Annotated in this window: 378 protein-coding genes, 2 tRNA genes, 2 pseudogenes and 2 riboswitches (1 of these 384 only partly in view); of the genes and pseudogenes, 213 read left to right on the plus strand and 169 right to left on the minus strand. The window is 64.2% G+C overall.

Translation table 11 applies throughout. From position 1 onward, the window contains the following. From J0H39_19525 to J0H39_19550, 6 genes are all read left to right on the plus strand, one after another. On the plus strand, positions 1-417 hold the end of the coding sequence (locus J0H39_19525) for a TolC family protein (protein MBN9498949.1). 966 nt of this gene lie to the left of the window's left edge; 417 of the gene's 1,383 nt are visible here — the last part of the coding sequence; the start codon falls outside the window, past its left edge; the stop codon is at positions 415-417. Positions 418-463: 46 nt separating this feature from the next. Beyond that, positions 464-1,747 carry a copper oxidase gene (locus tag J0H39_19530; GenBank protein ID MBN9498950.1) on the plus strand — a complete coding sequence of 428 codons (1,284 nt, stop codon included), beginning with the start codon at positions 464-466 and terminating at the stop codon, positions 1,745-1,747. A gap of 44 nt (positions 1,748-1,791) precedes the next feature. Continuing rightward, a complete protein-coding gene (locus tag J0H39_19535; GenBank protein ID MBN9498951.1) occupies positions 1,792-2,289 on the plus strand; it encodes a cupredoxin family protein in 498 nt (165 codons plus the stop codon). A 28-nt stretch (positions 2,290-2,317) separates the two neighbouring features. Next, complete coding sequence (locus J0H39_19540) at positions 2,318-2,638, plus strand: copper-binding protein (GenBank protein ID MBN9498952.1); 321 nt, start codon at positions 2,318-2,320, stop codon at positions 2,636-2,638. A gap of 565 nt (positions 2,639-3,203) precedes the next feature. After that, positions 3,204-3,443 carry a hypothetical protein gene (locus J0H39_19545; GenBank protein MBN9498953.1) on the plus strand — a complete coding sequence of 80 codons (240 nt, stop codon included), beginning with the start codon at positions 3,204-3,206 and terminating at the stop codon, positions 3,441-3,443. Continuing rightward, on the plus strand, positions 3,440-3,835 hold the full coding sequence (locus J0H39_19550; protein MBN9498954.1) for a DUF1232 domain-containing protein: 396 nt from the start codon (positions 3,440-3,442) through the stop codon (positions 3,833-3,835). The genes J0H39_19545 and J0H39_19550 overlap by 4 nt, the downstream gene beginning before the upstream one ends. Before the next feature lie 92 nt (positions 3,836-3,927). Here J0H39_19550 and crcB read toward each other — a convergent pair whose 3' ends face one another. From crcB to J0H39_19565, 3 genes are read right to left on the minus strand one after another with little or no spacing between them, the layout of a single operon-like run. Further along, the gene (gene crcB, locus J0H39_19555; GenBank protein ID MBN9498955.1) at positions 3,928-4,302 is read right to left on the minus strand and encodes a fluoride efflux transporter CrcB; all 375 of its coding nucleotides are present in this window, start codon (positions 4,300-4,302) and stop codon (positions 3,928-3,930) included. 16 nt (positions 4,303-4,318) lie between these two features. After that, a complete protein-coding gene (locus J0H39_19560) occupies positions 4,319-4,534 on the minus strand; it encodes a hypothetical protein (protein MBN9498956.1) in 216 nt (71 codons plus the stop codon). After that, a complete protein-coding gene (locus J0H39_19565; protein ID MBN9498957.1) occupies positions 4,531-5,286 on the minus strand; it encodes a TMEM165/GDT1 family protein in 756 nt (251 codons plus the stop codon). Before J0H39_19565 ends, J0H39_19560 begins: the two co-directional genes overlap by 4 nt. 523 nt (positions 5,287-5,809) lie before the next feature. Here J0H39_19565 and J0H39_19570 point away from each other — a divergent pair. After that, the gene (locus J0H39_19570; GenBank protein ID MBN9498958.1) at positions 5,810-6,361 is read left to right on the plus strand and encodes a DedA family protein; all 552 of its coding nucleotides are present in this window, start codon (positions 5,810-5,812) and stop codon (positions 6,359-6,361) included. A gap of 333 nt (positions 6,362-6,694) precedes the next feature. Further along, entirely contained in the window at positions 6,695-6,913 is a 219-nt protein-coding gene (locus J0H39_19575) for a hypothetical protein (GenBank protein MBN9498959.1), read from the plus strand. Here the strand turns inward: J0H39_19575 and J0H39_19580 are convergent. From J0H39_19580 to cadA (J0H39_19640), 13 genes are all read right to left on the minus strand, one after another. Beyond that, positions 6,889-10,071: an efflux RND transporter permease subunit gene (locus tag J0H39_19580; protein MBN9498960.1), complete on the minus strand. Its 3,183-nt coding sequence runs from the start codon at positions 10,069-10,071 to the stop codon at positions 6,889-6,891. The genes J0H39_19575 and J0H39_19580 overlap by 25 nt on opposite strands. Next, positions 10,068-11,468: an efflux RND transporter periplasmic adaptor subunit gene (locus tag J0H39_19585; GenBank protein ID MBN9498961.1), complete on the minus strand. Its 1,401-nt coding sequence runs from the start codon at positions 11,466-11,468 to the stop codon at positions 10,068-10,070. The genes J0H39_19580 and J0H39_19585 overlap by 4 nt, the downstream gene beginning before the upstream one ends. Next, positions 11,465-11,869, minus strand: a complete 405-nt coding sequence (locus tag J0H39_19590; protein ID MBN9498962.1) for a FixH family protein — start codon at positions 11,867-11,869, stop codon at positions 11,465-11,467. The genes J0H39_19585 and J0H39_19590 overlap by 4 nt, the downstream gene beginning before the upstream one ends. Positions 11,870-12,355: 486 nt before the next feature. After that, a complete protein-coding gene (locus J0H39_19595; protein MBN9498963.1) occupies positions 12,356-12,553 on the minus strand; it encodes a hypothetical protein in 198 nt (65 codons plus the stop codon). A 706-nt stretch (positions 12,554-13,259) separates the two neighbouring features. Continuing rightward, positions 13,260-13,988 carry a hypothetical protein gene (locus tag J0H39_19600; GenBank protein MBN9498964.1) on the minus strand — a complete coding sequence of 243 codons (729 nt, stop codon included), beginning with the start codon at positions 13,986-13,988 and terminating at the stop codon, positions 13,260-13,262. A 14-nt stretch (positions 13,989-14,002) separates the two neighbouring features. Then, entirely contained in the window at positions 14,003-14,281 is a 279-nt protein-coding gene (locus J0H39_19605; GenBank protein MBN9498965.1) for a metal-sensing transcriptional repressor, read from the minus strand. 74 nt (positions 14,282-14,355) lie between these two features. Beyond that, positions 14,356-14,976 (minus strand): SCO family protein, encoded by a 621-nt coding sequence (locus J0H39_19610; protein MBN9498966.1) that lies wholly within the window; start codon positions 14,974-14,976, stop codon positions 14,356-14,358. A gap of 4 nt (positions 14,977-14,980) precedes the next feature. Next, the gene (locus J0H39_19615) at positions 14,981-15,607 is read right to left on the minus strand and encodes a copper chaperone PCu(A)C (protein MBN9498967.1); all 627 of its coding nucleotides are present in this window, start codon (positions 15,605-15,607) and stop codon (positions 14,981-14,983) included. After that, the gene (locus J0H39_19620; protein MBN9498968.1) at positions 15,597-15,743 is read right to left on the minus strand and encodes a protoheme IX farnesyltransferase; all 147 of its coding nucleotides are present in this window, start codon (positions 15,741-15,743) and stop codon (positions 15,597-15,599) included. The genes J0H39_19615 and J0H39_19620 overlap by 11 nt, the downstream gene beginning before the upstream one ends. Before the next feature lie 185 nt (positions 15,744-15,928). Then, positions 15,929-16,591 carry a thioredoxin domain-containing protein gene (locus J0H39_19625; GenBank protein ID MBN9498969.1) on the minus strand — a complete coding sequence of 221 codons (663 nt, stop codon included), beginning with the start codon at positions 16,589-16,591 and terminating at the stop codon, positions 15,929-15,931. Then, positions 16,588-17,022: a disulfide bond formation protein B gene (locus J0H39_19630; protein ID MBN9498970.1), complete on the minus strand. Its 435-nt coding sequence runs from the start codon at positions 17,020-17,022 to the stop codon at positions 16,588-16,590. Before J0H39_19630 ends, J0H39_19625 begins: the two co-directional genes overlap by 4 nt. Then, complete coding sequence (lspA, locus tag J0H39_19635; protein MBN9498971.1) at positions 17,019-17,489, minus strand: signal peptidase II; 471 nt, start codon at positions 17,487-17,489, stop codon at positions 17,019-17,021. Before lspA ends, J0H39_19630 begins: the two co-directional genes overlap by 4 nt. Before the next feature lie 45 nt (positions 17,490-17,534). Then, positions 17,535-19,772 carry a cadmium-translocating P-type ATPase gene (cadA, locus tag J0H39_19640; GenBank protein ID MBN9498972.1) on the minus strand — a complete coding sequence of 746 codons (2,238 nt, stop codon included), beginning with the start codon at positions 19,770-19,772 and terminating at the stop codon, positions 17,535-17,537. 90 nt (positions 19,773-19,862) lie between these two features. Between cadA (J0H39_19640) and J0H39_19645 the strand changes: the two genes are divergently transcribed. Next, complete coding sequence (locus tag J0H39_19645) at positions 19,863-20,312, plus strand: helix-turn-helix domain-containing protein (protein ID MBN9498973.1); 450 nt, start codon at positions 19,863-19,865, stop codon at positions 20,310-20,312. A gap of 13 nt (positions 20,313-20,325) precedes the next feature. On the opposite strand, the gene J0H39_19650 is transcribed toward J0H39_19645, so the two are convergent. The 3 genes from J0H39_19650 to J0H39_19660 form a co-directional block, all read right to left on the minus strand. Further along, positions 20,326-20,601 (minus strand): zf-TFIIB domain-containing protein, encoded by a 276-nt coding sequence (locus tag J0H39_19650; GenBank protein MBN9498974.1) that lies wholly within the window; start codon positions 20,599-20,601, stop codon positions 20,326-20,328. 103 nt (positions 20,602-20,704) lie between these two features. After that, on the minus strand, positions 20,705-21,298 hold the full coding sequence (locus J0H39_19655; protein ID MBN9498975.1) for a class I SAM-dependent methyltransferase: 594 nt from the start codon (positions 21,296-21,298) through the stop codon (positions 20,705-20,707). Beyond that, positions 21,295-22,473, minus strand: a complete 1,179-nt coding sequence (locus tag J0H39_19660; GenBank protein MBN9498976.1) for an MFS transporter — start codon at positions 22,471-22,473, stop codon at positions 21,295-21,297. Before J0H39_19660 ends, J0H39_19655 begins: the two co-directional genes overlap by 4 nt. A gap of 87 nt (positions 22,474-22,560) precedes the next feature. On the opposite strand from J0H39_19660, the gene J0H39_19665 reads away from it, so the two are divergent. Next, positions 22,561-23,220: an ArsR family transcriptional regulator gene (locus tag J0H39_19665; protein MBN9498977.1), complete on the plus strand. Its 660-nt coding sequence runs from the start codon at positions 22,561-22,563 to the stop codon at positions 23,218-23,220. A gap of 51 nt (positions 23,221-23,271) precedes the next feature. On the opposite strand, the gene J0H39_19670 is transcribed toward J0H39_19665, so the two are convergent. Then, positions 23,272-24,156: a LysR family transcriptional regulator gene (locus J0H39_19670; GenBank protein ID MBN9498978.1), complete on the minus strand. Its 885-nt coding sequence runs from the start codon at positions 24,154-24,156 to the stop codon at positions 23,272-23,274. An 80-nt stretch (positions 24,157-24,236) separates the two neighbouring features. Between J0H39_19670 and J0H39_19675 the strand changes: the two genes are divergently transcribed. From J0H39_19675 to J0H39_19695, 5 genes are all read left to right on the plus strand, one after another. After that, the gene (locus J0H39_19675) at positions 24,237-25,433 is read left to right on the plus strand and encodes a PLP-dependent transferase (protein MBN9498979.1); all 1,197 of its coding nucleotides are present in this window, start codon (positions 24,237-24,239) and stop codon (positions 25,431-25,433) included. Positions 25,434-25,463: 30 nt separating this feature from the next. Then, the gene (locus tag J0H39_19680) at positions 25,464-26,483 is read left to right on the plus strand and encodes a transporter substrate-binding domain-containing protein (protein ID MBN9498980.1); all 1,020 of its coding nucleotides are present in this window, start codon (positions 25,464-25,466) and stop codon (positions 26,481-26,483) included. A gap of 71 nt (positions 26,484-26,554) precedes the next feature. After that, complete coding sequence (locus tag J0H39_19685) at positions 26,555-27,700, plus strand: ABC transporter permease subunit (GenBank protein ID MBN9498981.1); 1,146 nt, start codon at positions 26,555-26,557, stop codon at positions 27,698-27,700. Continuing rightward, a complete protein-coding gene (locus J0H39_19690) occupies positions 27,697-28,737 on the plus strand; it encodes an amino acid ABC transporter permease (protein ID MBN9498982.1) in 1,041 nt (346 codons plus the stop codon). The genes J0H39_19685 and J0H39_19690 overlap by 4 nt, the downstream gene beginning before the upstream one ends. Positions 28,738-28,740: 3 nt before the next feature. Continuing rightward, positions 28,741-29,061, plus strand: a complete 321-nt coding sequence (locus tag J0H39_19695; protein ID MBN9498983.1) for a hypothetical protein — start codon at positions 28,741-28,743, stop codon at positions 29,059-29,061. Here J0H39_19695 and J0H39_19700 read toward each other — a convergent pair. Next, positions 29,006-30,102 (minus strand): annotated as a pseudogene (locus J0H39_19700) (transposase). The gene J0H39_19695 and the pseudogene J0H39_19700 sit on opposite strands and share 56 nt — an antisense overlap. Positions 30,103-30,404: 302 nt before the next feature. Here J0H39_19700 and J0H39_19705 point away from each other — a divergent pair. Continuing rightward, the gene (locus J0H39_19705) at positions 30,405-32,165 is read left to right on the plus strand and encodes a plasmid recombination protein (protein MBN9498984.1); all 1,761 of its coding nucleotides are present in this window, start codon (positions 30,405-30,407) and stop codon (positions 32,163-32,165) included. A 553-nt stretch (positions 32,166-32,718) separates the two neighbouring features. Here the strand turns inward: J0H39_19705 and J0H39_19710 are convergent. After that, a pseudogene (locus J0H39_19710) lies at positions 32,719-33,230 on the minus strand (DDE-type integrase/transposase/recombinase). Between J0H39_19710 and J0H39_19715 the strand changes: the two are divergent. The 3 genes from J0H39_19715 to J0H39_19725 all read left to right on the plus strand — a co-directional run bounded on the left by J0H39_19715 (position 33,192) and on the right by J0H39_19725 (position 36,924). Beyond that, a complete protein-coding gene (locus tag J0H39_19715) occupies positions 33,192-33,644 on the plus strand; it encodes a transposase (protein ID MBN9498985.1) in 453 nt (150 codons plus the stop codon). The pseudogene J0H39_19710 and the gene J0H39_19715 sit on opposite strands and share 39 nt — an antisense overlap. Further along, entirely contained in the window at positions 33,634-34,068 is a 435-nt protein-coding gene (locus J0H39_19720; GenBank protein ID MBN9498986.1) for a DUF1232 domain-containing protein, read from the plus strand. Before J0H39_19715 ends, J0H39_19720 begins: the two co-directional genes overlap by 11 nt. Before the next feature lie 363 nt (positions 34,069-34,431). Then, positions 34,432-36,924 carry a diguanylate cyclase gene (locus tag J0H39_19725; GenBank protein ID MBN9498987.1) on the plus strand — a complete coding sequence of 831 codons (2,493 nt, stop codon included), beginning with the start codon at positions 34,432-34,434 and terminating at the stop codon, positions 36,922-36,924. 465 nt (positions 36,925-37,389) lie between these two features. Here J0H39_19725 and J0H39_19730 read toward each other — a convergent pair whose 3' ends face one another. Continuing rightward, a complete protein-coding gene (locus J0H39_19730) occupies positions 37,390-37,935 on the minus strand; it encodes an ImmA/IrrE family metallo-endopeptidase (protein ID MBN9498988.1) in 546 nt (181 codons plus the stop codon). Between the two features lies 1 nt (position 37,936). Then, positions 37,937-38,281 carry a helix-turn-helix transcriptional regulator gene (locus tag J0H39_19735; protein MBN9498989.1) on the minus strand — a complete coding sequence of 115 codons (345 nt, stop codon included), beginning with the start codon at positions 38,279-38,281 and terminating at the stop codon, positions 37,937-37,939. Positions 38,282-38,416: 135 nt separating this feature from the next. On the opposite strand from J0H39_19735, the gene J0H39_19740 reads away from it, so the two are divergent. Then, positions 38,417-38,686: a multiubiquitin domain-containing protein gene (locus tag J0H39_19740; protein ID MBN9498990.1), complete on the plus strand. Its 270-nt coding sequence runs from the start codon at positions 38,417-38,419 to the stop codon at positions 38,684-38,686. Next, entirely contained in the window at positions 38,661-39,833 is a 1,173-nt protein-coding gene (locus tag J0H39_19745) for a ThiF family adenylyltransferase (protein ID MBN9498991.1), read from the plus strand. Before J0H39_19740 ends, J0H39_19745 begins: the two co-directional genes overlap by 26 nt. A 498-nt stretch (positions 39,834-40,331) precedes the next feature. Here the strand turns inward: J0H39_19745 and J0H39_19750 are convergent, their stop codons facing one another. Continuing rightward, a complete protein-coding gene (locus J0H39_19750; protein ID MBN9498992.1) occupies positions 40,332-40,595 on the minus strand; it encodes a helix-turn-helix domain-containing protein in 264 nt (87 codons plus the stop codon). Positions 40,596-40,698: 103 nt separating this feature from the next. On the opposite strand from J0H39_19750, the gene J0H39_19755 reads away from it, so the two are divergent. The 4 genes from J0H39_19755 (at position 40,699) to J0H39_19770 (ending at position 45,026) form a co-directional block, all read left to right on the plus strand. Further along, the gene (locus J0H39_19755) at positions 40,699-42,078 is read left to right on the plus strand and encodes a hypothetical protein (protein MBN9498993.1); all 1,380 of its coding nucleotides are present in this window, start codon (positions 40,699-40,701) and stop codon (positions 42,076-42,078) included. Positions 42,079-42,116: 38 nt separating this feature from the next. Further along, complete coding sequence (locus J0H39_19760; protein MBN9498994.1) at positions 42,117-42,356, plus strand: hypothetical protein; 240 nt, start codon at positions 42,117-42,119, stop codon at positions 42,354-42,356. A 29-nt stretch (positions 42,357-42,385) separates the two neighbouring features. Next, a complete protein-coding gene (locus tag J0H39_19765) occupies positions 42,386-42,964 on the plus strand; it encodes a hypothetical protein (protein ID MBN9498995.1) in 579 nt (192 codons plus the stop codon). A gap of 583 nt (positions 42,965-43,547) precedes the next feature. Beyond that, a complete protein-coding gene (locus tag J0H39_19770; protein MBN9498996.1) occupies positions 43,548-45,026 on the plus strand; it encodes a tyrosine-type recombinase/integrase in 1,479 nt (492 codons plus the stop codon). Here J0H39_19770 and J0H39_19775 read toward each other — a convergent pair. The 3 genes from J0H39_19775 to J0H39_19785 form a co-directional block, all read right to left on the minus strand. Beyond that, positions 44,977-45,053 (minus strand) — tRNA-Arg (locus tag J0H39_19775). The genes J0H39_19770 and J0H39_19775 overlap by 50 nt on opposite strands. A gap of 76 nt (positions 45,054-45,129) precedes the next feature. Continuing rightward, a complete protein-coding gene (locus tag J0H39_19780; GenBank protein ID MBN9498997.1) occupies positions 45,130-46,062 on the minus strand; it encodes a lysophospholipase in 933 nt (310 codons plus the stop codon). Beyond that, the gene (locus tag J0H39_19785; protein ID MBN9498998.1) at positions 46,059-47,006 is read right to left on the minus strand and encodes an ABC transporter ATP-binding protein; all 948 of its coding nucleotides are present in this window, start codon (positions 47,004-47,006) and stop codon (positions 46,059-46,061) included. Before J0H39_19785 ends, J0H39_19780 begins: the two co-directional genes overlap by 4 nt. Positions 47,007-47,063: 57 nt before the next feature. On the opposite strand from J0H39_19785, the gene J0H39_19790 reads away from it, so the two are divergent. The 6 genes from J0H39_19790 (at position 47,064) to J0H39_19815 (ending at position 52,327) form a co-directional block, all read left to right on the plus strand. After that, positions 47,064-47,264, plus strand: a complete 201-nt coding sequence (locus J0H39_19790) for a zinc-finger domain-containing protein (protein MBN9498999.1) — start codon at positions 47,064-47,066, stop codon at positions 47,262-47,264. Continuing rightward, complete coding sequence (polA, locus tag J0H39_19795; GenBank protein ID MBN9499000.1) at positions 47,201-50,104, plus strand: DNA polymerase I; 2,904 nt, start codon at positions 47,201-47,203, stop codon at positions 50,102-50,104. The genes J0H39_19790 and polA overlap by 64 nt, the downstream gene beginning before the upstream one ends. Positions 50,105-50,143: 39 nt before the next feature. After that, positions 50,144-50,347 carry a hypothetical protein gene (locus tag J0H39_19800; protein ID MBN9499001.1) on the plus strand — a complete coding sequence of 68 codons (204 nt, stop codon included), beginning with the start codon at positions 50,144-50,146 and terminating at the stop codon, positions 50,345-50,347. A 9-nt stretch (positions 50,348-50,356) separates the two neighbouring features. Then, positions 50,357-50,542 carry a hypothetical protein gene (locus J0H39_19805; protein MBN9499002.1) on the plus strand — a complete coding sequence of 62 codons (186 nt, stop codon included), beginning with the start codon at positions 50,357-50,359 and terminating at the stop codon, positions 50,540-50,542. Positions 50,543-50,603: 61 nt separating this feature from the next. Continuing rightward, positions 50,604-51,767: a hypothetical protein gene (locus J0H39_19810; protein MBN9499003.1), complete on the plus strand. Its 1,164-nt coding sequence runs from the start codon at positions 50,604-50,606 to the stop codon at positions 51,765-51,767. A gap of 35 nt (positions 51,768-51,802) precedes the next feature. Continuing rightward, entirely contained in the window at positions 51,803-52,327 is a 525-nt protein-coding gene (locus J0H39_19815; protein MBN9499004.1) for an ureidoglycolate lyase, read from the plus strand. On the opposite strand, the gene serS is transcribed toward J0H39_19815, so the two are convergent. After that, positions 52,328-53,602, minus strand: a complete 1,275-nt coding sequence (serS, locus tag J0H39_19820; GenBank protein ID MBN9499005.1) for a serine--tRNA ligase — start codon at positions 53,600-53,602, stop codon at positions 52,328-52,330. A gap of 114 nt (positions 53,603-53,716) precedes the next feature. Between serS and J0H39_19825 the strand changes: the two genes are divergently transcribed. Both J0H39_19825 and J0H39_19830 read left to right on the plus strand, forming a co-directional pair. Next, a complete protein-coding gene (locus J0H39_19825; protein MBN9499006.1) occupies positions 53,717-54,970 on the plus strand; it encodes an alanine--glyoxylate aminotransferase family protein in 1,254 nt (417 codons plus the stop codon). Positions 54,971-55,034: 64 nt separating this feature from the next. After that, positions 55,035-55,667 (plus strand): sulfite exporter TauE/SafE family protein, encoded by a 633-nt coding sequence (locus J0H39_19830; GenBank protein ID MBN9499007.1) that lies wholly within the window; start codon positions 55,035-55,037, stop codon positions 55,665-55,667. On the opposite strand, the gene J0H39_19835 is transcribed toward J0H39_19830, so the two are convergent. Next, positions 55,664-56,443, minus strand: a complete 780-nt coding sequence (locus J0H39_19835) for a DUF2189 domain-containing protein (protein MBN9499008.1) — start codon at positions 56,441-56,443, stop codon at positions 55,664-55,666. The two genes, J0H39_19830 and J0H39_19835, sit on opposite strands and share 4 nt — an antisense overlap. A 190-nt stretch (positions 56,444-56,633) precedes the next feature. Here J0H39_19835 and ccoN point away from each other — a divergent pair, with 190 nt between their 5' ends. Genes ccoN through J0H39_19880 form a run of 9 tightly spaced genes read left to right on the plus strand, consistent with a single transcriptional unit; the run spans position 56,634 to position 65,484 of the window. Next, positions 56,634-58,106 carry a cytochrome-c oxidase, cbb3-type subunit I gene (ccoN, locus tag J0H39_19840; GenBank protein ID MBN9499009.1) on the plus strand — a complete coding sequence of 491 codons (1,473 nt, stop codon included), beginning with the start codon at positions 56,634-56,636 and terminating at the stop codon, positions 58,104-58,106. A 15-nt stretch (positions 58,107-58,121) separates the two neighbouring features. Next, a complete protein-coding gene (gene ccoO, locus J0H39_19845; protein MBN9499010.1) occupies positions 58,122-58,856 on the plus strand; it encodes a cytochrome-c oxidase, cbb3-type subunit II in 735 nt (244 codons plus the stop codon). Positions 58,857-58,885: 29 nt separating this feature from the next. Beyond that, positions 58,886-59,038 carry a cbb3-type cytochrome c oxidase subunit 3 gene (locus J0H39_19850; protein MBN9499011.1) on the plus strand — a complete coding sequence of 51 codons (153 nt, stop codon included), beginning with the start codon at positions 58,886-58,888 and terminating at the stop codon, positions 59,036-59,038. Between the two features lie 21 nt (positions 59,039-59,059). Next, positions 59,060-59,929 (plus strand): cytochrome-c oxidase, cbb3-type subunit III, encoded by an 870-nt coding sequence (gene ccoP, locus J0H39_19855; protein MBN9499012.1) that lies wholly within the window; start codon positions 59,060-59,062, stop codon positions 59,927-59,929. A gap of 51 nt (positions 59,930-59,980) precedes the next feature. Then, complete coding sequence (gene ccoG, locus J0H39_19860) at positions 59,981-61,501, plus strand: cytochrome c oxidase accessory protein CcoG (GenBank protein ID MBN9499013.1); 1,521 nt, start codon at positions 59,981-59,983, stop codon at positions 61,499-61,501. A 9-nt stretch (positions 61,502-61,510) separates the two neighbouring features. Then, the gene (locus J0H39_19865) at positions 61,511-61,990 is read left to right on the plus strand and encodes a FixH family protein (GenBank protein ID MBN9499014.1); all 480 of its coding nucleotides are present in this window, start codon (positions 61,511-61,513) and stop codon (positions 61,988-61,990) included. 9 nt (positions 61,991-61,999) lie between these two features. Next, complete coding sequence (gene cadA / locus J0H39_19870; GenBank protein MBN9499015.1) at positions 62,000-64,354, plus strand: cadmium-translocating P-type ATPase; 2,355 nt, start codon at positions 62,000-62,002, stop codon at positions 64,352-64,354. After that, positions 64,339-64,491: a cbb3-type cytochrome oxidase assembly protein CcoS gene (gene ccoS / locus J0H39_19875; GenBank protein ID MBN9499016.1), complete on the plus strand. Its 153-nt coding sequence runs from the start codon at positions 64,339-64,341 to the stop codon at positions 64,489-64,491. Before cadA (J0H39_19870) ends, ccoS begins: the two co-directional genes overlap by 16 nt. A gap of 42 nt (positions 64,492-64,533) precedes the next feature. Next, positions 64,534-65,484, plus strand: a complete 951-nt coding sequence (locus J0H39_19880) for an alpha/beta hydrolase (protein ID MBN9499017.1) — start codon at positions 64,534-64,536, stop codon at positions 65,482-65,484. Here the strand turns inward: J0H39_19880 and J0H39_19885 are convergent. The 4 genes from J0H39_19885 to J0H39_19900 form a co-directional block, all read right to left on the minus strand. Next, positions 65,481-66,128: a DUF1109 domain-containing protein gene (locus J0H39_19885; GenBank protein MBN9499018.1), complete on the minus strand. Its 648-nt coding sequence runs from the start codon at positions 66,126-66,128 to the stop codon at positions 65,481-65,483. The genes J0H39_19880 and J0H39_19885 overlap by 4 nt on opposite strands. Further along, positions 66,125-66,679 (minus strand): sigma-70 family RNA polymerase sigma factor, encoded by a 555-nt coding sequence (locus J0H39_19890; GenBank protein MBN9499019.1) that lies wholly within the window; start codon positions 66,677-66,679, stop codon positions 66,125-66,127. Before J0H39_19890 ends, J0H39_19885 begins: the two co-directional genes overlap by 4 nt. A gap of 50 nt (positions 66,680-66,729) precedes the next feature. Beyond that, complete coding sequence (locus J0H39_19895) at positions 66,730-66,924, minus strand: hypothetical protein (GenBank protein ID MBN9499020.1); 195 nt, start codon at positions 66,922-66,924, stop codon at positions 66,730-66,732. 73 nt (positions 66,925-66,997) lie between these two features. After that, on the minus strand, positions 66,998-68,047 hold the full coding sequence (locus J0H39_19900) for an aromatic ring-hydroxylating dioxygenase subunit alpha (protein ID MBN9499021.1): 1,050 nt from the start codon (positions 68,045-68,047) through the stop codon (positions 66,998-67,000). Between the two features lie 64 nt (positions 68,048-68,111). Between J0H39_19900 and J0H39_19905 the strand changes: the two genes are divergently transcribed. Next, positions 68,112-68,702, plus strand: coding sequence for an NAD(P)H-dependent oxidoreductase (locus J0H39_19905; GenBank protein ID MBN9499022.1), 591 nt, complete (start codon positions 68,112-68,114; stop codon positions 68,700-68,702). After that, positions 68,699-69,280 (plus strand): NAD(P)H-dependent oxidoreductase, encoded by a 582-nt coding sequence (locus J0H39_19910; protein MBN9499023.1) that lies wholly within the window; start codon positions 68,699-68,701, stop codon positions 69,278-69,280. The genes J0H39_19905 and J0H39_19910 overlap by 4 nt, the downstream gene beginning before the upstream one ends. Here the strand turns inward: J0H39_19910 and J0H39_19915 are convergent. From J0H39_19915 to J0H39_19960, 10 genes are all read right to left on the minus strand, one after another. Beyond that, complete coding sequence (locus J0H39_19915) at positions 69,277-70,671, minus strand: FAD-binding oxidoreductase (protein ID MBN9499024.1); 1,395 nt, start codon at positions 70,669-70,671, stop codon at positions 69,277-69,279. The genes J0H39_19910 and J0H39_19915 overlap by 4 nt on opposite strands. Beyond that, positions 70,668-72,083 carry an FAD-binding oxidoreductase gene (locus J0H39_19920; GenBank protein MBN9499025.1) on the minus strand — a complete coding sequence of 472 codons (1,416 nt, stop codon included), beginning with the start codon at positions 72,081-72,083 and terminating at the stop codon, positions 70,668-70,670. Before J0H39_19920 ends, J0H39_19915 begins: the two co-directional genes overlap by 4 nt. Next, positions 72,080-73,435 (minus strand): FAD-binding oxidoreductase, encoded by a 1,356-nt coding sequence (locus tag J0H39_19925; protein ID MBN9499026.1) that lies wholly within the window; start codon positions 73,433-73,435, stop codon positions 72,080-72,082. The genes J0H39_19920 and J0H39_19925 overlap by 4 nt, the downstream gene beginning before the upstream one ends. Beyond that, the gene (locus tag J0H39_19930; GenBank protein ID MBN9499027.1) at positions 73,435-74,697 is read right to left on the minus strand and encodes a cytosine deaminase; all 1,263 of its coding nucleotides are present in this window, start codon (positions 74,695-74,697) and stop codon (positions 73,435-73,437) included. Before J0H39_19930 ends, J0H39_19925 begins: the two co-directional genes overlap by 1 nt. Positions 74,698-74,740: 43 nt before the next feature. Then, entirely contained in the window at positions 74,741-75,610 is an 870-nt protein-coding gene (locus J0H39_19935; GenBank protein MBN9499028.1) for an ABC transporter permease, read from the minus strand. Between the two features lie 5 nt (positions 75,611-75,615). Further along, positions 75,616-76,431 carry an ABC transporter ATP-binding protein gene (locus J0H39_19940; protein ID MBN9499029.1) on the minus strand — a complete coding sequence of 272 codons (816 nt, stop codon included), beginning with the start codon at positions 76,429-76,431 and terminating at the stop codon, positions 75,616-75,618. Between the two features lie 2 nt (positions 76,432-76,433). After that, positions 76,434-77,447, minus strand: coding sequence for an ABC transporter substrate-binding protein (locus J0H39_19945; protein ID MBN9499030.1), 1,014 nt, complete (start codon positions 77,445-77,447; stop codon positions 76,434-76,436). 123 nt (positions 77,448-77,570) lie between these two features. After that, on the minus strand, positions 77,571-78,371 hold the full coding sequence (locus tag J0H39_19950; GenBank protein ID MBN9499031.1) for a creatininase family protein: 801 nt from the start codon (positions 78,369-78,371) through the stop codon (positions 77,571-77,573). Positions 78,372-78,376: 5 nt separating this feature from the next. Further along, positions 78,377-78,646, minus strand: coding sequence for a hypothetical protein (locus tag J0H39_19955; protein ID MBN9499032.1), 270 nt, complete (start codon positions 78,644-78,646; stop codon positions 78,377-78,379). Between the two features lie 67 nt (positions 78,647-78,713). Beyond that, on the minus strand, positions 78,714-79,247 hold the full coding sequence (locus J0H39_19960; GenBank protein ID MBN9499033.1) for a cytochrome c family protein: 534 nt from the start codon (positions 79,245-79,247) through the stop codon (positions 78,714-78,716). A gap of 236 nt (positions 79,248-79,483) precedes the next feature. Between J0H39_19960 and J0H39_19965 the strand changes: the two genes are divergently transcribed. Beyond that, on the plus strand, positions 79,484-80,344 hold the full coding sequence (locus tag J0H39_19965) for a prephenate dehydratase (GenBank protein MBN9499034.1): 861 nt from the start codon (positions 79,484-79,486) through the stop codon (positions 80,342-80,344). Positions 80,345-80,442: 98 nt separating this feature from the next. Here the strand turns inward: J0H39_19965 and J0H39_19970 are convergent, their stop codons facing one another. Beyond that, positions 80,443-81,525, minus strand: coding sequence for a PA0069 family radical SAM protein (locus tag J0H39_19970; protein MBN9499035.1), 1,083 nt, complete (start codon positions 81,523-81,525; stop codon positions 80,443-80,445). Positions 81,526-81,583: 58 nt separating this feature from the next. After that, complete coding sequence (locus tag J0H39_19975) at positions 81,584-82,591, minus strand: hypothetical protein (GenBank protein ID MBN9499036.1); 1,008 nt, start codon at positions 82,589-82,591, stop codon at positions 81,584-81,586. Between the two features lie 53 nt (positions 82,592-82,644). Here J0H39_19975 and J0H39_19980 point away from each other — a divergent pair, with 53 nt between their 5' ends. Beyond that, entirely contained in the window at positions 82,645-83,298 is a 654-nt protein-coding gene (locus J0H39_19980; GenBank protein ID MBN9499037.1) for a TIGR04283 family arsenosugar biosynthesis glycosyltransferase, read from the plus strand. Continuing rightward, positions 83,295-83,897, plus strand: a complete 603-nt coding sequence (locus J0H39_19985) for a TIGR04282 family arsenosugar biosynthesis glycosyltransferase (GenBank protein MBN9499038.1) — start codon at positions 83,295-83,297, stop codon at positions 83,895-83,897. The genes J0H39_19980 and J0H39_19985 overlap by 4 nt, the downstream gene beginning before the upstream one ends. Here the strand turns inward: J0H39_19985 and moaB are convergent. The 3 genes from moaB to J0H39_20000 form a co-directional block, all read right to left on the minus strand. Then, the gene (moaB, locus tag J0H39_19990; protein MBN9499039.1) at positions 83,869-84,426 is read right to left on the minus strand and encodes a molybdenum cofactor biosynthesis protein B; all 558 of its coding nucleotides are present in this window, start codon (positions 84,424-84,426) and stop codon (positions 83,869-83,871) included. The two genes, J0H39_19985 and moaB, sit on opposite strands and share 29 nt — an antisense overlap. A gap of 31 nt (positions 84,427-84,457) precedes the next feature. Further along, positions 84,458-86,293 carry a lytic transglycosylase domain-containing protein gene (locus tag J0H39_19995; GenBank protein ID MBN9499040.1) on the minus strand — a complete coding sequence of 612 codons (1,836 nt, stop codon included), beginning with the start codon at positions 86,291-86,293 and terminating at the stop codon, positions 84,458-84,460. 171 nt (positions 86,294-86,464) lie between these two features. Beyond that, entirely contained in the window at positions 86,465-87,268 is an 804-nt protein-coding gene (locus tag J0H39_20000) for a uracil-DNA glycosylase (protein ID MBN9499041.1), read from the minus strand. An 87-nt stretch (positions 87,269-87,355) separates the two neighbouring features. Between J0H39_20000 and J0H39_20005 the strand changes: the two genes are divergently transcribed. Continuing rightward, positions 87,356-88,969, plus strand: coding sequence for an electron transfer flavoprotein-ubiquinone oxidoreductase (locus J0H39_20005; protein ID MBN9499042.1), 1,614 nt, complete (start codon positions 87,356-87,358; stop codon positions 88,967-88,969). Positions 88,970-89,067: 98 nt separating this feature from the next. On the opposite strand, the gene J0H39_20010 is transcribed toward J0H39_20005, so the two are convergent. Then, the gene (locus tag J0H39_20010) at positions 89,068-90,102 is read right to left on the minus strand and encodes a DUF2125 domain-containing protein (GenBank protein MBN9499043.1); all 1,035 of its coding nucleotides are present in this window, start codon (positions 90,100-90,102) and stop codon (positions 89,068-89,070) included. Between the two features lie 36 nt (positions 90,103-90,138). Here J0H39_20010 and J0H39_20015 point away from each other — a divergent pair, with 36 nt between their 5' ends. The 4 genes from J0H39_20015 to J0H39_20030 are packed head-to-tail and all read left to right on the plus strand — an operon-like array spanning position 90,139 to position 92,550. Beyond that, positions 90,139-90,984 carry a DMT family transporter gene (locus J0H39_20015; protein ID MBN9499044.1) on the plus strand — a complete coding sequence of 282 codons (846 nt, stop codon included), beginning with the start codon at positions 90,139-90,141 and terminating at the stop codon, positions 90,982-90,984. Between the two features lie 6 nt (positions 90,985-90,990). After that, positions 90,991-91,587 carry a gamma-glutamylcyclotransferase gene (locus J0H39_20020; protein MBN9499045.1) on the plus strand — a complete coding sequence of 199 codons (597 nt, stop codon included), beginning with the start codon at positions 90,991-90,993 and terminating at the stop codon, positions 91,585-91,587. A 51-nt stretch (positions 91,588-91,638) separates the two neighbouring features. Beyond that, positions 91,639-91,938 (plus strand): hypothetical protein, encoded by a 300-nt coding sequence (locus tag J0H39_20025; GenBank protein MBN9499046.1) that lies wholly within the window; start codon positions 91,639-91,641, stop codon positions 91,936-91,938. A 3-nt stretch (positions 91,939-91,941) separates the two neighbouring features. Continuing rightward, the gene (locus J0H39_20030; protein MBN9499047.1) at positions 91,942-92,550 is read left to right on the plus strand and encodes a hypothetical protein; all 609 of its coding nucleotides are present in this window, start codon (positions 91,942-91,944) and stop codon (positions 92,548-92,550) included. Positions 92,551-92,563: 13 nt separating this feature from the next. Here the strand turns inward: J0H39_20030 and J0H39_20035 are convergent, their stop codons facing one another. Beyond that, positions 92,564-93,004: a carboxymuconolactone decarboxylase family protein gene (locus tag J0H39_20035; GenBank protein MBN9499048.1), complete on the minus strand. Its 441-nt coding sequence runs from the start codon at positions 93,002-93,004 to the stop codon at positions 92,564-92,566. Positions 93,005-93,106: 102 nt separating this feature from the next. On the opposite strand from J0H39_20035, the gene J0H39_20040 reads away from it, so the two are divergent. Next, positions 93,107-93,601: an Rrf2 family transcriptional regulator gene (locus tag J0H39_20040; protein ID MBN9499049.1), complete on the plus strand. Its 495-nt coding sequence runs from the start codon at positions 93,107-93,109 to the stop codon at positions 93,599-93,601. A 10-nt stretch (positions 93,602-93,611) separates the two neighbouring features. Here J0H39_20040 and J0H39_20045 read toward each other — a convergent pair whose 3' ends face one another. Continuing rightward, positions 93,612-96,044: an adenosylcobalamin-dependent ribonucleoside-diphosphate reductase gene (locus J0H39_20045; protein ID MBN9499050.1), complete on the minus strand. Its 2,433-nt coding sequence runs from the start codon at positions 96,042-96,044 to the stop codon at positions 93,612-93,614. 283 nt (positions 96,045-96,327) lie between these two features. Between J0H39_20045 and J0H39_20050 the strand changes: the two genes are divergently transcribed. After that, a complete protein-coding gene (locus tag J0H39_20050; GenBank protein MBN9499051.1) occupies positions 96,328-96,648 on the plus strand; it encodes a cupin domain-containing protein in 321 nt (106 codons plus the stop codon). Here the strand turns inward: J0H39_20050 and J0H39_20055 are convergent. From J0H39_20055 to ftsE, 6 genes are read right to left on the minus strand one after another with little or no spacing between them, the layout of a single operon-like run. Continuing rightward, positions 96,645-98,357, minus strand: a complete 1,713-nt coding sequence (locus J0H39_20055) for an adenylate/guanylate cyclase domain-containing protein (protein ID MBN9499052.1) — start codon at positions 98,355-98,357, stop codon at positions 96,645-96,647. The two genes, J0H39_20050 and J0H39_20055, sit on opposite strands and share 4 nt — an antisense overlap. Further along, a complete protein-coding gene (locus J0H39_20060; GenBank protein MBN9499053.1) occupies positions 98,354-99,097 on the minus strand; it encodes a 1-acyl-sn-glycerol-3-phosphate acyltransferase in 744 nt (247 codons plus the stop codon). Before J0H39_20060 ends, J0H39_20055 begins: the two co-directional genes overlap by 4 nt. Beyond that, positions 99,094-99,732, minus strand: a complete 639-nt coding sequence (locus tag J0H39_20065) for a YdcF family protein (protein MBN9499054.1) — start codon at positions 99,730-99,732, stop codon at positions 99,094-99,096. The genes J0H39_20060 and J0H39_20065 overlap by 4 nt, the downstream gene beginning before the upstream one ends. After that, on the minus strand, positions 99,729-100,271 hold the full coding sequence (locus J0H39_20070) for an HAD-IIIA family hydrolase (protein ID MBN9499055.1): 543 nt from the start codon (positions 100,269-100,271) through the stop codon (positions 99,729-99,731). Before J0H39_20070 ends, J0H39_20065 begins: the two co-directional genes overlap by 4 nt. Positions 100,272-100,282: 11 nt before the next feature. Beyond that, on the minus strand, positions 100,283-101,176 hold the full coding sequence (locus J0H39_20075; GenBank protein MBN9499056.1) for an FtsX-like permease family protein: 894 nt from the start codon (positions 101,174-101,176) through the stop codon (positions 100,283-100,285). Further along, the gene (gene ftsE / locus J0H39_20080; protein ID MBN9499057.1) at positions 101,173-101,844 is read right to left on the minus strand and encodes a cell division ATP-binding protein FtsE; all 672 of its coding nucleotides are present in this window, start codon (positions 101,842-101,844) and stop codon (positions 101,173-101,175) included. Before ftsE ends, J0H39_20075 begins: the two co-directional genes overlap by 4 nt. A gap of 174 nt (positions 101,845-102,018) precedes the next feature. On the opposite strand from ftsE, the gene J0H39_20085 reads away from it, so the two are divergent. After that, positions 102,019-102,987, plus strand: a complete 969-nt coding sequence (locus J0H39_20085) for a zinc-ribbon domain-containing protein (protein MBN9499058.1) — start codon at positions 102,019-102,021, stop codon at positions 102,985-102,987. Here the strand turns inward: J0H39_20085 and J0H39_20090 are convergent. The 4 genes from J0H39_20090 to argH form a co-directional block, all read right to left on the minus strand. Continuing rightward, positions 102,984-105,548, minus strand: a complete 2,565-nt coding sequence (locus J0H39_20090; protein ID MBN9499059.1) for a TIGR02302 family protein — start codon at positions 105,546-105,548, stop codon at positions 102,984-102,986. The two genes, J0H39_20085 and J0H39_20090, sit on opposite strands and share 4 nt — an antisense overlap. Before the next feature lie 88 nt (positions 105,549-105,636). Further along, on the minus strand, positions 105,637-106,920 hold the full coding sequence (gene lysA, locus J0H39_20095) for a diaminopimelate decarboxylase (protein MBN9499060.1): 1,284 nt from the start codon (positions 106,918-106,920) through the stop codon (positions 105,637-105,639). Next, positions 106,917-107,138 carry a hypothetical protein gene (locus tag J0H39_20100; protein ID MBN9499061.1) on the minus strand — a complete coding sequence of 74 codons (222 nt, stop codon included), beginning with the start codon at positions 107,136-107,138 and terminating at the stop codon, positions 106,917-106,919. The genes lysA and J0H39_20100 overlap by 4 nt, the downstream gene beginning before the upstream one ends. Positions 107,139-107,153: 15 nt before the next feature. Next, a complete protein-coding gene (gene argH / locus J0H39_20105) occupies positions 107,154-108,521 on the minus strand; it encodes an argininosuccinate lyase (protein ID MBN9499062.1) in 1,368 nt (455 codons plus the stop codon). 64 nt (positions 108,522-108,585) lie between these two features. Between argH and J0H39_20110 the strand changes: the two genes are divergently transcribed. Continuing rightward, positions 108,586-109,158, plus strand: a complete 573-nt coding sequence (locus J0H39_20110) for a TlpA family protein disulfide reductase (protein ID MBN9499063.1) — start codon at positions 108,586-108,588, stop codon at positions 109,156-109,158. A gap of 74 nt (positions 109,159-109,232) precedes the next feature. On the opposite strand, the gene fliG is transcribed toward J0H39_20110, so the two are convergent. Further along, entirely contained in the window at positions 109,233-110,255 is a 1,023-nt protein-coding gene (gene fliG / locus J0H39_20115) for a flagellar motor switch protein FliG (protein MBN9499064.1), read from the minus strand. 84 nt (positions 110,256-110,339) lie between these two features. Next, positions 110,340-111,371: an ABC transporter substrate-binding protein gene (locus tag J0H39_20120; GenBank protein ID MBN9499065.1), complete on the minus strand. Its 1,032-nt coding sequence runs from the start codon at positions 111,369-111,371 to the stop codon at positions 110,340-110,342. Between the two features lie 166 nt (positions 111,372-111,537). On the opposite strand from J0H39_20120, the gene J0H39_20125 reads away from it, so the two are divergent. The 4 genes from J0H39_20125 to J0H39_20140 are packed head-to-tail and all read left to right on the plus strand — an operon-like array spanning position 111,538 to position 117,387. Continuing rightward, positions 111,538-112,863, plus strand: a complete 1,326-nt coding sequence (locus J0H39_20125) for an extracellular solute-binding protein (GenBank protein MBN9499066.1) — start codon at positions 111,538-111,540, stop codon at positions 112,861-112,863. A 6-nt stretch (positions 112,864-112,869) separates the two neighbouring features. After that, on the plus strand, positions 112,870-114,624 hold the full coding sequence (locus J0H39_20130; GenBank protein MBN9499067.1) for an iron ABC transporter permease: 1,755 nt from the start codon (positions 112,870-112,872) through the stop codon (positions 114,622-114,624). Continuing rightward, positions 114,621-115,658 carry an ABC transporter ATP-binding protein gene (locus tag J0H39_20135; protein MBN9499068.1) on the plus strand — a complete coding sequence of 346 codons (1,038 nt, stop codon included), beginning with the start codon at positions 114,621-114,623 and terminating at the stop codon, positions 115,656-115,658. The genes J0H39_20130 and J0H39_20135 overlap by 4 nt, the downstream gene beginning before the upstream one ends. A gap of 55 nt (positions 115,659-115,713) precedes the next feature. Then, a complete protein-coding gene (locus J0H39_20140) occupies positions 115,714-117,387 on the plus strand; it encodes a Na/Pi cotransporter family protein (protein ID MBN9499069.1) in 1,674 nt (557 codons plus the stop codon). Between the two features lie 2 nt (positions 117,388-117,389). Here the strand turns inward: J0H39_20140 and J0H39_20145 are convergent, their stop codons facing one another. Next, positions 117,390-119,117 (minus strand): hypothetical protein, encoded by a 1,728-nt coding sequence (locus J0H39_20145; protein MBN9499070.1) that lies wholly within the window; start codon positions 119,115-119,117, stop codon positions 117,390-117,392. Between the two features lie 298 nt (positions 119,118-119,415). Between J0H39_20145 and J0H39_20150 the strand changes: the two genes are divergently transcribed. From J0H39_20150 to J0H39_20165, 4 genes are read left to right on the plus strand one after another with little or no spacing between them, the layout of a single operon-like run. Beyond that, the gene (locus tag J0H39_20150; protein MBN9499071.1) at positions 119,416-120,354 is read left to right on the plus strand and encodes an ABC transporter ATP-binding protein; all 939 of its coding nucleotides are present in this window, start codon (positions 119,416-119,418) and stop codon (positions 120,352-120,354) included. A 2-nt stretch (positions 120,355-120,356) separates the two neighbouring features. After that, positions 120,357-121,091 (plus strand): ABC transporter permease subunit, encoded by a 735-nt coding sequence (locus tag J0H39_20155; GenBank protein ID MBN9499072.1) that lies wholly within the window; start codon positions 120,357-120,359, stop codon positions 121,089-121,091. Positions 121,092-121,094: 3 nt separating this feature from the next. Continuing rightward, on the plus strand, positions 121,095-122,987 hold the full coding sequence (locus tag J0H39_20160; protein MBN9499073.1) for a Gldg family protein: 1,893 nt from the start codon (positions 121,095-121,097) through the stop codon (positions 122,985-122,987). 12 nt (positions 122,988-122,999) lie between these two features. Then, positions 123,000-124,109 carry a DUF4340 domain-containing protein gene (locus J0H39_20165; protein ID MBN9499074.1) on the plus strand — a complete coding sequence of 370 codons (1,110 nt, stop codon included), beginning with the start codon at positions 123,000-123,002 and terminating at the stop codon, positions 124,107-124,109. A gap of 104 nt (positions 124,110-124,213) precedes the next feature. Here J0H39_20165 and J0H39_20170 read toward each other — a convergent pair whose 3' ends face one another. Together J0H39_20170 and J0H39_20175 are read right to left on the minus strand one after the other, a co-directional pair. Further along, the gene (locus J0H39_20170; protein ID MBN9499075.1) at positions 124,214-124,879 is read right to left on the minus strand and encodes a M23 family metallopeptidase; all 666 of its coding nucleotides are present in this window, start codon (positions 124,877-124,879) and stop codon (positions 124,214-124,216) included. 143 nt (positions 124,880-125,022) lie between these two features. Continuing rightward, positions 125,023-126,504 (minus strand): exodeoxyribonuclease VII large subunit, encoded by a 1,482-nt coding sequence (locus J0H39_20175; GenBank protein ID MBN9499076.1) that lies wholly within the window; start codon positions 126,502-126,504, stop codon positions 125,023-125,025. A 42-nt stretch (positions 126,505-126,546) separates the two neighbouring features. On the opposite strand from J0H39_20175, the gene purD reads away from it, so the two are divergent. Together purD and J0H39_20185 are read left to right on the plus strand one after the other, a co-directional pair. Continuing rightward, positions 126,547-127,812, plus strand: a complete 1,266-nt coding sequence (purD, locus tag J0H39_20180) for a phosphoribosylamine--glycine ligase (protein MBN9499077.1) — start codon at positions 126,547-126,549, stop codon at positions 127,810-127,812. Further along, on the plus strand, positions 127,809-128,843 hold the full coding sequence (locus J0H39_20185) for an MBL fold metallo-hydrolase (GenBank protein MBN9499078.1): 1,035 nt from the start codon (positions 127,809-127,811) through the stop codon (positions 128,841-128,843). The genes purD and J0H39_20185 overlap by 4 nt, the downstream gene beginning before the upstream one ends. Here the strand turns inward: J0H39_20185 and J0H39_20190 are convergent. Further along, on the minus strand, positions 128,827-129,270 hold the full coding sequence (locus J0H39_20190; protein MBN9499079.1) for a nucleoside deaminase: 444 nt from the start codon (positions 129,268-129,270) through the stop codon (positions 128,827-128,829). The two genes, J0H39_20185 and J0H39_20190, sit on opposite strands and share 17 nt — an antisense overlap. Positions 129,271-129,317: 47 nt before the next feature. Here J0H39_20190 and J0H39_20195 point away from each other — a divergent pair, with 47 nt between their 5' ends. The 3 genes from J0H39_20195 to rsmD are packed head-to-tail and all read left to right on the plus strand — an operon-like array spanning position 129,318 to position 131,406. Further along, positions 129,318-130,034 carry a gamma-glutamyl-gamma-aminobutyrate hydrolase family protein gene (locus J0H39_20195; GenBank protein MBN9499080.1) on the plus strand — a complete coding sequence of 239 codons (717 nt, stop codon included), beginning with the start codon at positions 129,318-129,320 and terminating at the stop codon, positions 130,032-130,034. Beyond that, positions 130,031-130,807, plus strand: coding sequence for an rRNA pseudouridine synthase (locus tag J0H39_20200; protein MBN9499081.1), 777 nt, complete (start codon positions 130,031-130,033; stop codon positions 130,805-130,807). Before J0H39_20195 ends, J0H39_20200 begins: the two co-directional genes overlap by 4 nt. A 23-nt stretch (positions 130,808-130,830) precedes the next feature. Beyond that, positions 130,831-131,406 (plus strand): 16S rRNA (guanine(966)-N(2))-methyltransferase RsmD, encoded by a 576-nt coding sequence (gene rsmD / locus J0H39_20205; protein ID MBN9499082.1) that lies wholly within the window; start codon positions 130,831-130,833, stop codon positions 131,404-131,406. Between the two features lie 66 nt (positions 131,407-131,472). Here the strand turns inward: rsmD and fusA are convergent, their stop codons facing one another. Next, positions 131,473-133,548, minus strand: a complete 2,076-nt coding sequence (gene fusA / locus J0H39_20210; protein ID MBN9499083.1) for an elongation factor G — start codon at positions 133,546-133,548, stop codon at positions 131,473-131,475. Positions 133,549-133,801: 253 nt separating this feature from the next. Here fusA and J0H39_20215 point away from each other — a divergent pair, with 253 nt between their 5' ends. Both J0H39_20215 and J0H39_20220 read left to right on the plus strand, forming a co-directional pair. Further along, entirely contained in the window at positions 133,802-134,050 is a 249-nt protein-coding gene (locus J0H39_20215; GenBank protein MBN9499084.1) for a hypothetical protein, read from the plus strand. A 21-nt stretch (positions 134,051-134,071) separates the two neighbouring features. Continuing rightward, complete coding sequence (locus J0H39_20220; GenBank protein MBN9499085.1) at positions 134,072-134,278, plus strand: DUF1737 domain-containing protein; 207 nt, start codon at positions 134,072-134,074, stop codon at positions 134,276-134,278. On the opposite strand, the gene J0H39_20225 is transcribed toward J0H39_20220, so the two are convergent. After that, on the minus strand, positions 134,275-134,520 hold the full coding sequence (locus J0H39_20225) for a hypothetical protein (protein ID MBN9499086.1): 246 nt from the start codon (positions 134,518-134,520) through the stop codon (positions 134,275-134,277). The two genes, J0H39_20220 and J0H39_20225, sit on opposite strands and share 4 nt — an antisense overlap. Before the next feature lie 87 nt (positions 134,521-134,607). Between J0H39_20225 and J0H39_20230 the strand changes: the two genes are divergently transcribed. After that, a complete protein-coding gene (locus J0H39_20230) occupies positions 134,608-135,702 on the plus strand; it encodes an alginate lyase family protein (GenBank protein ID MBN9499087.1) in 1,095 nt (364 codons plus the stop codon). Here the strand turns inward: J0H39_20230 and J0H39_20235 are convergent. Next, positions 135,699-136,730: a glycosyltransferase family 1 protein gene (locus J0H39_20235; GenBank protein MBN9499088.1), complete on the minus strand. Its 1,032-nt coding sequence runs from the start codon at positions 136,728-136,730 to the stop codon at positions 135,699-135,701. The genes J0H39_20230 and J0H39_20235 overlap by 4 nt on opposite strands. Beyond that, entirely contained in the window at positions 136,727-137,551 is an 825-nt protein-coding gene (locus tag J0H39_20240) for a UDP-2,3-diacylglucosamine diphosphatase (GenBank protein MBN9499089.1), read from the minus strand. Before J0H39_20240 ends, J0H39_20235 begins: the two co-directional genes overlap by 4 nt. Before the next feature lie 162 nt (positions 137,552-137,713). Here J0H39_20240 and J0H39_20245 point away from each other — a divergent pair, with 162 nt between their 5' ends. Further along, positions 137,714-138,592, plus strand: a complete 879-nt coding sequence (locus tag J0H39_20245) for a diacylglycerol kinase family lipid kinase (protein MBN9499090.1) — start codon at positions 137,714-137,716, stop codon at positions 138,590-138,592. On the opposite strand, the gene J0H39_20250 is transcribed toward J0H39_20245, so the two are convergent. From J0H39_20250 to J0H39_20280, 7 genes are all read right to left on the minus strand, one after another. Then, positions 138,593-139,936, minus strand: coding sequence for a TldD/PmbA family protein (locus J0H39_20250; protein MBN9499091.1), 1,344 nt, complete (start codon positions 139,934-139,936; stop codon positions 138,593-138,595). It lies immediately after the preceding gene. After that, positions 139,933-140,895 (minus strand): hypothetical protein, encoded by a 963-nt coding sequence (locus tag J0H39_20255; GenBank protein MBN9499092.1) that lies wholly within the window; start codon positions 140,893-140,895, stop codon positions 139,933-139,935. Before J0H39_20255 ends, J0H39_20250 begins: the two co-directional genes overlap by 4 nt. Further along, positions 140,868-141,371, minus strand: coding sequence for a hypothetical protein (locus J0H39_20260; GenBank protein ID MBN9499093.1), 504 nt, complete (start codon positions 141,369-141,371; stop codon positions 140,868-140,870). The genes J0H39_20255 and J0H39_20260 overlap by 28 nt, the downstream gene beginning before the upstream one ends. Before the next feature lie 4 nt (positions 141,372-141,375). After that, positions 141,376-141,879 (minus strand): GAF domain-containing protein, encoded by a 504-nt coding sequence (locus J0H39_20265; GenBank protein ID MBN9499094.1) that lies wholly within the window; start codon positions 141,877-141,879, stop codon positions 141,376-141,378. Between the two features lie 61 nt (positions 141,880-141,940). After that, positions 141,941-142,441 carry a hypothetical protein gene (locus J0H39_20270; protein ID MBN9499095.1) on the minus strand — a complete coding sequence of 167 codons (501 nt, stop codon included), beginning with the start codon at positions 142,439-142,441 and terminating at the stop codon, positions 141,941-141,943. Between the two features lie 8 nt (positions 142,442-142,449). Then, positions 142,450-142,953, minus strand: coding sequence for a GAF domain-containing protein (locus tag J0H39_20275; GenBank protein MBN9499096.1), 504 nt, complete (start codon positions 142,951-142,953; stop codon positions 142,450-142,452). Positions 142,954-142,957: 4 nt separating this feature from the next. After that, the gene (locus J0H39_20280; GenBank protein MBN9499097.1) at positions 142,958-144,475 is read right to left on the minus strand and encodes a UbiD family decarboxylase; all 1,518 of its coding nucleotides are present in this window, start codon (positions 144,473-144,475) and stop codon (positions 142,958-142,960) included. 115 nt (positions 144,476-144,590) lie between these two features. Between J0H39_20280 and J0H39_20285 the strand changes: the two genes are divergently transcribed. Together J0H39_20285 and J0H39_20290 are read left to right on the plus strand one after the other, a co-directional pair. Then, a complete protein-coding gene (locus J0H39_20285) occupies positions 144,591-145,814 on the plus strand; it encodes an alpha/beta fold hydrolase (GenBank protein MBN9499098.1) in 1,224 nt (407 codons plus the stop codon). A gap of 37 nt (positions 145,815-145,851) precedes the next feature. Further along, complete coding sequence (locus tag J0H39_20290; GenBank protein ID MBN9499099.1) at positions 145,852-146,550, plus strand: hypothetical protein; 699 nt, start codon at positions 145,852-145,854, stop codon at positions 146,548-146,550. Here the strand turns inward: J0H39_20290 and J0H39_20295 are convergent. Next, a complete protein-coding gene (locus J0H39_20295) occupies positions 146,547-147,308 on the minus strand; it encodes a hypothetical protein (protein MBN9499100.1) in 762 nt (253 codons plus the stop codon). The two genes, J0H39_20290 and J0H39_20295, sit on opposite strands and share 4 nt — an antisense overlap. A 157-nt stretch (positions 147,309-147,465) precedes the next feature. Between J0H39_20295 and J0H39_20300 the strand changes: the two genes are divergently transcribed. Further along, positions 147,466-147,870 carry a DUF4170 domain-containing protein gene (locus tag J0H39_20300; GenBank protein MBN9499101.1) on the plus strand — a complete coding sequence of 135 codons (405 nt, stop codon included), beginning with the start codon at positions 147,466-147,468 and terminating at the stop codon, positions 147,868-147,870. Here the strand turns inward: J0H39_20300 and J0H39_20305 are convergent. Next, positions 147,867-148,517 (minus strand): methyltransferase, encoded by a 651-nt coding sequence (locus tag J0H39_20305; protein MBN9499102.1) that lies wholly within the window; start codon positions 148,515-148,517, stop codon positions 147,867-147,869. The genes J0H39_20300 and J0H39_20305 overlap by 4 nt on opposite strands. Continuing rightward, a complete protein-coding gene (locus J0H39_20310) occupies positions 148,514-149,434 on the minus strand; it encodes a 4-hydroxybenzoate octaprenyltransferase (protein ID MBN9499103.1) in 921 nt (306 codons plus the stop codon). Before J0H39_20310 ends, J0H39_20305 begins: the two co-directional genes overlap by 4 nt. A 16-nt stretch (positions 149,435-149,450) precedes the next feature. Between J0H39_20310 and J0H39_20315 the strand changes: the two genes are divergently transcribed. Further along, on the plus strand, positions 149,451-150,197 hold the full coding sequence (locus tag J0H39_20315; GenBank protein MBN9499104.1) for a 16S rRNA (uracil(1498)-N(3))-methyltransferase: 747 nt from the start codon (positions 149,451-149,453) through the stop codon (positions 150,195-150,197). A gap of 18 nt (positions 150,198-150,215) precedes the next feature. Further along, the gene (locus J0H39_20320; protein MBN9499105.1) at positions 150,216-151,586 is read left to right on the plus strand and encodes a glutamate--cysteine ligase; all 1,371 of its coding nucleotides are present in this window, start codon (positions 150,216-150,218) and stop codon (positions 151,584-151,586) included. A gap of 10 nt (positions 151,587-151,596) precedes the next feature. On the opposite strand, the gene J0H39_20325 is transcribed toward J0H39_20320, so the two are convergent. Genes J0H39_20325 through tldD form a run of 6 tightly spaced genes read right to left on the minus strand, consistent with a single transcriptional unit; the run spans position 151,597 to position 156,796 of the window. Beyond that, complete coding sequence (locus tag J0H39_20325; protein ID MBN9499106.1) at positions 151,597-151,992, minus strand: DUF350 domain-containing protein; 396 nt, start codon at positions 151,990-151,992, stop codon at positions 151,597-151,599. Next, positions 151,989-153,134 (minus strand): glutathionylspermidine synthase family protein, encoded by a 1,146-nt coding sequence (locus tag J0H39_20330; GenBank protein MBN9499107.1) that lies wholly within the window; start codon positions 153,132-153,134, stop codon positions 151,989-151,991. The genes J0H39_20325 and J0H39_20330 overlap by 4 nt, the downstream gene beginning before the upstream one ends. A gap of 4 nt (positions 153,135-153,138) precedes the next feature. Next, on the minus strand, positions 153,139-153,783 hold the full coding sequence (locus J0H39_20335; GenBank protein ID MBN9499108.1) for a DUF1190 domain-containing protein: 645 nt from the start codon (positions 153,781-153,783) through the stop codon (positions 153,139-153,141). Positions 153,784-153,795: 12 nt separating this feature from the next. Then, positions 153,796-154,602 (minus strand): undecaprenyl-diphosphate phosphatase, encoded by an 807-nt coding sequence (locus J0H39_20340; protein ID MBN9499109.1) that lies wholly within the window; start codon positions 154,600-154,602, stop codon positions 153,796-153,798. A 30-nt stretch (positions 154,603-154,632) separates the two neighbouring features. Then, a complete protein-coding gene (locus J0H39_20345; GenBank protein ID MBN9499110.1) occupies positions 154,633-155,352 on the minus strand; it encodes an exopolysaccharide biosynthesis protein in 720 nt (239 codons plus the stop codon). 10 nt (positions 155,353-155,362) lie between these two features. Further along, positions 155,363-156,796, minus strand: a complete 1,434-nt coding sequence (tldD, locus tag J0H39_20350) for a metalloprotease TldD (GenBank protein MBN9499111.1) — start codon at positions 156,794-156,796, stop codon at positions 155,363-155,365. A 123-nt stretch (positions 156,797-156,919) separates the two neighbouring features. Between tldD and J0H39_20355 the strand changes: the two genes are divergently transcribed. From J0H39_20355 to J0H39_20410, 12 genes are all read left to right on the plus strand, one after another. Then, the gene (locus tag J0H39_20355; GenBank protein MBN9499112.1) at positions 156,920-158,197 is read left to right on the plus strand and encodes a DUF3422 domain-containing protein; all 1,278 of its coding nucleotides are present in this window, start codon (positions 156,920-156,922) and stop codon (positions 158,195-158,197) included. A 281-nt stretch (positions 158,198-158,478) separates the two neighbouring features. Continuing rightward, positions 158,479-159,363, plus strand: coding sequence for a cytochrome c oxidase subunit II (coxB, locus tag J0H39_20360; GenBank protein ID MBN9499113.1), 885 nt, complete (start codon positions 158,479-158,481; stop codon positions 159,361-159,363). Positions 159,364-159,385: 22 nt separating this feature from the next. Further along, complete coding sequence (gene ctaD, locus J0H39_20365; GenBank protein MBN9499114.1) at positions 159,386-161,014, plus strand: cytochrome c oxidase subunit I; 1,629 nt, start codon at positions 159,386-159,388, stop codon at positions 161,012-161,014. A gap of 12 nt (positions 161,015-161,026) precedes the next feature. Further along, positions 161,027-161,983 (plus strand): heme o synthase, encoded by a 957-nt coding sequence (locus tag J0H39_20370; GenBank protein ID MBN9499115.1) that lies wholly within the window; start codon positions 161,027-161,029, stop codon positions 161,981-161,983. A gap of 1 nt (position 161,984) precedes the next feature. Beyond that, positions 161,985-162,131 (plus strand): hypothetical protein, encoded by a 147-nt coding sequence (locus J0H39_20375; protein ID MBN9499116.1) that lies wholly within the window; start codon positions 161,985-161,987, stop codon positions 162,129-162,131. A gap of 1 nt (position 162,132) precedes the next feature. Beyond that, positions 162,133-162,705 carry a cytochrome c oxidase assembly protein gene (locus J0H39_20380; GenBank protein ID MBN9499117.1) on the plus strand — a complete coding sequence of 191 codons (573 nt, stop codon included), beginning with the start codon at positions 162,133-162,135 and terminating at the stop codon, positions 162,703-162,705. 11 nt (positions 162,706-162,716) lie between these two features. Next, positions 162,717-163,595 (plus strand): cytochrome c oxidase subunit 3, encoded by an 879-nt coding sequence (locus tag J0H39_20385; protein MBN9499118.1) that lies wholly within the window; start codon positions 162,717-162,719, stop codon positions 163,593-163,595. A 16-nt stretch (positions 163,596-163,611) separates the two neighbouring features. Further along, on the plus strand, positions 163,612-163,968 hold the full coding sequence (locus J0H39_20390) for a DUF983 domain-containing protein (GenBank protein MBN9499119.1): 357 nt from the start codon (positions 163,612-163,614) through the stop codon (positions 163,966-163,968). Further along, a complete protein-coding gene (locus J0H39_20395; protein MBN9499120.1) occupies positions 163,961-164,677 on the plus strand; it encodes an SURF1 family protein in 717 nt (238 codons plus the stop codon). Before J0H39_20390 ends, J0H39_20395 begins: the two co-directional genes overlap by 8 nt. Beyond that, positions 164,674-166,164 (plus strand): carboxypeptidase M32, encoded by a 1,491-nt coding sequence (locus J0H39_20400; protein MBN9499121.1) that lies wholly within the window; start codon positions 164,674-164,676, stop codon positions 166,162-166,164. The genes J0H39_20395 and J0H39_20400 overlap by 4 nt, the downstream gene beginning before the upstream one ends. Positions 166,165-166,258: 94 nt before the next feature. Further along, entirely contained in the window at positions 166,259-167,650 is a 1,392-nt protein-coding gene (locus J0H39_20405; protein MBN9499122.1) for a threonine synthase, read from the plus strand. Further along, entirely contained in the window at positions 167,647-168,906 is a 1,260-nt protein-coding gene (locus J0H39_20410) for an insulinase family protein (GenBank protein ID MBN9499123.1), read from the plus strand. Before J0H39_20405 ends, J0H39_20410 begins: the two co-directional genes overlap by 4 nt. Here J0H39_20410 and J0H39_20415 read toward each other — a convergent pair. Next, positions 168,903-169,481: a YqgE/AlgH family protein gene (locus tag J0H39_20415; protein MBN9499124.1), complete on the minus strand. Its 579-nt coding sequence runs from the start codon at positions 169,479-169,481 to the stop codon at positions 168,903-168,905. The two genes, J0H39_20410 and J0H39_20415, sit on opposite strands and share 4 nt — an antisense overlap. A 17-nt stretch (positions 169,482-169,498) precedes the next feature. Here J0H39_20415 and J0H39_20420 point away from each other — a divergent pair, with 17 nt between their 5' ends. Both J0H39_20420 and J0H39_20425 read left to right on the plus strand, forming a co-directional pair. Then, positions 169,499-171,601, plus strand: coding sequence for a thioredoxin family protein (locus J0H39_20420; GenBank protein MBN9499125.1), 2,103 nt, complete (start codon positions 169,499-169,501; stop codon positions 171,599-171,601). 84 nt (positions 171,602-171,685) lie between these two features. Further along, positions 171,686-172,171, plus strand: a complete 486-nt coding sequence (locus J0H39_20425) for a peroxiredoxin (GenBank protein ID MBN9499126.1) — start codon at positions 171,686-171,688, stop codon at positions 172,169-172,171. A gap of 34 nt (positions 172,172-172,205) precedes the next feature. On the opposite strand, the gene rnhA is transcribed toward J0H39_20425, so the two are convergent. Genes rnhA through ispH form a run of 4 tightly spaced genes read right to left on the minus strand, consistent with a single transcriptional unit; the run spans position 172,206 to position 175,274 of the window. Further along, positions 172,206-172,676: a ribonuclease HI gene (rnhA, locus tag J0H39_20430; protein MBN9499127.1), complete on the minus strand. Its 471-nt coding sequence runs from the start codon at positions 172,674-172,676 to the stop codon at positions 172,206-172,208. Beyond that, positions 172,673-173,356 carry an SIMPL domain-containing protein gene (locus J0H39_20435; protein ID MBN9499128.1) on the minus strand — a complete coding sequence of 228 codons (684 nt, stop codon included), beginning with the start codon at positions 173,354-173,356 and terminating at the stop codon, positions 172,673-172,675. Before J0H39_20435 ends, rnhA begins: the two co-directional genes overlap by 4 nt. An 11-nt stretch (positions 173,357-173,367) precedes the next feature. Then, complete coding sequence (locus J0H39_20440) at positions 173,368-174,327, minus strand: homoserine kinase (GenBank protein MBN9499129.1); 960 nt, start codon at positions 174,325-174,327, stop codon at positions 173,368-173,370. Further along, on the minus strand, positions 174,327-175,274 hold the full coding sequence (gene ispH / locus J0H39_20445) for a 4-hydroxy-3-methylbut-2-enyl diphosphate reductase (protein MBN9499130.1): 948 nt from the start codon (positions 175,272-175,274) through the stop codon (positions 174,327-174,329). The genes J0H39_20440 and ispH overlap by 1 nt, the downstream gene beginning before the upstream one ends. A gap of 75 nt (positions 175,275-175,349) precedes the next feature. Between ispH and J0H39_20450 the strand changes: the two genes are divergently transcribed. The 8 genes from J0H39_20450 (at position 175,350) to J0H39_20485 (ending at position 181,655) form a co-directional block, all read left to right on the plus strand. Then, on the plus strand, positions 175,350-175,589 hold the full coding sequence (locus J0H39_20450; protein MBN9499131.1) for a CDGSH iron-sulfur domain-containing protein: 240 nt from the start codon (positions 175,350-175,352) through the stop codon (positions 175,587-175,589). Positions 175,590-175,592: 3 nt separating this feature from the next. After that, on the plus strand, positions 175,593-176,135 hold the full coding sequence (locus J0H39_20455; GenBank protein ID MBN9499132.1) for a hypothetical protein: 543 nt from the start codon (positions 175,593-175,595) through the stop codon (positions 176,133-176,135). Positions 176,136-176,206: 71 nt separating this feature from the next. Next, positions 176,207-176,304, plus strand: a riboswitch (glycine riboswitch). A gap of 4 nt (positions 176,305-176,308) precedes the next feature. Next, positions 176,309-176,419: riboswitch (glycine riboswitch) on the plus strand. Between the two features lie 52 nt (positions 176,420-176,471). Next, the gene (gene gcvT, locus J0H39_20460) at positions 176,472-177,581 is read left to right on the plus strand and encodes a glycine cleavage system aminomethyltransferase GcvT (protein ID MBN9499133.1); all 1,110 of its coding nucleotides are present in this window, start codon (positions 176,472-176,474) and stop codon (positions 177,579-177,581) included. Between the two features lie 12 nt (positions 177,582-177,593). Continuing rightward, positions 177,594-177,974: a glycine cleavage system protein GcvH gene (gene gcvH / locus J0H39_20465; GenBank protein ID MBN9499134.1), complete on the plus strand. Its 381-nt coding sequence runs from the start codon at positions 177,594-177,596 to the stop codon at positions 177,972-177,974. Beyond that, a complete protein-coding gene (gene gcvPA / locus J0H39_20470; protein ID MBN9499135.1) occupies positions 177,974-179,320 on the plus strand; it encodes an aminomethyl-transferring glycine dehydrogenase subunit GcvPA in 1,347 nt (448 codons plus the stop codon). Before gcvH ends, gcvPA begins: the two co-directional genes overlap by 1 nt. After that, positions 179,320-180,903: an aminomethyl-transferring glycine dehydrogenase subunit GcvPB gene (gcvPB, locus tag J0H39_20475; protein MBN9499136.1), complete on the plus strand. Its 1,584-nt coding sequence runs from the start codon at positions 179,320-179,322 to the stop codon at positions 180,901-180,903. Before gcvPA ends, gcvPB begins: the two co-directional genes overlap by 1 nt. A 60-nt stretch (positions 180,904-180,963) precedes the next feature. Then, the gene (locus J0H39_20480; protein ID MBN9499137.1) at positions 180,964-181,272 is read left to right on the plus strand and encodes a type II toxin-antitoxin system VapB family antitoxin; all 309 of its coding nucleotides are present in this window, start codon (positions 180,964-180,966) and stop codon (positions 181,270-181,272) included. Further along, a complete protein-coding gene (locus J0H39_20485; protein MBN9499138.1) occupies positions 181,269-181,655 on the plus strand; it encodes a type II toxin-antitoxin system VapC family toxin in 387 nt (128 codons plus the stop codon). The genes J0H39_20480 and J0H39_20485 overlap by 4 nt, the downstream gene beginning before the upstream one ends. 104 nt (positions 181,656-181,759) lie before the next feature. Here the strand turns inward: J0H39_20485 and J0H39_20490 are convergent, their stop codons facing one another. The 8 genes from J0H39_20490 to J0H39_20525 all read right to left on the minus strand — a co-directional run bounded on the left by J0H39_20490 (position 181,760) and on the right by J0H39_20525 (position 189,156). Beyond that, complete coding sequence (locus J0H39_20490) at positions 181,760-182,248, minus strand: F0F1 ATP synthase subunit B (GenBank protein ID MBN9499139.1); 489 nt, start codon at positions 182,246-182,248, stop codon at positions 181,760-181,762. Positions 182,249-182,262: 14 nt separating this feature from the next. After that, the gene (locus J0H39_20495) at positions 182,263-182,745 is read right to left on the minus strand and encodes a F0F1 ATP synthase subunit B' (GenBank protein MBN9499140.1); all 483 of its coding nucleotides are present in this window, start codon (positions 182,743-182,745) and stop codon (positions 182,263-182,265) included. A gap of 63 nt (positions 182,746-182,808) precedes the next feature. Further along, positions 182,809-183,033, minus strand: coding sequence for a F0F1 ATP synthase subunit C (locus J0H39_20500; GenBank protein MBN9499141.1), 225 nt, complete (start codon positions 183,031-183,033; stop codon positions 182,809-182,811). A gap of 84 nt (positions 183,034-183,117) precedes the next feature. Next, a complete protein-coding gene (locus J0H39_20505; protein MBN9499142.1) occupies positions 183,118-183,852 on the minus strand; it encodes a F0F1 ATP synthase subunit A in 735 nt (244 codons plus the stop codon). A gap of 18 nt (positions 183,853-183,870) precedes the next feature. Next, positions 183,871-184,197, minus strand: a complete 327-nt coding sequence (locus J0H39_20510) for an AtpZ/AtpI family protein (GenBank protein ID MBN9499143.1) — start codon at positions 184,195-184,197, stop codon at positions 183,871-183,873. Positions 184,198-184,388: 191 nt separating this feature from the next. Then, the gene (gene smc, locus J0H39_20515) at positions 184,389-187,883 is read right to left on the minus strand and encodes a chromosome segregation protein SMC (GenBank protein MBN9499144.1); all 3,495 of its coding nucleotides are present in this window, start codon (positions 187,881-187,883) and stop codon (positions 184,389-184,391) included. Between the two features lie 28 nt (positions 187,884-187,911). Next, positions 187,912-188,535 (minus strand): DsbA family protein, encoded by a 624-nt coding sequence (locus J0H39_20520; protein MBN9499145.1) that lies wholly within the window; start codon positions 188,533-188,535, stop codon positions 187,912-187,914. Positions 188,536-188,652: 117 nt separating this feature from the next. Further along, complete coding sequence (locus J0H39_20525; GenBank protein MBN9499146.1) at positions 188,653-189,156, minus strand: DUF721 domain-containing protein; 504 nt, start codon at positions 189,154-189,156, stop codon at positions 188,653-188,655. A gap of 16 nt (positions 189,157-189,172) precedes the next feature. Here J0H39_20525 and mutY point away from each other — a divergent pair, with 16 nt between their 5' ends. Then, positions 189,173-190,276, plus strand: a complete 1,104-nt coding sequence (gene mutY, locus J0H39_20530) for an A/G-specific adenine glycosylase (protein MBN9499147.1) — start codon at positions 189,173-189,175, stop codon at positions 190,274-190,276. On the opposite strand, the gene J0H39_20535 is transcribed toward mutY, so the two are convergent. Then, positions 190,221-191,138 carry a zinc ABC transporter substrate-binding protein gene (locus tag J0H39_20535; protein ID MBN9499148.1) on the minus strand — a complete coding sequence of 306 codons (918 nt, stop codon included), beginning with the start codon at positions 191,136-191,138 and terminating at the stop codon, positions 190,221-190,223. The genes mutY and J0H39_20535 overlap by 56 nt on opposite strands. Before the next feature lie 139 nt (positions 191,139-191,277). Between J0H39_20535 and J0H39_20540 the strand changes: the two genes are divergently transcribed. Genes J0H39_20540 through J0H39_20550 form a run of 3 tightly spaced genes read left to right on the plus strand, consistent with a single transcriptional unit; the run spans position 191,278 to position 193,317 of the window. Further along, complete coding sequence (locus J0H39_20540; GenBank protein ID MBN9499149.1) at positions 191,278-191,766, plus strand: transcriptional repressor; 489 nt, start codon at positions 191,278-191,280, stop codon at positions 191,764-191,766. After that, positions 191,763-192,539, plus strand: coding sequence for an ATP-binding cassette domain-containing protein (locus J0H39_20545; protein MBN9499150.1), 777 nt, complete (start codon positions 191,763-191,765; stop codon positions 192,537-192,539). The genes J0H39_20540 and J0H39_20545 overlap by 4 nt, the downstream gene beginning before the upstream one ends. Further along, the gene (locus tag J0H39_20550; GenBank protein ID MBN9499151.1) at positions 192,532-193,317 is read left to right on the plus strand and encodes a metal ABC transporter permease; all 786 of its coding nucleotides are present in this window, start codon (positions 192,532-192,534) and stop codon (positions 193,315-193,317) included. Before J0H39_20545 ends, J0H39_20550 begins: the two co-directional genes overlap by 8 nt. Here the strand turns inward: J0H39_20550 and J0H39_20555 are convergent. Beyond that, complete coding sequence (locus J0H39_20555; protein ID MBN9499152.1) at positions 193,301-194,347, minus strand: COX15/CtaA family protein; 1,047 nt, start codon at positions 194,345-194,347, stop codon at positions 193,301-193,303. The genes J0H39_20550 and J0H39_20555 overlap by 17 nt on opposite strands. A gap of 74 nt (positions 194,348-194,421) precedes the next feature. Here J0H39_20555 and J0H39_20560 point away from each other — a divergent pair, with 74 nt between their 5' ends. Genes J0H39_20560 through J0H39_20585 form a run of 6 tightly spaced genes read left to right on the plus strand, consistent with a single transcriptional unit; the run spans position 194,422 to position 200,298 of the window. Then, a complete protein-coding gene (locus tag J0H39_20560; GenBank protein ID MBN9499153.1) occupies positions 194,422-194,916 on the plus strand; it encodes a winged helix-turn-helix transcriptional regulator in 495 nt (164 codons plus the stop codon). Further along, positions 194,913-195,689, plus strand: a complete 777-nt coding sequence (locus J0H39_20565) for a ferredoxin--NADP reductase (protein MBN9499154.1) — start codon at positions 194,913-194,915, stop codon at positions 195,687-195,689. The genes J0H39_20560 and J0H39_20565 overlap by 4 nt, the downstream gene beginning before the upstream one ends. 38 nt (positions 195,690-195,727) lie before the next feature. After that, complete coding sequence (locus tag J0H39_20570; protein MBN9499155.1) at positions 195,728-196,945, plus strand: ABC transporter substrate-binding protein; 1,218 nt, start codon at positions 195,728-195,730, stop codon at positions 196,943-196,945. After that, on the plus strand, positions 196,878-198,842 hold the full coding sequence (locus tag J0H39_20575) for an ABC transporter permease (protein MBN9499156.1): 1,965 nt from the start codon (positions 196,878-196,880) through the stop codon (positions 198,840-198,842). The genes J0H39_20570 and J0H39_20575 overlap by 68 nt, the downstream gene beginning before the upstream one ends. Next, positions 198,839-199,597, plus strand: a complete 759-nt coding sequence (locus tag J0H39_20580; GenBank protein ID MBN9499157.1) for an ABC transporter ATP-binding protein — start codon at positions 198,839-198,841, stop codon at positions 199,595-199,597. Before J0H39_20575 ends, J0H39_20580 begins: the two co-directional genes overlap by 4 nt. After that, entirely contained in the window at positions 199,597-200,298 is a 702-nt protein-coding gene (locus J0H39_20585; GenBank protein ID MBN9499158.1) for an ABC transporter ATP-binding protein, read from the plus strand. The genes J0H39_20580 and J0H39_20585 overlap by 1 nt, the downstream gene beginning before the upstream one ends. Here J0H39_20585 and J0H39_20590 read toward each other — a convergent pair. Continuing rightward, a complete protein-coding gene (locus tag J0H39_20590; GenBank protein MBN9499159.1) occupies positions 200,288-200,806 on the minus strand; it encodes a MarR family transcriptional regulator in 519 nt (172 codons plus the stop codon). The genes J0H39_20585 and J0H39_20590 overlap by 11 nt on opposite strands. 84 nt (positions 200,807-200,890) lie before the next feature. Between J0H39_20590 and J0H39_20595 the strand changes: the two genes are divergently transcribed. After that, complete coding sequence (locus J0H39_20595) at positions 200,891-201,820, plus strand: DMT family transporter (GenBank protein MBN9499160.1); 930 nt, start codon at positions 200,891-200,893, stop codon at positions 201,818-201,820. A gap of 3 nt (positions 201,821-201,823) precedes the next feature. Here the strand turns inward: J0H39_20595 and J0H39_20600 are convergent, their stop codons facing one another. Beyond that, a complete protein-coding gene (locus tag J0H39_20600; GenBank protein ID MBN9499161.1) occupies positions 201,824-202,666 on the minus strand; it encodes a carbon-nitrogen hydrolase family protein in 843 nt (280 codons plus the stop codon). 43 nt (positions 202,667-202,709) lie between these two features. Next, positions 202,710-202,973 carry an usg protein gene (locus J0H39_20605; GenBank protein MBN9499162.1) on the minus strand — a complete coding sequence of 88 codons (264 nt, stop codon included), beginning with the start codon at positions 202,971-202,973 and terminating at the stop codon, positions 202,710-202,712. A gap of 209 nt (positions 202,974-203,182) precedes the next feature. Here J0H39_20605 and groES point away from each other — a divergent pair, with 209 nt between their 5' ends. The 3 genes from groES to J0H39_20620 all read left to right on the plus strand — a co-directional run bounded on the left by groES (position 203,183) and on the right by J0H39_20620 (position 206,219). After that, positions 203,183-203,503: a co-chaperone GroES gene (gene groES / locus J0H39_20610; protein ID MBN9499163.1), complete on the plus strand. Its 321-nt coding sequence runs from the start codon at positions 203,183-203,185 to the stop codon at positions 203,501-203,503. Positions 203,504-203,524: 21 nt separating this feature from the next. Further along, positions 203,525-205,153, plus strand: a complete 1,629-nt coding sequence (gene groL / locus J0H39_20615; GenBank protein ID MBN9499164.1) for a chaperonin GroEL — start codon at positions 203,525-203,527, stop codon at positions 205,151-205,153. A 103-nt stretch (positions 205,154-205,256) separates the two neighbouring features. Continuing rightward, positions 205,257-206,219, plus strand: a complete 963-nt coding sequence (locus J0H39_20620) for an AEC family transporter (protein MBN9499165.1) — start codon at positions 205,257-205,259, stop codon at positions 206,217-206,219. On the opposite strand, the gene J0H39_20625 is transcribed toward J0H39_20620, so the two are convergent. Then, positions 206,182-208,998 (minus strand): ATP-dependent DNA helicase, encoded by a 2,817-nt coding sequence (locus J0H39_20625; protein MBN9499166.1) that lies wholly within the window; start codon positions 208,996-208,998, stop codon positions 206,182-206,184. The two genes, J0H39_20620 and J0H39_20625, sit on opposite strands and share 38 nt — an antisense overlap. A gap of 83 nt (positions 208,999-209,081) precedes the next feature. Here J0H39_20625 and J0H39_20630 point away from each other — a divergent pair, with 83 nt between their 5' ends. Beyond that, positions 209,082-210,659, plus strand: coding sequence for a lysine--tRNA ligase (locus J0H39_20630; GenBank protein ID MBN9499167.1), 1,578 nt, complete (start codon positions 209,082-209,084; stop codon positions 210,657-210,659). Here the strand turns inward: J0H39_20630 and J0H39_20635 are convergent, their stop codons facing one another. Continuing rightward, complete coding sequence (locus tag J0H39_20635; GenBank protein MBN9499168.1) at positions 210,660-211,301, minus strand: helix-turn-helix transcriptional regulator; 642 nt, start codon at positions 211,299-211,301, stop codon at positions 210,660-210,662. It lies immediately after the preceding gene. A 165-nt stretch (positions 211,302-211,466) separates the two neighbouring features. Between J0H39_20635 and J0H39_20640 the strand changes: the two genes are divergently transcribed. The 23 genes from J0H39_20640 to J0H39_20750 all read left to right on the plus strand — a co-directional run bounded on the left by J0H39_20640 (position 211,467) and on the right by J0H39_20750 (position 237,876). Then, on the plus strand, positions 211,467-211,940 hold the full coding sequence (locus J0H39_20640; GenBank protein MBN9499169.1) for a hypothetical protein: 474 nt from the start codon (positions 211,467-211,469) through the stop codon (positions 211,938-211,940). 57 nt (positions 211,941-211,997) lie between these two features. Continuing rightward, positions 211,998-212,210: a hypothetical protein gene (locus J0H39_20645; GenBank protein ID MBN9499170.1), complete on the plus strand. Its 213-nt coding sequence runs from the start codon at positions 211,998-212,000 to the stop codon at positions 212,208-212,210. A gap of 5 nt (positions 212,211-212,215) precedes the next feature. Continuing rightward, positions 212,216-213,766, plus strand: coding sequence for a head-tail connector protein (locus J0H39_20650; protein ID MBN9499171.1), 1,551 nt, complete (start codon positions 212,216-212,218; stop codon positions 213,764-213,766). A gap of 18 nt (positions 213,767-213,784) precedes the next feature. Continuing rightward, positions 213,785-214,534 carry a hypothetical protein gene (locus J0H39_20655; protein MBN9499172.1) on the plus strand — a complete coding sequence of 250 codons (750 nt, stop codon included), beginning with the start codon at positions 213,785-213,787 and terminating at the stop codon, positions 214,532-214,534. Between the two features lie 228 nt (positions 214,535-214,762). Continuing rightward, on the plus strand, positions 214,763-215,575 hold the full coding sequence (locus tag J0H39_20660; GenBank protein ID MBN9499173.1) for a hypothetical protein: 813 nt from the start codon (positions 214,763-214,765) through the stop codon (positions 215,573-215,575). A 16-nt stretch (positions 215,576-215,591) separates the two neighbouring features. Further along, a complete protein-coding gene (locus tag J0H39_20665) occupies positions 215,592-215,861 on the plus strand; it encodes a hypothetical protein (protein MBN9499174.1) in 270 nt (89 codons plus the stop codon). Positions 215,862-215,944: 83 nt separating this feature from the next. Continuing rightward, positions 215,945-216,514: a hypothetical protein gene (locus tag J0H39_20670; GenBank protein ID MBN9499175.1), complete on the plus strand. Its 570-nt coding sequence runs from the start codon at positions 215,945-215,947 to the stop codon at positions 216,512-216,514. Then, a complete protein-coding gene (locus J0H39_20675) occupies positions 216,511-218,412 on the plus strand; it encodes a hypothetical protein (GenBank protein MBN9499176.1) in 1,902 nt (633 codons plus the stop codon). The genes J0H39_20670 and J0H39_20675 overlap by 4 nt, the downstream gene beginning before the upstream one ends. Further along, positions 218,412-218,897: a hypothetical protein gene (locus J0H39_20680; GenBank protein MBN9499177.1), complete on the plus strand. Its 486-nt coding sequence runs from the start codon at positions 218,412-218,414 to the stop codon at positions 218,895-218,897. The genes J0H39_20675 and J0H39_20680 overlap by 1 nt, the downstream gene beginning before the upstream one ends. 11 nt (positions 218,898-218,908) lie before the next feature. Beyond that, the gene (locus J0H39_20685) at positions 218,909-219,832 is read left to right on the plus strand and encodes a hypothetical protein (GenBank protein ID MBN9499178.1); all 924 of its coding nucleotides are present in this window, start codon (positions 218,909-218,911) and stop codon (positions 219,830-219,832) included. A gap of 1 nt (position 219,833) precedes the next feature. After that, positions 219,834-222,185, plus strand: a complete 2,352-nt coding sequence (locus tag J0H39_20690) for a hypothetical protein (GenBank protein ID MBN9499179.1) — start codon at positions 219,834-219,836, stop codon at positions 222,183-222,185. Positions 222,186-222,196: 11 nt separating this feature from the next. Beyond that, complete coding sequence (locus J0H39_20695) at positions 222,197-222,736, plus strand: DUF4376 domain-containing protein (protein ID MBN9499180.1); 540 nt, start codon at positions 222,197-222,199, stop codon at positions 222,734-222,736. Between the two features lie 10 nt (positions 222,737-222,746). Then, positions 222,747-224,315, plus strand: a complete 1,569-nt coding sequence (gene terL, locus J0H39_20700) for a phage terminase large subunit (protein MBN9499181.1) — start codon at positions 222,747-222,749, stop codon at positions 224,313-224,315. 25 nt (positions 224,316-224,340) lie between these two features. Then, entirely contained in the window at positions 224,341-224,625 is a 285-nt protein-coding gene (locus J0H39_20705) for a hypothetical protein (protein ID MBN9499182.1), read from the plus strand. Then, positions 224,622-225,176: a ribokinase gene (locus tag J0H39_20710; GenBank protein ID MBN9499183.1), complete on the plus strand. Its 555-nt coding sequence runs from the start codon at positions 224,622-224,624 to the stop codon at positions 225,174-225,176. The genes J0H39_20705 and J0H39_20710 overlap by 4 nt, the downstream gene beginning before the upstream one ends. A gap of 3 nt (positions 225,177-225,179) precedes the next feature. Beyond that, the gene (locus J0H39_20715; protein ID MBN9499184.1) at positions 225,180-226,115 is read left to right on the plus strand and encodes a hypothetical protein; all 936 of its coding nucleotides are present in this window, start codon (positions 225,180-225,182) and stop codon (positions 226,113-226,115) included. A 69-nt stretch (positions 226,116-226,184) separates the two neighbouring features. Beyond that, positions 226,185-226,718: a hypothetical protein gene (locus tag J0H39_20720; GenBank protein ID MBN9499185.1), complete on the plus strand. Its 534-nt coding sequence runs from the start codon at positions 226,185-226,187 to the stop codon at positions 226,716-226,718. Between the two features lie 42 nt (positions 226,719-226,760). After that, positions 226,761-227,108 (plus strand): DUF952 domain-containing protein, encoded by a 348-nt coding sequence (locus tag J0H39_20725; GenBank protein ID MBN9499186.1) that lies wholly within the window; start codon positions 226,761-226,763, stop codon positions 227,106-227,108. Continuing rightward, positions 227,105-228,163, plus strand: a complete 1,059-nt coding sequence (locus J0H39_20730) for a quinone-dependent dihydroorotate dehydrogenase (GenBank protein MBN9499187.1) — start codon at positions 227,105-227,107, stop codon at positions 228,161-228,163. Before J0H39_20725 ends, J0H39_20730 begins: the two co-directional genes overlap by 4 nt. 36 nt (positions 228,164-228,199) lie before the next feature. Further along, positions 228,200-229,342: an EAL domain-containing protein gene (locus tag J0H39_20735; GenBank protein ID MBN9499188.1), complete on the plus strand. Its 1,143-nt coding sequence runs from the start codon at positions 228,200-228,202 to the stop codon at positions 229,340-229,342. Then, positions 229,339-230,199 carry a TIGR01459 family HAD-type hydrolase gene (locus J0H39_20740; protein ID MBN9499189.1) on the plus strand — a complete coding sequence of 287 codons (861 nt, stop codon included), beginning with the start codon at positions 229,339-229,341 and terminating at the stop codon, positions 230,197-230,199. The genes J0H39_20735 and J0H39_20740 overlap by 4 nt, the downstream gene beginning before the upstream one ends. A 183-nt stretch (positions 230,200-230,382) precedes the next feature. Beyond that, positions 230,383-232,533, plus strand: coding sequence for a methylmalonyl-CoA mutase (gene scpA, locus J0H39_20745; protein MBN9499190.1), 2,151 nt, complete (start codon positions 230,383-230,385; stop codon positions 232,531-232,533). A gap of 3 nt (positions 232,534-232,536) precedes the next feature. Continuing rightward, complete coding sequence (locus J0H39_20750; protein MBN9499191.1) at positions 232,537-237,876, plus strand: hypothetical protein; 5,340 nt, start codon at positions 232,537-232,539, stop codon at positions 237,874-237,876. A 107-nt stretch (positions 237,877-237,983) separates the two neighbouring features. Here J0H39_20750 and J0H39_20755 read toward each other — a convergent pair whose 3' ends face one another. Further along, a complete protein-coding gene (locus tag J0H39_20755; GenBank protein MBN9499192.1) occupies positions 237,984-238,514 on the minus strand; it encodes an NUDIX hydrolase in 531 nt (176 codons plus the stop codon). Positions 238,515-238,518: 4 nt separating this feature from the next. Next, positions 238,519-241,227, minus strand: a complete 2,709-nt coding sequence (gene secA, locus J0H39_20760; protein MBN9499193.1) for a preprotein translocase subunit SecA — start codon at positions 241,225-241,227, stop codon at positions 238,519-238,521. 203 nt (positions 241,228-241,430) lie between these two features. Between secA and J0H39_20765 the strand changes: the two genes are divergently transcribed. Genes J0H39_20765 through J0H39_20775 form a run of 3 tightly spaced genes read left to right on the plus strand, consistent with a single transcriptional unit; the run spans position 241,431 to position 244,012 of the window. Then, positions 241,431-242,306, plus strand: coding sequence for a peptidylprolyl isomerase (locus J0H39_20765; protein ID MBN9499194.1), 876 nt, complete (start codon positions 241,431-241,433; stop codon positions 242,304-242,306). A 19-nt stretch (positions 242,307-242,325) separates the two neighbouring features. Continuing rightward, the gene (argJ, locus tag J0H39_20770) at positions 242,326-243,558 is read left to right on the plus strand and encodes a bifunctional glutamate N-acetyltransferase/amino-acid acetyltransferase ArgJ (GenBank protein MBN9499195.1); all 1,233 of its coding nucleotides are present in this window, start codon (positions 242,326-242,328) and stop codon (positions 243,556-243,558) included. Continuing rightward, on the plus strand, positions 243,539-244,012 hold the full coding sequence (locus tag J0H39_20775) for a (deoxy)nucleoside triphosphate pyrophosphohydrolase (protein MBN9499196.1): 474 nt from the start codon (positions 243,539-243,541) through the stop codon (positions 244,010-244,012). The genes argJ and J0H39_20775 overlap by 20 nt, the downstream gene beginning before the upstream one ends. A 94-nt stretch (positions 244,013-244,106) precedes the next feature. Here the strand turns inward: J0H39_20775 and J0H39_20780 are convergent, their stop codons facing one another. After that, entirely contained in the window at positions 244,107-245,042 is a 936-nt protein-coding gene (locus J0H39_20780; protein MBN9499197.1) for a methyltransferase domain-containing protein, read from the minus strand. A gap of 82 nt (positions 245,043-245,124) precedes the next feature. On the opposite strand from J0H39_20780, the gene J0H39_20785 reads away from it, so the two are divergent. Both J0H39_20785 and grxC read left to right on the plus strand, forming a co-directional pair. Further along, positions 245,125-245,925 carry a ComF family protein gene (locus J0H39_20785; GenBank protein MBN9499198.1) on the plus strand — a complete coding sequence of 267 codons (801 nt, stop codon included), beginning with the start codon at positions 245,125-245,127 and terminating at the stop codon, positions 245,923-245,925. 85 nt (positions 245,926-246,010) lie between these two features. After that, positions 246,011-246,271, plus strand: coding sequence for a glutaredoxin 3 (grxC, locus tag J0H39_20790; GenBank protein MBN9499199.1), 261 nt, complete (start codon positions 246,011-246,013; stop codon positions 246,269-246,271). Here grxC and J0H39_20795 read toward each other — a convergent pair. The 3 genes from J0H39_20795 to J0H39_20805 are packed head-to-tail and all read right to left on the minus strand — an operon-like array spanning position 246,268 to position 249,185. Continuing rightward, positions 246,268-246,798, minus strand: coding sequence for a GNAT family N-acetyltransferase (locus tag J0H39_20795; GenBank protein ID MBN9499200.1), 531 nt, complete (start codon positions 246,796-246,798; stop codon positions 246,268-246,270). The two genes, grxC and J0H39_20795, sit on opposite strands and share 4 nt — an antisense overlap. Then, positions 246,795-247,361: a BON domain-containing protein gene (locus J0H39_20800; protein MBN9499201.1), complete on the minus strand. Its 567-nt coding sequence runs from the start codon at positions 247,359-247,361 to the stop codon at positions 246,795-246,797. Before J0H39_20800 ends, J0H39_20795 begins: the two co-directional genes overlap by 4 nt. A 24-nt stretch (positions 247,362-247,385) precedes the next feature. Further along, complete coding sequence (locus J0H39_20805; GenBank protein ID MBN9499202.1) at positions 247,386-249,185, minus strand: long-chain fatty acid--CoA ligase; 1,800 nt, start codon at positions 249,183-249,185, stop codon at positions 247,386-247,388. Between the two features lie 94 nt (positions 249,186-249,279). Between J0H39_20805 and J0H39_20810 the strand changes: the two genes are divergently transcribed. The 7 genes from J0H39_20810 to J0H39_20840 all read left to right on the plus strand — a co-directional run bounded on the left by J0H39_20810 (position 249,280) and on the right by J0H39_20840 (position 257,100). Continuing rightward, on the plus strand, positions 249,280-251,061 hold the full coding sequence (locus J0H39_20810; GenBank protein ID MBN9499203.1) for a M3 family oligoendopeptidase: 1,782 nt from the start codon (positions 249,280-249,282) through the stop codon (positions 251,059-251,061). Between the two features lie 59 nt (positions 251,062-251,120). Continuing rightward, the gene (locus J0H39_20815) at positions 251,121-252,404 is read left to right on the plus strand and encodes an AarF/ABC1/UbiB kinase family protein (GenBank protein MBN9499204.1); all 1,284 of its coding nucleotides are present in this window, start codon (positions 251,121-251,123) and stop codon (positions 252,402-252,404) included. A gap of 47 nt (positions 252,405-252,451) precedes the next feature. Continuing rightward, positions 252,452-253,711: an ABC transporter substrate-binding protein gene (locus J0H39_20820; protein ID MBN9499205.1), complete on the plus strand. Its 1,260-nt coding sequence runs from the start codon at positions 252,452-252,454 to the stop codon at positions 253,709-253,711. A 92-nt stretch (positions 253,712-253,803) separates the two neighbouring features. Beyond that, on the plus strand, positions 253,804-254,673 hold the full coding sequence (locus tag J0H39_20825; GenBank protein MBN9499206.1) for a branched-chain amino acid ABC transporter permease: 870 nt from the start codon (positions 253,804-253,806) through the stop codon (positions 254,671-254,673). Continuing rightward, positions 254,670-255,668, plus strand: coding sequence for a branched-chain amino acid ABC transporter permease (locus J0H39_20830; protein MBN9499207.1), 999 nt, complete (start codon positions 254,670-254,672; stop codon positions 255,666-255,668). Before J0H39_20825 ends, J0H39_20830 begins: the two co-directional genes overlap by 4 nt. After that, positions 255,665-256,396, plus strand: a complete 732-nt coding sequence (locus tag J0H39_20835; protein ID MBN9499208.1) for an ABC transporter ATP-binding protein — start codon at positions 255,665-255,667, stop codon at positions 256,394-256,396. The genes J0H39_20830 and J0H39_20835 overlap by 4 nt, the downstream gene beginning before the upstream one ends. After that, positions 256,396-257,100, plus strand: coding sequence for an ABC transporter ATP-binding protein (locus J0H39_20840; protein ID MBN9499209.1), 705 nt, complete (start codon positions 256,396-256,398; stop codon positions 257,098-257,100). The genes J0H39_20835 and J0H39_20840 overlap by 1 nt, the downstream gene beginning before the upstream one ends. On the opposite strand, the gene J0H39_20845 is transcribed toward J0H39_20840, so the two are convergent. Continuing rightward, positions 257,097-258,083, minus strand: a complete 987-nt coding sequence (locus tag J0H39_20845) for an isopenicillin N synthase family oxygenase (protein ID MBN9499210.1) — start codon at positions 258,081-258,083, stop codon at positions 257,097-257,099. The genes J0H39_20840 and J0H39_20845 overlap by 4 nt on opposite strands. A 96-nt stretch (positions 258,084-258,179) precedes the next feature. Between J0H39_20845 and J0H39_20850 the strand changes: the two genes are divergently transcribed. After that, complete coding sequence (locus J0H39_20850) at positions 258,180-259,160, plus strand: ABC transporter substrate-binding protein (GenBank protein ID MBN9499211.1); 981 nt, start codon at positions 258,180-258,182, stop codon at positions 259,158-259,160. A gap of 3 nt (positions 259,161-259,163) precedes the next feature. Here J0H39_20850 and J0H39_20855 read toward each other — a convergent pair whose 3' ends face one another. Further along, positions 259,164-260,552 carry a PLP-dependent aminotransferase family protein gene (locus J0H39_20855; GenBank protein ID MBN9499212.1) on the minus strand — a complete coding sequence of 463 codons (1,389 nt, stop codon included), beginning with the start codon at positions 260,550-260,552 and terminating at the stop codon, positions 259,164-259,166. A gap of 84 nt (positions 260,553-260,636) precedes the next feature. On the opposite strand from J0H39_20855, the gene J0H39_20860 reads away from it, so the two are divergent. Genes J0H39_20860 through J0H39_20910 form a run of 11 tightly spaced genes read left to right on the plus strand, consistent with a single transcriptional unit; the run spans position 260,637 to position 268,277 of the window. Further along, a complete protein-coding gene (locus tag J0H39_20860) occupies positions 260,637-260,894 on the plus strand; it encodes a DUF1127 domain-containing protein (GenBank protein MBN9499213.1) in 258 nt (85 codons plus the stop codon). Between the two features lie 14 nt (positions 260,895-260,908). Beyond that, positions 260,909-262,279 carry a hypothetical protein gene (locus J0H39_20865; GenBank protein ID MBN9499214.1) on the plus strand — a complete coding sequence of 457 codons (1,371 nt, stop codon included), beginning with the start codon at positions 260,909-260,911 and terminating at the stop codon, positions 262,277-262,279. Positions 262,280-262,284: 5 nt separating this feature from the next. Continuing rightward, complete coding sequence (locus J0H39_20870; protein ID MBN9499215.1) at positions 262,285-262,890, plus strand: FMN-binding negative transcriptional regulator; 606 nt, start codon at positions 262,285-262,287, stop codon at positions 262,888-262,890. Continuing rightward, positions 262,887-263,483 carry a GNAT family N-acetyltransferase gene (locus tag J0H39_20875; protein ID MBN9499216.1) on the plus strand — a complete coding sequence of 199 codons (597 nt, stop codon included), beginning with the start codon at positions 262,887-262,889 and terminating at the stop codon, positions 263,481-263,483. The genes J0H39_20870 and J0H39_20875 overlap by 4 nt, the downstream gene beginning before the upstream one ends. Continuing rightward, the gene (locus J0H39_20880; protein MBN9499217.1) at positions 263,480-264,283 is read left to right on the plus strand and encodes a PhzF family phenazine biosynthesis protein; all 804 of its coding nucleotides are present in this window, start codon (positions 263,480-263,482) and stop codon (positions 264,281-264,283) included. The genes J0H39_20875 and J0H39_20880 overlap by 4 nt, the downstream gene beginning before the upstream one ends. Next, positions 264,280-264,729: a GNAT family N-acetyltransferase gene (locus J0H39_20885; protein MBN9499218.1), complete on the plus strand. Its 450-nt coding sequence runs from the start codon at positions 264,280-264,282 to the stop codon at positions 264,727-264,729. The genes J0H39_20880 and J0H39_20885 overlap by 4 nt, the downstream gene beginning before the upstream one ends. Continuing rightward, a complete protein-coding gene (locus J0H39_20890) occupies positions 264,726-265,322 on the plus strand; it encodes a LysE family translocator (protein ID MBN9499219.1) in 597 nt (198 codons plus the stop codon). Before J0H39_20885 ends, J0H39_20890 begins: the two co-directional genes overlap by 4 nt. Positions 265,323-265,369: 47 nt before the next feature. Further along, positions 265,370-266,230, plus strand: coding sequence for a methylated-DNA--[protein]-cysteine S-methyltransferase (locus J0H39_20895; protein MBN9499220.1), 861 nt, complete (start codon positions 265,370-265,372; stop codon positions 266,228-266,230). 39 nt (positions 266,231-266,269) lie between these two features. Next, positions 266,270-267,331 (plus strand): tartrate dehydrogenase, encoded by a 1,062-nt coding sequence (locus J0H39_20900; protein MBN9499221.1) that lies wholly within the window; start codon positions 266,270-266,272, stop codon positions 267,329-267,331. 17 nt (positions 267,332-267,348) lie between these two features. Beyond that, positions 267,349-267,795 carry a MaoC family dehydratase gene (locus J0H39_20905; GenBank protein ID MBN9499222.1) on the plus strand — a complete coding sequence of 149 codons (447 nt, stop codon included), beginning with the start codon at positions 267,349-267,351 and terminating at the stop codon, positions 267,793-267,795. Continuing rightward, a complete protein-coding gene (locus tag J0H39_20910; protein MBN9499223.1) occupies positions 267,792-268,277 on the plus strand; it encodes a GNAT family N-acetyltransferase in 486 nt (161 codons plus the stop codon). Before J0H39_20905 ends, J0H39_20910 begins: the two co-directional genes overlap by 4 nt. On the opposite strand, the gene J0H39_20915 is transcribed toward J0H39_20910, so the two are convergent. Beyond that, positions 268,274-270,565, minus strand: coding sequence for a HAMP domain-containing protein (locus J0H39_20915; protein MBN9499224.1), 2,292 nt, complete (start codon positions 270,563-270,565; stop codon positions 268,274-268,276). The two genes, J0H39_20910 and J0H39_20915, sit on opposite strands and share 4 nt — an antisense overlap. 380 nt (positions 270,566-270,945) lie before the next feature. Between J0H39_20915 and J0H39_20920 the strand changes: the two genes are divergently transcribed. Continuing rightward, positions 270,946-271,800, plus strand: a complete 855-nt coding sequence (locus J0H39_20920; protein ID MBN9499225.1) for a helix-turn-helix transcriptional regulator — start codon at positions 270,946-270,948, stop codon at positions 271,798-271,800. Here the strand turns inward: J0H39_20920 and J0H39_20925 are convergent. Both J0H39_20925 and fabI read right to left on the minus strand, forming a co-directional pair. Next, on the minus strand, positions 271,787-272,290 hold the full coding sequence (locus J0H39_20925) for a L,D-transpeptidase family protein (GenBank protein MBN9499226.1): 504 nt from the start codon (positions 272,288-272,290) through the stop codon (positions 271,787-271,789). The genes J0H39_20920 and J0H39_20925 overlap by 14 nt on opposite strands. Next, a complete protein-coding gene (fabI, locus tag J0H39_20930) occupies positions 272,287-273,060 on the minus strand; it encodes an enoyl-ACP reductase FabI (protein MBN9499227.1) in 774 nt (257 codons plus the stop codon). The genes J0H39_20925 and fabI overlap by 4 nt, the downstream gene beginning before the upstream one ends. A 165-nt stretch (positions 273,061-273,225) precedes the next feature. Here fabI and J0H39_20935 point away from each other — a divergent pair, with 165 nt between their 5' ends. Continuing rightward, positions 273,226-274,392 carry a phosphoserine transaminase gene (locus J0H39_20935; protein ID MBN9499228.1) on the plus strand — a complete coding sequence of 389 codons (1,167 nt, stop codon included), beginning with the start codon at positions 273,226-273,228 and terminating at the stop codon, positions 274,390-274,392. A gap of 52 nt (positions 274,393-274,444) precedes the next feature. Next, positions 274,445-276,022 carry a phosphoglycerate dehydrogenase gene (locus J0H39_20940; GenBank protein MBN9499229.1) on the plus strand — a complete coding sequence of 526 codons (1,578 nt, stop codon included), beginning with the start codon at positions 274,445-274,447 and terminating at the stop codon, positions 276,020-276,022. A 53-nt stretch (positions 276,023-276,075) separates the two neighbouring features. Here J0H39_20940 and J0H39_20945 read toward each other — a convergent pair whose 3' ends face one another. Then, a complete protein-coding gene (locus J0H39_20945) occupies positions 276,076-276,429 on the minus strand; it encodes a hypothetical protein (protein MBN9499230.1) in 354 nt (117 codons plus the stop codon). A gap of 365 nt (positions 276,430-276,794) precedes the next feature. On the opposite strand from J0H39_20945, the gene J0H39_20950 reads away from it, so the two are divergent. The 4 genes from J0H39_20950 to J0H39_20965 all read left to right on the plus strand — a co-directional run bounded on the left by J0H39_20950 (position 276,795) and on the right by J0H39_20965 (position 281,874). After that, complete coding sequence (locus J0H39_20950) at positions 276,795-277,946, plus strand: ATP phosphoribosyltransferase regulatory subunit (GenBank protein MBN9499231.1); 1,152 nt, start codon at positions 276,795-276,797, stop codon at positions 277,944-277,946. Positions 277,947-277,951: 5 nt separating this feature from the next. Continuing rightward, positions 277,952-279,244, plus strand: coding sequence for an adenylosuccinate synthase (locus J0H39_20955; protein MBN9499232.1), 1,293 nt, complete (start codon positions 277,952-277,954; stop codon positions 279,242-279,244). A gap of 90 nt (positions 279,245-279,334) precedes the next feature. Beyond that, positions 279,335-281,386 (plus strand): hypothetical protein, encoded by a 2,052-nt coding sequence (locus J0H39_20960; GenBank protein ID MBN9499233.1) that lies wholly within the window; start codon positions 279,335-279,337, stop codon positions 281,384-281,386. Between the two features lie 2 nt (positions 281,387-281,388). Next, positions 281,389-281,874, plus strand: coding sequence for a hypothetical protein (locus J0H39_20965; GenBank protein MBN9499234.1), 486 nt, complete (start codon positions 281,389-281,391; stop codon positions 281,872-281,874). A gap of 6 nt (positions 281,875-281,880) precedes the next feature. Here J0H39_20965 and J0H39_20970 read toward each other — a convergent pair whose 3' ends face one another. Together J0H39_20970 and J0H39_20975 are read right to left on the minus strand one after the other, a co-directional pair. Further along, positions 281,881-283,101 carry a threonine ammonia-lyase gene (locus J0H39_20970; protein ID MBN9499235.1) on the minus strand — a complete coding sequence of 407 codons (1,221 nt, stop codon included), beginning with the start codon at positions 283,099-283,101 and terminating at the stop codon, positions 281,881-281,883. Next, positions 283,101-284,525, minus strand: a complete 1,425-nt coding sequence (locus J0H39_20975) for a mannose-1-phosphate guanylyltransferase/mannose-6-phosphate isomerase (protein MBN9499236.1) — start codon at positions 284,523-284,525, stop codon at positions 283,101-283,103. The genes J0H39_20970 and J0H39_20975 overlap by 1 nt, the downstream gene beginning before the upstream one ends. A gap of 133 nt (positions 284,526-284,658) precedes the next feature. Here J0H39_20975 and J0H39_20980 point away from each other — a divergent pair, with 133 nt between their 5' ends. Then, positions 284,659-285,516, plus strand: a complete 858-nt coding sequence (locus J0H39_20980; protein MBN9499237.1) for a universal stress protein — start codon at positions 284,659-284,661, stop codon at positions 285,514-285,516. Here J0H39_20980 and J0H39_20985 read toward each other — a convergent pair. Genes J0H39_20985 through J0H39_21000 form a run of 4 tightly spaced genes read right to left on the minus strand, consistent with a single transcriptional unit; the run spans position 285,513 to position 289,685 of the window. After that, positions 285,513-286,367 carry an ABC transporter permease gene (locus J0H39_20985; protein ID MBN9499238.1) on the minus strand — a complete coding sequence of 285 codons (855 nt, stop codon included), beginning with the start codon at positions 286,365-286,367 and terminating at the stop codon, positions 285,513-285,515. The genes J0H39_20980 and J0H39_20985 overlap by 4 nt on opposite strands. Further along, complete coding sequence (locus J0H39_20990; GenBank protein ID MBN9499239.1) at positions 286,364-287,338, minus strand: ABC transporter permease; 975 nt, start codon at positions 287,336-287,338, stop codon at positions 286,364-286,366. The genes J0H39_20985 and J0H39_20990 overlap by 4 nt, the downstream gene beginning before the upstream one ends. 1 nt (position 287,339) lies before the next feature. After that, positions 287,340-288,986 (minus strand): peptide ABC transporter substrate-binding protein, encoded by a 1,647-nt coding sequence (locus J0H39_20995; GenBank protein MBN9499240.1) that lies wholly within the window; start codon positions 288,984-288,986, stop codon positions 287,340-287,342. Between the two features lie 9 nt (positions 288,987-288,995). Beyond that, on the minus strand, positions 288,996-289,685 hold the full coding sequence (locus J0H39_21000; GenBank protein MBN9499241.1) for an orotate phosphoribosyltransferase: 690 nt from the start codon (positions 289,683-289,685) through the stop codon (positions 288,996-288,998). Between the two features lie 240 nt (positions 289,686-289,925). Between J0H39_21000 and J0H39_21005 the strand changes: the two genes are divergently transcribed. The 3 genes from J0H39_21005 (at position 289,926) to J0H39_21015 (ending at position 292,830) form a co-directional block, all read left to right on the plus strand. Next, positions 289,926-290,744 carry a flagellin gene (locus tag J0H39_21005; GenBank protein MBN9499242.1) on the plus strand — a complete coding sequence of 273 codons (819 nt, stop codon included), beginning with the start codon at positions 289,926-289,928 and terminating at the stop codon, positions 290,742-290,744. Between the two features lie 102 nt (positions 290,745-290,846). Then, the gene (locus J0H39_21010) at positions 290,847-291,680 is read left to right on the plus strand and encodes an enoyl-CoA hydratase/isomerase family protein (protein ID MBN9499243.1); all 834 of its coding nucleotides are present in this window, start codon (positions 290,847-290,849) and stop codon (positions 291,678-291,680) included. Position 291,681: 1 nt separating this feature from the next. Next, entirely contained in the window at positions 291,682-292,830 is a 1,149-nt protein-coding gene (locus J0H39_21015; GenBank protein ID MBN9499244.1) for a CoA transferase, read from the plus strand. On the opposite strand, the gene J0H39_21020 is transcribed toward J0H39_21015, so the two are convergent. Then, a complete protein-coding gene (locus J0H39_21020) occupies positions 292,827-293,687 on the minus strand; it encodes a DMT family transporter (protein ID MBN9499245.1) in 861 nt (286 codons plus the stop codon). The genes J0H39_21015 and J0H39_21020 overlap by 4 nt on opposite strands. 32 nt (positions 293,688-293,719) lie before the next feature. Then, complete coding sequence (locus tag J0H39_21025) at positions 293,720-294,139, minus strand: PaaI family thioesterase (protein ID MBN9499246.1); 420 nt, start codon at positions 294,137-294,139, stop codon at positions 293,720-293,722. A gap of 103 nt (positions 294,140-294,242) precedes the next feature. On the opposite strand from J0H39_21025, the gene J0H39_21030 reads away from it, so the two are divergent. Genes J0H39_21030 through J0H39_21040 form a run of 3 tightly spaced genes read left to right on the plus strand, consistent with a single transcriptional unit; the run spans position 294,243 to position 298,473 of the window. Next, positions 294,243-295,934, plus strand: a complete 1,692-nt coding sequence (locus tag J0H39_21030) for a thiamine pyrophosphate-binding protein (protein MBN9499247.1) — start codon at positions 294,243-294,245, stop codon at positions 295,932-295,934. Positions 295,935-295,957: 23 nt separating this feature from the next. Next, positions 295,958-297,616, plus strand: a complete 1,659-nt coding sequence (locus J0H39_21035; protein MBN9499248.1) for a formate--tetrahydrofolate ligase — start codon at positions 295,958-295,960, stop codon at positions 297,614-297,616. Further along, positions 297,616-298,473: a DMT family transporter gene (locus J0H39_21040; GenBank protein ID MBN9499249.1), complete on the plus strand. Its 858-nt coding sequence runs from the start codon at positions 297,616-297,618 to the stop codon at positions 298,471-298,473. The genes J0H39_21035 and J0H39_21040 overlap by 1 nt, the downstream gene beginning before the upstream one ends. Here the strand turns inward: J0H39_21040 and J0H39_21045 are convergent. Further along, positions 298,463-298,822, minus strand: coding sequence for an antibiotic biosynthesis monooxygenase (locus tag J0H39_21045; GenBank protein MBN9499250.1), 360 nt, complete (start codon positions 298,820-298,822; stop codon positions 298,463-298,465). The genes J0H39_21040 and J0H39_21045 overlap by 11 nt on opposite strands. Further along, positions 298,819-299,922, minus strand: a complete 1,104-nt coding sequence (locus J0H39_21050) for a glycosyltransferase family 4 protein (protein MBN9499251.1) — start codon at positions 299,920-299,922, stop codon at positions 298,819-298,821. The genes J0H39_21045 and J0H39_21050 overlap by 4 nt, the downstream gene beginning before the upstream one ends. Before the next feature lie 91 nt (positions 299,923-300,013). Between J0H39_21050 and J0H39_21055 the strand changes: the two genes are divergently transcribed. The 8 genes from J0H39_21055 to J0H39_21090 all read left to right on the plus strand — a co-directional run bounded on the left by J0H39_21055 (position 300,014) and on the right by J0H39_21090 (position 309,845). Continuing rightward, positions 300,014-301,756, plus strand: a complete 1,743-nt coding sequence (locus tag J0H39_21055; GenBank protein ID MBN9499252.1) for a dihydroxy-acid dehydratase — start codon at positions 300,014-300,016, stop codon at positions 301,754-301,756. An 18-nt stretch (positions 301,757-301,774) separates the two neighbouring features. After that, positions 301,775-302,389 (plus strand): LysE family translocator, encoded by a 615-nt coding sequence (locus tag J0H39_21060; protein ID MBN9499253.1) that lies wholly within the window; start codon positions 301,775-301,777, stop codon positions 302,387-302,389. Positions 302,390-302,472: 83 nt separating this feature from the next. Continuing rightward, entirely contained in the window at positions 302,473-303,630 is a 1,158-nt protein-coding gene (locus J0H39_21065) for a pyridoxal phosphate-dependent aminotransferase (protein ID MBN9499254.1), read from the plus strand. Then, positions 303,627-304,520 carry a 2-dehydro-3-deoxygalactonokinase gene (locus J0H39_21070; GenBank protein ID MBN9499255.1) on the plus strand — a complete coding sequence of 298 codons (894 nt, stop codon included), beginning with the start codon at positions 303,627-303,629 and terminating at the stop codon, positions 304,518-304,520. Before J0H39_21065 ends, J0H39_21070 begins: the two co-directional genes overlap by 4 nt. Next, positions 304,517-305,539, plus strand: a complete 1,023-nt coding sequence (locus J0H39_21075) for a C-terminal binding protein (protein MBN9499256.1) — start codon at positions 304,517-304,519, stop codon at positions 305,537-305,539. The genes J0H39_21070 and J0H39_21075 overlap by 4 nt, the downstream gene beginning before the upstream one ends. Before the next feature lie 55 nt (positions 305,540-305,594). Further along, positions 305,595-306,548: an SDR family oxidoreductase gene (locus tag J0H39_21080; GenBank protein ID MBN9499257.1), complete on the plus strand. Its 954-nt coding sequence runs from the start codon at positions 305,595-305,597 to the stop codon at positions 306,546-306,548. Next, entirely contained in the window at positions 306,548-308,746 is a 2,199-nt protein-coding gene (locus J0H39_21085) for an iron ABC transporter permease (protein MBN9499258.1), read from the plus strand. Before J0H39_21080 ends, J0H39_21085 begins: the two co-directional genes overlap by 1 nt. A gap of 16 nt (positions 308,747-308,762) precedes the next feature. After that, positions 308,763-309,845, plus strand: a complete 1,083-nt coding sequence (locus J0H39_21090) for an ABC transporter ATP-binding protein (GenBank protein ID MBN9499259.1) — start codon at positions 308,763-308,765, stop codon at positions 309,843-309,845. Here the strand turns inward: J0H39_21090 and J0H39_21095 are convergent, their stop codons facing one another. Both J0H39_21095 and J0H39_21100 read right to left on the minus strand, forming a co-directional pair. Next, entirely contained in the window at positions 309,846-310,601 is a 756-nt protein-coding gene (locus tag J0H39_21095; GenBank protein MBN9499260.1) for an SDR family oxidoreductase, read from the minus strand. Positions 310,602-310,618: 17 nt separating this feature from the next. After that, a complete protein-coding gene (locus J0H39_21100) occupies positions 310,619-311,806 on the minus strand; it encodes a homoserine O-acetyltransferase (GenBank protein ID MBN9499261.1) in 1,188 nt (395 codons plus the stop codon). A gap of 115 nt (positions 311,807-311,921) precedes the next feature. Here J0H39_21100 and J0H39_21105 point away from each other — a divergent pair, with 115 nt between their 5' ends. Further along, a complete protein-coding gene (locus J0H39_21105; GenBank protein MBN9499262.1) occupies positions 311,922-312,659 on the plus strand; it encodes an SDR family oxidoreductase in 738 nt (245 codons plus the stop codon). On the opposite strand, the gene J0H39_21110 is transcribed toward J0H39_21105, so the two are convergent. From J0H39_21110 to J0H39_21125, 4 genes are read right to left on the minus strand one after another with little or no spacing between them, the layout of a single operon-like run. Next, on the minus strand, positions 312,660-313,415 hold the full coding sequence (locus J0H39_21110) for an SDR family oxidoreductase (GenBank protein MBN9499263.1): 756 nt from the start codon (positions 313,413-313,415) through the stop codon (positions 312,660-312,662). Positions 313,416-313,431: 16 nt separating this feature from the next. Continuing rightward, positions 313,432-314,475: an amino acid ABC transporter permease gene (locus tag J0H39_21115; protein MBN9499264.1), complete on the minus strand. Its 1,044-nt coding sequence runs from the start codon at positions 314,473-314,475 to the stop codon at positions 313,432-313,434. After that, complete coding sequence (locus tag J0H39_21120; protein MBN9499265.1) at positions 314,472-315,638, minus strand: ABC transporter permease subunit; 1,167 nt, start codon at positions 315,636-315,638, stop codon at positions 314,472-314,474. The genes J0H39_21115 and J0H39_21120 overlap by 4 nt, the downstream gene beginning before the upstream one ends. Continuing rightward, positions 315,635-316,666, minus strand: coding sequence for an amino acid ABC transporter substrate-binding protein (locus J0H39_21125; protein ID MBN9499266.1), 1,032 nt, complete (start codon positions 316,664-316,666; stop codon positions 315,635-315,637). The genes J0H39_21120 and J0H39_21125 overlap by 4 nt, the downstream gene beginning before the upstream one ends. Before the next feature lie 152 nt (positions 316,667-316,818). On the opposite strand from J0H39_21125, the gene J0H39_21130 reads away from it, so the two are divergent. The 4 genes from J0H39_21130 (at position 316,819) to J0H39_21145 (ending at position 320,830) form a co-directional block, all read left to right on the plus strand. Further along, positions 316,819-317,889 carry an ABC transporter ATP-binding protein gene (locus tag J0H39_21130; protein ID MBN9499267.1) on the plus strand — a complete coding sequence of 357 codons (1,071 nt, stop codon included), beginning with the start codon at positions 316,819-316,821 and terminating at the stop codon, positions 317,887-317,889. Positions 317,890-317,981: 92 nt separating this feature from the next. After that, entirely contained in the window at positions 317,982-319,145 is a 1,164-nt protein-coding gene (locus J0H39_21135; GenBank protein MBN9499268.1) for an extracellular solute-binding protein, read from the plus strand. A 51-nt stretch (positions 319,146-319,196) separates the two neighbouring features. Beyond that, positions 319,197-320,039, plus strand: a complete 843-nt coding sequence (locus tag J0H39_21140) for an ABC transporter permease subunit (protein ID MBN9499269.1) — start codon at positions 319,197-319,199, stop codon at positions 320,037-320,039. Next, a complete protein-coding gene (locus tag J0H39_21145; protein MBN9499270.1) occupies positions 320,036-320,830 on the plus strand; it encodes an ABC transporter permease subunit in 795 nt (264 codons plus the stop codon). The genes J0H39_21140 and J0H39_21145 overlap by 4 nt, the downstream gene beginning before the upstream one ends. On the opposite strand, the gene J0H39_21150 is transcribed toward J0H39_21145, so the two are convergent. The 4 genes from J0H39_21150 to J0H39_21165 form a co-directional block, all read right to left on the minus strand. Further along, positions 320,827-322,128, minus strand: coding sequence for an FAD-dependent oxidoreductase (locus tag J0H39_21150; GenBank protein MBN9499271.1), 1,302 nt, complete (start codon positions 322,126-322,128; stop codon positions 320,827-320,829). The two genes, J0H39_21145 and J0H39_21150, sit on opposite strands and share 4 nt — an antisense overlap. A 16-nt stretch (positions 322,129-322,144) precedes the next feature. Continuing rightward, on the minus strand, positions 322,145-322,456 hold the full coding sequence (locus tag J0H39_21155) for a hypothetical protein (GenBank protein ID MBN9499272.1): 312 nt from the start codon (positions 322,454-322,456) through the stop codon (positions 322,145-322,147). Positions 322,457-322,646: 190 nt separating this feature from the next. Next, the gene (locus J0H39_21160; GenBank protein MBN9499273.1) at positions 322,647-323,096 is read right to left on the minus strand and encodes a hypothetical protein; all 450 of its coding nucleotides are present in this window, start codon (positions 323,094-323,096) and stop codon (positions 322,647-322,649) included. Positions 323,097-323,142: 46 nt separating this feature from the next. Next, a complete protein-coding gene (locus tag J0H39_21165) occupies positions 323,143-323,838 on the minus strand; it encodes a hypothetical protein (protein MBN9499274.1) in 696 nt (231 codons plus the stop codon). 114 nt (positions 323,839-323,952) lie between these two features. On the opposite strand from J0H39_21165, the gene J0H39_21170 reads away from it, so the two are divergent. Beyond that, the gene (locus J0H39_21170; protein MBN9499275.1) at positions 323,953-324,129 is read left to right on the plus strand and encodes a hypothetical protein; all 177 of its coding nucleotides are present in this window, start codon (positions 323,953-323,955) and stop codon (positions 324,127-324,129) included. Here the strand turns inward: J0H39_21170 and J0H39_21175 are convergent. Both J0H39_21175 and J0H39_21180 read right to left on the minus strand, forming a co-directional pair. Further along, positions 324,101-324,469, minus strand: coding sequence for an NUDIX domain-containing protein (locus J0H39_21175; GenBank protein MBN9499276.1), 369 nt, complete (start codon positions 324,467-324,469; stop codon positions 324,101-324,103). The genes J0H39_21170 and J0H39_21175 overlap by 29 nt on opposite strands. Positions 324,470-324,506: 37 nt before the next feature. Further along, positions 324,507-325,586, minus strand: coding sequence for a YeeE/YedE family protein (locus tag J0H39_21180; protein ID MBN9499277.1), 1,080 nt, complete (start codon positions 325,584-325,586; stop codon positions 324,507-324,509). Between the two features lie 57 nt (positions 325,587-325,643). Here J0H39_21180 and J0H39_21185 point away from each other — a divergent pair, with 57 nt between their 5' ends. Both J0H39_21185 and J0H39_21190 read left to right on the plus strand, forming a co-directional pair. Then, on the plus strand, positions 325,644-325,871 hold the full coding sequence (locus tag J0H39_21185) for a sulfurtransferase TusA family protein (GenBank protein MBN9499278.1): 228 nt from the start codon (positions 325,644-325,646) through the stop codon (positions 325,869-325,871). Continuing rightward, positions 325,868-326,773 carry a DMT family transporter gene (locus tag J0H39_21190; protein MBN9499279.1) on the plus strand — a complete coding sequence of 302 codons (906 nt, stop codon included), beginning with the start codon at positions 325,868-325,870 and terminating at the stop codon, positions 326,771-326,773. The genes J0H39_21185 and J0H39_21190 overlap by 4 nt, the downstream gene beginning before the upstream one ends. Here J0H39_21190 and J0H39_21195 read toward each other — a convergent pair. Continuing rightward, the gene (locus J0H39_21195; GenBank protein MBN9499280.1) at positions 326,757-327,314 is read right to left on the minus strand and encodes a DedA family protein; all 558 of its coding nucleotides are present in this window, start codon (positions 327,312-327,314) and stop codon (positions 326,757-326,759) included. The genes J0H39_21190 and J0H39_21195 overlap by 17 nt on opposite strands. A gap of 68 nt (positions 327,315-327,382) precedes the next feature. Here J0H39_21195 and J0H39_21200 point away from each other — a divergent pair, with 68 nt between their 5' ends. Continuing rightward, on the plus strand, positions 327,383-327,610 hold the full coding sequence (locus J0H39_21200; GenBank protein MBN9499281.1) for a hypothetical protein: 228 nt from the start codon (positions 327,383-327,385) through the stop codon (positions 327,608-327,610). Between the two features lie 16 nt (positions 327,611-327,626). Here the strand turns inward: J0H39_21200 and J0H39_21205 are convergent, their stop codons facing one another. The 4 genes from J0H39_21205 to J0H39_21220 form a co-directional block, all read right to left on the minus strand. Then, complete coding sequence (locus tag J0H39_21205) at positions 327,627-328,004, minus strand: hypothetical protein (protein MBN9499282.1); 378 nt, start codon at positions 328,002-328,004, stop codon at positions 327,627-327,629. A gap of 82 nt (positions 328,005-328,086) precedes the next feature. Continuing rightward, the gene (locus J0H39_21210) at positions 328,087-329,499 is read right to left on the minus strand and encodes a M20 family metallopeptidase (protein ID MBN9499283.1); all 1,413 of its coding nucleotides are present in this window, start codon (positions 329,497-329,499) and stop codon (positions 328,087-328,089) included. Positions 329,500-329,548: 49 nt separating this feature from the next. Continuing rightward, positions 329,549-330,910: an oxygen-independent coproporphyrinogen III oxidase gene (gene hemN, locus J0H39_21215; GenBank protein MBN9499284.1), complete on the minus strand. Its 1,362-nt coding sequence runs from the start codon at positions 330,908-330,910 to the stop codon at positions 329,549-329,551. A gap of 47 nt (positions 330,911-330,957) precedes the next feature. Beyond that, entirely contained in the window at positions 330,958-331,830 is an 873-nt protein-coding gene (locus J0H39_21220) for a LysR family transcriptional regulator (protein ID MBN9499285.1), read from the minus strand. Positions 331,831-331,922: 92 nt separating this feature from the next. Between J0H39_21220 and J0H39_21225 the strand changes: the two genes are divergently transcribed. From J0H39_21225 to J0H39_21245, 5 genes are all read left to right on the plus strand, one after another. Beyond that, positions 331,923-333,080, plus strand: coding sequence for a 2-aminoethylphosphonate--pyruvate transaminase (locus J0H39_21225; protein ID MBN9499286.1), 1,158 nt, complete (start codon positions 331,923-331,925; stop codon positions 333,078-333,080). A gap of 9 nt (positions 333,081-333,089) precedes the next feature. Beyond that, the gene (gene phnA, locus J0H39_21230) at positions 333,090-334,337 is read left to right on the plus strand and encodes a phosphonoacetate hydrolase (GenBank protein MBN9499287.1); all 1,248 of its coding nucleotides are present in this window, start codon (positions 333,090-333,092) and stop codon (positions 334,335-334,337) included. Further along, positions 334,334-335,797, plus strand: coding sequence for a phosphonoacetaldehyde dehydrogenase (gene phnY, locus J0H39_21235; GenBank protein ID MBN9499288.1), 1,464 nt, complete (start codon positions 334,334-334,336; stop codon positions 335,795-335,797). Before phnA ends, phnY begins: the two co-directional genes overlap by 4 nt. An 84-nt stretch (positions 335,798-335,881) precedes the next feature. Beyond that, entirely contained in the window at positions 335,882-337,081 is a 1,200-nt protein-coding gene (locus J0H39_21240; GenBank protein ID MBN9499289.1) for a DUF2927 domain-containing protein, read from the plus strand. Positions 337,082-337,157: 76 nt separating this feature from the next. Next, the gene (locus J0H39_21245) at positions 337,158-339,101 is read left to right on the plus strand and encodes a PhoX family phosphatase (protein ID MBN9499290.1); all 1,944 of its coding nucleotides are present in this window, start codon (positions 337,158-337,160) and stop codon (positions 339,099-339,101) included. Here J0H39_21245 and J0H39_21250 read toward each other — a convergent pair. Further along, a complete protein-coding gene (locus J0H39_21250) occupies positions 339,098-339,853 on the minus strand; it encodes a hypothetical protein (GenBank protein ID MBN9499291.1) in 756 nt (251 codons plus the stop codon). The two genes, J0H39_21245 and J0H39_21250, sit on opposite strands and share 4 nt — an antisense overlap. Positions 339,854-340,001: 148 nt before the next feature. On the opposite strand from J0H39_21250, the gene J0H39_21255 reads away from it, so the two are divergent. Beyond that, positions 340,002-340,078, plus strand: a tRNA-Pro gene (locus J0H39_21255). A gap of 38 nt (positions 340,079-340,116) precedes the next feature. Here J0H39_21255 and J0H39_21260 read toward each other — a convergent pair. From J0H39_21260 to J0H39_21270, 3 genes are all read right to left on the minus strand, one after another. Then, positions 340,117-341,448 carry a site-specific integrase gene (locus J0H39_21260; GenBank protein MBN9499292.1) on the minus strand — a complete coding sequence of 444 codons (1,332 nt, stop codon included), beginning with the start codon at positions 341,446-341,448 and terminating at the stop codon, positions 340,117-340,119. Further along, entirely contained in the window at positions 341,445-341,867 is a 423-nt protein-coding gene (locus tag J0H39_21265) for a hypothetical protein (GenBank protein ID MBN9499293.1), read from the minus strand. The genes J0H39_21260 and J0H39_21265 overlap by 4 nt, the downstream gene beginning before the upstream one ends. Positions 341,868-342,368: 501 nt before the next feature. Then, positions 342,369-342,920 (minus strand): hypothetical protein, encoded by a 552-nt coding sequence (locus J0H39_21270; GenBank protein MBN9499294.1) that lies wholly within the window; start codon positions 342,918-342,920, stop codon positions 342,369-342,371. A gap of 385 nt (positions 342,921-343,305) precedes the next feature. Here J0H39_21270 and J0H39_21275 point away from each other — a divergent pair, with 385 nt between their 5' ends. Continuing rightward, on the plus strand, positions 343,306-343,827 hold the full coding sequence (locus J0H39_21275) for a hypothetical protein (protein MBN9499295.1): 522 nt from the start codon (positions 343,306-343,308) through the stop codon (positions 343,825-343,827). Beyond that, positions 343,827-345,857, plus strand: coding sequence for a hypothetical protein (locus tag J0H39_21280; protein ID MBN9499296.1), 2,031 nt, complete (start codon positions 343,827-343,829; stop codon positions 345,855-345,857). Before J0H39_21275 ends, J0H39_21280 begins: the two co-directional genes overlap by 1 nt. Before the next feature lie 63 nt (positions 345,858-345,920). On the opposite strand, the gene J0H39_21285 is transcribed toward J0H39_21280, so the two are convergent. Together J0H39_21285 and J0H39_21290 are read right to left on the minus strand one after the other, a co-directional pair. Beyond that, entirely contained in the window at positions 345,921-346,148 is a 228-nt protein-coding gene (locus J0H39_21285; GenBank protein MBN9499297.1) for a hypothetical protein, read from the minus strand. 159 nt (positions 346,149-346,307) lie between these two features. Next, positions 346,308-346,676: a GIY-YIG nuclease family protein gene (locus tag J0H39_21290; protein MBN9499298.1), complete on the minus strand. Its 369-nt coding sequence runs from the start codon at positions 346,674-346,676 to the stop codon at positions 346,308-346,310. A 101-nt stretch (positions 346,677-346,777) separates the two neighbouring features. Here J0H39_21290 and J0H39_21295 point away from each other — a divergent pair, with 101 nt between their 5' ends. Continuing rightward, positions 346,778-347,023: a helix-turn-helix transcriptional regulator gene (locus J0H39_21295; GenBank protein ID MBN9499299.1), complete on the plus strand. Its 246-nt coding sequence runs from the start codon at positions 346,778-346,780 to the stop codon at positions 347,021-347,023. Between the two features lie 122 nt (positions 347,024-347,145). Here the strand turns inward: J0H39_21295 and J0H39_21300 are convergent, their stop codons facing one another. Together J0H39_21300 and J0H39_21305 are read right to left on the minus strand one after the other, a co-directional pair. Then, on the minus strand, positions 347,146-349,125 hold the full coding sequence (locus J0H39_21300; GenBank protein MBN9499300.1) for an ATP-binding protein: 1,980 nt from the start codon (positions 349,123-349,125) through the stop codon (positions 347,146-347,148). After that, entirely contained in the window at positions 349,122-349,871 is a 750-nt protein-coding gene (locus J0H39_21305; GenBank protein ID MBN9499301.1) for an HNH endonuclease, read from the minus strand. The genes J0H39_21300 and J0H39_21305 overlap by 4 nt, the downstream gene beginning before the upstream one ends. A gap of 53 nt (positions 349,872-349,924) precedes the next feature. On the opposite strand from J0H39_21305, the gene vsr reads away from it, so the two are divergent. Next, entirely contained in the window at positions 349,925-350,359 is a 435-nt protein-coding gene (vsr, locus tag J0H39_21310; GenBank protein MBN9499302.1) for a DNA mismatch endonuclease Vsr, read from the plus strand. Here the strand turns inward: vsr and J0H39_21315 are convergent. Together J0H39_21315 and J0H39_21320 are read right to left on the minus strand one after the other, a co-directional pair. Then, positions 350,313-351,569 carry a DNA cytosine methyltransferase gene (locus tag J0H39_21315; protein ID MBN9499303.1) on the minus strand — a complete coding sequence of 419 codons (1,257 nt, stop codon included), beginning with the start codon at positions 351,567-351,569 and terminating at the stop codon, positions 350,313-350,315. The two genes, vsr and J0H39_21315, sit on opposite strands and share 47 nt — an antisense overlap. Continuing rightward, positions 351,566-351,751, minus strand: coding sequence for a MerR family transcriptional regulator (locus J0H39_21320; protein ID MBN9499304.1), 186 nt, complete (start codon positions 351,749-351,751; stop codon positions 351,566-351,568). The genes J0H39_21315 and J0H39_21320 overlap by 4 nt, the downstream gene beginning before the upstream one ends. Positions 351,752-352,230: 479 nt before the next feature. Between J0H39_21320 and J0H39_21325 the strand changes: the two genes are divergently transcribed. Then, a complete protein-coding gene (locus tag J0H39_21325; GenBank protein ID MBN9499305.1) occupies positions 352,231-354,708 on the plus strand; it encodes a hypothetical protein in 2,478 nt (825 codons plus the stop codon). Between the two features lie 330 nt (positions 354,709-355,038). On the opposite strand, the gene J0H39_21330 is transcribed toward J0H39_21325, so the two are convergent. The 3 genes from J0H39_21330 to J0H39_21340 form a co-directional block, all read right to left on the minus strand. Beyond that, positions 355,039-356,688 carry a transferase gene (locus J0H39_21330; protein ID MBN9499306.1) on the minus strand — a complete coding sequence of 550 codons (1,650 nt, stop codon included), beginning with the start codon at positions 356,686-356,688 and terminating at the stop codon, positions 355,039-355,041. A 67-nt stretch (positions 356,689-356,755) separates the two neighbouring features. Next, positions 356,756-357,904 (minus strand): Gfo/Idh/MocA family oxidoreductase, encoded by a 1,149-nt coding sequence (locus J0H39_21335; protein MBN9499307.1) that lies wholly within the window; start codon positions 357,902-357,904, stop codon positions 356,756-356,758. A gap of 11 nt (positions 357,905-357,915) precedes the next feature. Next, complete coding sequence (locus J0H39_21340) at positions 357,916-358,866, minus strand: glycosyltransferase family 2 protein (protein ID MBN9499308.1); 951 nt, start codon at positions 358,864-358,866, stop codon at positions 357,916-357,918. Between the two features lie 673 nt (positions 358,867-359,539). Here J0H39_21340 and J0H39_21345 point away from each other — a divergent pair. After that, positions 359,540-360,418, plus strand: a complete 879-nt coding sequence (locus J0H39_21345) for a carbon-nitrogen hydrolase family protein (GenBank protein ID MBN9499309.1) — start codon at positions 359,540-359,542, stop codon at positions 360,416-360,418. Positions 360,419-360,427: 9 nt separating this feature from the next. Continuing rightward, the gene (locus J0H39_21350) at positions 360,428-361,531 is read left to right on the plus strand and encodes a tetratricopeptide repeat protein (protein ID MBN9499310.1); all 1,104 of its coding nucleotides are present in this window, start codon (positions 360,428-360,430) and stop codon (positions 361,529-361,531) included. Here J0H39_21350 and J0H39_21355 read toward each other — a convergent pair. The 7 genes from J0H39_21355 to J0H39_21385 all read right to left on the minus strand — a co-directional run bounded on the left by J0H39_21355 (position 361,484) and on the right by J0H39_21385 (position 366,795). Then, complete coding sequence (locus J0H39_21355; GenBank protein ID MBN9499311.1) at positions 361,484-362,827, minus strand: hypothetical protein; 1,344 nt, start codon at positions 362,825-362,827, stop codon at positions 361,484-361,486. The two genes, J0H39_21350 and J0H39_21355, sit on opposite strands and share 48 nt — an antisense overlap. Before the next feature lie 6 nt (positions 362,828-362,833). Then, positions 362,834-363,046: a hypothetical protein gene (locus tag J0H39_21360; protein ID MBN9499312.1), complete on the minus strand. Its 213-nt coding sequence runs from the start codon at positions 363,044-363,046 to the stop codon at positions 362,834-362,836. A gap of 84 nt (positions 363,047-363,130) precedes the next feature. Beyond that, positions 363,131-364,438, minus strand: coding sequence for a DegT/DnrJ/EryC1/StrS family aminotransferase (locus J0H39_21365; protein ID MBN9499313.1), 1,308 nt, complete (start codon positions 364,436-364,438; stop codon positions 363,131-363,133). 775 nt (positions 364,439-365,213) lie between these two features. Beyond that, entirely contained in the window at positions 365,214-365,462 is a 249-nt protein-coding gene (locus tag J0H39_21370) for a hypothetical protein (protein MBN9499314.1), read from the minus strand. Next, the gene (locus J0H39_21375; GenBank protein MBN9499315.1) at positions 365,441-365,815 is read right to left on the minus strand and encodes a GFA family protein; all 375 of its coding nucleotides are present in this window, start codon (positions 365,813-365,815) and stop codon (positions 365,441-365,443) included. The genes J0H39_21370 and J0H39_21375 overlap by 22 nt, the downstream gene beginning before the upstream one ends. 99 nt (positions 365,816-365,914) lie before the next feature. Then, positions 365,915-366,151: a hypothetical protein gene (locus J0H39_21380; GenBank protein ID MBN9499316.1), complete on the minus strand. Its 237-nt coding sequence runs from the start codon at positions 366,149-366,151 to the stop codon at positions 365,915-365,917. A gap of 71 nt (positions 366,152-366,222) precedes the next feature. Continuing rightward, a complete protein-coding gene (locus J0H39_21385) occupies positions 366,223-366,795 on the minus strand; it encodes a hypothetical protein (GenBank protein ID MBN9499317.1) in 573 nt (190 codons plus the stop codon). A gap of 788 nt (positions 366,796-367,583) precedes the next feature. On the opposite strand from J0H39_21385, the gene J0H39_21390 reads away from it, so the two are divergent. From J0H39_21390 to J0H39_21415, 6 genes are all read left to right on the plus strand, one after another. Further along, positions 367,584-367,898, plus strand: coding sequence for a hypothetical protein (locus J0H39_21390; protein MBN9499318.1), 315 nt, complete (start codon positions 367,584-367,586; stop codon positions 367,896-367,898). 3 nt (positions 367,899-367,901) lie between these two features. Next, complete coding sequence (locus tag J0H39_21395) at positions 367,902-368,345, plus strand: hypothetical protein (protein ID MBN9499319.1); 444 nt, start codon at positions 367,902-367,904, stop codon at positions 368,343-368,345. Positions 368,346-368,379: 34 nt separating this feature from the next. Further along, positions 368,380-368,544, plus strand: a complete 165-nt coding sequence (locus J0H39_21400) for a DUF3309 family protein (protein MBN9499320.1) — start codon at positions 368,380-368,382, stop codon at positions 368,542-368,544. Positions 368,545-368,666: 122 nt separating this feature from the next. Next, the gene (locus tag J0H39_21405; GenBank protein MBN9499321.1) at positions 368,667-369,158 is read left to right on the plus strand and encodes a hypothetical protein; all 492 of its coding nucleotides are present in this window, start codon (positions 368,667-368,669) and stop codon (positions 369,156-369,158) included. A 32-nt stretch (positions 369,159-369,190) separates the two neighbouring features. Next, positions 369,191-369,433 (plus strand): hypothetical protein, encoded by a 243-nt coding sequence (locus tag J0H39_21410; protein MBN9499322.1) that lies wholly within the window; start codon positions 369,191-369,193, stop codon positions 369,431-369,433. A gap of 44 nt (positions 369,434-369,477) precedes the next feature. Then, positions 369,478-369,960 carry an OmpA family protein gene (locus tag J0H39_21415; protein ID MBN9499323.1) on the plus strand — a complete coding sequence of 161 codons (483 nt, stop codon included), beginning with the start codon at positions 369,478-369,480 and terminating at the stop codon, positions 369,958-369,960. 89 nt (positions 369,961-370,049) lie between these two features. On the opposite strand, the gene J0H39_21420 is transcribed toward J0H39_21415, so the two are convergent. Then, on the minus strand, positions 370,050-370,370 hold the full coding sequence (locus tag J0H39_21420) for a BON domain-containing protein (protein MBN9499324.1): 321 nt from the start codon (positions 370,368-370,370) through the stop codon (positions 370,050-370,052). 219 nt (positions 370,371-370,589) lie between these two features. Between J0H39_21420 and J0H39_21425 the strand changes: the two genes are divergently transcribed. After that, on the plus strand, positions 370,590-370,958 hold the full coding sequence (locus J0H39_21425; protein ID MBN9499325.1) for a PRC-barrel domain-containing protein: 369 nt from the start codon (positions 370,590-370,592) through the stop codon (positions 370,956-370,958). Positions 370,959-371,018: 60 nt separating this feature from the next. Here J0H39_21425 and J0H39_21430 read toward each other — a convergent pair. Continuing rightward, on the minus strand, positions 371,019-371,240 hold a 222-nt coding region (locus J0H39_21430), incomplete at its 5' end, for a flagellar motor switch protein FliG (GenBank protein MBN9499326.1).

The raw sequence follows: 371,240 nt of genomic DNA on the forward strand, positions 1-371,240 counted from the left end.
CGCGTACCGATCTATGACCTTAGCGTTCAAAGTGGTTCATCCCGATCGGCTGATATGATGGGTTCGCTTACGCGGTTGTCATCCGCAGTCGTCCAAGCCGAAGCTGATCTGCGTGAATCTGAGATGGGAAGGCGAACGGCCTATGACATAGCCGCGTATCAAACGCGCGAAGCTGTTCCATTGTACGTGCGGATGCTCGATGACGCGACGTTGCGATACAACGGAATGCTGATTGGTGTGTTCGATCTTCTGGCGGCGGCGCGTGCCCGCACGACTGCGGAAATGGCGGCAGCGGAAGCCTTGCGAGATTATTGGATCTCGGCAGCAGATTCGATCAATGCATTGCTTGTCGGAGGCTTCGTGAGTACCGCCGCGGCCGCCGAGGTAAGCCCTTCAGGGGCGCCCGCGCAGCACTGATCCGTCGCGCATCTTTCAACCGTTCAAACGCTTCCAGGAGTTAAACATGTTTTCGCGACGTGGCTTCTTTGGCGCATCCGCTGCCGGTGTTCTTGGTGCTGGAATCGTGGCCAAAACAAGCATGGGATCCGTCCCTGAGGCACAAGTTCGAGACAACGCGTTAGGAGCGGGTCCGCTTCGCCCGCGCGATGGCCGTCCTTACAATCCGGTCGTAACGCTTAATGGCTGGTCATTACCTTGGCGTATGCGGGACGGCTGGAAGGAGTTTCATCTCGTAGCGGAGCCTGTGACTCGCGAACTAGCGCCCGGAATGGTTGCGAACCTCTGGGGGTACAATGGACAAAGTCCCGGACCGACCATCGAATGTGTCGAAGGAGATAAAGTTCGCATCTTCGTAACGAACAAGCTTCCCGAACATACAACGATTCACTGGCATGGCATCTTGTTGCCTAACGGTATGGACGGCGTTGGTGGATTGACTCAGCCGCATATCCCAGTCGGGAAGACTTACGTCTATGAGTTCACGATGAAGAAGAGCGGGACGTTCATGTATCACCCGCACGCAGATGAGATGGTTCAGATGTCGATGGGCATGATGGGCTTTTTTGTCGTGCACCCTCGAGATCCGAGTCAATACGCCGTCGATCGCGATTTCGTTTTCCTGCTTAACGCTTTCGATATCGAGCCGGGATCTAAGACGCCGAAGAATTCGACGATGCTTGATTTCAATCTTTGGACTTGGAATTCGCGCGTTTTCCCAGGGATCGATCCTCTGGTCGTTCGGAAAGGCGATCGGGTACGCATCCGCGCCGGCAATTTGACCATGACAAACCACCCGATCCATCTGCACGGATACGATTTTGTCGTGAGCGGAACTGACGGAGGGTGGGTGCCACCTTCGGCGCGTTGGCCCGAGGTCAGCGCGGACATCGGTGTCGGCGCCATGCGCGCGATTGAGTTCGTTGCGGACGAACCTGGCGATTGGGCAATCCATTGCCACAAGTCGCACCACACTATGAACGCCATGGGGCACGACGTTCCAACAATGATCGGCGTCGATCATCGCGACGTGATCCACAAAGTCCTCAAGGTCGCTCCGGACTACATGGTGATGGGTGAGCGGGGGATGGCGGACATGCAGGAAATGGAGATGCCGATTCCTGATAACACGCTGCCGATGATGACCGGTCGAGGACCGTTCGGACCGATTGAAATGGGCGGGATGTTCTCGGTCGTAAAGGTACGCGAAGGCCTCGCGCGCGATGACTACAAGGATCCGGGTTGGTTCAAGCACCCGGCCGGCACCGTTGCCTACGAGTGGCGAGGCTAAAGACTTCGAAATAAACATCTGAAACGGATAAAGGAAACTATTAGATGAAAAACGCTCCATCTCTTTCGGCAGTCGCTCTCGCGATCTCGGTTTCGACTTTGGCTGCCCTATCCTTCATGTCGCCATCCGTCGCAAGCCCTGGTCATTCTGATGGAAACAACAAGGTTTCTCCGATGGGCAAGGCTGGGGACCCCGCTAAAGTCACGCGAACGATCCAAGTCGAGATGAACGACAATATGCGCTTTGTTCCGAATTCCATTACTGTTCGCGCAAATGAGACTGTTCGGTTCATTGTTCGAAATGTCGGACAAGTGCCGCACGAAATGATGCTCGGAACGCAGAAGGATTTAGTCGAGCACGCGAAGGTCATGCAGAACATGCCTACCATGGAACATGAAGAAGACGGTGCCGTTTCGGTGGAGCCGGGCGGCACCCGCGAGATGATCTGGCAATTCGGCCGCGCGGCTAACTTTAAGTTTGGCTGCCTGAAGCCGGGGCATTTCGAGCAGGGCATGGTTGGTAATCTGACGATTCAGCGTTAATCCTTAAGGCCAAAACGGGAGAGAAATCATGCTTGATGAGACGCTTCCATCGGTCTCCAGGCGGCTTGCGCTCGCGATGGCGCTGTTTGTTGGCTTCAAAAGTTTAGCAGGACGCGCTCAGACAAATTCCAAGACGGAGGGAGAAGTTCGGCGTGTCAATCTCGCCGAAAACAAAGTTACGTTGCGTCATGGTCCTATTGATTCACTGGATATGCCGGGGATGACAATGATCTTCACCGCCCGTGATCCGGGGAAGCTGTCCACCTTGAACGTAGGTGATAAAGTCAGATTTACGGCAGAGATCAAAGATGGAGTGTTTTACGTGACGGAGATTGAAAAATATCAATGATCCGGAACTTGCATTCTGCCACTGACAGGAATGGAGAAAGCAATATCCTGCGTTAGGATATCGCGAGACAAGCGATAGTTCTGATCTGATTGACCGCATGATTTCGATTGGCGCTCTCGCACGGCGTTCGCGATCTTGGGATGGTCATGATTGTAGTGGTCGCTTACGTCGTCACCATCTACACCGACATCGTGGTTTCTGTGTCCACAACCGTCCCGTACCTGACGAGAAACTATTTGCTGAGCAGTACGAAAGTCGCCGCCACGGCCCAAGGTGATTTCTCTCCGGTCTATTGTAAGCGTCGTATGCTGACTCTTGTATCGGCGGATGGTGTGCGCGGTGGAATATCCTGGGATGCGCACGGGCGTAAGGGCCGTCCTTAAGTGCGCTCTTAAGGACAGATCGATGATGCGCGGCGAGATTTTGGAAGACCGGGAGCGGCAGCGGCGCTAGAGCGAAGACGAGAGGACAGCGACGCTAGCGGAAGGAGGCGGGGCTTGGCAAATCGCCACGTGAAGCGCCGGTGCTGCTGATGGGCTCGGCCGCGCCAGCCGAGACGCCGTCGATGGCAACGCTGCCCGTGCCGTTAATCGAGATCGAAATGAAGGGAGTGCGGGTTCGGCTGTCGGGTAACGTGACGGCATCGACGGTGATGTGTAAGCATCGTCAGGCTCACACGGTTGACGGCTTGTGTGCCCATGGCGAACAATTCGCCGGTACGATTGATTGGATGGCTGGCGAATTGTTGCCATGGGCACACAAACCAGCGCCAGTAGCGGCTAAAGCCAGAGCGGACGCGGGATGACGGCCTCGAGTTGGAAAATACGGCTGCGCCAATGGGCGCGCTTCATTAAGCGTGACGTGACGGCGTTATGGGTAGCCGCTGGCGATCCTCGAACTCCGCTTGCCGCCAAAGTTGTTGCGGTAGTGATAGCTGCCTATGCGCTCTCTCCGATTGACCTGATTCCCGACTTCGTTCCTGTGCTCGGCTATCTCGACGACATTATTATCGTTCCGCTCGGCATCATGCTGGCTGTTCGGCTCATCCCAGTGGCACTGCTCGAGGAGTTCCGGGGCCGGGCTGCCGAGATGATCGAACGGCCTATAAGCCGTGCCGGCCTGGCGATCATCATTACGATATGGATCGCGGCCGCAGGCTCACTCCTTTGGTGGGTTTGGTACAGCGTAACAAGCTGAGAAAATGCCTCGATACGCCTCATGCTGCATTCTGTCGGCCGCGGCTCCGAATTGATGGCGCAAGTTATGCGCCTCGGCAAATGGCTTGTAGTTCAGAAGACCGTTCGTGCAAACCAGAGCCCGACGAATAGCGCCAGTACGGAACCCGCCACTGACAGCCCGCCATAGATGGCCGCGCCGGCAAGATCGCCGCGCTCGAGGAGAACCGAAACGTCGAGCGAGAAGGCCGAGAACGTCGTAAAGCCGCCCAGAATGCCGGTGGTGAGGAAAAGGCGGGTTGCTTGTGCGGCATCCCCCCTGAACGCGAGATAGCCGACGATCAAACCCATCATCAGCGAACCCGCAAGGTTCACAAACATGGTTCCGAATGGCAGTGATGTTCCGAACAGTCGAGGCGCAATAATGTTGACGCCATGACGCAGGGACCCGCCGATCCCTGCGCCCAAAAAGACGATCAAGTAGCTCAAGTGCGTTCTCCTTCGACTACCGCCGGATACGGCGGCTGCCACGGGCAACGCTCGCCAGCAGCACCAAGACGCATCCGGCCAACAGAATGACGCCAATGACGAGCGCGGCGATGTCGGTATAGGCCGCCATGACGCCGCATCCGGCTATGACGGCGAGTATGGCGACAGCGAGAAACTCGTCGTCGACGAAGAGACCGACCAACTCGCGAAATATGAGGCTCAGGACGTTCATTGCGCGACCTCCGAGTTGCTGCGCTTCGCAAGCGAAACCCCGAATACGCCGACCGCCAGAAACACTGCGGCGAACACGAGGATGGCCGCATCGTGGCCAGGCCACTCGACGCCAAGACCTTCGCCGGTCCAGAAGATACCGAACGCCGACAGCATGACGCCGACCCCGAACTTGAGCGTGTTCTCGGGCACGCGGGCGAGCGGCCGGTGCACGATCAGTCCGACGGCCAGTACCAGTATGCAAGCCGCGAGCGCACCGAGGCTTGCAGGCCAAAGAAGGTCCCGGCCAGCGCCAACGGCAATGACGATGAACACGACCTCGATGCCTTCGAGAACGACGGCCTTGAATGCCGTCAAACCGGCGATCCAATCGAGATGCGCCTCCTTGCGCCGGACGGCATCGGTCAGATGCGCGGTCTCCTCGGTGAAGGCTGCGGCCTCGTCGTGAAGAGCGATGATCCCTGCGGCCCGCAGGATCGCCTTGCGAAGCCAACGCAGCCCGAACAGCAGCAAAAGCGTGCCAACAACGAGCTGGAGCACATGAATCGGAATCCGGTCGAGGACAGGACCGAGGGCGATGACGAGCAGCACCAATACCGCGAGGCCGATGCCGGTGCCGATAAACGCGGGCCGCCATCCGCGCACCGTCCCGACGGCAAGGACGATCGTGAACGCCTCCACGACTTCGACCATCGATCCCAAGAAGGCGGCCGTTATCGCCGGCCCAGCGGTTGCCCAAGACTCCATACGCATGCCCTCGTTCTGGGCCGCGAAGCTGCTTCCTATCGAACTGTCCGGGCTGGGTGGAGTGCTCGCAATAGGCTCCTACCAGCGTCGAAACGCTCGGTAGGAGTCATCAGCCTTGCGGCGGTTATCGGGGGACTCCATCCCCATCGCTGATTACCCTAAGTCTCTACCCAAAGGCCGTCAAGCTCGACTGGCAACAGTGGTGCGTGGGATCGAGACGACGCTGACGCCGCATCGGCCTCGCAATCATCTTTACGATATGGATCGCAGCCGCCGGCTCGATACTCTTGCGGGCTTGGGCCAACCCAGCAGGCTGAGCATGGGCCTAGAGACTTCGCTTACCGTCTATTTTCTCATTCTCAACTCTATGTTTGCGCAACGGTACTTTCGGAACGCATTTCAGGGAGCACGCATAGTATAGGCGAGTTGAGTCTATGGCGGCGGAGCGATTTGTATCCCGCCGGTGACTCTTGCCTTTTCGATATCGGGACCCAAGTTTGTTGGCATGGAGACCGTGCGCGGAACTCTAGTGGATCTCGGACCCTGGATCTACGCTCTGCTGATGGGGTATTGCGCGCTGAAGAGCGGCTACCTACCGGTTTTTGCCGGCTATTTCGCAGGGACTGGCGATCTCGATCTACGATGGACGGTTCTGTCCGTCTTCGCTGGCGGCTATGTCGGCGACGAGATCCGATATTGGATCGGGCGGCGGGCCGGTCCGAAACTCCTTTCGTATCCAAGTTTGGCGAGGTCAATGTCGCTTGCGGGGCAGTTGTTTACGAGAAACGGCGCTTGGTACTGCTTTGCGTACCGCTATGCGAAGGGCCTGCGGACCGTCGGTGCGTTGCCGATCGGGTTAACCGGATGGCGTTGGCATCGCTTCGCGCCGATCAGTTTCGCGTCTGCTGCTACATGGGCATCGGTATTGGTCGGGGGCGGGTATGTCGCGGGCGAATCAGTGATCGACCTCACCGAGCAGTATGGTGCTTGGACGTCGATCAGTATCGCCGTGGCGACGCTGGTTGGACTGGCCGTTCTAGGCAGACGCATGTTAAGGGCATCCGCCGAAAAATCCGCCTAAACCCATACGGACAGTGATTGGCAGCATTCGAATCACTTAAACTGCTCTGAACATCTCTGTCGAACCGTAAGCGTCGTCTCAATCCCACTTACATCATCGACGGGTGCTTGCGTCATCGGTACCGTCATCGACGACGGGGATGGAGCCCCCGATAACCGCCGCAAGGCTGATGACTCCTACCGAGCGCCTCGACGCTGGTTGGAGCCTTTTGTGAAAAACCCCGCCCAGATCGATCGCTATGTAGGAACCGGCTTCGCGGCCTAGAACGAGGGCATGCGCGTGGAGTCTTGGGCAACCGTCGGGCCGGCGCTAACGGCCGCTTTCTTGGGATACTTGGTCGAGGTCGTTGAGGCTTTTACAATCGTGCTTGCGGTCGGCACCGTGCGTGGAAGGCGGCCCGCCTTTGTCGGCACCGGCGCCGCCGGGCTCGCCGTCCTGGTGCTGCTCATGATCGTCCTCGGGCCGGTACTCGACCGGATACCGCTGCGCGCGCTCCAACCTACGACGTGCACGATCGCTTCGTCGTATCATTGTCGCTCGTTTGACGCCTGAGAAAACCTTTCAACATTGTCATGCGCTTGCGTCGTGTCCTCTGCTTGCTTAGGCAGATGCAGGCCCTTCACCAGACCATAGACTGCCGGAATCACAATCAAGGTAAGGAGCGTCGATGACATCATTCCGCCGATCATCGGTACAGCGATACGTTGCATCACCTCCGAGCCGGAGCCGGTGCTCCAGAGGATTGGTAGGAGCCCGGCCATGATGGCGACGACGGTCATCATCTTCGGACGGACTCGATCGACCGCGCCGCGCATGATGGCCTGATGGAGGTCGATCCGCGTGAAGGGACGGCCTTCGGCCGTTCTTTCGGCCTTCAGCTCCGCCATCGCCTGGTCGAGATAGATCAGCATGACCACGCCCGTTTCAGCGGCGACGCCGGCGAGGGCGATGAAACCGACGGCCACGGCGACGGACATATTGAAACCGAGCCACCACATCAACCAGATGCCTCCTACCAAAGCAAAGGGTAGCGACAACATGACGATCAATGTTTCGGGAAGCGCTCGAAAGTTGAGGTAGAGCAACAGAAAGATGATGAGTAGAGTGACCGGCACGACGATTTTCAGTCGCGCTTCCGCCCGTTGCAGGTATTCATACTGGCCGCTCCAGGAAACGTAGGTTCCCGACGGCAGTTTCACTTTGCTTGCCACCGCCTGTTGTGCCTCGGCGACATAGCCGCCGAGATCCCGGCCCACTGTGTCGACGAAGATATAGACCGCGAGCTGGCCGTTCTCGGTGCGGATCGACGTTGCGCCGCGCGTAAGCTCAACCTTGGCGACCTCCCCTAGCGGCACAGTCCCGCCGGCCGGCAGGGATACCTGCACTTCGCGGGCAATCGCCTGCGGATCGCTCCGGAGATCGCGAGGATAGCGAATCGTGACGGCGTAGCGTTCGCGGCCCTCGACGGTAGTCGTCACGGTTTGGGCGCCCAGCGCGGTCGTGATCACATTATGAACGTCGTCGATGGCGAGGCCATAGCGGCCAAGCACCTCCCGATTTGGCACTATATCGAGATAGTAACCACCAATGACCCGTTCGGCATACGCGCTCGATGTTCCCGGTACGGCGCGCAGGACTTGTTCGATCTCGCGCGCAGTTTGCTCCATCAGTCCGAGGTCCGTGCCGAACACCTTGACGCCGACGGGAGTCCGGATTCCGGTCGAGAGCATGTCGATGCGGGCGCGGATTGGCATAGTCCACGCGTTCGACACACCCGGAAATTGGAGAGCTCGATCCATCTCAGCCTTGAGGCCGTCGAGGGTGAGGCTCGGCCGCCACTCGCTCTTTGGCTTCAGATTTATAATGGTTTCAAACATTTCGATCGGCGCCGGATCGGTCGCGGTCAATGCCCGGCCGGCCTTGCCATAGACCGAGGCGACCTCCGGGAACGACTTGATGATCCGATCCTGCATCTGGAGCAGCTCGGCCGCCTTAGTCACCGACAGACCAGGCACCGTTGTCGGCATGTACATCAACGTGCCTTCATCCAAATTGGGCATGAATTCGGATCCGAGCTGACGCGCGGGCCAGACTGTGATGCCAAGTACGACGAGCGCAGTCAGCAGTGTCACCGTCTTTGCCCTCAGCACGCCCCGGATGATCGGGCGATATATCCAGATCAGGAAGCGGTTGATAGGGTTGCGATGTTCCGGAACGATCCGTCCGCGAACGAAAATCACCATGAGTGCCGGGACGAGCGTCACCGACAGCACCGCGGCGGCGGCCATTGCGAAAGTCTTGGTGAAAGCGAGCGGACCAAACAACCGTCCTTCCTGAGATTCCAGCGTGAAGATCGGCAAGAATGAGACAGTGATGATGAGAAGGCTGAAAAACAGAGCCGGCCCTACTTCGCTGGCAGCGGCAATTAGGATGTCGCTCCGGGGTCTGTCGGGAGACGATCGTTCAAGGTGCTTATGCGCGTTCTCGATCATCACGATAGCGGCGTCGATCATCGCGCCCATGGCGATCGCGATGCCGCCTAGGCTCATGATATTCGAACCGAGCCCGATCACCTTCATAGCCGCGAAAGCGATCAGGATGCCGACCGGCAGCATCAGGATGGCAACGAGGGCACTTCTCAGATGCAGCAGGAAGACAACGCAGACAAGGCCGACGATGATGCTTTCCTCGATCAGCGTCCCTTTGAGCGTTTTGATCGCCCGTCCAATGAGTTCAGAGCGATCATAGACCGGTACGATCTCAACCTCCTTGGGGAGGCTGGGTGCGATTTCGGCGAGGCGCGCCTTGACGTTCTCGATCACGGTCAGCGCATTGGCCCCGAAGCGCTGCAAGACGATGCCGCTTGCCACTTCGCCATTGCCGTCGAGTTCGGTGATGCCGCGGCGCTCGTCAGGTCCGATCTCGACTCTTGCGAAGTCCTTGATGCGCAAAGGGACGCCGCGGTCGGTTTTCAGGACGATGTTCTCAATATCCGTTACGTTCTTGAGGTAGCCGCGACCGCGCACCATGAACTCAAATTCGGAGAGCTCGATGGTCCGGCCGCCCACATCGGCATTACTGGCCCTGACGGCGTCGCGCACTCGCTCCAGTGGAATGCCTTGCGCCCGTAGCCGGTTCGGATCGATGACGATCGCATATTGCTTGACGAAGCCGCCGACACTGGCAACCTCTGCGACACCTTCCGCTTTCGATGCGGCATACCGGATTACCCAGTCCTGCAGCGAACGCATCTCGGCGAGCGTCATCTGTTGCGCGACAACGGCGTATTGGTAGACCCAGCCGACGCCGGTGGCGTCCGGCCCAAGAGTCGGCGTGACGCCGGTCGGCAGGCGACGCGTCGCGGCGTTGAGATACTCGAGGACACGGCTGCGCGCCCAATAGGGATCGGTGCCGTCATCGAAGATCACATAGATGAAGGATACGCCGAAGAAGGAGAGACCGCGCACAACCTTCGATTTGGGGACGGTCAGCATGGCGGTTGCCAGTGGATAGGTGATCTGGTCCTCGACGACTTGCGGCGCTTGGCCTGAATACTCGGTGTAGACAATGACCTGCACGTCGGAAAGGTCGGGGATGGCGTCGAGCGGCAAGGTGCGCACCGCGTACAGGCCGGCCGCGACGGCGAGTACCGTTCCGACGAGGATAAGAACGAGATTGCGTGCGGACCAGTCGATAAGGCGGGCGATCATGGCTGACTCACTGAGGCGGCCAGACTGCGGAGAGCGGCTTTGAGATTGCTTTCGGCGTCGATCAGAAAATTCGCCGCGACGACCACACGATCGCCGTTAACGAGACCCTCGCGAATCTCGATGAAGCCATCGCCTCGGTTCCCGGTCGTCACTACGCGGGGCTCGAAACGGCCATCACCCCTGTCGAGGATGACGATCTGACGAGTACCTGATGCAATCACTGCGTTATCCGGCACGGCCGTCACTGGATCGGGGGCGCCAGTGCTGATCTCCACGTCGGCGTACATATTCGGCAAAAGGCGGCCGGCCGCGTTCGCTAACTCGATTCGAACCCTGGTAGTCCGCGTTACTTCGTCGACTTGGGGATAGATCAATGAAACGCGACCTTCAAGCGGTTCACCTTGAGCGCTGCGTAACCGAATGGCTGCTCGCGCACCAAGGCGGATCGCACCGACTTCGTACTCTGGAACATCAGCCAGTACCCAAATCATAAAGATATCGGCGATACGGAACAGCACGCCACCCGGTGCTGCTTTCATGCCGTTGGTCGCGTTGCGTTCGAGCACGATGCCATCGCGCGGCGCGCGCAATGTCATGGCTAAAAGCGGCCGGCGCGACCGCTCAATCTCGACGATCGCGTCCATCGGGACGCCGAGATTCTCGAGGCGTTGGCGTGCACCTCCGAAAGCTGGTTCCCGTCCCGGCGTATTGAGTTCCGTCAGGAATTGGGCGCTGGCGACGGCGACCTCAGGTGAATATAGCCGCATAAGGGCTTGCCCTTTGGTAACGCGCTCTCCGGTCGTGATATTCGCAACTTCCTCGATGAAAGCATCGCTGCGGGTCGCCACCACGGCGATGCGCCGTTCATCCAACTGGACCGCGCCAGGCGCGCGCACATAACGGCTGATAACGCGCCGCTCGACTAGTTCGGATCGGACACCTGTCCGCTGGAGCTTGCCAGGTGAGACCCTGACAAACTGATCTTCGTCCGCTTCACCCTCGTACACAGCGATGTATTCCATCCCCATCGAATCTTTCTTCGGTGTCGGTGAGGTGTCGGGCAGACCCATTGGGTTCCGGTAGTAGAGAACGCGACGGGGATTCGCCGTGCCCGAACTGCTCGCGGCCGCCGGCGGGCGATCCTCGAAACTGATATCCTCGGACGCGTAGACGGCACGAAACGATCGTCCGTCCATGCTTTGCCGAGGGGTCGGCGAATAGAACGGTTGTCCGTCCGGATCTCGATAGTAGATGACCGGCCCAGTATCGGCGAGCGATGCGGCCGCAAAAGGCCCGTCACCGCCAGTCGGAACGCCGTGCGTTCCGGCCCAATAGCCTCCGATCCCCGCCGCCAGTACGGCGACGAGGGTGAGGCCTGCGAGGGGGGCGCGTTTCATCGCGTGACCTTGAGGATCAGCTTGTTTGCGAGCGTTGCGGTCTCGCCTTGAATCTTGGCGGCGAGAGACAATTGCCACCCGCCAGCCATCATCAGATTCGTCTTGAATCGATAGACGCCGGGTTCATTCGAGGGTAGCGCCTCGATCGGCGCAGTCATCGTTGGCATTCCATCGGGCGTCATGTCGATTCGGGTTGTAAAGATAACGGCGTCGGAAACGGCCTTGCCGGATCGCTTGTCAATCAGACGGACGGCCACGATGGCGTCACCTTGCTTCACTTCTGATTGGACCAGGCCGAACTCATAATCTTTGATCTCGGCGTGGGCCGACGCGAAAGAGACCAAGGAAAGTGCAACGACGAACGCCGCCGCTGCAGCGCGTTTGAAAACCGACCTCATCATGATTCGATAGTCCTAGGTTCATTGGTTTCATCAGAGCGCCAAGCATAAGACTCGGCGAAGCGCGGCATATAAGCCGCGCGCTCTCACAGCCGCCTGAGTATTGTCGAGGCGGTGCTAGCCGGCGCGACGCGCCGGCGATGCCCTAGGTTCGTGGAGGTCGGGCGGGTGGTTCTTCGCCGAGCGAATTGACGAAGAAATCCCATCCAATATTGACGACCGTCCCAAGCATATCAAATGGGATAGTCGCAGCCGGAAAGAACAGTGGACCCGCGAAGCACTTGACCATGCAGGTCTTCATCATCGGGCAATCATTTTGACATTCCGACTTGGCATTCTGCTCTTGCAGGCAACACGGCATATCGTCTGGCATCGCTGCAACGACGGACGCCGCCATTGCATTCCCACCCGGAGGCGCTGCAATCGGACTAAGAATGACTCCAACGACCGCGAGGATCGGGAGAAACCAACGAAATGTGAATCTACACTTCACAATTGAATGGTAGCATGGTTGAACGCACAAGAGAAGACTCGCCCGTTGTCCGGCAACGGCCGCGGCCGATGTCGGTTGCCGTCCTGCCTCGACGCCATAAGCGTCATTCCGATCGTCTCGGTGACGTCCGCCGCCTTCATCATCATGCATTGCTTCGACGCAACGATGATCCGAAATAGGTCGTCGAGGATCATCGAAAAATTGAGCCAATCCCCGCCGACCGCCCTCAGATACGTGAAGTCGGTTGGTCATAGCGGGTTGGATGCTGTCGTCTTGTCTTAGAATTCTTCAGCTACGTTCATCACGGTGAACGCCCGCGCTAGTCAGTAGCTCGTTCGCCCGCAGCAGCCGATGAGTCGAAAAGCGCCCTAGGAATTGTTTTCACCCACGCGCTTCTGGCGCGTTTTACGATCGTTCGGCGTCGTAGGCACTTGATGCCATTCCTCGGCGAAGTCCATTAGAGAAGAACGGCGGGCACGAGGGAATCCGGTAGCATGCTCGCCAGACGCGTGGCGGGCGCTTCGCATCCCTGCCGCACCTGGGCCGTGCGCCACGCCGTCAGTGCCATGGCCAAGCGCTGTGCATGCGTGATCTCTGTAGCGGTCTCGACCGCAATCTCGGACCACGCGACCGCTGAAACGGCTAGATTTAAAAGGCTAAATAGAAGATTGAATCAGATGACTTGATGTGCGGCGAGTGCGAAGAATGCGATCAGCACAAGCAGCCTGAACTTGGTATCGTCAAGGCCGATAAGGGCGCCAAGCACATATATAACGATGATATCTTCGCCCGCCTAGCGCAAGGCCACCCGATCAACAGCATCATCGAACTGCCGCCCTGGCCAAGGGACCCTCAGCCATCAGCAGAGTGAGGCAGACGGCGCTTGAACTGAAGTAAGCGCTAGAAACCGAAGAACGCGACGCCAACGCCAAGAAAGATCAATGCGGCGCCGAGTATTCCGCTTTCATAGCGCTCGACGAATTCGAGTCGCAGTCGCTCGATGCCGGCGAGCGTTAGCCAAGTGAAGACCATCATTCCCGCGACGGTTGCGATCGCAAGCACCGCGCTGAGCGTCACGAATCCCGGCCAGCCATAGATTATGCCGGAGAGATAGACGGGTAGAAACCCTTCGCATGGCGAGAACGTCAATAGGGCGAACAGACCCAATATAATCTTGGCGTCTGAAGTGGAATCCGCTTGTGCCTTCGCGTGTTCGCCATGATTCGAGTTTCCGTGAGGATGGGCGTGATCGTGGTCGTGATCATGGTGATGGCCGCCATGATCATGATTCGCACCGAAATGATGATGTCCGTGTCCGCCGCCGCGACCTTGCCGGACGAGGTAGAATATGCCGAGCAGAACGAGCGCAGCCGCCGCGATCCAAGGGAATATCTCTCCGGTCCATTTGCTGGTCTCGATGCCGAGCCATACGACGAGTGCGCCGAGAAGGGCCGTAAACAACACATGCCCTGCACCGCAAAGCGCGACGACAGAGAGGGTTTTTGCCTTGCCCCAGCGTTGGCCGCGTCCGGCGAGGACGAAGGGCAGCCAATGGGTCGGGATTGCCGCATGGGCGAAAGCCACGACGAAACCGGTCACCATGACGGAAAAGAAAAATGCGCCGTCCATCGTTGCCGGGCCCGTCAAAGATACTTGGTGATCTGCTTGAATTCGTCGATCGGGCCCCGCCGTTCGCGCGGCAGCGCGCCGATTACGTCTTCCAGGCAATTATCCAAATGATCCTGGATCAGCGTTTTCTTGGCTTGTCCGACCGCCTTCTCGACGGCCTGGAGTTGCTGCGCGATGTCGAGGCAGGGCCGGCCGCTTTCGATCATCTCGACAATGCTGCGCAGATGGCCGCCGGCGCGATTCAAGCGCTTCACAACCTCGGGATGGGTATGGTGGCGATGATCTTTGGGCATCCGAAATACTATCCCCTAGGAGGGGATATGGCAAGGCACTCTGTGGACAGTGATGCTGCGTCGGAATCGCCAAACTATCGAGCGAGTAGGAGCTTCAGCTTGGCAATCGCGATCGATCGTTCTTCGTGGAAATCGACCGTTCCGACCATGTTCAGCGCTCGATCGAGCATCAAGACCGATGCGGTGTGATCCATGGTGTAGTTGTTGTCGCCCACCGGCACCTTCTTGTAATAGATGCCGTAATTGGCAGCAAATTGCTCTAACTGTGCCGAATTGCCGGTCAAGCCGACAATGCGCTGGTTGTACGGCTCCAGATAGGCCGCCATCTGGGCGACATCGTCCCGTTCGGAATCGACGCTGACGAACACGGCGGATAGGGCGTTGCCATCCGGGCCAAGTTCCTCGAGCCAGTCGGTCATGTCGCCGAGCGTCGTTGGGCAAACGACCGGGCACGACGTGAATCCGAAGAACACCAATGCCGGTCGCCCGCGCAGATCCGCTTCGGTGAAGGGTTTGCCGCGATGGTCGGTCATCGCGAATGGCCCGCCTTTCGCGATGGTAGAGGGTTCCTTGCGAGCGAGGGCGGCGAGCGGACCGTCCGTTACCAGCCACCCCATACTGATGGCGACGACGAGGAGACCCACGACGCCGACGCAGGCCCAAGCGAATAGCCGGATGAAGCGCAGATAGTTCATCCGATTAATTCTTGGCCTCGCCGCAATGGCCGATGCGGCCGCCGGACTCGGCCTCGCCATGGTGCTCGGCCATATTGTGACGTTCGGCTTTATCGCCGCATTCGGGATGGTCGCGCGTCTCTGCGTGGCCGGTGTCGCGCGCGCCCATCGATTGGACCGCCAATTCAACATCGACGCGTCCCGCGCGTTCGAAAACGAGCGTCAACGGCACGCGTGCGCCTTGGACGAATCCTTCCTTCGGTCCGATTAGCATCAAATGCCGCCCGTTCGGCGCAAGCCGGATTTCGCCGCCCGGCGGAATGGCGATGCCGCCTTCGATCGGGCGCATGCGCATGACGTTATCGATGACTGACATTTCATGAAACTCGGCGGTATTGGCCATCGGCGATTGGGCGCCAATCAATTTATCTTCCCGTGGACCCGCATTGCGGATCACGAGATAGCCGGCGGCCGTGGGCGCGCGCGGCGGGATCGCCCGAGACCAAGGATGGTCGATCGTGATGGCGCCGACGCGGAATTCATGCGCGGCGGCGGCGTTGCCGATAAGGAATGTCGCCGCTACGACGATCCTCCCGACGCCGCGCGCGAAACGGGAGAGCACCAGCTTGGTTCTCCTGGATTCAAATTTCATGGGGTAGCGTGCTGTGTTTCGAGAGCTTGATGATCGTTATGGCGTAGAAGATACCCACCAACGCAAGCAGCGCCAGCGCAATGGCGATACTCTTTCGGAGATTCCGTTTGACGCCTCGCGGGGAGCGCTTCGTCATGATTTGGAAGCTCCTTTCGGATTTTCAGAAGGTAGATTTGCCATGCAGAGGGGGCAGGTTTTTGCGGTTACCGGTAATTCTAGATCGCATGTGGCGCAACGCGTCGCTCCGGGGCCGGTCGATGCCGCGGTTCCAGGATGGCCGAATATGCGCGAGAAAGAGGCTTCATAATTCATGGCCGTAATCTATTTCGCCGCTCTGGCGAGTTCGTCGCGGACCAGCGCTAGAAGTTGGTCCGCCCCGAATTCCGGGAGTGGGCGGCCATTAACGAAGAAGGTCGGAGTTCCCCGAACGTTGAATGTCCGGACGTCCTCCGCGTCGAAGTTCAATGTGGCCGTAATGTGGGGCATCAGCCGTTCGCGCCGGGCGCGCTCGATGTCGAGGCCCGCCGACGCGGCTAAATTCCAAGCCAGATCCGGGTTCGTACCGGCTCGATGCGAAGCCCAGCTCGGCTGTCCTTCCAGAAGGGCTTCGAGAACGGGAACGAATCGATCCTGAAGACGCGCCGTCTCGATAATGCGCACGGCCTCCGCCGATCCGGGATGGAACGCCGCATATCGCAACACCAGCCGGATCTTGCCAGGATGAGCATCCATGATTCCTTTGACGATCGGGTGGAAGGCGCGGCAGGCTTCGCACGCCGGATCGAAGAACTCGACGATCGTCACCGGCGCGTCTTGTGGACCGATGGCCGGCGAATGCGCCCGGATCAGTTGATCGGCGCCTTCGACCTTCTGAATCATCGGAACGGCGGCGCGCCGCTTTTCGGCGACGTAATAGGCGCCGCCCGCGAAGGCCGCAGCACCCAGCGCCGCTGCCGCGCCGACGAGGACGTATCGTCTGTTCATCGGCTTTGACCCTGCTTGCCGTGCGATAGAAGAAGTATGATCATCGCGAACGCTCCAAGGGACAGCAACGGGATCGGCAATCCGAATACCTCCATATTTGCCCCTTGGCACGATGGTCCTTGTTCGCAAGGCACGATAGCGGCGGGAGCGATGTCGAAATAAATCAAGGAATGCCATAGGGCGATCGCGGTGCCGGCTAGTGCCACGGGGATCACGTAGATGCCGATCGACAGATCGTCGCGCAAACACGCGATGCCGAGGATCAGCGCCAGCGGAAACATCGCGATGCGCTGATACCAGCACAGCACACAGGGCGTTTGATGCAAGACTTCGCCGATGAACAGCGCGCCGAGCGTGGCGCCCAACGCCACGAGCCACGCGAGAAACAACGCGATAGAACCGTCGCCCATGAACTTTGTCTGCGAGCTCATTTCATGCCTCGCGAACGTCGTGGTGCCGACCCGAAGGTCGATAGAATGACGAAACCTACGCCTAGCGAAATGGCGACGTCGGCCATGTTGAACGCCGGCCAATGCCATCCGTTCCAATGGAAGTCGATGAAATCGGTCACACCGCCTTGACGCCATCGATCAATTATGTTGCCAAGCGCGCCGCCGACCATGAGCGAGAATCCGGTCCGCTCCGGCGCGGACTCGCTTTGCCACGCGAAAAAGACAAGCCCGGCCACGATTGCCAACTTGATTCCGGCGAGCAGGACTTGCCGATCGGCGAATAATTCACCCAGCAATCCGAAGCTGACCCCGGTATTCATGCCAAGCACGATGTTGAGAAATCCGGTTAGCTCGATCGTTCGTGGCGGCCGCATGATTTCGTTGACGATCAGCCATTTTGTCGACTGATCGACAGCGAAAGCAAAAGCCGAAACGGCAAGAATCATCGGTATACGATCGGGGGATTTCATGACGTATCGCGAGGTTGGCAATCAGCGGGCGTCGGCGTTGAAGCGCAGCAGGCGTAGCGCGTTCAACGTAACTAGAACCGTCGCACCGGTATCGGCGAGGATCGCGATCCACAATCCGGTAAGTCCGAGCACGCTGGTGACCAGAAACACGCCCTTCAGGCCGAGTGCGAGGGCGATATTCTGACGGATGTTTCCCATCGTCGCCCGTGCGAGACGGATTAGGCGCGGCACATCAGACACGCGATCGCCCATGAGAGCGCCATCGGCCGTTTCGAGAGCGACGCCCGTACCTGACCCCATGGCGATGCCAACAGTCGCGGTAGCCAGGGCGGGCGCATCGTTGATTCCGTCGCCGACCATCATGACGCTCGCTTTGTCCGACATGGCGCGGATCGCATCGACTTTGGCCTCGGGTAAGAGCTCCGCACGGACCTCGATACCGATCTTGTCGCCGATGGCTTTGCCGGTCGCGGCGTTATCGCCGGTGAGCATGATCGCCGAGATGCCGAGCGCGTCAAGCTCCTCGATCGCCGTTTTGGCGTCCGGCCGCGGTTCGTCGCGGCACGCGATGATGCCGATCGCGCGCGCGTTCTCGACCGCAACGACCGCCGTCTTGCCTTCATTTTGGAACACTGCGAGCGTTCGGGAAACTTCCGGCGATAACGCACCGAGCTCCGCCGCGTAGCGCGGCGACGCGATCGTCAGCGTGCGGCCGGCAACGCTGGCCTCGACGCCACGACCGGGTATCGCCTTGCCGTTTGCGGCCGCCTGTAACGGCAAAGCGCGGCGCTCGGCCTCCTTGACGATGGCTTGCGCGAGCGGATGTGAGGATTGGGCCTCGACTGCCGCGGCCAACGCCAATACGTCATCCTCGCCGACGCCGTAAGCGCGCAGATCGGTTACGCGCGGCGTGCCCGCCGTCAGCGTGCCGGTCTTGTCGAACGCAACGGCTTGCGTGCGCGCGGCGGCCTCGATGACGGCGCCACCTTTAAGCAGCAGGCCGCGCCGGGCACCGGCGGACAGCGACGACGCGATCGATGCGGGCACCGAAATCACCAATGCGCAGGGACAGCCGATCAATAAAAGGGCCAGCGCACGATAGATCCAAGTTGACCATTCCGCGCCCATCGTCAGCGGCGGGATCACAGCCACAAGTGCCGCCAAGCCGACGATGATCGGCATATAGACGCGGCTGAATCGGTCGATAAATCTTTCTGTTGGGGCTTTGGCGTCCTGCGATTCTTCGACCAAGCGGACGATCCGCGCGATCGTGTTGTCTTCGGCCTTGGTGGTTACCCGGACTTTGAGAGCAGCGTCGCGATTGACGGAACCGGCGAAAACCGGATCGGCGATCGTCTTGCTCTTGGGGACCGACTCTCCTGTGATCGGCGATTCGTCGATCTCCGACGTGCCGTCGATGATCTCGCCATCGGCCGGGATGCGGTCGCCGGGGCGCACCAGGACGTTTTGTCCCGGCGTCAGCGACGCGGCGCGAACTTCGCGTGTCGTCGTTCCTTCGATCAGGCGGGCGGTTTGCGGAATCAGATCGCCCAGGGCGCGAATGCTGGCGCGCGCGCGATCGGCGGCCACGCCTTCCAGCACTTCGCCGATCGCGAACAGGAAGATGACGAGGGCGGCTTCCTCGGCGGCCCCGATCGCCAGCGCGCCGACGGCGGCGATCGTCATCAACATTTCGATGGTGAAGGGCTGTCCCAGCGACAGAGCCGCGAAGGCGCGGCGCGCGATGGGAACTGCGCCGATAACGCACGCGACGACGAATGCCCAGCTTGCGATAGTTTCGAATCCGGCAAGCTTGGCGCCCCAAGCCGCCGCCAGCAAAACACCGGTGACGGCGACGAGGCGGCCTTTCGGCGTATCGAACCAGCGTGGTGCGTTTCGGACGGGCGCGGAGACCCGCTCGCTCGCATCTTTGGATGTTTGTGGCGCGGCGGCATCGCTCTCGTGATGGTCGTGATGCGCGCAGCAACCAGCGTCTGCGGATGCCGGAGATTCCGCCGGCAGACGACGCGAAATTTTATAGCCTAGCCGCGACACGCGGCTTTCGATCTCGGCGATTGCCACGGCACTGGGCTCAAGCGCCACAGTCATGGATTCGTTCATCACGGAAACGGCCACGTCGCGGACGCCTTGAACCGGCGAAACGGCGCTGCGGATCTTGGCTGCACAGCTTGCGCAGTCCATCCCGACGATGGACCAATCGATTTTTTCAGTGGACTGCGTATTGGCGGCGGTGGTCATGGCTTATCCATTGTTTTGGAAAGCACCACCCTAATTGCTATAGTTACTGTAGCTTCAAGTTACTTTTTGCGAGTCTGAGGGTTTCCCATGCTGTTCACCATCGGTCATGTCGCAAAAAGTGCAGGCTGCACGGTGCAAGCGGTACGATATTACGAGCAGGCTGGGCTTCTGCCGCGACCGGAGCGTTCGAACGGAAATCAGCGGCTTTACGAGCGCGCGGCGGTCGAGCGGCTGAGTTTCATACGCCATGCGCGCGATCTTGGATTCACGCTGGATGTGATCCGCGATCTTCTGAGCCTTTCGGACAACCCCGAGCAACCCTGCGACGCCGCCGACGCGATCGCGCGCGCGCAACTTGTCCAGGTCGAGCGGCGGATCGAGCATCTGAAGGCGCTGAAGCGAGAACTGCGACGTATGGTCGCACAATGTTCTGGCGGCCGTATTTCGGATTGCCGCGTCATCGAAGCGTTGAACGATCACGCGAATTGCGCCGGCCACGGGAATTCCGCGTCAACGCTCGATCAGTGCGGCGATCCGTAACGTTTTCGCCGGCTTAGTCGAAGATTTCCGAAAGCCAGGATTTCCTGCGATAGCCGTGTTTGCCGTAGCTGCCCTGATGCCCATGCCCGTAACGCGGCGGATTGGCGTAGGGCGCTTCGGGTGGCGCGCTTGAAGACGATTGCGGCATTTGTGCCGCGCTCTTTTCGATGATCTTGTCGAGTTCGCCGCGATCGAGCCACACGCCCCGGCATTTCGGACAATAGTCGATCTCGACGTTCTGCCGTTCGGTCATGACGAGATCTGTATCGGGGCAGGCGGGACATTTCATCGGTGAGGTTCCTTCCGGTTGGGGGAGCGCTAAAACACCCCAGGTTAGTTGGAAGGAGTGATCAAACAATCAAGTGGCGATGCTTTAGTCCGCTCACGCGCTGTCAAACAGTCTCGAAGATGATTCCGTAGTGATAGAGCCCGATCTCGAAGCACTCGGAAAAACGAAAGTCGGCTGGCTCGACGACGGCGCGAACTTGTTCGGGCGACATGCGCAGCGCCGTCGCTGGGCCACGAGGTTGTCCCAGTACGACCGTGGTCTCGCGCGGTCGCTGCCGCCAATTCAGGATAGCCAATCGTCCTTTTTGTCGGAGTATCGCTCGGATCGCGATTGCTAGGCCCGGTTGGTCCGGCACGCCATGGAACGTGTTAGCCATCAGCACGTAGTCCACGGGGCCGGGTAGATATTCGGCGATGTCCCGTGCATCGGCGCAAATCCATCGCTCGATTGATACGCCCTCGACAGCGGCTTCCGCTTTTGCGCGCTCGATCATCGCCGGATCGAGATCGAGTGCTACGACACGGCCGCCGACGAGCTTCGCCAGCGGCGCGGTGAAGTATCCGTCACCGCAGCACAGGTCGAGCACCTTCATGCCGGGGCGAACGCCGAGTGAGACCAGTGTGGCTTGCGGATCCGGCCAAACAGCCGCCCACCATGCGCGATCCGGCATAGATGTCGCTGGAAAAGGCGTGGTCATGAAGTGCGCACCTTCCAGAGGAGCCAAAGCAGCGCCAACGCCGAGAGTGCCATCCATGGCAGTAGCAGCACGTTGAGCATCTGCCAGCCGACGGCCTGAAGCAGGACGCCGGCTCCAAGCGAACAAGTCAATCCCACCACGAAAATGGTCATATCGTTGGCCGCTTGCGCCCGGCCTTTTTCCGCCGGATCGTAGGTCGTCGTCAGTAGCGTCGTGCCGCCTACATAGAGAAAGTTCCAACCGACGCCGAGCAGTATGAGCGCACTCGCGAAAGAAGCGAAGCCCAACCCAGTCAGAGTCATCGATACATGGCCGGCGAGCAACGCTACGCCGGCGAGCATGACGGCAACCACGCCGAAACGCGCGATCAGCGTCCCTGTAATGAAGGACGGCAGAAACATGCCCAAGACATGAAGCTGTATGACGTTAGCTGCCGTCGGAAGATCGTGCGCATGATGAACCATCGCGATCGGTGTCGCCGTCATCGCTAAGATCATAATGCCATAGCCGGTCGAGGCGCCGAATAGGGCGACGAGATAAGTCGGCTGAGAAACGATTACCCGCAAGGATCGGCCATGCGCGGCTTGCGCCGTTTCGACTTTGGGCGCCGGCATGCGCAGCGCCAGAAGCAGGCCGGCGCCGATCGCCGATGTCAGAGCGAGCAGCAGGAAGGAGCCGAAATACCTCGGCTCCAACAGCGTGCCACCTACGTGACCCAATATCGGCCCTGCGAGTGCCGCGACGATCCCGCCGGCAAGAACGAGCGAGATAGCGCGCGGCCGAAATACGTCGTCGGCCGCTTCACTTGCGGCGAACCGATAGAACTGCGCGAACGCCTGATACCCGCCGACAAGGAAGGTGCCGAACGCCAGCAGCGCCAGCGAACCGAACCAAATTCCCATCGCCGCGAATACGCCGCCCGCGACACCAAGTATCGCACCGGCGATGAAACCGGCACGGCGGCCCGCGCGCGCCATCCATATCGATGCGGGAAAGGTGGCGATAGCCGTCCCCAAAAACATGGCCGCGATCGGCGCCGTCGCAAGTTCGGCGTGCGCCGCTATCTGACCGCCCGCAAGACCGCCGACCGTCATTACAAGAACCGAAGCGGTTTGGAATAATGCCTGCGAGCCGGCCAGAACCAACACTTGCCGATGCATGGGATTCATGCGCATCGCGTTTCCTCTTACGATGGGTATTGCCGTTTTTAAAACATTCAATATCTTGTTTGAATGACTACGGGGAGGTAAATTTTCCGTCAAATGAAAAGCGCGAAGATCCGGATATTCGAGCAGCTTGCCGGACTGGCCCGTGTATTGGGACATGCGTATCGACTCGAATTGCTCGAACATGTGTCGCAAGGCGGGCGCTCCGTCGAGAATCTCGCCCGGCTCATCGGTCAGTCGATCGCAAACACTTCCGCGCATTTGCAGCAGCTTCGCCGCGGCGGCTTCGTCGAGACGCAACGCGATGGAAAAAGAATTATCTATCGGCTTTCCGATGGACCTGTCATTCCGCTACTGGCGGCGTTACGTATCTACGGTGAACGCAATCGCACCGATGTTAGAGACCTCGTTTCGGAATACTTCGAAAAGCTGGACAGGTTCGAACCGTTGTCGCGCGAAGAATTGACCAAGCGCATCGCGAAGCGGAGCGTGACGTTACTCGACGTCCGGCCGGACGACGAATTCGCGCTCGGACATTTGCCGGGGGCGATCAATATGCCGCTGGCGGAACTGAAAAGACGGCTTGGCGAACTGCCGAAAAACCGGGAGATCGTCGCTTATTGCCGCGGCGCCTATTGTATTATGTCGTTCGAAGCCGTCGCCGTTCTGCGTGCCAAAGGCTATCGGGGCCGGCGATTGGAAGACGGATTTCCGGAATGGAAAGCCGCAGGGTTGGCGGTGGAGGCGACCGCTTAAATAGATCTAAGCATTTCGAATCTCAACTTAACAAAATGACGCGTCGCTTTGCTAGGTCGAATTCCGCGCCTTGAATAGCGCCGAGAGATAGGCGGCGACGAGGCGGGAGCTTTCCGCGCCGGCGGGCCGCAGCAGAAGCGCCTTGAAGTAGATCCCCGGTTCGAACGCAATGATGCGGATATTATTTGGCAAAGGCTCTGGCAGGGAGATCGGATTGACGAGGCCGATCCCGGCCCCTTCGGCGACCAGCGCCGCACTCGTCGACGAGAACGGCGTTTCGGCGACGATTTGAGGTGCGGCACCGCTTTGGCGGAGCAACTCGTCGAGCGCAATTCTGACGGTGTCTTGCGGTGCCAGCGCCACGAGGCGCTCGCCGTGCAGATCCTTCGGCCCAATCTTGCGTCGCGCGGCGAAGCGGTGCGCCGCGGGCACGAGACAGACCGCGCGCGGCGTGGCGAAGACCTGATGTTCGATGCCTGCCGTGCTGATCTCATCCGCTGCCAGGCCGATGTCAACCTGACCCGACGCGACGAGGTCACGCACGCTGGCAGATGTGCGGATCTGCAGCGCCACGCAGGCGTCGCGATGGGCGCGCAGGAACGCTGCCGTCGCCTTAGCAACGATCGTGTTGCCCAGTGCCGACAGGCTGGCGACGCGCACCGTGCCGCCGCCGACCTCGCGGATGCGCGTCGCGGTCTGGCGCAAATGTTCGATGCCCAGAAAGCTGCGTTCGACCTCGGCGTGGAATAGGCGGCCTTCGCGCGTTGGCACTAGGCGACCCCGGATGCGGTCGAACAGATCGAAACCGCAGGCGTGTTCGAGTGCGGCGATCGATCGAGATACCGAAGGCTGCGATGTGCGTAGCAACTCGGCCGCACGGCCTACGCCGCCGACCCGCATGACCGCTTGAAAGACTTCGAGATCGCGCGCGCGCATGTCGATTAGATATCCAAAGTGAATGAACCTGTCTATCCATGTTATGGAACGATATGGGATGTTTCCGTAACTTCGGGACCATGCCCAGGCTCAAATCTTCGACACTCTACGTCCACGCGCCCGACGCGCCCGGCGGGTTCGCGGCGCTTTCGCCGCCAATCCATCGCGCTTCGACAGTCGTTTTTGATACGCCGGCCGCGTTTCGCGACCGCTCGACGCGGCTTTACGACGGCTACGCCTACGGCCTTTACGGCACGCCGACCACGCGCGCGCTGGAAGATCAGATCGCACGGCTGGAGGGCGCGTCGCGGGCGCTGGTTTTGCCGTCGGGGCTCGCGGCGATCGCGGTTGCGACGATCGCGAGCGTCGAGGCGGGCGGTGCCGTCATTTTGCCCGAAGGATTTTACGGTCCCGCGCGCGGGATGATCGAGCAGTTGCTGTCGCGCTTCGGCGTTACCGCATGCCGCTATCATGGCGACGGCGTGACCGAACTAGCGAAAGCGCGCGGTCCAGCGCCGCGCCTTTTGTGGATCGAAAGTCCCGGCTCGACGACGTTCGAGGTTCGCGATACCGGCCGCATGGTTGAGGCCGCGCGCGCTTCGGGTGTGCGGGTCGCGATGGACAACACGTGGGCAACGCCGCTGGGGTTCCAGCCGCTACGCCACGGCGTCGACATCTCGATGCAGTCGCTGTCGAAATACGCCGGCGGCCATTCCGACGTACTGATGGGTAGTCTCGCATTTACGGACGTGGCGCTTTATCGAAAGGCGAAGGACATCGCCCGGTTGCTGGGATATGGAGTGTCGGGCGAGGATTGCTTCTTGGTGTCGCGTGGTTTGGCGACGATGCCGCTGCGGCTTGCGCAGTCTGCGGCGAGTGCGGCGGCGCTGATGTCGCGTCTAGCCGCGCGCGCGGAGATCGTACGCATACTGCATCCGTCGTGTGCCGGACATCCCGGTCACGAGATATTCGCGCGCGACTACGCGACCGGCGCCGGGTTGTTCGGTCTCGTGCTGGATCCGGCATTGGGCGACGAAGCGGTGCTGGACGCGGCATTCGTAGCACTGAAGATTTTCAAAATCGGCGCCTCGTGGGGCGGGGCGCATAGCCTGATCGCACCGAGCGACCCCAAATCCGAGCGCGCCGATTTGGCGTGGATGCCGCAAGGCCCCTATCTACGCGTGGCCGTCGGTCTCGAGGATCCCGACGATCTCGCCGCCGATCTTTTCCGCTTTCTCGACGCGCTATCGCGCACGCCGGATAAAATCACCGCATAATCCCGAACAATGGAACAGGAGAGAGCAAAAATGAAAGGAAGCATGATCGCGGCGTTCGCCGCAGTATTGGCTGCGGGCCTCGTGCCTGCCGGTGTCGAGGCGCAATCGGTTGTCGATAAGATACGGCAGCGCGGTTACGTCCAATGCGGGGCGAGCACGGGCGTGCCCGGCTTGTCGCGAGCGGACGAACGTGGCGTATGGCGCGGGATCGATTCCGATATCTGCCGCGCTACCGCCGTCGCCGTGTTCGGCGACAAGGACAAGATTCGCTTCACGCCGCTGCTCACCGCGGCACGGTTGCCGGCGATTCAGACCGGCGAGATCGACATTCTTTCGCGTACCACGACCTGGACTTACACGCGCGACGCGGCCGTGCGCTTCGTTGCCGCGACGATCTATGACGGCGACGCGATCCTTTTTCGCAAGTCGTTGAACGTCAAGTCGATGCGCGATTTCGACGGCGCTACATTCTGCGTGACGGGTGGTGGCGGGTTGCCCGCACAGAAGTTGACGGCGCTGGAGGCGGCAACGAAGATAACACTACGTCGCGTGGTATTCGAGAATCCGACACAGGCGCGCGACGCCTATCTGGCCGGGCGATGCGATGCCTACATCACCGACGGCACGGCCGCCGCCGGCGCCCGCGCAACGATCGCGACCAACCCCGCAGAGCACGAACTTACTTCGATCGACAATCGGCCCGAACCGCTCGGCATCGCTATCCCGCGCGGCGACGACCGCTGGTTCGATATCGTGCGCTGGTCGATATTCGCGCTGTTCTGGGCCGAGGAGAACGGCGTCACCTCCGCGAACGCCGCCGAGAAGGCTAAATCTGGCAGCGACGAGGTACGGCGGATTCTAGGTGCTGAAGGTTTCGGTCGCCCGCTCGGTCTCGACGATAAATGGGTGTTGAACATCGTCACCCAGCTCGGCAACTACGCCGAGATTTGGGACCGTAACCTTGGCGCCGAGAGTCCGATGCGTCTGGAGCGCGGCAAGAATGCGCTTTGGCGCGACGGCGGCTTGATGTTCTCGCCGCCCTGGGATTGATTGGGGCGGACTAATCCAACGGCGGCGTGCCGGGCAGTTGCTCGTCGCGCCGCCGACGATTTCGGGGAAGCATGGGGTTCTTGCGCAATAGACGCGTGCGGAACTGGGTGATCCAGTTCTTGGTGATCGCGGGCTTGGCGGCGGCTTTCGGCGTCGTTGCGGTCACGACGGTGACCAATCTGCGTTTGCGCGGTATTCCGTTGGGCTTCGAATTTCTTTCGATGCCTTCGGGCATGCCGATTGCGGAAGCGCTGATCGCCTATACGCCCGCCAGCCCCTATTCACGCGCGATCCTGGTCGGCATTTTGAACACGATCGTCGTCTCCGCGATCGTCATCGTCACGTCCAGTGTGTTGGGGCTGTTTTTGGGGATCATGCGCCTGTCCGGGAATCCCGCGATCGCGGGAACCGCACGGGTCTGGGTGGAGATAGCGCGCAACACACCGCTAATCGTCATTCTTCTTTTCGTCTACGGCTTGTGGACGGCGATGCCAGGCGTCGCGGGTGCTCTTGAACCATTGCCGGGCGTGTTCCTTTCTCAGCGCGGGGTCGCGCTGCCGGCGATCTCCTTCGGTCCGGGCGCTTGGATGATCGCCGCTGGTGCTGCGGTTGCATTGGCTGCGATCTTCGCCGCATCGAAGATCGCAAGCGCGATCCAAGCGCGCACCGGCAATCGCCCGCTGCTTGTCCCGATCGTTGCGAGTACGGAGGCCGTGCTGGTGATAGCGGTCTTGGCGAGTGGATTTGCGGAGTTCCACATCGATTGGCCGGAGCGACGGCGATTCAATTTCATCGGCGGCGGCGAAGTTTCGCCCGAGTTCGCGACGCTGATCGTCGGGCTCGTGATCTATACCACCGGCTTTATCGGGGAGATCGCGCGCTCGGGCATTCTGGCGGTGAAGATCGGTTATTGGGAGGCCGCGTCTTCACTGGGTTTGCGCCGCAGCCAGACGTTGCGCTTGATCGTGTTACCGCTTGCTTTGCGCGTGGTGGTGCCGCCGCTCAACAGCCAATACATCAACGTCGTAAAGAATAGCACGCTGGCGATCGCGATCGGTTATCAGGAGTTCTTTACGATCGCGGGCACGATGATCAATCGGACCAGCCATGCGATCGAAGGGATTGTGCTGATACTCGCGGTGTATTTGGCGATCAATCTCGCGCTGTCGACGCTGATGAACTGGTACAACCGTCGGATCGCGCTGGTGGAACGATGAGAGCAGGCCTCGTCGCCGCGCTGCGACCGTATTTCGGCACGCCGCTCAACGCGTGTCTGTCGATCGCGTTCCTGGCGCTAGCGGCGCTGACGCTGCCCCGGCTGGCCGTATGGGCGGTGATCGACGCTGCGTTTCTGCCAGCGGTGCCGGCAACCTGCGCGGCGGCGAGCGGCGCATGCTGGAGCTTCATCGTCGCGAAATCCGGGCAGATACTGTTCGGCATCTACCCGCCCGATGAGCGCTGGCGGCCGGCGCTCGTCTGCGCGCTGCTACTCGCGACACTGGGTTGGTCGGTGCGCCCGACGGGGTGGAACGCGCGGCTCGTTGCGATCTGGATCACCAGCATGTTGGTCGTTCTGTGGTTGATGGGTGGCGGGCTGGGTTTGACGCCGGTTCCAACCTCGGCTTGGGGCGGATTGCCGGTGACGCTGATTCTGACGGTATTCGCGATCGGCCTGGGTTTTCCGATCGCTATTCTCCTGGCGCTGGGACGGCGAGCGGAACTTCCGGTCGTCAGCACCGTCTGCACGTTGTGGATCGAATTGATCCGGGGTTTGCCGCTGCTGTCACTTCTTCTTGTCGCGTCGTTGATGCTACCGATCTTCCTGCCGGAATGGCTGCTGCCCGATAAACTGACACGCGCTACTGTCGCGCTTACGGCCTTTGCCGCCGCTTATCTGGCGGAAGTGATTCGCGGCGGGCTGCAATCGGTGCCGCGCGGTCAGTTCGAGGCGGCGACGGCGCTCGGCCTTGGCTATTGGCGCATGCAGGCTTTGGTCGTGCTGCCCCAGGCGATCCGCATCGTCATTCCGGCATTGGCGAACACGATCATCGTGATGGTCAAGAACACGTCGCTGGTGCTTGTGGTCGGTCTGTTCGATTTGATCAGTTCGGGGAAGGCGGCCCTCGCAGATCCTGATTGGCCGTCGCCAACGGCAGAGACCTATATCTTCATTGGGGCGCTCTATTTCGCGCTCGCGTTCTCCTTCGCGCGATTCGCTGATTTCTTGGAAAGGCGCGGCGCCGCCGCGCGCTGAACGATGATGTTACTATGCACGTTAGTCGGCGTGTCGTCGCAGGTGGTGGGCCACAAGACGCTCGCGCCCGCGTTGATCGCGGCGCTGAAAGGCCGCAAGGCCGACGACATTCTGGTCGTGTGCGGCGGGGTGATCCTGCGGCAGGATTACGACGAACTCCTTCTACAAGGTATGGCGGCCATCTACGGTCCCGGTGTCCGTCATCAGAACAATCGAGACTGTTCGAGGCGGCTGCTAACGGCGGCTTCGGCGCATCTGAGTTTGCAGTTTAGGCGGTCGCTTGCCGGTGCAGCAAGCGGCGGTGCTCAATTGTCTTTCGTTTGATGGCTTCTCTCCTTTCCAAGATGGCCTGCCCGCGTCCGGTATAGACGGCGGCCGGCGTGAGGTTGCCGATGCTCTCGTGGTATCGGCGGCGATTGTAATGATCGACGAAGGCGCCGATCTTCGCCTCGAGATCGACCGGCAGGACGTGGTTCTCGAGCAGGATCCGGTTCTTCATCGTCTGATGCCAGCGCTCGATCTTGCCCTGCGTCATCGGATGATTGGGCGCGCCGCGCACGTGTTTGATGTTCTGCTCGCCAAGCCACGTCGTCAGAGCGCCCGCGATGTAGCTCGCCCCGTTGTCCGACAGTAGTCGCGGCCGATGCCGGCTTCCGGCCAGCCCCGACGCCGATAACGCCATCTCGACCGTCTGGGTGACGTCCGCTGCTTTCATCGTCGTGCAGAGCTTCCAGGCGACGATGAACCGCGAGAAGTCATCGAGGATCGTCGACAGATCGAACTTTAGATACGTGAAGTCGGTCTGCCAGAGCTGGTTGGGCGCCGTCGTCTTGTCCCGGAACTCGTCCGCCGCCTTCATCACGATGAACGCCGGGCTGGTCAGCAACCCGTTCGCCTGCAGCAGCCGATACACGGATACTTCCAAGATAAACTAGGCCTTCTCGTCAGTGAACGTCATCGCGAACTCGCGGGGGCTCAGTTCCAGGCGTTCGAAGGCTAGGTCGATCACCTGGCCCCGGACCGCGTCCGGCACCCAGTTCTAGCCCCGTCCAGGCGCAGACCGGCGATTTTCCAGGCCGACGACGCCGAAGCGCCGGTGCAGGCCGTACCAGCGGTAAAACTTCGACCGCGTGACGCCGAGCTTCTCGAGTGTGCGCTTGACCGGCAGCCGGGATCCCTCGACCAAACGTAACAAAGGCTCTCCGCGATCCCCTCGCGCCGGCACAGCTCGGCGATCGAGTGTTCGCCGCGGCGCCCCGAGATCACGATCCGGATCTTCTCTTCGGCCGAGTACTTCTCGCGCGTCTGGCGGCGTATCTCGCGGACATGCTGCTCGGCGGTGCCGTTCGCCGGCGTCTGTTTCATCGGTCTCATCCTCGTCCCTTTCACGGTGACGATGAGCCGAAAATCCTCCCTTACGCAAACCGATCAAACTATCCTAAACGTGCAGACGGGGGGCAAGCGAGGCTTCCGGCTCACCTTAATCCGAAAGGGAACGAGCATAAGTCAGCGCTGTCGCGGACGGCTGAACAGCATGTCTGCAAGAACCGCCGTCGGACAAGCCGGAACGTCAAAAGTATACTCAGTATACTTTTGATGATAATATAGATCCACATGTCAATTTTTATGTGTCCTTGGGGCTGTGGCCAATTCGTGCGGGGTAAATTATGTCCGAGGAATTTGAAGGACCGTATGCGATACCGCGATTGATGAAGGTGAAGCGGGATGCCTTGGGGCAGACACATGCCGCCAGGGCAGAAAATGGCGTCCAGCCTCCTCACCTAATCCCCGGAAATCCGAGACCCGAGGTCCTATTCAATGCAGCGCCTCGAGGTGTCAATTTTGTCGATTTCGTATTGTTACAATACGAACAAGCAAAAGCCCAAGGGCGAGTGTACCGCCCTCGAAAAGATCAAGTATTGGCTTTCGAAGGGCTCCTGACCGCTAGCCCAGAATTCTTCCGTCCTAAGGCGCCTAATGTTGCCGGTCAGTATGAAATCGAGAAGGTACATCAACTCCGCGAGCGCGCCGTTCCTTTCCTAAAGAAGCGTTTCGGGGAGAATCTGATTCGCATCGAATTGCAGTTAGACGAAGTTACGCCCCATTTTCAATTTGCTGTCCTTCCATTTGATGCAAAGGGACGGTGGTCGGCAAAAAACTGCATGTCGAAATCGGCGCTGAGGAATTTGTGGGATGGTTGGTACTTGGCTACCGAAGACCTCGGCTTGAAGCGAGGTAATCCGGAAATGATTGGAGATCATATCCCGGTAAGAGAATTCTATTTCGCGGCTGGCCAATTCAAAAAATTCAAAAACGATGCCGAGAAAAAGATTCGTCTACCTCATTATGAGATTGATGTGCCAAGTCGCGCTTCACTCTTGAACCCACCGAAATTGGCAGGTGATATCAACGCAAGGCTTGCTACGTGGTTGGATGAGCAGTCAAGCGTCCTGCGGAACCGGCTCGCCCCTTTACTCGCAGCCGTCGCGGAGCAGAAAATCAAAAATCGCCGAGCCTCGCAGTATCGAGCGTCGGCGCTGAAGCACGAGAAGCAAAATCGTGCACTTGAAGAGCGGCTCAAAGAGCTGACAACGAAACTCCAACGGCACGAACCAGTGAGTCTGGTAGACGTAGCCAAGAAACTTGGGTGGACCACGATCCCAAAAGCTCTTCAGAGCGAGGATGCGGTCAGATTTCTGATCGTGTCTAAGAATGTGAGTGAAAACGAAGCGTTCGGCTGGATTCTTTCTGAGTTTGGCGAGAATAGAGCGGCTGCAACAGCAGCGGCGTTAGAAAGATCTCGCTTCATTGCCCGCGCATCGAGGCTTCCAAAACTAAGCGGCCGCGATTTCGGGAAAATCAGAAGTGAAATTGAGGAACAGCTTTCGGCACTGGATGCCGACTATTTCCAGATCCGCTATCAGCGTCATGCCGATGAGACGGCTCAATTGTTGCTTAAGACAAAACTGAAAGGTAAGTCTACAGATTGGACACTTGAAGACGTGTTGACCTATCTACCGGCTATAAAAAAACTATCTGACAATCACGAGATCCAGGTTCTGCCTTTTAGTTCGAAGTACAATTACTTGCTTGTCGCTGGAGCGAGGTCAGAAAGAATGTTTTCTGATTTTCGTTATGATCCATGCGTAATTTTGCGTCTCGGGCTGAAAAAATTTGAGGCCGTATTGCGTTGCCCTACTGTGATTGTTAAAGCGAAAACTGAAGTCGGTATCGACGAGTACGCTGCTAGCCTTAAACTTGCTGCTTACTCGGTTGATCGGGGGGCAGCCATTCCGCTAGCAGGTTCGCGAACAGTGGATAACGATAAAAAAGGCAATATCGCTGGGAGAGTGGAGCTTGTCTCGGCAGTGGATGTCGATGCCTTCCCGACACCGGGGACTACGAATCGGCCCAAATACGAAAGCTAAATTTTATTATCCGGCGTTGCGTTTAACAAAATCGCGGCCGCTGACTTTGACAAAATCAAAAAATCTATTACTTGGTCTTGCGCTGATTTCTAGTCGAGATCCCAATCCGCCGATTGCCGATTGATCCGGAATTTTTCGGGTAGTCGTCTGGCTTCAAACGCTTGACAAGCAACGAAATATTTCTAAAGGGCGATCTAACGCCCTGTTTCCAACTTCGAATCGCATGAACAGTAACGCCAACGAGATCAGCAACCTATTCTTGAGTCAGGATGTGATTAATTTGCCAGTTTCTGAAGTCAGATCCATCAAACTTCTTCATATCCAGATCATGGATATCTGAATCGTGTTGGTGTGCGAAGAGGTTTTACTTTATACAAAGACAAATTAATAGTATAACGCTTTCATCCTAATCGCTACAGAGGTGCTTCATGCAGGATGATATTCCATTGGGTGAGCCCCTCGATAATCGACTGTGGATCGCCAGTTTTCCCGGCTTTTTTGAACTGGACCCAGCAGCAGCGGATGGCCTGCTCCGGGCTTAGGAGACACGCTGTTAAGCTAATCGCATCTTTGCCTCGAATGCCATCGGACTCTCGTAACCGATCGTCGAGTGACGGCGGTGCGGGTTGTAGAAGCGCTCGATATAATCGAACATGTCGGCCTTCGCGTCGTCGCGCGTCCGGTAGACCTTGCGCGCGATCCGCTCTGTCTTGACCGACGAGAAGAAGCTCTCCATCGCCGCGTTATCCCAGACGTTGCCCGCCCGGCTCATCGAACGGACGATGCTCTGATCCGCCAGCAACCGCTGGAACGCTTCGCTGCCGTACTGGCTGCCGCGATCCTAGTGATGCAGCACCGACCTCGGCCGGCCCCTTCGCCAGATCGCCATCATCAGCAGCCTTCGGCCGTCCAGACATAGGTGAAGTCTGCGACCCACTTCGCATTCGGCCGGTCGGCGCGGAAGTCGCGATCAAGGGCGTTGGCGGGAAGATGTGTCGTCGGCCGTATCCCCATATCGACCGGTAGATGACGCCGGCGCGCGCGCGCAGAGAACGCAGCAAGCTTATCCTCGACGCATTCGAGCCGTGGCTGCGCGGGCAGCTTGAGCGTGTGTCGGGCAGATCCCCGACCGCCGAGGCGATCCGCTACGCGCTCTCGCATTGGGCGGGACTAGCCCGCTTCGTCGACGACGGCCGTATCGAGATCGACAACAATGCGGTCGAACGCGCCATTCGGCCCCAAGCACTTACCCGCAAGAACGCGCTGTTCGCCGGCAGCGGCGGCGGCGCGCAACATTGGGCGTGCCTCGCCTCGTTGATCGAGACCGCGAAGCTCAACGCCGTCGATCCGCTTGCCTATCTGACCGCCACCCTCGAAGCGTTCGCCGCCGGCCATCCCATCAACCGCATCGCCGAGTTGGCGCCGTGGGCGTACAGTCGAGCGCTTATGGGAGACCAAGCAAGGACAGATGAGCGATGACGAACGCATCCAGCGCGACTGCGACGCGATAACGGCCTTGGGCTGGCGCGCGCGGGTGGGCCAATGGGCGCGTCATATCAAGCGCGACATTATGGCGTTATGGATAGCCGCTCGCGATCCTCGAACGCCGCTTGCTGCCAAAGTTGTCGCAGGAGTGATAGCTGCCTATGCGCTCTCTCCAATCGACTTGATTCCCGATTTTGTTCCCGTACTCGGCTATCTTGACGATATTATTATCGTGGCGGTCGGCATTATCTTGGCCGCTCGGCTCATCCCAGTGACTTTGCTCGAGGAGTTCCGGGCCCGAGCTGCTGAGATGATCAAACGGCCAATAAGCCGTGCCGGCCTAGCGATCATCATTACGATATGGATCACGGCCACAGGCTCACTCCTTTGGTGGGCTTTGCCCAGCGCAACAAGCTGAGAAAATGTCTCAATACGCTTCATGCTTTATTCTGTCGGACGTGATTCCGGGATGATGGCGCGAGTTAAGCGCCTCGGCAAACAGCTCGTAGTTCAGAAGACTGTTCGTCGAAGCCCTCGCCCGAAGATTGGCCCGCAAACGAGCCGCCGGAAGTACACCGTCCGCCTGAACGAGCCACCCAACGTCAACCGTGCCCCAGCCACGAAGCTTACGGAGAGCACGGGCTCATCCCCCCTTTCGACGGTTACGATGAGCCGAAAACTCTCCCTCGTACAAATCGATCAATCAGTCCTAAACGCGCTAAACGAGAATAGCTATAATAGCAGCCGCTTGATCGATTAGGTCTGCCCGGAGGCCTTGTATTTGAATTATTCGATGGCGAGAGATGCGGTGCTTGCCGCGCGGGTGCGAACGCAAAAACTGATCAGCGCAGTCGCGGCTGTGGCGATCCTCGTCATCGGCCTTTCGGCGTCGTTTGTGACAATGCGTTGGATCACCGAAGGCATCAATGACGATTCCCACATACGTCTGGACAGGCTCGCCAGTCGAGTTCGGACGACTATCGACGAGCGATTTCGGCTGCCGGTCTATGGTCTGCGCGGTCTCGCAGCCAGCTTCATTGCTCACGGAACGCCGAATCGCGCGCAGTTCGCCGCGTTCGTCGCTGCGCGAAATTTGCCGGTCGAGTTCCCGGGCGTTCGCGGCTTCGGTTATGCCGAACGTGTTGCGCGAGATCACGTCGCGGATTTCGTCGATCGGGTCCGCCGTGACGGTGCGCCAGATTTCTCAGTTCGCGGTGACGGCGACGCGGCGGATCTTTATGTCGTGCGCTATCTCGAGCCCCGGGAAGGCAACGCCAACGTGCTTGGCTACGACATTGGCGCGGAACGCATCCGGCGCACGACGATCGACACGGCGATCGAAATGGCAAGCCCAGCGCTGAGCGAGCCAATCCAGCTCGTGCAGGACACGAGTGGAAGATCGAGCTATCTGCTCGTCCTGCCGCTTTACGGCAGCGGCCCCGCACCGGAGGGAATTGCTGCGCGCCGGGCGGCGGCAACGGGTGTGATTTACGTGCCCATGGTCGTAGAGGAACTGGTGCGCGGCGTGGCCGCCGTGGCGGACGGTTTCGTGGAATTCGATCTCTTCGATGGCCTGCCCGACGGCCTTATCCAGCCCGTCTATAGTTACCGAGCGCATGGTTCGGATGTGCCGGTATCCGGTTTGGCGCCAGAGGATCGGGCTAACTTTTTCCTGCCCATCGTTATCGCCGAACAGCTACTCGTCGTTCGCGCATGGGCGGCGCCCGCGTGGGACGCCACAATCGACCGTACGACACCGATCGTTGCCTTCGGCGGAGTGGCCCTGCTGTCGCTCGCCCTGTCGTTTGCCGCATGGCTACTGCTCACCAGCCGCGCGCGCGCGGTGACGCTCGCCAGCGCGATGACCGAAAATCTCGACAGGCTGGCCAAAGTAGTGGAGCGCACAACGAACGGCGTCATCGTCGCCGATGAGCAACGGCGTATCGTATGGGTAAACGAAGGCTTCACGCGGCTTACCGGATACACCCTTGCCGAAGCGGTTGGCCGCAAGGCGCGCGAGCTGATCGGATTGGAAGGGACCTCGCGGGAAGGCGCGGACGATATCCGCACGGCGCTCGCCGAGCGTCGTTCTTACCGCGGCGAAATCCTCAACCGCGCGAAAGACGGACGACTATATTGGGTCGATCTGGAAGTTCGCCCGACGACCAACGTGTCGGGTGAGTTCAACGGCTTCATGGAGATACAGTCGGACATAACGGCGAGCAAAGAAGCGCACGATCGATTGGCCGCCAGTGAGGCAGAACTGCGCCGTGCCGTGATCGAGTTGGAGGATGGTCGCGAGCGGCTCGAACGGCAAGCGATGGACTTGGCGGCGCTGGCCGAGCAGCTCGCCGGTGAACGCCAGAAATCGGTTGAAGCGCTCGAGAGACTGCGGGAGGCGATCGAATCGCTCAGCGATGCGTTTTGCCTATTCTCGCCCGACGGCAAGATCGTCATGTTCAATTCGAAGTATCCCGAACCGTATGGCGTATCTGCCGCATGCATCGTTCCGGGCCTCGACTTCGAGGATATTTTGCGTATCGGCGTCGAGGCTGGCCTTTATCCGGAAGCGGCAGGGCGAGAAGAGGTCTTTGTGCGCGAACGCGCCGCATCGTTTGGCGCTTCCGTTCCGCCGCGTGAAGCGCAAGCGCCGGACGGGCGCTGGTACCGAATCTCGCGCATCCGCACCCCGAGCGGGCATACGATCACCTCTCGGGTGGATATAACCGAACTCAAGCGCAAGGAGGCCGAACTCGCCGCGCTGAACGTCGAGTTGGAACGGCTTGCCACGATCGATCCGTTGACCGGCGTCGCCAATCGCCGCTCCTTCCTTGCGCGCGCCGATGTGGAACTCGCACGAACGAAGCGCTACGCCGGTACTTGCGCGATCCTGGCACTCGACATCGATCATTTTAAGCGCGTCAACGACACCTATGGTCATGCGGCCGGTGACGGCGTTCTGGTGGAGTTCGCACGGCGCGTTCACGACTGCCTTCGTACGACCGACCTGCTCGGACGGATCGGCGGCGAGGAGTTCGCAATCCTCGCTCCCGGTATCGGCGTGGCGGAAGCGACCATCCTTGCCGGTCGCGTGCTTGCCGCTGTCCGCGACAATCCGATTTCCGTCGATGGCGCCGAGATCGGCGTGACGGTCAGCATCGGCATCTCGGCCCTCGATCCCGTGGGCGCCGACGTCGCGGCGGCGCAGCAACGGGCGGATGAGGCTCTCTATCGCGCCAAACGCGAAGGCCGCGACCGCTACGTGACGGCCTGAGTTTTCCAATCATATCAGTCGTAAAGTGGTGAGGGGACGAACGCAGAGAACCGTCCAAGCCCTCGCTCGAAAATGAGCCCATAAACCGCCGCTTGCAGGACGCCCCGCCTGACCGCGCCGCTCACGGTCAATCGTGCTCCATCCACGATGCTTACTCTTCAGCAGACGGCGTCAATTAGGAATCACTAGTGTTGCGTCGTGAAAGTTCGGTTTTTCTTTGCCTCGCAAATTTTGTGGCTTGGCTGACGGTGTGACGCGGCATTTGTGCCGATGTATCAGATTAAGCAATTCGATTCATTTCAAGAAACTTAAAGTCTACGTCTTCGCTTTGGGTAACATTCTCGGTATCATGGTTGTTTCGCTTGTGAGGGCGGTGGCGGCGGGGACTACGCCCAGAACGTAGTATCGATCGGATTGTAGCGTCCAGCGTCGTTGCCGCGCTCGGCACGGAAGTGATTTTCCTTTCTATCGAGCCATTCTACGTTTTTGTATCGTATACGCGCCGCTCATTCTTAGGCGAAAATCCAGCATCTGCGAGCTAACGCCATAGATGGTCATCGCCTGAAGTTTAAGGCCACTTCCAACGATGTGAACCGCTGCTTCATTAGGAATGAGTAAGCAGCCGGCCAGGAAATTGGCTTCGCCTTCAATTTGGCCATCGTGAGAACGCTCGCCATTTTCGAGTAACGGTGGAGCGCCTTTGTGCCCAAGAAACCAATGCGCCAGTTCATGGCATATGTTGCTGCGCTGGCGATTGCGGTGATGCGTATCGTTGTGAACGATTGCCAACTTATGGCCCATCGGAACAGTCACCGCAGAAAAGCAGGAGCTGTCTGTGCCGCAAAATGCGGACACATCGCAGCCTAATTTCGTCATTTCGATGAGTTCGATCTCAAGCCGTTTGCAAATATCTTCGGGGTTGATCGGGGCAATATCTTCGAGGCCCATTTTCTCTCGAATCCGAAGCGCAATACGATTTGCTTGAGCTTTAAATCCGTGGCGGTATTTCAATCTAAGAATCCCGAAGGCGATTGTAGGTTGCTACAACTATATCTTCGATCAGTCTTGCATTGTCAGGTGTAAGTTTCGGATCTGCACGCAGCAAGGCCGTAATCTTTGAAATTGGCTCTGCTTCACCTTCGTTCGTTCCGCGAATGAATTGCTCCGCTTTTAAATTCGACCAGCGGAGAAGTGCTGCAAGTCCGTTGACGTCTGGTTTTGCGCCTTGGCCCATTCGAGTCAGGGTCGATGCGTTCACTCCCGCCTCATCAGCTAGCTCTTTCCACGTTAGCTGCTTGCTTAAGCGGGTTGCATTGAGCGCAGAATAAAAAGCTTCTGAATCAAATAGATTCTCCATATTTCCCCCAAATTGTGATTTTCAAATGAATTGCGAACTTGCAATCCATGCCACACTTCAGTATATCAAATCCATTGCTACTTCGCAATTTGGTCCGGGGCACCGCCGGGCCACGCAGCTAGAAAGGAACTCCAAATGTCTGAGAAGGATGAAAAACACGACAAGAAGACGGTCACGATCATCGTGAACGGCCGCGCCAAGGTAGTACCGAAGAACGACGAGATCACATTTGATCAGCTCGTCGCTCTCGCCTTCCCCAATCCGCCGAGCGGCGATGGCGTGCAGTTCACGATCCAGTATACCCGCGGCAACGGAAACAAGCCCGCCGGCGTGCTGCTCGAAGGCCAAAGCGTCAAGGTGAAGGAGGGGATGGAGTTCGATGTCACGTCGACCAATCGCTCTTAGCCCCGACCTTCTGCGCCTGCGCAACGAGGGCTACGATCTCGACGTCATTGGGGGATATCTCGTGATTCGAGATATCCCCTTCGTCGCTGCCCCGAGCGTGGTCAAACGCGGTATCTTGTTCATGGCGCTGGACTTGGAGGGCGACATTGCCATAAAGCCCAAAACCCATGTTGCGTACTGGACCGGCGATCACCCGTGCCATCACGATGGCTCGAAGCTGAGAGCGTTCGAAAACGGATCAGCCGCGCAGAATTTCGGCGACGGCCTGCAAGCTGATTTCACGTTTTCGGCGAAGGCCGACTATCGTGACTATCATCATAAGGTGACGACTTATGTCGGTCGGATCTCCGCCGAGGCCGCGATGATCGACGCGTCGCTCACCCCCATGACCTTTTCGCCGATTCCGGAAGACACCGACGAAAGTGTTTTTTGCTACACGGACACCGCTTCAAGCCGGGCCGGAATCGGGGCGGCGACCGCCAAGGTCGCCGGACAGAAGATCGGCATCATTGGCGTCGGCGGTTCAGGTGCTTATGTGTTGGATCTTGTCGCCAAAACCTCCGTGAGCAAGATCCATCTTGTCGATGGCGACATCTTCTCCCAGCACAACGCTTTTCGTGCGCCAGGTGCCCCAACCATCGATGCCCTCAAGCAAAGACCGAAGAAGGTGTCATATCTTGCCTCGATCTACTCGAATATGCATCGAGGCATCGTCGTTCACGACGAGTTCATCGAAGAGCAAAATCTCTCACTGCTCGATGGTCTGGATTTCGTGTTTGTCTGCTTGGATAAAGCCGGTCCGAAGAAACTCGTTGTCGAGCGACTGAAGGCAAACGGCACACCGTTTGTAGAAGTCGGCATGGGCATCCTTTTGGACGACTCTCAACTCGGCGGAATTGTTCGTATCACGACCAGTACCAATGACTCTCGAGCGGCAGCCGATCAACACATCTCGTATGCAGACGCAGAAGATCCCGCCAATCTCTACGCGACAAACATTCAGATTGCGGAGCTCAATTCGCTGACTGCTGCCATGGCCGTCATCCGGTGGAAAAAGCACTTCGGCGTCTATCTGGACACGCGATCCGAAGTCTATGCGGGTTACAGCATCGCATCAGGAGAGATTGTTTGCGCGGGGCTGAGATGACGCGAATCACGAGGTTGGACTGCCAACACACCGAGTTCATCCCAGAGCGGCTGCAGCCCGGCGTCCTCTATGTCTCCAAGCGATACTCAACCGCTTCACATTTGTGCTGTTGCGGGTGCGGCCAGGAAGTCGTTACTCCGTTGAAGCCATCGAAGTGGAAGCTTTCCGAAAAAGGCGGAACAGCATCGTTATGGCCCTCGATTGGTAACTGGAGCTTTCCTTGCCAATCGCACTACATCATTCGTGACGGTCGTATCGTTTGGGCGAAGCAGTTTTCCAAGCGCCAGATAGCGTTAGTGCAGTCGCAGGATCTCCTAGCTACTCAAACGCTATATGCACCTCGTCCAGTAGGGCTCGTGGCCTTCATCGCTCGTGCATTGGTACGTATTAAAGAGGACTTTGCGAAGTTTTGGCGCATACCAAAGTGAAGATATCTTTCTATGTTGTTTCAAAATGCGCAGTTAAACTCTTTGCTCAAGTATGAACTAAATCAAATATTCAAAGCTCTTTTCTCGCTCTCCGGATTTTTGTCGCTACGCCGACTGGTCGATTTCCAGATGAGCCGGTAATTTTTGGATAGTCGCTGGGCTTGAGTCGTTCGATCAACAGGGCGACATAATTAGGTGGAGACCGGCGGCCCTGTTCCCAACCCCGAACAGTATCTACAGCAACGCCAATCAACTCGGCCGCTTGACTCTGCGTCAAGCCATGCTGAGTTCGCCATTTCCTGAAATCTGATCCGTCGATCTTCTTCATATGCATCACATGGATAACGCGAGTTGCTAGCGCGCGCGAAGTGATTTTGCTTGAAATTAGTATTTATTACTAGTATAGTAATCTCATCCTGATCAAGAAGGCGGGTGCGATGGACGTGGATGAAGATATTCCGATCGATGATCTGCCCGACAATCGTCTTTGGTTGCTGGTCTATCCAGGCCACATGAGCCAAAGCCAAAAAAGACGAATTTCGCGCTTCTTGGAAGCATCCGCAGGCTCCATTCTTACAAGGAACTCCGACCGCGAGATCCTGAATCTCAAAAAACATGAGCTACTGGCCCTCGCTGTGAGGTCCCTTCGTGCCGGGCTGGATGTCAGCGTTGTCGGATCATTTATTTCGTTGGCCAGCGAAGCCGGCTCTCTGATCGCCGATGTCGCGCTGGCTCAATTCGCTTACGTAGCGATCCGGCGAAGTTCTGGTCGATCTTATTCAATGGCCGATCGAAAAAGCCTCCGGCGCGTATTGCGTCGTCTCGTGCTGGAAATCGATGGCGATCCGATCTTGGAGGCGTTTGACCAGTATCACGCCGAGTTTGTCAGCTCGTCTGAGGCTATACGAATCAGCGATGTGTGGGGGCAAATAAGCTCGTCCGAGAGCGTGCGAGCCGCGTATCGAGTTATCGCGCCTAATCTTAAGTCGACCGCCCATATCGAAGGTGGCGGTAAAGAATTTGAGGTTTTGAAAACGCCTCTTCCGCTTTGGCGTTCGTCGATCTCATCTTCAATTCTTACGACCGTGCTTTCGACAGAATTTCCTCACTTCACCGAAGTCGCAAGTGACATAGCTCGCTTTATCTGCGGTGACGAAAGCGATTCTCTTCGTTCCCTCTTGGTCGTTGGTCCACCTGGCATTGGCAAGGATTCTGTACTGCGGAGGGCCGCTCAGCTCGTAGGTCGACCCTTCGGAGAATACGATCTGGCGGGGAGTAGCGATAACCGGATCCTCAAAGGCACGTCCAAGGGGTGGAGCTCTGCAAGTCCGAGTTTCCCGGCGGGGATATGCGCGCAAAATCTTTATGCAAATCCGTTGTTGATTCTCAACGAACTGGATTGCGCAGGGGGGAATCGTAGAAACGGTAATGTCCATGAAGCGTTATTGGGGCTATGTGAGCCAACGACGCGCGCGAATTGGTTCGATGATGGTCTCGGTGTGCCTCTCGATCTTGGGGCGCTGGCCATCGCATTCACAGCTAACGGCACGTCGGGTACGCCGGGCGCTCTATTAAGCCGCCTGCGGATCCTGCATGTCGAGAAACCGCGCGCTGAGCATGTGAGAGACATTCTTCAGCAGGCACGCCGCCGTGTTGCAGCGGAGCGGCAGGTCGATATCGATGATCTCGCTGAACCAAGCGCGCAGGTAATCAGGAACCTTGAGGCCGCGGCACGAAAAGGGCGGTTTCATTTGCGATTGGCAGACCGCGTAGTGCGTGCGCTTAGCGAGCTTCAGCCAGCAAAGCCGATGCATTGATGCCGAAAGTTTTATCGCCGCAGCCCAGGAGAAGTTCGATGATTGAGTTGTTGATGGGTGCCTTTGAACCTCAGGCTTTCCTTGCAAACTTGATCGGCGAGGCGACGAATGATGTCTCTGCAAAGGCAGCATTTTTTGCCGTCAAGTCGGTCGGCGTTGCATTGTTGGGTATGGCTTCAAATTCTCGTCGGCCCGGTGCCGCGGCTAAGCGCGTCACCTCTAAAAGTCAAAAGCGCAAGGTCAAGTCTTCAGTAAAGCGCCCTCCTCGTCGCCGTTGATGCGCCAACTAGAATTTTGATGAAGGCAGATGATCATTGCATTCATTGATTTTGAAGCTTCGGCTTTAGAAAACGGCTATCCGATAGAGGTCGGGTATGCGCGCTCTGACGGCATTGTGGGCGCATTTCTGATCAAGCCGCGTTCAGAATGGCTTTATCTCAATTGGAGCTCGGCTTCGCAGAGCATTCATCGACTGCCGCGCACGATTCTAAATCAAGGACTGGATGCCAATGAGGTGCTCGCGCGCCTTAACGTTGAGCTGCAAGGCTGTGTATGCTTTGCGACCGCGCCTGCGTTCGATTGGCAATGGCTGCAGATGCTAAATCCAGGTCAGGCGCTTGATTTTCGACTGATGCAAACGCCGGCAGATTCACTGTTGATGATGGTCGCCGAAGAAGCTGGAATTCCGGGGCCTATTGCGGCGCGTATCGTCGATCGCGCCACACGACTTGGCGGTCACACGGCCGCGGGGGATGCCGTCGGTCTGGCTGCGGGGTACGAGATTTTGAGGCGGCCTGGTGAGATCCGAATGAAGGAGGCTGAGGCTTGCTTTCGGAGGTGGCTGTCGTCAGCCGTGGCGGCGGCTGCGGCGTGGCGAAGCGGATAAGGGGGAACTGATCATCTCTATAGCGTGCGCGAATAGAACTCGTCCTTGGCGTAGGATTCAGGTGATTTCTTGTGATTTGAAGCGAGGAGTTTTTTAACCACTTGAAAACGCAATGCTAATTCGAGCGACGTTCCGGAACATGGCGCTACGATTGCGGGGTGCAACCGGCATCAAACATCCCTTTAATCATAGAGACCCAGGGCGACCTAGAGAGCTCGGGGGCGGAGCCGTGCGCAGGGACGTCAACTGATCAGACGAGCGGCGATTTTATGTCTCTAGATTGGCTTTCAGAGCGGTGGTCTTGCTCACGCAAAACGGCACGTCAAAAACTCCAAGTCTATGGTTTAGGCATCTGTCCGGCTGGAACTTGGCTAGTCTCTAGAGCCCGAGTCGAAGCGTTTGAAGCATCACTTTTTTGTAAGCCCCAGAATGTTTCATGCGACCCTAGCGTTACAGATCAGGTCGCTAAGCGCGCTTCGACGGTCAACGACAATCTAAAAAAATTCGGAGTCACCGAAAACGCCGATCTAAAGCGTCGCCTATTAAATCTAACATCATCGAGATCAAGAAAGGCCGGCTGACCATGCGTGGGCGCTCCGTCTATCTTCAGAAATCGACCGGCCGCTGGCGGATTGATTTCTACCATCAGGGCCGCCGCGTGCATTCCTACGCCAAGAATTTGGATGGGTCATTGTCTCGCACTCGAGGAGAAGCCGAGCAAGCAGCGTTTCGCCTCCGAGAGGCGCTCGTCAATCCTGGCTCGTTCGGTGCGACTTCGAACTCGGCCATTGAAACCTCGGTGCCGCAAGTGTCGGTCGCGCCGATGCATCAGCATGCTTCAGCGGCGAATTCATACACTCTTGGTGAAGCCGTACTTTCTTACGCGGCGGCATCTTCAGGCCTTCGGTCCTGGCCCTCGATCCAAGGTTATTTATCGACTATCAACTTGTTTTTTGGGCAAGAGTTTCTTGTCAACGATCTTGACGAAGTGAAGCTCGCCGAGTTCCGAGAATGGTTGCAAAGCGCGCCAATCCTTAACTATCGCGGTGGACCTACGACTCCTCAAAAATCAAAGCGACCAGAGGATCAGCTTTATTCAGTCCGCACTGCAAAAGAGTCGGATGTAGACGCCAAGTCTGCCGCGACACCGCAACGTAGCGAGACGACGGTCAGAAAATACCTCAAGGCTTTGCGGTCAGTTTTGCTGATGGCGCATCGTAAAATTGATCCCAATGATCCGTTGGGGCGGCCCCATTTGCGGGCCATGCCGGCGTTCAAAAATCTTCGGGATCCACAAGGGACACCGCGCCCATTTCCTGCCGAACGACTGTCAGATGTTCTTGCGCATCTCCCTGCGCATGCCCAAGCCGTGGTACTTGGTGCGGTGTTTACGGGCTGGCGCCGTGGGCAAGTGTGCGCTTCGCAGGTCAGTTGGCTGGACGACGAACGACAAGCGCTTCGCCATGATAGTCACAATAAGGGTAAGCGCGAGGGATGGACGCCGCTCAGCCCAGAGGGTTACGTGTTTTTCTGCGCATTGAGAGAGCAAGCGCAGGCGATTGGCTCAAAGCATTTCATTAACTATCGGGAGCCTAAATCGGGTCGCTGGCGATCGATCAAAACTATCGAGAGAAGTTGGCTGCGCGCGTTGGAAGCAGTCGGCTTAGCTGGCCAGTTCCGATTCCACGATTTGAAAGCGATGGTGCTCTCGAAGATGGCTGCTGCGCGTGTAGATCCACGGACGCTTCAGTCGATTGGTCAGCATGCTGATATCGAAACGACTATGCGACATTACATATTCACGCAGTTCGATGCGGCGCGCGATGCACAAACGCTCGTCAGTAAGGAGCTGGCTGATGCGGGTCTTGATCTCAATTTTGCAGTGAAGAAAGCGACCGAAGAGGCAAAGTCGCAGGAAATAAAACCCGCGAAGTCCCACACGAAGTCCCACAAACCGAGCGCGGCGCGCGTCGTCGTGAAACCCTCGAAACTGTCTAAGTCATTGAAAGTAATGGCGCGCCCGGCGCGACTCGAACGCGCGACCTTCAGCTTCGGAGGCTGACACTCTATCCAACTGAGCTACGGGCGCCCCGTCCTTGCGGACCTGTCCTTTACGGACGGGCGGAAACTAGCCCAAGCGCCCGCCATACGCAAATGCCGTGAATTCAGGGCGATTTGGCCCGTTCCAGCACCCAATCGGCCACGTCCGCTTGTACTTTCGCGCGGCCCAGATCGCGCAGCAGCATATGAAAGCCGGTCGTGTAGGTCTTGACCGTGCGGTCGCCGGATTTCGGCAGGCGGTCGAGCATCGCGCCCATCGCGTCGTCGGGAATCAGATTGTCGTTGGCGCCGATCAGGAACAAGGCGGGCGCCACGAAACCGGGGGCGGCCGCATAGGCCGCATCCATCAACCCGACGAGGCCGTAAAGCGCATCGACCCGCGTGCGCTTGAGCACCAGCGGATCGCGGCCCAGCGCGCGCAGCATCGGAATATTGTCGGAGGGGCGAATACCAATCCCTTCGACCGTCGGCGCGAAGCCGGGGATCGTGTGCGCGAGCAGCCAGAGCCAGGCATTGCTCCACCAGCTCAGCGTCTCGCGGCCGCGCACGGCGGGGGCGGCGAGAATGGCCCCCCGCGCGACACCCAAACCGCCGGACGAATAGGCGGCCATGATCACGGCCCCGCCCATGCTTTCGCCCGCGACGAAGATCGGCACGCCGGGATGTTTGGCGGCGACCAGGGCGATCGCCGAGCGAAGATCGCCGGTCAGCGCCGAATCGCCCGCCCAAATACCGGGCCGCGGTGCGCGGCCGAAACCGCGCTGGTCATAGGCATAAGTCGCGATACCCGCTTTCGCCCAAGTCTCGGCCGGCATTTCCCAGGCGCGCGAATAATCGTTGAAGCCGTGCAGGGCGAGGATCACGGCTTTGATCGCGCCGTCGGGCTTCCACAGCCGATAGGGCAACACGGCGCCATCCGCCATGGTGAACGACGCGTCGCTCAAAGCGGGGGCTTGTGTCGCCGGTCCCAACCCCTGTTGCGACGGCTGCGCGCAAGCCGCCGTCAACAGCAGCAGCAGAACGGCGACAAGCCTCATGCCGCCGAGCGGACGAGTTGCAGGAACACGTCTTCGAGGTCGCTTTCGCGCGTGCTGAGATCGGCGATGCCCACACCCGATTGCGCGACCGCGCCCAGAATGTCCGACGCTTTGACGGCGCTGGGCCGATAGGGGACGACCAGCAGACGCGAGGCTTCGAGCTTCGCGCCGAACGGGACCAGCGAGGCCGGGACCTCCGCAAGGTCGCAATCGATCGTGATGCGCATTTCCTTGGCGTCGACGCGCGCCAGCAGCGCGTCCTTGCTGTCGTCGGCGACCAGCTTGCCGTGATTGATGATCGCGATGCGATCGCACAGCTCCTCGGCCTCTTGCAGATAATGCGTCGTCAAGATGACGGTCGTGCCCTTGGCGTTGAGCTGGCGCACATAGGCCCACAGGCTTTGGCGCAATTCGATATCCACGCCGGCGGTGGGCTCGTCCAAGATCAACACCGGCGGCGTATGGACCAGCGCCTTGGCGACCAGCACGCGCCGTCGCATGCCGCCCGACAGCGAACGCGCATAGGCATCGGCTTTGTCGGCAAGGCCGACGGCGGCGAGGATTTCGGCCGTGCGCCGCTCGGCTTGCGGCACGCCGTAGAGCCCGGCTTGCAGTTCCAGCAATTCGCGCGGCGTGAAGAAGGGGTCGAAATTGATTTCCTGCGGCACGATGCCGATGGCCCCGCGCGCGGCGCGCGCGTCCCGGTCGATATCGATGCCCCAGACCTTGGCGCTGCCGGCGGTCTTGTTGACCAAGCCCGCCAGGATGTTGATCAGCGTCGACTTGCCCGCCCCGTTGGGGCCCAGCAGGCCGAAAATCATGCCGCGCGGCACGTTCAGCGAGACGTTATCCAGCGCTTTTTTTCCGCCGGCATAGACCTTGGTCAGGCCGCGCAGTTCCAGGGCGTTTTCGGGCGGGGCAGGTTGCATCGGGGTGGTTTCCATCGGGGTCGCGCTTGGGTATCATCCGGCCGGTTCCGAATCAACGAAAGCCCGACGCCCATGACCGCCAACGCCGCCACCCCCGTTTCCCAGAAGCCGATCGAAGTCGCGGAATCGCAGATCGCGTGCGACGGCGGCGGCGGGGCGCTCGGCCATCCGCGCGTTTATCTGACGATGGGCGCCGACGGTACGGTCGAATGCCCCTATTGCGATCAGAAATTCGTGCTGAAGGCGGGCGCTTCGCGCGGACACGGGCATTGAGTAAAAAGCCGGTCGAAGCGCCGCATCGCCTGTGCCTGGTCGACGGCTCGGGCTTCATCTTCCGCGCCTATCACGCTTTGCCGCCGCTCACGCGCGCCGACGGCACGCCCGTGGGCGCCGTGCAGGGCTTCGTCAACATGCTGGTGCGGTTGATCGAAAGCCATGCGGGCGATCGCATCGCGGTGATTTTCGATTCCTCGCGCAAAAGCTTCCGCAACGAGTTCTATCCCGAATACAAAGCCCATCGCCCCGATCCGCCGGAGGATCTGATTCCGCAGTTCGCGCTGGTGCGCGAAGCGACGCGCGCCTTCGACCTGCCGGCGATCGAAATGCCGGGCTACGAGGCCGACGATCTGATCGCGACCTATGCCGCGCATGCGCTGGCGCAGGGCGGGACCGCAATCGTCGTGTCGTCGGACAAGGATTTGATGCAGCTCGTGCGCCCGGGCGTCGAGATGCTCGATCCGTTGAAGCAGAAGCGCATCGGCGAGCCCGAAGTGCTGGAAAAATTCGGCGTGAAACCCGACCGCGTCGTCGACGTGCAAGCCCTCGCCGGCGATTCGACCGACAACGTGCCCGGCGTGCCGGGGATCGGCGTGAAGACCGCGGCCGAACTCATCAACACCTATGGCGATCTCGATGCGCTGCTGGCGCGTGCGGGCGAAATCAAACAGCCCAAGCGCCGCGAAAGCCTGATCGCCAATAAGGAACTCGCACTTGTCTCCCGCCGATTGGTGCAGTTGAAGGCCGACGTGCCCGTCACGGTGCCGGTCGAGAGTTTCGAGATCAAGAAGCCCGATTCCGCGAAATTGCGCGGCTTCCTGGCCGAGCAAGGCTTCCGGTCGACGATCGGCCGGCTCGAGAATATGGGCTGGTTGACCGACGGCGGGCCGATGCCCGCCCCGCGCGCGGCCGTTCCATCCGCATCGCCCGCCGCTGCCGCCGAACCGGCGGCCCCGTCGGGCCCGGCGAAATACGATCTGGTCGACGATCTGAAAACGCTCGATGCGTGGATCGCCAAGGCCAAGGCGGCCGGGCGTCTGGCGATCGATACCGAGACCACGTCGCTCGACGCGCGCAACGCCGACCTCGTCGGCATTTCGATGGCGGTCGAGGAAGGCCATGCGTGCTACGTGCCGCTCGGCCATGTCGAGCCGGGGGCGGCGGGCGAGCTCGATTTCGGCGGCGGCGTCAAATTGAAGCCCGGCCAGTTGAAGGCCGAAGACGTGTTGAAGCGTCTGGCGCCGCTGCTCGCCGATCCGTCCGTGCTGAAGATCGGCCATAACCTAAAATACGACATTCAGGTCTTCATGCGGGCCGGCATCGCCGAATTCGGGCCGGTGGACGACACGTTGCTGATCTCGTTCGTGTTGGATGCCGGGCGTCATGGCCACGGCATGGACGAACTTGCCGAAGCGCATCTCGGCCACACGACGATCAAATACGACGACGTGACGGGGACCGGCAAAGCGCGCATTTCCTTCGCGCAAGTGGCGCTGGACAAGGCGCGCGACTACGCCGCCGAAGACGCGGAAGTGACGCTGCGTTTGTGGAATCGTCTGCGCCCGCGTCTGGCCGATGAAGGCTTGCTCGCTTTCTACGAGCGCGTCGAGCGGCCGCTGATCCCCGCGATCGTGACGATGGAGCAGAACGGAATCGCGGTCGATCGCGATGCGCTGCGCCGCTTGTCGAACGATTTCGCCCTGCGCTTGGACGAGCTGGAGAAGACGATCCACAAGCTTGCCGGTCATCCGTTCAATGTCGGCAGCCCCGCGCAGCTCGGCAAGGTGATGTTCGACGAGCTGGGCTTGCAGCTTCCCGATGGCAAGGCGCCGTCCAAGACCAAGACGGGCGCTTATGCCACGGGGGCGGACGTGCTCGACGATCTCGCCGCCACGGGCCATGAACTGCCCCAGCGCGTGCTCGATTGGCGCCAGCTCGCCAAGCTCAAATCGACCTATACCGACGCGCTGATCGAAGCGATCGACGAGAAGACGCATCGCGTGCACACGTCCTTCGCGATGACCGGGGCGGCGACCGGGCGCTTGTCGTCCAACGATCCGAATTTGCAGAACATCCCCGTGCGCACCGAGGAAGGCCGCAAGATCCGCGAAGCCTTCATCGCGGCCAAGGGCACGACGCTACTGTCCTTCGACTATTCGCAGATCGAGCTTCGCTTGCTCGCCCATGTCGCGGATATCGAAACGTTGAAGGACGCGTTCCGCAACAAGCTCGACATTCATGCCGCGACCGCGTCGGAAATGTTCGGCGTGCCCATCGACAAGATGGACAAGGAAACGCGCCGCCGCGCCAAAGCGATCAATTTCGGCATCATCTACGGCATCTCGCCCTTCGGTCTCGCGCGTCAGCTCGGCATTCCCCAGGGCGAGGCGCGGGCCTATATCGACGCTTATTTCAAGCGCTATCCCGGCATTCGCGCCTATATGGATGCGACCAAGAAACAGGCCCACAAGCAGGGCTATGTGACCACGCCGTTCGGGCGCCGCATTTGGCTTTCCGAAATCGGTTCCAAGAATCCGGCGATGCGCGCTTTCGCCGAACGCGCGGCGATCAACGCGCCCTTGCAGGGCGGGGCGGCCGACATCATCAAGCGCGCGATGGCGCGTATACCGGCGGCGTTGGCCGAGGCGAAACTATCGGCGAAGTTGTTGCTGCAAGTGCACGACGAACTTCTGTTCGAAGTGCCACCGAAGGAAAAAGACGCCACGATCGCGCTGATTCGCCGCGTGATGGAGAATTCCCCGGCACCATCTGTAGAATTGTCGGTGCCGCTTGTCGTCGATTGCGGCGAGGGTGCGAATTGGTCGCAGGCGCACTGACTCGACCATCGCCGGGGCCGGGCGTATAATTCGAAAATCATGAGTACGACCATCACGCCGTCGGTATTTTCGGTTCAGGACGCCCTTGCCGCGCGCAAGGCCCAGCGTCCGGCGGCGCCGCGCGTGGAGTCGGACATCGCGCAGCGCGCGCTCGACATCAAGCAACGCCCCGACACCACGCCGCCATCGACCAACACGTCGACGCAAGCCTCGCGCGGCGGCACTGTCAGTTTCTTCGCCTGAGGTCGGGAAATGGCCGAACTCTATCCGCTGCCCGACGTGATCAGCCCGGTGGGGCCGCGCACGGCCCCCGCCCGGGCCGAACGCGCGGCGGGCCGCACGGCCATTTCCGCACCCGCGCAAGCCGCACCCCAACAGCCCGCACCGGCACCGCCCGCCGCTTCCGGCCGGGGCCAACGCATCGACGTTTCCGCCTGAACCCGCGCGCATCCCGCGTCGCAAGGGTTCGGTAACGATTGATCGGTTACCGTTTCTAATCATGCGCCAGGATCGTCCCGTCACCGATGCCCGCTCTGCGCTGCACGCGATCGACAAGCGCTTGGGCGAACTCTGGCAGCTGGGCTCGCGCTTCGTCGCGGCCTGGACGCTGGACGGCACGACGCTGATCGTCGCCACCGCGCGCATCGCCGATCTACCCGCCTTGGCCGCCAGCGAGCCCGCGCTGTTGCGCGGCGAGCGTTTGGATTTGCAGCAGCTCGCCCAAACTTGCACGCGCGCGCGGCTGCGCATGGAGGAAATTCAGGCGGGTCCCTGGTGGGGTACGCCGCAAATGCTGTCGGCGCTGGAAGCCTCGATCGGCCGCTACGCGATCCGGCGCACCGAATTTCACGCGATGTCGCGCATCGAGATCGACGGGTTCCGCGCCTTGCCGACGGCGCAGCGCATCGCGCAGCTCGCGACGTTGTCCTATTCGATCAATATCGCGGCCGAGCGTCTGGAAACGGCCGGGTCGGATATCGATCTGGGGCGTGCGCCCACGGGCAAGGGCTATCGCTTGTGGAATCGGCGCCAAGGCTGGAAGGCGGATATCGATCTGTTCTGCCTTCTGTCGCTCACCCTCGCCGAGAACGGGTTGGAACGCGCGCGCGACGAAGCCGCGGCCCCCGTAGTCAAAGCCGCGTTCACGGTCGGCGGCGGCTGGGAGTTCTCGCTGCCGCGCGGCGGCGGCAGTCCCGCAATCCATAACGACGTGCTGGGCGAGATCGAGGACGATACGCAAAGCCTGCTCGAAGCCACGCTGCCCGGCCAGATTCTGATCGGCGCCTTCCAGCGCCCGATGGCCGAAGGCGCCCCGCGCAAGGGCATGATCTATCGCACGCTGGATGCGCCGCGTTTCGTGGGTTTGGCCCAACGACGTCTGGGCGATTTCGACAACGTGATGCTGGGGGCGGAGAAAGTCTCGGGCATCAAGCTCTATCTCACCGGCGACGAAATCGCACCCGGCACGTTCGACATCAAAAGTTTCGCCTATCCCATCGGCCGTGCCCGCACGATGGAAGCGTTCAACGTCAAGCTCAACATCCACCGCCCGGCCCAGCCGCCGTTCTTCTTCGGGCTGCAGCACAAGGATTTGCGCGACGTGGCGCAAACCCGCGCCTATCGCTCCGACGAAGCGCCGAAGGATTTCGTGCTGCCCGCCTAAAGCGCATCCGGCCCGATTCTTGTATGATCGGCGCCATGACAACCGTGACCAAGCTGGCCCCGCCCCAAATCCGCAAGCTCAAGCCGCTCGCCTTGACGCGCGAAAATTTCGCGCCTTATGGCGAGGCGATTTTGCCCGCCCCCGATGGCGCACCGCTGCCGGGGCATGAGGCCGAAGGGCTCGACCTGTCGAGGGGCAAGCCGCGCTTCTACGTGATGCGGCTTGAGGGGCGGGGCTTGGGCTTTCGCCAGATCACCCGCCATCGCCGCGTGACGCAGTGTTTGGCCTCGACGCTCGGTCAGGATTGGTATTTGGGCGTCGCCCCGCCCAAGGGGCTCGACGATCCGGACGCCAAACCCGCGCTCGACGATATCGTTGCGTTCAAAGTGCCCGGCGGTATGGCGATCAAGCTGCATGCCGGCACGTGGCATGCGGGGCCGTTCTTCGCGGCGAAGCAAATGGATTTCTTCAACCTCGAACTCGCCGACACGAACGAGGTCGATCACCACACCGTGGTGCTGGAACGCGAATACGGCACGGCGTTCGAGTTCGAGGCGTAATTACTTCGCCGGCGGCGGCGTCAGAACGTCCTTACCCAGGAACGGGCGCAGGGCCTTGGGCACCACGATCGAGCCGTCGGCTTGCTGGTTGTTCTCCAGGATCGCGATCATCGCGCGGCCCAGCGCGATCGCCGTGCCGTTCAGCGTGTGGACGTAAAGCGGCTTGCCCTTGGGCTCGGTGCGATAGCGAATGTTCAGGCGTCGCGCCTGGAACTCGGTGCAGTTCGAGGTCGACGTGATCTCGCCGAACTCGCCGCCTTGCCCACGCGCCGGCATCCAGGCTTCCAAATCGTATTTGCGATAAGCGGCAGCGCCCAGATCGCCCGTGCAGATATCGAGCACGCGATAGGGAATTTCCAGCGCGTTGAAAATGTCGCGCTCGTTGGTCAGCAATTCCTGGTGCAGCGCTTCCGATTGCTCGGGCGGGGCGATCACGACCATTTCGACCTTGGTGAATTGGTGCACGCGATAAAGCCCACGCGTGGCACGGCCCGCCGCGCGCTCGGTGCGGAAGCAATGCGACACGCCCGCGATGCGGATCGGCAACTGCGCGGCGTCCAGGATCGTGTCCTGGTACAGGCCGCACAACGTGATCTCGGCCGTCGCGATCAGCGACAGGTCGGTGTCTTCGATGTGATAGGTGTTCGTCTCGTTGCCGCGCGGCACGAAGCCCGTCCCCAGCAGAATCGAATCGCGCGCGATATCGGGCGTGATATGCGGCACGTAGCCGCGCTGCGCCAGGAAATTCACCGCGAAATTCTGCAAAGCGAGTTCCAGCAGCGCGCCGTCGCCCTTCAGGAAGTAGAAGCCGGGCCCCGCAACCTTCGAACCGCCTTCGGTATCGATGATGCCGTGAAGCTCGCCCAGCGCCACGTGATCGCGCGGCGCGAAGTCGAATTTCGGAATCGCGACCGCATTGCGCTCGATCTCTTTGTTGTCGTGATCGTCGCGCCCGATGGGCGAGGCCGGATGCGTCATGTTCGGGATGCGCCACAGCAGCGCGTCGGCTTCTTCCGTGCGCTTGTCGACTTCGGCTTTCAGCGCCTCGCGCTTTTCGCGCAGCGCCTTGCCGCGCTCGCGCTTCTCGTCGACCGACAGCGACTTGTCCGACGCGAGCGCGTTGGCCTCGGTCTGGGCGGCCTGCAACGCCTTGTCGGCGTCGCGGCGCGCGGTCTCGGCGGCGACGAAGGCCGGAATGTCGACGTCCACGCCGCGATTGCGGCAGTTTTCGGCGACCTTGTCGGCATTGGCGAGGACATAAGCGCGGTCGAGCATGGCGGGTCCGGGAATTGCTAAGAATTTAAGGAATGACCGCTTAGCACGGGAGGGGCAGCCCTTGCCAGTTACGGCGTTTTGCCCCAGTTTCCCGGCCCGAAAGGTAGCCCGATTATGACCCGTTACGCCGATTTGAACCCGCCCGCCCGCCTTTTGATGGGCCCGGGCCCGATCAACGCCGATCCGCGCGTTTTGCGCGCCATGGCGACCCCCCTGATCGGGCAGTTCGACCCGTCGATGACGGGGCTGATGAACGAGACGATGGGGCTTTATCGCGGCGTGTTCAAAACCACGAATAAATGGACGATGCTGATCGACGGCACGGCGCGCGCGGGCATCGAAGCCGCGATGGTTTCGCTGATCGAGCCGGGCGACAAGGTGCTGATTCCGGTTTTCGGCCGCTTCGGCCATTTGAAGGCCGAGATCGCGCGCCGCTGCGACGCCGAGGTGATCACGGTCGAACGCGAATGGGGCACGGTCTTTCCGCTCGACGAAATCCGCGATCTCGTCAAGAAGCACCGGCCGCGTCTGCTGGCTTTGTGCCAGGGCGATACGTCGACGACGATGCTTCAGCCGCTCGCCGGCGTGGGCGCCATCGCGCACGAGTTCGACGCGCTGTTCTATACCGATACGACCGCGTCGCTGGGCGGCAACACGCTGGAAACCGACGCGTGGGAAGTCGATTGCGTGTCGGCCGGTTTGCAGAAATGCCTGGCCGGGCCGTCGGGCTCGGCACCGATCACACTGAGCGCGCGCGCCGAAGCCGCGATCGTTCGCCGCCGTCACGTGGAGCAGGGCATCGCCACCGCATCGGATGTGCCGGGCAATGGTGCCCGCATCCGTTCCAACTATTTCGATCTCGCGATGGTGATGGATTATTGGGGCGACAAGCGCCTCAACCACCACACCGAAGCGACGTCGATGCTCTACGCCGCGCGCGAATGCGCGAAGATTTTGGTCGAGGAAGGTATCGACACCGCCGTCGAACGCCATCGCGTGGCGGGCGGGGCGATGGCCGACGGGTTGAAGGCGATGGGCCTCAAACTGTTCGGCGACCAAACGTCGCGGATGAACAATGTCGTGGGCGTCTATATTCCCGCCGAGGTTCAGGGCGACGCGGTGCGCAAATCCATGCTCGACGATTTCGCGATCGAAATCGGCACCAGCTTCGGACCTCTGCACGGCAAGATCTGGCGGATCGGCACGATGGGCTACAACGCGCGCAAGGATACGGTTCTGACCACGCTGGTCGCGTTGGAAAGCGCATTGACGCTGCACGGCGCCAAGATCGCGACCGGCAAGGCCGTTCCCGCCGCACTCGCCGCGTTCCGTGCGGGTGAATCGCGCGCGGCGAAAGCCGCCGAATAGGGTGGAACACCCGACGCATCTGGCGCTCGCTTTCGCCGACGGCCCATGGGGTCTGGCGCTGGCGATGTTTCTGGCGGCGTTGGGCGGCGGCTTCGCGCATTGCGCGGCGATGTGCGGGCCGTTCGTGATGGCGCAAACGCTCGCGCGGATGGGAACGGGTCCGACGCGCCTCGCCGGGGCGGCGTTGCTGCCCTATCATTTCGGGCGCGCGATCACCTACGTTTTCCTCGGCGCCGTGCTCGGCGGGTTGGGCGGGGCGTTGGGCTCGGTGCCCGGCTTGCGCTTCGCGATGCCCGCCTTGTTGGCGGTGGCGGGCGCCTTGTTCGCGCTGCAAGCGTTGGGGCGGGCCTTTGGCGGGACGGGCGGTTTCATCGCCGCAAGCCTGGGCCGGTTCGTGCGCCCGTTGATCGAAAATCCAGGCCCCATGCGCGGTTTCGCTTTGGGCTTGGCGCTCGGCTTCTTGCCCTGCGGTTTGCTTTACGCGGCGCTGGCGGCGGCGGCGGGTGCGGGCGGGGCGGGCGAAGGGGCGCTGGCGATGGCCGCCTTCGCGCTGGGCACCATGCCCGCCTTGCTGGTGGTGGGATTCGCCGGCGCCATGGCCGCCAAACGCTGGAAAGCCACGATGGCGCAGTTCTCGCCGGCGCTAATGCTGATCAACGCCAGCTTGCTGTTTTGGATGGCGTGGCGCGCGCTTTAGTCGATCACCAGATCTTTATAGGCGTGCCAAGTGGCGTGGCCGATCAGCGGCATCGTGATCGCCAGCCCCAGGAAGAACGGCACCATCCCGAAACCGGTGAAGGCGACGATCAGCGCCGCCCACAGCGCCATCGGCTTCCAATTCGCGCGCACCGCGACCCATGACGTGGCGATCGCGACCCATACGGTACAGTCGCGCTTGTCGAGCAGCATCGGGATCGAGATCGCGGAAATCGCGAAGACCAAGGCGGCGAGGATCGCGCCCAGCGCCGTGCCCACGATCAGGAACGGCAACGCCCCGGGCGAGAACAGCGTCAGATCGATCAACTCGCGGATATTGTTGCGCGGCGCGCCGAAGAACAGCGCGAACAGCAACAACGCGAAGCGCACCCAGAACAGATTGAAGACCGCCAGCACCAAGCCGAGATAGGCGAGATGTTCGGGGTTGCGCGCCAAAGCCCCCGCCGTGGTGGCGAAATCGGGGGTTTCGCCCAATTCCAGGCGTCGGCTGGTGTCGTAGATCCCGGCGGCCAGCAGCGGTGCGACGAACAGGAAGCCCGCGGCCAAAGGCCACAAGGCGTAGATCTGGTCGAACCACCAAAGCGCCGCGACAACCGCATAACTTGCGGCAACGATCGCACCACCATAGGTCAGGCTGGTGTTTTGGGCGCGGCGGAAATCGTCCCAGCCTTTGCCAAGCCAGACCCAGGGCCGATCGACCGGCACCAGCCGGATTCGGGGCGAAGGACTGGCGAAGACGGGAATGGCTTCCGGCATGGCGTCGAGCTCCCAACGGTATTCGGACCAGCGTTAATTGGTCGCATCTTGCGGCGGTTGAGCCGCCGTTACCTTGACCTGGATCAATGTTTTCCGTCCGTCGAAGGACGATAGTCAAGCATCGGAGTCCAGCCGGGCTTTTTGGCGCCATACTCGACGCCAAGAAGACCGGACAGCAAAGGGGAGCAAAATGGCACTTGCCGCCACCGCGTCGGGCGCGCCCGCCCACGCCGCAACGGGGGCTGCGCCGGCCTATAACGACGATGTCGTTCGGGCCGCCGCGATCGCGACGATCTTTTGGGGCTGCGTCGGCTTTTTGGTCGGCGTGGTGATCGCTTCGCAGCTCGCATTCCCCGCGCTCAATCTCGGGCTCGAATGGACGAGCTTCGGCCGTCTGCGTCCGCTGCACACCTCGGCGGTGATTTTCGCCTTCGGCGGCAACGCGCTGCTCTGCGCCTCCTTCTATATCGTCCAGCGCACCTGCCGGACGGAAATGTTCATGGGCTCGGCGGGCGCCTGGTTCGTGTTCTGGGGCTATCAGCTTTTCATCGTGATGGCGGCACTCGGTTACGTGATGGGCATCACCTCGGGCAAGGAATACGCGGAGCCCGAATGGTTCGTGGACCTCTGGCTCACGATCGTCTGGGTCGTCTATCTCGTCGTCTATGCGGGCACGCTGATGAAGCGCAAGGAACCGCATATCTACGTCGCGAACTGGTTCCTGCTCGCCTTCATCATCACCATCGCGATGCTGCATATCGGCAACAACATCCAACTGCCGGTCAGCTTCCTGGGCTGGAAGAGCTACACGGTGCCGTCCGGCGTGCAGGATGCGATGATCCAGTGGTGGTACGGCCACAACGCGGTCGGCTTCTTCCTGACCGCGGGCTTCCTGGGCATGATGTACTACTTCATTCCCAAGGCCGCGAACCGCCCCGTCTATTCCTATCGCCTGTCGATCGTGCACTTCTGGGCGCTGGTCTTCCTCTATATCTGGGCGGGCCCGCACCATCTGCACTACACCGCGCTGCCCGATTGGGCGCAGACGCTGGGTATGACCTTCTCCATCATGCTGTGGATGCCGTCCTGGGGCGGCATGATCAACGGCCTGATGACGCTGTCGGGCGCGTGGGACAAGCTGCGCACCGATGCGTCGTTGCGCTTCTCGGTCACCGCCGTCGCCTTCTACGGCATGTCGACCTTCGAAGGGCCGATGATGTCGATCAAGGCGGTCAATGCGCTGTCGCACTACACCGACTGGACTATCGGCCACGTGCATTCGGGCGCGATGGGCTGGGTCGGCTTCGTCAGCTTCGGCATGCTCTACTATCTGGTGCCGGTGCTGTGGGGCCGCGCGCTCTATTCGACCCGTCTGGTCGCGTGGCATTTCTGGATCGCGACGTTGGGCATCGTGCTCTACATCACCGCGATGTGGGTGTCGGGCATCATGCAAGGCCTGATGTGGCGCGCCTATGACGAGTACGGCTTCCTGCAATACTCGTTCGTCGAAACGGTCGCCGCGATGCATCCGTTCTACGTGATCCGCGCTTTGGGCGGGGTGCTCTACCTCGCGGGCGCGCTGATCATGGCCTACAACTTCTACAAAACCATCACGGCCGGCGCGCCGGTACGCGTCAGCGTGCCGCAAGCGGCCGCGGCCTGAGGGGGAGGGCGAAACATGGCCTTCAAGTTCAGTCACGCGATCTTCGAAAAGAACGTCGTCATCCTGGCCGTCGCCACGCTGATCACGGTCGCCATCGGCGGCTTGGTTCAGATCGTGCCGCTGTTCGCCAACGAACAGGTCATCGAGCGCGTGGAAGGGGTGCGCCCCTACACGCCGCTCGAACTCGCCGGGCGCAACATCTACATCCGCGAGGGTTGCTATAATTGCCATAGCCAGATGATCCGTCCGTTCCGCGACGAGATCGAACGCTACGGCCATTACAGCCTCGCGGCCGAGTCGATGTACGACCATCCCTTCCAATGGGGATCGAAGCGCACGGGCCCCGATCTCGCGCGCGTCGGCGGCAAGTATTCCGACGATTGGCACGTCGCCCACCTGATCGATCCGCGCGCCGTGGTGCCGGAATCAATCATGCCGGGCTACGCGTTCATGGCGACGCGGCCCTTGGCGTATGGCGACATCGCCGAACACTTGAAAACGCTGCGCATCATTGGCGTGCCCTACACGCAAGCGCAGATCGACAACGCCAAGGCCGATCTGGAAGCGCAACAGAACCCCGACGCCGACGGTGCGGCGGATATCGTCAAGCGCTATCCCAAGACGATCGTTTCCACCTTCGGCGGCGACCCCGCCAAGGTCACCGAGATGGACGCGATGGTCGCCTATCTGCAGATGCTCGGCACGCTGGTCGACTTCAAGTCGGTCCGCCCCGAACAGCTGACGCAGTAAGGGGGCGCGCCGCCATGGATAAACAGGAAATGATGAGTCTGATCGGCAGCGTCCAGATGGTCTGGCTGGTCGTGTTCTTCGCGGGGCTTATCGCGTGGGCCTTCTGGCCTTCGCGCCGCGCGGAAATGGACCGCAATTCGCGCATTCCGCTGCGCGACGACAACGACGCCAACGGCCGCTGAACGGGATCCGGGAGCAAATCGATGCCCACCAAGATCGAGAAAGACGAAATCACCGGCACCGAGACCACCGGCCACGAATGGGACGGGATCAAGGAGCTGAACACCCCGCTGCCGAAATGGTGGCTGTGGACCTTCTACGCGACGATCATCTGGTCGATCGGGTACTTCATCGTGTATCCCGCGTGGCCGACGCTGTCGGGCAACACGAAGGGTATGCTGGGCTGGACGCAGCGCATCGAGATCGCGCAGCGTCTGGAGGAAGCCAAGACGGCGCGGGCCCCGTTCGTGGGCCGGATCGAGAAAGCCTCGCTCGACCAGATCCGCAGCTCGCCCGATCTCTTGAACTTCGCCATGGCCGGCGGGCGTTCGGTCTTCGCCGAAAACTGCGTGCCCTGCCACGGCGCGGGCGGTTCGGGCGCCAAGGGCTATCCCAACCTCGCCGACGATTCCTGGGTTTGGGGCGGCGCGCTCGACGACATCCACACCACGATCGCCTACGGCATCCGCAACGCCAACACGCAATCGCGCGTCAGCCAGATGCCGCGCTTCGGCGCCGACGGCGTGCTGAACGCGAAGCAGATCGACGACGTCGCCGAATACGTGTTGTCGCTGTCCAAGCGTTCGACGAACGCCGACGCGGTCAAGCGTGGCGAGACGGTGTTCTCGGAAAACTGCGTCGCCTGCCACCAGGAAGGCGGCGTGGGTTCGACCGATCTGGGGGCCCCCAATCTTGCGGCGAATATCTGGATCTATGGCGGCGACAAAGCCACGATCGTAGAATCCGTGCGCAACTCCCGTGCCGGGTCGATGCCGGCTTGGACCGGGCGTCTGGACGACGCCACGATCAAGATGCTCGCCGTCTACGTTCACGCGCTGGGCGGCGGCAAGTAAGCCGCCGTCCCAGGCATCCTCGCTCGAAGCGGAGGAAGGCAAGGCTCGATCATGGACGGCACGTCTCCCCCCGATGCCGATGCGTCCGCCAACAAGGCGGGGCATGTCGCGGTCGAAGATGCGGTTTCGACGAAGGTTCAAAAAGCGGCCGCGCCGCTTTACGTCAGCCGCATCAAGGTGCATCCGAAGGATGTGAAGGGCCTCTACCGCCGCATCAAATGGGCGGTCTTGGCCCTTTGCCTCGCGGTCTATTACCTGGCGCCGTTTCTGCGCTGGGATCGCGGGCCCACGGCGCCCGATCAGGCGATCCTGATCGATCTGCCGGGGCGCAAAGCCTATTTCTTCATGATCGAGATCTGGCCGCAGGAAGTCTATTTCCTGACCGGCCTGCTGATTCTGGCGGCGATCACGCTGTTTCTGGTGACGTCGCTGTTCGGCCGTTTGTGGTGCGGCTATGCCTGCCCGCAAACCGTGTGGACCGATTTGTTCATGTGGGTCGAACGCAAGATCGAAGGCGACCGCAACGCGCGCATCAAGCTCGACGCCGCCCCCTATACGGCCGAAAAGATCGTCAAGCGCACGCTCAAGCACGCCGCGTGGATCGGCATCGCGCTGGCGACCGGCGGCGCCTGGATCCTCTATTTCGACGATGCGCCGACCGTGGTCCGCGACGTCTTCACCGGCAACGCGACGCTCACCCAGTATTTTTTCATCGGGATGTTCACGGCCACGACCTATACGCTCGCCGGATGGGCGCGCGAACAGGTCTGCACCTATATGTGCCCGTGGCCGCGCTTCCAGGGCGCAATGCTCGACGACCAAAGCTATGTCGTCACGTACGAGGATTGGCGCGGGGAAAAGCGCGGCAAGCTCGCCAAGGCCGCACCGGGCGTCGACCCGTGGGCCGGACGCGGCGATTGCGTCGATTGCAATTCCTGCGTCGCCGTCTGCCCGACGGGCATCGATATCCGCGACGGCCAGCAGCTCGAATGCATCGGCTGCGGGCTTTGCATCGACGCGTGCGACGCGGTGATGGACAAGGTCGGCCGCCCGCGCGGGTTGATCCGCTTCGACACGCTGGCGAACCAAGCCTGCCGCGCCAAGGGCGAGCCGGCGACGCATAAATTCGTCCGCCCGCGCACGCTGATCTATGCGGGCGTGCTCGCGTTCGTCGGCGCCGTCATGCTCGTGGCGCTGTTGTCGCGCGCCACGGTGGAGCTCAACGTGCTGCGCGACCGCGCACCGCTTTTCGTCACGTTGTCGGACGGCAATATCCGCAACGCCTATACGATCCATGTGCTGAACAAGACGCACGCGCCGCGCGACTTCACGCTCGCCGTGTCGGGTCTGCAAGGGGCCGTGCTCGGCGTGGCGGGATCGGACGTGGCGGCCGCACCCGTCGTAACCTTGGCCGCCAAGCCCGATTCGGTCGCGACCTATCGCGTGTTCGTGACCGTGCCGTCGCAAAGCGTGCGCGGCAAGGCGTCGTCGCCCGTGCGTTTCGATCTGAAGCCCCGCGAAGGGCGGGGCCATGCGGATTACGATTCCGTCTTCCTCGCCCCCGGACGGTAGGAGAGCATTATGAACGTCGCCGGTTTCCGCCTGTCGCCCGAACGTCATTTGTGGCTGGTCTATCCGCTCGCCTTCGTCGCGGTGCTGATCGCCAACGGGGCGCTCGTCTATTTCGCGCTGTCGTCGTGGCCGGGCCTCGCCTACGACAACGCCTATGAGCGCGGACGCAAATACAATCAGGTGCTGCGCGAGGAAGACCGCGAAAACGCGCTCGGCTGGAAGATGGACATCCATCGCGACGGCGACATGGTCACCGTGCGCGCGCAGGATGCGGCCGCGAAGCCGCTGTCGGATCTCGACGTGACGGCGATTCTCGTGCGCCCGGTTGGCGGCACGCCGAACCGGACCTATAAATTCCGCTCGGTGGCGCCGGGGACCTATACGGGTGACATCGAATTGCCGATGCCGGGCCAATGGGAATTGCGCGTCGTCGCCGAAGGCACGCAAGGCGGGCGCGCCCACGAATTCGTGCGCTTCTTCGTGCGCTGAGGCTTTTGGATGGCCCCCCTCGACGATCTTGCGACACGCGCCGACGCCGCAGCTTGCGTGCATTGCGCCGCACCGGTCGCACCGGGCACGCGGTTTTGTTGCACGGGCTGCGAGGGTGCTTACGAAGCGGTGAAGGGCCTGGGCCTTGACGCGTTCTACGCGCGGCGCACGGCGCCCAGCGCGAAGCCGCAGGACGACGGGGTCATCCAGGATTACGCGTCGCGCGTGAACGTGTCGCCCGAAGGGGTGGCGACGCTGCATTTGATGGTCGAAGGCATCACCTGTGCGGCCTGCGTTTGGCTCATCGAAAGCGTCTATGCGCGCGAGCCGGACGTGCTCGACGCGCGGGTCAATCTGTCGACCGGGCGGCTCGTCCTCAAATGGAAGGGCGATGCGGCGCGCGCCGATGCGCTGGTCGCGGTTGCGGCCAAGCTCGGCTTCCGCTTCGTGCCCTTCGATCCTTCTTGCCTGACGCGCGCGGGCGACGCGGAAGAACGCGATCTGCTGCGCGCGACCGGTGTCGCGGGCTTCGCCGCCGGCAACGTGATGATGCTGTCGCTGGCCGTCTGGGTCGGCAGCGATATGGGCCCGGCGACCAAGGATCTGCTGCATTGGGTGTCGGCGCTGATCGGCTTGCCCTGTATCTTCTATGCGGGACTGCCGTTCTATCGCTCGGCCATCGGGGCGCTACGCGGCGGCCGCGTCAATATGGACGTGCCCATCGCCGTGGGCATCACCATGACGGCGGCGATGAGCCTCTCCGAGACCATTCGCTCGGGCCCCTACGCCTATTTCGACGCGGCGCTGACGCTGCTGTTCTTCCTGCTGGCGGGCCGCTATCTCGACCGGCGCGCGCGCGGCAAGGCGCGCGAAACGGCCGAACATCTGCTGGCCTTGCGCGCGGCCCCGGTCACGGTGATCGATCCGGAAGGGCGTGCGCGCGCCATTCCGGTCGACGCGGTGAAGGCCGGGGATTTCGTCCAGGTCGCGGCGGGCGAGCGTATCGGCGTGGACGGCGAAATCCTGTCCGGCGTCACCGATCTCGACACCAGCCTCGTCACCGGCGAATCGCTGCCGCGCGGCGCCAAGCCCGGCGACCCGGTATTCGCCGGCATGATCAATCTGGGCGCGCCCTTGCGTTTGCGCGCGACCGCGACGGGCGAGAACACGCTGCTCGCCGAGATCGTCCGTTTGGTCGAAGCGGCCGAAGGCGGGCGCTCGCGCTTCGTCGCGATCTCCGAACGCGTCACGCGGCTCTATGCGCCTGTCGTGCATATCACCGCGCTGGCGACGTTCCTGGGCTGGTATTTCCTGATCGGTGTGGATTGGCAGGTGGCGATGCTCTACGCCGTCGCCACGTTGATCATCACCTGTCCCTGCGCGCTGGGCTTGGCCGTGCCGTCGGTGCAGGTCGTCGCCTCGGGCCGCTTGCTGAAAAGCGGCGTGCTGCTGAAAAACGCGACGGCGCTCGAACGCCTCGCCCAGATCGACACGATCGTGTTCGACAAGACCGGCACGCTGACCCAAGGCCGCCCGGTCCTGGCCGACGATCCGGCGCGCGCGAAGGACGATCACCGTTTCGCCGCGTCGATGGCCGCCGCCTCGCGCCATCCCTTGTCGCGCGCTTTGGCCGCGACGATCCGCGATGTATCGGTTGCCGTCGGCGTCGTCGAACATCCCGGCCAGGGTCTGACGCTGGGCCAAGCGAAGCTTGGCAGCCGCGCTTTCGTGCGCGTGGACGATGTGCTGGCGGGCCCCGCGACAGGACCCGAGCTATGGCTCGATCGCGGCGACGGGCGCAAGATCCGCTTCGCCTTCGAAGATGCGCCCCGCGACGACGCGGCCGAGACGATCGCGCGTCTGATGCGCGAGGGCTACGCGGTCGAACTGCTATCGGGCGATCGGCGCGAGACCGTGCGCGATGTCGCGGCGATGCTGGGGATTTCCGAGTGGCGGGCGGAAGCCAATCCGGCGGCGAAGGCGGCGCGGCTTGCCGAACTCGCCGCGTCGGGCCGCAACGTTCTGATGGTCGGCGACGGGCTCAACGACGCGCCCGCCTTGGCCGCCGCACACGCATCCTTGTCGCCCGCGACGGGGGCGGATGTGGCGCAAGTCGCGGCCGACGCGGTGTTCCAAGGGGCCGGGTTGTCGGCGGTGGGCGAATTGCTCGATGTCGCGCGCCGGGCGCGCGAACTCGTGCGCCATAACATCGCGGCGTCGATCGTCTATAATGCGCTGGCCGTACCCGCCGCCGTGCTCGGCTATGTCACGCCGCCGCTCGCGGCGTTCCTGATGTCGTCGTCGTCGATCTACGTCGTCGTCAACGCTTTGCGCCTGGGAAGAACGCGATGGACACGCTCCTGATCCTCATCCCCGTGGCGCTGGTCGCGTCGCTGCTGGCGCTGGTCGCGTTCCTGTGGTCGTTGCGCTCGGGCCAGTACGAGGATCTCGACGGGGCCGCATCGCGCATCCTGTTCGACGACGAAAAACCGAAACGCTGAGGCGCTTGCGGGGCGCCGCGCGCCGGGGCATGGTTCCGCCCCATGTCCCACGATCTCGATCCCGAAATCGCCGCCGTCCTCGCCGAAACCGTCCAGCGTTTCGGCCCGGCCCCCAATCATCTGCCCGGCAATCCGGTCGCCGCACGCCAGGATGTCGAGCTGCGCCGCGCCTTCGTCAATCTCGGCGGGCCGCAGATGCGCGAAAAGCGCGATTTGACGATCGATCTTGCCGGCCGTTCGATCCCGGCACGCTTCTTCGTGCCGGAGGGCGAGATGCGCGGCCTGCTCGTGTGGTTCCACGGCGGCGGCTGGGTGCAAGGCTCGATCGACACGCATGACCGTCTGTGCCGCGCGCTGGCGGCCGGGGCGGGCACGCGCGTTTTGTCTGTGGGCTATCGCAAGGCGCCGGAATTTCCGTTCCCGGTGCCGCTCGACGATTGTTTCGACGCCTTCGTTTGGGCGCGCAAAAACGCCGAAACGCTGGGCGCCACGCCGGACAAGCTCGCGGTCGGCGGCGATTCCGCCGGCGGCAATCTCGCCTTCGGCGTCTCGGTGCGCTTGGCCGCACAAGGTCTGGCGGTCCCGGCCGCGCATATCGGCGTCTACGGTGTCTATGATTGCGATCTCGATACGCAATCCTATCTCGCCCCGTTCGGCGATGGACGCTTCGGGCTTAGCCGCGCGGCGATGGCGATGTATTGGGACATGTATTGCCCCGACGCGAAGCGCCGTGAACATCCGGAAGCCTCGCCTTTGCGCGCATCCGACATGACGATCTTCAAGCGGCCTTACATCATGGCCGCGGGTCTCGATCCCTTACGCGACGACAGCCGCCGGATGCGCGACAAGCTGGTCGAAGCGGGCGTCGATACGGTCTATGTCGAATTCCCGCGCGCCAATCACGCTTTCGTGCATCTGGGCGCATTCGCCGCCGTGTCGCGCGAAACGGTCGCGCAGATGTCCGCGCATCTGGCGCGCGCGTTTTCGGTTTAGACGGGCAGGCGTAGGGCGCTTTTGCCGATGACGGCGCCGATGGCGGCGACCGCGGCCACGGCCGTGCCGTGCCACAGCAGGATCATCGTCGCGGTATCGAGGCTGTGGAACGTCTCCAGCGTCGCCGACGCGAAGGCGGAAACGGCCAATGCCGCCCAAGCGCCCGTCGCGACGGGGGCGAGCGGGGCGGCCTTGCGCAGCATCCAGCCGAGCACGAGGCCGAGGGGTATGCTCGTTTGCAGGATGACCTGCACGCAATGCCAACTCGTGCCGATATGCGAATAACCGTAGGCGACGAGTTCGCCAAGGCATCCCGCACCCAGCGTGCCGAGCCACACGGCAAGCGGCGGGATCGGCAGCAGGAAAAGCCAGCGCGGCGCGCCGGGCACGGACAAATGGAACACCGCGACGGTGGCGAGGATGCCGGTCAATACCGAGGCGAGCCACGGCACCATGAAAACGGGCTGGTTCAGGCGCGCGAGGAACATCTCGCTCGGCCCGTAGTAAAGCGCGATCGCCAGCAGGCAGGGCGCCGCGAAGGCGAGGTAGCGCAGCGCGCGGCTAATGGGGCCGGCGAGCGGCTTCACGGGCCGCACTTCGGCACTTAAGGCGCCGATCAGATTTTCGGTTTCGCGCGTCGTCATGTGGTTTCCTTCTTCCACATCTTGCGCAGATTCGCCAAGGCGCGATGCGTGGCGACCTTCAGCGCGGTGATCGACTGGCCCGATTGGGCGGCGGCCTCGGCCAGCGACATTTCCTTCAGCTTCAACATCTCCACCGCCTGGCGCTGACCGGGAGGCAATTTGGCGACCCAGCGCCGCACCGTCTCGCTTGAATCACCGCGATCCAGTTCCCGGTTCGATTCGGGATCGGCGAAGGTTTCGGCCGCATGGTCGGGCATCGCGACTTCGTTGCGCGAAATCCCGGTTCGCCGGCGGCGCCAATCGACCGCGCGCCGTCGCGCGATCGCGGTCAGCCACGGCCGCACGGGGCGGGCGGGGTCGTAGGTGTGGCGGATGGCGTGGATGGTGATCAGCGCTTCCTGCACCACGTCCTCGATCGCGTCGGCGGGAATGCCGGTGCGCGCGACGATGGCGCGTAAGAATCCTGCACTCTCGCCCAGGAAACGGCGATAGGCGGCTTCGTCGCCCTGTTGGGCGCGGGCGAGCAAATCGGGCCAGTCGTCGTCGCGCATGGGCTCGACGATGGCACGGCCCTGGGGGGCGACGCCACAGATCGCGGCGCTCACGCCCCCAGATTGATCGTCCGGCCGCGATCGCCGAAGCTCAACGGCGCGTTGCCGGACGCGAAATCCGCCAGCAGTCGCGTCACGTCGAGCGCCGGGTTGCGGTCCAACGCGCTCGAATCGCCCGGGGCGGCCTTTTTGGCGCGCTCGACATCGGTACAATTCTGACACGGTATCCCATTCACGATTTCCATGCGGATTCTCCGCCGTTGCGTCGTGAACAAGTTCGGCCCTGCCGCCCGGCGGGTTACCCGCCGGGGGGAAGATTTATTCGGCGGCCTGACGCGGCGTTTCGGGCTTGGTCGCCGTGCGGATTTCCTTTTCGCCCGCTTCCGCCAGCAGCGAAATGAAGCGCCGGCGCATCAACATGCCGGGTTTATCGGACGGCATGTGGAATTCCTCGCCCGAGGTCGCTTCCAGCGGCACGTCGAATTCCGTCGCTTCCAGGATTTCGCGGTCCTCGCCGGTGACCTGCCGGTCGAAGGCGACGACGCTGGCGGCCGGCGTTTCGGCCTCGCTATCGTTGCGATAGACGAACTGGACAAGCTGGCTGCGCGTATCGTCGATCGGCGTCGCCCCGGTCTGGATGCAATGCACCAGACCGTTGGGATAGCGGATACGCAATTGCCGGAAGAACGGCATGAACCAGGTGCGCGTGTTGTCGCGCGTGGTCATGCCTTCTTCGATGCCGAGATTCTTCTTCTGCAAATCCGGGTTTTGCACGCGCACGATGGAATGCGTGCGGAAGCCCCAGGGGAATTCCTCGTAGGTCATTTCCGACGGCGTCGGGTCGGGATCGCCGAAGCTCGATTTATGCACATAGGTGAAATGCGCGTTGTCGAACGCGTTCTCCAGCACGCGCAGCGCGTTCACGTTCCACGGCTCGTAGAATTCCGGGATGCGGCGAAAGCTCGGGTCCGACGCTTCGGGAATTTCGGGGATGTCGAACATCGGGTCTTCCAACGCCACCCAGACGAAGCCGTAGCGTTCCTTGGCGCGATAGGCGTCGATCTTGAATTTGGGCGTGCGGCTCGCATCCTTCCATTGCGGGATGCGCGTGCACTGGCCGGACGCGTCGAACTCCCAACCGTGATAGCCGCAGGCGATCTTGCCGTCGCTGGTGCAAAATCCTTTCGACAATTTCGCCGTGCGATGACAGCAGCGATCGATCGCCGCCGCCGGCTTGCCGTCCGAATCCTTCCACAGGACGATCGCCTGGCCCAGCAGCGTGAAGGGGACCGGCTTATCGCCCAGTTTGTCCATCGGCAGGACGGGGTACCAGAAACGGCGCAGAATCTTCTGTTGGGTGACAAGCATGGTTCGCTCTCCCGGGATCGGTCCGATGCTTGCAAACCGCTTGCCGCTCGGGCAAGGGGGAATGATGAAAATTCTGCTGATTTCAGCCCATCCGGTCGAAACCTCGTTCAATGCGGCGATCCAGAAAACCGCCCTCGCGGCCTTGCGCCGGGCGGGCCACACGGTCGACCATCTCGACCTCTATGCCGAGAATTTCAACCCGGTGCTGAGCCGCGAGGAACGCCTGGGCTACCACGAAATCCCCGCCAACCGCGGGCCCGTCCAGCCTTACGTCGATCGGTTGATGGCGGCCGAGGGCATCGTGTTCGTGTTCCCGACCTGGTGCTACGGTCTGCCCGCGATTTTGAAGGGCTGGTTCGACCGCGTGCTGCTGCCCGGCGTGTCGTTCAATCTGGGCGCGGACGGGATCGCCCGGCCGGCGCTGACGCATATCAAGCGCGTGATCGGCATTTCGACCTACGGAAGGCCGTGGTGGGTCGCGACCTTCCTGGTCGGCAATCCGCCCAAGAAGCAGATCATGCGCTATTTCCGCCTGCTGACGGCGGGGCGCGCGAAAATGAACTGGCTGGCGCATTACGACATGAATCGCGCGACGGATAAAACGCGCGGCGATTTTCTGGCGAAAATCGACCGCACACTGGGCGGTGTGCGATGAAGTTTCTGCTCGTCTACGCCCACCCGCGCGACGACTCCTTCTGCCACGCTCTGAAGGAAAAAGTGACCGCGACGCTCGCAAAAAGCGGACACGACGTGGACGTGCTCGACCTCTACGCCGAGGGCTTCCGGCCCGACATGTCCGCCGAAGAACGCGGCCGCTACAACTACGAAAAGACGAATCTCGAAGGGATCGAGACCTATGTCGGCCGCCTCACCGCGGCCGACGGGCTCGTCTTCGTCTATCCGACCTGGTGGTACGGCCTGCCCGCGATGCTGAAGGGCTGGTTCGACCGCGTCTGGGCGCCGGGTGTGGCGTTCGAGATCAATGGCGGCGTCATCAAGCCGCTACTCAAGCGCGTCAAATCCATCCATGTCGTCACGACGATGGGGGCCCCCTGGTGGTTCGCCTGGCTCATGGGCCATCCGGGCCGCATGTTCCTGCGTCTGGGCGTCAAAAGCATGTGCGGGCGCAGCTGCCGCTTCGTGTGGCGCGCGCATGACCGCATGGATTCCTCGACGCCGGAAAGCCGGGCCGCGTTCCTGGCCGAAGTCGAAAAGACCTTCGCGCGCGTTTAGACCCAGCCGGTCGTTTCGAGATCGGCGGCCGCACCGGCCCCCAGCGGCTTCAGCGCCGGGCCGCCCTGCCAGCCCGCCATCTTGCCGGGATTGGCGAGGCCGTAGGGATCGTGACGCTTGCGGAATTCGAACTGCGCGTCGTCGATCTTCTTCATGCCGCCGTTCTGCAACAGCCATGTATGCGCGTTGGCGATGCGAATGCCCAAGGCTTCATGCGCCTTCACCAAGCGGTCGAGCTGGTCGCGCCCGGTATAGCGGAATACCGGAATGCCCTGCACGGTGACGCGCCCGTCGAAGCGCACGCATTCATAGTGATGCATCATCTCGCCGCCGGTCGCGCTTTCGAGTTTCGCGACGATATCGAGCGTGCCGTTCGCCGGCAGCATCGATTGCAGATAGGTGACCGACTTGTCGGCGCGCAACGCATGCAGCGTCGTATGCCCCCAGGAATATTCGTAAAGCGGAGGTTCTCCCGGCGATTCGTCCGCCTGGCGATCCAGCGTGATCGCGGCGCCATGTTCGGCCGCCAAAGCCTGCACGCCCAGATGCGAGTATTCGGCGACGATCGCCAGGACGAGCCATTTGCCGGCCGGGCAGAATTCGCGGATCGGCTTGAAGTTCTTGGCGAGATCGGGATGCGCGATCGTCGCAAGCTTCTTCACCAGCCCGTCGGATGCCGCCAGCGCCAAGCCGAAGCGCGTCGCGGCGAGCGTATCGGGGAAGGCGAAGATCATCTCGCGCCAGGGCACGGCTTGCGTCGTCGCCATATCGACCGACAGGATCAGACCGTTGGTGCCGTAGGCATGCATCGCCTGCTGCACCTCGTCGCCTTCCAGATCGACGATGGTCGGTTCGTCGGACAATGTCACGACGCGCAAACCCGCCACGTTGCCGCGATCGCGCAGCATGCCGTATTGGATCGAGCCGATGCCGCCCGACCCACCGGCGACATAGCCGCCCAACGTCGCCGTGCGCGCGGTGGAGGGATGCAAACGAAGCTCGACGCCATGCGCATCGCGCAACTGGTTGTCGAGCGAGGCGATGCGCGTGCCCGCGAGGGCGCGCACGCGGCCGGGGGCGACGAATTTGAGGCCCTCGACGCGGCTGAAATCGACAAGCGCGCCGCCCGCCAACGGAATCGCTTGGCCGTAATTCCCCGTACCGCCGCCGCGCGGCGTGACCGGCGTTTTGGTCGCGACGGCGGCGCGCGCGATGGTCAGCACGTCCGCTTCGTCGCGGGGCACGACGATCAGATCGGCCTCCAACGCGCCAAGCTCTTCGCGCAGGATCGGCGAGAACCAATAGAAATCGCGGCTTTTGATTTTCAGCGCCACCGGGTCGTCGACGACGGGAATGTCGCCGAGCAATTCCCGGAAGCGGTCGAGATTCACAGGCTGGCCTCGGCCCATTTGGAGCGTGTGGGCGTGCGCTCGTCCCAGGCGCGCATCTTGCCGACATTCAACAGGCCGTTCGGATCGGCCATTTTCTTGAACTCGTATTGCGCCTCGTCGACGACCTTCATGCCGCCGTCCTCCAACAGGAAGGTGTGCGGATCGAAAATCGGGCAGCCGTTCTTTTCGTGAATCTCGATGATTTCGCGCAACCGCGCATCGGTCGTGTAGCGCACGACCTGAAGGCCGAAACACGCGACCTTGCCGCCCAAGCGCACGAATTCCAGATGCAGCGGCACTTCGTCGCCGAAGATCTTCCACATCTTCTCGACCAGGGCCACGTGATCGGGCGGCGGGAACAGCGTCTGCAAATAGGTGATCGACTTGTCGACCTTCAGCACCTGCAGCGTGGTGTGGTTCCAGGTGAATTCGTAAAGCGGCGGGATCTCGGCCTGATCCGTGCAATCGCGATCGAACACGATTTCGCCGGCGAAATCCTTCACGAGATCGGCGGTCGCGTCGCGGCTCGTCTGCGCGATCATCAAAATGACGATCGCCTGGCCGTCCTTCAGCAGGGGGCGCAGCGGCTTGAAATGCTGGGCGGCCCCCCAATCGATGGGCGAGACGAGCTTCTTGACGACACCGTCGGCCTCGCACAGTGCTTGCGCGAAGCGCGTCGCCGCCATGATGTCGGGGAAACACGCGACCTGCTCGGCCCAGGGCCAGGCGCGCGCCATCGCGACGTCGAGCTCGGTGATGATGCCGTTGGTGCCGTAGGCATGGACGACCTTCTGCACGTCGTCGCCGGTGAGTTCGACGATGCGGGGCGTTTCCTCGACCGTCACCACGCGCAAGCGGCGCACATTGCCGCGGTCGCGCAGAATGCCGTAATTGATTGAGCCGATGCCCGACGAGCCGCCGGAAATGAACCCGCCGATCGTCGCCGTGCGGCGCGTGGACGGGTGGAAGCGCAATTCCCAGCCTTGCTTCAGCGTTTCGTTTTCGAGATCGATCAGCTTCATGCCGGGCTGGACGGTCAGCACGCCCTTGTCGAGGCGCACGATCTTGTCGAGGCCCGACATATCCATGATCACGCCGCCTGCCAGCGGCATCGCTTGGCCGTAATTGCCGGTCCCGGCCCCGCGCACGGTCAGCGGAATGCGACCCTTCGCGCAGGCGGCGGCGACGGCGATCACTTCGGCTTCCGTTTTCGGCAAAACGACGATGTCGCCGAAATGCTTGCCGAGCTGCTTTTTCAGCACCGGCGAATACCAATAGAAGTCGCGGCTCTTCTGTTTGACCAGCGCCGGTTCTTCGATCGTTTCGACGCCGCCGATCGCGGCTTTGAACGAGGTCCAGTCGGTGATGGGAACGGGCGGGGCGGGCGGATCGGCCCAAAGATTCTCGCTCATGCTGACTTCCAACGACGCATTTTGCCGGGATTGAGCAGGCCGAAAGGATCGGTCCCGCGTTTGAAATCGAGATGGTGGTCTTGCGCGATCACCTTCGGGCCCTTGTCTTCGAGCACGTAGGTGTGCGGGTTGGGGATGATGCAGCCCGCCGCTTCGTGATCGCGGATGATCTCGTAAAGCCGTTCCTCCGATTTCCAGCGCACGACTTGCAACGCCGAGCAATTCACCCGGCCGAAGCGGCGCTGGAATTCGAGATGCATCATCACCTCGTCGCCGTATTTCTTGTACATCGCCTCGACGACTTCGAGATTGCGGCCGATGGGAAACACGGTTTGCAGATAGGTGACCGTCTTGTCGGTTTTCAGCGCCTGCAACGTCGTATGGTTCCAGCAATATTCGTAGATCGGCGCATCGTGGCCGTCTTCGTCGGGCGTGTCGCGCCACGCGGTCAGCGTGCCGTTATGATCTTTGATCAGCGCTTCGAACGGTTCGCGATCGCCGGCGGCGATCATCGCGAAGAACACGTGCTTGCCCTCGGGGCACTCGTCCTTCAGCCCTTTGAACAGCGATGGGATCGGCCAGGCGACGGCGGCGGCTTCCTTCTTCACGATGCCGTCGGCTTCGGCCAAGGCCTGGCCGAAGCGCGCGCTATCCATGAAGTCGTCGAACGCCACGACGGCGTCGCACCATTCCCACAGGGGGACGAGGCCGATTTCGGCTTCGAGGATCACGCCGGTCGTGCCGTAGGCATGCGTCGCCTTGGCGACGTCGCGCCCGCGCAGTTCCAGCGTGCGTGGAACCGGCTCGCAGGTCGCGACTTTCAGGCCGGGAATGCAGCCCCAATCGCGCAACTGGCCGTGCATCACGCTGCCCACGCCGGCGGCCCCGCCGGCGAGATAGCCGCCCAAGGCCGATTGACGCTTGGTGGAGGGATGCATGCGCAATTCCCAGCCCATGGGCCGCGTGCGGCGGTCGATCTCGATCAGCAGCGTGCCCGCTTCGAAACGGCCCACGCCCGGCTTGATCGAAATCGTGCGGTCGAGCTTGTCGGTCGCCAGCATCACGCCGCCATTGAGCGGCACAAGCTGGCCGTAATTGCCGGTCGCCCCGCCGCGCGGCATCACGGGGATGCGGAATTGCGCGGCCGCCCCCAGCACGCGCAACGCTTCGTCCTGATCCTTCGGGACCGCGACCAGATCGGCGGATTTGCGGTTGAGCTCGGCCTTCAGGATCGGCGAGTACCAAAAGAAATCGCGGCTTTTGAGGCGCACGATCTGCGGATCGTCGATCACCTCGACGCCGCCCAGCGCCTTGCGGAATCCCGCCAGATCGTAGCCGTGGCCGCCGTCCATCACGGCGCCCCGACGATTCCGTCGAGCTCGGCGAAATCGGGCGGCGATGTGTCGATCGCCTTGCCGTTGCGGATCACGGCGCGGTCGCTTTGCGCGCGCGACAGGAACTCCGACCAGCTGCGCGCCTTGAACACGATCAGATCGGCGGGCACGCCCTTGGCCAAACGGCCGGCTTGCGGCAAGCGCATCGTGTCGGCCGGGTTCTTGGTCGCGGCCAGCGCCCAGCCGTCCAGCGGATGGTCGAGCTGCAGGATGCGCACGGCCTGGACGAAGGTCTCGGCCATGTCGTGATCGCCATAGGCGTAAAACGGGTCGCGGACGTTATCGCCGCCGACGGCGACGTTCATGCCCGCCGCGCGCATTTCGTGCAGCACGGTCACGCCGCGCCAGCGCGGCGTGCGGCCGGCCTTGCGGCCTTGCAGATACATATTGCACATCGGCAGCGAGACGACGGCGATGCCCGCATCGGCGCAGAGTTTCACCGTTTCGGCGATCGCGTCTTCCTCCTGCAAGGACAGCGAGCAGCAATGCCCGCATTGGATCTTGCCCTTGAATTTGCGCTTCAGCGCGATCTTGGCGATGCGGATCAGCGTGCGCGCCGTGGTGTCGTCGGTTTCGTCGACATGCAGGTCGAGATCGAGGCCGCGCTCCTCGGCCAGGATGAAGACCTTCTCCATCAATTCGTCGAAACCGGCGGGTACGCCGGCATGGTCTTCGCCCGCCATGCGCGTGACGCAGCCGAGCAAGCCGTTATGCTTGGCGACGAGATCGGCGAGCTGCTTGCCGCCGTCGGTCGCGAACAGATCCATCGACACGATGGACGCGGCTTGCAGCGTGACCTTGCCGGCCCATTTGTCGCGCAGTTTCGCGAAGACGGGCCACGAGATTTCGGCCTGCGGCGGGAAACTGTCGAGATGGGTGCGGATCGCCGACACGCCGCGCGCATAGGCGGTCTTCACGCCGAACTCGAAGCGCGCTTCGACGTCGGCCGCGTTCCAATGCGCCTTGCGGTCCTCCATCGTCCCGGTCAACGCGCCGAAGAACGTGCCGTCCACGTTCGGGTTGCGCGGCCAGATATGCCCCTTGTCGAGATGGGTGTGCACGTCGACCGGGCAGGGCCAAACCATGGCCCCCTTCAAATCGGGGCCGATATCGATGGGGGCCGCCCCCGCAATCAGGATATCGGCGATCTTGCCTTTTTCGACCACGATGTCGCGCTTGGCGAGATTGCCGTCTTCGAGCAAAGCGCTGACATTGCGCAGCGCGTAGAGATCGGTCTTCGGCGGCTCGAAAAAGGACGGCAACTCAATTCTCCCGCTTGAGGGCGCTTTCGTGCCAGCGGCGCAGCACGAGATGCGACAGGAACGACAAACACAAGAAGATCACGATTCCGGAGATCGAGATCATGAACAATGCGGCGAACATGCGCGGAATGCGCAACTGATAGCCCGATTCCAAAATGCGATAGGCGAGACCCGAAGCGGAACCGCCTGTGCCCGCGACGAACTCCGCGACCACCGCGCCGATCAGGCTGAGGCCGCCCGAGATTTTAAGACCCGCGAGGAAATAGGGCGTGGCGGCGGGCAGACGCAGATAGAGCAGCGTCTGGAAGCGCGAGGCGCGGTAGAGCTGAAACAAATTCAGCAGATTGTGATCGGCCGAGTTGAGGCCGAGCGTCGTGTTCGACAGGATCGGGAAGAAGGCGACGATCCAGGCGCAGATGAGCAACGAGAGTTGGACGTTGTCGACCCAGATGATGATCAGGGGCGCGATCGCGACCACCGGCGTCACCTGCAAAATGACGGCGTAGGGGAAGAACGAGAGCTCGACCCATTTCGACTGCGCGAACAGAATGGCGAGGGCGACACCCGCGACGACCGCGACCGCAAGGGCCGCGAGCGAGATCGACAGCGTGATCCACAGCGAGCCCGACAGCGTTCCCCAATCCTGCCACATCGTCGTGGCGATCAGGATCGGGCCGGGGAGGATGTAGTGCGGGATCTGGTTGATCCGCACGACCATTTCCCAAGCGCCCAGCGACAACAGGCCGACGGCGAGCGGCATCAGAATTTTCGGCCAAGCCGACGCGGGCAGACCGAGGATCGTCTTTTCCCGCAGGAAGACCGGCGCGGTGCCGTCCTGTTCGGCGACTTGTGCGAGCGGTGTCGTGGTCATGCCGGTCAGCCGTGATGCGCGTGATGGGCCATGGCGCTTTCCAAGGCGGCGGAAGCGCGGCGGCAATGCTCGTTATAGAGCGGGCTGGTGCGATACTCGTTGTCGCGCGGATAGGGGGCGGCGACTTCGATGTCTTCGATGATGCGCCCCGGGCGCGCGGCCATCACCACGATGCGTTCGGACAGGAACACGCTTTCGAACACCGAATGGGTGACGAAGACGACGGTGAAATTCGAATCCTGCCACAGCCGCAGCAGATCGTTGTTGAGCTTGAAGCGCGTGATTTCGTCGAGTGCGGCGAAGGGCTCGTCCATTAGCAACACTTGCGGGCGCGTGACCAGCGCGCGCGCGATCGACACGCGCATCTTCATGCCGCCCGAAAGCTCGCGCGGATAGGAATTCTCGAACGCCGACAGGCCGACCAGGCGCAGCGCGTCGGCCGCACGCCCGCGCGCTTCGTCGGCGGACATGCGCGCGATCTTCAGCGGCAGCATCACGTTCTTGAGGGCGCTCGCCCAGGGCATCAGCGTTGGTTCCTGGAACACGAAGGACAGCGCATGCGCGTCGCCCTCGCGGTCGGCGGGCCAATCGATCTCGCCGGCCGACGGCTCGCCCAATCCCGCGATCAAGCGCAGCAGCGTGGACTTGCCGCAGCCCGACGGGCCCAACAGCGACACGAACTGATGATGCTTGATGTCGAGATCGACGTTTTGCAGCGCCAGCGTGCCGTTGGAGAACACTTTCGCGACACCCCGGCAGGAAACGACCGGCCGCGTGGCCGGTCGTTCCTGGAGCTTCGCGGCGTTCGCGAAAGCCGTCATGCTCAGCCCATACCCACGCGCTTGTTGATGAACTTCAGCGTATAGGCGCGCGAGATGTCGAGACCGGGGCGCACCGCGCCGGCCGCGGACATCGCGTCGTAGAACGATTTCCAGCGCGCGTCGGTCATGCACATCACGCCGAGTTGCTTGGAATCGCCCGAATCGACGATGCCGTATTGCTTCATCTGCGCGATCGACATCAGGATCTTGTCTTCCGCCATATCCGGGTTGTCGCGCTGGATCAGGGCGTTCGCGGCTTTCGGGTCGCCGTTGAGATAGCCGTACCAACCTTCGATCGACGCGTTGATGAAGCGCTGCATCAGATCGGGCTTCTCGTTGACCAGCTTGACCGAGGTGTTGATGGTCGTCTGGTAGTTCTCGAAGCCGTATTCGGCGAGCAGATGGATCACCGGCTCGACGCCCGCCTTGCGGATTTCGTTCGGCTCCGACGTCAGGAAGCCCTGCTGCGACAGGTTCTTGTCGGCGAGGAACGGCGCCATGTTGAAGGTGTAGGGGCGGATCTGATCGTCGCTGAAACCGAACTTGGCGCGCAGCCACGGCCAGTAGGACGAGCGGCCGCCCGCGCCGATCAGGATCGGCTTGCCCTTCAGCGCGGGGAGCGTGTCGTTGCCCATGCCGGGATGCGAGATCAGGACCTGCGGGTCCTTTTGCATGACCGAGCCGACGACGATGAAGGGCACGTTCTCCTCGACATAGCGGAAGCCGGAGAACGAATTGGACATGATCGCATCGACGCGGCCGGCGACCAGCAGCGCGTTCGGGTCCTGCTGCGGCCCGCCCATGCGGATCTCGGCGTCGATGCCGTATTTGCGATAAATGCCGGTGGCGAGGGCGTGATAGAAGCCGCCATGCTCGGCCTGGGCGCGCCAATTGGTCTGGTAGACGAATTTGTCGAGCGTTTGGGCGCGCAGCGCAGGGGCGGGCAGCGTCGCGGCGGCCACGCCCGCACCGAGAAGACCGAGGCTGGTGCGACGGGAAATCGTTCTTTGGGTCATGGGGTTGCTCCGGAGTGGGGGACGGCAAAGACGGCCCCCCAGGGCAGCAAATTCCGGACCATGCCCAACACCCTGCGGCGCCTGGATGGGACTATAGACGTGCCCGCGCTTTAGGCAATCGGCCTAGTGCCGGTCGACGATATTCGCCAGTGGATAACTCGCGATTTCCGACAAGGCCTGGACGAGCTTCGCGGCCATGTGGTCGACGAGTTTTTTACCGCGCTCGGCGTCGGCGTCGAGCGCGTTGCCCGCCGCCCCCAGCGGATGCAGATCCTGGATCTGCCATGCCACTGTCGTGCGGCCGTTCGGGATGATCGTCTCGAACTGGCCCTTCAGCTTCTTGGGCAGCGTTTCGAAATCGCGCCGTTCCTCGTTCTTCACCAGGTCGGGTGTCAGATGCATCATCAGCGAGGTCTCGGACGAGCCCGCATGGATGCCGTAGGTCAATTCCTCGGCCGGGAACAGGCCCGGCGGTTTGCCCAGCATGTAGGAACTGATCGCCACCGCGACCATCGAATGGCGCACGCGCAGATCGCGGCACACGATATCGACGATCTGCGGCTGGCCGCCGTGGGAATTGAAGATCGCGAATTTGCGGATCCCGGCGCGCGCGACACCGTCGCCGATTTCGGTCCACAGCCGGATCAGCGTTTCGGCCGACAGCGTCAGCGTGCCCTTGAAGCCCAGATGTTCGTTCGATTTACCGATCGGCATCGCGGGCAGGAACAGCACGCCCAGATCTGCAGGCAGCAATTCGACCGCGCGTTCAACCACGCCCTGGTTGATGCGCGCATCGACCCAAACGGGCAAATGCGGCCCGTGCTGCTCGATGGCGCCCACGGGCAAAACGGCGACGGTGCGTTCGGGATCGAGCCCGTCGAAATCGGGCGAGGTGAGTTCGTGCCAGTAGCGCTTGGCCGGGATGCGGCTCACTGCAGCACGGCCTTCTGCCAGCGGAATTCCGAATAGCCCTTGCCCTGGATCGCGCCGACCAGATGCGCTGGGCCCAGGAAAACCGGGCGGCGCGTCATGTCCATATACATGAGCACGACTTGCTTACCCGCGAAGCGCGGCGTCATGTAGCTAAGGGTGCGGCGCTGCATTTCCGGCGTGGAAACGGACGCGGGATCGACATTGACGATCACGCATTGCACGCCGCCGACGGCGTGAAGGGCGACGTTGAAGGTTTGAGCGGCCATGGGGGAATAAAATTAATCCCGCGTCCGGCGCCTGAAAAGCCCGAACGCGGGAGAATCTCCGTAAGTTTTACGGCAGCGCCTTCGGCGAGTCCGACAGCGTGCGCAGATGCGCGATCAGGTTCGCGCGATCTTCGGCGCGGCGCATACCGGCGTAAGCCATGCGCGTCCCGGCGATATAGGCGCGCGGATTTGCGAGGAACTGGTTGAGCTCCTCGTAGCCCCATTGGCCGCCTTTCGCCGCGACGCCGGGCGAGTAGGCGAAGCCGTCGATATGGCCCTTCTTGTTGCCGACGATGTCCCACAGATTGGGACCCACGCCGTTGCGCCCGCCCTTGTCGAAGGTATGGCAGGACGTGCAGTTGCGCAGCAGCGCCGCACCCGCCGCGGCATCGGCCGACGCCATCAACGGCGCGATCGGCGCCAATTCGACCGGCGCCGCGGCGGCGGCGGTCGGCGCCGCGGATTCGATCTTGATGTCGAGAACCGACTTCTCGAGCTGACGCGGATGGACGAGCAGGTTGGAGATGTAGCCGATCACCGTGATCGCCAGCACCGAGCCGACGACGGCGCCGAAAATCTTGTTAAGCTCGTAGGAATTCATCGCGCTGCCCGATCGTGAATAGGGATCCCTGCCGGTCGCTCCCACAGCTTCCGGAACGGGGGCAATCTAATTCCGCCGCCGTCGCTGCGCAACTGCGGCGCAAAGCCCCAAGAAAAACGGGGGGAATCCCGGTTATCGCGCCGAATCAACATGTTCGGGCAGGGCGGCGATTGACACGCGTCCCCGCCTTGCCGATAACCGGGCCCTTCGACACCGCCAGACGGGACGACTCGCCCATGAAGTCCGCCAAGATTCCCGCCCGTATCGCCTTCCAGGGCGTCCCGGGCGCCTATTCGCATCTTGCGTGCAAACACGCCTATCCGAAGCTAGCACCGCTGCCTTGCGCCAGCTTCGAAGACGCGTTCGACGCGGTGCGCGGCGGCAAGGCGGTTTTGGCGATGATCCCGATCGAGAATTCGACCGCGGGCCGCGTCGCCGAAATCCACCAAATGATTCCGGAAGCGGGCCTGCACATCATCGGCGAGCATTTCGAGCGCGTGAACCATCATCTGCTCGCCCCGCCGGGCGCCACGCTCAAAACGCTGAAGACGGTGCAAAGCCATGTCCAAGCGCTCGACCAGTGCCGCGGCAATACGCGTGCGCTCGGCCTGAAGCGCGTCACGGGGGCGGACACCGCCGGTTCGGCGGCCGAGATCGCCAAGGCCGGCGACATCACGCGCGGCGCCATCGCCTCGTCGCTCGCGGGCGAAATCTACGGCCTCAAATCCTTGCGGAAGGATTTCGAGGATGCCGAGCACAACACGACGCGCTTTGTCGTGCTGTCGAAGAAGCCGAAGCGCGCAGACGCGAAAAGCGGCGTGTGCGTTACGACCTTCGTGTTTCGGGTCAAGAACCGCGCGGCCGCGCTTTACAAGGCGCTGGGCGGGTTCGCGACCAATGGCGTGAACATGACCAAGCTCGAAAGCTACATGATGGGCGGCAAATTCACGGCGACGCAGTTCTACGCCGACGTCGAAGGCCATCCCGACCAGACGCCGCTCGCGCATGCGCTGGAGGAACTCGAATTCTTCTCCGACATGGTGAAGATCCTCGGCGTGTACCCGGCGCACCGCTATCGCTTGCAGGGTCGGCACTAGTCGATCGCGTCACCCCGGGCGAGCGAATGCGAGACCCGGGGTCTCGTGAGATCCCGGCGCGCGGCGGCAAGCCGCCTTGGCCGGGATGACGTTTATTTTCACAGCAGGCTGAATTGATCGCCCTTCTGCGGCGGGGGCTTGAATGCCGACAGGTCGTAGGACCAGTCATTGCGGTCGAGCCCCAGGCTTTTGCGCGCCTTGAAAAACCGCGCTTTGATCATTTCGGCATAGGGGCCGGTGCCGACGAAGCGCTTGCCGAATTCGGCATGGTTGAGCTTGCCGTCGCGCGATTCACGGATCAGGTCGAGCACGCGCTTTTTCTTCAAGGGTGCATGCTCGTCGAGCCATTCGGCGAAGAGATCCTTGATCTCCAGCGGCAGGCGCAACAGCGTGTAGCCCGCACTCGTCGCCCCGGCGTCGCGCGCGGCCTCCAGGATCGCTTCCAATTCGTGATCGTTGATCGCGGGAATCATCGGGGCCGCCATCACGCCGGTTTTGATGCCGGCGCGCGTCAGTTCCCGGATCGCATCCAAGCGGCGCTGCGGCGTGGAGGCGCGCGGCTCCATCCGCCGCGCGAGATCGCGGTCGAGCGTCGTGACCGAGACGAACACATGCGCCAGATTGCGCGCCGCCATCGGGGCGATGATGTCGATATCGCGCGCGACCAGCGCCGATTTGGTCACGATCGAAAACGGATGCGAGAAGTCGCGCAACGTTTCCAGAATGGCGCGGGTGATTTTATGCGTCCGCTCGACCGGCTGATACGGATCGGTATTGGTGCCCAGCGCGATCGACTTCACGCGATAGCCGGGCTTGCGCAACTCCGCCGCCAGCAATTTCGCGGCGTCGGGTTTGGCGAACAGCTTGGTTTCGAAATCGAGACCGGGCGACAGGCCGAGATAGGCGTGCGTGGGGCGCGCATAGCAATAGACGCAGCCATGCTCGCAGCCGCGATAGGGATTGATCGATTGCTCGAACGGAATATCGGGGCTGTCGTTGCGCGCGATCACCGTGCGGCTGGCGTCGGCCTGCACGAAGGTGCGCAAGGGCGGCAGATCTTCGTCCGGGTCCGTGCCCCAGCCATCGTCGATCCGCACCCGGCCGAGCGGTTCGAACCGGCCGGCAAGGTTGGAAACGGCGCCGCGCCCTTTGCGCGCGCGATCGGGAAGTGCCTCGTCCATGACACGGGAAGCCTATCCCAATGCCATGAACAATTCAAGAACATCGAGGCGTTCGAGCTTAGCCCCAATCCTTGCGCTGATCGGCGATGGTCTTGACGTCGAGAGCGGCCGCGATCGCCTTGTCGGCGTGATCGGCGTAGCGGCTGTCGAGGCCCTTATGCGTGCCTTCGACGCGAAAACGGATGAACTGGCTGGTCGTGCGCAGCCACACCAAGCGCCGGAACGGCCGGAAGGCGGACAAGGTTTCGCGCGCCAGCGCATCGCCCGCGCGCAACGCCCAGGCGCGCATGAAGCCGTCGATATCGGCGGGCGACAGGCTCGCCGCGCAATCGGGATCCCAGGCCAGCGCCGGTCGCGTGCAGGTATGTGCGAGGTCGAGTGCGGCAAAGGAATAGAGGCATTTGTCGATATCGACGAAATAGGCGCGGCCCCCCGGCGCCGAAATGAAATTGCCGGGATGCGTGTCGTACATGCACAGGCTGCGCGTCATGCCTTGGAAGCGCTTGTCGTTGTTGGTCGAGAATTCCTTGGCCCAGGCGAGTTCCTGACCGAAAGCGATCTTCGCTTTGGGATCGAGCGACGCTTTGTCGGCAAGCGCCAGATTCGCCTCGATCGTCGCGACCGTCGCGGCGACGGGATTGGCGGGCGAGGCGAGGGGGCTGCGCGCCGCCTCGTCCGGCACTTTCATTTTATGGATCGAGCCGAGTGCGGTGCCCAACGCCATCAGATCGCCCGGCAGTCGCGGCGCCGCACCGCCGATATCGTCGACGATCAACGCGCCGGTGGGCACCAGCTCGCCCGGCGCGATCGTGTCGATGAGGCGCGGCGTGGCCTCCGACGGGGCGGCGCGCGCGAACATCTCCGCTTCCAGCGACAAACGGGCGTCGGCGCTTTCGCCGCTGCGCAAACGCGGCAGGCGCAGCAACACGCGCTTACCCTTCACGCGTACATGGTTGTGGGCGAGGCCTTTGCCCGCGAGCGGGATCAACTCGCTCGGCGCCAATTCGGCGAAGCGCGGGCGCGTGGACAAAGCGCGGAACAGATTGTCGAGGTCGGGGCGGCTCATGATTTTCCGGCACTGTAGCGTTGCCGTGCGGCGGGCGCCATGATGGCGTGTCCATGCGCCTTTCGATCGTCGTCCCCGCCCTCAACGCCGAAAGATTTCTTCCCGCCTGTCTCGCGGCCTTGGGCGCGTGGGAACGGGCGGAGCGTCTTCTGGTCGATGGCGGCTCGACCGACGCGACGCAGGCTGTCGCCCGCGACCACGGCTTCCGCGTGATCGAAGCGCCGCGCGGCCGGGGCCCGCAATTGCGCGCGGGTGCGGCCGCCGCGACCGGCGATTGGCTGCTGTTCGTCCATGCCGATACGGTGTTGTCGCCGGGCTGGGTCGCGGCGGTGACGGGTTTCACGGGACAAGCGGGATATTTCCGTCTCGCCTTTGCGGGTGACGACAAGCGCGCCGCCCGCGTGGCGCGCCTCGCCAATTTCCGCGCGCGTATGTTCGGCTTGCCCTATGGCGATCAAGGCTTGTTGATCGCGCGCGATCTTTACGATCGACTCGGCGGCTATCGCGATTTGCCGCTGATGGAGGATGTCGATCTCGTCCGCCGCATCGGCGCCAAGAATTTGCGCGAACTCGACGCGGTGGCGGCGACCTCGCCCGCGCGCTACGAACGCGATGGCTGGATCCGGCGCCCGCTGCGCAATCTTTCGATCCTGGCGCTGTGGTTCCTGGGCGTGTCGCCCGAAACGCTCGCAAGGCTCTATCGATGATCCGGCCGACGATTTTCGTTTTCGCCAAACCCGCACGGCGCGGCCGCGCCAAAACGCGGCTCGCCAAGGGCATCGGCGATGCGGCGGCGCTGGCGTTCCAGCGCGCGTGCCTTGCCGCGACGTTGCGCAAGCTTGCGCGCGGGAAGTGGCGCTTGGTGTTGTGCGTCACGCCGGATGGCGCCGCGCGGATCGGGCATTTTTGGCCGTTGCGCACGCAGCGCAAGGGCCAAGGCCGCGGCGATCTTGGCGCGCGGATGGAACGCGCGTTGATGTCGCGACGCGGCCCCGCGATCGTCGTCGGCAGCGATATTCCCGATCTGAACGCGGCGCTGGTACGCGACGCGTTCAAGAAGCTCGGCGATACCGATCTCGTGTTCGGCAAATCACGCGACGGCGGCTATTGGCTGGTCGGGTCGCGCCATGGCGGTTTGGCAAAGGGCGCGTTCAAGAACGCGCGCTGGTCCAGCGCGCACGCGCTCGCCGACACGCTGGCGAATGTGAAGCATCGGCGCGTCGCCTTCGCGGCCACACTCGACGACGTCGACGACGCGGCCGATTATGCGCGGTGGATCAGACGGTTGCCTTCGGCTTCGACGTGAGATGTTCCTGCAAGCGCGGCATCAGCTCGACCAGATTGCAGGGGCGGAAGCGGTTGTCGAGCTGGTGCTTCAAAATCTCTTCCCACCCGTCACGGCAGGCCGACGGCGAGCCCGGAAGTGCAAACAGATACGTGCCACCGGCCACACCGCCCGTGGCGCGGCTTTGCAGCGCCGAGGTGCCGATCTTGGGAAACGAGATCATGCGGAACATCTCGCCGAAGCCGTCGATCTTCTTTTCGTAAAGCGCTTCGAAGGCTTCGGGCGTCACATCGCGGCCCGTCACGCCGGTGCCGCCGGTCGAGATCACGACGTCGATCGCCGGATCGGCGATCCAGGCTTTGAGCTTGGCTTGGATCAGGCCGATATCGTCCTTCACGATCGCGCGCGCGGCGAGCTTGTGCCCGTCGCGGGCGATCATTTCGGCCAGCGCGTTGCCCGAACGGTCGGACGCTTCGTCGCGCGTGTCCGACACGGTCAACACGGCGATATGGCAGGAAAGGAAGGGGCGGGTTTCGTCGAGCTTGGGCATGGGACGAATCTAATCCGCCCGGCCGCACTTGTCAGCGGCGCTGGATCTGCTCGGCCGTCTGCTCGAGATCGTTCGCCGGCACCACGCGCGCGGCGCGCTGCGGGACGGCGTAAAGCGGCCATTGGCCCTCGGCCAACTGGTCGAGCGACGGTGTGGCCTGGCCCAGGCGTTCCGAATACATCCAGTAGGAGTAGAGCAAGCGCGTGATGAATTGCCGCGTCTCGGCCGAGGGCAGGCTTTCGATGAACAGCAGCGCGTCCTCGCGCGTTTCGCCGCGCTGATCCTGCATCCGCTTCCATTTGGAAAGATTGCCCGGCCCGCCGTTATAGGCGGCGGCGAGGCGCGTAAGCTCGCCTTCGATCAGCGGATCTTCCAGCAGCGCCTTGATGTAGCGCTGGCCGAGCGTGATGTTGGTCTCGGGCTCGTACAGCTTATCGAGCTGCCCGCGCAGCGAGGCACCATTCATCATGCCGGCCGTCCCCGGCATCAACTGCATTAGGCCGCGCGCCCCGGCGGGGCTGATCGCGCGCGGGTTGAAGCCGGATTCGATGCGCATGAAGGCGAAGACCAACGCAGGGTCGATCTCGAACCCGCCTTCGGGACGCCAATGCGGCACGGGATAGTTGGCGCCGTCGTAGCGCCGCCCGTCGATGTCGTTGAGCTCGCGGGCGAGGCGCATGGCGAGGCCCGGCATATTGGCGCGCATCGCGACGGCGAGTGCGGCTTGCGAGAGCTGCAACCCGCCGCGGCCCAGCACCAAGCGCAGCTCGGCTTCCGCGCGGCGATCCTCGTCGATTTGCAGAAGTGCAAAGGCGCGCGACGCCGCCGGGAATTTCTTGAGCTGGGCGAGATCTTCGGGGCCCAGCGGCGGGGGATTCCAGTTGAGGCCGGTATCGATGCCAAGGGCCCGCGCCGCGAGCGAGCCATAGAACGTGCGCGGATTTTCGGCCGCCTGGGTCAGCCAGAAATTATAGATCTCGGGCTTGCGGTCGTGCAGATGGGCGCGTGCCGCCCAGAAGGCGCCGGCGGCTTGGTCCCAGGCGGGCGTGTTCGGCAGGCGGTTCAGCGCTTCGAAATGCTGAGCCGCCCGGCCATAACGCTGCTGGCGGAACTCGGCGAGGCCGGCGATCCAATGCGCACGTGGTACCGAAGCGCCCGAGCGGCGCGCGGCATCGCCCGCCAGGGCGATCGCCTTGCGATCGTCGCCGCGCATGAACCAGCCCGAGGCGAGCTGGGCGCGGTAATGGTCGATTTCCGCGACCGACAGAAGATTTTGGGTGTCGCGGCCGGACAACTCGCGCTCGACGCGCTCGAAATGCCCGTCGGAAATCCACTTGGCGAAGCGCCCGCGCAATTGCGCCGCCCCCGGCGCGGTCGAGCGCATCGGCGGCGTGCGGCCCAGGCCCGGCCCCAGATCGTCGGCCCCCGCGCGTTCGGTAAAGGATTCGCCGACCGGGCGATTGAGCTTGGCGTTACGCGGGGCCCGGCGCTGGGCCAGCGCATGGATCGCCGGCGCGTCGGGATTGTCGTTGAACTCGCGCAGCCAGGCCGACAATTCCTCGTGGCTCGAACGGTGATGGCGGCCCAAGTAACGCTCGGCCAGGACATGGCCGGCCAGCGAACGGTCTTTCACCTGGCGCAACGCGGCGTCGGCGGCGGCGGCATCGCCGCGTTCCTGGGCGGCGAAGGCGGCGCGGTAATGTTTGGCGTCGGCTTCCGACAGCGGGCGCGGCAAATCGGTCGCGCGCTCAGGCGCCAGATCGGCGCGCGGTAGCGACGCGGTCTCGGTGCCGGCATTGGCGCGGGCGGCGCGGGTCTGTTGGGCGGAAAGTTCGCCGCCGAAGAGCGTCACCCCGACGAGCGCCACGAGCGCCGTCTTGAGGATTGCCCGATGGCTTGCTGCCAATCGGCAAATATAGGTGCGCGAATTCGGCATGCTGAGGGGCTAAAAAGCAGGATTTGCCGCCCCCGGCAAGGAAAAATCTTAGATTTTCCACAGATTTAGTTCAAAGTTATTGTGCCTATATTTACTTGGTCATTATTTGGAAAGCATTTGTATTCTTTGCTTCAACGACAATAAATCGCGCCACGAATCCCTTTTTTGTGCCGGGGTCCGCAACAAATACGCCGGATGGAAAATTGGTAACGCGGGGATGGGGGCTTTCAGGCCCGGCGAGCTGTACTCGCGCCATTTACCGCGCATCCGGATGATGCCGTCGGTCGTGCCCAGCAGCGTCTTGGTCGAGATATTCCCAACCAAAACAAGGATTTGCGGGTTAACGAGCTCGATTTGCCGGCGGATGAAGGGCTCGCAGGCGGCGATCTCGGCGGCCGTGGGCGTGCGGTTGGCGGGCGGGCGCCAGGGGATCACATTGGCGATATAGGCGTTGGTATTCCGGTCCAGCCCGATGAACCCGATCATCCGGTCGAGGAGCTGGCCGGAGACCCCGACGAACGGTTTGCCCTGGCGGTCCTCGTCGGCCCCCGGCGCCTCGCCCACGAACATGATCTTCGCCGCAGGGTTCCCGTCGGCGAAACACAGATTGGTCGCGGTGGCCTTCAATGGGCAGCCGTCGAACTTGGCCAGCGCCTCACGCAGTTCGTCGAGGGTGTTGGCGGCCGCCGCCGCATCGCGGGCGGAGATCACCGCCTGGGCGGCCGGGACCGGGGCCGCGATCGCCGGGCTCGTGACCGGGGCAACGACGCGCATCGCCGGGGCCGTGCGGGCGGGGGCCGGCATTTCCACCGGCGGCGGGGCGGAAAAACGATCGACCGGCGCCTCGGCGATCGCCTCGTCGGCGCCGAGTTCGACCAGGTAACGGAGGGCGGCCAGATCGTCCATTGCGGCCGGACACTAGCATGATTATGACGTTCGCCAGACTCGAGGAGTAAGCCCGTGACGACCAGCCAGCGCCCCGACCGCGAACGCATGGATTACGACGTGGCCATCGTGGGGGCGGGGCCGTCGGGCCTGGCCGCCGCGATCCGCCTCAAACAGCTTTCCGCCGAAAAGGGCCGCGAGATTTCGGTCTGCGTGCTGGAAAAGGGCTCGGAGGTCGGCGCGCATATCCTGTCGGGCGCGGTGCTGGAACCGCGCGCGTTGAACGAGCTGATCCCCGATTGGAAGGAAAAGGGCGCGCCGCTGAACACGCCGGCGACGGAAGACCGCTTCCTGTTCCTGACCAAGAAGCGCGCGATCCGTTTGCCGACCCCGCCGCAGATGCATAACGAGGGCAACTACATCGTCTCCCTCGGCAATGTGTGCCGGTGGCTCGCGACGCAGGCCGAAGAACTGGGTGTGGAAATCTTCCCGGGCTTTGCGGCCGCCGAAACGTTGTTCGAAGACGGGCGCGTGTGCGGCATCGCCACGGGCGATATGGGTATTGGCAAGGACGGTCAGCGCACGGCGAATTTCACGCCGGGCGTGGAAATCCATGCGCGCCTCACCGTTTTCGCGGAAGGTGTACGCGGCTCATTGTCGAAAGCGCTGATCGAAAAATTCGATTTGCGCAAAGATGCGCAGCCGCAGACCTACGGGATCGGCATCAAAGAGCTTTGGGAGATCGATCCCGCCAAGCATCACGCGGGCCGCATCATCCACACGGTCGGCTGGCCGCTGGATTTCGAGACCTATGGCGGCTCGTTCCTCTATCACCTGGAGAACAACCAGGTTGCCGTCGGCTACGTGATCGGGCTCGACTACAAGAACCCGTATCTGTCGCCGTTCGAGGAATTCCAGCGCTTCAAGACCCATCCCGCGATCCGCCCGATCTTCGAAGGGGGCAGGCGCATCGCTTACGGCGCGCGCGCCATCAACGAAGGCGGCTTGCAGTCGATCCCCGAATTGGTGATGCCGGGGGCGGCGATCATCGGCTGCTCGGCGGGCTTCGTGAACGTGCCCAAGATCAAGGGCAGCCACACGGCGATGAAGTCGGGCATGCTGCTCGCCGAAGCGGCGTTCGAAGCGCTCGCGACCGAGGGGCCGGTCGGCACGCTCGACGCGTATCCCGCCGCCGTCAAAGCCAGCTGGATCTGGGAAGAGCTGTCGGCCGTGCGCAATATCCGCCCCGGTTTCACCAAGGGCTTGGTCGTCGGCATGGCCAATGGCGCGCTCGAAACCTATGTGCTGCGCGGCAAAGGCCCGTGGACGCTGAAGCACCACCCCGACAACGAATCCTTGCGTCCCGCCGCCGCCAGCACGCCGATCGAGTATCCCAAGCCGGACGGAAAAGTGTCGTTCGATCGGTTGTCGTCGGTGTTCCTGTCGAACACCAATCACGAGGAAAATCAGCCCGCACATTTGACGCTGAAGGATGCGTCGGTGCCGGTCGCCGTCAATCTCGCGCTCTACGACGCGCCCGAGCAGCGCTATTGCCCGGCGGGCGTCTACGAAATCGTGCGCGAAGGTGCGGCCGCCCCGCGCTTGCAGATCAACGCGCAGAACTGCGTTCACTGCAAAACCTGCGACATCAAAGACCCGACGCAGAACATCGTCTGGGTCGTGCCCGAAGGCGGCGGCGGCCCGAATTATCCGAATATGTGACGCGCGTTTGCGCGTCACCCCGGCCGAGCGAAAGCGAGAGCCGGGGTCTCGAGATCCCGGGTCGCGCGCGACGCGGTCGCGCTTGCCCGGGATGACGATTACTCGTCCAACTTCAGCGGCGGCACGCGCATCACCGGCACGCGCTGCACGACCAAGCGGCCGTCTTGCGACGCGACCGGCACTTGCACGGAGCCGTCGTTGCTGCCGCCCGTGCGGCCTAAAAAGCCGAGGCCGATTTTCAGGATCGCCGCCGGGCCGGGCTCGATGATCTGGGCCGCTTGCAGCGCGTCGATCGTTTCGCGCCAGCCCGCGACGCGGATCGTGCCCGCACCGAGCGGCCGGTCCTGATCGTCCAGCGCCAGCGTGCCTTCGGCCGTGAGATGCGCCGGGCCCCAATCGAGGCCGAGAAGTTTGATCTCCAGCGTGCCGCCATCGTCGCGCCACGCGCGCAAGGCGGGGCCGAGTTTGGTTTCCCGTCCGACAATGCTTCCCTTCACATTGCCGACGAATTCCGCGCGCGCGATGTCGCGGCCCAAAGCGGGGACCGGTTCGATCAAACGCACGCCCAACGCCAGAAGCCGCAGGTCCAGCGTGTCGGCCCGATGATCGGGATTGGCCGGGCGGTTGGGCGAGAGCGTCGCGTCGAGCTTGCGCATCGACAGCGGCGCCGAGCCGTCGATCGTCGCTTCCAGCGCTTCGAAATCGAGAATCAGCGACGCGACCTTGCCGCTTTCGTCGAATGTGATCGTCGCGTCGGGCCGCGCGGCGCGAAGCGCGATTTTGGTTTCGAGATCGCCCGCACCGAACGATGCTTCTTGCGCGCCGGGCAAGCGCACGCGCAATTCGCGCAAATTCCACGGGTCGAGCGATGCGGTGAGGCGTTCGCCCGACCAACTCCACGCGGACGGGCCCGCCCCGGCGGCGCGGGGCTTGTCGACATTGGCGCGCCAACCGAACGGCCAGCCTTTGATGTCGAGCTGATCCCATTCCAGCGTCACGCCCGACTGGGCTTGGGCCGTGCGCCATGTCTCGATCCGGCGCAGGATATTCTGCGCCGTGACCATCCAGAACACGGTCCACAGAAAGACGATTGCGATTCCCGCATAGGCGAAGTGCTTGGCGTAGCGTTTCATGCGGCCATTTATAGGCTATGGTCCGCGCGCTTCGCGATGGCCCATCTCGTTCCCCTCGTTTTCGTGGCGCTTTGGTCGACCGGCTTCATCGGGTCGAAGGCCGGGCTGCCTTATATTGAACCGCTGACCTTCCTGGTCGTGCGCTTCGCGATCGCGACACCGCTATTCGTCGCGTGGTCGCTGGCGGTGCGTGCCCCCTGGCCGCGCGGCCGGCAAGCCTTCCATGTCGCGGTGGTGGGTGCGGCATTGCACGGCGTCTATCTGGGCGGCGTATTCGTGTCGATTTCCTGGAGCCTGCCCGCCGGGTTGTCGGCGCTGATCGTCGGCCTGCAACCTTTGCTGACCGCCGCGATCATCCGGGCGTTGGGCGAAGCCGTGACGCCCCGCCAATGGCTGGGCCTCGGTCTCGGCTTCGTCGGCGTGGGCGCGGTGTTGTGGGAGAAACTGGGTTTCGAAGGCATTCCCCTGGTCGCGGTGTGGCCTTCGGTGATCGGGCTGTTCGGCATCACCTTCGGCACGCTTTACCAGCAGCGTTTCTGCCGCAACGTGAACCTCGCGACCGGCGGGGTGATCCAGTACGCGGCGGCGACCTTGGTGCTGGTCGGGCCGATGTTCGCCTTCGAAACCCGAATCATCGACTGGACGCCCCAGCTCGTGGGGGCGCTCGCCTGGCTGATCCTGGTCCTGTCGATGGGGGCGATTTCGCTGCTGATGCTGCTCGCCCGGCACGGGGCGGCGGCCCAGACGGCCAGCCTTTTCTACCTCGTCCCGCCGACCACGGCGCTGATGGCCTGGGTTTTGTTCGGCGAGGTTTTAGGATTTCTCGCGTTGGCGGGCATGGCGCTGACGGCGTTTGGCGTCTATCTTGTCCGCAAGAGTTGACCCGCGATGCCATCGACATTGACGCAAACCCGCCCGCGCACGGGCAAGATCCCGGACTGTGAAGGCTGTCCGCCGCCGCCCGACACGGCGGATTTCTGGCTCTTCGCCTATGGGTCGCTGATCTGGGACCCGGGCTTTCCCTATGAAGAGGCGCGGCCGGCGAAGCTGATGGGCTTCCACCGCGCCTTTTGTCTTTATTCGACGCGCTATCGCGGCACGCCGGAAAAGCCCGGCCTGGTGCTGGGTCTCGACAAGGGCGGCTCGTGCCGGGGCATTGCCTATCGCGTGGCGAACGAACATCGCGAAACCACGATGGCCTATCTGTGGGACCGGGAAATGCTGAACCGGTCCTATCACTGCATGGATTTGTCGATCACCTTGCAGGACGGACGCGAGGTCGTGGCGCGAACCTTCGTGATCGATCGCGACGGCCAATCCTATGCCGGCAAGCTGCCGCTGGAAGATGCCGCGCGAATCATCCGCGACGCGCATGGCCAGCGCGGGGCGAACGCGGCCTATCTCGCCAACACGGTCGAGCATCTCGAACGTCTGGGCCTACATGACCGGCGCTTGGCGGCGCTGTTGGCGGCGGTACGCGCCTAACGCTTGTGACTCTTGCCCGTTTCGCCCTTTCGGGGGAGAGTCGGGGCCGCGATGAAATTCCTCGAAGACTACCGCTCGCCCACCGACGGCGAAATCAAGGAACTGACGCTCGAGGAAGCGGAGCGTATCGACGCGCTCAACAAGGAAATCCATCTGCGCAACCGGCTGCTCGTGCACAACGCGCGCGCCGTCCTGCAGGAAGTCGATCCGGCCGCGAAAGTATTGAAGACGATCGACGCCCCCGCGCCGCCCGTCCTCTACGCGCGGGTCATTCAGTTGTTGGGCGAACGCGGTGCGGCGGCGGCCGAACGCGTCGCGGCCGCGGCGGCGGCGAAGAAGCCGAAGAGTTAGGCCTTGCAGCCGCAACCCCAACCGCCCTTCGAACGGCCGCGCGCCTTGCGCCAGATCCGCCAATTGCGCGGCGGCGTGGTGGCGGGCGTGATGGAAAAGGCGAGCGATCTGGACCTCTCGATGTTCGTCGCGTCCTTCGTGCGCTCGGGGCTTGTCGCGGACGAGGGCGACGGCGCGTCGCATGTGCCCCCGCCGGCGCATGGTTACGATCACGGCGCCATCGTCGATCCGTCGATGCTGCCCGCACCCAAACGGAAATTCGGAAGGAACCCCGCTATGTCGAGCGATCCCTGGGCGCCGTCGGAAGAGCAGAAGCGCATGCTCGCCTTCATCGACAAATCCGTGCGCCTCGTGAACCGCGAGATCATCCATAAGCAGATCCCGGGCCTCACCAAGGAACGCTTCGTCGAATTCGCGGCGACGGTGGCGAGGCTGCGCGCCGATTATCTCGCCAGCGCCATGACCGCCTTCCTCGACGGCAAGGGCGAAAGCGCCGAGCTCGACGATCTCGCGCGCAAGCGCGAATTGTTCGAGGAAGGGGTCAAAGCCTACGAAGCGCTGCACCGCGCGCTGGAGCGCGGCTATATCGACCCCGAAGGGACGAAGGCGTGAGCGCGCCCGCGCGTCACATCGGGTGTTGAAGCCGCGACGCGACCGCGATCCGGTTCCAGATATTGATCGTGCCGATCGCGACGGTCAGCTTCGCGATTTCCTCGTCGCTGAAGACTTCGCGCGCGGCGTCGTAGGCGGCGTCGGGCACGCCCGATTGCGCCGTAAGTGTGACGCTTTCCGCCCATTCCAGCGCCGCGCGGTCGCGGGCGTCGAAATACGGCGATTCGCGCCACACCGACACGAGGTGCAGCATTTGCGGGTTCAAGCCATCGGCCAGCGATTCCTTCGAATGCATGTCGACGCAGAAGGCGCATCCGTTGATCTGCGAGGCGCGCAACTTGACGAGATGCAGCAAGCGGCTGTCGATACCGGATTTCCTTACGCTATCCTCCAGCGCCATGACGGCACGGTACAGGTCGGGGGCCAGACGGGCGATGTTCATACGGGCTTGCACGGGAATTTCTCCTTCGAGGGTCTATGACTTTAATCATCGACAAAATATATCCATGATTAGAGAATGTCAAGATCGCCCTGAAAATCGGGCGCGGAGGGCCGTATGCGACGTTTAAGCGATGGGGTCGAAGCCGCTTTGCATTGCGCGCTGGTGCTGGCTTCGCTGCCCGAAGGCAAAGTGCTGTCGGGCAAAAGCCTCGCCGAGTATCACGGCGTGTCGGAATCCTATTTGCTGAAGCATCTGCGCGCGCTGACGGCGGCGGAGCTGGTCGAAGCGTTGCCCGGCCCGCGCGGCGGCTATCGCCTGGCGCACCCAGCGGCGAAGATCACGATGCTCGACATCGTCGAAGCGATCGACGGCACGGAACCGGCTTTCATGTGCCGCGAAATCCGCCGCCGCAATCCGGGCAATTCGAAGGACCCGTGCGCCTACAAGGCCGATTGCTTCATCAAGTCGCGCATGCTCGCGGCCGAGAAGCTGTGGCGCGACGCGCTGCGCGCGCAAACGCTGGCCGATCTCGCCGCCGACGGCGAGAAGCTGATCGATCCGCACAACAAGAAAGCCTTCGCGGCCTTCCTCGGCGAACAACAGCGTTAGGCGAAAGCGCTCACCCGCATTTCGAGAAGCCGCAGGTCGTGCAGGTGTCGCAGCCTTCCATGCGGATCAGCGTGGGCGCCGTGCATTTGGGGCAGTGACGCGCGCCCGCGAGCCGCGCGGTCGAGCCGTCGGGTGGCGAACCCGTAAACAACGCCGCGACCGTGCCGGACGACGCATTCGGATTCGCCGTCGTTTCCGGTGCTTCGGCGATGGCACCGCCGCCCATCGCGGCGACGGGCATGTGCTCGGCCGCCGGATCGCTGGGCAGCGCTTCGCCCGGCCGCAGGAAGCCGATCTGCACCATGTGGCGCTCGATCACTTCGCCGATGGCGGCGAGCAACGAGGGCACGTAGCGCCCGCCCATCCATTGGCCGCCGCGCGGATCGAACACGGCTTTGAGTTCCTCGACGACGAACGACACGTCGCCGCCGCGCCGGAACACCGCCGAGATCATGCGCGTCAGCGCCACGGTCCAGGCGTAATGCTCCATGTTCTTCGAATTGATGAACACTTCGAACGGCCGCCGGCGCCCATCGGCGACCACGTCGTTGATCGTGATGTAGAGCGCGTGTTCCGCGTCCGCCCATTTGATCTTGTAGGTCTGGCCCGGCAAAGCCTCGGGCCGGTCGAGCGGGCGGGTCATGTAAACGACACTCGCCTCGTAATGATCTTCGGGCTTGGACGGCGACTTCGCCAGCGGCAGCGATTGCTGCACGGGCTCGGCCCCCTTCTTCGGCTCGTCCTTCTTCACGCTCAGCACGGCGCCCGTGATGTCGTTGGGGCGATAGGTCGTGCAGCCCTTGCAGCCCAGCGCGTAAGCCTGGGTGTAGACGTCCTTGAACGCCTCGAAGGAAATATCCTCCGGGCAGTTGATCGTCTTGGAGATCGAGGCGTCGATATATTTCTGCACCGCCGCCTGCATCACCACGTGTTCGGCGGGCGTCAGGCGCTGCGCGTCGACGAAATAATCGGGCAGTTGCGCGTTCTCGCCGAACATCCGCTTGTAGAGGCGATAGGCGTGGTCGGAGACTTCCTCCTGCCGGCGCGTGCCGTCGGGCAGCAGCACGGTGCGCATGTAGCTGAACGAGAACACGGGCTCCAAGCCCGACGACACGTTGTCGGCCATCAGCGAAATCGTGCCGGTGGGCGCGATCGAGGTCAGCAGCGCGTTGCGAATGCCGTATTTTGCGATGCCGTCGCGGATCTCGGGCTCGAGAATCTTGACCTGCTCGCCTTGCAGATATTTCTCGCGGTCGAACAGCGGGAAGGCGCCTTTCTCGCGCGCGAGGTCGATCGATGCGCCATAGGCAAGGCGGCGGATCGCGCCCATCCAGCGCTCGGTTTGCAGCACGGCGGCTTCGGAGCCGTAGCGGAGCCCACACAGGATCAGCGCGTCGGCAAGGCCGGTGACGCCCAACCCGATGCGGCGCTTGGCCTTGGCTTCGGCGGTTTGCGCGTCGAGCGGGAAACGCGACACGTCGGTCACGTTGTCCATCATCCGCACGGCGAGTTTCACCACGCGCGCGAGTTCGATCTCGTCGAGTGCGGCGTTCGCCTCGAACGGGTTCTTGACCAACGCCGCGAGATTGACCGAGCCCAGCAGGCACGCGCCATAGGGCGGCAAAGGCTGCTCGCCGCAGGGGTTCGTCGCCGCGATCGATTCCGCGTACCACAGATTATTGGCGCGGTTGATGCGGTCGATGAAGATGACGCCGGGCTCCGCATACGCGTAAGTCGCGCGCATGATCTTGTCCCACAACTCGCGCGCGCGCAGCGTTTTGAAATGCGTGCCGTTGAAGGTCAGTTCCCACGGCGCATCCTCCTTCACCGCCGCCATGAAGGCGTCGGTGACGAGGACGGAAAGATTGAACATGCGCAAGCGGCCGGGCTCGCGCTTCGCTTCGATGAACGCCTCGATATCCGGATGGTCGCAGCGCAACGTCGCCATCATGGCGCCGCGCCGATGCCCCGCCGACATGATCGTGCGGCACATTGCGTCCCATACATCCATGAAGGACAGCGGGCCGGACGCGTCGGCACCCACGCCCTTCACCGGCGCACCCTTGGGGCGCAGCGTGGAGAAGTCGTAGCCGATCCCGCCGCCCTGCTGCATCGTCAGCGCGGCTTCGCGCAGATGGCCGAAAATGCCCGACATATCGTCGGGCACCGTGCCCATGACGAAGCAGTTGAACAGCGTCACATGGCGCGCGGTGCCGGCCCCGGCGACGATGCGCCCCGCCGGCAGGAATTTGAAATCCTCCAGCGCCGTGCGGAACTCCGCCGCCCAATGCGCGCGCGCTTCGGGCGCCTCGGCCTCGGCCAGCGCGTTCGCCACGCGCGTCCAGGTATCCTCGATCGATTTGTCGATCGCGGCCCCGTCGGGCGCTTTGAAACGGTACTTCATGTCCCAGATTTGCTGGGAAATGGCGGCGATGGGGCGCATGGCGTCTCGGTTTCCCGCGAACGAAGGGAAGGAAAAGTCTCGGTGCGACAGGGAAGTTAGGAGCCTTGGCGTCGCTTGGCAATTGAAAACGTTCTCCATATGTTTCAACAGTCCTTAGGTCCACAACATGTTGTAGGGCCGCCGGAAATCGACTTGTCCCGGTTATCCACAGGGTAATGGTGTGGGCGTTGTGTGGAATCTTGGCAGCCCTTCCGGCTGCGCTAACATGGGTAGACGGGCCGGTCGTTCTGGACACAACCGCGCGCCCGAAACGGAGGACGGCATGACCCCCTTGCTGACTCGCGTCACCGTGGACGAAGCCGATGCGCTGCCCTTGCCGCCGGGCCGCTTCAGCGCCCAGGCGCTGAATTCGCCGGGGCTGGAGGCGCGCTGGTATCGCCCGCCCAATCCCGATACCCAAAAGCCGCATGACCGCGACGAGGTCTATATCGTCGTGCGCGGGGCGGGCGCGTTCGAGCGCGAAGGCGTGCGTGTCCCCTTCGGGCCGGGCGATCTGCTATTCGCCGCGAAGGGCGACACGCATCGCTTCGTCGATCATTCGCCCGACACGTCGGTCTGGGTCGTGTTCGGCGGAAAAAGCTAAGCGCCGAGATCGACCGCGCGCGGGAAGGCGCGCACGCGGACCTTGCCGTCGCGCCCGCGCAAATCGACATCGACCGCCGCAATACCGCGCGCGTCGAGCGCTTCGCCCGATAGCCCGGCGCGGCTCAGCACCGATTCCGCGACGACGAGCTCGACGCCGAAATCCTTGGTCAGGCCTTCGATGCGGCTCGCCGCGTTCACCGTGTCGCCGATCGCGGTCAAATGCATGGCGCGCGCATAGCCCATCTCGCCGACGATCGCGGGGCCGGCATGCAGGCCGATGCCGATTTTAAGCGGCGTTTTCAGATCATGCGCGAGTTCGGCGTTGAGCTTGTCGAGCGCTTCGCCCATCGCCTTGGCGGCGGCGAGCGCCAGGCGCGCGGCGGATTTGGCGTCGCGCCCGTCGGTGCCGAACAGCGCCATCACGCCGTCGCCGATGAACTTGTCGACATAGCCGCCATTCGCCTCGATGGCGCGGCCCATCGCGGCGAAATAGCGGTTGAGCAGAAAGACGGTGTCGAACGGCAATTGCCCGGCCGACAGACCGGTGAAGCCGCGCAGATCGGCGAACAGCACGACGATATCGAGCTCGCGCCCCGTGCCGTAACCGTCGCCGCCGCGCGCCGTCGCGGGGCCGGCATAGGCGGGCAGCAGCGGCACGATCGAAATCGGCCCCTTGCCGGTGACGAAGGCTTGGCACGCAAGGCGCACGATCGCCATGCCGTCCGCACCGTCGGGATCGGCGCCGACGCGCGCCAGCACTTTGCGTTCGGCCGGGGCGGCCGGGGTGAGATCGGCGGCCCCGGCGACGATGCGCACGCGGCAGGTGGAGCAGCGCCCGCGCCCGCCGCACACACTGGCATGCGGCACGTTGTTGACGCGCGACGCGCCTAGCAGCGACAGGCCGGGGGCGACGCGCAACGTTCGCCCGTCGGGATAGACGATGGCGATGCCTGCGCGCATGCGCTTCATCTGGCCGCGCAGCAGACCGATCGCGCCCGCGAAAATTATGGCGATCCACCAGAAACGTTCGGTTTGTGCCGCGCGCGCGGTCAGCGCCATATAGGCCTCGCCGCGCGGGATGTTGTATTCGCCGTCGAAACGCGCGCGGAACGATGGCTCGGCAAGCAGCGCTTCGGCTTCGCGCGAGCCCGTGACGAGCCCCAGCAACGCGAGGATCGGCAACAGGATCGCGACGCAGGCCAGCGTCGCGCGCCAATGGGGATAGAAGGGCTTCAAGCGCAGCCAATGCGCCATGCCGATGCAGCCATGGAACCACACGACGCAAAGGCCGATGGCAAGATCGGTCGCCACGCCGGGATTGAGCACCGCATTGCCGACGACCGCCGTGTGGAAGGGCAGGTAGCCGTAAAGCTCGGTACCGGTGCGCACCAGTGTCACGTGGCCCGCCATCAGCGGAACGATCAAGATGCCGAGCAGCAATTGCAGCACTTCGGCGGGTTTGATGCCGCGCCAGGATTCGCGCATCGCCAGCGCGTAGAGCCCCAGGAAGGCGTGCAAGGCCAACGCGCCGTAGAGCAGCAGCGAGCCGGGCGGCGAGCGCAGAAATACGAAAACCGGCGTCGCGAAGGCTTCCGCCGCCGCCAGCGAGATCAACATCGTCGCGTGGTTGACGAGATGCGTGGCGACGTAAGCGAACAGCACGAAACCCGCCCCCAAGCGCCAGCTGCGCAGGGCGGCGGGGTTCACTTGCGCCCCGCTGATTCTGTATTCTCCGCTTCCAATTTCGCGGTGGCGGCTTCGATGCGCGTTTCGATCTCGCGCATGAAGGCCGCGCGCGGCATGCCGGGCGGAATGACGCCCAGCACGTCGACATAGATCGTGCCGGGGTGTTTGTAGAAGCTGCGCCGGCCCCAGATTTGGCCCGAGTTCAACGCCACCAGCACGCAAGGTATGCCGAGCTTGGCGTAAAGCCCGGCCGTGCCCGGCTGATAAGGATAATCCGCGGTCGATGCGCCGGGCTTCACCCGCGTTCCTTGCGGGAAGATGATGATCTGGCGCCGGTCGGCGACCGCCGCCATCGCCCCGTCGATCATGCGCTTCAGCGCCTTGGCGCCGCCCTTTCGATCGACGCGAATCATCTTCTGCTTGATCGCGAGCCAGCCATAGATCGGCACGCGCAGCAGCTCTTTTTTCATCACGTAGGTCGGGTCGGGGCAGACGAGATAGAAATAGAGCGTGTCCCACGCCGATTGATGTTTGGACACGATCAGGACCGGTTCGCGCAGCAATTCGACCTGGCCGCGCAACTCGATCCTCGCGCCCACGAACACGCGCAAACCCAGGCAGACGAGCCACGCCCAGCCGCGCGCAAGGAAATAGACGCAAACGCGCGGCAACAGGAACAGCGGCAGCGACGCGATCAGCGCCAGTGCGGTGACACTGAAGAACCAGATATTGAAGGTCAACGAACGAAGAAACGCGATCACGGAATTTCCCCGGGGGCGAGGTCGGTGTCGGGCGGCGGAACCGGCATATAAGGCCGGATCAACGCGCCCAGATATTTGTGATACTCGCCCTGAACCAGCGCGAAGGTGCCGGGCCAGCGCCACCACGCGTCGATGCGGAAACCGTCGGGAAACACCGGGTGTGCCACGATCTTGGCGTCGGGCATCGCGCGGCGGAATTCCAGCAGCGAACGGCGCATATGGTAATTCGCGGTGACGAGCCGCAAGGACGCGAAGCCCTCGCGCTCCATCCACGCGGCGGATTCGCGCGCATTGCCCAAGGTCGAATCGGCGGCGTAGCCAAGCTCGACGCAGCATTCGACCTCGCGCGGCGATTGGCGCGTGATCCGCAGCAATTCCTGCACCTCCACGCCCCGATAAACACCGGAGACGAGCAATTTCTTCCCGCGGCCGGCGGCGAGCAGATGCAGACCTTCGCGCAGGCGCAACGGCCCGCCGGTCAGCACCACGATCGCGTCGGTCGCATCCCCGGTGTCGAGACTGGGGGCGCGGTCGATCGTCTGCGCGAACCAGACCAGCCCGCCGGCATAGGTGAGCGCCCCCGCCACCAGCAGCAGGAAGATCCACGCGAAAGGCCCGCCGCGCCCGCGTTTCATGGCGTCGTTCCCAAAAGCGCGTCGACGGCGGCGGCAAGATCGGCGTGCACGCGCACCGGCAGCACCTCCGCCGGAATCCCCGCCGCCTGGATTTTGGCGCCATGGCCCGTGCGCACCAGATGGCGCGGGCAGCCGGCTTTCGTCGCCGCTTGCAAATCGCGCAGATTGTCGCCGACGAAGGGCGTTTGCGCCGCCTCCGCGCGAAATTGGCGGATCGCGTCGAGCAGCATGCCGGGCTCGGGCTTGCGCCGTGGCGAGGCATGCGCGTCCGGGCAATGGAAGATCGCGTCGAGCGACGCGCCCTCGCGTGCGAGCTCGTCGCGCAATTTGGCGTGGATGCGGGCCAGCATCGCTTCGTCGAAAATCCCCTTCGCGATGCCGGCTTGGTTGGTGCAGATCGCGACGGTGAAACCGGCCGCGTTCAACCGCGCGACCGCCTTGGCGGCCCCCGGCAGCATCACGAGCTCGCCCGGATTCTTGACGTAATCCGGGCGGTCTTCGTTCAGCACGCCATCGCGATCGAGCAGGACGAGTTTCATCGGGTGTATCTCTACACGATCCGCGCTAAAGCCCGCATCACGGTCGCATAGGCGGAAATCGCCGCGACCAGCGTCGCCGCCAGGGGGACGGCGGCCAAAATCGCCCAGCCCAGCGGGTCGAGCGTGGGCAGCGGAAAGGCGAGCGCGCCGGTCGCGGTCGCCAGCATATAGGCGCCGGCCAGCACGCCGGCCCCCGCGCCCGTGCCGATCGCGGAGCCGACGAAGGCCAAGCGCAGCGCCGCCCGCGCGAATTGGCGTGCGATGTAGCGATCTTCCGCCCCCACCAGATGCAGGATGTCGACCGCCTCGCGATGCATGGCCAATCCCGCGCGTGTCGCGAATCCGACGGCGCCCGCCGCCGCGATGCCGACGGCGACGACGACGACCAGCGCCACGATCCCCGCCGCGCGCGCCACGGCCAGGAACCCGCCCAGCCAGCGCGCGTGATCATCGACCTGCGCGCCGGGCGCGGCGGTCTTGATCGTCGATTCCAAAGCGCCGGCGTCGAAAACGACGCCCTTTTTCAGCCGCGCATCGACCAACGTGGGCAAGGGCAAAGCGCGCACGTTTTCCGCCCCCAGCCAGGGGCTAAGCAATGCTTCGGCGCGTTCGCGCGGCAGGGCTTGGGCGGTTTCGATCGCGGGATCGAGGCGCAGAATATCCAGCACGTCGCGCAATTGCTGGGCTTGGCGCGCGGGATCGGGGGTCGCGGGAATCTCGATCGTCGCGATCCCTTCGAAATCTGCGCGCCATTTCGATCCGGCCGACGACAAGGCAAGCGCCAGACCCAAGGCGAGGGCCGCGAGCAGCGACAGCGTGCCGATCACGCCCGCGATCCAGCGCCGCTCGCGGTCGCGCTCGAGCCCGAGTTCCGAACCCTTCAACTCCGAACCGGGTCCCTTCACGCGGCACCTTTGCGCGTTTGATAAAGCGCGCCGCCGTCCAAGCGCAGCTCCGGATGCCGGGATTCGTTCACCAACTGCATATTGTGGGTCGCGATGACGATCGTCGTGCCCAGGCGGTTGAGTTCGTCGAACAGCCGCATCAGGCGCACCGCGATCCGGTCGTCGACATTGCCGGTGGGCTCGTCGGCGATCAGCAGACGCGGCCTTCCGATCACCGCGCGCGCGATCGCCACGCGCTGTTTCTGCCCGCCCGACAAGGTGGGCGGCAGGGCGTTGAGGTGATCGCCGAGGCCCACCCAGGCCAGCAGCTCGGCCGCGTGTTCGCGCACCTGCGAATCGGCGATGCCCTGCACGCGCAAGGGCAAAGCGACGTTGTCGATCACCGGCAAATGGTCGAGCAGGCGGAAATCCTGGAACACCACGCCGATCTGGCGGCGCAAGGGCGGCAGGTCGCGGCGCGCGATGGCGGTCACGTCCTCGCCGAACAGCTTGACGGTGCCCCGAGAAGGCTTGCGGGCAAGGTACAGCAGCGACAGCAGCGAGGATTTGCCCGCACCCGACGCGCCCGTCAGGAAATGCAGGCTGCCCGGGGCCAGGGAAAAGCTGATATCGCGCAGGATTTCGGGCCCCAGCCCATAGCGCAAACCGACGCGTTCGAAGCTCACCATACCGTCCCGCACCCTTCCGGAATTCGGCACGGACGGCCGCGCCTCGCAGATCGCCCGAATCCTGGCACGCGGCGCTTGCTCCCGGCAAGCTTGCCGGGTCCGCCCCGGGCCCCCTATAAACGTCTCGGGTTTCTCGCGTTTCCGCCTTTGGGAGTCGCTTACGGCACGTCCCGCATGATCGTCGCCTGCCCAGAATGTTCGTCGCGATTCCGCGTGCCCGAAGACGCGTTAGGGGCCGGCGGACGCTATGTGCGTTGCGGCAATTGCGGCCATAGCTGGGTTCAGAAGCCGCGCCAGGCGATTCTCGAGGTCAATCACCGCTTTCCGCGCACCGAAAAGCGCCTGAGGAAGGACGAGCCGGGGGCGGCCATGCCGGCCGCCGCCGCCGCACCCGCGCGTTCCGCCGGGCGCGGCCTTTTGGATATCGCGCAGGAGGAGATGGCGCCGAGCTTCGCGCCGCCGCCCCCGCCGCCGCCGCGCATGGCGCCGCCACCCCCGCCGCCGCCGGCGGCGAGCCCTGCGCCCGAACCCGATTTGGCCCCGCCGGTCGAGGAAGCGCCGTCGCTGGAGGCTTTGGCCGAGACTGTCGCCGAGAGCGTCGAGCCCGCCGACGACATGCCGCGCCGCCGGGGCCCGCGCCCCAAGCCGCCGGAAGCGCCCAAGCGTTCGATCGCTGCAGCGATCGGCTGGATCCTGCTGCTGGTCACGATCGTCGGCTTGGGCTTGGCGGTCCAGATGCGCGCCGACGTGGTCGCCGCATTCCCGCAATCGCGGCCGATCTTCCAAGCGTTCCGTTTGGACGTGCCCGCCCCCGGGGCGGGGCTAACCGTCACGGTTCAGCCGCCGGTGCGCGGTTCGTCGGCCGGTACGCCGACGATGGAGGTCAGCGGCAAGCTGCGCAACGCGTCGGCCTCGTCGCTGGCCGTGCCGGTCTTGCGCGTCTCGCTGATCGACGAGAAGGGCGCCTCGGTCGCCGATCGCGATCTGATGCTCGACGCCAAGTCGCTCGAATCGGGCGAGGAGACGGCGTTCACGGTGGTGTTCGAGAATCCGCCGGCGGCGGCACAGAACCTGGTGATCACGCTGCACGACCGCCCGGGGGCGGGCTTCGCGCTGCCGTCCTGGCTGGCGGAGCTTTTCTAGAACCGGCGCAGCAGGCGTTCCAGATAATCGCGTTCGCCTTCGGGCCGCGCACGCTCACCCAGGCGGCGGATCAGTTCGTCCAGGATTTCCTGCGAGCGCATGACCTGCCCTTCGCCCAAACCCGGAATGCGCTGGAACGCGTCGGTCATCGTGCCGTTATTGCCGTCGAGATCGCGGCCCGCCGGATCGCGTTCGCTGGCCTGTTGGTCGCCGAACGCGTCTTCGCCTTGGCCTTCGCCCTGGCCTTGACCTTGCTGCTGGCCGAAGCGCTCCATCATCTGGCGCATCGCTTCGCGCGCCCCGGCGCGCAGCTGATCGAGCGCTTCCATTTGCGGGCGTAGGGCGCGGCCCGGCTGGCCGCGGCGGAGTTGATCGCCCGAATCGCGCATCGATCCTTCGGCCTGACCGAAGCCGTCGGGAACCTGGCCCATCATTTCGCCGAATTGGCGCATCATGTCGCCCAGCGCGCCGCGCAGCGAATCCTGTTCGCCGGCGTCGCCTTCGCCGTCCCCGTCGCCTTGCTGGCCCTGTTGACCCTGCTGGCCTTGTTGCCCCTGTTGGCCGCGTTGACCCTGCTGGCCCTGCTGGCCGGGGCGGAACTGGCCGGGACGGTTCTGCTGCGAGCGGCGGAAGGTGCGGTCGGTCAGTTGCTGCTGGCGCTGCATCAGCTCCTGCAAGCTGCGCATCATTTCCTGCGCGCCGGAATCGCCCGGCTGGCCTTGCTGGCCCTGCTGGTTTTCGCCGCGCTGGGCCTGCATCGTGCGCAGGTTTTCCAGCATCTCCTGCAAGCGCGACAGAAGATCGCGCGCCGCGTCGCGGGCCCCCGTGCGCGCCAACTGGCGGGCTTGGTCGAGCAGACGCTGAAGATCCTGACGTTCCAAACGCTGGCTGCGGTCGGCGTTCGGATCGCGGCGCTGCGCCTGTTCGGGATTGCGCATCGCGTTTTCGATCATCGCCTGCAAATAGCGATCGATCGCCTGCTGCAATTCCTGCATCAGCTTTTCGATTTCGGCGTCGGGCGCGTTCTGGGCGAGCGCGTCCTGCAAACGCTGCTGGATCGCGCGCAACTCGCGCTCGGCCGACGACAAGCGCCCGTCTTCGATGCGCAAGGCGACGTCCCACAGCAGGTTCTGCATTTCGTCGACGACCGCCGGTGTCGCATCCTTGGCGATCAGGCGCTGGGCGGCGGTGCGCAGGCCCAGGAACACGACCGTGTCGTCCGAATATTGCGGCGTGTTGGCGCCGATCGCGGCGATGGCGCGCGCGATCAACGCGCGGCGCGACATGTCGGCCACCAGCAGCTTGCGCTGTTCGACGATGGCGCGCGCGACCGGATGCTCGAAGGTCCGTTCGGGCATCACGAGGTCGATGGTTTCCGAAGCGCCGGTCTGGCCCGCGACGTCGGTCGCGCGCAAAGTCACCTTCACCGGCAACCCGGCCCAGGGATGGGCGGAAAGATCATGGAAGCTCGACGCCGTCGCTTCTTTCAAGCGCGGCCCCGGCAGCGGCAAATTCAAATCGATCGGCGCGCCCGGCCCTTCGACATTCGGGCGGCGGATTTCGGCCACGACGCCCGCGATGCCGTAATCGTCCTTGGCGAGGTAGTCGAGCTTCAACGCCGCGCGGCGTGTGCGTTGCGGGGCTTGCGGGAATTCGACCGTCGGTGCGGCATCGGGGATCAAGCGCAGCTTCCAAGCGCCCAGCGACGCATGGCCCTGATCGATCGCCAGCAATTGCCCATCGACGAGCTCGGCGCCGGCGCGCCAGCTTTGCAGGCGCTGGCCATTGTTGCCGGTGACCGAGGTTTCGACGGGTGCGAAGGGGGCGTGACGCGCATCGACGGTCAAACGCGGCGTCGTAGCGCCGCCGGTGACTTGCGCGATCAATTGGCTGCCGACGGGGACGGCGATTTCCGTCGTGTCGTGACGCGGGATAACCGGCGGCAGGCCGGTATAAGCGGGCGGCGTGATCCACAGATCCAACGCACCCGGCGGAATCGCGGGCGTATCCACGCCCGGCGAAAGTGCACGCGCGAAACGCGCGCCCGCGCGATCGCCGCCCACGCCCACGCCGACGACGAGCAGCAGAATCAAACTGACGCGCAGCGCCAACGGATCGCGCGCGGGCATGCCGGGCTTGGGCCAGCCGACGCGCACCTTCGCCAATGCCGCGAGCAAGCGGCGGCGATGCGCGTCCCACAATTTGGTTTGCGCGGAATCGGGCGTGCCGGCGGGCTTGTCGCCCAACGCTTGCAGCGGGCGATGGGCGAAACCGCTGGCGGTTTCCAACCGGCGCTGACCGGCTTGCGCGTCGGGCAGCAGCAGCGCTTTGCGCGCGTACCAAATCGCGGCGGTGAACGCGGCGGCGAAGGCGGCCAGCGCGGTCCAATGCAGTGCCACGTGCAGGCGCGGCAGCAGATCGAACAACACGACAAGGATGAAGGCGGTGGCCACGGTCGCGGCCGGCCACAAGGCGGGCACCGCGCGCTCCCACAACAGGGCGAAGCGCGCAAGCGTCAGACGGCCGGCGAGGCCGGGAATATTCGAACGCGGGTCGCGCAAATCACACTCCACCGGTCCAGGGGGAAGACAAGTCTACCCCTTCAGGTGCATCGTGCAATCGCGCGGTTTGTTACGCCCCGAAAACGCCTTAGTCCAAGTACGGGCTCGGCTTTTGGCGCTGCCAAGGGGCCAAGCGATCCAGTCCGATCAGCGACTCGACGCTTTGGCGCGGCCGCACGACCGCCACTTTGCCCTTATTGACCAGCAATTCCGGGGCCAGCGGCCGGGAATTATAGGCCGAGGACATCACCGCGCCGTAAGCGCCGGCTTGTCGCACGGCGACCAAATCGCCCGCTTCGAGGGGCGCGATTTTACGCGCCTGCGCGAGATAATCACCGGATTCGCAGATCGGGCCGACGACGTCGTAAACGCGCTTCGCCCCTTTGCGCGGGCGTAAGGGTTCGATCGCCATCCACGCTTCGTAAAGCGTGGGGCGGATCAGATCGTTCATCGCCGCGTCGACGATCGCGAAGTTTTTCGCCGAGCCCTTCTTCACGTAGATCACGCGCGCGAGCAGCACGCCCGCATCGGCGACCAGCCAGCGGCCGGGTTCCAGCACCAGGCCGAAGCCGGTCTTGTCGATCGCCGCGTGAACGGCGCGCGCATAGGCGGCGAGATCGGGCGGCGATTCGTTTTGGTAGACCACGCCCAGGCCGCCGCCGAAATCGAGCCGCGCCATGGGCACGCCCGCTTCGCGCAATTCCTTGCCCAACGCCGCGACGCGCGCGAAGGCCGCGCGATAGGGCGACACGTCGGTGATCTGGCTGCCGATATGCGTCGATAGCGCTTCGATGCGCACCGACTTCAATTTGCGCGCGGCCAGCGCGATCTGGCGCGCATGCGCGATCTCGACGCCGAATTTGTTCTCGCTCTTGCCCGTCGTGATCTTGCGATGCGTCTTGGCGTCGACATCGGGATTGACGCGCAGCGCCACGGGCGCCACTTGGCCGCGCTTCTTGGCCACACGCGCCAGCGCTTCAAGCTCGGGCTCGGATTCCACGTTGAACTGCAGCACGCCGGCGTCGAGCGCCAGGGCCATCTCGTCCTCGGTCTTGCCCACGCCCGCGAACACGATCTTCGACGCGGGCACGCCCGCCGAAAGTGCGCGCACCAACTCGCCCGCAGAAACGATGTCCGCCCCCGCGCCCATCGCGGCGAAGGTCGCGATCACCGCTTGGTTGGAGTTGGCTTTCAGCGCGTAGCAGATCGTCGGATCGAGCTTGGCGAAGGCTTTCTGGAATTCGCGCAAGCGCGATTCGAGCAACGCCTGGCTATAGACCCAGGCGGGCGTGCCATGGTCGCGCGCGATGCGCTCCAGCGAAACGCCGTCGCAATGCAGAACGCCGTTCTTGGTGTGGAAGCCGATGGTCATGGGGTCCGCTGCGGCTGTTGTTGCTGCTGTTCTTGTTCTTGCTCCTGCCGGCGCTGTTCCTGCTGGCGGGGCGAGCGTGCGGGATATTGGCGCGGATAGCGCGTATCCGCACCCATCGGCGGTTCGGGATCGCCCTTGCGCCCGCACGCGGCGAGCGGGGCGGCGAAGGCCAGCGCCAGCAGCAAGCGGCGCGGGATCGGGGGAAGTTCGGTCGTCATCGTGAACCGCTTATATCAAAGATAGCGCTTGCGTGCCGCAGTTACGGCCTTGCGCACATTGGCGGGGGCCGTGCCGCCGAAGCTCGTGCGGCTGGCGACGGAATTCTCCACGCCCAGCACCTTGAACACGCGCTTGTCGATGCGTTTCTCGACGGCTTGCATGTCGGCGAGCGGCAATTCGGAAATATCGATGCCCAATTCCTCCGCCCGGCGCACGATGCGCCCCGTCACGTGATGGGCTTCGCGGAACGGCATCCCCAATTCGCGCACCAGCCAATCGGCGAGATCGGTCGCGGTGGTGTAGCCGGCCGAAGCGCTCGCCTTCATGCGCGCTTCGTTGACGGTCAGATCGTCGATCATGCCGGTCATCGCGGCGACGGACAGCATCAGCGCGTCGGCGGCGGCGAAGCTGCGCGCCTTATCCTCCTGCATGTCCTTCGAATAGGTCAGCGGCAGGCCCTTCATCACGGTGAACAGGCCGATCAGCGAGCCGATCATGCGGCCCGACGTGGCGCGCACCAGCTCGGCCGCGTCCGGGTTGCGCTTCTGCGGCATGATCGAGCTGCCGGTACTCCACGCATCCGACAGGCGCACGAAGCCGAATTGCGGCCCGCACCAGATCACGAGTTCTTCGGCGAGGCGCGACAGATGCATCGACGTAATCGCCGCCGCCGACAGGAATTCGAGCGCGAAGTCGCGATCCGAGACGGAGTCGAGCGAGTTCGCGGTCGGCCGATCGAAGCCCAAGGCTTCGGCCGTGAAATGCCGGTCGATCGGAAAGGACGTGCCGGCCAACGCCGCCGCGCCCAAGGGCGATTCGTTCATGCGCCGGCGTGCGTCGGCGAAGCGGCCGCGATCGCGCCCGGCCATTTCGACATAGGCCATCAAATGATGGCCGAAGGTCACCGGCTGGGCGGGCTGCAAATGGGTGAAGCCCGGCATGATCGTGCCGGCATGGGCTTGCGCCTTGTCGAGCAACGCGCGCTGGAATTCGCGCAAGGCGAGTTCCGCGCGGTCGCAAGCGCCGCGCACCCAGAGGCGGAAATCGGTCGCAACTTGGTCGTTGCGGCTGCGCCCGGTGTGCAAACGCTTGGCGGGCTCGCCGATGATTTCCGCGAGCCGGCTTTCCACGTTCATGTGGATGTCTTCGAGCTCGGTCTTGAAGGTGAAGCGCCCGGTCTCGATCTCGACGCGCACCTTGTCGAGGCCTTCGACGATCTTGGCCGCGTCCTTCGCGGTCAGGATCTTCGCTTTGGCCAGCATGCGCGCATGCGCCTTCGATCCCGCGATATCTTCGGCGTAGAGGCGCTTGTCGACGTCGATCGACGCGTTGATCTTCTGCATGATCGCGTCGGGCGCCACGCCGAAACGCCCACCCCACATCGGGTTGGCTTCGGGCTTCTTGGCGCGTCTGGAAGTGTCGGACATGGCGGCCTATATTCGGATTATGCGGTTCTCCCGGCGACATGTTTTACGGGCGGCCGGGGCGGGCGCGACCCTAGCGCTTTCGGCCTCGGGTTCAAGCGTTTTCGCCCAAATTCCCCCGTTCAAGGGCAGCCTGGGCGCCTTCGTGCCGCGCACGCCGCCCGAAGCGCCCCCCGCGATCAGTTTCAAATCAGCCGACGGCAAGGAATTGACGCTGGCCGATTTCAAAGGCCGGGCGCTGGTCTTGAATTACTGGGCGACTTGGTGCGCGCCCTGCGTCGAGGAAATGCCCGCCCTCGACAAGCTGCACGCGAGTATGGCGGGCGAGGGGATCGAGGTCGTCGCCATCTCCGTCGATCGCGGCGGGATGCGTCAGGTCGCGCCGTTTTTCGAGGTGAACGCGCTCAAGAATCTGCCCGTCTATCTCGATCCGCCGGGCACTTCGATGCGCGCTTTCGGTCTGCGCGGCTTGCCGACGACGATCATCATCGATCGCCAGGGCCGCGACGCCGGCCGCCTGGAAGGCATGGCGCATTGGGATTCCGACGACGCGAAGAAATTGCTGCGCGCCATCGCGGGTCCGAAGACAAGCTGATCGTCATCCTGGCCAAGACCCCGGATCGCGCCGTCGCCGACGCGCCGGCTTGTCCGGGGCGACGGGTTTGAATTTCAGTAAATCAATTCGTCGTCGCTGCCGCCTTTGCGCGACAGGTTGATTTCCTCGCGCGCGGCGAGGTCCTTGGCGGTTTCGACGACCGAGGACTGCGCTTCGGACACGTCCTTCACGCGCACCGGGCCCATCTGTTCCATGTCGTCGCGCAGCATTTTGCCGGCACGCTCCGACATGTTGGACAGGAACAGATCGCGCAGGGCTTCCGAAGCGCCCTTCAGCGCCAAGCCCAGTTTGCTTTTGTCGACGGAGCGCAGCAGCGTCTGGATGCCGGCGGGATCGAGGCGCAGCAAATCCTCGAACTTGAACATGCTCTCGCGCACTTTGATCGCGGCTTCGGGGTTGCGCTCCTCCAGCGATTGCAGGAAGCGTTTCTCCGTCGTCGCGTCGAGCGCGTTGAAGATCTCGGCGATTTCCTCGTGCCGGTTTTTGGTTGTGTTCTTGCCGAGATTGGCCATGAACTCGTTGCGCAGGATGCGCTCGACATCGTCGAGCACTTCGCGCGGCACGGTGTCGAGCCGCAGCATGCGCATCACGACTTCCATCGCGAAACCGTCGGGCAAGGCCGAGATCACCTTGGCGGCGTGGTCGGGGCGCACGCGCGACAGCACGACCGCCGCCGTTTGCGGATATTCGTTCTTGAGGTAATTGGCGAGCGTCGTTTCGGGAACGTAGCCGAGCTTGTCCCAAACCGTGCGGCCCGCGGGCCCGCGAATATCGTCGAGAATGCCGTCGGCGCGTTTGCCCAGCACCTTGCCGAGGAACCGCTCCGTGCCCTCCATCGTGCCGGCGAGCGCGCCGCCTTGGCCCATCTGGTCGGCGAAATCGACGATCAAACGCTCGATCACCGAGGCATGGACCGAGCCGAGATTCGCCATGACGACGGAGAGATCCTTGATCTCCTCGTCGTCCATCACGGCGAACATCTTCGACGCCGTCTCCTCGCCCACGGCGAGCAGCAGGATCGCGGCCTTCTCGTGGCCGGTCAGCGTGCGGTAATCGTCGATGACTTTCTGGGACATGGACAATGCCGATTCTATCGCAAAATCGGCAAGTTGCGAAGGACCACCCCAAGTGTGGGGTGGTCCTCGTCCGTTATCGCACGTTCAGCGCGGCTGATTGCCGACTTGGCTTTCCCAGCGCTGGATCAAACGCGTGCGCTCGGCCGTCGCCCCGTATTTGGCGAAGTCGTAGTCGATCAGCTTCGTATCCTCCAGGCGCGGGGCCTGGGGCGGCGGGCTCGCCTTGCTGTGCGAGGGCGTCTGATAGCTTTTCGCCTTGGCGCCCAGCATCTGGATTTCCGGGTCGAGGGCGAATTCGTACCAAGCGCGCGCCTGCGCCATGTTGCGCGCCCCGCGCACGATCGACATCGAGCCGATTTCGTAGCCCGTGCCCTCGCACGGGGCGGCGACCGCGACGGGGGCGCCTTCCACCGCTTCGGCCACCGCATCGTGCAGGAACATGATGCCGACCAAGGTTTCGCCGCGCGCGACGTTACGCGCCGGGGCGGGGCCCGAACGCGTGTATTGGTTCACGTTGGTATGGAGGGCGCGCAGAAACGCGAAAGCCGGGTCCTCGCCCATCACCTGCACGAGTGTGGCGAGTGCCGTATAGGCCGTGCCCGACGAGGTGGGGTTCGAAATCTGCACTTCGTTCTTGAAGCGCGCATCGGCGGCATCGCGCCAGCAGCGCGGCGGCTGAATGCCCTTGCGCGCCAATTCCTGCGTGTTCCACGCGAAGCCGAGCACGCCCGCATAGATGCCGACGGTGCGATAATTCGATTGCTCGGCCTGGCGGCGCGCCCAAGGCTGCAACTCGCCGAGCTTGGGCGAGCGATATTCGGCCGTCAGATTGGCTTCGGCCGCTTGCAAATGCGGATCGCCCGTCCCGCCCCACCACATATCGGCGCGCGGGTTCTGCGCTTCGGCGCGCAATTGGGCGAGCGTTTCGCCCGAGCCCTTCTGCGTCATTGACACGCGAATGCCGGTGCGCCGCTCGAATTCCTGGGACATCAGCGTGCACCAATCCTGGAGCACGGAGCAGTAGACGACGATCTGGCCCTGCGCTTGGACCGGGGCCGGCGTTGCGGCCAGCGTTACGAGCGCGAATGCGCCCGCCAAACTTGCGAAGCGTTTCATGCGTTTCCCCCTTTTGGCGGCGCCGGTTTCGGTTGAAACGCACCGCATCTGGTGACAGTTTAATGACAGATTCGTTTCAAAGCGGGAAGACCCGCGGGCCGAATCGAAACGATCGCGGGATGCGATTGTCGATCCCACGCATCCCCGACCCCCGGAGGAACCCATAATGTTGAAATTGGCTTCGATTTCATTGGCCGCGTTGATCGCGGTGAGCGGCGTCGCGGCGGCGCAAGCCCTGGAAGATCGCGTGACGATCGTCACGTCGTTCTCGCGCGACGTGACCACGCCCTTCGTCGACGCGTTTCAGAAGAAATATCCCGGCACGAAAGTGGAGATTCAGAACCGCTCCACGACCGCCGGTGTGGCGTTCATCCGCGAAACGCGGTCCAACCCGCCCGACATGATGTGGGCTTCCGCCCCCGACGCGTTCGAAGTGCTGAAGAAGGGCAATCTGCTGCAGAAATACGAACCGAAATCCGAAGGCGTCGCGCCGAAGGTCGGTTCCTCGCCCACGCACGACCCGCAAGGCTTCTATTTCGGCTTCGCCGCGTCGGGCTACGGCATCATGTACAACACGCGTTATCTGCGTGCGAACAACCTGCCGGCCCCCAAGGAATGGGACGATCTGAAAAAGCCGATCTATTTCGGCCATGTCGGCATTTCAGCGCCCTCGCGCTCGGGCACCACGCATCTCACCGTCGAAACCATCCTGCAAGGCGAAGGCTGGGATAAAGGCTGGGCCTCGATGCTGGAGATCGGCGGCAATTTCGCCTCCGTCTCCGACCGCAGCTTCGGCGTGCCCGATGCGGTGAACTCCGGCCAATACGGCATCGGCATCGTCATCGACTTCTTCGGCCTGTCGGCCAAGGCGTCGGGCTTCCCGGTCGAATTCGTCTACCCGACCGTAACGACGATCGTGCCCGCCAATATCGGCATCGTCGCGGGCGCCAAGAACCTTCGCGCGGCGCAAGCCTTCGTCGACTTCCTGCTGTCGGAAGACGGGCAGGCCGTGCTGCTCGATCCGAAGATCCAGCGTCTGCCCGTGCGCCCGGCGAGCTATGCCAAGGCGCCCGCCGGCTATCCCAACCCGTTCACCGATCCCAATCTCGGCCGCCGCGTCGTGTTCGACGGCGATTTGTCGGAAGGGCGCTACGAGCTGGTGAACTCACTCTATGACCGCATCGTCACTTTCCGTTTGAAGGAGCTGACCGAGGCGTGGAAGGCGATCCATGCGGCCGAAGCGGCGGTGGCGCGGTCCAACAGCGCCGAAGGCAAGCGCTTGCTCGCCGAAGCGCGCAAGCTCGCCACATCCGTGCCGATCACGGAGAAAGAGGCGAGCGATCCCGCGATCGCCGGCGCGTTCCAGGAAAAGCGTCCGGATCGCCCGGTCGCGACGCGTCAGGCGGAGTTCGAGGAACGCTGGGACGCCTTCGCGCGCCAGAACTACGCCCAAGCCAAAACGCTCGCCGACAACGCGGCGCGCGCACGCTAAGGACGGATGAAGGGGAACGGCGTGGCCGACGCGAGCATCACTTTACCAGCACCTCGACGTGTGGGGTTGCTGGCGCGTTGGGAAACCACGCCGTTCCACCTGATCTGTGCGGGCACGGTCGCGGCCTTTCTGGTCGCGTTCCTGATCGTGCCCGTGGCGACGGTGGTGTTCGTCGCCTTCTGGGATGGGCAAAGCCTGACGCTCGTCCACTTCGCCGATTTCTTCCGCACGTCGCTGATGATCGAGGCGACGTGGAACTCGGTCTACGTGGCGCTGATGGCCGTCGTCGTGGCGACGCTCATCGCCGTGCCGCTCGCCTATTTCACCGTGCGCTTCCGCTTCAAGGGGGCGGCCCTGATCCAAACGCTGGGCGTGATCCCGCTGGTGATGCCGCCCTTCGTCGGCGCCGTGGCGATGCAGCTCGTCTACGGGCGCAACGGATCGGTCAATCTATTGCTGATGGATTGGTTCGGCTTCCGCCTGCCCTTCATGGAAGGGCTCAACGGCGTGATCTTCGTCCAAGGCCTGCATTACTTCCCGTTCATTCTGCTGAACCTCTCCGCCTCGCTCGCCAATATCGATTCGGCGATGGAGGAATCGGCGCAGAATTTGGGCGCGTCGGGCTGGACGCTGTTCTCGCGGATCGTCTTTCCGCTGGCGATGCCGGGCTATATCGCCGGGGCCGCGTTGGTCTTCGCCAAGGTGTTCGACGATCTGGCGACACCCTTGCTGCTCAACGTCAACAACATGCTGGCCCCGCAAGCATACTTGCGCATCACCTCGGTCGGCCTCGCCGATCCGATGGGCTATGTGATCTCGACCATTCTGGTCGTTCTGTCGGTTGTCGCGGTGTGGCTGTCGTTGTTGAGCCTGAAGAACCGCGATTTCGCGACCACGCAGCGCGGCGGCGGCGGCCTGTCCAAGCGCGAGTTGCGCTTGTGGGAGAAGATCGGCGCCTATGCCTTCATCGCCGTGGCGTTGATCCTGGCGCTGTCGCCGCATTTCGGCATTTTGATGCTCTCGCTCGCGACCGTCTGGTCGTTCTCGGTGATCCCGGACGCGTTCACCTTCGCGCATTACATCACCGTGTTCCGCGACGCCGGCGGCATGATGGCGAACACGGTGCTTTATTGCGGCGTGGCGGCGTTGATCGACGTGGTGCTCGGCACGATGATCGCCTATCTGGTGCTGCGCACGAAATTGCCGTTCCGCCAATTGATCGATCAGATCGCGATGGCGGCGGTGGCGGTACCCGGCCTCGTGCTCGGGATCGGCATCTTGCGCGTCTATTTCGACGTGAAGCTGCCCTTCTCGGGCGAAAGCCTGGCGACGTTCTGGGTAATGCTCGCTATTGCCTATGCCGTACGCCGCTTGCCTTACGCGTTGCGCTCTTGTACCGCCGCGCTGCAGCAGCTTCATCGCAGCCTGGAAGAAGCCGCCGAATGCCTGGGCGGCGACAAATCCGTCGTGATGCGCAAGATCGTCGTGCCCTTGATGGCGGGCGGCATTCTGGCGGGCTTCGTGACCAGCTTCGCGACCGCGGCCGTCGAGCTTGCCTCGACGCTGTTGCTGGTGACGCGCGACGCGTCGGCACCTTTGTCCTACGGCATCTATGTCTATATGCAATCCGCCGCCGGTCGCGGGCCGGGGGCGGCTTTGGGCGTGATCGCCGTGGTCGTCGTCGCGATCGCGACATGGGCCGCCTATCGCGTGGCGGAAAACGATCGGGCGCGGCGTGCCCGCGAAGGAGTCGCGGCATGAGCGCGCCGGGTGTGGAAATCGATCGGGTCTCGTTCGGCTACGGATCGACCAAGATCCTCGACGACGTTTCCTTGCGGGTGGAGAAGGGCGAGTTCTTCGCGTTTCTGGGGCCGTCGGGTTCGGGCAAGACGACGCTGTTGCGCCTCGTCGCCGGGTTCGGCGTGCCCAATGCGGGGGCCGTGCGCGTCAATGGGCGCGACGTGACCGACGTGCCGCCGTGGAAGCGCAATGTGGGCATGGTATTCCAAAGCTACGCGCTGTGGCCGCATATGACCGTCGCCAAGAACGTGGCGTTCGGGCTGGAGCGGCGCGACGTGCCCAAGGCCGAAATCGGCAAGCGCGTGGCCGCCGCCCTCGATCTCGTGGGCCTTGGGGCTTACGGCGAACGTCGCCCCGCCCAGCTTTCCGGCGGCCAGCAGCAGCGCGTGGCGGTGGCGCGCACGCTGGTGATCGAGCCCGACGTGCTGTTGCTCGACGAGCCCTTGTCGAATCTCGACGCCAAGCTGCGCGTCGAGATGCGCCAGGAAATCCGCGAGCTGCAGCGCAAGCTCGGCCTCACCACGATTTACGTGACCCACGATCAGGAGGAGGCGAACGCCATCGCCGACCGGATCGCGGTGCTCGATGGCGGGCGCATCCAGCAGCTCGGCGTGCCGATGGCGCTGTACGACCGGCCCGCCAATCGCTTCGTCGCCGCGTTCCTCGGCACGGCCAATCTGATCGAAGGCGATCTTTCCGCCGACGGGAATTTCCGCGCCGACGGTTTCGCGTTGGCCGGACTAACCGTGCCCAAACCCGGCAAAGCTTGCGTTTCCTTCCGGCCGCATGACGTGACTTTGTCGGCCGAAGGGCGCAATCTCGCCGGTACGATCCAGCATCGCGAATTTCTGGGCGGCAATATCCGTTATGTCGTAAGGGTCGGGCCGCATCGCGTCACCGTCGATACGGTTCACCGCCGCGATTCCCGGGTCTACGAAGTCGGCGCGTCGGTCGGGCTTTCGATCGACGCAAGCCAGGCCAGCGTTCTTTACTGAAATAGGAGAAGTTGAAATCGGCGCATCCCTCGTTCTGATCCATTTGGCTGGTGGTGTGGCGCTGCTCCTGTGGGGCTTGCGCATGGTCCGCACGGGCGCGATGCGCGCTTTCGGCGGCGACTTACGCAAATGGCTGTCGAACGCGTTGTCGAACCGGATGTCCGCCTTCGCTTGCGGCCTGGGTGTCACCGCCGTTTTGCAAAGCTCGACCGCGACGTCGTTGATGACGGCGTCCTTCGCCAGCCGCGGTCTCGTGACGACCGGCGTGGCGCTCGCCGTCGTGCTGGGGGCCGATGTCGGCACGTCGCTGATCGCCCAGCTTCTGTCCTTCGATCTGCGCTGGTTGTCGCCCGTATTGCTGATCGTCGGCGTGTTCGTGTTCATGAGCACGCTGCCGACCAAATGGCGCGATCTCGGCCGTGCGACCGTCGGCCTCGCGTTGATGCTGTTGGCGTTGCGCTTGATCGTCGAGGCGACGCATCCGCTGCGCGACTCCCAAGTCATCCATGAAGTTCTCGCGGCGCTGGCGGGCGAACGCTTCCTCGCGGTCGTGCTGATGGCGCTGCTCACCTGGCTCGTGCATTCCAGCCTCGCCATGGTGCTGCTCGCGATTTCGCTCGCTGATGTCGGCTTGTTGCCGCCGCAACTCGCCTTGGCTTGCGTGCTCGGCGCCAATCTCGGCGGCGCGTTGCCGGCTTTGATCGCCACGTGGAATGGCGAAGCGGGCGCAAGGCGCGTGACGATCGGGAACCTGATCTTCCGGGCGACCGGCGTGCTGCTCGCCTTGCCGTTCCTGGCGCAGATCGGGCCGCTGCTCGCCGCGATCGATACCGATGTCGGCCGCCAGATCGCCAATTTCCACGCCGGGTTCAATTTGGCGTTGGCGCTGTTGTTCTTGCCTTTCGTGAACATCGTCGCGGGCCTGCTCAACAAGCTGATCGCGGAGCGCGAAGGGCCGGAAGTGCCGGGCCAGCCCAAATATCTGGACGAGTCCGCTCTTGAGTCGCCGGCACTCGCCGTATCGGCCGCCGCGCGCGAAACGCTGCGCATGGGCGACGAGCTTCAGGCGATGCTGCACGACACGCTGACCGCTTTCCGCACCGACGATCGCAAGCTCGCCGAAGCGGTGGCGACGCGCGACGACGCGATCGACCGGCTCTGCGAGGAAGTGAAGACCTATCTTCTGCGCATCCAGCCCGAAGCGATGTCCGACGCCGATGCGCGCCGCTCGATGGAAATCCTGCAATACGCGACGAATCTGGAGCATGCGGGCGACATCATCGAGAAGAACCTGATCGAACTCGCGGTCAAGAAGATCAAGAACCGCGTGAATTTCTCCGAGAAAGGCTTCGCCGATATCGCGGCCCTTCACGCCGATCTGCTCGAAACGCTGCGCCTGTCGCTGGCCGTGTTCTTGAACGGCGACGTCGCGATGGCGCGCAAGCTGCTGGCCGAAAAGGTCGAGTTCCGCGAGCGCGAGCGCGCGGCGGCGCAAACCCATCTCGAACGTCTGCGCAGCCGCGTGCCCGACACGATCGAGACGAGCTCGCTGCACTTGGACGTGCTGCGCGACCTTAAGCGCATCCATTCGCATCTGGTGTCGGTCGCTTACCCGATCCTGGAAGCGACCGGGGCGTTGCGCGATTCGCGTCTGGCGCCGGAGAAATCGCCGCGCCGCGCCAAGCCGAAATCCGATCTGGGTTCGCCGGCCGCCCCGGCGTCGCAATAAGCTCAGGCGGCGTTTTCGATCGGCGCCGGCACGCGTTCTGCGGGGAAGGATAGCGTCGCGACCGTGCCGGTATCGCCGCTGGCGACGGCGATCGTGCCGCCGTGACGCTCGACCAGCATTTTGACGATCGCGAGCCCCAAGCAAAGCCCGCGCGCATCGTCGTTGGCGACGTTCGAATCGCCGAAGCCGAACGGCTCGAACAGATGCGGGCGGATCGCTTCGGGAATGCCCTTGCCGGTATCGGCGACCGAAATGTCGAGTCCCGACCGCGTCCGCTCGGCATGGATCGCGACGCGCCCGCCCGGCCGGTTGAATTTGACGGCGTTGGACAACAGCCCGAGCATCATCTGACGCAGCAGGGCGGGGTCCGCGTCGAGATATTCGGCACCCTGCGCGACCGCCACGTCGATTTGAACGCGCGCTTCCTTGGCGGCGCATTCGACGCCTTTGGCGCAGTCGCGCAGCGTATCGGGCAAGGCGACGCGGCGCGTCGTCAGCGGCGCGCCGGTCGAACCGATCTTCGAAACCTCCAAGATCTGGTCGATCATCGCCAATAGATGCTTGCCGCTGTGATGGATGTCGCGCGCGTAGTCGCCGCGCCGCGTGGCGATCGCGGCGAAACGCGGATCGATCATCATCTCGGAGAAGCCGAGAATGGCGTTGAGCGGCGTGCGCAATTCGTGGCTCATCCGGCCCATGAAATCGGATTTGGCGCGGCTTAGCGCCGCGGTCTGGGCGAGGGCCTCGGAAATACGCGCCGCGTCCTGCTCGTTCCGGCGCAGCAGCACGAAAATCCAGATCGACAGCGCCAGCACGATCAGCGTCGCCACGCCGCCCAGTGCGAGCGTGCTCAGGCTCTGCGCCCACCATCGCCGGTGGACCTCGTCGATCAGCAGCGATGTGTAGACGACGAGGGGCACGCGTTCGAACGCGGTCGCGGCACTTAGGCGCGGGAGCTTTTCGGCCAGGCTCGCATGCTCAAGGACGGCGATCGATCGATCGCTTTTCGGCGTGTCCTTGAAAATGAAATCGGCGATGCGGGAGCCGGCGTATCCCGGAATTCTGCGCGAGTCGAAAAGAACCGTGCCGTCGATGCGGACGATGCCGGCATCGCTTTGGCCCGCCTCGAGCACGCCGATGACGGTATCGCGCAGTTTCTCGAGGTCGAGGCCGGAGACCACCAGCGCGACACCGTAAGCGTTTTCGTGCGCGCGGATCGCGATGGGGATGACCTCGCGGCCGGTGTCGCGCGTATGGATCGCTTCGCCGACATAGAATTGCCCCGGCGCCAGCGCCACGGCGCCCCGGAACCATTCCCGGTCGCTGACGTCGGCATACGGGTTCAGTACCCCGGTCAGCGAAACGCCTTCGCCGCCCGCGCCGATAAGCCGGATATCCGCCGGTTGAAACGACGCCGTCTCCATCATTTTCAGGACGTCGAGGATTTCGTCGAGCTGCGGCGGAAGGGGCGAGCGCGAGGCGAGGGCGAGCCATGCCTCCACCCCCGCCGCGCGGCTGAGTGCCGCGCTGAACTCGCCAAGCACCTTCGTGCTGAACATCAGATGATTGTTGCGCAGGTCCTGGCGGGCGTCGGCGAGGGTACGATCGCGATCCGCGATCAACGTCGCCGCGATCGATCCCCAAATCATCGCCAAAACGAGCGCGAACAGCACGCCGATCAGCGCCGCCGGTAGCCGACGCAAGTTCTTGATGGCGAGTCTCTTTCGCACTCCGTGCCTCTTGGCGATCGTTGCCGCGCGTAATCGTGCATCTACGCGTCCTCGGCCCTAACAACCCCTTAATCACCGGCTAACATGTCGGACCGCGTGCCGGGGGAGGTCGTGCGCGGCCCAAGCCTCGAATTGTTTCGACCCGGACGGGCGGAAACCACCAAGCGCTTGCAATCGCCGCCAAATCCCCTAAATGAGGAGCGCTTCGCCGGCCGCGCGCGATTGTTTGCGGCCGTATTGGACAATTCGGAACGGGATAAACTCGACCATGTCCGCCTCGATCACATCCGCCGGCACGATGCTGGAAATCAAAAATCTCCAGAAGCATTTCGGACCCATCCGCGCGGTGGAGGACGTGTCCTTCACCGTCCGCAAGGGCGAAGTCTTGGGCTTCCTGGGTCCCAACGGGGCCGGCAAGTCCACGACGATGAAGATGATCACGGGCTTCCTCGCCCCCACCGCGGGCACCGCCCGGGTTTGCGGGTTCGATGTCGAGGCCCAGCCGATCGAAGCCAAGAAGCGCATCGGTTATTTGCCCGAGGGCGCGCCGGCCTATCCCGACATGACGCCCGCCGCGTTTCTGGACTTTGTCGGCGCCATCCGCGGCTTCGACGGGGCCGAGCGCGCCAAGCGCGTCGACCTCGCCGTCGCGCGCGCCCAGTTGAAGGGCGTGCTGCATCAGCCGATCGACACGCTGTCGAAAGGGTTCAAGCGCCGCGTGGGTCTCGCCCAGACGCTGCTGCACGATCCGGAAGTGCTGATCCTGGACGAGCCGACCGACGGTCTCGACCCCAACCAGAAACACGAGGTGCGCGAACTGATCCGCCAGATCGCGCCCGAGAAGGCGATCGTCATTTCGACGCATATCCTGGAGGAAGTGGACGCGATCTGCGCGCGCGCCATCGTCATCGCCAAGGGCCGCGTGCTGGCCGACGGCACGCCCGAAGCGCTGGAGAAACGTTCGCGCTGGCATTACGCGGTATCGGTCGTCACCGCGTCGGCGGAAGTGCCGCGCCTCAAAGCGCTGTGGAACGACCATCCCGCCGTGGCCGCGTTCGAAGCGGTGGAGGGCGAGGGCGGCTTGGTCATGCTGACCGCCTTCCCGCGCGGCGGCGTGCCGATGCTGGCCGAATTGGGCCGCATGGCGCGCGAAGCGGGCATTCGCATCGACGAAATCCGCGAAGAACGCGGCCGGCTCGACGAAGTCTTCCGCGACATCACCAACAAGGCGGCCTGACGATGCGCAACATCGCTTTCATCCTGAAGCGCGAGCTCGGCGGCTATTTCGCCACCCCGGTCGCCTATGTGTTCCTGGTGATCTTCCTGGTCCTCGCCGGCGTCTTCACCTTCTATCTCGGCAATTTCTTCGAGCGCGGCCAGGCCGATCTTCAGGCCTTCTTCTCGTTCCACCCGTGGCTCTATCTGTTCCTGATCCCGGCGATTTCGATGCGCCTGTGGTCGGAGGAACGCCGCTCCGGCACGATCGAATTGTTCCTGACGCTGCCGATCTCGATCGGCGAAGCGGTGGTCGGCAAGTTCCTCGCCGCCTGGGCGTTCATCGCCATCGCGCTGGTGCTGACCTTCCCGATGTGGATCACGGTCAACATCCTGGGCAATCCCGATAACGGCATCATCGCGGCGTCCTATATCGGTTCGCTGTTGATGGCGGGCGGGTATTTGGCCATCGGCGCTTGCGTTTCCGCGATCACCAAAAGCCAGGTCATCGCCTTCGTCGTGGCCGCCGCCGTGTGCTTCGTGTTCACCGTTTCGGGCACGACGATGGTGCTGGCTTTCTTCGCGGGCTGGGCGCCGCAAGCCGTGGTCGACGCGATCGCCAGCTTCTCGTTCATGGCGCATTTCTCGGCGATCTCGCGCGGCGTCATCGATCTGCGCGATCTCGTCTATTTCGTCTCGCTGATCGCCGCGTTCCTGTTCGCGAACGCGGCACTGGTCGAACTCAAGAAGGCGGGCTGAGCAATGAAGATGGGCCGTTCCGCACTCGGTGGCATGGGGATCGCGCTGGCCGCGATCCTGTTCGTCGCGATCAACGCGCTCGCGGGTCCGCTGCTTCAGGGCCTGCGTCTGGACCTGACGTCCGACAAGCTGTTCACGCTGAGCCAGGGCACGCGCGCGATCCTGGGCCGCATCGACGAGCCCGTGACGCTGCGCTTCTATTATTCCGAGCGTCTGGGCCGCGAGATTCCGTCCTACGGCGTGTACGCGGTGCGCGTGCGCGAAATGCTCGAGGAATATCGCGACGCCGCGCGCGGCAAATTGCGCCTCCAGATCATCGACCCGCCGCCCTTCTCGGACGAAGAAGACCGCGCCGTCGCCTTCGGCCTGCAGGCCGTACCGCTCAACCAGCAGGGCGAGACGGTCTATTTCGGCCTCGCGGGATCGAACACCGCCGACAAGGAAGAATCGATCGCCTTCTTCCAGCCCGATCGCGAGCGTTTCCTCGAATACGACCTCACCAAGCTCGTCTACAATCTCGCCACGCCCAAGAAGCCGGTCGTCGGTTTGATGACGATGATCCCGATGGCGGGCGAATTCCGCTCGATGCGGCCGACACCGCCCTCGGCCGTCTATTCGCAGCTGACGCAATTCTTCGAAGTGCGCGGGATCGAACCCAACGCGACCGAGATCCCGGCCGATATCGGCGTGCTGATGCTCGTACACCCCAAGGAATTGCCGGAATCGACGCTTTACGCGATCGACCAATTCGCGATGCGCGGCGGGCGCCTGCTCGTGTTCGTCGATCCGCATGCGGAATCGGACGCGGCGCGCGGCGGTCCGGCGGCGATGGGCGGCAATACCGGGTCCGACCTCAAGAAGATCTTCGACGCGTGGGGCATCGAAATGGCGCCGGGCAAGCTCGCCGGCGACCGCCAGGTGGCGCGGCGCGTGAACGCCGGCACCGAAGGGCGCATGCGCGCGGTCGATTACGTGCTGTGGCTCACGCTGCGCGACACGAATTTCGACAAGTCGGATATTCTGCTCAGCGAAGCCTCGATCATCCAGGCGGCGTCGGTCGGCATTCTTTCCAAGAAAGAAGGTGCTGCGATCGGCTTCCAGCCCTTGATCCGCAGCTCGACCGATTCCGAGGCGATCGAGGCGGACAAGGTGCGCACGCAGCCCGATCCCGTGCAGCTCTATCAGGACTTCAAGCCGTCGGGCGAAAGCTTCGTGCTGGCCGCCCGCCTGCATGGCGCCGTGAACTCGGCCTTCGATGCACGGCCCGCCCCGGCGGAAGGCGAGAAGGCGCCGGAAAACGCGCCGGCGCATCTCGCTAAAAGCCAGAGCGATCTGAACGCCATCGTCGTGGCCGATACCGATCTGCTGGACGATCGCTTCTGGGTGACGACGCAGGATTTCTTCGGCCAGCGCGTGGCCGTGCCCGCCGCCTATAACGGCGATTTCGTCGTCAACGCGGTCGACAATCTGCTGGGCTCGTCGGAGCTGATCGGTCTGCGCGGACGCGGCCTCTCGCAGCGCCCGTTCACGGCGCTGCAATCGATCCAGCGCGACGCCGAAGCGCGCTTCCGCGCCAAGGAACGCGCACTGCAGGAAAAGCTCAAGGAAACCGAGCAGCGCCTTGCCCAGTTGCAGGGGCGCGGGGCCGCGGGCGAGCAAGCCAATCGCGCCATCGCGGGGCCGGAGCAGCAGGCGGAGATCGAGAAATTCCGCGCCGAGCTGGTCGGCTTCCGCCGCGAGCTGCGCGACGTGCAGGCGCAATTGCGCGGCGATATCGAACGCGTCGAAATCGCGACCAAGGCGGTCAATATCGCCGCCGTGCCCGTCGCGATCGCAATTCTGGCGCTGGTGCTGGGTTGGCTGCGCATTCGCCGCCGCCGCCCGGCCGCGAACTGATCGGAGAGTCCGATGCGCGCGAAAACCCTCGGTATCTTGGCCGTCGCCGCATTGCTGGCGGGCGGCGGCGCCTATTACGTCAACGCGACCCGCAATGTCGCGCCCGTCGATCAGGCGGCGGGCACGCTCGTATTCCCCGATCTCGCTTCCAAGGCGAACGCGATCGCCTCCGTACGGATCGAAACCAATGGCGCCGAATTCACGCTGAAACGCGACGGCGAAGCCTGGGTTCTGCCCGAACGCGACGGCTACGCGGTCGAATTCGATCAGACGCGCCGCTTGTTGCTCGAACTCGTCGCCCTGCGCGTGTCGGAATCGCGCACCGCCAATCCGGCGCTGCATGCCGAACTCGATCTCGACGGCGCGGGTAAGGACCAGAAGGCGGTTCGCCTGACGCTCGCCGACGCGAACAATGCCGCGCTCGCCGATCTACTCATTGGGCGTTCGCGCTTCGGCCGCCAGGGCACGGCGGGCGACGGCACGTTCATTCGCCGCCAGGGCGAGAACCAGGTCTATCTCGCGCGCGGCCGTCTGGCGCCCGAGCGCGACGCCGCGAAATGGCTCGACCGCCGCGTGATGAACGTGGAGCGCGAGCGCATCGCGTCGATCGATCTGACCGCGATCGACGGCGAACGCCTGTCGGCCGGCAAAAAGTCGCCCGCCGATAACGATATCGAACTCGCCGGCGTGCCCGACGACAAGAAGGTCAAATCGGCCTTCGACGTGAATCTGCTGTCCAGCGCCTTCGAAGGTCTCGACCTCGAAGACGTGCGCAAGGCCGATGGCCTCGATTTCGACGCCGCCCGCGAGCGCGCCGTTTACACGACCTTCGACGGGCTGAAGATCGAAATCGCCTTGGTGCAGGATCGCGACACGCGCTGGGCGCGGATCGCGGCGTCGTTCGAAGCGCCGGCGGCCCCGGTCGATCCGGCGGCGGCACCCAATGCGCGGCTCCATTCGGCCGAGGATACGGCCAAGCAGGCCGCCGAGATCGCCGCGAAGACCAAGGGCTGGGCCTATCGCTTCCCCGACTACAAGGTCGAGCAGATGACCAAGCGTGTTGCCGACCTGACCGAGCCCAAGACCCCGCCGGCGGAAGAAAAGAAGGAATCGGGCGGCTGAACCCCCTCGTCATCCCGGACAAGCCGATGCGGTTTTGCATCGGCGCGATCCGGGATCTTGCACGAGACCCCGGCTCTCGCTTCGCTCGGCCGGGGTGGCGGGTTTTACGGCTGGGGCATCGGCGGCAGGACCAGCATCGGGTCGACGCGGATATCGAACAGATTGACCCGCCAATCGAGATGCGGGCCGGTGGCGCGGCCCGTCGCGCCGGCGGCACCCACCGTTTCGCCCTGGCGCACGCGCTGGCCGACGGCAACGTCGATGCGCGACAGGTGGGAGTAGGTCGAGCTGACGCCCGACCCGTGATCCAAAATCAGCGTGCCGCCGGTGAAATAGATATCCGGATCGGCGAAGGTTACGACCGCGTCGGCCGCCGCGACGACCGGCGTGCCCGTGGGCACGGCGATATCGATGCCGAAGTGCGGCTGGCGCGATTGGCCGTTCAAAATGCGCTGGCTGCCATAGACGCCCGAAATCCGCCCGACGACGGGCCAGACGAAACCCGACAGGTAGAAGGCCTCCGTGCCGTCGATCCGCCTCGCCTCGGCGATGCGCGCATTCTCCGCGCGGATGCGTTCGAGCAAGGCGGGATCTGGCGTGACCATCGCCTCGGGCAGGCCGTCGATGCGCTGGATGTCGAATGTGCGGGGCTTCACGTCCAGCGCGCGGCGCACGCGCCGCCCGTCGGGGAAGATCAATTCCAGCGTCGCGTTGCGGCCGGCATCGCGGCCGAAGGCGATGGGGAAACGCCCATCGGCCGAAACGCGCATCTCGCGGCCTTCGAAAATCGCGCGCGTGCCGGGCTCGGCGCGCACCACGGCGAATCCGCCTTGCGCGATCTCGCCTTTGATCTCGATATCGTCGGCCGCGACCGGCGCCGCGACGAGCAACGCCAAAGCAAAGGCGAGACGCTTCACAGCAGCGAGCCTTGCTTGCCCGGCGGCGCGGGCTTGGGCGCGGCCGTTTTGCGTGACGCCGCCCCTTCCACATGCGCGCCAACATCGCCGTCGGCGAAGCGCAGCGTAACGTCGCCCGCTTTGCGCGCGTCGGCGGCTTGCGTGACCAACTGGCCTTGCGCGTCGGTCACCAGTGCGAAGCCGCGCGCCAGCGTCTTGCGATAGGAATAGCTTTCGAGCAGATCGCCCGCGCGGCCCAGCGACGCGATGCGCGTGTCGATTCCGCGCAACGCCGCCCCCTTGGCGCGCGTCAGAAGATCGGCGACGTGCTTGGTCTCGCGCGCGAGATTGGCTTTGGTTGCGGCGGTGTTGGCGGAGAGGGCGGCACCCGCGCGCGCCAAAGCGCCCTTGGCGCGTTCGAGCTGCGTTTTGGGATCGGGCAGGCGCGCGCCCAGTTCGATCACGGTCCGCTTACGCTTGTCGATCAGCGCCGTGCCCGCGAGTTTCAAACGTTCGGCGCGTTCGTCCAAGCGCTGGGCGCGATCCTCGACCAGGCGCATCGGGTCGCCCAGCGACGCCGCCGACAAACGCTGGCGGCGATCGTCGAACATACGTTCCAGCCCCGCTTCCAGCGACGCGGCGTTGCGCGCGAGCCGCGCGATCAATTCCTGGCGCACGGGTACCACCATTTCGGCGGCGGCGGTCGGCGTGGGGGCGCGGCGGTCGGAGGCGAAATCGATCAGCGTCGTATCCGTCTCGTGCCCGACGGCGGAGACGAGCGGGATTTCGCTCTCGGCGGCCGCGCGCACGACGATTTCCTCGTTGAACGCCATCAGATCTTCGATCGAGCCGCCGCCGCGCGCGACGATCAGCACATCGGGGCGCGGGATTTTGCCGCCCGGTTCCAGCGCGTTGAATCCGCGGATCGCCGTCGCGACCTGTTCGGCGGCTCCTTCGCCTTGCACGGCCACGGGCCAGACCAGCACATGGCGCGGGAAGCGGTCGGACAGGCGATGCAGAATGTCGCGGATGACCGCCCCGGTCGGCGAGGTGATGACGCCGATGACCGCCGGCAAATACGGCAAAGGTCTTTTGCGCTCGGCGTTGAACAAGCCTTCGGCGGCGAGGCGCTTCTTGCGATCTTCGATCAGCTTCAGCAGCGCGCCTTGGCCCGCCAGCTCCATCCGCTCGACCACGATCTGGTATTTCGAACGGCCGGGATAGGTGGTGAGGCGCCCGATCGCGATCACTTCCATCCCGTCTTCGGGCTTGATCGCGAGTTTTCCGGCCGAGCCGCGCCAGCACACGCCGTCGATCGCCGCGTCCGCGTCCTTCAGCGCGAAATAAAGATGGCCGGAGGAATGGCGCTTGAAGCCCGAAATTTCGCCGCGCACGCGCACGATTTCGAACGCATCCTCGACCGTGCGTTTGACCGCTTGCGAAAGCTCCGAAACGGTGTATTCCGGCAAATTGCCGCGCGGGGATTCCATGCCCCGCATGATACAAGCGGGCGCGGATTCGAGGGAGACGGAATTATCGCCATGCGCATTTTGGTCGTCGGTTCGGGCGGACGCGAACATTCCCTGTGCTGGGCGATTTCCGCCTCGCCGCTTTGCGACAAGCTGTTCTGCGCGCCGGGCAATCCGGGCATCGCCGCCTTGGCCGAATGCTTGCCGGTGGGGGCGGAGGATATCGCCGGGATCGTCGCGGCGGCCAAGGCCCAGAAGATCGATTTCGTCGTCGTCGGGCCCGAGGCGCCGCTGGTCGCCGGAATCGTGGATCGCTTGGCCGAGGCGGGCATTCCCGCTTTCGGGCCGAAGCAGGTGGCCGCCCAGCTCGAAGGCTCCAAAGGCTTCATGAAGGATTTCTGCGCGCGCGCAGGCATTCCCACCGCCGCCTATCGCCGCTTCACCGACGCCGATTTGGCACGCGCCTATATCCGCGAGAAGGGCGCCCCGATCGTCGTCAAGGCCGATGGCCTCGCGGCGGGCAAAGGCGTTGTCGTGGCGGCCACGCTCGACGAAGCCTTGGCCGCGATCGACGATGCGATGGTCGCGGGGCGTTTCGGCAAGGCGGGCGCGGAAGTCGTGGTCGAGGAATTCCTCGACGGCGAGGAGGCGAGTTTCTTCGCGCTCTGCGACGGCGAACACGCGTTGTCGTTCGGGGCGGCGCAAGACCACAAGCGCGTGGGCGACGGCGATACCGGCCCGAATACCGGCGGCATGGGCGCCTATTCGCCCACGAAGCTCGTCGATGCCGCGATGGAAAAGCGCATCATGGACGAGATCGTGCTGCCCACGGTCAAGTTCATGGCGAAAGAAGGCGCGCCGTTCAAAGGCGTGTTGTTCGCCGGGCTGATGATCGGCAAAGCGGGGCCGAAGCTGATCGAATTCAACGTGCGTTTCGGCGATCCGGAATGCCAGACGCTGATGCTGCGCCTCAAATCCGATCTGCTGCCGGCGTTGATCGCAAGCCAGCAGGGCGAATTGAAGCGCTTCGATCTGCGCTGGCGCGACGACACGGCGATTTGCGTCGTGATGGCGGCCGAGGGATATCCGAACACGCCCAAAAAGGGCACGGAAATCCGCAATCTCGACGCGGCGGGCAAGCTCGACGGCGTGACCGTATTTCATGCGGGCACGAAGGCCGCCGGGGACAAGATCGTCGCCGATGGCGGGCGCGTGCTCGGCGTTTGCGCGATCGGCAAAACGGCCAAGGACGCGCAAGCCAAAGCCTATAAGGCGGTTGACGCGATCGACTGGCCGGGCGGCTTCTGCCGGCGCGATATCGGCTGGCGCGTTCTGTGACTGGCTTCGTCTACGAAGATATCGAGCCGCCGGAAAGCGGCGGCGCCAAGCTGTTGGCGCCCGGCGTCAAATGGGTGCGGCTGACGCTGCCCTTTCCGCCCGATCACATCAATGTCTGGCTGGTCGACGAAGGCGAGTCCTGGACGATCGTCGATACCGGCCTCGGGCGCGACGAAACCAAGGCCGAATGGGAACGCGTGTTCGAAACGCAGCTCGACGGCAAGCCGGTCGGGCGCCTGATCTGCACGCATTTCCATCCCGATCATATGGGCCTCGCGGCGTGGATCAGTTCGCGCTGGAACATCGAACTCTGGACGACTTTGGGCGAATACATGACCGCGCGCTACGCGATCACGCCCGCCACACCGGGCGATATCGAGAACCGCATCGGCTTCTATCGCGCCAACGGCATCGATCCCGAGTCGGTGGGGCAGTTCGCCACGCCGGAAAATCTCTATCGGCGCGGCGTGCCGGATTTGCCCGCGCATTATCGCCGCATCCATGGCGGCCGGTCCTTGCGTTTGGGCAAACAGGATTGGGTTCCGATCATCGGGCGCGGCCATTGCCCGGAGCATGCGTGCCTGTGGGCGCGCGATCTGAATGTCGCCATAGTCGGCGATATCGTGCTGCCGCGCATCACGCCCAATATCGGCGTTTGGCCGGTCGATCCCTTCGCCGATCCGCTGCGCGATTATCTCGATAGCTTGGATGGGTTCGCGGGCGTGCCGGAATCGACGTTGATCCTGCCCGCGCACGGCCAGCCTTATCGCGGCGTGGGGGCGCGCATCGCGGCGATCCGCGCCCATCACGAGGAACGCTTGGCCGCGCTGCGCGCCGCTTTCGCCGAACATCCGGCGGGGTTGCGCGCGGTCGATTGCTTCAAACTGTTGTTCAAGCGCGAGATCACGCCGCGCGTCGTCGGCCTCGCGGTGGGCGAGGCGCTGGCGCATCTCCATCTGCTCGAATCGCGCGGCGAGGCCAAACGCGCACGCGATGCGGACGGCACGTGGCGGTTCAGCGCCGCGCTTTGAAGAAATCGCGCAGCAGAGCCGCGGCGTCGGATTCGGCGATGCCGCCGAACAATTCGGGCCGATGATGGCAGGTGGCTTGCGCGAAAATGCGCGGGCCGTTTTCGACGCCACCACCCTTCGGGTCCGACGCCCCCCAATAGACCCGGCGCAGCCGCGCGAAGGAAATCGCCGTCGCGCACATCGGGCAGGGCTCCAGCGTCACGTAAAGATCGCAATCGGGCAGGCGCGAATCGCCGCGTTGGGCCGCGCCTGCGCGGATCGCCAGCATTTCCGCGTGCGCGGTCGGGTCCTTGTCGCGCTCGACGCGGTTATGCGTCGCGGCCAGGACGGCGCCTTGCGCATCGACCAGCACCGCGCCGACGGGCACTTCGCCCGCTTGCGCGGCGATTCGGGCCTGTTCGAGGGCCAATTCCATGTACCCGGACATGGGTTCCGTTTACCGGGGAATCGCCCGCGTGCTAAGAGATTTCCATCATGACGCTCCCCCTTATCGGCATCACGCTGGACAGCGAACCGGCCGGCGGCTGGTCGAAAATGCCCTGGTACGCGCTGCGCCAGAATTACTGCGGCGCCGTGGCGGCTTCCGGCGGCTTGCCCGTGGCCTTGCCGCACGAGCCCGAAAAGGCCGGCGATTATCTCGACCGGATCGACGGGCTGCTGATCACCGGCGGCGCCTTCGACGTCGATCCCGCGATGTTCGGGGCGTCGAGCAAACATGCCACGGTCAAAACCAAGGACCGGCGCACCGCGTTCGAATATGCGATCGTCAAAGGGGCGCTCGAACGCGACATGCCGATCCTGGGGATTTGCGGCGGCGAGCAATTGCTCGCGGTCGCGTTGGGCGGCACGCTGATCCAGCATATTCCGGACGAAGTGCCGGGATGCCTGCCGCATGAACAGCCCAATCCGCGCACCGAGCCGGGGCACATCGTCGATGTGGTCCCGGGCACGCTGCTGCATCGGTCGAACGGGGAGCGCGCGCGCATGGATGTCAACTCCGCCCATCATCAAGCGGTGAAAATGGTCGGTCCCGGCACGATCGTCAGCGCCAAGGCGCCCGACGGCGTGATCGAAGCCATCGAAGCGCCGGGCAAGCGTTTCTGCCTGGGCGTCGAATGGCATCCCGAATATTCGATCGATCCGGGCGATAGCGCGATCTTCCGCGCCTTCGTCGCCGCGTGCCGCCGATGACCGACGAAACCCCCAAGGGCGAACGCATCGCCAAGGTGATGGCGCGCGCGGGTCTTTGTTCGCGGCGCGAAGCCGAAGCGTTGATCGCGCAAGGGCGCGTGTTCATCAACGGCAAGCGCCTGACCAGCCCCGCGCATAACGTGCAGCCGACCGACGAGATCATCGTCGACAACAAGAAGCTGGCGAAGCCCGAGCGGCCGCGGCTGTTCCGCTTCCACAAGCCGCGCGGCGTGCTGACCGCGACGCGCGATCCCGAAGGCCGCCCGACGATCTATGACGGCATGCCGGCCGAATTGCCGCGCCTGATGCCGGTCGGGCGCCTCGATTACAATTCCGAAGGCCTGTTGCTGCTGACCAACGACGGCGGCATCAAGCGCCATCTGGAATTGCCCGCGACCGGCATCAAACGCAAATATCGCGTGCGCGTCTATGGCAGCCCCGATCCCGCGCGCCTCGTGCGCTTGAAGAACGGCATCACGATCGAAGGCGTGCATTACGGTTCGATCGACGCGCGCCTCGAAGGCAAGCCCAACACCAGCAATGCCTGGATGATCTTCGAACTGACCGAAGGTAAAAACCGCGAAATTCGTCGCGTTTGCGAGGCGATGGGTTTGCAGGTCAACCGCCTGATCCGCATCGGCTACGGCGCCTTCGAACTCGACAAGCTTGCGGTGAAGGCTATCGAGGAAGTCGGCCCCGGCGAATTGCGCAAGGTGCTGGGCTCGGCTTTGGCCGGCGCACCGTTGAAGCTCGGCGGCAGGCCCGAGACGTGAAGTCGGGCGGCGGTTCGGGATCGATTCGCATCGTCGGCGGGCGTTGGCGCGGACGCAAACTTGCCGCTCCCGACGATCGCGCGATCCGCCCGACCGGCGAGCGCCAGCGCGAATCCTTGTTCAATATTCTCAGCCACGGCGCCTATGCGCCCGGCGGCGTGTCGATGCTGCAGGGGGCCGCGGTGCTGGACGTTTTCGCGGGTACGGGCGCGTTGGGTTTGGAAGCCCTATCGCGGGGTGCCGCGAACGTGCTGTTCCTGGAACAGGCGGCGAATGCGCGAAGCTTGATCGACGCCAATATCGCCGCGTGCAAGGCGCAAGGGGCCGCGCGCTTGGTGTTGGGCGACGCGACCAATCCGACGGCGCCGCCGCCGTCGCCCTGGACGCCCGCGACGCTCGTCTTTCTCGATCCGCCCTATGGCCAGGAGCTGGGGCCGAAGGCGCTGGCGGCGTTGAATGCGAAGGGCTGGCTCGCCCCGGGTTGCGTGGCGGTCGCCGAAACCGGCGAGCACGAAGCCTTCGCCGTGCCCGAAGGTTTCGCGCAGGAAGATATGCGCGATTACGGCAAGACGACGCTGCGCTTCTTGCGCAAGCTCTGAAAAAGAAAACGGCGCGGGAGGATTTCTCCGCCCGCGCCGTTCGCCGTTAGGCTTGTCGCCGGAAGATCAGGCCGCGTTCTTGGACATGATCTCTTCCGCGATGTTGCGCGGCACCGGCTCGTAGTGATCGAACTGCATCGTGAAGGACGCGCGGCCCTTCGACATCGAACGCAGATCCGAGATGTAGCCGAACATCTCCGACAGCGGCACGTGGCTGCGGATGATGACCGACGTCGCGACCTGATCCTGGCTCTGAATGATGCCGCGGCGGCGGTTGATGTCGCCCACGACGTCGCCGACATGGTCGGGCGGCGTCGTCACTTCGACGTCCATGATCGGCTCCAGGATGATCGGCTGGGCCTTGCGCATGCCTTCGCGGAAGCAGGCCTTGGCGGCGATTTCGAAGGCCAGCGCCGACGAGTCGACGTCGTGGTACTTGCCGTCGAGCAGCGAGTACTTGAAGTCGACCGTCTGGAAGCCCGCGAGCACGCCCTGCTCGCACTGCACCTTGATGCCCTTTTCGACCGCGGGGATGAATTCGCGCGGCACCGAACCGCCGACGACTTCGTCCTCGAACACGACGCCGGCGTTGCGCGGCTGCGGCTCGAACTTGATCGTCACTTCGGCGAACTGACCCGAACCGCCCGACTGCTTCTTGTGGGTGTAGGTTTCGGTGTGCGCCTTCGAGATCGTCTCGCGATACGCGACCTGCGGCGAGCCGATATTGGCTTCGACGCCGTATTCGCGCTTGAGACGATCGACGATGATTTCGAGATGCAGTTCGCCCATGCCCGACAGAATGGTCTGGCCCGACTCGTGGTCGGTTTTCAGACGCAAGCTGGGGTCTTCGGCGACCAGCTTTTGGAGGCCGATGGCCATCTTTTCGACCGAGTCCTTCGTTTTGGGCTCGACCGCGATGTCGATGACGGGCACGGGGAACGCCATGCGCTCGAGGATCACGGGATCTTCCGGTGCCGCGAGCGTGTCGCCCGTGCCGGTGTCCTTCAGGCCCACGAAAGCGACGATGTCGCCGGCGTAGACTTCCTTGATCTCGTCGCGCTTGTCGGCGTGCATCTGGAACATGCGGCCGATGCGTTCCTTCTCGCCCTTCGTCGTGTTGAGCACGGTGTCGCCGGACTTGAGCACGCCCGAATACACCCGCACGAAGGTGAGGTTGCCGTACTTGTCGTTGATCATCTTGAACGCGAGTGCGGAGAACGGCTCGTCGTCCTTGGCGGCCTTGAAGCGTTCGGCTTCGCCTTCCTCGGTGATGACGCGCATGCCCTGGATGTCCGCCGGCGAGGGCAGATAATCGATGACCGCGTCGAGCAGCGTCTGCACGCCCTTGTTCTTGAAGGCCGAGCCGCAGAACACCGGACGGAACGCGCCCGACACCGCACCCTTCTTGATGCAGCGCTTCAGCGTCGCTTCCGCGACGTCGTTCTTCTCGAAATATTCCTCCATGGCGGCGTCGTCGACGCCGACGACGGCGTCGAGCAGCTGCTGGCGGAATTCCTTCGCCTTGTCGACGAGGTCGGCCGGAATTTCGATGTCGTCGAACTTGGCGCCCAGCTCGTCGCCGTGCCAAACCACGCCCTTCATGCGGACGAGATCGACGATGCCCTTGAAGTCGCCTTCGGCGCCGATCGGGATCTGGCACACGGCCGTGACGATGCCGAGCTTCTCCTTCATGGAGTCGACGGCCTTGTAGAAGTCCGCGCCCGTGCGGTCCATCTTGTTGACGAACACGACGCGGGGGACGTTATAGCGATCGGCCAAGCGCCAGTTCGTTTCCGACTGGGGCTGCACGCCGGCCACGCCGCAAATGACGAACACGGCGCCGTCGAGCACGCGCAGCGAACGGTTCACTTCGATGTTGAAATCGATGTGGCCGGGCGTGTCGATGACGTTGATGCGGTGGCCGTTCCACTCGGCGGTCACGGCGGCGGACGTGATCGTGATGCCGCGCTCGCGCTCCTGCTCCATGTAATCGGTCGTGGTGTTGCCGTCGTGCACCTCGCCGATCTTATGGGACTTGCCCGTGTAATAGAGGATCCGCTCGGTCGTGGTGGTTTTGCCCGCGTCGATATGCGCGGTGATGCCGATATTGCGGAGCTTCTCGATCGGGATAGTTCGCGGCACGACTGCCTCCGTTGGCGCCGGCTCGGATTTCCCCAATGGGAAGCGGGCCGGGGGTTGGGTAAAACGAAACCGCGCGGGCGCCGATCCCCCTTTCGGGCGGGCGGCGGTCGCGCGGGCTACATCCGTGAAAACGGCGCGGGGCTTATACCCTTCGCGGGGCTTATATGGCAACAGCGAAGCGGGGGTTAAAGCCCCCGGAGGCCGCACCCGGCCGGGCTGGTGCTAGACCCAAGAATCGGTTAGGTTTTTAGCTATGCCGCCCAGCCCACCCGAGGACCGCAAAGCGGTCATGCGCCGGATCAACCTCCAGGCCGATGCCATTCGGCGCAAACTCGACCCCAAAGTGCTCGAGCGCGCCAAGGTGGTGGCCGAGGGCGGGGAGATCTACGACCGCGAAGCCGCGCAGAAGGTCGTGGGCGAATTCCTCAAGGGCAAAACCCGCAAGGACGGGGGCCTGTTCCAGCAGGAACTGATGGCCCGTCTGCGCGGGGTCAAGCACTGACAGCATCCGGGACCCCGACATATGCAAGCCTATCGCTATCTGACCGGGAAGGACGATTCGTCCTTCTGCCACCGCGTGACCAAGGCGTTGAACGAGGGCTGGCAGCTTTACGGCAGCCCGACGCTGACTTTCGACGCCGCCAAGGGCCATGCGGTCTGCGGCCAGGCGATCATGAAGGAAGTCCCGGACGTCGAGTATTCGCCCGACCTGAAGCTCGGCGATCTCTAACGTTTTTCGAGCGTGCCGGTCCGCCGTCCGCTCGCGTCGCGGATGACGAAGCCGCCGCGCCCGTCGCTTTCATAGGTTTCGACCCGGCGGCCGGACGCGTCGCGGCGAATATAGTCGCCGCCGCTGCTCTCGATCGTTCCGGTGCGCCGGCCCGACGCGTCGCGTAACACGAAGTCCTGCGCCATCGCGGCGGTCGCCGTTCCCGCCAGCAGAATCGCGGCCAGAACACTTAAGCTCTTCATGGGTGCCTCCCGCAATTCCAACGGAATTGCCGGCCGACTCATTCCCGCCGCTTGTCGGTGTGATATTCGCCGCCTAGGATTCGGGGAATGAATCCGATCTCGCGCCGCATGCTCCTCGCCGCTTCCGCCGCGACGCTCGCCGTTCCCGCTCGGGCGCAGGCGCGCTTCATCAATCCCTACGATCCCGCCGCGTTGCGCGCGCGCAAAGGCGTGAAAGGACCGGTCAACGCGCAATGCCCGGCGATGCCCCCGCCCGCGCGCGATCTGGTGGTCCCCGATTTCTATTCGGACCCACCGGTCTATAGCCGCATCGACCATGACCGGCTGGAACAGCGCAACGCGCTGGTGAAGCCGATCGAGGCGGCGACGCGCGGCGTCGCCCTCAGCGTGGATCGTTGGGTGCGGCATAATCCCGTCGACGGGCGCTATGCGGCGTGTGCCGCCGCCGCCCTCGACGCGATGGCGCAGGCGGATTCGACACTCGGCCAAACGAATACCCAAGGCGGGTTCGAGCGCAAATGGATGTTCTGCGCGTTGGCGCTGGCGCATCTCAAACTCGCGACCGCGCCCGAATACGATGCCGCCGCGCAAGCCCGCGTGCGCGCGTGGTTCGCGCGCTATTTGCCGCATCTGCGCGAAACCTACGACAAGCCGCCGGGGCGCGGACCCGCCCCCTCGATGCAGCTCAACAACCACGCGACCTGGGCGGGGCTTTGCGCGATGGCGTTGGCGCTGGCGATCGGCGACGACGCGAATTGGCGCTGGGGCCTATCGCGCATCCAACTGACCCTCGACCAGATCGATGCCGACGGGTTCCTGCCGCTGGAAGTCCTGCGCGGCGTGAAGGCGCTGCATTATCACAGCTTCACGCTGGGCCCGCTGGCGCTGGCGGCGTTCCTCGCGCGGCCCAACGGCGTCGATCTCGCGGGGCCGGCGGATGGGCCGTTCCACCGCCTCGCCAAACGCACCTTCGACGCTTACGCCGATCCGGCACCGTTCGAAGCGCGCACCGGCGGCAAGACGCAAACGCCGTTCTCGAAATTCTACGATATGGCCTGGATCGAGATTTACGCGGGCGAATTCGACAAACCCGAATTCCTGACCGCGTTGGGCGACCGGCGCCCGCAAGGCCAATCCTGGCTCGGCGGTGATCTCACGCTCTGGCACGCCAAGGACCGCTAACCGCGCGGACGTAAATGGTCCGCGAATTGGCGCGCGCACTCGGCCCAGGAATAATCGCGCGCATGGGCGAGCGCACGGTCGCGCGGGATTTCCAGCGCCTTCAAACACGCGGCGCGTAAATCCTCGTCCATCGCCCCGCCGGATCGGTCGGCCGGGCGATCGCCCAGCACGTCCAGCGGCCCGGTGACGGGATAGGCGGCGACCGGCGTGCCGCAGGCCATCGCTTCGAGCAGCACCAGGCCGAACGTATCGGTCTTCGACGGGAAGACGAATACGTCGGCGGCGGCGTAAACGCGCGCAAGCTCGGCCTGTTGCAGCACGCCCAGGAAATTCACGTCCGGATACGCCGTGCGTAGCGACGCGAGCGCCGGCCCTTCGCCGACCACCCATTTCGAGCCGGGCAGATCGAGTTTCAGGAACGCTTCGACGTTCTTCTCGACCGCGACGCGCCCGACATAGACGAAGATCGGCGGCTTTGTTTGCAAACGGTCGCGCGGACCGGGTTTGAAGATCTCCAGATCGACGCCGCGCGTCCACAGCACGACATTGTCGAAACCCCAGGATTCGAGATCCTTCTTCACCGTCGGCGTCGGCACCATCACGCGGCTGGCGGGGCCGTGGAAACGGCGCAGTACCGCATAGCTCCACGACAACGGCGCATGGATGCGCGCATTGACGTATTCGGGAAACCGCGTGTGATAGGCGGTGGTGAAGGGCAAATTGCGCTTCAAGCACGCCTTGCGCGCCGCCCAGCCCAGCGGGCCCTCGGTCGCGATATGCACGGCGTCGGGCGCGAATTCGTCGAGCAATTTGCCCACACGGCGCGATCCCGCCAGCGACAAGCGGATCTCGGGATAGGTCGGGCAGGGGAAGGTCGTGAAGCGTTCGGGCGCGATCAGCTCGACCGCATGCCCCATCAGCTCCAGTTGCTTCTTCGTTTCGGTCAGCGTGCGCACCACGCCGTTCACTTGCGGGCGCCACGCATCGGTGACGATGACGATGCGAAGATTGCGCGAAGCTGCGTTCATCGCGCGGCTCCCATCGGGGCCGCCAGCATGTCGAATTTGCGGATATGCGCCCAGTCGACGATCTTGAAGCTGCCGTCCCAATCCTCGACCAAGGCCGTGCAGCTTTCGACCCAATCGCCGTCGTTCATATAAAGCGCTTCGCCGATCCGGCGGATTTCGGCCTTATGGATATGGCCGCAGATCACGCCGTCGAAGCCGCGGCGATGGGCTTCGCCCGCCACCGCTTCCTCGAAATCGGAGATGTATTTGACCGCGTTCTTGACCTTGTTTTTCAGCCACGCCGACAGCGACCAATAGGGCAGGCCGAAAGTGCGGCGCGCGCGGTTGAACCATTCGTTGGTCCAAAGCGCGCAGTTATAGGCATGGTCGCCCAGGAAGGCGAGCCAGCGCGCGTAGCGCACCACGCCGTCGAACGCGTCGCCATGGACGACCAGCATGCGCTTGCCGTCCGCGGTTTCGTGCGTGGCTTCGCCCGCGATGAAGATGCCGCCGAAATGATGGTCGAGATAGTCGCGCAAGGCTTCGTCGTGATTGCCGGGAACGTAGATGACGTCGGTTCCCTTGCGCGCCTTGCGCAGCACCTTCTGCACCACGTCGTTATGCGCTTGCGGCCAGTACCAGCCGCGCTTCAGGCGCCAGCCGTCGACGATGTCGCCGACGAGATAGAGCTTGTCGGATTCGTTGTGCTTGAGGAAGTCGAGCAGGAACTCCGCCTTGCAGCCCGGCGTACCGAGATGGATGTCGGAGAGGAAGATCGTGCGCCAGCGTTTGACGTCGTCGCCGCCATCGCCGCCGCCGCCCATGCCGTCGGGTGCGCGCATCGCGATGGCGCCGGCACGATGATCCACAAACTTGTCCACTGCCCGTCTCCGCGCCGATTCGGCGATTTCCTTTTGTCCGTATAAGGGCTTCGTGGTAGTCGTTTCGAGTGAATCTTCCGTTGCGAGAATAATTTCTAGAAACTTCGCGTGATCGTCATAAAAATGCCATTCGACGCGAGAACCTCACGCCTTTTGGTCGTCTACAATCCCATCGCCGGGCGTCGCCGGCGGCGCTTTCTGTCGCGCGTGCTGGAGGCGCTGGAACGGCGCGGGCTTTCGGTGCGCCTCGAGCCCACGAAAAAACGCGGCGACGCGGAGGATCTCGCGCGCGTCGCCGACGCCGATCGCATCGTCGTGGCGGGCGGCGACGGCACGATCAACGAAGCGCTGAACGGGCTTCCCGAGAACGGGCCGCCGCTCGCGGTCATTCCGCTGGGTACGGCCAACGTGCTGGCGCATGAGCTGGGCGTGACGGCGGGCGCCGAAGCGGTGGCGCAAGCGATCGTCGAGGGCATCCCGCGCGACGTGACGCTCGGCCTCGTCAACGGACGGCGCTTTTCGATGATGGCGGGTATAGGGTTCGACGCGCATGTCGTGCGCGACGTCGACACCAAGCTCAAACGCGCCATCGGCAAAGGCGCCTATGTGATCGAATCTTTGCGCCAGCTCTTCAAATTCGCGCCGCGTTTCTACGATGTGCGCATCGACGGCACGGCGCATCGCGCATCGTCGGTCATTCTGTGCAACGGCCATTACTATGGCGGGCGCTTTGTCGCGGCACCGAACGCGCGGCTCGACGCGCCCGAATTCCAAGTCGTGCTGTTCGGCACCGCCGGGCGTTTGGCGACGCTCCGCTACGCCGTGGCGCTGGCGCTGGGCCGGTTGCCGTATCTCGCCGACGTCACGATCCTGCCCGCGCGCGTGGTGGAGATCGACGGGCCGGCGGGCGAGCCCGTGCAGGCCGACGGCGATATCCTCGCCCATCTGCCGGCGCGCTTCGAGGCGAAGCCCCGTGCCGCGCGGTTGGTCGGCCCCGCTTAGTTAGCGTCCCGCGATCGTGCAGCCGTCGATGCGTAAAGTGGGCGCGTCGGTGCCGTGGCGGAACACCAGATCGTCGGCCGGCGTCAGGTTCTTGAAAATCTCGATCAGATTGCCCGCGACCGTGACTTCCGACACCGGGAAAGTCAGCTCGCCGTCTTCGATCATGTAACCCGCCGCACCCCGGCTGTAATCGCCGGTGACGCCGTTGACACCCATGCCGATGAATTCGGACACGTACAAACCGCGCTTGATGTCCTTGATCATCGCGTCGCGTTTGATCGTGCCCGCTTCCATATAGACGTTCGTCGTGGCGGGGCTGGGCGGCGACGTTGTCCCCCGCGCGGCGTGGCCGGTGGATTTAAGGCCGAGCTGGCGCGCCGACCGCAGATCGAGAATCCAGGTCGTCAGGCGGCCCTTGTCGATGATCGCGCGGCGCTGGGGCGCGATACCTTCGCCGTCGACCGGCTTCGACGCGAGGCCGCGCTTGCGGAACGGATCTTCGATGATGGTGATGCCGGGCGCGAACACGATCTCGCCCATCTTGTTCTTCAAGTAGCTGGTGCCGCGCGCGATCGACGCCCCGTTGATGGCGCTGGTCAGGTGCCGGACGATGCTGTTCGACACGCGCGGGTCGAGCACGATCGGTAATTTCGTCGTCTCGATTTTTTGCGGGTTGAGGCGCCGGACGGCGCGTTCGCCCGCCTCGCGGCCGACCTTCGCGGGATCGCCCAGATCGCCGCCATGCACCGACGACGACCAATCGTAGTCGCGCTCCATCGAAGTCCCTTCGCCCGCGATCACCGCGACCGACACCGAATGCGAACTGCGGCCATATTCGGCGGCGAAGCCGTTCGACGCGGCCAGCGCCACGCGCGTGGTGCCCCAGCTTGCGTCGGCACCTTCGGAGTTCGTCACGCCCTTCACCGCCATCGCGGTTTCTTCGGCCGCACGCGCGCGTTCCATCAACACTTCGGCCGAAGGCTCGACCGGATCGACCATATCGAGATCGGGCAGCGACTTGGCGATGTCGGCGGGATCGGCGAGGCCGCAATAGGGGTCTTCGAGGCCGGCCTTGGCCATCGCGATCGCGCGCTCGACCAACGCGTCGAGCGCTTTGGGCGAACGGTCGTTGGACGACACCACCGCTTGGCGCTTGCCGACGAACACGCGCAAGCCCATATCGTGGCCTTCGGCGCGTTCGAGTTTCTCGAGCTTGCCCAAACGCCGCGCATGGCTGACCGACACGCCTTCGACGAACACCGCGTCGGCGGCATCGGCCCCCGCGCGCTTCGCCTTGGCGACGAGATCGGAGAGCAGATCGAGGGTCGAAACGGTCGCGGTCATGGGGCGCGCATCCTTCGCGTGGTTTCCCGGGCGAAGGCGCCCAGGCCGAGCAAATAGGCGAGGGCGATGATCCAGCCGCCCGCCATCGGGATATGGCTTGAAGCGAGCAAGGCCGCAAGCCCGATCGCCAAGGCGAGCAGCAAGCGCAGGCGGCCGGGGCCGCTTGCGATCAAGCCGCCGAGGGCCGCACTCGAAATCAGGAAGCCCAGCCCGGCGGCGCAGATCAGCATCAAGATCAGCGTCGCGGCCAGCGGCAGACCGACCAGCGTGAACCCGGCCAGCAGCGCCGCGAAGGGCACGCCGACGCCAAGTCCGATTCCCCAGGCCAATGCGGCGAAAGGCTGAGCGCGGATCGTCGATGCGCAGGCGTGGGTGAAGCCGGGGGCGAGCAAAGCGAGGCCCAGCGCCACGAAGCCGATGGCGAACCAGAACACCCAATGCAAGATCCGGCCGACGAAGCCCATCAGCGCTTCCAGCGCGTCGGCGATCGAACCGGGATTGTGGACGATACCGCCCGCGATCTGCGCCGTGCCGTCCACGATGGGCGGTTCGGGCGACCAGATCGTCAGCGTGCCGCCGATTTTGGTATGCGGGCCCAAGCGCACGGGGCCGGAGGCGGCGATCTTCACGTCGCCGCGCGTGGCGATATCCGCGACCACCGCGTCGCCGGTCAGCCAGACGCGCTGCGCGTAGTCGCCCGCGATCGACAGCGTGTGCCCGAAGATATAGGCGTTGCGCGAAACTTTCGTGGCGGCGCCCACGCCGATCGCGCCGCCCGCGAGCACCAGATCGCCCGCGATCTCGGCTTCGACATAGAGCGTGCCGCCGGCGAGTGCGACGTCACCCTCGACGATGCCTTGCACGTCGATCGTTGGGCCCATGCGCGTGATCCCGTCGGCGAAGGCGGGAAACGCCGCGAAGAAGGCAACGATCAGGAACGCTGGAAAGGAATGCCGCACACCAAATACCCGCTGCCGGACGCCGCTTCAGAGCGTATCGGCACGATCAGCCGGTGCCAATGGTCGATCGTCGTCGATTGCGGCAGAGAATAGCGCACGCCATAGGGCACGCGGGTTTTTAGGCCGAGATTGTAGAGGCTCAAAAACGCCTTGGCGATCGGGCTGGGATAGGCGCTGGTGCGCGTCCCCACCGGATCGACGCCCATCGCGGCGGCGAGAAGTTTTCCGCAACTCGTATAGGTGAAGTCGCCGCCTTCGACGGCGGCGAGTTCCATCGTATTGGCGCCGATATCGGTCATCACGCCGGCATCGAGCTCGGCGCGCAGCGGCGGCATGCCCAGCGCGTAGCGCTTTTTGCGCCAGGTGCGCAGCAAACGGCGCAGGCGCAGATCCAGCAGATCTTCCTCCTGCGGGTCGGCGTGCACGACGAAAGGCTCGCGAAGCCCGGTCAGGCGAATGTCGAAAGCCCGGCCCATCGGCTCAGCGCTCCGCCGTGCCGCGCAAGGCGAAGATATCGGCCGCCAATCGCCCCAGCGCCGCGAAGGCGGCAAGGCGTTCGGGCGACGGGTCGTCATGCGCCGTGTCGTCGATCACGCAGAGCGTGCCGATGGTGAACCCGTCGGGCAGGCGTAGCGGCATGCCGGCGTAGAAGCGGATATTCGGGCCGCCCGTGACCAGCGGATTGTCGTGGAAGCGCGGATCCTCGGTCGCGTCGGGCACCACCAGCGCGTCGTCACGCACAATCGCGTGTCCGCAGAACGAAACGTTGCGCGGCGTCTCGCTTGCCGGCAGGCCGATATTCGCCTTGAACCACTGGCGGTCGGCGTCGATCAGCGAGATCAGCGCGATCGGCACGCCGAACAGCGCTTTGGCGACCAGCACCAGATCGTCGAAGACGCGTTCGGGCGCGGTGTCGAGCACGTTCAATCGCCGCAAGGCGGCAAGGCGCCGGGGCTCGTCGTCGGGGGTCGGCGGCTCGATCATTCGACGTACTCGCTGGGAAAGGGCGGTTTACGGACCAGCCGCGGTTACTTGTCGATGGCAGTCACTTATCGATGGCGACGTGACAGACCAGGAATCCGCCGACGTCGCGATTTTCGCCGCGCAACGGCGCGATCATATGATGCCAGTGCCCGACGCGCGACGGGGCCGGCGGTTTGTAACGCGTGGCGTAAGGTATGCGCGTTTTTATGGCCAGGCGGTAGATGCTCAGGAAGGCTTTCGCCAGCGGGCCGGGAAATTCGCTGGCTTTGCGGCCGGTCATGTCGTTGCCGTAGATCGATTTCAATGCCGGGCCGAACCCGACGAAAACGAAGTCGCCGTCGTTCTGCACCGCGAGTTCGGCGAGGTGCCCGCCGATATCCTCGAGGATCGACCCGCTGATCTCGTGCCGGAAGGGCATGCCGTGGCGCGAAAAGCGCACGCGCCGCCAAGCGACCAGCAAACGGCGCTGGCGCAGATCGAGCAGATCCTCCTCGGCCGGATCGGCGCGCACGTAGAACGGCTCGCTGATGCCGTCCACATGGATGTCGAACAACCGGCCCATGCCGCGTCCTATTTCGCCGCGTCGCGCTTGCGCGCCAGCAGCGCTTCGACGGTCAGGCGGGCGAGGGCCGCCAGCGCGTCGAGCTGGGCTTGCGTGGGATCGTCGCGCAAACCCGGATCGGCGACGCACAGCGTGCCGATCGCGGCACCGTCCGCCACGCGCAAGGGCTGGCCGACATAGAAGCGCAAGCCCTCGCCCTCGACATAGGGGTTGTCGTGGAAGCGCGGGTCTTCGCGCGCGTCGGGCACCACCAGCGCGTCGTCGCGTAAAATCGCGTGGGCGCAGAACGACACGTCGCGCGGCGTCTCCACGATGTCGTGGCCCACGCGCGCCTTCAGCCATTGCCGGTCCTTGTCGATCAGCGTGATATGCGCCATCGACGTGCCGAAGATCGCGCGCGCGACCGCGACGATATCGTCGAATATTCGTTCGGGTGCGGAATCCAGCACGCCCAAGGCGCGTAACGCGGCGAGGCGCTCGTCTTCGTTCTCGGGCGTGGCGGGTTCGATCATGTCGTCACTTCCAAATCGCCTTGCCGCTGCCCGGCAGGCCGAGTTTGGACCACAGCGCGTCGACCTTTTCGATCGTTGCGTCGTCCATGCGCAGTTTCACGCCCCATTCGCGCTTGGTTTCCGGCGGCCATTTGTCGGTCGCGTCGAGACCGATCTTGGACCCCAAGCCGCTTTCGGGGCTGGCGAAGTCCAGATAGTCGATCGGCGTGCCTTCGACCAAGGTGATGTCGCGCGCGGGGTCCATGCGCGTGGACAGCGCCCACATCACATCCTTCCAGTCGCGCGCGTCGATGTCGTCGTCCACGACGATCACCCATTTCGTGTACATGAACTGGCGCAGATACGACCACACGCCCATCATCACGCGCTTGGCGTGGCCGGGATACGCTTTCTTCATCGACACGACGGCGATGCGATAGGAACAGCCTTCGGGCGGCAGCCAGAAATCCACGATCTCGGGGAATTGCTGGCGCAGCAGCGGCACAAACACGTCGTTCAACGCTTCGCCCAGCACCGACGGTTCGTCCGGCGGACGGCCGGTGAAGGTCGAGAGATAAATCGGATCGCGGCGCATCGTGATCGCGCTGACCGTGAACACCGGAAATTTCTCGATGGAATTGTAATAGCCGGTGTGATCGCCATAGGGACCTTCGTCGCCGTAATCGTCGAGGCTGACATGGCCTTCGATCACGATCTCGGCTTCGGCCGGCACTTTCAGCGGCACCGTTTTGCAGTCGACGAGCTCGACGCGCTTGCCGCGCAGCAAGCCGGCGAATTGATATTCGCTCAGCGTTTCGGGCACGGGCGTGACGGCCGCCAGGATCGTGCCGGGATCGGCCCCCAGCACCACGGCGGCGGGGAAGGGCTCGGTCTTGCCGGCTTTCGCCCAGCGCTGATGCTGCTGGGCACCACCGCGGTGTTTCAGCCAGCGCATCAGCGTCGAGTTCTTGCCCGTCACCTGCATGCGGTAGATGCCGAGATTGAACTTGTCCTCACGCGCCCCGCTCGGGCCCTTGGTCACGACCAGCGGCCAGGTGATCAGCGGGGCGGGCTCGCCCGGCCAGCAGCTTTGGATCGGCAATTGGGCGAGGTCGATGTCGTCGCCGGTCCGCACGATTTCCTGGCACGGGGCCGTGCCGAACATTTTCGTGCTGGGCTTCATCGCAAGCACGGTCTTGGCGAGCGGCACCAGCTCCAGCGCTTCGCGCCAGCCTTCGGGCGGCTGCGGCTGGCGCAGGAAGGCGAGCGTCTCGCCGACTTCTTTGAGCTGATGCGGCTCGCGGTCCATGCCCCAGGCGACGCGCTCGACCGTGCCGAACAGATTCACCAGGACGGGGATCGGCGACACCGAGCCGTCGGCGCGGACCGGCTTTTCGAAAATCACGGCCGGGCCGCCCTCGGCGAGCAGCCGGGTCTGGATCTCGGTCATTTCCAGCACGGTCGAGACCGGTTCCTTGACCCGGACGAGCCGGCCGGCGCTTTCGAGGCGTTGGATGAAGTCGCGGAGCGAGGCGTAAGGCATGACGCCCGGACTATAGGGCGGGATTCGGCCCTTTGCCACGGGGCCGGGGCGGGGCTCGACGCGTCGATATTTTTATGATTATTATTAATTAGAAAATACAAACGCGGAGGATGTCATGGCGGGCGAAGGGCTGCAATTTTTCGCGACCAACCGCGCGATGGAAACACTCAGCAAGGCTGTGGAACTCGACGCGAAGCCCGGAGCGGGCAACAAGGAAAAAGCCGAACGCTATCGCCTGCAAAGCGGCGGCTATTACTTCGTCGATGCGGACGAATACATGTCCTATTACCTGGCGCAGGTCGACGGATCGGTGATGCCGGAAACGGCGATCGTCCGCGATTCGAACGACGACGTGTTCGATAAATTCCTCGCGCGGCCGGAGATCGGCCGTGTCGTCGTTTGCGTCCACGGCTTCAATGTCGATTTCCACCATGCGATCACTTGGTTTCGCATTCTGACCGATACGATGCGCCATCGGGGCTTCGGCAAGGCGATGGCGTTGCGCGCGGACGATTCATCTTTCGCCGGCGCGACGCCAGACAGCTTGACCGCGTTCATCGGCTTTTCGTGGCCGTCGAATGGCAGCACCTTCGCTTATAACCGCGATCAAGCCGACGCCGTCGCGTCGGGCCAGGCATTCATCAATTTGCTCGTCCGTCTGCGTATCCACGGCAAGCGCGTCGCGCTGATTTGCCATTCGATGGGCAACTACCTCGCCTGCAACGCGCTCGCGGGCTTGGTGAACAAGGTCTTTCTGCCGGTGGCGATGACCACCGAGTACATCCAGGAACGCTTCAAGGATATGCCCGACGCCGACGCGCAGGCGTTGGAGGCGAAAATCCGCAACGAGATTTCGCGCGCCAAGGACGCGAAGCGCCAGCCGCCTTATCTGATCGAGACCTATGTGATGATCGCGCCGGACGTCGAGCGGCGGCACGTCACCAAATCGCGCGACGAGCAATCGAAGCGAGCTTATGTCGGGCCGTTCTATTCGGGGCTCGAGCATATCGTCGGCAATGTCGTGAACGTCTATTCGCGTTTCGACGGCGCGCTGTCGGTCTCGACGATCGAGAAGAAGCCGAAGGATTGGGCGTTGAAGGTCGGCGACGCGCTGGCCGCGATCACGCCGTGGGGCGCGCTCGACGATTTGAAGCGCGATCCGGACAATAAATGGGAGATGCGGCTGGGTTCCTCCGCGCATCCCATCACGGCGCCCGCGAATTTCGCCTCGCTCAACGCGACCGAAATCGCCGGGCGGCCGATCGACCATTCCGACCATATCGATAGCGCACCGGTGGCCGAGGCGATCGCAAGCGCGCTGGGGCTCAAGAAAGACTGACGATCCCGGGCGGCCGGGCGCTATTCTCCCGCCCGTCATGGACCGATTTCCCGCCGACTTCGCCGATTTCCTGAGCCCCGCCGGCCGCCGCGTGCTGGACGGCAAGCTGGCTTTGCGCGCCGAGCCGTTTTTGGCGCGGCCCGATCTGATCGCGCCCGCCAAGGCCAAGGCGGCTTACGCGCTGCTCGAGCGCGCGTTGGGCCCGGTGGTGCGGCCGCTGGACCGCGCCATTCCGCCCGAATCGATCCTCAACCAGACGCGCAATTATCAGGAGCGCCTGCCCAAGACCGTCCGCGTGCGCACCGCCGATCTGGATGCCTCGCGCGGCAAGGCGCGCGACGCCGCGCGCGCGACGGGGCTGGAGGCGATGCTGCTGTCGCCAAGCTTCCGCGAATTCGCCACGGCGCTGGCGGGGCGCAAGCTGACGCGCGGCTTCGGGCGCCAGGCGTTGCGCTACGGGCCGGGCGATTATTCGGGCCCGCATACCGACCATCACCCCGAAGATCCGGCGGCGAAGGACGGCTATTTCGATCTGCATTTGTCGTTCGTCGGCGGCGGAGCGACGCGCCAATTGCTGGTCTACGCCAAGGACGGCCATCTCAGCGAAACGGTCGATGTGGCCGTGCCCGGCCTCGTATCCGCCTATCGTCTGCCGTTCTGGCATTACACCACACCGCTCGAAGGCAAAGCCTCGGCCGCGCGCTGGCTGATTTTGGGAACGTTCTACTTCGCTTAACGCGCCGCGCGCGTCAGGCCCTTCAGCGAATTCGGATCGAGTGTGGCCCAGTGCTTGGCGGGCTCGGCGGGCTTGTCCTTCTCGTAGAAGCCCCAGCGGCCGAATTCGTGAAAGCGCGCGGCTTTGATCTCATGCGTCGTCGGCGTCACCTTATAGAGGTGGCCGTCGCGGCCCAGCAGCGGGATCGGTCGGTCGTGGCGCGTGAACACCCGGCGCATGCTGGCCGAATGGTCGCGATTGGCGGTGAATTCGTCGCGATCGACCTGGAACAGCATTTCGTAGGCCGCAACGAACTCGGTCAGGAAGCGCAGATTGACGATTTGCAGATGCGACTGCACCCAGCAGCGATCCTCGAACCCCCAGAACACCGACATGCCCAGGAAATCGCCCTCGCGGTCGATATAGGGGAAGAACGGGAAAGTGCGGCACGACATCGAACGGTTTTCGCGCTCGCAGCTCATGAAGCCCTTGCACTCGATCGCCACGCAATCGTGGTGCAGGTCGGAAAGTTCCTTTTCCGTCGCCTTATCGGGGGCTTTGTATTCGTGCCAAAGGTCGGTGCGCTGCTTCAGCAGCTTCCATTCGTGCTTGTCCACGATGGGGATCGCCGCCTCGGTCGAGCAGCAGACGGGCACGCCCTCGTTATGCGCGGCGCATTTGGCCCCGCAATCGAAAGCGGACACGGGCGCCATGAACATCTTGTAGATGTCGGCGTAGATTTCGGGCGTCGCGGTGCGCGGGGGTCGAGTCTTGGCCATTTTTCGGCCGCAAATATGAAGCCCCACAGCGCGTCGCGCCATTGCGCCATGCGGTCCACTGCGATTCCGTCGCTTCCTGTTGCGCGCGTGCCACGGTCTTCCGTGGCGCTTCGGAAACCGGCATGATGCGGGCGAACACGGAATGCGGAGAAATTCGATGGCGACACGTTTTTGGGTCGAAGGCGGCGAGCATGCGGACGCGACCTTCACCGCTTTGGCGCCGGGCAAGGCCGAGATCCACGGGCCTTTCGCGACCTACGAGGAAGCGCGCGCCACTTGGCAATCGCGCACCATGGCGACGATCGACAACGCGTTGACCCGCTTCAAGGTCGTCGTGGGCGAAGGCCCGTCGATCGCGCCGGCCGCGGCGGCCAACGCCAAGACCTGGTGGGTCGAAGGCCAGGAATATGCCGACGCGACCTTCACGGGGTTGGCGGCGGGCAAGGCGCCCGAGCGCCATGGCCCCTTCGCCGATTACGACACGGCCAAAAAGGCCTGGCAGTCGCGCACGATGGCGACGATCGACAACGCCCTGATCCGCTATCGGATCGTCGAGGGCTAAACGCGCACTTCCAAGACCCGGGTTTCGCGGGCGGTGCGATCCTCAAGGTCGAGCGTCGTCGGCACCGTATAGCGCGCGATCTCGACCAAGCCCGTCGCGGGCAGATAGGCGCGGCCCGGATCGGCGACCAGCACATGCGCGCCCTTGGCGGCGGCTTCTTTGAGCCAGGGCCAAACCTTGTCGGCCATCGGCTTTTCGTAAAACACGTCGCCCGCGAAGATCGTGTCCCAGCTGGCGGCGGGCGTGGCGAGCATATTTGTGTTGAGGATGTCGAGCGTCACGCCGTTGGCTTCGGCATTCAACGCCATCGCCGCACAGGCGAATCCGTCGATCTCGCAGGCGGTCACGTGCGCGGCACCCGCTTTGGCCGCGGCAAGTGCGGCCACACCGCTGCCGGCGGCGAAATCCAGCACGTGTTTGCCGCGCACCGTTTCGGGCCGATCGAGGGCGAGGCGCGCGAGCGCTTGGCCGCCCGGCCACGCGAAAGCCCAATAAGGCGGGGGCAGGCCGGTACGTTCCAGCGTGGCTTCCGTCGCCTCCCATAAATCGGTCGCGCGGCTGGCGAGATACAGCACGAGTTCGGGGATCAGCGACGGGTTTTCGAGGCGTGTTTGCGCGCGGATGAAATCGGCTGGGTCGGCGCTCAAAACGCGCCCGCCGCGATCAACCCGGCGAGCAGCAACCAGCCGAACACACGATTCGATTTGAACTTGGCGAGGCAGTCATTGGGATCGTCGAAGCGGCAATCCCACACCTGCCACGCAAGCTGGATCGCCCCCGCCCCCAGCGCCAATTCGAAGGCGAGGCCAAGGCCCGCGACGCGATCCATCGCCGCCAGCAGAAGCACGGCGCCGGCATAGAACAAGCCGATCCCGGTGCGCGAGGATTCGCCCAGCCGCAGCGCCGAGGATTTGACGCCGACCAGCACGTCGTCCTCTTTATCCTGATGCGCGTAGATCGTGTCGTAGCCCAGCGTCCAAAAAATCCCGGCGACATAGAGCAGGATCGGCGCCCAATCGAGCGTGCCGGTGGCGCTGGCATAGCCCAGCAACGCGCCCCAGTTGAAGGCAAGGCCGAGGAAGAATTGCGGCCACCACGTGATCCGCTTCATCAACGGATAGGTGAAGACCAGGATCAGCGATGCCGCGCCGACCATGATGGCGAACGGGTTGAATTGCAGCAGAATGACGAAAGCGAGCGCCATCTGCGCGAACATGAAGGCGACGGCTTTCTTGACCGACACCGCGCCCGACGCGATCGGCCGGTCGGCGGTGCGCGCGACCTGGCGATCGAAATCGCGATCGACGATGTCGTTATAGGTGCAGCCCGCCCCGCGCATCAGCAAAGCGCCAAGCCCGTGCAGCACGAACAGCCACAACCCGGTCGCGAAACCGGGGGAGGCCAATGCGATCGACCACCAGCACGGGAACAGCAGCAGCCATGTGCCGATCGGCCTGTCGAAGCGGGCGAGGCGCGCATAGGGGCGCGCGAATTCGGGCAAAAACCGGTCGACCCAGTTGCCCTTGGGGATGTCGCTCGCGTTCGTTTGCGCGTCCGCCGTCATGTGTTAGGGCTTTAGCATGAGCCGGGTCCCGCGTCTCCATATCCAAGGCCATTTCGCCGGCGGCGATGTGACGCTCGACGCCGACACGGCGCATCGCCTGCGCAACGTTCTGCGTCTGGGGTCCGGCGATGCGGTGCGGCTCTTCAACGCCGAATCGGGCGAGTTCGCCGCCACGCTGATCGAGCTTTCCAAGTCGCGCGGCGTGGCGCGGCTCGATGCGCGTTTGCGCGAACCCGGCCGCGATGAAGGGCCGTGGCTCGTCGCCGCCGCGATCAAGCGCGCCCCGCTCGACACGCTGGTCGAGAAGGCGGTGGAGCTTGGCGTGAGCGAGATTCATCCCATCGTGACCGAACGCACGAATGTCGAGCGCGTGAACGCGGCGCGGCTCGACGCGATCGCAATTTCGGCGGCCGAGCAATGCGAGCGCATCGACCCGCCGATCATTGCCGCACCGGTAACCCTGCGCGAAAAGCTCGCGAATTGGCCGCGCGACCGGCGAATTCTGTTGTGCGCGGAGGCGGGCACGTCCATACCGCTCGCCCAAGCGCTCGCCGGTCTCGACTTCGCCGCCGCGTGGGCGATTATGGTCGGACCCGAAGGCGGCTTCGCGCCGGTGGAACTTGAAATGCTGGCCGCGCATCCCCTTGTTACGGGGGTCGGGCTGGGGCCGACGATCCTGCGCGCGGATACCGCCGCACTCGCCGCCCTGGCCGCGTTTCAATTGGCTTCCCCGCGCGCGCGTCAAGCGCCCCGCGCGTTCTAGTTCGGTAGAGAGGTTTCGATGTCGGCACCGCCCACCTCGCGCGGCGAAGTTCTGGAGAATAAGCGCCAGCTCGTCGAGTATTTCGCGTCGGGCGCCAAGCCGAAGGCGGATTGGCGCATCGGCACGGAGCACGAGAAATTTCTCTTCCGTCAGGACGATCTGCGCCCGCTGCCGTATGAGGGCGATAAGGCCTCCGTGCGCGGCATGCTCGAAGGCTTGGAACGTTTCGGCTGGACGCGCGTGGAGGAGAACGGCAAGCCGGTGGCGCTGCTGCGCGACGGCTGCTCGGTCACGCTCGAACCCGGCGGGCAGTTCGAGCTTTCCGGCGCGCCGCTCGAAAACATCCATCAGACTTGCGACGAGACGAACAAGCATCTCGCCGAATGCAAGACGGTGGGCGAGGAACTCGGCGTCGGCTTGCTTGGCGTGGGCTTCGTGCCGAAGGGCACGCGCGCCGAAATGCACTGGATGCCCAAGGGCCGCACCGCCATCATGCGCCGCTACATGCCCACCAAGGGCAATCTCGGCCTCGACATGATGGCGCGCACCTGTACCGTGCAGGTCAATCTCGATTTCGCCAGCGAAGCGGACATGGTGCGCAAGTTCCGCGTGTCGCTGGCGCTGCAACCCATCGCGACCGCGATGTTCGCGTCGTCGCCCTTCGTCGAAGGCAAGCCGAACGGCTTCCTTTCCTATCGCAGCCATACCTGGACCGACACCGATCCCGATCGCTGCGGCATGCCCGAATTCGTGTTCGAAGACGGCATGGGCTACGAGCGTTACGCCGACTACATGCTCGACGTGCCGATGTATTTCGCCTATCGCGACGGGCGTTACACCGACCTCGCCGGCAAATCCTTCCGCGATTTCATGGCCGGCAAATTCAAGGATCAGGTCGGCGATTTCGCGCGCACCGGCGATTGGGCCGATCATGTGACGACTGCGTTCCCGGAAGTGCGGCTCAAGAAATATATCGAGATGCGCGGGGCCGATGGCGGCCCGTGGAAGCATCTTTGCGCGCTGCCCGCTTTGTGGGTCGGGCTGCTTTACGATTCGACCGCGCTGGATGCCGCCGCCGAAATCGTCAAGGACTGGACGGTGCCGGAAATGCTCGCCCTGCGCCGCGACGTGCCGCGCCTGGCGCTCCACACGCCGTTCCGCAAAGGCACGGTGCTGGATGTGGCGCGTCAGGTCGTCGATGTCGCACGCAAGGGCCTCAACGCCCGCGCGCGGATGAACCGCATGGGCGATTCAAACGAAAGCCATTTCCTGGAGCCGCTGGCCGAGATCGTGGAAACCGGCAAGACGCGCGCCGAGCGCATGCTCGATCGCTACAACGGTGTTTGGAACGGCACCGTCGATCCGCTCTATCGCGAATACCAGTATTGAGCGCCGCCGCTCAGCTCATACACGCGGCGTTGAGCAGGCCCACGCCCAGTGCGAAGGCGGCGTAGGACACGCTCGTCGCCGTCTTACCCGCTTCGATATCGGCGGCGAGGCCGGGCTTGGCCCAGCGTGCCACGAAGAACACGCCCAACTGGATCACCAGTGCGACGAAGCTCCACACGGCCATGTCGATCAGGTTCAGGCTGTTGGCGGTCGCCGAGGCGAGCGGGATCGCGAAGCCGAGCGAGGCACCCGCCAGGCTGATCGCCGCCGCGTCGTTGCCCTTGCGGATGAGTTCAAGCTCCGCCCACGGCGTGATGCGCGTATAGATGAACAGATACGCCGCACCGTAGGCGATGGCGGCCGCGAAGAAGAACAGAAAATTCGGAATCGTCTGCAAATAGATCATGTCGCTTCCTCCGCGATATGGGGGACGAACCGGGCGAGACCGCCGACGAAGGGATCGTCGGCTTCGCGCAAGCCCAAGCCCGAGGGTTGCGAGGCGACGCACCACACGCCCGCCATCAGATAACGCCCGTCGATTTGCGCGGTCGGGGCGAGCGCTTGCCAGACGCGCGGGCCTTCGTCCTCGTCGGCGCTTTGCGTGTCGCCGCCGGTCGCGGGCTTCAGGCCGCCGTCGGCGTGGAAGGCCACACCGCGCCCGTCGCGGCCCAAAGCGGGCTTGGCGACGCAAGGGCCGGCGAGCGGCTCGAGCGAGGCGGGCAGCAGATTGGGATGATCAGGAAACATCTCCCACAACAGCGCCAGGAAGCGCTTGTCGGCGGGCAGCATGCGCCAGGCAGGTTCCAGCACGGTCGTGTTCGCGACTTCCAGATGTGCTGCGAATTCGTCGCGCGCCAACCATGCCCAGGGATAGATCTTGGCGAGGGCGCGCATCGTTTGTCCGTCGAGATCGACGAATTTCTCGCCGTCCCAGCCGATCTCGTCGAGGTCGATGCGCCGCGCGTCGATCCCCGCCGCACGCGCGGTCTCGGCGAGATAGTCGAGCGTCGCATCCGCCTCGATATCGTCTTTAAGTCCGGCGAAATGCACCGGTAATCGGGGTAAGCCGAGGGCTCGCCAAGCATTGTCGAGATGCGCGTCGATCTCGTTCCACTGCAAGGCGCCCGGCATGTGCACGTCGCGCCATTCGGCTTGGGCGCGCGCGGCCTCGATCAAACTGACCGCGCCGTCGGCGTTGTACTCGAGCAGCTTGGGCGCTTCGCCCGGCACGAAGGCGAGGTCGAAGCGGCCGATCAGATTGCGCGCTTGGCGATCCCAGGAATCGCCGGCGAGGCGCGCGGCAAGCGGCGACAGATCGAACCGGTCGAACATGTCGTGCTGCACGATGCGATCGATGGCCGCGAGCGTCAGGCGCTCGAGCTCGGCGGCGGCGTCGTACAGCAGATCGATCTGCGGCTTGGCGATCGCATAGCCGCGATCCTCCACCCAATAGGGCGTGCCGTCGGGCAGGATCGGCTCAGCCAGACCCAAAGCCTCGACCCGCGCTTGCCAATCTTGCCGCGCCGAAACCCCGAACCCGCGAATCACGAAATCAGCCGCCGCCCATGCGGCCCATGCCGCTGGAACCGAAGCCGCCGCGCCGCGCTTGTGTGGGCGAGGTCGCGGTTTGCTGCGGCCCGCGCGGCATCGCGTTCGCCGTTTGATTGGGGGTGCGCGGCGGCGGCATCACGCGATCGTCGAAGCGGCCCATCGGGCGTGCGCCGGCCCCCGAATAGGCGCGGTTGTTGGTGTCGCGATACATCGGCTGGGCGGCCATGGCGCCGCCGGCCATGCGGCCCATCATGTAGCCCATCAGCATGGGCATGAAGAATCCGCCGCCGCCGGCCTGCTGAACTTGCTGCGGCTGGCCTTGCGTCGCTTCATGGGTTTGCGCGGCGGCAACCTGTGCCGGGGTCGGCGTGCCGGGGGCCGCTTCGCAGTTGGCGGCGCCGAACGCCGCTTCGCAGGATTCGCGCGTGGCGAAAGCGGGGGCGGTGCGCGCATGTTCCACGCGCGCGTCCATCAGCGCCTGACGGCAGGCCGAAGGATTATCCGTGCTGGCGCATTGCGCTTCGTCGCGCACGAAATCCGATTTGCCGGTGATGGAATCGTCGCACGCGGCGAGGGCCAGGGCGGCGACGGAGGCGAGCAACAGGGTCCGGGTTTTGCGCATGCCGGTAATGTAGTCGAATCCCACGCGGATTCAACGTCAACGCGTCGCAAACAACAAGGCGAGCATGGCCGATCCTATTGCGATGCGGTACCAGCCGAAGGGCGCAAAACCATGCGACTGGACGAAGCGCACGACCCAGCGCACGACGACCAGTGCGGCCACGAAGGCGACGGCAAATCCCACACCGATCAGATGTAGATCGTCGACGCTCAATTCCGCGCGGTTCTTGTAGAGGTCGTAGACCGTGGCGCCGAGCATCGTGGGGATGGCGAGGAAGAACGAGAATTCCGTCGCCGCCTTGCGATCGACGCGCATCAACAGCGCGCCCATGATCGTCGCACCCGAGCGCGACACGCCGGGAATCATCGCGATCGCCTGGCAGCAGCCGATCTTGAACGCGAGAAACGGCGTGATCTCGTCGATATCGCGCGTCTCGGTCGCGGGCAGATGGCGCTCGATCCACAGAATGGCGACGCCGCCGACGATCAAAGCGACCGACACGACCCAGGGATTGAACAGCGCGTTCTTGATGAAGGAATGCAGCGTGAAGCCCAGCACGAGGGCGGGCAGGAACGCGACCAGCACGTTGATCGCGAAGCGCCGGTCGGCGGGTTCGCTGGCAAGGCCCAGCACCGTGCCGAACAGCTTGGCGCGATAGACCCAGCAGATCGCCAGAATCGCGCCGAGCTGGATCGCCACTTCGAACACACGGCCCGGCGGGCCCTGGAAGCCGATCAAATCGCCCAGCAGGATCAAATGTCCGGTCGAGGACACCGGGATGAATTCCGTCAGTCCTTCGACGAGCCCCAGTACGATGGCGCCCAGCAGCGTCGCGTTTTCCATGTCCGACTCGACCTTTCGGCGGGGATACTACTACCCGCCGAGGACGGCGCTACCCGCCGAATAGAAACCGAAGACCAGCGCGCCGACCAAGCCGAAGGACAGGACCGAGGCGGCGTAGCCCAGGATCACGCAACGCCCGTCGCGTTCCAGAATGCCCAGCGCCAACAGCGCCAACGCGATCGCCGGCGGCGGATTGCCGAACGGGATCGGCAAGGCGAGCAGGATCGCGACCGGAATGCCGACCAGGCCGATTATGCGTTCGCCCAGCGGCGAGGTGAGCGCGGGCAGGCGCGGCTTCACCCAGGATTCGGCCTTCACCAGCCACGGCATGAAGCGCGTGACGACCTGGGCGTAACTCGCGCGATCCACGCCGCGATCGAGCAGCTTGGCCGGCAGCCACGGTTTCTTCACGCCCAGCAGCAGCAGCACGCAGAAGAAGGCGATCGGCAAGCCGGTCAACGCCGAGAAGCCGGGGATGGAGAAGGGCAGGAAATTCGGCAGGCACAGCAAAATGATCAGCGCGCCGTAGCCGCGCTCGCCGAGTGCGTCGAGGATTTCGCGCAAGCTGATCTGCTTTCCCCGCGCCGGATCGACGAGATTTTGAAAAAGCGCGGAGAGGGATTCGGGATGGGCGTCGTCGTTCACGGCGGCTCCGGGATCGAAATCGCCCGCGATCGGCATCGCGCCGTCGCGGGGCGTCTTCGCCTTGCGGCGAAAGGACGAAACTTGGGGGGAAGGCTCGGTGGACATTGCGCGGCGGTTACGCCGCCGTGCCGCCGACGGTCAGCTTGTCGAGCAGCATCGTCGGCTGGCCCACGCCAACGGGCACGCCTTGGCCATCCTTGCCGCAAGTGCCGATGCCGGGATCGAGCTTCATGTCGTTGCCGATCATCTTCACGTGCTTGAGCGATTCCGGCCCGTTGCCGATCAGCATCGCGCCCTTCACGGCGGGGCCGATCTTGCCGTCTTCGATCAGATAGGCTTCGGCCGCGTTGAACACGAATTTGCCCGAGGTGATGTCGACCTGCCCGCCGCCGAAATTGACGGCGTAGAGGCCCTTCTTGACCGACTTCAAAATCTCGGCGGGCGCATGATTGCCGCCCAACATGACCGTGTTGGTCATGCGCGGCATCGGATGATGCGCGAAGCTTTCGCGCCGCCCGTTGCCGGTCGGCTTCATGCCCATCAGCCGCGCGTTCTGCCGGTCCTGCATATAGCCGCGTAAGATTCCGTCTTCGATCAGCACGGTGCGCTGCGTGGGCGTGCCTTCGTCGTCGATGGTCAGCGAGCCGCGCCGATCGCCGATCGTGCCGTCGTCGACGACGGTGACGCCCGGTGCCGCGACGCGCTGGCCCATCAAGCCGGCGAAAGCCGACGTCTTCTTGCGATTGAAGTCGCCTTCCAAACCGTGGCCGATCGCCTCGTGCAGCAGAATGCCGGGCCAGCCCGGCCCCAACACGACGGGCATTTCGCCCGCCGGGGCGGGCACGGCGTCGAGATTGACCAGCGCTTGGCGCACGGCCTCGTTGACGGCGTTTTGCCAGTTTTCCGGATCGACGACGCGGCCGAAGGCGAAGCGGCCGCCCCAGCCATAGGAACCGGTCTCCTGCTTGTCGCCGTCGCCGACGACGACGGAAACGTTCACGCGCACCAGCGGGCGCACATCGGCCAAGCGTTCGCCGTCGGCGCGCAGAATCTGCACCGCCTGCCATTCGCCGGCGATCGAGCACATGACTTGGCGCACGCGCTTGTCCTTGGCGCGGGCATAGGCGTCGATCTCGCCCAGCAGCTTCACCTTGTCGGCGAAGGGCATCAGCTCCAGCGGATTCTCGTCGGTATAAAGCCGCGCGTTCGTGCCTTGCGGGCCCTCGGCGGCCGTGCCGGCATGGCCCGACTTGATGGCGCCGACGGTGCGCGCGGCGCGCGCGATGGCGTCGTGGCTGAGGTCGGACGCATGGGCATAAGCCGACGTGTCGCCCAGCACGGCGCGCAGGCCGAAGCCCTTCGCCGTGTCGAACGACGCGCTTTTCAACTTGCCGTCGTCGAAGGACAACGCCTCGCTCTGGCGATATTCCAGAAACAATTCCCCGTCATCGGCGCCCGACAAGGCTTCCGCCGTCTGACGCTGGGCTTTCGCGAGGTCGAGCCCCGCCTCCTGGAAAAACAGGCGGTCGGTCGTGGCGATATGGCTCATGCGGCTCCCGGGGGAATGGGTTACCCGGTGAATTTAGGATGATTGCGACGCTTTTTCCATGCGGCCGGTCCCTTAGATGCGCGTATTCTGCACTTCGCCGGAACTTTCCTGGGAATTCCGAACATGCCGCGCGAACACCCTTTGCGCATGGCGTTGGTGAACGAGGTCCATGCGCGCCCGTTTTTGGCGCTGACGGCGCCCGAGCGCGCGTCGCATCTCGCCATGACGTCGGGCGAGGGCGGGGCGGCGGCGGATCGCGCGCATTTGGTGGCGCTGTGTGAACGCTATGGCGTGGGTCATCCGCCCGAAGGCGCCAATCATTACGTCGCGGAATTCGACGGCTTCACGTTGAAATGGGAACGCCACACCGAATTCTGCACCTGGACCTTCTTGAAGAAGGGCGCGTTCGTCGATCCGTTCGACGCCACGCCGATCGAAGCCGCCCCGCATGAATGGGTCGCGAATATTCCGGGCGAGCGTTTGGTCGCCACGCATGTCGCGGTGATCGAGCGCACGCAAAGTGCCCCCGGCACCGATTTGCTCGGCAAATGGCTGCATCTCGAATTCCTCGCCGGCAGCTCCGTCGCGGGCGGGGCCGCGACCGTATGGACCGATTTTCGCGTCCATGCCGATGGGTTCGGGCGCATCGTCGTGCATGATTTGGGTTTGAGCGAACGCCAAGGCGGGCGCGTCGTGCAGCGTTTGCTGGAGGTCGAGACCTATCGGACGATGGCCTTGTTGGCTTTGCCGGTGGCGCGCGACACGACGGCGCGGATCGGCCGCGCCGATCGCGAATTGCTGACGGTGATGGACGGCATGGCGACGTCGGGCACGCTCGCCGAACAGCGCGCTTTGCTCGATCGCTTGACGGCGGTGTCGGCGGATATCGAACGCGCGACGGGGGCGGCCGATTATCGCTTCGGTGCCGCGCGCGCCTATGGCGATCTCGTCGACAAACGAATCCTCGAATTGCGCGAGACGCGCATCGAAGGCTTGCAGACCTATCGCGAATTCATGGACCGGCGCTTCGTTCCGGCCCTTCGGACTTGCGAAGCGACGGCCGAACGCTTGGCGGGCATTTCGCGGCGTTTGACGCGTGCCGGCGCCTTGCTGCGCACGCGGGTCGATCTTGCGGTCGAAGCGCAGAACCAGGATCTGCTCGCCTCGATGGACCGGCGCGCCCAGCTTCAATTGCGCCTGCAGGAAACGGTCGAAGGCCTGTCCGTCGCCGCGATCACCTACTATCTGGTCGGTTTGTGCGGCTATCTGTTCCGCGCGCTGGAGACGGCCGGGCTTCGGCTCGACAAGGATATCGCGACCGGCGTGTCGATCCCGGTCGTGGCGGGACTCGTGTGGTGGGGGCTGCGGCGGTTCCGCAAATCGCTGCATAAGTCCAAATAGGGAGAGGCCGCGCGGCCTGCGGCAAAGCGCCGCACCTGCGCCTTAACCCTCTGAATTCGCGCGTTTTCGGGCCTGTGCGCGCCATGCGCGCCGAAGCCGGTCCGGCGCCCGCCCGGCCCCCCGAAAGGGAGGGTTGAGAAGGCGGGGGCCGCTCGTGTAGTTTCCCGTCGATTCCGGGCGGCAATCTGCCGCATCGGATCGCGACGTTTTCTTTGAGGCCAAAGGCCGGGCGCCCCCTGTCGTCCCGGTTCCGCGATTAGACCCTAACGGTTAGGCAGTCCATGCGCTCGATCCTGTCCGTCCGCTCCGTCGTGGCTTTCGCCGCGGTGGCGTTTATCGCCCTGTTCGCCGACGCGGCACTCGCCCAGCAGCCGCACCCCTGGCAGCTCGGCATGCAGCCGCCCGCGAGCCCGGTGAAGGAGTTCATCGGCAGCTTCCACAACATGCTGCTCGTGATCATCACCCTGATCACCGTGTTCGTGCTCGCATTGCTGCTCTACACGATGGTCCGCTTCCGCGCTGCGGCCAACCCGAACCCGTCCAAGACTTCGCACCACACGCTGCTCGAAGTCGTGTGGACGCTGGTGCCGATCCTGATCCTGATCGTGATCGCCGTGCCGTCGTTCCGCCTGCTGTACTTCGCCGACAAGGCGCCGGAAGCGGAGATGACGCTGAAGGTCACCGGCCGTCAGTGGTACTGGAACTACGAATATCCCGACCAGGGCGGCTTCCAGTTCGACAGCTACATGGTCCAGGACAGCGACCTGAAGCCCGGCCAGCCGCGCTTGCTGGAAGTCGACAACCGCGTCGTCGTGCCGGTCGGTGCCCGCGTGCGCGTGTTGATCCACGGCTCGGACGTCATTCATTCCTGGTTCCTGCCGGCGCTGGGCGTGCAGAAATACGCGATGCCCGGCCGCATCAACGAAACCTGGATGCAGGTCGATCGCCCCGGCGTCTATTACGGCCAGTGCAACCAGATCTGCGGCGTGAACCATGCGTTCATGCCCGTCGCGATCGAAGCGGTGGACAAGGCGACCTTCGACCGCTGGGTCGACGAAGCCAAGAAGCGCTTCGCCCAAGACGGTTCGGCGCCGCTGTCGGTCGCCGAAATCCGCATGATGGAAACGGGCTCGCTGACGGCCCAAGCCCCCAACGCCGCCCGCTGAGCTCTCCTGAAGGACTCGAATCATGAGCGCCACCCACGATCACGCTTCTCACGCCCACGGGCACGACGATCACCATGACCACACGCCGCACGGTTGGCGGCGCTGGGTCTATTCGACGAACCACAAGGACATCGGCACGATGTACCTCGTGTTCTCGGTGCTCGCGGGTCTGATCGGCGGCGCCTTCTCGGTGTGGATGCGCTTGGAGCTTCAGCAGCCGGGCATGCAATGGATGGCCGACGGCCACCAGTGGAACATGGTGATCACGGCGCACGGCCTGATCATGGTGTTCTTCGTCGTCATGCCCGCGCTGATCGGCGGCTTCGGCAACTGGTTCATCCCGATGATGTGCGGCGCGCCCGACATGGCGTTCCCGCGCATGAACAACATCTCGTTCTGGCTGATGCCGCCCGCCTTCGCGCTGCTGATCGGCTCGGCCGTTCTGGGCGGCGGTGCGGGCGTGGGCTGGACGATCTATCCGCCGCTGTCGAACGCGCAGTATCACCCGGGTCCGGCGATGGACATGGCGATCCTGTCGCTTCACGTCGCGGGTGCCGCCTCGATCCTGGGCGCCATCAACTTCATCACCACCATCTTCAACATGCGCGCCCCCGGCATGACGATCCATCGCATGCCGCTGTTCCTGTGGGCGATGCTGCTGACGGCGTTCCTGCTGGTGCTGTCGCTGCCCGTTCTCGCGGGTGCGATCACCATGCTGCTGACCGACCGCAATTTCGGCACGCATTTCTTCGAACCGGCGGGCGGCGGCGACCCGATCCTGTTCCTGCACCTGTTCTGGTTCTTCGGTCACCCCGAGGTCTACATCATGATCCTGCCCGCCTTCGGGATCATCAGCCACGTCGTGTCGACCTTCTCGAAGAAGCCGATCTTCGGCTATCTCGGCATGGCCTACGCCATGACCGCGATCGGCGTGGTCGGCTTCGTCGTGTGGGCGCACCATATGTACACGGTGGGCCTCGACGTCGATACGCGCGCCTATTTCACGGCCGCGACGATGGTCATCGCCGTGCCGACGGGCGTGAAGATCTTTTCGTGGATCGCCACGATGTGGGGCGGGTCGATCGAATTCCGCGTGCCGATGATCTGGGCCGTGGGCTTCATCTTCCTGTTCACCGTCGGCGGCGTCACGGGCGTGGTGCTCGCCAACGCAGGCGCGGACATCGCGCTTCACAACACCTATTACGTGGTGGCGCATTTCCACTACGTGCTGTCGCTGGGCGCCTTGTTCGGCATCTTCTGCGGCATCTACTACTGGTGGCCGAAGATGACGGGCACCGAGTTCCCGGAATCCTGGGGCAAGCTGCATTTCTGGACGACGTTCATCGGCGTGAACCTGACGTTCTTCCCGCAGCACTTCCTGGGTCTCGCCGGCATGCCGCGCCGCATCCCCGATTATCCGGACGCGTTCACGGGCTGGAACCTCGTCTCGTCGATCGGTGCCTACATCGCCTTCGCCTCGTCGGTGATGTTCGTGTGCATGATGATCTACGTGCTCTATCGCGGCAAACGCGTCACGGCGGCGAACCCCTGGGGCCTGCCGGCCGATACGCTCGAGTGGACGGTGCCGTCGCCGGCGCCGCACCACACGTTCGAGGAACTGCCGAAGCTCGCCGCGGCCAAGGGTCACTAAGGCCGGACGGCGATGTCGGGCGAGAGCACCATCGCGCAAGCGATCGACACCGGCGCGGTGTCGGCGCGTTTCGGCGGGGCGGCGGATTTCGTCGCCCTGTTGAAGCCGCGCGTGATGAGTCTGGTGGTGTTCACCGGGCTTGTCGGGTTGATGCTCGCCCCCAACTCCGCGCTTCATCCCTTCGAAGCCGCCGTCGCGATCCTGTGCATCGCGGTGGGGGCGGGGGCGGCCGGTGCGATCAACATGTGGTACGACCGCGACATCGACGCATTGATGTCGCGCACCAAGGATCGACCGATCCCGGCGGGTGCGGTCGATGCCGACGAAGCGCTCGCCTTCGGCATCGTGCTGTCGATCGCGTCGGTCGTGACGATGACGCTGGTCGCCAATCTTGCCGCCGGCGCGCTGCTCGCCTTTTCGATCCTGTTCTACGTCCTGATCTACACGATGTGGCTGAAGCGCAGCACGGCGCAGAACATCGTGATCGGCGGGGCGGCCGGCGCCTTTCCGCCGGTCATCGGCTGGGCGGCGGCGACGGGCGAGGTGAGCCTCGCCGCGATCGTGCTGTTCTTGATCGTGTTCATGTGGACGCCGCCGCATTTCTGGGCGCTGGCGCTGTTCCGGGCGGGCGACTACGCCAAGGCCGGCGTGCCGATGCTGCCCGTCGTGGCGGGCAAGCGCGAAACGCGCCGCCAGATCGTGATCTATTCGATCCCGATGGCGGTGCTGGGTGTGGCGCCCTATTTCCTGGGCGTCGTCGGGCCGGTCTACGCCGCGATGGCCGCGTTGCTCGGCTTCGTCTTCGTCGCGGGCGCTTGGGCCGTGTGGCGCGACGGCGCGCACGCGGACGCGGACAAGCCCGATTTCGCCGAGACCGCCGCCAAGCGGCTATTCGGTTATTCGATCGTCTATCTGTTCCTGCTGTTCGGGCTGATGCTGCTCGATCGCGTGGCGCTGGGAGCGGCCTAACATGACCGCGCAGCCCGATATCGATCCGCGTAAAGTGACGCCCGAAATGTGGAAGGCGCGGCGCGGCAAGAACATCGCGATCGCGCTGGCGGTCGCCGGGTTCTGCGCGCTGTTTTACGTCATCACCATCGTGAAGATGGTGAAGTGACATGAGCGAGACGCCAAATCGCCCGTCGAACGCGCGCACGGCCTTCATGGCCGTGGGCATCGTTGTGGGCATGGCGGCGCTGTCCTTCGCGTCGGTGCCGCTCTATCGGCTGTTCTGCCAAGTCACCGGTTTCGGCGGCACGCCGATGGCCGGCGGCGAAGCGCCCGCCGAACACGGCTCGCGAATCGTGACCGTGCGTTTCGACGCCAATGTCGCCGGCGGCCCGCAGCCGCTCGACTGGCGCTTCGCGGGGCCAAGCCCCGTGAAGGTCGTGACCGGCGAAGACAAGCTGATCTTCTATAAAGCCACCAATCGCGGCGACGGCGAGACGACGGGGACGGCCTCGTTCAACGTGACGCCGCTGAAGGCCGCACCCTATTTCCACAAAATCGCGTGTTTCTGCTTCACTGACCAGGCGCTCGCACCCGGCGAAAGCATGGACATGCCGGTGTCCTTCTATGTCGATCCCGCGATCGAGAAGGACCCCAATCTTCGCGACGTGACGACCATCACGCTCTCCTATACCTTCCACCGGGCGGCCAAAACCGCCGACGCGACCAACGCGCGCAACTGAGGATCCGGACCATGGCCCAATCGCATTCCACCGGCGCGAAAGCCCCCTACCATCTGGCGGACCCGAGCCCGTGGCCGATCATCGGCGCGATCTCGGCCTTCGTGCTGGCTTACGGCTTCGTGGCGATGCTGCATCCCGACTTATTCGGGAAGGGTGCCGAACCGTTCTTCAAGGCGCTCGGCCCCTGGAAGGTGCTGATCGGCGTCGGCCTCGTGCTGTTCACGATGTTCGGCTGGTGGCGCCAGGTCATCAAGGAAAGCATGACGGCGGGCCTGCACACCCCGGTCGTGCGCTTGGGCCTGCGCTACGCGATGGTGCTGTTCATCGCTTCGGAAGTGATGTTCTTCGTCGCTTTCTTCTGGGCCTATTTCCACTTCTCGCTCTACCCCGCGCATACCGCCGGCGGTGTGTGGCCGCCCGCGGATATCGTCACTTTCGATCCGTGGGATCTGCCGTTCCTCAACACGCTGATCCTGCTGACCTCGGGCGCCACGGTGACCTGGGCGCATCATTCGCTGATCGAAGGCAACCGCAAGGGCCTGATCTGGGGCTTGGTGCTGACGGTGCTGCTGGGTGCGGCCTTCACCGCCTGCCAAGCCTACGAATACGGCCACGCCGCGTTCGGCTTTAAGGAAAACGTGTACTCGTCGGTCTTCTACATGGCGACCGGCTTCCACGGCTTCCACGTGCTGGTCGGCACGATCTTCCTGCTCGTGTGCTTGATCCGCGCGATCAAGGGCCAGTTCACGCCGCAGCGCCATTTCGGCTTCGAAGCCGCGGCGTGGTACTGGCACTTCGTCGACGTGGTGTGGCTGTTCCTGTTCGCCGTGATCTACGTGGCGGGCGAAGGTCCGGTCAGCCTGCCGGGCCACGGCCCCTGGTCGTCCTGATCGGAAAGGCGGGTTGATGCCCGCCTCGCCGATTACGGCCGGACTCCTCCAACGTTGTCCGCGTTGCGGTCAGGGCGCCCTCTTCGAGGGCGCCCTGTCTCTTTCGGTGCGTCCCGTATGCGATTCCTGCGGCTTCGACATGAAGTCGCACGAGGAGGGCGACGGGCCCGCCGTGCTGGTCATGCTGCTCCTCGGCGCGATCGTGGTGATCCCCGCCTTGATCGTCGAAGCGCGCTACGAACCGCCCTTCTGGGTCCATGCTTTGTTGTGGCCCGTGCCGATTTTCGGCCTGGGCATCTGGATGCTGCGGGTCATGAAGGCCATATTGATCGCCATGCAATACCGCCATCGCCGCGACGATTTCGATGCTTGATCGCCTGATCCCGGGCTTCGCGCCCAAGCTTGTCCCCACGCTGATTTCCGTTCCCGGCGTGATTTTTTTGCTCTGCCTGTCGGGCTGGCAGTTGTCGCGCCATATCGAGCGGACGGCCGAAAACGAATTGCGCGCCGAACGCATGGCGCTGCCGCCCGAAGATATCGATGTGGTCCTCGCCGATCCCGCGCAAGACCGCTTCCGCCGCGTGAAGACGACGGGCACGTGGTCGCACGCGCACGAGATTCATGTCTATGGCCGTTCGCAGCGCGGCAACGAAGGCTTCTACATCCTCACGCCGCTGCTGCGCGACGGGAAGCCCGCCGTCATCGTCAATCGCGGCTGGGTCGACAAGCAGCATCAAAACGCGTCGACGCGGCCCCAAGGCCAAGTCGCCGGGCCGGTGACGGTCGAAGGCGTATTGCGCGACGAGCCGCGCCGCGGCCCGTTGATGCCCGACAACGTGCCCGACAGGAACCAATGGTTCTGGTTCGACCTGCCTGCGATGACCAAGGCGGCGGGGCTTGCCTCGGCGCTGCCGGTCTATGTCGAGCAGGAATTGGAGCCGCGCAATCCCGGCGGCTGGCCGCTGGGCGGGCAGACGATCGCGCAATTGCCGCGCCCGCATCTGCAATACGCGTTCACCTGGTTCGCGTTGGCGATCGCGCTGGCGGCGGTCTATTTGATTTCGCAAAGGCGCAAGCCATGACCCCGGAAGTCGCGTACAAAGCGCTCGAAACCCGTTTCAAGCGCATGAACCTGGTCTACGACGCGATCGCGATGCTGGACTGGGACGCGGCCGCGATGATGCCCGATGGCGGGGCCAATGCCCGCGCCGATCAAGTCGCCACGCTGAAAGTGATCGCGCACGAACAGGCGACCGATCCCGCGATGGCGGAGTTGTTCGACCAAGCCAAGCCCGCCGATCCGTGGGCGCAGGCGAATTTGCGCGAAATGCGCCGGGGCTGGCTGCACGCGACCGCCGTGCCCGGCGATCTGGTCGAAGCCAAATCCAAGGCCGTTTCCGAATGCGAGATGCGCTGGCGCACCGCGCGCAAGGAAAATGACTTCAAGGGATTGCTGCCCTATCTGCGCCGCGTGCTGGACCTGACGAAAGAGGTCGCGACGATCAAGGCCGAGAAGCTCGGCCGCACGAAATACGACGCGCTGCTCGACGAATACGAGCCCGGCGGCTCGTCGGCCGAGATCGATGCGATCTTCGACGATCTCGCGAAATTCCTGCCCGATTTCACCCGCGCGGTGTTGGAACGCCAAGCGGCCCAACCCAAAGCCTTGCCGCTCGAAGGCCCGTTCCCGGCCGCGACGCAAAAGCAGCTCGCGCATGATTTGATGGCGAGCGTGGGTTTCGATTTCGAGCATGGGCGCCTCGACACGTCGCATCATCCCTTCTGCGGCGGCGTGCCGGACGATGTGCGTCTCACCACGCGCTGGGACGAGAAGGATTTCGCCAAAGGCCTGATGGGCGTGCTGCACGAAACCGGGCACGCGATGTACGAGCTGGGCTTGCCGCAAGCCTGGCGCAACCAGCCGGTCGGCTTCGCGCGCGGGATGAGCGTGCATGAAAGCCAGTCGCTGCTGGTCGAGATGCAGGCGAGCCGTTCCGACGCGTTCTTGCGCTATCTCGCCCCCAAGGCGGCGGCGGCTTTCGGCAAATCGGGCCCGGCCTGGACGCCGGAGAATTTCGCGCGCGTCTATCGCCGCGTGTCGCGCGGGCTGATCCGTGTGGACGCCGACGAGGTGACGTATCCGGCGCATGTCATCCTACGCTATCGCCTGGAACGCGCGCTGATCGAAGGCCGCATGGATCTGGCCGATCTGCCGGGGGCATGGAACGAGCAGATGCGCGAACTCGTCGGTATCGTGCCGCCGGACGATCGCGACGGCTGCTTGCAGGACATTCACTGGCCGGGCGGCTCGTGGGGCTATTTCCCGACCTATACGCTGGGCGCCATGACCGCCGCACAGCTTTACGCCGCCGCGAAGCAAGCCGATCCGTCGATCGAGCCGTCGATCACGAAGGGCGATTTCAAGCCGCTGATGGCGTGGCTGCGCGCGAATGTCCATTCGCTCGGCTCGTCGCTGTCGGCGGGCGAATTGCTGACGCGCGCCACGGGCAAGAAACTCGATGCCGCCGTGTTCAAGGCGCATCTCAAAACGCGCTATTTGGACGGCTGATTCGGCGTTCCGTACCAAGGCGTTAGGCTTCCTTGCGCGCGGGTGTCTGCGGGGCTAACGTCGCGCTCCTTTCCAAGTCCGGCGGATTTCGACTTTGCGTTATCTCTCGACCCGCGGCGAACCGGCCGCTCTCGCTTTCGACGACGTGTTGCTCGCAGGGTTGGCGCGCGACGGCGGATTATACGTGCCCGAAACTTGGCCGCAATTCTCGGCCGCCGAATGGCGCGCCCTGCGCGGCAAGCGCTATCACGAAATCGCCTTCGCGGTGCTGAAGCCCTATGTCGGCGGGGCGATCCCCGACGCCGATTTGGCGCGGCTGACGCGCGAGGCTTACGCGAATTTCAGCCATCAGGCCGTGGCGCCGTTGAAGCAGCTCGACGCCAATCTGTGGACGTTGGAGCTGTTCCACGGCCCCACGCTCGCCTTCAAGGATTACGCGCTGCAGCTCGTCGGCAAGCTGTTCGATTACGTGCTGGCGAAGAAGGGCCGGCGCATCACCATCGTCGGCGCCACCTCGGGCGATACGGGGCCCGCCGGGATCGCGGCGGTCGCGGGGTCGAAGCATATCGACATCGTCGTGTTGCATCCCAATGGGCGCACCTCGCCCGTGCAACGCCGTCAGATGACGACGGTGCTGGACGCGAACGTCCATAACGTGGCGCTCGAGGGCAATTTCGACGATTGCCAGGATCTGGTGAAGGCGCTGTTCGGCGATCTCGAATTTCGCGATCGCTATAACTTGTCGGCGATCAACTCGATCAACTGGGCGCGCATCGCGGGCCAGATCGTCTATTACGTCCATGCCGCCTTGGCGCTGGGCGCGCCCGATCGCGCCGTGTCGTTCTGCGTGCCGACGGGCAATTTCGGCAATGTGCTGGCGGCCGACGCCGCGCGCCGCATGGGCCTGCCGATCGAACGTCTGGTCGTCGCGACCAATCGCAACGACATCGTCGCGCGCACCATCCTGACCGGCACGATGGCGCTGGAAAGCGTCGCGCCGACCATCACGCCGTCGATGGATATCCAGGTCTCGTCGAATTTCGAACGCTTGGTGTTCGAGCTTGCGGGCCGCGACGGCCGCGCGACGGCCGCGATGATGACCGAGTTCCGCCAATCGGGGAAACTCGCCTTCCCGCAAGGCATGCAAGGCGCGCTCGCCGACGGCTTCGACGCGGGTGCGGCGTCCGAAGCCGAAACGCTCAACACCATCGCCAAGATGCGTCTGACGACGGGCGAGATCGTCGATCCGCACACCGCCGTCGCCATCCATGTCGCGCAGCGCGCCAGATCCGAGGCGCCGATCGTCGTCGCCTCGACCGCGCATCCGGCGAAATTCCCCGACGCGGTCGAAAAGGCGACGGGGATTCGTCCCGCGTTGCCCGACTTCCTCGCCGATCTGTTCGAACGCGAGGAACGCGTCGATATCCTCCCCAACGACGCCGCGACGTTGAAGAAATACGTCGCCGCCCACGCGAAGGCCCAATGACCATCCGCATCACCACGCTGCCCAGCGGTTTGCGCGTCGCCACCGATACGATGTCGCAAGTCGAAACCGCGTCCGTCGGTGTTTATGTGGGGGCGGGGACACGCCACGAAAGCCCGGCGCTCAACGGTGCAGCGCATATGCTCGAGCATATGGCGTTCAAGGGCACGGCCACGCGCGACGCGAAAGCGATCGCGGAGGAGATCGAGGCCGTCGGCGCTTTCATGAACGCGCATACGGGGCGCGAACAGACCGCCTATTACGTCAAATGCCTGAAGGAAGACACGGGCCTCGCGCTCGATATTCTGTCGGACGTCTATCTGCGCTCGGTCTACGATCCCGCCGAGTTCGAGCGCGAACGCGGCGTGATTTTGCAGGAGCTCGGCCAGGTCGAAGACACGCCCGACGACGTGATTTTCGACCGCTTCCACGAAACCGCCTATCCGGGCCAAGCGCTTGGCCGGCCGGTGCTGGGTGACGCGAACACGATCCGCACCATGGCGCGCGACGCGGCAATCGCGTGGCGCAAATCGGCCTACGCGCCCAGCAACACGATCGTCGTCGCGGCGGGCAATCTCGACGCCGAGACGTTCGACGCGGAAGTCGCCAAGCTGTTCGGCGATTGGACGGGCGACGCCAAGCTGGTCGAGGAGCCCGCGCGTTACGCAGGCGGCGAGTTCCGCGACGACGGCGATCTCGAACAGGCGCATCTCGTGCTCGGCTTCCCCGGTGTCGGCCTTGCCGATCCCGATTACTGGCCCGTGCAGGTGCTGGCGACGATTCTGGGCGGGGGCATGTCCTCGCGCCTGTTCCAGGAAATCCGCGAGCGGCGCGGCCTCGCCTATTCGGTCTCGGCGCATGCCGCGTCCTACATGGATGGCGGCGTGTTCGATATCTATACGGGCACGGGCGAAACAGAGATGGCGGAGCTCATCCCCGCGCTCGTGTCCGAATTGCGCGGCGCCTTCGCCGTGCCCGGCGACGCCGAAATCCGCCGTGCCAAGGCGCAGATGAAGGCCGGGCTGTTGATGTCGCTGGAAAGCACCAATGCGCGCATGGACGCGCTGGGCTCGAACCTGCTGGTCTATGGCCGCGACGTGACGCCGGAAGAAGTGTCGCGCAAGGTCGAAGCCGTGGCGGCCGACGATCTGGTGCGCGTCGCGCGGCGCATCCTGACCGGCAAGCCCACGCTCGCGGCGATGGGGCCGCTCGGCAAGCTCGAATCGCTCGCGAAAATCGCGGAACGTCTGGCCGCCTAAGCGTGGCCCGCTTCGCCCGACAGGAAACTGGGATGGGCACCGGCCTTCATCAGCGCGCGATGCCATTTCGTGTCGAGATCGGCGTCGAACACGATGTCGTCGTCGACCGGCACGGTCAGCCACCCGTTGCCGGTCAACTCGCCTTCCAGCTGGCCCGGGCCCCAATTGGCGTAACCCAAGGCGAGCAGCGACCGGCGCGGGCCGTCGCCCTGCGCCATCGCTTTCAGAATATCGACCGTCGCGGTCAGTGCGATGCCGTCCTGCACGCGCATCGTGCCGTCCTGCATGTAGTCGTCGGAATGCAGCACGAAGCCGCGCCCGGATTCGACCGGGCCGCCGGTGCGCATGCGGATCGCCTTGGCACCGGACGCCGCCTTGATGTCGAGCTGGTCCAGAAGATCGGGGAAGGTCAGCTGCGTGAACGGCTTGTTGATGACCAAGCCCATCGCGCCGTCCTTCGTGTGGGCGCACATATAAATGACCGTTCGCGCGAAACGCGGATCGGGCATGCCGGGCATGGCGACAAGCAAATGCCCGGCGAAGAACGTGGGGATCTCGACGCGGCTCTTTCCCATGACCATATTAGACTAGCATGAAAACGCCGCGTTTACAGGTGGGGTCGGTGTTCCGTTACGCGCGACGCATCGCCGTGGCGCTGGGGTTTGCCGCGCTGATTGTGGGAAATAGCGGCATCGCATCCGCGCAGGAAAGCGACTGGGTGCGGCATAAGGAAATTTCGCTGCGCCTCGTTTCCGGCAGTGCGGCGTCGGGCGAGGGCGGGGCGTTGCGCCTCGGCCTTGAAATGCGAATGGCGCCGGGGTGGAAAACCTATTGGCGCTCGCCGGGCGATGCGGGCCTGCCGCCGACGATCGATTGGACGGGATCGGCGAATTTCACCGACGCGAATTTGCGCTTTCCCGCCCCGCATCGTTTCACCTTGTTCGATCTGGAGACGTTCGGCTATGGCGGCACGGTGATTCTGCCGATCGCCGCGCGCAGCGAAGGCGCCGGTGAAACGCGGGTGCGTGCGGCCGTGGACGTGTTGGTCTGCGAGAATCTCTGCATCCCTTATCGCGCCGATTTGGCGCTGGACCTGCCGGCGGGAAGCCAAGCGCCGACCGCGCATACGCACGAAATCGCGCGTTACGAATCCGCGATCCCGCAGATCGACAAGGACGGGCGCGGCGTCAACGGCATCGCCATCGAAAGCGCGGCGTTCCGCGACGGGCCGCAAGCAGCACTGGTGGTGCGCGCCAGCGCCAATCCGCGTTTCGAGGCGCCTGATCTGTTCGTCGAAGCGCAAGAAGGCTGGCGTTTCGCCAAGCCCGAAATCGCCTTCGTCGATGGCGGGCGATACGCCACGCTGACCTTCGCCGCGACCGGCGACAAATCGGCGGCGAAACTCGACGGCACGGCCGCGACGCTCACGCTCGTCGATGGCCAGCGCGCGATCGAGCGCCTGCTGACGCTGGGCGTCGCACCGCCGGCCCCCGTGTTCACCGGCTCTTTCGCCGCGATCCTGGCGATCGCCTTGCTCGGCGGCTTGATCCTCAACCTGATGCCTTGCGTGCTGCCGGTGCTGGCGATGAAGCTCGCGGGTGTGGCGGCGTTGGGCGGCGCCGGTCCACGCAAGCTGCGCATCGCGTTCCTGGCCACATCGGCTGGCATCGTCGTGTCGTTCTTAATTCTGGCGGGCGCGTTGATCGCGCTGAAGCTGGGCGGCGAGACGATCGGCTGGGGCCTCCAATTCCAGATGCCGTGGTTCCTGGCGGGGATGGCGCTGATCGTCACGCTGTTCGCAGCGAATCTCTGGGGCTTGTTCGAAATTCCGTTGCCGCGTGCGTTGGCCGATCGCGCCGATGCGGGCTCGGCCGCCGGGTCCTTCGCGACGGGCATGTTCGCGACATTGTTGGCCACGCCTTGCTCGGCGCCGTTCGTCGGCACCGCCGTCGGTTTCGCGCTGGCGCGCGGGCCCGTCGAAATCGTGTCGATCTTCGCGGCATTGGGAATCGGCTTGGCGCTGCCTTATCTCGCCGTCGCCGCATTCCCTTCGGCCGCGCGCATCCTGCCGCGCCCGGGCCCGTGGATTCTCAAACTGCGCGCCGTGCTCGGCGTGGCGCTCGCGGGCACGGCCTTGTGGCTCGTTTGGGTGCTGGCGAGCCAAGCGGGCGAGACGGCCGCCGCCGCGTTGGGTTTCGTGCTCGGCGCCGTGGTGTTCGGCTTGTGGCTGGTGCGCGGGCTCGAACGCAGCCAGGCGCGGCCGTTGCTGTTGGCGGCCGGGGCGGTGTTCGCCATTGCCTTGCCGTTGCGCTTCGCCGAAACGCCCACCGCGATCGCGGCCGACGAAACGATTTCCTGGCGCGAATTCGACCGCGCGGCGATCGACGCGGCGGTGCGCGACGGCAAGATCGTGTTCGTCGACGTGACCGCCGAGTGGTGCGTGACCTGTCAGGTCAATAAGCGCTTGGTCATCGACCGGGGCCGGGTCGCCAAGGCGCTGTCGGACGGCACGGCGATTCCGATGCGCGCCGACTGGACGCGCCCCGATCCGCGCATCGCCGCGTATCTGGCCGAATTCGGTCGCTACGGTATTCCCTTCAACGCGGTCTACGGACCCGCGGCCGCCGGCGGCGCGCCCCTACCCGAATTATTGAGCGAAGACGCGGTTTTGGCGGCCTTCGCCAAAGCGAAATAATCCCCCACACGCGGCCGGGTTGCTTTCCGCCCGGCTTGGATTTACATCCTTCGCACCCAACCCAAAACGACCGGAGACGGCTCGATGACCATCAAGGCAGGCGACAAGATCCCGTCCGTGAAACTGCGTCATATGACGAAGGACGGCGTGAAGGAAATCACGACCGACGAGATCTTCAAGGGCAAGAAGGTCGCGATCTTCGGCCTGCCCGGCGCGTTCACGCCGACCTGCTCGGCCAAGCATCTGCCCGGCTATCTCGCCAATTTCGACAAGTTCAAGGAGAAGGGCGTCGATACGATCGTCTGCATCTCCGTGAACGACTCGTTCGTCATGGACGCCTGGGGCAAGAGCCAGAACGTGGCCGACAAGGTTCTGATGGTCGCCGACGGCAACGCGGAATTCGCCAAGGCCCTGGGCATCGAGATGGACGGCACGGGCTACGGCATGGGCCTGCGCATGAAGCGCTTCTCGGCCTATGTCGTCGACGGCGACGTGAAGGCGTTCAACCTGGAAAAGCCGGGTGCCTTCGAAGTCTCGAACGCCGAGACGATGCTGACGCAAGTCAACTAAGCGAAATTCGCTTCGTTACCGAAACCCCGGCGCCTCAGGCGTCGGGGTTTTTGTTTGCCTTGAGCGTCGCGATGCCGCCGCGCGCCAGCGCGTCGGCGCGTTCGTTCTCCGGATGGCCGGCATGGCCCTTGATCCAGCGCCATTCCACGTCGTGGGGCTTGGCCGCTTCCAGCAGCGCCTGCCACAGATCGACGTTCTTCACCGGCTTCTTGTCGGCGGTTTTCCAGCCCGACCGTTTCCAGCCATGGACCCACTTCGTGATGCCGTCGCGCACATAGACGCTGTCGGTCCACACGCGCACTTGCGCGGGGCGTTTGAGGGCCTTGAGCCCTTCGATCGCCGCCATCAACTCCATGCGGTTATTGGTCGTCGGCGTTTCGCCGCCGGAAAGTTCCTTCTCCACGCCGCGAAAACGCAAGATCGCCCCCCAGCCGCCGGGGCCGGGATTGCCCGAGCACGCGCCGTCGGTGAAAATCTCGACGAGGTTTGCGTCGTCTTCGCTCACTTCGCTTCCAGCAAGACGTCGGCCTCGACCGAGACGCGCACCGTGGCGCGGCCGGGTTCGGCGGAAGGGGCGGGGGCCGAATCGGCCGACGCCATCGCCGGGGCGGCGCGCATCATCACGGGGCGCATCGGCGGCTGTTCGTTGACCGCGCCGACGCGGATCGCGCGATAGCCCGCGATCTTCATATTGAGCGCGTCGGCCGCACTGGCGGCACGCGCCTGCACGCGGGCGAGCGCTTCGCGCGTCAACACGTCTTCGGCCGCGCGCGCCGTCTCGCGGCGCAGATCGAAACGCATGCCCGACATGGCAAGTCCCGCTTCCTGCAAGCCGCCGGCGAGCGCGGTCACGGACGCGAAATCGGTCCCGGAGATTTCCAGCGTTGCCGCCCCGCGCCAGCGGCGCGGCTGGCCTTGCGGGCGTTCCTCGCTGGTCCAATAGCCGCCGGTTTCGACCTCCACGCCCTGCACCGCTTTGGCGCGCGCGAGTGCCGCATCCATGCGCTTGTTGATCTCGGCCTGCACGGCCGCGGCATTCGGCGCGGTCGCCTCGGCGCGCAAGGACACGAACAGCTTGTCCTGCGGCACCGCGCGTTCGGCACTTTCGCCCAGCGTCAGCACGGTCGGCTCGGCCGCCAAAACGGGGGTGGCGATCAACAACAGAGCGATCAAAGCGGCGCGCATTTTCGTCTCCTTCAAAGGCCGTAAGCCGACGGCGAGGGAACGGCGCGATGGAAGCGCAGCTTCTTGGCGTATTCGAGGGGATTTTTGGGCCGGACGAAGGCGCCCGGCGGATGGTTGAGCCAATCGTAAAGCCGCGTGAGCAGAAAGCGCAGCGCGGAGCCGCGCGCCATCACCGGCAAGGCGGCGGTTTCGGCTGCCGATAGCGCGCGCTTGGCCGTATAGCCCGCGACCAGCCGGCGCGCCTTGGTCGCGTTGAACGAACCGTCGCCTTCGAAGCACCAGCAATTGAGGCAGATGGCGAGGTCGTAGGCGAGGATGTCGTTGCACGCGAAATAGAAGTCGATCATCCCTGAGAATTTGCCGTCGAGGAAAAAGACGTTGTCGGGGAAGAAATCGGCGTGGATCACGCCCTGCGGCAGATCGCGCGGCCAGTTCGCGTCGAGGAAATCGAGCTCGCTTTCGATCAACGCGGCGAGGCCCTTTTCCACTTCGTCCGCACGGCCGTTGCACGAATCGTAAAGCGGGCGCCAGCCCGCCGGGCCCAACGCGTTTTCGCGGCGGATCGAAAAATCCGCGCCCGCGACATGAAGGCTCGCCAACGCTTCGCCGACCGGCGCGCAATGCCCGATCTCGATCTTGCGCGGCCACACGCCCTTCAAAAACGAGACGATTGCCGCCGGGCGGCCGCAAAGCTCGCCCAGCAACGCGCCATCGTTGCGATGGATCGGCGTGGGGCAAGCGATCCCCTTGGCGGCGAGATGTTCCATCAGGCCGAGGAAGAAGGGTAGGTCTTCGCGCTTCACGCGCTTCTCGTAGAGCGTGAGAATGAATTGCCCTTGGCCCGTTTCGAGCACGAAGTTGGAATTCTCCACGCCTTCCGCGATGCCGCGATAGGCGACCAGCGAGCCGATCCCGTAATCCTTCAGGAACCGCGTGAGGGCCTCGTCGTCGACATCGGTATAGACGGCCATCAGGCGGATTCCAGCGCGCGGGGCAGATTGAACTTCACGTCCTCGACGGCGGTGACGACGTCTTCGATCGTCACGGCGAAACGCTTGCGCGCTTCGTCGATCGTTTCCTGCACCAGGATTTCGGGCGCCGAGGCGCCGGCCGAAAGCCCGAGCGTGCGGATGGGCCCGAGCTTCGCCCAATCGATATCGGCCGCACTGGCGACCAAATGGGCGTTGGCGCAGCCCGCGCGTTTGGCGACTTCGACGAGGCGCAGCGAATTCGACGATTTGGTCGAGCCGATCACCAGCACCGCGTCGCTGCGCGCGGCGATCGCCTTCACCGCCGCTTGGCGATTGGTCGTCGCGTAGCAGATATCGTCCTTTCGCGGCGGCAGCATGTCGGGGAAACGCCGCAAAAGTTCCGCGACGATCCCGGCCGTGTCGTCGACCGACAGCGTGGTTTGCGTCGCGTAGGCGAGCGGCCCGGCGGGAAGATTTACGCGGCGCGCCTGTTCTTCGTCCTCGACCAGCGTGATCGAGCCTTCGGGCAATTGGCCCATCGTGCCGACCACTTCGGGGTGGCCGGCATGGCCGATCAAGGCGATATGGCGGCCGGCCTTGCGGTGATGCTCGGCCTCGCTATGGACTTTGCTGACCAGCGGGCAGGTCGCGTCGAGATAGATCATCTCGCGGCGTTGCGCCTCGGCGGGCACCGATTTGGGCACGCCATGGGCGGAGAACACGACCGGCCGGTCGTCCGGCACCTGGTCCAGTTCGGCGACGAAAATCGCCCCTTTGCGTTCCAGCGCCTCGACCACGTGGCGGTTATGGACGATTTCGTGGCGCACATAGACCGGCGTGCCGTAGCGTTCCAGCGCCCGTTCGACGATCAAAATCGCGCGGTCCACCCCGGCGCAGAATCCGCGCGGGCCGGCGAGCAGGATCGTCAGGGAAGCTTGTGCGGGCATAGGGGAAATCCTATTGTCGCCCCGTGATATACCGGAGTCGCAGCGCGATTCCAGCCCGTTCCGGAGGCTCGAAGAATGGCCGATCCCGTCGTCGCCCAGAAAGCGCCCTATCCCGTGGATGTCGAAGCGGGAAAAACCTATTGGTGGTGCGCCTGCGGCCGGTCGAAGAAGCAGCCCTTCTGCGACGGTTCGCATTCGGGCACGGGTATCCAGCCGATGAAATACGAAGCCGGCCAAGCGAAAAAGCTGTTCTTCTGCGGTTGCAAGGCGACCAAGAACCAGCCTTTGTGCGACGGCGGGCATAAGGGGCTTTGACACTTGTTGCGTAAAATTTTCGTCGCGGCGGGCCTCGCCGCCGCCGTTCTTTCGGCCTGTTCGTCGCCCGATCTTGCCACCACGGCGACCTGCCCGCGCGGCGGGCTGGTGCCCGACGCCAATACGCTGGTCCAGTTCCGCGAAGGGCCAGGCCGCGATCTGACCGATGTGGTGGCGCAAGCCCAGATCGTCGATTTCAAGATCGCGTGCGAATACGCGACCGGCCGAAGCGCCAAGCCGGGCGTGGTGCTGGATCTGCAAGTCGCCATCGCGGCCGAACGCGGCCCCGCCGATCGCGCGCGCAAGGCCAATCTGTCGTATTTCGTCGCGATCCTGGACGGCGAGCAGAACATCGTCGCCAAGGATTTCTTCCAGGCGGCGTTCGAGTTTCCCGACAACCGGACCCGCGTGGGCCGGGTGGAGGAATTGGAGCCGCGAATCGCGCTTAAATCCAATTTCGACGGCCCGTCCTATCGCGTGATGATCGGTTTCCAGCTGACCGAAGATCAGCTGGAATGGAACCGCCGCCAGCGCGGGCCGCGCTGATCGAACCGGGCGAATTCATCCACACAATCGACGAGCAGCTTGACCCGCCAGGGACTCCCTTTATCTTGGGGGTGCCTATCGCGGGAGAGACCGCGTCGTTTTCGGACGGCGCGGCGCCGAAGGAGCAACCGCCCCGGAAACTCTCAGGCAAAAGGACCGCGATCAGGCGTCGAGTTGCGAACTCTGGAAAGCGGCGTATGGGTTTCGGTCCATAAGCCCACCGAAGAGGTAAGTCTCCCGCAAGGGCAGGCGATTCTTTCAGGTCCCAGGACAGAGGGGGCGCCCACGGCCGGATGAATAATCCGGCATTTGCGCGCCCGACTCCGGAGTTCCGTTTTGTCCGACGACGAAAACCTGAAATTCACGCCGCTCGATGCGTTGCATCGTTCGCTGGGCGCCAAAATGGTGCCGTTCGCGGGCTATGCGATGCCCGTGCATTATCCCGCCGGCATTTTGAACGAGCATTTGCACACCCGCGCCGCCGCCGGGCTGTTCGACGTGTCGCATATGGGACAGGCCTTGCTGTTGGGCCCCGATGCCGCGACGGCGCTCGAAACGCTCGTGCCCGGCGACCTTCAAGTGTTGAAGGAGGGGGCCACGCGCTACACGCAGCTGACCGACGACAATGGCGGCATCCTCGACGATCTGATGGCGACGAAGCGCAACGACGGGCTCTATCTCGTCGTCAACGCGGCGTGCAAAGACGCCGATTTCGCGCGCATCGACGCCAAAATCGGATCGCGCGCGAAGCTCGTGCGCCTCGACGATCGCGCCTTGCTGGCGTTGCAGGGACCGAAAGCGGCCGAGGTGATGGCGCGTTTGGCGCCCGACAGCGTCGGCCAAAAATTCATGACTCTGCGTGCCGGGAAGATCGGCGCGTTCGATTGCTGGTTCACGCGCTCGGGTTACACCGGCGAAGACGGCTACGAGATTTCGGTCCCTGCGTCGCAGGCCGAAGGTCTGGCGAAGCTGCTGCTCGATCAGCCGGAAGTGAAGCCGATCGGTTTGGGCGCGCGCGATTCGCTGCGTCTCGAAGCGGGGCTTTGCCTCTACGGCCACGATATCGACACGACGACCTCGCCGATCGAAGCCGATCTGGTCTGGTCGATTTCCAAGCGCCGGCGCGCCGAAGGCGGCTTCCCAGGTGCCGCGCGCGTGCAAAAGGAACTCGCCGACGGGCCGTCGCGCAAGCGCGTGGGCATTCTGCCCGAAGGCCGCGCCCCTGCCCGCGAAGGCACGGAGATCGTCGATGCCAACGGCAACAAGATCGGCATCGTCACCTCGGGCGGTTTCGGGCCCACGGTGAACGGCCCGATCGCCATGGGCTATGTGCCCGCTTCCTTCGCCCAGCCCGGCACGCCGGTCGGGCTCGTCGTCCGGGGCAAGACGCTTCCCGCCAAAATCGCGGGAATGCCTTTCGCCCCCCATCGTTATTTCCGCGGTTAGGAGACCCGACACATGGCCGAATTGCGTTTCACCAAAGACCACGAATGGATCCGCGTCGCCGACGGCGACGTCTACGAGATCGGCATTTCCGACTACGCGCAAAGCCAGCTCGGCGACGTCGTGTTCGTCGACCTGCCGGAAATCGGCAAGCAGATCGCCAAGGGTGGCCAAGCCGCCGTGGTCGAATCGGTCAAGGCGGCGTCGGACGTGTATTCGCCCGTCGGCGGCACGGTCGTCGGCATCAACGACGCGCTCAGCGCCGATCCGGGCTTGATCAACCGCGAGCCCACGACGGGCGGCTGGTTCTTCAAGCTGAAGACCGGCGACACCGCGCAATTCGCCGAGTTGATGGACGAAGCGGCGTATGCCGACTACGTGAAGGGCCTGGGCTGATGCGTTATCTGCCGCATACCGATTCCGATCGCGCCGCGATGCTGGCGGCGATCGGCGTCAAATCGGCCGACGAGCTGTTCGTCGACGTGCCCGCCGCGGCGCGTTTGGCCGGGCCGGTCGCGGGTCTGTCCGCGACCAAGAGCGAGCTGGAAGTCGAGCGCATCCTGAGCGGGCTTGCGGCGAAGAACCGCCCCGCCGGTTCGCAAGCGAGCTTCTTAGGCGCGGGCGCTTATCGCCATCACGTGCCCGCCTCGGTCGATGCGATCATCCAGCGCGGCGAGTTCCTGACGAGCTACACGCCCTATCAGCCGGAAATCGCGCAAGGCACGCTGCAATATCTGTTCGAGTTCCAGACGCAGGTCGCGATGCTGACCGGCATGGATGTCGCCAATGCGTCGATGTACGACGCGGCGACCGCCGCGGTCGAAGCGGTGCAGATGGCCAATCGTGTCACGCGGCGCGGCAAGACGATCCTGTCCGGGGCCGTGCATCCGCATTATCGCGAAACGATTGAAACCCACGGCAAGTTCTCGGGCTTCGAGGTCGTGTCGCTCGCCCCGAACGTCGATGGGCTTGCGGGCATCGAAGCCAAGCTCGACGCCAAGACCGCCAGCGTCGTCGTGCAATACCCGAACGTGTTCGGCCGCTTGCAGGACCTGACGTCGCTCGCCGCCGCCTGCCAAAAGGCGGGTGTGTTGCTGATCGTTGCGATCCCCGAGATCGTGTCGATGGGGGCGGTCACGCCGCCGGGTGCGATGGGTGCGGATATCGTCGTGGCCGAAGGCCAATCGATCGGCAACGCGCTGAATTTCGGCGGGCCTTATGTGGGCCTGTTCGCCGCCAAGGAAAAATATGTCCGCCAGATGCCGGGCCGCTTGTGCGGCGAAACGGTGGATGCGGACGGCAAGCGCGGCTGGGTGCTGACCCTCTCGACGCGCGAGCAGCATATCCGCCGCGAAAAGGCGACGTCGAATATCTGCACCAATTCGGGGCTCTGCGCGCTCGCCTTCACGGTGCATCTGTCGTTGTTGGGCGAAACGGGTTTGCGGCGTCTCGCGGGCCTCAATCATGCGCTGGCGACGACGCTGGAAGCCAAGCTCGCCAAGGTGAAGGGTGTCAAACTCCTCACCGACGCCTATTTCAACGAATTCGCGATCGAATTGCCGCGCGATGCGGGTGAAGTCGTCGATGCGCTCGCCGACAAGGGCGTGCTCGCCGGCGTGCCCGGTTCGCGTCTGTGGCCGGGCGATGCGTCGATGGCCAAGACGCTGATCGTCGCGGTCACGGAAACGAACACGGTGGAAGACATGGATCTGTTCGCGACGAAGCTCGCGGAGGTGCTGTGATGGACAAGTCGCAAGGCCGCAGCGCACAAGACGCGCCCGCCCAGGAACTCCCGCCTTTCGTCACCGCGTCGGGCCATCGTGGATTGCAGCTCGAAGAAAAACTGATCTTCGAGCAAGGCGTGCCCGGCCGCGTCGGTGTGGACGTGCCGGAAGCGCCCCAGGGTGCCGCGAACAAGCTCGGCGCCTTCGCGCGCAAAGGCGCGATCGGCTTGCCCGATCTTTCCGAGCCGCAGGTCGTGCGCCATTTCACGCGCCTGTCGCAGAAGAACTACGGTATCGATTCGGGCCTGTTCTCGCTCGGCTCGTGCACGATGAAGCACAACCCGCGCCTGAACGAGAAGATGGCGCGTCTGCCGGGCTTCGCGGATATCCATCCGCTGCAGCCGGAAAAAACCGTGCAGGGCGCGCTCGAGCTCATCGACACGCTGGCGCATTGGCTGAAGACGCTGACCGGCATGCCGGCGGTGGCGATGAGCCCGGCGGCGGGCGCCCATGGCGAGCTCTGCGGCATGGTCGCGATCTGGGCCGCGATCCAGGCGAAAGGCGAGGGCGCCACGCGCCGCCGCGTGCTCGTGCCTGAATCCGCGCACGGTACCAATCCCGCGACGGCCGCGTTGCTCGGCTTTACCGTCGATCCGATCCCGGCGAACGAACGCGGGCGCGTCGATCTGGCGGCGTTCGAGAAGAAGCTGGGCCCCGATGTCGCCGCGATCATGCTGACCAACCCCAACACTTGCGGGTTGTTCGAAGGCGACATCAAAAAGATCGCCGATCTCGTCCACGCGGCGGGCGGCTATTTCTATTGCGACGGCGCCAATTACAACGCGATCGCGGGCCGCGTGCGCCCGGCCGATCTCGGCGTCGACGCGATGCATATCAATCTGCACAAGACGTTCTCCACACCGCATGGCGGCGGCGGCCCGGGCTCGGGCCCCGTCGTGTTGTCGGCGGCGTTGGCGCCTTATGCGCCGCTGCCCTATGTCGTGCATGGCGCCAAAGGTTTCGAACTCGTCGAAACCAAGAAGTCGGGCACGTCGCCCTTCGGCCGCTTGAAGGGCTTCCACGGCCAGATGGGCATGTTCGTGCGCGCCTTGGCCTACATGCTCAGCCACGGCTCGGACGGGATTCGCCAAGCCTCGACCGACGCGGTGCTGAACGCGAATTACATCCTCGCGCGCTTGAAGGATGTGATGAGCCCGGCCTTCGCCGGCGGCCCGTGCATGCACGAGGCGCTGTTCGACGATGCGTTCTTGAAGGATACGGGCGTGTCGACGCTCGACTTCGCCAAGGCGCTGATCGACGAGGGGTATCATCCGATGACGATGTATTTCCCGCTCGTCGTCCACGGCGCCATGCTGATCGAGCCGACGGAAAGCGAGAACAAGGAATCGCTCGACGCGTTTATCGATTCCTTGCGCCACCTCGCCACCCTGGCGAAGAAGGGCGATCAGGCCGATTTCTTCCACGCGGCGCCGCGGCTCACCCCGCGCCGGCGCCTGGACGAAACGCGCGCCGCGCGCAGCCCGATTCTGCGCTGGAAGCCCACCCCGCCGCCGTCGCCCACCGCGCAAGCGGCGGAGTGACGCCAAGCCGGTCCCGTGCTAGTTTCTACCCATCAGGGTAGAAACTAGCCGGAAACGGCGATGGGCAGACCGATCAAGAAGACCAAGCGCGACGCGGCGGCCAAGGGCTTGAGCATCAAGAGCCCCGACGTGCTGCGGCTTTTGCGCGCGCGCAGTTCCGAGACGGGGCTCGGCTATACCGAATTGCTGCGCCGGGTTTTGGCGCGCCCGCTGGTCCGTTCGGCGGCCGAAATCGCGCGCATCGAAACCGAAACGGCGGCGATTCAGCGCCGTATGGCGGCGAAACGCGCCGAATTCGCCGCCACCGGCAAGCCTTGGCCGAGCGGCGATCATGACGATCTCTACGACGAGCACGGCCTGCCGAAATGATCGTCGTCGACGCTTCGGCGCTGGTGGCGATGCTGCGCGACGAAGCGAAAGCCGATCAAATCCGCAAGGCGCTGATCGCGGATCCCGATTGCGTGATGGCGCCGGTCAATTGGCTCGAAGCGCGGATCGTCGCCGAACGGCATGACGCCGTCGCCGAGATGGAGCGGTTGCGCGCCGTGTTCGGCATCGAGATCGTGCCGACCGACGAGGCCCAATCCGATGCGGCGTGGAATGCGTTCAAGAATTTCGGCAAGGGTCGCCACGCGGCGGGGCTGAACCTCGCCGATTGCTTCGCCTATGCGCTGGCGCAAGTGAGCGAAGCGCCGTTGCTGTATATCGGCGCCGATTTCGCCAAGACGGATATTCGCGCAGCGATCGCTTGAATCGAGGGCGCCCAACGAAAAACCCCGCCGGATCGCTCCGGCGGGGTTTGTTCGTTCGAGACCCCGGCTCTCGCCGAAGGCTCGGCCGGGGTGACGCTAAAGCGTCAGTTCAAGCGGCCCGGGATGTTCTTGATCGCGCCGTCGATCAGCGCGTCCTGGCGGCCGCGATCGAGGCCCTGGGCGAGCAGCTTGCCCGTGGCGGCCATCGCGAGGTCGACGGCGGCCGAACGCACTTCGGCGGTCGCCTGGGCTTCGGCCTGGGCGATACGCTGCATCGCCGCGTCTTCGCGGCGCTTCAGCGCGGCTTGCAGATCGGCTTCGGCCTTGGCGGCGAGGCGCGCGGCCTCTTCCTTGGCGTTGGCGACGATCGCGTCGGCCTGGGCCATCGCTTCCTTGTGCTTGGCGACGTATTCGCCCAGCAGCTTTTCGGCGGCGGCGCGCAAGCTGGCGGCTTCGTCGAGATCCTTGCGGATACGCTCGGCGCGCGCGTCCAGACCGGCGAGGAGCGCCGTCTTGGCCGGCGTCCAGGCGAAGTAGAACAGCGCCACGATCGCCAGCGTGATCCAGAGATATTCGTTGTGCAGGATCGCCATTATCCGGATCTCCTTCAGGCGCGCGCGGCGGCGGCGGCCGCTTTGGCGTCGGCTTCGCTGACATTGAGGCCGGCGATCTTGCGCGCCGCGTCGGCGGCGATTTCGCCCGCGATGGCTTCGACATTGGCCAACGCGGCCTTGCGCGCGTCGGCGATGCGCCCTTCGGCCGACTTGATCTTGTCGGCGAGCTCCGCACCCTGGCGCGCCGACAATTCGGCGGCGTGCTTGGCGGCGGCGGCTTCGGTTTCGCCGCGCACGGCCTGGGCCTTCGCGCGGCTCTCGGCCAAAGCCTTCTCGTAGGCCGCGACCATCTTGTCGGTTTCTTCCTTGAGCGCGCCCGCCTTGGCGAGATCGCCTTCGATCTGCTTCTCGCGCGCCTCGATGGCGGCACCCAGCTTGGGCGTCACGGCGCCGGCGACGACGTAGTAGAAGATCGCGAAAATGACCAGGAGCCAGAAGATTTGGCTCGCGAACCAGGTCGGGTCGAATTGCGGCATGGCCGGTTCCCGTATGCGGGAGGAAAGGGGCCGGCCCTTCCCGAAGGAAGGGCCGGAAGAGGCTTAGGACACGAAGATCAGAATCGCGATGACGAAGGCGAGCAGCGCGATGAACTCGGTGACGGCGAAGCCGATGTAAGCGAAGACCTGAACGTTGTCCTTGGCGGCCGGGTTGCGGGCCACGGCGGCGATGAGGCTCGCCCACACCGAACCCACGCCGATGCCCGCGCCGATCATGCCGATGGCGGCGAGGCCCATGCCGATGAGCTTAGCTGCTGCTGCTTCCATGAAACGTATCCTTCTCTCTTGGTTGGTTTACCGGCCATTCGTTCCCGCCGGCGGTCCACATTTTTCGGGCCGGCGGGGCGAAGGTCAGTGCAGGTGGATCGCGTCGTGCAGGTAGATGCACGCCAGGATCGTGAAGATGTAGGCCTGAAGCGCGGCCACGAAGAATTCCAGCGCCATGATGCCGACGAGCACCGAGAACGGCACCACGCCCGGGATCACGAAGAAAGCGCCCAGCGAAATGACGAAGCCGGCGAAGATCTTCAGGATGATGTGGCCGACGGTCATGTTCGCGAAAAGTCGCACCGACAGCGAGATCGGGCGCGACATGTAGGAGATGACTTCGATCGGGATCAGGATCGGCGCCGTCGCCAACGGGGCGCCCGACGGGAAGAACAGCGACAGGAAATGCGTGCCGTGGCGCGCGAAGCCGATCAGCGTGATCGTCAGGAAGATGATCAGCGCCATCGTGAAGGTCACGACGATGTGGCTGGTGAAGGTGAAGGCGCCGGGGATCAGGCCGACGAGATTGCCGAACAGAACGAACATGAACAGGGTGAAGAAGAACGGGAAGTACTTCTTGCCCTCGTCGCCCACGTTCTCGCGGACCATGCCGGCGATGAACTCGTAGAGCACTTCCGCGGCCGATTGCAGGCGGCCCGGCACGATCTTGGCGCCCGAGGCGGCCGAGACCAGGAAGAACGTGGCGCCCGCGGCGGCCACGGTCATCCACAAGGCGGAGTTCGTGAAGGCGAGGTTGAGCCCCGCGATTTCGATGGGAACGATCGGCTTGATCTGGAATTGATCGAGAGGGCTCGACACGTTTGGAACTCCGTCCGGTTATTTCGTCTCGGTCTTGGACCGCTCGGCGCTGATGCGCGTTGCGACCCGGATCGCGTTTCTCATACCGGCGGCGGCGCCGAGCATGAGGAACACGAGCGTCAACCACGGCGAGGTGCCGAGCCAGCGATCCAGCACGAAGCCCATGCCCGTGCCGACCGCCAGTGTCGCCAGCATCTCCACCGAGATGCGGAACCCCAGGCCCATCTGCCCCGTGCTGCGGCCGGCCGTGCGCGCCGATTTTTTATCGGCCTTCGAACGGCGCGCTTGCAGCGCATCGACCTGCGCCTGGATCTCGTCGATGGCCCGCTGATCGCGGTCGTCCATGGCAAGCTCCAGACCCGGACCCTTCGCAAGCGCGAAGGGCACCCGGCAACTCGGGGAAAACGGTTGAAAAGACAGAAGAATCCGCCCTTTCACCCGGCTGACGCGCGCGGACAATAGGGGCGGTGCCGCCCCCTGTCAAGGATCACGCTGACCGCCTAAGCCTTTGAAAGGGCGGATGTTTCCAGAGGCCCTTAGGCGGTCGCGCGCAGTTTCTCGGCTTGTCGCATATCGACCGACACCAGGGTCGACACGCCGCGCTCGGCCATCGTCACGCCGAACAGGCGATCCATTTTCGCCATCGTCAGACGGTGGTGGGAGACCACGACGAAGCGCACGCCCGAGGAGCGGGCGATTTCGTCGAGCAGCGTGCAGAAGCGATCGACGTTCGCGTCGTCGAGGGGCGCGTCGACTTCGTCCATCACGCAGATCGGGGCGGGGTTGGTGAGGAACACCGCGAAGAGCAGCGATAGCGCGGTCAGCGCCTGTTCGCCGCCCGAGAGCAGCGTGAGCGACTGCAGCTTCTTGCCCGGCGGCGAGGCCATGATGTCGAGCCCGGCTTCGAGCGGATCGTCGACGACCTGACCGTCGGGCCCCATCACGGGCACCCAGGTCAGATGTGCGCGCCCGCCGCCGAACAGACGGCCGAACAGATCCTGGAAGTGCTTGTCGACCGCTTCGAAGGCGACGCGCAGACGTTCGCGGCCTTCCTTGTTGAGGGCAGAGATGCCGCCGCGCAGCTTGGCGATCGCCTGGACCAGGTCGTCCTTCTCGGCGTTCATGCCGGCGATCTGGGCTTCGACTTCCTCGGCTTCCTGCTCGGCGCGCAGATTGACCGGGCCCATATTGTCGCGCTCCTTGATCAAGCGCTCCAAACGGTTCTCGATCTGCTCGAGGCCCGGCAATTCCTCGTCCGCCTCGATCATGCCCGCCGCCAAGCACGCATCCGGCGCGCAATCCAGGCGCTCGCGGATCGTCTGGGTCAGCGTGGCTTCGTTGGCGGCTTGCTGTTCGGCATAGGCTTGCGCGCGCACGCGATCTTCGCGCGCCGACATCAGCGTGTTCTCGACCGCCTTCAACGCGCGGTCGGCTTCCAGCACGGCGCTTTCCGCTTCGGCCAAGCGATCGGCCTTCTCGCGGCGCAAGGCTTCCACTTCATGCGTCTTGTCGAGCAACGCGGAACGCTCGGCGGCGATTTCGCCGGGGCGGGCCGACAGGCCCTCGCGCTCCGTCGTCGTCGCAGCCGAACGGCCATCGATCGATTCGATCTGCGTCTTGGCGCCTTCTTCGCGGCGCGCCCATTCGGCGTTCTCGTGGCCGATGGCGACACGGCGACGCTCGCGGCCTTCGCGCTCGCGCTGCAAGCGCTGCGACGCGGCTTCGCGTTCGGCCAGTTCCTTGCGCGCACCCGACAGCGTCTGGCGGTCCTCGGCGAGCTTGGCGCGCGCTTCGGTCGGGTCGGGGATTTCGGCGAAGCGGGCTTGCGCCGTGTCGAGGCGCAGCTGGAACTCGTCGTTTTCGACGGTCAGGCGTTCGATCTGCTCGACCAGCGTGCCGAGCTTGGCCGAACGGCCCTCGGTCGTGCGCTGGATCTGCACGATCGCGGAGCGCGCGCCGTCGATCGCCCCTTGCGCGGATTTCGCACCTTGGCGGGCCTGCTGATCGGCGGCGTCGGCCGCACGCGCGGCTTGTTGCGCCGCCTGATAGCGCGCCTTGGCGCCGTCGGCGATTTCCTTGGCGCGCACGACTTGCGCTTCCAGGCTTTCCAGGCGATTGCGCAGTTCGAAGGTTTCGGCGGCGCGCGTGACGGCCGCACCGGTCTGCACGAAACCGTCCCAGCGCAGCAAGGCGCCGTCGCGCGTCACCAGACGCTGACCTTGCGCGAGTTGCGGCGCGACGCGCTCGGCCGTTTCCATATCGGCGACCACGCCGATCTGGCCCAAGCGGCGCGCGAAGGCGGCGGGCGCTTCGACATATTGCGCCAGCGATTGCGCTTCCAGCGGCAACGGGGCGGGCGTGCCCGCGATATCGAGCATGCGCCAGTGATGCGGGGCGGCCGCATCGAGGGCGGCGGCGAGATCGTCGCCCAACGCCGCGCCCAGCGCCTTTTCGTAGCCGGGCGTCACGCGGATCGAATCTAGGGCGGGCGGGAAATCCGTCGCCTTGCCGCGCGAGGCGGCGAGTGCGCGCGAAATACCCTGGCGCTCACCATCGAGCTTGGCGAATTCCGCATCGGCTTCGCGCGCGGCTTCGCGGGCCCCGAATTCTTCCTCTTGCGCGGCCCGGCGCGCGGCTTCGGCTTCCTCGGCGGCGGAAAGGGCGGCGTTCAGCGCTTCGTCCGCCTCGGCGAGCTTCATCTCGGCTTCGTGGCGCTGCGCGTCGGCCCCGGCGAGTTCTTCTTCGAGGCGCGTCTTCTCGCCCTCGACGACCGCGCGCCGTTCGGCCAAGCGGCCCAAACGGCCGGTCAGGTCGTTGATTTCGCGCGTCAGCGACGCGCGTTCGGATTCGGCCTTGGCGACCGCTTCGGTCGCGCGGGCCAGTTCCTCGTCGAGCGCTTCCACCGCTTCGCGGCGGTTGCGGATATCGCCATCGAGATCGCGAAGTTCCTCGTCAGCCGCGATGTCGGCGTTGGCGAGTTCTTCGAGCTCGGCGGTCAAGCGCGCATGGGCGGCTTGCGCATCCGCGACCAGCGCTTCTTCGCGCGCCTTGTCGGCGGCAAGTTGCGCGATCGTCGCGTCGAGTTTTTCGATTTGGGCGGCGAGGCGCGCTTCTTCGGCGGCGAGTTGTTCGCCCGCCATCTGCAAGCGCGCGAGGGCCGCGGCGGCTTCGGCTTCTTCCTGGCGCAGCGCGGGCAAGGCGGCCTGTGCTTCGGCGAGGATCGTCGCGCCATGGGCCGCGCGCGTCGTGATCTCGATCACCAGCGCTTCGGCTTCCTTCAGGCGTTCCTGCGCCGTCAGCGTTTCGGCCGTCTGCGCCTGCCAGCGCAGATGGAACATGATCGCTTCGGCGCGGCGCACCAGATCGCTCATGTTGCGATAGCGCGCGGCTTGGCGGGCCTGCTTCTTCAGGCTTTCAAGCTGCGTGGCCAGCGTCGTCAGCACGTCGTCGAGGCGTGCCAGATTCTGCTCGGCGGCTTTGAGCTTCAATTCCGCTTCGTGGCGGCGCGAATGCAGGCCCGTGATGCCCGCGGCTTCCTCCAGCACTTGGCGGCGCTCGGTGGGCTTGGCTTGGATCAGCGCGCTGATGCGGCCTTGGCTGACCAGCGACGGCGAATGCGCACCCGTGCCGACATCCTGGAAGAACAGCTGCACGTCGCGCGCGCGCACTTCGCGCCCGCCGATGCGATAGGCCGAGCCCTTCTCGCGCTCGATCCGGCGCACGACTTCGAAGTCGCTCATGTCGTTATAGGCGGGCGGGGCCTTGTGGTCGGGGTTTTCGACCGACAGCGACACTTCGGCCACGTTGCGCGCCGGGCGGCTGGTGGTGCCCGCGAAAATCACGTCGTCCATTTCGCCGCCGCGCAGCTGCTTGACGCGCGTTTCGCCCATGACCCAGCGCAAGGCTTCGACAAGGTTGGACTTGCCGCAGCCGTTGGGGCCGACGATGCCGGTCAGACCGGGCTCGATCGCGAACTCGGTCGGTTCGACGAACGATTTGAAACCGGACAGGCGCAGCTTGGCGAAATGCATCGTCGGCAGACTCCCCTAAGGCATGTTGTCAGCGCTTTGCCGCAAGCGGGCGCAGCACGTTGTCGAGTTCTTCGTAGCTCATCCCGCCGCGATGGACGGTTCCGTTGATCACGAGGGTCGGCGTGCCTTGCACCTTGTGCTCGCGCTCGCCGGTCATCGCGTTGGTCAGGATGACGTTCTGAACGGTCTGGTCGGCCAGGCATTGGTCCATCTGCGGGGCCGTCATGCCGCCCAGCTGCGCCAGACGACGCAAATTCTGCATCATCTGGTCGGGCGTGCCGCGCGTCCAATTGGCCTGCTGGGCGAAAAACACGTCGAGGAATCCGAAGAACCGCTCCGGCCCCGCGCAGCGCGCCAGCATCTGCGCGTTTAGCGCCATGCGGTCGAGCGGGAAGTCGCGGAAGACGAACTTCATCTTGCCGGTCTCGACATATTCGCTTTTCAAACGCGGCACGATTTCCGCGTTGAAGCGCGCGCAATGCGGGCAGGTGAGCGACGCGTATTCGATCATCGTGATGGGCGCATCGGGCGCCCCCATGACCATGTCGTTGCCTTCCAGGCGCGGCCCGTTTTGGGCCATCGCCGGGGCCGAAAAGCCAAGGCAAATCAGGGCGAAAACCGCCGCGAGCGTCGAGATGTACCGTTTCTGCATGGTCAGACCCACTAGATATAGTGATGGTATCGACTCACGAGCGCCTCCGACAAGGGCCCGGACTCGATGGGGATAACTGCGGCTATCCGACCGCAGAATCGAGGCTTTTTGAAGCCCTTACGGTATACGCCGCCGGCCGCGCAGCATTCCGTCGCCCAGGCGACGGAGCGATTGGCGGAGATTCTCGTCCGGGATCGTTTCGACCAGCGCGTCGAGTCGCGCCGCTTGTTCCTTGGTCAGCGGCGGCCGGGGCGGGGCGGGCGGTTTGCCTTGGCCCGGCAACGGGCCTTGCACGAAGCGCAAACGCGCGACGGCTTTGTACCCGACGAAGGCGTTGATCTTGTCGATCAATTGCGGGGCAAGATGCTGCAATTCCATCGCCGCACCGGACCCGACTCGAAGCGTGAGCGTGCCCGCCGGGCGCGGTAAATTGCTGCCTTTGGGCGGGGGCGGCGGGGCGGAGATTTTTTCGGGCAGCGTGCTGGACGCGAATTCCGGCCCGACGATATTGGCCCATTCGGCGATCAGCGTGGCGAAAGCGGCGCCGCGGCGCTTCAACGCCTCGCGGGTCATTCGCGGAACTTGTGCGCCGATCGCTTTCAGGGCCATACCGGGGAACATACGCGCTCGGTTTCCGATGTCCACCGCCCTCGCCGCATCGCTTCTCGCCTGGTACGACCGGCACGCCCGCGTGCTGCCGTGGCGCGTGGGGCCCAATAAACGCGCCGCGCGGCCCGATCCCTATCGCGTGTGGCTTTCCGAAATCATGCTCCAGCAAACGACCGTCGTGACGGTCGGGCCGTATTTCGCCGAATTCCTGCGCCGCTGGCCGGATGTGCAAGCGCTGGCCAAAGCGCCGATCGACGACGTGCTCGCGGCGTGGGCGGGGCTTGGCTACTACGCGCGCGCGCGCAACCTGCATAAATGCGCGCGCTACGTGGCCGAGGAACTCGGCGGCGTGTTCCCCGACACCGAAGAAGGCTTGCTGACGCTGCCCGGCGTGGGCCCGTACACGGCCGCCGCGATCGCGTCGATCGCGTTCGACGTTCCCGCCGCCGTGATCGACGGCAATGTCGAGCGCGTGATCGCGCGCGTGTTCAAGATCGATACGCCGCTGCCCGCCGCCAAGCCCGAGATCTGGAACGCGGTCGCGGGAATCGTGCCCGAGCAGCGGCCCGGCGATTTCGCGCAAGCGACGATGGATCTCGGCGCCACGATCTGCACGCCGCGCAATCCGCAATGTCTGCTCTGCCCGTGGAAACTCGCCTGCCAAACCTGCGGCGGCGAACCCGAAACCTATCCGCGCCGCACGGCCAAGCCCAAACGGCCCTTCAAGCGCGCGATCGCCTTCGTGTTGTTCGATGCGGACGGGGCCGTGTGGGTACGCAAGCGCGCCGATACGGGATTGCTGGGCGGCATGCTGGAAGTGCCGTCGAGCGATTGGAAGGCGGGCGAGATCGACGAAACCGCCGCCCGGCGCGCGTCACCCGCCGCTTTGGCGTGGCGCCCCGCATCGGGCGTGGTGCGCCACGGCTTCACGCATTTCGAATTGGAATTCGCGGTGTGGATCGCGCAAGCGCGGCGTAGCGACGTGCGCGGCGGGCAATGGGTCGCGGCGGATGATATCGGGTCCGTCGCGTTGCCCACGCTGATGCGTAAAACGATCGCTCACGCCCGCAAATCGATCAGCCCTGCGAAAGACACGAAGAAAGGTCCTTCGCGAGGCCGCGCATCACGCTGAAATAGTGATCGGGGCCCGGCGGCACTTCGGCGCCGACGTAATCCAGCGTGCCGGTCTTCGCCTTCGTTCCTTCGGCGACCGTGCGCACCAGCGCTTGGTCGAATTGCGGTTCGGCGAACACGCAAATCGTTTTCGAGCGCGCGATACGGTCGCGCAAACGCTGCAAGCGTTGCGCGCTGGGCCGGCGTTCGGGGCTGACGGTGATCGAGCCCGCCGGCGTCAAACCGTAGCGCTTCTCCAAATATTGAAGCGAGTCGTGGAACACGATGAACGGCTTGCCGGCGAGCGGACGCAAGCTCGTGGCGAGTTCGGCGTCGAGCGCATCGAGCTTCGTCGCCAAGGCTTCGGCATTGGCGCGATAGCGCGCGGCGTTGGGCGCGTCGATTTCCGACAGCGCCGCCGCGATCGCGCGGCCGAACGCGGCGGCGTTCTTCGGATCGAGGAACATATGGCCGTCGATCTCGCCGTGCTTATTCCCGTGCTTATGCCCGTGTGCGTGGCCATCGCCTTCCCAGACGCCGCCTTCGCGCGCTTTGAACGTGGCCACGCCCGGTGCTTCGGCCAATTCCAGCACGCGTGCGCGCTTGCCCAGCGCCTTGATCGGGCGTTCGAGGAAGCCTTCGTAATCTTCGCCGATCCAGATCACGAGATCGGCTTGTTCGAGGGCGCGCGCGTCGGACGGGCGCATCGAATAGGTGTGCGGCGAACCGCCGCCGCGCACGATCGACTCCGGCGCCGCGCCCGAAACGGCGGCGGCCAGCGATTGCAGCATGGGGAAGCTGGTCACGATCTTCGGCTCGGCGGCGCCGGCCGGTGCGGACAGAAGAACCAGAAATGTCGCAATTTGCAGAAGCTTGCCCATGGCCGTGCCGACCTTCGTCCTAAGATGCTGAGAAATTCCGGAAATGACGCTAATGTTTCCGGTGAGCGACTTTCCCGTGCCGGAAGAGCTCGCGTTATAAAGTACGATATACTATATCAAGGCCGGGAGTTCTAGTCTGATGTCGCCGAGTTCCGCCGAGCATCACCATGCCGAACATCACGATCACGGCAAATGCGTCGCCGATGCCTTGGCCGCCGCGCGGGAAATCTGCGCCCAGCGCGGCGAGCGTTTCACCGAATTGCGCGGCCGGGTGCTGGAGCTCGTGTGGGCAAGCCATCGCCCGATCGGCGCTTATGCCGTGCTCGAACGCTTGAAATCCGATGGCCGCTCGGCCGCCCCGCCGACGGTCTATCGAGCACTCGATTTCCTGATGGAAGTCGGGCTCGTCCACCGCATCGAATCGCTCAACGCCTATATCGGCTGCGCGCATCCCGGGGCGGCGCATTCATCGCAATTCCTGATCTGCAAGGATTGCGGCACGGCGGAGGAACTCGAATCCCCGGCGATCGACGCGGCCTTGGCCGCCGCCGCCGGCGATCACGGATTCAAACTCGCGGGCCGCGTGGTCGAATTGTCGGGCACTTGTAAGAACTGTTCGGGATCGTGACCGGCTACGCGATCGAAGGACGGGGCCTCGTCAAACGATTCGCCGATCGCGTGGTCGTCGATCATGTCGATATCGGCGCCAAGCCCGGCGAAATCGTCACGCTGATCGGCCCCAATGGCGCGGGCAAGACCTTACTGCTGAAAATGCTGCTCGGCCTTGTGGCACCCGACAGCGGCACGATCGCGCGTTCGCCGGGTTTGCGCGTGGGCTACATGCCCCAGAAACTCGCCGTCGATCCCAATCTGCCGATTTCGGTGGCGCGTTTCGTCGGTCTTGCCGGGAAGGGCGATGTCGCGGCGTCGCTCGAAACGGCCGGCGTGGCGGATATGGCGGGCGCGCCGATGGCCGGTCTGTCGGGCGGCGAGATGCAGCGCGTGTTGCTGGCGCGCGCCTTGATGCGCGATCCGCAATTGCTGGTGCTGGACGAGCCCGCGCAAGGCGTCGATGTCACCGGCCAGGACGCGCTTTACGCGCTGGTCGGACGCTTGCGCGACCAAACCAACTGCGCCGTGCTGCTGGTCAGCCACGATCTGCATTTGGTGATGGCGCGGTCCGATCGCGTCGTGTGTCTCAACACCCATGTGTGCTGCACGGGCCAGCCCGAAACGGTTGGGCGCGATCCGGCTTTCGCGGCGCTGTTTGGTGCGCGCGCGGGCGAGAGCTTGGCGCTCTATCGCCATCATCACGATCACGTCCACGATACGCATGGCCATGTGCATCACGCGCATGAGCATGCGCATCCGCATTCCCACGACGGTCACCGCCATGGATGAATTTCTGTGGCGCGCCGGGGCGGCCGGTTTGGGGCTTGCCGTCATCGCCGGGCCGCTCGGCAGTTTCGTCGTCTGGCGGCGGCTCGCGTTTTTCGGCGATGCGCTGGCGCATTCCGCGCTGTTGGGCTTGGCGCTCGGCTTCGTGCTGCGGGTCGAGCCCGCCATCGCCATCGCGGTTCTCTGCGCGGCCTTCGCGTTGGTTTTGACCGGCCTGTTGTCGCGCGCCAAATTGCCGCCGGACACGTTGCTGTCGATCGCCGCGTTCACGACGTTGTCGTTGGGCTTGATCGCGCTCGCTTTCGTCGAAACCTTGCGCGTCGATCTGATCTCCTATTTGTTCGGCGACATTCTGTCGGTGACGCGCACCGATGTCGCGATGGTGTGGGGCGGGGCGTTGCTGGCGCTGGCCGTCTTGATCGCGATCTGGCGGCCCTTGCTGGCGGCGAGCGTGGACGAGGATCTGGCGCGCGTCGAAGGTGTCGATACCGGCCGCGTGCGGCTTGCCTTCGTGCTGCTGCTGGCTTTGGTTGTTGCGCTGGCGATGAAGATCGTCGGCGTGTTGCTGGTCACCGCCTTGCTGGTGATCCCGGCGGCCGCCGCGCGCCGCTTCGCCCAGGGACCCGAAGCGATGGCGATCTATGCCGGGGCGATCGGCGCGATCGCCGTCGTCGGCGGCCTATTCGCGTCGCTAAAGCTCGACACGCCTTCGGGCCCGTCGGTCGTGGTCGCGGCGGCGATGATTTTCGCGGCGACGCTGCTGTTCAAACGTCGCGCTTGATACCGGCGGCGTGTGCGGCGGCGATGGCGGCGGTCAGCAGGATCACCGCCCCCGCTTGATGCGCGGCGGCGAGCGCCAGCGGCACCCATAGCAGCAGCGTGGCGATACCCAGGCCCGCCTGCGCCACCGCGACGATCGCCGGCAGGGCGGTCCAGCAACCGTCGTAACGCCAGGTGCGCCACGCGAACAGTATCGCGGCCAGCGCCGTGGCGATGCCGAGCCAACGATGGTTGAACTGCACGGCGATCACGTTGTCGAACACATTGCGCCACGCCGGATCGATGTCGAAATAGCCCGCGGGGAAGAAGCGCCCATCCATCAACGGAAACGTGTTGTGCGTCATCCCGGCATCGAGACCGGCGACCAACGCGCCCGCCATCACGGTGACGAAGACGAGCACCGTCAACGCCAGCCCCGCCTTGCGTGCCGGGCACGTTTCGCGGGGCCCGCGCAACAGATCAAACGCGACCCACAAGACCAGCATATGGATGACCAGCGCTAAGCCCAGATGCGCGGCGAGCCTGATATGGCTGACCGCCACCATCGACTCGCGCAAACCCGACGTGACCATCCACCAGCCGACGAAGCCTTGAAGGCCGCCAAGCGCGAAAATGCCGGCGAGCTTCAGCGCGAGTTTGCCGCGCACAACCCCGCTCCACAGGAACCACAGGAACGGCAGGAAGAAGACAAGGCCGATCAACCGGCCCCACAGCCGGTGGAACCATTCCCAGAAGAAAATGGTTTTGAACTCGGCGAGCGTCATGCCGGCGTTGAGCAGCTTGTACTGGTCGATCTGGCGGTATTGGTCGAAAGCGCGCTGCCATTCGACATCGGTCAGCGGCGGCAGGGCGCCGGTGACGGGCCGCCATTCGACGATCGACAGGCCGGATTCGGTCAATCGCGTGATCCCGCCGATCACGACCATGGCGAAGATCATCGCGGCGCAAACGAACAGCCAATAGGCAACCGCCCGCTTCGGATCGCGGTATTCAGTTACGCCGGCTGTCACAGTAGAGCTGGTCATGGCCATCAAATAATCCGGGACCGGGCATGAAAAAAGACCTGTGGACAGTCCATACGTCCACGAACAGTATCGCGTTCCTTATGCAGTCGCTGCCCAAAACCGCGCCAGCCCCGGCATCGCCTCCGGCCGAAACGGAATCCGGCTATGGCCTGGAATCGCAGATCGGCCATTTGTTGCGCCGCGCGCATCAGCGCCATACGGCGTTTTTCGAAAAGGGCCTCGGCGATCTCGACCTCACCACCACGCAATTCGCGGCGTTGGTGAAGATCGGCGATCGCGGCGAGGTCTCGCAAAATCTCCTCGGCCGATTGACGGCGATGGATCCCGCGACGATCCAGGGCGTGATCCAGCGCTTGATGGGGCGCGGGCTCATCGAACGCCGCCCCGATCCCGCCGACAAGCGCGCGACGCTGCTGCGCCTCACCGATGACGGTCTCGCCTTGATGCGCGAAGCCGTGAAGCGCGCGCGCAGCGTTTCAGAAGCGACACTCGCCCCCGTCCAAGGGGCGGAGCGTGAAACCCTGCTGGCGCTGTTGCGCAAGCTGACCGATCTCAACGTAGCGTCCGGACAATGAGCAGCCCGTATTACGAAGCCGAAGTGAAGACGGTCCATCATTGGACCGATCGTCTGTTCTCGTTCACCACGTCGCGCGAGCCCGCGGTGCGCTTTCTCAACGGTCAATTCGTGATGATCGGCCTTCCGGTCGACGGCAAGCCGTTGGTGCGCGCCTATTCGGTCGTCAGCGCGAATTACGAGGAACATCTCGAATTCCTGTCGATCAGCGTGCCCGACGGCCCGCTGACCTCGCGCCTGTGCCACATCAAGCCGGGCGACAAGGTTTTGGTCGGTCGCAAGGCGACCGGCACGCTGCTGATCGACAATCTCGAACCCGGCCGCAATCTCTATCTCGTCGGCACGGGCACCGGTCTGGCGCCGTTCATGAGCATCGTGCGCGATCCCGAAACCTACGAGCGTTTCGAGAAAATCGTGCTGATGCATGGCTGCCGCGAGGTTGCCGAGCTCGCCTACGCGGACTATCTCGAAAAGGAACTGCCGAACCATGAGCTGATCGGCGAGATGGTGCGCGACAAGCTGCTCTATTTCCCGACCGTGACGCGCGAAGGTTTCCGCAACCAAGGCCGCGTCACCGATCTGATCGAACAGGGCGAAGTCGAAAAGAAGCTGGGCTTGCCCAAGCTCGACGCCGCCCATGATCGCGCGATGATCTGCGGCAGCCCCGCTTTGCTCGCCGATTTCGTCGCGATCCTGAAGGGCCGCGGTTTCGTCGAAGGAAACTCTTCCAAGCCCGGAACGTATGTCGTCGAACGCGCCTTCGTCGAAAAGTAACGAAATCCCCCCTCCATCCTCCCAAGGAGAATAGAGATATGACCCTCAAGCGACGCGAACTTCTGGCGGGTACCGCCGCGGCGGGCGTCCTGCTTGGTTCGCCGACGATCCTGCGCGCCCAAAACGCGCCGATCCGCATCGGCGAGATCAACTCCTATTCCACGCAAGCGGCCTTCCTCGGCCCTTATCGCAATGGCTGGAACCTGGCGCTGGACGAAGCGAACGCGTCGGGCGGCATCGACGGCCGCCGCCTCGAAACGTTGTTCCGCGACGACGCGGGCAAGCCCGAGGACGCCGTGCGCCATGCGGGCGAACTCGTCGCGGCCGAGAAAGTCGATCTGCTCGCCGGCGGCTATCTTTCCAATATCGGCCTCGCCATCGCGGGCTACGCCAAGCAGAACAAGAAGCTCTACGTGGCGTCGGAGCCGCTGACCGATGCGATCGTGTGGAGCCAGGGCAATCGCTACACGTTCCGCCTGCGCCCCTCGACCTATATGCAGGCGGCGATGCTGGTCGAAGAAGCGGCGAAGCTGCCGATCACGCGCTGGGCGACGATCGCGCCCAACTACGAATACGGCCAGTCGGCGGTGAAGTGGTTCAAGGAATTGCTCGCCCGGAAGAAGCCCGGCGTGCAATTCGTGGCCGAGCAATTCCCGGCCTTGGGCCGCATCGACGCGGGCGCCACGGTCCAGGCGATCGCCGCGGCGAATCCCGAAGGTATCTTCAACGTCACCTTCGGCGCCGATCTCGCCAATCTCGTGCGCCAGGGCAATACGCGCGGTCTGTTCGAACGCCGCGCGGTCGCCTCGGTGCTGACGGGCGAGCCCGAATATCTCGACCCGCTGGCCGACGAAGCGCCGGAAGGCTGGATCGTCACCGGCTATCCCTGGGATCAGGTGAACACGCCGAACCACACGAAGTTCCGCAACGCCTATCGCGCGAAGTTCAACGACTATCCGCGCCTCGGCTCGGTCGTCGGTTACGACACGGTCAACGCCATCGTCACGATGCTGCGCCAAAGCCGCACGGTCGACACCGAAAAGATGGTCGACGCGATGGAAGGCTTGAAGTTCCAAAGCGCGTTCGGCGACGTGGAATTCCGCAAGATCGACCACCAGGCCACGCTGGGCGCTTTCGTCGGCAAGACGAAGCTCGTGAACGGCAAAGGCACGATGGTCGATTGGCGCTATGCCGACGGCAAGGACTACCTGCCGTCCGACGCGGAAGTCGCGGCGATGCGGCCCAAGGACGCCTGATCGGCGTCTTCGGGACGCGGCCTTGTCCGCGCTCGCCGTCCAGTTCCTGAACGGGCTCGCCAGCGCGTCCGCGCTATTCCTGGTCGCGTGCGGCTTGTCGATCATTTTCGGCGTCAGCCGGATCGTCAATTTCGCGCATGGCTCGTTCTACATGCTGGGCGCCTATCTCGCCTGGACGTTGACGCGCGGGCTCGGCTGGGTCGGCTACGGCCCGCTCGGCTTTTGGGGCGGCATTCTCGTTGCCGCCTTGATTGTCGGTCTGATCGGCGTGTTGATCGAATTGGTTCTGCTCCGGCGCATCTATCAAGCGCCGGAGCTGTTCCAATTGCTCGCGACCTTCGGCGTCGTTCTCGTCGTTCAAGACGTGACGATGGCGATCTGGGGGGCGCAGGATCTGCTCGGGCCCCGCGCGCCGGGCTTGCGCGGCGCCATCGACGTGATGGGCCAGCGTTTCCCCGAATACGAGATGCTGCTGATTCTGATCGGTCCCGTCGTGCTGGGATTGCTCTGGCTTCTGTTCAACCGCACGCGCTGGGGCACGCTGGTGCGCGCGGCGACGGCGGATCGCGAGATGGTCGCGGCCTTGGGCGTGGATCAGCGCAAGCTGTTCACGTCCGTCTTCTTCCTCGGCACGTTTCTGGCGGCGCTGGGCGGCGGGCTGCAATTGCCGCGCGAGCCCGTGCAACTCCATATGGATATGGCGATCATCGCCGATGCCTTCGTCGTCGTGGTCGTCGGCGGCATGGGTAGCGTGGGCGGCGCCTATCTTGCCGCGTTGCTGATCGCGCAATTGCAGGCCTTCATGCTGCTGGTCCCGGATTTCGAAATCGCGGGGCTGACCATTTCCATCGCCAAGATGACGCTGATCCCCAGCTTCCTGGTCATGGCGGTGGTGCTGATCGCGCGGCCCTATGGCTTGCTGGGTAAGGCGCCGAGCCATGCGCGAACGCAAGCGAGCGTCGAGCCCGTGGTGCGCGCCACGCCGCCGATCCTCGCGAAACTCGGTTTCGCCAGCGTGGCGGCGATGATCCTGCTGCCGCTGATCGCCGACGAATACGGGCTGATGGTCGCGACCGAGATTCTGATCTTCGTGCTGATGGCGGCGAGCCTGCATTTCATGATGGGGCCGGGCGGCATGGCCTCGTTCGGTCACGCCGCCTATTTCGGCCTCGGCGCCTATGGCGCCGCCCTCGCCGCCAAACATTTCGACGTGCCGATGGAAGCGGGGCTGGTCGCGGGGCCGGTGCTGGCCGCCCTCGGCGGTATTCTGTTCGGCTGGTTCTGCGTGCGCCTCTCAGGCGTTTATCTCGCCATGCTCACGCTCGCTTTCGCGCAAATCGTCTGGTCGATCGCCTTCCAATGGGTCGCGGTCACCGGCGGCGATAACGGCGTGCTGGGCGTCTGGCCGTCGATCGGCAAGACCGAATTTTTCTATTTGAGCCTCGCCTTCGCCGTGATCGGCGTGTTGCTGCTGCGCCGGGCGATCTATTCGCCCTTCGGCTACGCGCTGCGCGGCGCCCGCGATTCAGCTTTGCGCGCCGATGCGATCGGCATCGACGTGAAACGCGTCCAATGGGCCGCCTTCGCCATCGCCGCGAGCTTCGCCGGCCTGGCGGGCGCGTTGTTCGCGTATTTCAAGGGAAGCGTCTTTCCGACCTATGCCGCGATCCCAAAATCGGTCGACGCGCTGATGATGGTGTTGCTGGGCGGCGTGCAGACGATCTCCGGCCCGCTGGTCGGCGCCGTCGTCTATATGGGCCTGCACGAACAACTCGTGCGCGTGACCGAGCTGTGGCGCCTGGTGCTGGGGCTCGCGATCATCGCGCTGGTGCTCGCCTTCCCGCAAGGGATCGCGGGATTCGCCGCCAAACGCTGGGCGAAGGCGGAGGACGCATGAGCGTGCTGTCCGTACGCGGTTTGCGCAAAGCCTTCGGCGGCGTCGAGGCGGTGGCGGGTGTCGATTTCGACGTCGCCGCCGGCGAGATGTTGGCGCTGATCGGGCCGAACGGTGCCGGCAAAACGACCTGCTTCAACATGTTGATGGGTCAGTTGTCGCAAGATGCCGGAACCGTCTCGCTCGACGGCGCCGATATCACCGGCCTGCCGCCCCGCGAGATCTGGCGGCGCGGCGTGGGTCGCACGTTTCAAATCACCGCGACGTTTGCGTCGATGACGGTGGCGGAGAATGTGCAAACGGCGCTGATGTCGCATCGCGGCGATCTCGGCCGCTTCTTCGCGCGCGCGGCGACATTGCACGCGGACGAAGCCGTCGCTTTGCTTGAACAAGTCGGCATGGCGGATCAGCGCGATCGCGCCTGTGGCGTGTTGGCGTATGGCGACCTCAAGCGCGTCGAGCTTGCGGTGGCGTTGGCCAACGCGCCGCGTTTGCTGCTGATGGACGAGCCCACGGCCGGCATGGCGCCCCAGGAACGCGTCGCGTTGATGGAATTGACCCGGCGACTCGCGCGCGCGCGCAACATCGCGGTGCTGTTCACCGAGCACGATATGGACGTGGTGTTCGGCCAGGCCGATCGCGTGATCGTGCTCAATCGCGGCAAACTGATCGCCCAAGGCACGCCCGCCGAGGTTCGCGCGCACAAGGCCGTGCGCGACGTCTATCTCGGGGCCGGCTCGACATCCGGGGGGCATTGATGCTGCGCGTCGAAGGCCTCCACACCTATTACGGCCGCGCGCATATCCTCGCGGATGTGTCGCTCGACGTCGCGAAGGGCGAAATCGTCGTGCTGCTGGGGCGCAACGGGGCGGGCAAGTCGACGACGCTCAAATCCATCATGGGATTGGTCCCGGTGGCGCAAGGTTCGATCCGATTTCTGGATCGCGAGATCGCGGGCTTGCCGCCGCACGAGATCGCGCGCATGGGCCTCGGCTACGTGCCGGAGGATCGGCGCGTGTTCGCCGATTTGACGGTCATGGAAAATCTCGAAGTCGGACGCCAACCGCCGCGTGACGACGCGCCCGCTTGGACGCCCGAAAAACTCTTCGCGATTTTTCCGAACCTCGCCGAGATGCGCAATCGCCCCGGCGGAAGGATGAGCGGCGGCGAACAGCAGATGCTGACCATCGCGCGCACGCTGATGGGCAATCCGCGCGCGATCCTGCTCGACGAGCCGTCGGAGGGTTTGGCGCCGGTGATCGTCGAACAGATGGCGCGCACGATCCAGGCGTTGAAAGCCGAAGGACTGACGGTCGTGCTGTCCGAGCAGAACCTGCACTTCGCGACGATGGTGGCGGACCGCGCCTATATCGTCGAGAAGGGCCGCATCCGCTATTCCGGCACGATGGCGGCCCTGGCGGCGGACGAAGCGATTCGGCTCCAATATCTCAGCGTTTGAGTTCCAGCGCCGCCTCGACGGCTTTCATCAAAGCACGCAGCCCCTCCGCCAGTTCGGTGCGCGATTTGGCGCCGAACCCCTCCAGCAATCGCGCCTCGAATTCAAGATCGTCGCGATAGGCCGCCTCGACCGCGCGCCGGCCTATCTCGGTCAGTTCGGCCGCCAGCACGCGGCCGTCGTGCTCGTCTGGCACCCGGCGCACGAAGCCCGCGCGTTCGAGCCGGCCGAGGCGATGCGTGAGGCTGCCGGAGGCGACGAGCAACGCCGCGTAAAGGTCGGTCGGCGTCAGCCGGAAGGGTGGGCCGTGGCGGCGCAGGGTCGCCAGCACGTCGAACTCGCCGCGATCGAGTCCGTGGCGCGCGAGGGCCGCTTCGATCCCCGGCGCGATCAGGCGCGAAAGCCGGTGGATGCGCCCGAAGATTTCAACCGGCGATGTGTCGAGATCGGGCCGCGCCGCGCGCCATTGGGCGCGAAGCCTGTCGACGTGATCGGTTTCGACTTTTCCCATCCGGCCCTCCGGCACGCGGAATATCTTGACATGAAGATATTATTGTCGCAGATATCTTCACGTCAAGATATTTGGGGGAAGCGCATGTCGTCGAAGGACGGGCCCGGCGGCGGATTGGTCGCGCAGATGCTGCTGTGCTCCTTCTTGTGGGCAAGCGCGTTCCTGCTGCTGAAGGTCGCGGGCACCAGCTTGTCGCCGCTCGCCTTGGCGGCGTTGCGCGGCGTGATGGGGGCGGGCTTGCTCGCCGCGTGGCTGCTGCTGCATCGCATTTCCATCGTGCCGCGCGGGCGCGAATGGCGCGACTGGGCGGTGCTGGGCCTGCTGCAAGGCGTGATTCCCAACGCGCTCACCGTCTATGCGCTGATACAAATCTCCGCCGGCCTCGCGTCGATGATCCAGGCGACCACGCCCTTGATCGTCGCCGTGCTGGCGCAAGCATTGTTCGCCGACGAGAAATTGACCGCGCGGCGCGCGCGCGGCCTGGCCGTCGGTTTCGCAGGCATGACGCTGCTGGTCGGCCCGGCGGCGTTCGATGGCGGGCCGGTCGACGGGATGGGCGTCGCGGCGATGGTCGTCGTCGCGGTCAGCTACGCGTTGGGCAACGTCTATGTGCGCGCCGTGCCGTCGCCCGACCCGCTGCGTTTGGCGTTCGGCCAGCAATTCTTTTCCGGCGTGCCGACGTTCCTTTGCGTGGCACTGGTCGCCGGGCCGGCGGCATTTGCGGGCGTGGCGGATTCGCTGCCGGTCTTGGCGATGCTGGGAATCTTCGGCACCGCGATGCCGATCGTTCTTTATATGCGCATCCTGCGCCGCGCCGGTCCGACGATCGGCTCGATGAACGGCTACTTTCTGCCGCCGTGGACGATCCTGCTCGGCTTCGTGCTGCTGGGCGAGACGATCAGCCTGCGCGAAATCGCGGCGACCGCGATCGTGCTGACCGGGGTGGCGATGGTCACCGCCGGCCCCAGGCCGCTCGCACGGATCGCGGCGTTTATCGCCAGCCGGCGCGGCTAAAGATCACGTCGCCAACGGATAAAGATCGCCGCGCCGGTCCTGCCAGGTTTTGACCGAGCCGCCGGCGCGCGCGCGGGCCAGCGCTTCCATATCGAAATCGCCGCACACGACCTGATCGTCGTTCATCTCGCCTTCGGCCAGCACGCCGCCGGGCGGGTAGGGGTAATCGCAGGGCGTGTGGAGCGAGGCGCGGCCGTAATTGGCGCGCATCAGCGGCACGCTGGGCAGCGAACCCGTCGTCATCGACAGTGCCACGTAAATCTGGTTCTCGATCGCGCGCGCCGCCGCGCAAACGCGCACACGGTGATAACCATGCGCATCGTCGGTACAACTCGGCACCAACAGGATGTCGGCGCCGCGCGCGCGGGCTTGGCGCGCAAGTTCGGGGAATTCGATGTCGTAGCAAACCGGCATGGCCGCGCGCGCGAAGCCCAGATCGACGACCTTCAGACCGTCGCCGGGTTTCAGGTTCCAGGGCGTGACTTCGCACGGGGTCAAATGGTTCTTCGCCTGGCGCTCGATCCGCCCGTCGGGGAAGAACAGATGCGCGGTGTTGCGCAAATTATTGCCGTCGGCGATCAGATGCGTGCCGGCGAGCACGGGGATCGCATGGCGCGCGCTCAGCGCCTTGAACAAACCTTCATAGGCTTGTGTCGCCTGCGGCAAACTCTCGATGCCGCCCGCCCCCGGCACGGTCAGCAATTCGAAGCTGAGATACTCGGGCATCACCAGCAGCTTCGCGCCGAATTCGGCGGCGGACGCGACATGCGTTTCGACGCGCCGCGCGAATTCGTCGAACGACGCGACGGACTGGAAGCGATACTGGGACGCGGCGATGCGGATCAACGAACTTCTCCGGCTTGTGTGAGGCCGGAGTGTCGCTGCCCGCTTAGTGCAGCGTCAACAGCGCGGCGTTGGCGCGAATCTCGGCGGGCTTGATCAGGCCGGCGGACGCCACGCGCACCTGATAGAGCTTGCCCTCGATCTCGCGCTCCCAGAAATCGAGGAACTTGCGCAGCACCGGGAATTGCGGCGCGAGGTCGAGGTCCTGCCAGACGTAACTTTGCAACACGGCGGGATGATCGGGCAGGCGGTAAAGGATTTCCGCCGTGGTCAGGCGGTAGTCGGCGAGCTGCTTGGCGAAATCGGTCATTGCGCGAAGCCTCCTTTCCAATCGGCCCCGGACGCGACGCCGGGACGCCCTTATTCTGAAGCAAAGCGCACGCCAAAATTCAACAATTTCAATATGTTAGCAGCGTGTAAAAGCGAGTGCTGCCAATCCCCTTGACGGCGGAATTCGGCTTTCCTATCTGGCTGGCACTCGGGCTTCCCGAGTGCCAATTTCAAGAGGGAGTCACGCTGATGAAGTTCAAACCGCTGCATGACCGCGTCCTGGTCCGTCGGATCGACGAGGAAGCCAAGACCGCGGGCGGCATCATCATCCCCGACACCGCCAAGGAAAAGCCGTCGCAAGGCGAAGTCGTCGCCGTCGGCCCCGGTGCGCGCAACGAGCGGGGCGAACTGGTCGCGCCGACCGTGAAGGCGGGTGAGCGCGTGCTGTTCGGCAAGTGGTCGGGCACCGAAGTGAAGATCGACGGCGAAGAGCTGTTGATCATGAAGGAGTCGGACATTCTCGGCATTCTCGAAGGCGTCGCGACGGCGCCCGCGAAGAAGGCCGCCTAAGCGAAGGAAGAGGATCGAAACATGGCTGCCAAAGACGTCAAGTTTTCCGGCGACGCGCGCGCGCGTATGCTGCGCGGCGTGGACATCCTGGCCGATGCGGTCAAGGTGACGTTGGGCCCGAAGGGCCGCAACGTCGTGATCGATAAGTCGTTCGGGGCGCCTCGCATCACCAAGGACGGCGTGTCGGTCGCCAAGGAAATCGAACTGGCCGATAAGTTCGAGAACATGGGCGCGCAGATGGTGCGCGAAGTGGCGTCGAAGACCAACGACGCGGCGGGCGACGGCACGACGACCGCGACCGTGCTGGCGCAAGCGATCGTGCGCGAAGGGGCGAAGTCGGTCGCGGCCGGCATGAACCCGATGGATCTGAAGCGCGGCATCGACTTGGCCGTCGAGCGCGTCGTGGAAGACCTCAAGAAGCGCACCAAAAAGATCACGACCGACGCCGAAGTCGCCCAGGTCGGCACGATTTCCGCCAACGGCGAGCGCGACATCGGCGAGATGATCGCCAAGGCGATGCAGAAGGTCGGCAAGGAAGGCGTCATCACGGTCGAGGAGGCCAAGAGCCTCGAGACCGAGCTCGACGTCGTCGAAGGCATGCAGTTCGACCGTGGCTATCTGTCGCCCTATTTCGTGACGAACGCCGACAAGATGACGGTCGAACTCGACGATCCGTACATTTTGATCCACGAGAAGAAGCTGACCGGCTTGCAGCCGCTGCTGCCCGTGCTCGAAGCCGTGGTGCAGACCGGCAAGCCCTTGCTGATCATCGCCGAGGAAGTCGAAGGCGAGGCTTTGGCGACGCTGGTCGTCAACAAGCTGCGCGGCGGCTTGAAGATCGCGGCCGTCAAGGCGCCGGGCTTCGGCGATCGCCGCAAGGCGATGCTGGAGGATATCGCCATCCTCACCGCCGGCCAGGTGATCTCGGAAGATCTCGGCATCAAGCTCGAGAACGTCACCCTCGACATGCTGGGCCGCGCGAAGAAGGTCCGCATCGACAAGGACAACACGACGGTCATCGACGGCACGGGCAAGAAGAAGGACATCGAAGCGCGCGTTGGGCAGATCAAGGCGCAGATCGAGGAAACCACCTCGGACTACGACCGCGAGAAGCTGCAAGAGCGTCTGGCGAAGCTCGCCGGCGGTGTGGCCGTCATCCGTGTGGGCGGTGCGACCGAGGTCGAGGTCAAGGAACGCAAGGATCGCGTCGACGACGCGATGCACGCGACCAAGGCCGCGGTCGAGGAAGGCATCCTGCCCGGCGGCGGCATGGGCTTGCTCTACGCGATCCGTGCGCTCGACGGCCTGAAGGGCGCCAATAGCGACCAGCAGGTCGGTATCGAGATCGTGCGCAAAGCGCTGCAAGCGCCGACGCGCCAGATCGCCGAAAACGCCGGTGCCGATGGCGCTTTGATCGTCGGCAAGCTGCTGGAAGGCAAGTCGGCCACCCAGGGCTTCAACGCCCAGACGGGCGAATATGTCGACATGATCAAGGAAGGGATCATCGACCCGACCAAGGTCGTGCGTCTCGCCCTGCAAGACGCGTCGTCGGTCGCGGGTCTGCTGATCACGACCGAAGCGATGATCGCCGAAGCGCCGAAGCCCGAAAAGGCCCCGGCGATGCCGGCGGGCGGCATGGGCGACTACTAAGCCCAACCGCGCAACCCTAACGCTATGGCATGCGGAACCCCCGGGGGCGACCCCGGGGGTTTTTCGTTGCGGGCGGCGCGGCGGCGAAATAGGGTCCGCCGCCATGCAACCCGTTTTCGACGTCGTCCTGCCGGTTTTCGGCATCATCTTCGCCGGCTATATGTCCGGCCGCGTGCGCCTGTTGGGTGCCGACTCGTCGGAGGCGTTGAACAAATTCTGCTACTGGTTCGCGCTGCCGCCCGTGCTGTTCATGGGCCCGGCCCGCGTGCCCTTGGCGCAGGTTTTCGACCTGCCTTATATCGGCACTTTCGTCGGCGGCTTCGCGATCTCGTGGCTCGTCGGCCTCGCCGGGTTGATGATCTTCTTCCGTGCGGGCACGGCGCAAACCGCGTTGGCCTTGCTCGCCGCGACCTTCGCCAATGTCGGCTATATGGGCATTCCGCTGTTCCTGGCGGCGTTCGGCCCGGCGAATTCGTTGCCCGCGATTCTCGGCACGTCGATCTATTCGCTCACCCTCGTCGCGGCGACGGTGGTGCTGGTCGAAAGCGGTTTGGCGGGGCAGGGCGGGGCGCGCCATGCGCTGGTCAACGTCGCCAAAGGTCTCGCCAAAAGCCCGCTGGTCGTCTCGCCTTTGCTGGGCCTCGCGTGGAACCTGACCGGCATTCCGCTGCCCAAGCCCGTCGTGAATTTCGGCGAATTGCTGGGGGCGGCGGCAGGTCCCTGCGCGCTGTTCGCGATCGGGCTGTTCCTGTCGGGGCGTTCGCTCGGCACGCTGGCGGGCGGGCGCAAATCGGCCGAAGTCGGCTGGCTCGTTTTCGTGAAGCTGATCGTGCAGCCGCTGGTCACATGGTGGCTCGCCGGCTTGTTCGGCCTCGACCCGTTCCTGACGGCCGCCGCCGTGATCCTCGCCTCGCTGCCGAGTGCTGCGCTTTGCTTCGTGCTGGCGCAGCAATACAAGCTTTATGTCGAGCGCGCCTCGGCCGCGATCCTCGTCTCGACCGTGCTGTCGGTCGTGACGATCTCGTTCCTTATGATTCGCTTCGGCTCGGTGAAGCTGCCGCATTGAAGAAGCCGCGCGTCGCGGCGATGGCGTCGGCGAGCCCCACGCGCTCCACCGTCGTGCCCGGCGGGAAAGCGCCCGCCAGCCGCGACGGGAAGCGCCCATCGAGCAGCACGAACACGCCCGAATCGTCGGCCTTGCGCACGAGCCGCCCGAACGCCTGACGCAAACGCAGGCGCACGATGCGGTCGTCGTAAGCGCTTTTGCCGAAGGCCGCGCGGCGCGCCTTGTGCAGAATATCGGGGCGCGGCCAGGGGACGCGATCGAACACGATCAAGCGCAGCGCGCGCCCGGGCACGTCCACGCCGTCGCGCACGGCATCGGTGCCAAGCAGACAGGAATCTTCCTCGGCGCGGAAAATATCGACCAACGTCGACACGTCCAAGCGATCGACATGCTGGGCGTAAAGCGGCAAGCCCGCATTCTCGATCGCCTTGCCGATGCGGTTATGCACCGCTTTCAACCGCCCGATCGCGGTGAACAGGCCCAGCGCTCCGCCGCCCGACGCCAGGAAAAGCTCCCGATAGGCCGAGGCGACGCGATCGGGCTCGTCGCGACCCAGATCGTTGACGACCAGTACACGCGTGCGCGACGCGTAGTCGAAGGGCGAGGGCATCTGCGCACGCACATAATCGGGCATGTGGCGGGCACCCGTGCGCTCGGCCGCCGCTGCCCAATCCTTGTCGACGTCGCCGGTCGCGTCGGTCAGCGTTGCGGACGTGATCAGCGCGCCATGGGCGGGGCGCAAAACGGTCGCGGCGAAGGGCACGGTCGGATCGATCCAGCGCCGGTTGAGGCCGACATCGGTATCGCGTCCGTCGATACGGTCGAGCGAGATCCAATCGACGAATTCGGGCGGCGTTTCGCTCGACAGGGATTTCAGCATCGCGCGCCAGCCGGCAAGCTCGTTGTTGGCGCGGCGTGCCAAACCGCGCGCCACCGCTTCGATGCGCGCGCGCGTGGCGGTGTCGAGTTCGGCGGCTTCGTCGTCGAGCTTCTCGACGAGGCGCTTGGCCAGCGCCACCAACGGCTCGGCGATGCGCGCGAGCGACGCGTCGAGTTTGTCCGCCGCTTCGATCAGACCAGGGATCGCCGGGCGCGGATCGGTTTCCAGCGAATAACCGTCATCCTCGCCTTCGCTGCGCGCGATGGTTTGTTTGCGCAATAGCGCCAGGAACGCTTCGGTCGTGCCGATCGTCTCGCCCGACAAGCGCGCGAGCCAGCCTTCGCCGGGCAGGCTGCGCGCGGCGGCGATCGCGTGTTCGATCATCGCTTCGGCGCGCTCGTCGCCGGCGACCAGATCGTTGGCGCGCGCCTTCAATCCACGCGCGCGTTGGCGCCCGCCTTCCGCGCCGACGATCCAGCGGCGAAGTTCGCTCGTCTCCAAACCCGACAAGGCCGAACCGAACGCCGAATCCGCCGCTTCGAAAACATGGTGGCCTTCGTCGAACACGTAGCGCAAAGGCTGGCGCGCATCGGTGGCGCCCGCCGTTTGGTCGGCGGTCGCGGCCCCCAACGCCGCCTGGATCATCACCAGCGCATGATTGGCGATGACGATCTCCGCGCGGCGCGCGCGGCGCACGCTCTTTTCGATCGGGCAGCGCGAATAATGCGCGCAGGCGGCGTAGACGCATTCGCCGCGCCGGTCGGCGAGACCGCGCGTGCGCACCTTGCCGACCAGATCGGGCAGCCAGGCGGGAAAATCGCCGCCGACCATGTCGCCGTCGCGGCTGGCCGCCGCCCAGCGCGCCATCAACCCGAGGGGCACGGCATCCGACGGGCGCGTGATCACGCCGCGCACCGCTTCTTCCATGTTCAGCAGGCACAGATAGTTTTCGCGGCCTTTGCGCAGCACGACCTTGTTGCGCTTCTCGGCCGGCTCCTCGAACAGCCGATCGAGTTCGCGGTCGATCTGGTGCTGGAGATTCTTGGTGTAGGTCGAAACCCACACAGCACCATTGTTCTTCTCGGCCCACAGCGTCGCGGGGGCGAGATAGCCGAGCGTCTTGCCCACACCCGTGCCCGCTTCGGCGACGACAAGGCGCGTATGCTCGGGATCGTCCTTGGGCAGGAACGCAGCACTGGCTGCCGACGCATAATCGGCTTGCTCGGGCCGCGCTTCGCTGCCGTCGCCCAGCATATCGGCCAAGCGGCGGCGCGCTTCGCCGGGATCGACCGCGTCGTTGCCGGGGGCCGATTCGGGCGCTTGCTCTTCCCATTCGTCGAGACGGCGCCACACTTCCAGGCCTTGCAGCGAGCGATCCTTCTCGAACGCGGTCGGATCGTCGCCCAATGCCGCGAGGACCGACGGCGCCCAGCGCCAGCCGCCGCGCGCCATCGCGCGTGCGACCGCCAGGATGTCGGGGTTGCGCGCGGTCAACGGTTCGGCGAGTTCGGCGAGCAAGGCGGCGACCGCTTCGCGCACGGCCTGCGCTTCGGCGGCCAAGGCATGCGGCACCGTGATCCCCATCGCCTGCGCCAAGCCGCGCGGTGTCGGCACGCAAAATTTCGCGGGGCGCACGAAGGCGTAGAGTTCCAGCGCGTCGATGGAAGCGATCCGGTCGAGGCCCAGGCGTTTGCTTTGGGCCGGCGCGTGGACCAGCAGCGGTGCTTCGGCCAAGGCGCGCGACGCGGCCTCGCGCAAGGACAATTCCTCGATCTCGCCGTCGGCGGTCAGCCAGGCGGCGCGTGCCACGCCGGCCACCAGGATCGGGGCGTCGGGCAGCCGTACCGCACCGCTGGCGCGGCGGTTGAAAGCGACGATCGAGGGCGGCGAATCGGGCATTTCCGGCACTATAGGCGTTCGGCGGCGTTGACGCACCGCGTGCCAACACCTAGTTTCGCGACCCCATGACCGAAACCACCCAAATGCCGATTTCCCGCGAGGACGCGCTCAAAGGGCGCGCCTGGCCTTTCGAAGAAGCGCGCAAGCTGATCGCCCGCCTGGGCGGCAAAGCGCCGGAAAAAGGCTATGTGCTGTTCGAAACCGGCTACGGCCCCTCGGGCTTGCCGCATATCGGCACGTTCGGCGAGGTCGCGCGCACCACGATGGTGCGCAAGGCGTTCGAATTGATGACCGGGTTGCCGACGCGCCTATTTGCGTTCTCGGATGACATGGACGGTCTGCGCAAAGTGCCGGACAACATCCCGAACCCGGATCTGCTCCGCCCGCATTTGGGCAAGCCGCTGACGCAAGTGCCCGACCCGTTCGGCACGGCGCCGTCTTTCGGCCAGCACAACAACGCGAAGCTGCGCTCGTTCCTCGATTCCTTCGGCTTCGAATACGAATTCGTCTCGGCGACCGATCGTTACAAGGCGGGCGCGTTCGACGAAACGCTGCTGAAGGTCTTGCGCGCCTATGACGAGATCATGGCGATCATGCTGCCCACTTTGGGCGAGGAACGCCGCGCGACCTATTCGCCGTTCTTGCCCGTGTCGCCCAAGTCGGGCCGCGTGCTGCAAACGCCGATCCTGGAGCGCAAGGCGTCGAGCGTCGTCTTCCGCGACGAGGATGGCGAGTTGGTCGAAGCGCCGGTCACGGGCGGCGCTTGCAAGCTGCAATGGAAGGTCGACTGGGCGATGCGCTGGGCCGCACTTGGCGTCGACTACGAAATGTCCGGCAAGGATCTGATCGATTCGGTCAAGCAATCGTCGAAGATCGTGCGCGCCATCGGCGGCAAGCCGCCCGAAGGTTTCAACTACGAACTCTTCCTCGACGAAAACGGCGAGAAGATCTCGAAGTCGCGCGGCAACGGTCTGACGATCGAGGAATGGCTGACCTACGGCCCGCCGGAAAGCCTGTCGCTGTTCATGTTCCAGCAGCCCAAGGCCGCCAAGCGCCTGCATTTCGACGTGATCCCGCGCCACGTGGACGATTACCTGTCCTTCGTCGAGCGATATCCCACGCAGAATTTGCAGCAGCGAATGGACAATCCGGTCTTCCATATTCATGGCGGCAATCCGCCCGCCCCGGAAGCCAACGCGCTGCCGTTCAACATTCTGCTGAACCTCGCCTCGGTCGCGAATACCGAGGACAAGTCGGTGCTGTGGGGCTTCATCTCGCGCTACGCGCCGCAAGCCAATCCGCAGGCGAATCCGATGCTCGATCGCTTGGTCGGCCACGCGATCGCGTATTTCCGCGACAAGGTGAAGCCGACGCGCGTTTATCGCGCGCCGACGGAAGCCGAACGCAAAGCGCTCGCCGATCTCGACGCGATGCTGGCGGGCTTGCCCGCGGGCGCCGATGCGACGGCGATCCAGAACCACATCTACGAAATCGGCAAGCGGCCGGATTTCGCGGATCTCAAAGCGTGGTTCCAGTGCCTTTACGAAACGCTGTTGGGATCGAGCCAAGGCCCGCGTATGGGCTCGTTCGTGGCGCTTTACGGCGTGCCCGAAACGCGCGCGTTGATCGCCAAGGCGCTGTCGGGCGAACTCTCCCGCTAACTACTGGCTCGCCCAAACGATGCGATGGATGAAGGCGACACCGCCGGCATCCATCGTTTCGATTGTATTGTCGCCGACCAACCGCAACACTTCCACATGGCGCGGCAAGCGGCGCACGAATTCGCGCGCGACCAAGCGGCCGACGATGCTGCGCAGGATGACGCGGTCGCCGCGCCGTGCGGGCGCGTGCGGGCTGACGATCAGCACATTGCCGTCGCGATAGAGCGGCTCCAGCGAATCCCCGTTGACGATCAACGCGTAGGCGTCGTCGTCGAACAGATCGGGGAAGGCGAGTTCGTCCCACGCCGCCCCGGTGGGTTTGCCCGCGTTATCGAACGCGTCGCGCAATTGCGCGTCGGAAATCGACAGCGACGGCAGTTTTTTGCGCGCCCCGATTCCGCCCGCCGACGGCACGACGCCGGCTTGCGCCAGAAAATCCAACGGGTTGGTCCCCGTGGTGTCGAAGATTCGCGCCAAGGATTCGAGCGAGGGGAAGCGCAAACGCCCGTCCGGGCCGATGCGCTTGGAGCGATTGAACGCGCTGGGGTCGAGGCCCGCGCGCTTCGCGAGCCCCGACAGCGTGAAGTTATGGTCGCGCGCGACCTTGTCGATCGCCGACCAGATATCCGCATGACGCAACATGATTGTGAAATCTTCGCATGGCGGCCCCGCGAAGGCGACGGGAAAATAATCCTATCTCGGAAAAAATAGGAAAATATTCCTATTTAAAAATCCGTTGAGCGCGGTTGTCGCGAATCGTTATTCCTGGGGCGTCGAATTGATCCGCAACCCCTAGGAAACCGCATCATGGGTCTCGCCTTCGCCGACACGCCGACCGCCGAATTCGTCCTGATCCGCCCCGGATCAGAAGCGCTGGTCGTGTTCCGCGACCAGACCGAGATCGCATGGTTGCGCTGGCTGAAACGCGGCTTCCGCCATTGCGCGGTGGTGGTGCGGATCGGCGGCGAGTGGGTGATGATCGATTCGCTCTCGCATTCGATTTGTGTCGGTAAATTCGGGGACGAACCGATGTCGCGTCTCGCCTGGCGCTATCGCCAGGCCGGGCACATCGTGATCGAAACCGTGGTCGGCGAAGGCAAGGCGCGCATCGCACCGCCGCTGCCCTTCACGTGCGTCGAGGCGGTCAAGCGCGTGCTGGGTATCCAAAGCTGGTTCGTGCTCACGCCCCATCAACTCTACCGCCATCTGCGCGCTGCCAAGCGCCTTCGCCGACCCGAAATCGGCGGCGAAACCCACCCCGTCGCCGTCGAAGCGGCGTGAGAACAAATATCGATCATATTCGTAACCGCTGCACGAAAAGGAAATCAGGAGATCGCCATGGGTTCCGTGTTTTCTTCCGCCCCGTCCGCACCCCCGCCGCCGCCGCCCCCGCCGCCGTTGCCCGACCCCGAGGTCGAGCGCCGCGAAGCGCGCATCAAAGCGATGCTGCGCCGCCGGCGCGGCCGCCAAGGTTTGCTCGCGACGGGCGAACGCGGCGTGCTGACCGCCTCGGTCCTGCCCGATCAGACGCAGACGAAGCTAGGGGCGTGACCGTCATGGATTCCGCTCCCGAACAGGCCCAGGCGATTCTGCGCCGCTATCGCCGCGCCAAGCAGGCACGGGGCCCGTGGGAATCGATCTGGCAGGATTGCTACGATTTCGCCTTGCCGCAGCGTTCGGCCCTGGCGCCGTCCGTCGCACCCGATCGCCGCGCCGATCGTCTTTTCGACGGCACCGCGCCCGACGCGGCCGACCAGCTCGCGGCGTCGTTGATGTCGCAGCTTGTGCCGCCTTGGACGCGCTGGTTCGGTTTGCAGCCGGGCAGCGACGTGCCCGAAGAAGTGCACGCCCAAGTCGGCGAGGTGCTGGAGAAGACCGCCGCGATTCTGCAAACGCATTTCGATCGCTCGAATTTCGCGGTCGAGGCGCATCAATGCTTCCTCGATCTGATCGTCGCGGGCACCGCGGCGCTGCAGTTCGAAGAAGCCACACCGGGCGCCGACAGCGCCTTCCGTTTCACCGCTGTACCCCTGGCGCAGATCAGCGTGGAGGAGGGCGGCGACGGCTTGCCCGACACGGTGTTCCGCACCAGCGAGGTAACGGCCACGCGCTTGCGCGCCCGCTTCCCGCGCGCCGAATTGCCCGAAAGCATTCTGCGCGAGGCGGAAGAGCATACGAGCGAAGGTGTCGAAAAGCGCCACACGCTGGTCGAAGCGGCATTGCCCGAAGCGTCGGGCGTGCGCTACGCGGCCGTGCTCGAAACCGGGGCGGGGGCGCAAACACCCACGCTGCTCGCCGAAGGCCGCTTCGCGCAATCGCCGTTCCTGGTGTTCCGCTGGCTGAAGGCGCCGGGCGAATCCTATGGCCGTTCGCCGGTGATGAAGGCGCTGCCCGACATCAAGACCGCCAACAAGGTCGTCGAGCTTGTGCTGAAAAACGCGTCGATCGCGGTCACGGGCATCTGGCAGGCCGACGATGACGGCGTGCTGAATCCGGCGAACATCAAGCTTCAGCCCGGAACGATCATCCCGAAGGCGGTGGGCTCGGCGGGTTTGACGCCGCTCGAAGCGCCGGGCCGCTTCGACGTGTCGAATCTCGTGCTCTCCGATCTGCGCGCACGCATCCGCCACGCGATGCTGGCCGACAAGCTCGGCGCCATCGAAGGGCCGAAGATGACGGCGACGGAAGTGCTCGAACGCTCGGCCGAAATGGCGCGCGTGCTCGGCGCGACCTATGGCCGCTTGCAGTCGGAACTGCTCACGCCGCTCGTCGCGCGCTCGATCGGCATTCTGCGCCGGCGCGGCGAAGTGCCGCCGATCGTGATCGACGGCCGCGTGGTGGAGCTTCGCTACAAATCCCCGCTCGCGCGCGTGCAGGCCGAAAGCGACGTGCGCAACGCGCTGCTGTGGATTCAGCAAACCGCGATGCTCGGCCCCGAAGGCCAGGCGACGGTCGATAGCGCCGCCGCCGCGCGCTGGATCGCGCGCGCGATGAACGTGCCCGCCGATCTGGTGAAGCCCGTTCAGGCTTTGCCTGACCCCGCGATGCTCGCCGCCGCGTTGGGGCTTGGCCCCCAAGCCGCTCCCGTTCCGCAACTTCCGAACTGATCCTCGAAAGGAAACGCCATGACCACCGAAACCGCTTCGCCTGCCACGCCCGAGCCCATCTCGCTATTGCCGAATCCCGCAGCCCCCGGCGGCCGTCCGGAATCGTTGCCCGAGAAATTCTGGGACAACGACAAGGGCGCCATCCGCACCGACGATCTCGCCAAGGCCTATACCGAGCTCGAGCGGCGCATGTCGGGTTCCGTGCCCGGTCCCGGCAGCGCGGAGTGGGATTCCACTTTGCGCCGCGCGCTGGAGATTCCCGAAACGCCGGACGGCTACAAGATCGAGATGAAGGACGATCTGTTGTCGGTCGACCCGGCGGTCAATGCGCGCTTGCATCAGGCGGGTTTCTCGCCGCGCCAGGCGCAGCTTGTCTACGACCTCGCGGTCGAGCGCATTGTGCCGCTCGCGGCCCAACTCGCCGCCGATGCGCGCCATGAGCAGACGATGGAACGCCTGGCCGAGGAATTCGGCGGCGCCGAAAAATGGAACGCGCTCTCGGGCCAGATCGCCGCGTGGGGCCAGCGCAATCTCTCGCCGGTCGTGTACGCGGCACTCGCCGCGTCGCCCGACGGGATCCGCGCCATGCGCCGCTTGATGGAGTCGGGCGAGCCGCCTTTGGGCGCGCCCGGCGGATCGCCCACACCGGCCAGCGAAGGCGATCTGCGCGAGATGATGAAGGACAAGCGCTATTGGCGCGATCGCGATCCCGCCTTCATCCGCGCGGTCACCGAGGGCTATCGCCGCCTTTACGACGGCAAGGCCTGACGACATTCGGCGACACCGCCCGCCCGTGATGCCCGCTTGCGACGCGGGATGAACGGATAACGGATCGGCACCCGAAGAACGCGCCGGGACAACCGTCGCACCCGGAAAGGCGCAAATGCCGGTCGCACGGCCAAGCCTTTCCGGGACGGACGGCCCCGGCGCCGAACCCAACCCGCCGGAAGCGTCGCGCGCATCCGGTCAACCTCTACGCCAGGAGACCACCTAAAGATGCCTAATATCGAAACAGCCTTCGTCAAAAACTACGAAGGCGAAGTCCACACCGCCTATCAGCGGCTGGGCTCCAAGCTGCGCAATACCGTGCGGTCGAAGAAGCAGATCGAGGGCGCTTCGACCGTGTTCCAGAAGATGGGCAAGGGGGCCGCGTCCACCAAGGCGCGTCATGCCCAGGTCCCGGTGATGAATGTCGACCATTCCACGGTCGAAGTGTTCCTCAAGGACTACTACGCCGGCGAATGGCTCGACGCGCTCGACGAGATCAAGGTCGGCAGCGACGAACGCCAAGCGGTGATCAACTCGGGCGCCTACGCGCTGGGCCGCAAGACCGACGAGCTGATCATCGAAGCGCTGGGCGTGTCGAGCAACTACGCGGGCGACAACTCCACGGGCCTCACCAAGGCCAAGGTGCTGACCGCCTTCGAGATGCTGGGGGCGGTCGACGTGCCCGACGACGGCGAGCGCTACGCCGTGGTCGGCTGGGGCCAGTGGAGCGATCTGCTCGACATCGAGGAGTTCGCCAACGCCGATTACGTCGGGTCGGAAGATCTGCCGTGGAACGGCACGCAGGCCAAGCGCTGGCTCGGCACGCTGTGGATGCCGCATTCGGGCCTGACCAAAACGGCCGGCGTGCGCTTCTGCCACTGGTACCACAAATCGGCGATCGGCCACGCGTCCGGCAAGGACGTGACGACCGACATCACCTGGCACGGCGACCGCGCCAGCTTCTTCATCTCGAACATGATGAGCCAGGGTGCCGGCATCATCGACGCCGAAGGCGTCGTCACCCTGCGTTGCGCCGAGTAACGGAAAGGAGACGCACATGGCTTTCGTCCAGAAAAACCTCAGCGTGCTCGCCTACGCGAACGGCTTCACGCTTTGGCACTACACCACGCCCGACACGGCCGCGACGGTCGACACGACCGGCTATTTCAACGCGGCCGCGGACATGCTGCGCCCCGGCGACATGCTGCTCGCCAACACCTCGACCGGGGGCACCACGGTCAACGGGATCTTCGCGGTCGCGTCGAACGCGAGCGGAATTGTCGATACCGCCGATATGACGCGGTTCGATTCCGCCGACACCGACTGACGCTTGTAACCGCGAAGGGAAGGCGCGCCGGTTCCAACCTCCCTGGAACCGGCGCGCCGGACCCGCCGACAGGAGATTCCAAAATGGCCCTCACGCCCATCGCGCTGTGTTCCCGCGCGCTCATCAAACTCGGTGCAAGGCCGATCGCATCCTTCGTCGAAGGCACGGTCGAAGCCCAGGTCGCGGCAGCACTCTATCCGTCCGTGCGCGACGCGCTGATCTCCGCGCATCCGTGGAGCTTCGCGACCGCGCAGGCGACCTTGCCGCGCTTGGCCGCCGCGCCCGTCGCCGATCTGCGCTACGCGCATCAACTGCCCGTCGATTTCCTGCGCGCACTCTCCGTCGGTTCGGGTGCCCGCGGGCGCGGGGCGGAATATCGCATCGTCGAATCGACGCTGCAGAGCGATCTCGACGAGGTCGTGCTCTCCTACATCTTCCGGCCCGACGAAAGCGGCTTTCCGCCGTTCTTCGATTCCGCGTTGATCGCGTCGCTGGCGGCGGAATTCTGCCTGCCGATCACCGAAAGCACGTCGCGCTCGGAGCTTCTCTACAAGCTCGCCGACGGCGAGTTCCGCCGCGCGCGTTTGATCGACGCGCAGCAGGACACGCCCGGCCGCGTCGAGGACTTCACGCTGGTGGAGGCGCGCCGATGAGCCTCGCTCGCACGGTCAAAACTTCGTTCGCGTCGGGCGAGATCGGCGACGCGATGCTGGGGCGCGTGGACTTACGCGCCTACGAAAATGGTGCACGCGCCTTGCGCAACGTGTTCGTGCAGCCCACGGGTGGGGTGCGCCGCCGGCCGGGTCTCGCCTATGTCGGCGCTTTGCTGGGCAAGACGCGTCTCGTGCCGTTCGAGTTCAACACCGAACAGGCCTATCTGCTCGCTTTCGGCGATCTTTCCATGCGCGTCTACAAGGACGGCGCGTTGCAAGCGACGATCGCGACACCGTGGTCGGCGGCGCAACTCGCCCAGCTCGCCTGGACGCAAAGTGCGGACACGCTGCTGGTCGTCCATCCGGAAGTGCCCCCGCGCAAAATCACGCGCCAGTCGCATGCGAGCTGGAGCGTCGAAGCGTGGAGCTATTTCGAGGACAAGGGCGCCATCCATCAGCCCTTCCATAAATTCGCCGGCGACGCGGTGACGCTCGCCCCCAGCGCCACCTCCGGCACGGTCACGCTGACCGCGTCGGCCGCGGTGTTCGACGCGGCGCATATCGGCACGCGGATCCGCATCGCGCAGAAACAGGCGATCGTCACGGCGGTCGCGTCCGCCACCTCGGCGACCGCGACGGTGCCCGCCGGCCAAGGCTTCGCGGATACGAGCGCCAACAAGGATTGGGAGGAGCAGGCCTTCTCCGCCCTTCGCGGCTGGCCGACCAGTGTCACCTTCCATCAGGACCGCTTGGTGATCGGCGGCTCGCGCGATCTGCCCAATCGTTTGTGGCTGTCGAAATCGGGCGATCTGTTCAATTTCGATCTCGGCTCGGCGCTGGACGACGAGGCGATCGAGTTCGCGCTGCTGTCCGATCAGGTCAACGCGATCCGCGCCGTGTTCTCCGGCCGGCATTTGCAGGTGCTGACCTCAGGTGCCGAATGGATGGTCACCGGCGATCCGCTCACACCCGAGAACGTCCAGCTCAATCGCCAGACGCGCATCGGCGCGCCAATCGATCGCTACATAAGGCCGCGCGACGTGGACGGCGCCACGCTATTCGTCGGACGCGGCGGCAAGGATCTGCGTGAGTTTTTGTTCGCGGAGGCCGAGCAGGCCTATCAATCCACGGATCTCGCTTTGCTCGCGCCGCATCTGGTGCGCGCCCCCGTCGATCTCGATTACGACCCGGACGACCGGCTCGTCCATCTCGTCAATGCCGACGGTACGCTCGCGACCGTCACCGTCTATCGCGCCGAACAGGTCACCGCCTGGTCGTTACAGACGACCGACGGCGCGTTCCGCTCGATCGCGGTCGTGACCGGCGAATGTTATTTCGCGATCGAGCGCGACGGCGTGTGGAGCGTCGAGCGTTTCGACAAGGCGAGTGCCACCGATGCGTGCGTGCGCGGCGCGTCCATCGCGGGCGATCCGCCGCGCTTGGAAGGGCTCGGCCATCTCGATGGCAAAACCGTCGACGTGGTGATCGATGGTTTGCCGCTGGGCCAGCGAATCGTCGCTGCGGGCGGCGTCGATCTGCCCGACGAAGCCGATCTCGCCGAGGCGGGATTGCCCTTCGTCGCGACGATCGAGCCGTTACCGCCGGGCGGACCCGCCGGCACGCCGCGCTCCGTGCGCTTGATCGAAGCCTCGTTCCGCCTGCTCGACACGGCGCAGATGCGTGTCGATACGGGCTCGGGCTTCGTCGACGTGCCGTTCCGCGGCTTCGGCGGCGCGAACGCCTTCGACTCCGCGCCGCAACTTTTCACCGGCGAGAAACGCTTTCGTGCGCTGGGCTGGAAGCGCGCGGGCGTCGAGCCGCTGTGGCGGGTCGAATTGCCGGCCCCGCTGCCTTTCCAGCTTCTTTCCGTAACCCAAGAGATGAAGGTGAACGACTGATGGGTGCCGCAACCGCCGTAACGCCCTGGCTCGCGGGCGCATCGCTAGGCCTCGGGGCCGTCCAAACCGTCGCCGGTATGGCGCAGGCGAATTCCGCCGCGAAAGCGCAAGCCGACGCGACGCGCGCGCAGGCCGAACAGCAGCGCCAATTGCTGGAACGCCAATACGAAACCGAATCGCGCCGGCGCAACGACATGCTCGAACGCGCCCAGGCGCGTGCGCGGGCGTCGTTCGGATCGCGCGGCCTGTCGCCGACCGACGGTTCGGCGGGCGTCTTGCTCGATTCGATCGAAACGCAGGCGGGCACCGAAGCCGCCGATGCGCGCGCGCTATTCGATTGGCGCATGTCCGGCCTCGATGCCGGCCTTGCCGCGTCGTTGCAGCGGATCGATTCGCGCCAACCCGACCTTCTGTCCGGCGCGCACCGCACGCTCGGCCAAGTCAACCAGCTCCTGCGCTGGGGCAAGGAAATGAGCCTCACCTGAAAGGAAACACGATGACCACGCATGTGCAGATCGGCGCGGAAAGCCCGCGCAAGGACTACATCGCTTCGGGCGCGCAGACCGTGTTCGGTTTCGACTTCGCGGTGTTCGAACCCGAAGACGTCGAGGTGCGGATCGACGGCGCCGTCGCGGCCGCCGGCTTCACGACGACCGTCAATGCCGATGGGCGCGGCAATGTCGTGTTCGCTTCGGCGCCCGCGTCGGACGCGCGCGTCACGTTGTTGCGACGCCTCACCATCCGCCGCCAATCCGATTTCCAGGAAGGCGGCGAGTTGCGCGCCAAAACGCTGAACGACGAGCTCGATTTCCAGACCGCGTCGATCCAGCAGGTCGGCTACGAGATCGGCCGCGCGTTGCGCCAGGACGATTCCGATCCCGCCGGAATCGATATGCGTTTGCCGCCCAAAGCGACGCGCGCGGGCCAACTGCTCGGCTTCGACGCGAACGGCAAGCCCGTGGCGCTGGCGGCACCCGAAACCGCGCTCGAACTACCGATCGCACTGGCCCAGGGCGGGACGGGCGGCGTCGATGCGGCGAGCGCGCGCGCCAATCTGGGGCTGGGCGCCGCCGCGTTGCTCGACGCGGTGCAAGCCTTCACGCGCGCGCAACGTTACGCGCCCGTGGCGTTGACCGACGGCGCGTCGATCGCCTGGGATCTCGACACGGCGCCGATGGCGCGCGTGACGCTCGCCGGCAATCGCACGATGGCGGCACCTTCGCATCAACGCGACGGCGGCATGTACGCCTTGACGGCAATTCAAGACAGCACCGGCGGACGCAGCCTCGCCTGGAACGCCGCTTACGAGTTCGGCGCGGAGGGCGTGCCGTCACTGCCGGCGGGGGCGGGCAAGATCGCGATCTTCGTATTCCTGTCTGACGGCGCGGCGATGCGCTGCGTCGGAAGGTGGAGCAACTGAGATGGTGCCGATCCTTCCCTTCGGCGCGGGCGGCGTCTTCACGATCGCGCGATCCTTGCGCACGCGCGGCTCGGCCAATGCCGGGCTCTACCGTGCCGTCGCGACGACGACCAACCGCCGGACCTACACGCTATCGCGCTGGTTCAAGCTCGGCACGCTCGATCAGGGCTTCGCACTCTGGCAGGGTTATATCAACGCGTCGAACTGGACGAGTTTCATTGTTCACGCGTCCAGCCGCCAATTCTCCTTCGCGCAGGCAGATGGCGGCGTGGGCAACTGGTCGGTGATCTCCACCGCCGCATTCCGCGACCCCGGCGCCTGGTATCACGTCGTTATCCAGGTCGATACGACCGACGCGACCGCGACCAATCGCGTGCGCGCCTGGGTGAACGGCGTCGCGGTCCCGCTATCGGTGTCGGGTGCGGGATTCCCGTCCTTGAACAAGGACACGCATATCAATGTCAGCGGTGCGCAGCAGGGCTTCGGGTATGAGCCGACCAACTATCTGCTGCCGACCGACGGACATCACGCCGAGTTGCATTTCGTCGATGGAACGCTCGTCGCCCCGACGGCTTTCGGAAAGACCGATCCGGCGACCGGCGCGTGGGTGCCGATCCGCTACGAAGGCGGCTATGGCGGCGCCAACGGCGCGTTCCACGATTTCCGCGACGCGACGAGTGCCGCGACGCTCGGGCACGATCAATCCGGCAAAGGCAATCATCTGACGCCGTCGGGCATCAGCGTGACGACCGGCGTGACCTACGATCCGTCGGCCGATACGCCGACCGCCAATTGGGCGACGCTCAATCCGTTGCGCCGTTCGCAGAACATCGTCGCCACGATTTCCGCCGGGAACGCGCGCGCGAAATCGCCGAACGGAAGCTACTACGCGCGAGCCATCGCGACCCAGGGATTCGAGGACGACGGGACGGGGCGCTATTGCGAATTCACGCTGACGACCGCGCATCTGGGCGTCGAGGCGTTCGGCGTCACAACCGCGACCGCCTACGTCAACGATGCGAACATCGCGGGGACCGATGCGGGCGAATGGGCCGCGCAAGGCAACGGCGCGACGACGAACATCCGCAACAACAACGTCAACGCCTTCACCGGCTTGGCGCTGTGGGGCGCCGGCGGCGTCGCGATGATCGCTTACCGCGCCGGCAAATTGTGGCTGGGCTTGAACGGCGTCTGGTTCAACGCCGGCGATCCGGCGGCGGATACCGGTGCGGTCTATAGCGGCCTCGCCGGGCCGCTCTTCCCGTTCTGCGCGATCGGTTCGACGACGCCCGTCATCGACGCGAATTTCGGCCAGCGCGATTTCGTCCACGTGCCGCCGGCGGGATTTCTCCGGCTTAACGCGCGCATGTCGATCGATCCGGCGATCAAGATCCCCGCCGCCCACTTCAAAGCCGTGACGGATACCGGTGCGGGGATCGGCGCCGCGTCGCTCGGATCGTTTCCCAATCTGCTCGTCGCGATCAAGGACCGCGCCAACGCGAATAATTGGCAGGTCATGGACAGCGTGCGCGGCGCGAACGGATCGAACGTGCTGCAGTTCAACACGACGGCGGCCAACGGCAGCTACTCGACGCCCGTCGGAAATTCCGTCGGCTACGCGTTCAACGCGGGAACGGCGCCCGCCGCCAACACGCAAGGCACGCTTCCCTCGACCGTCTGCGCCAATCCGACCGCGGGTTTCAGCGTCGTCGGCTGGACGGGGACCGGCACGGCGGGCCAGACCGTCGGGCACGGTTTGGGGGCGGCCCCCAAGATGATCATCGTCAAGAAAGTCACCGCGGCGCAGTTCTGGTACGTCGCGCATGTCGGGATCGCCGGAACCAATTTCGGCTACCACATGTTCCTCAACTCGGCGGGCGCGATATCGGGCATGAACGACCCGTATTATATCGGCGGACCGACTTCGGCGACGTTTTCCCTCGAAGCGGGCAACGCCAACGACGGCGGCAATCAATCGGGTGTGCAATACGTCGCCTATTGCTGGACCGAGATTCCCGGCTTCTCGCGCATCGGCTCGTATGCCGGCAACGGCGCCGCCGACGGGCCGTTCGTGTGGTGCGGCTTCCGGCCGCGCCTCGTGATGCTGAAAGCGGTGACCGTCGGCACGAGCTGGGTCGTCTACGACGCCGCGCGCAACGCGTTCAACGTCGTCAACGGCGCGCTCTACCCGAATCTGACCGCCGTCGAGGATACGGCCGCCGGCGATATCGACATCTTGGCCAACGGATTCAAGATGCGTGAAGGCGGCGGCGTTTCCACCAACAACAGCGGGGAAACCTACCTCTTCCTGGCGCTCGCCGAGACCCCCTTCAAATACGCCAACGCCCGATAAGGAGAATCGACATGCGCTTCCAACTTCCCGATGGCCGGATCGTCGCGCTCGATCAGGAATTCGCCCAGGACGGCGTCAACTATCCCGCCGATTGGCTGCGCCGCGCCGCGCCCGAGGATCGCGCCGCTTTGGGCCTGACGGAATTGCCGCCCGAGCCGATCTTCGACGAACGCCGCTATTTCGCACCGGATGCCGAACGCCCGCTCGCGGCGATCAAGGCGACGCGCTTCGCGGAGCTCGCGTCGCTCCGCTTCGGATACGAAACCGCCGGCGTTTCGGGTCTGCGCAGCGATCGCGAAAGCCAGGCACTGCTGACCGGGGCGGCACTGGCCGCCACGCTCGACCCCGAATACACGGTCGATTGGAAAGGCGAGGGCGGCTGGACGACGCTCGACGCCACGCAATTGCTGGCGGCGGCGCAAACCGTGCGCGGCCATGTGCAGGCGTGCTTCTCCAACGAGCGCGTTCTGGCCGCGGCGATCGATGCGGCCGAGGACGCCGACGCGGTGTTCGCCATCGATCTGGGCCAAGGCTGGCCTTCGTCGAACTGACGCGCCCTCCATGGTCGAACCCAAAACGCGGCGCAAGGCGACCGCGAAGGCGAAACCGCGTCCGCGCGCCAAGAAGGCGGCGCCGGCGATCGTTGTACGGCCCGTGGCCCCCGGCTTCGTCGCCTTCGTCGATGCGTGGAACGCGTTGCAGAACCAATCGACGCCTTCGCTCCATGGCCGCATCGCCGCGTGGCTGGAGGGCAGCCGCGTGGAAAAGCGCGATCGGCTGGTGCTGCTCGCCTTCCGCTCCAGCGGCAAATCGACCCTGGTCGGCTTGTTCTGCGCCTGGCTGTTCGCGTGCGATCCCGATCTGCGCGTGCTGGTGCTGGCGGCGACGCATGCGCTCGCCCGCAAGATGGTGCGCAACGTCAAACGCATTGTCGAACGGCACCCGGCTTGCGTCGGCCTCAAGCCCGTGAAGACCGAGCAATGGGCAGCCGATCAATTCATCGTCGCACGACAGGCGGAACTGCGCGATCCGTCGATGGTCGCCAAGGGCATGCTCGGCAACGTCACCGGCAGCCGCGCCGACATCGTCATTTGCGACGACGTCGAAGTGCCCAACAATTGCGACACGGCGGCGAAGCGCGAGGACCTCCGCGAACGCCTGCACGAGATCGAATACGTGATCGTGCCCGGCGGTTTGCAGCTTTATATCGGCATGCCGCATGCGCATGAATCGATCTATGCCGAAGAATCCGGCGGCGAAGACGAAACGCCCGTCTTCCTCGAAGGCTTCGCGCGGCTGCGCATTCCGCTGCTGGACGCCGAAGGCCGCAGCGCCTGGCCCGAACGATTCGACGAAGCCAAGATTTCGGCGATCCGCAAGCGCACGGGCCCGCGCAAATTCCAGGCGCAGATGATGCTGGAGCCGTTGCCCGAAAACGGCGGGCGGCTCGATCTCGATCGCATGGTCCCGTATGAAGCGGCGTTGGTCTATTCCGAAGCCAACCGTATCCCGACGCTCACACTCGACGGCAAGCGCTTGGTCTCGGCGAGCTGCTGGTGGGATCCGTCTTTCGGCAAACCCACAGGCGATCGTTCGGTCGTCGCGGTCGTTTTCGTCGACGAGACGGGCGGCTATTGGCTGCACGAGATCGCCTATTTGGCCCCGCCCAAAGCCGGGGCGAAGGATACGGACGAGGCAGCACATTATTGCCGCCAAGTCGCCGAATTCGCCCGGCGCAATCACGTGCAGCGTTTGCATGTCGAGCAGAACGGGATCGGCGCGTTTTTGCCGGGCTTGCTGCGCAAGGCGATGGCGGAAGCGGAAGTGGCCTGCGCAGTCACGCCCGTGCATACGCGCCGTTCCAAAGACGCGCGCATCCTCGACGCGTTCGATGCGCGCCTCGCCGCGCGGGCGTTGCGCGCCCATCGTTCGGTCTGGGCCTCGCCCTTCGCGGTCGAGATGCGCGAATGGCGGCCGGGCGGGGGCGGGCGCGACGACGGGCTCGACGCCGTCGCGGGCTGCCTGCTGTCCGAGCCCGTGCGCTTCGGCCCGCCGGAAAGCACCGCCAAACGCAAGGATTGGCGTCCCGGTGCCGCGGGCCACGCCGCCAAAACCGAATTCGAACCATAGAGAAGGAGTGCGCGCGATGTCCGCGATGGAATTCCCGCCCGACATGTTGTTGGGCGCCGCGACCAACACTTCGGCCTTGGGCGCGATGGTGTGGCTCGTTTGGCGCCATCGGCGCGACGCCGAACAGGCGATCGACGCCGCGCGCCGCGTGGCGGCGGCGGAAGCGCGCGAATTGCGCGAAGCGCTCGCCGATTTCAAATTGCAGGTCGCGCGCGGCTATGCGTCGATCGGTTATTTGAAGGATGTCGAGAACCGCCTGACGCGCCATTTACTGCGCATCGAGGCGAAGCTCGACGGGGAACGGCCATGATCCCCGCGCTGTTGTTGCAAGCGGGCGTGCCGCTGCTCGCGCGTTGGCTCGGCCAAGCCTTGGGCGGGATCGAGCATCCGGCCGCGAAGGCGGCGTCGAAAGCCTTGGGCGAGGTCGGCGAGGCGATCGCCGCCGAGCGCATCGATCCCGAACAGCTCGCGGCCGCGCAGTGCCATCTCGAGGAGATGGCGAAGATCGACGGCGAGAATTATCGCGCGACCTTGGCCGAAGTGAACGCGACCGCGCGTGTCGAAGCGCAGAGCGACGATCCTTACGTGCGCCGGATGCGCCCGACCTTCGGCTACGTCATGGCGATCACGTGGGCGGCACAGATGGCGGCCATCGCTTGGGCGATCGTCGCCACGCCGAAGGACGCGGCGCAGATCGTCGAAGCGCTGGGGGCGCTGTCGCTGATGTGGTCGGTCGGGCTCTCGGTGCTCGGCGTCTATGTCTACAAGCGCTCCGCCGACAAGGCGCTCGCCGCCGGCGCAACGCCGCCCGAAGCCGCGATCGCCACCATCGCCAAAATTCTCAAACCCCGGAAAGGATAGACCATGCCGAACTACACGCTGGCGCAGCTGCGCGCGATGCAGGCCGAACGCCGCTATTGGGACAAGCGCGACCCGGCGAACGCCGATTTCGTCGCGCAAGTCGATCAGGGCTATCGCGATCTGTTCGACGAACCGGCGGCGCTGGTGCCCACGCCCGAGCAGGAGGAACAGTCGCGCCGTCTCGAAGAAGACCTGCGCCGCCGCATGGCACGATCCGAATATTGGAATCCGCGCCATGCGGATTACCAACGCCTGCACGACGATGTCGCGCAAGGTTACGCGAAGCTCTATCCGGCGGCGGCACCGGCCTCACCGATGGCCGAGCCCGAGCAGACACCGCCGCCCGAACCGGTGAACCTGCTGGAGCTGACGCGACGGATGTTGCCCGTAGGTTCAAGCTCTAGAATGAATCTGCAAGAAGTGAAGCCAAGTTCGGAAAGCAATCTGGTCCTCTCAACAAGTGGATCCCAAATTGCTCTATCGCCATTTTGGCAGAAACCTCCAGCACCTGAACCAACGGTTCCGGAGCGTAGCCCTGTTCCCATGCCGCCAAAGATAATTCACCCCGACATTTCGGCGCCGCCCAATAGCGATCCGAATTTGATCTATTCACCGCTCCAAGTCGATCCTTCTCAAATTGAGAAACTGTGGAAATTTTTGGATGATCCGGAGTGGGGATATCAGAAGTTCCTCGAAGAGTGGGGCAACAAGAAATGGAAGGATCCTGTCACCGGGGAGGAGCGCCCATTCACCGAGAAAGAGCTTAGGGACAGTTTCGAGCGGGATCAGGACAAAACAAAAGAGTTTCTTTGGGACTACTATCACCGACGAGATTCTGTTTTTCCTGAGGACAAGGAACGCGCATTTCCGCCTGGTGTCGAGGAGCCCAACGAATGGTTCGAACGGGAAGATAAAGAGTTTGAAGGGCGCTTTGGTTGAACCGGCTAGATAAATTCATTGCAGTCCTGCGGTTGAGTTCATGACGCAATCGCAGGATATTTTTCTAATATGACTTTGTTGATATTCGTTGATATTCTTTTTTACATGAAGAATTGGCAATCTATCTTTGGAAAGCATAGTTGCGCTGGGTACAGAAGATTCGCCGCATATCGGGTTGCATGTCGAATCGTGTTGCCTATTTTTTTCGCGCCTTTAGTGGCGTGCGCGCCGTCGGGTATCTATGGGCCCTATGGCTTACCGGTTGAAGTGTATTCGCAGTGCAATGAGGCCCCGCATCCCGGACCATCCGCCTGTACGCGCGGACCTTTATCGCTCGTTCCGCTCGCCGATCCGCGCGGCTGCGTTCCTTACGCCGCATCGCGCGAAACATCGCCCGCGCGGCGTGCTTCGGTCGAAACGCTCTGCCGCGACAACGTGCTCGATACCGAGGGCCGCGTGTTGGTTTCCAAAGCGCGGCTCGCCGATCGGATCGAGGCGGCGGAAAGCGCGCGCCGGCTGTCGGGAGATCCGGCGCGCCAGGCGCAGGCCGCAGCCGATCTCGCGGTCTTGCGCGAATTGATACCCCAAGCGCCAGCCGAATAGCGATCTCGCGCGCGGGGCCTCGCCCTGCTAATTTCCCGCGCCATGGCGACTCCGATCTATCACATGTGCCGCGCCGACGAATGGGAAGAGGCCCAGACGACGGGTTCCTACGCCGGTTCCTCGCAGGACAAGGCCGACGGCTTCATCCATTTCTCGACCGCCGAACAGATCGTCGTGTCGGCGGCGAAGCATCGCGCGGGCCAGGATAATCTCGTGCTGATCGAGGTGCCCGATACGGCGCTGGGCGACGCCCTCAAATGGGAAGTCTCGCGCGGCGGCGCGCTGTTCCCGCATCTCTACGGCGCGCTCGACATATCGAAGGTCGCGCGCCACGCGCCGCTCAAACTCGGCCCCGCGGGGCGACACGTGTTTCCCTGGGGGCTGGCATGAGCGTTTTCTACAAACTGATCCGGCCGTTCCTGCACGCCTTCGACGCGGAGACGGCGCATGGCTTGTCGATCACGGCGCTGAAGCATGGCTTGGTGCCGTTGCCCGCCCCGATCGACGAGCCGTCGTTACGCGTGAAGCTCTGGGGCCTCGATTTTCCGCATCCGATCGGCCTCGCCGCCGGGCTCGACAAACATATCGAGGTGCCGGACGCGCTGCTCGCGCAAGGCTTCGGCTTCGTCGAAGTCGGCTCGGTCACGCCCAAGCCGCAAACCGGCAATCCGCGCCCGCGGCTGTTCCGCCTGACCGAGGACGCGGCGGTGATCAACCGCTTCGGCTTCAATTCCTGCGGGCTCGATGCGGCGGCCGGGCGCTTGGCGGCGCGGGCCCGGCGCGGCATCGTCGGCATCAATCTCGGCAAGAACAAGGAAACGCCGAACGCGGCCGACGATTACGTCAAGCTGATCGCCGGGCTGGGGCCGCATGCCGATTACGTCGTTTGCAATGTGTCCTCGCCCAATACGCCGGGCCTGCGCGCGCTGCAAAGCCGCGAACAGCTCGACGCGATCGTGGTGCGCGTGCAAGCGGCGATGGACGCTCTGCCGGTCGATCCCAAGCCGCCGCTTCTGTTCAAGATCGCGCCCGATCTGACCGACGCGGATTTGGAGGACGTGGTGCGCGTGGCGCTTGATCGCGGCCTTGCGGGCCTCGTCGTCGGCAACACGACCTTGTCGCGGCCGGAAAGCTTGCGCTCGCCCCACGCCAAGGAAAGCGGCGGCTTGTCGGGCAAGCCGCTTTTCCCGCTGGCGACGGCGGTGCTGCAAAAGACCTATCGTCTGGCGGGCGGAAAAATTCCGCTGATCGGCGTGGGCGGCGTGTCGGACGCGCGCACGGCCTATGTCAAGATCCGGGCGGGGGCGAGCCTCGTGCAGCTTTATTCGGCGCTGGTTTATCAAGGCCCGGACCTTGCCGTGCGCATCGCCCGGCAATTGCCCGCCCTGCTGAAGGCGGATGGTTACGCCCATGTGTCGGCGGCCGTCGGCGCCGATTGCCGTTGACCGAATCGGCCCGGCTTGGGATACCGGAACGGTCCCATGAACAAGATGCCCCATATCCTCGCCGGTCTCGCCTATCTGTTGGGCGGGGGCGCGCTTGCTCTGGGCGTAAGTCCGCTCTGGGGCCTCGCGGCTTTCGCGGCGGCGGTGGCCCTGCACGGGATTTGGTGGGGCCTCGTCCTCGCCGGGCATCTCGAGACCGCGCAGGCGCGGATCGGCGAATTGCGCCGCGACGTCAAATTCGCGCGCGAGGAAATCCAGAGCGTGCTCGAAGCCATCGAAAGCATGGCGAGCAAGAACGCCGAGATGGCCAACGTCTCGACCGAGCTGCGCTTCCTGAAAGGCCTGGTCGAGCAATTGTCGGGCAAGCCGATCACGCTGCCCGGCGAAGCGCCGCATCCCAAGGCGCCGCCCAAACCCAATCTGCCCGACGCGCAAGTGCTGGATATCGTGCGCGAAGCGCTGCGCGAAGGCCGCGTCGATCTCTATCTCCAGCCGATCGTCGATCTGCCGCAGCGCCGCCGCCGTCACTACGAATGTTTCTCGCGCGTGCGCGGGCCCGACGGCACGATGATCGGACCGGATTCCTATCTGGCGCTGGCCGAGGCGTATGGCCTCGTTGCCGCGATCGACAATATGCTGCTGTTCCGCGGCGTACAGCTCGTGCGCCGCGTGCAAGGGCGCGGCGGTGCGGGGGCCGGGACGGGCGTGTTCGTCAACATCTCGCAGCACACGCTGGCCGATAAGCGCTTCTTCGCCGAGTTCGTCGCCTTCATGGCGCAGAACCGCGATCTCGCTCCCAATCTCGTGTTCGAATTGGCCGAAGCGCAAGCGCGCCGTTTGACCGAGGAACAGTGGAAGGCGCTCGCGCAATTGGCGGCGCACGGCTTCCGCTTCTCAATGGATCAAGTGGTCGAGCCCGCCACACTCGATCCCGTGGCGCTGGCCCAGCACAGTTTCCGCTTCATCAAGGTCGAAGCGCGCAAGATGGTTGAATTCGCGTCCGCCGGCGGCGGGCTCGCCTTCACGCGCTTGCGCCAGGGCTTGCTCGATGCGCGCGTCGACCTCATCGTCGACAAGATCGAAAGCGAGCAAGTGTTGCTCGAAGTGCTGGAACTCGATGCCAGCTACGGCCAGGGCTATTTGTTCGGCGAGCCTAAGCCGCTCAAGGAATCTCAATGACGCAAGCGTTGGACGGTCTGGGACCGGTCGTCGACCGGTACGACGTGTTTTTGCTCGACATGTGGGGCTGCATTCACGACGGCGTGCGCGTGTTTCCGGGCGTCGCCGATCTGCTGGCGCGCCTTCGCGCCAAGGGCAAGAAGGCGATCGTGCTGTCCAACGCGCCGCGCCGCGTGCCCGTGCTGGTGAAGCAGATGCCGGGCTATGGCGTGTCGGCCGATCAGTTCGACGCGATCGTCACCTCGGGCGAGGATACGTGGCGTGCGCTCGCCGCGAAGAAGCACGGTTTGGGCCCGCGCTACTATCATATCGGTCAGGCCGCGAATTTGACCGACCCGGCCGAGATCGGGTTGCGCGAAGTGGCCACACTCGCCGATTCCGATTTCATCCTCGCCTCGGGTGCGGCGGGCGACGGCACGCTCGATATGGACAAGCTTCAGCCCATTCTCGCCGACGGTGTCGCGCGCAAGCTGACGATGGTTTGCGCCAATCCCGATCTGGAAGTCTTGCGCGGCGAGGAACGCTATCTGTGCGCGGGCACGGCCGCCGCCGCTTACGAAGCGTTGGGCGGCACGGTGCATTATCACGGCAAGCCGCATCGCGGCGTCTATGAATGGGCGCTGGAACTCGCCGGCAATCCCGATCGCAAACGCGTGATCGGCGTTGGCGATGCGATGCGCACCGATGTGGCCGGCGGGCGCGGGGCCGGTATCGATCAAGCCTTCATCCCCGGCGGCATTCACGCGGTCGCGTTGGATGCGCCGATGGGCACCTTGCCGACGGCCGAAAAGATGGCGGCACTGTCGGCCGAATTCGGCTTCGCGCCGACCTATATGTTGGCCGAATTGCGCTGGTAATCCCGAGTCGCCGCGAATCCCCAAATATGGGGGTCGAGCGGCGACTTACCCACAAGCTGTCGATAAGTACGATTCGCTGCGGCGAATCAACCTCTTGTCATCGCCGCGCCATGTGCTCGAGTCGGAGGCCTATTTTGGGGCCCCGAACGCCCCTTAAGATCATGAAATCAGGGGAGTAGAGCCATGGCCGATTTCGCGCGTCCCGACCTGGCGCAATGGGAAAAGCTGGCGAGCGCCGAGTTGAAGGGCGCGCGCAGCGATTCGCTGAGCTGGACGACGCCCGAGGGGATCAAGGTCAAACCGCTCTACACGGCGGATGATCTCGCCGGTCTCGAACATCTCGGCGGTATGCCCGGTTTCGCGCCCTATGTGCGCGGCCCCCGCGCGACCATGTACGCGAACCGCCCGTGGACGATCCGCCAATACGCGGGTTTCTCGACGGCCGAAGAGTCGAACGCCTTCTATCGTCGCGCGCTGGCGGCGGGCCAGGCGGGCCTGTCCGTCGCGTTCGATCTCGCCACCCATCGCGGCTACGACAGCGATCATCCGCGCGTCGTGGGCGACGTGGGCAAGGCCGGTGTCGCGATCGATTCCGTCGAGGATATGAAAATCCTGTTCGACGGGATCCCGCTCGACAAGATGTCCGTGTCGATGACCATGAACGGCGCGGTGCTGCCCGTGCTGGCGTCGTTCATCGTCGCGGGCGAGGAACAGGGTGTCGATCAAGCCAAGCTTTCCGGCACGATCCAGAACGACATCCTCAAAGAATTTATGGTGCGGAACACCTACATCTATCCGCCCGCACCCAGCATGCGCATCGTGGCCGATATCATCGAGCACACGGCCAAGCGCATGCCCAAATTCAATTCGATCTCGATCAGCGGCTACCATATGCAAGAGGCGGGAGCGACCTGCGTGCAGGAACTCGCCTTCACGCTGGCCGACGGGCTCGAATACGTGCGTGCGGCGTTGTCGAAGGGCTTGGACGTGGACGCCTTCGCGCCGCGCCTGTCGTTCTTCTTCGCGATCGGCATGAACTTCTTCATGGAGATCGCTAAGCTGCGCGCGGCCCGCCTGTTGTGGACCGAGCTGATGCAAGGCTTCAACCCGAAGAAGGCCGACAGTCTGGCACTGCGCACGCATTGCCAAACCTCCGGCGTCTCGCTGACCGAGCAGGACCCCTACAACAACGTCGTGCGCACGGCGATCGAAGCGATGGCGGCGGCGTTGGGCGGCACGCAAAGCTTGCACACGAATTCCTTCGACGAAGCCTTGGCGCTGCCCACCCCGTTCAGTGCGCGCATCGCGCGCAACACGCAGCTGATCCTTCAGGAAGAGACGGGCATCACCAAGGTGGTCGATCCGCTGGCGGGTTCGTACTACGTCGAAAGCCTGACCGCCTCGATCGCGGCCCACGCGCGCGCGCTGATCGGCGAGGTCGAAGCACTGGGCGGCATGACCAAGGCCGTCGAAAGCGGCATGCCCAAGCTGAAGATCGAGGAATCGGCGGCGTTGCGCCAAGCGCGCATCGATCGCGGCGAGGAGACGATCGTCGGCGTCAACAAATACAAGGTCGAGAACCCCGAGAAGGTCGACATTCTCGACATCGACAACACCGCCGTGCGCGAAGCGCAGGTGAAGCGCCTCAAATCCGTCCGCGCCACGCGCGACGAGGCGAAGTGCCGCGAGACGCTGGAAGCGCTGACCCGTGCCGCCGGCGGCGGCAACGGCAATCTGCTCGAACTGTCGATCGAAGCGATGCGCGCGCGCGCGACGGTGGGCGAAGTCTCCGACGCGCTGGAGAAGGTCTATACCCGTCATCGCGCGACGATCCGCTCGGTCACCGGCATTTACGGCTCGGCCTATGACGGCGACGAAGGCTTCGCCAAGATCAAAGCGGAAGTCGCGTCCTTCGCATCGGAAGAAGGCCGCCGCCCGCGCATGCTGGTGGTGAAACTGGGCCAGGACGGCCACGATCGCGGCGCCAAGGTGATCGCGACGGCCTTCGCCGATATCGGCTTCGATGTCGATGTGGGCCCGCTGTTCCAAACGCCGGACGAAGCGGCGCGCCAAGCGGTCGAGAACGACGTGCACGTGATCGGCGTGTCGTCGCAGGCGGCGGGCCACAAGACGCTCGTGCCCGCGTTGATCGCGGCGCTGAAGGCCCGCAAGGCCGACGACATTCTGGTCGTATGCGGCGGGGTCATCCCGCCGCAGGATTACGACGAACTCCTCCAACAAGGTGTGGCGGCCATCTACGGCCCCGGCACCAACATTCCGCACGCGGCGGCCGAAGTGCTCGGCCTCATCCGGCGGCGCAAACGGGCGGCATAGCAAATGAGCGAGAACGACAACAATTCGGGCCCCGGTTCCCAGCGTCTGCGCGTTTTGAGCGGTGCCGCCGAGCGCGAGCAGGAACGTTTGCGCGCCGCCAACGATCCCGCGGGCCCGGTCTACGAACCGCTTGCGCCGACCGGCAAACGCACGATGGCGGCCGCACTGGCCGCATCGGCGGTGTGGTCCGTCGCCGTTCTTTGGTATGCGATCGCTTATATCGGCCTGGGCGCCTTCGCGTCGATGCTGCCGCATGAACTGGGCGCCTTCGTCGCGGGTGCGACGATGCCGCTGCTCGTGCTGTGGTTCGTGCTCGGCTATCGCGCGCGCGGCCAGGACCTCGTGCGCCATGCCCGCGCGCTCGAAGTGCGTCTGGCCGAGCTCGTCTATCCCGCCGATCAGGCGGATTCCAAGCTGCAATCCATCGCCGTCACGCTGCACGACCAAGCGCGCGCCTTGACCGACGCGTCGGACGCCGCGACGCGACGCCTCGCCGAAGCGCGCCAAGGTTTGGCGAGCCAGGCGGGCGAACTCACGACCGTGTCCGATCAGGCCGCGACGCGCGCCATGCAGGTGATGGCGGGTTTGCGCCGCCACGCCGAAGGGCTGGAACGCGTCACCGGCTTGCTGACCAGCCGCGTGCAGATCGTCGAAGCCGCCGTGCGCGAACAGGCCGAAGCGCTGTCCGGCGCTTCCGACCGCGCGATGTCGCAATCGCGCGAGATCAACGCGACTTTGCGCGAGCAGGTGGAGCGTCTTGCGGCCACCAATGAAAAAACCGCCGCGAATGCGGGTGCCATTCGCGAAGCCTTGCGCGAACAGTCGCAGGATTTGGCCGAGACGACCGAACGCGCGCGCAGCCGGGCCGCCGAAATCCGCGCCATCCTCGCCGATCAGACCGGCGCGTTGGTCGATGCGACCGAAAAGGCGCTCGACCGCGCGCGTGAAGTCGGCGATTTGCTGCGCCGTCAGGCCGAAGCGTTCGTCGACGCGACCGAAACCGCCGAAGGCCGCGCCAATTCGGCGTCGGTCGAAATCGGCTCGGCCAAGCGCCAGGCCGAAGCGGCGGGCGAAGCGCTGGAAAGCATCGCCGATCGTCTAATCGAAACGGCGCGCGATCTCGCCAAGCAATCCGACGCGACGCAATCCACGCTGCGCAACCAGATCGAAGCTTTGGCCGACGCTTCGGGGGCCGCCGAGGGCAAGATCGTCGCGGCGGGCGATTTGATCCGCTCGCGCACCGAGGATGTCGCCAACGCCTCGACCCGCATGAGCGAGGTCGCCACCACGCTGGGCGGCGAGACGCGCGCGATGCAAAGCACGCTCGAACGCCTCACCGCGCGCACCGAAGCCTCGACCGAATCCGTGCGCCGCCAAAGCCACGAACTCGCGACCGCCGCCGATCAGGCCGTGGTGCGCGTGCGCGCGGCGGGCGAAACCTTCCAGACGCAGTCGCGCGAATTGGCGGATGCGGCGGGTCAGGCTTTGGCGCGCGTCGGCGCCGCCAATGCCGGTTTCTCCGAGGCCGCGCGCGATCTGGCGCTGGCGGGCGAAGCGGCCGAAGCCAAGGCCGCCGCGATCGGCGAGGATTTGCGCCGCCACGGCTCGGGCCTGATCGAATCCGCCGACACGGCCGGGCGCACGGGCATCGAAGCGGGCCAGCGCCTGTCGCGCGAAGTCGAAACGCTGCTGCGCACCGCCGGCGCTTTGTCGGCCGAAGCGCAAGCGGCCGAAACGCTGCTGCAATCGGAAAACCACGCGCTGGCCGAAGCCGCCGCGCGCGCCAAGGCGACGGTGGACGCCGCCGGTGCGGCGCTGCGTGTGCGCTCGGAAGAACTCGACGCGGTCAATCGCCGGGTTGGCGAATCCCACGCAACGCTGGAAACGACCGCGCAGCGCGGCCAGGAAGCGCTGGACCGCGTCGCGTCGCGCATCGACGCCTCGGCCGAAGTCGCGCGCCGCCGCTCCGACGAATTGGTCGTCGCCGCCGATCAGGCGGCACAGCGCGTGCGCGCGACGAGCGAAGGTTTCCGCGTCCATACGCAGGACATGACCCATTCGGCCGAATTGTCGCTCGCGCGCGCGACGGAATTGGGCGAAACGCTCAAGCGCCGCGCCGACGAAATCGACGGGGCCACCGAACGCACGACCCAGCGCATGGATACGCTCGCCGCCAATCTGCGCGACGGCGCGGTGGCGCTGGGCGATACGGCCAGCGAAGTCGCGCACAAGCTCGGTACGTCGGGCGAGGCGGTGCGCCAGCGTACCGAAGCGATCGAGCGTGCGGCCGATACGGCCCTCGACCGGATGGGCGATGCCGCCGCCGAGATCGAGCGCAAGGCCAAAGACCTCGACGCGACCGCCTTGTCCGCGCAAGACCGCCTGAACGAAACCGCCGAAGCCCTGCGCGCGCGCGGGGCGGAATCCGAGAACGCGGTCGTCTCGGCCGTGCGCCGCCTCGACGCCGCCGCGCAAGCCTTGGCCGACGATGCGCGCGAAGTCTCCACGGCGCTCGACCGCACGGGTGCAAGGATCGAAGCGAATGCCGAAACCGCGAAGCGCGAGACCGAGCAGCTCGGCCTCGCCGCCGATCAGGCGGGTTCGCGCATGCGCCAAGCGGGCGAGACATTCCGCGATCAGACGCTGTCGCTGACCCGTGCGGCGGAGCTTGGCATCGAGCGCGCCGACGCTTACGCCGACACGCTGCGCCTGCGCACCGAAGAACTCGCCGCCGCCGATCGCGCGACGGGCGAACGCTTGGAAGGGCTGGGCGAAACCTTGGCGACGCGCACGCAAGCGCTCTCCGACGCCGCGTCGGAAACGGCGCTGACGCTCGATCGGTCGGGCGAGGCCTTGCGCCAGAAGACGGCGGCGCTCGACGACACGGCGGCGAATGCGCAAGCGCGTTTGTCGGCGACCGCGCAGGATATCGACGCGCGAGTGCGCGAACTCGAAAGCACGTCGCATCGCTTGGACGAACGCCTGCGCGCGTCGGGCGACACGGTCCGGTCGATCGCGCAGATCGCGGATGCCGATATGCAGGGCGTGGTTCGCCGCCTCGACGCGTCGGCCGAGGCCTTGGTGCGCGACAGCCACGAAGTGGCGCATGCGGTCGATCGCGCGTCGGAACGCATGCTGGCGTCGTCGGACGTCGCCAAGCGCGAGAACGCGGCTTTGGTCGTCGCGTCGGACGCCGCCGCGCAGCATGTGCGCGAAGCGGGCACGAATTTCCGCCAGGAAACGCAAAGCCTCGTCCATGCCGCCAATCAGGGCCTGGACCGCGCCAATCTTTTGGAAACCGCGATCGCGCAGCGCACGGCGGAAACCAACGCCGCCGCCGATCGCACGCTGGCGCGCCTCGACGAAGCGGGGCTTGCCTTGCGCCAGCGCGGCGCCGATCTCGACGAAACCGCGACCGAATCGGTCAAGGCGATCGCCACTGCGGGCGATGCGTTGCGCCGCGAGACGAGCGAGCTTCTCGCGACCGGTCAATCGGCTTCGGCGCGCATCAACGACGTGGCGGCCTTGCTCGACCAGCGTTCGGGCGAATTGGCGTCCATCGCGGCGACGGCGGCGCAAAAGCTGAAGGAATCGTCGGACTCGCTGCGCGCCCGCTCGGGCGAATTGGACCAGTCGGCCGATCGCGCGGCGCTGCGCGTGGGCGCCATCGACGCCGGTTTGCGCGACCAATCGCTCACCTTGCTCAAGACGATGGAAACCGCCTCGGGGCGCGCGGGCGAGCTTGGCGCGCAATTGGAAACGCAGGCCGCGTCGGTCGGCCGCGCATCGGACGATGCGGCCGCGCGCCTGCGCGCCACCGCCGACGCGTTCCGCGACCGCGCGGTCGAAATGGGCAACGTCGCCGATATCGCGACCGGCAAGGTCGGCGATACGGGGGCGGAGGCCGAGCGCCGCTTGCAGGCTTTGGCGACCCATGCGGTCGAAACCGCCGGGCGCCTGGAGGAAAGCGGCGAGACGTTCCGTCAGCGTCTGGCCGATCTCAACCGCGCGGCCGGCTCGGTCGGCGCGTTGATGGCCGAAGCGAGCGAGACCTTCCGCCAGCGCACCGGCGATCTGCAGATCGCGGTCGATCAGGCGAACACGCGCGTCGCGTCGGTGGGCCAAGCCTTGCGCGAACGCACGGTCGATCTGGGCGGGGCGGCGGATGCGGCCGAAGCGCGCCTCTCCATGGTCGCGGAAATTCTGCGCGCCAACGCCTCCACGCTCGCCGACACGGCCGATCGTTCGTCGACCAAGCTCGATGCGCTGGGCGAAGCGCTGGTGCGCCGCGCGGCCGAACTCTCGGCGATGTCGGATGGCACCGCCGCGCGCATGGCGACGGTCGATTCCGAACTCGCCAAGCAGCGCACGAATTTGGCCGAAACGATCGAAAATCTCGGCAAGCGGTCGAGCGAGCTGGGCGCCATCCTGCGCGGCCAGGCCGACCACCTCAACGGCGTGGTCGCCGAAGCGGGCGAGCGTTTGTCGGAGGTCGGCGCGCAATTCGACCGGCAGGCCCGCGAAGCGGCCGACGCCGCGACGGTGGCGAGCCAGCGCATCGGCCAGACCGGCGAATCCTTGCGCCGCCGCGCCGACGAATTGTCGGGCGCGGCGCAGGAAGGCGGCACGCGCCTCGAAGCGACCGCCGACAGCTTCCGCCGTCGCGCGGAGGAAGTCATGGCCGCCGTCGGCCAAGCCGCGGCGCGCATCGCCTCGGTCGGCGAAAGCTTCGCGCGCCAGTCGCGCGAATTGGGCGTGGCGATGGATGCGGCCGAGCGGCGCATCGCCGAGGCCGAGCGTCTTCTGTCGGTCCAGACCGACGCGCTCGACGCCGCGGCCGACAAGGCGACGGGCGAAGCCAATGCCGCGACCGAGGCCTTCCGCCGTCAGGCCGAAGACCTCGCCGCCGCCTCGGCCGCCGCGAACGAAGCGCAAGCGCGCCTCACCGCCAGCGAATTTGAAGCCAAGCGCGGCCGCTTCCTGCGCGCCTCGCGTCTGGTCGTCGAAGGCTTGAACTCGCTGTCGATCGATCTGGCGCGCACGCTGGACTCGTCGGTCACCGATCGCGTGCTGAAGGAATTCCTGGGCGGCGATCGCGGCGTGTTCGTGCGCCGCTTGCTGCGCCTCGATTGGGGCCCGACGGGCAAGACCGTGCAGCGCCGCTACGCCGAGGATCCGGATTTCCGCCGCTACGTGACGGATTATCTCACGCAATACGACCGCCTGATCGCGGACGCGCGCGAGGCCGATCCCGAAAACGTGCTGGTCTCGACCTTCCTGTCGGCGGACGTGGGCAAGCTTTATATGACGCTCGCCTCGATCGTCGGCTGGAAGAAGAATTAATCGTCACCCCGGATAAGCCGGCGCGTGAGCGGCGGCGCGATCCGGGGTCTTGTCGAGATCCCGGCTCTCGCTGACGCTCGGCCGGGATGACGGTTTGATGGAACGCGCTAAACCGCACCCTTGAGCTTCGCGAGCGCCCAGATCGCCAGCGTTTCGGCGTCGTCCACGCGGCCGTCGGTCATCATGCGCTCGAACTCCGCGAGCGGCACGCGCGCATGGACCATGTCGGACTCGGTCGCCTCGCGGGCATGCGCGCCTTGCGTCAGGTCCGTCGCGAGATAGACATGCATCGCCTGGCGGAGAAACCCGTTGGCGATGGCGAGCGTGCCGAGGCATTTCCACGTCTTCGCGGTGAGACCGGTTTCCTCGGCGAGCTCACGCTTGGCAAGCGCTTCGGGATCGAGGTCCTCGGCCTCCCACGAGCCTTGCGGCAATTCCCAGGCGCGCTTTGACGTCGCGTAGCGATATTGCTCGACCAGATGGATATGCAAGTCGTCGATCGCGACGATGCCGATGCAATCCTTCTTTTCGGCCACACCATAGATGCCAAGCGACCCGTCCGGAAACCGGACCTGGTCCTCGCGCAATGTCATCCAGCGGTTCGCGTAGACGACCCGCGTATCGAGACGCCGGATCACGAAGTTACGAACGCCCGTGGCAGTGCTTGAATTTCTTCCCCGAGCCGCAGGGGCAATTGGCGTTGCGCGGCACGTTGGCCCAGGTCGTCGGGTCGGCCGGGTCGATGCCGCGCTTGCGTGCCGCTTGGGTGGGCGAGGCGGCGTCGCGCGCTTCCATGCCTTCGGGCAGCGGATGCTGGGCGAGCAGCTTGCCCATCTCCGGGTCCTCCGGCATCAGATCGGACGCCGGGGGCGCATCGACGCGGATCTGCACGCGGGCGAGCAACGTCGTCACGCGCTCGCGCAATTCGGCGAGCATCGCTTCGAACAGCTCGAAGGCTTCCTTCTTGTACTCGTTCAGCGGATCGCGCTGCGCATAGGCGCGCAGATTGATGCCCTGGCGCAGATGGTCGAGCGTGAGCAGATGCTCCTTCCACGCGTGGTCGAGCTCCTGCAACAGCAGGCTCTTCTCGACCTGGCGCATGATCTCGGGCCCCGTTTCGGCGGTCTTCGACGCCATTTTGCGTTCGACCGCGTCGGCGATGCGCTCGCGGATTTCCTCCTCCGCGATGCCTTCTTCCTTCGCCCAATCCGCGACCGGCAAATCCATGCCGTAGAGGCGCAGGATTTCCTCGTGCAGCGCCGAGGTGTCCCATTGCTCGGGATAGGCGTTGTGCGGAATGCAGCGCGCGATCAGCACGTCCAGCGTTTCGCGGCGCATATCCTGGATCTGCCCGGACACGTCGTCCTGGCGCATGATGTCGCGGCGCTGTTCGTAGACGACCTTGCGCTGGTCGTTCATCACGTCGTCGTATTTCAGCAGCTGCTTGCGGATTTCGAAGTTGCGCGCTTCGACCTTCTGCTGCGCCTTTTCCAGCGCCTTGTTGATCCAGACATGGACGATCGCTTCGCCTTCCTTGAGGCCGAGCTTCTGCAGCATGCCGTCCATGCGCTGCGAACCGAAAATGCGCATCAGATCGTCGTCGAGCGACAGGAAGAACTTCGACGCGCCCGGATCGCCCTGGCGGCCCGAACGGCCGCGCAGCTGGTTGTCGATACGCCGGCTTTCGTGGCGCTCGGTGCCGACGACGTAAAGACCGCCGGCGGCGAGCGCCGTCTTCTTCATTTCCTCGATCTCGGCGCGGATCGCGGCGGCGCGCTGGTCGAATTCCGGTCCCGGCGGCACGCCGGCCAGTTCGGCCTTCACGCGCATGTCGTAATTGCCGCCGAGCTGGATGTCGGTGCCGCGGCCGGCCATGTTGGTGGCGATGGTGACGGCACCCGGGCGCCCGGCTTGGGAGACGATCAGCGCTTCCTGCTCGTGATAGCGCGCGTTCAGCACCGCGTGCTGGATGCCGCGCTTCTTGAATTCCTCGGACAACGCTTCCGATTTTTCGATCGACACCGTGCCGACCAGCACGGGCTGCCCGCGCTTGCGGCAATCCTCGACCAGATCGGTGATCGCTTTCGCCTTCTCGCGCGCGGTCCGGTAGACCTCGTCGTCGTGATCCTTGCGCTTAACGTCGACATTGGTCGGAATCTCGACGACTTCGAGCTTGTAGATCTCGGCGAATTCCGGCGCTTCGGTCATCGCCGTGCCCGTCATGCCCGCGAGCTTCGGATACATGCGGAAGTAATTCTGGAAGGTGATCGAGGCGAGAGTCTGGTTCTCGCGCTGGACCTGGACCTTTTCCTTCGCTTCCAGCGCCTGATGCAGGCCTTCGGAATAGCGCCGGCCTTCCATCATGCGGCCGGTAAACTCGTCGATGATGACGACTTTGCCTTCCTTGACGATGTAGTCGACGTCGCGCGTGAACAGCTTATGCGCGCGCAAAGCCTGGTTGGCGTGATGGACGAGGTTGACGTTGGCGAGCTCGTACATCCCGCCTTCCTTGAGAAGGCCGGAATCGCGCAGCAGCTGTTCGATCTTTTCGCCGCCCGCCTCGGTTAGCGCGACCGTGCGCTGCTTCTCGTCCTTCTCGAAATCGGCGGCGTCGAGGGACGGGATCAGCTTGTCGACGGCGATGTAAAGCTCGGAGGAATCGTCGGCGGGCCCCGAAATGATCAAGGGCGTGCGCGCTTCGTCGATCAGGATCGAGTCGACTTCGTCGACGATCGCGAAATGGAACGGCCGCTGGACCATATGCGCGAGATGGAACTTCATGTTGTCGCGCAGATAGTCGAAGCCGAATTCGTTGTTCGTGCCGTAGGTCACGTCGGCGGCGTAGGCCGCGCGGCGCTCGTCGTCGGTCAGGCCGTGGACGATCGTGCCGGTGGTGAGGCCCAGGAAGCCGTAGACGCGGCCCATCCATTCGGCGTCGCGCTTGGCGAGGTAGTCGTTGACTGTCACGACATGCACGCCCTTGCCTTCGAGGGCGTTGAGATAAACCGCCAGCGTGGCGACCAGCGTCTTGCCTTCGCCGGTCTTCATTTCCGCGATGCGGCCCTGGTGCAGGACCATGCCGCCGAGCAGCTGCACGTCGAAATGGCGCTGGCCCAGAACGCGCTTGGCCGCTTCGCGCACGGTGGCGAAGGCGTCGGGCAGGATGTCGTCGGTCGTTTCGCCCTTCGCCAGACGGTCCTTCAGCCACGGGGTGCGGGCTTTGAGGTCGTCGTCGCTGAGGGCCGCGATTTCCGCTTCCTTGGCGTTGATCGCGGCGACGGTCTTGGCGAAGCCTTTGAGGACGCGGTCGTTGGAAGACCCGAAAAGCGCGCGGGCGATGGCGCCGAACATGCGGAAAGTCCTTGGAAATCTGTAGCGCCGCGAAATCGCCGGCGGCGGACCGGACCCGGAGAGATAGGCCCATCGCGGCGCCCTGTCAACGCGACCCGAACCCCCGGATATCGCACGGGTTTCGCCTTGTTCCGACCCCAATGCCATGCCACTCTCCCGGCCGGATTTCGGGGCGATCGGCGCCCCAGGAAGGAACCCGCAATATGCGTGCGATTTTCGGGGCCGCCCTGGCCCTGCTTGTGACGGCCGCCCCCCTGGCCGCGCAAAACTCCCCCCTGCCGGCCCCGGCCGGCGAAGACACGATCGTCGCGCGCGTCGACGGCCAGCCGATCCGCCGCTCGGACGTGCTGTCGTTCCAGCGTTCGCTGCCGGCCCAGTTCCAGCAAGTGCCGATCGAAGCGCTGCTGGAGCCGATCGTCGAGCGCCTCGTGTCGCAAAAGCTTCTCGTGGCCGACGGCCGCAAGAAGAACCTGCAGACCGACGCCGAAGTGCGCCAGCGTTTGACGCAGTTCGAGGATCGCGTGATTCAGGAAGTGCTGCTCAACCGCGTGCTGGCCGACAAGGTCAACGACGCGGCGTTGCGCACGCGCTACGCGGCCTATCAGAAGGAAAATCCGGGCAAGGAGGAAGTGCGCGCGAGCCACATCCTCGTGAACTCCGAAGCCCAGGCGAAGGAAATCCTGACCGCGCTGAAGGGCGGGGCGGATTTCGGCAAGCTCGCCAGCGAGAAGTCGATCGACCCGGCGGGCAAATCCTCGGGCGGCGATCTCGGCTATTTCGGCAAGGACGAAATGGTGCCCGAATTCGCCGAGGCCGCGTTCGGCATGAAGGCGGGCGACACCTCGGCCGCCCCGGTCAAAACGCAGTTCGGCTGGCACGTGATCCGCGTCGCCGACCGCCGCACGGTCGCCGAGAGCTTCGAGGAAGTGCGCGAGCGCCTGTCCTCGGAATTGTCGCAGGAGATCATGCAGAACTACGTCGAAGGTCTGCGCAAGACGGCGAAGGTCGAATTGTTCGGCCTCGACGGCAAGCCGCTCCCCGCCGCCCCGACCGGCCCGACGATCACGCCCGCCAAGTAAGCAAACGGAAACACGAAGAATGGCCCACGCCGTCTCGCCGCTCGCCCCGACGAAATTCCCCGACCTGCAAGCCATCGGCGGCGTCCGCATTGCTGCGGGCCTTACGGGGATGCGCTACAAGAATCGCGACGACATTGTGATGTTCGCGTTCGACAAGGGAACGTCGGTCGCGGGCGTGTTCACCAGCAACAAGATGCCGGGCATGCCCGTCGATTGGTGCCGGAAATACGTGGGCAAGGGCAAGGCGCGCGCGTTGGTCGTCAACGCGGGCAACGCCAACGTCTTCACCGGCAAGCAGGGGCGCGACGCCTGTGCGGCCACGGCGAAGGCGGCGGCGAAGGCGCTGGGCTGCAAGGCCGAAGAAGTGATGCTCGCCTCGACCGGCGTGATCGGTTTGATCCCGCAGGCCGATCTTCTCGCCGCCGCGGTCGCCGATTTGGGCTTGCGCTTAGGCACGGCGGATTGGGGCCGTGCGGCGCGCGCGATCATGACGACCGATACCTTCGCCAAGGCCGCGACGACGACCGCGAAAATCGGCGGCAAGAAAGTGCGCATCTCGGGCATCTGCAAAGGTTCGGGCATGATCATGCCGCAGATGGCGACGATGCTCGCCTTCGTCGCGACCGACGCGGCGATCGATCCGGCCGTCTTGCGCAAGCTGGTGCGCGAGGAAGCGGATACGAGCTTCAACGCCGTGACGGTGGACGGTGATACGTCGACGTCCGACACGCTGCTGGCGTTCGCGACGGGTGCCGCCGGCAACAAGCCGGTCAAGAGCTTGACCTCCGCCGACGGCAAGGCGCTGCGCAAAGCCTTCGCCGTTGTGCTGCAGGATCTCGCCATCCAAATCGCGCGCGACGGCGAAGGGGCGCAGAAGCTTGTCACCATCGACGTCGCCGGCGCGCAATCCGACGCGGCGGCGCGGCGCATCGCCATGTCGATCGGCAATTCGCCGCTGGTGAAGACCGCCCTCGCGGCGGGCGACGCCAATTGGGGCCGCATCGTCATGGCCGTGGGCAAGGCGGGCGAGAAGGCGGATCGCGACAAGCTGTCGGTATCGATCGGCGGGATCACGATCGCGCGCAAAGGCGGGCTCGTGCCCAATTACGACGAAACCCCGGTCGCCAAGCATCTTTCGGGGCGCGAAGTGTTCCTGAAGGTCGATCTCGGCCTCGGCAAGGGCAAGGCGCGCGCGTGGACCTGCGATCTGACCCACGCCTATATCGACATCAATGCCGATTACCGGTCCTGATTCCGAACCGGAAGGCTGCGACGATCCGAAGCTGTCGGCACTGCTGGCGGCACCCGCACGTGTCGTCACGGTCGTCGCGGCGGCGCTGATCGATTCCGACGGGCGCGTGCTGCTCGCCCAACGCCCGCCGGGCAAGTCGATGGCGGGGCTTTGGGAATTCCCCGGCGGCAAGCTCGATCCGAACGAAACCCCCGAAGCGGCATTGACGCGCGAGCTTCATGAGGAACTCGGCATCGATCTGCGCCCCGCCTGTTTGGCGCCGCTGACCTTTGCCTCGCATCGCTATCCCGATTTCCATTTGCTGATGCCGCTTTACGCGGCGCGCAATTGGAAGGGCACGCCGCAACCCAAAGAAGGACAGAAACTCGCCTGGGTGCGGATCGAGAATTTCAAAGACTATCCGATGCCGCCTGCGGATATTCCATTGGTGGCGATGCTGCGCGACTTGCTCTAACCGCCATCGTCATCCCGGCCGAGCGTCAGCGAGAGCCGGGATCCCGGGTCGCGCCATCGCTGCCGCGATGGCTTGCCCGGGATGACGGGAGGGGTCAGGTGGGCCGCGCGCGGTCGCCGGTTTTGACCTCGACCGCGTCCAACGCTTGGGCGAGCCGCGTCGTCGCCGTGCCGGGGCGTAAAGGTTTGGGCTGGTTCGCGGCCGGCGCCCAGGCGGTCAGCGTCAGCATCTGGAAGGTCGCGGGCATGCGGCCCGTGCTTTCCTTGCCGAAGCGATCCTCGTAGATCGCGGCGGCGCGCAGGATGGTCGATCGGCGGGAGAAATCCTTGCGCCGTTCCACGACCGCGTTGCTTTCGCCCATGCCGCGCAGATCGCGCATCAGGTCGAGCGCGTTCTCGTATTCGACGGTGATCGTGTCGCTGTCGGCGACCGGCAGCGCGAAGCCGGCGCGTTGCAGCAGTGCGGCCGCGTCGCGCAAATCGGCGAAGGGCGACACGCGCGGGCCCGCGCCGCCGGTTTCGGCAAGCTCGGCATCCAGCAACGCCTGGCGCAGCTCGATCAGCGTTTCGCCGCCCAGCAGCGTCACCAGGAACAGCCCGTCCGGCTTCAACGCGCGGCGCGCTTGGATCAAGGCGCCGGGCAGGTCGTTCGTCCAATGCAGCGACAGGCACGAGACGACCAAATCGAAACTGCCTTCGGCGAAGGGAAGATATTCCTCGTCCGCCACTACGACCGCGCGATCGGCGTCGCCGTCGCAAGCCCGCGCGCGGGCCGCGCGCATCATCGCGCAGGAAAGATCGCTGTGGACGAGCAGTTCCACGCCTTTTCGTTGCGCGATCAGCGGTGCCAGCAATCCGGTGCGTGCACCCATATCCAGCACGCGCGGGAAAACGCGGTTGATGTCGTCGAGGCGTTCGACCAGGCGTTCGGCGGCTTCGCGGAACAGGAAATCGTGATCGGCGAAATGCCGCGCGGCGCGATCGCGATGCGCGCGCACGGCTTTGCGGTCGAAAACGATCGGCGATCCCATGACCGATTCCTAGCCCAACCCGCGCGCAGGCGGAAAGGGGGGATGTGAACTTCGCGCGATTGACTTGTGGATCGATTCCGTGTTGCGCTCGACGGCCGTGGACCTCGCCGCCCGCATCGCCGGATTGATCGCGTTTGGCGCGCGTGCCGGGCGCGTGGCGCTCGATGCGGTCGTGCCGCCCGTCTGCGTCGCTTGCCGCGAGCCCGTTTCCGAACCGCATACATTGTGCGCCGCGTGCTGGGCGAAGCTCGGCTGGATCGATCGGCCGTTTTGCGCGCGCTGCGGTTTGCCGTTCGACTACGCGGCGTTGACGCCCGGGCCCATCGAATGCGCGCCGTGCCTCGCCCGCCCACCCGCCTTCGCCAAGGCACGCGCGGCCTTGCGCTACGAACCGGCCAGCCGCGAATTGGTGCTTGCCTTCAAACACGCCGATCGCACGCAAAATGCGCCGGCCTTCGCTGCGTGGATGGCGCGCGCGGGGGGCGAATTGCTCGACGGCGCGGATCTGATCGTGCCCGTGCCTTTGCATTGGACGCGGCTGATCGCGCGGCGCTTCAATCAAGCGGCGCTGCTGGCGCGGGGTTTGTCGAAACGCACGCGCATTCCTTTCGCGCCCCGGTTACTGATCCGTACCCGGCGCACGCGAACGCAAGGTGACCTCACGCGTTCCCAGCGCATGCGCAATGTGCGGGGCGCCTTTGCGGTGCGCGCAAATGGGCGCCTTAAATTGAAGGGGCGGATTGTCGTTCTGGTGGACGACGTGATGACCACCGGCGCCACTTTGGAAGCCTGCGCCAAGGCCTTGCGCCGCGCGGGCGCCAAGGAAGTGCGCGTCCTGGCGCTCGCCCGCGTCGTCCGGCCGGGCGAGGGCACGGTTGGATAGGCGGGGGCACATAATTTCCCGGGACATACTGGTGTGCGCTGCGGCGATTTGCTAGTTTGGAAGCATTCCAACAACGGAAGCGACCATGGCGACCAAGATCGAAATCTACTCCAGCCCCTTCTGCGGATACTGCGCGCGCGCCAAAAGCCTGCTGCGCCGCAAGGGCGTCGAGTTCGTCGAATACGACGTGATGGAGCGTCCCGATCTGCGCGAAGAAATGGTGAAGCGCGCGGGCGGCGTGTCGACCGTGCCGCAGATTTTCGCCGACGGGAAACATCTGGGCGGCAGCGACGACATCCATGCGCTCGATGCGCAAGGCAAGCTCGACCCGATCCTCGCGCTTTAACGCTCCAACACGAATTCCAGCGTTTCGCGCGGGGTCTCGCGCGCGGGCTGGCTGCGCAGCATTTTGCCGTTGGGCCGCATGCCCAATTTGCGCGCAACCGTCAGCGAGGGCGCGTTGTCGGGCAAGGCCCCGGCGGTGAGGCGCGTCATCTCCATCGACCAGCAGAACTCGACCAGCCGCGCCGCCGCTTCGAACGCGTAGCCGTTGCCTTGATGCGGCATCGCGATCCACCAGCCGAGATCGCCTTCCTTGCCGGGCCCGTCCAGCGCCACACCGATGCCGCCGATAGCTCCCGGTTCGTCGCGCCGTTCGATCACGAAGGTCAACGCGCGCGCGGCTTCGATCGACGCACGCACATCCGCGATCCAGGACCGCGCGTTCTCGATTCCGTAGGGATGCGGGATATTCGCGGTCCAGCGCGCGATCTCCCATTCGGCGAGCCACATCGCCAAGGCCTCCGCGTCGGCGTCGCGGGGAACGCGCAAAATCAGGCGCGGCGTTTCCAGGCGCAGGTCGAGAAGGTTCAAGGCTGGACGCGGACGTGATTGACGACGGCGCGCACGTCTTCCGTGCCGCGCGCCAGATTCAACGCGGTATTGAGCTCGGTCTGGCTCAAGGCGCGGCCGAACAGATAGACCGTGCCGTTGACCGCGCGCACGCGGAAATTCCCGCTGGTGATGCCCTTCTCGGCCAGCAGCTTCACGCCCATCTTCTGCTCGATCGCGAGGTCCTTGGCGGTGGCGCCGATCCCGCCCTGGTCGGTCACCTGAAGCTCGTTGATAACTTGCGTCACACCCTGGATGCCGCGCGCCAATTCCTCGGCGCGGGTTTTCATCCGCGCTTCCTTCACCGAGCCCGTCAGCAGCATCCGCCCGACATAGACATCGGTCGAGACGTCGCGGAACAAGGCGCCGGATTCGCCCGCGACCGCGCGGTTGAAAGCCAGCAGGATGCGGTTGTCTTCGGTGATCTGCGACGTGGTGCGCGATTCGGTGGCGAGGCGCGCGACGGTCGACACACCCGGCGGGGCGCCGCACGCGGTAAGCGAGGCGAGGGCGATCAGGGCGAAAGCGGCGGCTTTGAAGCGCATGGACATTCTCCCGGTTGAAGCGGGCTAACCGTACAACGCTTCCAGCCGATCGCCATAGATCCCGCGCACGATATGACGGCGAACTTTTAGCGTCGGCGTCATCTGCTCGTTCTCGATCGTGAAAGGCTCGCGCGCGATCAGGAAGCGGCGCACGCGTTCGGGCAGCGGCAGCTTGGCGTTGGCGCGCTCGACCGCCGCGTCGACCGAAGCGATCAAATCGCGGTCGCCCGCCAGCGCCGCGAGATCGGCGGCGACGCCCTTGGCCTTGGCGACCGCTTCGATCGTTTCGGGCTTGGGCACGATCACCGCGACCAGATAAGGCCGCTTGTCGCCATGGACCATCGCCTGGGCGATTTCCGGCTCCATGATCAAAGTACCTTCGATCTTCGACGGCGACAGCATGTCGCCGCCCGAGTTCTTGATGAAATCTTTCTTACGGTCGGTGATTTTGATTCGGCCCGCTTCGTCGATCAGGCCCACGTCGCCGGTATGCAGCCAGCCATCGACGATCGTCTTCTCGGTCCATTCGGGCTCGTTCCAATAGCCCTTCATGACCAATTCGCCGCGCACCAGGATTTCGCCGTCATTGGCGATGCGCACGGTCACGCCCTTCATCGGCGGGCCGACCGTATCCATGCGTTCCTCGCCCGGCCGGTTGGCGGCGATGACCGGCGCGGATTCGGTCTGGCCATAGCCTTGCAGCACGCGCACGCCGAGCGCGTGGAAGAAAATCCCGATTTCCGGGTTCAGCGCCGCACCGCCCGACACGAACGCCTTCAACCGCCCGCCGAACCGGCCGCGCACCTTGCCGCGCACCAGTTTTTCCAGCACGCGATCGGCCAGCCATTCCAGCACGTTCAAGCGGTTGCCGTTATAGCGCTTGGTGCCGAGTTCGATCGTCTTGGCGAACAGGAATTGCTTGAGCGGCTTCTCGCGCTTCAGCCCTTGGGTGATGCGCGCGTGCAGGGATTCGTACAGCCGCGGCACGGCGGTCATGATCGTGGGCCGCACCTCGACCATGTTGGAGCCGAGCTTGTCGATCCCCTCGGCGAAATAGATCGTGGCGCCGATGCCGATCATGAAGCCCATGCACACGGTGTGCTCGTAGGAATGCGACAGCGGCAGGAACGAGAGATACGTCTCCTCGCCGGGATCGAGGGCGGTGAAGATATCCCACGCCCCGTCGCAATTGCGCAGGATGGCGCCGTGATGGAGCATCACCCCTTTGGGTTTGCCGCCCGTGCCCGAGGTATGGATCACGCACGCCACGTCGTCGCGCATCAAGCCCGCATTCGCCGTGTCGGTCGGATCGGACGCCGTCTTGCCCAACGTCTGCGCGTCGTCCCACGACAAAATCTCAAGGCCCATATCCTGGGCGTAAGCAGGCTTCTCGATCGCGATGGCGAAGCGGCAGCCCGGCGATTGGCGTGCGGCGGCGACCGCTTTCTCGGCTAAAGCCTGGGTCGAAACGATCACGCCCTTGGCGTGGACGTTCGACAGGATGAACAGATGGTCTTCGACCGTGTTGGTCGTGTAGGTCGGCACGCTGATCGCCCCCGCCGCCATGATGGCGAGATCGGCGATCACCCATTCGGGCCGGTTTTCGGCGATCAGGCCCACGCGATCGCCGCGCCCGACGCCCAGCTTCACCAGCGCGGCGGCCAAAGCGCGGATTTGCGTTTCGGCTTGGGCCCAAGTCAGCGCTTGCCAAGCGCCGTCCTTCTTGGCCAGCAGAAACGGCTTTTCGGCGCGCTTCTTCGCCTGATCCAGAAAGGCCCTGAGCAAGCTGGGGCATTTGTCGAAATCGGTGGGGGGCGCGATCATTCGGGGTTTCCTCGCCGGCCGGGTCTTTTCTCGATGCTGCGACCGGCTTATATCCATGAAATAGCTTATCGGCCCGATTTCAGGAACCCCGTCCATGACCGCTTCCGCCGCCGCCAAAACCGCACTGCCCGAATGGGATTTGCGCGACCTGTTCCCGGGCCGGGATTCGCCCGAATTGGCGCAGGCGTTTTCGAAGGCGGAGAAGGATTCCGAGGCGTTCCAGGCGCGCTACGAAGGAAAATTGGCGGGCTTGACCGGGGCCGCCTTGGGCAAGGCGATCACCGAGTTCGAAGCGCTGGAAGAATCGCTGTCGCGGATCACGTCCTTCGCCGACCTGACCTATGCGGGCAACCAGGCGGATTCGGCGATCGCGAAATTCTACCAGACAGTTCAGGAGCGGGTGAACGGCATCTCCAGCCGCACGCTGTTCTTCACGCTGGAACTCAACCGGCTCGACGAAGCCGATATCGCCGCCAAGCTGAAGGCGCCGGAACTGGCGCGTTACGCGCCGTGGCTGCGCGATCTGCGCGCCTTCCGGCCGCACCAGCTGGGCGACGAGATGGAAAAGCTGCTGCACGAGAAATACGTCGCCGGCCGTGCGGCGTGGACGCGGCTGTTCGACGAGACGATGGCCGGTTTGCGCTTCGACGTGAACGGCAAAACGCTGACCTCGGCCGAGGCGTTCCATCTTCTGTCCGATCGCGACGGCAAGGTGCGCAAGGAAGCCGCGAAAGCCGTTGGCAAGACGCTGGGCGACAACGGGCGCTTGTTCGCGCTGATCACCAACACGCTGGCGAAGGATAAGGAGATCGAGGACAAGTGGCGTCGTTACGCCGCCCCGATCTCCTCGCGCAATCTCGCCAACCGCGTCGAGGACGAGGTGGTGGACGCGCTGGTCGGCGCGGTGCGCCAATCCTATCCCAAGCTGTCGCACCGCTATTACGCGCTGAAGGCCAAGTGGTTCGGCGTCGACAAGCTGGATTATTGGGATCGCAACGCGCCGCTGCCCAGTGCGGACGAGCGCGACTTCGATTGGAACGCCGCGCGCGACACGGTTCTCACGGCCTATGCCGCGTTCAGCCCCGACATGGCGAAGGTCGGCAAGCGCTTCTTCGACAACGCCTGGATCGACGCAGGAGTCAGGCCGGGCAAGGCGCCGGGCGCCTTCGCGCATCCGACCGTGCCGTCGGCGCATCCTTATTTGCTGGTCAATTTCCAGGGCAAGACGCGCGACGTGATGACGCTCGCGCACGAGCTCGGCCACGGCGTGCACCAAGTGCTGGCGGCCGGGCAGGGGCATTTGCTGGCCGACACGCCGTTGACGCTCGCGGAAACCGCGTCGGTGTTCGGCGAGATGCTGACCTTCCGCAAGCTGCTCGACGACGCCAAGGACCCCAAGCGGCGCAAATCGATGCTCGCGGGCAAGGTCGAAGACATGCTCAACACCGTCGTGCGCCAGATCGCATTCTGCGAGTTCGAGCGGCGCTTGCATGCCGAACGCCGCCAGGGCGAGCTGGAGCCGCAGCGCATCGGTGAAATCTGGATGGAAGTGCAGGTCGAAAGCCTCGGGCCGGCCTTCCGCTACGATCCCGAATATGCGTGGTACTGGACCTATATCCCGCATTTCGTGCACACGCCGTTCTATGTTTACGCTTACGCGTTCGGCGATTGCTTGGTGAACTCGCTTTACGCGCTTTACGCCAAGGCGCCGGCCGGCTTCGCCGAGAAATATCTCGACATGCTGCGCGCGGGCGGCACCAAGCGGCATAAGGAATTGCTGGCACCCTTCGGTCTCAACGCCGCCGATCCGGCGTTCTGGCGCCAGGGCCTGTCGCTCGTCGAAGGCTTCATCGACGAGTTGGAAACGCTGCCCTGAGCCGCGAAACCAACTCGCTGGGCGGGCGCCTCGCGCGCTATGCGCGGGTGGGCTCGGCGATGGGCGGGCTCGCGGTGCGCCTCGGCGCCGAGCGCGTGCTGGGCGTCGAGATGGATCGCGGCAAGCACGCCTCCGAATTGCGCGCGGCGCTGGGCGGGCTGAAAGGCCCGTTGATGAAAGTGGCGCAGTTGATCGCCACGGTGCCCGACGCGCTGCCCGAGGAATACGTGCAGGAGCTGTTGCAGCTCCAGTCGGACGCGCCGGCGATGGGCTGGCCCTTCGTCAAGCGCCGCATGGCGGCGGAGCTGGGTGCCGATTGGCAGACGAAGTTCCGCGATTTTCCGCGCGACGCCACGGCCGCCGCGTCGCTGGGTCAGGTCCATCGCGCGACGCTGCATGACGGCCGTATCGTCGCCTGCAAGCTGCAATATCCCGATATGGCGTCGGCGGTCGAAGCGGATTTGAAGCAGCTCAAACTCGCCTTCGGCGTCTATGAGCGTTACGATCGCGCGATCCGCACCGAACAGATCTTCGCCGAGATTTCGGCACGGCTGCGCGAAGAGCTCGATTACGGCCGCGAGGCGGCGCATATGCGCCTCTACGCCCATATCCTGCGCGACGAAGATATGGTGCATGTGCCCGAACCGGTCGCGGAACTTTCGACCGGGCGCTTGCTGACCATGACCTGGCTCGACGGCGCCAAGCTGTTGACGGTCACGGAACGCGACGCCGATTTCCGCAACAAGGTCGCGCGCGCGATGTTCCGCGCCTGGTACGTGCCGTTCTACGAAAGCGGCGTGATCCACGGCGATCCGCATCTCGGCAACTACGCGGTGCGCGACGACGGCACGGTCAATCTGCTCGATTTCGGCTGCATCCGGATCTTCCCGGCGAAATTCGTCGGCGCCGTCATCGATCTCTATCGCGCCATCCGCGACGGCGACGAAGCGTTGGCCGTGTCGGCCTATGAAAGCTGGGGCTTCGCGAATCTCAATAAGGAGATGATCGAGTGCCTCAACGCTTGGGCGCGCTTCGTCTATGCGCCCATCCTCGAAGACCGCGCCAAGCAGGTCGCCGAAACCAATTCGGCGGTCTATGGCCGCGAAGTGGCGGAGAAGGTGCATAAGCGCCTGCGCGAATTGGGCGGCGTGGCCCCGCCGCGCGAATTCGTGCTGATGGACCGTGCGGCGATCGGCCTCGGCTCGGTGTTCATGCATCTCAAAGCCGAGATCAATTGGTACCGGGAGTTCCACGGCCTGATCGACGGCTTCTCGGTCGATCGCCTCGCCAAGCGCCAAGCGGCGGCGCTGAAGCACGCCAAAGTCCCCAAAGCGGTGGGGTAAGTCTTGACGCCGCCGCGTGCGGCGCGCTTCACTCCGGCCAATTCGACATTCCGTCCGGAGGAAGCCCCATCGTGACCACGACGACAAAACTCGGCCGCCGCGCCGTTCTCGCCGGCTCGGCCGCCGGTGCCGCCCTGCTCGCAGCACCCGCCATCGTGCGCGCGCAAGCGCCGGTTATCCGTATCGGCATGCTGCTGCCGCGCTCGGGCTTCTTCGCCCAGGCCGGGCAAAGCTGCCATCGCGGCGCGCTGGCCGCCCCGCGCGTGCTGTCCGATCTCGGCTATCGCGTCGAACTCGTGCATATCGACACCGAGTCGAACGCCGATATCGCCCGCACCCAAGCCGAACGCGCGATCAACGACGGCGTGCATTGCCTCGTCGGCGCGTTCGATTCCGGCCATACGCTCGCCATCGCCCAGGTCGCCGAACAGCGCCAAGTGCCGCTGGTGATCAACATCGCCGCGGCGCCGCCGATCACCGAGCAGGGCTACAAATTCCTGGTGCGCAACTTCCAGACCGGCCCGCAGCTCGTGACCAACGGCTTGCGCCTGATCGGCGAGACGATCACGGCCACGAAGATTTCGCCCAAGACGGCCGTGTTCCTGCACGCCAACGACACGTTCGGCCAAGCCCAACGCGGCGCGATGGACGCGCTGTTCCCGCGCGCCAATCTGCCCTTCACGCTGGCTGAAAGCATCGCCTACGATCCGCGCGCGCAGGATCTGTCGGTCGAAGTCACGCGCCTGCGCGCCTTGCGTCCCGACCTCGTGCTGGTCGTGACGCGCGCGTCGGATGCGGTGAAGCTGGTGCGCGACATGGTGCGCCAACGTTTCGAGCCGATGGGCATCGTCTCGCCCGGCTCGCCCGGCATGTATGACGAGGAATTCTACCAAGCGCTCGGGCCGCTGGCGGATTTCCATATCTCCAATCTGCCCTGGGTCAATCCGCGCTCGGCGATGACCACGGCGCTGGAGACGGCCTTCCTCGCGGCGAATCCGGGCACGCGCTTCGCGGCCGACGCGTTCAACGCCGGCTTCACCTTCGAAGCGATCCTGATCGCGGCCGACGCGTTCAAGCGCGCGGGTACGACCAATGGCCCGCAGCTGATGGCGGCGATCAAGGCGACCGACATCGCCGAACACGTGATGATCGGCGGCCCGATCAAGTTCGACGAGAAGGGTCAGAACCCGAATATCGGTTCGGCGGCCGTGCAAAATATCAAGCGCACGCCGACGGTGGTGCTGCCGGCCGATTCCTCGGCCGCCGCGCCGGTGTTGCCGATGCCGGGCTGGCAGGGCCGCACGTAAGCGCCCTTTCCAAGCCGCAGCGGTTTGGGTAAAGGAAACCCCCTTCGCCGATCCCGGCGGAGGGGTTTTTCTTTGGTCCCAACCCACGCCCGATGCCCCTCGATTTCTACGCCAATGTCGCCCTGCAAGGCCTATTGACCGGCTTGGTCTACGGGCTGATGGCGCTCGGCCTGTCGGTGATTTTCGGCGTGATCCGGCTGGTCAATTTCGCGCATGGCGAATTCGCGGTCGTGGCGATGTATCTCGCCTTCGTGTTCTTCGCCTGGGCGGGCATCGACCCGATGCTGTCGATGCTGCCGATCGCCGCGGGGTTCTTCGGCATCGGCTATCTTCTGCAACGCCATGCGATCGATCCGTTCGTCGGGCGGCCGGAACACGAGCAATTCATCCTGCTGGTCGGCCTCGCGATCGTCATGGTCAACGGCTTGCTGATGATCTTCGGCCCCGATCTGCGCCACGCGAATCTGTCCTACGCGTTCGACTCCTACGAGATCGGCGCGCTGCTGATCGACAAGGTGCGCGTCTATGCGGCGGCCGCGTCGCTGGTTGTGTCGGCGCTGCTCTTCGCGTTTTTCCGCTTCTCGCGCACGGGTACGGCGATCCGCGCTTGCGCCGATAATCTGACCGGGGCCGCCGTCGTCGGGCTCGACGTCAAACATCTCTACGCGCTGACCTTCGGCATCGGCATGGCCTGCGTCGGCGCGGCCGGCGCGCTGATGGTCGTGCTGGCGGATGCCACGCCGATGTTGGCGCCGGCGTTCACATTGTTGGCCTTCACCATCGTCATCGTCGGCGGCATGGGCTCGATGGCCGGTGCCTTGGTCGCGGGCATCGTCATCGGCGTGTCGGAAGCGTTCGCGAGCTTCCTGTTGGCGCCGTCGATGAAAAGCATGTTCTCCTTCGGCTTGCTCATCGCCGTGCTGCTGTTCCGCCCGCAAGGCCTGCTGGGGAAGCGCAAATGAAGGCGTTGGCGCGCATCTGGAACGCGACGAACCCGCGCGCACGCGCGGCCTTGGCGCTGTTCTTCGGCGCGTTGCTGGTGGCGCCCCTATTCGCCGACCGCTATTTGCTATCGGTGCTGATCCTGATCTTCTATTTCGCGTTCGTCGGCCAAGCCTGGAACGTGATGATGGGCTTCGCGGGCCAGCTCTCGCTGGGCCACGCGCTTTACGTTGGCGTCGGCGCCTATGTCTCGGCCGCACTCTGGGTGAAGTTCGGCATCGGCCCGTGGGCGGGCGTGCTCGCCGCGATTGCGGCCTGCGTGGCGCTGGGCCTCGTCATTGGGGCACTCGGCTTTCGCTTCGGCATCGAAGGCGTCTATTTCGCGATGCTGACCATCGCGATCGCCGAATTCGTGCGCATCGCCTTCGATCATATGGAATGGACGGGCAAGGCGGGCGGCTTCTTCCTGCCGGTGCGCGCCGATGCGGCGGGCGAGTGGTGGAATCTGCGTGGCGGACCGCTGCTGTTCTATTATGTGGGCTTGGCGTTGATGGCGGGCGCGTTCGTTTTGTGCGCCATGCTGCGCCGGTCGCGCATCGGCCATCAATGGCTGGCGATCCGCGAGGACGAACAGGCCGCGCGGGCGCTGGGCATCGACGTGTTCCGCGCCAAGCTGATCGCGGTCGCGATCTCCTCGGCGATGACCGGCATCGGCGGCGTGTTCTACGCCTTCTATTACAACAACCTGTTCCCGGCGCAGGTCTTCGACATTTCGCGCTCGATCGAATTGATCCTCGGCCCCATCGTCGGCGGGCTCGGCACGCTGTTCGGGCCGATCCTGGGCGCCTTCATCCTCACACCGCTGGGCGAAGCTTTGATCGGCGCCACTGAGCGCTTGGGCGTGAACGTGCCGGGCGCCAAGGCCGTGTTCTACGGCGTGGCATTGATGGCGATCATCTACGCCGCGCCCTCGGGCGTGTGGCCGTGGCTCAAGAAGAAGCTGGGGCTCGCATGACGCAGCCCATCCTCAGCGTGAAGGGCGTCACCCAGCGCTTTCGCGGCCTCGTCGCCGTCGATGACGTGTCGTTCGACGTCGCCAAGGGCCAGATCTACGCGGTGATCGGCCCGAACGGGGCCGGCAAGACCACGTTGTTCAACCTGATCGCCGGCGTCTACACGCCCGCTGCCGGCACGATCGAGTTCGAGGGTGCACGGATCGACGGCCTGGCGCCGGAGAGGATCTGTACACGCGGGATCGCGCGCACCTTCCAGATCGTGCGGCCGTTCCCGGGTTTGACCACGCTGGAAAACGCGACGATCGGCGCTTTGCTGCGCGATGCCGATCCCGACGCCGCCACCGGACACGCGGGCGAAATCCTGCGGCGCCTGGATCTATGGGACAAGCGCGACGCGCGCGCGGGCGCCTTGACGCTGCCCGACCGCAAGCGGCTGGAAGTCGCGCGCGCCTTGGCGACGAAGCCCAAATTGCTGCTGCTCGACGAGGTGATGGCGGGCTTGCGCCCGACCGAGACCGACCGCCTCGTTGCGATCTTCCGCGAGCTGGCGCGCGAAACCGGCGTGACGATCCTGCTGATCGAACATGTCATGCGCGCGGTGATGGCGCTCGCCGAACGCATCCTCGTGCTGCATCACGGCGCCAAGCTGGTCGAGGGTGCGCCTGCCGACATCGTGCGCGATAAGCGCGTGCTCGATTCCTATCTGGGCGCGGAGGCGTTGGGCTGATGCTGTCCGTCCGCGACCTCGACGTGTTCCATGGCGACGCGCAAGCGCTGGACGGCGTGTCGCTGGACGTGGCGCAAGGCGGCATCGTCGCCATCGTCGGCGCCAATGGCGCGGGCAAGACATCGCTAATCCGCACCATCGCGGGCATGTTCACCCCGCGCAAAGGGGTCATCGAATTCAAGGGCGAGAATATCGCCGGCTGGCCCAGCCATCGCGTCTGCGATCTCGGGATCGGCCAGGTCGCCGAAGGCCGCCAAGTGTTTCCGAGCTTGAGCGTGCGCGAGAATCTCGAAATGGGCGCGATGCTGCCGCGCGCCAAGGCGCATCGCGCGCGCAATCTCGAACATGGCCTGGCGATGTTCCCGAAATTGAAGGAACGCTACGGCCAAGCGGCGGGCACGTTGTCGGGCGGCGAGCAGCAAATGCTGGCGATCGCGCGCTGCCTGATGGGCAATCCCGAGCTCGTGATGTTCGACGAGCCGTCGCTGGGCCTGTCGCCGACGGTGACGCAGGATGTGCTGCGCGTGATCCGCGATCTCGCCGCCGGCGGTTTGACCTGCGTGCTGGTCGAGCAGAACGTCGCGGTGTCGCTGAAACTCGCGCACCACGCCTATGTGCTGGAAAACGGCCGCATCGTGCTGTCGGGCACGGGCCAAGAATTGCTCGCCGACGACCGCGTGCGCAAAGCCTATCTCGGGCTTTAACGCGTCTCCAGTTCCGCCGGCATCGAGCGGTCGAGCTTCGACAGAATGTATTGCCGCGCGTTCACCGGCCCGTATTTCGCCGGGTTCGCCGCCGATTGGCAGGTCGGCAGGCATTCGATCAACGCGTCGTCGTTGGGCCCCGAGAAGAACACCAGCGACAGACGTCGCGTGGCGATCGCGCCGTCGCGTGGCGGATTGACCACGCGATGCAAGGTCGAGCGCCAGCGATCGTTGGTCCAGCGCGCGATCAGATCGCCGATATTGATCGTGAAGGCGCCGGGGTGCGGCAACACGTCGATCCATTGCCCGTCGAGTTCGACCTGCAAACCGCCGGGGGCGGAATCCTGGCGCAAGATCGTGAACCCGCCATAGTCGGAATGCGCGCCGTAGCGCAATTGGCCGGGTTCGGGCGCGTCCTTTTGCTCCGGGTAGTACGCGAGTCGCAGGACGCCTTTGCGCTTGTCGATATAGGGCGCGAAGAAATCTTCGGGCAGATCGAGGGCGAGGGCTGAGAGGCGCATGAGATCGCCGGATAGATTGCGCACCGCGACGAAATAATCGCGCAGCGCCGCCGCCAATTCGGGCGGCTTCGCGGGGATCAAATTGCCGGTAGCCGCGCTTGTCCCGGGCCGCAAATCCGGCGGTTCCATGTGCATTGCGTAGAAAACCAGCGCTTCGACCAGATCGGGCGGCCGGTCGTCGCCCCTTGTCAGCGCCACGCTTTCCACGCCCGCCGGCACATAGCCGCGATTCTTGACCCGGTCGGGCAGGGCGCTGCGCATTTTTTCGTCGAGCGGCAGATCGAAGAACCGGTTGGCGAGTTCATAGGCGCGCGCGGTGACGGCCGTATCCACGCCATGGCCGACGATGGTCGCGAAGCCAAACCGCTCGAATGTATGCCCGAATTGGCGCGCGAGATCGCGGCGCGACGTGCCGTCGCCGCCGCCGAGCGCGCTCATATCGATGACGGGGATCGCTGGCATGGGCGTTGCTGTTCCTCCGGGAAAGGCGAGGAAAGCGGCAGCAAGCCGCGTGCCATCGCCGCTTAAACGAAAGGAACGGGTGCGATGGCGTGGAAGATTTCCCGATTGGCCGGTGGATTGGTTGCGGCGATTGTCGCGGTTTCGGCTGCGCAGGCGCAAACACGCGATAAGGTCGTCTTCGGCCTGTCATGGTTGCCGCAGGCCGAGCATTGCGGCTTCTTCCAGGCCCAAGCGACGGGGATCTACGCCGCCGCCGGGCTCGACGTCGAACTCGTCCAAGGCGGGCCGGGCGTCAATGTCGCGCAGCTCGTCGCGGCGGGCCGTTATCACTACGCGATGGGTTCGGCGCTAACGACGCTCAATATGCGCGTCAACAACGTGCCGGGTGTCACCATCGCGTCGATGTTCCAGAAAAGCCCGCAGACTTTGGTGGCGCACCCCGATCAAGGAATCACGAAGCTCGAAGACCTCAAAACCCGGCGCGTCGCCGTCGCCAATTTCTCGCGTACGACGTTCTGGGCGTGGCTGAAGGCCGCGCATGGTTTCGAGGATTCGCAATTGCGCCCTTATGTCTACAACCCGTCGACCTTCGTGGCGGACCCAAGCTCGGTGCAGCAAGGCTTCGTCACCGAAGACGCGTTTTTCCTGGGCCAGGCCTTGGGCAAGCCGCCGGTCACGCTGCTGCTCGCCGATTACGGCTATCCCGATTACCAGACGACGATCTTCGGCGTGGAATCGGAAATCGCCGCGCGTCCGCAAGTGGCGCAGCGTTTCGTCGACGCGACGATCAAAGGCTACGCGAGCTGCATGACCGGCGATCCCAAGCCCGCCTTCGAAGCGATCAAGGGCGCGATGGCCGAACAATCGCTGGAGCTGTCGGCTTTCAAGGTCGCGCAGATGAAGAAATACGAACTCGTCACCGGCGGCGACGCGGCGACGCTGGGCATCGGCGCGATGACCGACGAACGCTGGAAGCGCATCTTCGACGTGATGTCCGACGCGGGTGTCTACGCCAAGGATTTGAACTGGCGCGCGGCGTACCGGCTCGACTTCGTCAACAAGAAGGTCGCGCAGTAGCCCTTAGACCATGGGCAGCGCGCCCTCGGGCGAATCCTGCAGGATTTCGGCGAGGGTGGAGAGGGCGCGCTCCAAATCGGAATCGTGATCGGGCTGGGTCAGCGCGATGCGCACGGCATGCGGCACGGGGGCGCGGCCCACGGCGAAGGCGTTGGCGGGGGCGACACCCACGCCGCGCCGGCGCGCGGTTTCGGTGAATTCCTCGCGTCGCCACGGCTCGGGCATTTTCAGCCAGATATGGAAGGCGCGCGGATGGCTGCGGAATTCGTAGCCGTGCAGGATCTGCGCGGCGAGTTTCTGGCGCCGTTCGGCGAGCTCGGTTTGATACGCCGCCGCTTTGTCGGCATCGCCCGAGCGGATCAGGCGCGTCGCGATCTCCGCGACCATCGGCGTGGTCATGAACGTGGCCGCACGGATCGCCGCCGTCGCGCGCTGGATGATCGCATCGGAGCCGTGGAGGTAGCCTAAGCGCAAACCGGGGGCGACCGTTTTCGACAGGCTGGTCAGAAACACCGTGATGTCGGGGGCGAGTACGGCCAAGGGCGTCGAGGCGGGATCGAAGCTGCCATAGATGTCGTCTTCGATGATCGTCACGCCATGGCGGCGGCAAATTTCGACGATCGCTTTGCGCCGTTCCAGCGGCATGATCGTCGTGGTCGGGTTTTGGAAGGTCGGCAGCGCGTAAAGCGCCTTGGGCGCGTGCTGGCGGCACGCGGCTTCCAGCGCGTCGGGCAATAGCCCGTCATCGTCCATCTCGATGCCGATGGGGCGCACGCCCAAAAGATTCGCGATCGATTTGATGCCGTAGAAGGTCAACGCTTCGACCAGCACCACGTCGCCCGGGCGGCACAACGCGGCGATCGCCAGCATCATCGCGTTTTGGGCGCCCGAGGTGACGGCGACGCGCGCCGGATCGGCGTTGACGCCCCGCCGGCGCAACCATTCGGCCCCCGCCTCGCGGTGCGCGGGCAGGCCTTGGTTCGACGTGTAGCCGAGCAGCGGCTGGATATCACCTTGCGCGATGTCGGCGAGGTGCTTCGCGACCATCGCGGCGGCGGGGCCCGAAGCGCTGGGCAGATTGCGCGAGAGATCGACGTAATCGTCGGTCGTCGGCGGCGTGGGCATCAAGGGCGGCGGCGCGTCGCCCAAGCGGTCGCGAATATAAGTGCCGCGCCCGACTTCGCCGGCGATCAGGCCGCGCCGTTCGGCCTCGGCATAGGCGCGGGTGATCGTGCCGACGGTGAGGTGCAGTTTCCACGCGAGATCGCGATGGGTGGGCAGGCGATCGCCCGGCTTCAGCCGCCCCGCCGAGATATCGGCGGCAAGGGAATCGGCGATCGCGATATAGCGCGGGCCGGGGCGGGTTTCGATCTCGGGCTGCCAAGTTGTCATAGAGACAATGTAATTATTGACCCCGTATTGTGTCAATGAGATCGTGACAAAGCGAGACATTCATTCGGGATGTTTTGCGGACAAATGGAGGATTGCATGGATACAATAGCCCGGACCGGCCCGCTCGAGCAGATTGCTCGCGCGACCGTTTTCGCGACGTTGGAAGCCATGCGCGCGGTCGACCGCGTCCTTCTGCTCGCGGTCGAAACCCTGCTGAACTGGCAGGCCCGTGCGCGCATGCGCACCCAGATGGCCGAACTTTCGGAGCATCTGCGAAAAGACATGGGGCTGACGGTCGGCGACGTCATTCGCGAGTCCGACAAACCTTTCTGGATGAACTGAGCCGGGCGGGGGCCATGTCGGCGACGTTGGCCCTCGTTCCCATTCTGGTGTTCGCGCTGGCGGCATGGCGCGGGGTGAACTTCCTCGCACCCGCCGCCTGTGCGGGCGCGCTCGCGGCGTTGCTGCTGGCGGGATTTCCCGCCGGGGTGTTGCCGCGCGCCTTCTGGATCGCGGCCCCCATGGCGGCCGTGCTGTTCGCGGGTGTGTTGCTGCGCGAGGTCGCCAACCCGCGCGTGACGGCGGCCGCACCACGCGATGCGGCGCAGGCCCATCGCCGCCTGTTCGTCGCGTGTTTTCTGGTCGGCCCGTTCTTCGAATGCGCGGTCGGATTCGGCATCGGCGCGATGTTCGCGTTGCCGTTCATCTTCGCCGCGCATCGTAAAGCCGCCAACGCCGCCGCTTTGGCGATGCTGACCCAATGCCTGGTGCCGTGGGGCGCTTTGGCGATCGGCGTGATGGGCAGTGCGGATATCGCGAACGTCACCGCGATCGCGGTGGGGCAGGCGGCGGTCGCGGCCGTCGCGTGGATGCTGCCGCCGTTTTTGATCTGCTTCTGGTGGCTGGTTCGCGATCTCGGCGTTTCGTGGGCGCAACGCGCCGGCGACGCCGCCTGGCTCGCCGTGCTTTGGCTCGTGCTCGATTTCGTCGGTGCGCGCGCGACACCCGACGCGACGGGAATCGTCGCGACCGGTCTCGTCGCCGGGGCGCGGCTGCTATGGGACGAACGCCCCACGCCCGCCCAGGCGCTGCGCGTGATCGGCGCGAATTGGCCTTATGTGGCGCTGACGCTGGCGCTTGCCGGATCGCGTTTGGTGCCGGAAATCGGCACGTTCACCAAGGCCGTCGCGTTCCCGACCGCGTCGAACCTGCCGGCCTTCGCGCCATTCCATCACGCGAGCTTCTGGCTGCTCGTCGTCGCCTTGCTGGCATCGCGCGGCGGGAACCTGCCGCTCGCCGCCGCGTGGTCGCAAAGCGCGCGGCCGATCTTCGCGGGTTTCGCCTTCGTGCTGTTCGGCGAGGCGTTGGCCCAAGGCGGTTTCGCGGCGACACTGGTCGCTTCCTTCACCGGCGTCGCGGGATCGGCGGCGATCGCGGTGGTGCCGATCCTGGCGATACTGGGCGGGGCGACGATCGGTTCGACGCTGGCGGCGAGTGCCATCAATCTGCCGCTGACCTTGCCGTTGATGGGCGCCAATCCCGTAACCGTGATCGGCGCGCACGCGGCGATCGCCGCCGCCTTCACCGCGTTTTCGCCCGCGCGCGTGACGCTCGTGGCCGGCCTTGCCGGCCTCGCGGGCGATGCGGGCGCCGTCTATCGTGAATTGCGCCCGCTGGTCGCGATTCTTTGCGTCGCCGCCGCAGCCTTGTTCGCGTGGGGAGTGTAATCGCCATGTATGTGCCCGCCGCCTTCGCCGGAACCGACGCGCAAGCGCGCGAATTGATCGACGCCTATCCTTTCGCGACCGTGATCGCCACCGGGGCGGGCGGCATGGTCGCAGCGCATCTGCCGCTGCTGCGCGACGGCGATACGCTGCTCGGGCATTTGGCGGGACCCAGTCCGCTGGCCGATCTGCTGTTCGATGCGGCGAAGACCGGTACGGAAGTGCTGGCGATTTTCCATGCGCCCCATTTCTACGTCTCGCCGACTTGGTATCAGGCGAAAAGCGGCACGGTGCCAACCTGGAATTACGGGGCGGTGCATGTCTATGGCGTGCCGCGCGCCACGAACGACAAGGCGAAACTGCGCGATCTGGTTTCGCGCCTCGCTGCGCGCTACGAGAAGGGCGAGTGGCGCTTCGACGCCCAGCCCGAGATTTTCATCGACAAGATGCTGGGCGGGATCGCCGGTTTCGAAATCCCGATGACCCGCGTCGAAACCAAACTCAAATTGTCGCAGAACCGCGCGCGCGCGGATCGCGACGGCGTGCTCGCGGCGATCGACGGCGAGAACGCGGAGTTCATGCGCCGCTACGGATTACCGGAGAAGCAAGGATGAAAGTCGAAACGGTCACGCTCGAAGGCAGATATGTGCGTCTCGTTCCGTTGGAGATGGCGCATGCCGACGGCATCGCGTCGGTCGTCGATGCGTCGTTGACGCAGTATTTCCCCAAGCCGTTCCGCTCGATCGACGACGTGCACGGCATGATCGCCGACGCGCTGAAGATGCGCGATGCAGGCACGGCCTTGCCGTTCACGACGATCGACATCGCGACGGGACGCATCGTCGGCGGTTCGCGCTTCGCCAATATCCGCACCCACGACAAGGTGGCGGAGATCGGCTTCACCTATGTCGGGCGCGATTTCCAGCGCTCGCCCGTCAACACCGAAGCGAAGATCCTGATGCTGCGCCACGCTTTCGAGACGTGGAAAGCGAATCGCGTCGAGTTCAAGACCGATTCGCTGAACGTGCAGTCGCGCACGGCATTGACGCGGCTGGGCGCCGTCGAGGAAGGCACCTTCCGCAATCACATGCTGATGGAAGGCGGGCGCCTGCGCCATTCGGTGTGGTTCTCGATCATTCCCGACGAATGGCCCGCGATCCGCGCGCGCCTGGAATCGCGTCTGGCGCAAGGGGGCTTCAAGCCATGAGCGAATTGGAACTGCCGATCTATCAGGTCGACGCTTTCGCCGACCGTCTGTTCGCGGGCAATCCCGCCGCCGTCGTGCCGTTGAAAACATGGCTGCCCGACGCGACGATGCAAACCATCGCGGCGGAGAACAATCTTTCCGAGACCGCGTTCTTCGTGCCCGAAGGCCCCGATTTCGGCCTGCGCTGGTTCACGCCGGTTTGGGAAGTGCCGCTGTGCGGGCACGCCACACTCGCCTCGGCCTTCGTCATCGCGACGATTTTGGAGAAGGGGCGCAGCGCCATGCGCTTCAACACCAAATCGGGCGTGCTGCAAGTGACCAAGGCGGGCGAGTTGTTCACGCTCGATTTTCCCGCGCGCGACATTGTCGACGACGTCGCGGCGGATTACGAAGCGGTGGCCGAAGCGCTCGGCGCCAATCCCGTCTGGGTCAAGCGGTCGGCCTATCGCTATCTCGCGCTGTTCGAGACGGCGGCGGAAGTCGAAAGCCTGAAACCCGATATGGGCAAGCTCAAAGCCACGCCCAAAGGCAACGCGATGGTGACGGCACCGGGCACGGATTGCGACTTCGTCTCGCGCTATTTCGCGCCCTTCGCCGGGATCGACGAAGACCCGGTCACCGGCTCGGCGCATTCGACGCTGATCCCCTATTGGGCACAGGTTCTTGGCAAGAAGAAGCTGCATGCCCGCCAAGTCTCCGCGCGCGGCGGCACGCTGTGGTGCGAGGATGCGGGCGAGCGCGTCTATATGGCGGGCACGGCGAAGCTCTATATGTCCGGCACGATCAAGGTGCCGGCGTGAAACGCGTTCGCGACGATCGCTACGAAATCGACGACGATCGCGCGCGGATCGACCTTGCGCGCGTCCATCGCTGGATCGACGAAGAAGGCTATTGGGCGCGCGGCATCCCGTTCGCGTTGTTCAAGCGCAGCGTCGATGGGGCGCGGCCCTTCGGCATCTACGCGCCCGATGGCGTGCAGGTCGGTTTCGCGCGGGTCATTTCCGACTTCGCCACGTTCGGCTATATCGGCGACGTGTTCGTCGATACCGCCCATCGCGGCAAAGGCCTGTCGAAATTCCTGATGACCGCGATCATGGAACATCCCGAATTGCAGGGCTTCCGGCGCTGGATGCTGGTGACCGCTGACGCGCACGGGCTTTACCAGCAATTCGGGTTCGAGCCGCTGACGAATCCCGAGCGTGTCATGGAACGCCGGTTGTTGAATCCCTACGGTTCCGGCGCATGAACGAAACGCTTTTTTGGGCCCTGATCGGCTTCGCGCTGATCGTCAGTTGCACGCCCGGTCCCAACAACGCGATGTTGACGGCCGCCGGCGCCAATTTCGGTTTCCGCCGGTCGATCCCGCATATGCTGGGCATCAATGTCGGGTTTCCGGCGATGGTGCTGGCGATCGGCCTGGGTCTCGGCACCGTGTTCCAGACGTTTCCGTGGCTGCATATCGCGCTGAAATATATCGGTGCCGCGTATCTCCTGTTCCTCGCCTGGAAGATCGCCAATGCCGGCCGTGCGGCGGGCCGCGAAACGGCGAAGCCCATCACATTTTTGCAGGCCGTCGCGTTCCAATGGGTGAACGTCAAGGGCTGGATCAACGCGGTGGGCGCATTGTCGGCCTATACCGATCCCGCCGCCGACGCGTTCGGCGAAGCGGCGCGGGTGGCGCTGGTTTATGTCGGCGCCACCATCGTGTCGAACACGCTGTGGTGCGGCTTCGGCGTGGCGATCGGCCGTTTGCTGAAGACCGAGCGTGCTTTGCGCTGGTTCAACTGGATCATGGCGGCGGCCCTGGCGGCCTCGATCATCCCCGTCTTTTTGGTCTAGCAAGTTCCGGGTGGAGGTCGGCCGCGCACGGGCCTAGATTTCCCGCCATGGACGATTACGCGCGCATCGAAAAAGCCCTCGCCTTTTTGGAGGCGAGCCTCGACGACCGGCCCGAATTGGACGCGGTCGCCGCCCATGTCGGCCTGTCGCCGTTCCATTTCCAGCGCCTGTTCACGCGCTGGGTCGGCGTCAGCCCGAAGAAGTTTCAGGAATATCTCGGCCTCGATCGTGCCAAGGCGTGTCTCGCCCAAGCGGGATCGGTGCTCGACGCAGCCTATGAGGCGGGCTTGTCCGGCCCTGGCCGCTTGCACGATCTGTTCGTGACGCATGAGGCGGTCACACCCGGCGAATTCAAGCGCGGCGGCGAAGGCTTGGCGATCGCCTGGGGCTGGGCGGACTCGCCCTTCGGCCCGGTGCTGGCGATGACCACGCCGCGCGGGATTTGCGGCCTCGCCTTCGCGATGGGCGAGGGCGAACAGGCCAAGCGCGACGCGTTCGACGATATGCGCCGCCGTTTTCCCGGGGCGACGCTGCACGAGGATCCCGCCCAAGTGCGCGATCTTGCCGCCCGGATCTTCGATGCGCGCGCGGACAAGGGCGAACTCAAGCTGCTGCTCTGCGGCTCGCCCTTCCAGGTGCAGGTGTGGAAGGCGCTACTCGCCATTCCGTCGGGGGCGCTGGTCGCTTACGACGACATCGCCGCCAAGATCGGCAAGCCGACCGCCAGCCGCGCCGTGGGCTCGGCCGTCGGCGCCAACCCGATCTCGTTCCTGGTGCCGTGCCATCGCGTGATCCGCAAATCGGGCGCCATCAGCCATTACCATTGGGGGCGGCCGCGCAAACTCGCGATGATCGGTTGGGAAGCCGCGCGCGCCGACGGTGCAAATCCGGTGGCGGGGGCGGCGTAACGCGCTATTCTCGCCGCCTCATTTGCGGGAGGCGATGCAATGGCGGCGAAGAAGCACAAGATCGCGGTGATCGCGGGCGACGGGATCGGCACCGAAGTGATCCCCGAAGGCCTGCGCGTGCTGGATGCCGCGGCCGCGCGTTACGGGATCGAGCTTTCCTACACGCATTTCGATTGGAGCTGCGAGGTTTACGCCAAGACCGGCAAGATGATGCCGGATGACGGCCTGGACCAATTGCGCCCGTTCGATGCGGTGTTCCTCGGCGCCGTCGGATTTCCCGGCGTGCCCGATCACGTGTCGCTGTGGGGCCTGCTGATCCCGATCCGGCGCGGCTTCAATCTCTACGCCAATGTCCGCCCGATCCGCTTGCTGGCCGGCACGCAAAGCCCGCTGGTGGGGCGTGACGCGAAGGACATCGATTTCGTCGTGGTGCGCGAAAACACCGAAGGCGAGTATTCGGAAATCGGCGGCCGTTCGGGCAAGGGCACGGCCGACGAAATCTGCATCCAGGAAGCGGTGTTCACGCGCAAGGGCGTCGATCGCATCCTGAAATACGCCTTCGATATGGCGGCCAAGCGCCGCAAACACGTGACCTCGGCGACGAAATCCAACGGTATCGTGCATACGATGCCGTTCTGGGACGAGCGCTTCGCCGAAATGGGCAAGCGCTATCCGGACGTGAAGACCGACCAGTATCATATCGACATTCTGACTTCGCATTTCGTGCGCCACCCCGATTGGTTCGACGTGGTCGTCGCATCGAACCTGTTCGGCGATATCCTCTCCGATCTCGGCCCCGCCATCGCTTCGGGGATCGGCGTGGCGCCATCGGCGAATATCAATCCGGAGCGCGAATTCCCCTCGCTGTTCGAGCCGGTGCATGGTTCCGCGCCCGATATCGCGGGCAAGGGCATCGCCAATCCGGTCGGCACGATCTGGTCGGCGGCGATGATGCTTGATCATCTCGGGCATTCGGATGCTGCGCGCGCGATCGAAACGGCGATCGACGAAGCCTTGGGCGGCGGTTGCCGCACGCCCGACCTGGGCGGCAAGGCGACGACGGTCGATCTGGGCAAGGCGATCGCGGGGGCGGTGAAGTGACTTCGACGCCGCCGCGCATGGATTACTATTTCGACGAGCTGACGCTCGGTCAGCGCTTTGAAAGTGCGGGCTATCGCTTCACCGAAGCGGCGATCATCGACTTCGCCTTCCAATTCGATCCGCAGCCCTTCCATATCGATATCGACGCGGCCAAGGAGTCGCATTTCGGCGGCTTGATCGCGTCGGGCTTCCACACGCTGAACGTCGCGTTCCGCATGCTTTATCAGACCGGCTTCCTGCGCGGCGCTTCGTTGGGCGGACCGGGCATGGACGAATTGCGCTGGACGAAGCCGGTGCGGCCCGGCGACACGATCCGGGCGGTCGCCGAAGTGATCGAGCTGCGGCCGTCGCAATCGAAGCCCGATCGCGGTGTGGCGAAGTTCCGCTTGGCGGCCCTCGACCAAGCGAACGAGGAAGTGATGACCGCGATCATGATGGTGATCATGAAGCGGGTGCGCGCATGAGCTTCAAACTGCGCGATGCCGCGCCGGGCGACGAGGCGACGATCGTCGCGCTGATCGAAGCGCTCGCGGAATACGAGAAGATGCGCGACCGTTGCGTGGCGACGCCCGAAGCGATGCGCGACGCGTTGTTCGGCGCCGAACCTTCCTGCGAATGCGTGCTGGCCGAACTCGATACCGGCCGCGTTGCGGGTTTCGCGCTGTTCCACAAAACCTTCTCCACCTTTCTGGCGAAGCCGGGTTTGTGGCTCGAAGATCTGTTCGTCTATCCCGACCTGCGGGGCTTGGGCATTGGCAAGGCGCTGATCGCGCATGGCGCGAAACTCTGCGCCGCGCGCGGCTACGGCCGCTACGAATGGTCGGTGCTGGATTGGAACGCGCCGTCGATCGCCTTCTACGAATCGCTCGGCGCGCGGCGTAAGGACGGCTGGTTCACGATGCGATTGGACGGCGAGAAGCTCGCCGCCCTCGCGCGCAAAGCCTAAGCCGCACGCACCTCGCGCAGGAAGCGATCGACTTGATCGCGCAGCCGCGCCGATTCGTGGCCGAGCTGCCCGGCGGATTCCAGCATCTCGTTCGCCGATGTGCCGGTCTGGCGCGCGGCATCGGTCACCGTCACGATATTCGACGAGACTTCCGCCGTGCCCGCCGAGGCCTGCTGCACGTTGCGCGCGATCTCGGCGGTCGACGCGGATTGTTCCTCCACCGCCGCGGCGATCGAGCCCGCGATCTGGTCGATGCGCTGGATCGTGTCGCCGATCGAGCGGATCGCCGCGACAGCACCGCCGGTCGCGGTCTGGATCGCGGTGATCTGGCCGCCGATCTCCTCGGTCGCCTTCGCGGTTTGGGTCGCGAGGTTTTTGACCTCCGACGCGACGACCGCGAAACCCTTGCCCGCTTCGCCCGCGCGCGCCGCCTCGATCGTGGCGTTGAGCGCCAGAAGATTGGTCTGGCTCGCGATCTCGCTGATCAGGCGCACGACTTCGCCGATCTTGCCGGCCGCCACGCTCAAGGCTTCGACCTGATGATCGGTCGCCTTGGCTTGATTGACCGCGTCGCGCGCGATGGTCGCGGATTCCGAGACCTGGCGCGAGATTTCGCCGATCGAGGCGGAGAGTTCTTCGGCCGCCGAGGCGACGGTCTGGATATTGACGGCCGCCTGTTCGGAGGCGGCGGCGACGGCCGAGGATTGGCGCGTCGTTTCCTCGGCCGAGCCGCCGAGCTGCTTGGCGGTGCTTTCGAGTTGGGCCGCCGCACTCGCCACGATCTCGACCGCACCCTTCACGTTGGTCTCGAAATCGTCGGCGAGCGTCACCTGCTTCGTCACCACGCTCCAGCTCAGCATCGGGCCGATATAGGCGCCCGCACGGTCGTACATCGCCGATGCGCGCAGATCGAGCGTCTCGGTGCCGAGCTTGATCTTGGCGCGATGGGGCAAATTGGCGGGGTTCGACAACATGCCGCGCTGATGCGACGGATCGCGGTGGAAATGGTCGATCGACGTGCCGACGATATCCTCCGCCTTCATGCGGATCAGCGATTCGAACGGCCGCAGGGAATCGATCGTCGCCTTGTTGGCGTAGTTCACTTTGTACTCGTTCTTGGGATCGGCGGTCATGATGGCGAGCGGCATGCCCTCGACCATCTGCTTCAAGCGGAACGCTTCGCCCACCGCGACGCAAAGCTTGGCCATCGCCGCTTGCAGCGATCCGATCTCGTCCTTGCGGCCGTCGGCGGCGATGGCGACGGTGTCGTCGCCGTCGGCCAAGCGCTTGGCGGCGTCGACGAGACGGGCGAGCGGGCCTTTGAGGCTCGCGGCGAAGCCCCAAGCGATCAGCAAAGCGAGCAATGCCGCACCCGCGCCGATGATCGCCATCATGCGCTGGCGCGCGACGAGTTCGGCGTCGGCGGCGGCGAGGGCTGTGCTCTCCTCGGATTCGGCGCGCTCGGTCAGCTTGCCGGCGATCTCGGTCATCTTGTCGCCGTCGGCGCCGATGGCGGCACGGCGTTCCCAGAGCGCTTTGACGTCGGCGCGATAGCGCGCGTAATCGTCGCGATATTTCTCGACCGCGCGGACTGAATCGGCGAGTGCGGCCGGCGCGCCGGGCATGGCGCGGGCGTTTCCGAGCGATGTCAGCGCGTCGGCGAAGGCGCGATTCGCGCCGTCGATATCCGCATCGGCGCGGCTGGCGCGAAAGCGCATCGCGCGCACGCGGCCCAGCATGTAATGCTCGGCGGCGAGATTGAGCTGGACGGCCATGTCGGCCAAACCTTGCCGCGCGACGGCGTCGCGCTGGTTTTGGATCGCCGTGCGATTGGGCGGCCCGGTCCGGTCGAGTTCGGCGAGCGTCGCGCGAATTCGCGCATCGGAATCGCGCAAATCCTTCCAGCCGGCGACGGCGTATCTGTCGTAGAGCTTCGCCAGCTCGGCGGCGGCGGCGCGCTTCTCGGCGTCTAGATCCCGCTCCAGCACGTCCTTCAACTCGCTGCGCGAGAATGCGACCGTCTTATCGACTTCCGCGGCGGGCGCGTCGCCGGGCATTTGCAGCCAGACGTTCAGCGCGCTGCTGAGTTGGGTGAGGCTGAGATCGAGCCCGCGGACATGGCTGGCGATATCCGCGAATTCCGCCGCGCGATCCGACGATGCCTTCGTGTCGATCAGCGATCGCACCGCGTAGGCCGCGGTGCCGCCCAGCAGGATCGCAACCAAGCCGAATGCCGCGAAGAGCTGGCCGATTAGCGAGAAGCGGCCGAAAGGTGAAAGCGCGCGCATTTTGGGGGGCTCCTGCGTTTTGCGTCGGCTTCATGCCGATTTAAGAATGCGCTCCGAAACTGCGCGCGTCGAATTAATGCTGCGTAAAACCAGGAGTAACGATTCGATGGTCAGTCCGAAAATATTGTATGCGTTGCAGCGCAACAACTTGGCCTAGATATGAAATTGCGTCGCATCAGCGGGATAAAGCACCATTCGGGCTCGCTAATTTGTACTCGATACGGTGTATCGCCGATTTCTACACTCATTCGAGGGTAGATTTTCGAGCCTCGCCGCGCGTGCGAATCCGAGTTACCGATTCTTATCTCTGCGCAAGATCTCGGGCCGTCCCAGTTCAAAAATTGAAAATCGGTGAAACGATGCAGAGTGCAACTCGTATATTGTTTCTTCCCAAGTTGCGCATTTTGTCGGGCGAGCTTACCGGCCCCGACGAGCCGCGCGCTTTGTTGCAGGCGGCGATCCTCGTGCCGCTTGCGCCGATCTCGTGCCGGTTCGCCGTCGCGGGCAACGAAGTCACGCTCGACGCCGATCATGCGCTGCTCGTCAATCCGATGACGGAACATGCGCGCCTCGACGCAGGTCCCCGTAGCGCCATGCTCGTGGCGCTGTTGGGACCCGATTGGGTCGCGCCGCATATTTCGGGCAAACGCGGCGTTCAAGCCTCGCGCCCCTTCCCCGCGACGCTGGTGCCGCAAACGCCGTCGTTCCGCCAGCGCCTGGACGCGCTGTTGGCGCAGCTGCGCGATCCGGCGGCGACGGATATGGACCTGACCGCCGCGGCCGAGACCTATGCGCAGGAAGCGCTCGATATCTATGCGGGGCCGGTCGAAACGTCGGGCCCGGCCTTCGATTATCGCATCCGGCGCGCGATCCAGACGATCGGCCTCGACCCCGCCAAGCCGCCCTCGGTCGACGATCTGATCACCGCGTCCGATCTGTCGCGTTCGCGCTTTTTCCAGCTGTTCCGCGAATGCACCGGCCTGACGCCGCAAATGTATATCGACGCGCATGCGATCGAATCGGCGCTGGATGCGTTGACGCGCGGCGGCCGTCCGGTCGCGCGAATCGCGCGCGAAGCGGGGCTCGGCTCGCCCGAGCGTTTCGCGCGCTACGTGAAACGCATGACCGGCTTGGGCCCGCGTGAATTCCGCCGCGCGGCGTTGCGCTTGGATGGGGCGCCCCCCGAAGCGCCGCGCTTCGATCACACGGCGCCCGCGCCGATCAGCCCGGCCTGATATCCATCGCACCGCCCGGCCGCAAATGCGGCAGCAAGCGGGGCCAGTCGTCATGCGCCACCGCGACGCAGCCGGCGGTCGGCGTCCAATCGGGACGCGCGACATGCAGGAAAATCGCCGAGCCCAAGCCCGGAACGGGCGGCGCGTCGTTCCAGCCCAGCGGCACGATCCAGTCATAGACGGTGTCGTCGCGCCATAGACGCTCCGGGTGTTCGACGGGGGCCGAACGGCGCAGCGTGTTGTAGGCGGGCGAGGCGGGATCGTCGTCCCACCACATATCGGGCTCGATCGCCTGGAACGGCAGCGGCGAAACGGCCGTCACGCGATCGGCGCGGAAAAACGCGAAGCGCAGCAAATGCCGCCCGGCCGGCGTGGCGCCGTCGCCTTCGCGCTTCGCATCGGCCGCGACGATGCCACCGCGCCCGACGACGCAGCGAAGATCGAGATCGGAGACGCGCAAGCGCCCGTTGCGAACCAGGAGATCGGTCATCCGACGATATTGTACCCGGCGTCGACGTAATGCACACCGCCGGTCATGCCCGCGGCCGCGTCGGTCGCGAGGAACGCGGCAAGCGCGCCGATTTCCGCGATCGTCACCAGGCGCCGTCCGGGGCTGCGTTCCTTGGCGCGCTCGACCAATTCGTCGAAGCGATCGATGCCCGACGCGGCGCGCGTCAGCAGCGGCCCCGGGGAAATCGCATGCGCACGAATGTTCTTCGGCCCCAGCTCCGCCGCGATGGCGCGCACGCTTGCCTCCAATGCGGCTTTGACCGGGCCCATCAAATTGTAATTCTCGACCGCTTTCTCCGCGCCGTAGAAGCTGACCGTCATCAGCGTGCCGCCATCGCGCATCAGCGGCTCGGCCAGTTTGGCCATGCGGATGAAGGAATGGCACGACACGTCCATCGCCTGCAGGAATCCGTCGCGCGAGGAATCGGTCACGCGCGCGTGCAGATCCGCGCGCGGCGCGAAGGCGATGGAGTGCAGCAGAATGTCGAGCTTGCCCCAGCGTTCGGTCACGGCGGCGAAGCAGCGTTCCAACGCGCCTTGCTCGCGCACGTCGAGCGGGATCAGAAAATCCGCATCGAGCTTTTCCGTCACCGCGCGGACATGCTTCTCCGCCTTCTCGTTCAAATAGGTGACGGCGAGTTCGGCGCCCGCTTCGCGCAGCGCGGCGGCGCAGCCGGCGGCGATGGATTGGCCGTTGGCGATGCCGACGATCAAAGCCTTCTTGCCGGCGAGAGGGGCGGGGATGGTCATGCCGTCACGATAGCGTCGGAATATGACGCTTCCCAAGCGCCTCGACGCGACGTTCGGCCGCATCGGTGAAATCCGGTTGCGCGAAGCGGACTCGTTCTATAGAACCTGCGGCGGGCCAGAACCTCCCAACGGGTTCCGGACCTTCTGTAAGGAAGGGATTTTAAAATGACGAAGCCTGCCACGCGCCCGAATTGCGCGAATTTTTCCTCCGGCCCTTGCGCCAAGCGCCCCGGCTGGAATCTCCAAGCCCTCGAAAACGCGGCCCTCGGCCGTTCGCATCGCTCGAAACTCGGCAAAGCCAAGCTTGCCGACGTGATCGAACGCACGCGCAAAATCCTCGGCATCCCCGCGGATTATCGCATCGGCATCGTCGCCGCGTCGGATACGGGGGCGGTCGAAATGGCGCTGTGGTCGCTGCTGGGTCAGCGCGGCGTCGACATGCTGACGTGGGAATCCTTCGGGGCCGGTTGGGTCACCGATGTGGTCAAGCAGCTCAAGCTCAAAGATACGCGCAAGCTCGAAGCCGATTACGGCGCGCTGCCCGATCTGAAATCCGTGAACTTCGACAACGACGTCGTTTTCACCTGGAACGGCACCACCGCCGGCGTGCGCGTGCCGAACGGCGACTGGATCCCGGCCGACCGCAAGGGCCTGACGATCTGCGACGCGACCTCGGCCGCCTTCGCGATGAAGCTGCCCTGGGACAAGCTCGATGTGACGACGTGGTCCTGGCAGAAGGTGCTGGGCGGCGAAGGTCAGCACGGCATGCTGGTGTTGAGCCCCCGCGCCGTCGAACGCCTGACGACCTACACGCCCGCCTGGCCGCTGCCGAAGATCTTCCGCCTGACGCAGGGCGGCAAGCTGATCGAAGGCGTGTTCAAGGGCGAAACGATCAACACGCCCTCGATGCTCGCGGTCGAAGACGCGCTCGACGGTTTGATCTGGGCCGAAAAGATCGGCGGGCTCGACGCGCTGGTCGCGCGGTCGGAAAAGAACCTCGCCGCGATCGAAGCCTGGGCCGCGAAGACGCCGTGGGTCGGCTTCCTCGCCGCCGACAAGGCGATCCGCTCCTGCACCTCGGTCTGCTTGGTCATCAAGGACCCGGCGGTGACGGCGCTGGATGCCGACGCGAAGGCCGCCTTCTCGAAGAAGATGGTCGCGATGCTGGAGGCCGAAAAGGTCGCCTACGACATCGACGCCTATCGCGATGCGCCCCCGGGCCTTCGCATTTGGGCCGGCGCCACGGTGGAAACCGCCGATCTTGAAGCGCTGTTCGGTTGGCTCGACTGGGCCTTCGCCGAAGCCAAAGCATCGCTTTCCAAAGCGGCCTGATCCTTTCCCGTTTTCTTGAAACGGCGCGGCAAACCGCGCCCGGAGCGTAACCATGCCCAAGGTTCTTATTTCCGACGCTTTGTCCCCGCGCGCGGTCGAAATCTTCAAAGAGCGCGGCATCGACGTCGATCTCAAAGTCGGGCTGAAGCCGGACGAGCTCAAAGCCATCATCGGCGAATATGACGGCCTCGCGATCCGCTCGGCGACGAAGGTCAACAAGGACATCCTCGCCGCCGCGACGCATTTGAAGGTTATCGGCCGTGCGGGCATCGGCGTCGACAACGTGGACGTGCCCGCCGCCACGACGCGCGGCATCGTCGTGATGAACACGCCCTTCGGCAATTCGATCACGACCGCCGAACACGCGATCGCGCTGATGATGGCGCTCGCCCGCCAGTTGCCCGCCGCCGACAAATCGACCCAGGCCGGCAAGTGGGAAAAGAACCGCTTCATGGGCGTGGAAATCACCGGCAAGACGCTGGGCCTGATCGGCTGCGGCAATATCGGTTCGATCGTCGCCGAGCGCGCCTTGGGCTTGAAGATGAAAGTCGTCGCGTTCGACCCGTTCCTGACGGCGGAGCGCGCGAAGAATCTCGGCGTCGAGAAAGTCGAACTCGACCAACTGCTGGCGCGCGCAGATTTCATCACGTTGCACACGCCGCTGACCGAGCAGACGAAGAACATCCTCGACGCCAAGGCGTTGGCGAAGACCAAGAAGGGTGTGCGCATCGTCAACTGCGCGCGCGGCGGCCTGATCGTCGAGGACGATTTGAAGGCGGCGTTGGATTCGGGCCATGTCGCGGGTGCGGCGCTGGACGTGTTCATGGTCGAGCCCGCGAAGGAACATGCGCTGTTCGGCCGCGACGACGTTGTCTGCACGCCGCATCTCGGCGCTTCGACCAGCGAAGCGCAGGAGAATGTGGCGCTGCAGGTCGCCGAGCAGATGTCGGATTTCCTGCTGACGGGGGCGGTCACCAACGCCGTCAACATGCCGTCGGTTTCGGCCGAAGACGCGCCGAAGCTCCAGCCTTATATGAAGCTCGCGACCGATCTCGGCCGCTATCTCGGTCAGTTGCAGGACGAGAACGTCAAGGCGATCTCGATCGAATACGAAGGCTCGGTCGCCAATCTCAACACCAAGCCGCTCACGGCTTGCGTGCTCGCCGGCTTCCTCGGCGTGAAGATGGAAAGCGTCAACTCGGTCTCGGCCCCGGCCGTCGCGCGCGAGCATGGTATTGGCGTGACCGATATGCGCCACGACCGCACGTCCGATTATCCCACGCTGATCCGCGTGACGGTGGAATCGGAAGGGCAGAAGCGCATCATCGCGGGCTCGCTGTTCGGCCAGGCGAAGGCGCGCATCGTGCAGATCGCCGAAGTGCCGATCGAAGCCGAGTTCGCGCCGCATATGCTCTACGTGCGCAACCAGGACAAGCCGGGCTTCATCGGCGCCATCGGCCGCTTGTTCGGCGATGCGGGCATCAACATCGCGTCGTTCCATCTCGGCCGCACCTCGGCGGGTGCGGACGCGATCTGCCTGATCGCGGTCGACCAGCCGCCGTCGGAAACGGTGCTCACGAAAATCCGCGCACTGCCCCAAGTGCTGCGCGTACGCGCGCTGGCGTTCTAATCGAACGTCTATCGCGATGAAGAATGAAGGCGGGCGCCGAAAGGCGCCCGCCTTTATGTTTTTTTGAGCTGGTGCGCGAGCAAGACGTAAGCGGCGATCACGAACGCGACTTGGATCGCCATCGCTTCGCGCGTTGGGTTGCCCGCGAGCGTCGCGAGCCAAGCGGGTACATCCGCGTCGATACTCGGCAGTAAGCCGAGCGTTTGGAATTCGCCGACCGACGCGGCGATCAAGCGCAGCGCCACGGCGAAGAGCGCGAGCGCCACGAAGATTCGTGCCGCATCTCGGGCGCGATGGCGTGCCAATCGCGTCGCGGCCGCGAGCATCAGCGCCGCCCCGCCCGCTGCGGCGAGGGCAGGGGCGAGGGTGCCGAACTCGCTTGCCGTGTTGTGGACCGCCTCGACCATTTTCGCTCAGATATGCAATTAAGACTTATTCGCAATATAAGATGATCTGAGCGAAATGAAAGGGTGGCTTGCCGGAGTCGGGCCTCGGCCTGTCGCGGTGGGCGCGGAACGGCGGACGTCGTGGGCCGAACCCATTCGCGGGCGGTGCGACGATTCTGCATAACTATATGAATTGGCGTCGAAATCAGGTGAGCGGCGGCACGATACGGGACTGCCTTTCGCCAGGCCTTGGCCCGGCCCGCGAAACCCGCTACACACCCCCGGAAAAGCCGGTCGGCCAAAAGGTCGGGCGCGTTTTTCGCCCGTCCGCCAGAAACGCCACCGCGTGGTTCCATTCCCACGCCCCGACATCGGCTCACGCTCCCATGAACGAACTGACGACCCGCGCCCTTCTGCCTGCCGGTCTGCGCGACGCGCTGCCGGCCGAGGCCGAACAGGAAGCCGAAATCGTCTGGCGCATCGCGCAGGTCTTCGCGTCCTACGGCTATCGCCGCGTCAAACCGCCGATGGTCGAGTTCGAGGATTCGCTGCTCGCCGGCAGCCAAGCGGCGCTGGCGCGCCAGACCTTCCGCCTGATGGATCCGGATTCGCAGCGCATGATGGCCTTGCGCGCCGACATGACGCCGCAGGTCGCGCGCATTGCGGCGACGCGCCTGAAAGGCGAAGCGCGGCCCTTGCGCCTTTGCTATGCGGGCCAAGTCATGCGCGTGAAGGGCGACGCGTTGCGCCCCGAGCGCCAATTCGGCCAAGTGGGTGCGGAGCTGATCGGCGCATCGGAAGCGCAAGCCGATAGCGAGATCGTGACGATGGCGGCCGATGCGCTGGGCCAAGTCGGTGCGGCGAATATCTCGATCGACCTCGCCATCCCCTATCTCGTCTCGGCCGTGCTCGCCGCCCATCCCGATCCGGGGCCGGTGGCGAAGGAAGCGATCCGCGTGGCGCTGGAAAAGCGCGACGGCGAAACGCTGGCGCGCGTCGGCCGCGAAGCGGGTGCGGTGCTCGCCAAGCTCGTCGCCGCATCGGGCCCGGTCGAGAAGGCGCTGCCCGCGTTGAAGGCGCTGGATTTGCCCGCGGACGCCAAGCGCGAAATCGCGCGTCTGGAACAGGCCGTCGGCTTGATCCGCGCTTCGCGCCCCGATCTGGCGCTGACGGTCGATGCGGTCGAACGGCGCGGCTTCGAATATCAGCAGGGATTGAGCTTCACCGTATTCGCGCGCGGCGTGCGCGGCGAATTGGGGCGCGGCGGGCGCTATCTCGCCGGCGAGGATTTGATGGAAGGGGCGGGCGAAACCGCGACGGGCGTCACGCTGTTCACCGATACGGTGCTGCGCGCCTTGCCGTTTCCGCCGCCGCGCAAATGCGTGTTCGTGCCGGCCGATGCGCCCGCGGGCACGGAATCCGAATTGCGTCGCCAAGGCGAAATCGCGCTGCGCGGCTTCGCCGCCGGGGCGGATCCGAAATCTCTGGGCTGCACGCATGTCTGGCGTGCGGGCGCCGTCGTCAAGATCGAAGGGTAAGCAACATGACCAACGTCACCGTCGTCGGATCGCAATGGGGCGACGAAGGCAAAGGCAAGATCGTCGATTGGCTGTCGGAACGCGCCGAAATCGTCGTGCGCTTCCAGGGCGGCCATAACGCGGGCCACACGCTGGTCATCGACGGCGTGACTTATAAGTTGTCGCTGCTGCCGTCGAGCGTCGTGCGCAAGGGCAAGATCGGCGTGGTCGGCAACGGCGTGGTCGTCGATCCTTGGCATCTGCTGAAGGAGATCGCGGCGATCCGCGAAAAGGGCGTGGATGTCGGCCCGCATAATCTGCGCGTGGCGGAAAACGCCGCGTTGATTCTGCCGCTGCATGGCGAGATCGATCGCCTGCGCGAAGAAGCGCGCGGCAGCGCCAAGATCGGCACCACCGGGCGCGGCATCGGCCCGGCTTACGAGGACAAGGTCGCGCGCCGCGCGATTCGCCTGTGCGATCTATTCGACGGGCCCACGCTCGATGCGAAGCTCGAAGAGCTGTGCCGCCATCACGACGCGCTGCGCAAAGGCTTGGGCTTCGCGCCGGTCGATCGGCCGACCTTGCGCAAGCAATTGCTGGAACTCGCACCCCAGCTCGCACCCTATGCCGATCCGGTGTGGCCGTTCCTGGGCGATTCCAGCAAGGCGGGCAAGCGCATCCTGTTCGAAGGCGCGCAAGGCGCGTTGCTCGACGTCGATCACGGCACCTATCCGTTCGTCACCTCGTCGAATACGGTGGCCGCGCAAGCCGCGACCGGTTCCGGCTTGGGCCCGCACGAAGTCGGCTACGTGCTCGGCATCACCAAGGCCTACACGACGCGCGTGGGCTCCGGCCCGTTCCCGACGGAACTGACCGATTCGATCGGCCGGCATCTCGGCGAGCGCGGGCATGAATTCGGTACCGTCACCGGGCGCGCGCGCCGCTGCGGCTGGTTCGATGCGGTGCTGGTGCGCCAGACCGTGCGCACCGGCGGCATTCGCGGCATCGCGCTCACCAAGCTCGACGTGCTCGACGGGCTCGACGAGATCAAGGTCTGCGTCGCTTACGATATCGGCGGCAAGCGCTACGACCGGTTGCCCGCCGCCCAGCATCTGCAAGCGCAGGCGGCCCCGATCTACGAGACGCTGCCGGGCTGGAAGGAATCGACGCAAGGTGCGCGGTCCTGGGCCGATCTGCCGGCGGCGGCGGTCAAATACATCGTGCGGATCGAGGAATTGATCGGCGCGCGCGTCGCGTTGCTGTCCACCAGCCCCGAACGCAACGACACGATCCTGGTCGAGGACCCGTTTGCCGATTGATTTTGTTGACTAAATCGGTTCGTTAACCAGTTTTCGACAAACACGGCTTAAATTCGGGAGATCGATCCGGACAAACGCGGAGGGCGGCCTATGGCCGAACCGGCCAATCAACGCGACGACGACGACGAGAAGGGTGGCCCCGCCAAGGGGCCGTCCGGCACGTCCGTTTCGCTCGCGGGCCGGTTCAAGATCTATCCGTCGTCGCCCATTCCCGAAATGTCGACCGCCAGCGTGCGCGCCTATCTGGCGGTCGACGAGCGCGACACGATCGGCCAGCGCGTGGCGCTGATCTGCAGCCAGGAGATTCCGCCGCGGCTGGAGATGGCCAAGAACATCAAGGGCGTCGAGCGGCCGGGCCTGCTGCGGCTTTACGAATTCGGTCTGGTCGACTGGCCGGGTGCGTCGGCGCGGCGCTTGGCCTTCATTTACGATTTGCCCGAGGGCGGGCCGCTGTGGCGCGGCAACGGCCCGCGCGACGAATGGCCGGCCCCCCGCTTGCTGACGCATTTCCTACTGCCGCTCGCCAATGCGTTGGGCGAGCTGTTCCACCGCAACGTCACCCATCGCGGCATCCGCCCGACCAATCTGTTCTGGCTCGACGAAGCGCGCACGCGCATCGTGCTGGGCCCTTCGTTCCACGTGCCCGGCGGCTTCGAACAGCCCGCCCCGCTGGAACCCATCGAACGCGCGATGGCCGATCCGGACGCGCGCGGCTCGGGCACGCGCGAGGACGATATGTTCGCGCTCGGCATGACGCTGCTCGCCTTCGCGCAAGGCTTCATGCCGGGCCAAGGCATCGACGTGGACGAGCAATTCGCGCGGCGCGTGGATCGCGGCACGTTCGACTCGCTCGCCGACCTTACGCGTATCGCGCCGCAAGTGATGGAAGTGCTGCGCGGCCTGACCAACGATTGGGAACAGGACCGCTGGACGCTGGAAATGCTGAAAGGCTTCCTCGACGGCAAGCGCCAGCAGGTCAACCCGTCGTCGCCGCTGGTGTTGCGCGCGGCCAAGGGCTATCGCTTCGGCGGGCGCGAATACAAGACGCCGCGCGATCTGGCGCACGGTCTCGGAAGGCGCTGGGAAGCGGCGGCGGCCGAATTGCGCAACGGCAATATCGCGATGTGGGTGCGCAATACGCTGGGCGATCAGAAACTGCATGACCGCCTGAACGCGGCGGTGCGCGAACCCAGCGGCGATCCCAACCCGACCTACTCCGATGCGCTGACGGTGGCGCGCGCGTCGATCGTGCTCGATCCTTTGGCGCCGATCCGGTTTCGCGGCCACAGCGTTCATGTCGACGGTTTGGGCACGGCGATCGCCGTCGCCATGCGCAAGCCTGGCGGTGGGCCGATTTTCGCTGACCTCATCCGCAGCCGCGTGATCGGGCTATGGACGATGCTGCATAAATCGGCGGGCGGGCGCGGCTTGCCGCCGGCGGGCTTCGTCGAACGCTTGGGCAAATGGATCGAAGATCCCGCCCCCGGCAACGGCATCGAACGTGTGCTCTACGAACTTAATCCCAATCTGCCGTGCTTCTCCGAACTTGCGGCGGGCATGTGGGTGTCGGAACCCGATCAGGTGCTGGAGGCGCTGGAAGCTGCCGCCGGGTCCGGCCACAAGCCGATCGACCGGCACATTGCCGCCTTTCTTGCGGTCCATGCGGGTGCGGACCCCGCACAAATTCGCGTGCTGATGAATCCCGAACAAGTCGACATGTCGGGCGGCATGTCGATCCTGCGCATGTTGTCGGATTTGCAGGAACGTTTCGGTCCGCCGATGGTGCCGCGCTTGACCGCGTGGTGCGCCACGCTGGTGCGCGGCTATGTCGACGGGATCAATCATTTGCCGCTGCGCCAATCGCAGATCGAGCGGCTCAATCAAGTCGCCGAAGAAGGCAATCTCAAAGCGCTGCTCGAGCTCGTCGATAACGAGAAAATGCGCGAGGTCGATCATTGGGGCTTCGACGCCGCCAAGGAAGCCTATGTCGCGGCGGGGGCGGAAATGGTCGAGATTCGCGGCGGTGCGAAACAACGCGCGCATGCGGCGATGCTCGCGGGCAAGGAAACGGCCGCACTCACCTCCGCGTCGCTGTCGGGCGTCGTCGGTATCGGATCGATTCTCTGGCGGATTCTGTTTTAGCCATGGCCAAGCAACCCAAATCGGCGAAGAAGGGCCCCAGCGCCATGACGCTCGCCATGGCGGGGACGGGCGTCATCGCGATCGTCGCGTGGCTTGCCTATAACGTGCCGTGGCTGTGCCTGTTCGTGGTTGCGGGCTTCTTGCCCACGCTCGCCGCCGCGATCGTCGATCCCACGCGCCAGAAGCATGACGCGATCGCCGTGGGCACGATGAGCATGGGCGCGATGCTGCCCTTCCTGCTCGACGGATTCGCGATGATGGGCCGCACCGGCGGGCGCGAGATTCTCGGCAACGCCTTCGCCTGGCTGTCGGTCTACGGGGCGGCCGTGTTCGCCTGGGGCCTGTGCTGGCTGTTCCCGATCATCGCGAACATCATCTACGAAAATCGCGCGCAGAACCGCTTGCGCCAATTGCAGCGCCGCCAAAACTCGCTCGAAACCGAATGGGGCGAGCGGGTGAAGGAACTCGCCGACCTGCCGCCGCAATAATCCGGATCAGGCGGCGCCGCGTTCGACGGTCAATCCCGCGTTTTCCAATTCGCCGACCAGCTTGTCGCCATGCGCGCGATCGACGACTTCGATCGTCGCTTCGACCGTCACCGCACGCGCGGAGCGTTCGGTGAAAGTGCGCTGGTGCTCGACCTCGACGATATTGCCGCCCGCCTTGCCGATGCGCCCGGCCAGATCGGCGAGCGCGCCGGGCCTGTCGGGAATCTCGATCGACAAGCGCAGCAAGCGCCCATCGCGCGCAAGGCCGCGCAGCAGCACGCTCGACAACACGCGCGTGTCGATATTGCCGCCGCACAGGACGAGGCCCACTTTGCGGCCCTTGAAGCGTTCGGGATGGGCGAGCAACGCGGCAAGCCCGGCCGCACCGGCACCCTCCGCGACGGTCTTTTCGATTTCGATCAGCAGCACGATGGCGCGTTCGACGTCCAGCTCGTCGACCACGACGACATCGCGCACCAATTTGTCGATCACCGGCCAGCATTGCGCGCCCACGTCGGCGACCGCGATGCCTTCGGCGATGGTCGTCCCGCCGGTATGGACCTTCTCGCCGGCTTTGCGTTGGGCGGCGGAGGCGAAGGCTTCGACCTCGACGCCGAAAATCTCGATATTCGGATTGATCGATTTGGCCGCGACGGCGCAGCCCGAAATCATCCCGCCGCCGCCGATGGGGATCACCAGCGTGTCGAGATCGGGGAAATCCGCGAGCATCTCCAGCGCCAGCGTGCCTTGGCCCGCCATGATCGCCGGATCGTCGTAGGGATGCACGAAGACCAGATTTTCCTTCGCCGCCAGATCGCGCGCGAAGGCGGCGGCCTCGGTCAGCGCATCGCCTTCCAGGATCACGCGCGCATCGTGGTCGCGCGTGCGCGCGACCTTCGTGAACGGCGTGGCTTTGGGCATCACGATCGTCGCGGCAATACCCAAGCGCTTGGCATGATAGGCGACGGCTTGCGCGTGGTTGCCGGCCGACATCGCGATCACGCCGCGTTGGCGCTCCTCCGGCGAAAGCAATAGAAGTTTGTTGAGCGCGCCACGTTCCTTGAACGACGCGACGTATTGATGGTTCTCGAACTTGATGCGCACATCCGCGCCAGTGACGGCGGAGAGTGTGGCCGAGCGCAATGTCGGCGTGCGCAGAACCTGGCCTTGGATACGCGCGGCGGCGGCGGCGATATCGGCGGCGTTGATGCTGATCGGATCGGTCATTATTTGCGCCCGTAAGAGTCTTCGAGGCGCACGATATCGTCCTCGCCAAGATAGGATCCCGACTGCACCTCGACGATATGCAGCATTTCCGTGCCGGGATTCTCCAGGCGATGGACGCAGCCGACGGGGATGTAAGCCGACATGTTTTCGCGCAAGGTGAGCACGTCTTCGTCGCGCGTGACGCGCGCGATGCCTTGCACGACGACCCAATGTTCGGCGCGCTGGGCGTGTTTCTGCAGCGAGATTTTGGCGCCGGGCTTGACCGACAGGCGCTTCACCTGGAAGCGCGGGCCCAGATCGATCGTCTGATAGCTGCCCCAGGGGCGATGCACTTCGGTGTGCAGGCTCGCTTCGCTGCGCCCCGCCGCCTTCAGGCGGTCGACGATGCGCTTGACGTGCTGCGCCTTGTCCTTGCGCGCCACGAGCGTCGCGTCGCGCGTGTCGACGACGATCAGATCGTCGACGCCGATGGTCGCCAGCAAGCGGCCTTCGGTGCGCAAATAGGAATTATGCGTATCCTCGGCGATCACGTCGCCGCGCACGACGTTGCCGTCGGCGTCGCGCGTGCCCAGATCCCACAACGCGTCCCAAGCACCCACATCCGACCAGCCCATGGATGCTGGAACCATGGCCGCGAGGCTCGTGCGTTCCATCACCGCGTAGTCGATCGATTTCGAAGGGGCGGCGGCGAAGGCGTCCTTGTCCAGGCGCACGAAATCGAGGTCGCGCTTGGCCTTGGCGACGGCGTCCTTCGCGGCGCGCGCGATCGCGGGTTCGAATTTCTCGGTCTCCGCCAGGAAGATTGCGGCGGGCAGCATGAACATGCCCGAGTTCCACGTCCAGCCGCCTTCGGCGAGATATTTCTTCGCGGTGTCGAGATCGGGCTTCTCGACGAAACGCTCGACCGCGTAGGCGCCGTCGAGGCCGGGCAGCCCCGCGCCGCGCTTGATATAGCCGTAACCGGTTTCGGGGCGCTCGGGCTCGATGCCGAAGGTCACGAGCTTTCCCGCGCGTGCGCCCGCCGCCGCTTTCGCGGCGGCTTTGGCGAACGAAGCGACGTCGGAAATCGCGTGGTCGGAGGGCAGCAGCATCATGATCTCGCCCGGCTCCAGCAACGCGGCGGCGGCCGCGGCGGCCGGGGCCGTGTTGCGCCCGACGGGCTCCAGCACCATCGCGCGCGGGGCGATGCCGATCTGGCGCAATTGCTCGGCGATGGCGAAGCGGTGTTCCTCGTTGCACACGATGATGGGGGCGCCGAAGCTTTCGCCGCCGCAACGCGCGGCCGTGTCTTGGATCAGGCTGCGTGTACCCGCCAGCGCCAAAAGCTGCTTGGGATAGGTCTCGCGCGACAAGGGCCACAGCCGCGTGCCCGCACCGCCGGACAAAATCACGGGAACAATGCGGGGCAAGGCGGCGGCGGTCATATGCTTTCTCCAATCGAAACAGGCGTTTGCTACCCTATTCCGGGGGGCTTGGAAAGCCGGTTGAGCCATATCAAAGCGCGGGCGGCCGCTTTGCGTCAGGTTCATTCGCGAACCAGACAAGGAGATCAACGTCATGACCCCGCCGCGCAATCCGTCTCCCACCCAAAACACCGGCTTCCGCGATCTGGTCGTTTTCGCCGAAGCGGGGCCGGATATCGCGTCGCGTTTGGCGTTTGCCGCGCGTTTCGCCAAGGGGCAGGGCGCGCATCTGGCCGCGATCCATGCGCTGACCGAGCCGGTGCTGCCGATGTCCGCGCGCTCGCTTGCCGGCACGTCGATCATGGAGGCGTTTCGCGATCAGGTGCGCGAAGAAGGCGCCAAGGTGCGCGACGCGGTCGCCAAAGCCGCGATCGCCGAAGGGATCGAGATCGAGTATCGCGAGGCCTGGGGCTTCGCCGAGGACGTGGCGCTGAACCATGCCCGCCATGCCGACGCGATCATCGTGCCGCAGCCCGACGGGCAATTGCCGCCGGATGTCGCGGCGTTGGGCGAGGCCTTGGTGCTGACCGCCGGGCGCCCGGTGATTTTCGTGCCGAGCGCCGGAAACTTCATGGGCACGGCCAAACATGTCGTCTGTGCGTGGAACAACACGCGCGAGGCCGCGCGCGCGGTGGCCGACGCATTGCCGTTGCTGCGCGCGGCGGAGAAAGTCTCGATCCTGTCGATCGATCCGGACAATGCGGCCAAGCGCCTGCCGGGGGCCGATATCGCGCTGCATCTCGCGCGTCACGGCGTGGCGGCGGAGGCGACGACGACCTATTCCGGCGATCTGTCGGTGGGCGACGCGTTGCTCAGCCGCTTGGCCGATCTCGGCGCCGATTTCCTGGTCATGGGCGCCTACGGGCATAGCCGCGCGCGCGAAGCGATTTTCGGCGGCGCCACGCGCGACGTGCTCGACCACATGACTGTGCCGGTGCTGATGTCGCACTAAGCGCGTTTGCGGCGCGGGTCGAAGCGATCCTGAATGGCGTCGGCGAGAAGATTGATCGCCGCGACCGTGATCAGGATCGCAAGACCCGGCCACAAGGCAAGCCACGGCGCTTGGACGATCGTCTCCTGGGCACCCGTCAGCATATTTCCCCAGCTTGGGATCGGCGGCTGGATGCCCAGCCCCAAGAACGACAGCACGCTCTCGTAAAGGATCGTGCCGCCGACGGCGAGCGCCGTCGCGATCAGGATCGGCGTGGTGCAATTCGGCAGAATATGCGCCCACATGATGCGCCACGGGCCCGCCCCCAAGGCGCGCGCCGCACGCACGAAATCGCGTTCGCGCAAGGCGAGCGCATGGCCGCGCACCAATCGTGCGACTTTGGGCCAGCCGAACGCCGCGACGATGACCACGATGCGCGCGAGGCTCGACGCTTCGCCTTCCGGCACGCCGAGTTTGCCGAGATCGACGGCGGCCAGCACGATCAGCACCGGCAGCACGGGCAGCGACAGCACCGCGTCGGTCGCGCGCATTAGGATCTGATCGATGCGCCCGCCGAAATAGCCGGCGATCAAGCCGATCGCCGTGCCGATCGTGCTGGCGGCGAGTGCCGCCGCCAACCCCACCGCAAGCGACACGCGCGCCCCGAACAGCAAACGCATCGCCACGTCGCGGCCCAACTCGTCGGTGCCCAGCGGATTGGCGAAGGAGGGCGGCGAATAGCGGCGCAGCAAATCCGTGTCGAACGGATCGTAGCCGACGAGCCAGCCGATCGCCGGGGCGGCGAGGGCGGCGAGCGCCACGATGGCGATCACCGTTCCCGCCAAGGCGAGGCGCTTTTCGGGGCCGGTCATGTGTCGTCGTCCCGCGCGCGCCCGAAGCCGATGCGCGGATCGAGGGCGGCATAGACCATATCGGCCGCGAAGTTCGCCGCGATCACCAAGGCCGAGGCCATCAGCAGACAGGCGAGGGCGAGATTGAAATCGCTCGCCATGATCGAATCGTAGATGAGCTTGCCCATGCCGGGATAGGCGAAGATCGTTTCGGTGACGAGGGCGCCGGAAAACAAGCCGCCGAAGCCGAGGGCCGCGACCGTCGCGACGGGGACCAGCGCGTTGCGCAGCACATGGCCCAGCACCACGCGCGTTTCGGAAGCGCCCTTGGCGCGCGCGGTGCGCACCCAATCCTGCGCCAGCGCGTCGATGGCGGCCGCGCGCATATGGCGCGCGTATTCGCCCGCTTCGACCAAGGCCAAAGTCGTCACCGGCAAGATCAAATGGCGGATCTTGTCCCAGATTCCGTCTTCGCCCGGCGGCGGCAAGGCGCTGGCGGGCAGCCAGCCGAGCGTGACCGCGAACAACACGATCATCAATAGCGCCAGCCAGAAGGTCGGCGTGGCGGCGGAGACGAAGGCGAAGGCGTTGATCGCCGTATCGATCGCGCCGCCGCGATTGGCCGCCGCCGCAAGGCCCAGCGCGATGCCGAACACGAGCGCAAGCACGAACGACACCAGCATCAACGCGGCGGTGTTGGCCAGGAAGGGCGGAATCGTCGCCAGCACGGGCCGCGAGAACGTGCGGCTATAGCCGAGATCGCCCGACAGCGCCGAAGCGGCCCAGTCGAGATAGCGATCGACCAGCGGCCGATCGAGCCCGTGGAGTTCGCGCAGATTGCGCAGATCGTCGGGCGTGAAATTGGGATTGCCCGAGGCGATCAGATCGACCGGATCGCCGGGCATCAGGCCGAGCAAGATATAGATCGCGAAACTCGCGGCGGTCAGAACCAGCAGGCCTTGAACGAGGCGCGTGACCGCGTGGCGGAGCATGTTAAGGGCGTGGGCGCCAATTTTCGACGCCGAGCGTCGAATAATATTGATGTCCCGTCGGCTCGATCCCGGTCAGCCATTTCGGGATCACGAACGGATCGGCGCGGAAATAGAGCGGCAGCACCCAGGCGTTCTGGGCGTAGAGCGTTTGGATGCGCGCCCAGATCGGCTTGCGCTTGGCGGGATCGAGTTCGCGTTCCAGCGCGTCGATCGCCGCGTCGATTTCCGGCTCGCGCACGCCGGGATAATTCTGGCCCTGCCAGCCATTGGCCTCGCTGGGGATCATCTCCGAATGTAGCGTGGTGCGCGGCACCGCCTCGGGCGAGGAGAACCACGCATACATCGCCATTTGGAAACGGCGCTTGGACGTGCCGTCGCCGAAAAACACGCGCGGCGGTTCGTTGCGGATGCGCACGTCGATGCCCGCCCGCCGCCACTGGCTTTGCAGCGCCTGCTGCACCGTTTCGCGCAGACGGTTTCCGGCGGTGGTGCCGAATTCGAACGACAAGCGCTCGCCCGCGGCATTTTGGCGAATACCGTTCACGACGCGATCGAAGCCCGCCTCGGCCAGCAGCGCCTGCGCGCGCGCCAGGTCGAAGCCGAGCACGGGCAGATCGGCGGCGGACATCGGGTCGCGCGGCCCCATGAAGGAATGCGCCACGCGCTGCTTGCCCTCGAACAATTGACGGGTCAGCGCTTCGCGATCCAGCGCATGGACCATCGCGCGGCGCACGCGCACATCCTTCAGGATGGGATGGTCGAGATTGAAGTCGATATGCTCGTAGAGCAGCGACGGGACGTAGTTGAAATCGAAGCGCGCGGCCTGGCGCTTTTCCAGCGCCAAGGCTTGATCGAGCGTGAACCCGAGCTCGCCCGCGACGTAATCGATCGAACCAGAGAGGAGATTGGCTTCGAGGGCGGCCGAGTTTTCGATCACGCGGACGAAGATGCGTTTGAAATGCGGCTTCCTGCCCGCCCAATGCGGATTGGGCTCCAGCGTGATCGACGCGCCCGGCTGCACGTTGGTGATGCGATAGGGGCCGTTATAAAGGCCGGGATTGGCCGTATCGGTGTCGTAACCCGTGCGCCGGCGATAGGTCTCGGGGTCCTGTTCGAAACGCGCGCGTTCCAGATGCGCCGGGATGAAATCGTATTGGCTGAAATCGTTGTAGGAGAAAGTGACGCGGTCGGAGGTGAAGACCAGCGTCTTGGGATCGGGCGTTTCGATCTTCAGGATGCGGCGATAGCCTTCGCCCGAGGTGACGCCCGAACGCGGATGCTTGCCGATTTCCCAGGTCAGGATCGCGTCGTCGGCGACGACCGGCTTGCCGTCGCCCCAATTCGCATCCGGCTTGATGCGGAAGGTGACCTCCATACCTTCCTTGCCGTCGGGCAAGGATACGCGCCTGGCGCCGCCGTTTTCGACGGTCGGCAGCTCGACGCACATCAGGCAGACGAGCTTCCAATCCTTGTCGTAGGTCGTGATCGGACGGCGGGCCATGCCGAGCACGTAGCTCTTGGCCGCCATCGAATCGATCATCGGATGGAAAGTCGCGGGGAATTGCGAAAGACCGACCGTCAGCTCGTCCTTGGCTTTGGCCGGGAAAGCCAAAGCGAGCAGGGCGAAGGCGAGGGCGGCGACGCGCATCCCGGAAGCCTACTCGCCTTTCTTCTTGCCGTCGCGCCCCACGCCGCCATGGGCGTAGGACCAATCCGCCGGGTTCTCGAGGAATTTGCGCACTTCGGCGAGCTCGGCGGCGGGATAGACGGCTTGCGCTTCGGCTTCCTTCAGCACGTCCCACCACGTGGCGAGTTCGTGGAGCGCCACACCTTCCTTGGCCAGCGCGGAGACGCTTTCCGGGAAGATGCCGTAATGGAACACGACGAAGCTGTGCGCCACCTGGCAGCCGGCCTCGCGCAGCCCGTTGACGAAATGGAGCTTCGACTTGCCGTCGGTCGCGAGATCTTCGACCAGCAGCACGCGCGAACCTTCGACGATCTTGCCTTCGATCAGCGCGTTGCGCCCGAAGCCCTTGGGCTTCTTGCGCACATAGAGCATCGGCAGTTCCAGGCGCTCGGCGATCCAGGCCGCGAAGGGGATGCCGGCCGTTTCGCCGCCGGCGACGGCGTCCAGACTATCGAAGCCGATCGTGCGCTGGATCGTTTCGACCGCCATATCCATCAGCTTGGCGCGCGCGCGCGGGAACGAGATCAGCCGCCGGCAATCGCAATAGGTGGGCGAGGCCCAGCCCGACGTGAAGATATAGGGCTTGGCGACGTTGAAATGGATCGCTTGGGTTTCGATCAGGATGCGGGCGGCGGTTTTGGCGATCTCGTCCTTGGTCATGGCGACTCCCGGAAATACTGTCGCGCCTTTCATATGCCATGCCCTTGGGCTTGGCGAGACGGCGTGTTCCCGCCGGTAAAATTTTCCGTTGCGGGACCGTCGTTGCCGGTTTCGCTCGGCAGAAACTGCCCCGGCCACGTTGTTTCGAATAACTAAGTCATTGTTTTTAAATGATAATACTCCTGGCATGCCGGTTGCGATGCGGATGGAAATAACGAATCCCCCGGCACGGAGCCTGCAATGTCCAACTCCATCAACACCAATCTCAGCGCGATGGTCGCCCTTGGGTCGCTGCGCACGGCGGGCACGATGCTCGCCACCGCGTCCAAGCAGGTCCAGACCGGCTATCGCGTCGCCGATGCGATGGACGATTCGTCGACCTTCACGGTCGCGCAGGGCATCCGGGGCAATCTGCAGGCCTATCAGGCGGTGCAGGCGTCGATCACCAACGGCACGGGCTTGGGGGCGGTGACAGACTCGGCGCTGACCAATATCTCGAACCTGGTCGGCAATCTTCAGGCGAAGATCACGCAGCTTGCCGACGGCGCGATCGGCAACGGCCAGCGCACGATCTACGCCGCCGATTTCAGCGCGATGACCAGCCAGATTTCGACGTTCATCGCCCAAGCGAACTACAACGGCGTGAATCTGCTGTCGAACAACTCGGCGGCCAAAACCTTCCTCGCCGACGTCAACGCGACGACGATCACGATGTCGAGCCGCTCGACGGTTCATACCGCGTTCACGACTTTCGCGGCGTCGTCGGTCTCGTCGGTCACGGCGGCGACGGCGGCCCTCACCTCGCTCTCGACCTTCGGCAACGCCGTCTCGGCGGCGTTGGGCGGTGCCGCGGCCGATAGCCGCACGCTGCGCCTGCAAAGCAATCTGCTGAACTCGGTCGTCGACGCGACGACGACGGGTATGGGCGCTATGGTCGACGCCGATATCGGCAAGGCCTCGGCCTCGACCCAGTCGCTGCAGGTCCGCCAGCAGCTGAGCGTGCAATCCCTTTCGATCGCCAACCAGCAGCCGCAGCTCATTCTCGGTATCGTGCGTTAGTCCCCAGTACGTCTTCTCCTCTCCTCCTCCTCTCCCAAACTTCAGGGCGGCGTTTCCAAGCGCCGCCCTTTTTCTTTAAGCTGGCGGCGGGGAGGACCATCGATGCCAGCCGCCAAACGACGCACGCCGAAGACCGTCTCGACGAAGGACGGGTTGATCCTGGTCGATCGCGAAGCCGCCGGCGATCCGCGCATCGTGACCGTCACGCTCAACCGGCCCGAGAAGCTCAACGCGTTGAGCCAGGCGAGCTGGAAGGGCCTGGGCGAAACGATGCGGGCCTTGCATCGCGAAGCCGATATCGGCTGCATCGTGTTGCGCGGGGCGGGCGAGAAGGCGTTCGGGCCGGGTGCGGATATCTCGGAATTCGAGCGGACGCGCGCGACCACGAAACTCGCCATCGCCTATGGCAAGATCATGCACGCCACGCTGGCCGCGATCCGCGATTGCCGCCATCCCACGCTGGCGATGATCCATGGGCTGTGCGTCGGCGGTTCGCTGGAGATCGCGTCGATATGCGATCTGCGCATCTGCGGCGAGGGCAGCCGCTTCGGCGTGCCGATCAACCGCATCGGCGTCATTATGGCGTACCCGGAATTGTCGGCGCTGATCGATCTGGTCGGCCGCGCGACGGCGCTGGAAATCCTGCTCGAAGCGCGCGTGTTCGGGGCCGCCGAAGCCAAGGAGAAGGGCCTCGTCACGCGCGTCGTGGCCGACGCGGACGTGACGAAGGAAGCCTACGAAGCCGCGACGCGTATTGCTTCGGGCGCACCGCTCTCCAATCGCTGGCACAAGAAATTCGCGCGGCGTTTGATGGATTCGCGCAAGCTTTCGAAGCGCGAATATCTCGAAGGCTTCGCCAATTGCGATACCCGCGATTACCTGGAAGGCTATCGCGCGTTCCTGGAAAAGCGCCGCCCGAATTTCGAGGGGCGCTGACATGGCGGGCGCGCTCGAAGGGATCCGCGTCGTCGAACTCGCCCATATCATGGCGGGGCCCGTGGCGGGCATGATGCTCGCCGATCTGGGGGCCGACGTGATCAAGGTCGAGAAGCTGCCCGGCGGCGACGATACGCGGCGCATGCAGCCGCCGATGGTCGGCGATCAGAGTGCGGCCTTCCTGATGATGAACCGCAACAAGCGCGGCATCGCCCTCGACCTCAAAACCGAGCACGGCAAGGAAGCGCTGCGCCGTTTGCTCGCGACCGCCGACGTGCTGATCGAGAATTACCGGATGGGCACGCTCGACAAGCTCGGTTTCGGCTACGATTCGGTCCATGCGCTCAATCCGCGCTTGATCTATTGCTCGCTGTCGGGCTTCGGGCGCACCGGGCCCTACGCGGCGCGCGGCGGCTTCGATCTTGTGGCGCAAGGCATGTCGGGCCTGATGGGCATCACCGGCGAAGGGCCGGGCCGCGCACCCGTGAAAGTCGGCGCGCCGGTGACCGACATCACCGCCGGTATCCTCGCGGCGATGGGCATCCTTGCCGCGTTGCAGGCGCGCACGCGCACGGGCGAAGGCCAAATGGTCGATACTTCGCTGTTCGAAGCGGGGATCGTGCAGACCTATTGGCAATCGGCGATCGCGCTGGCAACCGGCGCGTCGCCCGGGCCGCTCGGCTCCGGCCATCCGTTGAACGCGCCCTATCAGGCTTTCGCCACGAAAGACGGCTGGATCAATGTCGGGGCCGCGAACCAGAAATCCTGGCTGAAGCTGATCGAATGCTTGGCGGCGCCGCATCTCGCCGCCGATCCGCGCTTCGCGTCCAACGCCGATCGTATGGGCAATCTGCCGGCGCTGGTCGATGCGCTGACGCCGCTATTCGCCGCGCGCACGACCGCCGAATGGCTCGACCTGTTCGATCGCATGGGCATGCCGGCCGGGCCGGTCTTGTCGATCCAGGAAATGCTCGCCGATCCGCAAACCCGCGCGCGCGAGATGGTGGTCGCGACGGATCATCCAACGCTGGGCCGCGTCGAAACGCTGGGGGCGCCCGTCAAGCTTTCCGCGACACCCGCTGGCGTCACGCGCGCGGCACCCACGTTGGGCCAGCACACCGACGAGATTTTGCGCGAACTCGGGCTTTAGGCTTTCGCCGGGCGGTTGACCGTCCAGATGCCGAAGCCCACGAGCGCCAGCGACATGACCAGGACGGGCTTCAATTCCTCGCCCAGGAGCAGATGCGCCGCCAGCACGCCGAAGACCGGCGTGAGGAACGAGAACGACGCCAGCGACGAGGCGCGATAGACCGGGATCAACGCGAACCAGATCGTGTAGCTGACGAAGACGACGATCACGATCTGAAAGGCGAGTGCGCCCATCACCAAGGGCGTGGGGTCGAAGATGCCCTTCTCGCCCATCAGCAACGCGACCGCACCGAGCAGCACCGCCGACACGGCATATTGGTAAAGGCCGATCTTCTCGCCGCGCGCGGTGGCGAGGTTGGAGCGTTTGATGACGATGGTCGACGCACTCCAGAACAGCGACGCGGCGAAGGCCAGCGCATCGCCGATCAAGCCGGTGCGGTCCGGCAGGGTCAGCGAATCCGCGAACAGCAATGCGACGCCCAGGAAACACGCGGTCAGGCCCAATATCTTGCGCGGCGTCAGCCGGTCGTTCTTCAGGAAGAAATGCGCCGCGATCGCCAGCGAGATCGGGGCGGTATAGAGCAGCACGACCGAACGCGCGGCGGTGGTGAATTCGATCGCCCAATAGAGCAGGCCGAATTCCGTGCCGAACAGCAAGCCGGCCGCGATCCCGCCCGCCAGCGTGCCGTCGCGCACGAAAATCGGAATGCCGCGAAACCATGTCCAAGCCAGCACGAGGATCGCCCCGCCGGCCGAGCGAATCGCCGATTGCCAGAGCGGCGAAATACCGGCGTTGCCGAACTTGATCGCGACTTGGTTGACGCCCCAGACCGCGCATAGCACGACGACCAGGGCCATCACGCCGAGTCCCGGCGTGCGCGAGGTGTCGTTCAACGTGCCACGCCTTCCAAGGTTTCGCTGCCGGGGCGGTATTTAAAGACGGCTTCGCCGGTCGCCACGAATTTACCTTCGTCGTCGACAATCTCGATCGTCGCGAAATAGATCGACTTGCCGCCGGGCCGCGTGCGGCCCGTCGCGATCAATGTGCGGCCGATTCGCGCAGGCCCGATGAATTGCGTGGTCAGCGACAAGGTGGAAGCGCGGCGCACGCGGCCGGGATGCGGGCAATAGCAGCCCGCGAATCCGCCCGCGACGTCGATCATCGTCGCGACCACGCCGCCATGCGCGATACCGGAACGGTTGCGGTGGCGTTCCTCCAGCTTCAGCAGCATTTCCACGTAGTTTTCGCGCCAAACGCGCGGGTAATAGCCGATCAAGTCGCGAAACGCGCTATCGCCCGCGGGCGCCATCCATTCTTGTATCTCGTCCATCGCGGCAAAATAGCCTTGCGGCGGGCCTTGCGTCCATCGCGGCCCGCTTGTTAACTGCCGCTCTGTTTTTCGGAGGTAACGCATGTCCCCCAAACCGCGCAGCGGCGGCCGGGTTCTGGTCGATCAGTTGCTGATTCACGGCGTCGATATGGCGTTCTGCGTGCCGGGGGAATCCTATCTCGAAGTGCTCGACGCGCTGCACGACAGCCGCACGATCCGCCTGATCAACGCGCGCCACGAAGCGGGTGCGGCGAACATGGCGGAAGCCTACGGGAAGCTCACCGGCAAGCCGGGCATTTGCATGGTCACGCGCGGACCGGGGGCGACGCATGCCTCGGTCGGCGTGCACACGGCGATGCAGGATTCGACGCCGATGATCCTGCTGGTCGGCCAGGTCGGCCGCGACATGATGGATCGCGAAGCGTTCCAGGAAATCGACTACCGGCAAATGTTCGGCTCGGTCGTCAAATGGGCGGCGCAGATCGACGACGCGGCGCGCATTCCCGAATACATGGCGCGCGCGTTTCACACCGCGACGTCGGGCCGCCCCGGCCCGGTCGTGCTGGCCCTGCCCGAAGACATGCTGACCGATGTGGTGACGGTGCGCGACGCCGAACCCTATCGCGTCGCCAAGCCCGCCCCGACGCATTCCGATCTGCTGCGCGTGCAGGCCGCCTTGGCCAAGGCGCAGCGCCCGCTGGTGATCATTGGCGGGCCGGGCTGGCAGGACGAGGCGGGGGCTGCGATCCAAGCTTTCGCCGAAGCCAATGATCTTCCCGTGGCGGCGTCGTTCCGGCGCATGGATGCGATCGCGCCCGATTCGCGCGTCTATGTCGGCGATCTCGGCACGTCGGGCCCGCCCGAATTGATCAAGCGCGCCAAGGAAGCCGATCTGCTGCTGGTGATCGGTGCGCGCTTGGGCGAGATGACGACGCAGGGCTACACGGTGCTGGAAAGCCCGGAGCCCAAACAGACGCTGATCCATATCCACGCCGATCCGGACGAACTCGGCCGCGTCTATCGCCCGGATGTCGGCATCGTCGCCGACGCGAACGCGTTCGCGCTCGCCACGGGTGCGTTGAAGCCGCTGGAAACACGTCCGTGGAAAGCATGGACGCAAGCCGCGCGCGCCGATTACGAGAAGTCGCTGGTGCCCAATCCCTATAACGGCGAACTCGATATGGGCCGCGCGATGCGCGAACTCGCGACGTCGCGCCACGTCGAAAGCTATGTCGTCACGGTCGATGCCGGGAACCATACCGGCTGGCCGATGCGCTTCCTGCCGTTCAAGCGGCCCGCGCGCTTGGTCGGGCCGACCTCGGGCGCCATGGGCTATTCCGTGCCGGCGGCCGTCGCGGCGTCGCTCGTCCATCCCGATCGCCTCGTGCTCGGCATGATCGGCGATGGCGGGTTCATGATGTCGGGGCTCGAGATCGCGACCGCCGTGCAATATGGTGCCGCGCCGATCATTCTGGTCTTCGACAACGGCATTTACGGCACGATCCGCATGCATCAGGAACGCGAGCATCCCGCCCGCGTCGTCGGCACGGATTTGAAGAGCCCGGATTTCGTCGGGCTCGCCAAATCGCTGGGCGCTTATGCCGAGGCCGTGACGCGGACCGAGGATTTCATGCCCGCGTTGGAACGCGCCATCGCCGCGCGCCGCACGGCGCTGCTGGCGTTGACGATCGATCCCGAAATCATCACCACGCGCACGACAATGACCGCCATCCGCGAAGCGGCGCTGAAGCGCCAAGCCGCGCAAGCGCGCTGAGGCAACGAAGGAAACGTATTCGCATGTCCGATATCGAGATCGCCCGCAAGGCGACGTTGCGCCCGCTCGCGGAAGTCGCCGCCAAGATCGGCATTCCCGAAGCGGCGATCGAGCCCTATGGCCGCGCCAAGGCAAAAATCGATACCGGGTTGCTGCCCAAATCGGCCAAGCGCGGCAAGTTGATCCTCGTCACCGCGATCAACCCGACCAAGGCGGGCGAGGGCAAGACGACGACCACCATCGGCTTGGGCGACGCGCTCAACCGCATCGGCAAGCGGACGGCAATCGCGTTGCGCGAACCCTCGCTCGGGCCCTGTTTCGGGCAAAAGGGCGGGGCGACCGGCGGCGGTTACGCCCAGATCGTGCCGATGGCCGATATCAATCTGCATTTCACCGGCGATATCCACGCGATCGGCACGGCGCATAATCTGCTCGCCGCCCTCGTCGACAATCACGTCTATTGGGGCAAGGCGCCCGCGATCGATCCCAAGCGCGTGGTGTGGCCGCGCGTGATGGACATGAACGACCGGTCGCTGCGCGATCTGGTGATGGGCTTGGGGGCGGGCAATGGGGCCGTGCGCCAAGGCCGCTTCGACATCACGACCGCGTCGGAAGTGATGGCGATTTTCTGCCTCGCCAAGGATATGGCCGATCTGCAAGCGCGGCTTTCGCGCGTCGTGGTGGCCGAGCGCAAGGAAGGTGGCTACGTCACCGCCGCCGACCTCAAAGCGCAGGGCGCCATGGCCGCGCTGCTGAAAGACGCGATTAAGCCGAATCTGGTGCAGACGTTGGAAGGCAATCCCGTCCTGGTCCATGGCGGGCCGTTCGCGAATATCGCGCATGGCTGCAACTCGGTTGCGGCCACAACGACCGCCTTGTCGCTCGCCGATTACGTGGTCACGGAAGCCGGCTTCGGCGCGGATTTGGGTGCCGAAAAATTCCTCGACATCAAATGCCGCCAAGCGGGCCTCACGCCCGATCTCGCGGTCGTGGTCGCGACGGTGCGCGCCCTCAAGCTGCAAGGCGGCGCGGATGCCAAGGGGTTGACGCAAGAAGATGTCGGCGCGGTCGAGAAGGGCCTCGCCAATCTTCTGCGCCATGTCGAGAATTTGAAGAAATTCGGGCTGCCCGTGCTGGTCGCGATCAACGCTTTTACGTCCGACACCGCTGCCGAATGGACGGCGATCGAGAAGGCCTGTGCGGCGGCGGGCACCAAAGCGATCCGCGCCAAGCATTGGGCCGATGGCGGGGCGGGGGCGGAAGACCTCGCGCGCGAAGTCGTCGCCCAGATCGACAAGGGCGAAGCGAAGTTCAAGTTCCTTTATCCCGACGACGCGCCGCTCAAGACCAAAATTGAAACCATCGCGCGCGAGATCTATCGCGCGTCGGGGGTCAGCTTCGCTTCGGCCGCATCGAAGCGCTTGAAGGCGATCGAAGAAGCGGGCTTCGGCAAATTCCCGGTCTGCATGGCGAAGACGCAGTATTCCTTCTCCGCCGATCCGGATTTGAAGGGCGCGCCGACGGGCCACACGCTGCCGGTGCGCGAAGTGCGCTTGTCCGCCGGGGCGGGTTTCGTCGTGGCGCTGGCGGGCGACGTGATGACCATGCCGGGCCTGCCGAAAATCCCGGCCGCCGAAGCGATCGGCCTGACGCAAGACGGCGAAATCGACGGAATCTTTTGATGCCCGCCCGCGCCAATCTGCGGGCGGTGTTCCTGATGGTCGGGGCGATGGCGCTGTTCGCGTCGATGGACGCGCTCAACAAATCGCTGACCCAGGGCTATCCGATTTCGCAGATACTGGCGATCCGCTTCACGTTATTCGTCGCGTTCGCCTGCCTGCTCGCCAAGCGCGGGCCGTGGCTGGTGTTCGAAAGCAAAGCGCCGTGGTGGCAGGCGCTGCGCACGGCGGTGCTGCTCGTCGAAATGGTCTCGTTCATTCTGGCGTTCAAATATCTGCCGCTGGCCGAAGTGCACGCGGTCGCGGCGGCGGCGCCGCTGCTCGCCACGGCGACGGCGGCGATTTTCCTGAAGGAGAAAGTCGATCCGATCGGCTGGGGCCTCGTGGTCGGCGGCATGCTGGGCGCGCTGCTGGTGATCGGTCCCGGCTTCGAGCAACTCGGCCCCGCGATGTGGATCGCCGTGCTCGCGATGGCGACCTGGGGCGTCTATCAAACGCTGACGCGCCTGATCGCCGGCAAGGATTCGACCGACGTGACGACGCTGCACACGCCGCTCGTCGGCCTAGTGTTCGCGAGCGCCGTCGCGTATTTCGACTGGCGCGCGCCCGACGCCGCCGGGTGGTTTTGGCTGATCGCCAGCGGCTCGCTGGGCGCCTTCGCGCATATCTGCATCGTGCGCGCATTGGCGATAGCACCCGCCAGCGCGCTTCAGCCCTATAATTATCTACTGGTCGCGTTCGTGACCTTTTTGGGCTGGCTGATCTACGGCGACGTGCCGGGGATGTGGACGGTGATCGGCGCCATCGTGATTTGCGCTTGCGGCATCGCGGCGATGCGCCGCGCCGCGGTTAAAGCGTAAACCCCGCCTCGTGCGCCGCGCGGGAGTCCGCCGGCGCTTGATCGCGTTCGAACATGCCGTAATCGCGGATCACGCCCGCGATGCGCAGACGGTAATCGGCGAAAATGCCGGTGCGCCCGGCGGCCTGCGCCGCGCGATGGCCGGGCCGGTTGCGCCACGCCTGAATGGCGGCTTCGTCGCGCCAGAAGGACAGCGACAGCATCTTGCCGTCGTCGGTCAAGCTTTGGAACCGCTCGACCGAGATAAAGCCGTCGCTCTTCTCCAGATCGGCGCGCAAGGCGGCGGCGAAATCGAGATAATCTTGTTTGCGCCCTTCGGCGGGCCGCACTTCGAAAATCACGGCGATCATGCGATCCCCCCGATGATGGCTTCGGCCTGTTCGGCGCGCGCCGACCAGCGATAGACGCGGTTGACCCAATCGACCTGCAGACGCAGCCGCGCATCCAAAGCCGGATTGTTCTGCGCGAAGGCGTCGACGATGGCGGTCGCGGCATTCACATAAGCCTGCGGATCGATATTGCGGTCGACGACGGGGGCGAGGATGCCGAATTCGCCCGTCGTTTCCGGCAATGCGCCCAGCGCCGTGGTGATGACCACGCAGCCCGACGCCATCGCCTCCATCGTCGCGATCGACGCGGTCTCGGCCGCGACATTGGGATAGAACAGCAACAGCGACGCCTTCAGCGCGCGGGCGAGTTCGGCCTGGGGCACGTTGCCGTGCGAGACGACGCCGGGCGCGTTCTTCGCCTCCTGCGCCAGAAATTTCCAGCTCGGCTGATGGCGGAAGAAATTATTCGCCGGGTAGAAATCGAAGCTCGAAAACACGTCGAGCGATACGTCCGGCCGCGCGGCGCGCAGTTCCTTGAAGAACGCCAGCGCTTGTTTCAGGCCCTTATAGGGCACCGACGTGAACGAAGCGCGAGGCGGGCGCGCCTTGGCCGCGACGATGCTGTCGCCGGGGGCGAACATATTTTCGAAAGCCGGGCCGATCGCGTTGCCCAGCACGACGATGCGCGCCTCGGCCACGCCGTAATCGGTGAAATTCGTCTTGTGCCAGTTCGATACGCAAATGATGCGGTCGCGCGGGCCGGAGAGGGCCTTCAGCGCCGCGTCTTCCTCGGTGCCCGGCACGAACACGTTATGCGCCCAGGCGAAGATCGGCGGGTTCGGGTGCGCTGCGCGCAAGGCGGGCACAAGCTCGGGCGCCGAGGTCACGAAAATCGCGTCCCAGTCGCCGGGCAATTCGCCCGTCCAGCGGGCCTGATCGAGCCCGCGCAAGCGCCGATCCCCGCGCGTGGTACCGGAAAACAGCGCGACCTGATGACCGCGCGCCGCTAACGCAAGTGCGAGATAGACCTGCGCCGATTCGGAGCCGGGCAACGGCGCTTCGAACGGCGTATCGGCGTCGTAATCATGGGCGAGGTTCGGATTGACGAAGGCGATTCGCATGACGGGGCCGAACCTATCACGAGTCGCATGTCGCCTCTTTTCATATGATGAATGACGGATTAGGATCGCCGTCGAAATCCCGGGGGGAAACATGGCCGACACGAAAAAGCGTCATTTCAAAAAGGGCGAACTGCGTTCCAAGCAATGGTTCGGCCGCACCGACCGCGACGGCATGGTGCACCGGTCCTGGATGAAGAATCAGGGCCTGCCGCATCATCTGTTCGACGGCCGTCCGGTCATCGGCATCTGCAACACGTGGTCGGAACTGACGCCCTGCAACGCGCATTTCCGCGATCTGGCCGAAAGCGTGAAGCGCGGCGTACTGGAAATGGGCGGCTTCCCGCTGGAATTCCCGGTGATGAGCCTGGGCGAAACCTTGATGCGCCCGACGACGATGCTGTTCCGCAACCTCGCCTCGATGGACGTGGAGGAATCGATCCGCGCCAACCCGATCGACGGCGTGGTGCTGCTGGTGGGCTGCGACAAGACCACGCCGGCCCTCGTGATGGGCGCCGCCTCCTGCGATCTGCCGACGATCGCGCTGTCGGGCGGGCCGATGCTCAACGGCCGCTGGCGCGACCAGCAGATCGGCTCGGGCACGCATGTGTGGAAATTCACCGAGCTGATGAAGAAGGGCGAGATGGACACCAACGACATGGTCGAGGCGGAAGCCTGCATGTCGCGCTCCGTCGGCCATTGCATGACGATGGGCACCGCCTCGACCATGGCGTCGATGATGGAAGCTTTGGGCTTGGCGCTGCCGACCAATGCCGCGATCCCGGCGGCGGATTCGCGCCGCAAGGTGCTCGCCCACATGACCGGGCGGCGCGCGGTCGAGATGGTGAAGGAAAACCTGAAACTCTCGAAGGTGCTGACCAAGGAAGCGTTCGAGAATGCGATCGTCGCCAACGGCGCCATCGGCGGTTCGACCAACGCGGTCGTCCACCTGCTCGCGATGGCCGGCCGCATGGGCGTGGATCTCACGCTCGCCGATTGGGACCGCCTGGGCCGCGAAGTGCCGTGCCTCGTCGATTTGATGCCGTCGGGCAAATACTTGATGGAGGATTTCTACTACGCCGGCGGCTTGCCCGTGGTGCTGCGCGAGATGGGCGACAAGCTCAACAAGAAGGCGCTGACCGTCAACGGCAAGACGATCTGGGAAAACGTCAAGGACGCGAAGAACTGGAACGAGAAGGTCATCACGCCGCGCAAGAAGCCCTTCAAGAAGCAGGGTGGCATTGCCGTCCTGCGCGGCAATCTCGCGCCCGACGGCGCGGTGCTGAAGCCGTCCGCCGCCACGCCCGCCTTGATGAAGCACAAGGGCCGCGCGGTCGTGTTCGAGGATATCGACGACTACAACCGCCGCGTCGACGATCCCAAGCTGGATGTCGATAAGAACTGCATCCTAGTGCTGAAGAATTGCGGCCCCAAGGGCTATCCGGGCTTCCCGGAAGTCGGCAATTTCGCGCTGCCGGCCAAGCTCTTGAAGCAGGGCGTGACGGACATGGTGCGCATCTCCGACGCGCGCATGTCGGGCACGGCCTACGGCACGGTCGTGCTGCACACGGCCCCCGAAGCCGCCGCCGGCGGCCCGCTGGCGCTGATCAAAAGCGGCGACATCGTCGAACTCGACGTGTCCAAGCGGCTTTTGAAAATGCACGTCTCGGACGCCGAGCTCGAAAAGCGCCGGAAGCAGTGGAAGGGCCCGCCGGTGCACGAAGCGCGCGGCTGGGTGAAGCTCTATGTCGAGCATGTGAACCAGGCCGACAAGGGCGTGGATCTCGACTTCCTGGTCGGCGGTTCGGGCGCCCCGATCGGCCGCGAAAGCCACTAAGGAGACCGCACCATGACGATGAGCGCCGAATTCCTGATCGTGGCGCTCATCGTCGTGGCCACACCCGGAACGGGCATGATCTACACCGTCGCGGCGGGGCTCGCGCGCGGCGGCAAAGCGAGCGTGGTGGCCGCGTTCGGCTGCACGCTCGGGATCGTGCCGCATATGCTGGCGGCGATCACCGGCCTTGCCGCGTTGCTGCACGCCAGCGCCCTTGCCTTCGATATCGTGAAATACGCGGGCGTCGTCTATCTGCTGTGGATGGCGTGGCAGACATGGCGCGACAAAGGCGCGCTCAGCCTGACGGCGGGCGGAAGTGCGCGCCAAGGCTTTCTGGCCGTGACCGTCGAAGCGGTGGCGATCAATCTGCTCAATCCCAAGCTCTCGATCTTCTTCTTCGCCTTCCTGCCCCAGTTCGTGGCCGCCGATGCGCCCGGTGCGGTCGGGCAGATGCTGGCGATGAGTGCGGTATTCATGGCGATGACCTTCGCGGTTTTCGCGCTTTACGGCTTGTTCGCGGCGGCGGTGCGCGACCGGATTTTGACCCGGCCCGCGGTGCTGGCCTGGATGCGCCGGGGCTTCGCGGCGACTTTCGCCCTGCTTGGCGCCAAACTGGCGCTGACGGAACGCTGACCACGGCGCCGGGGGTTGTTGGGGCGGGGGATGGGGCCCTATAAGAAGGGCCCGTTCCCGCCGACCCGGAAGCGCTCCGCCCAATGCCCAATTTCCCGCTACGCCCGAAATCCGAGAACCTGCTCGGCTCGCTGATCCGCGAAGTCTCCAAAGACGCGATGGATAAGCCCGGGCTGATTCCGCTGTGGTTCGGCGAGGGCGATCGCCCGCCCGCACCGGCGGTGGTCAAGGCGGCGCATGACGCGCTCGACCAGGGCTATCACTATTATTCGTCGAGCCTGGGCCGTCCGGAACTGCGCGAGGCCATCGCCGCTTACGTGTCGCGGTTGCGCGGCCTGAAGATCGGGCCGGAGCGCATCGCGGTCACGTCGTCGGGCAATTCGGCGATCCAGATGGCGATGCAGCTGATCGTCGATCCCGGCGACAACGTGGTGTTCGCCGTGCCGTTGTGGCCCAACGCGGCCGATGCGTGCGATCACCTCAACGGCGAAGTGCGGCGCGTCGCCTTGCGCTTCACCGACAACGCGGGCTGGTCGCTCGATCTCGACAGACTATTCGCGGCTTGCGATTCGCGCACCAAGGCGATCTTCCTGAACTCGCCGGGCAACCCGACCGGCTGGCTCGCGACCAAGGACGAATTGAAAGCCGTCGTCGAGTTTTGCCGCGCGCGGAACATCTGGGCGATCGGCGACGATGTTTACGAGCGCCTCGTCTACGAAGGCGATTACGCGCCCTCGCTGCTGGATTTCGCCCAACCCGGCGATCCGGTGCTGAGCGTGAATTCGTTCTCGAAAAGCTGGTGCATGACCGGCTGGCGCATGGGCTGGCTGGTCGCCCCCGAAGGTGTCGTCGACACGCTGGGCAAGATCATCGAGTTCAACACCTCCGGCGCGAATACGATGACCCAGCGCGCGGGCATCGTGGCGCTGCAGCAGGAGGATTTCGTGCGCGATCTGCGCGCGCACTACGCGCACGCGCGCGACATCGTGCATAACCGCCTGGCGAAATTCCCGAAGGTGCGCACGGCCCGCGCGCAAGCCGCGTTCTATTCCTTCTTCCAAGTGCAGGGGATGACCGACTCGGTCGAATTCTGCAAACGCGTGGTGCGCGAGGCGAATGTCGGCCTCGCCCCCGGCCGCGCCTTCGGTCCCGAAGGCGAGGGCTGGGTGCGGCTATGCTTCGCCATCGGACACGATAAACTCGAAACCGCCCTCGATCGATTGGAGCCTTTGCTGAAATGAGCGGATTCGTCGCCCTCGATTGGGGCACCACCAATCTGCGCGCCTTCCGGATCGCCGCCGACGGCACGATGCTGGATCGGCGCGAGCGCCCCTTGGGCTTGCAGGCGATCAAGAACGCCAATTTCGCCGGCGCCTTCCGCGACGTGGTCGGCGATTGGATGAACGATCCGTCGCGCCCGACCGCGCTGATGTGCGGCATGGTCGGTTCGGCGCAAGGCTGGATCGAAGCGCCCTACGCCACGTGCCCGGCCTCGGCCGCCGAGCTCGCTTCGGGCCTCGCGGTGGCGCCCGACGCGCATTTCGATATTCGCGTCGTGCCGGGCCTGCGCTGCCAAGGGGCGGGCGGGCCCGACGTCATGCGCGGCGAGGAAACGCAGCTCGTCGGCACGGGGCTTGGCGACGGCGTTTACTGCCTGCCGGGCACGCATTCCAAATGGGCGATCGTCGAAGGCGGGCGCATCCAGCGTTTCGCCACTTTCATGACCGGCGAACTCTACGCGACTGCGCGCAAGCACACGATCCTCGGCCGTTCGATGATCGACGCAAGCCACGATCCGTCCGCCTTCGCGAAAGGCTTCGTGCGCGCGCAAGCGCCGGGCGGCTTGCTCAACCATCTGTTCATGGTGCGCACGGCATCGCTGCTCGAAGGGCTGAAGCCGGCCGAAGCGCCGTCCTATCTCTCGGGCCTGTTGCTGGCGCATGAAATCGCGGCGGCGAAGGAATGGTGCAAGCCCGCGCGCGTCGTCGTCGTGGGTGCTGGCACGCTGGTGCAGAATTACGCCGTGGCGCTGGCGATGGCGAATGTCGAAGCCGCCGCCGTCAATGGTGAGCACGCGTCGGCCGCCGGCCTCTACGCCATCGCGAACGCGGCGGGGCTGCTCAAGCGATGAAAATCCTGGTCCCCGACGCGCAATTCGCCCTCGACCCCGATGTCGAACGCACGGCGCTGCCGGAGGCCGAGTTCATCATCCATCGCGCGCGCGATCCGTTGCAGATCCCGGATTCGGTCTGGGCCTCGGCCGACGGCGTGCTGGTTTGGCAGGACATGCCGCTCGACCGCGTCGTGGCGCGCAAGCTCACGCGCTGCCGGATCGTCGTGCGCCACGGCGTGGGCTACGACAAGGTCGATCTGGAAGCCTTCGCCGAGCGCAACATTCCCGTCTGCAACGTGCCCGATTACGGGATCGAGGAAGTCGCCAACCACGCGATCGCCTGCGCGCTCAGCCTGCGCCGGGGCTTGCCGACCTATACCGAAATGCTGTCGCTCGATCCCGTCGCGGGCTGGCAATGGAACGTGGCGCCGTTGGTGCGCCGTTTGACCGGCCAGGCTTTCGGTATCGTCGGGCTGGGGCGGATCGGCCAAGCCGCCGCCGCGCGCGCCAAGGCGCTGGGCTTCGACGTTGGCTTCTACGATCCCTATCTGCCGGTCGACGAACCCGCCGCGCAGCCCTATTTGCGCTTCGCCGAGCTGGGCGAGATGCTGGCGCAGTCCGACATCGTCTCGATCCATTGCCCGCTGACCCGCGAAACGCACGGCATGTTCGGGGAATCGACCCTGGCGCGGCTCAAAAAAGGCGCGATCCTGATCAACACGGCGCGCGGGCCCATCGTCGATACCGACGCTCTGCTGCGCGGAATCGAGGCCGGGGCGATCGGCGGCGCGGCGCTGGACGTGCTGCCGCAGGAACCGCCCGACCCCGACGACAAGCTGGTCGCGGCCTATCGCGTTCCGCCGTCCTGGCTCGCGGGACGCTTGATTTTGACCCCGCATGCCGCTTTCTACAGTCCCGAAAGCTGGTACGATCTGCGGTATAAGGCGGCGGACACGGCCGGGGACTGGCTCAAGAAGGGCAAGCTGCGCAATTGCGTGAACCGGCATCTGTTCCCGCCGGGCGCGCTGCCTGAGTAGCTTGGACCCACGTAAGCTGGCTTAGAACAAAAACGCGACGGGAGGAGACGGTTTTATGAAGGCGGTCGTCACAGGCGGGACGGGTATGCTCGGCAAGAAGCTGGGCAAGGCGCTGCTGGCGCGTTCCGAGATCACGAAGATCGTGCTGTTCGACGTGGTCGATCCGGGCGATACGCCCAAGGACCCGCGCATCGAAATCGTCGTCGGCGAAGTCTTCGATCCCGCCACGATCGCCAAGCTGATCACGCCGGATACGGGCGCCATCTTCCATCTCGCGGGCGTCGTCAGCGCCGGGGCGGAGCGCGATTTCGATCTGGGCTACCGCGTCAATCTCGACGGGACGCGCGTCGTGCTCGAAGCCGCGCGCAAATTGCCCAAGCCCGCCAAACTCGTCTTCGCCTCGTCGCTGGCCACCTATGGCGGCGATCTGCCGGAGATCATTCCCGACGATTTCCGCCTGACGCCGCAAACCTCCTACGGCATCCAGAAGGCGATGGGCGAAATGCTCGTGGCCGACTACACGCGCAAGGGCTATCTCGACGGCCGCTCGCTGCGCCTGCCGACGATCGTCGTGCGCCCCGGCAAACCCAATCTCGCCGCATCGACCTTCGCGTCGTCGATCATTCGCGAACCGCTTGCCGGCCAGAAAGCCGTGTGCCCGGTTTCGGCCGATGCGTGGATGCCGCTGCTGTCGCCGCGCCGCTGCATCGAAGCGTTCCTGCGCGCCTACGATCTGCCGTCGTCGGAGTGGGGCTGGAATCGTTCGTTGATGCTGCCCTCGCTCGACGTCACGGTCGGCGAGATGGCCGCAGGACTGAAGCGCCATTCCGGCGCCAAGGCCTTCGACCTGATCGAATGGAAGCAGGACGAGATGATCGCCAAGATCGTCGCGGGCTGGCCCAAGCGCCTCGATTCCAAGCGCGCGCGCAAGATGGGCTTCCAATCCGATACGTCGATGGACGAATTGATCCGCAACTATGTCGAAGACGACATGCCGAAAGCCGCCTGATGCGTAGACTCGTTGCCGGCTGGTCGGCCGCCGCCCTGACCGCCTTCCTGTTCCTGCCCTGGCAAGCGATCGAAGATGGTTTCTTCGGTTTCGGCTGGATCCAGGATTATCCCGACGATCGCACCGCCAGCGCGTTGTTCTACGCGCTGGCCTTCGATCGCCCGTGGCTGTGGGGCGTGTTGCCCTTCGTGGCGCTGGGCCTGCTGGCGCTCGCCTTTCCGCGCGAAGATCGCCGCTTCGGCCAGACGCTGGTCTTCGCCGGTCTCGGCGGGCTCGGCTACACGTTCTTGCAAGGCTTCGCGATCGGCATCACCGGCCTGCAATGGACCTGGCTTGCCCCGCTGATCGGCGCGATCGAAACGTCGCAATACGGTTTCGGCTGGGGCGCCACGATCATTCTGTTCGCCTTCCTGATGATGACTTCGCTGGGCGTGGCGGCGCTGGGCTATTTCCGCGGCGACGCCTTCATCGCGGGCTCGGTCATCGTGTCGACGGCGCTGATCCTCGCCTTCGTGTTCTTCCCCATCGCCACGATGCTGGCGGGGGCGGTCACGGACGAACACGGCAATCTGGCGCTGGAGCTGTTCTGGCGACGCTTCTTCGCCGACGACATCTGGGAACTCAACTGCCTTGTCGGCGGCCCGCGCTGCGGCGTGGTGTTCAACACCGTGCTGCTGGGCGTGCTGACCGGCGCCCTTTCCACGTTGATGGGCCTTGCCTTCGCGCTGGTCGTGGTGCGCACCGGCCTGCCGTGGCGCAAAGGCCTGCGCGCGCTGACCATCCTGCCGATCATCACGCCGCCTTTCGTGATTTCGCTCGCCATCATCGTGCTGTTCGGGCGCACGGGCATCGTCACGTGGTTCCTGGAAGTCGCGTTCGGCATTCCGCCGTCGCGCTGGATCTACGGTCTGCCGGGCGTGCTGATCTCGCAGCTTCTGTCGCAGATCCCGGTCGCGTTCCTGGTGATGATCGGCGTGGTCGAAGCGATCAGCCCGTCGCTGGAGGAAGCCTCGCAAACGCTGGGTGCGTCGCGCTGGCAGACCTTCCGCACGGTCACGTGGCCGCTGCTGCGCCCGGGTCTCGCCGCCGCCTTCCTGCTCGGCTTCGTCGAAAGCCTCGCCGATTTCGGAAACCCGCTGGTCCTCGGCGGCAATTTCGACGTGCTGTCGACCAAGATCTTCTTTGCCATCGTCGGCGCGCAGCACGATCCCGGCCGCGCCGCCGTCTTGGCGATATTGCTATTGATCATGACGCTGGGCGCCTTCTGGATTCAGATGCGCTGGCTCGGCAAGCAAAGCTACGTGACCGTCACCGGCAAGGGCGATTCGGGCCTGTCGGCGGAATTGCCGCGCAAGCTGAAGCGCGTGCTTTACTGGACGACGATCCCGTGGGCGGCCTTCACGCTGGTCACCTACGCGATCGTAATCTTCGGCGGCTTCGTGCGCGATATCGGCCGTTTCGATCTGGAATTCACGTGGCGCCATTATCTCGACGCGTTCCGCGTGGAGCTGACCGAGCGCGGCATGTTCTTCTCGGGCTCCGCGTGGGATTCGCTCATCACCACGATCCAGGTCTCGGCGATTTCGGCCCCGCTCACCGGCATCATGGGTTTGCTCGTCGCCTATATTCTGGCGCGCACGAAATTCGCGGGTCAGCGCACCTTCGAATTCCTGACCATGCTGTCCTTCGCCATTCCGGGCACGGTCGTGGGCGTGTCGTATATCGTCGCGTTCAACGTGCCGCCGCTGGAACTGACGGGGACGGGCCTCATCCTCGTCATCTGCTTCGTGTTCCGCAACATGCCGGTGGGCGTGCGCGCGGGCATGGCGGCCTTGTCGCAGATCGACAAAAGCCTCGACGAAGCCTCGCTGACGCTGGGCGCCCGCACCGCCACCACGGTGCGCCGCGTCGTAATGCCGCTGCTGCGGCCCGCGATCGTGGCCACGCTGGTGTTCAGCTTCGTGCACGCGATGACGGCCGTTTCGGCCGTGATCTTCCTGGTGAGCGCGCGGCACAACATGGCGACCGCCTATATCGTCGGCCGGGTGGAGGCGGGCGAATTCGCGCTCGCCATCGCCTATTCGACGGTACTGATCGGCGTGATGGCGCTGGCGATCGCGATCATTCAACTCGGCGTCGGACGCCGGCAGCTCGGACGGCGCGGCCAACAAACGGCCGCCGCCCTCGGCGGACATTGAGGAATAGGGACGGACGATGACGAAATCCACGACCAAGAAGGGCCCGGCCTCGGTCGAGTTCCGCAACGTGACCAAGCGCTACGGCACGGTCGCGGCGGTCGGCGGCGTGTCCTTCACCATCGAACCCGGCACGCTGGTCACGCTGCTTGGGCCCTCGGGCTGCGGCAAGACGACGACGTTGCGCCTGATCGCGGGGCTTGAAATCGCCAGCGAAGGCCAAATCCTGATCGCGGGCGAGGACGTGACGAATTTGTCCGCCGCCGATCGCGACGTGTCGATGGTGTTCCAATCCTACGCGCTGTTCCCGCATATGAACGTGCTGGACAACGTCGCCTACGGGCCGACGGTCGCGGGGCAGAAGAAATCCGACGCCTACGATCTCGCGCGCCAGAAACTCGCGCTGGTCGGCCTCAAGGATTACGATTTGCGCCTGCCGTCGGAATTGTCGGGCGGCCAGCAGCAGCGCGTGGCCGTCGCCCGCGCGCTGACGATGGAACCGCAGGTGCTGCTGTTCGACGAGCCGCTCTCCAACCTCGATGCCAAGCTCCGCCGCCGCGTGCGCGAAGATATCCGCGATCTGCAGCGCGATCTGAACCTGACCGTCGCTTACGTGACGCACGACCAGCAGGAAGCCTTGGCCGTGTCGGACCGCGTGATCGTCATGTCCAACGCGCGTATCGCCCAGATGGGCGCGCCGCGCGAATTGTACGAAGCGCCGGCCAGCCTGTTCGTGGCCGATTTCATGGGCGATTCGAATCTGATCGACGCGACGGTCGAACGCGTGTCGGGCGATCAGGCGCTGGTGAAGATCGGCGTCACGTCGCTGGAATTGCCGTCGCGCGGCACCAAGCCCGGCCCGTGCAAGGTCTCGATCCGCCCGGAATCGCTGAGCGTGACGGCGTCGGTCCCGCAAGGCCCGGCGATCCCCGGCACGATCCGCAAGGCCGCGTATCTCGGCACGCATATGGAATACACGCTGGCGGCCGAGATCGGCGAATTGTTCGTCGTCGATCGCGACGTGGCGAACCCCAAGCCCGTGGGGTCGACCGCCTATCTCGCACTCGCCCGCACGGGTGTTTCGATCGTGCCGAGCACCTAATCAGAACGCGACGGAGGTTCCGCCGTCGACGATCAGCACCGTGCCGGTGACGTAGCTGCCGGCGGGCGAGCACAGCAATAGCGCCGGCCCGGCGAGTTCCTCGGGCATGCCCCAGCGGCCGATGGGGGCCCGCGCTTCGACCTGGGCGCGGAACGCGTCGGTCTGGTGCAGGCCCTTGGTCAAATCGGTCACGAAGAATCCGGGCGCGATGCCGTTGACCAGCACGCCATGCGGGGCCAACTCGATCGCCATCGCGCGAACGAGGCCTTCCAGCCCCGTCTTGGCCGAGGCATAGGCCGCTTGTTGCGGGCGCACGGACCGCGCCATCAGCGACGTGGTGTAAAGGATGCGGCCCCATTTGTTGGGCACCATGCGCCGTGCCGCTTCGCGCCCCAGCACGAAACCCGCGCGCAAATGCGAACCCAAGATCGCGTCGAAATCCGACGTCGGATAGTCGAGCAACGGCTTGCGTATCGCCGAGCCCGCGTTCGAGATGAGGATATCCAGGCGCCCGTGCTTGGCGACGATCCGGTCGAGCGCGGCGATCGCCGCCGCCTCGTCCGTCACGTCGAAGGCTTCGGCGTCGCCGCCGATCTTGTCCGCCGCCGCTTTCGTTTCCGCCGCGTTGCGCGCGGCCAGCACGACCTTGGCGCCGGCTCCCGCCAAAGCCGTCGCCATCGCGTAGCCGATACCGCGCGAGCCGCCGGTGACGAGCGCCACGCGGCCCTTAAGATCGAACATTTGGGCGGGAGTCATGTTTCCATCCTTCGTTTTTATTCGTCGAGAAACGCTTTGAGTTTGTCGGCGACGCGCGTCAAGGACAGCACGCCGTCCAAATGGCCGCCATTGCCGGGAATAGCGACGAGGTCCGCCTGCTTGCCCTGGCGCTTCAGGATATCGACGGCCTTCTGCGCGTAGCCGGGCAGCAGCAGCAAATCGCTTTCGGCGGGAATGAAGAGCGCCCGCGCTTTGATGCGGCCGAGCCCTTCCTCCAGATTGTTCTGGTGGCCGGTTACGAACAGCTGGTTCGCGCGCACCAGATAGACGAAATGGTTGGCGTCCGACACGCGGGCACGGGCGAGCGACACTTGGTCGAGCGTGGCGTCGATCGCGAAGCGGTTGTCCCACGACGCGAGCGGGTTCTTGGTCGTTTCCGCCCAGCGTCGCCCGAAGGTCGCGTCGGCCCAGCCATGGGCGCGCGCGTCGATCGTCACCATCTTCAACGCGAGGGCGAGTCCGTTGGTCGGTTCCGGCCCGCCATACCAATCGCCGTTGTTGAAATTGGGATCGAGCAGGATGGGCTGCGCCCAAACCGCCAACCGCGCGATCGTATAGGCGTCGGCTTCGCCCACCCCGATCACCGGCACGACGCGTTTGACGAAATCGGGGAAGGCGGCGGCCCATTCCAGCGCCTGCATCGAGCCCATCGACGCGCCCACGGCGGCGTGGACGGATGTGACGCCGAGGGAGTCGAGCAGCGCCTTTTGCACGTTCACGAAGTCGCGCATCGTCACGATGGGAAAGCGCAGGCCATAGGGCTTGCCGGTCGAAGGATCGATCGAGGCGGGGCCGGTCGTCACCGTCGTGCCGTCGCGCGTGTTGAGATTGACCAGCGAGTCGGCCGAGACGACGAAATACTTGTCGGTATCGATCGCCTTGCCCGGCCCGATGATCGCATCCCAATAGCCGGGCGCGGGCTGGTCCGACCGGTAGCGCCCGGCGGCGTTGGAATTGCCGGAGAAGAAATGCGGCACGATCACCACGTTGTCGCGCGCGGCGTTGAGGCGCCCGTAGCTTTCCCAGCCGATTTTCACATCGGGGATCGTGGCGCCGCCGACGGTCGTGTAGCTCGGCAGTGCGAAAACCTTCTTCTCGACGATGCCGACGCCGCGATCCTGCGCGTGCAGAGGGGCGGCGAACAGCAAAGCTGCGACGGCCGCGAGGGCGATCCGGATTCGCATGAGTTTTCTCCCCGTATTCGCCCGACTTTAGTCATGCGAACGGCCGGCGCCAAGGACTTGCATCCTTTACGCCCGCGCGCCAGGATCGCCGCTCACAAAATTCCAGGAGGAAGCGATGGCGGGTCGGTTGGCGGGGAAGACGGCGTTCGTGACGGCGGCGGGGCAGGGTATCGGCAGGGCCAGCGCGCTGTCCTTCCACGCCGAAGGCGCCAAGGTGATCGCGACCGATCTCGACACCGCGAAGATGGCCGATCTCGCCGACAAAGGCATTGTCGTGCGCAAGCTCGACGTCATGGACCGCGCCGCGATTTTCGCGATGGGCAAGGAATTCGCCGCCGTCGACGTGATGTTCAACTGCGCGGGTTTCGTCCATCACGGCACGATCCTGGACTGCGACGACAAAGCCTGGGATTTCTCGATGAACTTGAACGTCCGTTCGATGTTCTGGACGATCCAGGCCTTCCTGCCCGCGATGCTGGAGCGCAAGAAGGGCACGATCGTCAACATGTCGTCGGGGGCCGGCCCGGTGAAGGGCCCGCCCAACCGCTTCGTCTACGCCGCGTCGAAGGCGGCGGTCGTGGGCTTGACGAAGTCGGTCGCCAGCGATTTCGTGAAACACGGCATTCGCTGCAACGCGATCTGCCCCGGCACGGTCGACACGCCCTCGCTGCAAGGCCGCATCGGTACGGCCGCGGACGTGGAACAAGCGCGCAAGGATTTCCTCGCCCGCCAGCCGATGGGCCGTTTCGGCACGGCCGAGGAAATCGCTGCGTTGGCGCTGTTCCTCGCCTCGGACGAATCCGGCTTCATCACCGGTGCCGAGTTCAAGATCGACGGCGGCTGGTCGCTGTAACTAATACGTGCTGCGCCCGCCGGTGATGTCGAAAACGGCACCGGTCGAGAAGGAGCAGAGCGGCGAGGACAGCCAGAGCACGAGGGACGCGATTTCGTCGACTTGGACGAAACGGCCCATCGGGATCTTGCTCAGCATGTATTCGACATGCGCCTCGGTCATCTGCTTAAGGATGTCGGTTTCGGCGACGGCGGGCGTCACGCAATTCACCAGCACGTTCGACTTGGCGAGTTCCTTGCCGAGCGATTTGGTGAGGCCGATCAAGCCCGCCTTCGCGGCCGAATAGGCCGGCGCGTTCGGGTTGCCTTCCTTGCCGGCGACCGAGGCGACGTTGACGATGCGCCCCCAGCCGCCCTTCACGATATGCGGCACGGTCGCGCGGCAGCACAGGAAGGGCGCGGTCAGATCGACCTCCAGCACCTTGCGCCAATCCGCGACCGGGTATTCCCAGGTCGTCGCGTTGGGGCCGGTGATGCCGGCGTTGTTGACCAGAATATCGATGCCGCCCATCGCACCCACCGACCGGTTGGTCGCGGCGGCGACGGCGTTCTCGTCGGTCAAATCGGCTTCGGCCGTGTGCACGTCGCCTTGACCCGCCAAGCGCTTCACGGCGGCATCGAGGGCCGGCGCATCGCGGTCCCACAAGGTGACGGAAGCGCCCGCCGACAAAAGCTTACCCGCGATGGCGAGGCCGATACCCCGCGCCCCGCCGGTGACGATCGCGCGTTTTCCCGCAAGATCGATGGCAGCGCTCATGACGGTTCTCCTTGCTTCAGTGACTGCGTGCGGCTCCCAGCCGCCGTTCCAGCGACGCCGACCAGCGCGACATCGCGAAACACGCGAACCAGAAAATCGTGCCGGCGAAGACATAGCCTTCGACGTTGTAGCCGACCCATTTGGGATCGGCCGACGCAGCATGCACGATGCCGAGCAGATCGAAAAGCGAGACGATCAGCACCAACGTGGTGTTCTTGGAGAGCGCGATAAATTCGTTTGCAAGGGCCGGTAACGAAATCCGCAAGGCTTGCGGCAGCACGATCAGGATCGTCGCGCGCCAATAGCCCAAGCCCATCGCGGCGGCGGCTTCGTATTGGCCCTTGGGCACGGCCTGCAAGCCGCCGCGGATCGCTTCGGCCATATAGGCGGCGATGACGAGCGTGAGGCCGACGACCGCGCGGATCAAGCGATCGACATTGATCGGCAGGATCAGCGGCAGCAGCAGCGAGGCGAGGAAGATCACCGCGATGATCGGCACGCCACGCCAGAATTCGATGAACGCGACCGAGATCGTGCGGATGACCGGCAGTTCCGATTGCCGGCCCAGCGCCAGCAGCACGCCCAGCGGGAAGGCGAAGATGCCGGAATAGACCGTCATGAACACGGTCAGCATCAAGCCGCCCCATTGGCGCGTCTCGACATAGGGCAAGCCGCCGAACCCGCCGAGCAGCAGCCAGAGACCGATGAAGGGATAGACGACCAGCAGGGCCGGGATCGCGTAGCGTTTGCCGGGCAAGCGCCGCCAGCCCGCCCAGGTGCCGAAAACCACCAGCAGCGCGCCGGCGAGATCGATTCGCCAGGTCTGGCTCGACGGATAAAGCCCGTACATGAACTGGTCGAAGCGCGCGCGGATGAACACCCAGCAAGCGCCGCCCGCGCCGCAGGCCGAGCGGTCGTCGCCCAGCCATGCGGCTTTGAAGATCGTCCAGTCGAGCAGCGGCGGGACGAAGCGCCACACGACCCAGATGCAGGCGAGCGTGATCGCCGCGTCGACCCAGGTCGCGAATAGATTGGTGCGGATCCAGGCGAGCGCTTTCATCGCGTCACCAGGGCGATGCGCGAATTGTACCAGTTCATGAACATCGACACGGCCAAGCCAGCGATCAGATAGATCGCCAGCGTGATCGCGATGATCTCGATCGCCTGGCCGGTGGCGTTGAGGGCCGAGCCCATGAACACGCTGACGATTTCCGGATAGGCGATCGCAGCCCCAAAGGACGAATTCTTCAGCAGGTTCAGATACTGGCTGGTCATCGGCGGGACCATCACGCGCAGCGCCTGGGGCACCACGATCAAGCGCAGCGTCTGGCCGGGCGAGAGGCCGAGCGACGCGGCCGCTTCCTTCTGGCCCTTGCCGACGGCCAGGATGCCGCCGCGCACAACTTCGGCGATGAAGCCGGCGGTGTAGGTGACGAGGGCCGCGAGCAGCGCCACGAATTCCGGCACCAATACGAAGCCGCCGCGGAAATTGAAGCCGCCGCGCACCGGCACGTTCCAGCTTGTCGTCAACGCGACGACGATCGCGGCGGCGAGCGGCACGCCGACGATCAACGCGGTGCCCGCCGCCCAGATCGGGAAGGCCTTGCCGGTCGATGCTTGGCGTTTGGCGGCCCAAACGCGCAAGGCCAGGAACAAGACGACGCCGATCGCGAACGCAATCGACACGGCGGCGAAAGGATGGCCTTCGGTCGGGGCGGGCACGTAAAGCCCGCGATTATTCAGGAAGAAGGTGTCGAAGGCGGCGAAGGAATCGCGCGGCGGCGGCAGCGCGCGAATGACGCCGAAATACCAGAAGAAGACGAACAGCAGCAGCGGGATGTTGCGCACGAACTCGACGAAGCCGGTCGCGAGGCTGCGCAGCAGGAAATTCTTCGAAAGCCGCGCGATGCCGATCAGGAAGCCGAGGATCGTGGCGAGCGCCATCCCCAGCAGCGAGACCAGCAGCGTATTGGCCACGCCGACCCACAGCAGGTCGACGATGTTGTTCTGCGGCGTGTAGTCGACGATCTTGAAGGGAACGTCGATGCCCGACGTGCGCCAGAGGAAGTCGAAGCCGGACGCGATGCCGGCTTTGACCATATTCTCCGACGCGTTGGCGACGAAATACCAGATCGTCCCAAACATCGCGCCCGCGACCGCGGCCTGGGAGATCCAGGCGCGGACGCGGGCGTCGTAGAACCAGCGCCGAAGCGCTGGGCTCATTGGAACGGCGAGGTGAACAGCAATCCGCCCTTGGTCCACAACTGGTTGGGACCGCGGGGCAGCTTCAGGGGCGAATCCATGCCCACCGTGCGCTCGTAGCTTTCGCCGTAGTTACCGACCTGCTTGATCGCGTTGTAGAGCCAGTCGTTCGACAGGCCCAGCATCTGGCCGAAATTGCCTTCCACGCCCAGGATGCGGCGGACTTCGCCGTTGGTCGAGGAGCGGCGCATTTCGTCGACGTTCTTCGACGTGATGCCGAAATGCTCGGCGGCGATCATGCCGTTGAGCACCCAGCGCACGACCGCCTGATAGCGCTCGTCGCCGTAGCGCACGGTCGGGCCTTGCGGATCGTTGGAGATCAGCTGCGTCAGGATGACGTGATCGTCCGGCGCCTTCAGCTTGGAACGTTGCCCCGCCAGCGCGCCGAAGCCGGCGGTGTAGGCGTCGCAACGCTCGGCGTCGTAGGCGGCGATGGCGTCGTCGTTGCGCTGGAAGTTGACGATCGTCACCTTCTTGCCGCGCTCGGCGAACCAATCGGTCGCTTGCTTTTCTTCGGTCGAACCGGCGGCGACGCAAACCGTGGCGCCGTCCATCTCGTCGGCCTTGGTGATGTTCGCCTTCTTGCGGACAATGAACGTCTGGCCTTCGTAGAAGTTGATGCCCAGGAAGTTCACGCCCAGCGAGGCGTTGCGCGAGAAGGTGATCGTCGTGTTGCGCGACAGCAGATCGACCTGACCCGATTGCAGGATCGGCCAACGCTGCTGGACCGAGGTCGGCGTGTACTTGACCTTGGTGGCGTCGCCCAGAACCGCGGCGGCCAGCGCCTTGCAGAAATCGACGTCGATGCCCTGCCACACGCCCTTGTCGTCGGCGAAGGAGAAGCCGGGCAGGCCCAGATGGACGCCGCATTCCAGATGGCCGCGGGCCTTGATGGCGTCGAGCGTGGGGCTCGGCGTCAATTGCTGGGCGGAAACCGCACCGGCGAAGCAAAGCATAAGCGCGGCGGATGCCGCGAAACGACGAAGCATGGATAGACTCCCTGAGTTCCGGGCCGCGGGGTTTGTCCCCGGGCCGGTTGAGGATGGCGGATATTGGCGTGGTGTCATCGCGGAAGCAAGGGAGTGTCTTTTAATTGTCATAATCGATGCGCTAGGATCGGCTCCGGGGAGAACCAATACCAATGTCCGCACGGTTGGAGATCGACCGGGTCGAGGCCGCTTATGGCGGCACGCGCGTATTGAAGGGCGTCAGCCTGGATGTCGCCCCCGGCGAGTTCGTCGCGTTGCTCGGTTCGTCGGGTTGCGGCAAGACGACATTGCTGCGCTGCATTTCGGGTTTCGTCCCGGTCGCGGGCGGCGCCATCCGCGTGGGCGGGCGGGATATCACGCCGATGCCGCCCGACAAGCGCGAAATGGCGATGGTGTTCCAAAGCTACGCGCTGTGGCCGCATATGAGCGTGGCGCAGAATATCGGCTACGGCTTGCGCTTGCGCAAAAAGTCGCGCGCGCAAATCGCCGCGCGCGTCGCCGAGATGGTGGCGATGCTGAAGCTCGACGGACTCGGCGAACGCAATGTCACCCAGCTTTCCGGCGGTCAGCGTCAGCGCGTCGCATTAGGTCGCGCGCTCGCCGTCGATCCGCAGATCCTGTTGCTGGACGAGCCGTTGTCCAATCTCGACGCGCGCATCCGCGAAGACGTGCGCCACGAGATCAAAGCGCTGCAACGGCGCCTGGGCATCACCACGATCCATGTGACCCATGATCGCGAGGAAGCGATGGTGATGGCCGACCGGATCGTCATCCTCGATGCCGGCACGATCGCCCAGGTCGGACGGCCGGAGGAAGTCTATAACCGCCCCGCATCGGCGTTCGTCGCGTCCTTCATGGGGGCGAACAACGCGATCCGCCTTGATCTTGCGCGCAGCGGCGCCAAGCTGCGCGTGGCGCCGGGACCGCATAATCGCGAAGCCGAATTGCCCTACGAAGGCGCCATCGACGGCAAGGTCACCGCGCATTTCCGCTCCGAGGCCGCGAAGCTGTCGCTGGCGGGCGATGCCGATCCGCACGGCGCCTTGGCGCTGGAAGGGCGCATCGTCCAGGCCGCCTATCCGGGCGGGTTCTGGCGCTACGCGGTCGCGGTGGGCGACCGGCAATTCATGGTCGACGACGAACGGCGCGTGGACGTGGGCGTGAACGCGCGCGTCGTTCTGCCCGCCGAAGCGCTGCACTTCTTCCCCGCGGAGGGAGCGTAACGCAAACGTCGCAGAGCACGCGTATTGGAAAAAGCGCCCGCCGGTCCGCCGGACGGCGGGTGCGATCAAGCCCGGCGGATACGGAGGAGAACATGCAACGACGGACATTGATCGCGGCCGCCTTGGCGGCGGGTGCGGTCGCCGCGACGCTGCCGGGGGCGGTCAACGCCCAGGCGCGCAACGTCACGATCAACGTGCTGACGGCCGGCGACCAGAACATGGTCGACTACATCACCGAATTCCTGGGTCCCCAGTTCGAGAAGGCCAATCCCGGCGTGCGCGTGCGCGCGGTGGGGACGGGCCCCGGCGACGCGGGCTCGCAGCGCATCTGGGAGCGGCTTGAAGCGCAGAAGCGGGCGAACGCGGCGAGCGTCGACGTGGACGTCGCGATCGTCCACCAGAAGATGGCCGGCCAGATGGTGAAGGACGGCTTGCTGTCCAATTATCGCGGCCAGGTTTCGACCGGCAACATGGCGACCAACGCGGTCACCAAGAACGCGCTGGGCGTGAATGTCGACGGCTATGTGATGCCGATGTTCAACAGCCAGGTCGCCATCGCCTACAACCCGGCGCGCGTCGCCAACCCGCCCAAGACCTTCGACGAACTCGTCGCTTGGGCCAACGCCAATCCGAAGAAGTTCGGCCATAACGGCATTCGCGGCGGCATGTCCGGCGTGGGTTTCGTGTTCGGCTGGCTTTACGCTTACGCGCCCGATCAGAAGAAGCTGATCGAAGGCCCGTATGACGACGCGACCGTGCAGGCGCTGACGCCGGCGTTGCAGAAGCTGAAGGCGTTCAACGGCGTGTCGACGATCACGCCGGGCAATGCCGGTACGCTCGACGCGCTGAACCGCGGCGAGATCGATATGGGCCCGGTGTGGATGGACATGTTCTATTCCTGGCAGGGCGAAGGCCGCTTGCCGCCGACGCTGAAACTGACGCTGCTGGAAACCGGTCTGCCGGGCCAGCCGATGTACTACGTCATCCCCGACAAATCGCCGAACGCGGATATCTCGCGCAAATTCGTCGAACTCGCGACATCGCCGGTCGTTCAAGCTAAGGGCATCGTCGAGCGCTTCAACTGGCTGCCGGGCATCGACGCCCAGCATGTCCAGTCGCATCTCGACGCCAAGCTGTGGGAACGCCTGTTCCGCGACGTGCCGCCGGACATGCTGAACAAGATGGGCCGCCCGATGCCGCAGGCCGATTACTTCACCAAGATTCAAGAGCAATACGAAAAAGTGGTCTTGAACTGACGTAAGGGACGGGGCGGCGGTTTCGTACACCGCCGCCCCGTTTTCATTTCGATGGGTCCCACACGCGGCGTTTCCGTTTTGCTGATCTTCCCGGCGCTCGCCATGGCGCTGGCGTTGTTCATCTATCCGTTGGGCTACTCGCTCGTCGGCGCGTTCCAGGACAAGGCCGGCGTCTGGACGCTCGGAAATTTCGTGCGCGCGTGGGAGCTTTACCGTCTCGACACGCTGTTCACCGTTTTCATCGTCGGCCTGTCGACCTTCCTGATCGCGGTGATTTCCGTGTCGATCGGCGGGTATCTCACACTCGGCAATTCGCCGGTCGCGAAAAAGATTCTCGATTGGCTCTATCGCTGGCCGCTCTTCGTGCCGTTCATCGTCGCCGCCTTGTGCATGCGCACGTTTCTCGGCCGCAACGGCATGATGAACAACGCGTTCGTGTTCCTGGGATTCATGGACCAGGAATCGGCGCAAAGCTTTCTCGACTGGCGCGGCATCGTCATCACTTTCGTGTGGAAGCAGACGCCGTTCGTGACGCTGATGGTCGCGGGCGCGATGGCGGGCCTCGACCGTTCGACGATCGACGCCGCGCGCAATCTCGGCGCTTCGCGTTTGCGCGTGCTGCTCGAAATCGTCGTGCCGCAGATCCGCCGCACGCTGGCGGTCGGCTTGATCCTGTCCTTCGTCACGATGATGTCGGTGCTGTCGGTGCCCATCATGTTGTCGGGCCAAAGCCCGTCGATGCTGACGGTCAATATGGCGTGGCGCATCAACTCGGTCGGCGATTACGGCACCGCGAACGCGCTGGGCTTCGTCTCGTATCTGCTGACCGGCCTCGCGGCGTGGTTCTATTTGCGCGAAGCCGTGCGCGACAAGCAGCAAGGGCTGACGCGATGAAATGGATTTTGCGCGCCGGTCTGCTCGCGGTCTTCGCCTTTTTCGTGCTGGGGCCGATCGGCAATTTGATGATTTGGTCGGTGGCCGAACAATGGTTCTGGCCCAACCGCCTGCCGTCGCAATGGGGCTTCCGCTTCTGGGAAGTGGTGTTCCGCCCGACCGGCCGCGCGATGGAATCGCTGTGGCTGTCGATCTGGATCGCGCTGCTGACGACGGCGACGTGCCTTATCGTGTCGGTGCCGGCGGGCTACGCGCTCGCGCGGGGGAAATTGCCGTGGCGGCCGATCGTGATGCTGATCTTCCTGCTGCCGCAGGCCTTCCCGAATCTGCCGGTCTATATCAACATCGCGCGCATCTTCTTCGAATACGACCTCAACGGCACGGTCGCGGGCGTGGTGATGGTCCACGCGGTGCACGGGCTCGTGTTTTCGGTGTGGATCGCGACGGCGGCGTTCGCGGCGATCGATCCCGAGCTTGAGCAAGCCGCGCGCAATATCGGGGCGTCGGGCCCGCGCACCTTCTTCGAAGTGACGCTGCCGCTGGCGCTGCCCGGCATCGTGGCGAGCGCGATTTTCGTGTTCCTCGAATCGCTCGACGAATTCACCGGCAGCTATTTCGTCGGCGCGCCGGAAATCCGGACCTTGCCGCTGATGCTTTATTCGGCGAGCGCGGGCGGCAATATCCAGATCGCGGCGATCTCGGCCCTCATCCTTCTGGTCCCGTCGATCCTGTTCATGCTGCTGGTCGAGCGGTTCCTGAAGGGTGAGGTTCTGGCCAAGATGGGGCGTTAGGTCCCCCAGATTTCGCGCGTGGCGCTGGAGTACCAGCCCTGCGTATAGCTTGCCTCCAGCTTGCGGAAAGCGGCCGCATCCGCCGGCGTGCGCGGGGAAACGCCGCCAGCCCCCTGCACCGCGACGATGCCTTGCGGCGTGGCGCGATAGATATCCGCGACCGAGATGCCGTAATCGGGCGACAGCAGCGAATAGCAGGTATTGGCGTAGACGGGCGCGAACGCCGGACGGCCGTTCAACGCCGCCGCGATCGCCTTGGCGACGAACTTGCCTTGGCTGTTCGCGGCGAAGCCCGATTTCGGCATGGCGCCCGCGATCGACGCGTCGCCGATCACATGGATGTCCTTGATGCGCGTCGATTCGAAGGTGATCGGATCGACCGGGCACCAGCCGGCACTGCCGCCGTCGGGATTGGCGAGGCCCGCATCGCGCGCGATCTTGCCGGCGAATTGCGGCGGCACGACGTTGATGACGGCCGCGCGATGGCGCTGACCGAATTCGGAGACCAGCGTGCGCTCGCCCGCGATCACTTGGGTGATGCGCCCGTCCTTATTGAGCGGCACCCATTCGATCAGGCCGGGATACAGCGCGTTCCAGCCGTCCTGGAACAGCGGCTGCTTGGAGAACGCGTCCTTCGCGTCGAGCGCCAGGATCTTCGAGCGCGGCTTGGTCGTCTTCAGATAATGCGCGATGACCGAGATGCGCTCATACGGGCCCGGCGGGCAGCGATAGGGGTTGCCGGGCAACGCCAGCGCCACCACGCCGCCGTCCGGCATGGCTTCGAGCTGACGGCGCAGCAGCAGCGTCTGCGCGCCGCCCTGCCACGCATGCGGCAGAATCTCGGCGGCGGCTTCGGTGTAGCCTTCGATCGCACCCCAGCGGATATCGATGCCCGGCGACACGACCAGCTTGTCGTAGCGGATCGACTGGCCGGAACCCGTGCGCACCGTTTTGGTCGCGGGATCGATGGCGACGGCGATGTCGCGCACATGGCGCACGCCATGCGTGCCGGTCAGCGCGTTGTAGGTGTGCGTGATCTCGCCGATCTGTTTGAACCCGGCGATGACGTAGTTCGAGAACGGGCAGGTGACGAACTCGGATTTCGGTTCGATCAGCGTGACCGCGATGCCGGGATCTTCCAGGCGGATGAACTTGGCGGCGGTGGCGCCGCCGAAGCCGCCGCCGATCACGACGACATGGGCCTTGGCCGGGGCGGTCTGCACGGCGCAGGCCGACAGGGCGGAGGTGGCGAGCAGCGAGCCGGTGAAGGCGCGGCGCGAGAGTTTCGTGCGGGTCATTTGCGTCATCTCCCCGTTAGCGCCAATTGGCCGAAATTTCGCGGGCGATCGCGGCGAGCTCGTCGTCGCTGAAGCCCTTGGCGTGGCGGTTCATCACCGTCGCCGGCCGGCGGTCGTTCTTGAAATCGAGCATGGCGGACAGAAGCTGCTGCTCCGTGCGGCCGTTGATCGGCGGGATTTCGGCGATGCTGCGCCCGGCGGGGCCGTGGCAGCCCGAGCAGGTCGCGGCGAGCACGCTGCCGGGGATGGGGGCGGCTTGCTGGGCGTGCGCGGCGGCACCGGCGAGCAAGCTGGCCGCGAAAGCGGCGGAAAGGATGACGGAACGCATGTGACTCCCTCTTCGTTCGAGCCCCCGGGCGGGGATTTCGTTTTGGCGGCGATTGGGCGCGAGTGTGGCCGCATCCCCCGTCACCTAGCAAGTGATGGGGACTATTTGCGGGGCCCGCACGGCCCCGGCAACGCGTTTTATCTAAAGAGGTAATTTAGCGGATTTTGACGCCGCCCCGTCGGGCGCGACCTTAGGCGACGACGCCGACGATCACGTGCCCGTCGACGCCGGCCAATGGCGCCAGCATCGCGACCCAGCCATTGCCTTCATCCGCGACCAGCATCGGCGTCGCGGTGAGCAGCGATTCGAGGGCGGCTTGCGCGATCGGATCGGTCAGGGCGATGGCGGCATCCGGCACCGCATCCAAGGTTTCCTTGACCGTGTTGCCGACGACCCGCCAGCGATAGAGATCGGCCCCAGCCTCGGCGAAGGGCACGAGCACGAAACCCGCTTGCGCACCGTTGTTTGGCAGCCGCATCAGATTGAACGCCGTGCGCGCGGGGATACCATCGTCGATGCCGCGCGCACCCTCCCATGCCCAAACGAACTGCGCGAGCGGCTCGGGCAGGTCGGCGCCGGGATCGAAGCGGCGAATGGACGGAAGCGCTTTGGCGGTGGCGAACATGGCAGGGGCGGACATGCGGCTCATTGTATGTACCGGTGCTGAGGCCGGACTTAAAACCGCTTTAACCGAAATGTGTCAGGAAGGCGAGACGCTCGTCGAGATAAAAGCCAAATTCCGCAAGAAATCCCGCCGCAATCAATATGCCCGTCGCGATCAAAACAAGCCCCGCGATCGCTTCAAGGCGGTGCAGGGCGGAAGGTCCCAGCGGTGCATGTCGCGCCAGAACGACATAGGCGATGGCGCTCGCGAGCCAGGCGGGCCAGCTCAGGAAAACGCCGTAAGTTGCGAGCGCTAGGCCCGACGCGTCCGCCGCCGCCGCGAGGCCGGGGCCGGGGATCGGCGTCCAGCCGAAGGCGAAGGCGAAGCCAACGCATATCGCCGCGATAAATTTTGCCGGGATGCGCCAAACGGGTGCGCGTGCGGCGCGGCGCAACCCCGGGATGGGGGCGGCCCCGAGCGCATGCAATCCGTAAGCGACGATGATGGCGCCCGCCAATAGCGTGAAGGCATGCGCTTTGCGGATCAGCACGCCATCGCCCGCGTTGAGGGCGCCGAAGCCGAGCCCGAAGGCGAGGGCGAATAAGGCCGCCGAAGCGGCAAGGCGCGCGATCGCCCCCGGCGGCGCGCCATCGGCATCGCCCCATTCGTCGCGCAAAATCGCCGCCGCCCACGCGATGAAGGCCGGCCAAAGGGGCAGCATCGCGGCCCCCAGGGCGCCACCCAAACCATCCGCCGCAGCTTGCAGGATCGAACTCATCTATCGGGAATCTAACAGAAACCGGCGCTTGATCCAGATCAATGCGCCCTGCGGCGTTTCGTCCAGAATGGCATTACCGGCAATCGCTTATATTGCCGGGATTGGAGCCCCCCGATGACCTGCACCCGCGAATGCCGCCCGCAAGCCGATGAAGCCGCGCCCGAATGCAAGCGCGGCTGCGGCGCGACCGCGCGTCGCTTGGCGGCGATGCTCGAACCCGATATCGCGATGCGCAATCTGATGGGCGCGCAGCTCGAAATGCTCAGCGCGCTGGGCGGAAAAAAGCTCTGATCGAGGCTTTGTAGCCGTCGGGCATATTCAACGCGTCGATTTCCTCGGGCGCGAACAATTCCAATTTCTTGTGTTCGTGACTGATGCGCGGGCGGACGCCCGTCAGCGGCGCGCACGCATAGGTCACGATCACGACCTCGACGCCCGGCGCGATGCGATAAAGCCAGGAATCGAGAATGCGCTCGGGCACGGCTTTCAGCCCGAGCTCCTCGTCGATCTCGCGCGCGAGGCATTCTTGCGGGTCTTCGCCCGGTTCCAGCTTGCCGCCGGGCAATTCCCATTCGTCGCGTTCGTTGAACAACAGACAGACGCGTCCGTCGATCGTCACGACACCCTTCATCGCGACGGGAAAACGCGGCGATTTGTTGTCGCTGGGCTCAGCCACGCGCGACCAGCGCTTTCAACGCCGCCACGAGCGAGCCTTCCTCGAGATATTTAAGCGCCAGGATCGCGCCGCCCGCGATGCCCGCGACCGCGAGGAACGAGCCGATGGCGAGCGTCGACAAGCCGGTGATGCCTTGGCCGACGGTGCAGCCCAAGGCGCTGACGCCGCCCACACCCATCAGGATGGCGCCGCCCGCGTTGCGCAGGAAATCGTTCGCGTCGCGGAAACTTTCCAAGCGCCATTCGCCGGCGGCTTTCGCGGCGATCGCCGATCCGATCAACATGCCCAACACGGTCGACACGCCGAAATTGATTTTCGTCCCCGTCCAGAACATCGCATAGAACAGCGTGTCGCCAACGGGGGCCACGAAGGTGAACGAGGCGAGCGGCGTGGGATCGAAATCGTCCTTGCCCAGCACGCCGGTGATCGCCCAACCCAGCACGATCAGCGCCCCCACGCCGAGGCCCGCGATCACGTCGCGCGTGCTGGCGCGGAACGCCTTGTCTTTGAAGCACCAGATCAGCAAGGCCGCGCCCAGCAGCGCCGCCACGATCGGCCGGTCGATGCCGGCAAGCGTCGGCAGGCTTTGATCGGCGAAACCGAGCGCGCGCAGATCGAGATTGAGGCGTTCCCACGTATTGACGCGCGCATAACCCACGATGCCGCGCAGCGTGGCGTAAGCCGCGATCCCCAGGATCAGAAGGACGACGACGCTTTTGAGATTGCCCGCCCCCGCGCGCACCAGATTGCGCTGGCCGCAGCCGCCGGCCAACACCATGCCGAAGCCGAACAAGGCGCCGCCGAAAATGGCGCCCAGCCAGCCGAGATTGGGGGCGAGGTAGATCGATCCGCGCAGATCGATGGCGCCCGCCGCGTGCAACGCGTTGGCGCCCAGCATCGCGATACCGATGGCGGCGATCCAGGCGCGCAGGCGGCGTTTGTCTTCCATCACCACGGCGTCGGAAATCGCGCCCATGGTGCAGAAATTGGTGCGCTGGGCCAAAGCGCCGAACGCCGTGCCGGCGGCGAGCCCGGCGATTGCGACGACAAGATGTATCGGAAGATCCTGCATAGGCCGGGCAATCTATCGCTTGAAGCCCGCGGCTTCAAAGCCGTAATGTCCCGCCCCATGTCGACGACCGAACTCGATGTCAAAGGGCTGAATTGTCCCTTGCCCGTGCTGCGGGTCAAAAAGGCGATGGCGGGCCTGCCCGCCGGCGCCACGCTCAAGGTTTTCGCGACCGATCCAGGTGCCGTGAAGGATTTCGAGGCGTTCTGCAAGACGACCGGCAACGTCCTCAAATCGTCTTCCGAAGCCGATGGGGTGTTCGTCTTCGAGATCGGCAAGGCCGGTTGAACCGCGCCCTCTCCCGCGAAGGTTTCTGGCTGCTTTTGACGCTCGCGTTTTTCTGGGGCGTCAATTGGCCGGCGATGAAGTTCTCGGTGTTGGAACTCCCGCCATGGGTGTTCCGCGTTCTGTGCGTCTATATCGGCGCCGCCGGTCTGTTCGCCATCGCGTGGCGTTTGCGGCTGGATTGCCGCATCCCGCCGGGGCGGCTGGGGCAATTGGCGCTCGCCGGATTTTTGAACGTGACCGTCTGGCACGTTTCCACCGCCTATGGCTTGCAGCATGTCGAAGCGGGGCGCGCGGCGCTGATCGCTTTCACCATGCCGATGTGGGTGTCGCTGTTCGGCGCGCTGTTCCTGGGCGAGGTCTTCGACCGGCGCCGCGCTTTGGCGCTGGCGTTCGGCGGGGCGGGGTTGATGCTGCTGGCGTGGCCCGCGTTCGCGGGGCTTATCGACCGGCCGATCGGCTTGGCGCTGATGCTGGCGGCGGCGATCGGCTGGGCGACGGGCACCGTCTATACCAAGCAAGCGAAGTTCCCGATGCCGGCGGTGACGCTGACCGCGTGGCAATTGCTGTTCGGCGGCTTGCCGCTGATCGCGGGGTTGCTCTGGTTCGATCTGCCCGGCGGTCTTTGGCCGGCGGGCGGGCTGACGCTGCAGGGCTGGCTCGGTTTCGGCTACGCGGCCACCGTGCCGATGATCTATTGCCATTGGGCGTGGTTCCGGGCGCTCGAAATTCTGCCCGCGTCGATGGCCTCGCTCGGGCTGCTGGCCGTGCCGGTCGTGGGTGTGGCGTCGTCGGCGTGGCTGACGGGCGAGCGTTTCGCCGCCCTCGACTATGCCGCGATGGCCGCGATCATGGCGGCACTGTTCTTGGCGCTGGTACCGCCTAAAACTATCGCCGCCGGTTGACCCACAGCAAAATCGCGATCGCCAGCACGAAGGCGCCCAGCATCGCGAATTGGAAATGCGACGCGAGTTCGCCGAACGCCGTTTCCAGCGCGTGGCCGAACACATAGCCCCCGCCCGCGAACAGCATCGCCCAGACGAACGCCGCGATGAAATTCAGCACCGCGAAGCGCAATGGGTTGATGCGCGCCAAGCCCATCGCGAAGGACGCGAAGTTCCGCACGCCATAGATGAAGCGGAAGGTCAGGATGAACCAGGTGTCGTAACGTTCCAGCCAGCCCATCGCGCGTTCCACACCGGGCTTCCAGGCGGGCTTGCGGGCGAGCAGCTTCACGCCATAGGTCCGGCCGAGCCAAAACCACAATTGATCGCCGCAGAAGCTGCCGAACCACGCGGCCAGCAGCAGCGGCAGGAAGGCGATCTTTTCCTGCTGCGCCGCGGCACCCGCGAAGATCACGAAAGTCTCGCCTTCGAAGAAGGTCCACAGAAACGTCGCGGCATACACCAGCGCCCCGTATTCCGCGATAAGCCGATCGACGTCCAACCTCGGGCGCTCCCTTGCGCGATGTGGTATAGTCACCACATACCCTAAGGAAGGGCGGAGAGGAACCGATGCGACGTTTTCTTGTTCTTGTGACGGCGGCTTTTCTGGCCACGGCCACGGCGCCGGCTTGGGCCGAGGATACGCGACCCAATTCGACGCCGCCCAAGGCCAATCCGGACGCCGATAAGCTCAACGCGCGCAATCCGAACGTTTTCCACGCCGGACCCGGCAAGCCGCTGGAAGGCAGTGTTTACGTGTCGCCGTCGCGCATTCCGAAGCCGGACGCGAAGAAGTAAGCGGATCGCCCGCCGGTCAATCGGCGATTTGATTGCACTCGGTGCTGCCGCCCAGCGTGCGCACGCAGGCGAATTTGGCGTTCGGGTCGGGCTTGGCTTCCTTCGGCTCGTCCATGTAGCGCTCGCGCAGATCGCACATGATCTTACGGTCGCCGGTCGTCCACATACCGTCGCAGGCGCCGGGCATGAAATGCGGCCCGATGATCGCGGTGGTCATGATCACCCCCGGGCCGATCACCGTATTGACCGCCCTCTCGTAGGGCTTCAGATAGGTCATCACCTTGTTCGGCGCGTTCGACAATGGCGGGTTGCCTTGGAACGACGTCGTTTCGCCGCAGGCGCCAAGGGCGGCGGCGAGCAAGGAAACGGTCAGCAGGGCGGTCGGGCTCTTCATGGGATAACTCCAATACCCATAAAATTTGAACCAAATTTACTAATTATCGGTGAAGACGGCAAGAAATCACCTAACGCACTGATTAGGCTTTAACTTTCGTCGCTTGGGCGATCTTGCGGGCTTCCCCATCGCCCAAATCCCAATACAGACCGGCCATCAAGCGCAGCCCTTCGCGGGCGACCTCCGGCAGGATGTGCTCGTTGGGCGCGTGCTGGGAACACGCCGGATAGGAATGCGGGACCCAGACGGTCGACAGGCCCAGCGTGTCGCTGAACACGTCGTTGGGCAGCGACCCGCCGAGATTGGGCAGGATCGCCGGTTTCTTGTTGCTGGTGCGGCGCATGGAATCGACCGCGAACTTCACCCACGGGTGATCGGGGTCGAGCCGCGTGGCGGCGAACAGCACGTCGCGGGCTGAGGCGATCTTCACGAACGGGAAACCGTGGCGATCCAGATGCCGGCGCAAGGCCGGCAGAATCCCGTGCGGATCGACGCCGACGACGAAGCGCAACTGGCAGCGCGCCCAGGCACGCGGCGGGATCGCGTTCACGGGATTGCGCGGATTGCCGGTCTCGTAGGCCAGCACTTCGAACGAGCACCAGCCGAACACACGCTCGGACGGCGTGAGGCCCGGCTCGCCCCACCATTCCTCGATCGCCGGGCCGTCTTCGCCGCCATCGACTTCGCAATCGGCCAGCGCCCGGCGCACGGACTCGGGCAATTCGTTCGGCACCCATTCGGGAATGCGGATCTGACCGGTCGGGCCCGCGATGGTCGCAATCGCGTGGGCGAGCTGTAGGCCGGGATTCGAGATCAACCCGCCCCAATTGCCCGAATGGTGGCCACCCTCGCGCGCGTCGATCCAAATGTCGAAATTGAACGCACCGCGCGAGCCCAGGAAGATCGTCGGGCGTTCGGCGCGCAAGCGCGGCCCGTCTGACGCCAGCAACATATCGGCGGCGAACAGCGCCTTGTTGTCCTCGCACACTTCGCGCAAGCCCGGCGATCCGGTTTCCTCGCCCATCTCGATCAGATACTTCGCGTTGAAGCCCAGCTTGCCGCGCGTGGCGAGCACGGCCGCAAGGGCCCCGATATTGATCGAGTGCTGTCCCTTGTTGTCGGCGGTCCCGCGCCCGTACCAGCGATCGCCCTCGTCCTTCAATTCCCAAGGCGACAGGCCCGCGCGCCATTGATCTTCCAGGCCCCGGATCACGTCGCCATGGCCATAGCCGAACACGGTGGGCAGCGACGGGTCTTCAATGCGGCTCGCCAGCAGGAACGGGCCCTTCGCTTTGGCGTGGGTCAAAATGCGGCAATCGAAGCCGAGCTTCGATAGCGTGGGCACCATCTCGGCTTCCAGATAGCGCGCGAGCTCGCCGGCCCGTTCCGGGTTCTGGCTTTCGGTCTTGAACGCGACGCGCCTTGCGAGATCGGTCTTGAAATCGCCCCGATCGAAATAGGTTTCGGCGGCGGCGATGGCGGCTTCGCGGGTCATGGCATGCGTGTCCTGGCTGAAGGTCACGCCATCATGCGCCGTGGCCGAGCTACACGGCAACCGAATGCTTCGCCTTGCTGTTGTCGAGGTATTGATCGAAGCACGACGCGACCACGCGCACGAAGTTCTGCGCGGGCTCGGGGATGCGCAAGTTTGTGCCGTCGACCGTGACCAAGCCGCCGCGCACCATGAAATCGAGCCGGCCGAGTTCGTCGCGGAAATGGTCGAGCGCGTGGCTCGACGCATTGTGCGCCCGGCAAACCGCGTCGAGATCGACTTCCATATCGCACATCAGCCGCTCGATGACCGCGCGGCGCAGGCGATCCTCGTCGGTGATCTGGATGCCGCGCACGACGGGGACGAGATCGCGTTCGACCGCCTCGCGCCATTGATCGATCCGCGTATGGTTTTGCGCGTAGCCTTGCGCATAGGCCGAAATCGCCGACGGGCCGAAGCCGATCAGCGCATCGGCCATATCGGTCGTATAGCCTTGGAAATTGCGCCGCAGCCTTCCTTCGCGTTGGGCCCGCGCCATCTCGTCGTCGGGATAGGCGAAATGATCGATCCCGATGCGCGTATAGCCGCGCGCGGCCAAGCGCTTGTGCGCGGCCTCGACCAACGTCATGCGCTCGCGCATGCCGGGCAGGCCTTCGGGCTCCAGCAATTTCTGATGCGGCTTCATCCACGGCACATGCGCGTAGCCGAACAGCGCGATGCGCTCGGCCCCCAACTCGGTCGATTGGTCGATCGTCGCTTCGATCGTTTCGGCGGATTGGTGCGGCAGGCCGTAGATCAAATCCATGCCGATCTGCGCGATGCCCGCCGCGCGCAATTTGGCGAGCTTCTCCGCGACCAGTTCGAAGGGCTGGATGCGGTTGATCGCCTGCTGCACGCGAAGATCGAAATCCTGAATGCCGAGATTGACGCGGGTGACACCCGCTTCCTTCAGCGCTTGGATCTGCGCATCGTCCAGCGTGCGCGGGTCGATCTCGATCTCGAAGCGCGTATCGGAATCGAAGCGGAAGGAGTCGCGCAAGACCCGCGCGAGAGAAGCGAGATCGGCGGCGTTCAGCGCGTTGGGCGTGCCCCCGCCCAGATGCACATGGCCCGCGCGTAGCTTGCGGCCGATCGCGCGGCGCGCCAGCGCGATTTCCTGCAGCAGCGTCTGGAAGTAATGATGGATCGGCCCGTATTTCGACGCGATCGAGGTATTGCAGCCGCAATACCAGCACAGCTTTTCGCAGAACGGCACGTGGATGTAGATCGACACGGGTTGCGTGTCGTCGATCGCTTCCATCCAACGGCTGGCGTGGGCCGGGCCGATCGCGGGCGAGAAATGCGGCGCGGTCGGATAGCTCGTGTAGCGGGGGACTTTGGCTTCGGCCAAAGTCAGGGCTTCGGGGGACAACATAATGTCCCTTGCTTAGGCCCGCCTTCGCGTCCGCGAAATGATTTGGGTCAATTCCGGCCGAAGAGTTCGCCCGCCGCCGCAAAGAATCCGTCGATAGCGGGCTGACGGCGGCGCTCGGCCAAGCAGGCGAGATATTCGCCCACGTCCAGTTCCGCATCGGAAAACGCCAGCTTGGCGAAGCGCGGATCGGGCGCGAGCTCTGATTCGAAAACCAGCCCGATGCCGAACCCGGCCGCGACCGCTTCGGCCACCCCTTCGCGCGTCGCGACTTCGACGGCGGGGCCCAGTTGCAGCCGTGCGGCGGCCAGCCCGGTCTCGAAACGCTCGCGCGTGACCGAGCCGCGTTCGCGAAGAATCACCGGTCCCGCCGCCACGTCGGCCAAGCGCAGGCGTTTGCGTTTGGCGCGCGGATCGCCGACCGGCACGAAGGCGACCAAGCGGTCGCGCTTCAGCGGCTCCAGCGTCAAACGCGGATCGGCGATGGCCTTGGCCAAAATTCCGACATCGGCCTCGTAGGCCAACAGCTTGCGCGCGACCTCTTCCGAATTGCCGATCGCCAGCGCGAAGCCAAGATCGGGCAGGGTGGCGCGCCACGATTTCAGTACCGCCAAGGCCGGGCCCGGCCCGTCGGCCGCCACGTTCAAGAACACCCGCGCGCCGCCCGAAGCGCCCTGGATCGCGGCCTCTGCTTCATCCGCCAGCGCCATGTAGCGCTCGGCCACATCCAACAGGCGCCGCCCGGCCGGGGTCAGGCGGATTGCGCGGCCCTGGCGCACGAAGAGCGGCGTGGCGTAGCGCTGTTCCAGCGCTTTAACCTGGGCCGACAAAGTCGGCTGGCTGACGTGCGCCTTGCGGGCGGCGCGGCTGAATCCGCCTTCCTTGGCGACCAGCCAGAAGGCGCGCAGCAGGATCGGGTTCATCTATAGACCAATCTGATTTGAAACATTGTTATTATGTATTGGACCTATGGATAGGGCAAGGCCATCATCTGTGGGCATTTCGGAGGAATTCCATGTCCAACGTCCCTCAAGGCCTGTCCCAGACCGGCGACAAGCTGCTGCTCACGCCCGGCCCGCTGACCACGTCGAAGGCGGTCAAGGAAGCGATGCTGCACGATTGGGGCAGCCGCGATGCGGTGTTCCTCGAAGCCAATAAGGGCGTGCTGCGCCGGATCGCGGAAATCGCGGAACGTGGCCAGACGCATGTCACCGTGCCGGTGCAAGGCTCGGGCACGTTCGCGGTCGAAGCGATGATCACCAGCTTCGTGCCGAAGACCGGCAAAATGCTGATCTGCAACAACGGCGCTTATTGTGTGCGCGCTAAGCGTATCGCGGAAATCGCCGGCCGCGCGGTCGTCACGATCGATTTCCCGGAAGACAAGCCGATCGATCCCGCAATGCTGGACGCGGCCCTCGCCAAGGACAAGTCGATCACCCATGTGTTCGCGGTCCAATGCGAAACGACGTCGGGGGTGCTCAACCCCATCGACGCGCTGGCGGAAGTCACCGCCAAGCACGGGCGCCGCTTGCTGATCGACGCGATGAGCGCCTTCGGCGCGCTGTCCTTGGGCAAGGACTGCCGCTACGACGCGCTGGCCGCGTCGTCGAACAAGAATCTCGAAGGCGTGCCGGGCCTCGGCTTCGTCGTTTGCGACAAGGCGGCGCTGGCCGAAACCAAGGGCAACGCGACGACTTTGGTGCTGGACCTGCACGACCAATGGCAGGGCTTCGAGCGGACCGGCCAGTGGCGTTTCACGCCGCCGATCCACACCATCATGTCGCTGGCCAAGGCGCTGGACGAACACGCGGCCGAAGGCGGCGTGGCCGGTCGCGGCAAGCGCTACGCGAATAATTGCCGCGTGCTGGTCGACGGCTTGCGCAAAATGGGCTTCGTCACGCTGCTGCCCGACGCGGTGCAAGCGCCGATCATTGTGACCGTGCGCATGCCCGCCGATAACAAATTTGTCTTCCAGAGCTTCTATGATCGCCTGAAGGATCAAGGCTACGTGATCTATCCGGGCAAGCTGACGGTGGCGGATTCCTTCCGCATCGGCTGCATCGGCCGGATCGACGAAAGCCAGATCAAGGGCGTGCTCGCGGCGATCGCGGCCACGCTCGCCGAAATGGGTGTGGCGAGCGGCGCGCCGGCGCAATCGCAGGCGGCCGAATAAGGAGCTGACATGGGCAAGATGGACGTCAACGGCCGCGCCTACGCGCTGCCCCAAAATCCGGTGGTCGTCGTTTGCGTCGACGGCTCGGAACCCGGCTATATCGAAGCGGCGATCGCCAAGGGCCGCGCGCCCTTCTTCAAGCGCTGCTTCGAAAACGGCACGTCGTTGATCGGCCATTGCGTGGTGCCCAGCTTCACCAACCCGAACAATCTGTCGATCGTCACCGGCGCACCGCCGTCGGTGCACGGGATTTCGGGCAATTACTTCCTCGATCCCGACACGGGCAAGGAAGTGATGATGAACGATCCGAAATTCCTGCGCGCGCCCACCTTGTTCCAGAAGCTCCAGGAACTCGGCAAGACGCTCGCCATCGTCACCGCGAAGGACAAGCTGCGCGCGTTGCTGGGCCACGGTGTGAAGATGGCGCCGGGCAAAGCCGTGTGCTTCTCGTCGGAGAAATCCGACAAGGCGACGCTCGCCGATAACGGCATCGACAACGTCAACGCTTTCGTCGGCATGGGTGTGCCGGACGTCTATTCGGCGGGCTTGTCCGAATTCGTGTTCGCCGCCGGCGTCAAGCTGATGGAAACGATGCGCCCCGACGTGATGTATCTGTCGACGACCGATTACATCCAGCACAAGCATGCCCCCGGCACGCCGGTCGCCGACGATTTCTACGCGATGATGGATTCGTATCTGGCGCGCCTCGACGCGATGGGGGCGACGATCGTCGTCACCGCCGATCACGGCATGAACGCCAAGCACGGCGCCGACGGTAAGCCCGTCGTCGTCTATTTGCAGGACGCGCTCGACGATCTGCTCGGCAAAGCCGCCGCGCGGGTGATCCTGCCGATCACCGATCCTTACGTCGTGCATCACGGCGCGTTGGGCTCCTACGCCGTCGTCTATCTGCCCGCGAATGCGGACAAGGCCGCTGTCGCGCGGCATATCGCGGCGATCAAGGGCATCGACAGCGTGCTGACCAAGGACGAGGCGGCGGCGAAATTCCAATTGCCGCCGGATCGTTTGGGCGAGTTGGTCGTCGTGTCGTCGAAGCATGTTACGGTCGGCACCAGCGTCGAGCGCCACGATCTTTCGGGCCTCAAGGAGCCGTTGCGCTCGCATGGCGGCGTGTCCGAGCAGAGCGTACCGCTGATTTCCAATCGCAAACTGACGGTCGAAGCCGGGCGGACCTACCGCAATTTCGACGCGTTCGACTTCGCCTTCAACCGTGTCGCCGAAAAGGTGCCCGCATGAACGCTCCCGTGAAATTCCCCCGCATCGAGTTCCGCACGGAATCGTTGCGCATCGCCGGCAAGAAGGTCGCGGGCGATCTCGGCACGCTCGACGTGTTCGATCCCTATACCGGGGCCGTCGTCGGCACTGTGCCGCGCGCCAGCGCCGCGCAAGTCGCCGAAGCCTTCAAGATCGGGGCGGCGTTCAAGTCCAAGCTCACGCGCTACGACCGCCAGAAAATCCTGATGAAGGCGGGCGAGTTGATCGCGTCGCGCAAGGAGATGCTGGCGCGCATCATCACCGCCGAAAGCGGTTTGAGCCTGAAGGACTCGTATTACGAAGTGGGCCGCGCCTACGACGTCTATACGCTGTCGGGCCAGCTCGCGATCCGCGAGGACGCGGAGACGTTCGCCTGCGACATCACCCCGCACGGCAAGGCGCGCCGCATCCATACGCTGCGCGAGCCGTTGCAGGGCGTCATCTCGGCGATCACGCCGTTCAATCACCCGCTCAATATGGTGTCGCACAAGATCGCGCCCGCGATCGCGACCAATAACCGCGTGGTGCTGAAGCCGACGGAACTGACGCCGCTGACGGCGCTCGCACTCGCCGACATTCTTTACGAAGCGGGCTTGCCGCCCGAAATGCTGTCGGTCGTCACCGGTTCGCCCAGCGATCTGGGCGACGCGATGATCACCGATCCGAATATCGATCTCGTCACGTTCACGGGCTCGGTCGCGGTCGGCAAGATGATCGCGCAGAAGGCCGGCTATCGCCGCGTGGTGCTCGAACTCGGCGGCAACGATCCGCTGATCGTGCTCGACGATGCCGATCCCGATAAGGCCGCCGAACTCGCCGTCGCCGGGGCGACCAAGAATTCGGGCCAGCGCTGCACGGCCGTGAAGCGCATCCTTGCGGTCGAAAGCATCGCCGACAAGCTGGTCGAGCGCATCATGGTCCACGCCAAGAAGCTCAAATCCGGCGACCCGATGGACCCCGAAACCGATATCGGCACGGTGATCCACGAGCGCGCGGCGCAAAGCTTCGAAAAGCGTGTGAACGACGCGGTGGGCCTCGGCGCGAAGCTCCTGCACGGCAACAACCGTCAGGGTGCTTTGTATCCGCCGACGGTCGTCGACCGCGTGCCCTACGATTGCGAATTGGTGCGCGAAGAAACCTTCGGCCCGGTCATTCCGGTCGTGCGCGTCAAGGATATCGACGACGCGATCCGCGTGTCGAACTCGACCAAATACGGTCTGTCGTCGGGCGTGTGCACCTGGCGCCTCGACCATATCAATCGGTTCATCAAGGAACTCAACGTCGGCACCGTGAATATCTGGGAAGTGCCCGGCTATCGCATCGAAATGTCGCCCTTCGGCGGCATCAAGGATTCGGGGCTCGGCCACAAGGAAGGCGTCGTCGAGGCGATGAAGTGCTTCACCAACGTGAAGACCTATTCGCTGCCCTGGAGCGCTTCCTAAGCCGTCGTGTACCGGGAGTTGATCGGGCTTTACGCCGCGCATCCGTCCGTTTAGCATTCTCCGAAATAGATCCGGGGAAGGCATATGCGGATTTTGATGGTGTTGTTGGCCGCGCTGGTTTTGGGTGTCGCGCCCGCGCGTGCCGACGAAGCGAAACTCTCGGCGGAACTCGACGCGTTCGAGCAATTGACGCTGTGGCGCGATGCGGCGGGCACGGCCGCCGGCGGTGCCGTGCCGACCGGTGTTATCGTGCGTTGGAATCGGGCGCTGCGCGTGCGCGTCGTCGGACGCTCGTCGTCGAACGAGCGCGCATCGACGCTCAAATTCCTGCGCCAAGCGGGGGAGATCGCCGGGCTTGCCGTCACCATCGAAGACGGCGAAGGCAGCGGCGAGAATTTCAAGATCGAGTTTTTCCCCGAATACAGCGCGCCGCCGATGCTGCAGAGCGCCGGTTGTCTGACGCGCTATTGGAATACGGGCGGCGCATTGACGCGCGTGGAACTCTATATCCGCTCGGGGATCCGGGACTTCGATCGCTGCGTATCGCACGAGATGCTGCACGGGTTCGGCATCCCCGCCCATCCGCACAATCTGCGCTCGGTCATGAGCTATACGCAGCAGAGCCTGTCGGAATACACGCAGATCGATATCGATGCTTTGCGCACGCTCTATCATCCGTCGATCACGCCGGGGATGTTCCACTTGGCGGCGATGGTCGCCGCCCGCAAGGTCATCGCTGAGCGGCTGGGGATGATTCCCGCCGGCGGCGATGCAAACGCACTGGCGCGGCCGGTGATGGATCAATCGGTCGCCCGGTTGCGCAAACTGGCCGAAGGAAACGACCGAACGGCGGCGATCGCGGCGACTCAACTCAGCATCGCCTATTTGAGCGGCCATTATGTCGGTATCGACCGCGCCGAGGCGGGCCGTTACATCCGTCTCGGGGCGGATCGCGGCGCACCCGAAGCCCAATTCGCCGCGGGTCTGATGATGAGCGAGCGCGGCAACCCCATACGGGACGATCAGGCCGCTGTCGTCTATCTCGAGAAGGCGGCCGCACAAAACCATGCGGGTGCCATGTTCGCGCTGGCGGGATTGTTGGCGAGCGGGCGCGGACGCGAAGCCGATCCGGTCGCCGCCTATGCTTGGTACATGCTCGCTGCGGCACGCAATGTTCCGGGGGCCGCGACGGCCCGCGATAATTTGAGCGCGAATTTGAGCGCGGCGCAGCTTGCCGAAGCCAAGTCCCGCGCCGAGAAACTCCTGCCCCAACCCGCGCGCTGAGCGTCCCCAAAACAGGACTCGCTATTCGCCAAGTCCGGATCGTAATATTTCCGTCATAAACCCGGGGGAGGGGAAAATGGCGGAATTCGAAGACGATCCGGAATCGATCGGCATCGCGCGCCCGATGGGCCGCGTGTTCGGCGACATCGCGCAAGAACGTTTGAGCCGTCGCGCGTTGTTGGGCGGCGCGGCCGCGGCGGGACTTGCCGCGGCGCTGCCCGAAGAAGCCCAGGCGCAGGCCGGGCGCTCGTCGCTGAAATTCACCGACGCCGACAGCGTGATGAACGCGCAAGATCGCGTCGCCCCCGGCTACAAGCGCAGCTTCGTCATCAAATGGGGCGATCCGCTGTTCCCGGACGCGCCCGCTTTCGATCCGCGCGCGCAAAGCGGCGCCAAGCAGGAACGCCAATTCGGCTACAACAACGATTTCATGGCGTTCTTCCCGCTGCCCTACGGTTCGCGCAGTTCGACGCGCGGCTTGCTGCACGTCAATCACGAGTACTGCAACGGGAACTTGATGTTCCCGGGCATCGGCGAGCGCGGCAACCAGACCAAGGAGCAATGCGAAGTCGAGATGGCAGCACACGGGTTGTCGGTGATCGAGGTCGCGAAGATCGGCGGCGAATGGCGCTTCGTGCGCGACAGCAAGTTCAATCGCCGCCTGTCGGGTTCGGGCGAGATGTTCCATGTCTCGGGCCCGGCGGCGGGGCATCCGCGCTTGCGCTCCAACGAGGATCGCACCGGCACGCTGGTCGTCGGCACGCTGAATAATTGCGCGGGCGGCGTGACGCCCTGGGGCACGGTGTTGTCGGGCGAGGAGAACTTCAACGGCTATTTCGGCGGCGACGCGGCCAAAACGCCGGAGGCGCGCAACCATCGCCGCTACGGCGTGCAGGCCTATCAGGGGGCGCCCTGGGCGACGTATTTCGAACGCTTCAACGTCGAAAAGAACCCGAACGAACCCAACCGTTACGGCTGGGTCGTCGAATACGATCCCTATGATCCCAAATCCTCGCCGGTGAAGCGCACCGCGTTGGGCCGCTTCAAGCACGAGGGGGCAACTTGCGTCGTGTGCCCGGACGGGCGTGTCGCGGTTTATTCGGGCGACGACGAGCGCTTCGAATATGTCTATCGCTTCGTCTCGTCGGGCAAGTTCGATCCGAAGAACCGCCGCGCAAATCGCGATCTGCTGGATGAAGGCACATTGTCGGTCGCGCGGTTCGACGCGGACGGTTCGTTGCGCTGGCTGCCGCTCGTCCATGGGCAAGGGCCGCTCACCGCCGCGAATGGTTTCGACAGCCAGGCCGACGTGCTGATCGAAGCGCGCCGCGCGGCCGATCTGGTCGGCGCCACGCCGATGGATCGCCCGGAGGACGTCGAGACCAATCCGGTGACCGGGCGCACCTATGTGATGTGCACCTATAACGAACGCCGCGCGGCGGCGGATGCGGCGGAGGCGCGCACGCGCGTGAACCCCGCCAATCCGCGCGTGGGCAGCCGCACGGGCCATGTCGTCGAGATGATCCCGCCCGGCGGGCGCGGGGCGAAGGCCGATCATGCGGCGGACGTGTTCCGCTGGGACATTTTCCTGATGGGCGGCGATCCCGCCGATCCGGCATCGGGCGCCAAATATGGTGCTGGCGTGGGGCCGCATGGCTGGTTGGCGGCCCCCGACAACGTCGCCTTCGATCCGAAGGGCCGGATGTGGATCTCGACCGACGGCATGCCCACGCAAGCCTCGCCCGCCCGTGCCGACGGCTTGTTCGGCACCGATACCGAAGGGCCGGGACGTGCGGTCACCAAGCGCATTTACGGGGCGCCCTCGGGCGCGGAAGTCTGCGGGCCGTGTTTCACACCCGACGGCAAGACGCTGTTCCTCGCCATTCAGCATCCGGGCGAGGCGCGCGGCTCGAATTACGAGAACCCGTCGACGCGCTGGCCGGATTTCCGCGACGACACGCCGCCGCGCCCGTCGGTGATCGCGGTCGAGAAGATCGACGGCGGCGAGATCGGTTCTTAGCCGTCGTTCGCCGAGAGCTGGGCTTGAAGCTGCGCCGACAACGCGTTCGGCGCGGCATCCGGCCGGCGGCCGCGCGCGACGACGATCCCTTCGGTGAATTCCGCCCCCGACACGCGCCCGCGCGTGTCGGTAACGCCGTCGAGGTCGAGGCGCTGCGCGACTTCGCCCGCCGTGCGCGCGCGCTTGGCGTCGCGATCGTGGAACACCGCGCGGTTCGCCTTGGCGGCGACCGGCAGCACGCGATTGGCGGGCTGGTCGGGATTGGCCTCGGCCGCTTTGATCAGGCGCACCGCACCCGACGCGCCCAGGAAATGCGCGGCGTAAACCTCCTGATAGGTCGGCTCGCGGCCCAGCGCCTTCTGCAAACTGCTGCGGTTGGTCTTCGACAATTCGCCGGCCATCGCGGCGGCGAGTTTGGCATCCTTGCGCAGGGCAAGAATTGCCGATCGGTCGTCGGCACTCGGCACTTCGTTCCGGCCGGTGGCGGGGTCCCGCGCGATTTTCGCGGCCGCGTCGCCCATGCCGTATTTTGCGCCGTGGCGGCGCACAAGCTCCAGCCAGGTCTGCTCGGTGAACTGAAAAAGCCCCGTGGCGCTGGAATTCGGGTTCTTGGCGTCGGTTTTCAGGCCGCTTTCGCGCCGCGCGGTCGCCAGCAATTCGGCGAAGCCGGCCGTCCCCCGGCGCGCCGGCTCGGCCAAAGCCTGGCGGATCGAGGCGGGGGCGGGGCGGGTGGCGATGGTCTCGACGGTCATGGCGGGCAGAATATCGCAACGCCCGTGCCAAAGTCCCCAGATCACGGAAACGCGCGGTTTTCGGGGCCCAAAACGGGGCCGGAAAACCCGCCCCATCAATCGCTTGCGAAGGGCGGCCAGGGGCGGTATAGGGACGGCCCCGCACGGTCGGAGCGTAGCTCAGCCTGGTAGAGCACTAGCTTCGGGAGCTAGGGGCCGGAGGTTCGAATCCTCTCGCTCCGACCAGCGGATTTCAATGACTTAGCCCCGTTGTTGCCACGCGGTTAACGGCCCAATTTGGGCCCGTTGCCACGTGTTGCCACGCCCGTGGCAACAGCGTTGCCATTCGCGTTGCCACCGACCGGCAGTTCGAGGAGGGCTTTGCGAAGCCCCTCATCGTTCAACCGCGCATAGTGCTTATTCGTCACGTCGGAGGTCGGGCTGTGGCCCGCCACCCGCTTCACGATGAAGTCGTCCACGCCGCGATTGGCCAGCGCCGTGATATACGCGCGCCGCAATCGTTGGGGCGACAGCGGGATCTGCTCGCCCTCCCATTTCATCCGCTTGGCGGCGCGGACGAAGGCGCGTTTGAGATTGGCAAGCGGCTTGTCTTTCGGTGGCCCCCCGTCCTTCGGGATCTCCTTCTCGGCGGCGGGGAAGACAAGCGAGTCATCAGAGATCGTCTCGAAAGCTTCGCGCGCGCGCCGCATCGCCAACAGTTCGTCGTGCAAGCCTTGCGAGAAGAGGACCCGTCGAATTGACGGTCTCGACTTCGGTTTGCCGCGACGCGTTTTGCGCACTTCGACCATCGATCGTTCCAAGTCGATCTGAGGCCATGTGAGTTTGAGCACTTCGCTTTTACGTAAGCCCGTTTCCGCGAAGAGCCAGAACATTCCGAAGTACGGACGCTCCATTACTTGGATAACCGATGTGAGCTCCGCTTCTGTAAGCCGGCGCTCGTCATCCTCTTCGATGCCGACGCCCGGAAGTTTGGGCGCGCGGTACCAGTCGAAAATACGCTCACTGAAGTTCAAGACTTTACGCATGACCGTCGCTTCACCTTGGACGGTATTGGGCGCGTAGCCGTCCTTCTCCATGCGCTGCCGTAGATAGGCGCCCCAATTAAGCTCGTTTATTTGCGGCAGTTGATAGTTCGCGAAAACGTCGAGAAGCGGCTTCAGTCGAGCGAGATCGGTTGCGTGTGATGCTTCCCGTTTCTTGCCGACCGCGATCTTGTCTTTCGACGAACGTTTCCAAAGTTCCACCGCGGCGCCGAAGGTCGGTCTTGCTGGACCTGGTCCGGCGAGCGGCGCGCTCATCTGGACCGGCATCGCCGGTGCCGTTGGGATTGGCATGGGCATGCCGTTCATGAGCGAATTGTAGAGTGCGTTTCCCGCCTGGGCGTGACGGGTGTTGATCGTTGCGAGCTTCGCAGCCAAGTCGACTGCGAAGGTCTCGGCCTGATTCACCGTTTCAAACAACACGCGTCGACGACGGCCGTAACTGGAACTCTTCGGCACGTCGACGAACCAACTGCCAGTCTTGTGACCGTTGCGCACTTGCGGCCGGACACGAAATCCGGCGACCGTGCGCGGGGACCATTTGCTTTTCGTCATGTTGGCGTTCTCCGTTTCCGGGAACGCCCGCGCGCCTTATCGGCCAGAGCATCTAGGTCGATCTCTTCGGGATTCGCAAGCGGCTCGATTGGGGGTTGGCCGACGACGCAATGGATACGAACGTAGCGATCCAGATCGTCGGGGTAGTACAAAACGACGCGTCCAGGTTTGAACTTTGGGAGTATTGAAGTCGGAATCCGACGCAGGGTATCGGGCGCGAGCCGGTAGCGTCGGCAGGCCTCGGCCGCGTCGATCGGAATGTTTCGATCGAGATTCTGAACGGTGGCCACGAGTTTTTCGATGCCGGCCGCGAGCCACTCGAAGCCTTCCGGTTTAACGGGGCGCGCGTTCGAACCGCCATCGTCATCGGCGGATTGGGCCGATACGGTCTGCTGCGGTGAGAGGGGTGCCACGTGCATGGCATCCCAATTGACACGAAGTGACTTAAGAACCGAAGCGTTCGGCCCCTGAAATTCGGCCGGCTCGCTGAAAAATCATCGCAGTCGAAAAATCATAACAAAATCAATGCGGGCGTCAGGCGAACTCGAGGTAGCAACCGGCTCGAGTCTGGAAAATTGCCTTCATCCCGTCAGTTTTTTGCCGCTTCGCGAGTTCTTTTGCTCCTTTTTGGCTTTTTTCCTTTTCTCCTTTTTTCCTTTTTGGCTTTTTGGCTTCTGCCTTAGATCATTCATGGCTTTTTGCCTTAGATCATTCATTCATTCATTCATTCATTCATTTAGTCAGTCGATAGAGCGGCGACGCAATTCCGAGCATTCAGGCCGTTCAGCGCAAGAATATTGCCAACCGGTTTCGGCTGCCGATGTCGAACATGACGCGCTACGCTTCAATCGCACGGCCGGGATCTCGCGTGAGCGGTAGTCGCCATCACGCGAGTCAGCAGCGTGTCGGTGCTTTCAGGATCAGCCCTCCTGTTGTCGCATCGCCGCAACCAGAGGGTCGATCGGTTTCTGCCGCCGACGCGGTGCGCGTGCGGCGTGAATTGCGGAAGCTCGACCATCGCCACGCTGGGCATCGACCGTATCCGCAGTATCGGGAATTCGAGCGGCCGCGTCGCTCTGGGCCACCGCCGCTTTCGAAACGGATTTCTTGGCGGATTTTTCTGGCCGGCTTTCGTGGATTTGTTCGCTCATATTTCCACGAATAACATCGTCGAGCGCTCTCGTAACCTTTTCGAGATTTTTGGGATCCGACTGGATCGCTTTTTCGATCTCGGCGAGCAGCTTTTTCTTAGGCGTCTTTGCCTCCGCCGTCGTGAAATCCTGTTCGAATTTTTCGATGTTTTCGACCAGGTCTTGAAGGCTGATCTGGGCGCGCTTGGCCGATTTCAGGGCGCGGCGTCGGTCTGCGTCGACAACGGTTTCCGGGTCGGTCGCGAGGTCAAGGTCGATTGATAGAAGGGTGGCGGCAAGCGCCGTCATGATCTGTTTCGAAGGGATAGCAATCCTGGACATGGCTTGGTCCTCCAAGTCGGCACCGCCAATCGGCGCCGATCCAGGGAGGGTGGCATGGCGAGTCTTATGATCTTCAGCACTCGCCTCTCGGAAGTCGGACGAGATCAATTTACGGTATCCAATAACCGCAATTTGCTGCTACGGGCGTTTCGCCGGTTGCTACCGACGACTTTGGCGCTGCTACCCCTCTTCAAACCCATTGCTACCGCGATTCTGAGGCTCGCTACGTCGGGGGTCCTGCCGAAGGGGCATTAGCTACCCGATCGGCCGGGCATGCCAAATTGCCGAATCAGTCTAAGGTTCTGATCCGTATTCAGTATTCCGATTACTTCCTATGAATTCATACGCAGACAAGATTAGGTATCTGTGATATGATTATTCATAGATGGCCAAGCGACGTTCATCTGATCGGCTCGCGGAAACCCCGCCTTCCGGCGGCGAAGACGGCTCTGCCCCTGTGCGTCCAGGCCGCGGCGGACGACGTCTCGGCGCTGGCCGACCCGCCGGTGCGCGCGCTGCATCGCGCGCCGAAGCCACGGTCCAGGCGCGCGTTCGGCTCGAGGAGCTTTCGGCTGTAGAACGCGCGGCTACGGCCGAGGGCGTGTCGATCTCGCGCTTCGTTCGGCTTGCCGCGCTCGCGCGCGCAACGCGTAAAAATCCGGTCCAAATTCCGTCCAAAAATCGAGCCGAATTTGCGGCCGTAATTGCCGCACTTTTGCCGCTGCAAGCGGGCGTGTTTTCGATCGTCGATTCGATCACGCAAGTCAGGATCCGCGAGGTCATGAATCGCGACGATCCGCTCTCCAAATCCCTCACGAATACGCTGCAGGAAATCGACGCGGCCCTCGAGAAATTGCACGGGCTTTTGAAACCGATTTCCGTCCCTGAATCCGGCAAGGATCGGTAATGCCGCGCCGCCGGTCGAAAAAGAGTTTCTGGGACTCTCTGAAGACTGGCCGGCTCGAAGAGTTCCACGGCGACGAGTTCGGGCTATTTGCGTCCGGCTTCGGCGCCCAGCGGCGCGCGATTAGCCTGGCGCTGCTCCAGCGCGGCAGGTGGGTGACCGGCCAGGATCGACTTAAGAAGGACCGCGCCCCGGTCATCGTCAAACAGGTCTCGAATGCGCGCTCCATCGAGGCGGTCCGGCGGATCGCCCGTTATATCGGTCGCCTGGGCTATGACTACGGAACCCGCGCGGTTGCGCCTGCCTCTGGCGTTCAGGTTGAGGATCTCGCGTCCGATCGGGTAACCGAGACGCCACGCCCTGCGCGATACCGTCCGCCATCGGGTGCGGCCGTCGCGGCGGCAGAGGCGGATCGCGGGAAGAAGCCACGGGTCTATGACCAATGGGGTATTCCCGTCGCGCGCGACCGGATGCTGGAGAAGATTGCCGAGTGGCCGCTCCTCGACGATCTCGAGAACCTCGCGCGCGCCGGTCAGCGCGCGGTGGAAACGGGCGGAATGCGGGCGCTGAACGCGCTCGACGAAGACGTGGCCTTCGCCCAGGTCCAAGCGCTCCATATCGTGATCTCGGTACCCGAGCCAGAGGATGATCCGCTCGGTCTTCGCTTCGAATCCGTCCTACGCCGGTTCATGCGCCAATCCTTCGGCGCGTTCGGATGCCGGGCGCTGGTCGCCCTTCATCATGAGCATGGCCGCTTCCTTCATGCCCATGTTCTGGCCGCGACGGTGAAGCCGGTCTCGCTGCTGATTGAGGGCTATGAACGGCGCGGGCTCCGGCAGGGGAGCGTCGCGCGGTTCGGGCTCGACCGGCATGGGTTCACGGCGGACGCGCTGCGGCTTCTTCTGGCCGAGGTCGCGCGCGAGGAGGGGTATGAGGTCGATGCCAGCCGACGCGAGGATCGCGCCGAGATGCGCAAGCTGATCCTGGCGGGCTTGGAGCCGCTGCGCACGCGACCGGTGACACGCAGCTTCGATCGGCCTCCGACGAGTTGGACATTCGTCGAGTTGCCGCCGCTGCTACGGCGCGCGGTTCGCAAGCTGCCGGTGACCTTGGCGGGTTATAGCGCGGATATCCTGGCCAACATCTCGGCCTTTGAGGCGCAATGGGGCCAGTCGAAGCCGCCGCCGGCCGAGCCCGGGTTCTGGGAGCGTGCGGCAGGTTGGCTCACGCGCGAGACCGCACCAGTGCCGCCACCGATCGACGCCAATGACGACGCGCAGCGCGCGGCACTGGCGGCGTTGCGCGATTGGCTGATCGAGCAGGGCGTGTTCGCGGATCTCGCTGCCGCGCACAGCGCTATTGATCTCTGGCGAACGGCGCGCGCCGAGAACTACGCCTTCGCCGATTGGGCATTGTGCCGGGCGCCGCAGCTGTTCGGGACTCTTGGAAAGGGAACAGCGCAATCGCGCGACACGATCGCGCTACGTGACCGACTGCGCATGATCGAGCCCGACACGCCCAGCGTCGGCGGGCGTGGTCGTCTCGACGAGATCTTGCAGGAGCTATCGCCGAAGTCGCTGGAGGCGCGTCGTGCCGAGATCGAGTTGGCCTTGGTCGATCAACTGAGCCGGCAGGTCCTGGCGAACCCCGAGCTCGAGGGGCGGCGGCGGATCGCGCGACGCGGTCAGGCCGGCATCGTGCAGAGTTTCAATCGTCTCGCCTGGGGTTTGCGGCAAGCGTTCCCGGAGGACGAACGGACCGACGCGATGGCGTTCACGGTCGAGATGATCGCGAAGGGTATCGCCGCCATCCCAGACCTACCGCTCGAGCCCGAGAGCGAGGTTCCCGATCGGCAGCTTGATGGCGCCTTGGAGCTCGCGCGGCGGATGCGGGCGTACGACGACCGGGAACGGGAGCGAGAGCGGCGGCGGATCGAGGCGGAGAATGCACGCCGCGCGGCGGAAGCGGCCAAAAAGGACAAGCCGTCAACGCCGCAACCCAAGCGTCGGCGCGATGACGACTGGGATCGGTGAGGTGCGCCCACACAACGGCGCCGGGCGACGCGGCGGAACGACCGCCGTTGGCGTCGTGCGACGTTAGGATTCCGAAGCCGACTTCTCTGCCTTTAAGAAACGTTCTAAATCCGGGCGGCGTTTACGGATCGCCTCGTCGATCAGCGCTAAGGTCTCGGGTCTCACCATGCTCGTCATCATCGCGCCGATCGGGTTTTTCAATCCCGATGGCGCGAAGGGAAGGCGCGCCAGCGGGTCATCGCGGAATGGCGGCGGCGGTGTGTCTTCAGGCTGCTTCGTATCGTCGGACATCCGGAATACTCCCCATGTGACCGAGCATTGATCAAGCCGACCGCGTCGCGGCCTCGAGCGTCGATGGCCCATGTGTTGAGCCATGGATGCACTTCATTGTCCTGCGGCTCGCCTCAGGATTCGCAAAGCGAGAACCGACCGATAATCGTGTATCGACCTTCACTCTTTGCGGTTGCTGCGCTTGGCGCGGCCAGGTCGGAATAGACGCCCGAAGAACAGCAGCATGTTCCTCGCCTTGGGGTAGGGGATCTCGAAAATCTCAATCGCTTTGCCGCCCTTCGTCGAAATCTCGACGGGCTTGCCGGCGACCTTGTGCATCCGCCGCTCGACCGCGCGCATACTGGTGACGCGCACGGCGCACGCCTTGCGCCAGTCCTTGAAGCCGCCATAGCTCATCTTGGCGAGGTTGAGCATGCGGCGGCCGACATTCCGCGACAGGCCGATCTTGTATTTACCTCGGCCGAGCTCCTCGCTTCGCGCGATGTAGATATTGCCCGGATCGTAGTCGGATTGTCCCGACTTCGGCATGGAAAGACCTCCGATTGGGTGAAGGGTAGCAAACCGTCGATTATCCAGTTTGTTGAGTATACTCTGTGGATTGCCGTCGCTCAACTTGATTCTCTTGGGGAATGAAGTCCAGGCGAGCCCTGGCGCAGAACCTGCGCCGCATCAGACGCGAGCGAGGAATGTCGCAAGAGGCGCTCGCGATGGCGGCCGATATCGACCGCAGCTACGTGTCGCTATTGGAAACCGAGCGGTATTCGGCCTCGGTCGATATGTTGGACAAGTTGGCGGCGGCGCTCAAAGCGCAGCCGCACGCGCTGTTGGCGCCGACGGCGCGTCCAAAGCGTACGAAACTGACGTCGGTCAAGTGATCCGTATCGAGCGCCGCGCCTCGCCAGCACCAATCATAAACCGGCTCCAATAGCGTTCACGGCGAAGATGCGATTAGCCTGACCGCGTGTCCTGCAAACCCGAGACCGCTCAACTATCATCGTTATCGGTCGGCGGCTTTCTCCGGGGCCCGGCCATCTACCGCTTCGCGGACTCTGGGATCGTCGGGCGCTCGCGCGGCCATCACCGCAAAGTACTCTCGATACTGAGCCTCGGCCACGGTGAGAAGAACCTCCCAGTCCAGAGCGTAAAGGTCGCTAGTCGCGAGCCGCTCGATGGCTTTGCGGTTGCCCGGTTTAGACATCTCCAATCGGTCCGCGACTATCTTTCCGGTCACTCGCCGAAACGGCCCTCCGGTATTGATATCGACTCTCGCCCTGATTTCATCGACATAGTGCGTGAACCTTTGGATATGGTCGCGGTCGATCGTTAAGCCAGGGCGCATGAACTCCAGCAGCACCAGATGGTCGCCATGGCACAAGAGCAGATCAATCCGCTTGGAGAAGTCGGCGTTCTCTTCCAGCTTAATCTCGTTAGCGATCTCCTTGAGGACCTTCTGCAGGGAAACTTCCTTCTTATAGTGTTCAAGTTCAGGACTGATCAGCCACGGATGCTCCGCGATGTAATCGCGGATCGCATTCTCCAGCTCGCGCGCTTCAACGCGCTTCCGCAATCCCGCGATGAGATCGATCTTGGTCCTTATCACTTCGGCCATTTGCAGAACCGTCAGGGCCTGTGTCTCCCCCATAACGGCTACGATGATGCCGGCATCGTCGTCGGACATGCCCGATATGCGCTCGATCAATTCATGAAGCCGCCCGCGCTCCCATGCCGTGAGCAACGACATTGCTAGATCGACGAACTCCTCGTCGCCCAATGTGGATACGGTCGCGATCTTCCTAATGGCGGAGGTCACCGTCTTGCGCTCGGATGGTTGCAGTTTCTCGAGCCGCGGTGCAAACGGAGCGATCTTGTTGTCGATTTGCTGTTGGCGGACAGCGGATCGCCGCTCCTTCCAGATCGAGAGGAGTTGCTTGACGCGGACTTGCCCCCATGTCAGCAGCCACTCGGCGTCAGGATTTTCCCAATTGATGCGCTGCCGCTCGGTGGTGATGATGTCGTCGCCGAGCTGATCCAGATAGTCGGCCTTGACGTGGCCAAAGAGATATTGTTGGCCGTGCTGGCCGGAAAGCCCGCCGCTGAGTTCGAAGAAGAACGGTGTCTGAGCGACTTTGATTCCGCAAAATACCGAGACACCGCGGAATTCCGCGTCGCCGATCGGTTCCTTGCAAAACCGAATCCGCCATCGGACTTCTTGCTCTCCGAACTTCTCGACCCCTTCGCTTCCCTCAATCTTGAGGCCCTCGGGCTTCTCGCCGTCCTGGTAGTCGGCCGGAAAATCGAACTCCACATCCTTAGAGACGTCGATCCCCGATAGCTCGATACCATTGACCTTGACCTTGAAGCTTTGAGCATTGGCGGCAAGCTGAAAGCGCCTGGCCATGCGTTCGGCAAATCCTTCAGCGTTCGGCGTGCGGCCTAATGTGAGTGCACCGAGATTGATTTTCGTGCCGCAGTTTTTCTTGCGTGCATCATCTGGGCCTTGCGCAGCCAACACTTTGACCGGGTGTCGGCCAGCTTCGATGAATTCGTCGGACCGTAGTTTGTCCAAATCTAGCAGGAAGACGGTTCGTTCGCCGGTCTCGCCGCTTGTCGTATCCACGATAATTTTCTTCGCGATTCCGAAGCCGGCGAATTTGCCAATCCCCTTTCTACCCAAGACCGGACGGCCGCCTTTCGTCGTGCCCTTACCGCCGGCGCGGCGGTTGCGACCGACTTTCAGATAGAAATCCTGACATTCGGCGAAAGTCATGCCGTGCCCGTCATCCGCGATGACAATCTCCGCTCCTGGATCGAGAGCAGTCGGCAGAGTGACCTCGACGTTGTTGGCATCGGCATCCCAAGCATTCGAAATCAGCTCGGCTATCGCGGCCGTCGGCTTCTGGTACATCTGGATGCCGAGCGCATCGATGAAGCGTCCGTGGAAATCGAGATGCAGCTCCTTCGCGGGCGCGTCGTTCATATTTTCTTCTCCCTGTCGGTTGTTTTCGTCATTGCAGCGACGTTACTCCCGATGATCGAACGCATGTCTGCTACGCCGACCCACGGACGCCTGACATGGATCATCCGATGGCAATTGGCGCATATGAGTGCAAGGTCATTCAGCTTGGTTTTGCTCCCAGGAGTCAGCTCGGACAGCGGAACGACATGATGACACTCGATAAACCTTGTGCCTCGTTCGCCGTAGACCTTTTCGAACGAAAAGTCGCACACCTCGCACGTCAATTCCCCCTTCAGCTTAAGGACCGCAGCTATTTTCTTTTCCCTTAGCCTTCCGTTCCGCTCCCGAGAGAAGTGGAGGCGGGTCAGCACGCGTCCCTCGCTCGCCTCCGCATCAACGTCCGGCTCGTCGCCGCCGGAACTTCCGGCGGAAAGTGCCGCCCTAATGCAGGCCGCCGTACGTGCGGTTCGTCCGGCGTCTTCCGCAAACTCCGCCCAGACCGCACGGTCCGAGGCGCTGCCGGCCGACAGGCCGCGCCCTCGAAACGAGGGATCAAGGCTGCGAAAGTTCATCAACTTCATGACAATGCTGTCGGGCGTGCGGAAATTCGGCGGACGGCCTGCCGTCTGATGAAGTCGGGCGGCTCTTAGAATTTCGCTCAGTTCCTTTACTTCCTGCATACGACGGTCAGGGGACGTCGGACGGACCCGAAGGTACACATCCAAGGCCAAGATCAGTTCATCACGGCACCAGTCGAACGGTTTCATCTTCGCTGCGATTATTGGAAAGTCATCTCGTGGTTGCTAAACTATAGTACAGTGTGACAGACAGAGTTCCACCCGAAGTTCGTTCTAGAATGATGGCGTCCGTCCACGGGAAGAATACCTCCCCGGAGCGGGCGGTCCGTTCCGTGCTGTTCGCGGCGGGTTTTCGCTACAGGCTGCATCGGCGCGACTTGCCCGGATCGCCTGACATCTTGTTGCCGCGATACCGGACAGCCGTGTTCGTGCATGGCTGCTTCTGGCACGGTCACCACTGCGCGCGTGGCGCGCGTCCGTCTTCTAACGTCGAGTTCTGGAACCGAAAGCTCGACGGAAACATCGCCCGTGATCGCCGCAATGAGGAAGCCCTGTTCCATGCGGGCTGGGACGTCGTGATTCTATGGGAGTGCTCGCTGGCGATTGGATGTAAGCGTCTGTTGCAAAGGCTCAACTTCCACCGACGCCGCGGACGGCATCTTGCGAGAGCGAGTTGACGAGGTAACCAGCGAAGAACTCTGCTAACTTCGGCGGAACGGCGTTTCCAATCATCCGCGCGACCGGTTCAATCTCATCGCCCGGATAGAAGACATAGTTTTCCGGGAACGACTGAAGGATCGCGGCCTCAAGTACGGATAAGCCCCGAACTTGCTTCACGTCGTAATGACCGAAGCGTCCGTTCGAGATGCTGTGGCACCTCGTTGTGATCGTGGGCGAGGGGCGATCAGGGTGCATCCGCGTGTAGACGTCGGTGAAGCACCGGGAGCCTAATTTCCGATTCACTCGGCGATGACAGGCGAGCGACAGATCCCCATGCTTTGTGTCCGCCATGTACGCGTTCGGCTCGCCAGGCTTCGCCGAGGAAAGGCGGAGGTAGTTCAGCGGACTAAGACCGCGTGTACGATGTCCGACGACCTTCGGGTGAACCTCTCCAGCGCCGATCGCAGGCAGATGACCGATGGCCTGCGCGACGGAAAGGACGGACGCGTCCGGATCGTTCTCCGGCACGAGCAGCTCCTTTCCGAACACGTCGGCATAACGTTCCGAGCGAGCCAGCTCTCTGCGCACCGCCGCCAGGATCGATCGCTTTCGATATTGCGGCACGCCGAACCGTGACGTGCAGACGACTTTCGAGCCGGTGACGTATCCCAACTTTTCTAGGCGCTTTTGGAAGTCGTTCCATATGCCGCCATACTTCGGGTCATGAATCCCGGCTACGTTCTCGGACAGTACCAGCTCCGGCTTGTATTTCTCCACGAAGCGGCACGCCTCGCGCAGAAGATTCATATCTCGCTTGCGCCCTTCCTGTCGCTCGCGGCTCATCTTCTTGCGGGATAGCTTCGTGAACGGCTGACACGGGGCGCATATGGCAAAGAATAACGGTACCTTGGGGGCCTTGGCGCGGTAGTGGCTGATCAAACCGTCAAGCTCGCCGAACAACTCTTTCTGCTCGCCGTCGGGATACTCGCTGCTCTTCCGGAAAATATCGCGGCAAAGGAAACGGGGAACGGAGTTGTCCAGGCACTCGTTGGCATTGTTTTTGACATATGTCTTCTCGCACTTTCCGTCCTTATCGATACCTGCGATGACATACCCGCCGGCATCGATCAGGCCGCGCGTGGTGCCGCCGGCGCCGCAGAAAAAATCGACGGCGAGAAAGCGCGGTCTTTTTGCGCGTCTTTTGGAAGTCGTACCGTTCCCGCTCATGCGTCCAGTCCCATCACTCTCTTGATTCGGCTCAAATCGGCCGTAGTGAAGATACGCCATCCGTTACGATCTCTGCTGACCTCCACGATTCGGCCATCACGGAACCACCGAAGTAGGGTCGCCTTGGAGACGCCGAGGGCCTCTGCCGCAGCCGCTGTATTCAGTTTGTCGGTGAGCTTCACCTGAACCTGTCCCGCCTATGACTATAGTCAAGTATAGTCATTTTTGCGTGAAGTGTGCAGCCATTTATAGCGAATTAGGCAGATATATCCGCAAGATGTAGCGTCCGCGCCGCCCCCTCTTCAGCAACCAGGAGCCGATCCCTCTCACTTCGCACAACTTTTCCGTTTATCGTTGCGTTAGAAATATCGTATATCTCGTATTTGTACGCGTACGGAAATAAATCGCGTACAGCGGAGGCGGAATGCGCCAAGGGGATAGGCAAAAGTTTGTAGAATTGGCGAGAAAGCGGGTCGTAAGAACCCTTAAGGACATCCAACTAATAGGAAATCTCTCCAATCGATCGAACTACGACTACACGGATGAGGACGTCGAAAAGATATTCCGCGCGCTCCAGGACGAGTTTTCAGCCTGCCGGAAGCGATTCGACCTCGCTCTGAAAAAGAAAAACGGAAAAATCGAATTTACCCTGGAGTAGGGAATGTCTGCAAAATTCGAAGCACGGGTCATCTGTCGTCGACTCCTCGACGCGGAGTCAGAGGCTGCGGTCCAAGAGATCGTCGAATCGATCCCCGAGATGCGCGATCAGCGCAACTGGAAACCGTTGGACGGGCGCGAGACCAACTTCAACGTGACTTCGAATCAGGCATCGGACGGCGGCAAGGCGCTCACCGAGCTGATGACCAATATGGTGGATGCCGTGCTGACCAAGTACGCGCTGAAGGCCGGCATCAACCCCAAGGGCAAGAACGCGCCGCCGACGATGCACGCCGCCGTCGACAAGTTGATCAAGAAGCTGCGCGGAGGAAAACTGACGAATCTCGATCACAATGACCCTTGGCTGCGCGACTTCGCGCAGGCCAATCTGGTGATCGGCGTTACCGGCGCGAAGTCCAGACGTGCCGGCTTACCCTGTTACACGTTCGTCGATAATGGTGAAGGACAGTCCCCCGACAACTTCGAGAGTACCTTCCTTTCGCTTAGCACCGGAAACAAGAAGGACATCCCTTTCGTCCAAGGGAAGTACAACATGGGTTCATCCGGCGTGCTCGGTTACTGCGGCATGCGGTGGTTTAAGCTAATCGTATCGCGCCGATACGACGGAAAGAAACCATGGGGCTTCACCCTGATGAGAAAGCGGCCGGGCGGCGGTATGCCCGTCGCCGAATATTTCGTTCTGCCGAATGGAGGCATTCCATCGTTCGAAGAGGACGCGCTCTATCCGTTCATCAAAGGCGATGGCAAACGTTACGACGGCGTGCACCTGGCCACCGGAACTGTCATCAAGCTGTACGACTATCAGATCGGGTCGCGGTTCTCGAGCGGGTTCAAGGGGTCGCGCGAGGCGCTCAACGAGAACCTGGTCGAAACGATTCTTCCGTTCCGTATTCTGGATTTTAGGCAGACCCCTGACCCAAAGCGCGGCGGCGACCGGGCGGAAGGCATCGATCCTCGCGGTTTCTGCGGGATGGAATTCCTACTGCTCAGGTCACACAGGGAGGACGACAACGATATTGAGGAGGACGAGGCCGCGGGTGATCGAAGCATTGCGGTCGCGGAGATCGTGACCGACGAGCTTGGGAAGATCTCCATTTCGGCAATACGTTTGAAGCGGAAGCTTCCCGGCTGGCTGGAGAAATCCAACAACCGCGTGTTTCATGCGGTTAACGGTCAGGTTCAATTTAAGCAGACGCGCGGCTATCTCTCGCAGAGTTGTAGTCTTCCCGCTCTGAAGGATCGCGTGGTCGTCATCGTCGATGCTAGCGGTCTATCGTTCGAGGCGCACAACGAGGTGTGGAAGGGCGATCGCGAGCACGTCCGCGATACGATCGTGGGCGAGCGCTACAAGGACGCGGTCACTGCGGCCATCAAGGAATCCGAGGCTCTTAAAAACCTGCAGGCGGATGTCGCGCGGGAGGAGCTGGAGCAAGCGGCGAAGACACAACGCAACGATCTATTTCAGAAGCTTGTCAACGCGGACCGGAATTTGGCGGCGTTATTGACCAACCGCGATCCGATCATCTCGCTTCCTTCGGCTGGGGCGGGAACGAAAGGCGGCGATAGTGGGGAAGGAGAATTCGAAGGAAATTACCATCCGACGTTTCTCCGCTTCGATCAGAATTTTAAGGACAAGGGTTTGGCGCTGCCGATCAACAGAACACGCTTGGCCGTCGCGAGAACAGACGCGGAGAACGGATATCTACAGCGCGCCGACAATAAGGGGACACTGTCGATTACGCCTTCGCCATATAAGAATCTCGGAGTCCGAGCGCATCTGCACGATGGTCGGCTGATGATCTATCTGGAGCCGGTGCCGGACGCGTTGAACGTCGGTGACGTGTTTATCTTCAAATTCGGGCTGAAAGACGATTCGATGGCCACCGCCGTCGAGGATCACCTTACGGTACGAATTGTTGACGAGGAGAAGGCTTCCGCCAAGCACAAAGGGACCAAGGTCAAGAGGAGTGGTGATAAAGATGGTGCCAAGGACGGCGAAGGCCCTCCCGCTCCGACACACGGCCTGCCGCCTTATAAACTTATGACGAAAGACGGTCGCGCCGTTGGAGATCACGGACCTACGGATCCATGGCCTGCGGGCTTCAATGAACACGACGGTGGCCTTGTCGAGGACCTCAACGAGGAAGGTGTTCTCTACAAGATCAACTATGACAACTCCTATCACATCAGGTACAGGCTCAGCGCCCGGGGCGACGTCGCCCGGGACGTGATGACGGAGAAGTTTATTCTCGGTATGCGTATTCTGATGCTCGGATGCGAACACGCTCTCCGCGAAATCAAGAAGACCAAGGGCGACGACGCGAACGGCATCGCCGAGTTCCAGGACGATTTCCGACGCATGTGCGCCAGAGGCGCGGCCTCAACGGTATTGGCGCTCGCCGAAAATCTCCCGAAGATTGTCGACAAGATGTCGGTCACGGAAACGCAGGACGTCGAATAATTGGGGCGCCGAAGCCTCCGTTAACATCAAAATCAAACCGTCCCGATTGCTCCGACGACGGACAAACTGCAGGTTCAGCGGCCGAAGCGGGAAGCGCCGCACTAACGACATCAGGGTTCGGTTAATGCTACACCGCAACACCAAATCCACCACTTTTCGCCGACTGGGCTGCCCTAAATTTGGATGACATCTACCTTGGTGTCTCTCAAACCCGTAGCTGCTCACCCAAGAAAGACACAATCGTGTGGCGTAGACGGGGAGGGAGTGTAGCGCGTGGTATCTACCGCTAGGGACGCCGCAGCAAGCAAAGGACGGCCAGCCAGAGAAGTGTCATTCGGGTACGGCCGGGGCTTGAATGTCGGATGACTTGACGACGAGCCTGTTGCCGATCGCAAGCGCATGTAAAGGGGAAGACGCGAACATTGCAATGGCTTCTTGTGGCGTTTCGACGATCGGCATCGAGCGCCCGTTGAAAGAAGTGTTCAGCAGGATCGGGATTCCGGTGATGAGCCCGAACTCAGTGAGGAGTTGGTGAAACGCCGGGTTCTGTTCCGGAGCCACCGTCTGGAGACGCGCGGAACCGTCCACATGTGTCACAGCCGGCAAGATGGTCCGCCACTTCTGCTTCACCTTAGCCACGAATGTCATGTAGGGACTGGAGGTCGCGCCTTCGAAGAACGTCTCGGCACTGCTGCTTATGACTGCTGGTGCGAACGGCCGAAAGTCTTCCCTGCGTTTAATAGCACGGTTGATAAAGTCCTGCATACCCGGCCGCCGCGGATCTCCGAGGATGCTTCGATGGCCGAGGGCTCGAGGGCCAAACTCAGAACCACCTTGGAACCAGCCAATCACATGACCTGTGGCGAGTAGCTCAGCGGCTGATCGAGCAATTCTATCGGATGTAAAGAGCCTGAAGGCACCATCTCGAATGTAGGGTTGCAGTGCCCGCTCAATATCAGAATCTGAGTACACGCGCCCCAGGAATGTCGACCATGGGCCAGCGCAACTGGATTCCCTCTCCAGTATTTTATGCCATCCATAGTAGCAGCATCCCACTGCCAAGCCGTTATCACCGGCTGCGGGTTGTACGAACAATCGGCGATAGCCCAACTCTTGCGCCACTTTTGCGTTGGCAACGGCATTCAGTGCGACGCCGCCCGCATAGCATGCGTACTCCGTCGGCTGCAGCGTCTGTGCGAATCGGAAGATATCGATGATCACGCGTTCGACGTCCTGCTGAGCACGTGCAGCGAGGTCTGCGTAGTAGAAAAAGTCGCCCTCGCGCCGAGCAAATCCAGCATCTTTTTCCTTCTGTGCAATCAGCCGGGACGGACTGAAGACCTTGAGCTTGCCGTCTTCGAAAACAAGCCCAGGTGGGTGACGCGAGGTGTTGCCAAACGGAGCTAGTCCCATCAGCTTCCCCTCGGAGAAATAGCTGCCGAAAACATGCCGCGATACGGCGGCGAAGTATTCGCCGACGGAGTTCTGCAGGCTTGCTAACCGAAGCAAATCGTTGTCCGAGGCGTCACGCGTTGGAGAAAACTCTTTGAACAAGGGTGTAAGTTGAGCTCGAGCCCAGTGGTAGATGCTGATCGTTTCGAATAAGTCTGTGGCGCCGGTGAGCGGATGCTCCGGGGGGAGATCTAAGCAGGCCGACGCACCGTCACCTCTGCCATCGACGACCACGACGATGGATTCGTCAACACCAGCGGGGCCCGCTGCGCTGTATGCGTGTGCCAAGTGGTGGGAGATGGACACGCGGCGCACAGAAGGAGGTATCTGGCGACCAGATCGGAGATGGTGCTCGAGTGCATCCTCCGGATTAAACGTCTCAGTGTCTACGACAAGCGCAACATCTTCCCACGTGATGCCCGCTGCTTCTAAGCAGTATTTCGCCGTTAGATTGTCATTGAAGCCGTCGTGCTTGCGACGCGTAAGGCGCTCCTTCTCGATGCCGACGACGATGACGCCATCCCGCATTAAGCAGCTTGCTCCGTCGTGCGAGAGTCCGCTTCCCAAGATGTAAATGGGGCGTCGTTGCAAAGCCTCAGTCAAGGTAGTCTCCAGTCGCGTGGAGCGCCCAGGGCATAGGTTCCATACCGTCAAAAGCGGTTTTGGTGTTAACACGCCGACCGTGTCCGGCCCCGTTGATGGAGAGAAGGACTTCAAGGCCATGGAGGGCGCGCCGTGCGCTAAGGCGAGGCTCGCGCCCGAGCCGAATGGCCTCGACCATCTCGGCAACGCCGGAAACCTGGTCGATGTTGTGCGAGTCCTGGTAGAGCGCCGCTGGCCCAACGCCAACGAGCACCTGTTCGCGTGGTAGGGAGAGGTATTGGTTCCTGTCCACTGTAACCTTCAGAGACTCTCTGAGTTCCACGCGTGAATTCATATCCCACACGTCCGCAACCCGCAGTACGCCTGTCGTGCCGACGAGGGTTAGGGATCTGTCATGAGGCGTGAGCGAAGAAAACGACAGCCGTGCGATGACGCCCGATTCGAATCGCAATAGACCGGTTGCCATGTCTGGCCCGCAGCGAACGCTGGTGCCTTTGTCAGGCACCAAGATGTCCGTCGTTCCCACAACCTCGTAGACTCGACCGAAGAAGGTCGTCAGCCAAGAGATTAGGTATTCGCCATGCTCCATAAGACAGCCGATGCGAAACTCGTCGGCCGCTGGCCATTGGGCACCCGAAGCGCTGATCCAGAGGTGGTAAGATTGCATGTGAATCATGCCATCGCTCAAGTCGCCAAAGGCGAGTAGGGGCTGGCCGATCGCACCTTCCCTTAAAAGCTTCCATGTGGTCTGTGCGGCGCGTCCGAGCACTGAGCAAGGTGCGGACGCCAGTTCGACGCCGTTTTCTGCCGCGATCCGCAGAAGCCCAGCGGCGTCCTGCATCGTTGTAGCAAAGGGCTTCTCGCTATACACGTGCTTGCCTGCCGAAAGAGCCGCCGCCGAAACGGCGTAGTGGCTGTCAGGCCCGGTGAGATTGAGAATCAGCAGGGTCGACTCCTCACGTAGGAGCTCATCCAGCGTTTCGTAGGTGCACAAGGAATGTTGAGCGGCAAATCGAGTGAGACGGGAATGATCTCGGTCAAACGCGGCGGTAACCCGCAGCCAAGGGTATTTGGCCATGTTGGAGAGATAAAAGTCGGCCGCATAGCCGCATCCGACAATAGCTACGTTGTAGTTTTCCACGCCTATTCCCTTCAAAGTCGGATCGGCACGATGGAAGAAACACGACGGGCGAACTCATAGCTACGTATCTGGTCGGCTAAATCGGTCAGGCCCTGCCTTTCGATGGTGCTGGCAAGCCGGGCGCAAAACATTCTCGTGAGCGATGCCGCATCGTCGCGGGATATCTCGCCTCTGCGCAGCGCAAAACGCACGGCCGCTGCAAAACCAAGGCTATCGCCTGCAGACTTGCTGTACAGGAACGCGTTACTTCGCTGGCTGCTGCACTCTTCGCCCGCGTTGGCGATGCGGTATGATGTTGGTATGGCGGGAGCGAAGCAAACTGTTGCTCCAGACGCACTCATGCGTAACCAGGTATGGGAGTCCTCCGAAACGCGTAGCGGTGGAAATGGGCACCGTAAGGCCACCGACGAACGTACAGACACGGTCGAGGTGGTTGCGATGAAGCCTGTGCGGGTCGCAATGTCAACCCACGCACGGGGGCCTACCGGCGGCCCCGCATCCAGCGCGTCGAGGATCTCTCGCATATCGCCGCGCACCGACGCACGAGCGATCTCGCGGCCCTGCCGATCGATCGGCACGAATGACGAATAGACGAATTCCGCACCCGTGCAAGAGGCCAGGGCCACACGCGTCCGCGAGACCCGTTCCGGGTGTGCCAAGTCGTCGTCGTCTTGGAAGGAGAGGATTCTTGCCCCACGGTTGATGGCATATCGGACACCTACATTGCGGGCCACACCTGGACCACAATTCGCCGGTAGCCGGATATACGCTACACGCGGATCCTCGAGACCTTCTGCCGACTGCAAGGCCGCACCGGGAGAGCCGTCATCAACTACCACGGCGTGCCAGTCGGGGTCTGTCTGGGCTTGCAGACTGCGCAGGCACGCGGCGAGATAACCGCTTCTCGCTTCCGTGTCCCGAAAATGCGGGATGATGAACCAGAGTGCTTCTGAACCCTTCATGGGCGTCGATCCTGAGCCTCTCGGGTTGGAATCAATGACGGCCGGTGGCCATCGTCCGCCGCCGACTGGGTCTGCCATTCTCTTCGAGCGTCTAGTACCTTGATTCACATATTAGTATATATAGTTTCCAACCTGCGGTACATTTAAAATATGCTGAGAGATATGGAGATGGTTCGGCCGCGCGCTCGTTTTTGACTCAGCGAGCAGTCGCAAAAGGAGCATCTTCGTATCGTAAGGATGTCTAGTTTGTCGCGGCGAGATGTTCGGTATGCTCGCATCATACTGCTGGGCCTTGACGGCGAGACACCGCAGGGGACATTGCGCGTGGTGGACATAAACCGGACGGCGGTGAGCTTGTGGAGGAACGCATTGCACCGTATGGCATGGCCTGGCTGAAGGACGCTCCGGGTTTCAACAGCAAGGTTTCTATGGCTTAGTGCACAGTGCAGCCTATATTGATAGGTACCGTGCGGCTCCCGGTCGAGCATTCACGCGATGGCACAGTACAAAAAGGATCTTTCAAACAGGTGCGACTCAACTTGAGTGATGGCGCGCACCATGAGCGTGGACATCCGGACCAAAATTCAACCCGCGCACATGAAGCTGACAGCACAAACTTCTTCAACAACTTATGCCGTATAGATGTTGTTTATTATGATGCGCTAGGAAACCAATGTCGAAATTTCGAGTTGCCCTCCTACAACTTCGCCCTCCCGCGTCGCTTGCTGAAAGTCTGGAACGGGGCGTGGCAGCATGTCGCCGTGCGCGCTTGCTGGGTGCCGATCTTGTACTGTTTCCCGAGCTTTGGAACATCGGTTACCAGTTCCCCCCTGAAGCATCGTTGGAAAGCTTTGACCTGGATAACCCGAAGTGCCGCGCAATGGTCGAGCAATGGTGTGCAGGTGCCATCTCGGCCGATTCTGGCTTTGTCCGGGCCTTCGAGGACCTCGCGAAGGAGATCCAGCTCGCAATCGTCGTAACTTATCTCGAGTCTTTTCCTGGTGGACCACGTGACAGCGCCACGTTAATCGACTCGACAGGTCGGCGAATTCTGCACTATTCGAAAGTCCAGACCTGTGACTTTTACTTCGAGACGGCGTGCACTCCAGGCCAGGATTTCCCGGTAGCAACACTTGAGACGAGGGAAGGTCCAGTACGCGTCGGCGTGATGATCTGTTTCGACCGAGAGTTTCCGGAACCAGCGCGTGTGCTGATGTTGAGCGGCGCGGAGATCATCCTGGTGCCGAATGCATGCGAGATGGAACGCCACCGACTCTCGCAACTCAGCACGAGAGCCTTCGAGAACATGGTCGGTGTGGCGTTAGCAAACTACTGCGGGCCAGCGTGGAATGGCAGCTCGGTAGCCTTCTCCCCCGTCGTGTTCGATGGTGCTGGCCAGTCCGTCGAGAACACGATCATCCACGCTGGTGACGAAGAGGGAATCTACATTGCCGAGTTCGACATGACAGCGATCCGCGCCTACCGGGATCGCGAATGTTGGGGCGCGAAGTACAGGAAGCCTGGAACCTACGGACGACTACTCCGGGAGTAACGGCGCCCGATGGATGAGGCCTATTACCTTGAGCGGGCTCGTTCTGCCCTGGCACTGCGGGACTTTGACGGTGCTCGGTGCCTATTACGCGCTGGCCTTGAGCTTTGGCCAGCTGCGGCCGATCTCAAGCTTTCTCTGGCAAGGTTGTGTGTTCACAAGGAGAATCTGGACGAAGCCATACAATGGCTCGACGAAGTTGCGCGGGAAGATTCACGTTGCCGTAAAGAGGCGGTCCTCGGCTTGGCGGTGCTAGCATGTCGAAAGCAGGATTTGCCTGCGCAAGAGCGCGCATTCCGCAGCCTGTATTTCTTAAACCCAAATGCACCCGAACTGGTCGATTGGCTTTTCCCCGAAGCGCTCAGGCAGCAGTTTGATGCTGAATTGGCGCCGCTCCTGTCGAACACGATCGGCATGTATCTGTTCGACCGCGATGAGGTGTATCTTCCGCACAAGCGACTTTTGCGTGACTTTGGTGCCTTCTCGACGCTCAGTGTTTGCGAGTACCACCGGAACTTCCTGGAAATCGGCACGGGATGCGGTGCAACCAGTTTTATCGCGCGCCGACTAGGCTTCGACGTGATCGCCACAGACATCGGCGTGACTGACCTAGTGTACGCGGGGCAGGCAACCGCCGGGGGCAAGAGTCGTGATGTCTTGGGAATTGCGGCCCGTAGCTTTCTGCTTTCGCCTTTGAATTCCGTCCGAGATCTCATGACTTTCGACAACGGCCGGCACGCCGACGTCATCTACATGAAGGGGGTCCAGTTCAACAGAACACACTCGTCGTGGAACGGACATACCTTTCCTTCTTCGTCGGATGAGAACTGGTTCGCGACGAGCAGGTGGTTTGGCTTAGAGGAATGGCAGGCGGTACTTGCGGACCTCGTGCGCTGTACCAGTCCCGGTGGGCTAATCGTGATGTTCTTTCTCTTCGGTGTCGATGAAGCACTACAGGAAGGCATTGAGCGCTTCCTGCGTGGAGACGAACGATGCGCCGCAGTGACGACCTACCGCCACTCTCACCCGCTGTTCGGTGGCCTAGTTGATATTACGATCCGCCTCGACTCACAGTGCAGGCGACGCGCTGGTCCATTGGTTCAGGGGGAGGCCTAGGGCGGCGAGAGACAGCGGCTCTCGCAGCGAAACGTTGAATCGGAATGTGTTGTTGTTCAGTACGCGCTGCAATCCTGGTGATCGCCCCACGATTTTACGTCGCACCTCACCCTCGATAGCGGACCGGAACTCCGGCTGATGCGCGAGTGGGATCGTGCTTTCGAGATGGAGGGTCGTCGACCACCGTCCCCAGCCCTGGTCAGACACGTGGCCGACGAAGGTCGTGTTTTGGAAGACCTTCTTTGCCCGTATCGGGATTGCGGTAGAATAAGATTCACCCACGAGCAGAGGATTGCCGTCGATGGCGTCCATCAGGTCCACGCCGAGGATCAAGTACGAGCCGGATTCCGTCGGGTGTTCAAGGCTGTGTACACTTCGGCCGCGGAAGACATAAAAGTCGTCGCCGTTTTGATCGGCCTGTCTAGAGAAAAGGTCGCCGGTCTCATACCGGATGAACGGCTGGCGCTGGACGAATGGAAACAAGGACGTTAACAACAGTCGCCCGACTTGCCCTTCCGCCGCTGGCGTGCCTTCCGCGGTCACCACTTCCGGAACAGCATGAACGTCGAACACGGCGGGCTCGTTGTTCACGCGCCGCCCTCCGCCGAAGATTTCACTGAGCGAGTACTTGTCGACGATCGGACACTTCCACGCGTCCTGCAGATATCTCAAGTACGGTTCGGACAGGTAGTCGCCATACACCGACAGGTAGCGAATACCTTGCTTATCTGGAGCGACACCTGTTTCTAACAAGAACTGCGTGAAATAAATGACTTGCGCAAGCGGCCCCGACACGACCGAGATGCGGCTTTCAAATCCGGGAAGCGAGTAATCGGACAGTAGCAGCATCCGAGTCGAGGTCGCAGTGTGTTCGTCATAACACGCTCCTGCAACGACGAAACTCTGGCCGGGTACTGGCGTTGGACTGCCGTGGACGATATTGGCGAGTGAGAGAACGACAGGCAAGTTCCCTTCACAAGGCGCTTGCACTATCGTGAAGAACTTGCTGATCGCATCGATCTCTTCCCGGCTTCGATGAATGACGAACGGTGCGCCGGTCGTGCCTGAGGTGTACTGTATAAGGCACGTTCCAACCGCCGTCGACAAGCGCTTCACACCTGCCTGGTGCGCTACTCTCTTCGCGAGTGGCGGCAGGTTGGCAAGAGACGCGAGGGACGTCGGACTCGAGATGCCAGCATACAGCTCACGGTACAAGGGAACGGTCGAGATCGCGTGTTCAACCGTCGGGCCAATAAGTCTCTCGCGGAACGCGAGTGCCGCTTCTCGCTTGTTCACGTGGTGCTACGGCAGCTTTTGAATCTGGGGCATCGCATTAGAAGCTAGCACGGCTTCTGCCGCATCGAAGCGCAACATGGCAGCTTCCATGTCGGCCAGACTCAACATGGCGGCTTCCACATCGTCCGCCAAATCGAGGCGCCCTGCAGAAACTGCTTTCCGATACAACTCGGCCAACTCTTCGATATCCGGAATTTGTATACCCTGGCTCATCGACATGGTGGCTCCTTGGGTCACAAAAGCATGAGACTTATGATAATCAAAAATCGTACGTCGCACAAGCGCCGGCGCAACGAGCCTGAATCACGTATTGCCGTAAGGCACTATGGCCCGGTGTGACACATGGTTCGATAGCGTGCGTGCATGCCGCTGCACCTTCTCGACGGCTCGAGCAATGTCCCCAATGTCGGACTCTGAGCCGAGCAAGGCAAAATGAGGTGCGGCGAGGCAGGTGCCGGACACCAGTTCGGCATTCGGAAGCCGGAATCGATCTGGGGCAAAATCTACGCTATCAGGCCTACGGCTGATTGGCGCCATTTCTAGCGGCTGGTACAGCGCATTCGCGTGCAATGGCGTATCAAAGGGCTCGACCGGTAGGCCCAATTCAGCGGTGATTGCGTTCCCGATTTGCGCAAGCTCGAGGTCTGCGAAGCTAGCCGTGTCGATGCGCAGTACTAGTCGCCAATGCGAACGTTGAGTGACGCGCGAATCGCTTTGCACCAGAGACACGCCTTCAATCCCGTCCAGTCGACGCCCAAGCTCCGTATGGTTGTTGCTGCGACGTTCGTTTTCTTCGTCGAGTCGGCGAAGACCACCTACGAGCAGTGCGGCACTTACCTCCGGCATCACGAAATTTCGACCCTGTCGTGCGCCAACTCGGCGCACAGACATCCAGTTGCCCGGCGCGACTTCCGATTCGTAGACTCGCCCGTCGGTACGCGCCTGCTGCAGCCTCGAATAGAGCTCTTCGTCGTCCGTGCAGCAGAGCCCCCCCTCACCACTGGACAGTAATTTCGACTGGTGCGTCGAGAAAACCGCAACGTCTCCAAACGAACCAACCCGACGTCGACGCCACGCGGCTCCATGCGCCTGGGAGCAGTCCTCGATGAGATGCAGCTTGGCCGATTGGCAGATGGCTAGTATATCGTCCAGGTTGGCGACCGAGCAGTACGCGTGGACCAGGAGGATGGCCTTCGTCCTCGATGTGATGGATTGGCGAATGGCCTGCGGGTCGATGCAAAGCGTTGCCGGATCGATATCGACCAGGATGGGCGTCGCGCCAACGGTGCAGACGGCATGCGGGCAAGCAACCCAAGTGAGCCCGGGGACGATGACTTCGTCACCGAGAGAGATATCGAGCGCTTCGAGCGCCATGATTAAGCCCGCTGTCCCGCTTGAACAGGGCAGTGCGAACTGCGTGCCGACAAATTCCGCCCAACGTTCCCGGATATCGCGATCGAAGCGGGCATGTGATCTCGACTGGCCAGTCAGCGTCCACTTGGTGCCTCGCAGGACACTTTCAACTTGGCGCAACGTTTCCGGACAAGCATATGGCCACGCAGGCCAATCAGCGCGTCGTACGGCTTCGCCACCCAGCAGGGCCAAATCCATCAGATACTCCAATGGAGCGCGTAGAGAAAACAGCTTATCGTCTCAACTAATTGCGATCAACACCATTGGTTGGACGGCGGCAGATATAGCTTCTCACGAGTGGCCTACCCCGGGATTCGTGGACACGTGGTTAAGCCAATCGCATTTGAGCACACTGGAGTCCGAAATTTTGAATCTCTGTATTGAATAAAAAATAATAATCTATATTAAGTAGATAAACAAAATTACGGAAAAAGCTGGGTGCGGCCTGGCTACTATTCTATGAAGCTCGCGGTTTGGGCCGCAGCTGATGCCATTCCACCACCAGGGAACGTCCGCGCGCGAACAAAGGCATTGGCCGGCGGTCACGCCGCGCGCTTCGGAGCAAAGGCTTGCGCATTGAGAATGGCGTGATTCATCACATGCCGACCTAATGCCAATCCCCATAAACACGGGTATCCGATTGCGCCCCAGGTTTCCCTCAAAAGGCGAGACCTGAAGCGCATTTTTTGTACCCCTCGAGTGATGGGGTGAGAGTCACTTTAGGTAGATCGCGAGCGCGCTCACGCGCGCCAATCTGGTGTCGAGATTCGCACCGAAATCTGTTGCCACTTTCGACCCCCAACGAACCCCAAACCAACCCCATTCTGTTGCCACGCACGTGGCAACGGAGCGTTTGCGCGGGCGTAACCCATTGAATCGATTGAGCCAGATTTTGAGAATTTTCTTTTCGGGAGCTAGGGGCCGGAGGTTCGAATCCTCTCGCTCCGACCAGCGGGTTTCAATGACTTAGCCTCTATTTGACCCGCCGCAGATTGATGCGGTGGGACTGGGCGGTGGGGCTTTCCATCGCGAATTTTCCCGGACCCGCCGCATCGATCGTGCCTTGCATCGATTCGACGGCTTCGCGTTTCGCCCCGTCGGCGACCTTGTTGTATTGCGCCGTCGTCGTCGCGTTCGCCGCCCGATCGGGGCGGGTTCTTCGCGCGATCGCCGGTGGTAGAGGGCGCAGCCCCAGTGTCGTCAGATGACGTCGTTGACCCATGGGTGCCGATACTGCGTATAGACTGCTTGCGTCGGCGCTGGGAAGCTCGGATCGGCAAATGCCCCGATGCCGACAGCAATGAGATTCGGCATCCGCTGAGGTTCCCAGTAAACCGTCGATCCACAATTTGGGCAAAAGTGGAAATCCACCGGAAAGCCCTTATCGGACGGGCGCGAATAACTTTTGCTTGGCCCCTCGGCGCGAACATCCTCGCGATCAAAAAAAGCCGCAACACCATAGCTGCTGCCCGTGCGTCTCTGACACGCTTGGCAATGGCACAGTGAAACTTTTTTCGGCTCGCCGGTGCAGGTTACGACGAGGCCACCACATACACACTTCGCCATTCTTGCCATGAACGATCCCCGTTTTAACTATTTGAGGGCCAACGATTCGATCGTCGTGCCGTTGTCATCAATTATCGCCCTCTAATTTCTGGACAGGGCTTACCATGGTTATTGGACCGCGATGAACGCGCGGTTTGAATGATAGCCGGGAGTCCGATGTGGGTGAATCTCGTTGTGGTGCGCGAACCATCTTGGCGGAGCCGCCAGTATCGCCCGCGCATCCGATAGGCGCTCGACACGAGCGTCGTCGCGCTTGATGCGTCCGAAGCGGTACTCGACGCCCGCGACTATCAGATCGCGAACCTCCTCGCCGCCGATGCCGCCCGTCGAGGCGACGGAGCCCATGGCTTCGCGATCCCCTTACGTCGGCACACAGCTCGGCGACGACCAGCGGTGGTCCCTCAATTTCCGCGCGATCACGCGGGCGGCGGTGCCGCCGCGCCCGCGTTCGTGCGCATCGCCGCCGCCATCGCCATGCGGGCGAGGGCGGGCAGGGATTTCACGCCCAGTTTCTTCATGATCGCGGCGCGGTGGCCTTCGACCGTGCGGCGGCTGATGCCCAGATCGGCCGCGATGTTCTTGCTGGGATGGCCCGCGAGAACCAGATCGAGAATCTCGCGCTGGCGCTTGCTGAGGCCGTCCAGGCGGCGCGCGGAGTCCTCCGCATCGGGCATGTCGGCGGGCAGGGTGATCTCGATCGGCTGTTCATCGTCCGCGACGGGCGTATCTTCGTCGACGCGCCCCTCCGGCGCGCCAAGACGCGCGGCGAGCGTGTCGAGCTTGCGGTCGAGGCGTGCCAGGATCTCGCGCGCGCGCGCGGGATCATCGATGCGCGCCAACAGATCGCGCATCGGCGTCAGGTGTCGCGCGAAGCGGCGTAGCGTGTCACCGGCTTCCGAAAGATCCTGCGCCTGGCGTTTGCGTTCGCCGATATCGATGTAGGTCACGACCACGCCGTCGATCGACCCGGTCTCCGCGCGATAGGGCATCACGCGGCGCGCGAACCAGGCGCCGCACGCGGTTTGGATTTCGCGCTCGACGGGTGCGCCGTCGCGCAGCACGTCGCACGCATCGTCTTGCAAATCGGAATCGGCGGCGAACGAGGGGATCTCCGCCGTCGGCTTCCCGACATCGCCCAGCAACAGGCCGAACAACACGCTCGCCGCCGGCGTGAACACGCGGATCTTCAGCGTGCGGTCCAGAAACAGGGCGGGCACGTCCAGGCTGAATAGAACGTTGCGCAGATCGCGCGACATCGCCCGCTGGCGCGCCAGATCTTCGCGCAGCTTCTCGTTGGCGGCGATCAATTCGGCGCGCGATGCGCCGCCGCGTTCGCGGCCGGATTTGCCGATACGCAATTGCGCGCGCGGCTCGCCCAGCAGAATCGCCGGCAAGGAAGCGGCACCCATACGGGCAACGGCGAAATGATTGGCGTTCTTATTCATGCGAAATCGCTCCTTCGGGTTTGCCGGCGAGGGGGCCCGCCGGGCCGTTTATCGAGCTCTATGCGCCGACGGGCCGGACCCGCCGTGATCGAAACGCCCGCCTTGGATCGCAGCCGAATGCGGCGAAATCGGGCCGAACCACGGCAATGAAAAAGGCAAGTTCGTGGAAATGCGTACGTAGCAGCGCGAATTGCGGTCCGCGCGCGGCGGCGCGGGAAAAACTCCCGCGCGGGTATTTTCCGGGGCTGATGCGCGCGCGAGCGCGTTTCCTAACTTGCCGTGACACCCAGGCGACCGCGTTCGTCGATCGCCGTTTCACGATGGAGAAGCGCATGAGCAAGAACACCGAAGCGTCGGCCGCCGATCTGGCCGCCGATATCGCCGCGTTGCGCGAAGATGTCGCCAAGCTCGCCACCACGCTGGGCAAGACCGCCAAAGCGCGCGCGAGCGACGCGGGCGAAACCGCCGCCGATGCCGGCTCCGCGATTACGGAGAAGCTCGCCGACACGGCGGCCGGCGCGCGGAAGCAATTGCGCGTGGCGGGCGCCAAGCTCGAAGCCGGGATCGAACAACATCCGATGGCGGCGATGCTGATCGCGTTCGGCGTGGGCCTGTCGCTGGCGATGGCCACCCGCGCGCGCGGCTAACTGATGCTCGCCCCGCTGACGGGTCTCGCCTTGGATGCCGCCGCGCGCGGCGGCATGCGTTCGCTGGTGACGGTCGCCGCTTGCGTCGCCGCCCTGGCGTTCGGTTGCGTGGCGCTCGGCTTCGCGACCAAGGCGGGATTCGAGGCGCTGCTTTCGCGGATGGACGGGATCGACGCGGCACTCGTGGTCGCGGCGATCTACGCCGGACTCGCGATCGCGGCTTGGCCGGCGAGCGTGCTGGCGCGGCGCTGGATGGCGCGGCGAAATCCGGTGCGGGCGATTCCGGACGACGACATCGATGCGTTGCTGCCCTTGCTCGAACGCGGCGGAAGGGAATCCGCCGCACTCGCGCAAATTCTCAAAACCGGTCGCGAATTGCCGCCGTTCCCGATGATCGCGTTGGCGTTGGCCGGCGGTCTGGTCGCCGGGCGCGGCGTTTCGAAATGAACGAAGCAATCAACCTCAAAAAAGGAGGCCCAATATGACGCTCGGAACATTCCTGATCATCTTGCTGATCATCGCGTTGCTCGGCGGGTTCAGCGGCCGCTTCGGCGGCTACGGCTATGGCTACGGCCATGGCGGCGTGGGCGTGCTCGGCACGGTGTTGATCGTGCTCGTCGTGCTCGCCTTGCTCGGAAAGATATGACGCCCGAAAGGGTCGCGTAGTTTCCGGGGCTGCCGCGCCCGCGCGGCGGCGCCTAGCTTTCATCGAGGCGCGTTCGCTTTCATCGATATGCGGGGGCGTCGATCATTCAAGGGAGAATCCGCATGAAGATCCATTCTCGATTCCGCGCCGCCGGCGCGTTCGCCGCCGTCGCCGTCGCGGGCCTGACCGTCGCCGCTTGCACGGGCCCCGCCGCCGCACCGACGCAGATTCAGGCGAGCAACCCCAGCGTCACCTACACCTATCGGTCGGATCAGGATCTGATCCAGGCTAACCGCGCGGCCGCGACGCATTGCGCGCGCTACAGCGCGGTCCCGCAGACCATGCGATTCTTCGGCGAGCCCAGCGGCGAACGCGGCGTCGTGTTCGATTGCGTGCCGGCCGCCCCGGTCGTGGCGGCGGCGCCGGTCGCGGTGGCGCCGGTGATGCCGGCACCCGCGCTCAGCTTCACCTACGCGCAGGATCAGGAGTTGCTGCAAGGAACGCGCAGCGCCCAGCTTCAATGCGCGAATGCCGGCATGCAGCAAGCGCTGACCGGCATCGTAACCAACGTCAACGGCACGAAGACCGCGACGTTCCAATGCGTGCCGCGCTAAGCGCGGTGAAACCCTAACGACGGAGGAAAGCAATGAAACGCACCATTCTCGCGACGGGATTGCTGGGCGCCGCATTGACGTTGGGTGCTTGCGGCGACACGACGGGCGATCGCGCGTTGAGCGGCGCCGGGATCGGTGCGGGTGCGGGTGCGCTGGGCGGCTTGCTGCTCGGCGCGCCCGTGGAAGGTGCCATCATCGGCGGTGCCGCCGGTGCGGGCGTCGGCGCGCTGACCGACAAGGATAAGGTCAATCTGGGTCGTCCGATCTGGCGCTGACCGGATCGCGGCTTTTCGATTCAATCGAACCCGGGAGAACAACCATGACGGTGTCATCGTTCGTACCGCGCGCGCTCGCGGTCGTTTTGGCCGCGGGCGCGGTCGTGGGATGCAGCCAATGGACGGGGCAATCGGCCGCTCCGTCGCAGAACGCCGCCAATCCCGAACTCGCCGGCGCCTGGTACGAGGTCTTTTTCGATACCAATAGCGCCGACATCAACGACCGCGGCCGCGTGATCGTGCGCAGCGTCGCCTATGTCGCGACGAACAATCCCGACGCGCGCGTCACCGTCATCGGCAAGGCGGATCGCGTGGGCACGCAAGCGACGAATATGACCATGTCCCAGCGCCGCGCGGAAGCGGTGCGCGGCGCGCTGGTCGCGGCGGGCGTGCCCGCCCAGCGCATCGTCATGAGCTGGACCGGCGAGAGCAACCCGCCGGTCGCGACACCCGACGAAACGACCGAGCGCCGCAACCGCGTGGTCGACGTGACGGTCGTCAAGCAGATGGCGTCCAACACCAACTGACACGCCGAGTATCCGCGCAAACGAAACGGCCCGGCACCGCAAGGTGCCGGGCCGCCGCCGTTCGGGCCGGGAGAGGGGGAGGAACGGCCCTACTTGACGATCAGATTGTTGTGCACTTCCTTCACGCCCTTCACGTCGCGGGCGATGCTTTCGGCCTTGATCTTGGCGACGTCGTTGTCGACGAAGCCGCTGAGCTGGACGACGCCCTTATGCGTCTCCACGCCGATATCGCGGATCGTCAGGTCCTTGTCGCCGATCACGCGCGCGCGGATCGAATTGCTGATGATCGTATCGTCCAGGAACTCGCCCGCGGTGACGCTCTTGTCGTTCGCCGCTTGGGCATGAACGGCGGCGGGCAGGGCCAGCGCTGCGGCCAGCGCCGCGATCAAAGTGGTGCGTCGAACTCGCATGTAAGCCTCCTTCGTAAGATGGAATGCAGCATGAAGTTATGCCGCGGCGCCGCTTTCCATCAGGGCCGGAAACTACGTACCGCGCGGCGCGGGTAGATTCCGACGCTGTCGAAGGCGATGGAGATCCGCTTATCTACAAGGACGGACGCGGCGACGCGCGATCGATCGACCGGCGCTTCGCCATCCTTCCGACAATCGACGCAGCAAAGGAGTTGAGCCATGGCCGACGAAACGAAAATCACCACGGGCAATCTGATCGCCGCCGGCAAGGTCGACGGCACGACCGTCTACAACACGCGGGGCGAGAAGCTCGGCAATGTCGACGACATCATGATCGACAAGGTCAGCGGCCGCGCGATCTACGCCGTCATGTCCTTCGGCGGTTTCCTGGGGATGGGCGAAAGCCAGCACCCGCTGCCGTGGTCGCAGTTGAAATACGACACGGGCATGGGCGGTTATGTCGTCAATCTCGACAAGAAGAAGCTCGAGGGCGCCCCGGCCTACGACCGCGGCGCGCCGTTCGAATGGACGCCCGATTACGGCCGCAAGGTCGACAAGTACTACGACACGCCCAGCTACTGGGCCTGATCGTCCGTCCTTGTTCGCCAGAACGTCCGCCGGCATCCCCCGCCGGCGGGCGTTTTGTTTTCAGTAGATGAGATCGTCCGCACCGCCGGCCCCGCCCTTCGACAGGACGATTTCGTCCTTCGCGGCGAGTTCCTTGGCGGTGTTGACCATGGCGGTTTGCGCTTCGGCCACGTCCTTGCCGCGCACCGGGCCCAACGCTTCGATTTCTTCCTTGAGCATTTTGCCCGCGCGTTCCGACATGTTCGAGAAGAACAGATCGCGCAGCGTTTCGTTCGCACCTTT

This window comes from Alphaproteobacteria bacterium (genome assembly GCA_017308135.1).
Taxonomy (GTDB): domain Bacteria; phylum Pseudomonadota; class Alphaproteobacteria; order CACIAM-22H2; family CACIAM-22H2; genus Tagaea.

What these genes read in the sequence shown, in the direction of transcription:
- J0H39_19750 (MBN9498992.1), bottom strand. Translation starts at nt 40,595, where the DNA reads ATGCATATGAAGAAGATCGACGGATCAGATTTCAGGAAATGGCGAACT.
- J0H39_21090 (MBN9499259.1), top strand. Translation starts at nt 308,763, where the DNA reads ATGACGAAATCCACGACCAAGAAGGGCCCGGCCTCGGTCGAGTTCCGC.
- cadA (MBN9498972.1), bottom strand. Translation starts at nt 19,772, where the DNA reads ATGACCACCGCCGCCAATACGCAGTCCACTGAAAAAATCGATTGGTCC.
- J0H39_20420 (MBN9499125.1), top strand. Translation starts at nt 169,499, where the DNA reads ATGAAAACGCCGCGTTTACAGGTGGGGTCGGTGTTCCGTTACGCGCGA.
- J0H39_19910 (MBN9499023.1), top strand. Translation starts at nt 68,699, where the DNA reads ATGAAGTTTCTGCTCGTCTACGCCCACCCGCGCGACGACTCCTTCTGC.
- J0H39_20635 (MBN9499168.1), bottom strand. Translation starts at nt 211,301, where the DNA reads ATGTTGCGTCATGCGGATATCTGGTCGGCGATCGACAAGGTCGCGCGC.
- J0H39_21155 (MBN9499272.1), bottom strand. Translation starts at nt 322,456, where the DNA reads ATGCGTTCCGTCATCCTTTCCGCCGCTTTCGCGGCCAGCTTGCTCGCC.
- J0H39_20025 (MBN9499046.1), top strand. Translation starts at nt 91,639, where the DNA reads ATGAAATTCCTCGAAGACTACCGCTCGCCCACCGACGGCGAAATCAAG.
- J0H39_20780 (MBN9499197.1), bottom strand. Translation starts at nt 245,042, where the DNA reads ATGGGATCGCCGATCGTTTTCGACCGCAAAGCCGTGCGCGCGCATCGC.
- J0H39_21065 (MBN9499254.1), top strand. Translation starts at nt 302,473, where the DNA reads ATGCCCAATTTCCCGCTACGCCCGAAATCCGAGAACCTGCTCGGCTCG.
- J0H39_20315 (MBN9499104.1), top strand. Translation starts at nt 149,451, where the DNA reads ATGAGCCGGGTCCCGCGTCTCCATATCCAAGGCCATTTCGCCGGCGGC.
- J0H39_20915 (MBN9499224.1), bottom strand. Translation starts at nt 270,565, where the DNA reads ATGCGCGCGCTTTCACCTTTCGGCCGCTTCTCGCTAATCGGCCAGCTC.
- J0H39_20735 (MBN9499188.1), top strand. Translation starts at nt 228,200, where the DNA reads ATGAACAAGATGCCCCATATCCTCGCCGGTCTCGCCTATCTGTTGGGC.
- J0H39_20015 (MBN9499044.1), top strand. Translation starts at nt 90,139, where the DNA reads ATGGCCCATCTCGTTCCCCTCGTTTTCGTGGCGCTTTGGTCGACCGGC.
- J0H39_20905 (MBN9499222.1), top strand. Translation starts at nt 267,349, where the DNA reads ATGGATTACTATTTCGACGAGCTGACGCTCGGTCAGCGCTTTGAAAGT.
- J0H39_20815 (MBN9499204.1), top strand. Translation starts at nt 251,121, where the DNA reads ATGGGCGGGCTCGCGGTGCGCCTCGGCGCCGAGCGCGTGCTGGGCGTC.
- J0H39_21020 (MBN9499245.1), bottom strand. Translation starts at nt 293,687, where the DNA reads ATGGCCCTGGTCGTCGTGCTATGCGCGGTCTGGGGCGTCAACCAAGTC.
- J0H39_20595 (MBN9499160.1), top strand. Translation starts at nt 200,891, where the DNA reads ATGTCGTCGAAGGACGGGCCCGGCGGCGGATTGGTCGCGCAGATGCTG.
- J0H39_20340 (MBN9499109.1), bottom strand. Translation starts at nt 154,602, where the DNA reads ATGGAAAACGCGACGCTGCTGGGCGCCATCGTACTGGGGCTCGTCGAA.
- J0H39_20265 (MBN9499094.1), bottom strand. Translation starts at nt 141,879, where the DNA reads ATGATCGAGCCGCCGACCCCCGACGACGAGCCCCGGCGCCTTGCCGCC.
- ctaD (MBN9499114.1), top strand. Translation starts at nt 159,386, where the DNA reads ATGAGCGCCACCCACGATCACGCTTCTCACGCCCACGGGCACGACGAT.
- J0H39_21170 (MBN9499275.1), top strand. Translation starts at nt 323,953, where the DNA reads ATGACCTGCACCCGCGAATGCCGCCCGCAAGCCGATGAAGCCGCGCCC.
- J0H39_20085 (MBN9499058.1), top strand. Translation starts at nt 102,019, where the DNA reads ATGATCGTCGCCTGCCCAGAATGTTCGTCGCGATTCCGCGTGCCCGAA.
- J0H39_20425 (MBN9499126.1), top strand. Translation starts at nt 171,686, where the DNA reads ATGACCATCAAGGCAGGCGACAAGATCCCGTCCGTGAAACTGCGTCAT.
- J0H39_21245 (MBN9499290.1), top strand. Translation starts at nt 337,158, where the DNA reads ATGGCGGAATTCGAAGACGATCCGGAATCGATCGGCATCGCGCGCCCG.
- gcvH (MBN9499134.1), top strand. Translation starts at nt 177,594, where the DNA reads ATGGCCGAATTGCGTTTCACCAAAGACCACGAATGGATCCGCGTCGCC.
- J0H39_20840 (MBN9499209.1), top strand. Translation starts at nt 256,396, where the DNA reads ATGCTGTCCGTCCGCGACCTCGACGTGTTCCATGGCGACGCGCAAGCG.
- J0H39_21265 (MBN9499293.1), bottom strand. Translation starts at nt 341,867, where the DNA reads ATGCACGTGGCACCCCTCTCACCGCAGCAGACCGTATCGGCCCAATCC.
- J0H39_20960 (MBN9499233.1), top strand. Translation starts at nt 279,335, where the DNA reads ATGGCCGAACCGGCCAATCAACGCGACGACGACGACGAGAAGGGTGGC.
- J0H39_20225 (MBN9499086.1), bottom strand. Translation starts at nt 134,520, where the DNA reads ATGAAGAGCTTAAGTGTTCTGGCCGCGATTCTGCTGGCGGGAACGGCG.
- J0H39_21140 (MBN9499269.1), top strand. Translation starts at nt 319,197, where the DNA reads ATGGGTCCCACACGCGGCGTTTCCGTTTTGCTGATCTTCCCGGCGCTC.
- J0H39_20690 (MBN9499179.1), top strand. Translation starts at nt 219,834, where the DNA reads ATGGTGCCGATCCTTCCCTTCGGCGCGGGCGGCGTCTTCACGATCGCG.
- J0H39_19620 (MBN9498968.1), bottom strand. Translation starts at nt 15,743, where the DNA reads ATGACGAAGCGCTCCCCGCGAGGCGTCAAACGGAATCTCCGAAAGAGT.
- J0H39_20590 (MBN9499159.1), bottom strand. Translation starts at nt 200,806, where the DNA reads ATGGGAAAAGTCGAAACCGATCACGTCGACAGGCTTCGCGCCCAATGG.
- J0H39_20005 (MBN9499042.1), top strand. Translation starts at nt 87,356, where the DNA reads ATGGATTACGACGTGGCCATCGTGGGGGCGGGGCCGTCGGGCCTGGCC.
- J0H39_19650 (MBN9498974.1), bottom strand. Translation starts at nt 20,601, where the DNA reads ATGAAATGTCCCGCCTGCCCCGATACAGATCTCGTCATGACCGAACGG.
- J0H39_19540 (MBN9498952.1), top strand. Translation starts at nt 2,318, where the DNA reads ATGCTTGATGAGACGCTTCCATCGGTCTCCAGGCGGCTTGCGCTCGCG.
- J0H39_21040 (MBN9499249.1), top strand. Translation starts at nt 297,616, where the DNA reads ATGCCCGCCCGCGCCAATCTGCGGGCGGTGTTCCTGATGGTCGGGGCG.
- J0H39_21415 (MBN9499323.1), top strand. Translation starts at nt 369,478, where the DNA reads ATGACGGTGTCATCGTTCGTACCGCGCGCGCTCGCGGTCGTTTTGGCC.
- J0H39_21050 (MBN9499251.1), bottom strand. Translation starts at nt 299,922, where the DNA reads ATGCGAATCGCCTTCGTCAATCCGAACCTCGCCCATGATTACGACGCC.
- purD (MBN9499077.1), top strand. Translation starts at nt 126,547, where the DNA reads ATGCGCATTTTGGTCGTCGGTTCGGGCGGACGCGAACATTCCCTGTGC.
- J0H39_21070 (MBN9499255.1), top strand. Translation starts at nt 303,627, where the DNA reads ATGAGCGGATTCGTCGCCCTCGATTGGGGCACCACCAATCTGCGCGCC.
- gcvPA (MBN9499135.1), top strand. Translation starts at nt 177,974, where the DNA reads ATGCGTTATCTGCCGCATACCGATTCCGATCGCGCCGCGATGCTGGCG.
- J0H39_20520 (MBN9499145.1), bottom strand. Translation starts at nt 188,535, where the DNA reads ATGCAGAAACGGTACATCTCGACGCTCGCGGCGGTTTTCGCCCTGATT.
- J0H39_19765 (MBN9498995.1), top strand. Translation starts at nt 42,386, where the DNA reads ATGATCATTGCATTCATTGATTTTGAAGCTTCGGCTTTAGAAAACGGC.
- J0H39_19960 (MBN9499033.1), bottom strand. Translation starts at nt 79,247, where the DNA reads ATGAATTCCTACGAGCTTAACAAGATTTTCGGCGCCGTCGTCGGCTCG.
- J0H39_19715 (MBN9498985.1), top strand. Translation starts at nt 33,192, where the DNA reads ATGACGCCGGCGCGCGCGCGCAGAGAACGCAGCAAGCTTATCCTCGAC.
- J0H39_21345 (MBN9499309.1), top strand. Translation starts at nt 359,540, where the DNA reads ATGTCGAAATTTCGAGTTGCCCTCCTACAACTTCGCCCTCCCGCGTCG.
- J0H39_20375 (MBN9499116.1), top strand. Translation starts at nt 161,985, where the DNA reads ATGACCGCGCAGCCCGATATCGATCCGCGTAAAGTGACGCCCGAAATG.
- J0H39_20295 (MBN9499100.1), bottom strand. Translation starts at nt 147,308, where the DNA reads ATGGCCAAGACTCGACCCCCGCGCACCGCGACGCCCGAAATCTACGCC.
- J0H39_20165 (MBN9499074.1), top strand. Translation starts at nt 123,000, where the DNA reads ATGCGCGCGAAAACCCTCGGTATCTTGGCCGTCGCCGCATTGCTGGCG.
- J0H39_20925 (MBN9499226.1), bottom strand. Translation starts at nt 272,290, where the DNA reads ATGACCGATCTCCTGGTTCGCAACGGGCGCTTGCGCGTCTCCGATCTC.
- J0H39_20625 (MBN9499166.1), bottom strand. Translation starts at nt 208,998, where the DNA reads ATGCCCGATTCGCCGCCCTCGATCGTCGCTTTCAACCGCCGCGCCAGC.
- grxC (MBN9499199.1), top strand. Translation starts at nt 246,011, where the DNA reads ATGGCGACCAAGATCGAAATCTACTCCAGCCCCTTCTGCGGATACTGC.
- J0H39_19755 (MBN9498993.1), top strand. Translation starts at nt 40,699, where the DNA reads ATGGACGTGGATGAAGATATTCCGATCGATGATCTGCCCGACAATCGT.
- J0H39_21285 (MBN9499297.1), bottom strand. Translation starts at nt 346,148, where the DNA reads ATGTCCGACGATACGAAGCAGCCTGAAGACACACCGCCGCCGCCATTC.
- J0H39_20380 (MBN9499117.1), top strand. Translation starts at nt 162,133, where the DNA reads ATGAGCGAGACGCCAAATCGCCCGTCGAACGCGCGCACGGCCTTCATG.
- J0H39_20810 (MBN9499203.1), top strand. Translation starts at nt 249,280, where the DNA reads ATGACCGCTTCCGCCGCCGCCAAAACCGCACTGCCCGAATGGGATTTG.
- J0H39_20525 (MBN9499146.1), bottom strand. Translation starts at nt 189,156, where the DNA reads ATGTTCCCCGGTATGGCCCTGAAAGCGATCGGCGCACAAGTTCCGCGA.
- J0H39_21400 (MBN9499320.1), top strand. Translation starts at nt 368,380, where the DNA reads ATGACGCTCGGAACATTCCTGATCATCTTGCTGATCATCGCGTTGCTC.
- ccoO (MBN9499010.1), top strand. Translation starts at nt 58,122, where the DNA reads ATGGCCTTCAAGTTCAGTCACGCGATCTTCGAAAAGAACGTCGTCATC.
- J0H39_20220 (MBN9499085.1), top strand. Translation starts at nt 134,072, where the DNA reads ATGCAAGCCTATCGCTATCTGACCGGGAAGGACGATTCGTCCTTCTGC.
- J0H39_19590 (MBN9498962.1), bottom strand. Translation starts at nt 11,869, where the DNA reads ATGATGAGGTCGGTTTTCAAACGCGCTGCAGCGGCGGCGTTCGTCGTT.
- J0H39_19970 (MBN9499035.1), bottom strand. Translation starts at nt 81,525, where the DNA reads ATGGACGAGGCACTTCCCGATCGCGCGCGCAAAGGGCGCGGCGCCGTT.
- J0H39_21270 (MBN9499294.1), bottom strand. Translation starts at nt 342,920, where the DNA reads ATGTCCAGGATTGCTATCCCTTCGAAACAGATCATGACGGCGCTTGCC.
- J0H39_19690 (MBN9498982.1), top strand. Translation starts at nt 27,697, where the DNA reads ATGAGAGCAGGCCTCGTCGCCGCGCTGCGACCGTATTTCGGCACGCCG.
- J0H39_20570 (MBN9499155.1), top strand. Translation starts at nt 195,728, where the DNA reads ATGACCCTCAAGCGACGCGAACTTCTGGCGGGTACCGCCGCGGCGGGC.
- fabI (MBN9499227.1), bottom strand. Translation starts at nt 273,060, where the DNA reads ATGACCATCCCCGCCCCTCTCGCCGGCAAGAAGGCTTTGATCGTCGGC.
- J0H39_20290 (MBN9499099.1), top strand. Translation starts at nt 145,852, where the DNA reads ATGGACCGATTTCCCGCCGACTTCGCCGATTTCCTGAGCCCCGCCGGC.
- J0H39_20285 (MBN9499098.1), top strand. Translation starts at nt 144,591, where the DNA reads ATGGCGGGCGAAGGGCTGCAATTTTTCGCGACCAACCGCGCGATGGAA.
- J0H39_20045 (MBN9499050.1), bottom strand. Translation starts at nt 96,044, where the DNA reads ATGCGCCCCATCGCCGCCATTTCCCAGCAAATCTGGGACATGAAGTAC.
- ccoG (MBN9499013.1), top strand. Translation starts at nt 59,981, where the DNA reads ATGGACGGCACGTCTCCCCCCGATGCCGATGCGTCCGCCAACAAGGCG.
- J0H39_21125 (MBN9499266.1), bottom strand. Translation starts at nt 316,666, where the DNA reads ATGCTTCGTCGTTTCGCGGCATCCGCCGCGCTTATGCTTTGCTTCGCC.
- J0H39_20435 (MBN9499128.1), bottom strand. Translation starts at nt 173,356, where the DNA reads ATGCGCGCCGCTTTGATCGCTCTGTTGTTGATCGCCACCCCCGTTTTG.
- J0H39_19615 (MBN9498967.1), bottom strand. Translation starts at nt 15,607, where the DNA reads ATGAAATTTGAATCCAGGAGAACCAAGCTGGTGCTCTCCCGTTTCGCG.
- J0H39_20260 (MBN9499093.1), bottom strand. Translation starts at nt 141,371, where the DNA reads ATGGGCCGGGCTTTCGACATTCGCCTGACCGGGCTTCGCGAGCCTTTC.
- J0H39_20170 (MBN9499075.1), bottom strand. Translation starts at nt 124,879, where the DNA reads ATGCGCGTTTCGGCCGATGGGCGTTTCCCCATCGCCTTCGGCCGCGAT.
- J0H39_19815 (MBN9499004.1), top strand. Translation starts at nt 51,803, where the DNA reads ATGACAACCGTGACCAAGCTGGCCCCGCCCCAAATCCGCAAGCTCAAG.
- ccoS (MBN9499016.1), top strand. Translation starts at nt 64,339, where the DNA reads ATGGACACGCTCCTGATCCTCATCCCCGTGGCGCTGGTCGCGTCGCTG.
- J0H39_21175 (MBN9499276.1), bottom strand. Translation starts at nt 324,469, where the DNA reads ATGAAGGGTGTCGTGACGATCGACGGACGCGTCTGTCTGTTGTTCAAC.
- J0H39_21295 (MBN9499299.1), top strand. Translation starts at nt 346,778, where the DNA reads ATGAAGTCCAGGCGAGCCCTGGCGCAGAACCTGCGCCGCATCAGACGC.
- J0H39_21290 (MBN9499298.1), bottom strand. Translation starts at nt 346,676, where the DNA reads ATGCCGAAGTCGGGACAATCCGACTACGATCCGGGCAATATCTACATC.
- J0H39_20440 (MBN9499129.1), bottom strand. Translation starts at nt 174,327, where the DNA reads ATGGCCGTCTATACCGATGTCGACGACGAGGCCCTCACGCGGTTCCTG.
- J0H39_20715 (MBN9499184.1), top strand. Translation starts at nt 225,180, where the DNA reads ATGCCGAACTACACGCTGGCGCAGCTGCGCGCGATGCAGGCCGAACGC.
- J0H39_20940 (MBN9499229.1), top strand. Translation starts at nt 274,445, where the DNA reads ATGCCCAAGGTTCTTATTTCCGACGCTTTGTCCCCGCGCGCGGTCGAA.
- polA (MBN9499000.1), top strand. Translation starts at nt 47,201, where the DNA reads ATGCCCCTATTGCGATCAGAAATTCGTGCTGAAGGCGGGCGCTTCGCG.
- J0H39_19535 (MBN9498951.1), top strand. Translation starts at nt 1,792, where the DNA reads ATGAAAAACGCTCCATCTCTTTCGGCAGTCGCTCTCGCGATCTCGGTT.
- J0H39_21005 (MBN9499242.1), top strand. Translation starts at nt 289,926, where the DNA reads ATGTCCAACTCCATCAACACCAATCTCAGCGCGATGGTCGCCCTTGGG.
- J0H39_20390 (MBN9499119.1), top strand. Translation starts at nt 163,612, where the DNA reads ATGCCCGCCTCGCCGATTACGGCCGGACTCCTCCAACGTTGTCCGCGT.
- J0H39_21210 (MBN9499283.1), bottom strand. Translation starts at nt 329,499, where the DNA reads ATGACCCGCGAAGCCGCCATCGCCGCCGCCGAAACCTATTTCGATCGG.
- J0H39_19925 (MBN9499026.1), bottom strand. Translation starts at nt 73,435, where the DNA reads ATGGACGGCGGCCACGGCTACGATCTGGCGGGATTCCGCAAGGCGCTG.
- J0H39_20190 (MBN9499079.1), bottom strand. Translation starts at nt 129,270, where the DNA reads ATGTCCGGGTACATGGAATTGGCCCTCGAACAGGCCCGAATCGCCGCG.
- J0H39_21315 (MBN9499303.1), bottom strand. Translation starts at nt 351,569, where the DNA reads ATGAGCGGGAACGGTACGACTTCCAAAAGACGCGCAAAAAGACCGCGC.
- J0H39_21130 (MBN9499267.1), top strand. Translation starts at nt 316,819, where the DNA reads ATGTCCGCACGGTTGGAGATCGACCGGGTCGAGGCCGCTTATGGCGGC.
- J0H39_20935 (MBN9499228.1), top strand. Translation starts at nt 273,226, where the DNA reads ATGACGAAGCCTGCCACGCGCCCGAATTGCGCGAATTTTTCCTCCGGC.
- lysA (MBN9499060.1), bottom strand. Translation starts at nt 106,920, where the DNA reads ATGACCATCGGCTTCCACACCAAGAACGGCGTTCTGCATTGCGACGGC.
- J0H39_20120 (MBN9499065.1), bottom strand. Translation starts at nt 111,371, where the DNA reads ATGAAACGCTTCGCAAGTTTGGCGGGCGCATTCGCGCTCGTAACGCTG.
- J0H39_21095 (MBN9499260.1), bottom strand. Translation starts at nt 310,601, where the DNA reads ATGACTCCCGCCCAAATGTTCGATCTTAAGGGCCGCGTGGCGCTCGTC.
- J0H39_21010 (MBN9499243.1), top strand. Translation starts at nt 290,847, where the DNA reads ATGCCAGCCGCCAAACGACGCACGCCGAAGACCGTCTCGACGAAGGAC.
- J0H39_20805 (MBN9499202.1), bottom strand. Translation starts at nt 249,185, where the DNA reads ATGATCGCGCCCCCCACCGATTTCGACAAATGCCCCAGCTTGCTCAGG.
- J0H39_20245 (MBN9499090.1), top strand. Translation starts at nt 137,714, where the DNA reads ATGCCATTCGACGCGAGAACCTCACGCCTTTTGGTCGTCTACAATCCC.
- J0H39_20605 (MBN9499162.1), bottom strand. Translation starts at nt 202,973, where the DNA reads ATGACCGATTTCGCCAAGCAGCTCGCCGACTACCGCCTGACCACGGCG.
- J0H39_19685 (MBN9498981.1), top strand. Translation starts at nt 26,555, where the DNA reads ATGGGGTTCTTGCGCAATAGACGCGTGCGGAACTGGGTGATCCAGTTC.
- secA (MBN9499193.1), bottom strand. Translation starts at nt 241,227, where the DNA reads ATGTTCGGCGCCATCGCCCGCGCGCTTTTCGGGTCTTCCAACGACCGC.
- J0H39_19600 (MBN9498964.1), bottom strand. Translation starts at nt 13,988, where the DNA reads ATGGACGGCGCATTTTTCTTTTCCGTCATGGTGACCGGTTTCGTCGTG.
- J0H39_19660 (MBN9498976.1), bottom strand. Translation starts at nt 22,473, where the DNA reads ATGCGCATGAATCCCATGCATCGGCAAGTGTTGGTTCTGGCCGGCTCG.
- J0H39_20725 (MBN9499186.1), top strand. Translation starts at nt 226,761, where the DNA reads ATGGCGACTCCGATCTATCACATGTGCCGCGCCGACGAATGGGAAGAG.
- J0H39_20310 (MBN9499103.1), bottom strand. Translation starts at nt 149,434, where the DNA reads ATGACGGCGGACGCGCAAACGAACGCGAGCGACATCCCCAAGGGCAAC.
- J0H39_20560 (MBN9499153.1), top strand. Translation starts at nt 194,422, where the DNA reads ATGCAGTCGCTGCCCAAAACCGCGCCAGCCCCGGCATCGCCTCCGGCC.
- J0H39_20800 (MBN9499201.1), bottom strand. Translation starts at nt 247,361, where the DNA reads ATGCGCTTCAAAGCCGCCGCTTTCGCCCTGATCGCCCTCGCCTCGCTT.
- J0H39_20565 (MBN9499154.1), top strand. Translation starts at nt 194,913, where the DNA reads ATGAGCAGCCCGTATTACGAAGCCGAAGTGAAGACGGTCCATCATTGG.
- coxB (MBN9499113.1), top strand. Translation starts at nt 158,479, where the DNA reads ATGCGCTCGATCCTGTCCGTCCGCTCCGTCGTGGCTTTCGCCGCGGTG.
- J0H39_20950 (MBN9499231.1), top strand. Translation starts at nt 276,795, where the DNA reads ATGAACGAACTGACGACCCGCGCCCTTCTGCCTGCCGGTCTGCGCGAC.
- J0H39_19695 (MBN9498983.1), top strand. Translation starts at nt 28,741, where the DNA reads ATGATGTTACTATGCACGTTAGTCGGCGTGTCGTCGCAGGTGGTGGGC.
- J0H39_20670 (MBN9499175.1), top strand. Translation starts at nt 215,945, where the DNA reads ATGGCCCTCACGCCCATCGCGCTGTGTTCCCGCGCGCTCATCAAACTC.
- J0H39_19940 (MBN9499029.1), bottom strand. Translation starts at nt 76,431, where the DNA reads ATGACGGCTTTCGCGAACGCCGCGAAGCTCCAGGAACGACCGGCCACG.
- J0H39_19680 (MBN9498980.1), top strand. Translation starts at nt 25,464, where the DNA reads ATGAAAGGAAGCATGATCGCGGCGTTCGCCGCAGTATTGGCTGCGGGC.
- J0H39_20965 (MBN9499234.1), top strand. Translation starts at nt 281,389, where the DNA reads ATGGCCAAGCAACCCAAATCGGCGAAGAAGGGCCCCAGCGCCATGACG.
- J0H39_20880 (MBN9499217.1), top strand. Translation starts at nt 263,480, where the DNA reads ATGAGCGAATTGGAACTGCCGATCTATCAGGTCGACGCTTTCGCCGAC.
- J0H39_19825 (MBN9499006.1), top strand. Translation starts at nt 53,717, where the DNA reads ATGACCCGTTACGCCGATTTGAACCCGCCCGCCCGCCTTTTGATGGGC.
- J0H39_20575 (MBN9499156.1), top strand. Translation starts at nt 196,878, where the DNA reads ATGCCGACGGCAAGGACTACCTGCCGTCCGACGCGGAAGTCGCGGCGA.
- J0H39_20860 (MBN9499213.1), top strand. Translation starts at nt 260,637, where the DNA reads ATGGAGGATTGCATGGATACAATAGCCCGGACCGGCCCGCTCGAGCAG.
- J0H39_20270 (MBN9499095.1), bottom strand. Translation starts at nt 142,441, where the DNA reads ATGGGCCGGTTGTTCGACATCCATGTGGACGGCATCAGCGAGCCGTTC.
- J0H39_20910 (MBN9499223.1), top strand. Translation starts at nt 267,792, where the DNA reads ATGAGCTTCAAACTGCGCGATGCCGCGCCGGGCGACGAGGCGACGATC.
- J0H39_20480 (MBN9499137.1), top strand. Translation starts at nt 180,964, where the DNA reads ATGGGCAGACCGATCAAGAAGACCAAGCGCGACGCGGCGGCCAAGGGC.
- J0H39_20830 (MBN9499207.1), top strand. Translation starts at nt 254,670, where the DNA reads ATGAAGGCGTTGGCGCGCATCTGGAACGCGACGAACCCGCGCGCACGC.
- J0H39_19920 (MBN9499025.1), bottom strand. Translation starts at nt 72,083, where the DNA reads ATGAGCGAGAATCTTTGGGCCGATCCGCCCGCCCCGCCCGTTCCCATC.
- J0H39_20835 (MBN9499208.1), top strand. Translation starts at nt 255,665, where the DNA reads ATGACGCAGCCCATCCTCAGCGTGAAGGGCGTCACCCAGCGCTTTCGC.
- J0H39_20535 (MBN9499148.1), bottom strand. Translation starts at nt 191,138, where the DNA reads ATGGGCAAGCTTCTGCAAATTGCGACATTTCTGGTTCTTCTGTCCGCA.
- J0H39_19890 (MBN9499019.1), bottom strand. Translation starts at nt 66,679, where the DNA reads ATGCGCGACGACGACTGGCCCGATTTGCTCGCCCGCGCCCAACAGGGC.
- smc (MBN9499144.1), bottom strand. Translation starts at nt 187,883, where the DNA reads ATGCATTTCGCCAAGCTGCGCCTGTCCGGTTTCAAATCGTTCGTCGAA.
- argH (MBN9499062.1), bottom strand. Translation starts at nt 108,521, where the DNA reads ATGTGGGGTGGGCGTTTCGGCGTGGCGCCCGACGCGATCATGCAGAAG.
- phnY (MBN9499288.1), top strand. Translation starts at nt 334,334, where the DNA reads ATGAACGCTCCCGTGAAATTCCCCCGCATCGAGTTCCGCACGGAATCG.
- J0H39_20875 (MBN9499216.1), top strand. Translation starts at nt 262,887, where the DNA reads ATGAAAGTCGAAACGGTCACGCTCGAAGGCAGATATGTGCGTCTCGTT.
- J0H39_21150 (MBN9499271.1), bottom strand. Translation starts at nt 322,128, where the DNA reads ATGACCCGCACGAAACTCTCGCGCCGCGCCTTCACCGGCTCGCTGCTC.
- J0H39_20580 (MBN9499157.1), top strand. Translation starts at nt 198,839, where the DNA reads ATGAGCGTGCTGTCCGTACGCGGTTTGCGCAAAGCCTTCGGCGGCGTC.
- J0H39_21165 (MBN9499274.1), bottom strand. Translation starts at nt 323,838, where the DNA reads ATGAGTTCGATCCTGCAAGCTGCGGCGGATGGTTTGGGTGGCGCCCTG.
- J0H39_20995 (MBN9499240.1), bottom strand. Translation starts at nt 288,986, where the DNA reads ATGCGCGTCGCCGCCCTCGCCTTCGCCCTGCTCGCTTTGGCTTTCCCG.
- J0H39_19800 (MBN9499001.1), top strand. Translation starts at nt 50,144, where the DNA reads ATGAGTACGACCATCACGCCGTCGGTATTTTCGGTTCAGGACGCCCTT.
- J0H39_20775 (MBN9499196.1), top strand. Translation starts at nt 243,539, where the DNA reads ATGCCGATTACCGGTCCTGATTCCGAACCGGAAGGCTGCGACGATCCG.
- moaB (MBN9499039.1), bottom strand. Translation starts at nt 84,426, where the DNA reads ATGCCCAAGCTCGACGAAACCCGCCCCTTCCTTTCCTGCCATATCGCC.
- J0H39_21380 (MBN9499316.1), bottom strand. Translation starts at nt 366,151, where the DNA reads ATGGGCTCCGTCGCCTCGACGGGCGGCATCGGCGGCGAGGAGGTTCGC.
- J0H39_20975 (MBN9499236.1), bottom strand. Translation starts at nt 284,525, where the DNA reads ATGACCGCCGCCGCCTTGCCCCGCATTGTTCCCGTGATTTTGTCCGGC.
- J0H39_20195 (MBN9499080.1), top strand. Translation starts at nt 129,318, where the DNA reads ATGACGCTCCCCCTTATCGGCATCACGCTGGACAGCGAACCGGCCGGC.
- J0H39_19605 (MBN9498965.1), bottom strand. Translation starts at nt 14,281, where the DNA reads ATGCCCAAAGATCATCGCCACCATACCCATCCCGAGGTTGTGAAGCGC.
- J0H39_21395 (MBN9499319.1), top strand. Translation starts at nt 367,902, where the DNA reads ATGCTCGCCCCGCTGACGGGTCTCGCCTTGGATGCCGCCGCGCGCGGC.
- J0H39_20250 (MBN9499091.1), bottom strand. Translation starts at nt 139,936, where the DNA reads ATGACCGCGACCGTTTCGACCCTCGATCTGCTCTCCGATCTCGTCGCC.
- J0H39_20010 (MBN9499043.1), bottom strand. Translation starts at nt 90,102, where the DNA reads ATGAAACGCTACGCCAAGCACTTCGCCTATGCGGGAATCGCAATCGTC.
- J0H39_20370 (MBN9499115.1), top strand. Translation starts at nt 161,027, where the DNA reads ATGTCGGGCGAGAGCACCATCGCGCAAGCGATCGACACCGGCGCGGTG.
- J0H39_20275 (MBN9499096.1), bottom strand. Translation starts at nt 142,953, where the DNA reads ATGATCGAACCCGCCACGCCCGAGAACGAAGACGAGCGCCTCGCCGCG.
- J0H39_20870 (MBN9499215.1), top strand. Translation starts at nt 262,285, where the DNA reads ATGTATGTGCCCGCCGCCTTCGCCGGAACCGACGCGCAAGCGCGCGAA.
- J0H39_20655 (MBN9499172.1), top strand. Translation starts at nt 213,785, where the DNA reads ATGACCACCGAAACCGCTTCGCCTGCCACGCCCGAGCCCATCTCGCTA.
- J0H39_19865 (MBN9499014.1), top strand. Translation starts at nt 61,511, where the DNA reads ATGAACGTCGCCGGTTTCCGCCTGTCGCCCGAACGTCATTTGTGGCTG.
- J0H39_20065 (MBN9499054.1), bottom strand. Translation starts at nt 99,732, where the DNA reads ATGAAACGCGGGCGCGGCGGGCCTTTCGCGTGGATCTTCCTGCTGCTG.
- J0H39_20500 (MBN9499141.1), bottom strand. Translation starts at nt 183,033, where the DNA reads ATGGAAGCAGCAGCAGCTAAGCTCATCGGCATGGGCCTCGCCGCCATC.
- J0H39_21370 (MBN9499314.1), bottom strand. Translation starts at nt 365,462, where the DNA reads ATGGGTCAACGACGTCATCTGACGACACTGGGGCTGCGCCCTCTACCA.
- J0H39_20550 (MBN9499151.1), top strand. Translation starts at nt 192,532, where the DNA reads ATGGATGAATTTCTGTGGCGCGCCGGGGCGGCCGGTTTGGGGCTTGCC.
- J0H39_20585 (MBN9499158.1), top strand. Translation starts at nt 199,597, where the DNA reads ATGCTGCGCGTCGAAGGCCTCCACACCTATTACGGCCGCGCGCATATC.
- J0H39_19745 (MBN9498991.1), top strand. Translation starts at nt 38,661, where the DNA reads ATGTCACGTCGACCAATCGCTCTTAGCCCCGACCTTCTGCGCCTGCGC.
- argJ (MBN9499195.1), top strand. Translation starts at nt 242,326, where the DNA reads ATGGCCCACGCCGTCTCGCCGCTCGCCCCGACGAAATTCCCCGACCTG.
- terL (MBN9499181.1), top strand. Translation starts at nt 222,747, where the DNA reads ATGGTCGAACCCAAAACGCGGCGCAAGGCGACCGCGAAGGCGAAACCG.
- groES (MBN9499163.1), top strand. Translation starts at nt 203,183, where the DNA reads ATGAAGTTCAAACCGCTGCATGACCGCGTCCTGGTCCGTCGGATCGAC.
- J0H39_20150 (MBN9499071.1), top strand. Translation starts at nt 119,416, where the DNA reads ATGCTGGAAATCAAAAATCTCCAGAAGCATTTCGGACCCATCCGCGCG.
- J0H39_20555 (MBN9499152.1), bottom strand. Translation starts at nt 194,347, where the DNA reads ATGGCCATGACCAGCTCTACTGTGACAGCCGGCGTAACTGAATACCGC.
- J0H39_20155 (MBN9499072.1), top strand. Translation starts at nt 120,357, where the DNA reads ATGCGCAACATCGCTTTCATCCTGAAGCGCGAGCTCGGCGGCTATTTC.
- J0H39_21055 (MBN9499252.1), top strand. Translation starts at nt 300,014, where the DNA reads ATGGCCGACACGAAAAAGCGTCATTTCAAAAAGGGCGAACTGCGTTCC.
- groL (MBN9499164.1), top strand. Translation starts at nt 203,525, where the DNA reads ATGGCTGCCAAAGACGTCAAGTTTTCCGGCGACGCGCGCGCGCGTATG.
- J0H39_21405 (MBN9499321.1), top strand. Translation starts at nt 368,667, where the DNA reads ATGAAGATCCATTCTCGATTCCGCGCCGCCGGCGCGTTCGCCGCCGTC.
- J0H39_20040 (MBN9499049.1), top strand. Translation starts at nt 93,107, where the DNA reads ATGCGACGTTTAAGCGATGGGGTCGAAGCCGCTTTGCATTGCGCGCTG.
- J0H39_21275 (MBN9499295.1), top strand. Translation starts at nt 343,306, where the DNA reads ATGGCCAAGCGACGTTCATCTGATCGGCTCGCGGAAACCCCGCCTTCC.
- J0H39_20845 (MBN9499210.1), bottom strand. Translation starts at nt 258,083, where the DNA reads ATGCCAGCGATCCCCGTCATCGATATGAGCGCGCTCGGCGGCGGCGAC.
- serS (MBN9499005.1), bottom strand. Translation starts at nt 53,602, where the DNA reads ATGCTCGACCGCGCTTATGTCCTCGCCAATGCCGACAAGGTCGCCGAA.
- J0H39_21120 (MBN9499265.1), bottom strand. Translation starts at nt 315,638, where the DNA reads ATGAGCCCAGCGCTTCGGCGCTGGTTCTACGACGCCCGCGTCCGCGCC.
- J0H39_19980 (MBN9499037.1), top strand. Translation starts at nt 82,645, where the DNA reads ATGCGCCTTTCGATCGTCGTCCCCGCCCTCAACGCCGAAAGATTTCTT.
- J0H39_19830 (MBN9499007.1), top strand. Translation starts at nt 55,035, where the DNA reads ATGTTTCTGGCGGCGTTGGGCGGCGGCTTCGCGCATTGCGCGGCGATG.
- J0H39_21305 (MBN9499301.1), bottom strand. Translation starts at nt 349,871, where the DNA reads ATGAAACCGTTCGACTGGTGCCGTGATGAACTGATCTTGGCCTTGGAT.
- J0H39_19735 (MBN9498989.1), bottom strand. Translation starts at nt 38,281, where the DNA reads ATGGAGAATCTATTTGATTCAGAAGCTTTTTATTCTGCGCTCAATGCA.
- J0H39_19675 (MBN9498979.1), top strand. Translation starts at nt 24,237, where the DNA reads ATGCCCAGGCTCAAATCTTCGACACTCTACGTCCACGCGCCCGACGCG.
- J0H39_20160 (MBN9499073.1), top strand. Translation starts at nt 121,095, where the DNA reads ATGAAGATGGGCCGTTCCGCACTCGGTGGCATGGGGATCGCGCTGGCC.
- lspA (MBN9498971.1), bottom strand. Translation starts at nt 17,489, where the DNA reads ATGATTCTTGCCGTTTCGGCTTTTGCTTTCGCTGTCGATCAGTCGACA.
- J0H39_19565 (MBN9498957.1), bottom strand. Translation starts at nt 5,286, where the DNA reads ATGCGTATGGAGTCTTGGGCAACCGCTGGGCCGGCGATAACGGCCGCC.
- J0H39_19760 (MBN9498994.1), top strand. Translation starts at nt 42,117, where the DNA reads ATGATTGAGTTGTTGATGGGTGCCTTTGAACCTCAGGCTTTCCTTGCA.
- J0H39_21100 (MBN9499261.1), bottom strand. Translation starts at nt 311,806, where the DNA reads ATGCGAATCCGGATCGCCCTCGCGGCCGTCGCAGCTTTGCTGTTCGCC.
- ftsE (MBN9499057.1), bottom strand. Translation starts at nt 101,844, where the DNA reads ATGGTGAGCTTCGAACGCGTCGGTTTGCGCTATGGGCTGGGGCCCGAA.
- J0H39_20125 (MBN9499066.1), top strand. Translation starts at nt 111,538, where the DNA reads ATGTTGAAATTGGCTTCGATTTCATTGGCCGCGTTGATCGCGGTGAGC.
- J0H39_20495 (MBN9499140.1), bottom strand. Translation starts at nt 182,745, where the DNA reads ATGCCGCAATTCGACCCGACCTGGTTCGCGAGCCAAATCTTCTGGCTC.
- J0H39_20620 (MBN9499165.1), top strand. Translation starts at nt 205,257, where the DNA reads ATGCAACCCGTTTTCGACGTCGTCCTGCCGGTTTTCGGCATCATCTTC.
- J0H39_19550 (MBN9498954.1), top strand. Translation starts at nt 3,440, where the DNA reads ATGACGGCCTCGAGTTGGAAAATACGGCTGCGCCAATGGGCGCGCTTC.
- J0H39_20510 (MBN9499143.1), bottom strand. Translation starts at nt 184,197, where the DNA reads ATGGACGACCGCGATCAGCGGGCCATCGACGAGATCCAGGCGCAGGTC.
- J0H39_20630 (MBN9499167.1), top strand. Translation starts at nt 209,082, where the DNA reads ATGCCGATTTCCCGCGAGGACGCGCTCAAAGGGCGCGCCTGGCCTTTC.
- J0H39_20450 (MBN9499131.1), top strand. Translation starts at nt 175,350, where the DNA reads ATGGCCGATCCCGTCGTCGCCCAGAAAGCGCCCTATCCCGTGGATGTC.
- J0H39_20990 (MBN9499239.1), bottom strand. Translation starts at nt 287,338, where the DNA reads ATGCTCCGCCACGCGGTCACGCGCCTCGTTCAAGGCCTGCTGGTTCTG.
- J0H39_20300 (MBN9499101.1), top strand. Translation starts at nt 147,466, where the DNA reads ATGGCGACACGTTTTTGGGTCGAAGGCGGCGAGCATGCGGACGCGACC.
- J0H39_21135 (MBN9499268.1), top strand. Translation starts at nt 317,982, where the DNA reads ATGCAACGACGGACATTGATCGCGGCCGCCTTGGCGGCGGGTGCGGTC.
- J0H39_20400 (MBN9499121.1), top strand. Translation starts at nt 164,674, where the DNA reads ATGACCCCGGAAGTCGCGTACAAAGCGCTCGAAACCCGTTTCAAGCGC.
- J0H39_21205 (MBN9499282.1), bottom strand. Translation starts at nt 328,004, where the DNA reads ATGAAGAGCCCGACCGCCCTGCTGACCGTTTCCTTGCTCGCCGCCGCC.
- J0H39_21340 (MBN9499308.1), bottom strand. Translation starts at nt 358,866, where the DNA reads ATGAAGGGTTCAGAAGCACTCTGGTTCATCATCCCGCATTTTCGGGAC.
- J0H39_20345 (MBN9499110.1), bottom strand. Translation starts at nt 155,352, where the DNA reads ATGTCCACCGAGCCTTCCCCCCAAGTTTCGTCCTTTCGCCGCAAGGCG.
- phnA (MBN9499287.1), top strand. Translation starts at nt 333,090, where the DNA reads ATGGGCAAGATGGACGTCAACGGCCGCGCCTACGCGCTGCCCCAAAAT.
- cadA (MBN9499015.1), top strand. Translation starts at nt 62,000, where the DNA reads ATGGCCCCCCTCGACGATCTTGCGACACGCGCCGACGCCGCAGCTTGC.
- J0H39_20230 (MBN9499087.1), top strand. Translation starts at nt 134,608, where the DNA reads ATGAATCCGATCTCGCGCCGCATGCTCCTCGCCGCTTCCGCCGCGACG.
- J0H39_21035 (MBN9499248.1), top strand. Translation starts at nt 295,958, where the DNA reads ATGTCCGATATCGAGATCGCCCGCAAGGCGACGTTGCGCCCGCTCGCG.
- J0H39_19545 (MBN9498953.1), top strand. Translation starts at nt 3,204, where the DNA reads ATGGCAACGCTGCCCGTGCCGTTAATCGAGATCGAAATGAAGGGAGTG.
- J0H39_21225 (MBN9499286.1), top strand. Translation starts at nt 331,923, where the DNA reads ATGTCCAACGTCCCTCAAGGCCTGTCCCAGACCGGCGACAAGCTGCTG.
- J0H39_20865 (MBN9499214.1), top strand. Translation starts at nt 260,909, where the DNA reads ATGTCGGCGACGTTGGCCCTCGTTCCCATTCTGGTGTTCGCGCTGGCG.
- mutY (MBN9499147.1), top strand. Translation starts at nt 189,173, where the DNA reads ATGTCCACCGCCCTCGCCGCATCGCTTCTCGCCTGGTACGACCGGCAC.
- J0H39_20490 (MBN9499139.1), bottom strand. Translation starts at nt 182,248, where the DNA reads ATGGCGATCCTGCACAACGAATATCTCTGGATCACGCTGGCGATCGTG.
- J0H39_21110 (MBN9499263.1), bottom strand. Translation starts at nt 313,415, where the DNA reads ATGAGCGCTGCCATCGATCTTGCGGGAAAACGCGCGATCGTCACCGGC.
- J0H39_19895 (MBN9499020.1), bottom strand. Translation starts at nt 66,924, where the DNA reads ATGGAAATCGTGAATGGGATACCGTGTCAGAATTGTACCGATGTCGAG.
- J0H39_19850 (MBN9499011.1), top strand. Translation starts at nt 58,886, where the DNA reads ATGATGAGTCTGATCGGCAGCGTCCAGATGGTCTGGCTGGTCGTGTTC.
- J0H39_21145 (MBN9499270.1), top strand. Translation starts at nt 320,036, where the DNA reads ATGAAATGGATTTTGCGCGCCGGTCTGCTCGCGGTCTTCGCCTTTTTC.
- J0H39_19530 (MBN9498950.1), top strand. Translation starts at nt 464, where the DNA reads ATGTTTTCGCGACGTGGCTTCTTTGGCGCATCCGCTGCCGGTGTTCTT.
- J0H39_20050 (MBN9499051.1), top strand. Translation starts at nt 96,328, where the DNA reads ATGACCCCCTTGCTGACTCGCGTCACCGTGGACGAAGCCGATGCGCTG.
- J0H39_21000 (MBN9499241.1), bottom strand. Translation starts at nt 289,685, where the DNA reads ATGACCAAGGACGAGATCGCCAAAACCGCCGCCCGCATCCTGATCGAA.
- J0H39_20415 (MBN9499124.1), bottom strand. Translation starts at nt 169,481, where the DNA reads ATGGGAAAGAGCCGCGTCGAGATCCCCACGTTCTTCGCCGGGCATTTG.
- J0H39_21260 (MBN9499292.1), bottom strand. Translation starts at nt 341,448, where the DNA reads ATGACGAAAAGCAAATGGTCCCCGCGCACGGTCGCCGGATTTCGTGTC.
- J0H39_21240 (MBN9499289.1), top strand. Translation starts at nt 335,882, where the DNA reads ATGCGGATTTTGATGGTGTTGTTGGCCGCGCTGGTTTTGGGTGTCGCG.
- J0H39_21085 (MBN9499258.1), top strand. Translation starts at nt 306,548, where the DNA reads ATGCGTAGACTCGTTGCCGGCTGGTCGGCCGCCGCCCTGACCGCCTTC.
- J0H39_20730 (MBN9499187.1), top strand. Translation starts at nt 227,105, where the DNA reads ATGAGCGTTTTCTACAAACTGATCCGGCCGTTCCTGCACGCCTTCGAC.
- J0H39_19610 (MBN9498966.1), bottom strand. Translation starts at nt 14,976, where the DNA reads ATGAACTATCTGCGCTTCATCCGGCTATTCGCTTGGGCCTGCGTCGGC.
- J0H39_21410 (MBN9499322.1), top strand. Translation starts at nt 369,191, where the DNA reads ATGAAACGCACCATTCTCGCGACGGGATTGCTGGGCGCCGCATTGACG.
- J0H39_19965 (MBN9499034.1), top strand. Translation starts at nt 79,484, where the DNA reads ATGAAGTCCGCCAAGATTCCCGCCCGTATCGCCTTCCAGGGCGTCCCG.
- J0H39_20980 (MBN9499237.1), top strand. Translation starts at nt 284,659, where the DNA reads ATGACCCCGCCGCGCAATCCGTCTCCCACCCAAAACACCGGCTTCCGC.
- J0H39_21160 (MBN9499273.1), bottom strand. Translation starts at nt 323,096, where the DNA reads ATGTCCGCCCCTGCCATGTTCGCCACCGCCAAAGCGCTTCCGTCCATT.
- J0H39_20100 (MBN9499061.1), bottom strand. Translation starts at nt 107,138, where the DNA reads ATGACGACCGAACTTCCCCCGATCCCGCGCCGCTTGCTGCTGGCGCTG.
- J0H39_21045 (MBN9499250.1), bottom strand. Translation starts at nt 298,822, where the DNA reads ATGATCGCCGTGATTTTCGAAGTGCGGCCCGCCGAAGGGCGCAAACAA.
- J0H39_20970 (MBN9499235.1), bottom strand. Translation starts at nt 283,101, where the DNA reads ATGACCGATCCGATCAGCATCAACGCCGCCGATATCGCCGCCGCCGCC.
- J0H39_20740 (MBN9499189.1), top strand. Translation starts at nt 229,339, where the DNA reads ATGACGCAAGCGTTGGACGGTCTGGGACCGGTCGTCGACCGGTACGAC.
- J0H39_21390 (MBN9499318.1), top strand. Translation starts at nt 367,584, where the DNA reads ATGAGCAAGAACACCGAAGCGTCGGCCGCCGATCTGGCCGCCGATATC.
- J0H39_20895 (MBN9499220.1), top strand. Translation starts at nt 265,370, where the DNA reads ATGGACGATTACGCGCGCATCGAAAAAGCCCTCGCCTTTTTGGAGGCG.
- J0H39_20695 (MBN9499180.1), top strand. Translation starts at nt 222,197, where the DNA reads ATGCGCTTCCAACTTCCCGATGGCCGGATCGTCGCGCTCGATCAGGAA.
- J0H39_20645 (MBN9499170.1), top strand. Translation starts at nt 211,998, where the DNA reads ATGGGTTCCGTGTTTTCTTCCGCCCCGTCCGCACCCCCGCCGCCGCCG.
- J0H39_20650 (MBN9499171.1), top strand. Translation starts at nt 212,216, where the DNA reads ATGGATTCCGCTCCCGAACAGGCCCAGGCGATTCTGCGCCGCTATCGC.
- J0H39_20675 (MBN9499176.1), top strand. Translation starts at nt 216,511, where the DNA reads ATGAGCCTCGCTCGCACGGTCAAAACTTCGTTCGCGTCGGGCGAGATC.
- J0H39_20135 (MBN9499068.1), top strand. Translation starts at nt 114,621, where the DNA reads ATGAGCGCGCCGGGTGTGGAAATCGATCGGGTCTCGTTCGGCTACGGA.
- J0H39_21030 (MBN9499247.1), top strand. Translation starts at nt 294,243, where the DNA reads ATGTCCCCCAAACCGCGCAGCGGCGGCCGGGTTCTGGTCGATCAGTTG.
- J0H39_21350 (MBN9499310.1), top strand. Translation starts at nt 360,428, where the DNA reads ATGGATGAGGCCTATTACCTTGAGCGGGCTCGTTCTGCCCTGGCACTG.
- J0H39_20890 (MBN9499219.1), top strand. Translation starts at nt 264,726, where the DNA reads ATGAACGAAACGCTTTTTTGGGCCCTGATCGGCTTCGCGCTGATCGTC.
- J0H39_21330 (MBN9499306.1), bottom strand. Translation starts at nt 356,688, where the DNA reads ATGCGGGATGGCGTCATCGTCGTCGGCATCGAGAAGGAGCGCCTTACG.
- J0H39_21220 (MBN9499285.1), bottom strand. Translation starts at nt 331,830, where the DNA reads ATGAACCCGATCCTGCTGCGCGCCTTCTGGCTGGTCGCCAAGGAAGGC.
- J0H39_19720 (MBN9498986.1), top strand. Translation starts at nt 33,634, where the DNA reads ATGAGCGATGACGAACGCATCCAGCGCGACTGCGACGCGATAACGGCC.
- J0H39_19585 (MBN9498961.1), bottom strand. Translation starts at nt 11,468, where the DNA reads ATGAAACGCGCCCCCCTCGCAGGCCTCACCCTCGTCGCCGTACTGGCG.
- J0H39_19665 (MBN9498977.1), top strand. Translation starts at nt 22,561, where the DNA reads ATGAAAAGCGCGAAGATCCGGATATTCGAGCAGCTTGCCGGACTGGCC.
- J0H39_19705 (MBN9498984.1), top strand. Translation starts at nt 30,405, where the DNA reads ATGTCCGAGGAATTTGAAGGACCGTATGCGATACCGCGATTGATGAAG.
- J0H39_21075 (MBN9499256.1), top strand. Translation starts at nt 304,517, where the DNA reads ATGAAAATCCTGGTCCCCGACGCGCAATTCGCCCTCGACCCCGATGTC.
- J0H39_20710 (MBN9499183.1), top strand. Translation starts at nt 224,622, where the DNA reads ATGATCCCCGCGCTGTTGTTGCAAGCGGGCGTGCCGCTGCTCGCGCGT.
- J0H39_20200 (MBN9499081.1), top strand. Translation starts at nt 130,031, where the DNA reads ATGACCGACGAAACCCCCAAGGGCGAACGCATCGCCAAGGTGATGGCG.
- J0H39_20020 (MBN9499045.1), top strand. Translation starts at nt 90,991, where the DNA reads ATGCCATCGACATTGACGCAAACCCGCCCGCGCACGGGCAAGATCCCG.
- J0H39_19780 (MBN9498997.1), bottom strand. Translation starts at nt 46,062, where the DNA reads ATGAGGCTTGTCGCCGTTCTGCTGCTGCTGTTGACGGCGGCTTGCGCG.
- J0H39_21420 (MBN9499324.1), bottom strand. Translation starts at nt 370,370, where the DNA reads ATGCGAGTTCGACGCACCACTTTGATCGCGGCGCTGGCCGCAGCGCTG.
- J0H39_20945 (MBN9499230.1), bottom strand. Translation starts at nt 276,429, where the DNA reads ATGGTCGAGGCGGTCCACAACACGGCAAGCGAGTTCGGCACCCTCGCC.
- J0H39_21015 (MBN9499244.1), top strand. Translation starts at nt 291,682, where the DNA reads ATGGCGGGCGCGCTCGAAGGGATCCGCGTCGTCGAACTCGCCCATATC.
- ispH (MBN9499130.1), bottom strand. Translation starts at nt 175,274, where the DNA reads ATGCCCGCACAAGCTTCCCTGACGATCCTGCTCGCCGGCCCGCGCGGA.
- tldD (MBN9499111.1), bottom strand. Translation starts at nt 156,796, where the DNA reads ATGAGCCATATCGCCACGACCGACCGCCTGTTTTTCCAGGAGGCGGGG.
- J0H39_20720 (MBN9499185.1), top strand. Translation starts at nt 226,185, where the DNA reads ATGACTTTGTTGATATTCGTTGATATTCTTTTTTACATGAAGAATTGG.
- J0H39_20680 (MBN9499177.1), top strand. Translation starts at nt 218,412, where the DNA reads ATGGGTGCCGCAACCGCCGTAACGCCCTGGCTCGCGGGCGCATCGCTA.
- J0H39_19560 (MBN9498956.1), bottom strand. Translation starts at nt 4,534, where the DNA reads ATGAACGTCCTGAGCCTCATATTTCGCGAGTTGGTCGGTCTCTTCGTC.
- J0H39_20000 (MBN9499041.1), bottom strand. Translation starts at nt 87,268, where the DNA reads ATGGACGATCTGGCCGCCCTCCGTTACCTGGTCGAACTCGGCGCCGAC.
- J0H39_20235 (MBN9499088.1), bottom strand. Translation starts at nt 136,730, where the DNA reads ATGAACGCAGCTTCGCGCAATCTTCGCATCGTCATCGTCACCGATGCG.
- J0H39_19655 (MBN9498975.1), bottom strand. Translation starts at nt 21,298, where the DNA reads ATGACCACGCCTTTTCCAGCGACATCTATGCCGGATCGCGCATGGTGG.
- ccoP (MBN9499012.1), top strand. Translation starts at nt 59,060, where the DNA reads ATGCCCACCAAGATCGAGAAAGACGAAATCACCGGCACCGAGACCACC.
- J0H39_20070 (MBN9499055.1), bottom strand. Translation starts at nt 100,271, where the DNA reads ATGAAACTCGTCCTGCTCGATCGCGATGGCGTGCTGAACGAAGACCGC.
- J0H39_20320 (MBN9499105.1), top strand. Translation starts at nt 150,216, where the DNA reads ATGTCGGCACCGCCCACCTCGCGCGGCGAAGTTCTGGAGAATAAGCGC.
- J0H39_19975 (MBN9499036.1), bottom strand. Translation starts at nt 82,591, where the DNA reads ATGAGCCGCCCCGACCTCGACAATCTGTTCCGCGCTTTGTCCACGCGC.
- hemN (MBN9499284.1), bottom strand. Translation starts at nt 330,910, where the DNA reads ATGTTGTCCCCCGAAGCCCTGACTTTGGCCGAAGCCAAAGTCCCCCGC.
- J0H39_20855 (MBN9499212.1), bottom strand. Translation starts at nt 260,552, where the DNA reads ATGACAACTTGGCAGCCCGAGATCGAAACCCGCCCCGGCCCGCGCTAT.
- scpA (MBN9499190.1), top strand. Translation starts at nt 230,383, where the DNA reads ATGGCCGATTTCGCGCGTCCCGACCTGGCGCAATGGGAAAAGCTGGCG.
- J0H39_19785 (MBN9498998.1), bottom strand. Translation starts at nt 47,006, where the DNA reads ATGGAAACCACCCCGATGCAACCTGCCCCGCCCGAAAACGCCCTGGAA.
- J0H39_21385 (MBN9499317.1), bottom strand. Translation starts at nt 366,795, where the DNA reads ATGCCCTATCGCGCGGAGACCGGGTCGATCGACGGCGTGGTCGTGACC.
- J0H39_19900 (MBN9499021.1), bottom strand. Translation starts at nt 68,047, where the DNA reads ATGCTTGTCACCCAACAGAAGATTCTGCGCCGTTTCTGGTACCCCGTC.
- J0H39_20410 (MBN9499123.1), top strand. Translation starts at nt 167,647, where the DNA reads ATGACCATCCGCATCACCACGCTGCCCAGCGGTTTGCGCGTCGCCACC.
- J0H39_19630 (MBN9498970.1), bottom strand. Translation starts at nt 17,022, where the DNA reads ATGAGCTCGCAGACAAAGTTCATGGGCGACGGTTCTATCGCGTTGTTT.
- J0H39_20705 (MBN9499182.1), top strand. Translation starts at nt 224,341, where the DNA reads ATGGAATTCCCGCCCGACATGTTGTTGGGCGCCGCGACCAACACTTCG.
- J0H39_21115 (MBN9499264.1), bottom strand. Translation starts at nt 314,475, where the DNA reads ATGAAAGCGCTCGCCTGGATCCGCACCAATCTATTCGCGACCTGGGTC.
- J0H39_21365 (MBN9499313.1), bottom strand. Translation starts at nt 364,438, where the DNA reads ATGGATTTGGCCCTGCTGGGTGGCGAAGCCGTACGACGCGCTGATTGG.
- J0H39_19885 (MBN9499018.1), bottom strand. Translation starts at nt 66,128, where the DNA reads ATGACGACGCGCGAAACCGAAAATCTGATCGGCGCCTTAAGTGCCGAA.
- J0H39_21080 (MBN9499257.1), top strand. Translation starts at nt 305,595, where the DNA reads ATGAAGGCGGTCGTCACAGGCGGGACGGGTATGCTCGGCAAGAAGCTG.
- J0H39_21060 (MBN9499253.1), top strand. Translation starts at nt 301,775, where the DNA reads ATGAGCGCCGAATTCCTGATCGTGGCGCTCATCGTCGTGGCCACACCC.
- J0H39_21180 (MBN9499277.1), bottom strand. Translation starts at nt 325,586, where the DNA reads ATGCAGGATCTTCCGATACATCTTGTCGTCGCAATCGCCGGGCTCGCC.
- J0H39_19955 (MBN9499032.1), bottom strand. Translation starts at nt 78,646, where the DNA reads ATGGCCGCTCAAACCTTCAACGTCGCCCTTCACGCCGTCGGCGGCGTG.
- J0H39_20240 (MBN9499089.1), bottom strand. Translation starts at nt 137,551, where the DNA reads ATGCGCGCACCCGACGGCATGGGCGGCGGCGGCGATGGCGGCGACGAC.
- J0H39_20110 (MBN9499063.1), top strand. Translation starts at nt 108,586, where the DNA reads ATGCGGTTCTCCCGGCGACATGTTTTACGGGCGGCCGGGGCGGGCGCG.
- J0H39_20765 (MBN9499194.1), top strand. Translation starts at nt 241,431, where the DNA reads ATGCGTGCGATTTTCGGGGCCGCCCTGGCCCTGCTTGTGACGGCCGCC.
- J0H39_19770 (MBN9498996.1), top strand. Translation starts at nt 43,548, where the DNA reads ATGCGTGGGCGCTCCGTCTATCTTCAGAAATCGACCGGCCGCTGGCGG.
- J0H39_21200 (MBN9499281.1), top strand. Translation starts at nt 327,383, where the DNA reads ATGCGACGTTTTCTTGTTCTTGTGACGGCGGCTTTTCTGGCCACGGCC.
- J0H39_21325 (MBN9499305.1), top strand. Translation starts at nt 352,231, where the DNA reads ATGTCTGCAAAATTCGAAGCACGGGTCATCTGTCGTCGACTCCTCGAC.
- J0H39_19805 (MBN9499002.1), top strand. Translation starts at nt 50,357, where the DNA reads ATGGCCGAACTCTATCCGCTGCCCGACGTGATCAGCCCGGTGGGGCCG.
- J0H39_20325 (MBN9499106.1), bottom strand. Translation starts at nt 151,992, where the DNA reads ATGATCTATTTGCAGACGATTCCGAATTTTCTGTTCTTCTTCGCGGCC.
- J0H39_20640 (MBN9499169.1), top strand. Translation starts at nt 211,467, where the DNA reads ATGGGTCTCGCCTTCGCCGACACGCCGACCGCCGAATTCGTCCTGATC.
- J0H39_20900 (MBN9499221.1), top strand. Translation starts at nt 266,270, where the DNA reads ATGGCGGCGAAGAAGCACAAGATCGCGGTGATCGCGGGCGACGGGATC.
- J0H39_19880 (MBN9499017.1), top strand. Translation starts at nt 64,534, where the DNA reads ATGTCCCACGATCTCGATCCCGAAATCGCCGCCGTCCTCGCCGAAACC.
- J0H39_21025 (MBN9499246.1), bottom strand. Translation starts at nt 294,139, where the DNA reads ATGGCGCCCGCGGGCGATAGCGCGTTTCGCGACTTGATCGGCTATTAC.
- J0H39_19905 (MBN9499022.1), top strand. Translation starts at nt 68,112, where the DNA reads ATGAAAATTCTGCTGATTTCAGCCCATCCGGTCGAAACCTCGTTCAAT.
- J0H39_21185 (MBN9499278.1), top strand. Translation starts at nt 325,644, where the DNA reads ATGTCGACGACCGAACTCGATGTCAAAGGGCTGAATTGTCCCTTGCCC.
- J0H39_19985 (MBN9499038.1), top strand. Translation starts at nt 83,295, where the DNA reads ATGATCCGGCCGACGATTTTCGTTTTCGCCAAACCCGCACGGCGCGGC.
- J0H39_20750 (MBN9499191.1), top strand. Translation starts at nt 232,537, where the DNA reads ATGAGCGAGAACGACAACAATTCGGGCCCCGGTTCCCAGCGTCTGCGC.
- J0H39_20175 (MBN9499076.1), bottom strand. Translation starts at nt 126,504, where the DNA reads ATGCGGGGCATGGAATCCCCGCGCGGCAATTTGCCGGAATACACCGTT.
- J0H39_21375 (MBN9499315.1), bottom strand. Translation starts at nt 365,815, where the DNA reads ATGGCAAGAATGGCGAAGTGTGTATGTGGTGGCCTCGTCGTAACCTGC.
- J0H39_19790 (MBN9498999.1), top strand. Translation starts at nt 47,064, where the DNA reads ATGACCGCCAACGCCGCCACCCCCGTTTCCCAGAAGCCGATCGAAGTC.
- J0H39_19625 (MBN9498969.1), bottom strand. Translation starts at nt 16,591, where the DNA reads ATGAACAGACGATACGTCCTCGTCGGCGCGGCAGCGGCGCTGGGTGCT.
- J0H39_19935 (MBN9499028.1), bottom strand. Translation starts at nt 75,610, where the DNA reads ATGACCACGACACCGCTCGCACAAGTCGCCGAACAGGACGGCACCGCG.
- J0H39_20130 (MBN9499067.1), top strand. Translation starts at nt 112,870, where the DNA reads ATGAAGGGGAACGGCGTGGCCGACGCGAGCATCACTTTACCAGCACCT.
- J0H39_20660 (MBN9499173.1), top strand. Translation starts at nt 214,763, where the DNA reads ATGCCTAATATCGAAACAGCCTTCGTCAAAAACTACGAAGGCGAAGTC.
- J0H39_19670 (MBN9498978.1), bottom strand. Translation starts at nt 24,156, where the DNA reads ATGCGCGCGCGCGATCTCGAAGTCTTTCAAGCGGTCATGCGGGTCGGC.
- J0H39_19740 (MBN9498990.1), top strand. Translation starts at nt 38,417, where the DNA reads ATGTCTGAGAAGGATGAAAAACACGACAAGAAGACGGTCACGATCATC.
- J0H39_21250 (MBN9499291.1), bottom strand. Translation starts at nt 339,853, where the DNA reads ATGACCGTCGAGACCATCGCCACCCGCCCCGCCCCCGCCTCGATCCGC.
- J0H39_21425 (MBN9499325.1), top strand. Translation starts at nt 370,590, where the DNA reads ATGGCCGACGAAACGAAAATCACCACGGGCAATCTGATCGCCGCCGGC.
- J0H39_20985 (MBN9499238.1), bottom strand. Translation starts at nt 286,367, where the DNA reads ATGACCGGCCCCGAAAAGCGCCTCGCCTTGGCGGGAACGGTGATCGCC.
- J0H39_20485 (MBN9499138.1), top strand. Translation starts at nt 181,269, where the DNA reads ATGATCGTCGTCGACGCTTCGGCGCTGGTGGCGATGCTGCGCGACGAA.
- J0H39_20665 (MBN9499174.1), top strand. Translation starts at nt 215,592, where the DNA reads ATGGCTTTCGTCCAGAAAAACCTCAGCGTGCTCGCCTACGCGAACGGC.
- J0H39_19810 (MBN9499003.1), top strand. Translation starts at nt 50,604, where the DNA reads ATGCGCCAGGATCGTCCCGTCACCGATGCCCGCTCTGCGCTGCACGCG.
- J0H39_19945 (MBN9499030.1), bottom strand. Translation starts at nt 77,447, where the DNA reads ATGACCCAAAGAACGATTTCCCGTCGCACCAGCCTCGGTCTTCTCGGT.
- J0H39_21280 (MBN9499296.1), top strand. Translation starts at nt 343,827, where the DNA reads ATGCCGCGCCGCCGGTCGAAAAAGAGTTTCTGGGACTCTCTGAAGACT.
- J0H39_20280 (MBN9499097.1), bottom strand. Translation starts at nt 144,475, where the DNA reads ATGCCTTACGCCTCGCTCCGCGACTTCATCCAACGCCTCGAAAGCGCC.
- J0H39_19595 (MBN9498963.1), bottom strand. Translation starts at nt 12,553, where the DNA reads ATGATCCTCGACGACCTATTTCGGATCATCGTTGCGTCGAAGCAATGC.
- J0H39_20385 (MBN9499118.1), top strand. Translation starts at nt 162,717, where the DNA reads ATGGCCCAATCGCATTCCACCGGCGCGAAAGCCCCCTACCATCTGGCG.
- J0H39_19835 (MBN9499008.1), bottom strand. Translation starts at nt 56,443, where the DNA reads ATGCCGGAAGCCATTCCCGTCTTCGCCAGTCCTTCGCCCCGAATCCGG.
- gcvPB (MBN9499136.1), top strand. Translation starts at nt 179,320, where the DNA reads ATGGACAAGTCGCAAGGCCGCAGCGCACAAGACGCGCCCGCCCAGGAA.
- J0H39_19580 (MBN9498960.1), bottom strand. Translation starts at nt 10,071, where the DNA reads ATGATCGCCCGCCTTATCGACTGGTCCGCACGCAATCTCGTTCTTATC.
- J0H39_21300 (MBN9499300.1), bottom strand. Translation starts at nt 349,125, where the DNA reads ATGAACGACGCGCCCGCGAAGGAGCTGCATCTCGATTTCCACGGACGC.
- J0H39_20685 (MBN9499178.1), top strand. Translation starts at nt 218,909, where the DNA reads ATGACCACGCATGTGCAGATCGGCGCGGAAAGCCCGCGCAAGGACTAC.
- fliG (MBN9499064.1), bottom strand. Translation starts at nt 110,255, where the DNA reads ATGTCCCAGAAAGTCATCGACGATTACCGCACGCTGACCGGCCACGAG.
- J0H39_20395 (MBN9499120.1), top strand. Translation starts at nt 163,961, where the DNA reads ATGCTTGATCGCCTGATCCCGGGCTTCGCGCCCAAGCTTGTCCCCACG.
- ccoN (MBN9499009.1), top strand. Translation starts at nt 56,634, where the DNA reads ATGGCACTTGCCGCCACCGCGTCGGGCGCGCCCGCCCACGCCGCAACG.
- J0H39_20215 (MBN9499084.1), top strand. Translation starts at nt 133,802, where the DNA reads ATGCCGCCCAGCCCACCCGAGGACCGCAAAGCGGTCATGCGCCGGATC.
- J0H39_20540 (MBN9499149.1), top strand. Translation starts at nt 191,278, where the DNA reads ATGTCGCCGAGTTCCGCCGAGCATCACCATGCCGAACATCACGATCAC.
- J0H39_20825 (MBN9499206.1), top strand. Translation starts at nt 253,804, where the DNA reads ATGCCCCTCGATTTCTACGCCAATGTCGCCCTGCAAGGCCTATTGACC.
- J0H39_20955 (MBN9499232.1), top strand. Translation starts at nt 277,952, where the DNA reads ATGACCAACGTCACCGTCGTCGGATCGCAATGGGGCGACGAAGGCAAA.
- J0H39_21360 (MBN9499312.1), bottom strand. Translation starts at nt 363,046, where the DNA reads ATGTCGATGAGCCAGGGTATACAAATTCCGGATATCGAAGAGTTGGCC.
- J0H39_21105 (MBN9499262.1), top strand. Translation starts at nt 311,922, where the DNA reads ATGGCGGGTCGGTTGGCGGGGAAGACGGCGTTCGTGACGGCGGCGGGG.
- J0H39_20355 (MBN9499112.1), top strand. Translation starts at nt 156,920, where the DNA reads ATGCCGCGCGAACACCCTTTGCGCATGGCGTTGGTGAACGAGGTCCAT.